This is a genomic window from Nostoc sp. DSM 114159, from assembly GCF_053470285.1.
In genome coordinates this window covers 7,315,244-7,776,616 of sequence record NZ_JBPFEH010000001.1, presented here as the reverse complement: position 1 = coordinate 7,776,616, position 461,373 = coordinate 7,315,244, and the positions used below count along the sequence as shown (strand labels likewise).

333 protein-coding genes, 2 tRNA genes, 6 pseudogenes and 1 other annotated feature (2 of these 342 only partly in view) are annotated in these 461,373 nt (G+C 41.4%); of the genes and pseudogenes, 188 read left to right on the top strand and 153 right to left on the bottom strand.

The window, feature by feature from the left end; all coding sequences use genetic code 11:
- The 14 genes from rfbD to ACR5KR_RS32670 form a co-directional block, all read right to left on the bottom strand.
- A protein-coding gene (gene rfbD, locus ACR5KR_RS32735) for a dTDP-4-dehydrorhamnose reductase (RefSeq protein WP_448269466.1) crosses the window boundary here: on the bottom strand, positions 1–778 show its 5' portion. The gene continues 140 nt to the left of window position 1, outside the view; the window shows 778 of its 918 coding nt (coding positions 1–778); it begins with the start codon at positions 776–778; its stop codon lies beyond the left edge, outside the window.
- A gap of 348 nt (positions 779–1,126) precedes the next feature.
- On the bottom strand, positions 1,127–1,672 hold the full coding sequence (rfbC, locus tag ACR5KR_RS32730) for a dTDP-4-dehydrorhamnose 3,5-epimerase (protein WP_448269464.1): 546 nt from the start codon (positions 1,670–1,672) through the stop codon (positions 1,127–1,129).
- Positions 1,673–1,992: 320 nt separating this feature from the next.
- On the bottom strand, positions 1,993–3,069 hold the full coding sequence (locus ACR5KR_RS32725) for a glucose-1-phosphate thymidylyltransferase (RefSeq protein ID WP_445629343.1): 1,077 nt from the start codon (positions 3,067–3,069) through the stop codon (positions 1,993–1,995).
- A 109-nt stretch (positions 3,070–3,178) separates the two neighbouring features.
- Entirely contained in the window at positions 3,179–4,273 is a 1,095-nt protein-coding gene (locus ACR5KR_RS32720; RefSeq protein ID WP_448269463.1) for a glycosyltransferase family 4 protein, read from the bottom strand.
- Complete coding sequence (locus ACR5KR_RS32715) at positions 4,273–5,433, bottom strand: glycosyltransferase family 4 protein (RefSeq protein ID WP_448269461.1); 1,161 nt, start codon at positions 5,431–5,433, stop codon at positions 4,273–4,275. Before ACR5KR_RS32715 ends, ACR5KR_RS32720 begins: the two co-directional genes overlap by 1 nt.
- Before the next feature lie 8 nt (positions 5,434–5,441).
- A complete protein-coding gene (locus ACR5KR_RS32710; RefSeq protein WP_445629340.1) occupies positions 5,442–6,413 on the bottom strand; it encodes a GDP-mannose 4,6-dehydratase in 972 nt (323 codons plus the stop codon).
- Positions 6,414–6,679: 266 nt separating this feature from the next.
- Positions 6,680–7,855, bottom strand: a complete 1,176-nt coding sequence (locus ACR5KR_RS32705; protein WP_448269459.1) for a glycosyltransferase family 4 protein — start codon at positions 7,853–7,855, stop codon at positions 6,680–6,682.
- Positions 7,852–8,775, bottom strand: a complete 924-nt coding sequence (locus tag ACR5KR_RS32700) for a glycosyltransferase family 2 protein (RefSeq protein ID WP_448269458.1) — start codon at positions 8,773–8,775, stop codon at positions 7,852–7,854. Before ACR5KR_RS32700 ends, ACR5KR_RS32705 begins: the two co-directional genes overlap by 4 nt.
- A 32-nt stretch (positions 8,776–8,807) precedes the next feature.
- A complete protein-coding gene (locus tag ACR5KR_RS32695; RefSeq protein WP_448269457.1) occupies positions 8,808–10,388 on the bottom strand; it encodes a glycosyltransferase family 4 protein in 1,581 nt (526 codons plus the stop codon).
- A gap of 29 nt (positions 10,389–10,417) precedes the next feature.
- The gene (locus ACR5KR_RS32690) at positions 10,418–12,133 is read right to left on the bottom strand and encodes a methyltransferase domain-containing protein (protein ID WP_448269456.1); all 1,716 of its coding nucleotides are present in this window, start codon (positions 12,131–12,133) and stop codon (positions 10,418–10,420) included.
- Between the two features lie 35 nt (positions 12,134–12,168).
- Complete coding sequence (locus ACR5KR_RS32685) at positions 12,169–12,678, bottom strand: acyltransferase (protein ID WP_448269455.1); 510 nt, start codon at positions 12,676–12,678, stop codon at positions 12,169–12,171.
- The gene (locus ACR5KR_RS32680; protein ID WP_445629334.1) at positions 12,666–14,018 is read right to left on the bottom strand and encodes an ABC transporter ATP-binding protein; all 1,353 of its coding nucleotides are present in this window, start codon (positions 14,016–14,018) and stop codon (positions 12,666–12,668) included. The genes ACR5KR_RS32685 and ACR5KR_RS32680 overlap by 13 nt, the downstream gene beginning before the upstream one ends.
- 172 nt (positions 14,019–14,190) lie before the next feature.
- Entirely contained in the window at positions 14,191–15,039 is an 849-nt protein-coding gene (locus ACR5KR_RS32675) for an ABC transporter permease (protein WP_445632255.1), read from the bottom strand.
- Between the two features lie 365 nt (positions 15,040–15,404).
- Positions 15,405–16,265, bottom strand: coding sequence for a Uma2 family endonuclease (locus tag ACR5KR_RS32670; RefSeq protein WP_448270408.1), 861 nt, complete (start codon positions 16,263–16,265; stop codon positions 15,405–15,407).
- 231 nt (positions 16,266–16,496) lie between these two features.
- Between ACR5KR_RS32670 and petP the strand changes: the two genes are divergently transcribed.
- The 4 genes from petP to ACR5KR_RS32650 all read left to right on the top strand — a co-directional run bounded on the left by petP (position 16,497) and on the right by ACR5KR_RS32650 (position 19,440).
- The gene (petP, locus tag ACR5KR_RS32665) at positions 16,497–16,688 is read left to right on the top strand and encodes a cytochrome b6f subunit PetP (RefSeq protein WP_448269453.1); all 192 of its coding nucleotides are present in this window, start codon (positions 16,497–16,499) and stop codon (positions 16,686–16,688) included.
- 120 nt (positions 16,689–16,808) lie between these two features.
- Entirely contained in the window at positions 16,809–17,909 is a 1,101-nt protein-coding gene (locus tag ACR5KR_RS32660) for a Get3/ArsA fold putative tail anchor-mediating ATPase NosAFP (RefSeq protein ID WP_448269451.1), read from the top strand.
- A gap of 118 nt (positions 17,910–18,027) precedes the next feature.
- The gene (gene chlG, locus ACR5KR_RS32655) at positions 18,028–19,074 is read left to right on the top strand and encodes a chlorophyll synthase ChlG (RefSeq protein ID WP_448269449.1); all 1,047 of its coding nucleotides are present in this window, start codon (positions 18,028–18,030) and stop codon (positions 19,072–19,074) included.
- Positions 19,075–19,152: 78 nt separating this feature from the next.
- Complete coding sequence (locus ACR5KR_RS32650; RefSeq protein WP_445629330.1) at positions 19,153–19,440, top strand: hypothetical protein; 288 nt, start codon at positions 19,153–19,155, stop codon at positions 19,438–19,440.
- Between the two features lie 53 nt (positions 19,441–19,493).
- Here the strand turns inward: ACR5KR_RS32650 and ACR5KR_RS32645 are convergent, their stop codons facing one another.
- The 5 genes from ACR5KR_RS32645 to ACR5KR_RS32625 all read right to left on the bottom strand — a co-directional run bounded on the left by ACR5KR_RS32645 (position 19,494) and on the right by ACR5KR_RS32625 (position 23,949).
- Positions 19,494–20,450 carry an MDR/zinc-dependent alcohol dehydrogenase-like family protein gene (locus ACR5KR_RS32645; RefSeq protein WP_448269447.1) on the bottom strand — a complete coding sequence of 319 codons (957 nt, stop codon included), beginning with the start codon at positions 20,448–20,450 and terminating at the stop codon, positions 19,494–19,496.
- A gap of 95 nt (positions 20,451–20,545) precedes the next feature.
- A complete protein-coding gene (locus tag ACR5KR_RS32640) occupies positions 20,546–21,118 on the bottom strand; it encodes a hypothetical protein (protein WP_445629328.1) in 573 nt (190 codons plus the stop codon).
- A 225-nt stretch (positions 21,119–21,343) separates the two neighbouring features.
- Positions 21,344–22,150 carry an inositol monophosphatase family protein gene (locus tag ACR5KR_RS32635; RefSeq protein ID WP_448269445.1) on the bottom strand — a complete coding sequence of 269 codons (807 nt, stop codon included), beginning with the start codon at positions 22,148–22,150 and terminating at the stop codon, positions 21,344–21,346.
- Between the two features lie 182 nt (positions 22,151–22,332).
- Positions 22,333–23,766: a BCD family MFS transporter gene (locus ACR5KR_RS32630; protein ID WP_448269443.1), complete on the bottom strand. Its 1,434-nt coding sequence runs from the start codon at positions 23,764–23,766 to the stop codon at positions 22,333–22,335.
- A gap of 111 nt (positions 23,767–23,877) precedes the next feature.
- Positions 23,878–23,949: a tetratricopeptide repeat protein gene (locus ACR5KR_RS32625; RefSeq protein WP_448270406.1), complete on the bottom strand. Its 72-nt coding sequence runs from the start codon at positions 23,947–23,949 to the stop codon at positions 23,878–23,880.
- A 51-nt stretch (positions 23,950–24,000) separates the two neighbouring features.
- On the opposite strand from ACR5KR_RS32625, the gene ACR5KR_RS32620 reads away from it, so the two are divergent.
- Positions 24,001–24,825, top strand: coding sequence for an Rpn family recombination-promoting nuclease/putative transposase (locus ACR5KR_RS32620; RefSeq protein WP_448269441.1), 825 nt, complete (start codon positions 24,001–24,003; stop codon positions 24,823–24,825).
- Between the two features lie 27 nt (positions 24,826–24,852).
- Positions 24,853–25,071, top strand: a complete 219-nt coding sequence (locus ACR5KR_RS32615; protein WP_448269439.1) for a hypothetical protein — start codon at positions 24,853–24,855, stop codon at positions 25,069–25,071.
- 238 nt (positions 25,072–25,309) lie between these two features.
- On the opposite strand, the gene ACR5KR_RS32610 is transcribed toward ACR5KR_RS32615, so the two are convergent.
- The gene (locus tag ACR5KR_RS32610; protein WP_448269437.1) at positions 25,310–26,296 is read right to left on the bottom strand and encodes a PP2C family serine/threonine-protein phosphatase; all 987 of its coding nucleotides are present in this window, start codon (positions 26,294–26,296) and stop codon (positions 25,310–25,312) included.
- A 225-nt stretch (positions 26,297–26,521) separates the two neighbouring features.
- Here ACR5KR_RS32610 and ACR5KR_RS32605 point away from each other — a divergent pair.
- A pseudogene (locus ACR5KR_RS32605) lies at positions 26,522–27,337 on the top strand (IS5 family transposase).
- Between the two features lie 4 nt (positions 27,338–27,341).
- Here the strand turns inward: ACR5KR_RS32605 and ACR5KR_RS32600 are convergent.
- The 4 genes from ACR5KR_RS32600 to ACR5KR_RS32585 form a co-directional block, all read right to left on the bottom strand.
- Positions 27,342–27,530, bottom strand: a complete 189-nt coding sequence (locus tag ACR5KR_RS32600; RefSeq protein ID WP_448269436.1) for a hypothetical protein — start codon at positions 27,528–27,530, stop codon at positions 27,342–27,344.
- Between the two features lie 119 nt (positions 27,531–27,649).
- On the bottom strand, positions 27,650–28,318 hold the full coding sequence (locus ACR5KR_RS32595; RefSeq protein ID WP_448269434.1) for a vWA domain-containing protein: 669 nt from the start codon (positions 28,316–28,318) through the stop codon (positions 27,650–27,652).
- A 30-nt stretch (positions 28,319–28,348) separates the two neighbouring features.
- Positions 28,349–28,693, bottom strand: a complete 345-nt coding sequence (locus ACR5KR_RS32590; protein WP_448269432.1) for a hypothetical protein — start codon at positions 28,691–28,693, stop codon at positions 28,349–28,351.
- Between the two features lie 2 nt (positions 28,694–28,695).
- Positions 28,696–29,475, bottom strand: coding sequence for a protein kinase domain-containing protein (locus ACR5KR_RS32585; protein ID WP_448269430.1), 780 nt, complete (start codon positions 29,473–29,475; stop codon positions 28,696–28,698).
- Between the two features lie 509 nt (positions 29,476–29,984).
- Between ACR5KR_RS32585 and ACR5KR_RS32580 the strand changes: the two genes are divergently transcribed.
- From ACR5KR_RS32580 to ACR5KR_RS32570, 3 genes are read left to right on the top strand one after another with little or no spacing between them, the layout of a single operon-like run.
- The gene (locus ACR5KR_RS32580; protein WP_322710191.1) at positions 29,985–30,209 is read left to right on the top strand and encodes a hypothetical protein; all 225 of its coding nucleotides are present in this window, start codon (positions 29,985–29,987) and stop codon (positions 30,207–30,209) included.
- 56 nt (positions 30,210–30,265) lie between these two features.
- Positions 30,266–30,409 carry a hypothetical protein gene (locus ACR5KR_RS32575; protein ID WP_448269427.1) on the top strand — a complete coding sequence of 48 codons (144 nt, stop codon included), beginning with the start codon at positions 30,266–30,268 and terminating at the stop codon, positions 30,407–30,409.
- 36 nt (positions 30,410–30,445) lie between these two features.
- Positions 30,446–31,393 carry an aldo/keto reductase gene (locus tag ACR5KR_RS32570; RefSeq protein ID WP_448269426.1) on the top strand — a complete coding sequence of 316 codons (948 nt, stop codon included), beginning with the start codon at positions 30,446–30,448 and terminating at the stop codon, positions 31,391–31,393.
- A gap of 21 nt (positions 31,394–31,414) precedes the next feature.
- Here ACR5KR_RS32570 and ACR5KR_RS32565 read toward each other — a convergent pair whose 3' ends face one another.
- From ACR5KR_RS32565 to rimO, 3 genes are all read right to left on the bottom strand, one after another.
- Positions 31,415–31,993: a Uma2 family endonuclease gene (locus ACR5KR_RS32565; RefSeq protein ID WP_322694481.1), complete on the bottom strand. Its 579-nt coding sequence runs from the start codon at positions 31,991–31,993 to the stop codon at positions 31,415–31,417.
- A gap of 196 nt (positions 31,994–32,189) precedes the next feature.
- Positions 32,190–33,719 (bottom strand): DEAD/DEAH box helicase, encoded by a 1,530-nt coding sequence (locus ACR5KR_RS32560; protein ID WP_448269423.1) that lies wholly within the window; start codon positions 33,717–33,719, stop codon positions 32,190–32,192.
- 303 nt (positions 33,720–34,022) lie between these two features.
- The gene (gene rimO, locus ACR5KR_RS32555) at positions 34,023–35,342 is read right to left on the bottom strand and encodes a 30S ribosomal protein S12 methylthiotransferase RimO (RefSeq protein WP_448269421.1); all 1,320 of its coding nucleotides are present in this window, start codon (positions 35,340–35,342) and stop codon (positions 34,023–34,025) included.
- 755 nt (positions 35,343–36,097) lie between these two features.
- On the opposite strand from rimO, the gene btpA reads away from it, so the two are divergent.
- From btpA to ACR5KR_RS32535, 4 genes are all read left to right on the top strand, one after another.
- On the top strand, positions 36,098–36,946 hold the full coding sequence (btpA, locus tag ACR5KR_RS32550) for a photosystem I biogenesis protein BtpA (RefSeq protein ID WP_448269419.1): 849 nt from the start codon (positions 36,098–36,100) through the stop codon (positions 36,944–36,946).
- 155 nt (positions 36,947–37,101) lie between these two features.
- Entirely contained in the window at positions 37,102–38,085 is a 984-nt protein-coding gene (locus ACR5KR_RS32545) for a vitamin K epoxide reductase family protein (RefSeq protein ID WP_445629316.1), read from the top strand.
- A 459-nt stretch (positions 38,086–38,544) separates the two neighbouring features.
- Complete coding sequence (locus tag ACR5KR_RS32540) at positions 38,545–40,749, top strand: CHASE2 domain-containing protein (RefSeq protein ID WP_448269417.1); 2,205 nt, start codon at positions 38,545–38,547, stop codon at positions 40,747–40,749.
- A gap of 772 nt (positions 40,750–41,521) precedes the next feature.
- The gene (locus tag ACR5KR_RS32535; RefSeq protein WP_448269415.1) at positions 41,522–41,728 is read left to right on the top strand and encodes a hypothetical protein; all 207 of its coding nucleotides are present in this window, start codon (positions 41,522–41,524) and stop codon (positions 41,726–41,728) included.
- 151 nt (positions 41,729–41,879) lie between these two features.
- On the opposite strand, the gene nadB is transcribed toward ACR5KR_RS32535, so the two are convergent.
- Together nadB and psbU are read right to left on the bottom strand one after the other, a co-directional pair.
- Positions 41,880–43,556, bottom strand: coding sequence for an L-aspartate oxidase (gene nadB / locus ACR5KR_RS32530; RefSeq protein ID WP_448269413.1), 1,677 nt, complete (start codon positions 43,554–43,556; stop codon positions 41,880–41,882).
- A 201-nt stretch (positions 43,557–43,757) separates the two neighbouring features.
- Positions 43,758–44,186 carry a photosystem II complex extrinsic protein PsbU gene (psbU, locus tag ACR5KR_RS32525; protein WP_445632253.1) on the bottom strand — a complete coding sequence of 143 codons (429 nt, stop codon included), beginning with the start codon at positions 44,184–44,186 and terminating at the stop codon, positions 43,758–43,760.
- A gap of 257 nt (positions 44,187–44,443) precedes the next feature.
- Between psbU and ACR5KR_RS32520 the strand changes: the two genes are divergently transcribed.
- Entirely contained in the window at positions 44,444–44,620 is a 177-nt protein-coding gene (locus tag ACR5KR_RS32520; RefSeq protein WP_448269412.1) for a hypothetical protein, read from the top strand.
- 106 nt (positions 44,621–44,726) lie between these two features.
- Here ACR5KR_RS32520 and ACR5KR_RS32515 read toward each other — a convergent pair whose 3' ends face one another.
- Positions 44,727–45,506, bottom strand: a complete 780-nt coding sequence (locus ACR5KR_RS32515) for a DUF3120 domain-containing protein (RefSeq protein WP_448269410.1) — start codon at positions 45,504–45,506, stop codon at positions 44,727–44,729.
- A gap of 436 nt (positions 45,507–45,942) precedes the next feature.
- Between ACR5KR_RS32515 and ACR5KR_RS32510 the strand changes: the two genes are divergently transcribed.
- The 8 genes from ACR5KR_RS32510 (at position 45,943) to ACR5KR_RS32475 (ending at position 56,847) form a co-directional block, all read left to right on the top strand.
- Positions 45,943–46,767 (top strand): undecaprenyl-diphosphate phosphatase, encoded by an 825-nt coding sequence (locus tag ACR5KR_RS32510; RefSeq protein ID WP_445629311.1) that lies wholly within the window; start codon positions 45,943–45,945, stop codon positions 46,765–46,767.
- Positions 46,768–47,002: 235 nt separating this feature from the next.
- Entirely contained in the window at positions 47,003–48,328 is a 1,326-nt protein-coding gene (locus ACR5KR_RS32505; protein WP_448269408.1) for a TIGR03279 family radical SAM protein, read from the top strand.
- Between the two features lie 577 nt (positions 48,329–48,905).
- A complete protein-coding gene (locus ACR5KR_RS32500) occupies positions 48,906–51,782 on the top strand; it encodes a family 10 glycosylhydrolase (RefSeq protein WP_448270405.1) in 2,877 nt (958 codons plus the stop codon).
- A gap of 553 nt (positions 51,783–52,335) precedes the next feature.
- Positions 52,336–52,533 carry a hypothetical protein gene (locus ACR5KR_RS32495; RefSeq protein WP_448269406.1) on the top strand — a complete coding sequence of 66 codons (198 nt, stop codon included), beginning with the start codon at positions 52,336–52,338 and terminating at the stop codon, positions 52,531–52,533.
- Positions 52,517–52,945: a hypothetical protein gene (locus ACR5KR_RS32490; RefSeq protein WP_448269404.1), complete on the top strand. Its 429-nt coding sequence runs from the start codon at positions 52,517–52,519 to the stop codon at positions 52,943–52,945. The genes ACR5KR_RS32495 and ACR5KR_RS32490 overlap by 17 nt, the downstream gene beginning before the upstream one ends.
- 370 nt (positions 52,946–53,315) lie before the next feature.
- Positions 53,316–54,527, top strand: coding sequence for an EAL domain-containing response regulator (locus ACR5KR_RS32485; protein WP_445629308.1), 1,212 nt, complete (start codon positions 53,316–53,318; stop codon positions 54,525–54,527).
- A 394-nt stretch (positions 54,528–54,921) separates the two neighbouring features.
- Positions 54,922–56,265, top strand: coding sequence for a PQQ-dependent sugar dehydrogenase (locus ACR5KR_RS32480; protein ID WP_448269402.1), 1,344 nt, complete (start codon positions 54,922–54,924; stop codon positions 56,263–56,265).
- A gap of 174 nt (positions 56,266–56,439) precedes the next feature.
- Positions 56,440–56,847: a phosphomannose isomerase type II C-terminal cupin domain gene (locus ACR5KR_RS32475; RefSeq protein WP_445629307.1), complete on the top strand. Its 408-nt coding sequence runs from the start codon at positions 56,440–56,442 to the stop codon at positions 56,845–56,847.
- Between the two features lie 93 nt (positions 56,848–56,940).
- On the opposite strand, the gene ACR5KR_RS32470 is transcribed toward ACR5KR_RS32475, so the two are convergent.
- The 12 genes from ACR5KR_RS32470 to dndC form a co-directional block, all read right to left on the bottom strand.
- Complete coding sequence (locus ACR5KR_RS32470; RefSeq protein WP_448269400.1) at positions 56,941–57,699, bottom strand: HEAT repeat domain-containing protein; 759 nt, start codon at positions 57,697–57,699, stop codon at positions 56,941–56,943.
- 186 nt (positions 57,700–57,885) lie between these two features.
- Positions 57,886–58,419: a GNAT family N-acetyltransferase gene (locus tag ACR5KR_RS32465; protein ID WP_445629306.1), complete on the bottom strand. Its 534-nt coding sequence runs from the start codon at positions 58,417–58,419 to the stop codon at positions 57,886–57,888.
- A 31-nt stretch (positions 58,420–58,450) separates the two neighbouring features.
- Entirely contained in the window at positions 58,451–58,639 is a 189-nt protein-coding gene (locus ACR5KR_RS32460) for a hypothetical protein (RefSeq protein ID WP_322710173.1), read from the bottom strand.
- A 223-nt stretch (positions 58,640–58,862) separates the two neighbouring features.
- Positions 58,863–59,285, bottom strand: coding sequence for an ABC transporter permease (locus tag ACR5KR_RS32455; RefSeq protein WP_445629305.1), 423 nt, complete (start codon positions 59,283–59,285; stop codon positions 58,863–58,865).
- Positions 59,270–60,571 (bottom strand): AmpG family muropeptide MFS transporter, encoded by a 1,302-nt coding sequence (locus ACR5KR_RS32450; protein WP_445629304.1) that lies wholly within the window; start codon positions 60,569–60,571, stop codon positions 59,270–59,272. Before ACR5KR_RS32450 ends, ACR5KR_RS32455 begins: the two co-directional genes overlap by 16 nt.
- 143 nt (positions 60,572–60,714) lie before the next feature.
- Entirely contained in the window at positions 60,715–62,172 is a 1,458-nt protein-coding gene (locus ACR5KR_RS32445; RefSeq protein WP_448269399.1) for a DNA phosphorothioation-associated putative methyltransferase, read from the bottom strand.
- 51 nt (positions 62,173–62,223) lie between these two features.
- Positions 62,224–62,610, bottom strand: coding sequence for a DNA sulfur modification protein DndE (gene dndE / locus ACR5KR_RS32440; protein WP_448269397.1), 387 nt, complete (start codon positions 62,608–62,610; stop codon positions 62,224–62,226).
- A gap of 30 nt (positions 62,611–62,640) precedes the next feature.
- On the bottom strand, positions 62,641–62,988 hold the full coding sequence (locus tag ACR5KR_RS32435) for a type II toxin-antitoxin system PemK/MazF family toxin (RefSeq protein ID WP_448269395.1): 348 nt from the start codon (positions 62,986–62,988) through the stop codon (positions 62,641–62,643).
- The gene (locus tag ACR5KR_RS32430; RefSeq protein WP_448269393.1) at positions 62,985–63,236 is read right to left on the bottom strand and encodes a hypothetical protein; all 252 of its coding nucleotides are present in this window, start codon (positions 63,234–63,236) and stop codon (positions 62,985–62,987) included. The genes ACR5KR_RS32435 and ACR5KR_RS32430 overlap by 4 nt, the downstream gene beginning before the upstream one ends.
- Positions 63,237–63,325: 89 nt before the next feature.
- The gene (gene dndD / locus ACR5KR_RS32425; RefSeq protein WP_448269392.1) at positions 63,326–65,311 is read right to left on the bottom strand and encodes a DNA sulfur modification protein DndD; all 1,986 of its coding nucleotides are present in this window, start codon (positions 65,309–65,311) and stop codon (positions 63,326–63,328) included.
- Positions 65,312–65,504: 193 nt separating this feature from the next.
- Positions 65,505–66,125 (bottom strand): Uma2 family endonuclease, encoded by a 621-nt coding sequence (locus ACR5KR_RS32420; RefSeq protein ID WP_445629298.1) that lies wholly within the window; start codon positions 66,123–66,125, stop codon positions 65,505–65,507.
- Positions 66,126–66,205: 80 nt separating this feature from the next.
- Positions 66,206–67,915 (bottom strand): DNA phosphorothioation system sulfurtransferase DndC, encoded by a 1,710-nt coding sequence (dndC, locus tag ACR5KR_RS32415; protein ID WP_448269389.1) that lies wholly within the window; start codon positions 67,913–67,915, stop codon positions 66,206–66,208.
- Positions 67,916–68,133: 218 nt separating this feature from the next.
- Between dndC and ACR5KR_RS32410 the strand changes: the two genes are divergently transcribed.
- The gene (locus ACR5KR_RS32410; protein ID WP_445629296.1) at positions 68,134–69,732 is read left to right on the top strand and encodes a DGQHR domain-containing protein; all 1,599 of its coding nucleotides are present in this window, start codon (positions 68,134–68,136) and stop codon (positions 69,730–69,732) included.
- Here ACR5KR_RS32410 and ACR5KR_RS32405 read toward each other — a convergent pair whose 3' ends face one another.
- From ACR5KR_RS32405 to argF, 9 genes are all read right to left on the bottom strand, one after another.
- Positions 69,733–70,674 carry an HNH endonuclease gene (locus tag ACR5KR_RS32405; protein WP_445629295.1) on the bottom strand — a complete coding sequence of 314 codons (942 nt, stop codon included), beginning with the start codon at positions 70,672–70,674 and terminating at the stop codon, positions 69,733–69,735. It abuts the gene before it with no gap.
- 32 nt (positions 70,675–70,706) lie between these two features.
- Positions 70,707–71,177, bottom strand: a complete 471-nt coding sequence (locus tag ACR5KR_RS32400) for a DNA phosphorothioation-associated protein 4 (RefSeq protein WP_445629294.1) — start codon at positions 71,175–71,177, stop codon at positions 70,707–70,709.
- A 220-nt stretch (positions 71,178–71,397) separates the two neighbouring features.
- Complete coding sequence (locus ACR5KR_RS32395) at positions 71,398–71,949, bottom strand: Uma2 family endonuclease (RefSeq protein WP_445629293.1); 552 nt, start codon at positions 71,947–71,949, stop codon at positions 71,398–71,400.
- 35 nt (positions 71,950–71,984) lie between these two features.
- The gene (locus tag ACR5KR_RS32390) at positions 71,985–72,554 is read right to left on the bottom strand and encodes a Uma2 family endonuclease (RefSeq protein WP_448269387.1); all 570 of its coding nucleotides are present in this window, start codon (positions 72,552–72,554) and stop codon (positions 71,985–71,987) included.
- Between the two features lie 11 nt (positions 72,555–72,565).
- A complete protein-coding gene (locus tag ACR5KR_RS32385; protein ID WP_448269385.1) occupies positions 72,566–74,638 on the bottom strand; it encodes an AAA family ATPase in 2,073 nt (690 codons plus the stop codon).
- Positions 74,635–74,808 (bottom strand): hypothetical protein, encoded by a 174-nt coding sequence (locus ACR5KR_RS32380; protein WP_167306198.1) that lies wholly within the window; start codon positions 74,806–74,808, stop codon positions 74,635–74,637. Before ACR5KR_RS32380 ends, ACR5KR_RS32385 begins: the two co-directional genes overlap by 4 nt.
- Positions 74,809–75,135: 327 nt before the next feature.
- The gene (locus ACR5KR_RS32375) at positions 75,136–76,614 is read right to left on the bottom strand and encodes a DNA phosphorothioation system restriction enzyme (RefSeq protein WP_448269382.1); all 1,479 of its coding nucleotides are present in this window, start codon (positions 76,612–76,614) and stop codon (positions 75,136–75,138) included.
- 85 nt (positions 76,615–76,699) lie between these two features.
- Positions 76,700–77,305, bottom strand: coding sequence for a transcriptional repressor LexA (lexA, locus tag ACR5KR_RS32370; RefSeq protein WP_445629262.1), 606 nt, complete (start codon positions 77,303–77,305; stop codon positions 76,700–76,702).
- Positions 77,306–77,514: 209 nt separating this feature from the next.
- Complete coding sequence (gene argF, locus ACR5KR_RS32365) at positions 77,515–78,435, bottom strand: ornithine carbamoyltransferase (protein WP_448269380.1); 921 nt, start codon at positions 78,433–78,435, stop codon at positions 77,515–77,517.
- 372 nt (positions 78,436–78,807) lie between these two features.
- Here argF and ACR5KR_RS32360 point away from each other — a divergent pair.
- Positions 78,808–78,879: transfer RNA gene (locus ACR5KR_RS32360), tRNA-Thr, on the top strand.
- Between the two features lie 359 nt (positions 78,880–79,238).
- On the opposite strand, the gene ACR5KR_RS32355 is transcribed toward ACR5KR_RS32360, so the two are convergent.
- The 3 genes from ACR5KR_RS32355 to ACR5KR_RS32345 form a co-directional block, all read right to left on the bottom strand.
- Positions 79,239–81,437 carry an Ig-like domain-containing protein gene (locus ACR5KR_RS32355; RefSeq protein WP_448269378.1) on the bottom strand — a complete coding sequence of 733 codons (2,199 nt, stop codon included), beginning with the start codon at positions 81,435–81,437 and terminating at the stop codon, positions 79,239–79,241.
- Between the two features lie 977 nt (positions 81,438–82,414).
- Positions 82,415–84,592 (bottom strand): primosomal protein N', encoded by a 2,178-nt coding sequence (gene priA / locus ACR5KR_RS32350; protein WP_448269376.1) that lies wholly within the window; start codon positions 84,590–84,592, stop codon positions 82,415–82,417.
- A 107-nt stretch (positions 84,593–84,699) separates the two neighbouring features.
- Positions 84,700–85,128 (bottom strand): primosomal protein N' family DNA-binding protein, encoded by a 429-nt coding sequence (locus ACR5KR_RS32345; RefSeq protein ID WP_448269375.1) that lies wholly within the window; start codon positions 85,126–85,128, stop codon positions 84,700–84,702.
- 808 nt (positions 85,129–85,936) lie between these two features.
- On the opposite strand from ACR5KR_RS32345, the gene ACR5KR_RS32340 reads away from it, so the two are divergent.
- Both ACR5KR_RS32340 and ACR5KR_RS32335 read left to right on the top strand, forming a co-directional pair.
- Positions 85,937–87,106, top strand: coding sequence for an RpoD/SigA family RNA polymerase sigma factor (locus ACR5KR_RS32340; protein ID WP_445629257.1), 1,170 nt, complete (start codon positions 85,937–85,939; stop codon positions 87,104–87,106).
- A gap of 163 nt (positions 87,107–87,269) precedes the next feature.
- Positions 87,270–87,794: a GNAT family N-acetyltransferase gene (locus tag ACR5KR_RS32335; protein ID WP_445629256.1), complete on the top strand. Its 525-nt coding sequence runs from the start codon at positions 87,270–87,272 to the stop codon at positions 87,792–87,794.
- Between the two features lie 378 nt (positions 87,795–88,172).
- On the opposite strand, the gene ACR5KR_RS32330 is transcribed toward ACR5KR_RS32335, so the two are convergent.
- Positions 88,173–93,845 (bottom strand): trifunctional serine/threonine-protein kinase/ATP-binding protein/sensor histidine kinase, encoded by a 5,673-nt coding sequence (locus tag ACR5KR_RS32330; RefSeq protein ID WP_448269372.1) that lies wholly within the window; start codon positions 93,843–93,845, stop codon positions 88,173–88,175.
- 803 nt (positions 93,846–94,648) lie between these two features.
- Here ACR5KR_RS32330 and petJ point away from each other — a divergent pair.
- Together petJ and ACR5KR_RS32320 are read left to right on the top strand one after the other, a co-directional pair.
- Complete coding sequence (gene petJ / locus ACR5KR_RS32325; RefSeq protein WP_448270404.1) at positions 94,649–94,984, top strand: cytochrome c6 PetJ; 336 nt, start codon at positions 94,649–94,651, stop codon at positions 94,982–94,984.
- A 176-nt stretch (positions 94,985–95,160) separates the two neighbouring features.
- Positions 95,161–96,084 carry a tetratricopeptide repeat protein gene (locus tag ACR5KR_RS32320; protein WP_448269370.1) on the top strand — a complete coding sequence of 308 codons (924 nt, stop codon included), beginning with the start codon at positions 95,161–95,163 and terminating at the stop codon, positions 96,082–96,084.
- An 11-nt stretch (positions 96,085–96,095) separates the two neighbouring features.
- Here ACR5KR_RS32320 and ACR5KR_RS32315 read toward each other — a convergent pair whose 3' ends face one another.
- Positions 96,096–96,722 (bottom strand): Uma2 family endonuclease, encoded by a 627-nt coding sequence (locus ACR5KR_RS32315; protein WP_448269368.1) that lies wholly within the window; start codon positions 96,720–96,722, stop codon positions 96,096–96,098.
- Between the two features lie 336 nt (positions 96,723–97,058).
- On the opposite strand from ACR5KR_RS32315, the gene ACR5KR_RS32310 reads away from it, so the two are divergent.
- Positions 97,059–97,916: a hypothetical protein gene (locus ACR5KR_RS32310; RefSeq protein WP_448269367.1), complete on the top strand. Its 858-nt coding sequence runs from the start codon at positions 97,059–97,061 to the stop codon at positions 97,914–97,916.
- Positions 97,917–97,924: 8 nt separating this feature from the next.
- Positions 97,925–98,479, top strand: a complete 555-nt coding sequence (locus ACR5KR_RS32305; RefSeq protein ID WP_448269365.1) for a hypothetical protein — start codon at positions 97,925–97,927, stop codon at positions 98,477–98,479.
- Between the two features lie 77 nt (positions 98,480–98,556).
- Here ACR5KR_RS32305 and glgX read toward each other — a convergent pair whose 3' ends face one another.
- Complete coding sequence (gene glgX, locus ACR5KR_RS32300) at positions 98,557–100,683, bottom strand: glycogen debranching protein GlgX (protein WP_448269363.1); 2,127 nt, start codon at positions 100,681–100,683, stop codon at positions 98,557–98,559.
- Positions 100,684–101,224: 541 nt separating this feature from the next.
- Here glgX and ACR5KR_RS32295 point away from each other — a divergent pair.
- Entirely contained in the window at positions 101,225–103,318 is a 2,094-nt protein-coding gene (locus tag ACR5KR_RS32295) for a TonB-dependent receptor plug domain-containing protein (protein WP_448269361.1), read from the top strand.
- A gap of 52 nt (positions 103,319–103,370) precedes the next feature.
- Here ACR5KR_RS32295 and ACR5KR_RS32290 read toward each other — a convergent pair whose 3' ends face one another.
- Positions 103,371–103,778, bottom strand: a complete 408-nt coding sequence (locus ACR5KR_RS32290; RefSeq protein ID WP_448269360.1) for a hypothetical protein — start codon at positions 103,776–103,778, stop codon at positions 103,371–103,373.
- Between the two features lie 168 nt (positions 103,779–103,946).
- On the opposite strand from ACR5KR_RS32290, the gene ACR5KR_RS32285 reads away from it, so the two are divergent.
- Positions 103,947–104,243, top strand: coding sequence for a hypothetical protein (locus ACR5KR_RS32285; RefSeq protein ID WP_322669940.1), 297 nt, complete (start codon positions 103,947–103,949; stop codon positions 104,241–104,243).
- Between the two features lie 203 nt (positions 104,244–104,446).
- On the opposite strand, the gene ACR5KR_RS32280 is transcribed toward ACR5KR_RS32285, so the two are convergent.
- Positions 104,447–105,430, bottom strand: coding sequence for an AraC family transcriptional regulator (locus ACR5KR_RS32280; RefSeq protein WP_448269358.1), 984 nt, complete (start codon positions 105,428–105,430; stop codon positions 104,447–104,449).
- A gap of 302 nt (positions 105,431–105,732) precedes the next feature.
- Between ACR5KR_RS32280 and ACR5KR_RS32275 the strand changes: the two genes are divergently transcribed.
- From ACR5KR_RS32275 to ACR5KR_RS32260, 4 genes are all read left to right on the top strand, one after another.
- Positions 105,733–106,128 (top strand): (R)-mandelonitrile lyase, encoded by a 396-nt coding sequence (locus tag ACR5KR_RS32275; RefSeq protein WP_445629246.1) that lies wholly within the window; start codon positions 105,733–105,735, stop codon positions 106,126–106,128.
- 118 nt (positions 106,129–106,246) lie between these two features.
- Positions 106,247–107,023, top strand: coding sequence for an SDR family oxidoreductase (locus ACR5KR_RS32270; RefSeq protein WP_448269356.1), 777 nt, complete (start codon positions 106,247–106,249; stop codon positions 107,021–107,023).
- Positions 107,024–107,215: 192 nt separating this feature from the next.
- Positions 107,216–108,274 (top strand): NAD(P)-dependent alcohol dehydrogenase, encoded by a 1,059-nt coding sequence (locus ACR5KR_RS32265; RefSeq protein WP_445629244.1) that lies wholly within the window; start codon positions 107,216–107,218, stop codon positions 108,272–108,274.
- Positions 108,275–108,366: 92 nt separating this feature from the next.
- Entirely contained in the window at positions 108,367–109,374 is a 1,008-nt protein-coding gene (locus ACR5KR_RS32260) for an aldo/keto reductase (protein WP_448269354.1), read from the top strand.
- A gap of 295 nt (positions 109,375–109,669) precedes the next feature.
- On the opposite strand, the gene rsgA is transcribed toward ACR5KR_RS32260, so the two are convergent.
- Positions 109,670–110,731: a ribosome small subunit-dependent GTPase A gene (rsgA, locus tag ACR5KR_RS32255; RefSeq protein WP_448269352.1), complete on the bottom strand. Its 1,062-nt coding sequence runs from the start codon at positions 110,729–110,731 to the stop codon at positions 109,670–109,672.
- A gap of 493 nt (positions 110,732–111,224) precedes the next feature.
- Between rsgA and ACR5KR_RS32250 the strand changes: the two genes are divergently transcribed.
- Positions 111,225–113,606, top strand: coding sequence for a glycoside hydrolase family 31 protein (locus ACR5KR_RS32250; RefSeq protein WP_448269350.1), 2,382 nt, complete (start codon positions 111,225–111,227; stop codon positions 113,604–113,606).
- Between the two features lie 176 nt (positions 113,607–113,782).
- Positions 113,783–117,769, top strand: coding sequence for a PAS domain S-box protein (locus ACR5KR_RS32245; protein WP_448269348.1), 3,987 nt, complete (start codon positions 113,783–113,785; stop codon positions 117,767–117,769).
- Positions 117,770–118,139: 370 nt separating this feature from the next.
- Here ACR5KR_RS32245 and ACR5KR_RS32240 read toward each other — a convergent pair whose 3' ends face one another.
- Positions 118,140–118,622, bottom strand: coding sequence for a DUF4168 domain-containing protein (locus tag ACR5KR_RS32240; RefSeq protein WP_445629239.1), 483 nt, complete (start codon positions 118,620–118,622; stop codon positions 118,140–118,142).
- A 109-nt stretch (positions 118,623–118,731) separates the two neighbouring features.
- Entirely contained in the window at positions 118,732–119,721 is a 990-nt protein-coding gene (holA, locus tag ACR5KR_RS32235) for a DNA polymerase III subunit delta (protein ID WP_448269347.1), read from the bottom strand.
- 221 nt (positions 119,722–119,942) lie between these two features.
- On the opposite strand from holA, the gene ACR5KR_RS32230 reads away from it, so the two are divergent.
- Positions 119,943–120,731 carry a DUF1868 domain-containing protein gene (locus ACR5KR_RS32230; protein WP_448269345.1) on the top strand — a complete coding sequence of 263 codons (789 nt, stop codon included), beginning with the start codon at positions 119,943–119,945 and terminating at the stop codon, positions 120,729–120,731.
- Positions 120,732–120,793: 62 nt separating this feature from the next.
- Here the strand turns inward: ACR5KR_RS32230 and ACR5KR_RS32225 are convergent, their stop codons facing one another.
- Both ACR5KR_RS32225 and ACR5KR_RS32220 read right to left on the bottom strand, forming a co-directional pair.
- Positions 120,794–121,579: an RDD family protein gene (locus ACR5KR_RS32225; RefSeq protein ID WP_448269344.1), complete on the bottom strand. Its 786-nt coding sequence runs from the start codon at positions 121,577–121,579 to the stop codon at positions 120,794–120,796.
- Positions 121,580–121,624: 45 nt separating this feature from the next.
- Positions 121,625–122,470 carry a hypothetical protein gene (locus tag ACR5KR_RS32220; RefSeq protein ID WP_445629235.1) on the bottom strand — a complete coding sequence of 282 codons (846 nt, stop codon included), beginning with the start codon at positions 122,468–122,470 and terminating at the stop codon, positions 121,625–121,627.
- A gap of 80 nt (positions 122,471–122,550) precedes the next feature.
- On the opposite strand from ACR5KR_RS32220, the gene ACR5KR_RS32215 reads away from it, so the two are divergent.
- The 12 genes and pseudogenes from ACR5KR_RS32215 to ACR5KR_RS32160 all read left to right on the top strand — a co-directional run bounded on the left by ACR5KR_RS32215 (position 122,551) and on the right by ACR5KR_RS32160 (position 134,869).
- The gene (locus ACR5KR_RS32215) at positions 122,551–123,525 is read left to right on the top strand and encodes a stage II sporulation protein M (RefSeq protein WP_448269342.1); all 975 of its coding nucleotides are present in this window, start codon (positions 122,551–122,553) and stop codon (positions 123,523–123,525) included.
- 82 nt (positions 123,526–123,607) lie between these two features.
- Positions 123,608–124,177 (top strand): Uma2 family endonuclease, encoded by a 570-nt coding sequence (locus ACR5KR_RS32210; RefSeq protein ID WP_448269341.1) that lies wholly within the window; start codon positions 123,608–123,610, stop codon positions 124,175–124,177.
- Between the two features lie 43 nt (positions 124,178–124,220).
- Positions 124,221–125,060: a DUF6745 domain-containing protein gene (locus ACR5KR_RS32205; protein WP_448269339.1), complete on the top strand. Its 840-nt coding sequence runs from the start codon at positions 124,221–124,223 to the stop codon at positions 125,058–125,060.
- Between the two features lie 282 nt (positions 125,061–125,342).
- Positions 125,343–126,388: pseudogene (pstS, locus tag ACR5KR_RS32200) on the top strand (phosphate ABC transporter substrate-binding protein PstS).
- Between the two features lie 227 nt (positions 126,389–126,615).
- Positions 126,616–127,590, top strand: a complete 975-nt coding sequence (pstC, locus tag ACR5KR_RS32195; protein WP_448269338.1) for a phosphate ABC transporter permease subunit PstC — start codon at positions 126,616–126,618, stop codon at positions 127,588–127,590.
- A 71-nt stretch (positions 127,591–127,661) separates the two neighbouring features.
- Positions 127,662–128,543: a phosphate ABC transporter permease PstA gene (gene pstA / locus ACR5KR_RS32190; RefSeq protein WP_448269336.1), complete on the top strand. Its 882-nt coding sequence runs from the start codon at positions 127,662–127,664 to the stop codon at positions 128,541–128,543.
- A gap of 126 nt (positions 128,544–128,669) precedes the next feature.
- Positions 128,670–129,449: a phosphate ABC transporter ATP-binding protein PstB gene (gene pstB, locus ACR5KR_RS32185; protein ID WP_322669961.1), complete on the top strand. Its 780-nt coding sequence runs from the start codon at positions 128,670–128,672 to the stop codon at positions 129,447–129,449.
- Positions 129,450–129,866: 417 nt separating this feature from the next.
- Positions 129,867–130,646 (top strand): phosphate ABC transporter ATP-binding protein PstB, encoded by a 780-nt coding sequence (pstB, locus tag ACR5KR_RS32180; protein ID WP_445629229.1) that lies wholly within the window; start codon positions 129,867–129,869, stop codon positions 130,644–130,646.
- Between the two features lie 186 nt (positions 130,647–130,832).
- On the top strand, positions 130,833–132,110 hold the full coding sequence (locus tag ACR5KR_RS32175; RefSeq protein ID WP_448269333.1) for an IS1/IS1595 family N-terminal zinc-binding domain-containing protein: 1,278 nt from the start codon (positions 130,833–130,835) through the stop codon (positions 132,108–132,110).
- Positions 132,111–132,191: 81 nt separating this feature from the next.
- Entirely contained in the window at positions 132,192–132,896 is a 705-nt protein-coding gene (locus ACR5KR_RS32170) for an SDR family oxidoreductase (RefSeq protein WP_448269331.1), read from the top strand.
- 106 nt (positions 132,897–133,002) lie between these two features.
- Positions 133,003–134,058, top strand: a complete 1,056-nt coding sequence (hppD, locus tag ACR5KR_RS32165) for a 4-hydroxyphenylpyruvate dioxygenase (RefSeq protein WP_445629226.1) — start codon at positions 133,003–133,005, stop codon at positions 134,056–134,058.
- A 118-nt stretch (positions 134,059–134,176) separates the two neighbouring features.
- Positions 134,177–134,869 carry an HAD family hydrolase gene (locus ACR5KR_RS32160; protein ID WP_448269328.1) on the top strand — a complete coding sequence of 231 codons (693 nt, stop codon included), beginning with the start codon at positions 134,177–134,179 and terminating at the stop codon, positions 134,867–134,869.
- 154 nt (positions 134,870–135,023) lie between these two features.
- Here the strand turns inward: ACR5KR_RS32160 and ACR5KR_RS32155 are convergent, their stop codons facing one another.
- The gene (locus ACR5KR_RS32155) at positions 135,024–135,650 is read right to left on the bottom strand and encodes a CPP1-like family protein (protein WP_445629224.1); all 627 of its coding nucleotides are present in this window, start codon (positions 135,648–135,650) and stop codon (positions 135,024–135,026) included.
- Between the two features lie 650 nt (positions 135,651–136,300).
- On the opposite strand from ACR5KR_RS32155, the gene ACR5KR_RS32150 reads away from it, so the two are divergent.
- Positions 136,301–137,020 (top strand): response regulator transcription factor, encoded by a 720-nt coding sequence (locus ACR5KR_RS32150; protein ID WP_445629223.1) that lies wholly within the window; start codon positions 136,301–136,303, stop codon positions 137,018–137,020.
- A gap of 650 nt (positions 137,021–137,670) precedes the next feature.
- Here ACR5KR_RS32150 and ACR5KR_RS32145 read toward each other — a convergent pair.
- Positions 137,671–137,862, bottom strand: a pseudogene (locus ACR5KR_RS32145) (DUF2811 domain-containing protein); the annotation flags it as partial.
- Positions 137,863–138,348: 486 nt separating this feature from the next.
- On the opposite strand from ACR5KR_RS32145, the gene ACR5KR_RS32140 reads away from it, so the two are divergent.
- Entirely contained in the window at positions 138,349–139,608 is a 1,260-nt protein-coding gene (locus tag ACR5KR_RS32140) for an MDR family MFS transporter (RefSeq protein ID WP_448269325.1), read from the top strand.
- Positions 139,609–139,645: 37 nt separating this feature from the next.
- On the opposite strand, the pseudogene hisE reads toward ACR5KR_RS32140, so the two are convergent.
- A pseudogene (gene hisE / locus ACR5KR_RS32135) lies at positions 139,646–139,864 on the bottom strand (phosphoribosyl-ATP diphosphatase); the annotation flags it as partial.
- Positions 139,865–140,041: 177 nt separating this feature from the next.
- Here hisE and ACR5KR_RS32130 point away from each other — a divergent pair.
- Complete coding sequence (locus ACR5KR_RS32130; RefSeq protein WP_448269322.1) at positions 140,042–140,620, top strand: pentapeptide repeat-containing protein; 579 nt, start codon at positions 140,042–140,044, stop codon at positions 140,618–140,620.
- Between the two features lie 65 nt (positions 140,621–140,685).
- On the opposite strand, the gene hisIE is transcribed toward ACR5KR_RS32130, so the two are convergent.
- Entirely contained in the window at positions 140,686–141,336 is a 651-nt protein-coding gene (hisIE, locus tag ACR5KR_RS32125; protein WP_335009633.1) for a bifunctional phosphoribosyl-AMP cyclohydrolase/phosphoribosyl-ATP diphosphatase HisIE, read from the bottom strand.
- A gap of 230 nt (positions 141,337–141,566) precedes the next feature.
- Here hisIE and hemL point away from each other — a divergent pair, with 230 nt between their 5' ends.
- The 3 genes from hemL (at position 141,567) to ACR5KR_RS32110 (ending at position 144,508) form a co-directional block, all read left to right on the top strand.
- Complete coding sequence (hemL, locus tag ACR5KR_RS32120) at positions 141,567–142,865, top strand: glutamate-1-semialdehyde 2,1-aminomutase (RefSeq protein ID WP_445629219.1); 1,299 nt, start codon at positions 141,567–141,569, stop codon at positions 142,863–142,865.
- A 72-nt stretch (positions 142,866–142,937) separates the two neighbouring features.
- Positions 142,938–143,189: a hypothetical protein gene (locus ACR5KR_RS32115; RefSeq protein ID WP_448269320.1), complete on the top strand. Its 252-nt coding sequence runs from the start codon at positions 142,938–142,940 to the stop codon at positions 143,187–143,189.
- Between the two features lie 398 nt (positions 143,190–143,587).
- Positions 143,588–144,508, top strand: coding sequence for a polysaccharide deacetylase family protein (locus ACR5KR_RS32110; protein ID WP_448269318.1), 921 nt, complete (start codon positions 143,588–143,590; stop codon positions 144,506–144,508).
- Between the two features lie 76 nt (positions 144,509–144,584).
- On the opposite strand, the gene ACR5KR_RS32105 is transcribed toward ACR5KR_RS32110, so the two are convergent.
- The gene (locus ACR5KR_RS32105; RefSeq protein WP_445629217.1) at positions 144,585–145,421 is read right to left on the bottom strand and encodes a fasciclin domain-containing protein; all 837 of its coding nucleotides are present in this window, start codon (positions 145,419–145,421) and stop codon (positions 144,585–144,587) included.
- An 856-nt stretch (positions 145,422–146,277) separates the two neighbouring features.
- On the opposite strand from ACR5KR_RS32105, the gene ACR5KR_RS32100 reads away from it, so the two are divergent.
- The 3 genes from ACR5KR_RS32100 to ACR5KR_RS32090 all read left to right on the top strand — a co-directional run bounded on the left by ACR5KR_RS32100 (position 146,278) and on the right by ACR5KR_RS32090 (position 150,558).
- Positions 146,278–147,072, top strand: coding sequence for a glutathione S-transferase family protein (locus ACR5KR_RS32100; RefSeq protein ID WP_445629216.1), 795 nt, complete (start codon positions 146,278–146,280; stop codon positions 147,070–147,072).
- Between the two features lie 179 nt (positions 147,073–147,251).
- Positions 147,252–148,982: an ATP-binding protein gene (locus ACR5KR_RS32095; protein ID WP_322693142.1), complete on the top strand. Its 1,731-nt coding sequence runs from the start codon at positions 147,252–147,254 to the stop codon at positions 148,980–148,982.
- Positions 148,983–149,574: 592 nt separating this feature from the next.
- Positions 149,575–150,558, top strand: coding sequence for an RNA polymerase sigma factor, RpoD/SigA family (locus ACR5KR_RS32090; RefSeq protein ID WP_445629215.1), 984 nt, complete (start codon positions 149,575–149,577; stop codon positions 150,556–150,558).
- 241 nt (positions 150,559–150,799) lie between these two features.
- Here ACR5KR_RS32090 and ACR5KR_RS32085 read toward each other — a convergent pair whose 3' ends face one another.
- Complete coding sequence (locus tag ACR5KR_RS32085) at positions 150,800–151,354, bottom strand: calcium-binding protein (protein ID WP_448269316.1); 555 nt, start codon at positions 151,352–151,354, stop codon at positions 150,800–150,802.
- A gap of 214 nt (positions 151,355–151,568) precedes the next feature.
- On the opposite strand from ACR5KR_RS32085, the gene ACR5KR_RS32080 reads away from it, so the two are divergent.
- The gene (locus ACR5KR_RS32080) at positions 151,569–153,200 is read left to right on the top strand and encodes an NB-ARC domain-containing protein (RefSeq protein ID WP_448269315.1); all 1,632 of its coding nucleotides are present in this window, start codon (positions 151,569–151,571) and stop codon (positions 153,198–153,200) included.
- Between the two features lie 215 nt (positions 153,201–153,415).
- Here the strand turns inward: ACR5KR_RS32080 and ACR5KR_RS32075 are convergent, their stop codons facing one another.
- Together ACR5KR_RS32075 and ACR5KR_RS32070 are read right to left on the bottom strand one after the other, a co-directional pair.
- Positions 153,416–155,623, bottom strand: a complete 2,208-nt coding sequence (locus ACR5KR_RS32075; RefSeq protein WP_448269314.1) for a CHASE2 domain-containing protein — start codon at positions 155,621–155,623, stop codon at positions 153,416–153,418.
- 191 nt (positions 155,624–155,814) lie between these two features.
- The gene (locus ACR5KR_RS32070; RefSeq protein ID WP_448269313.1) at positions 155,815–156,099 is read right to left on the bottom strand and encodes a hypothetical protein; all 285 of its coding nucleotides are present in this window, start codon (positions 156,097–156,099) and stop codon (positions 155,815–155,817) included.
- 368 nt (positions 156,100–156,467) lie between these two features.
- Here ACR5KR_RS32070 and ACR5KR_RS32065 point away from each other — a divergent pair, with 368 nt between their 5' ends.
- Positions 156,468–156,722, top strand: a complete 255-nt coding sequence (locus tag ACR5KR_RS32065) for a hypothetical protein (RefSeq protein ID WP_448269312.1) — start codon at positions 156,468–156,470, stop codon at positions 156,720–156,722.
- A 193-nt stretch (positions 156,723–156,915) separates the two neighbouring features.
- The gene (locus ACR5KR_RS32060) at positions 156,916–160,740 is read left to right on the top strand and encodes a PAS domain S-box protein (RefSeq protein WP_448269311.1); all 3,825 of its coding nucleotides are present in this window, start codon (positions 156,916–156,918) and stop codon (positions 160,738–160,740) included.
- 275 nt (positions 160,741–161,015) lie between these two features.
- Here the strand turns inward: ACR5KR_RS32060 and ACR5KR_RS32055 are convergent, their stop codons facing one another.
- The 16 genes from ACR5KR_RS32055 to ACR5KR_RS31980 all read right to left on the bottom strand — a co-directional run bounded on the left by ACR5KR_RS32055 (position 161,016) and on the right by ACR5KR_RS31980 (position 181,394).
- Positions 161,016–162,053 (bottom strand): aliphatic sulfonate ABC transporter substrate-binding protein, encoded by a 1,038-nt coding sequence (locus tag ACR5KR_RS32055; RefSeq protein WP_448269310.1) that lies wholly within the window; start codon positions 162,051–162,053, stop codon positions 161,016–161,018.
- Positions 162,054–162,265: 212 nt separating this feature from the next.
- Positions 162,266–163,351: a sulfonate ABC transporter substrate-binding protein gene (locus ACR5KR_RS32050; RefSeq protein WP_448269309.1), complete on the bottom strand. Its 1,086-nt coding sequence runs from the start codon at positions 163,349–163,351 to the stop codon at positions 162,266–162,268.
- 369 nt (positions 163,352–163,720) lie between these two features.
- Positions 163,721–164,770: an aliphatic sulfonate ABC transporter substrate-binding protein gene (locus ACR5KR_RS32045; protein WP_448269308.1), complete on the bottom strand. Its 1,050-nt coding sequence runs from the start codon at positions 164,768–164,770 to the stop codon at positions 163,721–163,723.
- 456 nt (positions 164,771–165,226) lie between these two features.
- A complete protein-coding gene (locus tag ACR5KR_RS32040; RefSeq protein ID WP_448269307.1) occupies positions 165,227–166,090 on the bottom strand; it encodes a TauD/TfdA dioxygenase family protein in 864 nt (287 codons plus the stop codon).
- Between the two features lie 37 nt (positions 166,091–166,127).
- Positions 166,128–167,234, bottom strand: coding sequence for an aliphatic sulfonate ABC transporter substrate-binding protein (locus ACR5KR_RS32035; protein WP_448269306.1), 1,107 nt, complete (start codon positions 167,232–167,234; stop codon positions 166,128–166,130).
- A 342-nt stretch (positions 167,235–167,576) separates the two neighbouring features.
- The gene (locus ACR5KR_RS32030; RefSeq protein WP_448269305.1) at positions 167,577–168,605 is read right to left on the bottom strand and encodes an aliphatic sulfonate ABC transporter substrate-binding protein; all 1,029 of its coding nucleotides are present in this window, start codon (positions 168,603–168,605) and stop codon (positions 167,577–167,579) included.
- Between the two features lie 449 nt (positions 168,606–169,054).
- Positions 169,055–169,876 (bottom strand): class I SAM-dependent methyltransferase, encoded by an 822-nt coding sequence (locus tag ACR5KR_RS32025; protein WP_448269304.1) that lies wholly within the window; start codon positions 169,874–169,876, stop codon positions 169,055–169,057.
- Between the two features lie 129 nt (positions 169,877–170,005).
- Positions 170,006–171,241 carry an acyl-CoA dehydrogenase family protein gene (locus tag ACR5KR_RS32020; protein ID WP_448269303.1) on the bottom strand — a complete coding sequence of 412 codons (1,236 nt, stop codon included), beginning with the start codon at positions 171,239–171,241 and terminating at the stop codon, positions 170,006–170,008.
- A gap of 211 nt (positions 171,242–171,452) precedes the next feature.
- A complete protein-coding gene (locus ACR5KR_RS32015) occupies positions 171,453–172,934 on the bottom strand; it encodes an amidohydrolase family protein (RefSeq protein ID WP_445629200.1) in 1,482 nt (493 codons plus the stop codon).
- 257 nt (positions 172,935–173,191) lie between these two features.
- The gene (locus ACR5KR_RS32010) at positions 173,192–174,673 is read right to left on the bottom strand and encodes an amidohydrolase family protein (protein ID WP_448269302.1); all 1,482 of its coding nucleotides are present in this window, start codon (positions 174,671–174,673) and stop codon (positions 173,192–173,194) included.
- Between the two features lie 57 nt (positions 174,674–174,730).
- Positions 174,731–174,886, bottom strand: coding sequence for a hypothetical protein (locus ACR5KR_RS32005; protein ID WP_445629198.1), 156 nt, complete (start codon positions 174,884–174,886; stop codon positions 174,731–174,733).
- Between the two features lie 56 nt (positions 174,887–174,942).
- Entirely contained in the window at positions 174,943–175,998 is a 1,056-nt protein-coding gene (locus ACR5KR_RS32000) for an ABC transporter substrate-binding protein (protein WP_445629197.1), read from the bottom strand.
- 19 nt (positions 175,999–176,017) lie between these two features.
- Positions 176,018–176,347, bottom strand: a complete 330-nt coding sequence (locus tag ACR5KR_RS31995; protein ID WP_104905538.1) for a 4Fe-4S dicluster domain-containing protein — start codon at positions 176,345–176,347, stop codon at positions 176,018–176,020.
- Positions 176,344–178,029 carry an FAD-dependent oxidoreductase gene (locus tag ACR5KR_RS31990; RefSeq protein WP_448269301.1) on the bottom strand — a complete coding sequence of 562 codons (1,686 nt, stop codon included), beginning with the start codon at positions 178,027–178,029 and terminating at the stop codon, positions 176,344–176,346. Before ACR5KR_RS31990 ends, ACR5KR_RS31995 begins: the two co-directional genes overlap by 4 nt.
- Before the next feature lie 510 nt (positions 178,030–178,539).
- Positions 178,540–180,354, bottom strand: a complete 1,815-nt coding sequence (locus ACR5KR_RS31985) for an iron uptake porin (protein ID WP_448269300.1) — start codon at positions 180,352–180,354, stop codon at positions 178,540–178,542.
- A gap of 908 nt (positions 180,355–181,262) precedes the next feature.
- A complete protein-coding gene (locus ACR5KR_RS31980) occupies positions 181,263–181,394 on the bottom strand; it encodes a hypothetical protein (protein WP_448269299.1) in 132 nt (43 codons plus the stop codon).
- A gap of 327 nt (positions 181,395–181,721) precedes the next feature.
- Between ACR5KR_RS31980 and ssuD the strand changes: the two genes are divergently transcribed.
- From ssuD to ACR5KR_RS31950, 6 genes are all read left to right on the top strand, one after another.
- The gene (gene ssuD / locus ACR5KR_RS31975) at positions 181,722–182,870 is read left to right on the top strand and encodes an FMNH2-dependent alkanesulfonate monooxygenase (RefSeq protein WP_445629193.1); all 1,149 of its coding nucleotides are present in this window, start codon (positions 181,722–181,724) and stop codon (positions 182,868–182,870) included.
- 101 nt (positions 182,871–182,971) lie between these two features.
- Complete coding sequence (gene ssuC, locus ACR5KR_RS31970) at positions 182,972–183,799, top strand: aliphatic sulfonate ABC transporter permease SsuC (protein ID WP_445629192.1); 828 nt, start codon at positions 182,972–182,974, stop codon at positions 183,797–183,799.
- A 116-nt stretch (positions 183,800–183,915) separates the two neighbouring features.
- Positions 183,916–184,686 carry an ATP-binding cassette domain-containing protein gene (locus ACR5KR_RS31965; RefSeq protein WP_445629191.1) on the top strand — a complete coding sequence of 257 codons (771 nt, stop codon included), beginning with the start codon at positions 183,916–183,918 and terminating at the stop codon, positions 184,684–184,686.
- Positions 184,687–184,935: 249 nt separating this feature from the next.
- Positions 184,936–185,439, top strand: a complete 504-nt coding sequence (locus ACR5KR_RS31960; protein ID WP_445629190.1) for a GNAT family N-acetyltransferase — start codon at positions 184,936–184,938, stop codon at positions 185,437–185,439.
- A 120-nt stretch (positions 185,440–185,559) separates the two neighbouring features.
- On the top strand, positions 185,560–186,507 hold the full coding sequence (locus tag ACR5KR_RS31955; protein WP_445629189.1) for a D-2-hydroxyacid dehydrogenase: 948 nt from the start codon (positions 185,560–185,562) through the stop codon (positions 186,505–186,507).
- Positions 186,508–186,600: 93 nt separating this feature from the next.
- Positions 186,601–187,551, top strand: coding sequence for a D-2-hydroxyacid dehydrogenase (locus tag ACR5KR_RS31950; RefSeq protein WP_445629188.1), 951 nt, complete (start codon positions 186,601–186,603; stop codon positions 187,549–187,551).
- A gap of 203 nt (positions 187,552–187,754) precedes the next feature.
- On the opposite strand, the gene ACR5KR_RS31945 is transcribed toward ACR5KR_RS31950, so the two are convergent.
- Positions 187,755–188,954, bottom strand: coding sequence for an acyl-CoA dehydrogenase family protein (locus tag ACR5KR_RS31945; protein WP_445629187.1), 1,200 nt, complete (start codon positions 188,952–188,954; stop codon positions 187,755–187,757).
- A gap of 217 nt (positions 188,955–189,171) precedes the next feature.
- On the opposite strand from ACR5KR_RS31945, the gene ACR5KR_RS31940 reads away from it, so the two are divergent.
- The 31 genes from ACR5KR_RS31940 (at position 189,172) to ACR5KR_RS31790 (ending at position 240,097) form a co-directional block, all read left to right on the top strand.
- On the top strand, positions 189,172–189,360 hold the full coding sequence (locus ACR5KR_RS31940; protein WP_448269298.1) for a hypothetical protein: 189 nt from the start codon (positions 189,172–189,174) through the stop codon (positions 189,358–189,360).
- Between the two features lie 1,953 nt (positions 189,361–191,313).
- Positions 191,314–194,424 (top strand): peptidase domain-containing ABC transporter, encoded by a 3,111-nt coding sequence (locus ACR5KR_RS31935; RefSeq protein WP_448269297.1) that lies wholly within the window; start codon positions 191,314–191,316, stop codon positions 194,422–194,424.
- A gap of 155 nt (positions 194,425–194,579) precedes the next feature.
- The gene (locus ACR5KR_RS31930; RefSeq protein ID WP_448269296.1) at positions 194,580–196,124 is read left to right on the top strand and encodes an HlyD family efflux transporter periplasmic adaptor subunit; all 1,545 of its coding nucleotides are present in this window, start codon (positions 194,580–194,582) and stop codon (positions 196,122–196,124) included.
- Positions 196,125–196,299: 175 nt separating this feature from the next.
- A complete protein-coding gene (locus ACR5KR_RS31925; protein WP_448269295.1) occupies positions 196,300–197,088 on the top strand; it encodes a peptidylprolyl isomerase in 789 nt (262 codons plus the stop codon).
- Between the two features lie 436 nt (positions 197,089–197,524).
- Positions 197,525–197,776 carry a hypothetical protein gene (locus ACR5KR_RS31920; RefSeq protein ID WP_445629183.1) on the top strand — a complete coding sequence of 84 codons (252 nt, stop codon included), beginning with the start codon at positions 197,525–197,527 and terminating at the stop codon, positions 197,774–197,776.
- A gap of 539 nt (positions 197,777–198,315) precedes the next feature.
- Positions 198,316–201,408 carry a tetratricopeptide repeat protein gene (locus ACR5KR_RS31915; RefSeq protein ID WP_448269294.1) on the top strand — a complete coding sequence of 1,031 codons (3,093 nt, stop codon included), beginning with the start codon at positions 198,316–198,318 and terminating at the stop codon, positions 201,406–201,408.
- Between the two features lie 72 nt (positions 201,409–201,480).
- Complete coding sequence (locus ACR5KR_RS31910; protein ID WP_445629181.1) at positions 201,481–201,894, top strand: Nif11-like leader peptide family RiPP precursor; 414 nt, start codon at positions 201,481–201,483, stop codon at positions 201,892–201,894.
- 243 nt (positions 201,895–202,137) lie between these two features.
- A complete protein-coding gene (locus ACR5KR_RS31905) occupies positions 202,138–203,400 on the top strand; it encodes a nif11-class peptide radical SAM maturase 3 (protein ID WP_445629180.1) in 1,263 nt (420 codons plus the stop codon).
- Between the two features lie 6 nt (positions 203,401–203,406).
- Entirely contained in the window at positions 203,407–203,577 is a 171-nt protein-coding gene (locus ACR5KR_RS31900) for a hypothetical protein (RefSeq protein ID WP_445629179.1), read from the top strand.
- Between the two features lie 109 nt (positions 203,578–203,686).
- The gene (locus ACR5KR_RS31895) at positions 203,687–204,967 is read left to right on the top strand and encodes a calcium-binding protein (RefSeq protein WP_445629178.1); all 1,281 of its coding nucleotides are present in this window, start codon (positions 203,687–203,689) and stop codon (positions 204,965–204,967) included.
- Positions 204,968–205,354: 387 nt separating this feature from the next.
- Entirely contained in the window at positions 205,355–207,352 is a 1,998-nt protein-coding gene (locus ACR5KR_RS31890; protein ID WP_448269293.1) for a tetratricopeptide repeat protein, read from the top strand.
- Positions 207,353–207,402: 50 nt separating this feature from the next.
- Complete coding sequence (locus tag ACR5KR_RS31885; RefSeq protein WP_448269292.1) at positions 207,403–209,946, top strand: glycosyltransferase; 2,544 nt, start codon at positions 207,403–207,405, stop codon at positions 209,944–209,946.
- Between the two features lie 3 nt (positions 209,947–209,949).
- Positions 209,950–210,978, top strand: a complete 1,029-nt coding sequence (locus ACR5KR_RS31880) for an NAD-dependent epimerase/dehydratase family protein (RefSeq protein WP_448269291.1) — start codon at positions 209,950–209,952, stop codon at positions 210,976–210,978.
- A 19-nt stretch (positions 210,979–210,997) separates the two neighbouring features.
- Complete coding sequence (locus ACR5KR_RS31875; RefSeq protein ID WP_448269290.1) at positions 210,998–212,263, top strand: methyltransferase domain-containing protein; 1,266 nt, start codon at positions 210,998–211,000, stop codon at positions 212,261–212,263.
- Positions 212,264–212,302: 39 nt separating this feature from the next.
- Positions 212,303–213,100: a sugar phosphate nucleotidyltransferase gene (locus ACR5KR_RS31870; RefSeq protein ID WP_445629173.1), complete on the top strand. Its 798-nt coding sequence runs from the start codon at positions 212,303–212,305 to the stop codon at positions 213,098–213,100.
- Positions 213,101–213,111: 11 nt separating this feature from the next.
- On the top strand, positions 213,112–213,750 hold the full coding sequence (locus ACR5KR_RS31865) for a PIG-L deacetylase family protein (RefSeq protein WP_445629172.1): 639 nt from the start codon (positions 213,112–213,114) through the stop codon (positions 213,748–213,750).
- Between the two features lie 45 nt (positions 213,751–213,795).
- Positions 213,796–214,353: a dTDP-4-dehydrorhamnose 3,5-epimerase gene (rfbC, locus tag ACR5KR_RS31860; protein WP_445629171.1), complete on the top strand. Its 558-nt coding sequence runs from the start codon at positions 213,796–213,798 to the stop codon at positions 214,351–214,353.
- 158 nt (positions 214,354–214,511) lie between these two features.
- Positions 214,512–215,396 (top strand): hypothetical protein, encoded by an 885-nt coding sequence (locus tag ACR5KR_RS31855; protein ID WP_445629170.1) that lies wholly within the window; start codon positions 214,512–214,514, stop codon positions 215,394–215,396.
- Between the two features lie 40 nt (positions 215,397–215,436).
- Positions 215,437–216,354 (top strand): NAD-dependent epimerase/dehydratase family protein, encoded by a 918-nt coding sequence (locus ACR5KR_RS31850; RefSeq protein WP_445629169.1) that lies wholly within the window; start codon positions 215,437–215,439, stop codon positions 216,352–216,354.
- 193 nt (positions 216,355–216,547) lie between these two features.
- Positions 216,548–217,897 (top strand): DUF4910 domain-containing protein, encoded by a 1,350-nt coding sequence (locus tag ACR5KR_RS31845; protein ID WP_448269289.1) that lies wholly within the window; start codon positions 216,548–216,550, stop codon positions 217,895–217,897.
- Between the two features lie 396 nt (positions 217,898–218,293).
- Positions 218,294–218,461 (top strand): CopG family transcriptional regulator, encoded by a 168-nt coding sequence (locus tag ACR5KR_RS31840; protein WP_322662451.1) that lies wholly within the window; start codon positions 218,294–218,296, stop codon positions 218,459–218,461.
- A 541-nt stretch (positions 218,462–219,002) separates the two neighbouring features.
- A complete protein-coding gene (locus ACR5KR_RS31835) occupies positions 219,003–220,784 on the top strand; it encodes a ShlB/FhaC/HecB family hemolysin secretion/activation protein (RefSeq protein ID WP_448269288.1) in 1,782 nt (593 codons plus the stop codon).
- Positions 220,785–220,993: 209 nt separating this feature from the next.
- On the top strand, positions 220,994–221,611 hold the full coding sequence (locus tag ACR5KR_RS31830; protein ID WP_448269287.1) for a Uma2 family endonuclease: 618 nt from the start codon (positions 220,994–220,996) through the stop codon (positions 221,609–221,611).
- Between the two features lie 105 nt (positions 221,612–221,716).
- Positions 221,717–224,191: a two-partner secretion domain-containing protein gene (locus ACR5KR_RS31825; RefSeq protein WP_448269286.1), complete on the top strand. Its 2,475-nt coding sequence runs from the start codon at positions 221,717–221,719 to the stop codon at positions 224,189–224,191.
- Between the two features lie 68 nt (positions 224,192–224,259).
- Positions 224,260–226,755 carry a two-partner secretion domain-containing protein gene (locus ACR5KR_RS31820; protein WP_448269285.1) on the top strand — a complete coding sequence of 832 codons (2,496 nt, stop codon included), beginning with the start codon at positions 224,260–224,262 and terminating at the stop codon, positions 226,753–226,755.
- 64 nt (positions 226,756–226,819) lie between these two features.
- Positions 226,820–229,279: a two-partner secretion domain-containing protein gene (locus tag ACR5KR_RS31815; RefSeq protein WP_445629163.1), complete on the top strand. Its 2,460-nt coding sequence runs from the start codon at positions 226,820–226,822 to the stop codon at positions 229,277–229,279.
- A 106-nt stretch (positions 229,280–229,385) separates the two neighbouring features.
- The gene (locus ACR5KR_RS31810) at positions 229,386–232,040 is read left to right on the top strand and encodes a two-partner secretion domain-containing protein (protein ID WP_448269284.1); all 2,655 of its coding nucleotides are present in this window, start codon (positions 229,386–229,388) and stop codon (positions 232,038–232,040) included.
- A gap of 87 nt (positions 232,041–232,127) precedes the next feature.
- Complete coding sequence (locus ACR5KR_RS31805; protein ID WP_448269283.1) at positions 232,128–234,686, top strand: CHAT domain-containing protein; 2,559 nt, start codon at positions 232,128–232,130, stop codon at positions 234,684–234,686.
- 193 nt (positions 234,687–234,879) lie between these two features.
- Positions 234,880–235,800 carry a DUF928 domain-containing protein gene (locus tag ACR5KR_RS31800; protein ID WP_448269282.1) on the top strand — a complete coding sequence of 307 codons (921 nt, stop codon included), beginning with the start codon at positions 234,880–234,882 and terminating at the stop codon, positions 235,798–235,800.
- A gap of 188 nt (positions 235,801–235,988) precedes the next feature.
- Positions 235,989–238,799: a CHASE2 domain-containing protein gene (locus ACR5KR_RS31795; RefSeq protein WP_448269281.1), complete on the top strand. Its 2,811-nt coding sequence runs from the start codon at positions 235,989–235,991 to the stop codon at positions 238,797–238,799.
- Positions 238,796–240,097: a hybrid sensor histidine kinase/response regulator gene (locus ACR5KR_RS31790; RefSeq protein WP_448269280.1), complete on the top strand. Its 1,302-nt coding sequence runs from the start codon at positions 238,796–238,798 to the stop codon at positions 240,095–240,097. Before ACR5KR_RS31795 ends, ACR5KR_RS31790 begins: the two co-directional genes overlap by 4 nt.
- On the opposite strand, the gene ACR5KR_RS31785 is transcribed toward ACR5KR_RS31790, so the two are convergent.
- Complete coding sequence (locus tag ACR5KR_RS31785) at positions 240,081–240,743, bottom strand: hypothetical protein (protein WP_448269279.1); 663 nt, start codon at positions 240,741–240,743, stop codon at positions 240,081–240,083. The two genes, ACR5KR_RS31790 and ACR5KR_RS31785, sit on opposite strands and share 17 nt — an antisense overlap.
- 306 nt (positions 240,744–241,049) lie before the next feature.
- Positions 241,050–242,726, bottom strand: coding sequence for a mechanosensitive ion channel (locus ACR5KR_RS31780; protein ID WP_445629156.1), 1,677 nt, complete (start codon positions 242,724–242,726; stop codon positions 241,050–241,052).
- Between the two features lie 272 nt (positions 242,727–242,998).
- Between ACR5KR_RS31780 and ACR5KR_RS31775 the strand changes: the two genes are divergently transcribed.
- Positions 242,999–243,442: an SRPBCC family protein gene (locus ACR5KR_RS31775; protein ID WP_448269278.1), complete on the top strand. Its 444-nt coding sequence runs from the start codon at positions 242,999–243,001 to the stop codon at positions 243,440–243,442.
- Positions 243,443–243,568: 126 nt separating this feature from the next.
- Here ACR5KR_RS31775 and ACR5KR_RS31770 read toward each other — a convergent pair whose 3' ends face one another.
- Positions 243,569–244,393 carry a SirB1 family protein gene (locus ACR5KR_RS31770; protein ID WP_445629154.1) on the bottom strand — a complete coding sequence of 275 codons (825 nt, stop codon included), beginning with the start codon at positions 244,391–244,393 and terminating at the stop codon, positions 243,569–243,571.
- A 568-nt stretch (positions 244,394–244,961) separates the two neighbouring features.
- Between ACR5KR_RS31770 and atpD the strand changes: the two genes are divergently transcribed.
- The 4 genes from atpD (at position 244,962) to ACR5KR_RS31750 (ending at position 251,446) form a co-directional block, all read left to right on the top strand.
- Positions 244,962–246,410 carry a F0F1 ATP synthase subunit beta gene (atpD, locus tag ACR5KR_RS31765; protein WP_322710336.1) on the top strand — a complete coding sequence of 483 codons (1,449 nt, stop codon included), beginning with the start codon at positions 244,962–244,964 and terminating at the stop codon, positions 246,408–246,410.
- A gap of 238 nt (positions 246,411–246,648) precedes the next feature.
- A complete protein-coding gene (atpC, locus tag ACR5KR_RS31760; protein ID WP_322696958.1) occupies positions 246,649–247,062 on the top strand; it encodes an ATP synthase F1 subunit epsilon in 414 nt (137 codons plus the stop codon).
- 259 nt (positions 247,063–247,321) lie between these two features.
- On the top strand, positions 247,322–249,463 hold the full coding sequence (locus ACR5KR_RS31755; protein WP_448269277.1) for an SPFH domain-containing protein: 2,142 nt from the start codon (positions 247,322–247,324) through the stop codon (positions 249,461–249,463).
- Positions 249,464–249,646: 183 nt separating this feature from the next.
- A complete protein-coding gene (locus ACR5KR_RS31750; protein ID WP_448270402.1) occupies positions 249,647–251,446 on the top strand; it encodes a protein kinase domain-containing protein in 1,800 nt (599 codons plus the stop codon).
- Positions 251,447–251,456: 10 nt separating this feature from the next.
- Here ACR5KR_RS31750 and ACR5KR_RS31745 read toward each other — a convergent pair whose 3' ends face one another.
- Positions 251,457–251,756, bottom strand: a complete 300-nt coding sequence (locus ACR5KR_RS31745) for a 30S ribosomal protein PSRP-3 (protein ID WP_013190996.1) — start codon at positions 251,754–251,756, stop codon at positions 251,457–251,459.
- Positions 251,757–251,887: 131 nt separating this feature from the next.
- On the opposite strand from ACR5KR_RS31745, the gene ACR5KR_RS31740 reads away from it, so the two are divergent.
- The 4 genes from ACR5KR_RS31740 (at position 251,888) to ACR5KR_RS31725 (ending at position 255,217) form a co-directional block, all read left to right on the top strand.
- Complete coding sequence (locus tag ACR5KR_RS31740; protein WP_448269276.1) at positions 251,888–252,358, top strand: DUF29 domain-containing protein; 471 nt, start codon at positions 251,888–251,890, stop codon at positions 252,356–252,358.
- 62 nt (positions 252,359–252,420) lie between these two features.
- Entirely contained in the window at positions 252,421–252,891 is a 471-nt protein-coding gene (locus tag ACR5KR_RS31735; RefSeq protein WP_448269275.1) for a DUF29 domain-containing protein, read from the top strand.
- Between the two features lie 41 nt (positions 252,892–252,932).
- Positions 252,933–253,736 (top strand): TIGR01548 family HAD-type hydrolase, encoded by an 804-nt coding sequence (locus tag ACR5KR_RS31730; protein ID WP_448269274.1) that lies wholly within the window; start codon positions 252,933–252,935, stop codon positions 253,734–253,736.
- An 86-nt stretch (positions 253,737–253,822) separates the two neighbouring features.
- Positions 253,823–255,217, top strand: a complete 1,395-nt coding sequence (locus ACR5KR_RS31725; RefSeq protein WP_448269273.1) for a cytochrome P450 — start codon at positions 253,823–253,825, stop codon at positions 255,215–255,217.
- A 78-nt stretch (positions 255,218–255,295) separates the two neighbouring features.
- Here the strand turns inward: ACR5KR_RS31725 and ACR5KR_RS31720 are convergent, their stop codons facing one another.
- The 4 genes from ACR5KR_RS31720 to ruvB all read right to left on the bottom strand — a co-directional run bounded on the left by ACR5KR_RS31720 (position 255,296) and on the right by ruvB (position 259,834).
- The gene (locus ACR5KR_RS31720; RefSeq protein WP_448269272.1) at positions 255,296–256,396 is read right to left on the bottom strand and encodes a glycosyltransferase family 4 protein; all 1,101 of its coding nucleotides are present in this window, start codon (positions 256,394–256,396) and stop codon (positions 255,296–255,298) included.
- Positions 256,397–256,425: 29 nt separating this feature from the next.
- Positions 256,426–257,700, bottom strand: a complete 1,275-nt coding sequence (locus ACR5KR_RS31715) for a glycosyltransferase (protein ID WP_448269271.1) — start codon at positions 257,698–257,700, stop codon at positions 256,426–256,428.
- Positions 257,701–257,711: 11 nt separating this feature from the next.
- Positions 257,712–258,515 carry a tetratricopeptide repeat protein gene (locus tag ACR5KR_RS31710; RefSeq protein ID WP_448269270.1) on the bottom strand — a complete coding sequence of 268 codons (804 nt, stop codon included), beginning with the start codon at positions 258,513–258,515 and terminating at the stop codon, positions 257,712–257,714.
- Positions 258,516–258,733: 218 nt separating this feature from the next.
- Complete coding sequence (gene ruvB / locus ACR5KR_RS31705; protein WP_448269269.1) at positions 258,734–259,834, bottom strand: Holliday junction branch migration DNA helicase RuvB; 1,101 nt, start codon at positions 259,832–259,834, stop codon at positions 258,734–258,736.
- A 233-nt stretch (positions 259,835–260,067) separates the two neighbouring features.
- Here ruvB and hisF point away from each other — a divergent pair, with 233 nt between their 5' ends.
- Positions 260,068–260,841, top strand: coding sequence for an imidazole glycerol phosphate synthase subunit HisF (gene hisF / locus ACR5KR_RS31700; RefSeq protein ID WP_445629144.1), 774 nt, complete (start codon positions 260,068–260,070; stop codon positions 260,839–260,841).
- A 99-nt stretch (positions 260,842–260,940) separates the two neighbouring features.
- Positions 260,941–261,132 (top strand): hypothetical protein, encoded by a 192-nt coding sequence (locus tag ACR5KR_RS31695; RefSeq protein WP_094348875.1) that lies wholly within the window; start codon positions 260,941–260,943, stop codon positions 261,130–261,132.
- A 189-nt stretch (positions 261,133–261,321) separates the two neighbouring features.
- Here the strand turns inward: ACR5KR_RS31695 and ACR5KR_RS31690 are convergent, their stop codons facing one another.
- Positions 261,322–262,803, bottom strand: a complete 1,482-nt coding sequence (locus tag ACR5KR_RS31690) for a GTP-binding protein (RefSeq protein ID WP_445629143.1) — start codon at positions 262,801–262,803, stop codon at positions 261,322–261,324.
- 306 nt (positions 262,804–263,109) lie between these two features.
- On the opposite strand from ACR5KR_RS31690, the gene tpiA reads away from it, so the two are divergent.
- From tpiA to ACR5KR_RS31675, 3 genes are all read left to right on the top strand, one after another.
- Positions 263,110–263,841: a triose-phosphate isomerase gene (gene tpiA, locus ACR5KR_RS31685; protein WP_445632248.1), complete on the top strand. Its 732-nt coding sequence runs from the start codon at positions 263,110–263,112 to the stop codon at positions 263,839–263,841.
- A 250-nt stretch (positions 263,842–264,091) separates the two neighbouring features.
- On the top strand, positions 264,092–264,697 hold the full coding sequence (locus tag ACR5KR_RS31680; protein ID WP_445629142.1) for a CDP-alcohol phosphatidyltransferase family protein: 606 nt from the start codon (positions 264,092–264,094) through the stop codon (positions 264,695–264,697).
- A 43-nt stretch (positions 264,698–264,740) separates the two neighbouring features.
- Positions 264,741–265,454, top strand: coding sequence for a 2OG-Fe(II) oxygenase (locus ACR5KR_RS31675; protein WP_445629141.1), 714 nt, complete (start codon positions 264,741–264,743; stop codon positions 265,452–265,454).
- 19 nt (positions 265,455–265,473) lie between these two features.
- Here ACR5KR_RS31675 and ACR5KR_RS31670 read toward each other — a convergent pair whose 3' ends face one another.
- Entirely contained in the window at positions 265,474–265,818 is a 345-nt protein-coding gene (locus ACR5KR_RS31670) for a hypothetical protein (protein ID WP_448269268.1), read from the bottom strand.
- Positions 265,819–265,926: 108 nt separating this feature from the next.
- Here ACR5KR_RS31670 and ACR5KR_RS31665 point away from each other — a divergent pair, with 108 nt between their 5' ends.
- The 6 genes from ACR5KR_RS31665 to ACR5KR_RS31640 all read left to right on the top strand — a co-directional run bounded on the left by ACR5KR_RS31665 (position 265,927) and on the right by ACR5KR_RS31640 (position 275,586).
- Complete coding sequence (locus ACR5KR_RS31665; RefSeq protein ID WP_448269267.1) at positions 265,927–266,682, top strand: phosphocholine cytidylyltransferase family protein; 756 nt, start codon at positions 265,927–265,929, stop codon at positions 266,680–266,682.
- A 190-nt stretch (positions 266,683–266,872) separates the two neighbouring features.
- Positions 266,873–268,528 (top strand): phosphoenolpyruvate mutase, encoded by a 1,656-nt coding sequence (gene aepX, locus ACR5KR_RS31660; RefSeq protein WP_448269266.1) that lies wholly within the window; start codon positions 266,873–266,875, stop codon positions 268,526–268,528.
- Positions 268,529–268,769: 241 nt separating this feature from the next.
- A complete protein-coding gene (aepY, locus tag ACR5KR_RS31655) occupies positions 268,770–269,930 on the top strand; it encodes a phosphonopyruvate decarboxylase (protein ID WP_448269265.1) in 1,161 nt (386 codons plus the stop codon).
- Between the two features lie 104 nt (positions 269,931–270,034).
- The gene (locus ACR5KR_RS31650) at positions 270,035–271,123 is read left to right on the top strand and encodes a 2-aminoethylphosphonate aminotransferase (RefSeq protein ID WP_448269264.1); all 1,089 of its coding nucleotides are present in this window, start codon (positions 270,035–270,037) and stop codon (positions 271,121–271,123) included.
- Between the two features lie 330 nt (positions 271,124–271,453).
- Entirely contained in the window at positions 271,454–271,930 is a 477-nt protein-coding gene (locus ACR5KR_RS31645; protein ID WP_335008547.1) for a hypothetical protein, read from the top strand.
- 446 nt (positions 271,931–272,376) lie between these two features.
- Positions 272,377–275,586 (top strand): HEAT repeat domain-containing protein, encoded by a 3,210-nt coding sequence (locus ACR5KR_RS31640; RefSeq protein WP_448269263.1) that lies wholly within the window; start codon positions 272,377–272,379, stop codon positions 275,584–275,586.
- 370 nt (positions 275,587–275,956) lie between these two features.
- On the opposite strand, the gene ACR5KR_RS31635 is transcribed toward ACR5KR_RS31640, so the two are convergent.
- Both ACR5KR_RS31635 and ACR5KR_RS31630 read right to left on the bottom strand, forming a co-directional pair.
- Positions 275,957–276,412, bottom strand: a complete 456-nt coding sequence (locus tag ACR5KR_RS31635) for a cupin domain-containing protein (protein WP_194042486.1) — start codon at positions 276,410–276,412, stop codon at positions 275,957–275,959.
- Positions 276,413–276,542: 130 nt separating this feature from the next.
- Entirely contained in the window at positions 276,543–277,322 is a 780-nt protein-coding gene (locus tag ACR5KR_RS31630; protein ID WP_448269262.1) for a cysteine hydrolase family protein, read from the bottom strand.
- Positions 277,323–277,770: 448 nt separating this feature from the next.
- Here ACR5KR_RS31630 and ACR5KR_RS31625 point away from each other — a divergent pair, with 448 nt between their 5' ends.
- Positions 277,771–278,487 (top strand): hypothetical protein, encoded by a 717-nt coding sequence (locus ACR5KR_RS31625; protein ID WP_445629133.1) that lies wholly within the window; start codon positions 277,771–277,773, stop codon positions 278,485–278,487.
- 181 nt (positions 278,488–278,668) lie between these two features.
- On the opposite strand, the gene ACR5KR_RS31620 is transcribed toward ACR5KR_RS31625, so the two are convergent.
- Positions 278,669–284,128 (bottom strand): trifunctional serine/threonine-protein kinase/ATP-binding protein/sensor histidine kinase, encoded by a 5,460-nt coding sequence (locus tag ACR5KR_RS31620; protein ID WP_448269261.1) that lies wholly within the window; start codon positions 284,126–284,128, stop codon positions 278,669–278,671.
- A 254-nt stretch (positions 284,129–284,382) separates the two neighbouring features.
- Here ACR5KR_RS31620 and ACR5KR_RS31615 point away from each other — a divergent pair, with 254 nt between their 5' ends.
- Positions 284,383–285,591, top strand: coding sequence for a NupC/NupG family nucleoside CNT transporter (locus tag ACR5KR_RS31615; RefSeq protein ID WP_448270401.1), 1,209 nt, complete (start codon positions 284,383–284,385; stop codon positions 285,589–285,591).
- A gap of 166 nt (positions 285,592–285,757) precedes the next feature.
- Here the strand turns inward: ACR5KR_RS31615 and ACR5KR_RS31610 are convergent, their stop codons facing one another.
- The 4 genes from ACR5KR_RS31610 to ACR5KR_RS31595 all read right to left on the bottom strand — a co-directional run bounded on the left by ACR5KR_RS31610 (position 285,758) and on the right by ACR5KR_RS31595 (position 291,570).
- A complete protein-coding gene (locus ACR5KR_RS31610; RefSeq protein ID WP_448269260.1) occupies positions 285,758–287,494 on the bottom strand; it encodes an ABC transporter ATP-binding protein in 1,737 nt (578 codons plus the stop codon).
- Between the two features lie 148 nt (positions 287,495–287,642).
- Complete coding sequence (locus ACR5KR_RS31605; protein ID WP_448269259.1) at positions 287,643–288,857, bottom strand: lipid-A-disaccharide synthase-related protein; 1,215 nt, start codon at positions 288,855–288,857, stop codon at positions 287,643–287,645.
- Between the two features lie 722 nt (positions 288,858–289,579).
- Entirely contained in the window at positions 289,580–290,125 is a 546-nt protein-coding gene (locus ACR5KR_RS31600; RefSeq protein ID WP_448269258.1) for an RNA 2'-phosphotransferase, read from the bottom strand.
- Positions 290,126–290,262: 137 nt separating this feature from the next.
- Positions 290,263–291,570 (bottom strand): amino acid permease, encoded by a 1,308-nt coding sequence (locus ACR5KR_RS31595; RefSeq protein ID WP_448269257.1) that lies wholly within the window; start codon positions 291,568–291,570, stop codon positions 290,263–290,265.
- Between the two features lie 483 nt (positions 291,571–292,053).
- On the opposite strand from ACR5KR_RS31595, the gene ACR5KR_RS31590 reads away from it, so the two are divergent.
- The 3 genes from ACR5KR_RS31590 (at position 292,054) to ACR5KR_RS31580 (ending at position 293,029) form a co-directional block, all read left to right on the top strand.
- Positions 292,054–292,224, top strand: a complete 171-nt coding sequence (locus tag ACR5KR_RS31590) for a hypothetical protein (RefSeq protein ID WP_445629127.1) — start codon at positions 292,054–292,056, stop codon at positions 292,222–292,224.
- 157 nt (positions 292,225–292,381) lie between these two features.
- Positions 292,382–292,804, top strand: coding sequence for a putative toxin-antitoxin system toxin component, PIN family (locus tag ACR5KR_RS31585; RefSeq protein WP_448269256.1), 423 nt, complete (start codon positions 292,382–292,384; stop codon positions 292,802–292,804).
- A gap of 6 nt (positions 292,805–292,810) precedes the next feature.
- On the top strand, positions 292,811–293,029 hold the full coding sequence (locus ACR5KR_RS31580) for a toxin-antitoxin system HicB family antitoxin (RefSeq protein WP_100897403.1): 219 nt from the start codon (positions 292,811–292,813) through the stop codon (positions 293,027–293,029).
- A 156-nt stretch (positions 293,030–293,185) separates the two neighbouring features.
- Here the strand turns inward: ACR5KR_RS31580 and ACR5KR_RS31575 are convergent, their stop codons facing one another.
- Positions 293,186–294,163: a threo-3-hydroxy-L-aspartate ammonia-lyase gene (locus ACR5KR_RS31575; protein WP_445629125.1), complete on the bottom strand. Its 978-nt coding sequence runs from the start codon at positions 294,161–294,163 to the stop codon at positions 293,186–293,188.
- 389 nt (positions 294,164–294,552) lie between these two features.
- On the opposite strand from ACR5KR_RS31575, the gene ACR5KR_RS31570 reads away from it, so the two are divergent.
- Both ACR5KR_RS31570 and ACR5KR_RS31565 read left to right on the top strand, forming a co-directional pair.
- A complete protein-coding gene (locus ACR5KR_RS31570) occupies positions 294,553–295,365 on the top strand; it encodes an SDR family NAD(P)-dependent oxidoreductase (RefSeq protein WP_448269255.1) in 813 nt (270 codons plus the stop codon).
- A 266-nt stretch (positions 295,366–295,631) separates the two neighbouring features.
- On the top strand, positions 295,632–296,423 hold the full coding sequence (locus tag ACR5KR_RS31565) for an IS5 family transposase (protein ID WP_448269254.1): 792 nt from the start codon (positions 295,632–295,634) through the stop codon (positions 296,421–296,423).
- A 148-nt stretch (positions 296,424–296,571) separates the two neighbouring features.
- Here ACR5KR_RS31565 and ACR5KR_RS31560 read toward each other — a convergent pair whose 3' ends face one another.
- Both ACR5KR_RS31560 and aroF read right to left on the bottom strand, forming a co-directional pair.
- On the bottom strand, positions 296,572–297,912 hold the full coding sequence (locus tag ACR5KR_RS31560) for an alkaline phosphatase PhoX (protein WP_448269253.1): 1,341 nt from the start codon (positions 297,910–297,912) through the stop codon (positions 296,572–296,574).
- A 445-nt stretch (positions 297,913–298,357) separates the two neighbouring features.
- Positions 298,358–299,428: a 3-deoxy-7-phosphoheptulonate synthase gene (aroF, locus tag ACR5KR_RS31555; RefSeq protein WP_445629122.1), complete on the bottom strand. Its 1,071-nt coding sequence runs from the start codon at positions 299,426–299,428 to the stop codon at positions 298,358–298,360.
- Positions 299,429–299,486: 58 nt separating this feature from the next.
- Here aroF and ACR5KR_RS31550 point away from each other — a divergent pair, with 58 nt between their 5' ends.
- Entirely contained in the window at positions 299,487–299,777 is a 291-nt protein-coding gene (locus tag ACR5KR_RS31550) for a hypothetical protein (protein ID WP_448269252.1), read from the top strand.
- Positions 299,778–299,828: 51 nt separating this feature from the next.
- On the opposite strand, the gene trpD is transcribed toward ACR5KR_RS31550, so the two are convergent.
- The 16 genes from trpD to scyA form a co-directional block, all read right to left on the bottom strand.
- Positions 299,829–300,992: an anthranilate phosphoribosyltransferase gene (gene trpD / locus ACR5KR_RS31545; RefSeq protein ID WP_448270399.1), complete on the bottom strand. Its 1,164-nt coding sequence runs from the start codon at positions 300,990–300,992 to the stop codon at positions 299,829–299,831.
- A 226-nt stretch (positions 300,993–301,218) separates the two neighbouring features.
- On the bottom strand, positions 301,219–302,448 hold the full coding sequence (trpB, locus tag ACR5KR_RS31540) for a tryptophan synthase subunit beta (RefSeq protein WP_445629119.1): 1,230 nt from the start codon (positions 302,446–302,448) through the stop codon (positions 301,219–301,221).
- A gap of 154 nt (positions 302,449–302,602) precedes the next feature.
- Entirely contained in the window at positions 302,603–303,832 is a 1,230-nt protein-coding gene (locus ACR5KR_RS31535; RefSeq protein ID WP_445629118.1) for a tyrosinase family protein, read from the bottom strand.
- A 222-nt stretch (positions 303,833–304,054) separates the two neighbouring features.
- The gene (trpA, locus tag ACR5KR_RS31530; RefSeq protein ID WP_448269251.1) at positions 304,055–304,888 is read right to left on the bottom strand and encodes a tryptophan synthase subunit alpha; all 834 of its coding nucleotides are present in this window, start codon (positions 304,886–304,888) and stop codon (positions 304,055–304,057) included.
- A 391-nt stretch (positions 304,889–305,279) separates the two neighbouring features.
- Positions 305,280–306,110: an indole-3-glycerol phosphate synthase TrpC gene (gene trpC / locus ACR5KR_RS31525; protein ID WP_448269250.1), complete on the bottom strand. Its 831-nt coding sequence runs from the start codon at positions 306,108–306,110 to the stop codon at positions 305,280–305,282.
- Between the two features lie 207 nt (positions 306,111–306,317).
- Positions 306,318–308,522, bottom strand: coding sequence for an anthranilate synthase (locus ACR5KR_RS31520; RefSeq protein WP_448269249.1), 2,205 nt, complete (start codon positions 308,520–308,522; stop codon positions 306,318–306,320).
- Between the two features lie 343 nt (positions 308,523–308,865).
- Positions 308,866–310,062: a 3-dehydroquinate synthase gene (locus ACR5KR_RS31515; RefSeq protein ID WP_448269248.1), complete on the bottom strand. Its 1,197-nt coding sequence runs from the start codon at positions 310,060–310,062 to the stop codon at positions 308,866–308,868.
- A complete protein-coding gene (locus tag ACR5KR_RS31510; RefSeq protein WP_448269247.1) occupies positions 310,059–310,703 on the bottom strand; it encodes a DsbA family oxidoreductase in 645 nt (214 codons plus the stop codon). The genes ACR5KR_RS31515 and ACR5KR_RS31510 overlap by 4 nt, the downstream gene beginning before the upstream one ends.
- Positions 310,704–310,715: 12 nt before the next feature.
- Complete coding sequence (tyrA, locus tag ACR5KR_RS31505; RefSeq protein ID WP_448269246.1) at positions 310,716–311,795, bottom strand: bifunctional chorismate mutase/prephenate dehydrogenase; 1,080 nt, start codon at positions 311,793–311,795, stop codon at positions 310,716–310,718.
- A complete protein-coding gene (locus ACR5KR_RS31500; protein WP_448269245.1) occupies positions 311,788–313,140 on the bottom strand; it encodes a glycosyltransferase family 4 protein in 1,353 nt (450 codons plus the stop codon). Before ACR5KR_RS31500 ends, tyrA begins: the two co-directional genes overlap by 8 nt.
- A 220-nt stretch (positions 313,141–313,360) precedes the next feature.
- Positions 313,361–314,557 carry a scytonemin biosynthesis PEP-CTERM protein ScyF gene (gene scyF / locus ACR5KR_RS31495; RefSeq protein WP_448269244.1) on the bottom strand — a complete coding sequence of 399 codons (1,197 nt, stop codon included), beginning with the start codon at positions 314,555–314,557 and terminating at the stop codon, positions 313,361–313,363.
- A 171-nt stretch (positions 314,558–314,728) separates the two neighbouring features.
- On the bottom strand, positions 314,729–316,108 hold the full coding sequence (locus ACR5KR_RS31490; protein WP_448269243.1) for a ScyD/ScyE family protein: 1,380 nt from the start codon (positions 316,106–316,108) through the stop codon (positions 314,729–314,731).
- A 127-nt stretch (positions 316,109–316,235) separates the two neighbouring features.
- Complete coding sequence (locus ACR5KR_RS31485; protein WP_448270397.1) at positions 316,236–317,495, bottom strand: ScyD/ScyE family protein; 1,260 nt, start codon at positions 317,493–317,495, stop codon at positions 316,236–316,238.
- 55 nt (positions 317,496–317,550) lie between these two features.
- Entirely contained in the window at positions 317,551–318,522 is a 972-nt protein-coding gene (gene scyC, locus ACR5KR_RS31480; protein WP_448269242.1) for a scytonemin biosynthesis cyclase/decarboxylase ScyC, read from the bottom strand.
- A gap of 25 nt (positions 318,523–318,547) precedes the next feature.
- Positions 318,548–319,609, bottom strand: coding sequence for a tryptophan dehydrogenase ScyB (gene scyB / locus ACR5KR_RS31475; protein ID WP_448269241.1), 1,062 nt, complete (start codon positions 319,607–319,609; stop codon positions 318,548–318,550).
- Positions 319,610–319,918: 309 nt separating this feature from the next.
- Positions 319,919–321,796, bottom strand: coding sequence for a scytonemin biosynthesis protein ScyA (scyA, locus tag ACR5KR_RS31470; protein WP_448269240.1), 1,878 nt, complete (start codon positions 321,794–321,796; stop codon positions 319,919–319,921).
- A gap of 1,682 nt (positions 321,797–323,478) precedes the next feature.
- Between scyA and ACR5KR_RS31465 the strand changes: the two genes are divergently transcribed.
- Complete coding sequence (locus tag ACR5KR_RS31465) at positions 323,479–325,458, top strand: scytonemin biosynthesis sensor histidine kinase (RefSeq protein ID WP_445629104.1); 1,980 nt, start codon at positions 323,479–323,481, stop codon at positions 325,456–325,458.
- A 124-nt stretch (positions 325,459–325,582) separates the two neighbouring features.
- Positions 325,583–326,452, top strand: a complete 870-nt coding sequence (locus ACR5KR_RS31460; RefSeq protein ID WP_445629103.1) for a response regulator transcription factor — start codon at positions 325,583–325,585, stop codon at positions 326,450–326,452.
- Positions 326,453–326,461: 9 nt separating this feature from the next.
- Here ACR5KR_RS31460 and ACR5KR_RS31455 read toward each other — a convergent pair whose 3' ends face one another.
- On the bottom strand, positions 326,462–327,664 hold the full coding sequence (locus ACR5KR_RS31455) for an AAA family ATPase (protein ID WP_448269239.1): 1,203 nt from the start codon (positions 327,662–327,664) through the stop codon (positions 326,462–326,464).
- Positions 327,665–328,279: 615 nt separating this feature from the next.
- Between ACR5KR_RS31455 and ACR5KR_RS31450 the strand changes: the two genes are divergently transcribed.
- The 8 genes from ACR5KR_RS31450 to ACR5KR_RS31415 all read left to right on the top strand — a co-directional run bounded on the left by ACR5KR_RS31450 (position 328,280) and on the right by ACR5KR_RS31415 (position 337,251).
- Positions 328,280–328,843 (top strand): Uma2 family endonuclease, encoded by a 564-nt coding sequence (locus tag ACR5KR_RS31450; RefSeq protein ID WP_448269238.1) that lies wholly within the window; start codon positions 328,280–328,282, stop codon positions 328,841–328,843.
- A gap of 307 nt (positions 328,844–329,150) precedes the next feature.
- Positions 329,151–329,918: a GDSL-type esterase/lipase family protein gene (locus ACR5KR_RS31445; protein ID WP_448269237.1), complete on the top strand. Its 768-nt coding sequence runs from the start codon at positions 329,151–329,153 to the stop codon at positions 329,916–329,918.
- A 182-nt stretch (positions 329,919–330,100) separates the two neighbouring features.
- Positions 330,101–330,535 carry a hypothetical protein gene (locus tag ACR5KR_RS31440; protein WP_448269236.1) on the top strand — a complete coding sequence of 145 codons (435 nt, stop codon included), beginning with the start codon at positions 330,101–330,103 and terminating at the stop codon, positions 330,533–330,535.
- 67 nt (positions 330,536–330,602) lie between these two features.
- A protein-coding gene (locus ACR5KR_RS31435) for an IS1 family transposase (RefSeq protein WP_448270395.1) occupies positions 330,603–331,309 on the top strand; the annotation gives its coding sequence in 2 pieces (ribosomal slippage) (positions 330,603–330,888 and positions 330,888–331,309; 708 coding nt in all).
- 714 nt (positions 331,310–332,023) lie between these two features.
- Positions 332,024–333,310, top strand: coding sequence for a cation:proton antiporter (locus ACR5KR_RS31430; RefSeq protein ID WP_448269235.1), 1,287 nt, complete (start codon positions 332,024–332,026; stop codon positions 333,308–333,310).
- 267 nt (positions 333,311–333,577) lie between these two features.
- On the top strand, positions 333,578–335,767 hold the full coding sequence (locus ACR5KR_RS31425; RefSeq protein WP_448269234.1) for a cation:proton antiporter: 2,190 nt from the start codon (positions 333,578–333,580) through the stop codon (positions 335,765–335,767).
- A 4-nt stretch (positions 335,768–335,771) separates the two neighbouring features.
- Positions 335,772–336,254 carry a hypothetical protein gene (locus ACR5KR_RS31420; protein ID WP_448269233.1) on the top strand — a complete coding sequence of 161 codons (483 nt, stop codon included), beginning with the start codon at positions 335,772–335,774 and terminating at the stop codon, positions 336,252–336,254.
- Positions 336,255–336,378: 124 nt separating this feature from the next.
- Positions 336,379–337,251 (top strand): AMIN domain-containing protein, encoded by an 873-nt coding sequence (locus tag ACR5KR_RS31415; protein WP_448269232.1) that lies wholly within the window; start codon positions 336,379–336,381, stop codon positions 337,249–337,251.
- On the opposite strand, the gene ACR5KR_RS31410 is transcribed toward ACR5KR_RS31415, so the two are convergent.
- Positions 337,252–338,361 carry an RNA-guided endonuclease InsQ/TnpB family protein gene (locus ACR5KR_RS31410; protein ID WP_448269231.1) on the bottom strand — a complete coding sequence of 370 codons (1,110 nt, stop codon included), beginning with the start codon at positions 338,359–338,361 and terminating at the stop codon, positions 337,252–337,254. It abuts the gene before it with no gap.
- Between the two features lie 176 nt (positions 338,362–338,537).
- The gene (locus ACR5KR_RS31405) at positions 338,538–339,128 is read right to left on the bottom strand and encodes a pentapeptide repeat-containing protein (protein ID WP_448269230.1); all 591 of its coding nucleotides are present in this window, start codon (positions 339,126–339,128) and stop codon (positions 338,538–338,540) included.
- 79 nt (positions 339,129–339,207) lie between these two features.
- On the opposite strand from ACR5KR_RS31405, the gene ACR5KR_RS31400 reads away from it, so the two are divergent.
- Positions 339,208–339,381: a hypothetical protein gene (locus tag ACR5KR_RS31400; RefSeq protein ID WP_448269229.1), complete on the top strand. Its 174-nt coding sequence runs from the start codon at positions 339,208–339,210 to the stop codon at positions 339,379–339,381.
- A 209-nt stretch (positions 339,382–339,590) separates the two neighbouring features.
- On the opposite strand, the gene ACR5KR_RS31395 is transcribed toward ACR5KR_RS31400, so the two are convergent.
- Positions 339,591–341,501, bottom strand: a complete 1,911-nt coding sequence (locus ACR5KR_RS31395) for a transketolase C-terminal domain-containing protein (protein WP_448269228.1) — start codon at positions 341,499–341,501, stop codon at positions 339,591–339,593.
- A 304-nt stretch (positions 341,502–341,805) separates the two neighbouring features.
- Here ACR5KR_RS31395 and ACR5KR_RS31390 point away from each other — a divergent pair, with 304 nt between their 5' ends.
- On the top strand, positions 341,806–342,570 hold the full coding sequence (locus tag ACR5KR_RS31390) for a DeoR/GlpR family DNA-binding transcription regulator (protein WP_322686269.1): 765 nt from the start codon (positions 341,806–341,808) through the stop codon (positions 342,568–342,570).
- Positions 342,554–342,796, top strand: coding sequence for a hypothetical protein (locus tag ACR5KR_RS31385; RefSeq protein WP_448269227.1), 243 nt, complete (start codon positions 342,554–342,556; stop codon positions 342,794–342,796). The genes ACR5KR_RS31390 and ACR5KR_RS31385 overlap by 17 nt, the downstream gene beginning before the upstream one ends.
- Here the strand turns inward: ACR5KR_RS31385 and ACR5KR_RS31380 are convergent.
- Positions 342,793–343,332 (bottom strand): DUF3172 domain-containing protein, encoded by a 540-nt coding sequence (locus tag ACR5KR_RS31380; RefSeq protein WP_322695423.1) that lies wholly within the window; start codon positions 343,330–343,332, stop codon positions 342,793–342,795. The genes ACR5KR_RS31385 and ACR5KR_RS31380 overlap by 4 nt on opposite strands.
- Before the next feature lie 484 nt (positions 343,333–343,816).
- Between ACR5KR_RS31380 and ACR5KR_RS31375 the strand changes: the two genes are divergently transcribed.
- Positions 343,817–344,641 (top strand): ABC transporter permease, encoded by an 825-nt coding sequence (locus ACR5KR_RS31375; RefSeq protein WP_445629087.1) that lies wholly within the window; start codon positions 343,817–343,819, stop codon positions 344,639–344,641.
- Between the two features lie 448 nt (positions 344,642–345,089).
- Positions 345,090–345,806: a hypothetical protein gene (locus ACR5KR_RS31370; protein WP_448269226.1), complete on the top strand. Its 717-nt coding sequence runs from the start codon at positions 345,090–345,092 to the stop codon at positions 345,804–345,806.
- A 66-nt stretch (positions 345,807–345,872) separates the two neighbouring features.
- On the opposite strand, the gene ACR5KR_RS31365 is transcribed toward ACR5KR_RS31370, so the two are convergent.
- Positions 345,873–346,931, bottom strand: a complete 1,059-nt coding sequence (locus tag ACR5KR_RS31365) for a glycosyltransferase family 4 protein (protein WP_448269225.1) — start codon at positions 346,929–346,931, stop codon at positions 345,873–345,875.
- Positions 346,932–347,331: 400 nt separating this feature from the next.
- Entirely contained in the window at positions 347,332–348,390 is a 1,059-nt protein-coding gene (locus ACR5KR_RS31360; RefSeq protein WP_445629084.1) for a glycosyltransferase family 2 protein, read from the bottom strand.
- Between the two features lie 152 nt (positions 348,391–348,542).
- Here ACR5KR_RS31360 and rplS point away from each other — a divergent pair, with 152 nt between their 5' ends.
- The 8 genes from rplS to rplL all read left to right on the top strand — a co-directional run bounded on the left by rplS (position 348,543) and on the right by rplL (position 352,815).
- Positions 348,543–348,905 carry a 50S ribosomal protein L19 gene (gene rplS / locus ACR5KR_RS31355; protein ID WP_322671078.1) on the top strand — a complete coding sequence of 121 codons (363 nt, stop codon included), beginning with the start codon at positions 348,543–348,545 and terminating at the stop codon, positions 348,903–348,905.
- Positions 348,906–349,057: 152 nt separating this feature from the next.
- Positions 349,058–349,130 (top strand) — tRNA-Trp (locus ACR5KR_RS31350).
- Positions 349,131–349,318: 188 nt separating this feature from the next.
- Complete coding sequence (gene secE, locus ACR5KR_RS31345) at positions 349,319–349,540, top strand: preprotein translocase subunit SecE (protein WP_292734334.1); 222 nt, start codon at positions 349,319–349,321, stop codon at positions 349,538–349,540.
- Positions 349,540–350,181: a transcription termination/antitermination protein NusG gene (gene nusG / locus ACR5KR_RS31340; RefSeq protein WP_445629083.1), complete on the top strand. Its 642-nt coding sequence runs from the start codon at positions 349,540–349,542 to the stop codon at positions 350,179–350,181. Before secE ends, nusG begins: the two co-directional genes overlap by 1 nt.
- 6 nt (positions 350,182–350,187) lie before the next feature.
- Positions 350,188–350,613, top strand: a complete 426-nt coding sequence (gene rplK, locus ACR5KR_RS31335) for a 50S ribosomal protein L11 (RefSeq protein ID WP_448269224.1) — start codon at positions 350,188–350,190, stop codon at positions 350,611–350,613.
- A gap of 116 nt (positions 350,614–350,729) precedes the next feature.
- Positions 350,730–351,443 (top strand): 50S ribosomal protein L1, encoded by a 714-nt coding sequence (gene rplA / locus ACR5KR_RS31330; RefSeq protein WP_448269223.1) that lies wholly within the window; start codon positions 350,730–350,732, stop codon positions 351,441–351,443.
- Between the two features lie 71 nt (positions 351,444–351,514).
- Positions 351,515–351,681, top strand: a sequence feature (ribosomal protein L10 leader region).
- A 63-nt stretch (positions 351,682–351,744) separates the two neighbouring features.
- Positions 351,745–352,329 carry a 50S ribosomal protein L10 gene (gene rplJ / locus ACR5KR_RS31325; RefSeq protein ID WP_448269222.1) on the top strand — a complete coding sequence of 195 codons (585 nt, stop codon included), beginning with the start codon at positions 351,745–351,747 and terminating at the stop codon, positions 352,327–352,329.
- Between the two features lie 93 nt (positions 352,330–352,422).
- Positions 352,423–352,815: a 50S ribosomal protein L7/L12 gene (gene rplL / locus ACR5KR_RS31320; protein WP_445629080.1), complete on the top strand. Its 393-nt coding sequence runs from the start codon at positions 352,423–352,425 to the stop codon at positions 352,813–352,815.
- 262 nt (positions 352,816–353,077) lie between these two features.
- Here the strand turns inward: rplL and ACR5KR_RS31315 are convergent, their stop codons facing one another.
- The 4 genes from ACR5KR_RS31315 to ACR5KR_RS31300 form a co-directional block, all read right to left on the bottom strand.
- Positions 353,078–353,728, bottom strand: coding sequence for a Uma2 family endonuclease (locus ACR5KR_RS31315; protein WP_448269221.1), 651 nt, complete (start codon positions 353,726–353,728; stop codon positions 353,078–353,080).
- On the bottom strand, positions 353,728–354,687 hold the full coding sequence (locus ACR5KR_RS31310; protein WP_448269220.1) for a hypothetical protein: 960 nt from the start codon (positions 354,685–354,687) through the stop codon (positions 353,728–353,730). Before ACR5KR_RS31310 ends, ACR5KR_RS31315 begins: the two co-directional genes overlap by 1 nt.
- 89 nt (positions 354,688–354,776) lie before the next feature.
- Positions 354,777–355,673, bottom strand: a complete 897-nt coding sequence (locus ACR5KR_RS31305; protein WP_448269219.1) for an SPFH domain-containing protein — start codon at positions 355,671–355,673, stop codon at positions 354,777–354,779.
- Between the two features lie 323 nt (positions 355,674–355,996).
- A complete protein-coding gene (locus ACR5KR_RS31300) occupies positions 355,997–358,045 on the bottom strand; it encodes an elongation factor G (RefSeq protein WP_448269218.1) in 2,049 nt (682 codons plus the stop codon).
- Positions 358,046–358,311: 266 nt separating this feature from the next.
- Between ACR5KR_RS31300 and ACR5KR_RS31295 the strand changes: the two genes are divergently transcribed.
- From ACR5KR_RS31295 to ACR5KR_RS31285, 3 genes are all read left to right on the top strand, one after another.
- Entirely contained in the window at positions 358,312–359,220 is a 909-nt protein-coding gene (locus ACR5KR_RS31295) for a tetratricopeptide repeat protein (protein ID WP_448269217.1), read from the top strand.
- 179 nt (positions 359,221–359,399) lie between these two features.
- Positions 359,400–359,954, top strand: coding sequence for a phosphate-starvation-inducible PsiE family protein (locus ACR5KR_RS31290; protein WP_322686257.1), 555 nt, complete (start codon positions 359,400–359,402; stop codon positions 359,952–359,954).
- A gap of 385 nt (positions 359,955–360,339) precedes the next feature.
- A complete protein-coding gene (locus tag ACR5KR_RS31285; protein WP_322686256.1) occupies positions 360,340–360,585 on the top strand; it encodes a hypothetical protein in 246 nt (81 codons plus the stop codon).
- Positions 360,586–360,813: 228 nt separating this feature from the next.
- Here ACR5KR_RS31285 and ACR5KR_RS31280 read toward each other — a convergent pair whose 3' ends face one another.
- The 3 genes from ACR5KR_RS31280 to trpS all read right to left on the bottom strand — a co-directional run bounded on the left by ACR5KR_RS31280 (position 360,814) and on the right by trpS (position 363,802).
- Positions 360,814–361,677 carry an Rpn family recombination-promoting nuclease/putative transposase gene (locus ACR5KR_RS31280; RefSeq protein WP_448269216.1) on the bottom strand — a complete coding sequence of 288 codons (864 nt, stop codon included), beginning with the start codon at positions 361,675–361,677 and terminating at the stop codon, positions 360,814–360,816.
- A 126-nt stretch (positions 361,678–361,803) separates the two neighbouring features.
- On the bottom strand, positions 361,804–362,733 hold the full coding sequence (locus tag ACR5KR_RS31275; RefSeq protein ID WP_448269215.1) for a methylenetetrahydrofolate reductase: 930 nt from the start codon (positions 362,731–362,733) through the stop codon (positions 361,804–361,806).
- A gap of 58 nt (positions 362,734–362,791) precedes the next feature.
- Positions 362,792–363,802: a tryptophan--tRNA ligase gene (gene trpS / locus ACR5KR_RS31270; protein ID WP_322695404.1), complete on the bottom strand. Its 1,011-nt coding sequence runs from the start codon at positions 363,800–363,802 to the stop codon at positions 362,792–362,794.
- Between the two features lie 649 nt (positions 363,803–364,451).
- Here trpS and ACR5KR_RS31265 point away from each other — a divergent pair.
- Together ACR5KR_RS31265 and ACR5KR_RS31260 are read left to right on the top strand one after the other, a co-directional pair.
- Positions 364,452–364,619 carry a hypothetical protein gene (locus tag ACR5KR_RS31265; protein WP_448269214.1) on the top strand — a complete coding sequence of 56 codons (168 nt, stop codon included), beginning with the start codon at positions 364,452–364,454 and terminating at the stop codon, positions 364,617–364,619.
- A 472-nt stretch (positions 364,620–365,091) separates the two neighbouring features.
- Positions 365,092–366,663: a B12-binding domain-containing radical SAM protein gene (locus ACR5KR_RS31260; protein WP_448269213.1), complete on the top strand. Its 1,572-nt coding sequence runs from the start codon at positions 365,092–365,094 to the stop codon at positions 366,661–366,663.
- Positions 366,664–366,908: 245 nt separating this feature from the next.
- Here the strand turns inward: ACR5KR_RS31260 and ACR5KR_RS31255 are convergent, their stop codons facing one another.
- Positions 366,909–367,775: a calcium-binding protein gene (locus ACR5KR_RS31255; RefSeq protein WP_448269212.1), complete on the bottom strand. Its 867-nt coding sequence runs from the start codon at positions 367,773–367,775 to the stop codon at positions 366,909–366,911.
- Between the two features lie 32 nt (positions 367,776–367,807).
- Positions 367,808–369,073, bottom strand: coding sequence for a glycosyltransferase family 4 protein (locus ACR5KR_RS31250; protein ID WP_448269211.1), 1,266 nt, complete (start codon positions 369,071–369,073; stop codon positions 367,808–367,810).
- 151 nt (positions 369,074–369,224) lie between these two features.
- Here ACR5KR_RS31250 and ACR5KR_RS31245 point away from each other — a divergent pair, with 151 nt between their 5' ends.
- The gene (locus ACR5KR_RS31245) at positions 369,225–369,950 is read left to right on the top strand and encodes a DUF429 domain-containing protein (protein WP_448269210.1); all 726 of its coding nucleotides are present in this window, start codon (positions 369,225–369,227) and stop codon (positions 369,948–369,950) included.
- A gap of 657 nt (positions 369,951–370,607) precedes the next feature.
- Here the strand turns inward: ACR5KR_RS31245 and ACR5KR_RS31240 are convergent.
- The 4 genes from ACR5KR_RS31240 to ACR5KR_RS31225 form a co-directional block, all read right to left on the bottom strand.
- Positions 370,608–373,301, bottom strand: a complete 2,694-nt coding sequence (locus ACR5KR_RS31240; protein ID WP_448269209.1) for a beta strand repeat-containing protein — start codon at positions 373,299–373,301, stop codon at positions 370,608–370,610.
- Positions 373,302–374,180: 879 nt separating this feature from the next.
- Entirely contained in the window at positions 374,181–376,745 is a 2,565-nt protein-coding gene (gene glgP / locus ACR5KR_RS31235) for an alpha-glucan family phosphorylase (RefSeq protein ID WP_448269208.1), read from the bottom strand.
- Positions 376,746–377,114: 369 nt separating this feature from the next.
- Positions 377,115–377,821 (bottom strand): IS1 family transposase gene (locus ACR5KR_RS31230; protein WP_448270395.1). Its coding sequence is split into 2 segments (ribosomal slippage): positions 377,115–377,536 and positions 377,536–377,821, totalling 708 coding nucleotides; the frame shifts between segments, so codons are not numbered across the junction.
- Between the two features lie 336 nt (positions 377,822–378,157).
- Positions 378,158–378,481 carry a hypothetical protein gene (locus ACR5KR_RS31225; RefSeq protein ID WP_445629040.1) on the bottom strand — a complete coding sequence of 108 codons (324 nt, stop codon included), beginning with the start codon at positions 378,479–378,481 and terminating at the stop codon, positions 378,158–378,160.
- Between the two features lie 742 nt (positions 378,482–379,223).
- Between ACR5KR_RS31225 and ACR5KR_RS31220 the strand changes: the two genes are divergently transcribed.
- The 4 genes from ACR5KR_RS31220 (at position 379,224) to ACR5KR_RS31205 (ending at position 384,421) form a co-directional block, all read left to right on the top strand.
- Positions 379,224–379,388, top strand: a complete 165-nt coding sequence (locus tag ACR5KR_RS31220) for a hypothetical protein (RefSeq protein WP_179063512.1) — start codon at positions 379,224–379,226, stop codon at positions 379,386–379,388.
- 661 nt (positions 379,389–380,049) lie between these two features.
- Entirely contained in the window at positions 380,050–380,751 is a 702-nt protein-coding gene (locus ACR5KR_RS31215; protein WP_448269207.1) for an acyltransferase, read from the top strand.
- Positions 380,752–381,249: 498 nt separating this feature from the next.
- Positions 381,250–381,366 (top strand): photosystem II reaction center protein I, encoded by a 117-nt coding sequence (locus ACR5KR_RS31210; protein ID WP_041566417.1) that lies wholly within the window; start codon positions 381,250–381,252, stop codon positions 381,364–381,366.
- Positions 381,367–381,562: 196 nt separating this feature from the next.
- The gene (locus ACR5KR_RS31205; RefSeq protein WP_448269206.1) at positions 381,563–384,421 is read left to right on the top strand and encodes a DUF3769 domain-containing protein; all 2,859 of its coding nucleotides are present in this window, start codon (positions 381,563–381,565) and stop codon (positions 384,419–384,421) included.
- Between the two features lie 145 nt (positions 384,422–384,566).
- On the opposite strand, the gene ACR5KR_RS31200 is transcribed toward ACR5KR_RS31205, so the two are convergent.
- The 3 genes from ACR5KR_RS31200 to murJ all read right to left on the bottom strand — a co-directional run bounded on the left by ACR5KR_RS31200 (position 384,567) and on the right by murJ (position 387,512).
- On the bottom strand, positions 384,567–384,866 hold the full coding sequence (locus ACR5KR_RS31200; RefSeq protein WP_445629037.1) for a hypothetical protein: 300 nt from the start codon (positions 384,864–384,866) through the stop codon (positions 384,567–384,569).
- 209 nt (positions 384,867–385,075) lie between these two features.
- Positions 385,076–385,597, bottom strand: a complete 522-nt coding sequence (locus ACR5KR_RS31195; RefSeq protein ID WP_445629036.1) for an outer membrane beta-barrel protein — start codon at positions 385,595–385,597, stop codon at positions 385,076–385,078.
- 310 nt (positions 385,598–385,907) lie between these two features.
- Complete coding sequence (murJ, locus tag ACR5KR_RS31190; RefSeq protein WP_445629035.1) at positions 385,908–387,512, bottom strand: murein biosynthesis integral membrane protein MurJ; 1,605 nt, start codon at positions 387,510–387,512, stop codon at positions 385,908–385,910.
- Positions 387,513–388,275: 763 nt separating this feature from the next.
- Between murJ and ACR5KR_RS31185 the strand changes: the two genes are divergently transcribed.
- The gene (locus ACR5KR_RS31185) at positions 388,276–391,293 is read left to right on the top strand and encodes a GAF domain-containing sensor histidine kinase (protein ID WP_445629034.1); all 3,018 of its coding nucleotides are present in this window, start codon (positions 388,276–388,278) and stop codon (positions 391,291–391,293) included.
- 290 nt (positions 391,294–391,583) lie between these two features.
- On the opposite strand, the gene ACR5KR_RS31180 is transcribed toward ACR5KR_RS31185, so the two are convergent.
- Together ACR5KR_RS31180 and ACR5KR_RS31175 are read right to left on the bottom strand one after the other, a co-directional pair.
- A complete protein-coding gene (locus ACR5KR_RS31180) occupies positions 391,584–392,090 on the bottom strand; it encodes a pentapeptide repeat-containing protein (protein ID WP_322703928.1) in 507 nt (168 codons plus the stop codon).
- Positions 392,091–392,222: 132 nt separating this feature from the next.
- The gene (locus tag ACR5KR_RS31175; protein WP_448269205.1) at positions 392,223–393,743 is read right to left on the bottom strand and encodes an LCP family protein; all 1,521 of its coding nucleotides are present in this window, start codon (positions 393,741–393,743) and stop codon (positions 392,223–392,225) included.
- 115 nt (positions 393,744–393,858) lie between these two features.
- On the opposite strand from ACR5KR_RS31175, the gene ACR5KR_RS31170 reads away from it, so the two are divergent.
- The 3 genes from ACR5KR_RS31170 (at position 393,859) to ACR5KR_RS31160 (ending at position 397,059) form a co-directional block, all read left to right on the top strand.
- A complete protein-coding gene (locus tag ACR5KR_RS31170; RefSeq protein WP_448269204.1) occupies positions 393,859–395,007 on the top strand; it encodes a mannose-1-phosphate guanylyltransferase in 1,149 nt (382 codons plus the stop codon).
- Positions 395,008–395,085: 78 nt separating this feature from the next.
- Positions 395,086–395,382 carry a membrane protein insertion efficiency factor YidD gene (yidD, locus tag ACR5KR_RS31165; RefSeq protein WP_445629030.1) on the top strand — a complete coding sequence of 99 codons (297 nt, stop codon included), beginning with the start codon at positions 395,086–395,088 and terminating at the stop codon, positions 395,380–395,382.
- A gap of 30 nt (positions 395,383–395,412) precedes the next feature.
- The gene (locus ACR5KR_RS31160; RefSeq protein ID WP_445629029.1) at positions 395,413–397,059 is read left to right on the top strand and encodes an ABC1 kinase family protein; all 1,647 of its coding nucleotides are present in this window, start codon (positions 395,413–395,415) and stop codon (positions 397,057–397,059) included.
- 60 nt (positions 397,060–397,119) lie between these two features.
- Here the strand turns inward: ACR5KR_RS31160 and ACR5KR_RS31155 are convergent, their stop codons facing one another.
- Entirely contained in the window at positions 397,120–397,314 is a 195-nt protein-coding gene (locus ACR5KR_RS31155; RefSeq protein ID WP_445629028.1) for a hypothetical protein, read from the bottom strand.
- A 12-nt stretch (positions 397,315–397,326) separates the two neighbouring features.
- On the opposite strand from ACR5KR_RS31155, the gene ACR5KR_RS31150 reads away from it, so the two are divergent.
- A complete protein-coding gene (locus ACR5KR_RS31150; protein WP_448269203.1) occupies positions 397,327–397,488 on the top strand; it encodes a hypothetical protein in 162 nt (53 codons plus the stop codon).
- Positions 397,489–397,520: 32 nt separating this feature from the next.
- Complete coding sequence (locus tag ACR5KR_RS31145) at positions 397,521–397,709, top strand: hypothetical protein (protein WP_448269202.1); 189 nt, start codon at positions 397,521–397,523, stop codon at positions 397,707–397,709.
- A gap of 257 nt (positions 397,710–397,966) precedes the next feature.
- On the opposite strand, the gene ACR5KR_RS31140 is transcribed toward ACR5KR_RS31145, so the two are convergent.
- On the bottom strand, positions 397,967–398,896 hold the full coding sequence (locus ACR5KR_RS31140; protein WP_448269201.1) for an iron-siderophore ABC transporter substrate-binding protein: 930 nt from the start codon (positions 398,894–398,896) through the stop codon (positions 397,967–397,969).
- 110 nt (positions 398,897–399,006) lie between these two features.
- Entirely contained in the window at positions 399,007–401,715 is a 2,709-nt protein-coding gene (locus tag ACR5KR_RS31135; RefSeq protein WP_448269200.1) for a TonB-dependent siderophore receptor, read from the bottom strand.
- 726 nt (positions 401,716–402,441) lie between these two features.
- Here ACR5KR_RS31135 and ACR5KR_RS31130 point away from each other — a divergent pair.
- From ACR5KR_RS31130 to ACR5KR_RS31035, 20 genes and pseudogenes are all read left to right on the top strand, one after another.
- On the top strand, positions 402,442–407,778 hold the full coding sequence (locus ACR5KR_RS31130; RefSeq protein ID WP_448269199.1) for an amino acid adenylation domain-containing protein: 5,337 nt from the start codon (positions 402,442–402,444) through the stop codon (positions 407,776–407,778).
- On the top strand, positions 407,771–412,570 hold the full coding sequence (locus ACR5KR_RS31125; RefSeq protein ID WP_448269198.1) for an SDR family NAD(P)-dependent oxidoreductase: 4,800 nt from the start codon (positions 407,771–407,773) through the stop codon (positions 412,568–412,570). Before ACR5KR_RS31130 ends, ACR5KR_RS31125 begins: the two co-directional genes overlap by 8 nt.
- Positions 412,571–412,592: 22 nt before the next feature.
- A pseudogene (locus tag ACR5KR_RS31120) lies at positions 412,593–416,681 on the top strand (type I polyketide synthase); the annotation flags it as partial.
- A gap of 3 nt (positions 416,682–416,684) precedes the next feature.
- Positions 416,685–419,297: a zinc-binding dehydrogenase gene (locus tag ACR5KR_RS31115; RefSeq protein ID WP_448270393.1), complete on the top strand. Its 2,613-nt coding sequence runs from the start codon at positions 416,685–416,687 to the stop codon at positions 419,295–419,297.
- Positions 419,290–425,136: a beta-ketoacyl synthase N-terminal-like domain-containing protein gene (locus tag ACR5KR_RS31110; protein WP_448269197.1), complete on the top strand. Its 5,847-nt coding sequence runs from the start codon at positions 419,290–419,292 to the stop codon at positions 425,134–425,136. The genes ACR5KR_RS31115 and ACR5KR_RS31110 overlap by 8 nt, the downstream gene beginning before the upstream one ends.
- Before the next feature lie 197 nt (positions 425,137–425,333).
- Positions 425,334–426,740, top strand: coding sequence for an acyltransferase domain-containing protein (locus tag ACR5KR_RS31105; protein ID WP_448269196.1), 1,407 nt, complete (start codon positions 425,334–425,336; stop codon positions 426,738–426,740).
- A gap of 52 nt (positions 426,741–426,792) precedes the next feature.
- On the top strand, positions 426,793–427,647 hold the full coding sequence (locus ACR5KR_RS31100; protein ID WP_448269195.1) for a 3-hydroxyacyl-CoA dehydrogenase family protein: 855 nt from the start codon (positions 426,793–426,795) through the stop codon (positions 427,645–427,647).
- A 19-nt stretch (positions 427,648–427,666) separates the two neighbouring features.
- Entirely contained in the window at positions 427,667–427,915 is a 249-nt protein-coding gene (locus ACR5KR_RS31095; protein ID WP_375501059.1) for an acyl carrier protein, read from the top strand.
- 39 nt (positions 427,916–427,954) lie between these two features.
- A complete protein-coding gene (locus ACR5KR_RS31090; RefSeq protein ID WP_448269194.1) occupies positions 427,955–429,094 on the top strand; it encodes an acyl-CoA dehydrogenase family protein in 1,140 nt (379 codons plus the stop codon).
- Between the two features lie 108 nt (positions 429,095–429,202).
- Complete coding sequence (locus ACR5KR_RS31085) at positions 429,203–429,508, top strand: hypothetical protein (RefSeq protein ID WP_445629017.1); 306 nt, start codon at positions 429,203–429,205, stop codon at positions 429,506–429,508.
- Positions 429,509–429,601: 93 nt separating this feature from the next.
- Positions 429,602–430,672, top strand: coding sequence for an HAD-IIIC family phosphatase (locus ACR5KR_RS31080; RefSeq protein WP_445629016.1), 1,071 nt, complete (start codon positions 429,602–429,604; stop codon positions 430,670–430,672).
- A gap of 38 nt (positions 430,673–430,710) precedes the next feature.
- Positions 430,711–435,461: pseudogene (locus ACR5KR_RS31075) on the top strand (amino acid adenylation domain-containing protein).
- Positions 435,458–436,861, top strand: a complete 1,404-nt coding sequence (locus tag ACR5KR_RS31070) for a condensation domain-containing protein (RefSeq protein ID WP_448269193.1) — start codon at positions 435,458–435,460, stop codon at positions 436,859–436,861. The pseudogene ACR5KR_RS31075 and the gene ACR5KR_RS31070 overlap by 4 nt, the downstream one beginning before the upstream one ends.
- Before the next feature lie 215 nt (positions 436,862–437,076).
- Positions 437,077–438,333 carry a diaminobutyrate--2-oxoglutarate transaminase gene (gene ectB, locus ACR5KR_RS31065; protein WP_448269192.1) on the top strand — a complete coding sequence of 419 codons (1,257 nt, stop codon included), beginning with the start codon at positions 437,077–437,079 and terminating at the stop codon, positions 438,331–438,333.
- Between the two features lie 54 nt (positions 438,334–438,387).
- Complete coding sequence (locus tag ACR5KR_RS31060; protein ID WP_448269191.1) at positions 438,388–441,159, top strand: non-ribosomal peptide synthetase; 2,772 nt, start codon at positions 438,388–438,390, stop codon at positions 441,157–441,159.
- A gap of 35 nt (positions 441,160–441,194) precedes the next feature.
- The gene (locus ACR5KR_RS31055; RefSeq protein WP_448269190.1) at positions 441,195–445,946 is read left to right on the top strand and encodes an SDR family oxidoreductase; all 4,752 of its coding nucleotides are present in this window, start codon (positions 441,195–441,197) and stop codon (positions 445,944–445,946) included.
- Entirely contained in the window at positions 445,943–450,598 is a 4,656-nt protein-coding gene (locus tag ACR5KR_RS31050; protein ID WP_448269189.1) for an amino acid adenylation domain-containing protein, read from the top strand. Before ACR5KR_RS31055 ends, ACR5KR_RS31050 begins: the two co-directional genes overlap by 4 nt.
- 1 nt (position 450,599) lies before the next feature.
- Positions 450,600–455,162 (top strand): amino acid adenylation domain-containing protein, encoded by a 4,563-nt coding sequence (locus ACR5KR_RS31045; RefSeq protein WP_448269188.1) that lies wholly within the window; start codon positions 450,600–450,602, stop codon positions 455,160–455,162.
- 157 nt (positions 455,163–455,319) lie between these two features.
- Positions 455,320–456,966, top strand: a complete 1,647-nt coding sequence (panP, locus tag ACR5KR_RS31040; protein ID WP_448269187.1) for a pyridoxal-dependent aspartate 1-decarboxylase PanP — start codon at positions 455,320–455,322, stop codon at positions 456,964–456,966.
- A 46-nt stretch (positions 456,967–457,012) separates the two neighbouring features.
- Positions 457,013–461,373: the 5' portion of an SDR family NAD(P)-dependent oxidoreductase gene (locus ACR5KR_RS31035; RefSeq protein ID WP_448269186.1), read on the top strand. The gene runs 322 nt beyond the window's last position; only the first 4,361 of its 4,683 coding nucleotides appear in the window; the start codon lies at positions 457,013–457,015; its stop codon lies off the right edge, out of view.

Below are 461,373 nucleotides of genomic sequence, written 5' to 3'. Positions count from 1 at the left end.
AAGCGGGGCGACGGGCTGGTGTGGGATATTCGGCGGTTGTAATGGGGACAACACGTTCAATTTTCAAAGGTAAGCCTAGTTGTTGTGCTTCTTCAAAAATAGCGACAGCAAAATCATACCAGCTAGCAACACCGCTACTGGTGTAGTGATAAATGCCACTAATTTCTGGGGTTAACTGAGGAATCGTCTGGCCTATAACTGTGGCTATATCTTGCGCCCAAGTCGGGCTACCAATTTGATCGGCGACAACACGGAGTTCTTGGCGTTCTGCACCTAGTCGCAGCATGGTTTTAACAAAGTTACTTTTGCCAAAGGTTCCATAAACCCAAGCTGTGCGGAGAATGAGATGATGGGCGCAAGTTTCTTGAATAGCTTCTTCTCCGGCGAGTTTGGTTTTACCATAGACACTCAAGGGATTAGTCGCATCAGTTTCCTGGTAAGGGCTACAGCCATTGCCATCAAAAACATAATCAGTTGAAATATGAATTAGAAAAGCTCCTAATTTTTGGCTCTCTTGGGCAATAATTAGGGGTGCAGTCGCATTAATAACGGTAGCAAGTTCGGGTTCGCTTTCGGCTTTATCTACAGCAGTATAAGCAGCAGCATTAATGATGATTTGCGGCTGCTTGGATCTGATAACTTTGCGGAGGGTATCGGGTTGGGTAAGGTCTACTGTTGGGCGTGCTACTGAGATAATATTGCCGGATGATGAGAGTATTTGTTGTAGTTCCTTACCAACTTGACCGTTACTACCAATCAGCAAAATTGATTTTGTCATTTGTCATTTGTCATTTGTCATTTGTCATTTGTCATTTGTCATTTGTCATTTGTCATTTGTCATTTGTCATTTGTACTGAGCGTATCGCTAAAGCGAAAGCTCCGCTAACGCATAGCGTCTCGTAGAGAAGCCGAAGTATTTGTCATTTGTCCAAGAGAAGCCACGCTCACTCTTTAACGTGGTTTGAATTAGTTCGATGAAAGACAGAGTTTTTCCGCACATTATAAAAGTAAGCTTAGGGTATAGCAACAGGCGGGGTATCTGACAAAATCCAATGCCCAATACTTCGGCTTCGCTCAGTGCAAGTGCCCAATGCCCAATGCCCAATGACCTATGCCCAATGACCATTTAATCAAATACTTCAGCAGTTCTGAAAGATTTACCAGCTTGGTCTTTAGCTGATAAAATTGGTGGCCCACTCAAGGGCCAATCTATCCCTAAATCTGGATCGTTCCATAGAATTGTGCGATCGCTTTGGGGCATATAATAATCTGTAGTTTTGTAGAGAACTTCGGCTAGTTCTGAAAGTGCCAGAAAGCCGTGAGCAAAACCTGGTGGTATCCACAGTAGGCGTTTGTTTTTAGCACTGAGTTCATAACCTACCCACTTACCGAAGGTAGGCGAACTTTTTCTAATGTCTACGGCTACGTCAAAAATAGTGCCAGAAACAACCCGAATGAGTTTACCTTGAGGTTGTTGGATTTGATAGTGCAATCCCCGGAGGACGTTTTGTTTCGAGCAAGAGTGGTTATCTTGGACGAAGTTCGTAACAATCCCTATTTGTTGAGCAAATCTTTGGTGGTTGTAAGCTTCAAAAAAGAAACCGCGATCGTCTCCAAATACTTGGGGTTCGAGTTGGATAACTTCGGGAATTTTGGTATGTACGATGCTCATTAATATTACTTGTAATATGCCACAGTTTTAATTTTGAAAGTAATTTAATACTTGTATTTTACAGGTATTAGAATTAAGATTTTGACTCTGCCGATTTTAGATTTTGGATTTTGGATTTTGGATTTGATTTTTCGGTTCAAGCCCCGTCCCTTGTGGGCGGAACAAATCTAAAATACGCTGGCATACTCGCTTGCCGCCGGCGCTATCGTTAATCTAAAATCCCTAAGCCCTATACCGCAAGTGGCGAGGGGTCAATCCAAAATCGCAAATCTAAAATCCAAAATTGTTTGACTGTGGTTTTTTTGTTTTGAATAAGTAAATCACGTTAGTTCAATTTGACAGTCATCGCCAATCATAAATCGCAAGGCTTTAGGGCGACGGGGTGCAAGATTTAATTGTGCCCTTTGTCCAATCACACTATCAATAATGCGCTGATGAATTCCAGCAATTTTAGCACCTTCTAAAATAACGCTGTGTTCTAAATCAGTATCAATGAGTGTGACATTGTTAGCGATGCTACTATAAGGGCCAATAAAGCAGTTTTCTAAATGACAATTGCTACCAATGACTACTGGCCCCCGAATTGTGCAGTTAATTACTTTAGATTTTACCCCGATTTTGACTCGTCCAATAATCTGACTTTGGGCATCGATTTCGCCCACAACTGATGCTGTCAGATAGGTATCGAGAATTAATCTATTAGCTTCTAATAAATCATCTTTTTTACCAGTATCTAGCCACCAGCCTTGAAGGTTGTGGGCTACAACCTGCTTTTGCTGATTAATCAGGTATTGAATAGCATCAGTGATTTCCAACTCGCCTCTGGTGGAAGGTTGGATATTGGCGATCGCATCATAAATTAGGTGAGAAAAGAAATAAACTCCTACTAATGCCAGATTTGAAGGAGGAACTTTGGGTTTTTCAATTAATTGTAATACCCGTCCGGTTTCATCTACCTGAGCCACACCAAAGGCGCTAGGGTTAGCAACTGAACGTAAGAGAATCAAAGCATCGGGCTGTTGTTGGCTAAATTGTTGCAGAAAGTAACGTAACTCACCTAATTGAATCAAGTTATCGCCTAAGTACATGACAAAGGGAGAATCTTCTAAAAAGGGACGAGCGACTTGGACGGCGTGGGCAAGTCCCAGTGGTTGGTTTTGTATGATGTAGGTGATGTTTGCTCCAAAGCATTCTCCATTTCCGGTTTTCCCTTGGACTTCTGCCCCGGTTTCTGGACTGATAATGATGCCAATATCAGTAATACCAGCCGCGACCATTTCTTCAATGCCGTACCATAAAACAGGTTTGTTAGCAACTGGTACAAGTTGTTTTGCCCCGCTGTAGGTGAGGGGACGTAACCGTGTGCCTTTACCGCCAGAAAGAATTAGTGCTTTCATACTGCTTTCATCAGGATTTAGGATTAATTACAAGTCATTAGTCAAGATAATCTGAAAACTTGACAAAATCCCAAATCATTGCATTTAAATTCTGACGTTAGTTTATCTTTTATATGTAACGGGATAACACTTCGACAGTTGCTTTTGCTGTTTTTTCCCAACTGAATTGTTGAGAGTGAGTAATACCTTGTCTAGAAAGGCGCGATCGCAATTCTGAATTAGTAGCGATCGCCTGCATCGCCTCTGTAATTTCTCCGGTGTTGTAGGGATTGACTAGAATCGCCGCATCGCCAGCCACTTCTGGTAAAGAGGAGAGATTGGAGGTAATGACGGGAGTACCACAAGCCATTGCTTCGAGAACAGGTAAACCAAAACCCTCCCAAAGACTAGGAAAAACCAAAGCGATCGCTTGATTAATTATTTTTGGCAATTCGCTGTAAGGAACATAGTCAAGGAACTTTACCTGATTAGTTACACCCAATTCTGCAACTTGCACTTTTAAAGTCGGGGTGTAACGCGAATCAATTGGCCCTACTAACCATAGTTCATAGTCTTTGCAGTTAGGTAAGGCCGCAAAAGCACTGATGAGTCGCTGGATGTTTTTGTAAGGGTCTTGGCGGCCGATATAGAGAAAGTAGTTGCGGGTAGGTAGATTGAGAGGAAGGAAGTGAGTGCGATCGTGCGCTAAAGGAATCACAGTAATTTTGCTGGCGGGAATTTCGTAAAAATCGGTGATGTCTTTAGCCGTAGTCTGAGAGATAGAAATAATGTGTTGCGCTTGCTTAAGAACTTGAGGAGTGTAGTAGCGGTGGTAGGGTGTGAGTGGTGAGAATGGTTTGGCAAAACGCAACGGTATCATGTCAAAAGATGTGACAACAAAACGACAATTGCTATAAAGGGGTGCTTCTGGGAGCGGAGAGAATAAAAGACTCGATTTAAGGTTTTTATATATTTGTGGTAGTTGAAATTGCGTCCAGACAAGGCGGTTTAAATGACCTTTTGTACCGTGGTCTGGGGTTAAATTTGACGGGATTGGATAGCAGTCAAAATCGGGATATTTTTGCGCTACTAATAGAGTGGGTTGCAAAGATTTTAAATAAGGAAAAAGGTTTTGAGCATAGTTGCCTATACCTGTTGGTTGAGATAAGAGAATAGATAAGTTAATAATTAATTGTTTGGCAGAGGTATTATCTACTATTTTCATTAAATAATGGTTCTATAAGCGTTTAATGTTTCTTTTGCCGTTCTTTCCCAGGAAAATAATTTTGCTCTGGCTTTCCCTTTATTAATTAATTCTTGGCGGAACTGAGAATCACTAATTACTTTCAGTATTGCTTCCCCTAGTTCGATAGGGTTATTAGGGTCAACTAATATAGCAGCATCTCCTGTAACTTCTGGAATTGAAGAAGTATTAGAACTAATCACAGGAACACCTAAAGTCATTGCTTCCAATACGGGCAAACCAAACCCTTCGTAATGAGATGGATAAACGAAGACATCAGCTTTAGAGTAAAATAATGCAACTAATTCATTAGATAGGTAATTAAGATGATGAATTTGGTTTGCCCAAGGCGAATTTTCAATAGCTGCAAATATCGGTTCGTAATTCCATCCTTTCCTACCAATCAATATTAATTGATGTTCAATTTTGTATTTTTCTTTTAAAAAGTTAAAGGCTGTAATTATATTATTAATATTTTTTCTTGGCTCTATTGTGCTGACAAAAAGTAGATATGGCTTGCAAAAATCATAATTAGTTTGTTTTTCTAGAATTTGGGCAACTTCCTCAGATAAGTAATTAGGATAGTAGCGACTAGCTAAAGGTGTAACATAGACTTTTTCTGGGTCTACTTGCAAATATTCAATAATATCTTTTTTAGAGCTTTCTGAAATAGTTAAAACTAAATCTGTCCACTGTAAACATCGCTTTACTCTTTTTGTATATGTTTTTACGACTGAATCTGTATAGTTAGGATATTTAATAAAAGTCAGATCGTATATATTCATTACCTTTAAACTATTTTGACAGGGATAAACTGAGTAATTTGTCCCATGTAATATATCTGGAAAACCAAAATATTTTTCCAAGTAAGATAAACTAGGTTTAAAAGCTAAAGCTAATAATAAATTTGAGATTCTTACAGGTAAAGGCAAGAGATACTGTTGAGAAGAATTTTTAAAGCATTCAGGAAAAATTAAGTTACCCCGAAGCCAATTTTTTAATCCTGGTTGATAGACTACTCCTAACTGAAAATTTTCCTCTTTTTGTAATACATCAAGAGCGCATATTAAATTAGCAATATAAAAACCAACACCACTGGGTTTTGAATCCACTGGAGTGGCATCAACTACAACTTTTAGCATCAGAATATTTAAGCTCCGCCGTTGCTCAATTTTTTTAGATCGTAATCAACCATTAACTCAACCAATTGCTCAAAAGAATGCTGAGGCTGCCAATCTAACTTTGTCTTAATTTTATTAATCGAACCAACTAACTGCACAGGTTCATCAGAGCGATAAAAAGCAGGGTCAACTGAGACATAATCTTGCCAGTTTAGACCAACGCTGTTAAAAGCACACTCAACGAGTTCTCTGACAGAGTGAGTTTCACCACTAGCGATGATATAGTCATCAGGTTGTGCTTGTTGCAACATCAACCACATAGCATAAACAGCATCTTTGGCGTAGCACCAATCACGACGGGCATCTAGGTTGCCTAATTTTAGTTCATTTGCTAAACCTAATTTAATTTGAGCAGCTGCGTGCGTAATTTTGCGAAATACAAATTCTGTCCCACGTCGAGGTGATTCGTGAGTATAAGTAATACCACAACAGTTATAAAGGTTGTATTTCTGCCGATAGTTGACAGTCATCCAGTGAGCGTATGCTTTAGCAACACCATAAGGGTTGCGCGGACGAAAGGCGGTGCGTTCAGTTTGAGGCGATTCATCAGGTTGACCAAAAACTTCACTACTAGATGCTTGATAGAATCTAGCATCTGGTTTGCAGCGACGAATAGATTCTAAAAGGCGGGAGACACCTAGAGCTGTATATTCAGCAGTAAGAGCAGGTTGTGTCCAAGAGAGAGGAACGTAGCTTTGAGAGGCGAGATTATAAATTTCGTCAGGTTGAGCTTCCGTAATCACATCCATTAATGATGACTGATCTAAAAGATCGCCAGAAAGAATTTGGATATCGCCAGAAAGATGATTGACGCGCTCAAGATTACTGGAACTTGAGCGGCGGACTAAGCCGAAGACTTGATAGCCTTTGCTTAGTAATAGTTCAGCAAGATAAGAGCCATCTTGTCCAGTTAAGCCGGTAATGAGAGCTTTTCTAGTCACAGTTATAATCCTATTGTTAAAAAAAATAAAATTTAAAAGGTTATTCAGTATATGTGATGGCAAACTATTTAGTTCAAATCACAAACTTTATTTTACAATTAAGCAGTAAATACTCTATTTATGATATTTTTGTAATTTCAAGTAAGACCACAACAGTTGTCAAAGTTGTATTACTGCCGATAGTGAAAAATCATCTAATGAGAATGAGCTTTTATAAACAATAAATTTAGTTTAAGCGTTTTTACGCTAGAGTCAAATTCCTATTTTTAGCTCATAAAAAATTGTTTTTTAATCTCCTTTTCAGAAGTTTTTTTAGGAAGTTCTAAAACATCTATATATGCTTGAGTTACTTGCTTTGCTGCTTTCGACCAGGAAAAATTATTAGCTTGTCTTGGACTATTAAACCTCAACACCTGACGCAATTTGTCCTCTTGAAGTTTTGCAAATCCTGCCACGATATCAGCTTCATTTGTAGGATCTACATATAAAACTGCATCTTTGCCAACTTCAGGTAAACTCGTAGTATTAGAAGTTATAACAGCTGCGCCAAGATTCATTGCCTCTAAAACTGGCAATCCAAATCCTTCATAAATTGATGGATAAACAAATGCCCAACAATTTTTATATAGCCAGTTTAGTGTATCATCATCCACATACCCTAGTCTACGAATATGCTTAGTCAAGCCTATACTAACAATGAAACTTTCAAGATCGTCTTCTAACCATCCTTGCCCTCCTGCTAAAACCAAAGGTTTAGGATCGTTATAAATATCGATATATTTCTTATACGCCAACAAAGTACGGCGTAAATTTTTCCTTGGTTCTAAAGTACCTACAGAAAGCCAAAAATGATCGGGTTCGAGGTCAGTAACCGATTTTTCTTCATCACCATCCTGAAAACGACTTCCTAAATAGACTACACGAGTTCTTTCTATTGGAAAGTGAGGAAATATTTCCAGAAATCGTTGTCTAGAATATTCAGAAATAGCAATAATTAAGTCGGCTTGCATTGATGCACTAAAAACACCATTAAAACAATTCCATCGGTTTTGTTCAGAAGTATATTCTGGATGATCGAGGAAACTCAGATCGTATAGAGTATAAACAAACCGAGCAGAATTAAAACGAGGACATGAAAAGTTATTCCCGTGAACAATATCTGGATTCCCTAATTTCTCTTCATCAATTGCTGCTGAACTACTCCAAAAAGCTAGAGACTCATGATGTGAAAAATTATCTAGTAAATGAGTACAATTACTTTTATTAAAGCGGCACGTGCTAATTCTATGCTCTGGGTCCCAAAAAGTATTTCCAAATGCTGAGTAAAGCAAATACTCATTATTGTTGTTGCAATTTACTAGATGTTTTATAAGACTATCAGCAAAATATCCACATCCTGCCTTGGATTTTCCAGTTTGACTAATATCAAAACCGATTTTCATAACCTTTTCAATAGTACAACTAAATTTTTAATCAAAAATATATTGGCAGCAATTAACCACCAAATCATTTTGACTGATGCATTGATTGAAATCGATTTTTTCCAATGATAAAATGACCACAGGCTATTAAAAATTACTGCATTCACAAAAATCATGTTTTGAATAGGTTTTGTTCTGTCTAACTTCCAAGTCTCTTCTATCTTTACGTGTGCGTAAGCAAAAATCCATTTATCTGGTACATTTCCAAATTTGGAATGCATCATATTATTTATTTCATAATGCACAGCTATCCGTTGACCCAGTGTTTTATTAGTCTTGTATAAGCGAGAACCAGAAAGCTTGCGTGGTATATAATAAAATGGTGTATTCTTCGCATAACGAAGCCACAACTCATAGTCCATACAGTACTTGAGAGAATCATTCAAGTTGCCATATTTTTTAACTAAATTACGGCGGAAAAATACGGATGGTTGGCAGAGAAAACAAGTTTCGATTAAACGTTGATAATTCCAATCCTCAGTCGGATAAGCTTCAATAACTCGGTCTTGTTCATCAATGTGATCGGCATCACCATATATAGCTTGTACATTGGGATAAGATTCAAAAATTTCTTTAATTGCTTTAAAAGTTCCTGGATAGTAAATATCATCAGAATTAATCCAAGCAATTATGTCACCTGTGGTCATAGCGATACCTTTATTAACGGCATCTGCTTGTCCTTTATCAGGTTCTGAAACCCACTTTATGTACTTATCATAATTTTTTAAGATTTCTACAGTCCCATCGGTACTAGCACCATCACAGATTACATACTCCATTTCTGCATCTGCCAATTGTTGAGATAGCACACTCTGTATAGTTCTTTCTATAAAACAACCCTGACCAAAAGAAGGTGTAATAACGCTAAATTTTAAGTTCACACCACACTCTCTAATGCTAAAATTGAACTAGATTACCCATCAACTAAGTTTACTTGACAATGGCGCACCATTAACCCAAGCCAACGTTGATCCGAGTTCAGATTTAGTTGACTAGGTTGAAAGCTAGGCGATATTTGCACTGTTACCACTTCACCTGTAGGCAAAAGTGGCCAAATAACTTTCTGTGATTCGCCCCGAAGGCAATTGTAAGAAGCTTTTCTCTTTTTAGTGCGTAATTTTATCGTGGCTTTAGAGGTTGGATAAAATTCAGGAGTTTCAAACAAAATCTCTAGAGTTCGCCCTGACAAACCTGGCTCTATGGAAATATGAAACTCAGGTGCTGACCAACCATCATCATAAATGCCAGAAATCATGGTTTGAACTAATGTCTTTTGATTTAAAGCCTCTTTTTCAAATATACTTAAATACTGGCAAGCCATTTCCTTACCATCAAATAGCTCTAATCTTTGAAACCCTTTTTTGACCAGTTGTTCAACTAATAATTGATTACCGCTAATCTTTGCCAAACATGATGCTATCTCATCTGGTTTTCGAGGATCGAAATAGATAACGGCATCTCCTCCAACTTCTGGTAAGCTAGCAGCATTACTAGATAATACTGGCTTACCAAATTTCATTGCCTCTAAAGTTGGAATCCCAAATCCTTCATATAATGAAGGGAAAATTAAACATTGACAACCTTGCCAAACAGCTGTTAATATCTCTTGATTTAAAAATCCTAAAAATATGATATTTTCGCTCAAACCCATAAGGTCTACTGCTTCCTTTAAGTTATTTTCTTCATGTTCTAATGCACCTGTAAAAACTAAATCTAAAAATGAATTTGGAAACTGTTTTTTATATATTCCATAGGCTGTTAACAGTATACGATGGTTTTTGTGTGGCCAATAGTTAGCAGGATAAAATGCATATTTTCGTCCTGCTAAACCTATACTGCTGAGATGCTCTATAACAGTGCTTTCATTTAATTCAACTAGGCGTTCATGAATAGAAATCGGTACAACAGCAAGTTGATCGGGGGGCGTTTTAAAATGCTTGATAAATGATTGGCGTGTAAAATCTGAAATGCAAATGATTTTTTGAGACTTATTAAGAAGCTCAACTATAAATTTGGTTCGATGTTGCTGTTCTTGAGCAGTAAAAAAAAATTGATAGTCTAAATGCTGTAAATCATAAGCAATAGCTACTAGCGGAATATCTTTTTCGGCATATGTTGGTGCAGAAAAAGGGCAAAATAATAAATCAATATTATTTTTTTTCAGTAGAGAGCTAGAGCCTATAAACTTATTGAATTTCAAGTTAATTTTATTAAATACTTTTTCTCCCAGTCTAGATAAAATCCCCCATTTCTGTTTTTTAGGTGCATTAATTAAATTAGGAACTAATAGTCGCTCCATCCTTTTAGTCTCGTATTGGGCTAGTTCTAAATGATTCCAAGGAGCTGTAAGGAGCAAGAAATAGTGATGAGGAGCTAACTTTTGAAATTGTGTGAGTAGTGTCAATACTAAAACTTTAGCACCTCCATTTTCACCACCAGGTCGTAGAGGAGTTAAATCTATAGCAATTTTTAGAGATGATTGTAATTCGCTCATATGGTCATTAATATATTCAACTTTTGAGCCTATAATTTGTATCCTACAACTGCATAATCTTGTGCTCCATAGAAGTAGTCATTAAATCGTTCAGCTACCTCAGAACCACTGACTTTATAACTTTCTGGATAAGGGTGAAGATCCATGACTTTTACTTGGTGTAGACCTTGGGTTTCAAGAATAAATTTAATCATAGAGCTTGGCAAGGGATTATGATGAGTTGGATCAAAATAAAAATTACAGCTACCAACTAAGACATTTTGAGGGTTAGGTGTTTCAAAAATGGCTAATCCACCAGGCTTAAGTACCCTGACTACTTCACTGAAAAATTTCATTAACTTTGTAAAAGTTAGATGCTCAATAATATGAAAACCAGTGATCATTCCTAAGCTACTATCTGGTAAAGATTGCACATAAACCATTAAATCTGCTTCTATCACCTCAAATCCCCTTGAGCGGGATTGTTCTACCATTACTTTGTTGATATCCAGACCTTTGGCTGTATATCCAGACTTTTGTAGTAACTCCAGCCATTCACCACGTCCACAACCTACATCTAAAATTGGAGATTCAGGTGTGCCTATATTTGCTTGCTCAATCAATGGCAAATAAATTTTTAATCTGTCTAAAATTTCTTCTCTACTACCTCGAAATTGCTCTTCAAATGCAACATAAAAAGCATCTAAAAAGTGCATATCTTCATGGAGAAGTGTTTGCAATTGCTTTTGACTAAAAGGTTCTGGTAAACGCTTTCTTGCCTCTTCCAAAAATACCGTTATTAAACGTTTTTGCTGCATTAAGTCATTTTTGAGGTAACTATCGTTTTTGATATAACGCTCATTTATTTCTTGAAGATGAGTATTTGCTGTAATTAAACGGTTATCTGTTGTAATTAAATGCTCACCCATTTTTTCAATACGAGTATCTACAATATTTTTATGTTCATCTATTTCTTGTAGTAGACTATTCAAATTATCCAAACGTTCTTGAATGCCAGTTAGCCAGTTGGTAATTAAAGTATGAATAGCATTTATGCTGTCATCTATTCTTTGGATACTGTTATCCAGAGTAACTAAGCGCTCGTCCACCCCTTGAAAGCGATTCTCTACAGCAATCAAGCGCCTATTTAGTTGTTGGATGCTGTTATCCAGAGTAACTAAACGCTCATCCAATCCTGGAAAACGATTATCCATAGCAATCAGGCGCTCATCCAATCCTGGAAAACGATTATCCATAGCAATCAGGCGCTCATCTAGCCCTTGGATGCTGTTATTCATAGCAACCAGGCGCTCATCCAATCCTGGAAAGCGATCATCCATAGCAATCAGGCGCTCATCTAGCCCTTGAATGTTGTTATCCACTTGCGTTTTTAAAGTCGCAATGTGTTCCACTAGCTGGTGATTAAGTGCTACAGACTCTTTTAGAGAATTAATTATACTAAAATTGATTTCTCGTTGATCTTTAAAGAGAAAGTTCATGATTTTTAGAATAATTTTTTGCAACTTACCACTTAAATTGAAAGGAAAAAGATTAAGTTTATCTGGCCACTTTGTACGGGCAATTGAGCGAGATTCTGCATTTTCAATAAAACTTTCAATATAACTAATACTTAACTTCAGTTTCGATATGTCTAGATTAGATTGTAAACTCGCTAAGTGAGAGTTAACTTGGCTTTTTCCCACCTGCTCAACAATTTTTTGTATTAATTCATCAATCTTGATTTCCGGATCGTTAGATTCAATCATTTTTTATATTTTTAAGTAATATCTAAATTTCCCTTTTACGGGATTATCTGTATGACGATTTTTGCTGGAATCCCTGCTACAACATGATAACTAGGAACATCGCATTTAACAACAGCACCTGCCGCTACAACAGAATTCTTGCCAATTTTGCAGGGGCCAATTATAGTGGCATTACTTGCGATCCAAGCCCCTTCTTCAACTACAATATCATTTCCTTCTGTTGGAAAATTGTTCATCCTCTCTAGCCCAAACTTTTTATAGTCGTGAGTTCCAGTTATTACACTAACATTGTGCCCGAAAAAAACATATTCTCCAATTACTATATTTCCCGAAGATAAGTTAAATAATGCATTATTTACAACGCATGTATTTGACAATTTTAGTCTTTGAGGTTCGCCAAAAACCAAGTATTCTTTTAAGCTTACATCTTTGATGCGCTGATCAAAATAGCCTTGGGTTAGAGATTGCTTGAGGTAAATATCAAAATATAATTTAATCCAGCTTTCGAGCTTAGATTTAAAATAATTTTTAACTATTGTGTACATAGCGATTCCTCATAGAGTCCGATCTTTCTGCCAGATACTTGAAAGACTCCTTCTACCAAATCATTTACTGCTGCTTGTATAACTATGGCATTCTGAATCCAGTCCAGCATTTCTAAATTTTCGTGTGTTCCATCTCCAAATGCTATATCTAAGGCATAATTACCACCAGCTAAGTGAGGCCAAATAAACTCAAAATCAACTGTTGCTCTTCCTATTTCTGATTTAGATAGCCAGTAGTTAGCAAAATTTTTATCTAAGAGTTCTGTACTCCATCCTGATAAAACAGTTCTCAATCTATCCAGTAGCGCTATGCCAACATTTGGCTTTCTAACTTTATCGTGTCTGAATGTAGTGATTCTAATTTTTAATACATCTCCTGGATAAACCAACTCAATAGGTTTACCCTGACTATCTAACACAGAAATATGCTCAATTTCTGCACGTCCTGTACCAAATCGTTCAAATCCATAAAAAGCCATATATGGCTTTTTAGTAAAAGGATTTGATTCTTTTATAGTGATTTTAGTCAAATCAATTTCTTCTTCATTAGCACGAATATTCTCATTCTTATTTGAATCCAAATTTATGCTAGTTCTTTTATTGACTTCTTCATGCACCCATGCTTGATAGTGTTTACATACTTCAGCAGGTTGTCCAGTATCTACAATAATTCCTTGATTAATCCAGATAGCTTTAGAGCAAAGACGTGATACAGATCCTACATCATGGGAGACAAATAAGATTGTTCCTCCGGAATCTTGAAAATCTATAATTTTTGCCATACAACGATGGACAAAAATACCATCACCTACTGCTAAAGATTCATCTACAATTAAAATTTCTGGGTTAACGTTAATTGCTACTGAAAATGCTAAACGAACAAACATACCGCTAGAGTATGTTTTGACTGGTTGTTCCATGAAATCGCCAATTTCAGCAAAGGAAGCAATTTTGTCAAACTTTGCTTCTATTTCTGCTCGGTTTAATCCTAAAATCTGTCCATTAAAAAATACATTTTGTCTGCCTGTAAATTCAGGATTAAATCCGCTACCTAGTTCTAGTAAAGCTGAAACTCTGCCGTGAACGGATACCTCTCCTATGGTTGGTGTCAAGGTTCCAGCAATAATTTGTAGCAATGTACTTTTACCAGAACCATTTTGACCAATAATTCCTAGTGTCTCTCCTTTATTAATTTCCAAGTTAATATTATTTAATGCCCAAAACTCTTGAGCGTGGCTCTTACCAGGTAGTAAAATTTCTTTGAGTCTATCTACCGGACGAGCATAGCGCTTATAGCTCTTTGAGATATTCTTCAGGGAAATTGCAATCTCCTCACCCATAATACCGCATACTTAAACTACTAAAGAATTTTACACGCTACAACTTTATCAATTAAAAAATATTTACGTCATTAAAATTTTGGCTTTTTATTGAATCAGGTTGCTATCTATTCACTATATAGGTAACATTAGCATTTGCGTGTTTTAAAAGCGCTTTAATAATGAAAGCTGCCTATAAAACATCTGCAAAGGCTGGACGCAAATGCTTGTACACTGTAAAACCACAACAAAATATAATTGTTGCGATCGCACCAGCAACTCCCCATTCACCCCAATGCTTCACCTCTCCAATTAAAACAATGTCGCGATAAACTTCTGCGATCGCTGCCATTGGATTTAACCAGAATATCAAACTCCGCCATTCCTCTGGAATTGCTGATACTGGATAGACAAGCGGTGTTATATAAAACCAAATATTTAAAATTACTCCTAAAGTCTGCGGGATATCTCGCAAAAATACAGTTAGTCCGGCTGTTAAATAGCCAAACCCTGCTGTTAGCAATAGCTGTGTTAACCAGATCAAGGGTAATAGCGCCAAGCTAGTATGTAAAGTATGAGCATTGATCGCCACAAAAAAAATCAATGCCATTAAACCAAAGGAACTCTCAATGAATGTTGACAAAATTGGCACTAGGGGTAATAAAGCTAAAGGAAATACCACCTTCTTGACCAAATTCGGTTGTCCTAGTACCGAATTAGCAGACTGCATTAAACCACCAGTAAAAGCAATCCAAGGAAGTAACCCTGCAAATAACCACAAACCAAAGGTGAAATCATTTGCTGGTAAACCTTTGAGTGTAGTCAGCTTCACCTTCAGTACGGTAGAAAACACATAAGTATAAATCAGTAATTGTGATAACTGATTTAGTAAAGGCCACAAGTTACCCAAAACAGAACCTTTGTAACGCGCCTCTAAATCCCGGCGTACTAGAGTTCTTAGTAAGTCGAACTTTACCCACAACTGTTCATCTATGGGTAAGATGCGCCTCCATCTCCCTACCTTACGTACAACTCCCCGCATTGTCGGCAACAATTTCTGCTTCCTCGCTTACTATTCACTATCCGCTCACCTAATTACTCTCACTGAAGCCTATTATATTTATGAAAGTTCCTTTTACAGGGACACATAAAAAATATCCAACAACTTCTTGTGAGATGCGTGTCTCACCCACCTTTAGCTAGCCGTGGGCAGGATGCCCACCTCATATTGGATAATTTATTTGTTGGAAATCTCTTCAGTGCTTTTAAAATATATCATCACAAGAAAATTGTATCCAAATTATCTTGGCGATTATACAATAAATAAAATATAGTCAATTGTATTTTTACCACAAATATAACGTCTGTTTGTCAGGCTCATTCTTTGTTAAAGATGCGAGTTTTTGCTTAACTCAAGGTATCTGGATCGATTCCTTGCGATCGCAAATACTCTGCTAATCGCTCAGCCCGTTGGCGTTCCTGTTCAGCCCGTTGGCGTTCCTGTTCAGCCCGTTGGCGTTCCTGTTCAGCCCGTTGATGTTCCTGTTCAGCCCGTTGGCGTTCCTGTTCAGCCCGTTGGCGTTCCTTTTCAGCCCGTTGGCGTTCCTGTTCAGCTTGTTCTTTTCGAGTCGGCATCCAACCCGCAGAATTATACCAACGCAGCCACAAACCTGTTGTCCGCTGATAACTACCTTGCCAAAGACCTAATCCTAGCTCTAACTCTTCTAACCATAAGCGGTTCTCTGGTAAAGATATTGCTTCGTAACGAGTGCCATTGAGCTTAAAGGCACGTAAATTATTTTCATAGCGATCGTAGATAACGTAGTAGGGAACCCGTAAAATCTGTTCATATACTTCCCACTTCGTTGGGGGTCGGTTTACTTCCCGAAGTGTTTTTCCTAAGTCTTCTTGTTCTGTACCAGGTGAAAGTAATTCAACTACTAAAAATGGATCGATTCCTTCTTGCCAAATAACGTAACTTAAACGCAGGTCTTGCTGTTGGCTAGCACTAGGTAATCCTAAAACCATGTACCAATCAGGACGCTTGTACCACAAAGGATGGCGAGGATCGTAGTAAAGATTTAAGTCGCTGACAAGTAAAATTTCCTCAGATGGATAAGCAAGAGGCTGACAAGTTTCACTGAGCAAATCTGCCTGAATCCGGTGAAATTCATCTGGCAAACCTGATTCCCCCACTAATTCACTGGGTAAATCATACATCGTAGGCATTGTTTCTTGTGGCGGACGGGGTGGATCTGTTTGATACATAACTACTACCTTGATTGCTGAACTCAAGTTATCTGGATGAACCTCTAACGATCGCAAATGTTCCACTACCACTAATCCTTGCGATCGCATCTGTTGTTAATTTTAAATTCTTAGGTCAGAAGTTAGGAGTTACGATTCTCTCCCTCACTCCCTCATCTCCCCTGAATTTGTGAGAGCAGAGTCACGGATTCCGCTACACTGAGACTTGGTTTATCTGAATTGTAATCAGGCATGGAAATCGGACAAAAGGTTAAAGTCTTTCGTTTGCGCGATCGCGTTTCTGCCCCAGTTGTAAAAAAACTCGGACAAGTGGGTATCATCCAAGGCTACAAAGTTACTGATGGTCGTGGAATCGGTGTAGTGGTGCTGTTTGAAGACAATACTTCCACTTGGTTTTTTGAAGATGAAATCAAACCTGTGTAGTAGTAAAAAACTCAGATTCGGGTTTTTCTTTGACTCTGAAGTTGAAAGCACAGGTTGAGAGTCTATGTTGAGTGCTAAGTTGGAGTTGAAAAGATCGGCGGTGAAAATAGGAATCAACTAATGGCTCTAATATTGACATTTTTGGGCAAAGGCGGCACCGCTCGTACCAAAATTGCGATCGCCGCCGCCAAATTATTGGCAAGTCAAGGCAAGCGCGTACTTCTAGCAGGACAAGCAGAACCAACATTGTCAATCCTGTTGGGTACTCCCATTGCTGCCGAACCTCAAGAAATTTCTCCCAAATTACAGGCGGTACAGTTTCAAGCATCTGTACTGCTTGAGCGCAACTGGGACGAAGTGAAGAAACTTGAGGCGCAATATCTCCGCACGCCCATCTTCAAAGACGTTTTTGGTCAAGAACTGGTAGTCTTGCCGGGGATGGACAACGCCCTAGCGCTGAACGCTATTCGCGAATATGATGCTAGTGGCAAATATGATGCGATTGTCTACGATGGCACGGGCGACTCTTTAACGCTGCGAACGTTGGGTTTACCAGAATCTCTGAGTTGGTATGTCCGGCGATTTCGGCAATTATTTGTCAACTCCGATTTGGGGAAGACGATTACTGAATCGCCCTTGATTCAACCGCTGATTAGTAGTTTTTTCAATATTAACTGGACAGCCGATAACTTTGCAGGGCCCACTAACCAAGTCAATAATTTCTTAGAAAAGGGGAGAGCCGCTCTGGCCGATCCCAAGCGTCTCGCTGCTTTCTTAGTGACTACAGGAGATCCGATTGAGGTAGCAAATGCTCGTTATTTATGGGGTAGCGCTCAACAAATTGGTTTAACTGTCGGTGGTGTTCTGCTTGTGTCTCCTAAGACAAACGTCAATCTGTCAGAGGAATTTATACCCTTACCTGTGAGCGTTGTTCCCGACTCGCCCACGGGTGATTGGCAACCACTGATAGAGGCTCTACCCAACTTTGAAGCACAAGCTTTACAGGCTCCCAAACCTATTGAAATAGACATCCACAATCGTCAAGTACGCTTATTCTTGCCAGGATTTGACAAAAAGCAAGTCAAGCTCACCCAATATGGGCCAGAAGTCACTCTAGAAGCAGGAGATCAACGACGCAATATTCCCTTACCCCCAGCCCTGAGTGGCAGACCCGTTGCTGGAGCAAAGTTTCAGAATAATTATTTGATAATTTCGTTTTAAGTTAGGAACAAAGTTAGGAGTTAAGAATGAGGAGTTAGAAATAAGAATAATAATTTATAACTTCTAACTCCTAACTAGCAATTCATAACTTCTAACTTCTAACTCATTAATAAACCTTATGTCAGAATCAACTCCCATTCCCCCAGACCCTAACCCATCTGAAGCAATAGACTCAGTGGCAAATAATTTCAATGAGCAAGCACTCACATCTGCCGATCGCAGTGCGAAAACTAGGCAGATGTTGGGGATGAAAGGTGCAGCGTCTGGGGAAACTTCGATTTGGAAAATTCGTTTACAGCTAATGAAGCCCATCACCTGGATTCCCCTAATTTGGGGTGTAGTCTGTGGTGCGGCTTCTTCTGGTAACTATACTTGGACGCTGGAAAATGTGTTGAAGGTAGCAGCCTGTATGTTATTGGCTGGACCATTGATGACAGGTTACACCCAAATCCTTAATGATTACTACGATCGCGAAATCGATGCCATCAATGAACCTTATCGCCCGATTCCCTCTGGAGCAATTCCCTTACCCCAGGTAATTATTCAGATTTGGGTATTACTGATTGCTGGCTATGGTTTGGCATTTGCGCTCGATGTCTGGTCTGGTCATGAATTCCCGACAATTACAGCGATCGCGATTATCGGTTCTTTCATCGCTTATATTTATTCTGCGCCTCCCCTGAAACTCAAGCAAAACGGCTGGTTAGGTAGCTACGCCTTGGGTGCAAGCTACATTACTCTACCTTGGTCTACAGGACACGCTTTATTTGGCGAACTCAATTCCACAATTGTGATCTTGACAATGTTCTACAGCTTGGCTGGATTGGGTATTGCCATTGTCAATGACTTCAAGAGTGTAGAAGGCGATCGCCAGCTAGGATTAAATTCACTACCCGTAATGTTTGGCATCACCACTGCGGCATGGATTTGTGTAGCGACAATTGATATATTTCAAGGATTGATTGCAGCTTATCTCGTTAGCATCCACGAAAATTTGTATGCAGCAATACTAGTACTCTTAATCATTCCGCAAATCACCTTGCAGGATATGTATTTTCTACGCGACCCTGTGAAGAACGATGTTAAGTACCAAGCCAGCGCCCAACCGTTTCTTGTTTTGGGAATGCTGGTAACAGGTTTAGCGCTGGGTCATGCTGGTATTTAATATACTTCTCAGTAGAGTTATGAATTAGGAGTTAGGAGTTAATATACTTCTAGCTGCTAATTTATATCAGGAAATGCTGTGTTAGAACTGATATCTTTTCTCATTCATGGGATTCAACCTTTGTTAGTCCCGATTTGTTTTGTCGTTGCTTGGACTGTAACTGTTCTCGTTGTTTTGAGTCTGTGGACGGCGGCGCGAGATAGCGTGGCTACAGCCAAGCAAATGCATCAAATCCCCTGTACTGGTTGCCAATTCTTTACCGACAATTACCGTCTTAAATGTACTGTACGCCCATCTATTGCCAATACAGAAGAAGCAATCAATTGTTTGGACTATCAACCGAAAACAAATCCTTATCTCTATTAAGGCGATGAGAGAGAATAACTCCTAACTCCTAACCCCTAACTTCTAACTCCTAACTATTGCCCAATTTCTAACAATATCTTTAAAACACCCCGACTCTGAGCGCGTTCAAAAGCTGCAAGCCCTTCAATAAGAGGATAGGTGGCGTGAATCAGGGGTTGTACGTCAACTTTTCCTGTGGCTAGTAGCTGGAGAGCCGGAGTAAAGGGGCCACAACGGGAGCCGATGAGGGTGATTTCATCCACTACTAAGGAAGAAACATCTAGGCTGAGGTTGCCAGCATAAGTACTTTTGAGTACAAGCGTACCACGGGGACGAAGGGCGCGGCGGGCGATCGCAAATCCTTCTGGATTGCCTGTGCATTCTACTGAGATATCGAAATATCTATCTGTAACATTATCAGCTAGACTCGTTTTTATTCCCCGTGCTTCTAAGTTAGCCAGTTTTTCTCGATGACGCCCCACAGCTACGAGTTCACAGCCAGTTAGAGCTAGTGTCTGAGCTACTAATTGCCCTAGTTTGCCATCCCCAACTACTAGCACCCGATGGTTTGGATGCAATGGCACTTGCTGCTGAATTTCCAAAGCTGCTGCTATAGGTTCAGTAAATGTTGCTACTTCTGTCGGCACATTATCGGGTACTAAATGCAGGTTTTCCACCGGCAAACAAAGATATTCACTAAAGGCACCGTTGCGATTGACAATACCCAAAACAGTACGATTTTCGCAATGAGTTGGTTGTCCGCTACGACAAAACCGACAATGCCCACATACAGCATTGATTTCTCCAACTACGCGTTGGTTAACTAAGTGCTCTGGCCCTTGTTCGACAATGCCGACAAATTCATGCCCTAAAATCCCAGTGTAGGGATAGTAGCCTCTAAGTAGTTCCAGATCGGTGTTACAGATACCTGCACGCAAGACGCGTACTAAGGCTTCTCCCTGTGGCGGCTCAGGAACCGGAATATCTGTGCGTAATTGCAACTGCTTATTTTCGAGCCAAAGTCCTTTCATTTCTCTTCACGTCCTTTGCCTAATTATGTTGTCAATATCACTTTGACAAATGTTTGCCAATATAGGGGCATACATCCGTAACCCCATACCCACACCTATGTCTCTGTAGAAGGTATTTCTTTAATTTTGGTTACATCAACTTTGCTTAACCAAGTAACTAAATCGTCTGAGCCAAGTGCAATTTCACTTCCCAAGGTTTTGATATAAAGAAGTCCGTCACTGATAATTAAATCTCTAATTGGGTACCATGAATCTCGTGTTCTAATCAGAAGTTCTAACGGAATCCCTAGTCTTGAACTATGCTTGCAATATTTCCACCAGGCTCGCCATAGAATTACACATTTAGTACAATTCATCTGATAGCCTTTGGGAACTTCGCAGTATTGATACTGATAGAAACCCCGACTATCTACTTCTCCTTTCAGGATATAACTATATTCTGCTAATGCCTGATTTATTAATTCCCACTGGGTTGATTTTGGAGAAATCGAGAATTCAGATCGGGTGTTAGATAGTTGAGCAGTGGCAATTACGCCTTCAGATTTTGCTGTCAGTTGGTTGATTTTAAACACTGTTTGCGCTGTCAAAACAGGATTTGACAACAAAACGTCTTTTTTCTGAATAGAGTTTTCTACAAACTCTCGAATTAAATCTAGATTAGACAACATAAAATTTTTATACTAAATTAACCAGTGTGATGACAGCCACAACACTACTTGAATTAATAACTACACTGGTCTGGCGCTGAAATCGGGATTATTACTAGCTTTATTTATACTCAATTCTTTGTTTAACTAGGGTTTTGTTAAGTTTAATATCGGTTATGCTATTTTCCACTAGGCTGGTTAACAAGATCGCTGTTTCCAGTTTAACGAGCTGCAAATTAATGCAAATTAAATTTTTACGGCTTCGAGAAAAGGTTGAAATACCGGAATTAATTCGGGACGACTAACCACAAGGGTGGGAAAAGAGCGATCGCTATAATCTTCTCCCGGTAACAATGGAAACGGCTCTGACTTCAGCGAAGCCCAAACTCCACCAGCAGCTTGGACAATTACCCAAGCTCCCGCTAAGTCCCAAACTTTTGGTGTCGCCTCAATCCCACCGAGAGTAGCCCCAGTAGCAACTGTCAAAAAGTTATAGCTAGCTACACCCAACATCCGAATTTTGCAGGGAAAGCCGTTTTTGATAACTGCGGTGCTGCGGGAACAAAGGTTAAAAAAGTGATTGTTGCTAGGACTATCTATACTAATGTGGATGGGATGGTGGTTGAGAAATGCTCCTGTTGGTGTTGCTAAACCAGATGAACCTGCCCAGAAACCATGAAAAGCTTGATTCAAGGTTGGTGCGTAAATATAACCAAAAATGGGTGTACCTCGATACAGTAAACCCAAAGATATTGTCCAGATGGGAATACCGCGTGTAAAGTTGGTTGTACCGTCTAGAGGGTCAATTACCCAGCACCACTCAGTATCGGGAAATGAGCGTTCGCTCTCTTCGCTCAAAATGCCGTAGCCAAGGAAACTAGAAGCGATCGCATCCCGAATTTCCCGATCTGCCCATTTATCGGCTTGCGTCACCAGGCTACCATCAGCTTTTTGGTCAGCCTGTACTTGCCCAAAATCTTGCATTAGCTGTTTGCCCACTCTGGTAGTGGTGGTTTGGGCAAAATCAAGAATTGTTGTCCAAAAATCATTCATTGGTTAATTGTCATTTGTCATTTGTCATTTGTCATTTGTCACTTGTACTGAGCGTATCGCTCTGATGGAAAGCTCCGCTAACGCATAGCGTCTCGTAGAGAAGCCGAAATATTGGTCATTTGTCCCATGCCCAATGCCCCATGCCCCATGCCCCATGCCCCATGCCCCATGCCCTATACAGTTTAGTCTAAATCGCTTTCTAAAACTGAAGCGATCGCTTGCTTTGTACTTGTTTGAAATTCTGTGATGTTCACCCGATTCAGAAACCAAATCGACAACACCATTCCCACGGCTTCTAAAACGAATACCAATCCATAAGCTAACTCTGCGCTAGGTAACAGCTTGCGTCCAATATCCAAAACTGTACCTCCAATTACCACGGCGATTCCTCTAGAGATGGACTGCGCTAATCCCCATGCCCCAATAAACGTACCTGCGGCTTCTGCTGCTGTGAGATCCAACATCAAGCTAATTGCGGCTGTAGTTAAGAAACCTGTGGCTAAACCGAACAAGACCAAACTTAGTTTCAGAACTGCTGCATTAGCTGTGAATCCTGAGATACCTAACAATATTGCACAGAATGCTACTAACATACAGCCGAAACGTGCGGTTCTGCGCTTACCCAAACGCGGGATAATATAAAAGCCCGTAACGCCGTAAGCAATCAATAGACCTGTTCCATAAAAAATATTTAATTTGGTACTTTCCGCTAGGGGCATTTTAAACACTTGACCCGCATAAGGTTCCAAAATCGGGTCTTGCATAAACAAACTGATAGTCATCACCAATAAAAAGGTGAAGAATATACCTGTTTGTGGGCTAGCTGTCAAGATTTTCCAAGCGTTGCCTAGAGTAATGCTATCTTCTCGGTTCACCAGTGTGGAACGGGTTGAGTATTGAGAGTATTTTTTTTCTACGCCGAATGTGGCGGCGATCGCTAAACCAAATACAATTGCTGGGACAATAGTAAACAATCGGTTGATTACTGGCTGCAAGGTTTCTACAGTTGCTTCTGGCGTTAACTGCTTGAGCAAACTAGCACTAATAATTGCGCCAACAATAATCCCCACCATTAACATCGACCAAACCACACCGACTACTTTAGAACGGTTATCTTCTTCAGATATATCCACCAACAAAGCAGCAAAGGCAGTACCGCTAGCACAAATTCCTAGACCGTATACAGCGAAAACTAAAGCCAAAAGTGCTGTCCAGCCGATTGTTTGGGTTGTCCATACCCAAGCACCTGCACTATTTCCAGCAAGATTCATCTGCCACATTACTTGTACAGCTAAAAATGCTGCGATCGCAAATATTGCCGCGCCCACCCAAACATAAGCTGTGCGGTGGTTTCCCCATAACGGCTTGGCATCGGAAATCTGGCCGAACCAGACACGGGAAGGAGCAACAAATAAAGGCAGTGCTAGAACCACTGAGACTAGCGTAGCCGGAATTGCTATTTCTTGAATCATGACTCTGTTGAGTACCCCCAGAGTCAAAATGGACATCATGCTCAACCCCATTTGAAATAAACCCAGCCGGAACATAGTCAGCAGGTTTACCCTTGGCACAGATAGGGATTTTGTTTTGGTATCAAATACTTCACCGCTTGCCATAGCTACTTTTTCGTATACTTTATAGGATTTAATCTCTCTCTTTAAATAAAGATAAACCCTACCCACTCCAAATCAGCGAACGAAAAGTTGAAGTTGCGATTTGGCAAGCGATTATACACCTCGATTAGCGTAGGCTTCAGCCAAGTTAGGATTGATTTTTAGTGCTTGGTCGTAATGTGCGATGTCTAAGACGGGCTACGCCTACGGATAATAAGAGAATTTTAGGATGAAATAGTGAAACGAGACTCCATTTACTATCAAATTTTTAAGCGCTTTCCTGGGTTACTCTTTGAACTGATTGATGTCCCTCCTCCTCAAGCACAAAACTATCGATTTGAATCACTTGAAGTCAAAGAAACGGCTTTCCGCATCGATGGTGTTTTTTTACCTCCAGAGGATGCAACATCCAGAGTTATCTTTTTTGCTGAGGTTCAATTCCAAAGAGATGAAGCTCTTTACCATCGGTTCTTTACCGAGTCGCTGATGTACCTGAACCGGAATCGTTTTCAGTACGATGACTGGTTCTGTGTGGTAATTTTTTCATCACGCTCTTTGGAACCAAGCGATCAAAGAACTCATCGAATATTTCTCAACAGCGACCAAGTGCAGCGAATCTATTTAGATGAGTTAGGCGCGACTAATCAGCAGCCAATAGGTATCAACTTGATGCAGTTGACTCTAGCATCGGATGAAGTGATGGCAGAGCAAGCAAAGCAATTAATTGAGCGGGTAAAATTAGAGGAAACGGACACACTGCCGCAAAACGAAATACTAGACATCATCACTACAATCGCCGTTTATAAGTTTTCGACCTTGAGTAGAGAGGAAGTTGAAGCTATGCTGGGATTGACTTTGGAGCAAACAAGGGTTTATCAGGAAGCGAAAGCCGAGGGTCGAGAAGAGGGTCGAGAAGAAGGTCGAGAAGAAGGTCGAGAAGAACGGGAAGCTGAAATGTTGAAACTTACCGTCCCTCTGTTACTAAAAACAGGGATGAGTGTGGAACAGATTGCTCAACATCTCAATGTTGATATAGAAGCTGTCCAGATCGCTGCACAGTAAACCACATAGAATGAGTAAGTTAAAGCTATGCTGGGATTGACTTTGGAGCAAACAAGAGTTTATCAAGAAGCGAAAGCCGAGGGTCGAGAAGAAGGTCGAAAAGAAGGTCGAGAAGAACGGAAAACTGAAATGTTGAAACTTACCGTCCCTCTGTTACTAAAAACAGGGATGAGTATGGAGCAGATTGCTCAACACCTCAATGTTGATATAGAAGATGTTCAGCTTGCCGCACAGCAAAATACATAGAATGGGCATTCTATGTCTGTTGTCATATTTTGGCAAAATGAGGAGAGTTTAATAAGAATCCTCAATTGTCCTTTTATGGTTTTCAGAGCGATATCGCACCAAAATGTGACAGATTAAGATGCTCATGACTTCATCGGAGTTGGGACTTGGTAGCAAGGGACTCTAGCTCCTCTATACTTTCCCTAAAAACGCCCTAAAACCTGAAGCATAATTATAGATAGTACTTTTGGGTTTCGAGTTACAGCAAAGATGACAAAATCGCAATACCCTTATCATCACCAGTTGTTCTTTGCCAAATCTCTTTATTACTCAAAAATTGATTGAGATCAGTTTGGGTAAACTCCCTAGTACGGATACCCTGAAAAAATTTACTCAAAGCTCCTGATATTTTTAACCCATCGTTACTAACAAGCTTTTCCCCAGCACCATCTGTAAAAGCAGCTATCCCTGTAACATTCTGAACATCAATAAAGCCATAGTGAATATCCTTATCGGTCAGATGTTCAGTCAAAAAAGTAGTTTGATTTGCAAAATCACCTTTACCTAAAGACCCAAGCAATTCCAGATTTTCTCCTTTTTCAACGACTATAAAACCATCACCAACTTTCAGCCAGAATAATTTATTTATACCAATTATTGTTATTAACAATGTACATCTAAACAAATCAAATGATTCTTGTCTCTCCTCTGACAACTCCTTAAGGATTTCAATGGCATATTTTATAACACGATAAGCATATTTTTTTTCAATCTCTCTGTCTTCTTGTCGATCTTTATCTAATATTTCTTGGTTAATATCTTCTATAGATGCTGTAAAACGATTTAAGTATCTAACTACAGCACTGGAGCCAAAATGAGACAATCTTGCGCTTCCAGCACCATCTGCGACAAAAATAGCAGGTCTTGGAATCAATACAGATAATGCTGAATCTTGGCAGGGGATAGGAGGATCGACCCGTAAATGCGAACTTCCAACAACAGCATCAAAGACCCTTCGCCATTTCTTCCAAGTTGTCAAATTCTCTTGAATATCTATAAACTCTTCTGAACTAGCTAATGCTTGCGTAATGCTTGCAGGTTCAGATGTTTCTGAAGTAGCTTTTTCAAGCTTAACGTATTCCTGTGTAATAGTTTTCTCTGTTTGCTCACTGACTCCTTGAGGATCTGAATGTTCAGTGCTTAAATCAGGAGAATTTATAAGTTCAGTATCTTCTTGCTCAGGCAAGATAGATGCTTCAGCCGATAAAGATTTAGTTGGAGATGACGTTTTTTTGGTAGATTTTTTTCTACCAGTGCCAGAACCTGTATTTTTTATATCTTTAGCATATTTTATACACTCATCTGGTATGACCTCCTTAGAGGCTATTTATAAAGTAAATCTAAAGGTGGGTAATCAAATGAAATGATAACGATAAGATACTTTTGAGACAGAGCATTTACGTAGCGTTCAATGACTCGAAAGGCTTATTCTACCGACCTAAGTAACTCAGAATGGGCTATTCTAGCTCCCTTAATTCCACCAGCTAAGTCCGGTGGACATCCGCGCACAACTGATATGCGCGAAGTATGCAACGCCATCTACTACCACTTGAAAACAGGTTGTCAATGGGACATGCAACGAGCGAGACTTTCCTCCAAGCTCAACGGTTTACAGTTACTACCGGAAATGGCATAAACAAGGAGTTTGGCAAGAATTGAACCACACACTACGTAACCAGGTTCGGGAACGAATGGGTAAGTCAGCACAACCAACTGCGTTAGCGAAGCTCGCCGTAGGCATCGCAGCAGACACTCAGTCGGTAAAAACGACTGAAAAAAGGGGGAAGTGTACGGCTTTGATGGCGGTAAACTAGTCAAGGGACGTAAACGCCAAACTATAGTTGATAGTCTGGGACTATTACTCAAAGTTGTGGTCAGTGAAGCAAACGCTCCAGAAAGAGTGCTTGCAGCCTATGCTTTGATGGAACTGCTAGAAGAACATCCAGAAGTTTTGGAAAAAGTCGAGGTCATGTGGGTTGATTCTGGCTATAACGGTGATAAGTTTGCCCTAGCCGTGTGGCTTATGATTCAAGCTCATGTTGAGGTCATGCAGCGTACAAAAAAAGAATTTGAGGTTTTACCCAAACGCTGGGTAGTAGAAAGAACATTTGGATGGTTTAACCAATATCATCGTCTCAGTAAGGATTATGAGCGTCTTCCCGAAATGAGTGAAGCTGCTATATATGCCGTTATGACTCGTGTTATGTTGCGTCGTCTTGTTGTCTAAAGATTTACTTTATAAATGGTCTCTTACCCTCTTTTTTTTGAATTTCCTTCAAACGCTTCATACTTTCTAAGTAGTAGGTAGTAACACCATCTACTGTCGTATTTGTTATTATGTGCTGACGAACTCCGGGAAATCTATTTATAAAGTCATTATATTCTGTTTCTCTAAATAGTATCTTTTGCTCTACTGCCATTAACTCATCTCCATTAACTAAATTCTCCTCATCAACATTCTGAAAACTCTGAGAAAATAACCTAGTCAAGCAAGTCTTTAGATTCTGAAACAATCTGTTGATAAATTCAAATAGCATACTTAAAAGCTTTCCCAGTCATCAGTTGATTGCGTTGCGTGAAAACTCACTCCTGGAGTAGATTTGGTAATTACTTCCCCCACACTTTGAGAAAGCCATTTGAAAAATTCTTCAAACTTTAGACCTGTAAGTTGTTTGGGTGGGTTGTCAGATGAACAAAATTCAGCAAGTTTACTAAGATTGCAACGCTCACCAATACCAACTGCAATTACAAGCATTTTATTCGTCTCAGCTAGCTTACGCAGCTTCGTTGCTGCAACCTGATAGTTATCAGTTGGTTCACCATCAGTCATTAGTACTAACCAAGGCTGATAGTAAGAAACTCCAGACTTTTTATATTCTTGTTTGCGTTTTTCTAGAACCTGAATTGCTTTATTTATAGCTTCACCCATAGGCGTATTTCCAGTAGGAGTTAGGGTAGGCACTTCTACTTTCTGGATAGATTGAATTGGGACAATTTCTTGTGCTGTTCCGCCAAAAGTAATTATACCTACATCAACGGCATAACATGCAAAATCATCTTCAAGAACAGCTTGAATAAACTGATTAACTCCCTGATTTAACTCGTTGATTGGTTCTCCACGCATACTCACACTAATGTCTAGAACTAACATACATGGGCAGCATGAAGTTGGATTGTCAATTAGATCGTCATAATAATTAGTAGGCATTGAATTATCTCCAATTTTTAATAGTAAAATTTAGGAACTTTGACTCTGTTTTGGCTCTTTAGGCTTCATTTCTTTGGCATTATATCCTCTTTGCATTGCATGAAAGTATTTTTCTAAAGCATCTTTCCAGTCTGCAATAGATGCACGTTCAGATGGCTGATTAACACCATTCTTTAGTGTTTGAATAAATAGACTCTTGACGTTATATGTCAAATGACTCCAAATGTTGTACCAGTTCCCTTTTGGAATCGCTCCTTCATATCCAGGTCTTGCCCCCTTTCTGGGGCAGGTTTTTTTGATTAGACAAATTTTTGGGATTTTAAAACCAAAACCATTGTCTGAGAACTTAAAACTACGTTCAATAATTGAGAACATTCTCAACTATTTATCGAAAGCCTAAAAGCCTGCCCTTGAAAGGGTCTTGCCCCTCCCTCTCCATAGGGAAAACTAGCATTCTTTAAATTTTCTACGGGATTTCCACCACCAATATTGTCATAAGGATGTCGGCCAAGCATCAAACACTGAAACATAAGAATTGCCAGGGAAAAAAGATCGCTTTCAATTGTTCTCGTTATATATTGAAAATCCTTGCCATGATGTTCTACCGGAGTCATTTCAGGTCTTCCAACAGGACAGCGATAAATCTTATTATCTTTTCTAACTTGATAGCTATCAGCATCGATTAAATAAGGCTGAAATGTCTGCGGATCGCAAATAATATTTCCTAAATTTATATCACCAATATAAACCTGATGTTTATGTAATTCCTCTACAATATCTAATAATATCAAAAGCATTTTTACTATATTGATTCGGTCTAAATTCGGAAAGGATTTTTCATATAACATTGGATGTGCTAATTTTGTCAAAGGTATGCCTTCAACCCTCTTCATTGCATATCCAATATAGTGAGCATTTTGATCAAAAACTAAAATTCTAGGCCAAGCAATATTGGAGTGTTCGGCTAATTCTGTCATACTTTTTTGTAATTCTATTTTTTCTCGAAATTCTGTGCCTCTTTCTTTTAACTTGTCTGGATGAAATATCTTGACAACTTTATTTGGTTCAGAACCAACTAAATAAACATTTCCCTGACCTCCTCCACCAACTTTTTCTCCTAACTTACGGCTGTTACCTTTTCCATCATAGACATCCATAAATTAGCTCCCATCTCTAAAAAAGCAAGTGTTCCCCAACCATAAAAAATAACAGCTATTAACAAACGGGTATCCTGACATCAGAATAGTTTCATGAACTGCTGCAACACTCTTATTACATAGCTTTCCCAATTTTTGAGGTTTTATAACATTGAATCATAAATTACGTGCCAAATCCTTGATTATAACCTGTGCCAGTCCTGATAAGCTATATGTTTTATGTTTAATTTCTAGCTAGTTCCGGGAAGTGGTGACGATCGCGCTACGAAGATACTGCATCAACTATTCAGGGTTATTCTACAGGACAGGCTTCAACAACTGGCAATTAATGAAGTTCTGAGACTATGGTATTGCGCTGTAACTTTATCGGACCCAAGCAAGCCACATAAAAATATCAATATTAAAATGTGGTTTTAACTACGCTATTCAATTGAATTAGTAAGATAAACTTGCCGTGTATATGTCCTCAAAATACTTAGCTTCATCTAGTAACCAAAAAGGCATAAGCAATGAGCAAAGAAGTAGTCAAAGTAATATTATGGGAAGAAAATCAAAAAGATTTTCTCAAAAAGTTTTATGATCTCCAATTTACTCCCAGAGTAGGAGAGGAAGTTTACCTAAAAAAGGAAAGATGGAAAGTAACCAGGGTTGAGCATGATGTAGAAATTAGTGAGATTAATGTCTACATGGAATTAATCAAAAAAGCCAAGCAGGATAAATCATCTAATTCATAAATACAAGTAAATACACTCAACTATTATTAAAGGGAGGTTATGAGCCTCCCTTAATTATGAGAATAAATATATTGTCAGGTGTAATTTGTAAATCTTTATGCAAACTGCGATGTCTACGACGGGCTACGTCTACACACCACAAGATTTGCAACCAAGCAGTAGCGATCGCACCTAATCTTGTCTATGACGATACACTATAAAAGTAAAGAAATGTAAATAAACTAAATTTTGCAACCGTGGAAAACATCACATTGGGGCAAAATGGCCCAGTTGTTACACCCTTGTGCATCGGCACTTGGGCTTGGGGTGATAAACTATTTTGGAATTATGGCAGTGCCTACGGCCCAGAACAGTTACAAGAAGCCTTTACCGCAGCCTTAAAAGCTGGTATTACCTTCTTTGATACTGCTGAAGTCTACGGAATGGGACTATCAGAGAAATTTTTGGGACAATTTCTCCAACAGACACAACAACCTGTGCAAATCGCTACAAAATTTGGCCCCTTACCGTGGCGATTTACAGCCCAATCCGTCTCGGATGCTTTAACAGCTAGCCTCAAACGGTTACAACTTGAGCGAATCGCCCTGTATCAAGTGCATTGGCCTTTTGCCTTCTTTTTAAGTCAAGAAACCTTGATGAATGCCTTAGCGGATGAAGTGAAGCGAGGCAGAATTGCTACAGTTGGCGTGAGTAATTACTCAGCAGAGCAAATGCGAGACGCGCATCAAATATTGGCGGCTCGTGGAGTGCCTTTGGCTGTGAACCAAGTACGCTATTCTTTACTCAGTCGCCAAGTTGAAAGCAAAGGTATTATCGCAACTGCGCGTGAGTTGGGTGTAACTATTTTGGCTTATAGTCCTTTAGCTCAGGGATTACTTACAGGCAAGTACAGTATTGATAGTACTGAAACCCCCACTGGTGCAAGAAAAATAGACCCGCGATTTAAGAAAGAAGGTCTGCAAAAAATTGCGCCAGTTATATCTTTGCTACGCAATTTCGGAGAAAAATACGATCGCACTCCTGCCCAAGTTGCTCTCAACTGGTTAATTGCTCAGGGGAATGTTATTCCCATTGCTGGGGTGAAAACAGCCGAACAGGTACGTCAGAATGCTGGTGCTTTAGGCTGGAAATTGAACGACGATGAAATTGGAGAATTAGAACAAGTTAGTCGTCCTTGGCTGTAGAGACGTTGCATTGCAACGTCTCTACTCAAACACAGGAGGCCAAATTTCTGACACTACTAGCTCCCAACCTGGTAATAAGTCTGGTAGTGTTAGTTTGTCGTTGTCTTGCAAAATTATTGGTTCTTGGTTGAGTCGATAAACTGTGAGTGTCAATTTGTCAGGATCGATCAGGATACCAACTGTACATCCAAGTTGTAGGAATAACTGAATTTTTTCTACCAATGGTTTGATTCGGTCTGACTTAGATTTTATCTCTACCATCAAGTCAGGCACTAGTTCCACAAAATCGCGCTTGCTTTTTTTCAGTCTATCAGCACGAACAAAAGATACATCAGGAGCGCGGAGATTTCGTTTTTCGTTATCAGCTTCTTTGCCGTTTTCAGTTTCTAATGTAGGCAAAATAAAACCAGCGCTTGAACCAGTTACCCGTCCTAGCTTCTGTGGGCGTACCCAATTACCCAGTAATCTAACTAACTCAGCACCTATTTCCTCTGACTCATAATCTGATGGCCCCATAAGAAGTATATTTCCGTCTACCAACTCCATCTGCCATTCTGGATGCTCTGCTTGTAGTTGCTCTAAGTCTGGAATAGTGAACATAAGACCGCGAAGAATGCATCTTTAATTTATCTTCCTACAAACTGGTAAAAAAAATTACCCAAAAAGCCAAAAAGTCAAGAGCCAAAGTCAAAATCGTGACTCCTAACTCTCAACTCTCCAATTTTATATTTGGATTTTGGATTGAAGAAAAAACCTCAAATCTAAAATCCAAAATTGATTAACTTTGAACTGTTGACTAAGAAGCTGATTCTCTAGCTGTGGGTGAACTTATCTTTTTACTAGGAGATGCAGAAGAATCCTGTCCACTTGTCCGTAGTTTGGGCTTGGGAGAAGAATGTCTTTCTTCACCATTGCTGCTATCTGATTTCCACGCAGCACGGGGACGATCGCTAGAAGATTCACGACGCTTACTGAGTCTTGGTTTGGGAGTTGAGCTTTCCTCTTGGGGAATTTCCACGTCTGAACTCAACCAAGCGGGACGAGTTTGATCGTAAGCAATTTGCAGTGCAGCTGCGGCGATCGCTTGAGCATCGTATTCTTCAATTAGTTCGCTAACAATTGGCAAGAATGAAGCCAAACGCTCACCCATCAAAGCTTCTCGTACCTGTTCTTGCAATTTCAGAATGTGCCGCGCTTCAATTTGGGCGCGTGTAGGAATCGACAGCAATTGCCAACTTTGGCGATTATGACGTTCAAATGTTTGCTGTTTACGCCGCTCAAATGGTTGTACTAAAGAAATTGCTGTTCCTTCTTTACCAGCACGACCAGTACGACCAATGCGGTGAACGTAGGTTTCTACGCTATCGGGTAAGTCGTAGTTGATCACATGGGATAGTTGATCGACATCTAATCCTCGTGCTGCAATGTCAGTTGCTACCACCCAGCGAACTTGACGGTTACGGAATCTGCTTAATAACCGTTCCCGCGCTTGTTGGGACAAGTCACCGTGGTATTCATCAACACTGTGACCAGCTGCTTGTAACTGACTGGTGAGTTCTGCGGCTGTGCGTCTGGTGCGGACAAAGATTAAAGCTGTTTCTGGATCTTCCATTTCCAGAATCGGCTGTAAAGCTTTGGCTTTTGTCCAGTGGCGAGGAATCAAGTAAGCTACCTGATTAATTTTGTTGGGAGCGGCTTTTGGTTGCTCAACGGTGACAGTCGCCGGCGATCGCAAGAACTTGTTCACCAACATCCGAATCGATGGTGGCATTGTTGCCGAGAATAAAGCTGTTTGGCGTTCTACGGGCGCTTGCGAGAGGATTTTGATTACATCGTCGATAAAGCCCATGCTCAACATTTCATCAGCTTCATCCAATACAAACCACTTCACTTGATCGAGCTTTAAACAGCCGCGATCGAGCAAATCGATCACCCGTCCGGGAGTACCCACGACCATGTGAACGCCACGTTTGAGTTGCAGCATTTGACGGTCAATTGATTGACCACCGTAGATTGCTAACACCCGCAATCCTTCATTGCCGATGAATTGGGCGATCGCATCGTGAACTTGCATCGCTAATTCACGAGTTGGTGTTAAAACTATGGCTTGCACGGCTCTTTGATTAATATCTAGCCGTTCTAAAATTGGTAGTGAAAATGCTGCTGTTTTACCTGTTCCAGTTTGAGATTGACCTACCACATCACGACCGGCTAGCAATTGGGGAATTGCTTGCACTTGAATGTTGGTTGGTTCGGTAAAACCAATTTTTTCTAGTTGTTCGACACGTTCTTGGGAAATGCCTAATTCTTGAAATGAAAGAGTCATTAATTCGTCCTAAATTTTATGTAAGGATTTTTGGATTAGTCATTTAGTCAGTAGAGACGCGATTAATCGCGTCTGTACAATAGTCATTAGTCATTAGTCATTAGTCATTAAGTTATTGGCTAGTTAGTAAGCCTTGGGCGATAGCAAAGCCTCAACTTTTGGAGAAGCTATGCCACGAGTGAGTCCCCGAATTTCAGGTAAACCCTCATGAAAACTGCCATTAATGCAGTGTCGATCTTGGGATAAGGGTGAATCTGTAAGGGTCATTTAACAAAAGACAAAGGACAAAAGACAAAGGACAATTTAGTTATTGACTACTTGACCATAGAGGTCGTATGTATCAGCGTGGTGAATCGCTATTGGCACGATGGTTCCTAACTTTGCCTGGCCTTTGACATACACCAGACCATCAACCTCTGGGGAAAATCTACCTGAACGACCTATTAATTCACCACTTTCAGGATTTTCTTGCTCAATCAGGACATCGACTATTTTGCCTACTTCCTGTTGATTTTTCTTTTGAGAAATCGGTTGCTGGAGTTCCATCAGTTGGTATCGGCGATCGTCCATCACCTCTTGGGACAACTGATTTGGCAACTTATAAGCTGGAGTTCCTTCCTCAGAGGAAAAGGTGAAGACACCAACATGATCGAATTCATGCCGTTGAACAAACTCTAGTAGATGCTCAAAATGCTCGCTTGTTTCTCCTGGGAAACCAACAATAAATGTTGTCCGTAGTACGGCTGTTGGTAGCGCCGTTTTGATGCGATCTATAATCCCATCATTTACGCGCCCTTGCCAAGGGCGGTTCATGGCGCGGAGAATCTCTGGATGAGAATGCTGCAAGGGCAAATCCAGATAAGGCAGGACGTTGGGTGTTTCTTGGATAGCCGCTATCACTTCTGGGGTCAGTCCCGTGGGATAAGCGTAGTGCATTCTGATCCACGGTATATCTACTTTCCCCAAAGCGCGAAGTAATTCGGCTAATTTTGGCTGACCGTAAATATCCAAACCGTAATTAGTAGTGATTTGGGAAATTAAAATAATTTCCTTTACCCCTTGACTAACTAATTGCTCCGCTTCGGCGACGATAGATTCAATAGTACGCGATCGCTGGTTTCCTCGAAGATGAGGAATTATACAAAATGCACAACGATAATCACAACCTTCGGCAACCCGGAGGTAAGCAACGCCCTCCGTTGTCGTGCGATAGCGCGGTGTAGTTTCGTCGGCAATGTAGGTTGGCTCTATACTAACCTGTTTGACCCGCTCGCCAAGTTCAACACGCTCAATTACATTTACAATTTTGTGATAATCGCCTGTACCCACAACGGCTACTGCTTCAGGCAACTCTTCCAAAAGTTGTTCTTGGAAGTGTTGAGCCATACAGCCAGTAATTACGATCTTTTTATTTGCCTCTGCCAGTTCTACTAAAGTTCTGACAGATTCTTGCCGGGCCGCTTCAATAAAACTACAAGTATTAACAATAACGTAATCTGCTAACTCTTCATTTGTATCTACACCGTAGCCTGCTTCTACAAGCATTCCCAGCATGTGTTCTGTATCAATTCGATTTTTCTCGCAGCCCAGGTGAGAAATGGCAATTGTTGGCTTGTCACCCATATTTGGAAAATATCTTCATTTTTTTCTTGTAATCAACATTCTGATGCTCATTTCGCTTTTTTTCGATCGCTATCCTTCTAATAACAGTACAGTGGCAAATTCCCACTGTCAGCAACTATCCGTGGACTTATGACCCTATCAATAATAAAAATAGAGGTCATGTTATGATATTTTTATCAATCTGTTCCCCAGGGTAAATTGAAGTGTCTTTGGGTACATTTGACACTTGTAATCTTTTTTAACAATTCGCCTATTGGTATTTTACATTACCACAGCGTGTGCCTTGTTAACCTACCCATCGGGAAGCCGCCCAAAGGGCTTGTTGTGAGAAGTCGCTACCCTCAGGGAAATCGACGAAAGCGACTACGCCTATAAAGCAGTAATGCTACCCTGGCGATTGGCAAGTCCTACGACTGGGCGCGGACAAGACGCCTAAACCACGGAAAGCTGCCTTGCGTCTAGTGAGTGGCAAACTCCTCTTGTAGCCAGGTTTTATCTTAACATATCTTATGGGAGGTTACACGCCAATTTCCATCTGAGGAAAGAGGCAATAAACCGACTATCATAAAACACATTTGACTAGTTAATGAAAAGTCAAGAGTCAAGGGTCAAGAGGAGCCAGTCAGGTGCGGGGTTTTCCCCGTTGAAAAGCCACCCTTATATAAAGGTTCCCGACCTGAAGGGGAGTGGTGTTGAACAGGCGTTCAATAATCAAAAAAATCTGGACTCTGGACTGTGCGAGGCGGATTAAAGACGTGGACTTATATCAGATATTTAAAACTCGCTCACCAATTATTGGCGTGGTTCACCTGCTACCACTGCCTACCTCACCCCGTTGGGGAGGTAGTTTAAAAGCGGTGATTGACCGTGCCGAACAAGAAGCCGCAGCTTTAGCAAGTGGAGGAGTTGACGGTCTGATTGTCGAGAATTTTTTCGACGCGCCGTTTACCAAAAACCAAGTCGATCCGGTGGTTGTGAGTGCCATGACCATTGTGGTGCAGCGGATACAGAATTTGGTAACTTTGCCTATAGGCTTAAATGTTTTGCGAAATGACGCCAAAAGTGCAATAGCGATCGCTAGTTGTGTACAGGCGCAATTTATTCGCGTCAACGTCCTCACAGGGGTGATGGCAACCGACCAGGGATTAATTGAGGGAGAAGCCCATCAACTACTCCGCTATCGACGGGAGTTGGGCTGTGATGTTAAAATCCTGGCCGATGTGTTGGTGAAACACGCCCGTCCTTTGAGTTCTCCAAATCTCACAGTCGCTGTGAAAGACACCATTGAAAGGGGTTTAGCAGACGGAGTGATTTTATCTGGTTGGGCTACAGGTAGTCCTCCTAATTTAGAAGATTTGGAACTAGCTTGTGGTGCAGCAAATGGCACACCAGTGTTCATCGGCAGTGGGGCCAACTGGGAAAATATTGATACATTAATGCAAGCAGCAGATGGTGTAATAGTTTCCAGTTCCCTAAAACGTCATGGACGCATAGAGCAACCAATTGACCCAATTCGCGTCAGCCAATTTGTGGAAGCTGCCCGTCGCAATTGGAACTCCAAAGGTGAAGGCAAATCAGCAGAACAAGTGAAATTACATTCTTAGGGAGTGGGGAAAGAGAGTTAGGAGTAGAGACGCGATTAATCGCGTCTGTACAAGAGTTATGAGTTTTAAATTAATTGTTCCTAACTCTTCATTATTAACTCCTCACTCCTCGCTCCTAACTCCTAACTTTTAGTAATCCCCATTTCACAATATTTATGATTCGCCGCCGTTCTACTCCTTGGATTCATAAATGGTCACGTCCATTGATTGCCGCGATCGCTGGATGTGGTGCTCTGACAACAGGTTATCTCACCATAGAAAAGTTAAGCGGAGGCAGTGCCGCTTGTGTGGCACAGGCTGGTGCTAAAGGCTGTAATGATGTGCTTTCCAGTCCTTGGGCAACGGTTTTTGGACAGCCATTAGCTTTATTTGGGTTTTTGGCATACACCAGTATGGTGATATTGGCTTTGGCTCCCTTGGTATTCAACTCCGGGGAAAACAATAACCGCAAACAATTGGAAAATTGGACGTGGTGGCTGCTGCTGGTAGGTGCGATCGCTATGTCTGTCTTTAGCGGCTACTTAATGTATGTGCTGACATCTCAAATCAAAGCTATTTGTCCTTACTGTATCGGTTCAGCTTTGTTCTCTGTGAGTCTTTTGATACTAACGATTATCGGTCGGACTTGGGAGGATATTGGACAAATTTTCTTTACTGCCTTGATTGTCGGGATGGTAACGTTGATTGCTACTTTAGGCGTTTATGCTGGCGTGAATCAATCAGATGTTACACCTGGAACTCCTGGACAACCCACAAAAATTACCTTTACTCCCAAGGAAAACCCTAACCCAGCGTTCGGTTGGGAAGTTACCACTACTTCTGGTGAGGCAGAAATAGCCTTAGCACGCCATCTGGCGAAGGTAGGCGCGAAGGAATACACTGCTTACTGGTGTCCTCACTGCCACGAACAAAAGCTGCTTTTTGGTAAAGAAGCTGAGGAAATAATCAATAATGATATTAAGGTAGAGTGCGCTCCCGATGGAGTCAAAGCTCAACCAGAAGTATGTAAAGCTGCAAAAATTGAAGGTTTCCCCACTTGGATCGTTAATGGTAAAAGCTATAGCGGAGTCCAAAACTTAGAGGAACTAGCGAAAGTTTCTGGTTACACAGGGCCTCAAAACTTCAAGTATTTTAAGTAAAGTACCTACACTGATATTCAGTAGTTCACACCCCATAGTCAGCTGGATGAATACAGTAAAATCTGTTTCCAGTTGGCTTTTTTGTTTTTGGTAACAGATAATAGGTCTTATCCAATAGACCTCTTGCAAAAGTTACTTTTGCACTCTTGGGGGAAAGGGACTCATCTTTATTGGGAAAAGGGTTTTTATGAGCCGCTTTCCCCTTTTCCCCAAACCCAATTCCCACTTCTGCATGAAGTCTAATGCCCAATTACTAATTTTATTGCGGCTTTGCTCTGCAAATACTTAAGCTAAAGGAAATTGGCTAAGTACATTTACTTTAAAAAATGTATATTTTAATTGATTTTTATAGTTGAAAAAATTTTTATAAATTCTATTTAGCTCTTACTTGAGCTATCTTAGTCCGATAGTTAATAGCTATAAGAAATAGAGAATATTTCTGCCTATTAGGTAATGGCAATGAATCAGCAGCTAGGCAAGCGTTTTGTGAAGTTAACCTTTGGACTGAAACAATCGCTTAGTCGAGGACACAGAGAATTGATTACTGCGGCCAGCGTTGCAGTCTGCGTCCTGCTTTTGCACTCCATTGGATTATTGCAATCTTTGGAGTTGGCGGCTTTGGATCAATTTTTTCGCTTACGTCCAAATGAACCGCCAGAAAACCGGATTACGATCGTAGTGATTGATGAAGCTTATTTAAACGAAGTAGGCTCATGGCCAATTCCAGATGCGAAGATTGCCCAGTTGTTGCAAAAATTAAATGTCCACAAACCCCGTGCGATTGGCTTAGATATCTACAGAAATTTACCAGTAGAGCCTGGTAATCAAGAACTACGTAATGTTTATCAGTCAACACCCAACTTGATTGGTATTGAACTGCTAGCAAATGACAACAACAAAAACTTTAGTGTTTCGCCTCCACTGAGACTGAATCGGGATCAAGTGGGCTTCAATAACGTGCTGTACGATCTTGATGGTAAAGTACGTCGCAGTTTGTTGTATTGGCACGTTAAAAGCGAAGTACACGAAAGTTTTGCCCTGAAGTTGGCTTTATTGTATTTAAAGTCAAAGGGAATTACTCCCACTAAAGCAAAAAGTAACCCTGAGTATTTGCAATTGGGTAAGGCAGCATTTACTCGTTTTGAGGCTAATGATGGTGCTTATGTGGGAGCTGATGATAGAGGCTACCAAATTTTGAGCAATTTTCCCAAACCTAAATGTCAAAGTTCGTCTGGAGAATTTTGTAGTTTTCGCCAGGTATCGATGAGAGATGTACTGGCAGATAAAGTAAAAGCAAACTTAATCAAAGATCGGATTATACTTATTGGTTCGACTGCGCCCAGTCTCCCAGATTTTGTATTTATTCCCTACTCTAGCAGTGTTATGGGTACGGCAAAGCCTGTACCTGGTATTCAATTGCAGGCTTATTTTATTAGTGAGTTAATTTCTGCTGCTGTTGATGGAAGACCATTACTGAAAGTCTGGCCTGACTTGATGGAATACTTGTGGGTTTTTGTTTGGTCTTATCTGGGAGCCGTGATGGTATGGCGGATACGACACGCAACTAGGAGTCTCTTCTCGATCGTAGTTTGTTGCTTTGTATTGGCCGTGAGTGCATACCTTGCTTTCTTATACGGTTGGTGGATACCACTCATTCCCTCACTGGTTTGCTTTGGCACTTCAGCTATTTGGATAACTAGCCATATTGCTCACATGCAGGAAGAGTGGAAACGTTCCAAAGAATTTTTGCATCACGTTATCAACACGATCCCCGATCCAATTTTTGTAAAAAATGAACAACATCAGTGGATTGTTTTAAATGAGGCGTATTGTCGATTTATCGGTTATCCAAATAAGTTTTTAATTGAAAAGTCAGACTATGACTTTTTCCCAAAACATGAAGCTGATGTGTTTCGACAACAAGACGATCTTGTTTTTCGGACTCAACAACCCCACGAACATGAAGAAGAATTTACAAATGCCGATGGCCAGACTCATCAAATTGCCACTAAGCGATCGCTTCACAAAGACTCAGCCGGCAATTTCTTTTTAGTTGGTGTCATCCGAGATATTACTCAGCGCAAGTTGATGGAAGAACAGCTCAAGCGTACTGCTGCTGAACTATCCCGCTCTAACAATGAATTAAAACTCAAAGAAGACCACTTACGTTATTTAGCGTATCACGACCCCCTCACTGGTTTATCTAATCGCAAATTTTTTGCCGAACAACTTTACGAGTCCTTACATTGGGCACAACACAACAACTTGTTGCTGGGACTGCTGTTTATCGATCTAGATGGATTTAAACAAGTCAATGATACTTTGGGACACGAGAGGGGCGATCGCTTGCTAATGACTATTGCTGGAAGACTCAGCAACTCTTTACGCGCTAGTGATACGGTTTCTCGTTTGGGTGGCGATGAATTTACTGTGATTTTACGAGCAATACCTGACGTCCAAATAGCTGCTAAAGTCGCTGAAAAAATTTTAAGCAGTATTACCAAGCCAATTGTTTTGGATGGCTATACAATCCGAGTCTCTGCGAGTATTGGCATTAGTGTTTATCCATACAACAGTCAAGATAGCGAAACTTTGATGAAACAAGCTGATACAGCAATGTACCGTGCCAAGCGCCTGGGTAAAAATCGCTACGAGTTTGCTTAATTAGTTAAGAGTCAAGCCTCCAGCTTTTTTGACTATAGTTACAATTTTTACATTCAAATTATGACTTTAGACCAGAGACACGTCTAAGGCACTGTCTCGAAAAAATATAGCGTATATCTTGCGAGGTAAATTTTTCGTCAAATTTAGACCTGGTAAGGCTTTTTGGCTTGAGCGCTAAACCTGATAATTTATGTCCAAAAATAATTAGCGATCAAAAAGAATTTTCAAAATAAATTATATGTAATTTATTTTACAAAAGTTTTTATACTAGTGCTTATTCGCTTATTACGCAAAGTAAAATTTTAAAATCCTTTTATTTCTATAAAATATGTTGTTTTATCTTTACATATCTTTACTCATTAAATCTATAAACTATACAATAGGATAAGTATTATTTCATGTGTTTTTGAACTCATGATTTATGGAACATAGTGTTTATACTTACAAGTATTAAGATATTATTAATAAATAATGAATTACTCAAAAAGCTTGCAGTAAATCATTGACATATCTAACTTGAGACTGATGTAAAAATCGCCTATTTGAAATACCACTTAAGTATGAAAACTATTTAATATCGGCAGATTAAGGTTAATCGACAAGGGAATACCACAATGATTTGTACAGTACTAGCAATAATTTCATAAAGTTAAAATACTTTTTCTGAAAAATACAGTAAATATACGGTAGTAACCAAAAAATACGTTTTGAAATAAAAAAGCTAGTAAATTTACCGAAATATATGAAGAGTAACTTCCAAATCGCAAAGTTTATGATATTCTGCATAGGTGCTTATCTACTGATCCCAAAAATTGCCGATTGCACAGGTATATTCAGTACTGCAAGTGCTAATTCTTTTGGTCCTACTAGCAGTAACGCCCTAATCGCCCGCAAGGTCAATTCTCAAAATTTACAAGACATATATATTCCACCAAATTATGGTGGTCCCGACAGTCACAATGGTAGCGGCACCCGCTGATGGCAATTTTGAATTTTAGATTTTAGATTGTGGTAAAAGAGCGCAATTCAGTTAACCACCATCTTGTACGCCACATCTTTTACTTGGCGGCTGATTGCAAGATGTTGTACTTAGGGTTGCGAAAACCGTCAGGCTGTTTAAGGTAGTTGATTCAAGACAATAATGGAGATTTCCACCAATGATTTGTTTGTATAAGTGTGTGGACTTGCCAATTTGAGTCTGGTTGAGGATAATCTAAACGGAAGTGTCCGCCTCGGCTTTCGGTTCTAAAAGCAGCACTTTTGAGAATTAAATCAGCTACATCTATTAAATTGCGGGTTTCTGCCCAAAGTGCTAATTGCCGTTCAACATCTGGGAGGTCAAAACTAGCGGGTTCTGTTGGACGTAAAGCAAGCAAGAATTGAGTTAAAGGCAAAGCAGCGAAATCTTGCTGCCAAGATTTAATAGTCGCGATCGCACTTTCCAGCCTTGATTGCTCCCGACAAATACCAGCACTTTCCCACACTAGACGCGGTAATTTCTCCCTGAGTGCTTCTAGCTGTACTTGTTGGATGTGCCACTCACTAGCATCAGGACTAAATTTCCGTAACGGTAGCACTGGTATTTCTGAAAGCAGCCCAATATTTTCTAACTTAATATTAGCCATCTGGGCCCCAAACACAATACATTCCAACAGGGAATTACTGGCAAGGCGATTTGCTCCATGCACACCAGTACTAGCGGTTTCACCCACTGCGTATAAACCAGGGATATTTGTGCGATTCATCAGATCCGCAACAATTCCACCCATCCAGTAATGGGCAGCTGGCGCTACAGGAATAGGTTCGTGGAAGACATCAACTCCCCAATGCTGACAAACTTTGATGATATTGGGAAAGCGCTGACGAATTTTGTCAGCGGGGATGGGGCGCATATCCAACCACACATGAGCAGTAGCTAAATCAAGGGCAGTACGTTGTAAATGGCTGAAAATTGCTCTACTGACCACATCTCTAGGCGCAAGTTCACCCGCAGGGTGGTAGTCAAAGGCAAAACGTCGCCCTTCACGATCGATGAGATGTGCCCCTTCACCGCGTACAGCTTCGCTGATCAAGAAACGATCGGCACCAGGTTTAGTGAGAGCAGTCGGGTGAAATTGGACAAATTCTAAATCGCGGAGGATAGCTCCAGCCCTAGCTGCGATCGCTACCCCATCACCCGTACTCACTGCCGGGTTAGTGGTTTGGGCAAATACCTGACCGCCGCCACCGGTTGCTAATACCACAGCACCAGCTCTTATCCAGGTGATTTTACCTTGATAAAACAGGCTAATTCCCTGACAGCAACCAGTTTTGGTTTCAATCCACAAACTCAAAGCCAAAGCTTGCTGAATAACTTGAATATTTTGGCGACGTAATACTTGAGCGGTGAGGGTAGTAGTAACTTCCCTGCCTGTAGTGTCAGCAGCGTGGAGAACACGGCGGCGAGAATGGGCGGCTTCCAAAGTTAAAGCTAAGGCTTGACCATGACGGTCAAAAGCTACCCCCAAGTTAACTAAGGATTGAATACAGCTAGGGGCATGTTCGGCGAGAAATTCGACAGCGGTGCGATCGCATAAACCTGCACCCGCCTGGATCGTATCTTCAATGTGCAGCGTGGGAGAATCTTCTGGGGCGATCGCTGCGGCAATGCCACCTTGTGCCCAATCACTGGCGGATAATGCAACGGTTTCTTTGGTAATCAAACCGACTCGCAAGGATTCTGGCAGACACAGGGCTGTGTATAATCCAGCGGCACCAGCGCCGACTACTAAGACATCAAATTGGCTAGGAATATCTATCTGAGACAAGGTAATGGAGAAGTTAGGAGTTAGAAGTTAAGAGTGAGGAGTTAGAAGTGAGGAGTTAGAAGTGAGGAGTTTTGAATTTTTAACTCATAACTCATAACTCATAACTCATAACTCCTAACTCATAACTCATAACTCATATCATCTGCCACTCCCTAGAATCAGGAGTGGGCTGCTATTTGCTACATTAACTGCAATGTACAGTTATCTGTAGATGCCGTTGTTAAACCGATCGTCTCCCTCGATGAAGGCAGATTCTGGTTCTGTCACGGTGAAGTGATCGAAGTTAGCTTGCAGGGTTTGTTTTTGGCGATCGCTCAATCCTCCAATATTCAATACATCATCTACGCTCTGGTAGGGAGCATTTTTGATGATCAGCTTCGCAAGGGTGGGATAAAGGCCTGGATATTGTTGAAAAGCTCGGACGTTGGTATTATTTAAATCAATTTTTTTACCAAATTCCGTTGCTAGCTTCCTGTCTGCGCTATTTTGCCGCTCAATTGCCAGAACTGGGACTTGGGGAAAAGCAAAGCTGTTGAAATTAGCAGCTTGGGCTATCTGAGTTGTTCCCAACCATCCCCAGCAACTAAGTAACAAGCTAAACACTGTTAATAAACGCGCCAATCCTTTCACGATTTTTCTACCTCTTTCCATCAAACAGAAATAAAAGTTTTAAGCTAACAACAGTTATTAGTCATTAGTCATTGGTCATTGGTCATTGGTCAGGGACAAAGGACAACTGACAAAGGACAAAGGACAAAAGCTGATAGCTTAGTCAACACAGCAGTCATCAGAAACTAATATACAGCGTATTAATATCCACAATATTTACCGTTACTGGGTTTGACTATACTTTCGCCACAAATTTTCATCGTGGAAAGAGTGCCTGCATGGCTGCAATAGCCTTACATCGACGATTCCAGCAGCATTCTCTGCTGGACGAAATCTTTTCGGAGTGGCTGATTCTACCTCTAAAGCAGACACAAAACTGCACGATTTCTCAGATCGAAAACCTTGCCAAAAAAGACTTGATGCCGAGCGATTTTTATGTAATATTTCTTAACTAATTAATCATCTACAGCATCATTTTTGATGTGCCGTAGATTGGGCTGGGAAAAGTTTCAGTCAGAGAAGCCCACACGCTTATTGGAAGATAAGTGTCACTTGCCTTGTTTACGCTGCGATCGCAGCTAACAAAAATAAGCTGTCTACCAAAATTGTGCTTAAAACTGCGCCACTAAAGGCATACCAGTGTCTTTGATTTCGACCTAAAGCTGAAATTCCTACCGTTAATAGCACTACGGCGAGAATTATCGCCCAAGTTTGTCCCCAAGGTGCTTGTACTTGTATGAGAGCATTTTGTAAGATTTGCGGTACTACATCTGCATCTACTCTCATGATTTGCCGCCAATAGAGCATCAAATCTACTATATAAAAATATACATCTGTTAAAACTGTACCGAGTAAAGAACCTAAATAAAACCAGTTACCTACCTTGCCCCAATTCTTCGCCAGACACCAGCAAGCAAACGGTAAACCGATAAATTCCACCGGCAGATGCCATAAAGGTTCCCAACGTAACCAACCCCAGTAAATCGCTCCTGCTAACCAACTCCAGCTAAACCCCAAGAGCAAATCGCCCCAGACGTAAGTTGCAGGACGTGACATTAAGGCAAAACTGAGCCACACCCAAAATCCTGTCAGCGCTAAACTCAGACTTGGTAGCGATCGCACGATAGGCGCTTCTATAAATACTGGCACTGTTACCAAAAACACCGCTGCTGCAAACACTAACCAAGTTTGTCGGGTAGAAGTAGATAAGGGTAAAGAGGGAGAAAGGGAAAGTGTAGATTCCAATTGTCTGATACCATTTTGCGCGGTCTCAGCTAAATCCAACTCAGTATCAATAGAAGGAGTAGAAACGCTGTAGGAAGACAATGTATTATTAATCAAAGTTTTTAATATTTGTTACTAAACTTTATTTTACTTAAGATATCACATTTTCAAATCCCCCCCTGGGGCATTGTAATTATACTGGAATTTCCACAAGCGCTGGTGCAAACCAAACAAAACATTCTGCGTCAGGCGAATCCATTCAAGTTCCACTATGTACAGAACTCTTCTGTAGTCCCTTATTTACAAGGAACTACGAGAGGTGAAAAGTCAGCTGCTATGAGTCTGTTAAATATTAAAATTTGATGAATTTTTCAAATTGCGTTGACTTATTGAGGTGGGTGTAAGAACATAGTCAGCGTCTTCGATGATGTTTTCGATCGGTAAAATTGAGTTTTCTACAAGATTAGGTGCAATAGAGAGTATATAAAGCAACATCATCAGCTAAACAATGTTCATCACGATCTCTATCACACGAAAAAGGTATTAATTGTATATGGAGTTTATTCAAGCTTTTATTTTAGGTATTGTTCAAGGGATTACAGAGTTTTTGCCAATCAGCAGTACTGCACATCTTCTGATTTTTACCAAGATATTTGGTTGGAAAGAACTAGGTTCTAAAGATTTTGTTGACGCAATTCAATTTGGCAGCGTTATCGCAATTGTGGGGTATTTTTGGTCGCTGATTTATAGTATTACCAAAGGTGGAATCGAAGCACTAAAAGCCAAAGACTGGCAACGCGAAGAATGGAAGATTCTTGTCGGTATTGTAGTCGGAACACTGCCGGCTTTAATTTTCGGCTTTCTTTTGAAAGATATTTTACCTGAAAGTGCATTGATTATTGGCATTATGTCAATTATTATGGCACTTGTACTAGCTCTAGCAGAAAAAATTGGCACTCGTAAGCGCGGTTTTGAGTCATTGCAGATTCAGGATGGTATTTTGGTTGGATTGGGACAAACACTCGCCTTGATTCCGGGCGTTTCTCGTTCTGGTTCGACGTTGACAACTGCCTTATTTTTAGGATTAGAACGCGCTACAGCAGCAAAATTCTCATTTTTGTTAGGGTTTCCAACTCTTACCATTGCGACGCTGTACAAAAGCTTGAAAATATTCAAGTTGTTTCAAGCTCACCAGCTGCCAGATAACATTGTTGCACTGTTAATTGTAGGAATTATTTCAACCTTGATTTTTTCCTACCTATCAATTGCATTTTTGATCAAATACTTAGCAACCAAAAACACTTTGATTTTCGTATGGTATAGATTAGCATTTGGTAGTGCGATCTTACTAGCGATCGCAGCAGGTTGGAAAGGATAATATTCATTAGTCATTAGTCATTAGTCATTTGTCCTTTGTTCAAAGCAAATGACTATAGCGACTGCTTGTTTGTATGTAATACAATCTAACCTCACTTCCATTCCTCTCTCCTACAAGGAGAGAGGCTTTGAATTTTACTCCCTAACGCTAGTAGGGAAAGGGCTGTTCTTGTTAGGTCTGTATTAGACTCAACTCAGAAACGCTATAATGCCCAATGCCCAATGCCCTATGCACCATGACTACCATTCATCCTGCTCGAATTACCAAGGTTCTTCTAGACTCAATAGCCGCAGAGATTGGTTTTGAAGTTGGGGATGCGATTGTTGCAATCAATGGTACACGTCCCCGCGATTTAATTGATTATCAGTTTTTGTGTGCTGATGAAGTCTTAGAATTAGAAGTTTTAGACGCTACTGGTAAAACTCACAGCCTGGAAATCGAAAAAGATTATGACCAAGACTTGGGGCTAGAATTTGAAACTGCCCTATTTGATGGCTTAATTCAGTGTAATAACCGCTGTCCTTTTTGCTTTATCGACCAACAACCACCAGGTAAGCGCACCAGCTTGTACTTTAAAGACGACGATTACCGCTTAAGCTTTTTGTACGGCTCTTATCTTACCCTGACCAATTTGCCAGAAAGAGAATGGCAGCGAATTGAACAAATGCGCTTATCTCCATTGTATGTTTCTGTTCATGCCACGGAGCCGGAAGTTAGAATTAGACTCTTGAAAAATCCTCGTGCGGGACAAATCTTACAACAACTCAAGTGGTTTCAAAAAAGACGGCTACAAGTTCATGCTCAAGTAGTTGTTTGTCCTGGTATAAATGATGGCGAACATTTGGAGCAAACCCTAAAAGACTTAGCATCCTTTCATACTGGTGAAGTGCCTACGGTGGCGTCGGTGGCAGTTGTGCCAGTTGGATTGACAAGGTTTCGGCCTCCAGAAGACGAACTTACACCCGTAACCAGAGAAAAAGCGAAAGAAGTGATTTCTCAAGTGCAAATACTTTCGCAACAATTTCGCCAAAAGTTTTCCTCTAACGTTGCTTGGTTAGCTGATGAGTGGTTTTTGATTGCAGGTAAGGAATTACCGACCGAATCTGAATATGAAGAGTATCCCCAAATCGATAATGGTGTTGGTTCAATTCAGTTGTTTATCAAGCAATTTGCAGCCGCGGCAACAGAATTACTACCGTCAAAAGTTTATCCTCAGAGAAAATTAACTTGGGTAGTAGGCAACGCAGTAGAAAACGCTTTTAAACCTATCTTGAAACGGTTAAATTCTGTTGAAGGATTAAAAGTAAATATGCGTGCTTTATGTAGTGATTATTGGGGACAGAGTATTACTGTCACAGGATTACTAACGGGTCATGATTTGCTGTTGAACTTACAAGGGCAAGATTTGGGAGACGGAATTTTACTACCAAATGTAATGCTCAAACATGGTGAATTGGTATTTTTAGATGATATGAGTATTGAAGAATTAGCCTGCAAGCTTGAGACAAAAATTTTACCAGTAGGAGGAGTAGAAGATTTAATTAAGACCTGTATTATTTAAGCTGTTTTTGTTAGCTCTTTAGTCTATAGCAGTTCCCAGGTGGATGAAGTACATATCAAAATTTCACCCCCGATCCCTATTCTTTTCAAAAAAATAGTTTGGGGTTATCTATGGTAAATATTTTTGGAATAGGGTTTTTTATTTCCCTTTTCCTCTATCCCCTAAACTCCGACAAGTATTGAAAGTGATATTTATTATTTGAGGTTGAAATGAAAAATCTCTGCAATTACACAAAAGCGCGTGGAAATTGGAAAATGCAAAATTTTCTAAACAACTAGTTACTAATGAAATTAAATTCACAATGTAATAACTAACAATTTCTATATATCGTCTTGGCAAGTTGAGTATCCATCTTGGCATTTTTAACTACTTTTGATAGGCTAGATTGATGAAGGTAATTCACTAAGTACTCTTTGAAAAGCTTATAGGAATTTTATTTTATTTTTGCAAAGTAAAAGATTAGCTCACTTAATCCAAGTGAGAATCTCAGTAAACTTACTAGGATCGAGTTCAAATCCTATATTGTGTACTAATGAATTATGACTAATAACTAAATTAAAAATGAAGTGAGGAGTCACTGGTGAATTATCAGGAAAACCAAAAAGATATAAGTTTAAAAATAAAAGAAGCTAGAAAATTATTTATTTTAAGTTGTGAAATTGTAGTTTTAAATTTTTTGAGTATTTTGCCAGTAACGGCGGCGACTGAAGAACCCGTATTAAGCGTAGTTTATGGACAAGAAAATGCAAATCAATGGAGAGGGATAAGCGATCGCTTAGAGACAATAGGGGTGAAATATTGTGTAATTTCCCTAAATGATGTTAGGAGTGGGGCAGATTGGGGCGAGCGCCGCGTATTATTTTTGCCAAACGTCGAAACATTAACACCAACTCAAGCGATCGCTCTAGAAGACTGGATGAGTAAGGGAGGGCGTTTGATTGCTAGTGGGCCTTTAGGTAGTTTGTCATCGCCAGGAGTGCGGCAATTATTGCGATCGCTCTTGGGAGGTTATTGGGGATTCAGCCTTAGTGACACAGAACAGATTCAAGCTGCAAAAACCAAGATACCAGAATGGGCAAATCAAACTGGACTATTTGGTAAAGTGCGCGGCGGCGTTGTGATTCCTAATGATATGGGCGCTGAATCTCCTGCTGTTTGGAATTCCAAAGATAGTCCGGCCGCAGTCGTAACAACTGAGCGTTCCACCTTTTTGGGCTGGCGCTGGGGAACAGATACAGCCTCCGCAGCCGAGTTGGATAATGCCTGGTTAAAAACTACTATCAATCACTATTTGACAGCACTAGCGCCATCAAATCGTAACAAAAAAATAGCAGGAGGTTCCCAAAGCTGCTCTACGACTGTTGCAGCTGCGCCCTTAGTGCAGGAGAGCAGAGGGGCAGGGGGGCAGGGGGGCAGCACTTCTCTGCGAGACGCTCCGCGAACGACTACGCTCAGTGACCGGGGGGCAGGGGGGCAAGGGGGTAGTTCATCTCCCTCATCTCCCTCATTCATTCCTCCTAAAACTGCCACTGCTCCTATACCTAGACCGCTGCCTATGGTCAAACCCCCAAGTTCTCAGGAGGCTATTGACCAATTAGAACAAGCGGTGCGTTTGGATGTTGCACCCAACTCCAATGAGCCGATCGATCGCAAGCAAGCGATCGCTCTCCAGCAAGAACTAGAAAATCTGATTGGTCGGGTGGAAAGCGCTCATTTAGCGGTGTTAGCTGATGCGGCTAATGTTGGCGAAACAATATCTGAAAGTGAGGGGAAACAGTTTTCTAGGCATTTGAACACCCCCCAGTCTGTCAAAGAACAGCCAATACAATTAGCCTCAACCAAACTGGGGGCGCTAGCCATAAGTAAAGACCAAGCCTTAGCACAAGCAAGGTTAATTGCCAAAAATTTACCCCAATTGATTGCTCAAAAAAACTACGCTTTGGCTCGTCAGCAATGGCTGGCCGCTAAAACAACTTTGTGGCAACAGTTTCCTGTCGATCGGAAACTAGCTCAACCAGAAATTCGCGCAGTTTGGTTAGATCGGGGGACGATTGTTCGCGCTGGTAGTAAGGCGGGACTGGCACAGATTTTTGATCGCCTCGCTCAAGCCGGGATTAATACCGTCTTTTTTGAAACTGTTAATGCTGGCTATCCAATTTATCCCAGCCAAATCGCAAAAGAGCAAAACCCATTAATTCGTGGGTGGAACCCACTAGAAGAAGCAGTGAAACTAGCCCATGAGCGAGATATGGAATTACACGCTTGGGTGTGGACTTTTGCTGCTGGCAATCAACGCCATAATGAAATTCTCAACCTTAATCCTAATTATCCAGGGCCAGTTCTGGCGGCTCATCCCGATTGGGCAAACTACGATAATCTAGGCAACATGATTCCCGTTGGGCAGACTAAGCCATTCTTCGATCCAGCCAACCCCGAAGTGCGGCAATACTTGCTCAAGCTGTATGAGGAAATTGTCACTAAATATAAGGTGGATGGTTTACAGCTAGACTACATTCGCTACCCTTTCCAAGATCCATCAGCAGGTCGAACTTATGGCTATGGGAAAGCTGCAAGAGCGCAATTTCAGAAACTTACTGGTGTAGATCCAGTGAATATTTCTCCTAGCCAAACAGATTTGTGGCAAAAATGGACAAAATTTCGCACCGATCAAGTTGATAGCTTTGTCGCTCAACTATCACAGCAGTTGCGACAAAAGCAACCGAATTTGATTTTGTCGGTTGCAGTATTTCCTTTGCCAGAACTAGAACGGATTCAGAAAATTCAACAAAATTGGGAAACTTGGGCAAAACAGGGGGATGTAGATTTAATTGTTCCCATGACTTATGCTCTTGATACTTCTCGGTTTCAACGACTGGCGCAACCCTGGATTGCCTCTAAACAATTGGGAGCTACCTTGTTGGTGCCGGGAATTCGCTTACTTTCTTTGCCAACCATCGGGGCATTCGATCAACTCCAGTTGGTAAGGGACTTGCCAGTTAGTGGTTATGCACTATTTGCAGTAGAAAATTTTAGCAACGATCTCCAAAAACTCTTTAGTAACACCCAAGGTAGAATTCAATCTACAACAAGTGAACCGATTCCTCTCCATCAGCCTTTTCAAACTGCCGCCATCCGTTACACCGCGCTACAACGGGAATGGAAAGTTGTTTTCCAAAATGACCAACGACCAAGACCATCTCAGAAACTTTCAGATTTTAACAACCAGGCAGAAGTTTTACGCAGTGCTTTAAATCAGCTTGCCGCTTCCCCTTCTGCTAGTAAGTTACTCGTGGCGAAAGCCTCTCTAACTCGGTTCCAGTCTCAATTTCGGGTATTGATGAGCCAAGAAATTAAGTCGAATTCCTATCAAGTCAAAGTTTGGGAAAATCGGCTCGTAACTATAGAAAGGCTATTACGTTATGGCGAACGGCGGGTGCAATTACGTCCTTTGTGAAGAGGTAGAGGGGCTTTCTAGCAGGGGAGTAGCCCTTCTCTACGAGACGCTGCGCGTAGCTTGCTTCCACGAAGTGGTACGACTCATTTCGGCTACGCGGTAGTTGAGCGTAGTCGAAACTCAATGACCAACGCTCAGTGACCGGGGAGCAGAGGAGCAGGGGAGGATAATTAATGACAAATGACAAATGCCCAACTAGCTGGATACAAGCTAGTTTGTAATTCTTAACACACTTTTTGTAGTGTTTGTATCCCAAAAATTACTAGTTGATTAGCGTCAAAATATTGGAAAATACTTAGATAAGCGGTTTTAGATAACTATTATTTGATGATAGCTATCGTGAAAATCTATGCAAGCCTGACCTCAGCTCATCAGCCTACAAAGCTTAGAGTTAAAAATTGACTGTTTGCTCCTGATGCTTGTGTTAAAAACATCACTATTAAAGTAGATGCTATTTCTACAACGAGCTACGCTTACGCACTGATGTAGCACGGGGTAAAAGTATCTTGTTTTTTCATTTTCGCAAGTAGTAGGGTACTTCACCAAGCATGATATGGTACTGTTTGTAGCTTCTGAAACTAGCTTGAAAACAACCAATACTCTTGAGGTTATGCATACCTTAGTCATGACATTGAACGTGTCATATTTTGTGAAAATAGTCTCAGTGTTATCACGTATACATCAGCAACAGTTGGAACTACTGCTAGTTGTGGATAACCAAGATAATATTACTCGTGAAAGTATCTATTAAACACTGGCACAAGAAACAGAGAAAACTAGAGGTAATGTTTAGTATTGGTTCTTTTGAGGTAGAATATCAGATTTTCATTAAGAGACAATTGCTCAAGTCCCAATGGTTACCAGCACGCGTTATAGTACGTAAAGCTACGACAGGCAAATACACTCACTTCATTGAAGTTTATGAAGAAGATTTGGACTTTTACCGTAAGTCTAATAGGGTCATCCAGACGAATATGCCCAAATATCACATAATCATGACTGAAATGTCGAATGATGTCTTGATTATCGGTCAGTTAGAAGTGGGAAAATTAGAGTATAGAACAACATCGTTCAATTTGTTTGAATATAGCCGACAATTGCCAGAACAAATGCAGATGAATCTGGGCTATCGGCGCTTGATTTTTTTTCATCAGTCAATATAATTTTGTAACCTGCTGCATCAATGAAAAACTCTTGGCACATATCTTGACTAACTTTTTTTCAAGTTATATTAGATTTTTTTCTGATGATAGCACTTTCAAGTTGAATTTACTTAGCCAAGATAGACAAATCGTGTTTGACATTCAAGATTGGCAAATTTGTATTTTCCCAGAAGACATAGTAAATATTTTTAAATCATTTTATCAGGCTAGCAATGGTGTTAATATACTAAATGCTAGATTAAAAATGGCAATTTTAAAAAAATGTAGAGATATCTACCAATTTAAACTACTTAATTATAAAGTTCATTTTTTGTAACAAGTATTGCTGGATAATGTCGGGAAATAATAAAATAGAAAGATGAGGTAATTTATGCCCAAAATCTTAATAATAGAAGATGAAGAAGCAGTCCGTGAAAACATTTTAGATTTGCTAGAAGCTGAGGATTTTGAAACTATTGCTGCGGCTAATGGCAGAATCGGGGTAAGTTTGGCTATCTCCGAAGTTCCCGATTTAATTCTTTGTGATATGATGATGCCAGAAATTGACGGTTATGGCGTGCTAACAGCATTACGTCAAGAACCATCTACGGCAACCATTCCCTTCATTTTTCTCACTGCCAAATCTGCTAAATCTGACTTCCGTCAAGGTATGGATATGGGTGCAGATGACTATATAACTAAGCCATTCACTCGAGCTGAGTTATTAAGTGCCATTATGAACAGGTTGGAAAAATACGCTACTTTAAAAAGGTATTTATCTTCTCAGACTGTCATTAATAACTTGTCTCCAAAAATGCAGTTGTTAGAAATTAGCTTACACCGAGCTATAAAACAACATAATTTTCAAGAATTTGAAATTTATTATCAACCAATAGTCGATATTACATCTGGAAAAATAGTAGGAGCTGAAAGTTTATTGCGCTGGCAAAGTCCAGAGTTAGGAATGATTTACCCAACAGAATTTATTCCTTTAGCAGAGTCTACAGGTTTAATTGTTCCGATTGGGAAATGGGTATTAAAAAGGGTATGCCAACAAATTAAAAGCTGGCGTGATGCTGGAATTGATTCATTGATTGTTGCTGTAAATCTGTCAGCAATTGAATTTAATCAGCCAGATTTTATTCATAATGTAGTTAATTTTATATCCGTGAATAATCTAGAACCACATGACCTAGAACTAGAACTCACTGAAAGTATGATTATGCAAGATGTCAATAGTGCGATCGCTACTATGAGCAAATTGCAATCCTTGGGTATAAAAATTGCGATCGATGATTTTGGTACGGGTTACTCTTCTTTGATTTATCTGAAAAACTTACCAATTAATACATTAAAAATAGATCGTTATTTTATCCATAATGTTGCTAATGATTCGCAAAAGTCAGCCATCGCTAAGGCATTAATTCAGATGGCTCATAATCTCAATCTAGGTGTAGTAGCTGAAGGTGTAGAAACAGAAGCAGAACTAGGTTTTTTACGCCAACACAAATGTAACTCTATGCAAGGTTTTCTATTTAGTCGTCCCTTACCAGCAGCAGAATTTGAAAATTTTTTGTTCACTAACAAATGTTTGTATGTGTAAATATTGAACATTGGGCGAAACAGTTCCGAGTTCCAAGTTATGAGTTACGAGTAAATAAGTGAGATTCACAACTCAGCACAGGCTAAACCTTAGCTATCCGCTAACAGCACGGGCTAAATGCCGAGCTATCGCTAACAGCACTCCTGAAGGGCATTGAGCATTGGGAATAGAATTTAGTCACTAGTACGCCACAACTTAAATAGAGCAATCATTTAAAATCTCTAAAAAGACTATTCCATAATACTTTTGACTTTTGACTTTTGCCTTGCGGTACTAGTACTTTATTTTTGAATTGTTAATAGGTTGATTAACTAAAAAAAATCAAACTTTTGACTGGCGACAATTATTAAGCCTCAAGTCTAGAGTAAGAACATTGTGTATAGTGTCTACCACCATGAAAGTTCCTGCGCGTTTTTTGCTGCCTGTTTTTTTAATGATTTTGGCAGCAGCCTGTAACCAGACTCGCGCTAACTCAGATAATCCTACACCTCAAAAATCTATACCTTCTGCCCAACTGACACAGAATCCTACACAGCCAAAAAATATTGTCCGTACTGAAGCACTTTCACCTACACCCATCCGAATCAATCTGAAGAATTTACCAGCACCCTTTGCAACCGAAAGCGCCTCGAAGCGGCCTGAGGTTGTGCCCATTCCAGAAAATCCGGTGCTGCGCGTACCACCAGGCTTCACAGTCAACGTCTTTGCCGAAGGTTTAGATGCCCCACGCTGGCTAGCTTTAACCCCTAAGGGTGATGTTTTAGTGACTGAAACCGGGCAAAATCGCATTCGTCTATTGCGTGACAGCAACGGCGATGGTGTCGCTGACGTTCGAGAAACCTTTGCTAGTCGGGACAACGGACTCAATAGACCCTTTGGGATGGCTTTTGCAGGTAATTCCTTTTTTCTGGGTAATACAGATGCTGTGGTGCGTTTTCCCTACACTCAAGATCAAAACAAAATTACAGGTAAAGGGGAAAAAATTGCCGATTTGCCCGCTCAAGGTTATAACAACCATTGGACGCGCAATGTCGTTGTCTCGCCCGATCGCAATAAATTATATATTTCAGTTGGATCGGGAACCAATGTGGATGAGGAACCCTTACCACGGGCTTCGATACAAGTGATGAATTTAGATGGTTCCCAGCAGCAAACTTTCGCTTCCGGCTTGCGTAACCCTGTTGGTTTAGACTTTCATCCTGTAACTAAGGAACTTTATACCACTGTTAACGAACGGGATGGAATTGGTGATGATTTGGTGCCAGACTATCTGACACGCGTTAAACAGGGGGCATTTTACGGCTGGCCCTATGCTTATCTAACACCAAACAACCTCGATCCGCGGCAAAAGACGGATAACAAAAGTAAACGTCCTGATTTAGTAGCCCGGACTCAAACGCCAGATGTACTGTTCCAAGCGCACTCCGCAGCATTGGGTTTGCAGTTTTATGATGGTAAAACGTTTCCCAAAAAATACCAGAACGGTGCTTTTGCTGCTTTTCGTGGTTCTTGGAATCGCGATCGCGGCACTGGTTATAAAATTGTATTTGTTCCCTTCGATGCTAAAGGGCGATCGCTTGGCTACTACGAAGACTTTCTCACAGGATTTTTGCTAAATCCTTCTGTACCAACCACTTGGGGACGACCTGTCGGTTTACTCGTGTTGCCAGATGGCAGTTTACTACTCACAGAAGAAGCTAATAATCGAATTTATCGGATTCAGTATACGGGAAAGTGAACAATTCACGCCTTCAAACATTTAAAAATTCACGGATAGAATCTGTTGCCTAAAGTAAAGTTAGAGCAGTTGTCATCAATAGAGATGTTGTGACTGCATCTCCCTACCCAGGTTTATCTCGTTTACGGTAAATTACTGATAAATACTAATACTTATCTGGTTGAAAAATTAATTATGACTCCCAATGAAAATAATACTCAATCAAATATCAACGAATTGTCTCCACATTCAGGTACACGATATTGGGGTGAGGTAGAGGTAATCGAGGAGGGAGAAACCTATAGAATTAGTCGTGTAGAAATCAAGCCCAGGCACGGAATTAAACCACAAATTCATTATCACCGCAATGAACATTGGGTTGTAGTTTCCGGCGTGGCAAAGGTGACTTGTGGAAATGAGGAAATACTACTGAATCGAAACGAATCAACTTATGTCCCGGCTGCAACACTACATAAAGTAGATAATCCTGGGCATATTCCGCTAGTTATTCTGGAAATTCAAAATGGTGAATATTTGGGTGAGGATGATACTGAGCGCCCTTATGACTTAAATTTGGTCAAACCTGTAGCTGAAGGACAGTAAGGGCAGGGGGCTTTCTAGCAAGGGAGGAGAGTTTTCCTCTCTGCCCCTTCTGCCCCATGCCCCATGACAAATGCCCCATTCTCCATTCTCAAATCAAAACCACCCTTCTTGTTCTAAGGTTTCAATTAGCTGCAAGCCACGGGGATCGCCCACTCCTAAAAGTGAGGCTTTAGCGTCTTCTCGGACTCCCAAATCTTCGTCTTCGGCAAAGGCTTGAATTAGGGCATCGATCGCTGTGGCATAAACTACATTAGAAGGTAATTCGCGGCACAGTTGACCAATTGCCCAAGCACTATTACTCCGCACTGCTGCCACGGGATCTTGGACTAAGGCTTCAATTAATGGTGGTATTGCCCCTATCACTGCTTCATAACCCACTTCTGCCATCTGTGCTAAGGCACTAGCAGCCCACAAACGCACTGCGGAAATGTCGGTTCTGAGGGCATTTGCTAAAGGTGCTAAAGAACGGCGATCGTGACAGTTTCCTAAAGCCCAAACTACACCTTTACGTACATAGCCATTCCAATCACTGTTTAGTTGAGCAATTAACGGACTCACTGCTTCTAAACTGGGATTGCGTCCGATGCCATAAGCTGCACTTACTCGGACTAAGGGACAGGTATCTGTTAACAGGCGAATCAGATGGGGGGTAGCACGCGCATCTTCTATATCACAAAAAGCGCGTGCCGCTAACATTCTTTGCTGGGGCTGGGGATTTTCCAGCAAGGCTAGCATCACTTCTGGATCGGGCTTTGCCACAGCTGATTCGGCAGTTAGCGGCTCTATTTTATCTAAGGGGCTTTCTAGCTCCTCCTCAATATCGAGTAGGCTTAGATCGTCTTCGTCATACATAATTTGATTTCAATCCCGAAAAGGGATCGACACATAATCCCCCGCGCCAAGAAGTTAAAGCTTTATCTTTATATTTATATATATTAGTTGGGTTTTTATACATTTATCCTTCTTTCTCGTTGAGTTTTATCCAAACGAGAACCTCCATAACTCAGACGCTACAGTATATTATCGCTATCCTTGAGTTTATTTTTCTGCACTCAGGAATTTTACCATCCATAGGGATTGGGTTTGATAACCTAACTGATTGTAAAGATTCAATGCGGGTTTGTTTGATTGAAATACTTGCAGTCCAATCTGGCGATCGCCTCTTTGAATAGCCCAATTTTCCACATATCGCATCAAGGCTGTACCAATACCCCGCCGCCGATGTTCTGGCACAACGTAGAGGATAAAGATGTGAGCATGACGGTTCCCATGTACTTGATCTATGGCATTGCCAACCCAGAGGCAGGCTATAGGGGGATGGGGGGCAGAGGGGCAGAGGGGCAGAGAGGCAGAGGAGAGAGATTCTTTATTGCTCCCCTGCTCCCCCTCGTCTTCTACCCACCACAAGGGCGTATCGCTAGAAAAGTATTGCTTAACTGTTTGCTCTAAGTGGGAAAAATCCTCGTTGGGAAAGAGATCCTGGTAAGTTCGCTGCATGAATTTGAGCAGCAGCGATCGCTCCAAAAGGGAGCCACGGCGAATAATATATCCAGGTAATAGTTCCTCAGACACTACTGATATTTACTGATATTTATTGACTTAGCTAGCTCGCGTTATGTGCTGCTGGAGGTAAATCAGTTGGAGTAGGTTGAGAACTTACTCCCACCTCTTCAATTGGTGCGGGTGCTGCCATATCGGACGGTAAAAATATTCGGGCGCTGACTGCCACTAGAGCAAAAACAAATACTAGTACTACAAGCAGTGGAGCGATGTATTGACGAAAAATAGCCATATTTTAATTGCAAGAAGCTAGGAACTTTTATGAGAACCTAGCTGAAGATTTGTGAAGTATTCTTGATTTATTTTAGCAATTTTCTGTGCATGGGAATTGGGCATTGGGAAAGAGGAGGCAGAAGTTCTAAAATGTTTGAATGCGTGAATTTTGAATTGATTTCTCCCCTGCTCCCCTGCTCCTCTGCTCCCCGGTCACTGAGCGTAGTCGAAGTGCTGCTCCCCTACTCCCTCTGGCGATCGCTTTCCAAGTCATCAAGTACTCTTTCGCAATACCAATTCTCCGGCATCCCAGGATAAGTCTCTTTTGCCTGTGCAATTAACCGTTCGGCTGCTGCAGTGTCACCAGATAATTTAGCAATTAGCCTGTTTTTGAGATAGCTATCAGATCCACCATCGTCTACCTGGGTTGGTATCCCTTGATTGATGGTTGATGGAGTTGACGGTCGGGATTGTTCTCTTCGCAATTGCCAAAATAAAACGTAATAAAGCGTACCAAAAATTAAAATTAGGCTGAGTGTTCCAAAAAAAGTTAACAGGTTAAATGCTAAAAATCCTAGAACTAACTGCGAGAGAACATAGCCAAGTAATAAACCAGTCAGTAAGAGAATAAATGTGCCGACAGCAATAACTACTTGATTCCCCATATATCCTCTTCTTCGTCGTCAAGTCCTGGTCTGGATAATACTACCACTGGCTTTGAATTCCAAGGGGCAAAGAATGGCAATAATAATAATCCCGGCAAAGCAGCTATTGCTGTCAGTAGAAAGAATGTAGACCAGCCGGTGGTTTGTGCCCATGTACCTGCTGGAGCCGTAAGAATATCTCTACTAAAAGCCTGCAAACTCGAAAGTAAGGCGTACTGTGTAGCTGAAAAGCTTTGGTTACAAAGACTCATCAAAAATGCTACAAAAGCAGCAGTTTCTAAACCAGCACAAAATTGTTCTATATTAACGGCAGCTAACATTAGATAGAAGTTTTTACCTACTACTGCTAACGCAAAGAAAGCCAAGTTCCCGACAGCTTGCAATATGGCGAATATCCACAGCGAACGATTAACACCAATTTTGGTCATTATTGCTCCTGCTGCCAAGGTGCCAACAATGGTGGCGAAAATTCCCAACGCACCAGGAAATGCAATGTCGGTTTGAGTAAAATGTAAACCTTTATCTAACAAAAATGGGGTAGATACATTCTTTAGCAAAGAATCCCCCAACTTGTAAATCACAATGAATACCAAGATTAAAAGTGCTTGTAGCCAGCCATGACGCTGGAAAAATTCAATGAAAGGTAATTTGACGGCGGCGGATAAAGTCTGAGGTGGGCGATCGCGTAGGACTGGTTCTGGTGCAAAAATAGAACTTACTAAGCCCACGAGCATCAACAGCGACATCAACAAGTAAACAGCTTGCCAAGGCATCCTATCTGCCAAAAATAGAGTGACATAACCGGTTACGAGAATGGCAATGCGATAACCCAATAAGTAAATAGATGCTCCAGCACCTCTTTCTTCTACTTCCACTACATCAGTGCGGTAAGCATCAACTAAAATGTCTTGGCTGGCGCTAAAAAAGGCAACGGCCACAGCAGCAATTATTAAAGGTTGTAGCCCTTGGGATGGGTGTTGTAGTCCCATTACAGCTATACCTAGCAGTAATGCTACTTGTGTAATTACCAACCAACCTTTACGTCGCCCCAAAAAAGGCGGTACAAATCTATCTAGTAAAGGCGACCAGAGAAATTTTAAAGAATAGGGCAGCTTTACTAAACTAAAAGCGGCGATCGCTGCCAAGCTAATCCCTTCTTTGGTCAACCAGGCTTGTAATGTCTGACTGGTTAAATATAACGGCAACCCTGATGAGAAGCCAAGAAATAACAAAGCTCCCATCTTCTGGCTGCCAAAAATTCGTAGCAGCGATTTATTTACTTGCACAATCTTGAAGATTCCTTTTTATTTAATTGAATTGCAGTTATCTTGCCATAGCTGCTGTCTAATTTCGTGTAAGCACACAAACCTGCTAAGATTTTCTTTATTTAAGATACATATCAGCAATGCTCTAACATAGTAATTATTCCTTAATTTTCCTTAATCGAATAAACCTGATGCCCTCTGATTTCGACTCTGTGGGCAGCTAGGCATTTTTTCCAACCTTCACGAGTGCCGATGTCGCTTTTGTCCTTGAGCAATCCTAATTCCTGTTCTTGTTGGGTGAGTTTAGCAAATTCTTCGTAACGTGGGTAGTTGCCGATCACAAATGTTTCCTTTCGATGCAAAATCGGCGGATTTGCCCTAGTTTCATAGTCTCGATGAGTTATGGAGAGGGTTTTTAAATCAATACCAATGCTGGCTTTTAATGCCGGATGCGGATCGGTGTCGAATTGGGGGTAAGACAGATAGGATATTTGCGGCTTATCAGTGTGATATTTAATTAATGTGGCTTCATCGACACGCCCAATGGTACGGCTAGCGCAACCTTCACAAATTCGTAGTACTGGGTCAAGTGCTGCAAGTGCCGAAATATGGACGTAAAGCGCACCGCGCGTATGTTTACCAATTTTGCTTTTTTCGCAAGCAGTTTGAATCACCCCAGGTTTACCCAAGCTGAAAAGCTTTTGATCGGCTACAAGGCACGCTTCCTCATAGCTACTAAAAAAGGCTTTGATATCGTGACGCATTTCTGGGGCTAGCTTTTGCCATGCAGGGCGTCGATCGAAGTGGGTCAGCGCGAGATAAACTTGGATATCGAGAGAACGACGATAAGCGATCGCATCCCATTCAGCTTCATCGGTAGCTTGTAAAACTACACCGAAGGCACGGCGAAAGTTACCAAATTCGCTCAGTAATTCTTGTTCATTTTCTAATTCGCCTTTCACAGGTAGTCTACCGCGCTTGGTAAAAAAAGCCATCAAGGGTTGCAGCTGTTCTTGATAGTCTTCAAACCGCTTGGTGGGAATGCGGACTCGCGGTGTAGAGGTGGTAGAAAAAAAGCGGATAGCTTTGTAACTTTCTTTTTCAGCTTCATCCCGAAAAACAAAGTAAACGCCTAGTGCGATCGGTACTGCATCTACATTTAAAACTTCATCAATATAAGTTTTGAGTTCTTCTTGTTCGTAATATTTCTGAAAAGTATTGCGGCGCGTCACAATGCCATCATTGTAAGCAAGTTGGTTTTTGCTGGGAGCGTCGATTAGGATTTGAGCCGCGACAATTAAAACTTTCCCGGTGAGTTCCCAGGCTTGGATCAAGCTTTGACGGCGTTCTTCTGAGTCTTCAATGACGTTGAGGACATAACCCAAGTTGACCACATCGGCAAAGGTGCGTGGGACATCAGGATAGTAGTAAGGGTCCCAGCCTGTGCTGGTGTAGCCTAAGCTTTTTACTCGCTGAACATCACCACCGTAGCCGCAACCGTAGTCAAAAAAAGTGGTGTCTGGGTTCAGGATTGCCCATTCTATTGCCAATCGCACGGGGCGAGAGATGTCAGTGCGAGCGATCGCAGCTCTATGACGCTCAATTTCTAGCGCTTCAGGCATAATATTATTTGTCAGTTAACAGTGAATAGTTAACAGTCAACTAATATCCTTTCAATTTTTAACCGCCAGTTCAATTAAATCTTCAATTTTCTTGATATTTAGATCGCCTGCTAAATAGCCAATACCCCGATGCAAATGTAAGCGGAATTGGGTGGCGAGGGTTTCTTTATCGGTGGGATAACCATCGTTGTGACAGCGTTGCTTGAGTGCGAGGAGGAGAATATCGGACATTTCGCCGCCAAAGACGCGCCAAGTCATTTCGACGTTGCTATCCTGGGGAATTGGGACAGGAGAGGGTGCGGTTGCTTCTGCGAGGGAACGACAAAACGCCCAACGGCATAGAATATTCCATTGGTCGATTTTGGTGCTGCGTTTAAGTTTGGTAAGTTGGTCTTTGGCTGTTTGGGAGAGACGAATACGTTCTATTGGTGATTCCATAATCTTCCTAAAAATTGAGATAATTTTCGCTCATAAACCCAAACAGTAGCGAACCGCAGTTTCAACTTCAAGCATTTTGGAGTCAGAAATCTTGCCAGATGGATCGGCAGGAAAGCGATTTGGATCTAAAGAACGAATTTGAAAACATAAAAACACTGTTTCTATAAGCAATCCACTTTCGCTTACAGAGACTCGTATATTAGTTGGATAATCACGCTTAATATTTGTTCCCTTCGTACCGACAACTACAGTTACAACCAAAGGTAATTGATTTATAGCGTCTATAGATAAAACTAAAACTGGTCTTGTTCCTGCCTGCTCTCGACCCAGCACTGGATTAAGATTGACAAAATAAATTTGTCCTCTCTCGATGCTCACAGCTTTTCTAAACCATCCATTTCTGTAATACTAAATTCATTATTTATAGAGGAAACTTCTGCCTGTATATCTAAATCACTAACCATTGCAGCTAGTTGTTCATTAATATATTTAACATCAGTAAATTTATTTGATATTTGCTTTCTTTCTTGTACTTCTTTTTCGATCCGTTCTAATAGCCATTCTAATTCTTCTAATGACAAAACACGTAAATCATACTCTATTTTTATTAAATGTGGTGAGTTCATAATTGATCTTTTTTCCAAAGCTCATTAGGTATATTGTAAAGATATAGGCTTCAAAAAATTGCGATCGCTCAATTTTTTAACAATATTTACTACCAAAAATATCCTGGTTGGATAGTTGTTTGGCGGGTAGTGGAGTCATATTTGAGGAGATATTCGCGGGCGATCGCTTCGTTTTCTCGCAGTGTTTCTACTTCTTTCTTGCCAATCTCAGTATCGGTAGACAATAAAATTACTTGATGGCTGGCGGATGGAAAGTAACGTTCAACTAAGTTACTGCGGTGAGAGGAGTCTAATCTACCTAGTGGCGTATCGATTGCTACAGGTAGGCGGTGTCCAGAGACTTTGGCTAAACCCCAAAGGAAGGCGATCGCAAGTAATTGTTTTTCACCTGCTGATAAACGATGTTTAGGGACTGGTTTACCATTTAAATCATAAAGCAAAAGGCTAAAAGTCTTAGTATCAATAGTTATTCGATGCACTAAGTCTGATTTATGGAGGAGATAAAGGAAGCAGTTTTTAACTTCTTCCTCTAATTTATTGAGTTTTCGCAGAGTTAATTTTTCCCGAAAAATCTTGAGTGTGTTTTGAACTTTCGCTGCTGAGGTAATAATATGTTCGCTATTTTTATGCTTAATATTTTCTACAGTGTAATCACTTAATTCTCTCTTGGACTTGGCAATAATAGTTTCTAATTCAGCTAAACGACGGCGGATTGTTTCGTAATTTGCTTTAGCTTCAACAACTTGATTTTGTGCCGCTTCTAGTGCTTGACGCAGCTTTGTATAATCTTCTGGTGCTGCTGCTGTTTGCACTTGTCTTTCTAAAGTATGAATTTCCTCTTCTTTATTTTTGAGAATAGCTAATTTCTCTTTTGCAGCAAATTTAGAATTTTGTAAGTGATATATAAAATTATCTAGTTGACTTAAAGTTTCATCATCAGCTAATAACCAAGATGCTTCCGTCTGGAGAGTCTTTGCATATAAACTATCTACATCTTGGCTTAAAAATGATTGAATTTTTTCAACTTGTATCGGAGAAATTTCTACTTGATTTAGCCAAGTGAGTAAGCGCCGATCTCGTTCAAGTAACAAATCCTTAGAAATTTGTACCTGTTGATGGCGAAATTCTTTTTCTCCCTGTGTTTGCGCCTGATTAAGCAAATTGGGAATTAATGCCAGAGGTAAAACATCAGCCGCCAATTCACACATTAATTGACGTACTTGTTCAATTTCCGCAGTTTTTGTATTTTGCTGTAGTTCTAATTGATTGCGTTCTGCTGCAATCTTCCCGCCTTCAGAAATAAATTTATCAAAGGCTTCTTGCTGCTTTTGTTCTAACTCTTCTACCTGATTTTTGAGAATTTCTACTTTTTCTTCTGTAGTTTGATAATCTTCTTGCTGTTGGGTTAACCTAGTTTCAATTTCCTCTAGGTTTGCTAAATCCTTACTATTACCAACTTCTTTAAGTTTACGGTTAACTAAAATATCTAAATCAACTGCTAAACGGTCTGCTAACTCTAACCCTAAAAGTCCGCGAATAGCATCTACTACAACTGGTGGTGGTGTTTCCTGTTCTGCGAGTTCTTTAACCTGTTCACCATCAAAGAGAAATAAGTTAGAAATACCTAATGGTAGGAGATTTTCAATATACTCATCCCAGATATTAACTAAAGCATCAGGCCAAGTATCACTGTCACCTAAAATACCTAATGTATCTTTCCCGTCTTTAGGATTTTTTGTCCAACTACGCACAACCCGGTATTTTATTGGTTTATCGTTTTCAATATGTTCAAAAAGTAATTCAATTCGGGTGTCTGCAACTGGATCTATTTTATTGTTAACACATTGGTTAAGAAAATCGCTATAACTTAAATTACCACGGGTAGAACATTGGGCGCGGGGGCCATAAAGGGCGAGACGAATGGCATCCATAAGAGTAGTTTTTCCGCCGCCATTCATACCACCTAATAAGATAATTGGACGCAAGTTTTCTTCATCGCTTTTTGGGTTAAGATTGATTACTTGTTTACCACTGTAGGGGCCAAAGTTTTGTAATACGAGTTCAAGAAATATCATTAGTATTTAAGATTAACATGAGTTCGACAGCGATCGCAGAAGCAGAAAGTTTGTGATGAAAGGAATCAGATAAAATTAATTAGATGATTTTGTCTGACGCATTGAGAAAAAATATTGTCTATTAAATATAGATAATACTATCACTAACTATTAAGAAATGCGATCGCATCTGTCTAGGTGTTGGTAAGCGTGCCTAGATTTGCACACCCCCAGCTTGAAAAATCTGTTCGGCGGTTAAATTTAATTCTGGGAAAGTAGGCGAGACAATATGGGTATCGCCTTTAAATTGAGTAACTTGGTACTCACCATCAATTAATTGATAAATGGATACAGTAGGCAGTTTAGGATTGCCAATAAACTTTCTAGCACCTATAGCCGCGTAATCGATAATCCAATATTCAGGAATGCCTATAGCTTCATAATCGGCTAACTTTTTGTAGTAATCATCTCGCCAATTAGTACTAACAACTTCAATAACTAATGGAATAGATGTAGCTTGAGATACAGTTGATTCTTTTTTCCATAAAGGCTCATTTACTAAATTTGGTCGATTGATTATTAAGATGTCTGGGGAATAAGCTGAGTCACTTTCAGATGGCTTGACTAATACAGTTTTTGGAATGAAGTAAGGAAGTTTTTGTCGCCCAATTTCGATAGATATATTTAGTGCCAAAAAACCAACAACATCCTCATGATCTCCCACTGGTTGAGCCATTTCAACAATCACGCCATCATGTAATTCGTATCTCCCACCTTCAGGCCGCCAAGCTGCAAAATCTTCAAAAGTTACTAATTTGTGTATGGCTTGAATCATAGAACCTAGCTTGTTTTAAGATAATCAAATTTTGTCAAGCGTTCTTGAAGTAGTTTGGTTGACTCACGTCTTTTTTTATTCTATTCTTCTGAGTTTTCCTTTTTAAATTTCATACTTGCCCAAGTTACCTGTTCATCACTTTCACTTTTACCTTCATCTACTTCATTGATTGCTGCAACATCGCCCAAAGTCATCTGCTTGACTTTTGCAACATCACCTTGACTAACTGCTTCGCTTAATTCGCGTTTCAAACGAGCATTTTTAATCGCGTCTTCTGGAGAACGGGAACTCGTATTAAAGCATTTTTCTAAAGTATCGTATATTCCCACGCGACGAGTTTTTTTGCGATACTGGCGTTCTGTGTCTAACAATTTCGCCATGAGTTCTAAATGCATCGCGTCACCTTCACAGATTTCTTCTAATACTATCCATTCATCACGACCTAGTAGGCTATAGTCAGCGCCAGGACGGGGGTCTTGAAATTTTTCGCCAGTCATTTCTTGATAAATCCGGGGTAAGCTGTCATCAAATTCGTGTTTTTCTTCTAGCCAAATACGGCGAATTTCACTCATTTCTTCTAGAGTAATTAGGGTGATATCGCGCATATTTTCTGGCGCTGTACGACGGGTTTTTGTTTGCGCTTCTAATAATCGTCTTAGCCAATGTTCTCGCCAATATTTGGTATAAGGGCCATGAATTGGTTCAATAGAAGTTTCACCATCGACATGACGTTCAAAAAGTTGGACTTCTCCCCAGATGCGACGGAAGTCTCTTTTATCGCGGTCATCTCTATTATCTAATTCATTGCGAATATCCAATAGAGGCTGCATCCATTCTTTTTCTTCATCATTTTGAATCATTGCCTCCATTGATTTATCCTTACTAACAATTGTGCAAACCCAACAGCCAAATCGAGAATCACCACAGCTAGCAGTGGAAGTATCAACAACTAAAGGACATTCATTATCTGCTGTAGCACCTCTATACATAGTAAATAAGTCTTTGTTGCTATACCCCCAAGGGTTTTGCCACTGATTTAGATAAATCCAAACTTCATCAGTACGCCAATCTTCGATAGGGCTATAAATTAAAGAATTAGGCAAGCTTGCACTATGGTAAAGCAGAGATGTCGGTGAACTTGTATCAGAAACGAGGCGGTCTTTTAGGCTACCTGCTTGATGTTTTTCCATTGAGATAGCACGCTTGATACTTTCAGCCTTACGCGTACCTAAAACAAGAATAACTTCCCCATTTACTCTAATCACATCACGGATAAAGTGGTTAGAAGGATGAATTTTTAGACGGTCTGTACACCAACGAAATTTTCCTCGTGGTGTTGGATAACCTTTACCAATCAAGCTTACCCAGAATGTCTCTTTGATTTCTGGGTGTAATAAATGGGGTTCAATGGGCATTTTCTGTTCTTGAGCAACAAGCTTCATCCTTTCTAAAGATTTGCGTACCCAGACAGAGACTACAGGATTTTCTACTAATGTGTCAGTTGTAATAACATGAATAGTCTTTTTTCGTTTTTCAACTGGTAGTGTTGCGATCGCATTCCAGATAAGCTGTAAAGTGGCAGTACTATCTTTACCACCGGAATAGCCTACTACCCAAGGTATCTGATCTAAACAATACAATTCTTGAATTTCAATGGTGAGAGCTTGGATGTAGTCCACTAACTCTGCTACAGTACGTTTTTGCTGACCTGTCTTGAAAAATTGCTCCTCTTGGGGAGACCCCAAGACCGCATTTTTCGCTGTGTTTTCTGCTTGTTGTGCTGTAGTCATTTATCCTTCTCTCTGGAAACCTGGCGTAATATCTCGGCGAATAGAATTCGCGGCTATACAGACTTGTGTTGAGCGGAGTCGAAATACAAAACCCACACTTCGACAAGCTCAGTGACCGCCTACGTGGGTTGAAGAAAAGTTTTTAAAAACTTTACTACTAATATCCAATTTTTTGGATAATTAAACGACATAATCTTATTCTGTTTTTAAAATTTAACATGAAAGACAGTGCATCCGACCCAACTGCCGACATCGCTAGAGAATACCTGGAACGAGAAAACAAGGAAAAGCAGGTACTAGCTTTACTCCTAGAGAAGTTTTTAGGGAAAAAAGATCAGATTCTCGTTCAAAAAACCGAGATGGGTGGTACTGAGGCTTATGTTAGCTCTGTTACATTAGAATGGTTCGCAGGTCGGGTTCACTTCGCCTCTGGCTTACCTCTGTTTCAGAAAAAGTATAATCCTGAAACTGATAATGTCGAGATTGACGCAGATAGTATTGACGAAATTCAGCAGCGTCCCCTTGATTGGTCACGTCAAGCACCGCTAGTCCAGTATTTAGCGGCTAGAGACAATCATAAGTTTCCGCCGGTGTTGGTGGTGATTAATCAACCGTGGGTGGATAATCCCAAAGCTGCTGAGTGGGATAGTAAAGGACGCGCCACAAAGTCTACGACTGATTTTATACCTCTAGATAAAGACGGTAAAGTAGGTCTGCTAAATATTTCTGAGGATGATGTCACCATTTATGCACTAGATGGACAACATCGACTGATGGGCGTTCAGGGGTTGATGGAGTTAATCAAAACTCGTAAACTCCAGCGCTATAAAAAAGATAAAGGTGCTGATGACAGTTTTATTACAGTCAATGATTTAATAGAAAAATACCAAGTAGACCTTGCTTACTTGCAAAATTTACCCAAGGAAAAAATTGGTATTGAGTTCATCTGTGCGGTAGCGGCTGGGGAAACTCGCACCCAGGCGAGGCGGAGGGTAAGATCGATTTTTGTTCATGTCAATCTGATGGCTGCACCGTTGACTAAAGGGCAGCTAACACAGTTGAATGAAGATGATGGTTTTGCGATCGTTGCTAGAAAAATTGCAGTTACACATCCACTATTAGAACAGCAACAAGAACGCAAACCTCGTGTTAATTGGAATAGTGCAACAGTAGCTTCCAATTCTACAGTTTTGACGACTTTGCAAGCTCTGCAAGATATGTCTGAGCGATATTTGGCTCAAAAGTTCCCCCACTGGAAACCCTTGGAGAAAGGTCTAATTCCGATGCGTCCAGAGGATGAAGAACTTGAGCAGGGGATTGAGGAATTTAGCAAGCTATTTGATAATTTGGCTAGTCTTTCCAGTTATAAAATTTTAGAACACGAAGATACACCAGCTTTACGGCGGTTCAGCTTTGAGAAGGATGGAGGTGAAGGAAATATGCTTTTCCGTCCGGTTGCTCAAGTTGCATTAGCACAAGCTTTGGGAATTTTGGTATTTAAAAAAGGTTTTTCTCTAGCAGATATTTTTAAGAAGCTGCGGAAGTTTGACCAGCAAGGCGGCTTTAGTGGTATGGAATATCCCCAATCTCTTTGGTATGGGGTTTTATATGACCCAAATAAAAAGCGCGTGCAGGTTGCTGGGCGAGATTTGGCGGCGAAGTTATTGGTTTACATCCTGGGTGGAATTCAGGAACAGATGGAACGTGCAGAACTTCGTAAGGCTTTAGCAGATGCTAGGACTGTGGAAGATAAAACTATAAGTTTTGATGGCAAGCTTGTTGAACCGAAAGCGGTAGGACTTCCACCTATTTTATAATTATGCTTGAAATATATTTTGGCGATGCCATTGCAACGCTTCCAGTTCTGGAAAGTGTTGCTCTGTATTTGGTAGAAGTATTGTTTCACCATGAAAATCTTTCATAGGTTTAGCATGGGGAGATATTTCTACCAAATCATTACTAACTATGATTTTGTATTGCTCATCTACAGCAAACCAACCCCTATCAAATGCCCAATGATGGTTTTTACAAAGAGCAATTCCATTATTAATTTTGCTATCATAAAACTTTGAAAATGGCTTGATGTGTGCGCCATCTACAATATTTTGATTTACTTTTTTAGTTACTTTGAGTCCACAAAAGGCACATCTGTAATCATAAATATGTATAATTGCTGTCCTGAAGAAAGCATTTCTAATAACTGCTCGTTTCCACCTCCATCTGGGATTACCCTCTAAATTTCCTGTTTCAATTAATTTTTCTATCTCTACTGGGTCATCTTGAAAAGCTTGATTTATTTGTAAAATAGCTTCTATATCATTTTCATTATCAGAAAAAAAAGCTGCCACAAGTGCGTCAATTAATTCTTTCCGGGAAAATTCATCTTGCAAAAAGTTAAATAATTCATTGTCTAGATATGCGTATTCAACAGCCTCTTTTAGTTTGTTAATTGTTTTTGGCTGTAAACCATTAAATTCAGGCTTAAATCTTAAGTACCAAAAGCCCTCATTTTGCAAATGGAAGAAAGGATAGTGTAAGCCACCTTTATAAGATAAAGAACCGATTACATTCCAATAGCTCTCAAATGTTTGAATTAATTCGTCGGAAACGGGAATTTCATTCGTAGTAATGATACCCCGTGCCATCAAATCAATTACTGATAAAAGTAAGATTGGTTTATATTGAGCATTTCCACGTTTCCGGCTATTACTCACATTTAATTTAGCAAAACGTTGACAATAATATGCTGTATCTTTCATATTTAATAACTTAATTAACCAAGCATAAATAATCAATTTAAGAATTTACTCAGGTCAAATTCTTCTTCTAATAGTTCTTTTGTTCCTCTTTCAGAAATCAAAACTAATAGGAGTCGCTCTGAGTAGTCAACAGAACCTCGCAACTCATTTTGTAAAATTTCTAATCCTCCATTAGCATATTCTTCAAATATTTGAGTGCGTTTATCTTCATCTTGTTCTTCTCTAGATGAGAGGATATTAATATCTTTAGTTTCAGTAATTCCTAATAATTTAATAATTAGGTCATATCCTAATGAAGCAAAATTTTCTTGTGGAATTGGAGATGGTTCTCTTTTTGTAGTTTCTCCCAAAGGAACGCGCTTTTTATATTTAACGCCTAAAGCTGCTGCAAACACCATTACTTCTACATAAGTTTGAAAAGGCCCAGTTGTGTCTTTTGATGCTACTAGAGATTTCATCAACTCAGCCTTATCTTTAGCAACCCTGATTCTATTTGCAGCCATGATATTAATATTTATATTTTTGCCATCTTAACCGACAGCGAAAAGCTATGCCTACGGTTATGCAATTGCCAAGGTATGATTTGATGATAGTATGTGGGCGATCGCTACGTTTCGCAATTGCTAAGGTATGATTTGATGATAGTATGTAGGCGATAGCTACGTTTACGCAATTGGCAAGGTATAATTTGATGATAGTATGTAGGCGATCGCTAAATAAACATTAAACAAACAAATTATCCACTAACATAGTCCATCCTGGCACTGCGGGTTCAGCTTCGGCTACCTCACCACGGCGATAAATTTGGGGTTCTTCAGGATTACTAGCGCGATATACTTTGATAACTTCCTCTTTGAGTACATCCACATCCCAAACTACCAAAGTACCAGCTGCAAAATAATCACGGCGTTTACTTTCCATATCTTTCTCAGCCTTATCACCATAATCATTTTCACTTCTCACCTCAGCAGCAAACACAGGCGCACCATTAAGGAACTTCCCGCCTGTAGGTTTGCCAGTATAAAATGCCGCATCAGGACTTAAAGAACGACGATTAGGGAGATTGACAATAAAACCGACATTATCTGGCAAAGCGTAACCACTTTTTGTTAAACGTTCATAATCCCGTAAACTTGCATAAATTTCACCACCTGCACGTCCTGGTAAAAATCCAGTTGGAGACATCAGCGCCAATTTTCCATTGACAATTTCTGCCTTACAATTGTCTGGTAATTGGTACAAATCTTCAATAGTTGCTTCAGTTTTAATACTCATAAAACCCCTAATCATGAATAGAGGATAATCCTAATTTAAATAGGAAACTGAACATCCTCATACACCAAGGATATCGGAAAGTGAAAATCAACACTGGTTAAATGAACCTCATCCCCAGCTTCATAAGGATGTAATTCCCAGAGTCCTCTATCATTTAACCGGAAGCAATCTAAACCAATTTTTTCAGCATCGATGAGGACGTATTCTTGCAAAGTCTGAATGCGACGATACCGCGTAAATTTTGTACCTCTATCGTAAGCTTCCGTACTTGGGGAAAGAACTTCAACAATTAAACAAGGATATTGGAGAAATTGAATAGCTTGTTTATCCCGTTCATCGCAACTCACCACAACATCGGGATAATGAAAAGGCCCTTTCTCAGATACACCTACTTTCGCATCCGCCATAAAGGGAAGACACCCACTCCCCCTTAGATGAATTTTTAACGCTGAAGCTAGGTTTAAAGCAATAGTTGTATGGGGAAGAGTACCCCCAGTCATGGCGAAAACTTCACCATCAATATATTCATATTTAATTTCTTGGCGTTCTTCCCATTCCAGATATTCTTGGGGAGACATATAATTTCTGTCTGGACTCGCAACCATAACTTTATCCTTTAAAGATTACGTTCAACCGCGATAATTTCAGTATACTCAAACTCATTCGGACTTTGTTTCACCAAAGGATATCTTTCCCCACCCAATTCAATATAATCTTGTTCGCAATCCGGCTTAGAAGAATAATACGTCAGCACATATTCTCTACCAATTCTGTTTGTCATTTCTGCTTCAACTTCACCCCGCCACTGAGTTTTAGTTACTAAAACTATCAACTGATTCGCTAATTGGGGAATTGTCTTGGCAATGTGTCGCCGCGAATTCTCATCCAAACTACCGAAGGGTGAATCCATCACAATTGGGAAAGTGCTACTATCGGGAATCATCATCATTTTTCGTTTCTCACTCCATTCCCTTACTTTGTCAATAATGCTGGCAATAAAAGATAAACTGAGAATCTGATTTTCCCCAGTAGAAGCTGCAACTGGTGCTTCTACACCTGTAGTATTTTCTACTAATGTAAGTTCATATTTATCGCTAATTTTAGGAATGTAGGGAGTCACAGAAATCTCCGTAAATATTTCTTGTACTCGCTTTTCTAGTTGCAGGCGAAATTGTTGTTCTTGACGATTTCTAACTTCCGTTAACCGTTCAATTGCATCTTGAGCGGCGTTAATTCGTCGCTGTGCTAAAGTTTGCTTGTCTTCATTCAGCTTTTGCTTGGCAATTTGTTTGTTTAAACCTTCAATTTCAGTTGTAAGTTGAGCAATTTGCTGCTGATTTGCACCCTGTTCTCGATTTAATTCATCAATTTTACTTTCAATTTCATCTAATCTTTTTTGCAAACTGCTAATTTCTTCATTAGCATCTTTTCGCAATCGTTCTTGAATATTGTCTAAATCGCCTTCAATTTGAGATATACTTTGCCTTAATTGATTAATTCTAGTTTGTTCTCTATCAACTTCTTCCCAAAAACCTATTGCTTGCTTATCAATTTCATCTACTTGAGCGCTCATCCGAATTGCAGTTTCTTCCACCGCCGAGGAACCTGCTTTATTTAACCAAGTACTCACATTAGTATGAGAATGATTACCCGCGTGTAACTCTGCGCCACAAATACAGCGCTGAGAATTGAGTAAATCACTGACAAATTCCCGCGAAATTCCTGATGTTAACTCGCCGCGCTGCTTCAAATCATTGATAATTCCTCGAAACTGTGCTGTAGTTTCTGACAGTAAAACTGTATAACCCCGCGCAGAGATAACTTTTTTCAGTGCTTCTTTAGTTTTTTTATATTCTTCTTGATTTGTCGCTTTCTGCGATTCTAAATTCTGCCATCTTTCTTGCAATTCCTTAGCAGCGCTCAGTTCTCGCAAACGGTTACTTGTCTCTTTTTTAAAGGTTTGTTGATATTCTAACTCTTCTTTAATTTCCGTTTGGCGTTTGCTAATGCGTTCGCGTTCGCGTTCTATCTTTTCTTGCTGTCGTAATAGCTGTTTAGTTTGGGAATCACCAATAGCTTTTAACTCATTTTCTAGAGTTTTTTTAGCATCTCCCAAATGTCTGATAGAACGGTTAATTACTTCCACACCCAAAAAGATTTTTGTAGCTTCAGCAATTTCAGCTTTTTTATCAGAACGAACAATTTCTTCAATTCGTTCGCCGTCAAAGAAAAAATATTGATGTAAACTAGCGGGTAAAATTTGATTAATTATATCGTCTGGTTGCTGAATTGGTATATTCCATTTGCCATCATCTGCACCAACCCACATGGTTAATTGAGTTTTCCCAGCGTCAAAATCACCTTCGTTTTTGTAACCCCGACAAGCGCGTTTCACTCGATAGCGTTTACCTTCGTGTTCCCAGCCAATCTCTACCCAACATTCTACAGCTTGGCCTTTTTGAGTTTCTGCGATCGCACGCTTATTTACTAACTGTTCTATTGATGCAAACGCTGCACTAAATTTTTCATATAATACCCAAGTAAAGGCATTTAGTAAACTGGTTTTTCCAGAGCCATTATTCCCATGAATAATCGTTGTGTTTTGAACATCTCCACCAGCTAGAAGCATCTCTGGTGTCGTACCATAAAAGGAGCGAAAGTTGCAGAGCTTGATTGAAGTCAGCTTCATCGCACCTCTTCCTTAATAATGTCCAAAATATTATCATTTATATGGCTGTTAATCTTCTTATCTAGTCTGCCTTTTTCCAGCTTCCATACCCGCTCAATAATTCGCCGTACCTCCGGTGGAGCGCTGTTTATTGGCTCTTGCACATCATCGATATTCGCATCTTGTGACATCTTCGGTTTGGAAATATAGATTTTCTATATTTTAACTTTCTCTAGTACTGTCTTTACCTCCGTAAAGCCACTGTTAGCGTTATCTCTAATTTGGCCAAAACTATTTTTTCAAATTTATAATTTTATTTGATAAAAGACTTTATTATTGAATACTATTCTGTTATTATTAATATTAATAATCTAGACCATAATGGAATGTAAGTAAAATTTTTAAAGCTATTTACACTCAATTATGATCTAATTCATAATTTTATTATTTCATACTTAATGCTTGTTTTCTCAAAAATTAAAAATTTTTACAAAAAAATACAACTATATAATTCATCATCAAATATCTAATAAACCATATCGCTTTTGTAAATCAAGTAACTTCATTCTTGCTTCTCCAGCATTATCAGCTAAGTCGGCAAACTCCACAAAGCGCCGTAATTCCTTTTTTAAAAGATTGCGCTCAACTTCTATAGTTTCTCTATCTAAATCTGGTGGTAAAACAATCATGTCAAATATAGTGGTGCGTTCTTTACCTGGATGAGGACGTAAAACTCGCCCCCGTCGCTGAATAAATTGGCGGGGATTACCAGAACTTGATAAAATCACCGCAGTTTGAATTGCTGGAATATCGACACCTTCATCTAAACAACGAATTGCCACCAAACCTTGTAACTCTCCGCTTTCAAATTGATGACGTAATATTTCCCTTTCTTGTAAAGTTGTTTGAGCCGTATAGGTGCTTACTTTGTACCCTAAATCCACTCCCAGAATTTTAGCAACAGCTTTGAGTTGGCGTAGAGATGAACGTTGTCCCGCCTCTTGGGAACCATCACTACAATAAAAAAGTGTGTGGCTAGTTTCGCGGCGAGTAATCATTAAATCCCGCAAAGCATTTAATTTATTTTCCGCTGCCCCAATTAATCTTGCTCTTTGCATCAACAACGGCTTTAAATCTTCATTATCTTCAAATCCCGCTTCGCCATTTTCTTTATCTCGATAAAGAAGCGATCGCCCAATTCTTTTAGTTAGCTTTAAATAAGCAATACTTTCTGCTTCAGTTAACTCTACTAGCACCGGATAATACAAATAATGTACCAAAGCACCTTGAGCGATCGCATCCTTCAAAGTAAACTCTGGCTGGAGAACTGGGCCAAAATAATCAAATAAAGATTGCGTACCAAAATCATCAAAATATCTTTCCGGTGTGGCGGATAAAGCCAGTCTCAACCCAACACTACGCGGCAAACTTTCTTCTAATTTGGGTGCGCCTAAATTATGCGCCTCATCCCCAATAATTAAAGTTTTGGCGGGAAAATATTTGAGTTGAGACTGAAAACCATCTCCAATTAAAGTAGAGTTCGTAGTAATTACGGTGACAAACCGTTGAGAACCAGAACGCAGATTATAAATTTGGGTAGAAAGTTGACTTTGCCAAGTGCGTAAATTCTCAAAAGCTAAAATGGGTTGCAAATTAAATTTTTCACACTCTCGCGCCCATTGGGTGACGAGATGGCGATAGGGACACACCACCAATAAAACTTGTAAATTAATCTGTTGATATAATTCACAAGCGATCGCTAATGCGGTAATCGTTTTACCACTACCAGTAGCCATTTTCAGCGTCCCTCTGCCATTGTTAGTAAACCAGCTAGCGATCGCTTCTCGCTGATATTGGCGCAATTGCAGAGACACAGGCATTCTTGGGCATCCTGGTAATGGTTGCTGAGTGTAATAACTGCCCAAAATTTCCCTTGCAAACGGTAATTTCAACCGGAAAGTGGGCAGTTGCTGCACTGAATTTTTCGTCAGGTACATATTCATTTAGTCATTGGTCATTGGTCATTGGTCATTGGTACTTATCTTTCCCATTCCCTATTCCCTATTCCCCATTCCCTATTACTCAGTTGTAACCTCGCCAAACACCGATGAGAGAACCTTGTACCTGCACTTGTTGAGCCATGACTTCAATAGGATTGTACTTAGAATTTGCTGGTTTTAGGGTAACGCGATCGCCTTGGCGATAAAAACGCTTTAAAGTTGTACCGAAGCCATCAACTCTGGCGGCGACGATGGTGCCATTTTTTAAATGATTTGGTTCTGCTACTGGACGCAGAAATACCACATCGCCATCAGCAATTAAATCTTCAATCATGCTATCGCCAGCTACCCGCAAAGCATAGGTTTGGGGAGGTAATGAGATATTAGAAAAGTCTAGATGATCTACAGCATCAGTAAACGGTTCTATTAAACCACCAGCAGCGATCGTGCCCAAAATTGGTACACCTTGCTTCACAGGATGCAAAATCCGAATCGTTCGCGCTTGTCCTTCAGTCCATTCAATATATCCTTTAGTGCGTAAATGTTCTAAACGACTTTGAATTGGTGCTGGTGACTTCAAGTTCATCGCTTGCATCATTTGCCTAATTGAAGGCGAATGCTGGTGCGTTTTGATGTATTCTGCTAACCATTCGTAAAGTTCTTGTTGAGCTTCTGTTAGACGTTCCATAAATTTGCGGGAAGTAATTATAAATGTCTCTAGAACATTAGTACTACAAAAAACTCCCCATAACAAGAGAAAAGTAAAAATATCAAAGGCAAAAGCAATATTATTTTTTTCTCTTTTGCCTTTTGACAAATAATAATATTACAGGTTACAGGTTAGAGGGTACAGGTTATAAGCAAGAAAACTATACCCTATACCCTGTGCCCTATTCTTTACTCTGCTCCTAAAATACTAGCAAGCAAAGCTTTTTGAGCGTGCAGGCGATTTTCTGCTTGTTCCCAAACTCGTGATTGAGAACCTTCAATAACAGATCCGGTAATTTCTTCACCACGATGGGCTGGTAAGCAGTGTAAAACAATTGCCTCTGGAGCAGCAAGGCTTAATAGTTGCTCCGAAATTTGGTAAGGCTGGAAAATTGGCATCCGGTTATCGGCTTCAGATTCTTGCCCCATACTCGCCCAAACATCAGTGTAAAGTACAGCAGAACCCTTAGCTGCTAATTCTGGATCGTGAGTGACCAGGACTTCCGTTTTGTTATTAGCGATCGCTCTTGCTTGTTCTACAATCTGAGAATCTGGCTCATATCCGCTAGGAGTGGCAATTCTGACATTCATCCCCACCAAAGCACAGCCCAACATCAGAGAATTAGCCATATTATTCCCATCGCCCACGTAGGTTAAAGTTAACCCAGCAAGGGTGTTAAAGGTTTCCTGAATCGTCAATAAATCCGCTAATACCTGACAAGGATGTTCTGTATCAGTAAGCGCATTAATCACCGGAATCTTGGCATAGTGAGCAAAAGTTTCTAAATCTTGCTGCGCAAAAGTACGAATTGCCAAAATATCCAGATATCGATCTAACACCCGCGCTGTATCCTGTAAAGGTTCCCCGCGACTAACTTGAGTGACATTAGGATTGAGATCGATTACCTGTCCACCAAGTTGGTACATCGCCACAGTAAAACTTACGCGCGTGCGAGTTGAAGCTTTGGAGAACAACAACCCCAAAACTTTATTACACTGTAACTTCAACTGGTGTGATTTAAGTTGAGTTGCCAATTGCAGGAGTTCTTGAAGTTCCGTGGAACTGATGTCCGCTAGACTTAATAAATCTCGTCCGAGCAATGCTGCCATGCTTGTAATCTGTAAAAAATAATTATATATTTCTGTTCCTTTATTCAGCCGTGCCAAGAAAATACAGTTTTAGAACCGATCGGGTATTTTTGGGTTCAGCCCAGGATTTGAGTTAGCTTTCGCTATAAATTTGCTATAAATATTAATTTATCAACTCGATCGGTGATTCAGAATGGCAACGCCAGAACAACCATTTCAACCGACAAAAGCATCGATATTGCTAAAATTTCTGGTCTTTTAGCCTAATTTAGGATGAAGCAGATATTTTTTAGAATTTACAACTAGACAAATAAATGGATTATGGTACAATAATAAATCGTGGTTGCTAATGTAAGAGCGATACCTACGGTGGGCTACGCCTACGTCAGACTTGCCAGCATAGCACAGTGGTAGTGCATCCGACTTGTAATCGGAAGGTCGCGAGTTCAAATCCCGCTGCTGGCTTTTGTAAATTCGCAAATTAATGTTTTGGGGCTGTTTTTTGGCTCAATTGAATTCTGCGAAAATTTCGCAGAAAATTAGTGTGGCCGAATTGTTTGGAATATAAGTATTAACATAATAACCCAAGTGGCGGCTTATAAAATTATGGAGGCTGCGTAATCGGTGATTTGGATAAATGCACATAAAAAATTTACGGTTGCGTTAGAATGCAACCGTAATTGGGAGTGAACTATAAAAGTAGAAAAATTAACTGATGAGATAAATGCTTGTTGGAGAGTAAATGCAAAAATCAATGCTTGCGTTTGAGTAAAAACCCTTCTTAGGTACAAGCATGAATTGATTGCGATCGCTCGATACTGATATTAATTAAGTGGACGCAGAAGTGTAATTTTACCCATGCCCGTCTCTTGACTGAGTTGCGCCACGTAAAGATTTCCATTCGTGGGATTCTCAATCAAATCCAATGGACTTGGATTAAAACCAGTGAAACCAGTAATACCCGTTTGGGAACTTACAATATCCAAGTTTGCGCCACCTGGGGTTAGCACAATGATGTCTTTCCCTGAACTGAAGCGTGTCACCAGCAGTTTGCCTTGCAGCTGACCACCTAAAACATGACTACGATATTCAATAATACCATTAGGTGAAATATGCTCTCCGAAATCGAAGGCAATACCCTTCCAATTCCGGTCAGGTAGAGTACCAACGGGATATTCATCGATCTGAACTGGATCTGTACCAGCTGTGGGATTTCCTCCATTCAACACCCACTCACAACGCTTCGGATTGGGATGACCGTAATAACCATTTTTAACAACCCGAAACAAAAAGTCTCGCTGTGTGCCTAGACTGTTAAGAGCAGGCACAGATGGACTAGTATATGCCCCATTAGTAGCCTTATCAATCCGGTTGTGGCAGGCAAGAGGTAGGGGGATAGGTGTATTTGGCGTATTGCCACCAGCCGCCGAACCATTCGTTGGCACATACAACTGACCATTGCTATGCCAAACCAGATCGTAGGCATTACGTATACCACTAGCAAAGATAGTTACAGGCGCTCCCGGTTTAAAAGGGTTATAAGTACCTCCATCCTCCGTCTTAACGCTTAAAGGAGGTGAGGTAATTTTGGACAGGTCTACTCGTAATACAGCAGCAGTTAACAACTGCTCAGGACGATTACTCCAGGCAGTGTTTGGTGCGCCAGTACTACTATTACTACCCTGCAACACATAGAGCGCATTTGGCTCATTGGGCTTAAATTCAATGCTATTGGTTAGATGATCCCGGCTCGATCGCGGTAAATCAACTACATAGTCTTTTACTGTCTCTAGATTGGTGCCGCTTAAACGAGTAATTTTACCACTCCACTCTGGCGCATCAACAGTTGCATTCCAGTAGTAGTTATTTGTTACCCAGAGAATTAGGTTGCTGGCATTTGTTGATGAGGGATCGAAGTGCATCCCAACGATCGTTCGATTACCACCATTTGCAGTCTGCAATGAGGAAATCGTTTGTGGCGTACCCACAGTACCATCAGCATTGATCGGGAAACGCAAAATCTCACCTAATAAGGTAGCAGCATAGAGTTTATTGTCAGGCCCAATCAATACTGTGGTGTAAGGCTTGATAGGTACATTCGCTAGTGAGATTTGCTCGAAAGTAATCTTGCTTACTGGTTTCACAAAGGAGCCTGTTGTGAAACTGATGCTATAGGGTAAGAATGCAGCACCATTGCTATCTTTAACCCCGTCACTGATTTGTAACAAATATTTGGTATTGTTCTTGAGACGATTTATCGGAGACACCACAATCACATCTCCACCACCGGAAGTGTTGTAATTGGCATTGACTTGTGTATTAGTAGTGCTATCGATCAGCTTGATGGTTGAGGCGGAAATAGTATTAACCGCAATCCCACTGTTAGGGAGATTTAGGTCTGCTGTAATCGAGATATCTGGCGACACGTTTGTTTGACCATCATTGGGATTGGTCGTTCTGATCGAGGGACGATTACCTGGTGCGATCGCAATATAATTGAGCTTGGTATTCCTACCACCTTTAGCATCAATTGTCAGCTTACCATCGGCAACATTAACTATCCGGGTAATTGCGGCAAACTTTTTGGTTGCCGTTGGTACAAAGCCAGAAATAGCAGCCGTCCCTTCTATATTGATTTGGTGCTTACTATTTACACTATTAATAGCATCACCGACGCTAACAGTCACATTGTACGAACCATTAGATAGGGCATATTCCCAAGCAGCAGGTATTGTGACTCCTGGCCCCGAACTGTTAGGAGGATATTGCAGATGAATCAGTCTATTTAGCCGCCGATCGATGCTACTTTGGTTGCGATCGCGTGTATTGAGTTGGATATCAAGGGGAGTGGGTGTACTATTGCCTAAGCTATCTTCACGCACCCAACCAAAACCTCTAGTATCATTGTAGGCTTGACCGATATCTTTAATATACCCAGATGGTACAGGAGCATTATTTGGTTGAAAAGCAATCCCTTGAACAATTGCTAATACCAATATTTTGGGTTTGATCTTGTAAATCATAGTATGCCTTGCCGTTGTGTTCGTAGTTGATAGGTGAGTAGTCCATTAATATTGGCCAAGTATCTGCAATGATTATTCTTGGCAATCCTTCACTAGCTATAAACGAACGTAATGACCGCAAGTCTTAGGGAACTCATTTCTCCCGAATGTATAAAAAGTATTTAATAAATACTTTTTATACATCAACACTTAACTTGTTTTTCAGAGAATTATAAGGGAACTTTCTAATGCCTCAACTTGGCAAAGTATGATTACGTAAAAAGCAATAAATCTTCAAAATTATTACCGTAAACCAACCTTGATATCATGTCCGCCTAATTAGTTACAATTCCCGCATTTATGCAAAAATCAGCAAACCCTTTTTCCCCCTACCCCTGCCGTCTTAATGATAAGTCTTTAACCAGATACGATATGAATTGCTGCTGGCAGAGTTCATTTCTATCTGTGCTGTTAATACAAAACTAATATCAGGCTAGTTAATGTTTTTAATATCTATAGTTTGGGGAGCCAGCAAGGGCGATAGTGCAGCGTAAAGTCTTCTTTTCTCCCAAAAGGAGACGCTAGGCGTAGCTTGCTTCTCTGTAAGGGTACGCCAGCACAGCAACTCTTAAAGATGCTACCGCGAAATCTGGGGTTTTCCGACAATCAAGCAAGTGGCCTTTGAAAAACAAAACCCAAGATTTTATCCATATTTATGTTGTGTTTAACAATAGTGAAACCCAATATGAACATGGAGATATTTGATTATTAAGTAATTAGCCGAACATGATATAACTTTGACAGTAAATCAGAAAAAAATTTTCAATATGTATACTTACCTTTGTAATAAGATGATATTCTAATTCACTCATCTATCTGAAGGTGGATTATGCAGAGATTAACTCAATTACTAAGCAAATCAGCTTTATTTATCAGTGCGCAACTGGGTGGGCTAGTAATTTACGATGTCTACGACGGGCTACGCCTACGTATAACGATCACATAATATTTAACGGGTCTACATCAATAGTTAAACTTACAGATGAAAGACAAAGCGATCGCACTTCTTCCCAATCTGGTAATCGCGGTAAGGCATCGGGGGCAAATTTAATTAATATCTGCCAGCGATAACGATTAGCTACTCGTAAAATACTCGCTGGTGCAGGGCCCAATATCTCGAATTCTTCTTCTGTACTCAAAGCTGTAGCAATAACTTGCGCTGTATTTTGCACTTGAATCGGGTCGAGACTACTTAAACGCAACAAAATTAACCGCCCGTATGGAGGATAATTAAGTGCTTGGCGTTGTTCCAATTCAGCTTGAGAGAAAGATTGATAATCGTGCGATCGCACTGCTGCAATTACCTGATGCTCTGTAGTATAAGTCTGCACAATCACTCTACCGGGATCTTCACCTCTACCAGCACGTCCAGCGACTTGAGTCAAGGTTTGAAACGCTCGTTCGCTGGCGCGATAATCTGATAAATTTAGTAATCCATCGGCGGCGACAACACCCACAAGTGTCACCTGTGGTAAATCCAAACCTTTAGTAAGCATTTGCGTACCGACTAATAAATCTGCTTCGCCGTTGGCAAACCGAGTCAGTAAAGTACGATGGGAGCCTTTATTACGGGTGGTATCGCTATCAAAACGAATCAAGCGCAACTCTGGGAACTGCCTTGCTAGTTCCTGCGTTACTCGTTGAGTACCGCTACCGAAAAATTTCAGATAAGGGGAACTACAATCAGGGCAAAATTTGGGGTGCGATCGCGCATAGTTACAATAATGACACCGCAATAATTCCGGCGCTTTTTCTTCGGTGTGGTGATACGCCAGCGACACATCACAGTGCGGACATTCCAACACATATCCACAACTGCGGCAAGAGACAAAAGTACTGTGTCCCCGGCGATGGATAAATAAAATTCCCTGTTGTTTTCTTTCTTGCAACTCTTCTAAAGCTGCTTGCAGCGATCTACTAAATATAGAACGATTTCCCTGCTGCAACTCTAGCCGCATATCGACAATTTCCACCGGCGGTAAAGGGCGGGAGTTGATGCGCTCAGGCAAACTTAAGTAATGAGTGCTGAAATGAGTGCTGAGTGCTGAGTGCTGAGTGCTGAGTGAGGAGTTAGGAGTTGGGAGTGAGGAGTCAGGAGTCAGGAGTGAGGAGTGAGGAGTTAGGAATTCTTCCCCTGCTCCCCTGCTCCTCTGCTCCCCTGCTCCTCTGCTCCCCTGTCTGCTCACGCTTACCCAAGTTTCCAACGAAGGCGTAGCGGAACCCAACACCAAGGGGCAATTTTCTAATTCGGCTCGCCACTGGGCAACGGTGCGGGCGTGGTAGGTGGGTATGGGGGAATCTTGTTTAAAGCTGCTATCGTGTTCTTCATCTAAAATAATTAAACCCAAGTTGGGCAAAGGGGCGAAAACAGCGCTACGAGTACCAATGATAACTTGGGGTTCTCCTGCGAGCATTTGTCGCCAAGTGTCGTAACGCTCACCATCTGAAAGGGCGCTGTGATAAACGCTGACTTTATTACCAAAACGAGCGCGAAAACGATCGGTTAGCTGGGGTGTAAGTCCAATTTCTGGGACTAAAACCAGGGCAGATTTACCTTGATTGAGGAGAGGTGCGATCGCTTGCAAATATACTTCGGTTTTTCCCGAACCTGTCACCCCATGCAATAAAACTTGAGCAAATCCATTTAATGTCTGGATTGTCGCTAAGGCGCTAGCTTGAGCAGTAGTTAAAGATTTAGCACCATCGCCTACTAAAGTTGGGCCTTGTTCGGTTCGCAATACTTCCCGTTCTTCGATGACGATGTAACCTTTTTCTTCTAGCCCTTTCAGGGTAGGAGTAGTTGTTTTACAAATCTGTAAGAACTCATTTAACCATAACTCACCACCACGCCGTCGCAGCACTTCTAAAATCTCTCGTTGGCGAGTAGTTAACTCTTGGTCAATTGTACCTGTAAGCGTAACTGCTTTTTGCAACTTGGGTCGAGTTAGTCGTGGTGGTTCTAAGTAGCTTTCTACTAAACCAAATCGCAATAATTCCCGAATTCCCCGATAAGCAGATTTGACTTTTTGTTGCAGGTAAATAAAACTGTAGTCCCCCGTCGGCTGCCCTTGCAAAAGTTCCCAAACTTGCCGCGCAGTTGGAGTCAAAAAAGCCAAAGCATCGGCAGATGCCAGTAAATAACTACTCCCCCCTACCCCCTGCCCCCTGCTCCCTGCTCCCTGCTCCCTGACCCCTGCCCCCTGCCCCCCTGCCCCTCTGCCTCTTACAAGGCGGATACGACGCTGCGATATCGCCCCAGTAATCCTGGCGGCAGAGCAACCCGGATTACTTGAATCAGGGGCGTATAGTAATATGCAGCAACTCGGTTGAGTAATTCCCAGTAAGCACTTGGGAAAAATCCAACGCTGACTATATCTTCTACTTCCCGGATTTTTTCTAGTGGTAAATCGATATTGGGTTGTGCCAGTAATCGAATCGCGATCGCTCCTAATTGTTGCGCCCCAAATGGCACGCTCAAAATATCCCCTGGTTTTATTTCTAACTGGGCTGGCAATCGATAAGTAAATAGTCCTGTACTTCCTGGACAGTTTACCAATACTTCAACCCACCGATTAACAGTTTCACCTGGCTTATATGATTCACTTGGTTCACTCACCACTAAAGGAGATAAATTTATGTCATTAATATACATAGTTGCTGATTTTATAATTAAATATTTTCTTCACATAGCTGGTCAAAATCAACCTAGCTAACTAAACTTTAGTTTTTCGCTTTCTTAAATTTAAATGGTATTTCTCAATACTGTTATCCTTCATAATACTTGATAATTTGCCTCTTATGTAATCTACTAGACAAATTCGTATCAACTATATATGCAATAAATATTTGGTGCCCACTATACAAATAAAAGCATGTCGGCTATTGCTGCAACAGTTACTCTATCTACTAAATATGGAGTAGCCTTTTTCCGCCTATCGGTAGATATTCAACCCTTTCTGTATATGAGATGCTTTTATACAAAGTAATATCGGATCAAAATTAAGCTCTTAATCTTGTAATTTCGATCGTGTAGGTAACTGCAAATTAAATCAAGAATGCGCAAAGCCATTAATAGGTCTTCCTTTTATACAGCAGTGGACTCCAGCGCCGAAAATATTATAAATATTTAGAAAAATATATGAAAGTTTAAGGAATTTGGATGATTAGCTGGAATTTTTATATTTGTTAAGGTTGAGAAAGTTTGAGGGGGTTTGACATATTTGATAATTCAGAAAAAAATGAAGAATATATCTGTTGGGAATCTAAAAAAAAGCTTTATTGGGTGCTAAGGTCAGTTTCGTTATAGGTTGTATCTAACTGTAACCTATAAGATACTAGGTAGATGCCTATTTTTATTTCTGTAGACAAATTCGCATCAGCCTATATTTCGCTATTTTTTACGGGTGCATCGTCCATTAGGGAAAACTACCAAGCCTCAAACGAGTAGGTGTAAATGAATTATGTACCAAACAAAGCAACAATCCCTAAAGGAAAATATGAATATTGTTGAATTGGGAAAAATGGAAATACTGGAGAATGCTGCTGATATCGAAGAACCATCACTCGATAGTTTAAATGCAGTGGCAGAAGAATCTCCAATTGTAGTAGAAAATCTGGAATCGGACGAACGCGATGGAGATGACATGGCGGCGGCTCGTCCTTCAGGATACAACAAAACCGAACATGATGATGCTGTTGGCGCATTTTTTAAAGAAATGGCGCGTTATCCACTCTTAAAAGCTGATGAAGAAGTCGAGTTAGCGCGGCGAGTCAGGTTTATAGAGGAATTTAGAGAAATACAAGCGGCTTTAGAGTTAAAACTGGAACATGAAGCTAGCAAATTAGAAGTGGCTTCCGAGTTAGGGATGACAGAAAAGCAACTAGAAAATCGCTTGTATCAAGGGAGAGTCGCCAAACGCAAAATGATTCGCTCGAACTTGAGATTGGTAGTGTCTATCGCCAAGCGATATTTAAATCGGGGAGTGCCTTTTCTAGATTTAATTCAAGAAGGAGCAATGGGTTTAAATCGCGCTACAGAAAAATTCGATCCCGATAAAGGATATAAGTTTTCTACTTACGCCTATTGGTGGATTAGACAAGCAATTACCAGAGCAATAGCTAACGATGCGCGGACAATTCGGCTACCGATTCATATTGTTGAAAAGCTTAACAAGCTAAAAAAAGCTCAACGAGAACTCAAACAAAAACTCTGTCGTAATCCTACCGAAGGTGAAATGGCAGAATATTTGGAGATTAGCGTGCAACAACTACGTCAGCTACAACAGCTACGACGACAAGCACTTTCTCTCAACCACCGCGTCGGTAAAGAAGAAGACACGGAATTGATGGATTTGTTAGAAGATGAAGATAACTTGTCTCCTGAAGCAAAAATGAATGAAAACATGATGCGTCAGGAGATTTGGGATGTTTTGGGTGATGTGTTAACTCCACGAGAGAAAGATGTGATTTCTCTGCGTTATGGTTTGACAACCAGCGAACCATGTACTTTAGAAGAAGTTGGCAATATGTTCAATCTTTCTCGCGAGCGAGTGCGTCAAATTCAAAGCAAAGCCATGCGGAAATTGCGCCGTCCTCACATAGCTAAACGCTTAAAAGGTTGGTTGATTTAATTTCATTGCTCAAGATAGAGATGCAATCTGGAACTTAATTAGCTTTGCAATTCGCAAAAATCGGGCGTTTTATAGCGTTTTTCGGCTCTTATTTAGTTAATACTCAAAAAAAATTCCCCAGTTGCCTATAGACTATAGACTATAAACTATGGACTATAGACGAATGACTTCGGATAGCAATTTGATTGTGCGTTTTGCCCAAGCAGCCGATTGCAGCGTATTGTTTAAATTAATTGAGGGACTTGCAAAATATGAAAAATTATCTCACGCTGTTACTGGCAATGCTCTAGCACTTCAAGAGCATTTATTTGGTTCGCAAAGGTATATAGAGGCAATATTAGCGGAATCTGCGGGTCAAGCTGTTGGTTTTGCGCTGTTTTTTCATAATTATTCAACATTTCTGACTAAGCCGGGAATTTATCTGGAAGATTTATTTGTTTTACCAGAATATCGTAGGCAAGGTATTGGTAAGGCTCTGTTGACTAAAGTGGCTCAGATAGCCGTAGAACGTGATTGTGGGCGATTAGAGTGGAGTGTCTTAGATTGGAACGAGTCAGCCCAAGCATTTTACCGTAGTATGGGAGCCTCTATATTAGATGATTGGCGAATTTGTCGTGTTACAGAAGATGCGCTTACTCAGTTAGGGTCTGTTAAATTTTTATCAGGGAAAACGCACCTTATTTCCTAATAAAAACTAATAATATATAACGTGAGTTCGATGAACCTCTCCCGGACAACCTCCCTCTCCCACGGGTCAAGGGAGGAGCAACAAGAAATTAGGTTTTTGGCTCCCCTCTCCGTGTCAAAGCTACCGTGTATACACAACTCCTAAAAACCTAGCTTGATAAGACTTTCCTCGTTCCCAGTCTTCGACTGGGAATGCATTCATTGAGTCTCTGACTCAATATTATGACTGGAGGCAGAGCCTCAACGAGGAGCATTCCCATGCAGAGCATGAGAACGAGACAAACGAAATTAGAGTTTTGGCTCTGCTTTTTGTGTCAAAGAGGGGTTGGGGGAGAGGTCAAAAAAGGGCTTGTCGAACTCACGTTAATCATAGAACTTTTCACTTTATTGAATTTAACGGTATATAGACGGAAAACTCTGCTCCTTTTCCTAGCTCCGAGATTACACTTAGTCTTCCTCCATGTTTTTCTACAATAGAGTAGCTAATCGATAATCCTAAGCCTGTTCCTGTGCCAATAGGCTTTGTTGTGAAAAATGGGTCAAATAAATGCTGTTTCACCTTTTCAGACATACCAGACCCATTATCTGCAATTTGAATGGTTATTGTATCAGCCTCAGTCATTTTGGTACGAATTTCGATGCTGGGAATTTTTGTTTGTGTATGTTCAGTTGTGAATAATGAATCTAATGCATCAATAGCATTGCTAAGAATATTCATAAATACTTGATTGATCTGACTAGCGTAGCAATTTACTTCAGGCAGTTGGGCATATTCCTTAATCACATTAATTGCAGGGCGGTATGTTTTCTCTTCTAGACGGTGCTGTAAAATTAACAAGGTGCTATCAATACCTTCATGAAGATTGACAGTTTTCATTTCAGCCTCATCCAGGCGCGAGAAATTGCGGAGAGAAAGAACAATCTGGCGGATGCGATCTGCTCCTATTTTCATTGATTGCAGTAATTTTTGAAGGTCAGATTTGAGGAAGCTTAAATCTACGGCCTCTAGTTCTTCTTGAATCTCAGCAAATGGTTGAGGATAGTAGTGTTGATACAGATCGATTAAATGCAGCAAATTTTGACAATATTCATTGGTATAGGTGACGTTGCCATAAATAAAGTTAATCGGGTTGTTAATTTCATGGGCGATACCTGCCACCATTTGCCCCAATGAAGACATTTTTTCAGTTTGAATTAGTTGGCTTTGGGTGTGTTGCAGTTGTTCTAAAGTTTCCGAGAGATGCTGATTTTTATCATTCAACTCAAAAGTTCTCTGCTCTACCTTTTGCTCCAAGGTATGGCTGTAATCCTCTAGTTGGGCTTTTGCTACAGCGAGATTGTTATACAACATGGCATTTTGCAGCGAGATAGCAGCTTGTGCTGTAAGCAGCCGCAAAACCTCAAGACGGTTTTGGGTAAAGGCTCCAGTCGTCAAACTGTTTTCTAGATATAGGATGCCAACGATCTGGCCGCGATTGTGAATAGGCGTACATAGCAAGCTTTTAGGTTGCCATTGAATAATGTAGGGATCGTTGGCAAAAGTGGTTTCTTTGCGGGCATCATCTAGCACTAAAGTTTCGGAAGTACGCGATACATAGTTCACCACCGTTTTAGGAATATCCTGACTGGCTGAAAGAGGCAATGAGCGCAGATTTCCCCCAAGGCTTTCATACAAAGGCATACGCTCCTCTTCGACGATCGCTTTGCTGTTTCTCTGAGCTGCAACCACCCAATTATCCTCTTGAAGCAGCAAGAGTACTGATTTTTCAGCTCCGGCGTTTTCGCTTACAACCTGCATCAAGGTTGTCAACAGCTTTTCTAACTCAATTTCTCCAGCCAGTGCATGAGAGGCTTTGATCGCCGTTACTAAATCTAAGGCTTCAGTCCCACTAGTACTAGTGTGTGTGAATCCGATTGTAGTGGTGAGGCTAAAGTCTGTAGAAGCATTTTCCTCCTCCTGAAAACTCGTCGAAGCCAAGAATTGAGGATATTGGCTCTCCAACTGTTTAACTTTGGCTACAGCTCCCCATTTTAGGTAACTGTAATAGGCATTCATCAAGTAAATTTGAGCGATACCTTCCGTGGACTTTCCTGGGGAACGGTACGCGTAGCTTGCTTCTACAAAGTGGTACGCCAATGCTTCTTTGTGCCATTCCAAGTAAAATCGGGCAGCCAATTCATTGGCGAGGGCAACTTCTTGAATGTATCCATTGACTTTTGCCCCTGCGATCGCGCGATCGTAAAGATCCACAGCCTGCGCCATCAGTCCCAACACTCGGCATTCTTCGGCTTTTACTAGTTCAAATTTGTGCAAATAATTCATGGGTGCGTGGTGCGCCCATGTCTTCATTTTTTCCTGGTTTTCTGTCACCCGCTCCAGTAAAATTTCTCGGCGAGCGGCCGTAGCTGTAGAATATTCTGCCAGAGCCGTTAGTGAATCATAAAAATAAAATATCGGCACAGTAGCATAGCCCGTGCCTGCAACTAGATAAACTCTAGCTTGAGTGGCTGTCTCCACTGCTTGCGAGATGTTTTCAAACAAATAACAGAGAATTAACTTGTGCAGCCAGAAGTAGTGAGGCCCCATCAAGTCATTGGCATTATGCATTTGAGTCAAAAATTTTGCTTCATCAAGTACCTCACCTGTTAAAATACAGGGATTTTCAGCCTTGCCGAGCAAATTCAAAACTGTTTGCCAGAAGACACGGCAGTAGTTGAGAATCATATCTTGCCTAAAATTTTCTAAAGCATGACAGTAAGCCTGGATGTCTTCTTCTAACGATTTCAGTTCTCGTCCCAAAAAATAAGAATACTGACAGATGTCTTTCGTAGTGAAGGCAACGTAATATACATTTCTAGTTTCCAGAGCAATTTTGTAACCTTCCAGTATCAGCTGTAAGGATTTTTGTAGTGGAGACTTCAAATAGGTGATAAAAGCACCCGTAACATAAAACACATTAGGTTTAATGTCGCTAATATTAAATTTGTCAGCTAGTGCCAAAGCCAGGTTGCCAAAAAGATAGGCTTTTTCAATATCTTGGAGAATTCCGTTTAACAGAATGCCATAGGCGGCATAACATAAGGGAGAAAATGGAGCATTGCCATACTGAATTGATGCTTTGACTTGTGACAGGATGACTAAAGGAAACAGATTTGGTTCGGCAGTGTAAACGGCTGGAGCAACGTTTGCCACAATTCGGTTAACAGCCAGCTTGTCTTTTGCCGTCATCAGGGGTAAATCAACCAAGGAAGCAATATCACGCCCGTTAATTAAGGCAGCAGTTTCCTGAAGGTCTTGCTGAATATCTTCGGGGGTGGATGTTTCGGGAAAAACCACGCCGAACAGACTCATTCCCTGGCGAGCGATCGCGATCGCGCCCAGTACATTATTTTGAGTTGTATACGCCTGGATTTTGGTTTCGTAAATGCTGATTTGATCTAGTGGAGTTTTGGCTTGCTGCATTACTGTTTGAGCCAATTGCTCCATCTGTTCATGAGCACCACAAAGGTAAGCTGCTTCGGCAGCTGATTCGTGCAGTGCTAGAGCTAATTCATACTGAGTGTGCCAACAGTCGGATCTTAATAAACGAATCCCGGTAGTTAAATACTCAATTGCTACCTGATATGATGTAGCAGATTTAGCTTTTTTTCCTGCCAATAGGTTAAGTTGTGTCAGTCGATCGCGATCGGACTGAGATCCAATCAGTTCTCTGCCAAGATTCAATTGGTTAACAATTTCAAAAATCAGCAATTCTTGCTCAGTTTCCGGGGTATTACTTAACAGCAATTGACCAATCTTCAGGTGAGTTGCTGGTTTTTGATTGGCCGGAATTAGTGAATAAGCAGCTTGTTGAACGCGATCGTGGAGAAATTTGTAGGTAATAGTTATCGATCCGCGATCGTTTGTCAAATCATCTATAACAACAGACTCATCCTGAAAGAATGTATATCCTTCAGCATTGGGCAAAATTAATCCATCCTTGAGAGCTGGCCACAAATCTGCTGCGGTTTGGGCTGGAGATTTTTCATAGACAACCGATAGGGTTTCTAAATCAAACTGATTGCCAATACAGGCAGCCAGTTTGAGAACATCCTGAGTCTGCGATCGCAATTTTTGGAGTTGCAGCACTACAAACTCCACAATATCTTCTGTAAAAGAAAGCGCCCGGATTTGAGCAAGATTGCACTGCCAATCGCCTGTTTTGCTGGCAAAGGCGATCAGTCCATCTTCATGCAGCGATTTGAGAAACTGGTTAGTGAAAAATGGATTACCTTTGGTCTTTTGATACACCAAATTGGCGATCGCAATTGCTTGTTCTGCTGTATATTTCAGCGTATCTGCAATCAGTTGATTTAGGTCGGCTTCGGTAAGGGCAGAAAGGACAATACTGCTAATTGTAATCGCCTCTTGACGCATCTCCTCAATGGTCAACATCAAGGGATGTGCAGAAGAAACCTCATTATCTCGATATGCTCCAATCACTAGCAAATAAGAGTTATTGGCTTCACTCATCAACAGATGCATCAGTTTTAAAGAAGCCAAATCTGCCCACTGTAAATCATCGAGGAAAATGACCAGGGGATGTTCTTGGGTTGTAAATACTTGAATGAATTTCTGAAATAGCAAATTGAAGCGGCTTTGGACAGCAGTACCCGATAATTCTGGGACAGAGGGCTGCTTGCCAATGATTCGTTCGAGTTCTGGAATCACCTCAATAATCACTTGACCACTTTCACCCAATGTAGATAAAATTTGGGTCTTCCACTGGTCAATTTGAGCATCACTCTCTGTCAGCAGTTGTGCTATTAAGTCCCGGAATGCTTGCACCAAAGCAAAAAAGGGAATATTACGATTAAATTGATCGAATTTGCCTTTGATAAAGTATCCGCGCTGACGGGCGATCGGTTTGTGAACTTCGTTGACAATTGCCGTTTTCCCAATACCAGAGGAACCTGCCACCAGGATGATTTCAGAAGTTCCCTGGCGCACCCGTTCAAAGGTTGCTAGTAGCATTGCCACTTCTGCTTCCCGGCCATAGAGTTTTTCGGGAATTGTAAAGCGATCGCAAACGTCCCTATGCCCTAGCTGAAACGGGATAATACTTCCACTCTCCTGCAATTGTTCCAAACAAATTTGCAGATCGTGTTTTAGCCCTAATGCATTCTGATAGCGGTCTTCAGCATTCTTCGCCATCAGTTTCATAACGATATCACAGAGAATTTGGGGAATCCCTTCTCTATTCCCTAAAAGTGGTGGTTGTTTCGCTATGTGACAATGCACCAATTCCATCAAATCATCGGATTGAAATGGTAATCGCCCAGTTAATAGTTCATAGAAAGTGACTCCCAGAGAATAGAAGTCAGTGCGGTAATCAATTCCCCGATTCATTCGCCCGGTTTGTTCGGGGGAGATATAGGCGAGGGTTCCTTCTAAAACAGTCGGGCTGGTTGAAAGTTGGTTAACTCTTGGTAGCAGTGAAGCAATGCTAAAGTCAATGAGTTTGACCTCCTTTGTGGTCGGATTTATCAGGATATTGGCGGGTTTGATATCCTTGTGGATAACTTGGTGATGGTAAAGATCGGCCAGAATATCAGCAAGTGCGATCGCAATCTGTAAAAACTCGCTCAAAAACTCAGGATAAAAACGTGAGATATTTTCTTCATTTGCGACATTTCTGAATCCCTGTCTCCAAGAGGCAGCATACTCCTTCAAAGAAATTCCGCCAAAGTCTTCTAAGATCAGGGCGGGTCGATTATGACAATTTTCCAGGCTATAGATCCGAACAACCCCAGGAACATTTAAGATTTTCGTAATTGTGTACTGATTCTTGAATTGAGCCAACTCAATCAGACTGGGATAAGAACTTGTAAGAAGTTTGATCGCAACAGCAGTTCGATCGCTCTCTCGCAAAGCTCGGTAAACCAGAGTGCGACTGCTGGTGTAAATTCTCTCACCAATTCGATAGCCGGGAATATCGACTCGATTCTCTAGCATAAAAGTTGCTATTGGATAACCTAAGTTTATTTTTCCCTGATTAACTCGAATTATCACAATTCATTAGTAAAAATTGAGAAACCCGATCGAGCTAAATTAACCGACGATACTTGAATCTATCCCATTAATCTCAGAGGATGTTTGAAAAGTATTTTTGGTAACTTCTAAGCCTCAGAAACTTAACCTCCCTACTCTATTCTCTACAAGTAAATGGGGGTTTAAAAGCGTCTCTTTGCTTGTCTGACGACAGGCTGACGCCAATGGGGAAAGGAATGGAAGCGGGATTTATGGCATATTTTACGACTTTTTAAACATCCCCTTAGGCATCTGCCTGAAAAATAAATTTGGGTTCTTGCAGTAGTTTTATGGTAATCAGTAGAGGTTACTAAATTTCCATAATTATAATTTAGCGATCTAGGACTCCTATTTGAGAAAGTCAGTACGATCTATGCCTTCTTTACTATTCCCTGTTCGCTGCCCACGCAAGTAAATTCAGTAATAAAACTGGATTACTATATCAATACGTAAAATATAAGTTGTTAAAAATTTAATTATTATAAAATATACTTAAATAACTCCAGGTTTATAATCTTTAGTATCGCATGGTGAAATTTTAAAAACACTTCCTGCAAACTATTGTAAGTGGCAGGTGATTAGGGATATCTTAATCATGGAGCGGGGAATCAACACAGAATTCTTCATAATGAAATTGCAGACGTAATTAAAAATTTTTATTAAGCAAAAGTTAAAAAATTTTTGGGCGAAGTTTGACAGCTTGTCATTTGACTATGGCAGCCGCTCAACTCACAATTATGGAGGATATTGCACCGAATAAGCCGTTATTGCAGAGAGAACACGAAATGAAAAAAATGATTACAGTCATACTGTTAGGCATAGCAATCTTCACATTTGCCTTCAGTAATCCAGCATTGGCAGCAGATACTGCTAGTGGAGCTAAAGTATTTAGTGCCAATTGTGCCTCATGTCACGCAGGAGGAAAGAATTTGGTTCAAGCTGACAAAAACCTGAAGAAGGAGGCTTTGCAAAAGAATGGTTTGTACTCAGCAGAGGCGATTATCTCCCAGGTTACAAAAGGTAAAAATGCCATGCCCGCTTTCGGCAAACGTTTGAAGTCTAACCAAATTGAAGATGTAGCGGCTTATGTGCTTTCACAAGCAGATAATGGTTGGAAGTAGACTAAAATCTAACTTCAAAAATTAGCAATTAGCGGGGCTTTCTGTCCCGCTAATCTTAGAGTTGCCGCAATTATCAAACAGGATGGATATACCAATTTAGGATTTTGGATTAATAGTCTTTATAAAAAGACTGTTCCAAAAATATCAAATAATACTACCTATCCTCATTTGGTATTATGAGTAATTTCTGGCGATTATTTTTCAGTATAATTGTTGCTTTTCCTCTCACTTTTTTGACTTTACCTGCACATTCTTCACCCATTTTAATTACCCAAATTACAGCGGGTGATTTCTTAGAGTTGGGTGTAGATAAGATGCGGCACGGTGATTACCAGGAAGCAATAGAGAATTTCAACCAGGCGATTGAACTTAAGAAAGATTTGGCTGTAGCTTATAGCGATCGCTGTCTTGCTCATCTCCAACTACAAGATTACCATCAAGCGATCGCAGATTGTACTCAAGCGATAAATTTTGCACCGGATAACTTTGAGGCTTATCTGAACCGGGGAGTAGCACACTACAGACAAGGAGATTATGCTGCTGCCATTGTCGATCATAACCGAGCCGTTACACTTAAACCCTCCGATTTTCGAGCCTATTACAACCGAGGGCTAGCCCGTGCTGGGGATGGGAAAGACTCGGAGGCAATTCTTGACTTTAATTTAGCCCTAACTCAAATTCCTCGAATCAGCAGCTTACTGCTTGCAGATATCTATAATGACCGAGGTTTAGCGCATTTTGTCTTGCAAGATATCCAAGCTGCGATGCTCGACTTTAATCTAGCAATTCGCCTCAATGCTAACGATTATAGAGCTTACTTTAACCGAGGTTGTGCTTGCGGACGAAACGGAGATGACTTTGGTGCAGTGCGTGATTTTTCTCAAGTCATCAGACTTAACCCCAGTAATGCCCAGGCTTACGTTAATCGGGGAGTAGCTCAGTATCGCTTAGGATATCATTTAGGAGCTATATCTGATTTACAAAAAGCATCTGAGTACTTTGAAAACCAAGGAAAAAAAGTTGCTTACGAAAAAACTCTAGATTTACTGAAGAGTTTGCGAGAACAAATTTCCTTTGCAACGGAAATCGCTCTTTTCTAACACTATTAGGGCTATACAGGATATCCACCAGCTTGAAAAATCTGTTCGGCGGTTAAGTTTAATTCAGGGAAAAGAGGTGAGATAATGCGATCGCTACCTTGAAACTGACTGACTTGGTATTCTCCCTCAATTAAAGTGTAGAGAGATACAGTTGGTTGTTTAGGATTGCCAATAAATCGCCTACCGCCTAAAGCAGCATAGTCTACAATCCAGTATTCGGGTATACCTACAGCCTCATAATCAGCAGCTTTTTTTAAATAATCATCACGCCAATTGCTACTCACTACCTCAACTACTAAAGGTATTGATTCCGCTTGACTTACAGTAGATTCTTTTTTCCACAGAGGTTCGTTTACCAAATTAGGGAGATTTAATATCAGTACATCTGGTGAGTAAGCCGATTCACTTTCAGGTGGTTTGACTAATACTGTTTTTGGGATGCCGTAGCGTAGGCTAATGCGACTATATTCTAGAATAAATTTCTGGACTAAAAATACAATGATCTCTTCATGGTCGCCTGTAGGTTGCGGCATCTCTACAATTACTCCATCATGCAATTCATAACGTTTTCCTGTGTTGTCAGGATATTTAGCAACAAATTCATCGAATGTAACTACTTTGCGTAAGGCTTGAATCATAAATTATTGCCATTCGTCTCAATGCTAACGATTATAGAGCGTACTTTAACCAGGGTTGTGCTTGCAAAAAAACAGAGATAACTTTGGTACGAAGGTTTGAGGTTTATTCTCCTTCATCTTTTGGAGCCTAGCTTACTTATGAAGCGCAATCTCTCTAGCTCTTGAAAATCGCACGTCTGGAAATTTAAACGCCTAAGACAGAATAAAACATATCTCAATCTAGAGTCAGATCGTATTACTAGTAGAACCCAGATCACACTTCAATAAGTTCATCTCGACTAAACTAAATATTTATACTTCAGTATAACAAATACTAGTCCTATAGGAACTTAAATTATGCCAATGAAAAGAGGCGATCGCAGAGATTCTAATTATGATAACAATGTTAATAATCCTCGCTCACGGCAGAAGGAACCAACTCCTCCTCGTGAACTTCAACAGCTATTGATGACTGTTCGTGCCCAACGCGATGAAGCACAACAACGTGCGAAAGAAAATCAGGAAGCTGCATCCCAACTGGTTCATGTTCGGCAAAAGATTGAAACTTACCAAATTGAAGCTAATGAGCTAAAAGAGCAAGTTACTCAAAACTATCGCTTTTATATTGATGAGCAGGAAAATCATCAAAAGACGCTCTACCTTTACAACGAAGAAAAAGCAAAAATATCCCAGCTAGTTCATGTTCATCAGCGAGAGATTCTAACTTATCAACTCGAAGCTAATGAACTAAAAGAGCAAGTCACTCAAAATTATCGCTTCTATATTGATGAGCAACAAAGTCATCAACAAACGCTCTGTATCTACAACGAAGAAAAAGCAAAAGCAACTGAATTGCTTACCAAATATGAGTCAGTAAACTCAGAACGAGAAATGTATTTGACCTTATACAATGAGGCTAAAGCAGAACTCAAGCATGAGCGTCGTTCCAAAGCTAGCATTAAGGGATGGGAAACTCGCCGGAAAGCCGAGAATGAAAAATTAAAACGAGAAATTGCCCAGATGGTTGTGCTAGTGCGTGACTCTTTAGCAAGTAAGGATGAAGCAGTAAATAGTCTTTACGTTGTTGCAGAGCGTATGGATCGGATTCAATCTCTAGTTGATTCCGTGGAAGAAGAAACAACTAACAATCCTATGGGTTTAGTACAAAAATTTAAACGCATCTGGCTGGCAATTAAAGACATACTTGCTGAATAAACATACTTATGAGCAAAAAATCACTACCAACCACGCAAAAACAAGGTAAAGCGAGGCTGGGAGATCAAATTCGCAATATTGCCGATCGCCTTAAACAAGAGACTGATGTACAGATAACAGCAACTTCTCGAATTTTAGGCGCTGCTGCTCAAATTGCCGAAAATCATGACCAACTTATTAATGAAGTAGTTGATATGGTTGAGTCAGATATAGATGTAGAGAAACAGGTATCTCAGAAGCATATTTATACTGTTGATCTTCTGAAGCAACAGTTTAAAACATTACGGGATGCAAAGGCTCACTTTAATCTGAAAGTTACTAGTTGGGAATCACTAGCTAATAAATTAAATGCTGCATCTTTCCAAACAACCACAATTCAGAATAAACCTCAATCAAATCAGGGTTTGGCAGACACTAATACGATCAAAGGTGAATATAATTTTAATAATCTTGAAAAATTGACAGTTTTTTTAGAGCCTGATGTTGCAGAACTGTTTCCTAATTCGGAAGCAGTAAATGAAGCTCTGCGTTTTTTAATTAGAGTTACGAGTAAAAATTATTGAGGCATTTTAGCAACTTTATAGAAAGAAAAATATATTTTTCTTTCTATAAAGTTGAGTATTTTTTTCTCCTCATACTGCTAACCGATCAGGCGTAACACCATCAGAGAGCGATCTGAAACTGGTAGACTTTGAGAGCCGGAAACTAATTTTCCCCGTTCTAAAAACCGAGGTTCATTAGTGTCAATTACTATCTCCCATACCTTTTCTTTAAAGTCATCGGGTAAAGCAAACTCAATTAACTCATAGTGAGCGTTAAAAAATACTAGAAAACTTTCATCAATAATCCGCTCACCACGATCGCCTGGAGTAGCAATTCCCTGCCCATTCAAAAAAATCTCCATTACTTTGGCATAACTAACTAGCCACTGCTGCTCAGTCATTTCACTGCCATCAGAATTAAACCAAGCAATATCATTAATACCTAAACCGTGAATGGGGCGGCCTTGAAACCACTTACGTCGTCGGAATACTGGATGCTGATGGCGAAAATTAATTAGTTCGCGTGTAAAGTCTAGTAAATCCGAGTTCGCTTTATGCAAATCCCAATGTCGCCAAGAAATTTCATTGTCTTGGCAGTAAACATTATTATTTCCCTTTTGACTACAGCCAATTTCATCCCCCTCTAATAGCATTGGGACACCTTGAGATAGCATTAGGGTTGCTAAAAAGTTTCGTCGTTGCCGTTCGCGCAAACGCAGTACTTCTGGATCGTCGGTTTCGCCTTCTACTCCACAATTCCAGGATCTATTATGGCTTTCACCATCTCTATTATCTTCCCCGTTTGCTTCATTATGCTTTTCGTTATAGCTGACCAAATCATTTAACGTGAAACCATCATGAGCAGTGATGAAATTAATACTTGCATTTGGGTTGCGCCCGTTGGTTTGATATAGGTCAGGGCTACCGGTAAAACAGTAAGCAAATTGTCCTAAACTATCATCTACACCACGCCAAAAATCTCTGACTGTATCCCGATATCTACCATTCCACTCAGACCAACGCAGTGGAAAGTTCCCGACTTGATAGCCTCCTTCTCCTAAGTCCCAAGGTTCAGCAATCAGCTTCACATCTGCCAAAATTGGGTCTTGATGAATAATATCAAAGAAAGCTGATAGGTTATCTACTTCATATAATTCCCGCGCCAGCGCTGAGGCTAAATCAAAGCGGAAGCCATCTACATGCATTTCTGTTACCCAATAGCGCAAGCTATCCATGATTAACTTCAGAACTTGAGCATGACGCACATTCAGAGAGTTACCGCAGCCTGTAAAGTCCATGTAGTAGCGAGGATCGTCCTTTACCAAACGGTAATATACAGAATTATCAATACCTCGCAAAGATAGCGTTGGCCCGAAATGATTTCCTTCGCCAGTGTGGTTGTAGACTACATCTAAGATCACTTCAATTCCGGCAAAATGTAGTGCCTTGACCATTTGCTTAAATTCAGTGACTTGTTCTCCTCCAGTTCCACTAGCACTGTAACTAGAATAAGGGGCAAAATAATTGATGGAATCGTAGCCCCAGTAATTGCTTAATCCTTTATCTTCTAAATGTCCCGGATGAGATAGAAAATGATGTACTGGCATCAACTCAACTGCTGTAATGCCTAATTGCAGTAAGTGTTGAATTGCAGCCGGATGGGCCAAACCGGCATAAGTACCGCGTAATTCTTCTGGAATATCTGGATGTAGTTTAGTAAAACCTTTAACGTGAGTTTCATAAATAACAGTTCTATACCAAGGCGTAGTAAGCAGTTTATCGCCTTCCCAATCAAAAGATTGATCGACCACAACACACTTGGGCATTATTTTGGCATCATCTAGTTCGGAAAAAACTAAGTCTTTTTCCTCAGCGTCTAGAGAGTAGCCAAAGACAGCTGGATCGTTACTAAATTCACCGTCAATTGCCTTAGCATAAGGATCAATTAATAGTTTATTTGAATTAAATCGATGACCTACTTCTGGTGCCCACATCCCATGTACTCTAAACCCATACTTTTGACCTGGGCCAACTCCTGGTAAGTAACCATGCCAAACAAAATTGTTTTTTTCTGTCAAAGGTATACGAATTTCTTCGTCATCGTTATCAAATAAACAAAGCTCTACCCCTGTTGCATTTTCCGAAAATAAAGCAAAGTTTGTTCCTTTACCATCCCAAGTTGCACCTAAAGGATATACATTCCCCGGCCATAAAGCTACATACATAAGTAAATCTTGAATATTAGTTTTTCGACAAATATTATTGATTTCAACTTTTTTGAATAATTAGTTAAAATCTAAGAGTTACTAAGAATTCTTTAGAATCAATAACATTTAAATTTAACTTAAAAATAATATGATTTACTCTATCATTAGTAATAAAATCTCTATTCCTTAAGTTGGAAAAATTAACGTAGAGGGTAACAGACTGAAGGAAAACTGCGCTGTTTGCGACACGCCGCGCAATCTGCTTCAGGAAAGCGATGCTTGCGTTAGGATGCGCTAACGCTAAAAAGTAAGGGTTTTAAACCCTCACTGTTGCCACAGCTTCCCGCAAGGTACGGCTCTTTACATGGCTCCAAATCATCTAGGTCAAATCCCCTTCTACTTTATTTAAATAAAATCGCGTCTAGAGTTTAACACATACTGAATTAACAAATAGTCTCATCTGAACTGGGGAAATATGACAGCGTGTCTTTTGACACAATTTTACTATTACAGCAACAATGCTACGTAGTGACTGTTTTTACTTGGTGTGAAAGAGAACGTGAAAAAGGATTTTTTGTTGCTAACAGTTGCTTTACCGAGTTTACTGATAGCGTCTCCTAGTTATGCGGTTGAGAGTGAAATTGAGCAGAGAAATACTAATAAATCAACCGAAGTTATTTCAGATATTCCAAGTTTGAGTGAGATCAAACTACCTGCTACTAATGCCGAATTATTATCTCAACAATCTGTACCGATTGAAGTTAATCCAGAAACTCAGCCAGAAACAGAGCAAACTCCGAGCGATGATGCAGACATTTCTATAGAAGCGATCGCAGAACCAGACAACCTACCCCAATCTACTCCAACTTACGTAATCGATCGAGAAGAAATTAAAAAGCAGGGTGCTGCAAGTTTAGCCGATATTTTGAAAAGAATGCCTGGTTTTGCAATCAATGATGTCGGTCATGGTGCAGATATTCACACAGGTACATACTATCGGGGAGCCTCAATTAATCAATCTGTATTTTTGATTAATGGTAGACAAATTAACACTAATATCAACACTTATCATGGTGGAACTGATTTAAATAGTATTCCTGTAGAGGCGATTGAACGAGTGGAATTATATAGCGGCACAGCCTCCGCTTTATTTGGTTCCTCAGCCTTTGGAGGAGTTGTGAATATTATCACCAAGGAAGGTTATGGCAAACCAAAATTCAATGCTAGTGCAGAATTTGGCTCATTGAGTTTAAATAATCAACAAGTGACTTATGGTGGTTCATCCAATAATGTCAAGTACAACTTTAGCTTTGAAAGATTCTTTACAGATAACCGTTACCGCGTCCCTATAGGTGCAGCCAATCGTGATGAAAAGGGATTTTTATCAAATGCAGACACAGCAACAAGTACCTACTTTGGTAGCATTGGGCTAGATTTAAATCAGAAAAATTCATTGAATTTAGATGTTACTAAACTCAGCAGTCGTCGCGGCTTAATTTATTTTGGGTTTCCTCTCCAAAGAGATAGATTAGACCACGATGGTTTAAATATAGGCTTATCTTGGAAAACTCGGCTAGGTAATGGCGAAAGCTCTAACCTAACAACCTCAATTGGTTATAACCAAGATTATTTCAGCACTTATGGGCCTACAGGAGCATTTTACCGTACAGGAGCTTTAGATACTCAACAACTGACAGCCAGGGTAGATCATGAGTGGAAAATTACTGCCAATAATAAATTGCGTTGGGGATTAGATTTAAAAAACACCGACTTAACCGGTGATGTTTTGAGTACGAATCCTATTGCTATTGCCAATAACGAAACTGAAAATAGGAGTTTGTTCAATACAGCTTTATTCGCTGTCAATACTTGGAATATTAGCGATAATTTTCTGATAGATTTAGGGCTAAGACAAAGCTTTGATAGCCAATTTGGAAATTATCTCAATCCTAGTGTTGGGTTACGTTATGCCGTCACGCCAATAGTAGCAGTGCGTGGAAGTTGGGCAGGGGGACAACGCAATCCTGGGTTGGATCAGTTGTATGTTTATGATACAGTTCATGGTTGGGCACCTAATCCTGATTTAAGACCAGAAATTGGCTCAACTTGGACTGCGGGAGTCGATGTTAATTTTTCTCAAAATCTGATTGGACAGTTTACTTACTTTGGTAGTAGTATAGGCGATCGCTTGGGAGTCATCGCTGGAAAATGGGCAAACATTGGATTAGTAGATACCAATGGTTTAGAAGCTGCATTGCAATTAAAAATTGCCACTGGCTGGTCAACTTTCCTCAACTATACTTACACAGATGCTCAAATAAAAACAGGGGCAGAGAGAGGTTTACAACTAGGTTTAATTCCCTACTCTGTACTGCAAACTGGTGTAGGTTATCAAAATTCCGGTTGGCAAGCTAACTTATATGTTACCTACAATAGTGGCGCTCGCAGATCCATCTTTGTTAACTCTAGTGACAAGCCTACAGATTTTGCACCGTCTTTCGTGAATTTAGATTTGAGCGGGCGTATACCTCTAACTAGCAATTTAGGACTAACAGTTTACTTAGAAAATCTACTGGGGGAGCAATATGAACGAGTTAATCGCATATATAGCCCTGGATTTACTTTTCGTCTGGGTTTAAATGCCAATTTTTAGGTATTCAATGTAGAAGGTTGCAGTTACAACTTTTCTACATTGAATTGCATTACTATTTGCTGGCAGAGAAATTATATTCTCCAAGACTACCACCAATACCATTGCTCAAGAAAGCTGAAAAAGATCCTCCGATTCGCAGGGTAGAACCGGTTTGTGAGAGATTACCTTGATAGTACTGATAAGGAAAGTTACTAGAAGACTTACGCACAAAAGCAATACGTCCCGAACTAGGGCAATAAAAGCCTTCAATCGCATTCCCAAAGATGCTTCCAGAGATGGGTTTGCAGTTGAGAGCGCTTGCAGGTTGGATGATAACAAGAGAGCCAGAACTTTGATTTCCTACTACAGACCAAGTGCCAGCCACGCTTGTCGGCCAGCCATCAGCATCAGCTGAACTTACCCATGAAAATGTTCCACAAAAAACAGCAATAGCTGTATATGTTTTTAAATTATTCTTCATAATTTATCATCGAAAAATTATACAATGGGTTTTATATTATGTAGCAAACAAAATATCATCAAGGACGTAATAATTACTATTAATTTTACAAAAAAATACGAAAATTTACCCAGGTTATAATTATTCGGAAGAAGAATTTTTTATTGTCCTTCAATACAAATAGCTGACATGAGAGCCAAAATTGAAAACAAAATACTTTTTATCCACCACGAAGATTTGCCAGAGTTTAAAAAGGGTGGTTCGGTAGTAAGAAACTCTTATTTTTGGGCATTACGTTCAATAGCTGGTCAAGCTTCACGTTATCGTGATTGGGAATACGAACCGGAGGTTTGGCTAGCGCTTTCACGAATGCTTTTATCGTTTGCTGAATCAGGGTATTTGGGTATTAGAGAAACTTTATTAGAGTTTCCCTTATCTCAAGGAGAAATTCCTAATTTGCTGCGAGATGTTTCCACTTGGGAGTAGGGATGTATATGTCATTTTTGTTAACAAACCTTCGCCAGCTTTTGGTTAAAAATGATTAAGATTAGAGATATCAAGCGATCGCCAGAAATATTTGTATCTTTTAATTTGTAATCATCCCTATTGAAATATCTCTTCTACATAAATGCGTAGCTGCTGATTGCAGGGGGCGAGCGATCGCTTTTTTGCATTCAAAAATTTTGTCATCATATTGAACTAGCAGTCTCCCTAGCAGTTTCTCGCAGTCGCTCCACATCGCGCATCGGTGGCGCACCAAAGAGCCGCTTGTACTCTCGGTTGAAGTGCGAAGCATCGTCATAACCCACGCGGTAGGCAGCACTGCTAGCATCAAGGTTTTCCCCCAGCATCAGACGGCGAGCTTCCTGGAGCCGCAGTTGCTTCTGGAACTGCAAGGGACTCATGGCAGTGACAGACTTGAAGTGATGGTGAAAGCCCGACACACTCATTCCCATCTCTCGGGCGATGCTTTCAATCTTGATCGGTTCGTTAAAGTCTTTACGAAGTCGCTCGACGGCTCTGGCGATGTGGTAGGTGTAGCCACCGAGAACTGCAATATGGCGGAGCCGATTACCTTGCTCTCCCATCAGGAGTCGGTAAATGATTTCCCGCTTAATCAGTGGTGCGAGAACATGAGCTTCAGCTGGGGAATCTAAAAGCCTGACGAGCCGCACCACAGCGTCCAACAGATTTGCATTCAATGGACTTACATCAATTGCTTTCACATCAACACGGCTGCGTGATGAGGGATACCCTGCCTCGACCATCACTGAGCTAACGAGGGTGGGGTCGAGATCGAGGCGAAGACTAAGGTACGGTTGCGCCTTGGACGCTTCCAGAATTTGGCTGATAATTGGCAGTTCGACCGTAGCAAGCAGATAATGCATCGGATCGTACTGATAGCGATCGCTACCCAAAAGAACTTCTTTGCTGCCCTGAGCGATCGCACAAAAGGCAGGGATAGAAACACTATGAACGCATTCCGAAGGTGAGGAGGAGCGGTTGAAGTGCAAACCTTTGAGCGGCTCAATTGTCCCATCATGACGAATAGCCTGGGCAATCCGTTCAGTCAGTTCGTCTCTGTTGGCTTGCGCTCTGTTTGCCTCGCGCTTTGCCTGCGGGTCGTTCATTAAATCGCGATCGGACTTTTCACTCGTTTTGGCAGCGTTCATTTCTAAATTTGCAGGATTGTACAACGATCTTAGACGATCGTTTTATTGCTTGTCCTCCAAAATGCCTAAGATAAAGCTAAAGCAATCAAAAACGATTCCGGCTTCTTGCAAGCCTCTGGATTTTTATTCAATAAAAAACTCAGTTTTAATTGGGTAAGGGACTCACCTACTGACAACCAAAACGGCATCAAGGCTAACCTTGCTTCTTAAAAAATCCATCCCTATTGATAGAGAAGCGATAAATGCTCAATTTCTACGATTGGGACAGCCACCGAAATGGCATCAAATGAAGGAATTAAGAAATGGACATCAAAAAAAGTGGCTCACAGCCATCCGCTAAAGGATCGGCTGAGTATTTTACCGGCACTGTCCGCATTGACCCCCTGTTCCAAGCAAACGATCCAGCACGCACGTCTGGAGCCAGTGTCACGTTTGAGCCAGGTGCTAGGACAGCATGGCACACTCACCCGTTAGGACAAACCCTGATCGTCACGGCTGGCTGCGGTTTCGTACAACGCTGGGGCGGAGCGATCGAGCAAATTCGACCGGGGGATGTGGTCTGGTTTGAGCCAGGTGAAAAGCATTGGCATGGCGCTACGGCAACCACAGCGATGACGCACATTGCCATTCAGGAAGCGCTCGACGGTAAGCCTGTGGATTGGCTAGAGCAGGTCAGCGATGAGCAGTATCCCAATTGACCTCTATCTCCGAGATTTCTAAGAGTCGATATCTACGTCCTTGGTTCCACGATATAACAATCGATTATGGAAATTCCAATAAAGACTTTCCTAATGGGCAACACGCAAAGGAGTAAAAATGACAACAAACGAGAATGAAAGCTACAGAGGAAAGGTTGCGTTTGTGACCGGAGCAGCGAACGGCATCGGTCGAGCTACGGCGCTGGCGTTTGCCCGTGAGGGCGCTAACGTGGTGGTTGCTGATGTTTCAGAACAGGGCAATCAAGAAACGGCACGCACGATCGAAGAACTGGGGGGACAAGCGATCGCCGTCAAGTGCGACGTGACGCGGGCTGAGGACGTGAAGGCGGCTCTGGACAAGACCGTTAAGGCTTTCGGGCGGCTGGACTTCGCCTTCAACAACGCGGGCATCGAACCGAGGAAGGCAGCTCCGACTGCGGAGTACGAAGAGGAGGAGTGGAACCGGATTATCGACATCAACCTCCGCGGCGTTTTCCTGTGCATGAAGCATGAGATCCCACCGATCCTCAAGCAGGGAGGCGGCGCGATCGTCAACACATCTTCGGGCGCGGGAATCATCGGCATCAAGGGCAGCCCCGCATACACCGCCGCGAAACATGGCGTAATCGGACTGACCAAGGCGGCGGCCCTCGACTACGCCGCGCAGAATATCCGCGTCAACGCCGTCTGTCCTGGCTACATCGACACCCCGATGATGGGTCGCTTCACTGGCGGCACGCACGAAGGGCGCGCGAAGGTGATTGCCCAAGAGCCGATCGGGCGGATGGGCAAACCTGAGGAGATCGCTGCGGCCGTCCTCTGGCTGTGCTCGGACGCAGCTGCCTTCATCGTTGGGCACGCTATGGTCATCGACGGCGGCCAAACGGTGCAGTGATGTTCGTCGCCAACCCGCTCAAACCCTAAACGTACAACAACAAAGTATTATCGCCACCTTCACCGCCAACGGTGATGACTCATATCACCACTCAGGAGGTACTCGACGACAAGCCTATGGACTGGATGGAAAAGGTCAGCGACAAACAGATTCAAGACCGAGTAGATATCTTCTAAATTGGAGCATCAATTTATGTACAACGCCAAAGCTTACTCCGCAGTCAGTGCGACTGCACCGCTCGCTTCCGACACCATCGAGCGACGCGATCCAAGCGATCGTGACGTACAGATCGAAATTCTCTTCTGTGGCATCTGCCACTCCGATCTCCATTCAGTGCGTAACGAGTGGAGCGAATTCATGCCCACGAACTACCCGATTGTCCCCGGTCATGAGATTGTCGGTCGTGTTACCCAAGTCGGCTCGGCAGTTACCAAGTATAAGCCCGGCGACCTCGCGGCAGTCGGTTGCTTGGTCGATTCGGATGGTACCTGTCCTAATTGCAAAGCTGGACTTGAGAATTTCTGCCCGAATCAGATCCTCACCTTCAACTCTCCAGACAAGCACCTTGGAGGTGTTACCTACGGCGGCTACTCCGATAGTATTGTTGTTGATGAACGCTTCGTGCTGCGCGTTCCCTCCAACCTCGATCTCGCCGGGGCTGCACCGCTTCTTTGCGCTGGAATCACAACCTATTCACCCATGCGTCACTGGGGCGTCACTGAGGGCAAGAAAGTTGGCGTGGTCGGTCTTGGGGGGCTGGGACACATGGGCGTGAAGTTTGCCCGTGCGTTTGGTGCCCACGTTGTCGTCTTCACCACCTCACCCGACAAGACGGAAGACGCGCTCCGCCTGGGTGCCGATGAAGTGGTCGTCTCCCGCAATGCCGAAGAGATGCAGAAACACGCTGGTAGCTTCGATTTCATCCTCGACACCGTTTCCGCCAAGCATGACATCAACGCTTATCTCAACTTGCTCCACCTCGATGGCAATCTCACCCTAGTCGGCGCTTCCCCGATTCCCCTGGATGTTTCAGCATTTAGCCTGATTATGGCCCGCCGCAATCTCTCTGGCTCAAACATCGGTGGCATTCCCGAAACCCAAGAGATGCTCGACTTTTGCGGCGAACATAACATCACCGCAGATGTCGAAGTTATCCCTATCCAAAAGGTCAACCAAGCCTACGATCGCCTGCTCAAGTCTGATGTGAAATATCGCTTTGTGATTGATATGGCATCCCTGAAATCTGAATAACCAAGGCATTAGCGCAAATTTCAGCAGAAGGCGATTGACTCGTGAAGAATATGTTCTTTAATTCCTTTAATTCAAAGACAGGAGTGCAAAAAATGCAAAAGCGCCAACTTGGAAATAGTAATCTGGAAGTCTCGGCGATCGGGCTGGGCTGTATGGGAATGAGTTTTTCTTATGGTCCGCCCAAAGACATACAGGAGATGACCGCCCTTCTGGGGGCTGCCGTCGATCGCGGCATTACATTCTTTGACACCGCCGAAGTCTACGGCCCATTCCTAAACGAAGAACTGGTGGGTGAAGCCCTAGCTCCCTTCCGCGACCAAGTGGTTATCGCCACCAAATTTGGATTTGACATCAGTCCGAATTCCGATCCCCGTGGGATGAAGGGTTCACCCGGACTGAATAGCCGACCGGAGCATATTAAGGAAGTCGTGGAGGGTTCGCTCAAGCGACTCAAGGTGGAAGCAATCGACTTGCTCTATCAGCACCGAGTTGACCCGGACGTGCCGATCGAAGATGTGGCAGGAGCGGTAAAAGAACTGATTCAGGAGGGTAAAGTGAAGCACTTTGGACTCTCGGAAGCTGGAGTGCAAACAATTCGTCGCGCCCACGCCGTTCAGCCCGTCGCAGCTCTCCAGAGCGAGTACTCGCTGTGGTGGAGAAAGCCTGAAGCGGAAGTGATACCGACCCTAGAAGAACTTGGCATCGGCTTTGTCCCCTACAGCCCGTTAGGCAAGGGCTTTCTCACGGGCAAGATCGACGAAAGCACCACCTTCGACAGTTCCGACTTCCGCAGCACCCTGCCTCGCTTCACTAAGGAGGCTCTCAAGGCGAATCAAGCCCTGATCGATCTGCTCGGCAGCATCGCCGAACAAAAGCAAGCGACGCCTGCTCAAATTGCGATCGCCTGGCTCCTTGCCCAGAAGCCGTGGATTGTTCCGATTCCAGGCACTACAAAGCTGCATCGCTTGGACGAAAACATCGGGGCAGTCTCAGTCGAACTCACACCCGACGATCTGCGTGACATCGATGATGCCGCCTCCAAGATCGAGGTGCAAGGCGCTCGGTATCCCGAAAAGCTGGAGCAATTGACCGGTCGTTAAACTGGCACTAACTTAACGTGAGTCTCCAACGGAGGCGCACCTGCGGGAAGGGCGAAAGAAACAAGTCAAATCCTCTTCCCCTCTGCCTTCTGCCTCCAGCAAGAACTGCCTTGTTTCTTAGGAGTTCGACGAACCTCTCCCGGACAGCCTCCTTCTTTGAAACCCAAAGGCAGGAGCAATGAAAAATTCAGCTTTTGCTCCCCTCTCCGTGTCGGAGAGGGGTTGGGGGAGAGGTCAAATAATACTTGTCGAACTCACGTTTTGTTAGTGCGATTCGATACTGATACCTGCGCAACTAGCGCTTGTGATGATTTCGCATAGATTTATGAATCTTCTTCCATCGTTCTTTCTCAGCTAATTGCGCCCTTTGGTCTTGTTTGCGGTTAAGGTAGTCGAGTTCTTTTTGTAACTTTTGGTAGCTAAGAAACCTAGAATAATCAAGTTCTCCCTCAGCCAAAGCCTGCTGCACAACACAACCCGGTTCGTTATGATGCTGACAATTGCGGAAATGGCATTCTTGCGCCAAAGTTTCGATGTCTGCAAAAGTTTCTTGCAAACCTTCATCACCTGCCCAAATTTGGATTTCTCGCATTCCTGGAGTATCGATAATTAATCCGCCAGTAGAGAGCAAAATCAACTCACGATTAGTTGTTGTGTGTCTACCTCGGTCATCACCTTGCCGTACTGGTTGCACAACTTGGACTGATGCGCCTTGCAGTTGGTTGGTGATGGTGGATTTACCAACACCAGAAGACCCCAACAAAGCAACTGTCTGTCCTGGTTGCAAGTAAGGTTTTAAGGCATCCAATCCTTGATGATTGGTGGCACTTAAAACTGCAATTGGTACACCCAAAGCAACTGCTTCTATTTGGGTTAAATACTCTTCCAGAGAATTGCACAAATCTGCTTTATTTAACACAATTACCGGATTTGCACCACTTTCCCAAGCCAGAATCAGATAACGCTCAACTCTTCTTGGGTTAAAATCGCCATCCAATCCTGAGACTAAGAAGACTGTATCAATATTTGCTGCAACAATTTGTTCTTCTGTTTTACTACCCACCGTCTTGCGAGAAAATTTGCTTTTCCTGGGTAAAATCTCGTTGATAGTGGCTCGTCCTTCAGATTCTCTGACACTAATCGCAACCCAATCTCCAACGGCGGGAAAATCTTGTGGTTGAGAAGCACGATGCCGCAATTTACCTGAAACTTCTGCTGAAAGTTCCCCTTGTTCGCTATAGAGGGTGTAAGTATTTCTGTATTCAATAGCAACCCTACCAACGCTAAATCCTTGTAAGCGATAGGGTTCAAAGCTGCGAGCAAAAAAGTCACTCCAGCCTAAATAATCCAAATTCATTGATGTTTCCTCGATGTGTGCTACTTGTTTTGCACAAGGTTCCACAGAGGAAGACACTTCTATGCAGGAAAACTCCCCACACCAGAATGTCTGTGAATTCTAGTTTTCATTCCTGTAGAAAAGAGGACTGAACAGAATCTCTGCGCCTTGCGTTCTTTGAGTTGTGATGGTCAAAGTAACCCGGACTGCTAGCAACTGTGTCATAGTTCGTCCTCCTTATGTACTACAGTAAATAATCTCCATTATTACATTAGCTTATTCCAGAAAATTCGTTTAAATTATCCAATTTTAACCACGATGTAGAGACGCGATTTATCGCGTCTTGATTTATCGCGTCTTGAAAGACCAATGCACAAATTTGCACATTATAAAAACAATTTTGGTAAAAAATATCTGCTCATTTTTCACCAACTTCTAGCAAAAGAAAGAGTTTGAGGGTGAGTATCTCTGTAATCATGAATGCGGACAAGTGTTTACCTCCTAAATAACTGATATGCCGCAATATTTCGGAAAATTACCCACCACAAACCAAGCTTGGACAACTGTTAGCAATGTAAAAGCTGTAACCTGGGAAAATAATATTGTTAATTTTGACTGTGGCAACTCACATCTGACTATTAGCGTACTTACTCCAAATTTAATCCGCGTGCGTTTCGCACCAACTGGAGAATTTATGCCTCGCCGCTCTTGGGCAGTGACGCCAGATGATGCAGAATGGGCAATAACACCTTTTGCAGTCCGGGAAACTGAAGCAACAATCGAAATTGAAACAGCACAGATTCGTGTGTGCGTTCAGCGAGAAAAATGTCGCATCGCCTGTTTTGACAAAGCTAATCGTCCCTTCGCCCAAGATGCGGATATGGGGATGGGTTGGCGGATGGGTGCAGTTGCAGGGTGGAAGGAAATTGCAGCCGATGAACATTTCTATGGCTTTGGCGAACGTACAGGCTTTCTGGATAAACTCAGCGAAGTGAAAACTAACTGGACAACGGATGCCTTAGATTATGATTCACTCACTGATGAAATGTACCAGGCAATTCCATTTTTTATGGCTTTGCGTCCGCAGGTAAGCTATGGCATCTTTTTCAACACCACTTTTTGGAGTCAGTTCGATATCGGTGCTGAACAACCAGGTATTTGGAAGATGGAAACTCGTGGCGGTGAATTGGATTATTACATTATCTACGGCCCTGAACCAGCCCAAATCCTGGAGACTTACACTCAGCTAACTGGGAGAATGCCATTACCGCCGAAATGGGCGCTAGGTTATCATCAATGCCGTTGGAGTTACGAATCAGAAAACGTTGTGCGAGAACTAGCGCGAGAATTTCGTCAGCGCCGCATTCCCTGCGATGTTATTCACTTGGATATTGACTATATGCGGGGCTATCGAGTATTTACTTGGAGTCCTCAACGCTTTGCCAACGCGGCAAAACTGATTAGTGATTTAGCAAAGGATGGTTTCAAAACAGTCACAATTATCGATCCTGGTGTGAAGTATGAACCAGAAGGTAATTATCATGTTTTTGACCAAGGCATAGAAAACGACTATTTTGTGCGTAAAGCTGATGGTACGTTGTTCCACGGCTATGTCTGGCCTGAAAAAGCTGTTTTTCCTGATTTTTTACGTCCTGATGTGAGTAACTGGTGGGCTGATTTACACAAAAGCCTAACTGATATTGGTGTGGCAGGAATTTGGAATGATATGAATGAACCTGCCATAAACGATCGCCCTTTCGGCGATGATGGGGAAAAGATTTGGTTTCCTCTAGATGCGCCGCAGGGGGGAGAAGGGGACAAGGGGACAAGGGGACAAGGGGACAAGGGAGATATCCCTGCATCTTCTTCGACTCATACAGAAGTACATAATTTGTATGGGTTGATGATGGCTAAAGCTTCTTATGAAGGGTTGCAACGGCATCGAGGTTCACAGCGATCTTTTGTGTTAACGCGATCGGGTTATGCTGGTGTGCAACGCTGGTCTTCTGTGTGGATGGGAGATAACCAATCGTTGTGGGAGCATTTAGAAATGTCTCTGCCGATGCTTTGTAATATGGGACTTTCGGGTGTGGGGTTTGTGGGTTGCGATATTGGCGGGTTTGCTGGTAACGCCACTGCTGAATTATTCGCTCGTTGGATGCAGGTAGGAATGCTTTACCCATTGATGCGCGGTCACTCGGCAATGTCTACTGCTCGTCATGAACCTTGGGTATTTGGCGATCGCGTTGAAAATATCTGTCGAGAATACATTAATCTACGTTACCAACTACTTCCCTATATTTACAGTCTTTTCTGGGAAGCGGCAATGACGGGCGCACCGATTTTAAGACCGTTATTGTATCATTTCCCCAACGATCCGAAAACCTATAGCCTCTACGATCAAGTATTGCTAGGTGCATCGCTGATGGCTGCACCAATTTACCGCCCTGGAGTTGAGCATCGAGCTGTCTACTTACCCGCTGGCACTTGGTATGATTGGTGGAGTGGCGATCGCTATGAAGGCCCGATTCACATTCTTGCTCATGCACCATTAGAAACAATGCCACTGTATGTCCGTAGCGGTGCGATCGTCCCGATGCAACCTGTCAGCCAATACGTTGATGAATCGCCACTCAACCAGATTCGGTTACGAGTTTGGCCTGGTAACAACGAATATCAGTTATTTGAAGATGATGGACAGACAAGCAAGTATCAAGATAATAACCACTCAATAACTAACATCCGTGTATTTACCCAGGCCAGCCAAACAGTAGTGGAAATTGCAGCAAGAGTTGGAAAGTGGGCACCTCCAACACGCGAAGCGATCGTAGAGCTTGTTGGTGTTGGAGAGCAACGCTTTCAAGATGACGGTAAGCCACATAGCCTGCAATTCTGAAATACTTGTAAAGGTGGTTTTTGAGCCACCATTATTTCCTACTCTAGCGAAAATATGCATAGAGGTAGATGAAAAATCAGCTAAAGTGTAATCTACAATACAAAGAACCTCAATGATTAGCTCGTGAGAAATACGTAAATTTACCACGCTAGATAGATGCGGTTAGAGAACACTCAATGTTAAATATTAACCGCTTGCGACTGCAAGATAGATTTAAAATTTCTACAAATGCACTTGTGGCAAGAGTCGCAAGTGCGATCGCTGTTTTTGTTGGTAGCTTGGTATTAGTTGGCTGGTGTCTTGGAATTGAAGTTCTCAAACGCGGCTTTCCTGGTAGTCCTGCCACGATGAAAGTCAACACGGCGCTTTGTTTTGTGTTGTGTGGTGTGTCGCTGTGGCTATTTTTAAAAGAGGAGCAGGGGAGCAGGGGAGCAGGGGAGCAGGGGAGCAGGGGAGCAGGGGGGCAGGGGAGCAGGGGGGAAAGAAGAATTCAAAATTACCCGCATAGTTCCACAGCCTTCTTGCCCGTACTTACTCTTCTCATCTCTCAAGTCTGTGCAATAGCTGTCACCATAATTGCGGCGCTCACCCTCTGTGAATATCTGTTTGGCTGGAATCTGGGCATTGATGAGATGGTGTTCCGTGATTCGCAAACTAGTATAGCGACATTGCATCCGGGGCGAATGGGGGCGAACACAGGACTGAACTTTATCCTGGTCAGTGTTGCCCTACAGATTCTGATTCATCTAAAAACCCACCGCAGTTATTGGTATGCCCAAATTATTGCTCTGATTGCTACTTTAATTTCCTTTCAAGCGCTAATGGGCTATGCCTACCAAGTGAAAGTTCTTTATGGACTCGCCCCTTATACAACATCAATGGCGTTACACACAGCGGTGTTGTTCCTCTTACTAAGTATGGGTATTCTGTGGGTGCGGGCAGAACATGGCTTAATGAGGGTAGTTACAAGTGATAGTTACGGCGGCTTACTTGCACGTCGTTTACTAGTTGCCGCGATCGCAGTACCTTTTATATTGGGATGGGTAATTGTTGAAGGTCAACGGGCAGGACAATACGATCCAGCATTTGCAGTATCGGTGTTTGCGATCGTTTTGATTGTAATTTTTACTATTTTGATTTGGCAAAGTGCCAGGGTTATTGAACGCCTCAGCAATCAACGCGACCTTGCCCAAGAAGCACTGAGAACCTACGAAGCTAAACTGGGGAGTTTTGTAGATGCTAATGTCATCGGTATTCTGTTTAGCGATGTGTATGGCGGTATCCAGCAGGCAAACGACGAATTCTTGAGGATGATTGGTTACGCGCGCGAGGATTTGTTAACTGGTAAGTTAAGTTGGCGCAATCTCACACCACCAGAGTATTTATATTTAGACGAGCGAGGTATCGCTGAAGCCCAAGGAAACACCAACGCTGCTTGTACGCCCTACGAGAAAGAATTTATTCGCAAGGATGGTAGCCGTATCCCGATTTTAGTTGGTTACGTGCTGCTAGGAGAAAACCGCGAAGAGTCAGTAGCCTTTATCCTTGATTTGAGCGAACGCAAACAAGCAGAAGCAGAACAACAAAAATTAGCATTGCTAGTAGAAAATAGCTCTGACTTTATCGGCATTGCCACCCTTGAGGGTCAATTACTCTACATAAATGATGCAGGTCAAAAGTTGGTAGGGTTTGCCCTTAATGAAGTGAGGCAAAAAGCAGTATTAGATTACTTCATGCCCAAAGACAAAGCCTATTTTCAAGAATATATACTGCCGACTGTACTATCAGAAGGGCGCTGGCAGGGAGAATTCTGCTTTCGGCATCTCCAAACAGGTCAACCGATACCAGTTGATTACAACGTCTTCACTGTTATAGATAACAAAACAGGTCAGCCAATTGCTTTAGCAACTGTGACTCGTGACATCAGCAACCAAAAGCAGACCGAGGAACAAATATTACAGCTAAACAAGAATCTACAGCGCCGCATTACTGAATTACAAACTTTGTTGGAGGTAATTCCTATTGGAATAGGCATTGCCGAAGATCCAAAATGCCAAAATATTAAGGTCAACCCTGCTTTTGCCAAGCAGTTGGGGATATCGTCAAATACAAATGCTTCCCTTACCGCTCCCTTGGATGAAAAACCGACAAGCTTTAAAGTGTACCGCGAGGGAAGGGAACTGTCAACAGAAGAACTCCCAATGCAGTACTCTGCTGCTCATGGTGTCGAAGTTCTGGATTATGAACTTGATGTGGTTCATGAAAATGGCAAAATCGTCAAGCTGTTAGAGTACGTTGCACCCCTGTTTGACGAAGAGGGTAAAACCAGAGGAAGCGTTGGTGCATTTTTAGATATTACGGAGCGCAAACAGGCAGAAGAAGTACTTTTAAATCAGCAAAAATGGCTAGAGGATGTGTTAAATATGATGCCAAGACCGTTGCTGTTTATCGAACCAGGAACGGCGCGGGTAACTTTTGCCAATCGCTCTGCTGACGAATTAGCTGGGGGCGAATTTCCCAAAGGTATACCCGCCGAAGATTATCACAGAGTTTACTACTATACAGATGCCGCTGGCGATCGCATTCCCAATGAACTGATGCCAGGAGTAAGGGTTGCCCGTGGCGAACGCTTGAATGGATTGGAGGTGGACTGGCACACTCCCACTGGTGTGCGCTCTCTACTAGTATTTGCTGATACCTTGCCAGCAATGCACGGTCATCCAGCTACCTGTATCTTGGTGTTCCAAGAAATCAGCAACCTCAAGGATGCACAAAAAGCACTCTCATTAGGTTACAAAAGGTTAAAGCTACTATTTGACACAGCCAACGATTTACTATCGAGTCAGCAACCAGTAGTACTAATCGATACCGTCTACCAAAAACTAAGAGACCAAATTGGTTTAGATGTTTACTTTAACTATTTGGTTGAGGATAACTCTCAGCTAATGCGGCTACAGTCTTACAGTGGCATTTCTCCAGAACTGGCAAACCAAATCGAGTCTTTAGGATTTGGTGAAGCGGTTTGTGGGACTTTCGCTCAAGAGCGTTGTGCAATTGCTCTAGAGAATGTGCAGGAATCAATTGACCCGAAAACAGAATTGATTCGTTCTTTAGGAATTACAGCTTATTATTCATACCCATTAATAGCCCAAGGACGGCTATTGGGTACTCTTTCTTTTGGTAGCCGCACTCGGTTAAGCTTCACCGACAATCAAAAAGGGATGATGCAAGCAGTATGCGACCAAATAGCGATCGCAATGGAACGGGCTAGTTTAATTGCTTCTTTACAACAACAAACTGAGCAGTTACAACAAGCCAACCGGATGAAGGATGAGTTTTTAGGGATATTATCCCACGAATTGCGATCGCCCCTCAATGCCATCCTTGGCTGGGCGCAATTACTGCAACGAAGCAAGCTCAGTGATACCCAAATGGCTAGAGCAACAGAGACAATTGAGCGCAACGCCAAAGCGCAAACCCAGTTAATTGAAGACCTGCTGGATATATCGCGGATGAGTAGAGGCCAGTTACGCCTCAATGTCCGTACTTGTAATTTAGTTCCCATAATTGAGTCGAGCCTAAAGACTGTTAGTTTAGCCGCCCAATCCAAGGAAATCGATTTGAGATTTTCCCTCGTTCCTTCAAAAGAAACGCCAAATTCAGATTGGGAATTAGGAGTTAATCGCGAAAATCTCGAATTTCTAGCAGCACAATCCCAAACTAATCAACATTCAAATAACAGCAAGCCGAGTGAAAATTCTCAATATTTAGTTTCCGGGGATTTCGAGCGCTTGCAACAAATTATCTGGAATCTGCTATCCAATGCCATCAAATTTACACCCGTTGGCGGAAGGGTAGAGTTGCAATTGTCAGTGGTTAGTGGACAAGAGCAACAGACAACGGATAAATATGCCCAAATTCAGGTGATTGATACAGGCATTGGTATCAGTCCTGATTTTCTTCCTTACGTTTTCGATCGCTTTCGTCAAGCTGATAGTTCTAGTACTAGAATCTATGGTGGATTAGGACTAGGATTAGCGATCGTCCGTCATTTAGTAGAATTACATGGCGGTACTGTCCGCGCAGATAGCCCAGGCAAAGAACAAGGAGCGACGTTTACCGTCAAACTACCACTTCTGAAGAATGCCCACCTCGGCTCTTAAGCCATGTTCTGCCCCCACCTCCTGGAGTTTAGTCAGCGACATCAGTATGCCCCACGAGGATGTGAGAACAACAGGGAATTCCAGCCGCAACGTTGACAGATGCCACTACGAAAGATCAATTATTGTAGAGACGGCGATTCATCGCGTCTCTTGCCTTAACCGAACAGTATTAGGACGAACTTAGAAATGGGGCATTGGGGAATATGAATTAAATTCACCCCTATGTCTCCTAGAGAAAGAGGTTCGTTGCCTTATCTATATTTTCATGAATCAAATCGGACTGCGATAATGTCCGAATAATTGAGTCCTGATTTCCATAGTAATTAGCCACTTTTTTACTAAGTGCTTTAATTGAAGTAGCCCCTTCTACTTACCGAGACTCAGCAGGTTGTTGCAGGCGTAATAGGGTATTGTAAACCTGTCTTTTTAAGATAGTATTATTTTGTAGTTCTATAGTAATTTTGTTGAACTGTTCAAATTTTAAACCATTATCTTCGACAATTTTTTGAGCGTGGTTACAGTAGTTGACTGCGATATCTTGAGCCTTCTTTGGAAGACCATTTATGCTATTAGAATCATTGCAAACAATCTGGGGAATTTCTCCATTGCCAATAAGTTTTTTAATTTCTTCAAAAGCATTTTGACGGGCTGGCTCCATTGCTAGCACGGCTTGAGCGTAACTGTCGATTTCAGTATTGTTAACTATTGGTGCTGGAGTTTGAGCGTCAGCTTTAGAACTCAATAAAAAACCGTTAGAAATCAAACTCACAGTCGCGATCGCACCGAAAAATAACGATCGCGAAAGGGTTCGCTTTCGGCTAGTTCGAGAACATGAATCAGAAATTTTCTTCATATAGTGTATGACACGAAACTACATCAGGGATATTATAAGAACTTTGAATTATTTTCAGAGTTGGAAGTTCCAGGAACTGCTCAATACATCAAGCTTTTATATTTGATTGTCAATTTCCTCGGCATACTTGACAAAGTTCGATTACTTTTGTCTGGAGTGTTGACATTTCTGATGCTCCTTGCTTAAGGCTAACCTCTAATTCCAGCAGTAGGGGTAAGCAAGAGATTAACTGTTGCACAGAAAGCAGCTTAATTTCTTGCTGTAAGAAGTAAATTCGTTTGGGATTACCGATGTCAGCGGCAACAGCGATCGCTTGTTGATTCCGTTCCCCACTTTCTATCATAATCTTCACCCACAGCCAGGTGCGAAATTGTCCAATCAGTGTCGCAACTATCCGTAATCCCGGCTCGGAAGCATTGCTCAAATCTGCTAGTGTTGTCAAAGCTTTAGCTGTATCTCCTGTTCTAATTGCTGCTGCTAATTGTAAGCTATTTTGGGTAGTATTTCTTACTAACTTTGTAACAGTATCTGTGTCTAAAGGCTGATTGCTATCTTGGACATATAGCCGTAATTTCTCTAGCTCATTGTAAAGAAGCCGTGTATCATTCCCTACGGCTTCTGCTAACAGATGGGAAGTATTGGCAGTCAGTTTCACCCCTACAGTCTGGGCTGCTTGATTAACAGATTGCACCAGTAATTCTGTTTTCCAAGGTGGGATGAGAGGAAATTCTCGGAATTCGGTAGCAAACTGTTTTAATAATTTCGTGGATTTGAGGCGTTCATCTGGCTTATTGCGGCTGGTGAGCAATAAAAATGAGTTTTCGGGAATGACTCTTAGCGATCGCCCCAATTCTGCCAATACATTCTCTGGACAGTGCTGACACAAAGTAGTGTTTATCAGCCATACCAAACGCCCACCAGCGCCAAAAGTAGGCGTCATCACCTGATTTAACCCCTCGATAGCAGCATCAGCCCGATCTGGGGAGAATGCAGTGTAATTAAAACTTGTCCATTGGGGATCGAGGACGCGATCGCGCAAAAGTGCGATCGCCTTTTCCATCGCAAAATCATCTTCACCCCAGTAAACATAGATTGGCATAGATAAACCTCGTAGTAGATGGGCATTGGGCATTGAGAAGAGACAAGGTAGACAAGGAAGAGGGGGAGAAAAGGGAGAAACTTGTTCAATAATTCACCCTTGTCCCCTTGTCCCCTTGTCCTCCTTGTCCCCTCTCAAAAATTAAATACTTTTGAAATCATTCTGTTAATTAAGATAATTTTCCCTAAAATCTATCAAGTGAGAGCGTGAGGCTATGAAGATTGGACGACAACTATCAAACTTACTTAAATCGGTTAGCAAGACTAACGCTGCCAGAAGCCTACAGATCCCAAGCCCAGCATATTCAGGAATCTTCTAAATTTCAGCTAAATTCTGGGTTGAGACAAGCGGCATCCTTTCCTGGCTATACGCTAATTACCCCGCCGGCAGAAGAAGAATCACACAATTCTGCTTTCTATGCCAAATTACAGACTTATCAACAGGAACTTTTGCAGTTGCCTGTAAACCGTAATTTGATTGTACCTGTACCTCCTGCTAGCTTCCACCTGACTTTAGCGGATTTAATTTGGGACAATGCTTACCTTGATGCCTACGAAAAAAATCCTAAATTTGACGAGGAGTTACACTCTTGTTTAGCTGAAATATTTCAAAAATATCAACAATTGATGACAAACAGAAGTCATCCAATTAAATGGCAAATGCTGGGATTAATACTGATGCCAAGAGCTATAGCCATTTGTTTAGTCCCCCAAGATGAACGCTGTTACGAGGAAATTATTCAATTTCGCCGAACAATTTATCAAAATCCCAAGTTAATTGCCTTGGGTATTGAGCAGCATTATCACTTCACAGCCCATGTTACATTAGCCTATTTTGGGGAGGTTTCATCTGACCTAGACCGGACAAACTTCAGCACTATACTTTCTCAATTGAATGAACAATGGCTGTTGAATTTGCCAGAATTCTCGATCGATCGTGTTGAATTACGAAAGTTTGACAACATGACACGCTATTATCGTGAACCAGACTGGCCAATTTTGGATTTTTAAGTAATTAGTTAGTAGTCAGTAGTTTTCACTCACTGACTACTGACTACTCATTAGTAATTAGCTTAAAATTTAGGTTGTTGATAACCGAGGTAAATTGCTTCTAAAAATACATCAGGCGTAACAGCTTCTGGCAATTTTTCTAAATTAATAATAGCTTTAACTTGCTCGGCTAGCTTTAGAGATAATGAGGTTCTTGCCTTTAACGACATTGCACCGCGTCGCTGTAAATACTCACGAATCACAGCAAAATCATCTGGCATCAATTGCGATAAATCAGCAATTTCGATTAACTGTTCATGAAGTCCTTTTGCCTGTTCCGAAATTGTCAATCTTGCAGATGCAGTTGGTGCTTGGGTTTGAATTACAATTGTGCCAGCAGCCAAATCACCTAAGCGCTTTTCACGGCTACCCAACATAATTAAAAAAGCACCAATAAACAAAGTTTCATCAAAGGGTCGCAGTAAAGCACGTAGCGTTGCTTGTTGTAACCCGATCAATCTACCATCATCTCGAACTACACGAATTTTAGCAAAGCGTTTACCAGGAGTTTCCCCAAACCATAAGGTTTCAAAAAATACAAAATAGCCGATGTAAATTGCAAAGGCGATAATGAAGAAAATTGCTAACAACCAAATATCTAAACTTGTTAAATTTTTAAAATAATATTCAACAAAATTTAACAACTGTGTCGAGAAGACACTCCAAGTAAGGACAAACAGAAGCAAAGTTACACCCAACACTGTATAGTCAATCAGGAGTGCCAAAACTCGATTACCGATTCCCGCTAGAGTGAATTCCAACTCTACACTTTCTGGAGTCTGGAATGTGATGCGATTAAAAAAGCGCATATTTTAACTAATTCAAAATTAATAGAGTTGGATTAAAATGTTGAGTTAACGAAAATCTTGCGAGGGAGGTTCTCGTAATTGCAAACCTAGACCTTCACGCCGACTACGCAAGTCCAAGTATAAAACAGCTTTTAGTGCTTGCCAGAATGGCATGACTAAAACTCCACCGATCAAGCTGCCAATCACAGAAATAATATACACAATCGAGTAAATAGCAGTACCAGGCTCAAGTTTAATTAGGAATAAGCTAGGTATATAGTTTAATACAAACACCAACGGCATTGTAACGATAAAACCAACTAAAACAATGCCTTGAATGCGAAAGACTGAGGCTTTAGTTAGCTCCCAACTTCTGGCAACACTTTCGCCACCATTGATATTTTCCTCAACTGCTAAGGGCACTTCAGCTACTATCCAACGAGAGTAGAACCAGGTTAGTCCTAACAATATAATGCCTGCCGTTACAATTATTACCAATGTGGTTATGACTATAACGCCTGAAGTACCTAATATTCCTCCTAATGCTATTCCGATCAAGCTAGCTACTACACCGCCTACGATCGCTAATCCAATATAAATTATCAGTAAAGATATACCTACTTGGAAAGCAACTCTTAAAAATGACCAAAGACGTGGATTAATATGGCTTCTGGCAGTTTGAACACCTTCAGGCTGGTAAATCAATTCTCCAAAAGCCAAGCGTGAAATTAGTCCAGAGATGGCTGCATATTTTGCCCAACCATACACAGGAACCAGAACCCACAAGTGCGCGATCGCAGCTAGGTTAAGATAAGTCTTCAAATGAGAACGATACAACCGTACCGCAGCACTGACAACGTTACCGATACTCAGTGGTTGTATCTGGCCGGAAGATCCAAAGTTTTCAGACATAATGCTAAATTTCCCTTGAAATTACGGAGATCAATTTGAGGCTATCTTAAGCTAAGTTAAACTCAGTGTTCCCAAAATTCATGAATATTCAACGTTGGATTGCGCGACGAGAACCTAATTGGCAGCGTTTGGATGCTTTATTAAGGCAGATAGAAAAAAAAGGGTTAAAATCCTTACGGGCAGCAGAAATTAGAGAGTTAGCGAGTTTGTATCGTTCCGTAGCAGCAGATTTGGCACGTGCCCGCACTCAGCAAATCGGCAATACCTCGATCCAAAGTTTACAATCTTTAACAACTCGTGCTTACACGCAGATTTACCAAGGTTCGCGGCGGCAGGAATGGCAGGCAATCCTAGAATTTTATCGCTGGGGATTACCATCTGTAGTCCAGAAAACATTTGTATATATTGCTGCGGCAACGATGCTGTTTTTACTAGGCGCACTTGTGGCTTGGTGGTATTCCTGGCAAAACCCCAGCTTTATGCCTTTGATTGTACCTGAAAGTTTGATTACCAAAGTGCGAGATGAGCATAAATTATGGATGGGTTCAATTGTCGGTGTTGAACCTCTGGCATCCAGCGGCATCGCAATCAATAATTTGTCGGTGTCTTTTGGGGCTGTCGCTGGTGGTATGACAGGTGGAGCATACACAGCCTATTTGATGATATTTAATGGTTTATTAATTGGTGCTGTTAGTACTTTAGTCGGTCAAAATAATCTAGCTTATCCTTTTTGGGCCTTTGTATTTCCGCATGGTTCTTTGGAATTACCTGCAATCTTTTTTGCTGGGGGTGCGGGATTTTTATTAGCAAGAGCAATTTTATTTCCTGGTAAATATCGCCGTGGAGATGCACTGAAATTTTATGGATATCAAGCGGTGCAGTTAGTATTTGGGATTGTACCAATGTTGCTTATTGCTGGTGCGATCGAAGGCTTTTTCTCTCCTAATCCTAATGTACCTGATGCAATTAAATATCTGGCAGGAATAGGATTATTTATACTTTTAGTGCTGTATTGTAACCGCAAGCAAACAGAAAATAATTTAGATGGCGGCTGATTGGTAAATTTAAAAAGTATTTTAGAATAAGGTAAATACTAAATATGTAAATAAATCATCATAAATTGGAGTTAGGAGAATCATGGTACAAACATCAAATAAAATATTGACTCTAGAAGAGTTTCTCAAACTACCAGAAACTAAACCGTATTGCGAATACATCGACGGTAAAATCATTCCAAAACCTATGCCTCAAGGAAAACATAGCACTATTCAAGGAGAACTCTGTCCCACAATCAATTCTGTTATCAAAGTCCAAAAAATGGGTTGGGCTTTTCCAGAATTACGTTGCACTTTTGCAGGACGTTCTATAGTTCCCGATGTCGCTGTATTCTCTTGGGCAAGGCTTCCTGTAGACGAAAATGGTGATATTTCCAATACATTTTCCGCAGCACCCGACTGGATAATCGAAATTCTTTCCCCCGAACAAAGCCATACAAAAATTACAAAAAAAATCTTACACGCTCTCAATCACGGGACTCAAATGGGTTGGTTAATTGACCCTGATGAGCGATTCATTGCTGCTTATCCTGCAAGACAACAACCTTTACCTTTTGAGGAAATTGAGTCTGTTTTACCAGTGCCAAAATTTTGTCAGGGGTTACAGTTGACTGTGGGTGAAATTTTTGGGTGGTTAAAGGTGACTGCGTAACAAATATTTTGTTCAAGCAAACCTAATATTCTTGCACTTAAATATGCCAAGACGCACAAATGATATGCCAAAACGCATTATCGCCGAACTATCTGATGAACAAGAAGCAATGCTTCCTATCTATAGAGATAAGTGGCGATCGATACAAATATCAACTGAATCAATAGAGCAAGAAAAAGTCGCAGCAATAATCAAAGCTGCTTATGCGGTGAGTGATTATCCTGAGCCTGAGATATTATTCTATAGCAGTCCTATGACCGCAATTGAAAATATTTTTACTATTGAGAACTTTAAGGCATATCTAGGGCGCGATATCCACATCAAATTCCTTAAAAGAGTAGTAGATCACCTTTTACATGGAATAAGGCAACAACTTGACGAGCATCTCTTTATTAGGTTACGGAATCAAGTCCAACATCCTGAATTTCCGTACTACTCAACTGAGAGTCATCCACTAGTTTCATACTTTCCTTACACAGCAAGATGTCTTGAACATCAACTAATTGCCGATCTCGACAAGCTTGAATTTGAATTTACTGATATTTTGTACTTTACAAACAACCTGACTAGACCAGCAGAATGGGCAATTTGGGGTTGTATGCTAGATTTTTGTATCTCAGTTCTTAATCTTCAACACGATAAGAAAAAATGGAATGTACTTCAAGAATTGATGCAACATTGTGGTTTAATATTCCAATTTGAAAAGGTTTGTATAGTCTGCGATCGCCCTTGCAAGTTGTCTTTTGACAAAGAAAATATGCTTCATGCTGAAGGGGAAGCTGCTCTTCAATTTGCTGACGGCTATAGTGTTTATGCTTGCCACGGAAAACATCCTTCTCAAGAAGAACGATATTATCAGGGGCAAGATCCTGAGTCTGTTTAGATGTGCAATTCCAGGCACTCACCGATAAATACTGAAGTGATAATTTTTAGATTGCAATAATTTACTCAATTTGAATTATTTAAATTAAATTTTAAAATTTTATTAATTTTTAACTAAATAATTTAGTCAAGCAAAATCAACAAGAAAAAAATTTTCAACTTAATATTTAAATATATCTTAATTTCTTGCTTATCAATTGTTAAAGAAGCTTTAACCATACAAAATGTAGCCTGTTTAAGACTGGAATAACACCAAGAAAATATTCCTTTAATCAGAGGTAATATGATTTTTTCGACCGCCATATTGAATCGTGTCGTTGCTACTTCATTGGTGACAACTTCTGTTGCACTTAGTCCATTTTTTGGTGCGATATCGCACAAGCTGAAACTCTTAATGGTGCAGGAGCAACTTTCCCGGCTCCGCTTTACGAACGCTATGCTCGTGAAGTGAAGAAGAAATATCCAGACTTGAAAATTAACTACCAAGCAATTGGTAGTGGTGGCGGTATTCGTCAAGTCATCGCTGGAACCGTTGACTTTGGTGGTAGTGATGCTGCAATGAAAGATGATGAAATTGCTAAAGTCAAGAATGGTGCAATTTTAGTACCTACAGCAGGCGGTGCTGTTTCTGTTGTTTACAATCTTCCAGGCGTTAACGATCTCAAATTATCCCGCGCTACACTACCAGCAATTTATTCAGGTCAAATTACCAAATGGAATGACCCGAAAATTAAAGCTGATAATCCAGGCGCTAATCTACCAAATCAAACAATTAAATTTGCTGTTCGTGCCGATGGTAGCGGTACAACTTTCATTTTTACAAATCACTTGAGTGCCATCAGCGGTTATTTTAAAGGCAGAGTTGGAACTAACACTGCTCCAAAATGGAATCTGCCAAATGTCCTCAAAGGCAAAGGGAATCCAGGCGTAGCTGCTATAGTAGCTCGTACTCCTGGTTCTATTGGTTATGTTGAATATAGCTACGCTGTCAAAAACAATCTGAAATCAGCATTGGTACAAAATAAGAACGGAGAATTTGTTGCTCCTTCTTTAGAATCTGCAAATGCAGCATTATCAACTGTCACTTTCCCAGACAATTACCGCGTTTTTGTAGGAGATCCAGGACAAGGTTATCCCATTGTCGGTCTTACTTGGATGATGGTTTACAAACAGTATGCTAATGCTGCTAAAGCTGATGCAATTAAGAAATGGATTAATTGGGTATTGAAAGACGGTCAACAATATAACGATGATCTTAATTACACCAAAATTCCATCTGATGTAGCAAATCGAGTGCTTCAGACAGTGAATAGCTCTGTCAAGCCTTAATTTGTAATCTTTAGGACTTATTCACAAGAGTTCCGCCGCTTAAAAAAGGAAGGGTGCTTTGAATATAGCAATCCTAAATTAGATTGTGAGAATTTTTGTTATGTTCGTCCTTGGTCATTTGTCCTTTGTAATTACAAATAACAAAGGACAAATGACTAATGACTAATGACAAACTGAGTTAATAACTCGCTCTACCAGTAATAAAAAATCTATTTTATTGAGTTGTAATGGCATTATCAGATGATTCAAATCTCAGCGATGAAAATTTCAATCTAACTACTACCAGCGGTATAAATTTTTGGTTTGACCAAGGTTTTACACGGCTAGTATACTTTTTTGCCGTAATTACCGTTGCAGTACTATTGTTGATGACTTGGGTAATTTTACACGAAGCTCTACCAGCCATTAAGCAGTTTGGAATGGGGTTTTTATGGGGACAAGATTGGGATACAGGTAATCAGATTTTTGGTGCATTACCCTATATTTATGGAACTTTGGTAAGTAGTGCGATCGCTATTTTATTCGCTGTTCCTGTGGGAATAGCAGTAGCCTTAGTTACAAGTGAAAATTTCTTACCTTCATCGCTGCAAATCACCCTAGCATTTGTTGTTGAATTAATTGCTGCAATTCCCAGTGTAATTATTGGTTTGTGGGCGATTTTTGTCTTTATTCCAGTTCTAGAACCTCTACAAAAGTGGTTAGCCAGTACTTTGAAATGGATACCACTGTTTAATACAGAAGATCCTTCTGGAACTAATATGTTAACTGCTGGAATTATTCTCGCCATCATGATTTTACCCACAATGGCAGCAATTAGTCGTGATGTCTTAATGGCTATCCCTAAAGAATTACGTTCTGCATCTATGGCTTTAGGTGGCACTCGTTGGGAAACAATTTTTCGAGTTTTGCTACCATCTGGATTTTCTGGAATAGTAAGTGCAGCAATGCTTGCTTTAGGACGGGCTTTGGGTGAAACAATGGCCGTTACTATGGTGATTGGTAACTCTGCTCAAATCAGCGCTTCTTTACTCGATCCAGCTTATACAATTCCCTCTGTATTAGCTAATGAATTTGCTGAAGCTGAACCGGGTTTGCATATAGGTGCTTTAAGCTATTTGGCATTGATTTTATTTGGGTTGACTTTAGCTGTAAATATTGGCGCTGTCATCTTGGTTAAGTGGGTTGGTAGGATAAATAAATGACACTATCTCATTTTTAAATTCCTACAAATAATTCAGTGTAGCAAGTTTATCAATCAACCTTTGTCAAAATTATGAGTGGTTATATTCAGTCAGAAAAAAATGAATCTTTGGCGGCAGAATTGTGCAGGCCTCTGCCAAGGAAGCGGGTAATATTTACCTATGCAATGAATGCGATCGCCTTTGGTCTTACAGGTCTAGTACTCATTCCTTTATTATCAATTTTGTGGGAAATTTTTATCCGGGGAATATCTGGACTTAAATCAGAAATGTTTGTCAAAGCAGTTATTGATAATGGCTTTGGCAATGCCATCTTGGGAACCATAATCATGGTGTTAATTGGTGCTATTTTCAGCATTCCCACAGGGATAATAACAGGAATTTTCTTAGCAGAATTTGGTCAAACTAACCCAATTGCTAGTATTGTTCGCTTTGTCACCAGCATTCTTACAGGCGTACCTTCAATTGTTGTCGGCGTATTTGCTTATGGTGTGATAGTTTTGGTAACTAAAGGATTTAGTGCGATCGCAGGTGGTTTTGCTTTAGCTGTGATTATGCTACCTGTAATTATACTGACAACAGAAGAATCCTTAAAACTGATTCCCACATCTCAACGCCTCGCTTCTGCTGCTTTAGGTGGAACTCGCTTCCAAACTACTTTTCGCATTGTTGTAACTACTGCAATCCCCGGAATCACTACAGGCATTTTATTAGCTGTAGCTCGTGCGGCTGGTGAAACAGCACCCTTAATTTTTACTGCTTTATTTAGTTTAGATTGGTCAGAAGGATTGTTAAGTCCTACAGCTTCTTTACCAGTATTGATTTTTAACCTCTACAACGATCCCGACCCACAAAAAAGTCAATTGGTATGGACTACTTCTATAGTTCTACTCAGCTTAATTTTATCTGTCAGTATTCTCTCTCGCTTAGTTATTAGACAAAGAAGACTAAAGTAAAATAAATAATTTTTTGTATTATTTTGCATCCTGGCAAAGTATGATATTAAAATGGCAAACTGCCAGTAAAAAGCCTTGTTTGATATATTTTAATTACGAATTACGAATTACGAATTACGAATTAGCATGAGTAACCTAATTCCAGCTATCAAAGTTAAAAACATCAGCTTTTACTACGGGACAACAAAAGCTATTGAAAAGGTGTCAATAGATATTTACCAAAACCAAGTAACCGCAATTATTGGCCCTAGTGGTTGTGGTAAATCTACCTTCATCAAAATTCTTAATCGCATTAGCGAATTAGAAGGGCCTGTAAAAGTTGAAGGAGATGTAGAATTTTTTGGTCAGAATATTTACGATCGTCGTGTCAACATCAATCGATTACGCCGCCAAATTGGTATGGTGTTTCAAAAACCAAATCCTTTTGGGATAAGCATTTACGAAAATGTTGCCTACGGGATGAGAATAGCAGGTAGGCATTCAAAATTAGAATTAGATGAAATTGTCGAATCTGCACTTCACAGCGCTGCGCTTTGGGATGAAGTCAAAGATAAGCTCGATAAATCAGCTTTAGGACTTTCTGGTGGTCAGCAACAAAGATTATGTATTGCCCGTGCTTTAGCAGTCAAGCCGAAAGTTCTGCTGATGGATGAGCCTTGCTCGGCTCTTGACCCCATCGCCACCATGAAAGTTGAGGAACTACTCCACAGTTTACAGTCTGAATTGACAATTGCGATCGTTACTCATAATATGCAACAAGCCGCTCGCGTTTCTGATTTTACGGCTTTCTTTAGCACCGATGAAAGTCGGATTGGTCAAATGGTTGAATTTGGTGCTACAGAGCAAATCTTTAACAACCCACTAGATCCTCGCACCCGCGACTACATTTCAGGGCGTTTCGGTTAAGGTATGCTTGATTCGTGACTTATTGATTTTTGTCGAGCTATCTTGCACTAGAGAATATTCATAAAGTGTCGTTTAAAAAAGTTACTAATTTATCTTTATAAATAAATTAATTCCTCACTAGCCATGAAAAGTATATGATATTCATATTTTGATTTCTACATAGCTATTTTAAATTGAACCAGACCTAATCCTTTTTCAATAGTTAAGGTATGAAAGGTGGGTATAAAAAGTCTGTAAAAGATAAATTTTGGAGCATTACTTTAATACAAGTATTTTCTAACAGTTGATTTGCTGTATAGCTACTGCATGGCTACGTAATTTCCATGAATGTCTCCTTTTGGGAGTAACATAGTGAAACAGCGGCGCTAATTTGTACTACTTTACCTAGTCAGGTTTTGTTTCACACGTTTTAGGAATATGAGTAAACTAATTCCAGCCATCAGAGTCAAAAACTTCAGCTTCTATTACGACACTCAAAAGATAGTTGAAGGCGTGTCAATGGATATTTACCAAAACCAAGTCACGGCAATTATTGGTTCTAGTGGTTGTGGGAAATCTACTTTTCTTAAATCGTTAAATCGCATGAGTGAATTAGAAGCAGAAGTAAAGGTTGAAGGAAAAGTAGAATTTTTTGGGCAGAGTATTTATGAGCGTCGTGTTAACATCAATCGCTTACGTCGCCAAGTTAGTATGGTTTTTCCCAAACCAAATCTTTTTCCCATGAGCGTTTACGATAATGTTGCTTATGGGGTGAAGTTAGTTGGATGGCATCCGAAAGTAGAATTAGATGGAATTGTTGAATCTGCCATCAAAGCTGCCGAACTTTGGGATGAAGTGAAAAATAAGCTGCACAAATCTGCTTTAGAGCTTTCTGGTGGTCAACAGCAAAGATTATGTATTGCCCGTGCTTTAGCGGTAAAACCTAAAGTTTTGTTGATGGATGAGCCTTGTTCAGGTCTCGATCCTATGGGTAGTATGAAAATCGAGAATTTGATCCATAACTTGCGTTCTGAGTTGACAATTGTGATTGTTACTCACAATATGCAGCAAGTTACTCGCCTATCTGATTTTACGGCTTTCTTTTATAGTAATGACAATCGGATTACTCAAATGGTTGAATTTGGTACTACCAATAAAATCTTTACTAACCCGGTGGATTCTCGTACCCGCGACTATGTTTTCGCTCGCATCGGTTGAAGTGTTTTTTAAATTCTAGCTATTGAGAGGGTTCATACATAGTGCAAGCAAAAATGAGGGGTTAAATTGAATTTCCGCTTGTTTTAAGTTTTTCTGGTGTTAGGCAATGCAATCTCATATTGACAGTATTTTTTTATACTATATATTTAAAGACAAGTATTTGCTCTAGACCACCTAAATCATAAAATGAAATGTCCCCGGTGCGAATCTACTTCATATCGTAAAAATGGTCGTCGGAATGACAAGCAGAATTACCTCTGCAAAAATTGTGGTAAACAATTCCTAGAACCTGCATTCTCTCGTTCCTTAGAAACTGACTTGCTTGCTAACAGCAACGGACATACTAAAGTATATACGGCTGAAACGACGGAACTTTCTTTATTAAAAAACCTGCCCGAAGAAAAAATCACAGAGAAAAGCCTTAGCTCTTTTAGTTTGACATTAGCTGAACAACTGCTGCAAACGATATTATCGCCTGATTGGTTAGAATCTGTTGCTTTTAGCCAATTTATTCAAAAAATTCAACAAATAGCTCAAATAAAACATCAATTAGAAACAGGAATATCACTTCTACTTTTGGATGCAGAGAACTTAAAATTAGATGTTAATTCAGAATTATTTTTAGCTAGTGTCTGCAACTATCCTCTTCAATTTAAAATGGCATTTGCTAACTGGAGAAATCCAAGTATTGGAAAACAAGATATTGAACTATATAACCGTGGCTATCAACTTGTCCATGTGCCAGAAGGTAAGGATAGTGCTGATGCAAAAATGATCGCTTTCGGGGCTTGTATTGTACGCTCTTATCCAACAGTTAAAGAAATATTAGTCTGTTCTAACGATGGAATTTTAATTCACCTTTGCAACGAACTCCAAAACCAAGGATTAATTGTCTATTGGGTACGTAGACAAGGGCAAACTTTATATATAGAAAACCGCAATACTGGCAAAGTAACTCATTATTCTTTAGCAATGGCAACAGAAGTTCCATCTTTGGAAAAAGTGGTTGAGCAAATTCAAGATTTAATTAAAAATGAACAAGAATCAATCAATACTCGATTACACAGTTTAACAACTATTGCAAGTTTATTTCAAGAAAGATCCAATATCAATAATAAATCTAATCATAAGCAACCAGAAATTGAAGAAATTACCCCTATTATTATAGATAATTCATCCGTACAATCTATTCAAGAAAATTCTGCGGAAATTCCTAATGAAAAAACATTAGATAAATTACTCTTAAAAATTATTCAAGATATACAAACAAAGTCTCCCAAAACTAAATTGTCTGTGTCCAAGCTTGGCTCAGAGTTACGTAAAATAACCGGAGAATCTCCTAATGCAATTATTAAAAAATTAAAGTTAGGTTCCAATTTTACCAAGTATTTAGAATCATCTTCCACATTTACATTAAAAATGAATGATAAGGAATATGAACTAATGCCGCTACTCTCCGAATAGATACTTTTTGAATGTTTACGCACAACCTGAGCCTGTAATTCTGTATTATGTAAAAACATGTAAATAAATGTAAATAATACAATGCAGGATAAAGTTGTTGTTATTGTCGGTGCTACTGGTGGTATTGGTTCAGCTTTAACACAAAAACTTGCGCCTACCGGAGTCCGGTTGGTACTGGCTGCCAGAGATGCGGTACGTTTAACCACACTGGCTGCTGATTTACCAGGACAAGTTTTAACTATTCCCACCGATATTACTGACCCCCAACAGGTAGATACTTTGATAGAAAAGACCATCGCTGAGTTTGGTCAAATTGATATTTTAGTGAATGCAGCTGGTGCTGGTATACTCAAGCCCTACAACAGCCTGGAACCCGCTGATTTAGACAAGATGTTAGATGTCAACTTAAAAGGTAGCTTTTACACCACTCAGGCGGCTGCTGAAGAGATGCAAAAGCGCAAGTCTGGTCACATCTGTAATGTAGTAGGAATTCTGGGTAAGCATTCGATGGGGATGGCAGCGGCTTATTCGGCTTCTAAGTTTGGTGTTGTCGGTTTTAGCAAGTGCATAGCAGAGGAACTCAAGCGTTTTGGTGTCAAGTTCACGTTATTCTACTTTGGTGGGGTAGATTCTCCTTTTTGGGATAATGTCAACCTAAAAGTAGACCGAAAAAAAATGCTTAGTCCTGAAACTGCTGCCAATGCGATTTTCTTTGCCCTTTCTGCCGAACCGCAAGCTGTGCCAATGGAAATTAACATTCAACCTGATAGTCATTTGTTCTTTTAGAGTGGGAGTACGCTTACATAATTCTTGCTTAGGAAAGACGTGAAAATCTAGCAGAAAAGGCAAAATTTACAGATATATAAACTGTTATGCTGGATTTTCAATATCTATGAAAATTGATCGCGTTCATTTCTATGTAGAAGACGCCAAAATGTGGCGGGATTGGTTTGTACGCCATCTTGGTTTTCAAGCAGTAACCGATCGCATCAGTTCATTTCACACTTGTACACAAGTGGTGAAAAGTGGTGATGTCTGCTTTTTTCTATCTTCACCCCTGTTGCCTACAAGTCCAGTAGCTGAATTTCTGCGTCAATATCCACCTGGTGTGGCAGATGTCGCTTTTGCTGTCGAAGATGTTGAAGGCGCGATCGCCCTAGCTCAAAAACACGGTGCGACAATCCTACAACCCATTCAGGAACGCCAGATAGGTACGGCATCCCTCAAGTGTGGCAAAATTGCCGCCTGGGGTGGACTGACTCATACATTGATAGAAAGGTCATCGGTTTTTGAGAAAGGACAAATGACTAATGACAACACTTTTACCGCCATAGATCACATAGTGTTAAACGTGGCAGTTGGTGAATTGGATCGTGCTGTGGCTTGGTACGAAAAAATTCTAGATTTTCAACCCCAGCAGGCATTTAAAATTAAAACCAATCGCTCTGCTTTACACAGCCAGGTGATGGTTTCGCGCAACGGTAGCGTCCAATTGCCAATTAATGAGCCAGCTACCAGCAATTCTCAAATTCAGGAATTTCTAGATGTCAATCGGGGGCCAGGAATTCAACATATTGCCTTGCGGACGACTAATCTTGTGAGTGCGATCGCTAAATTTCGTGCCAGTGGTTTATCTTTACTCTCGGTTCCCCAAACTTATTACTCGCAGCTAAAACAGCGACCAGGAATCACGCTATCACCTCTAGAACTAGAAGCGATCGCCCAACAAGAAATTCTAGTAGACTGGCAAGAATATACTCCTTTAGAGGGAGGAAATACCGCGCCTTTATTACTACAAATTTTTACCCAGCCAATATTTGAACAGCCGACATTTTTCTTTGAGTTTATTGAACGTCGTTACCAAGCTCAAGGTTTTGGCGAAGGTAACTTTCGCGCCTTATTTGAAGCCATTGAAAGCGAACAAATCAAACGCGGTACGCTGCAATGAGGTCATTGTTGATACTTTCTTAAAAAAGGTTACAAAAAAACCTTTAGCTAGACTTAATACCCTCAAAAAATAGCCATACATCTGAGATAAACTTAATAAAAATTAACTTTTACCGCCGATGCTAAGACTTATTACTGACTTCGACGGCCCAATTATTGATGTTTCCGAACGGTACTACCGTGTTTATCAATTCTGCTTAGATAAAACCCGTCGCCCAGATCAAGTAGTGCAAGAACTTCCGAAAGCGGAATTTTGGCAGTTAAAGCGATCGCGTGTTCCTGAAAAACAAATCGCCTTAAATTCTGGGTTAGACGAAGCTCAAGCTCAAGAATTCGCCCAGTTGCGACGGCAAACTGTGCATACAGAACCTTACTTTCACTATGACACTCTCGCGCCTGGTGCTGTAGATGCACTGTTAAAAATTCAACAAGCTGGAATTGATTTGGCAGTTATGACCATGCGCCGAGTTAGAGAACTAGATTATGCTTTCAAAAAACATGATTTAGGCAAATTTTTCCCGGAAAATCGTTGTTATTGTCTGAGTAACGACTACGTAAAGACTCGTGATATTGAAGATAAGCCCTTGTTAATGGCTAGGGCATTAAAAGAACTGCCCCCGGCTGCTGATACTTGGATGGTAGGCGATACGGAAGCCGACATCACCGCTGCGAAAAATTATGGAGTTAAGGTGATGGCTGTGGAATCTGGAATTCGCGATCGCACCCAATTAGAACTTTACCACCCCGACTTAATTGTTCAGGATTTTAGCGCTGCTGTAGATTTAGTTCTAAAAGCTAAATACCCTGTCTAAAAGGCTCTGTACCTGCAATATAATTCAATTAATCAGCATTCAGGTTGCAAATTAAAATAGGAGTCAGAATAGGTATTCTGACTCCTGACTTTTTATCTTAGAAGAACATACATAAACCATGTCTTCTTTATAGAAACCTGCTTAGAGCAGTGGTTTAACGTAGAAAACTACTAACTAACCACAACAATATAAACGTCACTACAGTAGAGAACTGATTCGTTTCCAGATTGATAAATGATATTTGTGGTAAGAGCCAGCTAGCAATTAGTCCGCCAACGATTAGGCCAATTATTAAACTGACCAGGGTGAACAAAACTGCTCGGCCAAATTTACCTTCCTTGCGATTAAGAAAGTAAATACTAGCGCCCACACCAACCACCAATGCTAACTGCAAAACCCGATCGCCTCCCTCTGGATAGAACAGGCTAATAGAACTCAAACCGAGAAACCAAGCTCCTGGTAAGAGTATATCCGCAGGCGTTGGCTGATCCAGCATCCGTTGCAGCCATGCGGGTGACTGTTCGCGAGGGGTTGGACTTTCTTTAGGAGGCAATTGCACTCGCAACTCTGGAAACCGTATCCGCTCAGGGACTTTGATTTTACCTTCCTGGCGCATCCGTAAGCGATCCATTAAAATCGCATCGTAAGCCGCCTCAATCACTTCTAAATGCTTGGCATCGCCATTATGTTGCTCGAATAGGCGATTACGAGCATCCTGAATTTCATCGAAGCTAGCCTCTTCTGATACCCCAAGTTTTTCGTAGGGATTTTGATCGCTCATGGGAGTTTGTTACTTCAGCCTCAATCAGCGGCAGTCTTTTATCGAATAAAAAACAATTTTAGGTTTTATTTCGATCGAAACTAAAGTCTCGACCTATTTATATGCCCTACCAGGATAGTAGCACGGGTTAGTTTGATCGACTTTGTAATTTCAACTATAGTCACTTTAACATATCGCTATAACTCCGTGTATACCCTCATGTCGTTGTCTAATTCTGGCTCTAATCTAGAATTTGAACGGAGAGTACCTAAAACTCATGGTTTTTATGAAAAAATCAACTTTAATGTTTCAAATCTGGCAACTTACTGTGCCCTAAAAGAGTTTTTTTTTAATTATACTGAATAATCGCTTGTGGTATATATCCACATATCGATTTAAAATTGAAACGTTTTAAGTTACCAGTTAACTGGGATCGAGAAGGTGTCTTGCTATCAAGAACGGTTGCAGTTCAAGTCAGAGCGCTTATATACTGTTGGCTAACAGAAGTTTCGCCTTCTCCTTGCCCACAATCCCGATTAGAGTATTTATTTTCAAATAATCGGGATTGTTATACCGTAGCCATGTAGATTCTTAGTTAGTCCTAAAATGGCAACTGCGTTTTTACGCAACTCTCTTGTTAATCTTACGAATTTTTGTGCAAAGTAATGGTCATGGCTCCTGCCAAGATTCTTGTAGTTGACGACGACCCTGCGGTTCGGAATTTAATCCAACGCTTTTTGATTAAACAGAACTATCAGGTGGAGGCTGCCGAAGATGGAAAGACAGCCTTAACTCTATTTGAGCAATTTAACCCTGATTTGGTGATTCTAGATGTGAATCTACCAGATGTCACAGGGTTTAACCTCTGCCAAGAGATGCAAAGTCGTAATGGTGTTTTTGTTTTGATGTTGACTAGCCGTGCTGACGAAGCTGATAAAATTCGCGGCTTTGCTAAAGGTGCTGACGACTATCTCACCAAGCCTTTTGGACTAGGAGAGCTAGAAGTCAGAGTCGGAGCTATTTTGAGGCGTCAGCGAGTGATAACTACAGCCGAGCAGAAACGCTTGGTATTTGAAAAACTTATGATCGATCCAGTGCGACGGGAGGTAGCACTTAATAACCAACCAGTACCTTTAACTGCTCTGGAATTTGACTTGTTGCATTTTTTAGCTAGTCATCCAGGCCGAGTTTGGCGGCGGGCAGAACTAATCCAAGAAGTGTGGGATTATGAATATGTCGGCGACCAGCGGGTTGTAGATGTTCATATCGGCCAAATTCGCAAGAAGATTGAAATTGATGCTAGTCAGCCAGCATTAATTCAAACTGTACGTGGCGTAGGCTATAAGTTTGAATCTGCTGTTCACCCCCAGCAGTTGGAAGGCAAGTCTTGAGTTTATAGTCTAGAGTTTTTTAACTCTTGACTGTTGACTCTTGGGAGAGCCATTAGGGAATTTTCTTAGTTTTAGTAAAAGACAAATTTAGACAATCAAAATAAGTAGATATTCCTCAAATACACGCCAAACAGTTATTTGAGATATTTATTTATCTATTTCAAATAGTAGACAGGGGAGAGAGTCCACTGGAAAATATTTTTTGGTATGTAACCGTTTTGATATATATAACGGTGCTGAGATTGGAGTTCATCGGGTACATAGCTGTGCATTGGTAGTCAAATGAAGCTAAAGTCCCCTTAAAAGACCCGTTTAGCCTCTGTCTGGAAATGCTGCCGTAAGTCAGGGAAGCGGCAGCCTCAAAATAGACATTTCCAGTTGGAGACTGAGAACAAAGGTAAATTCCACTCTATTACCAACTACTTTTGGCAATAAAAGAAACTATTAGAACTTTTTTATGGATCGGAATCTACCGATCTTTTTTATTGTAATATTGCCGATCGCTATCAGCTGAAAATCCCATGAATGGGGCACGGTATGCCGTGCCTCATTAATAAATAGGGGAATAACGCCCTTTATACCAGTAGCTATGGGGTGTCTAGTAAATTAGCTGTTGCTGGTGAGTCAGTACAGGGCATTTCTACTGTGGAGTGATGGAACAAAGTTTCCAGATAAACTCGAGCAGCACGGCGATCGCTATCTCCATTTTGGAGTAAAAACAATGATAGTGCCGCCGTCAGTACTCTGTTTTCATCCCAATCGGGATGGGTTTCTAAGTAATTTTTTAAGGATTCGTGGAGTGTTTCAGGAATTTCTGTAAAGATGCTAACCGTTGATTTCATGAGATTTTCCTCCTATGAGGATAATCAAGAGGGACAAGTTGCTTGCGGTAAAGCGGTTTAAGGCTTTACACGCTCTTTCGTTATCCCGACAATCTGCACTTACATCTAGTAGTAATATATTTTACAAGTTTGATGCCAGCGGTTGAACAGAATTATAAAAGCAAGCCGCATCATTGTGCGCCAAAAGGGGGTGGGTTTGTCAATGCTGCGAAATGTTAAAAACGATGGTATAAAAAATAAATGCGAACGACAGAATAGGCATTTAAGGCAATTTTTTGTTACTTTACTTCATAAAAACTCAGTCCTTAAACTTCTTTGCTACTTATAATCAACAATCCCCAGTAAGACAGCAAGAAGCCTATTAGCTCGTATAGCACCTGTGGAAAACTGCTAAAATCCCTGTGGAAACCCTGTGGAATGAATGAGGAAAATAGTAACCAATGATAAGAATTACAAAAATGTCATCAAATTATGACATTTAAAATTATGAAATTAGCTTCTCAATCTCAGTTATCATCGTGGTTGCCTTCGATACATCCCCAGGTTTGGATTTTCGCAATTGGGAGATTTCTCTCGGAAGTTGGTACCGGCTTTACCCTGTTTTACGCCCCCATCTTTTTTGTCAATCAACTTGGTTTATCTGCAACCAGTGTTGGGGTAGCCTTGGGTAGCGCCTCGATTTCCGGCATCGTAGGGCGGATTGCGGGTGGTTCTTTGGCTGATTCTGAATATTGGGGACGCCGCCGCACTTTGTTGCTAGCGACGGCGATTTCAGCCATTGCTTCTTTAGTTTTAGCTGCAACCAATAATTTCACTTCTTTGGTAATCGGTAGCTTGATTAGCGGTTTAGGGATAGGTTTCTATTGGCCATCGGCTGAAGCTGTGGTTGCTGACGCTAGCCAAATTGACAATCGACGGGAAACTTTTGCGATCGCCAGACTAGCTGATAATCTGGGGTTAGCGATCGGAATTGTGCTGGCTGGGTTTTTAATCGCGATAATTGGGAATTATCGCTGGCTATTTGTGATTGATGCCATCTCTTTTATGGCATTTTTTGGAGTTGTCTATGTAGGGATTAATGAAACCGAACAACAGCAAATAGAGGAACCTGAAAAGACAGAACTTTTTGCTGCTTGGATGGCAGTATTAAGAGATTGGCGTTTCCTAGTCTACATCGCAGTTAATATATTCTTCACAATCTATATTTCTCAAATCCACAGCACTTTGCCGCTTTACTTCAAAAACTTTGTCTTTGGAGAAAGTACTACCGAAGGATTTGCTCAAACTACAATTAGCGGATTATTTGCTTGGCATCTATTGTTCGCTATTATTTGTCAGTTGCCCGTCACCAGCATCTTAAAACGCTGCTCTCACACACTCGCGCTGACTGTTTCCGCCATTCTCTGGGCAATTGGTTTCGGACTGATTTGGGTAAGCGGTACAGCCCCATCTCATCATCTGGTTTGGGTAATATTGGCATTGGGAGTATTTGCTATGGCGATTGTCTCTTACACCCCATCTGCTGCCTCTTTAGTGACTGAGTTAGCCCCAGAAAATCAACGCGGTGTTTATTTTTCCATCAACGCTTTGTGCTGGGCTGTTGGCTCTTTTATTGGTCATCCCTTGGGTGGATGGGCATTAGATCGACCACAAATTATTACAAATAGTTACTGGCTAGGCTTCATCTTGAGTGTGGCGATCGCTGTAGCAATTTTACAGTATCTCAATCGAATTTTGGCTGAGTAACATAACTCCCCACGGTAAGATGACCTGTTTTTTGACTCTATTGCCGACGTTCTTGCAGCTTACGATATACAGATTTTAAATCCACTTGATGGTGAGCTAAGGCAACCAAAGTATGATATAGCAAATCAGCAACTTCATCGGCGATCGCATCTGCTTTATCATCCTTAAAAGCCATTACCACCTCAGCCGTTTCCTCAGCAATCTTTTTCAAAATTTTGTTATCACCACCTGCGAATAACTTAGAGGGGGTCGAAGAGGTTTAGTAAGTTATCTTTAATAGGTGTTAATTAAATAGATAGACAAAAATATTTACAGTCATTGCGAGCGAAGCGAAGCAATCTCAGCCTTTGGGATTGCTTCATTCCGCTTCGCTCGACTCGCAATGACATTGTGTAATTAATTCTGTCCGACTACTTAATGCCAAGGTGTATAGATGAGAATAACTGCTGAGGAGTTGTTGCAACGATATGCTGCTGGGGAAAGAGATTTTACTGGGGTTGATTTGAGTGGGGCTGACTTGAGTGGTATCAATCTTAGTGGAGCTAACTTGAGTTTTGCCAATTTGAGTAGTGCTAATCTCATCGGTTCCAATTTGAGTTGTGCTAACTTGTTTAGAATCAGGTTGGATAATGCGGAATTGGTGGGTGCTAACTTCGCTGGGGCTGATTTGAGAAGAGCCAAGTTGGAAAGTGTTTACGTAAGAGGAAGTGCTAATTTCGCTGGGACTGACTTTAGAGATGCCTCCCTGACTGTTCTTTTTGAGGGCGTTAATCTGACGGGGGCTGACCTCAGTGGTGCTGATTTGTATAGGTCTTGCCTGGAAGACACTATCTTGAGGGATGCTAACCTGACTGGTGCCGATTTGACTAACGTTTATTTGGAGAACGCTGACTTTACTAATGCCAACCTGTTGAATGCTGATGCCGCTCATTGCACCTTTGACTGTGTTATTCTCCATAACACCACTATGCCAGACGGCAGTATTATTACTGATAACCGTTGGAGTGGATAAGGAATAAAAACTATTCAGCAAAGATTTTTCACAAATCCACGGTAGGATGAATTATTTTTTTGACTCTATTGCCGACGTTCTTGCAACTTGCGATACACCGATTTTAAATCCACTTGATGGTGAGCTAAGGCAACCAAAGTATGATATAGCAAATCAGCGACTTCACCTGCGATCGCATCTGCTTCATCATCCTTAAAAGCCATTACCACCTCAGCAGTTTCCTCACCGATTTTTTTCAAAATTTTGTTATCGCCACCTGCGAATAGTTTACAAGTGTAAGAACTTTCAGTAGGATTATCGCGGCGATCGCATATTATTTGAAACAATTGCGACAATGTATCACCTGGAGGTGAGGCAATTTTTCCTTCTATTTGGTGGAAACAACTGCGCTCTCCAGTATGACAGGCAACATCTCCTAATTGCTCTACGCCGATAAGCAGCGCATCACTATCGCAGTCATAACGGATACTTTGCACTTTTTGAATATGCCCAGAAGTCGCCCCCTTGTGCCACAATTCTTGCCGAGAACGGCTCCAAAACCAAGTTTCTTCAGTTTCTAAAGTCTTTTGTAACGACTCCTGATTCATCCATGCCATCATCAGGACAGTACCATCTAGATAGTCTTGAACAATTGCAGGCACTAGACCCCGTTCATCGTAGCGAATTTTCTCAACCGGGATAGTGTAATGCAGCGATCGCGAATCGTTAGAAGACATACCAGCTAGTTTGCTCTCATGAGAATAATTTATGGATTCACGATACCATTCAAAATAGGACAGCCGATATGTTTTTTTTGAATTAAATATCTAAAGTCAAGTCTTCATTGGACTTGCATAACATAATGTTATTTTTTTGGTTCCGCTAATTTTATAGGATAGAAATTCTAAGCAGTGTTTAACCCTATCCTAAGATAGAGCGTTTTATTGCCCACTGTTAGGAGAGAACTTTGGTAAATACCACAATTAAAACAACAAAATCACAAGAAGTCTTCGCCGCTGCTCAAAATCTCATGCCCGGAGGAGTCAGTTCTCCAGTTCGTGCTTTTAAATCTGTGGGCGGACAACCCATCGTTTTCGATCGTGTCAAAGGCGCGTATATTTGGGATGTAGATGGCAATAAATACATAGACTATGTAGGCACTTGGGGCCCAGCTATTTGCGGTCATGCTCATCCAGAAGTCATTGCAGCGTTGCATGAAGCTTTAGAAAAAGGCACCAGTTTCGGCGCTCCCTCAGTCCTAGAAAATGTTTTGGCAGAAATGGTCATCGATGCCGTTCCTAGCATCGAAATGGTCAGATTTGTTAATTCTGGAACTGAAGCCTGTATGGGAGTTTTGCGGCTGATGCGGGCTTTCACCAACCGAGACAAAATCATCAAATTTGAAGGTTGCTACCACGGACACGCCGATACGTTTCTAGTGAAAGCGGGTTCTGGTGTTGCCACACTTGGCTTGCCAGACTCACCGGGAGTTCCTAAAGCAGCAACTAGCAGCACTCTAACTGCACCTTTCAATGACCTAGAAGCAGTCAAAGCTTTATTTGAAGAAAACCGCGACGAGATTGCCGGTGTCATTCTTGAGCCAGTTGTCGGCAATGCTGGATTTATCGCACCTGATGCTGGCTTCCTAGAAGGTTTACGGGAACTAACTCACGAGTATGGAGCGTTGTTGGTATTTGACGAAGTGATGACAGGCTTCCGCATTGCTTACGGTGGCGCTCAGGAAAAATTTGGCGTCACTCCCGATTTAACAACTTTGGGTAAGGTGATTGGTGGTGGTTTGCCAGTAGGGGCTTATGGTGGTCGCCGAGATATTATGTCAATGGTTGCGCCTGCCGGCCCCGTATATCAAGCTGGGACTCTTTCTGGTAATCCCTTGGCGATGACTGCTGGTATTAAAACTTTAGAATTGCTGCAAAAGCCAGGTACTTACGAGTCTCTTGAGCGAATTACTAAAAAACTAGCAGATGGTTTGCTGCAAATTGCTAAAGAAACTGGTCATGCAGCTTGCGGCGGTCAAATCAGCGCCATGTTCGGCTTATTCTTTACCGCTGGCCCAGTTCATAACTATGAAGATGCGAAAAAGTCTGATACAACCAAATTCGGACGCTTCCATCGTGGAATGTTAGAGCGTGGTGTTTACTTAGCACCCTCTCAATTTGAAGCTGGGTTTACATCTTTTGCTCACACAGAAGAAGACATCGAGCAGACTTTAACTGTTGCACGGGATGTAATGTCTAGTCTGTAACCTTTTAAGGATAAGGGATTTCCAAAAAAAGTATTCTGTTAACTCTTGTGGGGTAGGCATCTTGCCCCACAAATGGATGATTTATCGGAAGTCCCTTTTTTTTTGAGACAGAAACAAGCGTGCGGAGTTTTCGGACTCACTTTAAAAGCATTATTTGCAGAATTTTCAGCAATTAATAGTGTTCAATCCTCTGACGCTGCTGGGGAGCGAAGAAATTTTTTAACAGATTTGCTCTCTACCATCATTACTCAAGAAAGGTCACATCTTCGTCATCATTTCGCAATGGCTTCGTCAATGGAATATGCAATATTTAGCCTACATTAAGATTCATAGTTAATGAGGCAGGATTAATAAATTATAGGGGGTTAAGTCCCTTGCAACTAAGAAATGTCAAGTTTTGTGGCTCTTGTCTGAATCTCCGTTGCAAAACTTAACTTAATTACAAATTATTTTACTTGCCTTTTACAGTTCTCGAAATTCCCTCATACCCCATAGATTACAAAAATTAATACGTAAGAAAGTTCTCACCTTTATGGTGAGAGTTTTGCTTATAGATATTAGATTATCCATCGGGTAAGCTATTTTTTCAGAGTCAGGGTTGGAGCTAACTTTAAAAAATAGACCAGTCATAACTGTAGCTCGTATGGCAGGGCTTACAGAGTAGAAAAAGCTGCCATAAGTATCGTGAAAAAAAGATGGTTCGACCTTGAAGGAGCTATGAAGTGGACGACAATAAGTCATTTTTTAGTCTGCAAAAAATATTAGTTACGTTGCTTGTCTTGAGTGGGAGTGTGAGTGTCAGCACGATGATGCTTATTAAGTCAAGCTCCTCTAATGCTCAAAGTACAGAGAATATAAATGCAAACAATCAACCAAGCAAAGTTGGAATTGAGCAGCAGATTGAAGAACTCAAAGCGACGATGCTTAGAAGTTGGCAGCAGCAAGTACAAACAAAAGGTTTTTCATATACTGTGCCACAGCGTTTTCAAGGAGCAATAGTTGATGCGGCAAAATTGACTCCCGAACAGAAAGTAATTGCGCTCACCTTTGATGATGGGCCATGGCCTCAAAGTACCGGGCAAGTACTAGATATTCTCAAAAAAAATCAGATTAAGGGGACATTTTTTCTGATTGGGCAAAACGTGAAGAATTATCCAGGCTTAGTAAAGCGGGAAATTGCTGAGGGTCACGTAATTGGTAATCACACTTGGCATCATTGGTATCAATTCTTAAATCCACAAGCAGCTGCCTATGAAATTGACCACACAGCAGACTTGATTTATCAAGTGACAGGGATTAAAACAAATTTATTTCGACCACCAGGGGGAATCATGCACAATGGGGTGGCTAGTTACGCTAGAAATAGCAAATATGCCATCATTCGCTGGTCGTCTGACTCTGTAGACTACTCACGTCCTGCTGTACCAAAATTAATTAATAATGTGTTTAGGAGGGCCAAGCCAGGTGGAATTGTGCTAATGCATGATGGTGGTGGTAATCGCTCTAAAACTGTGCAAGCTTTACCAGAAATTATTGCCAACTTTCGGAAACAGGGCTATAGGTTTGTTACTATTCCTGAACTTTTAGAAATGCAAGATCGAGATCAAAAGCTGACAGCAAACAAAAAAACCGTCCAAAACTAACATCTGAACGGAATTTTAACGTATTAATATTTTATGCCAATCTAGTAATGTTACCAGTTGTGCTGATACCTTACAACTACAAGTCAGGAGGTAAAATCACCTGATCGATTGCGTGGATTACACCGTTACTACCTGTGATATCTGCCTGTGTTACTTTAGCATCATTAACAGTTACACCGGTAGCAGGATCGACTTTAACGTTGATTGCGCCACCTTCGAGGCTTTTAACTTCACCAGACTTTAAATCAGTAGACAATACCTTACCAGCAACCACATGGTAAGTTAAAATCTTGAGCAATACTTCTTTGTTATCTGGCTTTAATAATTCTTGCAAAGCATCTGCTGGTAACTTAGCAAAAGCTGCATCTGTGGGTGCAAAAATAGTTAAGTTATCTTTGCCTTGCAGAGTTGCGCTTAATCCTGCTGCTTTTAAAGCCTTGGTCAACGTGGTAAAGGAAGCGTTTGACTCTGCCAAGGCTAACAAGTTTTTGCCTTGATTGCTACTTGCCCCTGGTTTTGGTGGAGTTGTGGTCGGTGTCTCAGTGGGTGGAGTACCTGGAGTGACGGGTGTAGGTTCACTAGGTGTAACACTAGGTGTAACACTACCACCACCACGGTTATAGGGAGGCTCGTTGAAAATACTTGGTCTGGGATTTACCGTTCCACCACTTTTCTGTGCTACTGGTTTGCGTTTGGTATTGCCCTTTTCGATTTGGGAAACGGCTTCAGTCGGTGCGTATTGAGTGTTTGCTTGAAGCCGTTGACCTTGGTTATAAGGAGCTTCGTTGAAAATACTGGGGTTAGGATTTAGTACCTCTTTCGCATCAGATGGTAAAGTAATGAGGACGCTGAAACTAGTAAATCCTGCTATGCCTGCCAACGCGGTCAGAAATTTGCTGTAATTTGTCTTCATAAATTTTGTTTTTTTTGTCCACACATTACATAAAGATTTATAACATTTTGCTATGCACAAAATCTAACTCAAGAGGGAAGTAAGGTTTTTCTCTAGAAGAGTTTGTGCTAGTGAGGTTAAATATTTAACCCCGATTCACGCCGATCGGGATGAAATATATCTACCATATATTTCATGTAAATTGAGCAAATTTTCTCCATCACACCAAAATTTAAAAATCCCACTCGGTGTAAAGTAAATTCTCAGAAAGTGTGAAAATCTCACCTCTACAAGTTATGAGTTACGATGAGCTTCGAGAAAGATTATACTTAAAAGACAATTTATATACATACCTGTACGTAAATCAATAGTTGATTCATAAATCCTGAATTACATAGAGAAGAAAACTATATTTCAGAATCAACCATTGATTATTCAGCAAAAGCACAGAAATTACTTTCCGAAATCTTTTAACGTAGGCTAACGCTGACGAAGATTGCAGTAACTGTTGAAGACCGACGAATGAGGGGTTATGTCTATTTATATATAGGAATCCGCTTTGATTTGGAGAAATTAGTTGCGTTGGGAGGGGATAAAGAACAGGGGAGAAGGAATAAAAGTGTACTAAGTTTTTTTCACGCAATCAAATACGAGTCATATATATGCTGAATTAAATTACTTAGTTATTTGATATTTTAATCAATCAGAAAACAATATTTTTTTGAATCGATAATTTTATTTTGCCAAAAATCAGGCATCGGTTAAACCTTAATGTCAATTAAATAGACAGTTAACCAACTAATACCAATAAAAATTACTAAAACTAAAGATACAATTGTAAAGTTAATAAGTTGACCAGTTACAAGAGATAGAACACATGCTGGAATTATACCAATGGGAACTCTCTCAATACTCAGAGAAAGTGCGCCTAATTCTAGATTTTAAAGGACTAGATTACCGCAAAATAGAGGTTACGCCTGGGATTGGACAAGTGGAACTGTTCCGGCTGACTGGTCAAAGACAAGTGCCTGTATTAAAGGATCGTCATAAATATATTGCGGATTCTACGGAAATAGCTAAGTATTTAGACTTAGAGTATCCCGATCGCCCCATAATACCGCAAGATCCTAAACAACGGGGTTTAACTTTATTAATAGAAGAATGGGCGGATGAGTCCATAGGCATCAAAGGTCGCAAAGCACTATTTGCAGCCGTAAGTCAAGATCAAAATTTCCGTAAGTCTTTATTACCCACGTCAACACCAGATATATTTAAAAGTCTGGTTCAAGGAGTACCTAGTGACTTACTGACAGTGTTGGGTTTTGGCGTAGGTTACAGCCCAGATGTGATACAGTCAGCGATCGCATCTTTAAAACAAGACTTGGAAGCCTTAACGTTATTATTGGCAGATAGTCCTTATTTAACAGGAGATGAGCCGACTTTAGCTGACTTAGCGGTGGCTGGCTTATCGATATTGCTCAAGTTCCCCTCTGGTCCCTATCTGGATTTACCAGCTTCTATCAGAGGTAAAGGATTGCCAATCTTTGCCGAGAATATAGATTATGAACCATTCTTTACCTGGCGCGATCGCCTTTATGCCCAATTCCGCAAACCGTTAATTAGTACCACTCCATCAACAGGAAGTGCGCCAACCTCGATTCAGATTGATTAGATAATAGGGCATAGGGAATTGGGCATGGGGCATAGGGGATGGAAAAGAAAAACAAATGACCAATACTTCGACTACGCGGTAGTTGAGCGCAGTCGAAACTCAGTACAAGTGACCAATGACCAATGACAAATGACAAATACTTCGACTACGCTCAGTACAAGTGACAAATGACTAATCAGATGAATTCGGCACAACCATTAGGTTCGGTCATTCAAGGTTCTCTAACTGAAGGTTTAGAAGTCCGATTGCATCCTGACATTTCTGTAGAAGATATGCGGGTGGGTAAATTTCTTGTTGTGCAAGGGATGCGATCGCGTTTTTTTTGTATGCTGACAGATGTAGCATTGGGAGCTGCTAATGCCCGAATTATTGCTAATCCCCCTAATTGGGAAGACACTTTTTTACGAGATGTTTTAGCTGGAAGTGGTACTTACGGTACTATCAACCTCGCGCCGATGTTGATGTTTACTCCCGAAACTGAAGAATCTTTCTCCCCAACAAATGGCAAATCGGCCAATCCTTTCCTCCCATCGGTGACTGGTTTAGCTTCATTTGTGCCACAAACCAGCACGACGATAGAATTGTTGCCGGTAAAAACTATTCCTAGCCACTTTAGCCAAGTTTACGATGCAAGTGTTGACGATTTTCGCCGAGTATTTGGTTGGGAAGATGACCCCCAAAGGCGCAACTTTTCCATCGGTAAACCTTTGGATATGGATGTGCCCGTTTGTATCGATTTGAATCGCTTCGTGGAACGGAGTAATGGAGTTTTTGGTAAATCTGGTACTGGTAAATCTTTTCTAACTCGGCTACTTTTAGCTGGCGTTATCCGAAAAAATGCGGCAGTTAACTTGATTTTTGATATGCACTCTGAGTATGGCTGGGAAGCCGTTGCAGAAGGTAAAAATGTCAATACTGTTAAAGGCTTAAAGCAACTTTTTCCTAGTAAGGTAGAAGTTTATACCCTCGACCCGGAATCGACAAAGCGTCGGGGTGTGCGTGATGCCCAAGAACTTTATTTGAGTTACGAGCAAATTGAAGTTGAAGATATTAAATTATGTGGTCGAGATTTAGGACTTTCTGACGCAGCCTTGGATAATGCCAATATTTTGTTTAATGAGTTTGGCAAGTCTTGGATTGTCCAGCTGTTAAATATGACTGGTGAAGACATTAAGATGTTCTGTGAGGAAAAGCCGGGACACCCAGGTTCAATTAACTCTTTACAGCGCAAACTCTTACGGTTAGACAGCTTGAAGTATATGCGAGCAGTTTGCCCGCAGAATTACATTAGTAAAATTGTGCAATGCCTGGAATCTGGGAAGAATGTTGTGATAGAATTTGGTTCCCAGTCTAATATGCTCTCTTATATGTTGGTGACGAATATGATCACCCGCCGTATTCACGAGCATTACGTCAAGAAAGCAGATAAATTCCTGCAAAGCAAAAATCCTAGCGATCGCCCAACGCCATTGATGATTACCATTGAAGAGGCGCACCGCTTCCTTGACCCAGCTATCGTCCAAAGTACTATCTTTGGGACTATTGCCCGCGAGCTGCGGAAGTATTTTGTCACACTTTTGGTAGTCGATCAACGTCCATCAGGCATTGATAATGAAGTGATGTCGCAAATAGGGACTCGCATTACCGCTTTGCTGAATGATGAAAAAGACATTGAGGCGATTTTTACAGGTGTATCTGGTGGTAGCGGACTGCGATCGGTATTGGCAAAGCTAGACTCGAAACAACAAGCTTTAATATTGGGTCACGCCGTTCCGATGCCCGTAGTAGTCCGTACCCGTCCTTATGACGCAACTTTTTATGCCGAAATTGGTGAGCCAGCTTGGGAAGAAAAACCTGACGCAGAAGTATTCGCCGCTGCGGAACTAGCCAAAGCTGACCTGGGATTTTAGATTGTCTTTTGTCCTTTGTCCTTTGTCCTTTGTCACTTGTACTGAGCGAAGTCGTTGGCGCAGTACAAGTGACCAATGACCAATGACCAATGACAAATGACTAATTCGTAACATCCCTCCATTGTCACAGCAAATTAAGTTCGGTTATCCGGCTAGTTTTTGGCAACAGAAGAGGGGTTTTTGGCGTCACTATAGATATAGTCAATAATTTCAAGGAAATTTAAAATTTTTTTCTATAACGACTGCTTTTGAATTATAATAATAGGTTTTATCTAAAGATAGTTTACTATTTGCCTGATTTGTCGTATTATAAGTTAAGTAGAACTCATACCGACTTCGGATTTACCGCTCGGTGTTAGTAACTGTCTAAGAGAATAATTCTCAAAAATAACCAGCGTGCTTATAAAAAATTGAAAATTTAGGGAAGGTAGGGGAACCTATCATTGGGGGCTTACCGTCTTAACAACGGCTGTATCAATTAACTAATTGCTTTTGATAGCTCCCGATATTTCGTGATAGATGTACTACTTCTCCCCATCCATTTTAGTAATAAAACATACATTATCTTTACGAAGTAGAGGACATCGCACCAATGCCTACTGTCAATACCCAAACGGAAAACCTCAACACCAAATTCACGGCTGATATGGTGCGAACCTATCTGCGAGAAATTGGTCGTGTACCACTGCTAACCCGCGAACAAGAAATTGTCTTTGGGAAGCAAGTGCAACAAATGATGGCGCTGATCGACGCTAAGGAAGCTTTGGCGAAGAAGTTGCAACGCGAACCGGATATGTCAGAGTGGGCTGACTACGTTCAACAATCGGAAACCGAGGTGCAGCAAACAGTGGCACAAGGTAAGCGGGCAAAGCAAAAAATGATCGAAGCGAATTTGCGCTTGGTCGTCGCTATTGCTAAAAAGTATCAAAAGCGAAATATGGAGTTTCTGGATTTAATCCAAGAAGGAACACTAGGGTTAGAGCGGGGTGTGGAGAAATTTGATCCGATGAGGGGTTATAAGTTCTCGACTTACGCTTACTGGTGGATTCGCCAAGCAATTACTCGGGCGATCGCTCAACAAGGACGTACTATTCGCTTACCGATCCACATTACCGAGAAACTGAACAAAATCAAAAAAGTGCAGCGCGAGTTGGCTCAAAGCTTGGGGCGATCGCCAACTCCAGCCGAAATTGCCAAAGCACTAGAACTAGAACCTGCTCAGATTCGCGAGTATCTGAATATGGCTCGTCAACCAGTGTCTTTAGATGTGCGAGTTGGTGAGAACCAAGATACTGAGTTGCAAGAAATGCTCGAAGATGATGGCCCATCACCAGAGTATTACACCAACCAGGAATTCTTACGCCAAGACTTGAACAATCTGCTAGCAGAACTAACCCCGCAACAGCGAGAAGTTGTAGCCCTGCGCTTTGGTTTAGAAGATGGTAATGAAATGTCATTGGCGAAAGTGGGTGAGAGATTGAATCTCAGCCGCGAACGCGTTCGTCAGTTAGAGCATCAAGCTTTGGCTCATCTGCGTCGCCGTCGCGCCAATGTCAAAGAGTACGTTGCTAGCTAAAACAAGAGACGCGGAATCTCGCGTCTCTACACCACCTTGGTGATGCGCCTCCTGAATTCAGGGGGCGATTTTTTTATGCTGAAAACAGAGAGTTAACGCCCTGTGCAACTTAATTTAGTTAAACCTTGATTCCATTGTGGGGTAGGCATCTTGCCTGCCCAGAAAGGATGGACAAGATGTCCATCCTACAAGAATAAAAAAAGTCGCACATCGCGTGAGTTATTTCCCAACTGTAGTAGGACTAGACAAAGCTAAAATAATAGCTGGTTAACTGTATATCAGTCCGATCTTGAACTACTGCTAATAAGTCACCATCATTCTGATATATGAGTGTATCAAGGTCACTAGTTCCCTCATAATCAGCAGTACCAAGATAAAAAGAACTTGCACTTCCTTTCAGTTGGATATAGTCATTCGCAGGATTGTAGTCTTGTATCGTAGCGTAGCCACTTCCCTGATAATAGTTTCCACTGTAGGATGTACCTAAAACAAACCTATCGTAGCCATCGCCACCATTTAAGGTATCATATTCATAACTGTTGTAGACAGTTGAGCTAGAACCGTATAAGGTGTCACTACCAGATCCGCCGTATAAGTTGTCACTACCTGAGTCTCCGTATAAGACATCGTTACCTGTGTAACCATATAGGTAGTCATTGCCACCATATCCATAGATGTAATCGTCGTTAGTATTGCCATAGATGGTATCATTTCCATCATACCCATAAGCAAAAAGACTTTCTGAACCAGTGTAGTTATAATAATCATTTCCACTTGTGCCGAAATAATAAGCCATATCTTTGCCCTCAATAATTTGGTTACATTCTCGATCGCTCTGATCTTACATAGATACTAAAGGGCTAGTATCAAGTTTGTCGGTCGGAAAAGGTCGGGAAAAGGTCAGGAAAAGGTCGGGTTATTTTCTTTTTCGTAGATTTACGTAAACTTTTGACCAAAAATCAAGTTTCTAGTGTGAATATTGTAGTGAGTCTGTATTACTACGGAAAGAAATGACGGTTGAAGAAGCGATCGCAATAGTCGAGCGATTATTGGAACGAGGACGCTTAACGAGAGCGCAAGAGATTGTATTTCGCTACGCTTGGGAAGGGAAAACTTATCTAGAAATGGCGCGAGCAGTCACTTATGACCCTGGTCACATCAAAGACGTTGGCTCAGAATTATGGCGATCGCTCTCTCAAGCTTTGGGCGAAAAAGTTACCAAAAATAACCTGCAAGGAGTCCTGAAGCGAACTGTACAGCGACAACAGGACATAAACACCTCCTCAACCTTGAATTTTCAACCCTTTACGAACTATACAAATTGGGGGGAAGCAATCGACGTTTCCCAGTTCTATGGACGTACTACAGAATTAGAAACCCTCAGCCAATGGATTGTAAGAGATCGCGCTCGTGTTGTCACACTATTAGGTATGGGTGGTATGGGCAAAACCGCGCTCTCCGTAAAGTTAGCAGAACAATTGCAGGGAGAATTTGAATATGTGATTTGGCGATCGCTCCGACACGCACCTTTTTTTCACGACAAGGTGATGGAATGCATCAAAATTCTTTCCGATCGACAAGTTACCACATTGCCTGCTTCCCCCTATGAGCAAATTACTTGTTTAATCGATTATCTCCGCAAATATCGATGCTTGCTGATTCTGGATAATTTCGACACATTATTGGAGCAAGGTAAAGGGACGGGCTGTTACCGTCAGGGCTACGAACCCTACGGCGAACTGCTGTGGCGATCAGGAGAAACTGGGCATCAAAGCTCTGTCCTGCTCACCAGCCGGGAAAAACCTCCTGAAGTCGCTGCCTTGGAAGGTGATGGTTTGCCAGTCCGTACCCTTGTTTTATCAGGATTAGAAGTCACAACCGGGCAAACAATTCTGAAACTCAAAGGGCTATCAGGCTCCGAGGACGAAACCCGCCAACTGGTTGAGTGTTACGGTGGTAATCCCCTAGCTTTGAAAATTGCCGCCACTTCCATTCGGGACTTGCATGAAGGTAACATCGCCTGCTTCTTTTCTGAAGGCACAACTGTATTTCAAGGCATTGGCAATCTTCTAGAACAACAATTCAAAAGACTCTCCACATCTGAGCAGCTAGTGATGTACTGGCTGGCAATTAATCGGGGCAAGCTTTCCTCGACAGAATTGCAAACAGCTCTTACACCAATATTGCCTAAGCCTAAGTTAATGTCAGTTCTCGAATCTTTACGCTGGCGTAGCTTGATAGAAAGCAATACTGGAGGATTCACACAGCAACTTGTGGTGATGGAATATGTGACAAAGTGCTTGATTGAGCAAGTCTGCGAGGAAATTGTAACAGAATCACCGCAATATCTGTTGATTTATGCTTCGATGCAAGCTCAAGCAAAAGACTACATCCACGATAGTCAAATTCATCTAATTGTAAGACCGATCCTAAATCAACTACGAATAATCCTTGGCTCTGCCGATCGGCTTGAGGATAAACTTGACAGACTAGTTAGAAAGCTCCAAAATGAAAAACCCTATCCACAAGGGGATGAAGTTTTTAGGCATGGGGAATGGGATAAGCAGATAAGAGAGCGCAGGAACAAGGCAGGCTCAAACAGTCAGAAGCAATCCCATACCATTCTGGCTTCGCCTAGATAAGAGAGCGCGGGAACAAGGTAGACTCAAACAGTGTTTGGGCAGTTGCGGTGAGTCCAGATTTTCAACAAACGTTGAGACAGGTAGTAACTTTAAAAACTTTAGGAGCGCTAGAAGTGAATTGATACAGCAAAATTCAGAATTCATAATTCAGGAGTATGTATCTCATTTTCGTTGAAATCTGCTGTATATATCCCAGTCCCTAATCCCCAACCAGTTCACTTAGTTGAAAAACGTTTTAAATCTTGTAAAACTGCGGTGGCTGATTGATAGCGATCGCTAAAATGATAGCAAACCATTTTATCTAAAATTGCCGCTAATTCTTCACTTACTTGCACGGTTTGTCGCCACATCACATTCCCCGTTTCTGGATCTGGGTGGAGTTCTTGCGGTGGTATCCCAGTTATAGCTTGAATAGCAATCATTCCTAAAGCATAAATGTCACTACATAAGCGGGGATGACCGGCAAATTGTTCTGGAGGTGCATAACCCCGCGTCCCAATGGCTACTGTGGCTAATTCTGTTTGCTCGCTACTCGGCGGTTGCATCAATTTCACAGCACCAAAGTCAATCAATACCAGTCGATTATTTTGAGCGCATCTAATAATATTAGTCGGTTTGAGATCCCGATGAATCACTCGATGTTGATGAACAAATTCTAGAACTTCTAAAACTTGTTTAAGCATTTCCATCACAAATGATTCGTTTTGCACATTTTGTACGGGTGGTAATTCTTCACTTAGGGTATGTCCCTCAATATATTGTTGAATTAAATAAAATTCTTGATTATCTTCAAAATAAGCAAGTAGTTCAGGAATCTGATGATGTTTACCCAAAATTTCTAAAATTTCAGCTTCACTATGAAACAATCTGCGGGCGACTTGCAAAAATCGTGTATCTTGACGGGCTGGCATTAACTTTTTAACTACACAAGTAGGATTACCGGGTCGTTGAGTATCCTGTGCTAAATAAGTCCGACCAAATCCACCTGCACCAAGAGTTTGAGAGATTTTGTAGCGTCCACTCAAAAGCAAATCACCTGATTTTATTTCGGGTGAATCAACTGGAGGAAGAAAGTCAACAGACGAGTCGGGAATTGCTGTTTTATCTTCTAAGAGTATATTTAATTGGGCGATCGCTTCTTGTTGTTTTTCAACTTGCAGAACAATCACCTGAGTTTGCTGTTGATTTTGGTAGCTAGTATAAGCGATCGCACAGATACTACTAATCGCCAAAGCAAGAGCAGGAGGGATTAATGGCACCCATCCAGCTTGCAAAAACAAAGCAACGCAGATTACTACTAAGCCAAATAGAGTTATCCCTACCACCACTAGCAAAAGCAGCGGATTTTGCCACCGCAATACTAAAACACCACCTAATAGCGACCAGCCCCACACCCAAATAAGTTCTACCCAGTCGGGCCAATACCAAATCAAGGGTCGCCCATCCAACACTGTACTGATGAGTTGACTTGCTATTTGTGCATGAATAAACAGAGCAGGCATTCTAGCTGGTTGATCTGGTAACGCGCTGTAGGGCGTATAAAAGCCACTTGGAGGGATATTAGCTGCTGTAGTGCCAATAATTACCAGACGGTCTTTGAATAAACTGGGGTTGACTCGATCGCTAAGAACATCTGTGAGGCTTACTTGGTCGGCGAGGCTATTGGGGTGACGGTAATTTAATAATATTTGATAGCCCTGTGTATCCAAATGTTGGTAGCCACCAGAATTAGGTTGTAAACGCACAAACAAGGTTTTACCTAAGATAAAATCTCCTTTTTTAGTGAAATCGTATGCAATACCTTGTTTTTCTAGATAATTAATTGCAATTAATGCACCAAATGCAAATGATGTTGTACATTTCTTGTCTGTAGAGTTGGCAAATAATAAAGTACGGCGGAGACTTTGGTCGTTTTCATTGTCAGCGACCACATCGCTAAACCCAACATTATCTATATGGACATTTGGCGGCGGGGGAATTTCATCTCTACCCAAACTGCTGAACAAACAGGTAGTGACAATGTTATCTTGATTTTGGAAATTAGCCGCTAAATTCTTGTCTTCTGGTCGGAAAAGATATAAACCAACAATTCGCGGTTGATAAGACTCTATTTTCTTTAATAACTGATTGATTGTCCGATCTGATAGAGGCCATTTCTCGCGTTTGATATCTTTATCAGTAATTTTTACTAGTAAAATCCGCCGATCGGGTGCTTCTGATGGACGCGATCGCAACATCCAATCGTAAACTCTTAACTCCCAAGGCTGTAACCATTTGAGTTCCCGAACTCCCCAGATAAAGGCGGTAACTCCTATACTGGTAACAAAAATAATTTGCAGCCAACTTTTGCTCTTAGAAGTTTCACGAGAATCCTGAACTTTGACAAAAGGTACGCGGAGTTTTTCTAATAGTCCACTAATCACGGCGTTGAGGCGGTAGCCTGAATTGGGTAGATGTTGTAAGTGCAGAAGTCAATTTTGGGAATCTAGGTTAAAAGCTAATTAACCTAAAGCTCCTATTAATGTAACAATTTACTTGTTAGTTAGAGACTTTGACGTATTCCTACTTTTAAAGCAAGCTTACGCCCAGCGTCAACCATAGAATCAGACAAGCCCTAATCATCTGTTTGAGATGTTTGAACATCTTCAACAGGATTGCTAATTGGGAAAGAAATCGGATTAGTAGATGGAGTTAGTGAATCTAACTGAGGTTGTTCAAGTGATGCTTCAATGCTGGAATCTGGAAAATAGGAGCCAACAATTTTATCATAATTAGAAGCAACAGCTAAAAAAGCGCCACCCAAAATATAGATAGGTAATGGCAGATTAAATTCTTGCAACCAGTCAAACAGTTCTGCTAAGGCAAACAGCACCAAAAAGCAAGCAAGCCAAACCTTCATATTCTTATCCCCTGAATTGAAACAATTCTATTACTAGCTTAAATAGCTTGCATAATAATTGATGTAATACATAATCACCAACTTACAAGAGACCTCTTGGCATTTGTGCTTTTTGCACTCTTGGGGAAAAGGTTTTGGTTAAAGGCGAAGGGGATAATACAGAACCTTTTCCCCTTCCCCCTTTCCCTTTTCCCGACTTATGCAAGAAGTCTAAGGTCTATAGCTGTAGACAGATGGAGTCAAAGTTATAGCATCTGCTATATCTAATCGAACAGCCAAGGATTGACAGTTGGTTTGGTAGACTCGGCAGTGCCTCAAACTATCACAAGTAAAACTGGTAACAAGGCACAAGCTCAAATGTCAAAGGTATGTTCGTCGAATTCGGGCGGTCGTTTATTGAATTCGGGCAGCCGTTTATTGAATTCGGGCAGCCGTTTATTGAATTCGGGCAGCCGTTTATTGAATTCGGGCGGTCGTTTATTGAATTCGGGCAGTCGTTTATTGAATTCGGGCAGTCGTTTATTGAATTCGGGCAGTCGTTTATTGAATTCGAGCAGTCGTTTGCAGCAGCGAAGCTCGTCACTACTGCGAGAAAGGGAGGAAAAATATTGTCAGATTTTTGAAATTCCAGGTGTCTCGATTGGAGAGGAAAATTCTACCATTGTTAAGTAGGTGGGTGGAAAAATTTATCGTTGAAATTGGGCAGGAGGAAAGAGAGTTTTAGCCTAGTTAATTTTTCTTCATATAGTATGGTTTTATTGTGCCGACTTACTTAAAGATTTAATTGATAACCTGAAAGCTTGAGAGGTTACAGATTTGCGACAAGATTTGGATGAACAGCAGCAAGTAGAAGAAAATCTGCGTCATAGTGAAGCACGCTACCGCTCACTGGCAGAAGCAAGCGCATCCATCGTTTGGAGCGCTGGGCCTTGGGGCAACGTTGTTGACGAGATTCCGACTTGGGAGGCGTTCACAGGTCAAAGTCCCGAACAATACAAAGGATGGGGTTGGTTTGAGGCACTACACCCAGATGACCGGACATCTGTAGCTGCTATTTGGAGACAAGCCTTTTTTGGGCGCAGCGTTGCAGTTGCCGAGTATCGCGTTTTACGGCATGACGGCGAATACCGTGACATGGTTATACGCGGTGTGCCTATACTTGACGAATCAGGCGAAATCCAGGAATGGGTAGGAATGTGCGTGGATATCAGCGAACGCAAGCAAGCTGAGGCAGAACGCGAGCAACTGTTAGCGCTACTGAAAACAGAACAGACTCGTTTGGTTGAAGCTAACGTTCTGCTTGATACCCTCTTTAATAACGCCCCTGTAGGTATTGGTCTATGGGATGAGGAATTGAGATACGTTCGCTTGAATGACGCTTTAGCTGAGATTAACGGTTTTCCTCAAGAAGCGCATATAGGTAAGACCGTCGCTCAAGTGCTACCTGGGGTAGATCCTGGGGTGATGGAAGCTTTACACCATGCGATCGAGACGGGAGAATCTATTACCCAAGAGGCCAGTGGAGAGACACCCGCCGCACCTGGAAAGCAGCGGCACTGGTCGGTAAATTATTATCCGATTAAACTACCAAGTGATATTACTTGGGTGGGTGCAATCTGTCAAGAAATCACGGAGCGCAAGCAAGCAGAAGCCGAGCGGGAACAGCTGTTTGAGCGAGAGCAAGCGGCTCGTGTTGAGGCTGAAACTGCTAAGGAGCAAGTTACCAAGATTTTAGAGAGCATCACTGACGGCTTTCTTGCCTTTGACAATGAATGGCGCTTTACCTATCTCAATCATGAGGGAAGCAGAACTCTGGGGCGTTCCTGCGAGGATCTGCTCGGAAAAAATTTGTGGTCAGAGTTTCCAGAACTGGCTAATACTAGCTTTGGTCAACTTTATCAAAGCGCAGTTGCTCTAGGAATGCCGCTTGAGCTTGAAGATTATTACCCACCCTTTGATGCATGGTTTGCAGTTCGCGCCTATCCTTCAGCCACAGGGTTATCACTTTATTTCCGTAACGTTAATCTACGCAAGCAGGCAGAGGCAAAACTGCGCGAGAGTGAGGCGTGTTTTCGGCTGCTGGCTGAGAATTCAACTGATATTATTTCTCGCCACACAGTAGATGGAATTCTTCTGTATGTTTCACCAGCTTGCCATACAGTATTGGGGTATCAACCAGAGGAACTAGTCGGTCATCCCAGCCAGGAGTTAGTTCACCCAGAAGATTTGGCAGAGATTGCCAGGAATTACCCGGTCAATGCCGATTTACCAGATATTTATACCGTTACTCACCGCGCTCGTCACAAAGACGGGCATTATATCTGGTTGGAAGCAACTATTCGAGCTATTCGCGATCGCCAAACTCAAGAAATTTTAGAGATGCAAGGGTCTTCGCGAGATATCACTAAGCGCAAACAAGTGGAAGAGGAGCAGCGTTTCTTAGCTGAAGCTAGTGGAATTTTGGCTGCATCATTGGACTATCAAACAACTCTAGCAGGTTTGGCGCGTTTAGCAGTGCCGGAAATCGCTGATTGGTGCTTAGTTGATATTATTGGTGACAATCAATTAGTTCGCCGGCTTGCAACAGCCCATACCAATCCAGAGAAACAAGAATTGGTAGAACAGTTACAAAATTATCCGCCTGATTTGGCACAAACAGCAGGTGTTGCGAAGGTAATACGGACAGGCAAATCACAAATTACTCATTTTATTTCTGAGGAACAGCTCCAAGGGTTAACCTACAACGCCAGTCACTTCAAAGTCTTGCAAGAACTAAATCCAACATCTGGGATGAGCGTACCACTAATCCTTCGAGGACGAGTGCTGGGAGCTATAACTTTGGTATCTTCTTCAGGTCGTTTCTACGATAACAAAAGCCTGATGTTAGCTGAGGAGTTAGCTAGCCGGGCAGCGATCGCAGTTGATAATGCCCGACTCTACAGAGAAGCCCAGCAATCTCAACAGGCGGCTTTACGCGCAGCATCTCGCACTACCCGTCTGCAAGCAATTACTGCTGCCCTTTCTGAATCTTTAACTGCGACACAAGTTGTTGAAGTAATTGTAGAGCAAGGTATAGCAGCTTTGGGAGCTAGTTCTGTTTTTGTGGCACTACTGACTCAAAACGGCGCTGAATTAGAACTTATCCGAACTGTTGGCGGGCAACAAGAAATAGTAGATTCATGGCGTCGATTCTCGATTAATGCACCCGCGCCACTGGCAGAAGCAGTAAGAACTAAGCAGCCTATTTGGGAAGAGCCAACCGAAGCGAGGATTGCTCGTTACTCAAATCTTACCAAGGAATATGCTCAGTCCAACTACAACGCTTGGATTTCGATTCCATTGCTGATCGAGGGACAAGCTATTGGGGGAATGTCTCTAGCTTTTACCGAAATTCAGAAATTTAATCAAGACGATCGAGCCTTTATGCTGGCACTCGCACAGCAGTGCGCACAAGCGATGGAACGTGCCCGTCTATACGAGGCAGAACAAACCGCTCGGAAAGCAGCAGAAAATGCCAACCGGATAAAAGATGAGTTTCTGGCAGTACTTTCTCATGAATTGCGATCGCCACTCAACCCAATTTTAGGTTGGTCAAAGCTACTCCAAACCAAAAAACTTGATGAAAAGACAATTCCTCAAGCGCTGAAGACTATTGAGCGAAATGCGAAATTACAGGCTCAACTGATTGAAGACTTACTGGATATCTCCCGGATTTTACAAGGTAAAATCAGCTTGAATATCTACCCAGTCGATCTGACATCTGTGATTTCGGCAGCAATGGAGACAGTGCGGCTATCAGCAGAAGCTAAATCAATTGAGATGCACATCAGCCTAGAACCAAATTTGGGACAAGTTTTGGGAGACTCCAGCCGATTGCAGCAAATCGTTTGGAACTTGCTCTCAAATGCGGTTAAATTTACACCAGAAGGCGGACGGGTTGATATTCGACTATCATCATATTCTAAGTCAAATTCCAACTCAGCAATCATTCAAGTCAGCGACACAGGGAAAGGCATCGACCCCAATTTTCTACCTTACGTGTTTGAATATTTTCGTCAAGAGAATAGCAGCACCACCAGAAAATTTGGTGGATTGGGGTTAGGATTAGCGATCGTCCGTCATTTAGTCGAATTGCATGGCGGCACAGTCCAAGTAGAAAGTGGAGGTGAAGATCGGGGGGCAACTTTTACTGTCAGATTACCGTTAATCCAAAATCAATTAGAAATTAAACAAGATAGTAGCAATTCTGAGCCATCCTCAAATTTGAATGGTGTGAAAATTTTAGTAGTGGATGATGATACAGATACGCGAGAATTTATTGTCTTCTTACTAGAGCAGTATGGGGCAAATGTTACAGCAGTAACATCAGCAAATGAAGCCCTAGCTACTTTAGCCCAATCCTTGCCAGATATACTTTTAAGCGATATTGGGATGCCAGAAGTAGATGGATGTATGTTCATGCGACAGTTGAGAACATTGCCACCAGAGCAGGGAGGAAAAATTCGCGCGATCGCACTTACCGCCTATGCTGGAGAAATCAACGCTCAACAGGTACTAAGAGCCGGATTTAACAAGCATATTGCCAAACCAGTAGAGCCAAGCGAGTTAGTAGATGCGATCGCTAACTTAATCGCTGAATAAACCTGCCTCTATCTGTTCGCCATTACTTGATACAATTAAAACTAATTGTCAGTTTGAAATCATATCTGTAAGAATATTTGCGATCGCTTGTTCCTTCCTTGGTTTTTACTTAACCAAACAATAGGCTTAACAAGTTAGTTGAGCAACTTGTTAAGCCCCTTGTTCAAGTTAGGCAAACTTCCGCTACAGTGTAATAGCTAGCCAAGTTAATAGCTCAATAACCACAAATGACAAATGTGTAATAGCTGAATAAACCTGTCTCTACCTGTTTACCATTACTTGATATTATCAGGTATGCTCGCTTTATATTGTAGATCGGAAAGAATCCCTTGTTTGATATCAATCTTACGCGAGATGACTTTTTCTGCAAAATAAAAATCAGCAACGCCCTGTTGTTCGGCAACGATCGCAGGTGTCAGTCTTCTCAATTTATAAGTACGACGGCTTGCCACCTTTAGTGCAACTGCTGGATCTAATTTCTGTTCATCAACTAAAATTTTGGCATAATCGCTTGGGTTTTTTTCAGCCGCTTCTCCTACCTTCTGTGCTTCCTCTAAAAACACTCGCACCAATTGCGGATTTTGGGTAACAAATGCACGCCTGCCAATATAAAACCCGCCGAGAGTATTAATTCCTTTTGCATTTCTCAGATTCCGAATCGGAGTAGTATTTTCCACAGCAGCTAAAAGGGGATCGCTACCCACCCACGCGTCAGCCTTGTTTTGAAGAAAGGCATCGCGGGCTTCAGGTGGAGTCAAAGCAACGATTTGAATATCGCTAATTTTTAACCCTACCTCTTTCAACGCTTTTGTTAGTAAATACTGTGCATTGGAACCTACTTGAAAAGCAATTTTCTTCCCTTTAAGATCGGCTACTTTCTTAATAGGAGAATTAGCTTTCACCACAATACCTTGGTTTGTACCATCGCTGGGCGTGCGTCCAGTAAGATAGACAACTTCAGGGATGAGGCCTGGGCGTGCGGCTTGGTCAAATATTGGAGGTGTCTCTCCCACATTACCGATATCCACTTTACCTTCATTCAGTGCTTTTATCAATTGCGGCCCTGCTGCAAATGGCCCAACCCAATTCACAGTTATACCCAATGCTTTGAAACGTGGCTCAACAGCTTTTTTAGACTTGACAATATCACCAGAACTTTGATAAGCCAAGTTAATTACTTTGGCAGGCACCGCTTGAGTGCTTTGTATAAGGCTACCAGCCAAGGGAGATAATAAAGTAAACAGTCCCAATGCAGAATATTGAACAACACGCTTTAAGACTGTACGGCGTTGTGGTTGAAATGACTTGTTCATCAGTTATAATTTTCCTCGCAAGTTTTAGCTTTTACGTTGTCAGTCTTACTTTCTTTCAGGAAGTAAGATTATAGGAAGTTATTATTTAAACCTCCTAGAATACCAATCCACGAGCAAAAATTGAGATTCTGCTAATTCAACAAATCTCTTTTGGATTTAGTAAATTGGTATTCTAGTTTGTTAAAAAAACAAACTTCATATTTGATTATTCTCTACTTTTCACTTATCAGTGTTGGTGGAGTAATAGCTGCATATTCTTGAGGCGTGAGCAATGCTTCTTTAACATCAATTTTTTTGGGTAAGATTTTTTCGTTATAGAACAAATCAGCAACATTTTGTTGAGCTTGCATTAGTTCTGGAGTAATTCCTTTTAAGCGATAATTAGCACGGCTAGAAATTACTTCTTGAATAGGTAAATCAATTTTGAGTACAGGTGCTATAAGTTTCGCTACTTCTTTACGATTCGCTTCTGCCCATTCACCATTTTTCTCAATTTCTTCTAAAATGATCCGAACTAATTCGGGATTTTCCTTAGCAAATTCTCGTGTTCCTACATAATATCCGCCTGGAGTCCCGATATTGGTTGCATCTCTAAGGACACGCGCACCGTGGAGTTTTTCTACCAAAGCTAAATGAGGATCGCCAGTTACCCAAACTGGAATAGTGCCTTGAATAAATGCGCCACGGGCTTCCACATTGGGCATACTTAAGACTTGAATATCACTATATTTTAAACCTACTTCTTTTAAGGCTTGAATGATAAAATAGTGAGAAGCAGAACCTTTTTGAAAGACTACTTTTTGACCTTTAATATCAGCTAATTTTTTAATTGGAGAGTTTTTCGGAACTGCGATCGCACTACCTTTACCTGAATTAGGCCCAAGTCTTCTCCCAGCCAAATAAATGATTCTTGCACCCGCAGCTTGGGCAAAGATCGGAGGCGTTTCTCCAACCGAGCCAATGTCAATTTTGCCCACATTCATCGCTTCCATAAGTTGTGGCCCTTGAGCAAATTGTGACCACTCGACTTTTAAGCCCAAAGGCTCCAAACGTTTTTCTAAAACTCCTCTGACTCTAACTAAATCACCAGAGCTTTGATACCCTATTCGCAGTACCTTTGTTTTAAAAGTTATAGTCTTAGCTCCTGCTGGCTCTGCTTTCGGAGCGCTTCCTATATTTGTGTTAGATACAGTTGACGTACAACTGATTAAAGTAGTAGATACTACAAAACCAGATATTATAAATAAGGCAAATTTATTGATGACTGTTGTCTTAGTTTTCACAAAATTATTAAACATTTTTGCTCCTCACTTTTCGATAGATACTGGTATAAAACCATCAGTCAGTAAATGAAAATATTCAATTTTTTAAAGTTAATTACAATGATTTACAGCAGTTTGCATCTAAATGAAGTACATCTTTTACCCCCCTTAATCCCCCCTTGTAAAGCAGGGTGGTTTCATACAACGAGAGAAAAACTAAAAATAGGTTTCAAAGCCTCTCTCCGCTTCGGGGAGAGGTTTGGAGAGGGGTCAAAATCTATGGTTATATATGAGAAATCAAGACTTATGTATTTTTCTTTTTTCGTATGAAACCACCCTGCTTAATCCCCCCTTGTAAAGGGGGAAAATTCTCAATCTAGTTCCCTCCCCTTTCCAAGGGGAGGGTTAGGGGGGGTATTTTTGTACTTCATTCACTTGCAATCTGCTGTACTTATTAGATTTAATTGAATCAGGTGTGAATGCTGCATATTCTTCTGGAGAAAGTACTCCATCTTTGACATTAACTTTTTTTGGTAAAAGTCCTTGTGCATACCATAAATCAGCTATTTGTTGTTGTTTTTTAACAACTTCATCGGTTATTGGTAGTAGACCATATACTGCTTTACTATGAATTGTTTTGAGAGTAGGTACATCAATACCAACGTCACCCGTTTCAAGTTCTGCTAACTTATCAATATTTTTTTGTGACCAATCTTCAGCTTTGATAAACTCTTCTAAAAAAACTTTGAGAATATCAGGATGCTCTTTAGCAAATTTACGTGAGGTAGTATAAAAGCTACCAATATCCTGAAGTCCTTGCCCATCTATTAATACACGGCCAAGATTTTTTTGAACATTTCTGGTAATGTAAGGTTCCCAAATTACCCAAACATCAATTCCTCCCTGACTAAAAGCCACATTTGCATCTGGAGGTGGGAGAAAAAGAGATTTTACATCACTCAGTTTGAGTCCCTCTTTTTGTAACGCTTTTAGTAAGACATAGTGAGCGATAGAGGCTTTTTGAAAAGAAACTTTTTTGCCTTTAAAGTCAGCAACACTTTTAATCGGAGAGTTTTTTGGTACTAAAAAAGAAACTCCTCTACCATTAAATCGAGTTGTTGCAATATATACAAGAGGTGTACCTGCGGCTTGAGCAAATATAGGCGGTGACTCAGCTGTGGCTGCGATGTCAAGGGAACCAGCATTTAACGCTTCTAAAGCTTGTGGGCCAGCAGCAAACTCTAGCCACTTGACAGTAAAATTCTTTGCTGCCAAACTTTTTTCTAGAGTTCCTTGCTTTCTCATCACTGCAAGAGAACCAAGCTTAGAATAAACAACTCGTAGCTCTTGTTTTTGTGGAGTATTAGAGACTGTTTTACTTTGAGATAGTGTATTAATTGGCGATAGTTGGTTTTGAGTATTTTGAGTTTCTTGATTACAACCAACTATGCTCATTGGTATAGTGATGCAAGCAGCAATTAATAAAGATATATGTTTAGTCTCAATTTGATATTTAGCTTCTATAAATTTAGTATTTAGGCTAGATTCACATACTATTTTAGTATTTTTGACTTTTGAGTGCAGAGGTTTATTGCTAGACAAATTTAGCCTTTGCAAAGATTTTAAAAGCCCCATAATATTTTTCTAGTTAAATTTAATAATTTTCGGATTAGCGCTTTTAATGAGTGCTAACAACTCTCATTTTCAGTCTAGAGTTTATCAAGTTTGGTCTAAAAATAAAGTATTCATGAACACTTGTTTTTAAACAAAAAATATTTTTTACTATTTTTGATTTACAAGCATAGAGTATGATATTTAGACAAGTTTTATTGGTCAAAAGTTATTCTTGACTTTTGACCAATAAAAGGTATATTTAAACGTCCATCAGCTTAATCTTCTGAGCTATAAATCCTAAAAGGGACGACTACCTGCAAGGCTAACCCGCTTTAATACTCGTCGCTCATTCGGATCGAATGCTTGACGGTAATGTAAGGTAGCTTGATTATCCCAATAGACAATATCGCCTACAGACCATTTGTGTTGGTAGTAGAACTTGGGTTGATTTAGATGTTGCCTCAATTGTTCAATCAGTTTAGATCCTTCTTCCGGCTCTAACCCGACAATTTCCACTTCTGTAGCAGCATCTAAATAAAGATGCTTTTTCCCACTCTCTGGATGGGTTCTAACTAAAGGATGGGGAAAGATCGGACTGATTAAAGGAATAGTTTTGTCTAAACGATACAAAGACCGGGGTGCATTCCGATCTCGCAAAAATGGGTTGTAGGTAATTAACTGTAAATCTGCAATCCGTTCTTTGGTGGCTTCATCTAATGCCTCATAAGCTAAATTGGTATTTAACCAATAAGTATCTCCACCATGAGTTGGTATTTCCAACGCATAAAGAAGCGAACCACTAGATGGGGTAGGAGTCCATTTGTGATCGGAATGGAAAGTGAGTTCTCCAGTACCGGTATAGCCACCATCGACATTGGAAATCGGAATCACCACCGGAGTTTCTCCTGGTTTAGAAGCCAATACTGGAGTTTCATCAGATGGTACAAAGAGTGCGCCAAAGTATAAAGAAAAGTTCAAAAGTTGTTCATCAGAGAGCTTTTGGTCTTTGAAGATCAAGATGTGGCGATCGCGCAGAGCTGCTTTAAGTTGTAATATGACTTCAGGTGCGATCGCTTGACTGGCATCAAGATCGGTAACTATCGCTCCCAAAGGAGCATCAATAGACCTAATTTTAACCTTTGTCAAAGTCGAGGTAGACATAATATTCTCCTGAATTTTAGTTTCTTCTTGGGGATAACTACTTATTCGCTAGAACCTCTGAAGGAGTAATTTTGGCGTACTCTTCAGGTGTCAAAAAACCGTCTCTAACATTTACCTTCTTGGGGATAAGCCCTAAGCTATACCACTTATCTGCAACTTCCTGTTGCTTAGTAATAGTTTTATCAGTGATTGGTAGCAACCCATAGTCATATTTTTTATGCATTATTTCTAGAGTTGGTGGATCTAGTTGAGTTACAGGAGCAAGCAGTTGTGCTACTTCTTTGGGATGATCCTTAGTCCAGATTTCTGCCTTTTCTAGTTCCTCTAGAAACACTTTGATAACATCAGGATGAGCCTGATAAAATTGGCGTGAAGTTGAATAAAAGTTGCCAGTATCTCGCAACTTACCACCATCTGCTAAAACACGAGCTATTTTATTTTGTACATTTCGAGTAGCAAATGGCTCCCAAATATACCAAGCATCCACCTTGTTCTGACTAAATGCCACATTTGCGTCTGGCGGCGGTAAAAAAACTGATTGGACATCGCTCAGTTTTAGTCCGGCATCTTCTAAGGCTTTAACTAATAAGTAGTGACCGATAGAAGCTTTCTGGAAAGCTACTTTTTTACCCTTCAAATCGGCAACACTTTTAACTGGAGAGTTTACAGGAACTAAAAGTGAAATGGCTTTACCACTGGGGCGTGTAGTAGCTAGATAAACAAGAGGCGCTCCGGCTGCTTGTGAAAATACAGGAGGCGATTCGGCTGTAGATGCGATATCCAGTCCATTGGCATTCAATGCTTCTAGCTGTTGTGGCCCAGCCGCAAACTCAGGCCACTGTACTTTAAAACCCAGAGGCTCTAATCGCTTTTCTAAGGAACCCTGTTTTTCTAAAACTGCTAAAGCAGAAAGTTGTTTTGAACGTACAATCCGTACTACTTGCTTCTCAGTTGACTTCTGTGTAGTGCTAGATGCAGCTACAGACTCAGGGGAAGCTGATGACTGCTGAGTGTTATTTTTGGCTTCACCACAACTCGATAAGACTGTCGATAGCATTAAGCAGTAGCCCAAAGCAAACAACAACGAACGACGCGTTGTTCTCTGGTTTTTTCTGAATTCAAACTTTCCTTTTAAAGCTGGCATGGGTTGTTTTATTTATTCCTCGATTGGTGGTCAGAAAAATTATGATTAATTGCGGTCTAAATAACCAAAAAACTCTTGTTTATTAATATAGTTTAAAATTAGACTAATTCAATATTTTTCAACTATAAAATAATGGTATTAATTTACGTCAAGCTATTATCATTATTACCCTTAAATTATGCAAAGCTATTATAAGTCAATAAAAATTTCGCACGACACTGTTGATTGTAAATAGCTATAGCAGCCTGGACAATCCTTCTCAACTACATCGAAAAATAATTCAGTGGTGGGTCTAAAATTCGGACTGATTGCATTCTGAATTATCACTTATTTTGTAATAAATCAACTCTTAGGTTTCCATACTGCATCTTTGACTTTAAAAGTTTTAGGAATCAGCTTTTGACTGTAAAAAAGTTCAACTACCTGCTGTTGTTCAGCAACAAATTCATCAGTTATATCAAACACCCCAAAGATAGGTCGCCTTTCTAAAGCCCATTTCCAGACTCCTGGTTCTTGTCTAGTTTGCGCTGCTAACAAATTAGCAACTTCATTGGGGTTAGCTTTAGCCCATTCTTCTACTTTTCTTTGTTCTTCCAAAATTATCTTCACTAAGTCGGGGTGATTTTCAGCAAAATTGCGTGTAGCGATATAGTAGGCCCTTTGGGGAGCGACATCAGAACCTTTGGCTAGAACTCGTATTTCATTTGCTCGCTCTTTCCGAGCATAAAACGGATCGCTAGTAGGTAAAACATCAACTCTAGCACTTTCAAAAGCAACCTGACTTTCTGGAATAGTTAGGTAAACAGGTTGAATATCATTGAGAGTTAATCCAGCACTTGCTATAGCTTTCAAAAGCAAATATTGCAGAGCAGTTCCTTTTTGGATCGCAACTTTCTTACCTTTGAGTTCCGCAAGAGTTTTGATTGGTGAATCCTTACGGACAATAACTGCTTGAGCACCTGCATTAGAACCAGTTGCAGCAACATAGACAATGGGATTATCACCAGCTTGAGCAAAAATTGGTGGCAGATTTCCAACGTTGCCAATATCAACACTGTTTGCGGCCATTGCTTCCATCATTGGCGGGCCACCTCGAAATTCTATCCACTTGATAGCAATACCATCAGAAGCAAAGCGCTTTTCCAAATAGCCTTGAGCTTTAAGTAGGTTCAGACCAGGTGTACCACTCTGATGACCAATATTAATCACCTCTAGTTTTTTTGAGCTTGCAGTAGTTGGCTCAACTTGGGGAGTATTGCTTTGAGTGCTTGGAGAGCTACAGCCTGTAACTAACAAGAAAGTCGTAAATGCTAGCAAAAAATAACGAGCTATATTCGCAGGCAACCATGACTTTCTGTAGCTGATAAACATGATTCAATGTAATTTCTTGAGGTAAGAGGATATTTTTAGTTTTTATTTTGTTAGACTGAATTTTATGGGTGATTCAGATTTAAAAAGTAGACAATTGGTTTTTCAAAATGCGATAAATCCAAAACGCGATAAATCGCGTCTCTACAACGGGATTGGGCTTAGACGAATGTATTTGGTTATAGATACTCTGACTACTTTTATAAAAACCATTTTTATCATGTTTACGTGTTATAAAAAACATTTTTTAATAAATAAAAATATTTTTTGGAATGTCTAAAATAAAAAAGAGAGTGGGTATTACCCACCCTATAACGACTCGAGGAACTGAGAATTTAAGAGTTGAAAGGGCAAAATTTAGGAAGTGGAGTGAGTAGTACCCACTCCAAGGGGATGCTAGTGGAAGATTGAAACTTGTGAGTGAAACTCTGTCTTATTCGCGTTCAATTTTGCTAGTGCTTCCAAGCGATTAAAATTGTAGCTTTGAGTTCTTCTGTAAAATGTCCAGACGGCTCAACTGCTAGTAGCGCTTCTCTAAGATCCTTTTCAAATGCTGGGGCGTTATCGCCATAGAAAATTTTCAAAGAGAAGGCTGTAGTGTATAAATAGCCAAGATAGCTATCGACAGTCCAAGATTTTTCAAATAGCACTTCATAGTTTTCTTGACGAGCAAAAGCCGAATTGCTAATTACGACTTCATGAGGAGGATCGACTGGCTTTCTAGTGCCTTGTCCTCGTTGTCCAGTCCGCCGCTCATTGCCTAACCATTTCTTTACGACTCCAACAGCAGCTTGTTTCCAAGGTAGATTGCTTTCCCAAGGGTTATCACCAGTCTGAAGCAGTGCTAGTCCACCATCATCAGTTAGCAATTCATAAAGGCTCTCAAGCACTAATTCGCGTTCCATCCAGTGGAAGGCTCTACCGATAGTGGTTAACTTAAATTTTCCTAAACTAGCGTCGATGAATTCTGCTCCTTGTTGTAACCAAGTGATATTATTTGCTCCGACTGCTGCTGCTTGCCGTTTAGCTTCTGCAATCATGTCAGGATCGGGATCGATCGCCACAACTTCTTCAAATTTGGTTCGCAGAGGAATTGAAATTAACCCTGGGCCAGTACCTAAATCAAGGAGTCGTCCTTGACCATTGAGATTAAATATTTCGGTTAGTTTGTCGAATACAATAGGTGGGTATTTGGTTCTATATTGAGCGTAGCCCTCAGCAGCTCCCTCAAATAAACTTGGGTCGTAGGTAGGAAGTGTTTTTAGTTGAGTCATATCAATTTAGGATTTTGGATTTTAGACTTCGGCTACGCTCAGGACAAGCTCAGTCGAACGATTTTGGATTGTAGAGACGCGATTCATCGCGTCTTTGGCGAATGTGGGAGATAACAGAACAAATGACACTTAAGAATATTGGGTAACGACGGGTAGCCGATCGTTGAGTATCCAATCGCCGATCGCTTTCAATTTGTAATCCACAGGATCGTGTAGAGTAAAGGTTCGTAAATCCCGCCAGTAACGGTCAAATCCATATTTGGTTGCTGTGGCGCGAGTTCCGGTAACTTCAAAGATGCGGTTGGTAATATCTATACCTACACGAGTCGCTAATGCCTTGGCTGCGGAAACTGCGATCGCAACTTCTCCTCTCTCTTGATGAGTCAGTTCTACATCTTTATCCCACGCTGCTTGCACCTTCTCGGCGGCTTGGTCAGCTAGAGCGATCACAGCTTGAATTTCAACCCAAAAGTCTCCGTAATGATGCAGAATATATGGGTCTTGAGTAGCACTATCTACTCCTGATGTAATCCACGGTTGAGTAGTAGTTTTAGTATATTCACGAGCAGCAGCAAAAGCTCCTTTAGTAATTCCTAGATAAACGTTGGTTTTTGTTAGCTGGGCAATAATCCCAAGAAAAGTTGAGAAGGCACTATCATGGGGATTTGGCGGCCCCAAAATCTCATCTTTCTCTACTAAGACATTGTTAAATGTATAACTACTGCTATCAGTGCGGCGTTGCCCAATATTATCCCAATCTTGATTAGAAACTAACCCTTCCCTGTCTTTGGGAATTATAAATATGAAAGGCAATTCTACGCCATCTTCCAAAGCAGAGAATACCCGATAATCTGCAACAGAAATACCTGTACCAAAGCTTTTAACACCATTAACCCGAAAATTCTCGCCTTCTGGGTTAATCTTCAGCCTAGTATCTTTTGTATTGATAGCATTTGCCCAAAATAAGTTATTTTTAGCAGTTTCTCTATAATATTTTTCCTTTTGGGCTGGTGTGCCGGAAACGTGACCCAAAGCCGTTAAATTGAGATGATTACCATATAATTGACCAATTGAACCATCTGCTTTTGACAGTTTTCTGACAATTTTTAAAGCATCAATCCAAGTTGCACCAATGCCACCATATTGCTTGGGTACAATCAGTGGCAACAAACCACTTTCACGCAGTTTATTAATTTCCTCTTCTGGAACTCCAGCTTTAGCATCCCGTTCAACTGCGGATTGAGCAAGTTCCTTAGATAGAGAAGTTGCTAGGTCAATGTAATCCTTTGGTTTTGTAATATCTAGCACCATAATTAAATCACCTTTTGTAATTCGTAATTCGTAATTCGTAATTAAGGCAAACACAATTACTACAAACAGTTTTTAATTCGTTGCTCTATGAATGTGAGACAAAATATCCTTTCTCAATGCAGAATTTAGAGAAATGTAGAGTGGGCCTTGCCCACGCTACAAGTGAACAGAGGAAATGGAACATGGAACGTTGTAATTGTCCTTTGTCATTAGTCCTTTGTCTTTTGCAAATGACTAATGACTAATGACTAATGACTAATGACAGTTATTTTTTAGCCGCTAGATATTCGTTGGCGGCTTTCTCAACACCTGTACCCTTAAAGAAGTCTTGATTGAGACTGGTGTACAACTCTAAGGGATGGATTGAGAGGAAGTAGCGGAGGTCTTCTTCGGTAATGATTTCGCGTTCTGCCATTGAGTAAGCGTTGGCAGTAACGGCGGTGATATCAGGTACATCCCAGTGGCCGGAATCTGAACCCAAGAAGGCTTTAACGCGATCGCCAAAGGGATTAGCGGCACGATTAAAAGCTTGAGCTACACGGGTATCATCTGATTCTGTACCGAAGTAGAAATGATTCAAGAAGCGATCGCGCACATCTTCTGGCTTCTCTATTCCCGCTAGTTCAAATTCGTCGAGTTCCCCTGGATCTTCTGGCGCTAATAGTTGATGGTGGAATCCTAAACCATCACCAATTTTATCTAAGCGTCCATCTACTAGTTCGCCACCGTAGCGAGTATACAACTCTACTAATGCTTCCTTGTCGATAATCGCAGGATTGTTATTTGACAACAGATGTTGTTTGTTGCGGGTTTCCCAGTGCCAAATAATATCAGCATATAAACTAGCACCCCAAGCTGAACCACCTTCTAAGAAAGCGAACTTTAATTGTGGGAAGCGGCGAGTAACTCCACCAAAGAACAGCGATTTGCATAATGCTTCTGCTGCAAAGGCAAAGTGATTGATGTGATTATATTGGGCGTTGGTGACAGAACGCTGAGTTGTCCAACCTTGGCTAGAAGCGTGAGTTGTGGGTACAACTTTCAATTCTTGGCACTTAGCCCAGAATGGATCGTAATCATACTGGCTATCTAAGCCAAAGTTATCAATCCAAACTACTTCGTTAGCGACTTCTTTGCCGTATTTTTCAAAGGCAGGAATTGGACGACGAACATAACCGGGAATTTGAATTGCTTTGAGTCCCAGAACATTCACCGCATATTCTAACTCTTCAATTCCTTCTTCGGGAGTGTGCAGGGGAATGGCGGCGATGGGTGTTAAGCGATCGCTATAAGGGCGGAAAATATCAGCATGGTAAGTGTTAATTGCCCGACAAACAGCCCGCCGCATTTCTTCGTTGCCGATATTCGGGGCCATTGTTGCCAAATTGGGATACACAACGGCAAAGTCTGTACCTGCTTCTTGCAAGCGTTCGTGCAGCAACTTGGGCAAGCTAATAGTAGCCAAATTCAAAGTATTTTTGGTCGGACGACCCCACCAGTTAGGGCGATTAGTGCGATAAGCAAAACGTTCTTCCCAACTTTGCTTGTACCACTTAAAACGGGAAGATCCTGGTAAATTTTCTTGGAAACGTTCGACAAGTGCAGTTCCACCAACTTGTTCTAAATAATCCAAGACTGCTGGTTCAAATTCTTGGGTATGTACATCAGTGTCAATGATTGGATAACCAAGTTTTTCCCGAATCTGAGCAGACCTAGTTTTTTGTGGGCGGTCTAGAGCGATCGTCATGATAGTTTACCCTAAATTATTCAAAAGATTGGTATTTGGGTATGTAGTAAGCGCTTCTGACTTTTCACGGGATATGGAAAACCCCTCTCCCAACCTCTCCCCTACAAGGAGAGAGGCTTTGATTTCTCCCCCTTCCCTTGTAGGGAAGGGGGCTGGGGGGTTAGGTTTTCCGTTGACTTTTCCACATGACGTGAAAACTCAGGTAAGCGCTTCAGCGCTTTCTTCAGCACTAAAGTGCTTACTACGAACAATGATTTTTAAACCTTGCTAGCCAAAAATTCATCTGCGGTTTTCTCAACAGCCGTACCTTTGAAGAAGTCACGATTCAGGCTGGTGTACAACTCCAAGGGATGAATTGACAGGAAATATTGCAAATCTTCTTCGCTGATAATCTTGCGTTCTACCATTGAATAGGTATTAGCAGCGATCGCAGTAATATCAGGTACATCCCAATGACCAGAATCGGAACCTAAGAAGGCTTTGACGCGATCGCCATAAGGATTAGCTTTCCGGTTAAAAGCTTGAGCTACACGGGTATCATCCGATTCTGTCCCGAAGTAAAAGTGATTCAAGAAGCGATCGCGGATATCCTCTGGCTTGGTAACTCCTGCAACGGCGAATTCATCCAAATCACCTGGTTCTAGGGGAGATAATAAATCAGCGTGGAAACCTAAACCACTACCTAGTTGATCCAAACGACCATGTACTAATTCGCCACCGTAACGGGTATATAGTTCTAACAGTTCTTCGCGATCGATATTGGCGGGATTGTTATTTTCCACCAAATGGTCTTTATTGCGAGTATCCCAGTGCCAAATTAAATCAGTGTACAAACTAGCACCCCAAGCTGCACCTCCTTCTAAAAAGGCAAACTTGAGTGTGGGGAAGCGGTGAGTTACACCACCAAAGAACAGAGATTTACACAGTGCTTCTCCAGCCGATGCAAAGTGACCAATATGGTTGTATTGGTAATTGCTAATGGAACGTCGATTGATCCAGCCCATACCGGAAGAGTGGGTGGTAGGAACAACTTTTAGTTCTACGCACTTCGCCCAGAAGGGATCGTAATCATATTTACTATCCAAGCCAAAGGTATCAATCCAAATAGCTTCGTTGGCTACTTCTTCGCCATACTTCTCGAAGGCGGGAATCGGACGGCGGATATGTCCGGGGATTTGAATTGCTTTGAGTCCCAGTACTTTCACCGCATATTCCAATTCTGCGATCGCCTCTTCCGGCGTATGCATGGGGATAGCGGCAATTGGTGTTAAGCGATCGCTATAAGGACGGAAAATATCAGCGTGGTAAGTATTAGCTGCCCGACAAACAGCCCGCCGCATCTCCTCATGACCGATGTGTGGTGCCATCGTTGCCAAGTTGGGGTACACAACAGCAAAGTCTGTACCAGCTTCTTGTAAGCGTTCGTGCAGCAACTTTGGCAAACTAACGGTAGCTAAATTTAAGGGATCGTTAGTGGGACGAGTCCAGAAAGGAGGGCGGGCGGTGCGGTAAGTGCGGCGTTCATCCCAAGATTGCTTGAACCATTTAGAGCGAGATGCACCGGGTAAGTGTTCTTGAAAACGTTCTGCGATCGCAGTTCCAGCAACTTGCTCTAAATAGTCCAAGAATGCTGGGGGAAACTCTTGGGTATGCACATCAGTGTCAATAATCGGATAACCCAGTTTTTCCCGAATTTGAGCGGATCTAGTTTTTTTGGGACGTTCTAATGCAATAGTCATAGGTTCTACCTGATTTTTCAATTGGATTGGGTAGATAGTACTGATTAAGAAGGTTATCTACTTTCTTCTTACCAGCATTTTTTTGAAGAAGTTGGGATTTTTCTTTACATATAATGTGGCGAGATTAGTAAAGATAAAATCTCGATAATCAGCAAAGCTAATTATGTCCTTCTCCACAAACTTGTATATATTAGCTGCAACAGCAATAGTCATAAGACTTCCCTCAAAACTGAGGAGTATTATTGTGTAAAAAGCTAAAACAGATAAAATTAACGAGGCTGTTCTTTAGCAACCCAATCTGTTAATTTAAAGTCTGACTTTGCTAAACCCTGCGATACTAAAAATTTCTTTGTTCCCTCTAAAAGTTTCACACCCTCGGCTGGTAATGGTTCTTCTGATACCTGTTTGAGTGGGAATGATACTTTAATGATGTTAATGGGATATTTAGTAGTTTGAGCGTGATACTGATAATATTCTTCAGAATTAGCTTTTAAATCTTTGGCTGCTTCTGTCAGAATTGCATTAAATTTCTGTGGGAAATCAGGCTGTTTTGCTAGAAAGCTTTCGGTCGCCACAACTAATGATGTTCCTGACAAACCCTGATGATTTGCCGAAGAATCAATCACTGGAAACCCTTGCGATTTCAGAAAAGGCCCAAGATCGCTGGAAGTTGCATAAGCTGCTACATCACCACGTTCCAAAGCTGCTTTTGCCTCAGTAGTCATCAAATGGACAATTTTTACATCTTTGGCAATTTTAGCTTCAGCTAATAGACCCAGTAGGTATCTATGCATATAAGAGCCTTTTTGGGTAGCTATTTTTTGACCTTTCAGTTCAGCAAGCGATCGCGGGCCATTCTTTTTCGCTACTAACCAGGCAGTTGTATTAAATTGGCTAATCCTTAACAGTCGCGTTTCCTGACCCCTAGCTTTCAAAACTATCGCTGGTGTATCCCCTAAAGAACCAACATCTAATTGTCCAGCGACAAGCGCCTCATTTAGATTCGGCCCGTTAGGAAACCTTGCAAAAGTAATATTTTTAAATCCCGCTTTTTTCAACTCCCGTTCTAATATTCCTTTTTTCTTTGCCCAACCCAGCGATCCTGTAGGTTCTGAATTACCTACATAACCTATTCGTAGGGTAGAAATGTTATTAGATGCAACAGCATTATTGACATTAACAGCCTCAATAGATTGAGCAGATTTAGTTTCGCCTTGGCTACACGCTGTAGTTAGTAGCAGTAGGAAACAAGCCACTGAAGTTGATAATTTTGAAGAAAATTTATTTTTACTGATAGAACTTGTTCCTAATGTTAACGACAGCATGACTATTTTCTCCGCCGCACTATTTCATCTGCTTCAAAATTTGGAATGTTTGATCGGCTTTTGCTGTTGAAGTACGTTTATGTCCCCAACCGATGTTTTCCCGATAACTACCCAGTAGCCCAACTTCTGCCAATTCTGCCTCATTGACTGAAGTCGTTACATCACTTTCTGGTGCGACATAAAGAGCATCAACTGGACAGTACAATTCGCACATATAACAGGTTTGGCAGTCACTCTGTCGGGCAATGGTTGGCGGCGCATTCGGTACTCTGTCAAACACGTTAGTTGGACAAATATTCACGCAGATATTACATTCTATGCACCGCGACTCGCTGACCAACTCAATCACACTGCCACCCCTATTTTAGATTTTGGATTTTGGACTTCGACTTCGCTCAGTCGAACGATTTTAGATTGGGAAATATGTTCTGTATTGAGTAGTGGCTGAGTTTTCACCCAAACTCGATCTAATCCGCCACTAATCAGGTGATGTTGCTGGTTAGCATCAAGTTCGGGATAATCTTGATGTTTGTGCATCCCACGAGTTTCTTTCCGTTCAATGGCACTGCTGTACATCCACCGCGCTGTAGCTACCATTGCCGTAGCTTCTCGCGCCCGGATTAGCTCTTTATCTGATGTTACCTGGCTACTGCGAAGTTCTTGCCAAAGATGATTTAGCTTACTCAAAGACTCGGTTAAGCCTTGTTCTGTACGGAAATAGTTCTTTTCGTAAGGGAATACTTCAGCTTGGACTGCTTGAATAATTTCATCAGTTGCTAAGGAGCGATGCCTTCGGCGGCAAGCTACGCTCCCACTTTGTAATCCTACTTCTCCAACTCCCTTAACTTGTCGTTGAGTTTTATGTTCTCCCAAACTGCGGCTATATTCAGCAGCCGATTTCCCCGACCAATAGCCAGAAGATATTGCCCAAGCCGCGTTATGACTACCACCGCCAGTAAATCCGCCACAAATCAGTTCGCGCGTAGCGGCATCTCCAGCCGCATAGAGTCCCCGTACAGAACTGGCACAACTCTCATCTACAATCCGAATTCCTCCCGTACCGCGCACAGTTCCCTCTAGGCGCAGAGTCACAGGGAAACGTTGGGTAAAGGGATCGATACCTGCACGGTCAAAGGGTAAAAAGAAGTTGGGCTGTGCTAAACGCATAGATGGCCGCATCGATTCCGCCGCTTTGTCTATGATGGCGTAAACTGGCTGTTGCAGTAATGTCTGGGCTATTACTGAACGTCTATGAGAACTTGCCCCTGGAATTACACTACCGTCTTCGTAGGTGAAAGTTGCCCAATTATAAAACAGGGTTTTGGTAACTGAAGAAAAGGCGGGAGAGATGCCATAAGCATTAGAAAATTCCATACCCGACATCTCGGCTCCTGCTTCTGCCGCCATCAGATAACCATCCCCCGTCAGGACGTTGCATCCTAACGCTTTACTCAAGAATGCACAGCCACCTGTGGCGATAATTGTGGACTGCGATCGCACTATCCATTTCTCACCAGTTTGACGGTTTACACCTGTTGCACCAGCAACAGCACCATCGTCATCAACCAGTAATTCTAAGGCGGGGCTGTTGTCTAAAATCTTTACTCTGGCGCGTTGAATTTGCCGCCGCATCAGCCGCATATACTCCGGCCCTTGCAGCGATCGCCGGTAGGGTTTGCCTTCATCATCGGTAGGGAAGGGATAACCCCACTCTGCTAACTGATTGACGTTTTCATAAGTCTGATTCAGTACCCGATCCATCCAGTTGCGATCGGATAAAAACCCACCTAACGATTCCCGGCTCGCTTTTGCTGTTTCTCTTGCTTCGGGATCGGGTGGCACGTACCACACACCATTCCCAGATGCAGCAGCGCATCCAGTTGTGCCGCAATACCCTTTATCCACCAGGACAACTTTAGCTCCACTTGATGCAGCACTCCATGCCGCCCAAGTTCCAGCTGGCCCGCCTCCAATCACAAGTACATCTGCTTCTAAGTCGAGTTCAAAATCGTTTGTTAACGTCTTTAGCATCTACCATTTCCCTCCATCAATAAACTCTTAAGCTTCGAGTCTTCACCCCATCCATGCTGCAAAATAAATATTTAAAAATCTAGAAATCGCGATCGCTTAATACAGGTTCTTACTAGCTCTGATATTGCTTAATACATTATCTTGATCGATAAACCGTAGTTTGGACATAATAAAGTCTTTCACAGTTTTCGACAAAAAGCAAGTATTTTACCAAACAACTTCAAACGTAAATTTATGTAAAATCAACGGAGTTATCTTTCTCAAGAACTTGCTTTATAACGTCTTTTGTGTAGTGGTCGAATTTAAGTTCATAAAATACTTAAATTCGATAAGTTTGCCATAGTTTAATAAATTTTTTTAAACGGTTTTATCTAGATAGAAAAGACGCGAAATTGAATTGTCTTTGTCTTGCGGCACTAACATTCGCTCTCTTAAGACTCAAGAATCCCCGGACTTTTGATTAAACGAATGTAAGTCCTGTTTTTATTCAGTCCGGGGAGTGCCATTCGGTTAAAACCTAAAGACAGTACGAACCCAAGCAAATAAACTATCAGGATTGCTGGCATCCGAATCAGGTGCAGTAATCCAGATCAAACCTGGCGTAACCTCAATATTATCTCCGATTTTATATTGGTAGAATGCCTCAACGTGCAGAGAAGTATCTCTGTCCGCTTGTCCTAGACCTTTTCCCAAATTTATATTATTACTAAGACTGATGAGTTTTGGCTCCATACCAACTAAAATACCCCCTAAAGCACCTTCACTAAAAAGATCCGGGAATGCCAGTCCTACCGCCCAATCCATAGCTTCAGCATTTCCGCGCCCCAAATAGGTGTGTACCCCATAACTTACCCACCCATTGATTGCCAACTTGGAATTAATTTGATAGAACGCCTGTAAGCCATAAAGGTTGCCTAGAGTTGCTACTCCAGGCACGGTGCTGTTTACCAGGTTACTCCCGACTGCTGGGCCGAAATTTGTGCCGCTAAAACCTATGGTATTTGGTGGGCTATAGGTATTAACGTAAGTTGCCGCTACCCGAAAATTCCGATTACCGGAGTAGTATATTAACTGTGCTAAAGCTAAATATCTGCCTGTAAATAAACCGTTATTAAGTGTGGGATTACCGCCGTTTGGTGCGCTATACGCTATCCCGAATTGAACCTGTTTGCCTAATCCCTGGAGTATGGCAATTCCAGGGCCGCTATCTCCATAGTTATAGACCAAAGACCGCCGTGAAAATCGCGAAATCCCATTAGCACCAGTCGCAGAAGACGATTCAAAATATGGGTTAACCGGACCAGAAAGACCTATCTCACTAGCTCCATCAGACAAAGGATAAATGTTGACTTGGGTATTTGGAAAAGGTAAAAACCGATAGCGAACACCACTGAGAATAAGAGTGTTGCGTGCAAAAGTAATACTGGAATTATCAGCAGTTCTCCCCTCATAAGTTCCCAATAATCCAGCTCTTGTTTGTCCAAGTGATTCAATATTTCCACCTCCTATTGTTATACCTAGTGAATCTTTACCATTAAAACTGGTGTTTAACCGTAAAGTCGTTGAGCCTTGAAGTGTGAGATTGTTAGGTGCTGGTCTCTTAGTGACGACATTATTACCCGCCAGAAGTTCGCCAGCAACAATCTGAGCTCGACCTATAAGTTTGGTTGTGGTTGTAAACTGAGTTGATTCTAACTTCGCATTTCGTGCTTCCAGGCTATCTACGCGTCCCCGAAGTTGAGCGAGTTCTGGAGAAAATTGTTCTTGTAGTTTTTTGATGGTATCCAAGTCTTCCCGTTTGACTAAATCTGTCGTTGAAGTCGCTATTAGTTCATTGAGGCGATCTAAAGCTGCATTCAACCCAGCAGCAAATTCATAGCGCGTTAGGGAGCGATCGCCTTTAAATGTACCATCTGTATATCCTGCAATTACACCGTAGCGCTCAACTAGAGACTGTAATGCTTGAAATGCCCAATCTGTCGGCTTAATATCTGATAGTTGCGAGACAGATGTAACTTGCCCTGCTGCATTATTTGGAGCTTTTTGCTTAGTTGGCGGTGCAACTTGCAACAATTGTGAGACAGGTGTCACTCGATCTTGAAGCTCGTTTGGAGCTTTTTTACGAGTGACTGGTGCAATTGAAGTGTCTACTGTTTGATTGACAACTGCTTCTGGAGCTTTGTTATTTTCTACTTCAATAGTAGATACATCAGATTTAGGTAATTCCGCCTGACTTTTAGCTGGATGAAAAACCAGTATAGCTATAATATCTAGCACCGAAAGCAGCAACACTATGGATCTATAATTCCAGCGAAATTTCGACATGACTCTTTAACTCCTCAACCTTAAAGATGAATAAATTCGCCCTTAATTTGACATAAAAGACAAGACAAATCATTGCTCTAATGTTTTTACAAAACGATTAGAACATAGATTCATCCAGGCTTTAGCCGTTAAAAAAAGTGCAAAGTTCTGATAAGTATCGAAACCAGTACTAAGTAGTTAAATGTCCAATCCAAAATTCACAGCAAACTAAGAATTCTGACGTTTCAAATAATCCTAAAAACATCTAGAATCAGACAATGACTGCCTTAGCAAGAACTTCTCTACTTTTAAGGGAAACTCAACCACACGCTATATGAAATGATCCTTCTAATACATCCTAAAATCCTTTTTTTGAGTTATGCTGTATAAAGTTCATCAATGGCTATTGACATTGACTCAAGCTTGATCTAGATTCGATTATTTGCCAATTAACATTAATTGAAAACACTATTTTCTAATCAGCTATATTTTGACAGCATCAATCGTTAGCTAAGTACGATAGTTCTATCGACTTACCGTACATTCGTAGCATTATCTTTGCATAGAGCTTGGTACAATGCAAGACCTAGTACTTTTTCATCAGGCGAAAATATATCAAAATTCTTAGCCATGAAGATGGCCGCCACTTTACTAAGCCTAAGTAAGTTGATATAGGAATCCGGTTTGATTTCTAAAATTATTTGTGTAGGGAGGTAACCCTTCGACCGGCTCAGTGCAGCGCTAGGAACGGAGAACAGGGAGCAGGAAAGAAGCCTCTTGAAGTTGTGCTAAGTTTTTTCACGCAATTAAATACTAGTCCTATAACTACAGTGGCACTATTGAAAAGGACACTACTACGGCAAGGCGGAAGTCAAAAGTCCAAAGTGTCAGGGAATAAGCTTTTTAGGGATTTGAAATGGTTGCTCTATTTACGCCGTGGCGTATAGACCATTGATAGCAAGGGCTAAGGATTTGCTAAAAGTGTATTTAACTTCCGCAGTAAAGCGGGAATTGCGCTCGAACCGAATTGCTGTTTGCTGAAAGCCAACCCAAGAACGCAAAGCTCGTAACCTTTATCCAAACACAGACTTAGGAAGTGCAAATTAGCAAGATTTCTGTCGATGAAACCAGAAATGAACACTTTCAAGTCGCAATAAATGTGGGTAATTGACACAAAACTTGTATTCTTCACGACAGCTATTGTTGCAAAAAAAGTGTCATGATTATTGGAATTGTGCGTAAAAACGTCAATCTTGTGGGCAGTTATTCTTTATGAATCGTTAATCTATCACTGGTGTTTTAAATAATTTCCTGTAAAATGCTGACTATAAACTACGGTAATTCGATCGATCTATCGTAGGAAAACCCTTGTACCCTGTCTGACACAAATGCAAATTCTCTGGTTTATTCCTACTGGATCTCATGACGGACGCTATTTAGGCACAGATATTGGCTCTCGTGTTGCCACACCTGATTATTTGCAGCAAATTGCCCAAGCTGTGGATAGTTTAGGCTACACAGGCGCATTGTTACCTACAGGGAGTTCTTGTGAGGACGCTTGGATAACCGCCGCCGCTTTTATATCTGTCACCAAGCAGATGAAGTTTCTGGTGGCAATTCGTCCAGGAATTACTTCCCCAGGTGCTGCTGCACGGATGGCAGCAACATTTGACCGAATTTCTAAAGGAAGATTGTTAATTAATGTAGTGACAGGTGGAGATCCGGTGCAGCTGGCTGGGGATGGCTTGCATCTTAGTCATGACGATCGCTATGATTTAACCGATGAATTTCTCAGAGTTTGGCGGGGTATCGTCAGTGGGGAAACAGTCGATTTTAAAGGAAACTACCTGGATATCAAAGGTGGTAAACTCTTATTTCCACCAGTTCAAAAACCCTATCCACCTTTGTGGTTTGGTGGCTCATCTGCTGCCGCCAAGCGGGTTGCTGCTAAACATATAGATGTTTACCTGACTTGGGGCGAACCTCCACAACAAGTGGCCCAAAAGATTGCCGAAGTTAAGAAATTGGCGGCTGAACAAGGCAGAACAGTTCGTTTTGGGATTCGCTTGCATGTAATTGTGCGAGAAACCGAGTCAGCTGCTTGGGATGCAGCCAATGAGCTAATTAAGTATGTGGATGAGGATGCGATCGCTAAAGCTCAGAAAGACTTAGCTCAATCTGATTCTGAAGGACAGCGGCGCATGAGTCAACTACATAGTGGTAGTCGAGAAGCCTTAGAAATTAGCCCCAACCTCTGGACAGGAATTGGATTGGTGCGGGGTGGTGCTGGTACGGCCTTAGTCGGAGATCCTGACACCGTTGCCGCTAGGATGCTGGAATATCGCAATTTGGGAATAGAAACATTCGTTTTCTCTGGATATCCCCATTTAGAAGAAGCGTATCGCACCGCTGAATTATTATTTCCCCGTCTACCTTTGCAAAGTGAACCTGCACCTTTAACACCACCAGTCTTGAGTTCTGTTGGCGACGATTTCGCCAATGAACAATTTGCGAAACAACTCACAAGTGCTTCATGACTAATTTGTAATTCGTAATTCGTAATTAAAGAGCAAATTACAAATTACGTTGGTGATGCTTCTAGATTCATCCTTTGGAACAATCTAAAATCCCAAATTCCATGACTATTACCTTTAAAAGCACCAAAAGCAAAAACAAGATATCCCTGAGCGAGGTGTTAGACAACCCGCAAGTTGAGAAAATAGTTCCTTGGATTGTGCCTGTTACCATATTAATTCTTTGGGAACTTGCTTCTAGAACTGGCTTACTTTCAACCAGGATTTTACCAGCCCCTAGTGGTGTAATCGCTACAGCAATTAAACTTGGCTCAACTGGAGAACTGTTCCAACATATAGGAATTAGTGCTGGGCGGGCGATATCTGGTTTTATAGTTGGTGGCAGTATTGGGTTCAGTTTAGGATTGCTCAATGGCTTTTCCCGTACCGCAGAAAAGTTATTGGATAGTTCCTTACAAATGCTCCGGACTATCCCTAATTTGGCATTAATTCCGCTAGTGATTCTCTGGTTTGGTATTGGCGATCAAGCTAGATTATTTCTAGTATCTATGGGGGTATTTTTTCCAATATATCTCAATACATTTCATGGTATCCGTAGTGTTGACCCTGGACTGATTGAAATGGGAAAAGTCTATGGATTAAAAACACCACAACTTCTGTGGCAAATTATTTTTCCAGGAGCTTTGTCTTCGATTCTCGTTGGTGTTCGTTTTTCGTTGGGGATTATGTGGCTGACACTAATTGTAGCAGAAACGATCGCAGCAGATTCCGGTCTTGGTTATATGGCAATGAATGCCCGTGAATTTATGCAAACCGATGTTGTGGTTTTGAGTATTGTAATCTATGCACTACTAGGGAAATTAGCAGATGCTGTTGCAAGAGGTTTAGAAAGAAAATTCTTGTCTTGGAACCCCAGTTATCAAAAGTCATAAATGCTAAATTCACCAAAATCACAGATTGAAAAATCTTGATTTTAAATGTAATTTCCTTTCTTCAACATTTCATCAAATAATTAAATTCCAATTGTTCTCAAAAGGAGGTTTTGCAAGTGAGTTCAAATGTACAGGGTACACAACTAAGTATTTTGGATTTGACGAAATCTTTTGGCAAGAAAACTGTTTTAAACTCGCTGAATTTAGAAGTTGAAGCAGGTGAGTTTGTCGCTATTGTCGGACGAAGTGGTTGTGGTAAGAGTACCTTATTGCGTCTTGTGTCAGGATTAGATAGAGCAACTTCAGGTGGAATACTACTTGATGGAGAACCACTACATAGACTCAGCCGCTCTGTAACAGTGATGTTTCAAGATCCCCGCTTGCTGCCGTGGAAGCGCGTTATTCAGAACGTAGGATTGGGCTTAGAAGGGAATTGGCGTGAAAAAGCTTTGTGGGTACTCAATAAAGTCGGACTCAAAGATAGAGCTGATGAGTGGCCTTATGTTTTGTCTGGTGGACAACGGCAACGGGTATCATTGGCCAGAGCGTTAGCCAGTCAGCCCCGTTTGTTGTTACTAGATGAACCTTTGGGAGCATTGGATGCTCTAACTCGCCAAGAAATGCAGCATTTGATTGAAAACTTGTGGCAAGAGCGAAGATTTACTGCGTTTTTGGTTACTCACGATGTGGAAGAGGCTGTGGCGTTGGCAGACCGAGTGATAGTGATCGATCAAGGAAAGATTTCTATGGATTTACCTGTAAAACTTTCACGCCCGCGAGATCGAAGTAGCGAAGTGTTTATCAATATCAGAGAAGCTGTTTTAGAACGAGTAATGAGCAATGAAAATACTCAAGTAAACAACCAGTTATTACAGCTGAGTAGTTGAAATTTAAGCTTTTAGTAGTCAATCAATATTCAACTTGAGGTAGCTGCGGTAAATAGGCTACTTCGAGATTAAAACTTACCTATAGCAATAAAAAATTATTTATGAACACTCAAAATACCTCCCAACTCTCCTGTGTGCTGGTCTGGGTAATTTTTTCTATATTTACGAGCTAGATAAACTAAAATATAATCTATATCGCTTTATTGAAAATCAATAATACACAAATATTTATTATTGATATTTAATTTAATGATCGTCAAAAAATTAACAAAGGATGATGCAGAAGATTATAGACAGATCAGATTAGAAGCTTTAGAGCAAAATCCAGATTCATTTGGCACAACATATCAAGAAGAAGTAATTAAGACGATAGAACAATTTCGGGATAGAATTCCAGTAGATAACAACAATTTCATTTTGGGATGTTTTGAGGATAAACATTTAATTGGAATAGTCGCATTTAACCAAGAATCCAGAATAAAACTCCGGCATAAAGCACATATTAGTAGCATGTATGTTAAACAAGAATATCGAAGGAAAGGTATAGGTAAACTATTATTGAATAAATTAATTGAAAGAGCGAAAGCTATTAACGAAGTAGAAATATTATTACTTGATATTGTTAAAAGCAATTTTTTAGCCAAACCACTTTATTTATCGCTGGGCTTTCAAGTATATGGAACCGAGATAAGAGCGTATAAATATAATAACAAATATTTTGATATAGAATTTATGTGTTTGCAAATTAAATAATCAGCTTTGAGATATTAATAAATCTCATTATAATTTATCCTAAAAAATGATACTCGGTTTTTTGTCAAGCATAGGCAATTTCCAGATATAGCCTTGTAAATAAAGAAGAGGTAATCTACAATGAAGCTCATTTTGCCGCTCGATTTGGTTGCTGACATTGAGCCACATCTACCACCCAATACACAGATTGTACGAGTAGATGTTGAAGGAAATCTAGATGGGGATGCTAGCGATGCTGAAGTTTATTTCAGTTGGTTTTTATCGAGAAGTCCTATACTGCATAAAATACTAGAATCAGCACCAGCATTGCGTTGGCATCACGCACCAAATGCAGGGGTGAATCACATCCTGACACCAACTTATTTGCAAAGAGATATTATCCTCACTAATGGGGCTGGAGTACATGGAATTCCGATCGCAGAATTTGTCATTACTTACATACTGGCTCATGCCAAGCACCTGCCAGAATTATATGCTCTACAGGCTGAACGTCACTGGAAAAGAGGCTTTGCTATCCAAGAATTAACAGATGCAACCTTGCTAATTATTGGCGCTGGTGGTATTGGTCAAGAAATCGCCGCCCGTGCTAAACCCTTCGGCTTAAGAATTATTGGCAGTCGCCGTCATCCCCAGGAACTAGCAAATTTTGATAAAGTAGTAGGTGCTGATGAATGGCGATCGCTCCTGCCAGAGGTGGATTATGTAGTTATTGCAACACCTCTAACTCCCGAAACCAAAGAATTGATTGATGAATCTGTATTGCGGTCGCTCCCAAATCATGCCTACCTAATTAATATTGCTCGCGGCGGCGTAGTCGATGAATCAGCATTAATAAAAGCGCTCACAGAAGGTTGGATTGCAGGTGCAGCATTAGACACAGTTAACTCAGAACCGTTACCACCAGAAAGTCCTTTGTGGTCACTTCCTAACATCTTTATCACCCCTCATACTTCCGGTCATTCACCCAAGAGTAAACAGCGTTCAATAGCGCTATTTATCGACAATCTAAAGCGTTACCAAGCTGGTCAGCCATTAAGAAATGTAGTAGATAAAGAAGCAGGATACTAAACAATTAAAAATTAAAAATTAAAAATGCAGAGGTGCTGCCGATTGGTTGCACAATCCAAAATCCAAATCCAATATTGAATTAGGGAGTAGCTAATGGTGAAATTAATTTTACCCGATCATCTGATTGCAGATATAGAGCCACACCTACCATCTAATATCGATGTAGTAGAGGTGGATAGTGAAGGTAATCTCGATGGTGATGCCAGTGATGCAGAGATTTATGTCAATGGATTTTACCTGAAAACCTCTACTCTTGACAAAGTATTGACAGCAGCACCCGCGCTGCGTTGGCAACAGTCACCGAGTGCTGGCGTGAATCACATTCTCACGCCAACTTTTTTGCAAAAGGACATCATCCTCACCAATGGCGCAGGAGTTCATGCAATTCCAATTTCGGAATTTGTACTGGCATTTATGCTCTATCACGCCAAGAATCTGCGGAAATTGCAAACTTTGCAGAATGAACACACTTGGGTAAGAGGAGTGTTTCTCGAAGAGTTAGCAGACGCGACTTTATTAATTCTCGGCACAGGAAATATCGGTCAAGCGATCGCATCCCGTGCTAAAGCCTTTGGAGTCACAGTTTGGGGTAGTCGCCGCCATCCCGAACCCCTACCGAATTTTGATAAAGTTGTAGGCGCTGATGAGTGGCGATCGCTCCTCCCAGCCGCAGACTATGTAGTTATTGCGACACCATTAACCCCAGAAACTAAAGGCTCGATCGATGAAGCTGCATTGCGCTCTATGCGTCAGTCTGCTTACCTAATTAACATTGCTCGTGGTGCGATCGTAGATGAAGCCGCATTACTTACCGCACTACGTGAGGGCTGGATTGCGGGTGCTGGATTAGACACTGTTGCAACCGAACCTCTGCCGCCAGAAAGTCCCTTATGGTCGCTACCGAATGCCTTTATCACACCCCATTGTTCAGCCTTGTCGCCACGCCTCAGAGAGCGCATAGCACAACTATTTATCGACAATCTTCAACGCTACCAAAACGGTCAGCCCTTGCGGAATGTTGTAGATAAACAAGCAGGATACTAAATATTGGGCATTGGGTATGGAGAAGAGACAAGGGAGGCAAGAAAGAGGGGGTAGACAAGGAAGAAACTTGTTGAATAATTCCTCTTTGTCCTCCTTGTCTCCCTTGTCTCTCTTGTCTCCCTACTCCCACTTCGGCTCCTTTCGACTTCGCTCAAGGCAAGTCGCTCAGTGACCACCTGCTCCTCTGCTCCTCTGCTCCCCAATCACTTAACTTTCAGCACCGACTTTCCTAAAGATTGACAAATAACATCATTTTGCGGCGTATGTATACGGCTGCACAAAACGTCACGGTAGTGACGCTCTAAAGGATTTCTTTTTAATAAACCAGGATTGCCAGTTAGTTCCAAGGCAATTTCTACAGCACGAATCGAGTTAGTTGTGGTGAGGTATTTAACAGCTTGTGCCTGTAATCCTACGTTAGGCTCATACTTACCGTTGTCAATATCTTGAGCCAAACTATAAATCAATCTATTGTTAGCAAACAGTAGTGCTTCTATCTCACCCACGGCAGCTTGGAAGCGTGGCAGAGTTGCCAGTGGCTCTTGGAGATTAGAAGGCGATCGCTCCCAAAGATATTTAACAAGCCAGTCTCGCGCACTACTAGCAACACCGAGATATAAAGCACTCACTGTCAAACTGCCCCAAGTGGAAATTAGCGGATCGAAAGATGGCGCAGCAGATATTGGGTTGATATTTAGAGCATACTCTGAGGGAATTAATACATTCTCTAAAATGAGGTCATGGCTGCCCGTAGCTCTCATTCCCAAGTGATCCCAGGTTTCGACAATTCGCAAACCTGGCAGATCGCGCGGAACCAGAAAATTCCCAACTTGTGGTTCATCTTCAGTTGTCCGTGCCCAAACAACAAAATAGCTGAGGATAGGACTGCCTGTGGTGTATTGCTTATGTCCTGTTAAACGCCAGCCTTCTGTTGTTCGTTCGGCAATTGTCGCTGGCAATCCGCCTCTGGCTGGCGTTCCTAGCTCTGGTTCAACACGGGCAGCATTCAGCAGGGCAATGCCTTCGATTGATTCACGACACAGCCGCTTATACACTTCTGGATGCCAGCGACGGCTATGGGCTGCATGAGCATGTTGAAGATAGTGCATTGTCAGTACTAATGCGGTCGAAGCATCGCCACGTGCTATCCCTTCAATCACCCGACAGATAGTTGCCAAACCCAAATCCTGACCACCGAATTCACGTGGAATGGTGAGGTTGAGTAATCCTGCCTCATGCAAAGCTGTAAAATTCTCGAAGGGAAAGGAAGCATCTCTATCGTGTGCCCCTGCGCGGGTGGCAAAATCTTTGGCCAGAGCCTCAACTCGATCGAAAATATTGGGGAGAGTTTCTAGACCTTGGGCTACAAAGGTGTTTGGCACTGCTTGCTCCAACTGTGACATAAGTACTCCTTCGTAATTCACTGTACTACTAAATCAGAGATGTTTTTCAATATGGAAGCATCTCAAGTTTGTAGGAATATCAATTTTTCGCACGACGCCAGTCTTCCCTCACCCCCAATCCTCATTGCCCTAACTGTATTACTTCTAATGCTTCCCAATGCCTCGAAAATACTACTTAAAATCGACCGAGATTTAGTAATTAGTAGTTTATGTAAGTATGACACAAACTCCTTTCATAGAGCAAGCCAAGCGGAAAATTCAGCGATCGCGCCACAACTTAGAAACTGAATTCCCTAGCGGTTTAGGACTTACGGAAAATATCTCTCAAACTCTGATTTTTCAATGTTTTCTGTGCCTCTGCGGTTCGTTATTTCGTAACTTGTGCGTAAGTCCTATGGTCTTTTAAGCTAATCACCATTTAAATAAATCTTTGCGTTTGGAACCAAGCACGGAGAAACAAGCATTTAAATATTCTCTGTTGAGAGTAATATAAAGATCCCTAGATCGCACAGGGATAATTTTCTCATCAAGTAGATTTTCCAATGGATAAATATACAGCAACAGGATTGGCGATCGCAACTAAAGTGATATTGGTTGCTTTTATAGCGGTTCCTCTGCAACTGAGGTATAACTGGACTGGATATATTTTTTTTTAACTTTGAGGATGTACCCGATCTGATTAAGAACCGCTATGGATGATTTATCTATATTTTACCAAATCGATGGTGTTACACTTTGTCAGGGCACTGGCTCTATAACCACCATTGAATTTATCCATTTATTATTACTTGACTCGATCGAATCGCAATCTTAGGTTTTAAAAGACAAATTTGCGATTTATTGTCATTTTTTGAACTATAGGCTCATTTAAACATGATGGTTATTTCTCAACTTCTATCAAGCTGTAATATGTATTGCTGCTATCCCTTTGATGGAAAAAATGCTAAGATTGCCTTAGTTAACTAGTGTGTGCGCCCGATCACAACATTAATGTGTTTTACCTCACAGCTAATTTAAACAACTTAAATATTATCTTTAAGCAAACAATAGTCGCCGTTATGGCTAGCATCATGTTATGCCACCTCGCTATTTAAAGATTTAATGTATAAATGGTTGTTAAATATATTTTTTTTGTTAAATATCATCTATTAGGTGACTTGTCAGAAAATTTACATTAAGAAACTACTAAAATATCTAAATTTAAGAACAGAAAGAGTGTAAGCTAATTATGTAAATATCATGTTTGTATGTAAATATGATGATGTTCGCAAGTCTCTTTTGGTTACTTGCATTTGTTACACTATAGGAGGTATAATACAAACGTTAAATAGCTTGCTAGATGCTCCCTAAAAGATACTAAGCAGTGCTGGAAAAAGATCCATTCTGGAATCTCCAAGCAAACTTAAGTAATATTTGTTTAAGTGTAATTTTGCTTAATTGGTAAAATACTACTTAAACAAAATTACGATGTGCTTTTATAGCTTTATAGTTTTATCGTCTTCTGTTTCCTGTAGCCTACTCAAAATCTTCTTTTGTTGCAGGTTGCACGATCGGGATAAAGCTATCCCGGAGACTATCCCCTAGACTCGCCAAAGTACTAGGGAATATGCTGGGAGCTAATTGCACATTGTCTAAATTTCTGATTAACACTACAACGTTAGTCAGATTTGTAGTTGTGGTTTTTTTGCTGTCAGGCTTTGTTCACACAACTGCTAATGAATTACGTTTTCACATAATTTAGGACTCAATGCAATTTCTAACTACAATTATGTCACACCATTTAAGTCAAGACAAGGCTGTTAAAAAGTTAGGAATGTCTGAAAACATTCTTTTAAAAATTCTTCCGATTCAGGTGTTGTTCAAGAGCATGAAATAACTTTCAGCCATAACATTGTCCTGAACTAGAAAAAACTTCAGTTTGTGATTGAGGAATGAAATACTTTGCATAGCTATTGCTACATACAGCAAATTAGATTGCGAAAATAATTCCTGTTAACGAGCGCTGACAACCACTGCTGATTGCAAAAATGAGCAATCCATATTTGTGCGGAGGCTGTCAATGCAGTTAGTTGCTTTTGAAGCTAAATGTCGTTAAACAAAGCTCTAGCTCGATATCCTAGCCTTTACACTAGTTATTGCCACATCAATAACTCGCTGCAACAACTTGTAGATTGCCTGCTCAATAAAAATACCTTGTATGTAAAAGATAGATGCTTTACTAGCATACTGTTTCTTTCTCAACTCTACTTTAATAAAGCTGAGAGTTTCCTCGGTGAAAATACGGGATTAAATAATATTTTTAATGAAGTTTTGAATTGGATTCCGACTGATAAGTAAATTTTTTTTTGGAGATGAAAAAATGCCACCAGTGCTTTCTGAGCAAAATGTGGGTGAAAGAATTTTGTACACTTTGGATACAAAACTCTCAGAAAAAGAATTAGAGAACTTCTTGGCAGAAATGGAAATTGTGGAGCCACCATCAGCAAAGCAATTCTGGGAATCTGCACAGGCGAATCCTGGTATATATATTATTCTTACAGGTAAAGTCCGACTATTAGATAGCTCTGAGAATTTAATTACTACCTTTGGTGCATGGTCTGTTTTTGGTGAATTGACCTTGTTTCCCGAAGCTAACTTTAGTCCTTATGTAGTTAGAGCTTCGACAAGCCTAAAACTTGGCTATTTCAGGCAAGAAGCATTGCAAAGGTTGATAGACAAGTATCCTAACATTCGCGATCGCCTATTTGCGCGTGCAGAACTTTGGGATTTGTTGTTGTTATGTCGCCAAGTATCGCAATTCCCACGCCATACATCACAAGTTTCAGGAATGCTCAAAGCCTTATCTTTGTTTGAGCGACATCAGTTAGACACTGGCTCACTAAATCCACAAATATCTGAAGATTCACAGTTGTGGTTATTATACAAAGGTCAACTGCGGCATTCTGAAGGCGATTCTTTGACACCAGGTACAATCTTTGCTCAACCAAAACAAGGAGATTGGCAAACAACGCAACCAACGATTGCTTACATTCTGAAAAACGACCAAATGCAAACAGCACTAGAATACTTCCCGGAGTTGGGGGAGTGGGCTTTTGGTATGAGTGTCAGCGAAACGGAATTAGAGACTGAAGACACAACGACCGGCTCAGTGCGTCGCAGAAGATTAGGTACTAGAGAAAAAACTTCCCAATCTCCAAAATCTAAAATTATTCCTTTTCCCCAAAGAGAGAAGCCGTCACAACAACAGCCAACAAAAAAATCACGTTTTTACTTTCCCAGTCCGAAAGTACAAATGGGGCATTGGTGGAAGCGGATTACCAAAAGCTATCCCTTCTATGCCCAACAAAGTGCAGCTGATTGTGGCTCTGCTTGCTTGGTGATGATTGGTAACTATTGGGGCAAACATTTTAGTATCAATCGCCTACGGGATATGACCAATGTCACTCGCAACGGTGCATCCCTAAAAGCGATGGCAGCAACAGCAGAATACCTGGGTTTTGCCACCCGTCCAGTGAAAGCTACTCTTGATAAATTAGCAGAACAGCCTTTACCTGCAATTGCTCACTGGGAAGGTAAACACTTTATTGTTGTCTATGAAATCACTCCTAAGCGGGTGATTGTATGTGACCCGGCTCTTGGTCAACGCAGTTTGACAAAAGCTGAATTTCAAGCAGGTTGGACTGGTTATGCATTGTTACTACAACCGACAGCTCTACTAAAAAGTGCTAAAGACGAAAGTAGAAGCTTCTGGAAATTTTTTGAGCTAGTCAAACCTCACTATCGAACATTACTAGAAATTTTCATAGCTTCGATAGTCATTCAATTATTTGGGTTAGTAACGCCAGTATTTACCCAGTTGTTGCTCGACAGAGTACTTGTGCAACGCAGTGTTCCAACCTTAAACGCCATTGGTTTGGGAATGATTGTTTTTGGGTTGTTTGGTGTTGCTGTCAACGGTGTACGGCAATATCTGTTATTTCACACTGCTAACCGCATTAGTATCGCCTTACTCGTAGGCTTCATCAAACATACCTTCCGTTTGCCCCTTGCTTATTTCGAGTCGCGTTTCGTTGGGGATATAATCTCGCGCATCCAAGAAAACCAGAAAATTCAGCACTTCCTTACTGGTCAGACACTCTCCATTGTCTTGGATATGCTGACATTAGTGGTTTATCTGGCTTTGATGTTCTCCTATAGCTGGCGGATGGCATTATTCGTGCTGTGTACTGTACCGCCATTTTTTATCTTGGCGCTGGCCAGCACAAGTATTTTGCGCCGCATCTCCAGAGATATTTTTAATGCAGCTACCAAAGAACAAAGCTATCTCATAGAATCCCTGAGCGGAATTCGTACTGTCCGCTCATTAGCAATTGAACAGACAGTGCGTTGGCGTTGGGAGGAACTGCTAAATGATTTAATCAAAAAAGACTTTAATGCTCAAATAATTGACAATCGCTTGCAAATTATCAGTGGTATCATCCACACCTTTGTAAATACTTCATTGTTGTGGTACGGAGCAACCCAGGTAATTAATAACGAACTAACTATTGGACAACTAGTTGCTTTCAATATGTTGGTGGGTAACGTCTTGAGTCCTTTCCAAAGGCTAGCTTTGCTGTGGAATGAATTACAGGAAATCGTGATTTCTACCGAACGGATTAATGATGTATTGGAGGCGGAACCAGAAGAAGACTTAGCAATTAAACCCCGTAAATCGTTGGGTAAACTTCGCGGTAACATTTGTTTTCAGAATGTTACTTTTCGTTATCACTCAGAAAGCGATACTAATGTATTAGAAAATCTCAACTTTGAAATTCAACCAGAACAGATGGTTGCAGTCGTAGGGCGCAGTGGTTCTGGAAAAACAACTCTCAGTAAATTAATTTTAGGTTTATACCCACCGACAGATGGCAAAATACTCATTGATGGTCACGATATCACCAGTGTATCTATGCGATCGCTGCGTTCCCAAATCGGCGTTGTAGACCAAGATACTTTTCTTTTTGGTGGGACTGTTCGCGAAAACATTGCGATCGCTAATCCAAATGCTTCTTCAGAAGAAATTAGCCAAGCAGCAAAATATGCTGGAGCCGATGAATTTATTCAAAAATTACCGATGGGTTACGAATCCGAAATTGGTGAAAGCGGCGGAATGCTTTCTGGTGGACAGCGACAACGCCTAGCTATTGCTCGTGCTTTGCTCGGAAATCCCCGGTTATTACTGTTTGATGAAGCCACTAGTCACCTAGACTCAGAATCAGAACGAATTATTCAAAACAACCTCAAAACAATTCTTAAAGGACGCACAAGTGTAATTATTGCCCACCGCCTCTCTACAGTCCGCAACGCGGACTTAATCCTGGTTTTAGATCAAGGTATTTTGGTAGAAAGCGGTACCCACGACGAATTAATCGCTAAAAAAGGTCATTATTACTACCTGAATCAACAACAGATGTCTCAAGTTAGTTGATGGGCATTGGGCAGTCTTTTTCTTCTCGACGAGACTGTGCGTAAACAATTTTGAATACTTCTCCTAGCAAAGAGGCTACGCCAACGACAAGCTCAGTACAAGTTTTGAATTGATTTCTTCCGCACTCCCCATCTACTGTTATTGGAAATAAAACCATGCCACATCCCAACAGATCGTCCCCACTCCCCCCAGATGAGCAAGATCAATATCAAGCTTACAAACAGCAAGAGGAATTGGTATTTGACGAGCAAACAGAGGCAGAAAATGAAAGTCAAGATTTGTACTACGGTACAGAAAAACTACTCGATGCCTTACCTCGAATTTGGACTCGTGGTTTGTTATATACGCTCATCGGCTTTGCTGGTCTATTCTTGCCTTGGGCAACTCTTTCAAAAGTCGATGAAACTGGTAGCGCCAGAGGGCGTATAGAACCTAAAGGCGCAACTCAAAAAATAGACGCTCAAGCTGGTGGAAGTGTTAAAGAAGTTAACTTCAAAGAAGGAGATACGGTTAAAGCCGGTCAGGTTTTACTGAAACTGGATTCTGAGTTGCTACAAACAGAACTGCAACAAGTCCAGAGCAAATTGCAAGGGCTACAAAATCGGCAATCCCAACTGGAAATGCTGAAAAATCAACTCTTAATGTCAACGAATCTTTTAGAACAACAAAATAAATCCCAAGAATTAGAAAAATTGGCTCAAGTTAACCAGGTACAGCAAAACCTGGATGCCAAACTGAGTAGCTATAACCTCCAAAAGTTAGAAAAAGAATCATCCGTTAAACAAGCAGAGCAGCAAATTTCCAGCAGTCGCGACGATCAAGAATCGGCTAAAAAACTTTTGAGTATAAATTCTAAGCAAACTGAACGCTTTAGCACACTCGTTCAAGATGGCGCAGTTTCTCCAACCCAAGTTGATGAAATAAAAAAACAAGAGGAAGAAAGCAAACGACTTTATAAAAAGTCTCAATCAGATATTAAACAAGCTCAATTACGTTTAGCCCAAGAGCTAAATAATTATCAAGTAACCATCAAAACGTTGGAGTCTGATATCAAACAAGCAAAACTCCGACTGCAAGAAGAACAAAGTAGTTATAAAAGTACCACGCAAGCCGGACAACTAGCTGTAATGAAAAATCAGGAGCAGCTAAAAGATTTACAGGGACAAATAACAGCAACGCAATCAGAAATCGCTCAGACTAAAAGTCAGCTTACATCTATAAAAGTACAAATTCAGCAGCGCATGGTGCGATCGCCGATTAATGGGGTGATTTTTGAATTACCCACCACTAAACCAGGAGCGGTGGTACAAGTCGGTCAAAGGATTGCCCAAATTGCACCCGCAACAACAGACTTCGTACTCAGAGCCAATATGCCTAATCAGGATAGCGGTTTCTTGAAGGTAGGAATGCCAGTAAAAGTTAAGTTTGATGCCTATCCTTTCCAAGAGTATGGCATTGTACCAGGGAAAGTTACTTGGATCTCGCCTGACTCGAAAGTTAGCCAAACACCCCAAGGCAACATCGAAACCTATGAATTAGAAATCACCTTAGACCAGCAGTATGTCCAAAATGGCAACAAACGTATTCCATTAGGTGCGGGACAGACAGCAAATGCTGAAGTGATCATTCGTCAACGCCGAGTTATTGACTTTGTTCTAGATCCGTTTAAAAAACTGAAAAAGGGCGGTTTGGAGATGTAGTGAAAGATATCGCACCCAAATCAGGAAATAGGACAAGGGAGATTGGAGGAATAATTAATGCCGCGTGCTCACTTGCTCTGAGCAACTTGTACCAAGCGTTGCGAGGTAAGCCGTTCATTTAGCGTCTCGCAGAGAAGGGATGCCCAATCCCCTGAATTATTGGAGATATAGTGTTATGCCCGACAATCTGACCATTTCTACCTCAGATATCATTCACAATCTTAAACTCTCCTGTCAGATACCTGCTGTTGTAGAAGCGATCGCATCGCAAAGTATTATTGCCGAAGCAGCTCAAGCGGCAGGAATTACAGTCACGCCAGAAGAACTACAGCAAGAAGGAGATAACTTAAGGTTCGCCAAGAAGCTTGTCAAAGCTAAAGACACCTGGTCATGGCTAGAAAAACACCACCTCTCTGTGGATCAGTTTGAAGAATTAGCCTACAACAACATCCTTTCGCGGAAGTTAGCGAATCATCTATTTTCCGATCAACTGGAAAAGCACTTTTACGAACATCAGCTAGATTATATCGCCGCCGTTACCTACGAAGTGGTCTTCGAGGATCGAGACTTGGCTTTAGAGCTTTTTTATGCCCTAGAAGAAGGCGAAATCAGTTTTCCAGATATTGCTCGTCTATATATCTCAGAACCAGAAGCTCGTCGTGCTTATGGATACAAAGGACTCCGATACCGCAAAGATTTTCGTCCAGAGATTGCAGCCGCTGTCTTTGCTGCTGCACCACCAGAAGCTCTCAAACCGATAACGACTCCCAAGGGAGTGTATTTAATTTGGGTGGAAGAAATTATTCAACCCCAATTAGATGAACAGTTGCGCCAAAAAATCATTACGGAATCCTTTTCTGATTGGTTAAAGCAACAAATCACCACGATGAAAATAGTTACTCAAATAGACTCAGACAGTTCACAAGAGGAATTAATAGATATGTTATACACCAAGACTAAATAATTTAATAATTTTCAAATGTTTTTGTTGCTAAGTATCTACCTAAGTTATGGGAGATTCGTTGAGGCTTCAAAAATATTGCAGATACAGATTTTATCTACTTCAAAACTTAATAGTTTCTCCTTTTTAGTGTTTTGTGAATATATATACAAAGTGCTGTATTTGCGTTATTTCAAAATTAAATTTAATTGCTATAACTCTTGCTAGGCAGTAATTATTTTTATTTCTGCTTAAATTTGTCATGCAGTTTTTTTTAACTTCAAATAAGACTAGACATGATTATTTTCCAACATAAATATATTAGTTTTTTTAATGAAAAATTCCTCAAAAAAGCATTGACTTTTTTGAGGAATAAAGTATATTAGATGTATAGCCAAATGAAACAAGTTGGCTAGACCAAATATTCCCAACAACAGTTACAAATTTTAGGAGAACTCAAATGATTATTTCTGATCTGAACTACTTGGAAAATACCACTGAAGAAATTATTGGTGGTACTTCTTATAAGAAGCCAGTTATCATCATAATTAAGCCCAAGCCCCCTGTAAAATTCAACAGCGTTGCACAAGCTGATGCAGATGCTTCAGCAACCGGCGGCCTCAACAATGTAGCCGTAACCTTTACTAACGCCACCGTTACTCCTAATAGTGCTACTGCTTCGTCATCAAGCTTTGCTCAAACTAGCAACTAGTAGTAACAAGTAGTAATAATTAAACTCTACTTACAAAAAGTATTAACTTCTGCAAGTAGAGTTAGGCTCAAAAGCTTAGTATATTGATAAATGCCGAAGGCTCTTTGCTCATTTGAGCCTTCGGCTTTTACCAAAAATACACCCTTTGGTCTTAAAAAAATGTTTCTGCAATAAAGTTTTACAACTTAGAACATTTAATCCTCAACCCAATTGCATTCTGTGTTATTTACCCGCCCTGAATTAAAACTCTGGGCTAATAGTCATAAGAGCAAAGATTTTATCGTAGCCTTAAGCTTCTCTAAGACCCCCGAAAGGTAGAGAAGAGGAAAATTCCTGTTAATTAAGTTTAAGAAGTAACCAAGCAGATATGATATCAATCGATATCAGTTATAAGTTTCAAAAGCCTGAGTTCCTTGCAGATATTGGAACAAAAAACATTTTAAATAAAAAAGATTGTATTTATAGCCCATAAATAAAAGGATATAAGCTCCTAAATTTATTTATGGGGATTGTTAATTTTAAATTTGGAGCAAAGCGACGTGACCACAATTCCTGATGCTCTCCAACTCGCAAGTCAATATTATCAAAGTAAGCGCTTCACCCAAGCTGAAGAGATTTATCGTCAAATTATAGATGTAGATTCCCAACAGTCAGAGGCATTCTATGGATTAGGTCTGCTGGCGCAGCAACAGGAACAATATCAGAATGCAGAACAATTTTTTCAAGCAGCTTTGCAATTACAACCTGAAGCAGGGGCAATATATAACAGTTTGGGGTTCAGTCTGCAACAACAGGGTAAACTGGAAGAAGCGATCGCCTGTTATGAAAAAGCACTCTTAATTCTCCCTGACAGCATAGAAGTACAAATTAATATCAAAAATATTCTTCACATTCAAGGTAAGCTGTCACCAGAAGAACAAGCCCACTACGCAGAGTTGAACGAGCAGTTTGCTTTAGGTAAGCAAAAGGCAGGCGATTTCAAGACAGCAGAATTATATTATCGCCAAGCTATTGCATTGCAGCCAGATTTGGTATCATCTTATACTAATTTAGGAGAAGTACTCCAAAAACAAGGGCGATTCAATGATGCCATCGATTCTTACCAACAAGCACTAAAAATTAAACCAGACTATCATTACGCCTATCACAACTTAGGGTATCTTTTCCAAGAAAAAGGGAAATTTGCAGAAGCAATAGAAGTTTACGAAAAAACTTTAAGTATTCAACCTGATTTTGCAATCACCTATAACAACTTAGGAAATATTTTCAGGGCACAAAATAAATTTGATGCTGCCATAGAATCCTATCAAAAAGCGATTAAAATTCGACCTGATGTTGATTATATATATTCCAACTTAGGAACAGCATTGAGAGACGATAATCAAATAGAAGCAGCAATCCAGGCATTTGAGCAAGCCGTAAAAGTGAACCCAAACTATAATATGGCTAAATTTGGTGCTTGTATGAGCCAACTACCAGTTATCTATTCTAATGTTGATGAAATTGCATTCAGACGAAATCAGTATCAACAGTATTTGCAAGATTTAGCTAAACATTATGAATTAACTAATCAGGAAGAACGGGCAAAAGCATCTGAAGCTGTGGGAGCATTTCAACCTTTTTATTTGACATATCAAGGTTTAAATGACCGAGATTTACAGCGAACTTATGGAGAAATGATTTTCCAGATTATGTCGAGTCGCTATCCCCAAGATTGTCAGCCGCTGGTTCTGCCAAATTTAGATAAAAATCAAAAGGTTCGGATTGGTATTGTCTCTGGGTTTTTATCTAGTCATTCTAATTGGAAAATTCCGATTAAAGGTTGGGTAGAAAATATAGATCGAAGTGAGTTTGAATTATTTGGTTATTATACTGGAGACAAAAAAGATTACTCAACAATGAGTGCCACCAAGACTTTTGATAAATTTGTTCAAGGTGTACGCTCAACTGAACAATGGTGTGAGGTGATTACAAAAGATCGATTACATATCCTGATTTTCCCAGAATTTGGGATGGACCCAATGGCGATCAAACTGGGTTGTCTGAGATTAGCGCCAATTCAAATGACATCTTGGGGACACCCTGAGACTAGTGGACTCCCGACAATCGACTATTACTTGAGCAGTGACTTAATGGAACCCGAAAATGCTCAAGAACATTATACAGAAAAATTAGTTAGATTACCCAATCTATCTATTCATTATCTGCCTTTAGCAATTCCACCCGAAGAAATTAAGAAACCAGATATAGGTTTAAAAGAGGATGATATTTTCTTCTGGTGTTGTCAGTCATTATATAAATATTTGCCCAATCATGATGATGTTTTCCCTTCTATTGCTAAAGAATTAGGTAATTCTAAATTTGTATTTATTAAAAGCAAAAGTGAAGAAATTACAGAAAAGTTTCGCCAGCGCTTAAATCATGCTTTTGCAGAATTAGGATTAGATTATCAAAATCACTGTTTGTTTTTGTCTTTCCTCAATGACAGGAAGTTTGCTGGTACTACAGCTTTAGCAGATGTCTTCTTAGATAGTATTGGTTGGTCTGGATGTAACTCCACCCTCGAATCTATTGCTCATAATATTCCGGTTGTCACTTTACCAGGAGAACTGATGCGATCGCGGCATTCTCTAGCAATTTTACAGATGATGGGTATCGAAGAGACGATCGCTTCAAATAAATCAGAATACGTCCAAATCGCCATCCGTCTGGGGAAAGATGCTAAATATCGGCAATATATTTCCCAGCAAGTTGCAGAAAATAAACATAAATTATATGGCGATTTAAAGCCCGTCAGAGCGCTAGAAGATTTTATTTTGCAACTGGTTAATAAACCAAGACAATTTAACGCTAAAGATGTTGCTGAACTGTTTCAACTTGCACTTCAGGAGCATCGAGCTAATCGCCTAGATACAGCCGAACAGCTATATCGTCAGGTAATAGAAAAACAACCAGACTATTCAGAAGCATTATACAATTTAGGGATGCTGGTACAGCACAAAGGTGAGTTGCAAGAAGCTCAGAAACATTTGAGTGCAGCTTCGCAAGTTCAACCTAACTCCGTGAAAATTTGGTTTAGTTTAGGCAATTTGCTGCAAGGCCAAGGACAATTACCAGAAGCTGAAGCCGCTTACAGAAAAGCGATTGCTTTGCGACCAGATGCAGGGACAATATACAACAATTTGGGCTACACCTTGCAACAACAAGAGAAGTGGGAGGATGCGATCGCATCATATCAAAAAGCTCTGGAATTTCAGCCCAACTGCATAGAAGCAGAAATCAATTTAGCGAATGCGCTGTTTGCTCAAGGGAAGCTTTCACCAGAAAAACAAGCCTATTACGCAGAATTGAATTATCAGATGGGCTTTGCCCAGCAAGAAGGAGGTGAATGGCAAACTGCTATTGCTTACTATCGAAGTGCGATCGCAATACAGCCTGATTTGGTAGATGCTCATTATAACTTGGGGGTAGTACTGCAAGAACAAGGGGAGCTAGAAGAAGCGATCGCTTGCTATCAAAAAGCTTTGGAGTTCAATCCCCAACACCAGGAAGCCAACATCAAATTAGGAGAGATTTACCAAAACCAGCAACAAAAAGTTACACAAGTGGACTCACTAAAAGTTTCTAGCTAAACGGGTTATTTCACGCGATCGTCAATTACCATCAATCTAAACTTCAACTTTCAAATTAAGGGGGTAAAATTTATGTCATTAACAATTTTCGAGAAAGTTAAAGAGTTCATAATCAGACTAGTTAAAGACGAGGCTTTTTACACTCAATTGATGAGTGATAAGATTGAGGAAGTGATAAAAGTCATGGAAGAAGGTGGCTATAATTTTTCTCAAGAAGAATTTGAAACAGCCTCAATTAAAATCTTGGAATTAAAAGAACTAGGACAGTTTGACGACCTCAGTGAAGAGGAATTAGTAGGAGCCTTTGGCGGGCTTTCAAACTCAGTCGCTCAACCATTGTATGGTGTTATAGTCTCGCCTCCCGAAGAATGTGGAAAACCACCACTTAAAAAATGTAAATGGATTCCTAAACCAAATCCAAAGCCAATAACTCCACCTATACAACCGTTATATGGAGTAGTTTTTAATCAAACAGAAGTACAATAACCCGATAAAACGATGAAGAAATAGAATGCGTTAGTTTATCCCTCTTTTGCCACTCTCGGAAAACAATAATCGAACCCAAATTCTGAGACTTTGAATTAATCCAGCTTTGAGAGTTTATTTTCTAACAGTAACTATTTATTAATTAAATAGCGGAAAGTGAAGCGGCAAAAGGGTTTTAGTAATTGGAGTTTCCCACTCTGACAAAAGAGGGTTATTTTGAGGGTTGAGATTGAGAGTTAACCTATGACACATCACCGCAAAAGCTACGCAGTTTGGGAAATTACCTTAAAGTGCAATCTAGCTTGTAGTCACTGTGGTTCCCGTGCAGGACATGAGCGCGCCAAAGAACTTTCCCCAGAAGAAGCTTTGGATCTCGTCAAGCAGATGGCAGAAGTTGGCATTAAAGAAGTTACTCTCATTGGTGGTGAAGCATTTCTGCGTCCAGACTGGCTGGAAATTGCCAAAGCTATCAACGAGGCGGGAATGTTATGTGGTATGACTACAGGCGGTTATGGCATTTCCTTAGAAACCGCCCAAAAAATGAAGGAAGCGGGAATTCGTACCGTCTCTGTTTCTATTGATGGCTTGGAAGCAACTCATGACCGTCTGCGGGGAAAGAAAGGCTCTTGGAAATATGCATTTAAGACCATGAGTCATCTGCGAGAAGTCGGTATTTCTTTTGGTTGCAACACCCAAATTAACCGCCTCTCAGCGCCAGAGTTTCCGTGCATTTATGAGTGCATTCGTGATGCCGGTGCTCGTGCTTGGCAAATTCAATTAACTGTACCAATGGGAAATGCCGCCGATAACGCAGATATCCTCCTCCAACCCTACGAACTGTTAGATATCTACCCTATGCTTGCGCGCGTGGCGCGTCGTGCTTACCAAGAAGGCGTGCAACTTCAAGCGGGAAATAACATTGGTTACTACGGCCCTTATGAACGACTGTTGCGGGGACGGGGAAAGGAGGATGACTTCTCATTTTGGCAAGGTTGTGGTGCAGGACTCTCCACTTTGGGAATTGAAGCTGACGGAGCGATAAAGGGTTGTCCCTCACTGCCGACTACTGCCTATACAGGTGGTAACATTCGAGAACAGACCTTGCATGATATTATCGAAGGTGCAGAAGAACTACGCTTCAATCTAGGAGCAGGAACACCTGAAGGTACAAAACACCTGTGGGGTTTCTGTAAAACCTGCGAATACGCTGAACTTTGTCGTGGGGGTTGCAGTTGGACTGCCCATGTTTTCTTTAATAAGAGAGGTAATAATCCTTACTGTCATCATCGCGCTCTTGTTCATGCCAAACAAGGTATGAGAGAGCGTGTACTTCCCAAAGTAAAGGCGCAAGGATTGCCATTTGATAATGGCGAATTTGAGCTAATTGTCGAGCCTACAGATACTTTATTGCCAGCAAACGACCGATTACACTTTACTGCTGATAGCATTCAGTGGTCGGAAAGTTGGCAAAAAGAACCCGATCTTTATTACTCTATCGTGAGATAATAAATTATGGCAGAAAATTCCGAAATTAACACAATTTCAGCGGAAAAAACTGACCTTGAGTCATCATCATCTCAAGAATTAGAGAAAATTCCACTACTTCCACGTTCCGCTTGGAATAGTCAATTAACCTATTTCAAAGTGCTGTTAAAAGCGAAGCAAATCCTGGATAAAAGCTAACAGGTTCATTAGGGATATCAAGAGATTTAGCTCGTAAATATCGGAGAGAACTACTCCCAAAATATTTACGTGCAAATTTGTTAACTAACAAAATAAACACAGGTTTTTTATGGCATCAAGAATAAGTCTAACACTGACAGTTCCAAAGTTACTTTCTTTCAATGGTAGAACTAATCTCAACAATAGACCCGATCCCAAGCCCGATCCTAGTCCTAATTTTGTTACCGCTGAAGGTGATGCTACTTTTTCTAACTATAGTGAAAGTGCTGCAAGCATTTTAACTGCTACTCAGGCAGATACCTTAGTTAAAGGTGGTATAACTGCTGCAATTGCTGAGGCTCAAGCAAGTTTCGATCCAACTTTTTCATCACTTTTCACTAAGGCTGCTGTAGTTGGATTAAGTGGTCAATTTGAAGGTACTTCCAACAGCGAAGCAAAGGTACTTGCTAGTTTTGCGGTTGGTCGTAATGAAAGCTTCTCTTTTGATTTTTCAGCAGATTTAAAATTGGCAGCTAAAGAAATTGAAAATCCTGACGTTGAATATAACAAGGGTCAGTCGACAACAACTTTTTTAGTATTAGATACCACAAATCCCAATAAAGCCAAAGTTTTAGATTATTTTGGCATCCAGGGTAAATTAGTCTCGTCCGATCAAATCGGGGATCTAACATTTGGTCGTAGTCGCAATGTCACAATTGACAGTCGTGATAAAGATGATGATATTGATGGCGACAATGGTACTGATTTCCTCAATGGTAGTGCTGTTGGTAGTTATGAACGGAATTTTAATCGCAATACCAACTTAACTATAGTCAAAATTAATACTACTTCTGTTGAATTGGCAGGAGATACTTTAATCGGCAACCTGGGTAAAGATGTTATCTACGGCACGATTCGGAAGGATAATCTGACGGGAACCAACGGGGCAGATAAACTTTATGCTAGCTTAGGGGATGATAAGCTATCTGGAAAAAGAGGTAATGATAACCTCGACGCCGGCCAAGGTAATGATTCGCTAGATGGTGGCGAAGGCGATGATACACTCTATGGCGGTAAAGGCAATGATACACTCTATGGTGGTAGTGGTAATGATGTCTTAATTGGTGGCGAAGGTAATGACACATTTACCTTCAAACGTACCGATACCTTGTCGAAAAAAGACTTTGATGTAATTCAAGATTTCCAGGTTGGTGTTGACAAGCTTGTATTAGATGGCTGGGGAAGTCGAGGTAACATTACAGATACCAGCGATGGCGCTCTTCTCACCTTAAATACTTTGTCTATCGGTAATACTTTGTCTATCGGTAATATTTTGTCTATCGGTAATAATCCTCAACAAAGCATACTATTTTCAAACGTGAGTGCAAGCGATCTCAGCTCGATAATATAATTTGCTTAAGGCTAATTGCTCGTTTCATTTCCTAACAGACTTTGATTGACAAGCATCTCAGTCAAAACAATCGGGTGAGTAAAAAAAATCTGATTGTACAAGAAAATGTCGATACCTTTTCTGGGAGAGGTTTTGCCAACAGCAAACCCTATGGTGTACGCACTGAAATTACTTGACTTGGTAATGTTCGATCGCTAGCTTCAAGCTTATTTCTCGTCCATACTGTTGACAAAATCTCTCCCTTATTTTAATTAAATAGCCTTGCTTGATTAACAGGCAAAAATAGGGAAAATATTTTATTAATAGTTATCACTTATGTTCTGAAATTATAGTAATCTATAACAATATAATATCAAATTCAAATATAGTTATAGATACTACAGGGTTATGAATACTACAAATATTTCAGAATCTAAAGTTAAATCTCTTATTCAAATTGCGGTGCAAAAGCATCAGTCAGGTGACAAGGATGAAGCTGAATTGCTAAATCAAACAGAAGTAGCTGAAATCCTGGAACTAGCTGTTCAACAGCAACGAGACAATAGTTTATTGGAGGCAGAACTGCTGTATAGTCAAGTTCTGGAAAAACAACCCGATAACCATGAAGCTTTATATGGATTAGGGATGTTAGCGCAGCAGATGGGGCAACTCAAAACTGCTGAACAGTGGCTAAGTGCGGCTTCACAAATTCAACCAAATTCTGTGAAAACTTGGTTCAGTTTAGGTAATTTGCATTTAGTTCAAGAACAGTTTTCCGAAGCAGAGAAAGCTTATCGGCAAGCTTTAGTTTTATTACCTAATTCATTACCAATTTACAACAACTTGGGTTATACTCTGCAACAACAAGGATTATTTGAAGAAGCAATTAATTATTATCAAAAAGCTTTAGAGTTAAAGCCAGACTTTATCGAAGCAGAGACTAATTTGGGCAATGCGTTACACGCTCAAGGTAAGCTCTCCAGCGATCGAGAAATCTACTATGCACAATTAAATAATCAATTGGGTGTTGCCCGGAAAAAAGCAGGGGATCTGAAAAATGCTGTTACTTGTCACAAGCAAGCGATCGCACTACAACCAAATTTGTTAGAAGCCCATTATAACTTGGCTTTGGCGCTGCAAGAACAAGGAGAATTAGCAGAGGCGATCGCATCCTACCAAAAACTTTTAGAACTTAATCCCAACGATGGAGAATTATACCTCAATTTAGGCAAAATTTATCAACAACTCAACCAATTCCAAAAAGCTGTTTCTGCCTATCGACAAGGATTAAAGCTAATTAATCCTCACTATGCCAAAGCGTTAGTATCTAGTGAGGATGCTGAAATTCCTCAACAAGCACCAGTCACGCCCTCAATTCCCCAAAGAGAGGTAATTGTAGGAGAATACAGCTTTCCGACTATTCCAACCGTAGCAAATACAAATAAGCGTCCTTTCTGGAGTGTGGTGGTAACTGTATATAACCGCATAGATTATCTACTCGAATGCCTTGTGAGTGTATTGACCCAATGGCAAGGAGAAGAGCAGATGGAAATCATCGTCATGGACGATGCTAGTACAACGCCAGTATTTGAACTGGTGAATAGTATCGGACAAGGAATAATCAACTACTATCGCAATCCGCAAAATCTCGGTTTGCCAGGAAATTGGAATGCCGGAGTTGCTCTAACTCGCGGTCATTGGGTTCATTTACTGCACGACGATGATTATATTCTCCCAGGTTTTTATTCTCGGCTACAAGAAAGTCTAGAAGGGTCTTCAGATTCTATAGGAGCCGCTTTTACAGGTTATGAAAATATTAACGAAAAAGGGGAAGTAATTTTCAGCCAACAAATCTATGGACAGCGAGGAATTGCCCAAAATTGGTTGCAAATTATTGGAGTTAGTAACTCATTGAATATGCCTGCTGTAGTGATTCGTCGAGAAGCACACGAACAATTGGGCGTATATCATCCTGAACTGACTTATACAAGCGATTGGGAAGTTTATAAACGCATTGCCTCTGTTTACGATTGGTGGTGTGAACCAGAAATTTTAGCTCGTTACCGCGAACATGCTAACAATGTCACCAGCCAACTGTTACTCTCTGGGAAACAGATGATATCCATCCGCCGTGCAATTGAAATTTCAAAGAGTTATTTTCCTATTGAATACTCGGCACAAATTACCGCCCAATCCCGGAGTCATTATTTTCTTTATTGTCTAGAATCGCTGATAATTCCCCTACAGGCTGGGAATCTGGCTGGAGTTTGGCAAGGGTTAGAAGAAGCTTTAAAAATAGATCGTAGCCCGGAAGCAGTGGCAAAGTTATTCCGGTGGTTAACACAAGAACAAGCAGCTCCTCTGCGTGAAGAAATTGCCTCAAGATTGATATCACTTCCTTTATAAAGACTTGTTTAGGAAAAAGCAAAAATTTTCGAGTTTTGGACTAAAAAACTATGTCAATTAGTCAAGTTGAGCATCCTACTATAAATACTTCATCTTTTGAGCCACAAAATCGACAAGATGGGATCAGCGGTCTGATGCGAGTTCGTAATGAAGAGGAATTTTTGGCACCAACGATCGAATCTTGGATTGATTATGTTGATGAATTGGTAATTGTGTTTCATCAGTGTACAGACAAAACTCCTCAAATAATAGAGGCATTTACACAAAAATACCCTCAGAAAATACGGGCTTTTCATTACTTACCTCACGTCTATTCGTTTAGTACAAAAGAACAAGTTGAATTGGATGTAAACAACATTCATTCTTTCGTTTTTTATTCTAATTTTGGTCTTAGTCAGACGCAGTATAAAATTTGCGTTTATATCGACGGCGATTGCATAGGTATTCCTGATAAATTAAAAATTATTTATAATTATTTGAAGCAAAATCCTCTGCAAAATACAGCCTTATTTTTTTCAGGGATAAATTTATATCAACGTCCAAACGATCCCAACTACTACACAAATTTAAAATGTGTTGCTTCTGGTGATGGAGATGTGGCATATTGGACAGTTTCACCACAAAATATTTTCGATAAAAATGCCAAAATTCCATTCTGTGAAGCAATTAAATTTCAAGGCATCACACCTTATTATTTAGGCTTTATTTTCTGGCACACACATTGGTTAAAGAAGAACGCATTTTCGAGAAATGGCGGCAGAGAATTAGATGGTGAGCTTTTAGAAAAACTGAACGATATGGAGAAAAGAAATAGAGATAAAGAATTAATTTTACTATCTCCAAAATTTAAGCAAGAAAATAAAAATTTTCAAAATATTCCTTACCAAAAGTTTTTCTTGTATTTCGATTTTGCTTCTCTGCCTGATGTAATAGCCTTAGAGTCAAAGCTAGTAGCAAGACATAATAACTTGGGTTATACTTTAGAACAACAAGGTAAGTTTGATGAAGCAGTTACTTGTTATCAAAAAGCCTTAGAACTCCAGCCCAACTTTGCCGAAGCAAAAGTTAACTTAGGCAACGCTCTGAACGCGCAAGGTAAACTATCAAAAGCTCAACAAGCGGACTACGCGGATTTAAATCAGAAATTTGCACATTCTTGCACAATTGCAGGGGATTTTAAGAAAGCAATTAATTATTATCGTCAAGCGATCGCTCTTGACCCAAATTCGCCAGAGACATATTATAGCTTAGGCAACATCCTGCAAGAAGAAGCTGAATGGTCAGAAGCGATCGCCTCATATCGCCAAGCCCTAAAACTCAATCCCTTAAACTGGAACATCTACATTCGTTTGAGTCAGGTTTACCAAGCTCAAAACAAGACAGCAGAGGCGATTTCTGTGTATCGTCAGGCATTAACTTTACTCAATCCTCACTATGCCAAAGCCGTATCTGCTTACTTTGATGCTGCCATCACTCCAGAAATCCTCGTTACTCCCCCGATTCCTCAAAGTGAGGTTACTGTTGGCGACTATCAGTTTCCAGCAATTCCACCTGTAACAGACCCAGACAAACCTCGACCATTTTGGACTGTAGTGATTCCGGTATATAACCGCACCGATTATCTCCTGGAATGTCTGGCTAGCGTCTTAGTGCAATGGCCTGGGGCAGAGCAGATGGAAATTCTGGTAATGGATAATGCCAGTACAACACCGTTGTTCGATCTAGTAAACAGTATTGGGGGAGGAGTAATCCGCTACTACCGCAATCAAGAAAATATTGGTGGAGCGAGAAATTATAACACCGGGATTGCCCTGAGTCGCGGTCAGTGGGTGCATGTTCTCCATGATGATGACTGTGTACTTCCAGGTTTTTATGAACGCCTCCAGCAAAGTCTGGCAACTTGCCCAGATACAGTTGGGGTTGGTTGTACCGGTTTTGAATATATGAACGAAAAAGGAGCAACGATCAACACTGGAGAAGTAGTTTCGGTGTATGGAGAACACAGAGGCATCATGACAAATTGGCTGTCCCAGATTGGTGTCTGTGGTCTAGTAACCATACCTGCAATAGTCATTCGTCGAACCGCTTACGAACAGTTAGGAGGGCATTACCCGAACTTAACTGAAATTTCTGACTGGGAAATATTTAAACGCTATGCTGCTAATTACGATTGGTGGTACGAACCAGGCATTTTGGCACGTTATCGCGAACATACCCAAAAATTGACATCTGCAAATTGGCTTTCTGGAAAGATGCCAAAAGCTATCCGCCATGCGATTGAAATTTCTGATACCTATTTTCCCATTGAGCAGCGCGCCAAGATTACCGCCCAAGCTCGCAGTCAAAATTTCAACTATTGTCTGACACGAGCAGCAATTCCTCTCCAGGTGGGCAATATCGCCGGAGCTTTGTCTATACTGCAAGAGTCCCTCAAAATAGATCGCTCCCCACAAGCAGTAGCAAAGTTATTCGCTTTGTTGACTCAAGATGAAGCCGCTCCCCTACGCGAAGCAATCATTGCTAAGTTGCTATTAGCACCTATAGACAATATTCCTACTGAATTAAAACCCCCACAAACTGCGATCGCACTATAGGATATGAAAATACTTGTAACTGGAACTGAAGGTTATATCGGCTCATTATTAGCTCCCCTCTTGATCCAACAAGGTCATGAAGTTATTGGTTTAGATACTGGCTTTTATAAAGTAGGTTGGCTATATAACGGCACCAAGGTAACTGCCAAAACCCTCAACAAAGACATCCGCCACATTACAATAGAAGACCTACAAGGCGTAGAAGCAATAGTTCACATGGCAGAACTCTCTAACGATCCTTTAGGTCAGTTAGCCCCTGATATCACCTACGATATCAACCACAAAGGCTCAGTACATATAGCGAAACTGGCGAAAGCAGCCCAAATCCAACGCTTTGTCTATACTTCATCATGCAGTGTCTATGGTTTTGCCACTGAAGACTACGTTAGCGAAGAGTCCGCCATCAATCCCCAAACAGCTTATGCCAAATGCAAAGCACTTGTCGAACAGGATGTGAAACTCCTTGCTGATGATGGCTTTTCTCCCACCTTTCTCCGAAATGCTACAGCCTATGGCGCTTCTCCCAGAATGCGCTTTGATATTGTCTTAAACAATCTAGCCGGTTGGGCATGGACAATTAAAGAAATCAAGATGAATAGCGACGGTACACCTTGGCGTCCTCTAGTGCATTTATTGGATATCTGCAAAGCAATTACCTGTACCTTAGAAGCTCCGCGCGATCTAATTCACAACCAAATTTTCAATGTCGGCGATACAAATAGCAACTATCAAGTCAAACAAATTGCTCAAATAGTTGCAGATGTCTTTACAGATTGTCAATTGAGCTTTGGTAAACACGATCCTGATAACCGCAGCTACCGGGTTTTATTTAATAAAATTAACGAAAATTTACCAGGATTCAAATGTGAATGGGATGCCCATCGCGGTGCCCAACAACTATATAATGTCTTCCAGCAAATTGATATGGATAGAGGAACATTTGAGTCTAGAGGCTTTACTCGCCTGAAACAATTAGAATACCTCATTCGCACTCAGCAAATAGATCGAGATTTCTTTTGGCAGACTGTTTAAAAATTTCATATAATAAGTTATGAATTTACTTCAGCCAACAAATAATCAATTAATAACTGGTAACTGTCTATTCTGTGAGACAGGCTTACACCATACCTTCGTAGATTTAGGTATGTCTCCTCCCTGCGAAAGTTATCGTAGTCTCAAACAACTCAATGAAGTAGAGCCATTTTATCCTCTGCATGTCTATGTTTGTGAGAAGTGTTTTTTAGTTCAACTCCAAGAATACATTAGTCCAGAAAATATTTTTAGTGACTACGCTTACTTCTCTTCCTACTCTGATAGCTGGTTACAACACGCCAAACAATACGTTGATTTAGTAGTAGAACGTTTCCAATTAAACCAGGAAAGTCAGGTCATAGAAATTGCTAGCAATGATGGCTACTTACTGCAATACTTTGTTGCCAAAAACATCCCGGCGCTGGGAATAGAACCAGCAGCAAATGTTGCTGAGGTAGCAATTCAAAAAGGTATTCCTACAGTTGTCAAATTTTTTGGTCAGGAGACAGCGCAAGAACAGGTCGCTAAGGGCAAACAAGCAGATTTATTACTCGGAAATAATGTCCTTGCTCATACACCATATCTCAATGATTTTGTCAAAGGGATGAAAATTATCCTCAAACCGCATGGTGTAATTACTATGGAGTTTCCCCACCTGATGCGTTTAATCGAGGAAAATCAGTTTGATACTATTTACCACGAGCATTTCTCTTATTTTTCCTTTCTTACCGTAGACAAGATTTTTGCTGCTCACGGTTTGACAATTTTTGATGTAGAAGAATTAACTACTCATGGTGGTTCTTTGAGAATTTATGCCCGCCACAATGAAGACTCTTCTAAACCTATTAGCGACCAAGTATCAGAACTGAAAAATCGAGAAGAAGCGGCTGGCTTTACGCAATTAGAATACTATTTTTCCTTTGGAGAACAAGTTAAAGAAACTAAACGCAACTTATTAGATTTTTTGATCGAAGTTAAGCGAAAGGGAAAATCGATTGTTGGTTACGGTGCTCCAGGTAAGGGAAATACTCTCTTAAACTATTGCGGTATCCGTACAGATTTCCTTGACTATACAGTAGACCGCAATCCTTGTAAACAGGGTCAATTTTTACCAGGCACTCATATTCCGATTTTTCATCCAGACAAAATTGCCGAAACCAAGCCTGACTATATACTAATTTTGCCCTGGAATCTGAAAAATGAAATTATGACACAAATGGCTTACATTCGGGATTGGGGAGGTCAATTTGTTGTACCAATTCCTGAAGTTAATGTCTACTCTTAAGTATTTAATATTTTTGCTCGTCAAAAAGGGGTAAGTGACATGAAAGTAGTTTTATTTTGCGGTGGTTTAGGAGCCAGAATGAGAGAATATTCAGAAAGTATTCCTAAGCCAATGGTGAATATTGGTTATCGGCCAATATTATGGCATGTCATGAAATATTATGCTCACTATGGGCACAAGGATTTTATTTTATGTCTTGGTTACAAGTCTGACCTAATTAAAAGCTATTTTTTGAATTACAATGAATGGCTTTCTAATAACTTTAGCCTTTCCAATGGAAGCAAAATTGAGTTGTTTAATCGAGATATTCAAGATTGGAATATCACATTTGTAGATACAGGGTTAACTGCCAACATTGGTCAAAGATTCAAAGCAGTAGAAAAGTATCTAGAAGGAGAAGAAGTATTTTTAGCTAACTACAGTGATGGTTTGACAGACTTACATTTACCAACGTATATCAATAATTTTTATCAGCGTGATAAAATTGGTAGTTTTTTGTGTGTCAGACCAAGCCAAACTTTCCACTTAGTTGATATGCAAGAAGATGGTTTGGTAAAAAATATCCAAGATGTAAAGCAATGTGATATTTGGATTAATGGAGGATATTTTATCTTTAAAAAAGAGATTTTTAACTACATAAATTATGGTGAAGAACTTGTCCTTGAGCCTTTTCAAAGATTGATTGCTAAAGAAGAACTTTTTGCATATAAATACACTGGCTTTTTCGGAGTAATGGATACGTTTAAAGAGAAACAACAGTTGGATGATATGTATGCTCAAGGTAGAAGACCTTGGGAAGTTTGGGGAGATCAACAAGTACAAGTTGACCATATATGATCCAACTTAGGTTGAATAAGACAGAAGAATCTGAGTACAAAATTCTTTGTCTCGGTTCTCATTGTGATGATATCGAGATTGGTTGTGGAGGCACAATCTTAAAGCTGATAGAGAGTTATCAAGATGTTGTTATCTATTGGGTTGTCTTTAGTTCTAATGAACAAAGAGCAGAAGAAGCAACTGCAAGCGCTAATCTATTCTTAAAAGAAATCCCAATCAAGAAAATTATCATTAAAAATTTTCGAGATGGCTTTCTGCCTTTTGCAGGAATAGAGGTAAAGGAATGTTTTGAACAGTTGAAGCAAGAATTTTCACCAGATATAATCTTTACTCATCATCGAGACGATCGCCACCAAGATCACCGCTTAATTTCTGACTTGACTTGGAATACCTTTAGAAATCATTTAATTTTAGAATATGAAATACCCAAATATGATGGGGATTTGGGTATTCCTAATTTCTTTGTTCATTTAAATGAAACACTCTGCTGTCGAAAAATTCAATATATTTTGGATGCGTTTGCTACCCAGAATAATAAGCAGTGGTTTACAGAAGAGACTTTTCGTGCAATTCTCAGAATTCGTGGGATTGAATCAAATTCACCGAGTAAATATGCTGAAGCATTTTACTGTAGAAAAATGTTTTTCTAAAAAATTATAAATAATTTTAATTTCTTTTCATAATTTGTAATATTTATGATCTTTACTGAAACTAAAATAAAAGAAGCATTTATTGTTGATTTAGAACTGCACCAAGATATTCGGGGCTTTTTTGCTCGGAGTTTCTGTACTCAGGAATTTCAAGATCGTGGCTTAAAACCTACTATTGCCCAATGCAATTTATCTTTTAACTATAAAAAAGGAACATTGCGGGGTATGCATTATCAAATGCCTCCTTCTCAGGAAACAAAATTGGTGCGTTGTATCAGGGGGGCTATTTATGATGTAATTATCGATTTGCGTCCAGATTCTCCTAGCTATTTATCTCATATTGGTATAGAGTTAACTGCTGAAAATCGTCTTGCTCTCTATATCCCAGATAGGTGTGCTCACGGTTTTCAAACTCTCAGCGATGAGACGGAGGTGATGTATCAAATGGGTGACTTTTATGCACCAGAATATGCTGGCGGGTATCGCTATGATGACCCAGCTTTTGGTATTGAATGGCCTCTATCTGTGACTGAAATTTCGGATAAAGATCGGGCTTGGAGTTTATTTGAATCGAAAGAAATTGTAACGCCTACGGTAATGTAAGACTTTTAAGAGCAATTTAAAAATATATAGTTGCTGAGTAAATATAGGATTAGGAACGCACGAGGGCACAGACACAGAAAATCAAAATTTGAAAAATTAAATTTTGATTTTCATACTTAACACTGTGTTCAAACTTTGTTACAGCAAATGAGGGCGAAGTGAGTACAATTTATTTTGATTCGATTTTTAGTGATGAAATCAGACGCAAGCATCTTTATAATGGACAAATGTTTGTCTTTTCTCCTTGCGCCAGTGCGATCGCTCTATGTGATTTTGCTCGTGGCATGGTTGAAGAAGCATTTGCCCCTTTAGATCCCAGAGAAGCACAACATAGCTTGCCTGTAGAGAAATACGTTGATATTTTAGCACAACTCAAGCCAGCTTTTATCCATCACCCTGAATCTAAACAACTTATTCAAGGCATCTTGAAAGAAAGTGGATGTGACTTGAACAAAACCTATTTCGATGTACCTCGCCTGAGAACAGCAACCAGCGATCGCTATCTGACTGCTGGCCTTGCTTACGCTTTCCATCCTCATCGTGACACCTGGTATTCTGCTCCTCAGTGCCAGATCAACTGGTGGATTCCTGTCTACGATATTACCCCAGAGAATGCGATGGCATTCCATCCGCGCTACTGGAGTCAACCAGTTAAGAATACCTCAAGAGATTATAACTACGCTCAATGGATTAAAGAAAGTCGCAAAAATGCGGCACAGCACATTCAAACAGATACGCGCAAGCAACCCCATGCGGAAGAAACTTTAGAAATGGAGCCGCAATTGGAGTTAATTACACAAGTCGGTGGCATGATTCTCTTTTCAGGAGCGCAGATGCACTCCACTATTCCCAACACATCAGGCTATACCCGTTTTAGTATTGACTTTAGAACTGTGCATTTTGATGATGTCATAGCTCAAAAGGGTGCGCCAAATATTGATTCAGCTTGTACAGGAACTTCTTTAGGCGACTTCTTACGAGGCACTGACTTCTACCCGATTACTGACACATTGTTGTTGTCTACAACAAACAATCTCTTGTAGAATAACTTTTGTTTTCCCAACTCCAGTGTGTAAGCAATAAATGGTAAACTCTGTTGAAAAATTGTCTGGACAAACAATACTAATTACAGGTGCTAGCGGATTTCTAGGATCTCATTTAGTCCGTCATTTATGCCACGATGGTACAGAAGTACATGCTGTTTCTCGCAGTTTTCATACTTCTGATATCAGCTGCTTGCGATGGTGGCACGGTGACATGGAAGACATTAAGTTTGTTCACAATCTTTTCCACAGCATTAAACCTGACCTCATCTTCCATTTATCCGGTCTTGTAACAGCAGTTCCGAATCTAGAGTTTATATTGCCTACCTTTCACAGTTTACTGACTAGTACTATTAACTTATTGACGGTAGCTGCCGAAATTGGTTGTAGTCGCATTGTGTTAATAGCTTCTTTAGAAGAACCAGAACAAGATCGTCCTGAAGTAGTTCCTTCTTCTCCTTACGCTATTGCGAAATTTGCTAGCAGTACTTATGGTCGGATGTTCCATCGACTCTATCAGACACCTGTAGTTCTTGTTAGACCCTTTATGACCTATGGGCCAGGACAAAATGTGTATAAAATCATTCCTTCTGTTATTCTTTCCTTGTTGCAAGGGCAAGCTCCAAAACTTAGTAGTGGAAAGCGTCAAGTTGATTGGATTTATATCGATGACGTGATTGCAGGACTTCTGGCTGCAACACAAGTTCCTAGTATAGAGGGTTGTACATTCGACTTAGGTTCGGGAGAACTAGTACCCATTCATGCAGTTGTGTCCCAGCTTGTTAATCTGGTTAACCCTCAAATCCAGCCTCTATTTGGTGCTTTACCTGAGCGCCCGATGGAAAGAATAAGAGTAGCTGATACGGCTTATACATACGATAAACTCGGTTGGCAACCTTCAATTCCTCTAAATAAGGGCTTGGAATTGACTGTAAATTGGTATACAAAACATCATTAAAAATTAAAAATTCAAAACTTGTACTGAGCTTGTCGTTGGCGTAGCCTCTCCGCCAGGAGAAGTATTCAAAATTAAAGACAGTTTGAGTTGAAAATTTAAACCCTAACTCAATTGATACTATGTGTAGACATGAAAGATACCCCTTGATTTCAGGATAAAAGATTAGATACACAAGTTAGTAAGGATTCTATTTATGGTTGCAGATATTCAGAATATTAATTTAGTCGAGCTAAAAAATTCTTTGAACTTAAAGGATATCAGTCTAGAAATTTACCAACTAATTTCTGATTTATATCCCATTTGCCGTAGTATTACAGGTAATGGTTTTAGAGAAACTTTAAAAATTCTCCAGCAGTATATTCCTTTGTCAGTTCATGAAGTGCCAACCGGAACAGAGGTATTTGATTGGACAGTTCCGAATGAGTGGAATATTAAAGATGCCTATATTAAAAACTCTCAAGGTGAAAAGATTGTAGATTTGACTAATTCAAATTTACACGTTGTTAACTATAGTATTCCTATATATCAAAAAATATCTCTTCAAGAACTTAAATCACATCTATTTACACTTGTTGATTATCCTAATTGGATTCCTTACCGAACTTCATATTACAAGGAAAGTTGGGGTTTTTGCCTGACTCACAATCAGTATTTGCAACTAAAAGATGAAGAATATGAAGTATGTATTGATTCTTCTTTGCAACCAGGTTATTTGACTTATGGTGAGTATTATATTCCTGGAGACAGTACTGATGAAGTCTTGATTTCTTGCCATGCCTGTCATCCTTCACTGTGTAATGATAATCTTTCGGGAATTGCGATCGCTACTTTTCTGGCTAGATATTTAAGTCAAACTACACCAAGATATTCCTATAGATTTCTCTGGATTCCCGGAACCATTGGCTCAATTACATGGTTGGCTCTCAATGAAGCTCAAGTCAATAACATTAAACATGGTTTGGTATTAACTTGTTTAGGAGATGCAGGCAACTTTACTTACAAAAAAAGCCGTAGAGGTAACACTGAAATCGATAAAGTTGCTGCTTATGTACTCAAAAATTCCAAACAAGATCACAAAATTATAGATTTCTTCCCCTATGGTTATGATGAGCGACAATATTGCTCGCCTGGATTTAATTTAGCTGTAGGTTGCTTCATGCGATCGCCTCATGGTAGTTTTCCTGAATACCATACCTCAGCAGACGATTTAAATTTCGTTCAACCCCAATATCTAGCCGAGTCATTCTTTCAATGTCATTCGATGTTGCATATCCTCAACAATAACGAAATCTACTACAACAAAAATCCTAAATGTGAGCCACAGTTAGGTAAAAGAGGAATATATCGAGCAGTTGGTGGTAACAAAGATAGCGGGCTAAATGAAATGGCAATCCTGTGGGTTTTAAATTTATCTGACGGTCAGCATACTCTATTAGATATTGCAGAAAAGTCGGGAATGTCATTTGATGTAATTAAATCTGCTGCCGATACATTATTAACACATGACTTATTGAAGAAGAATTCAGAAGTCAGAATGGGCTAAACCTTAGCTATCCGCTAACAAAAGTCAGAATCAATGTTAACAATTAAAACCAACTAAGCACAGCTAACCCTGATTTCGTAGCGAATAGACTCAAAACTTACTTTGCGCTCCTTTGCGCTATACTCTGTGTCCCTCTGCGTTTCAACGTTCTGTGAGAATACTTATTTTGTATTCATCTATTTAATATTATTTTTACATCCTATTTATAATTACTGCTTAGAAATTAGCTTAACTTTATAATCTAGAACATACTTCATATTTTCGCTATTGCTGGGAAAAATATCCTATTTAACTTCATGATTACTTGAACTAAATGTCATTACTTATACCATTGTAAGAGCAGTTTAGATGATTGATATTAGAGAAGTAGTTTCAAAAACATACCTTGTCTAGTACATGAATAAAAAATGGGCTGTTAAACGACTTACAATCAATCTCACATCAGGCGAGGCACAGAAGCTTGAACAATACTGTTCAACCACTGGCAGACCAGCAACTGATGTAATTCGGGAGTTAATTCGCTCTCTTTATCCTAAAGATGAAAAAGCCTCTGAAAGCTCATGAATCAAACTGCAAAAAAGTGAAACAGGATAAGTACATTTTAATTTGTCAGTGAAATATGATGCTTAACAGTTATCAGCTAACAGTGAATCCCTATAAGTAAAGTTAGGGAATTTAAATAAGAATACTCTCTTACAAAGTTCAGAGCCGAGGAAATCTTCGCTCTGACTTTTGCTTTGGACATCGTGCAATTATTTTGATACACTTGCATAATTAAAAATATCAAATTAATTGAATAAAAGGTAGAATTCAGCATCAAGATGTTCTTACTAACTTGCTTACTTATAGCGGTAGTGAGTCTGCAAGTGTTTTGTAAACCACCAAATTTCAAATTTTGTGGCTGTTTTTAAGCAGTAATTTATCCATTTTTTCGCGCAAAATACCCTTATTGTATCTGGCTCTCCTCCTGAACTATTTTTTGACAATTAGTAATATTACTGATCTTTTCGGAAAATTTTTAAGTTAGATATAGTACTTACCACTTATTTACTTATACTTTCCAAAGTATTAAGAATTTAATCCCTAATTTATTTAATTACAAATAATGATTAAAAAAACCTTGGTTATAAATCAGCCAAAGGTAAGCAAGTTCGTGGGCGAACTGAGGATTTTTGCTGGATTTATAACACTCAGCTTTGCGATCGCCGCAATATTGTGTAACTATCAGGATGCAATCGCCCAAACTCCTGAACCTCAGACGTTACCCCCAGGTCGGTTAGATAATTTTCCTGAGACTCCGTTACCGTCAGATGTGCTACCCAAGCCACCAGACGAAAATCAATTGCTTCCATCCCTAAAACTACCGAATCAGCCGATTCTGGAGCAGAATGACCCTAATACCAAATTTCGGGTCGATCGCATTGAAGTTTTGGGCAGTACAGTTTTCAAAGCAGAACAATTTGCCGCTGTCACAAATCCCTTTGTGGGACGGGAACTGACATTTTCAGAGTTGTTGCAAGTTAAAGATGCCATCACCAAACTCTACACTGATAACGGCTATGTCACCACAGGGGCATTGATTGCACCGCAGACAATAGAAGCTGGGACAATCAAAATTCAGGTGATTGAGGGTAGTTTGCAAGAAATTAAGATTGTCGGTAATAGGCGATTACACACTCAATACATTCGCGATCGCATCAAACTTGGTGCGGGAAAACCCTTAAATGTACCGCACTTAATAGAAAAGCTGCAACTACTCCGTCTCGATCCGCGGATTCAAAACCTGTCAGCCGAGTTGCAGACAGGCGTGCAACCGGGAACCAATGTGTTGCAAGTGGAGGTTAAAGAAGCAGAAACTTTTAAACTGGCAGCAAGCCTGGATAATGGGCGATCGCCAAGTGTGGGCAGTTTTCGTCGGGGAGTGGATCTGCAAGAAGCCAATTTATTGGGCTTAGGCGATACCCTGAGTGTGGGATACGCCAATACCGATGGCAGTAATACCATCAATGTCAATTACACGCTGCCGATTAATGCCCGTAATGGCACTGTATCCTTCGGTTTTAGCCAAGGGTGGAACCACGTGATTGAAGAACCATTTAGTGTCCTTGATATTCAGTCAAATACCCGCTCTTACGAATTGGGCTATCGGCAACCACTGATCCAAAAACCAACCCAAGAGTTGGCAGTCGGGCTATCGTTCTCGCGCCAGGAAAGTCAAACTGAGTTGGGTATTGATAACATTGGGCCGTTTCGACTTTCCCCAGGTGCAGATCCGAACGGAAAAACCAATATTTCTGCCCTGCGCTTTTTTCAAGAATATACTCAGCGAAGCAACCAGTATGTTTTTGCGGCGCGATCGCAATTGAGTTTTGGTGTAGATTGGTTCGATGCTAATATCAGTGAGAATGAACCAGATAGCCGCTTTTTCGCCTGGCGAGGACAGGCGCAGTGGGTACGGCAATTAGCACCAGATACTCTATTTTTAGCTAGGGGCGATTTCCAATTGGCAACAGATTCCTTAGTGCCTTTAGAGCAATTTGGTCTAGGTGGACAGCTAAGTGTACGGGGCTATCGCCAAGATGCGTTACTCACAGATAATGGCTTGTTATTTTCGGCGGAATTTCGAGTCCCAATTGTCCGCGCTGCCAAAATTGGCGGAGTGCTGCAACTGACACCCTTCATTGATGTAGGTAAAGGCTGGAATACCAAAGGCGAAAATCCATCACCGAGTACGCTTGTTAGTACTGGGTTGGGGCTGTTATGGAAACAGGGTGATGACTTCTTGGCCCGCATAGATTGGGGCATTCCTTTGATTTCAGTGGACGGGGAAAGGCGATCGCTCCAAGAAAATGGCTTGTACTTTTCACTGCGTTATTCCCCGTTTTGAAGCGAGCGTTTCAAAACTATACTGTTTTGGGCAACCTAAAATACAAGGTATAAATAAAGGCTTGGTCTGGTATCGCAACGCCCAGGGCAAAATTGAATTAATTGCGGCTCAACCAACCCATGTACAACCATCTTTAACCTGCACTGCAATGCCAAACTAATAATCAGCCTCGATGTTGAAAATGCTAAAGTCAAAGCGGAGGTTTTGATATGGCTCAAGCTTTAACTCAACTATTTACCTTTGAAGAATTTATCGAATGGCTGCCAGAAAATGCTGGAAAGCGTTATGAGTTACACGATGGGATAATTGTTGAAATGTCTCAGCTAAGCGGAAAACATGAGAAAGTTACGGGATTTTTAGCAGGAGAAATTACCGTTGAATATAAACGCTTGCAATTACCATATTTTATTCCCAAAACAGCATTAGTAAAACCACCAAGGAAATCATCTGGTTACTTACCGGATGTAGTTTTAATCAACGATGCTAATTTACATAACGAGGAATTGTGGGAAAAAGAATCTACCGTGACTCAAAGCCAATCAATTCCTTTAATTATCGAGGTAGTGAGTACAAACTGGGAAGACGATTATTACACCAAATTAGGGAATTATGAAGTCATGAAGATTCCCGAATATTGGATTGTTGATTATGCAGCTTTCGGAGCCAGAAAATTTATCGGTAATCCTAAACAGCCGACCATTTCTATTTATCATCTCGTTGATGAAGAATATCAAGTAGCGCAATTTAGGAATTCGGAACATATTATATCCCCTACTTTTCCAGATTTAAAACTGACTGCTAATCAAGTTTTTAATTGTACTTTGTAGAGCTTTTTTGGGTATTTTAAAATACAAAGTATCAATAAAGGCTTGGTGATGAGTACGACCCCTCTTTGGTTAGTTCTATGTAGTGGAATAGTACCATTAATAGTAATGCCACTTCGGTGCGGCTTTGCGATCGCTCAAGTAACTCTTGATGGCACCTTCAACACCACTGTCTCTCAAAGTGGCAATAACTTCACCATCAACAACGGGAATCGAGTTGGCAACAACCTCTTCCACAGCTTCAGCCAATTCTCAATTCCTACCAACGGCTCGGCTTTCTTCAATAATGCCGCAGATGTGCAAAATATCTTCAGTCGTGTCACAGGTGGTAGTGCGTCTAATATCGATGGATTAATCCGTGCCAACGGTAGCGCCAATTTATTCCTGCTCAATCCTGCGGGTATTTTGTTTGGGGCCAATGCCCAACTGAATATTGGTGGATCGTTTGTTGGTACAACTGCAACCAGCATTAAGTTCTCTGACGGGGTGGAGTTTAGTGCTACCAACACTACACCAGCCCCTTTATTGACGATCAATGCGCCAGTTGGCTTACAATTTGGTAGTAATCCAGGAGCCATTACCGTCCAAGGATCGGGACACAATGCCCAATTAGGCGACTCACTTCAGGTTTCTGGATTAAACCTCGGTACCAGAGGATTACAGTTGCAATCTGGAAAGACGCTGGCATTGCTGGGTGGGAATGTTGCCTTAGATGGAGGATTGCTCTCCGCACCAGGAGGGCAAATAGAATTGGGTAGCATCACTAACGGAAGCGTTGCCCTCAATTCCATCCCCGAAGGATTTGCACTGAGTTATCCTAATGCTGCGAGTTTTGGCGATATTCAGATAACTCAACGAGCTTTAGCATCTACACGCGACCTCAGTGGGCAAAGGGGAGGAGCCATCCAAATTCAGGGTAAACAGGTCAGCATCCGAGATGGTTCGCTGATATTAGTGCAAAATCGCAGCAATCAAACTGCTGGTGATATTGCAATCAATGCCACAGAGTCCCTCCAGATTATCGGCAAGTCTCCTGATTTTAAAAGTTCCAGCAGTTTAATTAATGAAACTATATCCCCAGGTGCAGCAGGGAATATTATCATTACCACCCCACAATTGAATATTAACGGGGGTGGGTATATCTTAAACCGTACCTTTAGCACAGCACCGGGTGGCAATATTGCAATAAATACTGATGAAATGCGGGTGAATGGTTTTGCATTTGGCGATCCTTCTCCTTTTCGAGCAGTCAGCCAGATATTAGCTGCTTCCTATGGGGCTGGAAAAGGTGGAAATGTTAACATCTCCACTCAAAACCTGTCTATTTTAGCTGGCGGCAATATAGCAGCAAGACCCTACGCTTCAGGAAATGGCGGCGATCTCATCGTCAAGGCAGATACAATTCAGGTGACAAATGAGGGAGCGCCAAAGGGTTTTTATTTTAGTCTGTTGTCTACTGCCACATTCGGGTTTGGTAATGCAGGGGATTTGAAAATCGATACCCGCAAGCTGTCGGTTCAAGCTGGCGGCAGAGTGTCAGCTTCTAGCATCGTTTTAGGAAATGCGGGTTCACTGACTATCAATGCGGCTGAATCGATTGATGTGAATGGTGTCAAAGATGCAGCAAATCCCAGCTATATTGGTACTGCTGTTCGTCCTGTTTTTGGAGTTTCCAGCGCTACTTCAGGTAACAGCACGATTAACACCCCACTTCTTAATATCAGTAATGGTGCAACAGTTTTTGTCCAAAACCTTGGCTCCGGTAAAGCTGGTACTTTAAACATTCAGGCGAACACTTTACGACTCGACAATGGAGCCAGTATTTCAGCATCCACAAAAGCAGGCGGTGGCGGTAACACTAATTTACAACTGCGGGATCTACTACTGATGCGTCATGGCAGCTTTATCAGTGCAGAAGCAGGTAGCAGTGGTAATGGTGGCAATATTACGATTAATGCTCCCAACATTGTGGGTTTAGAAAATAGTGACATTATTGCCAATGCTGTGAAAGGAAAGGGTGGCAATATTCAAATCGCAACTCAAGGGATTATCGGACTCAAGTTCCGTCCCCAACTCACTCCCGAAAATGACATTACCGCTAGTTCTCAATTTGGGGTTAGCGGTACCGTTCAAATCAATAATATTGGTGTCGATCCAAACTCTGGGTTAGTTCAACTACCAACCAATGTAACCGATCCATCGCAACAAATAGCCAGTGGTTGTTCTGCAAACCAAGGCAGTCGATTTGTGGCAACGGGACGGGGTGGTGTGCCGCAAAATCCCAATCAAGATGTGACGAGCGATGTCTACGACGGGCTACGCCTAAGCACTTGGTCTGATGTCCGCAATATCTCTGAATATCGCAAAACTGGGGAAGTCACAGCACAAATGCCTGAATCTTCAAAGGTTCTTGTCCAAGCTACTTCCTGGCATCGGAACACCCAGGGCAAAATTGAGTTAATTGCGGCTCAACCAACCCATGTACAACCATATTTAACCTGTGGTGCACAAACTGAAGTTCCAGCCATTGCAATGCCTGCGGCAAATTTCGTTTTTAGAAAGCCACACCAAGATGACAACTAAAACTGTTGATGTTGTTCAAACACAATGCCGTTTAGGGAACTCTATATATTATTAATAGAAAGTGAGCGATGAAAGCACTCTCTGTTTGCTGGGGTTTGATCGATATAATGCTGACAGGTGGGATGCTCCTTTGGTGTACCTCTGTGAGTGCCCAGCTAACTCCTGATGGCACCCTTAATACTACTGTTTCCCAAAGCGGTAATAACTTCACCATTACTAATGGTAGTGCCGCCAACAGTAACTTATTTCACAGTTTTCAGCAGTTTTCGGTTCCCACTGGCGGTTCGGCTACTTTTGATTTAGTAAACACGCCCAACATTTCTACCATCTTCAGCCGTGTTACTGGCGGTAATATCTCTAACATTGATGGCTTAATTCAGACGATTAACAGCCACAACCCCGTTAGTCTGTTCTTGATCAACCCTAGTGGGATCATCTTTGGAGCTAATGCCCAACTAAACATTGGGGGTTCGTTTATTGGTACCACTGCCAGCGGTATTAAATTTGCCGATGGTACTGAGTTTAGCGCAATTAATTCTGAATCTGCCCCCTTGTTGAGCATCAATGTTCCCATTGGGTTGCAACTGGGTAACAATCCCGCACCCATCAACATTCAAGGTACAGGACACACTTTAAGGAATATCAGTGGACTAACTCTGCTTCCCCCGACTCAGATTCCCAGTTCTACAAAACTGCGGGTACAGCCGGGAAACACCCTAGCCTTTGTGGGTGGCGACATACATCTAAATGGGGCAAACCTAATCGCTGAAAGAGGACGAGTTGAATTGGGTAGTGTAAGCGGTACAGCATTGGTAAACCTGATACCAACCGCACAGGGCTATACACTGGGATATGGGAATGTACAAAGCTTTGGCGATATTCAACTGGCACAGCGATCGCTATTAGATATCAGCGGCGTGAATGCAGGTTCCGTTCAAATTCAGGGTAGGCAAATTCAATTCACCGATGGCTCTCTGGTACTGGCGCAAAATTTTGGCAATCTCCCCGGTGGTGACATTCGCCTTCAGGCTACAGAGTCCATTAATCTAATTGCCAAAACAGCCGATGGCACAATTCAGAGCGGAGTGCGTAGTGATGCTTTGGGTATGGGAGCTAGCGGGAATATCAGCGTTATTACTCCCAACTTCACTATCAAGTCGGGAGCGGGGTTGAATAGCACAACTCTTGGAGCAGCTCCCAGTGGCAATATTTACATTGATGCAACCGCCATTGAACTGTCTGGCTTTTCACCCAATAATCCTGCTAACGTCACCACGCTAAACACTACTACACTAAGCACTGGAAATGCTGGTGATGTTTTCGTCAATGGTAATAGTCTACTAGTATCAAGCGGTGCCTCACTATCTTCGGCTACCTTTGGCAGTGGTTCTAGCGGTAAAGTGACGATTCGCAACAACAATACCACGGTGATGGGAGAAAGTCCTTCTGGACTTTACAGCAACATTAGCTCAACTACATTTGCAACCGGAAGTGCCAAAATGTTGACCCTGAATACTGCGAAATTGCAAATTTTGGATGGGGGGGCAGTTGCCACTACCTCATTTTTTGCAGGTAATGGGGGAGATTTGAGGATCAATGCTACTGAAGCGATCGTCATCAGTGGTGAAGGTCGGGCAACTAATAGCAGCATTAACGCCTCCACCATCCGACCCGATCCGTCATTGCGGAAACGATTTGGTCTACCAGATATATTAACAGCGAATGCCGGTACTTTGAGCATTACCACACCGAACTTAACGCTGACGAATGGCGGGACAGTTAGTGTCACCAGTCAAGGTAGTGGAAATAGTGGCAATATTAATATCAGTGCAGCCAGCATCAAATTAAAGAATCAAGGGTTTATTCAAGCACAAACAGAATCCGGTAATGGTGGCAATATTAAATTGTCCGCTAAAAACCTGTTGCTTCTGCAAGACAATAGCCAGATAACCTCAACAGCAGGCGGTTCAGGGAATGGAGGTAATATAAACATTAATGCACCCATCATCATCGGCTTGAAAAACAGCGACATTATTGCCAATGCAGTACAAGGCAGAGGTGGTAACATCCAAGTCACCACTCAAGGCATCTTTGGGCTGAAGTTCCGCAACCAACTCACTCCTGATAGTGACATTACTGCCAGTTCTCAATTTGGGGTAAGTGGCACGGTTCAAGTTAATACTATCGGTATCGATCCAAATTCGGGTTTAGTCGAACTACCAGTAAATGTGACCGATCCATCCCAGCAAATTGCTACAGGCTGTGCGGACAGTGAAGGCAGCCGCTTTGTGGCAACTGGACGAGGTGGTGTGCCACAAAATCCTAATCAGGTGACGAGTGATGTCTACGACGGGCTAGGCCTACGAACCTGGAATGATGTTCGCGATCTCTCTGTATACCGCAAAAGAAGCGAAGTGATAGCCCAAATACCCACAAAAGATGCAGTTCTTGTCCAGGCTACAGGTTGGGGACGTAATGCTGATGGCAAAATCGAGATATTTGCAGATAAACCTGCTACTCAGGTGCAACCAGCATTAACCTGTGCTGCGATTCCGAGAAGTTAATGATGTTATCAATCATATCATTTAGGGAACTCTAATTTTAAATCAGTAAAAGAAGTCTTTAATAATGAAAGCCGTACCCTTTGTATTTATATTGACAAGTGGGTTATTAACTCCAGGGATGATGCTAAGGGCGATCGCTCAGGTGACATCCGATGGTACTACCAATACCGTTGTCAACCAAAGTGGTAATAATTTTAATATTCTTAACGGTATACAAAAAGGTAAGAATTTATTTCACAGTTTCAGTAATTTCTCTATACCCACAGGTAACACAGCAATCTTCAACAACGCCGCAGATGTGCAAAATATCTTCAGTCGCGTCACTGGTGGGAGTGTTTCCAATATTGATGGTTTAATTAAAGCCAATGGTAGCGCTAATTTATTTTTGCTTAATCCCAGTGGGATAATTTTCGGTGCAAATGCCCAACTTAATCTTGGCGGCTCCTTTATTGGGACAACTGCCCAGAGCATTAAATTTAGTGATGGTGCTGAATTTAACGCTATTAATCCCCAAGCTAACCCCTTATTAAGTATCAATGTTCCTATTGGACTGCAAATGGGTAATAATCCCGCATCAATCACTGTTCAAGGTACAGGACACCGCTTGACTAATATCGGTGGGCTGCCTCTTGTGACTCAAAATCCGAGTGCGACAGAATTGCGGGTACAGCCGGGAAAAACCCTAGCTTTGGTAGGTGGTAATCTGAATCTGAATGGGGCAACTCTGACCGCCAAGCAAGGGCAAGTAGAATTAGGCAGTGTGAGTGGTTCAGGATTGGTTAGTTTGCTCCCAACTGCACAGGGATATACTTTGGGATATGAAGATGGGCAAAAGTTTGGTGATATTCAGCTTACAGGGCGATCGCTATTAGATATAAGCGGGGTGAATGCAGGTTCCGTTCAAATTCGGGGGCGACACATTCAATTCACCGATGGCTCTCTGGTGCTGGCGCGAAATTTAGGCAATATACCCGGCGGCGACATTCGCCTTCAGGCTACAGAGGCGATTGATTTGATTGGCACAACAGCTGATAGCACAATTCGCAGTGGGGTGCGTACTGAAGTTGTGGGTATCGCAGCTAGTGGGAACATCAGTGTAATTACTCCCCAGTTTACCCTCCAGCAGGGAGGGGGGTTGAATAGCATTTCAGTTGGAGTGGCTTCCAGTGGCAATATCCACGTTGATGCAACAGCGATTAAACTGTCTGGCTTGTCACCAATCAATCCAAAGGTTAGTAGCCTTTCTACTTCTGGCTATGGTTCTGGGAACGCTGGCGATATCTCCGTCAATGCCAATAGTTTACTGGTGTCAAATGGTGGATCGCTGATTTCAGCTACATTTGGCAGTGGCTCCAGTGGTAAAGTGACGATTCGCACCAATCACACCACTGTCATGGGAGAAGGCCCCGATGGAATATATAGCAACATTAGCTCAATCACTTTTGCGACCGGAAACGCCAAAACTTTGACCCTAGATACCGCCAAATTGCAAATTCTGGATGGGGGAGCAATTGGGACAACTACATTTTTTGCCGGTAATGGGGGAGATATAAGCATTAACGCCACGGAATCGATCGAGATTAGCGGTCGCAGTCGAAGCAATAACAGCAGTATCAACTCATCTAGCATTCTACTACCTCTACTACTCCGGCAGAGATTCCATCTACCGGATAAACTCACGGCAAATGCAGGTAATGTGAGCATTAACACGCCGAGCCTAACGCTGACAGATGGCGGGACAGTCGGTGTCACTAGTCAAGGTAGCGGCAATGGTGGCAGTCTCAAGATCGCAGCCAATACCATCCGATTAGACCGTCAAGGAAGTATTCAGGCACAAACAGAATCAGGTAATGGAGGTAATATCGCTTTACAAGTTGGGAACTTATTGCTACTGCGTGATAAGAGCGCGATCGCAGCAACAGCAGGCGGTAATGGTGATGGAGGTAATATAAACATTAATGCACCCATCATCATCGGCTTAAAAAACAGCGACATTATTGCCAATGCAGTACAAGGCAGAGGTGGTAACATCCAAATCACCACTCAAGGCATCTTTGGGCTGAAGTTCCGCAACCAACTCACTCCTGATAGTGACATTACTGCCAGTTCCCAATTTGGGGTAAGTGGCACGGTTCAAGTTAATACTATTGGTATCGATCCAAATTCGGGTTTAGTCGAACTACCAGTAAATGTGACCGATCCATCCCAGCAAATTGCTACAGGCTGTGCGGACAGTGAAGGCAGTCGCTTTGTGGCAACGGGACGGGGTGGTGTGCCACAAAATCCTAATCAGATGGCAAGTGATGTCTACGACGGGCTACGCCTACGAACCTGGGATGATATACGAGATTTATCTGCTTACCGCAAAAGTAGCAATGTCACCGCTCAAATACCCCCATCTCCACATATTCTAGTTCAAGCTATAACTTGGCATCGCCGCGCTGACGGCAAAATTGAATTAATTGCCGCTCCTTCTGTTGGCAATATACAGCCGTCGCTCACTTGTATGGCTGTGCCAAATTAAATTGGTGAAACGCGATCGCCGCTCAATTCCAAAAGTGACTAAATTTTATATATGATGACACCATTTTGGGAACCCTAGTTAATTAGGTACAATTGGAAATTCCGTGATGAAATTAATTTCTACTAGGTTCGGTGTCAGTAATCGAATTTGTAAGATACTGCTACCATTGGGGGTAATCTTCCTGGGGTGTAACAGTGCGATCGCTCAAGTGACATCCGATGGCACAACTAACACCATTGTCAATCCAAGTGGTAATAATTTTAATATTATTAACGGAATTGAAAAAGGTAATAATTTATTTCATAGCTTCAGTAATTTCTCTGTACCTACAGGTGGTTCAGCTAGATTTGATTTAATTAACACACCAAATATTACAACTATATTCAGTCGGGTTACAGGTGGAAATGTTTCCAATATTGATGGGTTAATTAGCACGCTTAATAGTAGTAACCCGGTAAGTTTGTTTTTGATGAATCCTGCGGGGATTGTGTTTGGGGCAAATGCCCGCTTGAATATTGGTGGCTCCTTTGTGGGGACGACGGCGAATAGTATTAAGTTTGCCGATGGGACGGAATTTAGTGCTGTAAATGCTTCGGGTACTCCTTTGCTGACTATAAGTGTACCTGTGGGTTTGCAACTTGGGGCAAATGCTGGAGCGATACAAGTTCAAGGGGCAGACTTGCGAGTTAAAACCGGGCAAACACTAGCATTAGTTGGTAGTCAAATCGACATGACAGGGGCAAAACTGACGGCACCAAATGGGCATATCGAACTGTGGGCTTTGCAAAATGCTGGGATTCAAATAGAAAATCAAGCTCAATGGCAACTGACGAGTCCTGTGGCTATGACAAATTGGGGCACAATTACGTTACAACAAGCTTCATTGGTTGATGCAAGTGGAATTAACGGGGGTGCAATCAACATCCGTGGACGTGGGTTGACGGTGCAGGATGGGTCGAATATTAGTTCCACTACCTTTGCTGGGCAAGGTAAGGGAATTACTGTCAACACCACAGACTTTGTTGATCTGCTGGGTGTTTCTCTCCCAGGACAAATTAATCCTGGCATTGGAACTTCTTTAGGTATCTTTTTTGGGCCTCCAGCAACTGGACGAGCTGGAGATGTAACAGTAGAGACAGGACGCTTAAAGTTAGCAAATGGAGCTTGGCTTCAGTCCTCTTCTAATGGCAACAATTCTCGATCGGGAGATGTAACTGTTCGGGCTTCAGATGTAGAGGTGGTAGGTTCTAATCCATTTATTCAAATCCCCACCTCGATTACCACCACTCTCTTTGGTGGCAAGAACAATCAGAGTGGAAATATTTCCATCGAAACAAATCGAATGCGGCTGCAAGATGGTGGAATCGTCAGTACATCTTTGATACCCTTTAACGGTATCTCTCCTCCCACAGGCAAGGCTGGAAATATCTCAATCCGAGCAACTGAGAGCCTTGATATCTCAGGATACACACCCTCTCTACTACTGTCTGGAGTGGGTACGAGAATTGGTCAAACAGAAGGAGACGCGGGAAATATCTCAATCGATGTTGGACGTTTGCATCTCTTTAATGGCGGGTCTATCCGCAGTACTTTATCAGGAAAAGGGAAAGCGGGAAATATCACCATTCACGCGCAAGAGGTAGCAGTTAGCGATCCAGTAATTGATGTTATCAGCAAATTACCTGGTGGCATTACTGTTTCCGTGAGTGATAATTCAGTAGGTTCAGGTGGAAATATCGCCTTAACTGCTGACAACCTACGGCTCTTTAATGGAGGACAAATCACCTCTTCTAGCCAGGGTCAGGCAAATGCGGGGAATATTAACTTACAGGTTAAAAACATTGATATCCAGGGGATGTCTCAACCTTTAACTAACGGTCAAATTCTGCCCAGTGCGATCGCAGCATCTTCAACAACTAATTTTAACGCCGGAACGATAAAAATTACATCTGATACAGTCAAAATACGTAATAGTGCGGAAGTGACCGTGAGCAATATAGGAGGCGGAGATGCAGGTAATTTGAATATTACAGCCAATAATATTTTCCTCGACAATAAAGCCAGTCTGCGATCGGAAGTCAAAGGAGGTAGTCAAGGTAACATTCACCTCCAAGCAAATGATGTTTTGCTGTTACGTCATGGCAGTAATATTACAACTAATGCCACTGGTACTTCTACCGGAGGTAACATTGATATTACTGCTGGAGCTATTATTGCCCTTCCTGACGAAGATAGCGATATCGTTGCCAATGCGGTACTCGGAAGCGGTGGAAATATTCAAATCACCACCCAAGGCATCTTTGGGCTGAAATTCCGTCCCCAACTCACCCCAGAAAGCGACATCACCGCCAGTTCCCAATTTGGAGTGAGTGGCACTGTTCAAGTTAATAATATTGGTGTCGATCCAAATTCCGGCTTAGTCGAACTACCAGCAAATGTAACCAATTCATCGCAGCAAATTGCTACAGGTTGTTCTGCTAATGAAAGCAGTAAATTTGTTGCAACGGGTCGGGGTGGTGTGCCGCAAAATCCCAATCAGCAAGTAGCTAGCCTACGCACTTGGGACGATTTGCGAGATTTGTCTGCTTACCGAAAAACAGATACAGATCGGGTAACTACGCAGATACCTGTATCCCCAAAAGTCCTCGTTGAAGCCACTTCTTGGCAGCGCAATGCTAACGGCAAAATCGAATTAATTGCAACCCAATCTACCGTAAATATACAGCCCCACTTAACTTGTGATGCAGTTCCCAAGAGTTAATTTGCTCAGGAATCTTATAACCAAGTTGATTAAATTTCAAAGTGATATAGTATACAGACCAATAAACTATGGTAGTGATAATTACTTATGGGTTTCCAAGTTAAACAACTTCGTTGGCTATATATCAGTCTGAGTATTTTGAGCTTGTGTTTGGCAATAACCATTACACCTACTAGAGCGTCTTTGCCAGTACCAACAACTTCTACTCTGAATGTGTCAGCATCGACTTCTCAACCGACCAATTGGCTAGAACAAGGACGAAACCTTTACCATTCAGGACGCTTTGCAGAAGCAGTAACGATTTGGCAAACGGCAGCACAACAGTATCATACCCAAGGCGATCGCTTGAATGAAGCTCTAAGTTTAAGTTACCTCTCACTGACACAACAGGAGCTTAATCAATGGCAAGCAGCCCAACAGTCTATTGAGCAAAGTTTGAAAATATTGCAAACCTCTATTCCCTCTGCTGATGCAATTCTCTGGGCACAAGCACTCAATACGCAAGCAAATTTGCAATTGCATACTGGCAAAGCCGAAACCGCCCTCGAAAGTTGGCAAAAAGCTCAAAAATTTTATGAGCAAGCAGGCGACACAATGGGAAGTCTGGGTAGTCAAATCAACCAGGCACAAGCTTTACAAACTTTAGGATTTTACCGCCGTTCTAAACAACAGTTAGAGGTACTGACTCAAAAGCTGGGAGCAATGCCAGATTCAGAAATCAAAGTCAGTGGACTGCGATCGCTTGGTTTAGCTCTGCAAATAATTGGCGACTCTGGAAAAAGTCAACAGATTTTAGAGCAAAGTTTAGCGATCGCTCGCCAAATTTCAGCCCAACCCCAGTTAAGTTCTATCCTGATAAGCCTCGGCCAAACTGCCGTTGACTTGGAAGATCCAGAATCAGCATTAAATTACTTTGAACAGGCCCAACTCTTAACAACTAACCCAAGCGATCGATTACAAGCGCGTTTAGCTCAGTTCAAACTTTTCCTCAATTACGACAAACTGGAGTTTGCTAACCCACTCGCACCTCAACTACTCCAAGAACTTCGGGAACTGAACCCCAGTCACACCTCACTCTACGCAGCGATCAATTTTGTTGCCACTCTCAACCACCAGTCAAATTCTGACCAAATCCTACCGCTGAAAGATTTGGCGCAACTGATGGCAGTCACAGTGAAATCTGCACAGCAAATCCAGGATACTCAAGCCGAAGCTCATGCACTAAATCAGTGGGGAAAACTCTATCAGCGTACACAGCAGTTATCTGAAGCACAGGAGTTAACTCAGAAATCCCTCAACATTGCTCGCCAACTCCAAGCTAACGATATCATTGCTCAATCTGCTTGGCAGGTGGGACAGTTGTATAAACAACAAGGCGATCGCTCAAAAGCGATTAGTGCCTATACAGAAGCAGTCAACGCTTTAAAGGCACTGCGGGGAGATTTGGTGGCTATCAACCCTGATGTCCAGTTCTCTTTTCGCACCAGTGTGGAGCCTGTCTACCGAGAACTGGTTGATTTACTTCTAGAGAATGAACCGAGTCAAGCAGAACTAATCCAAGCTCGTGAATTGATTGAATCCCTCCAAATTGCGGAACTCGATAACTTTTTTCGGGAAGCCTGTTTAGATAAAACTCAACAGATCGATCGGGTTGATCCCACTGCAACCGTCATTTATCCAATCATCCTGCCAGATCGTTTAACAGTAATTCTCTCCAAAGCAGGGCAACCACTCCGTTCCTATGTCACTCATAAATCGCAAGCTGAAATTGAGCAGACTCTAGACAATTTTTTGGTTGCGCTTAACCCTGTCTCGGATTCTAAAGACCGAGATCGATTATCTCAACAAATTTATGGTTGGTTGATTCGTCCAGAGTCAGCAGAGCAAGCATTTATTGATACCAAGACATTGGTGTTTGTTTTGGATGGTCGATTGCGGAACATTCCCATAGCAGCTCTTTTTGATGGTAAGCAATATCTGATTGAGAAGTATGCTGTGGCACTCTCACCAGGATTGCAACTAATGGCGACGCGATCGCAAAACCACATCAGTGCGATCGTCGGTGGCATTAGCCAATCTCGCGCTGGTTTTAGTGCTTTGCCCGCCGTAGAATCAGAAGTGAAACAAATCTCCAAGTCCGTGTCGTCCTCTGTGTTGCTGAACCAGAAATTCACAAGTCTTGCCCTTGCTAAACAGGTGAAATCCAGTAGTGCAGGTATTGTCCACTTAGCAACCCACGGACAGTTTAGTTCCCGCCTCGAAGACACCTTCTTGCTTACTTGGGATGGACAAGTCAATGTTAAAGAATTATCTGAACTCCTGAAAAATCGTGGTAGCGATCCCTCAAAAGCCATTGAGTTGCTGGTACTAAGTGCCTGCGATACTGCCGCAGGCGACGATCGCGCCGTCCTGGGACTAGCGGGCTTGGCTGTCAAATCCGGCGCTCGCTCAACTATCGCTACCCTATGGCCCGTCAAAGATCGGGCAGCCGCGATGCTCATGACTCGCTTCTATGACCAACTCCGACAACCCAAAATTACTAAAGCTGAAGCACTAAGACAAGCACAAATTAGCCTAATTCACCAAACTGATTTCCACGAACCGTTCTTTTGGTCTGGCTTTGTTTTGATCGGCAACTGGATTTAGCTAAGTAATACAACGGAGTCAATTGCAAATAATTTAGGCTATTTTTTACAGCACTTCATCTGAAGCTCGCCTATACTGCTAGTAGAAGTTCCCTGATTTTACTCTTACTTAGACTTATTATCTGAGCTTCTGAACATAGTCGAAAGAAACGTATTTTGTTTGTATCACATTTCAATGACATAAGGAAAAAATCATGAAACGTCGGTATATAGCTAGTACATTGAGCGTCATCGCTCTGATCGCTAGCAGTACATGGACTACTGCCCTTGCTGTTACATTTACCCCACCCCCCAACAGTAGCTCTCCCAGACAATCAACGGGAGGAGCTTCTCGCGGTAGTATATTTACCCCTGCTGCCGGCAAAGGTGCGCCCAGACAAGCAACTGGAGGAGCTTCTCGCGGCAACCTCTTTACACCTGCCCCTGGCAAAGGTACGCCCAGACAGGCAACTGGAGGAGCTTCTCGCGGCAACCTTTTTACACCTGCCCCTGGCAAAGGCGCTCCCCAACAAGCAAGTGCGGGTGCTTCTCGCGTTGGTACTTACTACTTGAATCCATCGATTACAAGTACAACGCAACCAGCAGCGCTAATCGCCCTCTTGCCTCAAAATTTCTATGGCACAACGGTATCTGAACGTCCCACAATCTTGGTGTATCTACCAGCTTCCAATGCCGAAGAAGCAGTGTTCAGCCTCAAAGATGAAGCTGGCAATATGCAACATCAGATGAACATTTCAGTTGCAGGAAAAACTGGGGTAATCGCGATCGAATTACCAGCTAATGCACCCGCTTTAGCCGTTGGTAAAAACTATCAATGGTTTCTAGCACTGAAAGTAGATGGTCAACTCAGTCCGAGTACGCCCTACGTCGATGGTTGGATTCAGCGTATCCAGCCCAGCGCTGAGTTGGCAACAGCAATCCAAGAGCAAGATGCTTTGAAGCGGGCTACTATTTTGGGTAAAAACGGTGTTTGGTATGACTGTGTGGCAACACTTGCATCGGTATACACCACTCAACCTAACAATGCAACTCTCCGCAAACAATGGGAAGAACTTCTATCCTCAGTGAGTTTGAAGGAGATTGTAACAGCGAACTTATTAGCATCTACTAACTAATACCAATTTGGGCATTGGGTATGGGATAGTGACACATCCTTGGGTAAAGACGCGATGAATCGCGTCTCTACAAAGGGTTTATTTGTCCGATTCTTTTTTCAAATTGGTATTACTTCCACCCAGTCCCCATTACCTCTTATCCCCAGAGGGAACCCTACCTTCCCCAATCCCCATTGCATGACACAAATATGTGGCGCAGATTCCAGGCTTTTATCCAACGTACTCGCAGCGTTTTGATTATTACTCCTAGCGTTGCCTTGACGGTTATAGTTGGGCAATCTTTGGGACTTTTCAATTTACCGGAATGGGAAATTCGTGACGAATGGGTTCGTCAGCGATCTTCACAGGCGCTCGCAGATGAGATTGTGATTGTTACAATCGATGAGCGCGATATCCAATCGGTGCGTAAATGGCCAGTTCCAGACTGGGCGCTGGCACGATTACTAGAAAAAATCCGGGCGCAGCAGCCGAGAGCCATTGGCTTGGATCTCTATCGAGATTTACCGGAAGGAAGCGGACACGAGCAACTTGTTCGAGTCTTTCGCAACACTCCCAATTTAATCGGAGTTGAGAAAATTACTGGCGAACGCGTCAATCCCCCGCCGGAATTGAAAAAACAGGATCGGGTAGGATTAGCAGATTTAGTGTTAGATGGCGATCGCTTTGTACGTCGTGCCCTCTTGACAGCTGAAGATGCCAAAGAGAAAAACACTATTAAAGCCGGACTAGCAACCCTTGTAGCCCTAAAGTACCTCGAAGCTGAAAAAATTAGTTTAGAAAGCATTGACCCCAAAAAACAAAAGTTTCAGTTGGGTAAAGAAATTTACTTACCACTGCAAAATCAAGAAGCAGGTTATACCGATGCCGATTTAGGAGGTTATCAAATTCTGCTCAATTGGCATGGAACAGATGCCGCATTTCGGACAGTTGCGATGCGCGATGTGTTAGCAGGTAAAATTCCGGCAGATTTGATGCGCGATCGCATGGTATTTATTGGATCGATTGCCTCCAGTACCAATGATTTCTTCAGTACACCCTTCTCTTCCTGGATCTCTGCTCAAAAACCGACTCCAGGTGTGGTTGTTCATGCCAATATTGCTCATCAACTAGTACGAGGAGCAAAAACAGGAAATGCCAGTCTGCACGGTGTTTCTGGCATTTCTTTATCACTCTGGATTGTTTTGTCGTCTGTCATTGGTTCTACAGGCAGTTGGTTGTTATCCAGTAGCAAACTGCGGATTCCCGGCGGCAAAATTCTTTGGGCAACTGTAGGCATCAGTGGAGCCTGTATAGGGGGTGGCTATGGGATGTTTTTGTCTGGCGTTTTAATTCCGGTAACACCCACCTTAGCCGCGTTTATCGGTAGTGTGATTGCAACAACTAATGCCTATAAACAACGAAAGTTAGAAGAAACAAATCGCCAACTAGAAATTGCCAACAGTCAACTATTGGATTATTCCAAAACCCTAGAGACAAAAGTCGAAGAACGCACTCATGAATTAGTGGAGGCAAAGCAAGCTGCCGATGCTGCCAATCAGGCCAAGAGTGAGTTTCTCGCCAACATGAGCCACGAACTACGTACACCTCTCAATGGCATCCTTGGTTTTGCCCAGGTACTAGAAGGATCGCCAAACATGACAGCTAAAAACCTAGAAGGAGTCAGCATTATCTACCAATGCGGTTCGCATCTTTTGATGCTGATCGATGACATTCTCGATCTCTCGAAGATAGAAGCGAGGAAATTGGATTTGGTTGTCACTAGCGTGCATCTGCCTAGTTTCTTACATGGTGTAACAGAGATTTGTGGTATCCGGGCTGAACAGAAAGGGATTGGATTTAATGTCTTAATTAGCGATCGCCTACCACTGGCCGTTGAAGTTGATGAAAAGCGGCTGCGGCAAGTGTTAATTAACTTACTGGGCAACGCGATCAAATTTACAGACAACGGTAGTGTAACGTTCAAAGTGGAAGTCATTAGTGATTCGTCATTGGTCATTGGTCACGAGTCTAAACAAATGACAAAGGACAAAGGACAAATGACACATCAGAAAATTCGTTTTCAGATAGAAGATACGGGTATTGGGATGTCACCAGATCAACTGGAGAAAATCTTTTTGCCCTTTGAGCAAGTGGGTGAAGCAGGGCAACGATCTGAAGGTACTGGCTTGGGATTGGCCATTAGCCAAAGAATTGCGGCATTGATGGAAAGCCAAATTCAGGTGCAGAGTCACCTGGGTGAAGGAAGTCTGTTTTGGCTGGATTTGACAGTATCAGTACCACTCGCTCATGACTGGCTTGGAGGAGCGATGTCTAAGACGGATTACATTCCAACTCCCCAGAAAATTACCGGGATTCAGGGTAGTGCGCCTCAAATTCTGATTGTCGATGACGATCGCAACCACTGTTCTATGTTGACCAATCTGCTGCAAGAAATTGGCTGTCGAACCCTAGAAGCCACCGATGGCAAACATGGGCTACAAATAGCAATTGAACACAATCCAGATGTGATTCTACTCGATTTAGCCATGCCCAATATGGATGGTTTTGAGCTAATGGTTCACCTCCAAGCCAATCCACAAACCCGTTCTATTCCGATCATCGTTTCTAGTGCCAGCGTTTTTGAGTCAAATCGTCAGCGGAGTTTAGAGGCAGGGGCAACAGCATTTCTACCCAAACCCCTCCAGATTGACGAACTACTCAATAGATTGCGATCGCTCTTGGGAGTGGAATGGATATATGCCGAATCTTCGCCTTCCAAAGATGAGCAGATAACTAGTAGTGAATGGGTTCTACCATCCCAAGATGTTTTGCAACAACTCTATCATCTGGCAATGATGGGAGATATCTCGGCGATTGAGGGAATGTTAAGAGAACTAATTGAAGAAAACAGTCAACTAGCTCCCTTCGCAGCAGAGTTAAGCAAACTCACTGCCAATTTCCAAACCGGAAAAATCCGTAAGTTACTCAAATCATTTGTCACAACGGAGTTACATCCATGATCGCTGTTCCGATCTCGAAACCCATACATATTTTATTAGTGGATGACAATCCAAACAATCTCAAAGTGCTATCGGAAGCGATTCAGAAGTGTGGCTGGAAAGCCCTGATGGCAACAGATGGAGAGTCAGCCATCGAACAAACAGAATACGCTCATCCCGATCTGATTCTTTTGGATGTGATGATGGCAGGTATTGATGGATTTGAAACTTGTCGCAGACTGAAAACCAATCCGATCACCCAGAAGATTCCGGTGATTTTCATGACTGCCCTATCCGATTCTACAGATAAGGTGGCCGGACTGGAAATAGGTGCAGTTGACTACATTACCAAACCCTTCCAATACGAAGAAGTCATTGCCCGTTTAAAATTACACCTGAAAATTTCCCATCTCACCCGCACACTAGAAGAACGCGTGCAAGAACGCACCAGAGAATTAACTCAATCTCTACAACAGTTACAGCAAACCCAACTACAAATGATCCAGAGTGAGAAAATGTCTACTTTGGGGCAGTTGGTTGCAGGTATTGGTCATGAAATTAATAATCCGGTTGGTTTTGTTGGCGGAAATTTATCTTATATTGAGGAACATGTAAATAATCTCCTTCGCCTGGTCAGCCTGCAACAGCAGAAGCTAACGCAGTCAGACTCGGAAATTCAAGAGCTTCTTGCAGAAATTGACTTGGAGTATCTGACAGAGGATCTGCCAAAACTACTGGCATCAATGCACCAAGGAATTACCCGTCTGAAAGATATCAGTCTCTCTTTGAGAACTTTTACTCGCGCAGATATTTCATCTCAGGTGGAGTTTCAGATTCACGAAGGAATTGATAGCACCTTAATGCTGTTGAAACATCGACTCAAAGGCAATGGCGATCGCACTAAAATCCAGGTTGTCACACAATACGGTGAGTTACCTCCAATCAGTTGCTATCCAGGACAACTGAATCAGGTGTTCATGAATATCATCGCCAATGCCATTGATGCATTTGATGAACTCCATCAAAACAATTGCGATCGAGATATTGCTGCTTGCCCGAACATCATCACCATTACCACATCGGTTGATACCCAACAAAAAGCCGTTACAATTTGTATCCAAGATAACGGCCCTGGTATGCTGACTGAGGTGCAATCTCGAATTTTTGAGCAATCTTTCACAACCAAGGCTGTAGGCAAAGGAACCGGACTGGGATTAGCGATCAGCTACCAAATTATTGTTGACAAACACAACGGACAAGTCAAATGCTTGTCAATACCTGGTGAGGGGACAAAATTTATTATTACTCTACCGATGTAGTTTCTATGCCAAAACCTCCAGCTTCAAGATGACGAACTAGCGATTGAATAATAGGTGTGGCAATACTAATACCAAATAAAGCATTGAAGCCTGCAACAACCACTGGTGCTGACAAAATAACTGTAAATTCGGGAAATAAAGCTAACACAGCCACCAAAACCAAAAAAACAATTGGTGTTGCAATACCTGCTGCTTTTGCTGCTTCAAAAATTAGATTTTTATACTCTTCAACAGTGATGTCACCTCGATAAAGATCCAAAGAGTAAGAAATCGCCGTGACTACAACCTGAGTGAGAATAGCTGTTCCCGTTGCAGTAATCCCAAGTTTCGCGATCGTCCCAGAATTGCTGATAATAGAATCTACTGCATTATAAACTCGAATATAAAACTGTTCGCCAACGGTCATGACTTTAGCACCTCGGCGAAAATTATCAACACCTACTTCCCAAAGGATATTATCAGCAGCATTCGAGCCACCTTGAGAACGTGGCTTGATGTGGCTACCATGCTTATCTCTAAGAAATTGACGAATTGTATATTCTTTACCTCCTAGCTTTGATGTGCCAGGAATTTTTTCAAAAAGCTTCATCACATTTGCATCAGAGCGAGGTAAGTCTCCCACCCGAACGCCAGCACGATATCTCATACCAATTCAATTAATGATTGCAACACATCCTTGGGTGAAGAAGACGCGATGAATCGCGTCTCTACAAATGGTCTATTTGTTGCATTCTTTTTTTAAACTTGAAAGCGATCGCCGATTCCGATCGTTGAGCTTTAAAACTCGGAACTTGAGCTTTAGAACTTAAAACATCAAATTCTCTACTCAAACTCCGAGTTTCTAAGCTGTAACTTTCAACCTCTTAAGCAAAATTGCCGATAGATTTTTTGCACTATTGATGCTTACGGCTGCATTCCAGATTTACAGATGAAATTGCGCCTCGATCAATTTTTAGTTTCTACCTTTGAAAGAGTTTAGCCATTCTTGAACTTGCTCTCTTGCAATATCGCGCCCTCCAAGACCAAAAGCTAGGGCAATAGCAACTGCGATCGCACCTAGTAAAAGTCCAAAGGCTAAATTCACAATATCACTGGCAACTCCAATCTGTTGCAGTGCCATTGCCGAGACTAAGGCAATAATTGCAATCCGCGCCACTTGTCCCAAAATCTGGGCTTGGCGATCGCCTGAACTGGTAATGATGTTAAAAGCCAAATTTGCCAAGAATAAGCCAATGGCAAAGATCACCAATCCGGCCAAAATCCGCCCGAATATAATCACAATCCCAGACACTAATGCTGTCAGGGCTGGAATATTCAAGATATTCACCGCCGCCACTGTCGCAAACAGCACGATCCCCACTAAAGCAACAATGCCTACAACTTCTGATGGAGTGCGGGTTGGAATCGGTGGGGTTGCTGATTCTGTGGAGATGACGATTCGTCTGCTGGCTGTAGTCAGACCCAAAATAGTGAAAATGTTATTAAACCCTAAATTGGTGAGGATACTTGTAACCAAGTCCGCGATAAACCGCCCAATGAAATAAGCAACAATCAAAATTGCTGCGGCTGTAAAGATGGCAGGTAAGGCGTTGAGAATCTGTTGCAGCATAGCGATCGCTGGTATTGATATCGCATCAATTCGCAAGGCATTCAGCGCTGCGATCGCTACAGGAATCAGAATCAAAACATAGACAATTGTGCCGATAATACTCGATAGAGGTTGTACCCCCGCACTTGTAGATAATCCCAACCGACTACCTAAATGGTCAAGACCAGTTGTCGCCAGCAAGTTCGTCACAATCCGCCGTACTATATTAGCGATGAACCAGCCAACTACAGCAATCAAGATCGCCGCTAAAATGTTCGGCAGAATTAGCAGAACTTGTGTAATTAGAGCTTGTACTGGTTGTAGAGCCTGCCTGAGTCCGAGAGTATCTAAAACTGGGGCAAGAAACAGTAAAAATATAAACCAATACAGAGCATTGCCAATTGTCTCACTCAGAGATAGCTGATTGAGGCTGGGTGCGCTGTCTTCTGGTTCTGGATTCAAACGCTCATCCAGATTAAATGCCTGTAATGAACGCACAGTGATAATCTTCACAATCGTCGCTAAAAACCAAGCAGTTATCAAAAGGATTCCTGCACCAACCAACTTTGGCAAAAAGCCAATAAGTTGATCGAGAAAACTATTCAGGGGTCGAGAGGCTACCTCTAAATCTAATGCCTGTAAAACAGCTACCGCCGTCAACAAGATAATGCTCCAAAAGACTAAGCCGGAGATTAATTTCTCCACTTGGGGAACATCTTGACGACCCGTTACGCCAGCAGCAATGCGATTATCTATGTTTGTGCGCTTGAGAATTCCTTGTGTCAGTGCCGCTACACCGAAGGCAATTAGCAAACCTACCAATAAAATTGCTACCGCCCCTAAAAGACGAGGCGTAAATAGAATCAACTGTTGAACAATACCTTGCACATCAGCGATTCCTTGATTCACTGCTGGTTGTATTGGTTGCAGGCTGGGCGATGATTGTGCCAAAAATTGCTGTACCCTTGTGGATAAACCAACTCCATAGGCGTAGCCCGTCGTAGACATCACCTGGGTTATTTCTTGCCAAGTTGTGTTCATGGTTTTCGGGAATTATGCTTAAGTATTCGCCGCAAACACTGAGTCAGTGTTTTGCCTATCAATTTACCAGTAAAAACATACATATTTACTCATATTTGATTTAATATGCGGGCATTGGCAGTGCTGAGTGCTGAGTTAGGAGTTAGGAGTTAGGAGTTTTGTTTATCTCCTTGTCCCCTTGTCCCCTTGTCTCCTCACTCCCTCACTCCCCTGCTCCCACTTTGCTGAATTTTGCGTTACTCTAATTGCAGCAACAGCACTAAAGATGTGGAATGTCCCAAGTTTTGGAACAATCGATTCAAATTAATGCTACAGCTACAGTGGTGGAGCGCTGTATTAGCGATTTAGCTCTCATGCACCGTTGGCTCAACCCCGTTCTCCGTTGCGAACCTGTGGGCGAAGCTTGGAGTACGGATATCGGCAGTAAAAGTCGTTTTATTATTCAAATTCCTCTACTAAAACCCACCCTGAATAGCGTAGTTGTAGAACGACAACCGGGTTTGATAGTCTGGGAATTTCAGGGGTTTTTTCAAGGGCGCGATCGCTGGGAATGTCAGCCAACAGAAAAGGGAACGCGCCTACTCAACCGCTTTGAGTACGATATCCCTAACCCTTTAATTAGTTGGGGTTTTAACACTTTTGCTGCGTCTTGGACAAAAGAAGATATGCAAGCCCAGCTGCGCCGCCTCAAACGAGTTGCAGAAGAACAAAATTAGTCATTAGTCATTAGTCACTTGTACTGAGCGACTTGCCCTGAGCGTAGTCGAAGGGAGCCGAAGTATTAGTCATTTGTCATTGGCTTACTAAAATTTTCCCAGTCTCCAGTCCCCACTCCCCATTCCCTACTTGTCTTTACTCAATTCGGTAAGTAGCCGCCGAATCACAGATGCATCCTCGGCATCGGGAACTTTTGCTAAATAATTTTGTAAGTCGTCTATGGCTTGAGGGTAGTAACCGAGTTGATAGTAGATCAAACCGCGATCGCGCAATTCTAAAGTTAAACCAGGAAACAACAACAAAATTCGTTCGACTGCTGCCAGTGTTTTTTCTAACTCTTGCTGTTTGAGGTAAATAAATTTTAAATTTGTCAACATCCGGGCCAAAAATTGCCGATTACTAACTACAGCTAAAAATTCTGGTTGTAGCGTCACAGGTTGCTGATAAAGTTGAGATAGGCGTTCCTCGCAATCTTGGGGAAATATTATTTCACCGCCATTGAAGGCATCCACAAAAATCTCTATATCAGGAATATCTGGGCGGATCAGGAAATGTCCTGGCATACCTATACCGACCATTGGAAAATCAATCCGTCGAGCAACTTCCAGGTAAACCAGCGCTAAGGTAATGGGAATCCCCAATCGGCGATCGATTACATCATTGAAAAAGCTGTTGCGCGGATCGTAATAGTCAATTTTATTACCAGAAAATTTTAAATCTTCGTAGAGATACTGATTAATAGTTTGAACTATCCGCAAAGGATATCTTGAATCAGGCAGACGTTCTTGAAGCTCCCATGCCATTGTATCAAGGGCGTTGAGATATTCCTCTGGGTCTAGCTTGGGATATTCTTCTTGTGCAATGTACAATGCTGCCTTTGCTAGATCAATTTGCTCGTCAGACTGCTGAATCTCCTGGTAAAAATATTGTCGTGCTGACGATAAATTCATAAGCTGTTGCTCGGTGGAGGTGTGAGGATGAAGCCGCAGGTACGCCTAACTTTGGCATCGCGGCTTGGCTAAAAGCTGTTTTTTATATCTATCTTCATCTTATGGATATTCAGAAGTTTTGGAAATGTATTTTATAGATAGCTTTATATATCTATTACTAACTAACTTTTAGTAAATGCTGCGTTGGTGATGTCTTTGATGGACTGTACCCACACAAATCACATGATGTAATAAAAATATGCATTATTTCAAGGCAGAAGTTAGATATCAAATATCTAGCTTTTTACCTATAAGTGGAAATATTTAAATAATTTAGAGTAATAGTATTTTTTGATACAGCGCGTTACAACTAGGGCGATCGCATTTGAAAAATGAAATTAAGATAAACTTGAGCGTATTCTGTCAATCTGGTCAGGATGAGGACTACAACCCCAACTGCCAAACTCCTTTTTAAGGAATTACTAAGAGAGTTATGTCCCCGTCCGATGCTAGAGTGAAAGGTGACATTGCTTATTCTTATGTCTTCTCCGACCTTATCTGAAAAATAGCTTCAATCATTAGGCGCAGCATGGTCACAACCGCAGAAAAAACAAACATTGGCTACATTACCCAAATCATTGGCCCAGTTGTAGACGTTAAATTTCCCGGCGGGAAATTGCCACAAATCTACAACGCTTTGAAAATCGTTGGCACCAACGAAGGTGGACAGGAAATCAATCTCACCGTTGAAGTACAGCAACTGCTGGGCGACAACCAAGTGCGGACTGTTGCGATGAGTTCCACCGAAGGCTTAGTGCGCGGTTTTGAAGTCACCGATACAGGCGCTCCCATTAACGTGCCAGTTGGTAAAGCCACTTTGGGTCGGATTTTCAACGTCCTTGGCGAACCTGTGGATAACAGGGGCCCTGTAAATGCTGAGGCAAGTTTACCCATCCACCGCTCTGCTCCCAAATTCACCGACCTGGAAACAAAGCCTTCCGTGTTCGAGACTGGGATTAAAGTTGTTGACCTTCTGACTCCCTATCGACGCGGCGGTAAGATTGGTCTATTCGGCGGTGCTGGTGTTGGTAAAACCGTGATCATGATGGAGTTGATCAACAACATCGCTACTCAGCATGGTGGAGTATCCGTTTTTGCTGGCGTGGGCGAACGCACCCGTGAAGGTAATGACCTATACAACGAAATGATTGAATCTGGGGTTATCAACAAAGACAACCTCAACGAATCAAAAATTGCTCTAGTTTACGGTCAAATGAACGAACCACCCGGAGCTAGAATGCGGGTTGGTCTTTCAGGATTGACAGTAGCAGAATACTTCCGCGATGTGAACAAGCAGGATGTGCTATTGTTTATTGACAACATTTTCCGGTTTGTACAAGCAGGTTCGGAAGTATCGGCGTTACTCGGTCGGATGCCTTCAGCGGTGGGATATCAGCCCACATTGGGAACCGACGTAGGTGAACTGCAAGAGCGGATTACCTCGACTACCGAGGGTTCGATTACCTCCATTCAAGCAGTGTACGTACCAGCGGATGACCTCACCGACCCCGCACCTGCTACCACCTTCGCTCACTTGGATGGTACAACAGTACTGTCTCGCGGTTTGGCAGCTAAGGGAATTTATCCTGCGGTTGACCCCCTTGGTTCGACTTCCACCATGCTCCAGCCCAATATTGTCGGTGATGAACACTACAATACGGCGCGGGCGGTGCAATCAACTCTGCAACGTTATAAAGAACTCCAAGACATTATCGCCATTCTTGGTCTAGATGAATTGTCTGAAGAAGACCGTCTCATCGTAGCGCGCGCCCGGAAAGTTGAGCGTTTCTTGTCTCAGCCGTTCTTTGTGGCAGAAGTATTCACCGGTTCTCCTGGTAAGTACGTGAAGTTGGAAGATACCATTAAAGGGTTCCAAAAGATTCTGTCTGGTGAGTTGGACGATCTGCCAGAACAGGCTTTCTACTTAGTTGGCGATATTAACGAAGCGATCGCCAAAGCTGCAAAAATCAAAGGTTAGTCATTAGTCATTGGTCATTGGTCATTGGTCACTGGTCATTGGTCATTAGTCATTAGTTATTAGTTCAAGGCTAATGACTAATGGCAATTACAACTGACATAGACGCGCCAGCGGTGAAGTAGCGCGGTCTTGGGGGTTTCCCCCATGAGCGACTGCTGAACCCGAAGGGCTTCCCGCAGGGTAGGACACAAGACAAAGGACAAAGGACAAAAGACAAAGGACAAAGGACAAAAGACAAATGACATTAACCGTTCGTGTAATTTCCCCAGATAAAACAGTCTGGGATGCTCCAGCTGAAGAAGTAGTTTTGCCTAGCACCACTGGTCAACTAGGTATCCTCACTGGACACGCGCCACTTTTGACCGCTCTGGATACTGGTGTCATGCGAGTTCGCGGCGCGAAAAATCAGAATTGGGAAGCGATCGCTCTTTTGGGTGGCTTTGCCGAAGTCGAAGAGAATGAAGTGACAATTCTGGTTAACGGCGCTGAACGTGGCGACAAAATTAACCTTGATGAAGCTCGTACTGCTTACAACCAAGCAGAAACACGTCTAAGTCAAGTTTCCGCAGACGATCGCCAAGCCCAAATTCAGGCAACTCAAGCCTTCAAACGCGCCCGCGCTCGGTTTCAAGCTGCTGGCGGTTCGATCTAATTTTACTTTCTATTTCAACTTTGTAGGTTGGACATTTGCCCAACCTACAAAATATTTCTTAAAAAGAACTCAGGAGTCAGAAATCAGTATTCATGCTGTATAAATGCTAAATCTCCGTAAATGGATGGAGTATTCTAAATCCTGAATTCTGACTCCTTGTTTATTAAATTTTAAAAAAATTACGTCAAGTTTAAGAAATCGAGCCAAGCCTTAGTGAAGTGTTAACTTAGCTAATTAGTTGCCCAGATGGGCACAGATTATGAAAAGCCTTTCATCTTTACTTGGTACTCGTAAACAAAATAAGGTAGCTCGTTTTGCAGCATCGATGGTAGCAACCTTAGCGATGGCTTCGCCAACGTCTTTGACGAACGCTGCGCCAACATCTCTAACAATCGCTGGAAGTATTCACTCTGCCAATGCCACGCCTGTAAAAACAACTACTGCATCAGTCCAGCTAAATCAGACCAAACCAAATATTGCTCAGTTACAAATTAGCAGGACTCAATATCAAGCTGCTGGAATTAATCCTGTTGTAGTGGTTCCCATTCTACTTGTTGGCGGTTTAGTTATATTTGTACCCTTATTCTTTGGCGGACTTGTAGTAATTGGCGAACGTGAAGTCGGTATTGTAGTTAGAAAATTTACCCTTTCCGGGCGCGGACTCCCCGCCGGCAGTTTGATTGCCCTCAACGGCGAAGCTGGCTTGCAGGCCGATACTTTAGCTCCTGGTTGGCATTGGGGCTATTGGCCTTGGCAGTATTCTGTAAAAAAAGAGCATGTAGTTGTCGTTCCTCAAGGCGAAATCGCTTTGATTGTGGCAGCAGATGGTCAACCCAACCCACCAGAGCGGATTTTGGGGAAAATTGTCAGTTGCGACAACTTCCAAGATGCTCGAAAATTCCTCACCGAAGGCGGTGAAAAAGGGCGGCAGATGGGTTTTCTCACCGCAGGTACGTACCGGATTAATACCGCCCTGTTTAAAGTCATCATGGCAGCAAATGCCAGCACTCATGGCATGGCTCCAGAACAGTTGCGGGTGTACAATCTGGCGTCGGACAAAGTTGGTATTGTCACTACCTTAGATGGTTTACCAATTTCCGCTGGTGAACTTGCAGGCACCATAATTGAGGGGCACGACAACTTCCAAAATGGTCAGAAATTTATTAATGGCGGTGGACGGCGAGGTTTACAAGAACAGATATTGCTTTCTGGTTCTTGGAACTTGAACCCTTGGTTTGTCCAGGTTGAGCAAGTGCCGATGACGGAAATTCCCATTGGGTATGTAGGTGTAGTAATTTCTTTCGTGGGTAAAGCACATCAAGATGTCAGTGGTGCAGCTTTCACCCACGGGAACTTGGTGAATCAGGGACATAAGGGTGTGTGGGTCGAACCGCTATATCCTGGTAAGCACCCGATTAATTCCCGGATTATGAAGATTGAACTCGTGCCAACGACCAACATTGTTTTAAACTGGTCAGGTCGGACTGAACGCCACAGTTATGATGCTAAACTGGCTTCTTTAACAGTGCGATCGCGAGATGGGTTTGCCTTTGATTTGGAAGTAGCACAAATTATTCATGTGGGTGCTTTAGATGCTCCCAAGGTAATTTCTCGCGTTGGTGCAATGCAAAATCTGGTAGATCATGTATTAGAACCAACCATCGGTAATTATTTCCGCAACTCAGCCCAAGACTATACTGTACTAGACTTTCTCACAGCTCGGAGCGAACGACAATCTGAGGCTGCTGAGTATATTAAAACAGCATTGCGGGCTTATGACGTACAAGCGATCGACACCCTGATTGGTGATATTCAGCCACCAGCGTCGTTAATGCAGACACAGACAGACCGGAAAATTGCCGAAGAAGAACGTAAGACTTATGAAGTCCAGCAGATGGCGCAAACCCAACGCCAGCAGCTTGTTCGGGAAACGGCACTGGCTAATATTCAGCAAGAAATGGTTAAATCAGAGCAAAGCGTACATATAGCTGACCTGAAAGCCCAAGCCCAAATCAAGCAGGCGACTGGTGAAGCCGAGGGGACAAAACTCCGGGCAATTGCTGAGGCCGAAGGTATCCGAGCCACAGGTAACGCCAAAGCTGAAACCTACCGCGCTGGTGTGGAAGCATTGGGGCCACAAGGTTATACAGCCATGCAACTAATGCAAATTATCGGCGATCGCAATGTCCGCTTGATACCAGATGTCTTAGTTGGCAGTAACGGTAGCAATAATGGTTTAGTGGATGGGCTACTATCCATGATTTTATGGAATCAAACTGCTAAAGGTGAATTGACACCAACACCTTTGCATCCACAACCAGTAGTTAACAATGGACAACCAACTACAGAAAACGGTTATCCACCTATAGTTGTGAATTTTCCGGGGGATAAGTTAACTTAACGTTAAAAGGGCGGTTAGAAACCGCATTTATACAGACAAAACCCATCCTCGTGGGTTTCAAACCCTCAATTCTTCCTTAGTCCGCAGAGGTGGACTAAGTTTCTGTCGCCGCGAATTCTATTTGGTCTGGCTGGCTGTAACTCTAGCGGAGTAATTTTGCTTTTACAAGAGCGCTATCGTTTAATGAAACGGATTGGTAAAGGAGGATTCTGTAAAACCTTCCTCGCTGTAGATGAGGGTGAGTTTCCTCCAATTCCTTGCGTCGTTCAAGAATTATCGCAAGCATACGAGACTTCTATTACTTTTGAGCAAAAGGCACAACAGCTAGAAAAATTAGGGAAGCATCCGCAAATTCCTGCATTATTAAATTATTTTCAGCAAGATGGGCATTTCTATTTAGTGCAGGAGTTTATTGCGGGCACTAATTTAGCTGAGGTGGTTGAAGAAGAAGGCGCTTTTAATGAAACTCAGATTTGGCAACTTTTAGAAGATTTGTTGCCAGTTTTTCAGTTTATTAGCGATCGCCACATCATCCACCGCGATATTAAACCTCAAAATATCATCCGTAGATCCCCAATTACCAACAAGGCAGATTTCGTCATAGTCGATTTTTCCACTGCGAAAATCGTCACAGAAATCGATGGTTTAACATCTGAAACCAGTATCGGTAGTCCAGAATACGCTGCACCAGAGCAGACAAAGGGAAAAGCCGTTTTTGCTAGTGATTTATATAGCTTGGGTGTAACTTGTATTTACTTACTTACCCAGATTTCTCCCTTTGATTTATTTGATATTGCAAATAATTGCTGGGTTTGGCAACAATATCTTACTACTAAGGTAAGCGATGTCTGGCGACAAGACTCAAAAAGTCTACCCTTGGCGCAAATTCTCGACAAACTACTGCAAAATGCGGTGAACCGTCGCTTTCAATCAGCTGATGCAGTTATGCAAGCAATGGGTATGGAATGTAAAATCGTTCGACTGAGCGAAGTCGAAGTCCAAAATCCAAAATCCAAAATCCAAAATCCTCCTTGGCGATGCTTGCATACCCTAACTGAGCATTCTGGAACATTAAGTAGTGTGAATGCCCTTGCCATTAGTCCTGACGGTCAAACTTTAGCCAGTGCTAGTGATGACAAAAACATCAAATTGTGGGATTTAAATACTAAAAAAGTCCTAGCTAGCTTATCAGGACATTCCCAAGCTGTAAAATCAGTTGCCTTCAGTCCAGATGGTCAAATTCTGGCAACTGCTAGCGACGATAAAACTATCAAATTGTGGCAGGTTGAGACATTAAAAGAAATCTGCACCCTCTGGGGACACGCACACGCTGTAAAATCAGTTGCTTTCAGTCCAGATGGGCAGATTCTCGCTAGTGGTAGCTGGGATAAGACAATCAAACTCTGGGATGTCAATACTGGCAGAGAAATTTGCACTATAGCCGGACATCAATTAAAGGTAAATTCAGTGGCATTTAGTCCCCAAGGACAGCTTTTAGCCAGCGCTAGTTATGACAGAACAATTCGCTTGTGGCAGATACCAACAAGAGGCAGGGGAGCAGGGGGCAAGCCTGCCCCCTTGCCTGATTTCCCTAGCTTATTAGGCACCCTTTCGGGTCATGCATGGGCGGTTTTGACAGTCGCTTTTAGTCCTGATGGTCAAATTTTGGCGACCGGTAGTGATGATAACACTATTAAATTGTGGGAGGTAAACACTGGTCAGCTAATTTGCACGCTTGTAGGCCATTCTTGGTCTGTGGTGGCTGTGGCTTTTACTGCCGATGGCGAAACACTCCTAAGTGCAAGTTGCGACAAAACAGTTAAACTTTGGAGGGTAAGCACAGCAGAAGAGATTGTTACTCTCTCTGGTCATGTAGACTCAGTATCTGCTGTTGCTGTAAGCAAAGTTACACAATTAATTGCAAGCGGCAGCCGGGACAAGACTATCAAACTGTGGCAGCTTGTAGAACAGGACAATAGCTAATTTTGTAATATCAAGCGCTACCTGTAAAGGCAACTTCTGGAAATTTCAATTGAGCTTCTGCCATTGGACGGTTTCTGCCTTCCTCTTGCCAGTAGTTAATCACTTCTGTTGCTTTGTTAAGCAACTCAACACGATCCACGTCAGTAATCCAATGTTTGGACTCTAATTCCTTTTTTAACTCTTCCCAGGCATCATTTCTGGGCCAAAAAAAGTACTTAGTCAAGGGACTGGTGCCTTTGCCTACAACTTGGTCGACTGCGAGAGCAACGTTCTCGTCTAACCACAGAATTTTCAAAATAAACTTGGTCAATCACACCTCCGGGAATTTCCGGGCATTTAGGATAGCGATCGCTTATTTTAACGCAATACCCTATCAAATGACCAAACACTGATTGAGAATGGGCTAGCATAAGGTTTAGTCGGCGCCAAATAAAGATGCTTATGACTGCTCAACTGCCCCAATCTCAAATAACATCTGGTTCAGATTTGTATGAGCAAGACTTTTACCTGTGGATTCAAACCACGGCAGAACTGCTCAAGCAAGGTCGGCTCACAGAACTGGATTTAGAGAATTTGATTGATGAAATTGAAACAATGGGCAGGAGTGAAAAGAAAGCACTCAGAAGCAACTTGGAAGTGGTGCTAATGCATCTATTGAAGTATAAATATCAAACCGAGAAGCGCTCTGGTAGTTGGCGAGCAACAATTCGGGAGCATCGCAAACGCCTCAGACAAGCTCTAGAAGAAAGTCCTAGCCTCAAACCATATTTTGATGAGGTTTTTGGGCTGTGTTATGACGATGCTAGACTCTTGGCTGCCGATGAAACTGAATTGCATTTGGCTATCTTCCCCGAAGAATCTCCCTTTACACCAGAGCAAGCCCTCAATCCCGATTTTTTACCTGAGTCATAATTTCAACCCGATCTAAAATATTTTACTGTTAATTTTGACCTTTGAATTCGGAGCGAAGCGACGTGACTGCTCACCTGCCCCAATCTCAAATAACATCTGGTTCAGATTTGTACGGGCAAGACTTTTACCTGTGGATTCAAACCACAGCAGAACTGCTCAAACAAGGTCGGCTCACAGAACTAGATTTAGAGAATTTAATTGAAGAAATTGAAACGATGGGCAGAAGTGAAAAGCGGGCATTGGAGAGCAATCTGGAAGTGTTGCTGATGCATCTGCTGAAATACCAGCTTCAAACTGAAAGACGCTCAAAAAGTTGGCAGTACACAATTTTAGAACAGCGCAGGCGAGTTCAAAACGCACTCAAGGAAAGTCCGAGTTTGAAGCCTTACTTCGATCAGATTTTTGATGAAAGCTATCAAACTGCTAGACGGCTGGCTGTCATTGAAACTGGATTAGACATTGCTATTTTCCCAGAAAAATCTTTCTTTACGCCAGAGCAAGCCCTTGACCCCGATTTTTTACCTGAGTCATGAGCGGATTATGATGATGTAAAACTCTTTTGCTTCCTTACCCCATGACTCAACCAACTTCTGCAAAAGCGATCGCTATTTTCGATATTGATGGCGTTGTACGCGATGTTAGCGGTTCCTATCGCCGGGCGATCGCAGATACCGTAGAACATTTTACCACCCAAGCATATCGTCCAACCCCACTCGATATTGACCAACTGAAGTCTGAAGGCGTGTGGAATAACGATTGGGAAGCATCGCAGGAATTAATTTACCGCTACTTTGAAACCCAAGGACAAACGCGCGAGCAACTGCAACTAGATTACAGTGCGATCGTTGCTTTTTTTCAATCGCGTTACCGAGGCTCAAATCCAAATAATTTTACTGGTTATATCTGTAATGAACCTTTATTATTACAACCCAGCTATTTAGAACAACTTACCCAAGCCGGGATTGCTTGGGGATTTTTTAGCGGTGCGACTCGTGCTTCCGCCAACTATGTATTAGAAAAACGCCTGGGTTTGCAATCTCCGGTGTTGATTGCGATGGAAGATGCACCAGGGAAACCAGACCCCACTGGACTTTTCGCCACAGTTCATGAGTTAGAAAATGGAATTGACCAAAAATTAGCTGTAGTCTATGTGGGAGATACGGTAGCAGATATGTATACCGTCGAGAAAGCGCGAAATTTAGATTCTGCTCGCACTTGGCTTGGTGTAGGGGTTTTACCACCCCACGTCCAGGAAACAACAGCGCGTAGTGATGCTTACACTGAGACACTAATAGCAGCAGGAGCAGCAGTAGTTTTGCGTAATGTGCAGGAATTGACTCCAAGGCAGATTCAAGAATTGGTAAGTTCATTTGCTTGATCTGTGGTCTAAGATTAATCAAGCTAGGGGTGCATGAATGACTGGCTGATAACAATCTTGCTTTAATCATTGGGAGATTAATAAAAATGTCTGCACTTAAACTGCCTAACGGCCCTCAAACTCACCCTTGGGTACAGACGTATCAATGGCTTACTAATCCCTTAGAATACATAGAAGACTGTGCTAAACGCTATGGTGATATCTTTACCCTTCAGCTCGGACAAAATGTTGCTCCTCAAGTTTTCATTAGCAATCCCCAGGCAATTCAGCAGATTTTTACTACAGATCCAAAACACTTGGACTCTGGTGAGCCAGCAGGGATTAGATCGCCTTTATTAGGACGCCAATCACTACTGGCGCTAGAAGGAAAGCCTCATCAGCGACAACGAAAGCTATTGACACCACCCTTACATGGGGAACGAATGCTAGCTTATGGTGAATTAATCCGCGACATCACTGAGCAAGTGATTAATCAGTGGCAGGTTGGAGAAATCTTTGCAGTTCTGCCATCAATGCAAGCAATCTCTTTTCAAGTGATTTTAAAGGCTGTATTTGGTCTAGAAGATGGGCCACGTTACGAGAAACTCAATGAACTGCTGATTGCAATCCTAAATCCTAAATTCCCTATCTTAAGAACAATTCTGCTTCTTTTCCCAGCAATGCGACGGGATTTAGGAGCGTGGAGTCCTTGGGGGAAATACTTGCGTTTACGGCAGCAAATTGATGAACTCATCTACGCCCAGATTCGAGAACGCAAAGCACAACCCGATTCATCTCGGACTGATATTCTATCTTTAATGATGGCTGCTCGTGATGAAGCGGGAGAGCCGATGACAGACTTGGAATTACGTGATGAACTGATGACTCTATTAGTGGCGGGTCACGAAACTACAGCAACTTCCTTATCATGGGCGCTGTACTGGATTCATTATCAGCCGCAGGTGCGGGAAAAACTGCTGCAAGAATTAGATAAGTTGGGCGAACAACCACATCCAAATGCTATTTTCCGATTGCCTTATTTGAATGCTGTCTGTTCTGAAACCCTACGTCTTTACCCAGTAGCGGTATCGGCACTAAATCGAGTGGTCAAATCACCGCTACAAATTGGGGAATACAACTTTGAGCCTGGTACTTTGCTCAATCCCTCTATTTATTTGACCCATCATCGAGAAGATTTATATCCTGAGTCGAAGCAATTTAAGCCAGAGCGTTTTTTAGAACGGCAATTTTCTCCTTATGAGTATTTACCCTTTGGTGGCGGGAACCGTCGCTGTATTGGTATGGCATTTGCCTTGTTTGAAATGAAACTGGTGTTGGCAACTGTGCTGTCTAGCTGGCAAATGGAACTAGCTGATAGCCAACCTGTGAAAGCAGTGCGTAAAGGTTTGTTGTTTAGCCCAGCAGGTGGTGTGAAGATGGTGGTGAAGGGGAAACACCAGCAAAATCAGCCCATGCTTCAGACTAGCTCTAGTTCAGCGTGAAGAGTGGGAGAATGGAATGGGATAGGGTGCAGGCCATGTCTAGGACGGGCTACGCCTACGCACAATCCTAAATTTTATTTAAACTGAGAAAAATTCTTCATGCCACTGTTTGGCAACTTTATCCCAACCAAAGGAATCTTTAAGAGATAATGCTTCCTTTCTCAAACTTTCTTGTTTGCTAGGATTTTTCAACAAGTTAATTACAGCTTCAATAAAAGCATTATTTGTCTGTTCATCCCCAGCAGGCCCCTTAATTCTGACACCAGATTTAACAGTCTCATTTAAACTGGCGCAAGTTGTTACTACAGGAACACAACCAGCTGCTTGAGCTTTCCAAGCACTAATACAGAAAGTCTCAACAGCACTATGACAAGGATAAACCCAGATTCCAGATTTAAATAATTCTTCAACTAACTGCTTGTGCCCAATTCTGCCATGCTCATAGACATTTTTTTGAGCAAAAAGTTGCAAAATTTGCTTCTTTTTATCTGGTAATTGTGGAAATTTAGTAATGTTAGGTGAATTAATCAGCGCATCAATTACTTGCCACCCATAGAAAATATGCAATTCAACATCAGGTACTTCTTGGATAATCTTATCCCATTGAGTCAGTAAATTTTCAATGCCTCTTGTATAGTCACTAATGGAAATCAATCTTTTGGGATTTCTAGAAATTCCTGTTAAATTAAAATCTTCTAGATTAATACCATTAGTTGTTAGAAAGATTTTTTCTTCAGGAATCCATTTTGGTAGCATAGATTTATGGAAATTTGACAGCATAAACAGCTTGTCAAAACTTGCTAAAAATTCAGATTGCTGAAAATCTTCTACTGGAGGAAATAATTTAGGGTTATCGTGCATCCAAACAGCATTTTTTTTTGACTTTAGTTTCATCATCATCGGTTGCGTCCAAGCGCGATGAAAGATTAAAAAATTAAAGTTATCTTGAGGATTAAATTTATCAACAGACCGATAAACTACACCATTATATTCCCCCTCCATGTCACCGCATCTATTAAACACTGTGACTTGATAACCCAATTTAACTAGTTCTTGACTTAAGTAAATGACTGCTTCTTGACTGCCTCCAATACCATTTTTCACAGAAGGGTGTGCCCAATCTTCAACATGAAAGGGAAAATTGGAATAGATTACGATTGAGTTATTGTCCCAATTCATATTATTTCATTTGTTCACAATTAATTTGTTTAAGCCAAAACAGGCTTACCTGTAGAAACAGCCTGCTCAATAATCTCAGCCGCTCGACTTACCCCCCCAGCACGGAGAGTAGCTGCTTGTAATCTGAGGGCGTTCTGTTTATAAGATTCTTCTGTCAACACCCGCTTAATAGCATTTTTCAATCTGGGAACATTCAATTTTTTGAGGGTAACAAGCTCACCTGCCCCTGTCCAAGCGATACGTGCTGCTACTCCTGGCTGGTCATTAGCAACTGGAATCGCCACCATTGGCACTCCTTTTTTGAGACATTCCATTGTTGTATTCATTCCCGCATGAGTAATCATGAGGGTAGCTTTTTCCAGCACTTCTAATTGAGGTGCATACTCAACTACTAAAGGATTTCCTGCCAAGTTTGGTAATGATTCTGGTTTAGCAGAACCTCCCAGAGAAATCACTAACTGAGCATCCAAATCTTCACAAGCTGAAGCAATAGTCTGAAAAACCCAAATCAGACGATTTTGCAATGTTCCCATCGAAGCGTAAATTAACGGTTTCCCCGTCAATTTTTCATAAGGGAAAGAAACAGGTGCTCGACTGGCTGAAGTATGATAGCTTCCCGTGAAATGGAACCAAGGAGCTAATTCTTCTCTGGGAAATTCAAACTCAGCAGGTGCATTACTTATTTGAGCTAGTGGAGAGTAACTATCTTTAAGACTAGAGTACAGGGGTAATTTCCACTCTCGACGATATTCATTAATCAAATCTTCAAGTGGTTTGACAACGCTATTAAGTAACGTGTAACCTATTTCGTTGCGTAAGCGTGCCCACAGAGCTGGACTATACTTCCAAGTTGTGAAAAAAGGAGGAACGCTAGGTTCTCGATTCAGCACCACAGCACTGCACACAGTAATGAAAGGAATTTTGAGAAACTCGGCAATTGTCCCTCCCTCTACTGAACTTTGGTTTACTAGCAAAGCTTCTACGCCTGCTGCTTTAATTGCTGCTGGAGCCTCTTGGAGTGTCACAGATGAAACCCGCTTCAGCAGATCGATAGTGTATCGAAATGCAGCCAATCCACGCAGTTGACCTAATTTGGCAAAGTTTTCTGCTGTTGAGCCAGGAATAAAATCTTTTTCACCAATTGCTTGGAATTCTATTCCTGCTGCCAGTACCTTAGATTGAGTATCGAGTGAGCCAAAGAAGGTGACGCGATGCCCACGCCGTTGAAGTTCCTGCCCCAAGGGAAGCATTGTATTGAGGGGACCAGTTGCTGCACCAGGACAGATGATACCAAAATGAGTCACGATTAATGCCTCTACTTGATTTTCAAGAACTTATCCAAAGCTGTAACTAGGCTAGGGGGCCAACGGCGGATATTTTTTACCCAGTCGATATCTTTATAGCGGCTATCAAGTCCATAAGCTGCTACCCAGTTGCTTTCGGCTTCACCTTGTTCTCCATTTACCCAATATGCAGCTGTGAGGGCGGCACGCACATCAGCAAATTTGGAGTATTTCCGGGCGATATTTCGCATTTCACGGATTGCTTGCTCTTTTTGACCGATTTCATACAGAGCCAGGGCATAGTTAGCACGGGCGAAGGCAAAATTTGGGGCTATCTCATTAGATTTTTTGTAATCTGCGATCGCCAAATCCCATTTTCCCAAACCTGCTGTGGCATTACCGCGATTGTTATACGCCATTGCATCGTTAGGATCGAGTTCTAGAACGCGATTGTAATCTGCGATCGCCAAATCCCATTTTCCCATCCCTTCCAACGCCGCGCCCCGATTCAAGTAAGGATCGGTGACATTTGGTGCTAATTCTATTGCTTTGTTATAATCTGCCAGCGCCTCTTGTAACTTATTCTGACTCACCCGCGAATTTCCTCGATTACTCCACGCCCCCGCATTTGTCGGAAATTGCTCAATAATCTTTGTCCAGTAAGTTTCAGCCGTCGCAAAGTCACCTTGATTCGTCGCTATAAACGCTTGATTTGCCCACTCATCACCTTGTTTTAACTGTTCTTGAGTAATGGGCGGTTGAGATTGTGCCATGACTGGAGTAGCCCAGCCAAATACAAGTAACAAACTGAGAAAAATACTAATCAACTTAATCATCTAGGTTTACCGAATTTGTCATTTGTCATTTGTCATTTGTCATTTGTCATTGAGTATGGAGCAGAGGAATGGAGTTCAAACACTCATTTACGAGATCAATGCCCAATGCCCAATGCCCCTCAAGAGTGCTGAGTGGGGCAGAGGGGAGAATAACTCTTAACTCCTAACTCCTAACTCCTAACTCCTAACTCAGCACTGTTTTGCCCAATTTCCCATAATTACAATAATGACAACTGTTCATTAGGCGGCGTGAATCCTAAATGCTTATATGCTGCCTTTGTCGCCATTCTGCCGCGATGAGTCCGAGTTAAATACCCAATTTGCATCAGGTAAGGTTCGTATACCTCTTCAATTGTTTGAGTATCTTCACCCGTGGCTGCTGCCATTGTTTCTAACCCCACTGGCCCGCCATTAAATTGTTCAATTATTACACTTAGCATTTGGCGGTCTGTCCAATCTAAACCGCAAGGATCTACTTGGAATAGTTGCAATGCCTCAGATGCAATGTTTTCATTAATCTCACCAGATTCTTTTACTTCCGCATAATCACGTACTCGCTTCAGTAACCTATTAGCAATCCGTGGTGTTCCGCGTGAACGACGGGCAATTTCTGTAGCACCATCTTCTGTAATAGGGGTTTTGAGTAATTGAGCAGTTCGCAGTACAATTTGAGTCAGTTCGTCAACTTCGTAAAATCGCAGTTTTTGAATTAAACCAAAGCGATCGCGTAGTGGTGAAGTTAAAGCACCCACACGGGTTGTAGCCCCTACTAAGGTAAATTTTGACAGCGGCAAGCTTCTGATCCGAGCGCTAGAACCCTTACCAATGGTAATATCTAAGCGATAATCTTCCATTGCTGGGTAGAGAATTTCCTCCGTCATCCGCGAGAGGCGATGAATTTCATCCACAAATAAGATATCCCCTGGCTTGAGGTTCACTAGTAGCCCAACAATATCTCGTGGACGTTCTAAAGCTGGCGCACTGGTAATTTTGTAATTTACCCCCATTTCCGATGCTAAAATCATTGCCATTGTGGTTTTGCCCAATCCCGGCGGCCCATACAGAAGCAAGTGATCCAGTACCTCACTACGAGACTTAGCTGCTTTAATGGCAATATCTAGCACATCCTTTAAATCTTTTTGCCCAATGTAATCAGCAAAGCGGTGTGGTCGAATACCTTCTTCTTGCTGTTCTTGCTCATCAAGAGCAGCTTCAGGCTGCAAAATATTTTCTGTGGATGGTGCTTTCGCCGACTTTCGATGCTGCTTTGGTTCTCCGTTAGGTTCTGGAGGCTGTTTTTTCGAGGAGATTATCGCCATAATTCTTACAGGGAATGGGGTACAGGGTACAGGTTACAGGGAATGGGGTACAGGGTACAGGTTACAGGGAATGGGGTACAGGGTACAGGTTACAGGGAACAGATTATTTCCTATAACCTGTCACCTGTTACCTCTCCCCTAATCCCAGTTCCCATGAAAATTTTCGTTTGAGAATACCCGCGCCAATTTAAAATTTAAATTCCGGCCAATTACCCAGAAGTACAAAAGTTATTATGTTATCTAAAAGAATCTTACCGTGCTTAGATGTGAAGGCGGGACGGGTTGTAAAAGGAGTTAACTTTGTTAATCTCCAAGATGCAGGCGATCCGGTAGAGCTGGCCAAGGTTTACAACGAAGCCGGTGCTGATGAATTAGTATTTCTGGATATTACAGCTACTCATGAAGACCGAGCTACAATTTTAGATGTGGTCTACCGCACTGCTGAACAGGTCTTTATTCCATTGACTGTAGGTGGTGGCATTCAATCCTTAGAAAATGTTAAAGCTTTGTTACGGGCGGGCGCAGATAAGGTTAGTATTAATTCTGCGGCAGTGCGGGAACCAGACTTGATTAATCGGGCAAGCGATCGCTTTGGTAATCAGTGCATAGTTGTTGCTATTGATGCCAGACGCAGAAATAACCCGGAGAATCCAGGTTGGGATGTGTATGTGCGGGGTGGCAGAGAAAATACAGGCTTAGATGCCCTATTGTGGGCACAGGAAGTTGAAAAACGGGGGGCCGGAGAACTACTAGTTACAAGTATGGATGCTGATGGAACCCAAGCCGGGTATGACATTGAGATTACACGGGCGATTGCCAATGCTGTAGAAATTCCAGTTATTGCTTCTGGTGGTGCAGGTAATTGCGAACATATCTACACTGCCCTCACTCAAGGCAAGGCTGAAGCCGCATTACTCGCGTCACTGTTACATTACGGACAATTAAGCGTAGCAGAAATTAAAAGTTACTTGCGCGATCGCAACGTGCCAGTCAGAACATTCTGTTGATCCACCATTATTCATTTAATGACATCTATCTAAGGTTAGACACACTTCCTAAAAAGGGTGTTAATATTATTTTACAAGTATTAACAAATATTAAGAAATATGTTGCTTCCTATTTTACTTTTTGATGTCGCCCTGGTAGCGTGGTCGCTGCACTTAATGGAAAAAGCCTACGAGAGTAAAGAATTTTCTCTAATGTTAGCTGGTACCTTGGTTGCTCTTGCTGCTGCTGCCATGTTAGTAGTTTACTTTTTGATGGGTCATTGTATGACCTATTTGTTGCAAGTATCCTAGAGAATGCTGAGTGCGAGAGGGGATATTTAAAATTTAGTTTCCAGAAAGCTTGACAAAGTAATAATAACTAAGCAATAATGTAGGGCTGATTTTAAGAATATGTTTTAAAAGTACCCGAAAGTATAATTTTTGCCTTCTAAAATAAGTAAGTGCAAGGATAAATATGGCTGACCAAACCTAATTTATACATCACTTTTTGAGTTTTACTTTCTGGAGTAATTCATCTTTAATCCGGTTAAGAATTGAAGTCTCATCCAAATTGGTCAAAATCCGATTAATCACTGCTTTCGGGCCATCAGGCCCCCAAGTTGCGCCATTGGCTAAATAAACTTTAGTAACTTGTCCAATACCGTAAGAAGAAACACCAGCGACTCCTCCTTGGGTAATCGCCACCGATACATAAGGACCTAGCGCAATACCACCCGTAGCTGTTGCAGAAATTCCAAGTAAAGTTTTTAATCCACTCAAGCCTAAATTTGCTAACAATTCACTAGCACCGATACCGCCCATACTCAGGGCGATTTTTTGTAGCAACTGTACAGCCCCAGCTTCGGTCATGGAGAAGCCGTAGAGTTTAGATAAACCCAAAATCAGAGCAATATCAATTACCACACTACTGAGAATATCTACCACAGTTACAGGATTGAGTGCGATCGCTAATGCCTTAGTCATCACAGCTTTCCAAATCAACTGATTGGCATTCTGTTCCCGAATCATCAGTTTTCGCTCAACCAATTGCTCATTTACAATGTCGGCATAAAGCATGGTATTAAGGGCAACCAAGGCTTTACCTTCACGATGCAGAATTTCCAATATTTTCAGCTTCAGTTCCTCGACTTGGGCATTCCCTGTACGCAACTGTATGCCCCTCGTACCATCAGGGCGGCGAATCGCCGTCTTCACCAATGGCGATGCCGCAGCCATAACTATTTCCAAAGGTGTGAGTAATTCCCGCACCCTTTCATCCCGGATTTTGTGATAAATTGCCATCCGGTCTGCTTCTGGATACTGGTCTACTTTGTTAAACACTAGAACAATCGGTTTACCTGCTTCCCGCAACTGAGAAAGGGCTATGTATTCCAGTTTTGTCATATCGCCAGAGATCACAAACAGAATCAAATCTGCTTGTTTTGCAATCTGTTCAGCTAAGGCGGCACGAGTTGCACCATCTACTTCATCTAACCCAGGAGTATCAATTAATTCCACCTGGGATTGACCTACACCAGGAAGAGTCACACGCAAAGCACGTTCAGTTTCCCCAATCATCTCCTCGCTAATACTCCAATTAACTGTTTGTGCAGTACGGGTGACACCGTGCAGCGGCCCAGTTTCAAATACCGTTTGCCCAACCAAAGCATTTAGTAGCGAAGACTTACCACGTCCCACCATGCCAAAAGCCGCAATCTGCACCACCATGCGGTCTAACTTCCCTAGCATAATTTCCAAATCAGCAATTTCTGCTTCCAATCCGGTTTTTTCCTGGGGAGTAAGATCGAGATTGGCTACCAAGTTTCGCAATGCTGTTTGTGCTTGTTTATAGTTCAGTTCCGTCTGAATGTCTTCAAAACTGAAAATAGCACTATCCAATTCTTCCTCCCAGCTGAGAGAATTTGCGTCAGTGTTAGCGGAATCGCTTTGATGAGGTTCAGGCACGGGCAATGTCGAAGTCATATTAATTTTAGATTTTAGATTTTAGATTTTAAATTTTAAATTTTAAATTTTAAATTTTAGATACAGTTCATTTACTATCCTAGTTATTTTTATGAGGGGTTTGGCGAGACGATGCAGACAAAGGAGACAAGGGGCTAGGGGAATAAATATGCCCAATACTTCTCTTCGAGAGGCTGCGCCAACGACTACGCTCAGTACAAGTGCCCAATGCCCAATGACCAATGACTAATGACCAATAACTAACAAAACGTCATAAACTGAAAAATGCATCTAATATAACGCGTTAGGATCTTGACTAAATTACCTGTGCGGAAAATCGTTATTGCCGGCAACTGGAAAATGTTCAAAACCCAGGCAGAAACCCAAGAGTTTTTACAAGGATTTCTGCCCCATTTAGAGGAAACCCCCCAAGGGCGAGAAGTGATATTGTGTCCTCCTTTCACTGATTTAAACGTTTTGTCCAAGACTTTGCACGGTAGCCTCATCCAACTGGGGGCACAAAATATCCATTGGGAAGAATATGGAGCCTATACGGGTGAGATTTCTGGCCCAATGCTGGCAGAAAGTGGTGTGCGCTTTGTGATTGTCGGTCATAGCGAACGACGGCAATATTTTGGAGAAACGGACGCCACCGTTAATCTGCGCCTCCGAACTGCTCAAAGGTTTGGTTTGACTCCAATTCTCTGTGTTGGCGAAAGTAAACAACAACGAGATGCGGGAGAAACTGAATCACTGATTGCTCTCCAACTCGACAAAGGCTTGGTAGATATCGATCAAGATAATTTGGTGATTGCTTACGAACCGATTTGGGCGATTGGCACTGGCGACACTTGTGAAGTCGAAGAAGCTAATCGAATAATTGGCTTAATTCGTAGCCAGTTGACTAATCCGAATGTATCAATTCAATATGGCGGCTCAGTCAAGCCGAATAATATTGATGAGATTATGGCTCAACCAGAAATTGATGGTGTCCTCGTGGGAGGAGCAAGTCTAGAACCTGAGAGTTTCGCTCGGATTGTGAATTTTAAATCAGTGTAATGTGCTTTTTTCTCGTTCCCATGCAGAGCATGGGAATGCCTAATGTAGATAAGAAGAATTCAGAACTCAGGAGTCAGAATTCAGAATTGAATTTTGTACGACTGTTTTTAATGACAAATGTTCCAGATATTAAGTATTCAAAAGTTGGAAATCTTTATTTCTCACCCACCTACTTACCCGAATGGATGTTGCATCCAAATGAGAACCGCTATATATATATTTCAAGACTAGATCAAATTTAAGTTTATCTATGATCGCAAAGCCTTGGGATGCTCAACTTGCTTACTGGCTAATTAAACCTCTAAAAGACAGTTGGGTAAATCCCAATCATCTTACTACAGTGCGACTTTTGACAGGGTTGGCGGCGACAGTCGCCCTCGCAGTTGGTGATACCATTTGGGTTAATATTGGGGGATGGCTATTTGCTTTATCTAACTTTCTCGATCATACAGACGGTGAATTAGCTCGTTTGAGTGGGAAAAGTAGCAAATGGGGACATCAATATGACCTTGCTAGTGACGCTATCATCCATATTCTATTGTTTGTGTGTATGGGATATGGTCTTAGGGAGGGAAAATTTGGTTGGTGGGCGTTGGTGATGGGGATAGTATCTGGCGTGTCTGTTGCTTGCATCTTTCATTTGCGAAACCAAATGGAACAACGTTTAGGTAAAGACGCCAGCCGTCAACCAAATTTCGCCGGCTTTGACATTGAAGACGTGCTATATTTGTTTCCCATAGTTCCCTTACTGAATGGACTAGAGCCGTTATTAATGGCAGCGACAATTGGCGCGCCAACCTTTGCTATATGGGTAATTTGGCAATTTTGGACACTCCCGCAGCCGGAATCAAACTAGATAAGGAAGCAGTGAGAGAATAAATAATTATTAATGGACATCAATGGAGCTTCAAACTGAAATTGATAAAGCTATAGCAGCCGTTGATTACCAGAAACTTCAAGCTGAGTTTCAAGCTCAAAATGAATTTTTGGTGGTTGAAAACTTTGTCCCTAGCTGCATCATCGAGGAGTTTTTGGCGCTGTTGCCATCTTTGCAACCTGCTATCAACCGCAACTATATTCCTAATCATAAAAAGGGGGGTAGTATCAGCCGCTATAGCTTAGATAGCCTTGCTCCGATTTTTGGAGAATTTTATCAACTCAGTGCCTTTTTCGAGTTCCTGAATAAAATTACGGCAGAAAAACTCCTTCCCTGTCCTGATTCCGATCCCCATACTTACGCGCTGTACTATTACACTGAGCCTGGAGATCATATCCAGTATCATTACGATACTTCTTACTATCACGGGAAACGCTATACAGTGTTGCTTGGTTTGGTTGATAATTCATCTAGTAAATTGGAATATCAACTCTACAAAGATATTCCAGAACGGGAAACTCAAACGCGATCGCTCTCCATAACCCCTGGTACTCTAGTATTATTCAATGGTGACAAACTTTACCACAGAGTTACTCCTTTGGGTGAAAATGAACGGCGCATTGTCTTAACTTTGGAGTATGTTACCGACACCCGTATGGGTATGCTAAAACGTTTTGTCTCCAATATGAAAGATGCGATCGCTTATTTTGGCTTTCGTCAAGTATTTCGCACTTAAAATAACTAGCACCCGGCCTCTACCTATATTCTCCAATTACCTCGATTTTACCCACAATGTTGCTGTTTAACTCTTCCAGTTCTTCGGCTGGAATCCACCATTCTGTATGATATGAAGCCCCAACTTGATGAACTTCATACTTATCCATAAAAACTTTCTTAACCTCAAATTGTGTAACATAACCTACACCACTGTCCCTAATATTCCATTTGGTCGCAATTTCCTGGGCATACTGCTCGTTTGTAACGGGGTAAAAAATTGGCTGTTCAGGTAATCTCGGCGGCCATTTGGTGTAGTCGCTTTGTTTAACCAGTTTTAGCTCTTTTGGCCCAGTAGGGCGATACAGAGTTACTGTTTCTTCCATGTTAAGAATTAGTTAATAAACGTTGAATTGAGCAAAATACAGTCATTATAAAATACTGGGAAAACTTCCAGATTTCCTGGTGTCTAAGCTACTGTTGGTGATTTGACGATGAAGGCAATTATCTTAGCTGCTGGCGTTGGACGACGCTTAGGTAAAGACGGGCAAATCCAACCCAAATGCTTACTGAAATTTAACGGCAAATCTCTACTAGAGCGCCATTTTAACTATCTCCGTCATTACCAAATTGATGAAGTAGTGATTGCTGTGGGTTATCAAGCAGAAAGAATTCAGGATGAAATCAAAACATTAGGAGCCGAAAGTTGGGTCAGTACAATTTATAATCCTGACTACACCAAGGGCAGCGTAATCAGCCTTTGGACTGTACGTCAGCATTTAGTTGCTGGCGATGACATATTATTAATGGATGCAGATGTGTTGTGCGATCGCCGCATCATCGAACGACTGGTAAAGACAAATATCCCCAACAGTTTCTTACTAGATCGGGATTTTGAACCGGGAGATGAACCCGTGAAGCTTTGCGTCAGAGATAATTATCTAGTGGAGTTTCGCAAACAAATAGCTCCTGGTTTAGCTTATGATTTTGCCGGTGAGTCAGTGGGATTCTTTCGTTTTGAAAGTGCTGTTGTTGGCCGTCTTGCGATTCGCACAGAACAATATGTTGCAGATGGACGGGATAATGAACCTTATGAAGAAGTAATTCGGGATCTGCTCTTAGAAACTCCAGAAACATTTGGCTACGAAGACATCACTGGATTACCTTGGCTCGAAATCGATTTTCCCCAGGATATTCAACGTGCCCAAAACGATATTTTACCTCAGATAGAAGTCGCAGAACATGTCTGAAAATATCTTCATTTATAGCGGTTTTGGTTTGGATGCATTACAGTTTGACCTCTCTCCAAACCTCTCTCCTAAAAGGAGAGAGGCTTTGAATCTTACCCCCCTTCCCTTGTAGGGAAGGGGCTGGGGGTTAGGTCTGTATTCCATGCAATTGAGAATCGCAATATTATATAGGTTGAAAAAAGCAGAATAAATGCATCAAATATTTGCACCCAATCATACCTCTGCAAAATTAAATAAATGTGCCCAATTAAGGTTATTACTAGAATCGCCTCAACTCGACTTCATTATGGAAGCTCATAATGGGATTAGCGCCCGGATTGTGGAAGAGGCTGGATTTAAAGGAATTTGGGCGAGTGGATTAGCCCTTTCGGCTCAGTATGGCGTTCGAGATAATAATGAAGCCAGTTGGACTCAAGTTGTAGAAATGCTAGAGTTCATGTCTGATGTCACCAGCATCCCGATTTTATTAGACGGGGATACTGGTTATGGCAACTTTAATAATATGCGCCGCTTGGTGAAAAAGTTAGAACAGCGAGGTATTGCTGGAGTCTGTATTGAAGATAAGCTTTTTCCCAAAACCAATAGCTTCATCAACGGGAGTCGCCAAGCTTTAGCTGATATTGATGAATTCTGCGGCAAAATTAAGGCGGGTAAGGATAGTCAGACAGATGCAGATTTTTGCATCGTCGCCCGACTTGAAGCTTTGATTGCCGGCTGGGATCTTTCGGAGGCTTTGCGCCGAGCTGAAGCTTACCACGCTGCCGGAGCAAACGCCATCTTAATTCACAGTAAATCATCGCGTCCCGATCAAGTGCTAGCCTTTGCTAAAGAATGGGCGGGTCGTTCTCCGTTAGTGATTATACCGACTAAATATTACAGCACGCCTACCGATGTTTTTCGCAAAGCTGAAGTTAATTTGGTCATTTGGGCAAATCATCTGATTCGATCTGCTGTTGCTAGTATGCAAGCGATCGCCCGTGAAGTGAAAGCCAGCGAAACTTTAATCAACATTGAAGATGATATTGCTCCCGTCAAAGAAATCTTTCGGTTACAAGGGGCGGATGAACTCCAAGAAGCTGAAAAACGCTACTTTAACAACGGACGACAACATACCCAAGCGATCGTTTTGGCTGCTAGCAGAGGCCAAGAATTAGCCGGATTGACGCAAGATAAACCAAAAGTAATGTTACCCCTTGGAGGTAAACCTCTACTCAGGTTATTGGTAGATAAATTCAAGAAACTTGCCATCAATGATATTACCGTTGTCGCCGGTTACAAAGCAGAAACTATCAATGTTCCGGGGACTAAAGTCATCCGCAACCCAGATTATGAAACAACGGGAGAATTAGCATCCTTAGCCGTAGCTAAAGCCAGCTTTGGCGAAGAAATGCTGGTGCTTTACGGCGATTTACTATTTAGAAGCTACATCCTGCGAGATTTATTAGAATGTCCCGGAGAAATTGTGGCTGTGGTTGATTCTGTAGCCAACAACAAGTCTGTTAGCGGTTCACCTGACTACGCCTATTGTTCAATTCCAGACGATCTTTCTCTGTTTGGACAGGATGTCAACTTGTTGAACGTTTCTAAAACCACCCAAACGCAATTAGGAAAGTCTAGCGGACGGTGGATTGGGATGCTGCGCTTGCGGAGTCAAGGTAGACAATGGGTTAGTGAAGCACTCAATGAATTGCAAAAGCGATCGGAATTTAACAGTCTGGGTTTGCCAGAATTATGCAATTATTTAATCGAGCAAGGCAAACCGATCAAGGTACTTTATATTCGCGGTAACTGGTTAGATGTTAATTCTTTGGACGATCTTGACCTTGCTTTTCAATTAAAACAATAGGAGTGGGGCATTGGGCATGGCTAAGAGGACAAGGGGACAAGGGGACAAGGAGAATTGGGGACAAGGAGAGAAGTCTGAGCGCCTGCTTCCAGCGTTAGTGCAGCTTGCCGTAGGTATCATAACTTCAGAAAAAAAGACTTGTTGCAAGTTCTAACTTTAATTACCTTGTCCCCTTGTCCCCCTTGTCCCCCTTGTCCCCTTGTCTCCCCTGCTCCCTACTTTCCACCCCCCATCTCTTAATATGATCCAGGCAGAAGAATTTGTAGAAGCTGCGCGTAATCTTGGCTTTGGGTGGTACACTGGCGTACCCTGTTCTTTTCTCACGCCTTTTATTAATTACGTCATCAATGACGTTCAACTTAAATATATCTCCGCAGCCAATGAGGGAGATGCTGTAGCGATCGCAGCTGGAGCCGCAATTGCTGGGAAACCAGCTGTAGTGATGATGCAAAACTCTGGTTTGGGGAATGCAGTTAACCCGCTAACCTCCCTCACTTATATCTTTCGGATTCCGCTGCTGCTGATTTGTACTTTAAGAGGCGATCGCTTGTTGCAAGATGAACCGCAACATCAATTAATGGGACAAATCACAGAGAAATTGCTGCAAACAATGACTATACCTTGGGAATATTTTCCCACAGATGCAGCAGAAATAGAACCCGTTCTGCAAAGAGCCACAGCCTATATGCAACAAGAACGCTGTCCTTATGCTTTAATCATGCGTAAAGGAGCGATTGCACCCCATGCACTCACCCGTTCTTCTATCCCCGAACGAGAAAATAGTAATAGCGCTCATATTCAGCAAAGCTTTTTTCGGGACAACAAAGAACAACGCATTTCTCGCAACGAAGCATTAGCTCGGATTGTGGAACTTACCGCTCCAGAAAACACTGTAATAATTGCCACCACCGGATACACGGGACGCGAACTCTTTGCTAGTAAAGACAGCGCCAATCATCTTTATATGGTTGGCTCGATGGGTTGCGCTTCCTCAATGGGATTGGGATTATCCTTAGCACGGCCAGACCTCAAGGTAGTAGTAATTGATGGCGATGGGGCAGCGTTAATGCGAATGGGTAATTTTGCGACCATCGGCACTTATGGCGGTGCGAACTTGACCCATATTCTGTTAGATAATGAAGTCCACGATTCCACAGGCGCACAAGCCACGGTTTCGGCGGGTATTTCCTTTGCCAAAATTGCCGAAGCGTGCGGTTACGGCGTGACATTAGCCGGAGATGACCCCGCCCTTTTAGATGCTTTATTTACCGCAGATGCTAACACCAGACCTAAATTCGCTCATTTAAAAATCCGTCCCGGAACTTTAGAAAAGCTACCCAGACCCAACCTCACCCCGGAAGCAATTTTACAACGCTTTATGAAACACATTGGTAATTCGTAATGGGATGAGGCAGGAGGCAGAAGGCAGGAGGCAGGGGGCAGAAGGAGAATAACTAATTACAAATGACAAATGACAAATGACAAATGACAAATGACCAATGACAAATGACAAATGACAAAATGATTTTACTCAATCCTGGCCCCGTCAATTTGAGCGATCGCGTCAGAAATGCCCTGTTGCGTCCCGATTTGTGTCACCGTGAGGTAGAATTTTCGCAACTTCAAACCAGAATCCGCGAACAGCTACTTCAAGTTTATGGGCTTGGAAGCGATCGCTGGGCAGCAGTTCTCCTGACTGGTTCTGGTACCGCCGCAATGGAAGCAATGATTAGTAGTTTAGTACCCACAAACGGAAAATTACTAGTCATTGAAAACGGTGTATATGGCGAACGACTATCCAAAATCGCCAAAATCCACGGCATTGATTACATCACACTTTCCCATCCTTGGGATGCCGAAATCGATATCAAAGCTTTAATCAAACTCCTAGATGAAAACGCCGACATCACCCACCTTGCTGTTGTCCATCACGAAACTACTACCGGTCGGCTCAATAATTTGGCGGAACTTGCGCCAATTTGCCAAGAACGCGGTATCAAACTATTAGTAGATGCAGTCAGCAGCTTTGGTGCTGAGGAATTAAATTTTACCGATTGGGGAATCACTGCTTGCGCTGCAACAGCGAATAAATGTCTGCATGGTGTCCCAGGAACGTCTTTTGTCATCCTGCAACGGGATGCACTGCCATCAGTAGACACCATCCCCCGCACTTTATATTTAGATTTAGCAACCTATTGCCAGCAACAAGACCGAGGCGGCACACCTTTTACGCAATCAATACAGACATTTTATGCCCTAACAGAAGCTTTGCAAGAAATGGCAGAAGCTGGAGGTTGGCGTACCAGACACAAATATTACAACCAACTTGCCAGCTTAGTCAGAGACGGGTTAGCCTCAATCGGAATTACACCCCTACTTCCTGTTGGCAGTTCATCCGTTGTCTTGAATGCCTACTACTTGCCAGACGGTTTCAGCTATGAAGAATTTCACGACCAACTGAAATTACATGACTATATAATTTATTCTGGACAGGGAAATTTAGCCAAATCTATTTTTAGAGTCTCGACAATGGGAGCCATTACCCAAGCCGACATGGAACGCTTTGTTGGCGTTGTTAAAGAAATTATTCGGTAAACTGACTTGAAGCGTAAGTTTTACCCCTCCCTAACCCTCCCCTTGCAAAGGGGAGAGAACTGAATTTTTCTTGTTTCCCCCCAATGCATCGGGGGGATTAAGGGGGGTAATTCCACTTGTGGTACAACCAGAGAGGTTATACCAATTTGAAAAAAGAATGCGATAGATACATACGGACATACCTTTGTGATGTCTGGCTTTCTTAATTTTGAATTTTGAATTTTGAATTTTGAATTGGTATTATTTTCCCTTCTCCCCATTCCTTAAGACTGTGCGATCGCATTTACCAGTGGGAATCATAACAAACAGATTTACCACAGTAAATAACCAATGGCTTACCAAAATATTACAGGCTCTCTTTCCCCAGCAGATATCCAAGAAATTAAAGCAGCCTTTGCGACTATCCAAGCGAAAATGCCTTTTCTCGTAACCCTGAGTGTGGAAGAACGACGCAAGTTATTTAAGATGGGCGATAAAAGCCTAGCTTTTGTCAATACCAGCCTGACTGCGGCCCAGTCTAACCGAGATATTCTCCCAGCCAGCTTTGATGTCGATGAATTTGTGCGGGATTATCAATTAGCAATCACACTTACTGAGCTTTTGATTGGATTGCGACAACTGACAGAACAAGTAGATGATACTTTAATGGCAGTCGGCAGCGAAGCAATGGGCAGCAGTTTGACAGTTTATGATTACGTCAAGACTGCTGCAAAGAAAACTCCAGGGTTAAAAAGTCTTGCCGAACAGTTAGGCGATCGTTTTAAGGCTATTAAAAGTAAATCTGCTAAAACTGCTTCTAATTCATAAGCTGTAGTTCAACGCACAAGATAAGATCCCCGACTTTTCAAAAAAGTCGGGGATCTGGCGTTTAAACGCAATTTTAATCTTGTAGTCCAATATGTAAATGAATGAGTCTTTGATACTCGTCGGCGAGTCTTTTATACTTGTGGGCGAGTCTTTAATACTCGTGGATGAGTCTTTGATCCTCGTGGGCGAGTCTTTAATACTCGTGGACGAGTCTTTTATACTCGTGGACGAGTCTTTTATACTCGTGAATGAGTCTTTTATACTCGTGAATGAGTCTTTTATACTCGTGAATGAGTCTTTTATACTCGTGGACGAGTCTTTTATACTCGTGAATGCAGATTGCCTACTACTTGTTGATACCAAGTTGCATTCTCAATCAGGAATTACAGATTGCAAGGTTGTTATTATACTTATAACCGCGTGTAATTTGCCACCTTGCTCCAAACATGGTCACAACTCCCCGCCACCACAGCAAGCCTTCTCGCTTTATCCTTTATGCTTTAGCTTTTATCCTTTCTTTCCTTTTTTGTCTACCTTGGGTTAGCGCCAAAGAAACCCCCAAACCCAAACCCCAAGATTGGCAGATTAACGGTATAGTAGCAGCCCTTGACGACAGCTACGACAAAGTGAAGGGATATGCTTTGAACAAATTAGCTGCTTATGAGCTAAAAGACTTGAAAACCGTGGTTAAGAAACCGGAGGACATAGCACAGACAGTTGTCAAAATCCTCAAGGATGAAAAGGTTGACTCATATGTTCGTGGCAGGGCGGCAGAGGCATTGAGCAACTTCAAGCAGGCGGCGGCACAATACATCCCTGAAATCGCCAACATCCTCAAGGATGAAAAGGTTGACTCATATGTTCGTGGCAGGGCGGCAGAGGCATTGAGCAACTTCAAGCAGGCGGCGGCACAATACATCCCTGAAATCGCCAACATCCTCAAGGATGAAAAGGTTGACTCATCTGTTCGTGGCAGGGCGGCAGAGGCATTGAGCAACTTCAAGCAGGCGGCGGCACAATACATCCCTGAAATCGCCAACATCCTCAAAGATGAAAAGGTTGACTCATATGTTCGTGGCAGGGCGGCAGAGGCATTGAGCAACTTCAAGCAGGCGGCGGCACAATACATCCCGGAAATCGCCAACATCCTCAAGGATGAAAAGGTTGACTCATATGTTCGTGGCAGGGCGGCAGAGGCATTGAGCAACTTCAAGCAGGCGGCGGCACAATACATCCCGGAAATCGCCAACATCCTCAAGGATGAAAAGGTTGACTCAGGAGTTCGTCGCAGTGCGGCAGTGGCATTGGGCAACTTCGGGCAGGCGGCGGCACAATACATCCCGGAAATCCTCAAAATCCTCAAGGATGAAAAGGTTGACTTAAATGTTCGTGGCAGTGCGGCAGTGGCATTGAGCAACTTCGGGCAAGCGGCGGCTCAATACATCCCGGAAATCCTCAAATTCCTCAAGGATGAAAAGGTTGACTTAAATGTTCGTGGCAGTGCGGCAGAGGCATTGAGCAACTTCGGGCAAGCGGCGGCTCAATACATCCCGGAAATCCTCAAAATCCTCAAGGATAAAAAGGTTGACTCAAATGTTCGTCGCAGTGCGGCAGTGGCATTGAGCAACTTCGGGCAGGCGGCGGCTCAATACATCCCTGACATCACCAACATCCTCAAGGATGAAAAGGTTGACTCAGGAGTTCGTCGCAGTGCGGCAGTGGCATTGAGCAACTTCGGGCAGGCGGCGGCTCAATACATCCCGGAAATCCTCAAATTCCTCAAGGATGAAAAGGTTGCTTCAGATGTTCGTGGCAGTGCGGCAGTGGCATTAGCGAATATCAGAAAACTGGAGTTAAAGGAGGTTGTTGTAATTCTGAATAATGTTTATGAGCCTGGTAATTCAGAATACTTAAATTGGCGTTTTCTAACTTATTTCCTGGGCGGTGGCACTGAGGAAGTAAAAACTCTATTGAAATGGCTCGGCTCTCCTCAAGCAACTCCTGACAAACTCTCACACGATGAAGGCATCAAAATCCTCAACGTATTTCTGCAAACTTGGAATAACAGCCAAGGACTAGAACGCTTACGCAAGGACTTAGCCAAGCAAATTTCCGAAGTCGCCGCCAACAAAAATGTTTCTTGGAAATGGCAAGATATTAATTTACTGCAAAGCCATTACAGCAACCTTGAAAAAGCTAGTCCCACTGATGCGAATGCGGTGCAGTCAGTAATTAATCATCTGGAATATTGGCAGTGGTTTTTCAAAGCCAAAAACACCATCCTGATTCATGCTGCCTTTTGGCTTGCCCTCATCTTTGCCTACCCGAAATTTCCCCAAGTCCAAGCCATCTTCTTCTGGAACCCTTGGGTACGCCGAATCTTAGGCGTTGGCTACGTCGGCTTTCTCCTCACCTGGTTTCCCCCCTTCCGCCGCAAATTATTTGAACCCTTCAAACCTTCGCTCTTAGCTGATGCCGGGTTACATAACTTTCACGACCAGTCATACTTCCCAGAATCAAAAGTCAAAGTCCCCATTTCAGGAGACATCCTCCCCATAACCGCAGCCCTCCCCAGCATTCAAGGACAAATTATCTTAGAAGGAGATTCCGGCTTAGGCAAGTCGATGTTTCTCCGTCATCTCTTAAATAACTCCCAGCGCATCGTCGTTTATCTCCCCGCCCAGAAATGTCATAAAGGCGTAATTGAAGCCATCCAAGACAAGCTACACGGCCAAGCCCAAGATGCTGGCTTCCTGAAAAACCTGATTTACAGTGGCGCGATAGATATCTGCATCGACGGACTCAACGAAGTCACCGCCGAAACACGGGCTAAAATCTGCCAGTTTGTCGAAAGCTATTTCCGGGGCAACATTATAATGACTACCCAGCCCCTAGAGTGGACACCCCCCTCAACAGCCAAGATATATAAATTGCAGCCCCTTGAGCAACAACAAATTCAAGAGTTTTTGATATCCCGTCAGCTGCGACTACCCCAAGATGCCAAAATTCAAGGTGCTGATTACGCCAAAGCCTGCACCAATTATTTAACAGAAGTCTTCCAACAACAACAAGCCAAAGAAGAGTTAGATGCTATCCGCCGAATTCTATCCAATCCAATGGATCTAACAGTGGTAGCGCTGATGTTATCACAAGGCAAACACCCTAACTTGTTTCACCTGCAACAACAGCAATACAATTTAATGGCGGCAGAATACCTCAAAGAATGGAATCAAGAATTTCCCTTAAAGAAATTCTCCGCCGCCGTCTACGAAATGCGACTCGCAGACAAACAAGCTTTACCCGCCGATGAATTTCACCAAGTCGCCATGTCTTTGTCAGACGAGAAATACAAAATGGTAGTCAGCCGTCAGTGGCAAGATGAAAAAGGCGAAGCCCAGAAAGAATGGTATTTCCGCCACGATAAAATCATGGATTTCTTCTTAGTGCAAAACTTTCTCGGCGAAACTGATGCCGCCGAAGGACTATTAGTTGATAGAATGGGCGATCCCCGATTTCGTGGCGTTTATTTCTTGCTAGCAACCTTGCTTGAGATAGATGCAGCCAAAAAACTGCGAGAAGAATTGATTCAATACGCCGCCGATACTAAAGACAATACGGTGAGTAATACTTTCGTGCAGTTATTAAGGACTAGATAGTGCAATACGCTTGGCTTTGTGGAAATTTATCTGTTAAGGCAGGCTATTCTTGAGCAGGAAAGGCAAAGGCTACGGTGTATACACAAGTTTGAAATAGCATTACTTGGTTTTTCGCGTCAGTTTTACCCCCTGCTTTATAAGGCAATACGGTTCAGTTAACCCCAGAAACCTTAAACTATGTAGGTTGGGTTGAGGAACGAAACCCAACATTTGCGGGACTTTGTTGGGTTGCGCTTTGCTTAACCCAACCTACAATTTTTCTTAACTGAACTGTATTGCTTTATAAGGGGGGATTAAGGGGGGTAATTTGACTTGTGCGTACACCGTAGCTTTGTAGGAGAGAGAAATAGAACAGAGGTTTCAAATATCTTTAACAGGGCATCAAAGCATCAAACCTCCCTATTACTGCCATATCTTCTTCATCTAACTCCGCCGGAATTCCACTGCGAATCAATTCCGAAAAGTCTTCATTGGGAATCATCACAGTCAACGTGTACAAGCGAGTAGAACCAGTATTTTTAATCAAATGAGTACCAGTGGGAGGGACTAATAAACTATCTCCAGCTTTGATTGTGGCACTCTTGCCGTCACATATAGCGATCGCTTCTCCTTTGAGAACAAAAAACATTTCCACCGCCCACTGATGGCGATTTGGGGGTGTTTGCCCACCAACATCAAAAATTTCTATGCAGCAAGTCAAAGAAGTATTAGCATTTGTCGAATCGAAAATAATTGCTAATCGATTAGAGGCGTCGGGACTGATGCGATATACTTGGTAATCTTTGCTAGATTTGATCACCGGAATTACACAACGAGTAGCGTACATTTATTTATCCCCTCTGAAGTTATCGATGGGTATGAAAATTTCTAAAATCTGAGTACTGAATATTGAGTCATTAGTTGTATCTCTAAATCACAAACCCGCTAATTACTCCTAACTCCTAACTCCTAACTCCTCACTCCTCACTCTTTTGCAGCGCTGTTAAAATTTCTTGCGAGTCAGTGACAAAACCGAAGCATTGTTTGACATTGTACAACGTCGCCAGCCAACAATATTCAGGAGAAGTTGTGGCGGTGCAATCTTTAACCAATACGCAGTCATATCCTAAGAAGTTGGCATCACATAAGGTAGTCAGCACACATTGATCGGCATTAACACCAGCAAAAAATAATGTTGTCCTTCCCAAATTCCGCAAGATACTATCTAAAGGTGTATCCCAAAACCCACTCATGCGGTATTTATCCACACGAATATCTTCGGGAATCTGTTCTAACTCGTCTACTACTGCCGCAGCCCAACTACCTGCCATAAGTACTCTAGCACCATTGCTTGGTAGTGGATCGCCCAATCCCACACCTTCCCCTGTAGGATTATAGACATGGCGCGAACTAGCACTAATATTGAGCAAGTCGGGACGATTACCCCAATTTATCCAAATGACTGGAACGCCAACCTCACGCAGTTCTGGAAGTAAGTTGTTCAAAGGTTCAATAGGCTGGCGCGCTGGAGTTACGTCTACACCGATATGTGCTAACCAGCCATCAGGGTGACAGAAGTCGTTTTGCATATCAATGACGAGGATAGCAGTTTTTGCCAAGTCTAGGCGCAGGGTTTTAGTTTCTGTTGATAAGATAACGGTTTGTGGGGTCTTTTGAGGACGAGTGATATCTGCGATCGCATTATTCACTGTCCACGCATTTGGTGCAACTCCCAATGTCCGCAATGGTAAATTCATAAAATTCCAGTACCCAACACCATTTTCTATTTTGTAACTTGAAATTCAAGTCAAAATACAATTACTTAATCAAGGTTAAATATGGTGAACTACCTACACTTCCCTGACAAGTAAGTGTAGGCTTCCCAATTCATTGGAGATTGGTGGGAGTTAGCCCCTTATCACCCCCTTAATTCAAGATGAATCTCTCACCGCAGGTATGGCATCTGGGGAATCAACCCAATATCATCTCGACGCAAATCTTGCTGATAATTATAATGTTGCAGTTAATGTGTATTTGGTAACTCTTTTCTGGAACAGTATAGAGCGTGAAGTTGTAGTACTGGGGATGGATCGTCGTTCGCTCATTGGAAGGGCACTACTTGAGGATTCTCATCTCAGCATAGACTTCTGTGACGAATATCTTATAGTCCTGAGTAAAACCTAATTAAATCAAAGTTGACTACTTATGAATAAAATAAACCAGCAACCACCAGGAAGCGATTCTAGCAAAAAAGAAGATAAAAATCGTAAAAATTGGTGGATTGAAATTGTTTCAGTAGCAGCAGTATGTTATCTGATATTCAGCCTAGTTAGCCCAATATTTATCGAACAAGGAAAACAACCAAGAAAGATAGAAGCTCCCGATCTTATACTCATTGCCATTGTTTTGTTGTTCAACTCTGGTTTGCTCAATCGACTAGAGGATTTTGGCATTTCTAAAGATGGTGGGTTTACAGCTAAGTTCAAGGAATTAAAACAAGAGGTTAATGAACAGAAAAAACAAATTGATGAACTTCAAGCACAACAGCTAGAACAACTAGGAAAACAGCAGAAAAATTTAGAACAAACACAAGCTTTTATGTTTGGTTTTTTGCTTGCCCAGAAGGATTATGAGAAAATCGATCAGCTTTATAAGCATTCTAAAGCAAAAACGAGTTATGACTTTTATGTATCAAACAATGTAGGTGATGAGTTAAGGCGGTTACGAGATTTTAAATTAATTAAAACGAACTCTGGTTATATCAGTGATGTGGTTAAAGCAAGTAATTATGGTAAAAACTCAATCGATTTAACTAAATATTTTCATGTTACAGATTTGGGCGAACAGTTTTTGTTAACCCGTGAAGCGCTACAGTCTAACAGCCAGCAAGAAATTAAAAATGCTCAGGAAACTCCAAAATAGACTTCTTGCAAAAGTCGGGGTAAAGGGGAAGGGGAAAAGGGTAAAAGAGTAAAGAAATTCAAAACCTTTTCCCTCTTCCCTCTCTTGCAAAAATATATTTTTGCAAGAGGTCTAATATTTCTATCACCAGTTATCTTGGTCGTTATGTTGTTGTTGGCTACCCACGCCAAGAGGGGTAATTTTAAATCGGAATTTGAATCACAAATTCTGTACCCTCTCCCTGTACGGAATTAACCTCCAGAGTACCGCCATGTTTTTCTACAATTATTTGTCGGGCGATCGCTAATCCTAATCCTGTACCTTTACCGACAGATTTAGTTGTAAATAAATGGTCAAAAATCTTTTGTTTGACTTCATCAGACATTCCCATCCCATTATCTTGAATGTAAATTAAAACTCGCTCTTTGTCTTCACTCAAACAAGTTTTAATCTCAATTTTATTATTAATTTCGTGAAAATCATGTCCAATATTGGACTCCTCCAAAGCATCAATGGCATTTGCCAATAAATTCATAAATACTTGATTAAGTTGTCCAGGAAAACATTTGACTAAAGATATATCACCGTATTTTTTCACTACTTTAATATCTGGATGTAGTTCCGATGCTTTTAAGCGATGTTTCAGAATTAAAATTGCACTGTCGATCCCATCGTGAATATTAAAAGCAACTTTGTTTTCTGTATCTGCTCTAGAAAAGGTTCGCAAACTATTGCTAATACTCCGAATTCTATCGATACCTAATTTCATCGAAGAAATCATTTTTGGCAAATCTTCTCGAATATATTCTAGGTCAATTTCGGCAATTTTTTCTTCAATTTCTACACCCGGATTTGGAAACTTTTCTTGATAAAGCTCGATGAGGTTAAACAAATCTTCAACCAAATCAACAGCAGGTTGAATATTACCTGCAATAAAGCCTACAGGATTGTTGATTTCGTGGGCTACACCTGCAACTAAATTACCTAATGCTGACATTTTCTCACTTTGCACCAGTTGTAGTTGCATTTGTTTTAAATCTGTAAGTGAGTGTTCTAATTGTTGAGCATTCTCTTGCGATCGCTGATAAAAAGAAGCATTTTCTAAAGATATGGCAGCTTGCGAACACAATAGGTTGATTACTTGGAGTCTATCATGGGTAAATACTCCAGCAATGAGATTATTTTCTAAGTAAAGGATGCCAATTAACTTCCCTTGATGGAGAATGGGGGTACACAGTAAACTCTTGGGTTGTTGTCTGATAATGTAGGAGTCAGAGGTGAAGGAATTGTTCGCAGTTGCATCATCAATTACCAATGTTTCTAAGGTGCGTTTGACATAGTTAATTGCAGTTAGAGGGATATCTTCGCTAAACTCAATAGGAACAGATTGCAAAATAATTGGCACTTTCTGGAATGTTGCGTAGGCGTAGCCCGTCGTAGACATCGCTTCGATCGCCCAAATATTATCTTTCAGTAAAATTAAAGCAGATTTTTTTGCTCCAGTATTCTCCATTACCACTTGCATTAATGTAGAGAGCAACTTCTCTAAATGAATTTCGCTAGATAGTGCTTGAGAGGCTTTGAGAACACTTGCTAAATCTAAAGCTTCGGAAATGCTGGCACTGCTAGATGAAATTGTCGTATCAGCAGCCAAAGTAGACAGGGACATGTTATAAAAACTGGATGCTGGTTCCGTAGGATTGAAACGAATTTTTTCCCATTGGAGAATCTGGGCGAGTAATTGAGGATAACGTTTTTCTAAATCATAGACTTTGGCTTTAGCGCCCCAACGAACATAGCAGTAGTAAGCATTTGTCAAATAGGTTTGGGCAATTTGCTCTTTACCCCATGTTAAATAAAATTCGGCAGCGAGTTCGTTAGCTAGAGCTTCTTCTTGGATATATTCATTTTCTTTGGCTCCTTGAATGGCGCGATCGTACATTTCCATTGCTTGAATATATTCGCCGAGAATACGATAGCGTTCAGCCTCCACTAAATGAAACTTATGTAAATGATTCATCGGCGCATGATGCGCCCAGTTCTGCATTTTTTCCTGATTAGCTGTAACCCTTTTAAGGATGAATGCTTGCTTATCTTCAGAAGCATCAGAATATACGGCTAATTGGCTCAGAGAATCATAGAAATGAAATATAGCAAAAATAATACTTCCAAGAAGACTTTCTAAATAATTCTGTACTAAATCAGCATTTTCAATAGCCTGAGTATACTCAGCAAATAAATAACAGAGAAGCAATTTATTAAAATACAACGAACAAATCATAGTTTGATCGTTGCTTTGGAGATGAAGCGGCAACATGGTTTCTTCATTGTAAGCATCACCGATTAAGCGGCAAGGGTTTTGATTTTTTGAAAGTAAGTTAAGCACTACTTGCCGATAGAGTTCATTTTTATGTAAAGATGGTTCTTGACGAATTTGTGCGAGTCCTTGACTATAATTTCCTATTTCCTGTGCTAGAGAAGATAATTCTTTACCAGCAAAATATGAACTCAAGGAATAATTACATACACAGTAACCTGCAAATTCTAAATCTCCTATTTCTACTCCGCTATAATAAGCTGATTGTATAGGAAGTAAAAGTTCATTAAGATGCTTCTTCCAATGATTCAAACAGCCATAAACAATCATATATGTTTTAGCAATGAATTCTTTAGCATTTAATTTATCTAATAGTTTTAGACTGAGTTGACCGAATTGATAACCTGAATCAATATCTCCTACAATCCCGACAAGAATCAGCCCATAAGATGAATATCCATAAAGCGAATTAGCAGTATTTCCATAATTTAGGGATAAATTAACCTGTTCAAATAATATTAAAGGATAGAGTTCTGGGATAACTAGATAAGCAGCAGCAGCAATATTTGTCAAAATATTCATGGCTGCTAACTTATCTGGCTCAGTCATTAATTTTAACTCTAGTAAGCTTTCAATAGTTTTTCCCTCTAAAGCTAATTGTGTCTCCTGTAGTCCACGGTTAATATCTTCTGCTGTTGGCTGTTCTGGCAGTTCTATTCCCAATATTTTGAGAATATGGAGTCCCGTTTTTATAGCTTCCCACATTCTGTTTTGTGCTACCTGAGATAAGATTCTGACTTCGTAGGCTTTGACTCGATCGATCGGTGTTTTGCCATGTTGTAATATTACTTGTATAGATTGTTCTGTCTGTTCAAAATCACCGTTAAGATGGGCGACTTCGGCAGAGGTTGAGTACAGTGTTAAAGCCAACTCATACTGATGTTGCCAACAATCTTCTGTGAGTAACTTAATTCCAAAATTTGTGTATTCTACAGCAGCTTCATAAGCAGTCGAAATTTTGGCTTTATGACTTGCAGTTAGGTTTAATTTTGCCAGTTCTTCTCGTTCCTCTGGTTGAGTAATTAATTCAACTCCTAAGTTTAACTGATTGACTAATTTAAACAAATGTTCTTCGCGTTCTTCAAGCGAGATATTCCTCAACATTAATCGCCCAATTTTGAGGTGTACTGTCTGCTTTTGATTTTCAGGAATTAGAGAATAAGCAGCTTGTTGAACGCGGTCGTGCAAAAACTTGTAGGAGCAGGAAGTAGAATCGAGCATTGAAGAATCAGAAGTAATTATAGATTCTTCTGATTCCTGTTGATAAAACTTGTAAACTTCAGTTGTGGGTATGACCAAACCTTCTTGCAAAGCTTTCCATAAGTCTGCTGCTGTCTCTGCTAAAGATTTTTCATAGACAATTGCGAGAGTTGCTAGGTCAAACTGATTATCAATAGAAGCTGCAAGCTGCAAAACTTTTTGAGTTGCTTCTGGTAACTTCTGTAACTGAAGCACCATAAACTCTACCACATCCTCAGTAAATGCTAATCCTCTAACCCGAGCAAGATCGCATTGCCAATGACCGATATCAAAGTTATAGTTAATTAACTTCTCTTCGTGCAGAAACTTGAGAAACTGATTGGTAAATAAGGGGTTGCCTTGGGTTTTTTGATATACTAAGTCTGTGAGAGGTAGAGCAACCTCTAAGTTAGATTTTAGAGTATCAGTAATTATATGATTTAAATCTGTATGATTGAGAGAGGCTAAAGTAATAGTATGAATATTCGCACCATTTTTATGAATTTCTCCTAAGGTTAACATCAAGGGATGTGCTGGATATACTTCATTGTCTCGATAAGCACCAATAACTAACATATAGCGAATTTCGGTTTCACTAATTAGTAATTGCATAAACTTTAGAGATGCTGAATCTGCCCATTGTAAATCATCCAAAAATATTACTAATGGATGTTCTTTGGTTGTGAAAACCTGGAGAAATTTTTTAAACAGTAAATTGAAGCGATTTTGTCCAGCATTACCTGAAAGTTCGGGTACTGGTGCTTGTTGTCCAATAATTTTTTCTAGTTCGGGAATAACTTCGATAATTACTTGAGCATTCTCACCCAAAGCTGTCAAAATTTTAGCTTTCCATTGTTCGAGTTGGGCATCGGTTTCACTCAGTAATTGCCCCATCAAATCTCGAAATGCTTGGACGAAAGCTTTTAAAGGAATATTGCGTTGAAATTGATCGTATTTTCCTTTGATAAAATAACCCCGTTGTCGCACAATTGGTTTATGGACTTCGTTAACAACGGCAGTTTTCCCAATACCAGAGAAACCTGCTACTAAAATCATTTCAGTGTTTCCCTGTGCGACTCTATCAAATGCTGCGAGTAAGCTTTCTACTTCTGTTTGCCGTCCATAGAGTTTTTCTGGGATGATGAAGCGATCGCAAATATCTCGCACTCCTAACTCAAAGACATCAATCCTGCCAGTTTCTCGCCACTGACGCCAGCAAATTTCTAAGTCATACTTCAACCCTAATGTACTTTGATAGCGGTCTTCGGCATTTTTCGCCATCAGTTTGCCGATAATCTCCGACAGAATTGGGGGAATCTCAGGATTCAGGCTATGCACCTGTGGAGGAAGCTTTGCCAAATGACAATACACCAACTCCATTGGTTCATCAGATTTGAAAGGTAACTGTCCGGTGAGGAGTTCAAAAAAAGTGACACCCAAGGAATAAAAGTCGCTGCGGTAGTCAATTCCCCGGTTCATTCGTCCGGTTTGTTCGGGAGAGATGTATGCTAACGTCCCTTCTAGAATATTTGGATTAGTGAGGGTTTGCGTTTCTCTAGAAAGTAAGGAGGCAATACTAAAATCGATCAGCCTTATATCTTTGGTAGTAGGGTTAATCAAAATGTTGGCGGGTTTGATGTCTTTGTGAATCACTCGGTTGTGATAAAGTCCATCAAGAATGGAGACAATTTGCAAAGCAATGTGAAAAAATGTCTGCAATCCATCAGCAGTTCTCCCCATTCCCCCATCTCCCCACCTCGCCATCTCTTCTTGGAGAGAAATCTCGCCCAAATCTTCCATAACTAAGGCATAGCTGTTTTGATAGTTCTCCAAACTATAGGTTTTGATAATCCCATCAATATCTAGGTTTTTGGCAATGGTGTACTGATTGCGGAACCGCACGAGTTCATAAAATGTGGGATACTCACGCCGCAACAGTTTAATCACTACTGGTTTTTTATCTGATTCTCTAATGCCGCGATGCACTAGGGTTTTAGATCCCGAATAAATTAGTTCATTTATTTGATAACCGGTTAGTGCCACCATAGTTTTCTTTTCCTAGAAGATTAATTTTTCCTGATTACATTGGTTGTTCCTATTAATACAAATGTGCTTAAGGTTTGGGAAGACTGTTTTGTAAAAAGATATGAATATGCGTAGGCGTAGCCCGTCGTAGACATCGCTAAATTCTTATTTACAGCAGCAAAACTTTAGTAATTGACTACAAAACCCCAAAAGAAGGCAGATTTTGTGTATGCTCTGTGACTAAGAGCCTTAACAACACCTTTTCAGGAGTAATCATGGAACGCGCCATCTCTGCGTTGGGAATTTTAGTTTTTATCGCTATATCCTACGCCTTCTCTGTTAATCGTCGGGCGGTGCGTTGGCGAATAGTGGCCTGGGGTTTGGGATTAGAATTTGTGTTTGCGCTAGTGATTCTTAAAACTCCTTGGGGTTTAAATGTATTTAAATCTCTGGGAGATATTGTCGGTCAATTTTTAGCATTTTCTGATGTTGGTGCAAAATTTGTCTTTGGAGAAAATTTTAAGGATCATTTCTTTGCTTTCCAAGTGCTGCCGACAATTATCTTTTTCTCTTCTTTTATTAGCGTCTTGTATTACTACGGCATTTTACAGCGAGTCGTAAATGTGGTGGCGTGGGTAATGATGAAGACGATGAAAACATCGGGTTCTGAATCTTTATCTTGTGCAGGTAACATCTTTTTGGGGCCAACAGAGGCGGCGCTGATGGTTAAACCTTACATAGCGAAGATGACGCAATCAGAACTCCATGCCGTGATGACGGGTGGTTTTGCCACAATTGCGGCTGGAGTATTAGGGGCGTATCTTTCCTTTGGCATCCCAGCAGAACACTTGATTGCTGCTTTCTTTATGACTGCTCCCACTTCGTTGGTGGTATCAAAATTACTTTACCCTGAAACAGAAGTATCAGAGACGGTTGGTAAAGCAAAAGCATATATAGAAACCAATTATGTAAATGTAATTGATGCTGCTACCACCGGAGCAATTGACGGCGTGAAGCTAGCAGTTAATGTTGGGGTGATGATTATCGCCTTTTTAGGATTATTGGCTGCCTTGAATGCCCTACTGGGATGGTTAGGGGGATTTGTCGGTTTACAGCAACTTTCATTACAGCTGATTTTATCTTATTTTATGGCTCCCGTAGCTTGGCTGATGGGCATACCTTGGGCGGATTGTCGGCAAGTTGGGGCTTTATTGGGTACAAAAACAATTTTGAATGAGTTTATTGCTTTTTTGGATTTGAAGGCATTAATTGAAAGTGGAAAAATCTCTCAACGAGCAGTAATTATTACAACTTACGCATTATGTAATTTTGCAAATATCGGTTCAATTGGCATTACCATTGGCGGCATTGCGGGGATAGCACCCAATCGCCAGCATGACTTAGCTCGTATGGGTGTCAGGTCAATGATTGGCGGATTGTTAGCGGGTTTTATCACTGCTTGCATTGCTGGGGTGTTGATTTGAAGAAGAATTTTCTAAATATTCTAAATATAGTTAGAGAGACGCGATACATATAGTTAGAGAGACGCGATACATATAGTTAGAGAGACGCGATAAATCTAGTTAGAGAGACGCGATAAATCGCCGTCTCTACAAGGAATTTATTCGTCAATTATTTACTGACAGACTACTAATCATCTGTAGAGTATAACTGTTGGGCGTAAAAACGGGCATACCGTCCTTCCTGAGACAGGAGAGAGGTGTGAGTACCAGCTTCAACCACCTGTCCTTGTTCGATTACGAGAATGCAGTCAGCCCGACGAACGCTGCTCAAGCGATGGGCGATAATAAACACGGTACGATTTTGCATGACTCGCTCTAGTGCTTCTTGAACTAGCGCTTCTGATTCAGAATCTAGGGCAGAGGTGGCCTCATCCAGGATGAGAATTCGAGGATCGTTGGCAACTGCTCTGGCGATCGCTAATCTTTGCCGTTGTCCTCCTGATAGGTTAACTCCACGCTCTCCTAACCAGGTATGATAACCCTGAGAAAACTGGGTGATAAAGGAGTGAGCGTTGGCAATCTTGGCTGCTGACTGAATCGCTGCTAAATCTAATTCTTCTTGACCGTAACCGATATTTTCTGCGATCGTCCCTGAAAAAAGGGTAATATCTTGGGGAACAATGCCAATTTGATGGCGCAAACTGGTGAGTGTGACATCACGGATATCAATATTATCAACCAGAATTTGACCTGCTTGAGGGTCATAAAAGCGAAGTAAAAGGTTAATTAAGGTCGATTTGCCTGCTCCAGAAGAACCAACTAAGGCAATGACATCACCAGGAGAAGCATTCAGGCAAAGATCCTTAAGAACTGGCTGGTCGGGATTGTAGGCGAAATCGACATGACGATACTCAACTTTGCCCATAACTCGTGGCATTTCCTGAGCATTCGGTTTTTCGCTGATACTAGGTTCCTTCGCCATCAGTTCAAAGATCCGTTCAACAGAAGCTTCAGTCTGTTTGTACTCGTTGTAATTGCTAATCAACAAGTCGATTGGCTGAATTAGTAAAGCCACAGCAGCTAAGAAACTGATAAACCCTTGAGCAGTTAGCTGATTCTGAGAAATCTGCCATCCTCCCAATAAAAACAGCAGCATAATACTAACTGCTTCCAAAAAACCGACAACGGGAAACTGAATCGATTTGAGTTGTAGAGCGCGATACTTAGCTTGGCGATTGATTTCTGCTTCTTTATTGAATCGCTTCACTTCATATTCTTGGGCTGCAAAAGCTTGAACGACGCGAATCCCGCTAAATACCTCAGTTAGCATCGCCGACAAATTGGAAACCTGATTTTGGCTCTGGCGAGATAGCACGAGTAATCGCTGACCGAATTGCCCGATCAACCAAGCCATTAAAGGAGCCAAAATCAAACCCGCAAGAGTGAGCGGCCAATTCAGGTAGAGCATATAAATGGGAATCGCAATTAACTGCAACAAGTTGGAAAGAAACTGATGGGATAACTTGTCCACAATTTCGCCGACGCGATCGATATCTTCAGTTAGGCGATAAGTTAAGTCTCCCGTTTGTGTGGTTTCAAAGTAATCTAATCCAAGTTTGTGCAGGTGAGCATAAACCCGCTTACGCAAGTTTAAAACCATGTTCAGGGCAGCAGCAATCATAAAGACATTCTGCCCGTATTGACAAAGCCCTCGAATCAAAAATACCAAAGTGGCTAGTCCGAGCCAGTAAGCAATCTGGTTAACATTTCCCTGGCCAAGATAAAAAGCGACCTGACCTGCTAAATAGGGCACTGCTAGGGTGAATAACACAAATCCTAGAATACAAGCCAATCCCCGAATTAACAGCGGCCATTGGGGCCAGAGATAAGGCAACAGTTGCCAGTAACTAGAGCGGACTTTCATAGGTAAGTAAGAATTCAGGAGTTAGGAGTTAGGAGTACAGACGCGATTAATCGCGTCTGTACAGGAGTCAGAATTGAGGTGCATTACGGCGTTAGCCTATCACATCATGTTACCGAACCGTGTGGACTCCTGAATTCTGACGCAATTTCTACTCAGTTTCTCCTAGAGAGTTTAGTAGAAAGCGGGCAATTCTCTCAGATGCGCCGGGTGGGCCAAATCGCTCAGGGCCATTTTCTTTGCACTTAGCGAGGTAGTCTGAATCTTGTAAAGTTTCAACTACTCGTTTCGCTGCTTGCTTGAGAATCTCAGGGGTTGCTGGCTTCGTGCCGATGGTTTGGGCAGAAATGCCCAACAGCCGCGTTTGCGCTTCTGCAAATTGATAGGTAAATTGAGGGCCTTCTCCGGGAATCTGGATAATCGGTTTGCCGATCGCTACTGCTAAATCCACTGCCAACCCTGCCATCCCTATAACCAGAGTAGAGTAATATACGATATCACTGAAGGCATCTGAGTAACATCTCACTTCTACAAGGGGTGATTCCTCAGCAGAACTTCCTGGAGGAGAATAGGTGAGGATGCCTTGATTCAGTTGCCAACCTTGACTTTGAGCAATCTCGCCTAATTGTTCCATCAAATTTGGTACTAAGGCGGCGCGAAACTGCAATCCTGAAGGCATCACCTTGGCAATTTCGATCGCCAGTTGCAACTGCAAACAGAAATTTCGCGCGGCTTCCGGCATCCGCGATCCTGGTAAAAGTGCGATCGCCGGAACGTCTGGTTTCAGGTACAAGTCTTTGCCAGTGGGAACAAGGCGATCTAAAGCCGGAATCCCACCAAACTGAGCCTTAGCTATACCTTGCCGTTGGAGATCGAAAGCCGTATAGGAATCTCTGGTGAAAACTGTCAGACATCGAGAAGAATTAAGGTCGTGCCACAGCAGTGGATTGATACGCAATCGCCCTTCATAGAGGGCAGAAAGACAAGAGATAAACGAAACGAAGGGACGCTTTGTTAAGTAAGCAAATGTCTGGGAGATAAAATCTCCAGTAGACATAATTAAATCGCAGTTGGGAGCATACTGCAACACCACTTGTAATTGTTGCCACGTTAACCCAATCAATCCCGATTGAAAATCTTTGAGCAAATACAGGCGCTTCATGTAAAAGAATCCGCCAGAGGGCATTATTTGTGTGGGCCCAATAATAGGAATGTCCAAGCTGCGGTAAGCTTTTCCTTCCCCCACAATCGGCATTGCCGCCATCTTAATAGAAGGATTTAATTGGCGCAGGGTCTGAATAACATGAGAGGTGTGGTTGTCCTCTCCGTGGCCGTTACTGATAAACAAGATTTGCTTAGAAGACATCTTGGAGTTTGGATAGGTCTAAAATGCTTATTCGGTGAGATTTTTAACCTACATTGGGTAAGTAGGCAAAGAAATTGATAGTATTTTTACTGTTGAGAGTTTGTAATTTTATAGACAAATCTACAAAGTTACTTTTTCAGGTGTAAACCGGAATGGAACTACTGCTAATCCCTTTTTCCGCAGACGCCAATCTCTCAGAGAATACAGTATTAGGAGTGCAAGCGCTATGGGTACATCGATCTGAGTTCATAAATTGAATGAGCTATTTTAAGTATCGATCGCTAGAGAATAAAGCAGAGGGGAAAGATTTATTCAAGGTCTATCCCCTTGTCTCCTTATCATCTTCAATGACGACAAAGTTATAAAAAAGTTGTATTGCATTGGAAATTTTAATTTTATCTATCCTACGCCTTTTCAGTTAATCGGAGTGCGGTGCGTTGGCAATCCCAATATGTAGTTAGTAATTATTACGACGTACGCATTATATAATTTTGCAAATATAGGTTAAATTGACATTACCATTGGCGGCATTACGGCAAGAAGATTTAATTGTCACTATGACTTAAATCCTATGGGTGTAAAGTCAATTATTGGCGGATTATTAGCGGTTTTTATCACCGCTTATCTTCCTGAAATGTGGATTTGAAGATCAATTTTTTAACTCAGATGATAGACATTTATAAAGTAAATATTCCCGATTTAAGAATTCTATTTATTAAAATTCAAATTTTTTGTAGATATTCAGGTGGTACACTATCGACTAACCAAACACCATTAGCAGAACAATAGAAGATGTAACCTGCCTGATGCATTGCCGCAGTATTTACAGCAAAAACCACTGGTTTTCCATGCCTTGCACCAACGGTTTGTGCTGTTTCTATATCCTTTGATAAATGGACATGATGCCGCGACATTTTGCAAAGTCCTGTTTGCAGAATTGACTCTACAGATTTGTGTCCTGTGCCGTGATAAAGCTCATCTGGGGGAATAACAGCTTCTAATTGTAAATCGACTTTTACACTATGTCCTTGGTTGGCACGAATCAGATTACCTGTAGAATCAAAAGAAAAGCGTTGCTTCTCGTTGAATTCAACTACCATGTGTAATTCCTGGCGGGTAATCGGAAACTTATTTTTAGCACAAGCAGTAAGTAAGTCATCAACAGCAACCCAACCACCAGGAGCAAGTTTAATCCCAATGGCATCCGGTGTATGTCGCAGATATTTGCTGAGATATTTGCTGATTTTAACGAGGCGAGAATCACTCATTTAATTAAGTAGTCATTGGTATTGGTCATTAGTCATTGGTCATTAGTCATTTCATTCTCATGTTGCAGTTTGATTGTGGTTAATATATTTATACTACAATTATCGTTGCCTGTAGTACATAATTTTTGTCGATGGTTTTATTTGGTGTAAATTGACAGAATTTGTCTTCCGATCATAGCTAATGCTACTCCAACGATCGCAATGAGTGTTACCTTGCCGCCAGGAACGAGTAGTTGATTTGTGCTATCTGAGTTTTCACGTTGCTTCCAACTCATTAACGCCGGAATAATTCCACCGAGAACTGAAATACTAAATGTTCCAGTGTAATCTAGGGCAGTAAAAAAGATGCTGGGGTTAAGCGTTCCGAGAGTCATCGGCGGGAAAAGAACCAGGGAATAGAGGGGTAAGCGGCTAGAAAGTTGCCACTGTGCAGGTAGGAAAATATCTTTGAACAAATCCAGCAACCCGTACACAAATCCAATAAATGAAGTGACGATCGCAAACTCTGAAAAAATGGATACTAGCACTCCTAACCATTGCCCAGCGCCACCTGCTCGAAGAATTTGCAGTGGGTCAAAAACAGTTCTACCATCAGATGTGTTATGTAGCATATCAGGACTGACGCTTCCTAAAATTACGGCATTCCACGCCAAGAACATAATTAGAGGAATTACAGAACCAATAAAGATGGACTGACGAATTTTGCAGGCATCTCCTTCGAGTTGCGTTACAACTAGCGGCACAACGTTTTGGAAAAACAACGCCACAGACATTACTGAAATGGCACTACCAAGGGCACTCCAGTTCTGAAATAATAGCTGGGTACTCTGAATATGCCTTCCTCCCAGAAATAATAGTCCTAAGAAGGAAACAATGACAATTGCGACAAAGGCGCTGTTTAATTTCTCAATAAACTTTTCTCGCCCAAGATACATAATGCCACCAAATAAGAGCGTGAAAGCCATTGTGCCTATCCATGTCGGCAATATCTGCATACCCCAGATTTTTGCTGCCGCCGCTCCTAAAATTTCTCCTCCTTGGGTGATGTATGCCACCAAGAGAGCATAGTGCATAAATAAATACGCGCCGCCAGCAATTCGCGCTCCCACCTTACCAAGAATCTTCTCAACAATTCCCAAAAAACCTATACTTGAAAGCCCTTCTGTTCGCATCGTGTTTAAGGTAACTTCTGCAACCAATAACCCCGAAACTAGAGCGTAGAGCCAAACTGCAATGAGTCCAGATGTGGATGGTACAATCCCAGATGGTAAGGTAACGGCTGGTAGAGCCAGAATCCCAGCCCCAACGGTGGTTCCTGCAATCAATGCAGTACTCCCCAATACACTACCTGGTTGATGATTGAGTTGGTTTCCATCAAATTCGAGATGAGAAAACAACCGAGTGACGGTCTCTGAATTTTTGAGAACGGTCTTTATGGGAACCATACTGAATATCCGTACTTAAACGAAACAATGTTAACATATGTAAATATTATTCGTAAAAGCCCTAATTTTATTGGTTTTTTAGGCAGATTTTTTTGCTAAATAAGCGATCGCCACTTCATTATCAACACAATTTTTGGATTATAAATGTCATTTGTAGCACTTTGTTAATGAAATAGACCACGCAGGAAAAAACATTTTCCCTGTATACAGATGTATTTTAAATAAACGAAAGTATGTCGATTGTTTCTTTGTTCTATTTCAAATTGCTGATATGTTATCCAAGAGCCAAATAAAGGAATAGCTATTGAAGCTAATAACAGTTCTTTGTTGCCTTGAAAAAATTTTATGAACCTCTGTATAAAAGATTTTACCCATTGAGTTTGTGATTTCAAATTAGGGTCTATTCCATCACTTAGTTCCAGTTTGCGACTTTCACCTACTTACACCAGGCTACTTTAGCAAGTTAATTTCAACTTAAGGTTATTGTCAAAAACAAGAGCGATCGCCCACATCAAACCTATCATCAGCAATGCGATCGCTCATTGGACACAGTTGCTCAGAGTGCGTAGGCGTAGCCCTTCTCCTATCGGAGACGCTCTTGCTAGCTTGCTTCCACGAAGTGGTACGGCTGCGCTCAGGAACCACCCGTCGTAGACATCGCTTATTTGACGTAGTTAGTCGCCAGAAGTGCGTAGAAGCAAAGCTGCTTGTCCTCAAATATCGCCCTATATTGAGGATATTTATCTCTACCGATCGCTTTTAAGTCTTTTGATTAGAACGTTTATGATAGCGTATATGCTATCATATTTACATGGCGATTAAAATTGTAGTTGATACCAGCGTTTTTATTAGTGCGCTGATTAGCTCTAAAGGTTCTAGTAGAGAACTAATCCGACGCTGTTTAAAAGGAGAATATCAGCCTTTGATGGGAAATGCTTTGTTTTTGGAGTATGAGTCAGTCATTCATCGCTCAGAAATTATCGCCAAATGCCCTTTAACTACTGAAGAAATTTTTGCTTTACTTGCATCATTCATCAGCGTAAGTCAATGGGTTTATATCTATTATTTATGGCGACCTAATTTAAAAGACGAAGCTGACAATCACTTAATTGAATTAGCGGTTGCTGGAAATGCTCAAATGATTGCTACTCACAATACCAAAGATTTTCAAAATGCTGAATTGTTATTTCCTAACTTATCAATATTAAAACCTGAAGAACTTATTAGGAGTTAAACAAAAATGGCAACTTTAACTATTCGTTTACCAGACGATAAGCATAATAGATTGAAAGAACTTGCTCAAGCCAAAGGCATTAGTGTCAATAAATTGATTGAAGAACTTTCTACCATAGCTCTAGCAGAATTTGATGCCCATACAAGATTTAAAGCAATGGCTGCGACTGGCAACCCAGAAGAAGGCTTAAGAATACTGGCTAAACTTGACGCTCTGACAGAATAGAGCTTGTAGGGCGATTATGCAAACACTAACCGAAGGCGAGCCAACATCAACCGCATCATCAAAGGTGCGTAGGCGCAGCCTGCACTTCAACTTTGCTCACCAGTGGCTCAGTGACCGCCTTAAACATCGCAGTTTGTCACTTGGGAATTTAACTTTTCAATCCAATCCCACAAAAAACAATTTACCAACTTGCGCCAAATCTACATTTCCACCGCTAATGATGACACCAACTCTCGTCTCTGGTGCTTTCACTACACCTTCGAGTAAAGCGGCGGCGGCGAGTACTCCGGTGGGTTCAACGACAATTTTCAGACGTTCCCATAAGAAAAACATGGTGCGAAGAATCGCTTCTTCCGATACCGTCACCATATCATCGACGTAATGCAGCACCAAGGGGAAAGTAATTTGACCAAGGCTAGGAGTCCGCGCACCATCGGCGATGGTATCAGGATTTTTGACTGTTTGTAAGGTTTTGGTGTGAAAAGAGCGGGTAGCATCATCGGCAAGGGCTGGTTCTACCCCGATGACTTTACAATTGGGTAAAAGTGTTTTGGCTGCGATCGCACATCCTGAAAGCAATCCACCACCGCCACAACAAACTAATAGTAAGTCCAATTCACCAACTTCTTGGATCAGTTCTAAAGCAGTTGTCCCCTGTCCAGCAACGACATGGGGATGATCGTAAGGGGGAATGAGTGTCAAAGAGCGATCGCTTGCTAAATTTTGAGCTAATTCTTCTCGGTTTGTTTCTTGGCGATTGTACAAAATTATCTCTGCACCATAACCACGAGTAGCAGTTTGTTTGACAACAGGTGCATCATCAGGCATGACAATAGTGGTGGGAATATTGAGTAATTGCCCAGCTAAAGCGATCGCTTGGGCATGATTTCCCGATGAATAGGTGATAACGCCTGTTTGTTTTTGTGCTACCGATAGTTGGGCTAAGGCATTGTACGCACCTCTAAATTTAAATGCCCCTGTGCGTTGAAAGTTTTCGCACTTAAAGAATACTTGACTCTTGGTGCGATCGTTAACGATTCTAGATGTTATTACAGGTGTGCGGTGGGCAATCCCTAAAATTCGCTTTTGTGCTGCTTGCACGTCAGTTATAGTAACGGAATTAGGTTGTGGCATTGATGAGGTTATTAGAGGTTGTTTGAAAAGTCCTATAAACCCCACTTCCATTCCTCTCCCCGTTGGCGTCAGCCTGCCGTTAGGCAAGCGGAGAGAGGCTTTGAAACCCCCATTCCCTTGTAGGGAAGGGGGGCTAGGGAGGTTAGGTTTCTGAGACTTAGATGTTACCAAAAATACTTTTCAAATATCCTATTAAATCTTCTTGCTCTTGTTTATATAGATACAGTTTTTTATATTTGCGTTTAATATCCTTGATTGAAGCATACTTTTTTCAGGTGGATAGCATCATTTATTGCCTGCATAGAAATAGCTACAGCAAATATTATATATTGCTGTAGCTAAATTTATAAAACTTAAATTAATTCATTCACATTCGCCATTTTTCTAGCATGAATAAAACATCTGAAAGTCGGCAAAAAAGAACTGCTTTGATTACAGGAGCGGCTAGTGGGATAGGCTATCAATTAACTCAGATTTTTGCTCGTCATAGTTATAATCTTGTGTTAGTAGATAAAAATGAACAAAAACTTACTAAAATTATAGATGAATTTACCGAAAAATTTGGTATTTTTGTCAAAATTTTTGTAAAGGATTTATCTATTCCCACATCTCCAGAAGAAATTTTCACAGAACTACAGCAAGCATCTATCAAGATTGATGTGCTAGTTAACAATGCTGGCTTTGGTACTTATGGAGCATTTAACGAAACAGACCTCAGCATTGAACTGAAAATGCTACAGGTAAATATGGTCAGCCTGACTCATTTAACTAAATTGTTCCTCAAAGATATGGTGGAGCAAAATTATGGAAAAATATTAAATGTGGCCTCAGCGGCTGCTTTTCAACCAGGACCTCTAATGGCAGTTTATTTTGCTACTAAAGCCTATGTATTATCATTTTCAGAAGCGATCGCTAATGAATTAGAAGGTACGGGTGTCAGCGTGACTGTTCTTTGTCCCGGGCCGACAGCATCAAATTTCCAACAAAATGCTGCAATGGAAGATTCAAAGATTGCTAGTGTTAATAGAATGATGGATACGGAAACTGTCGCTAGAATTGGTTATCGGGGCTTAATGAAAAACAAAACTGTTGTTGTTCCTGGAATGAGAAATAAGATATTAACTGAAAGCGTCAGATTTACGCCCAGAAATTTAGTCACAAAGGTTGTTAGAAGTATGCACGAACTTCAAAAAAAGAGGTAGTTATAAATTTTATCCTCTTTTCAATAAGACCCGAACAATGGATTTTTTATAGGAAATAATTTCTTGTTCGGGTTTAACCATTTGCAAAAATCAGCTAAATTTCGCTTTCAGAACTTCCAACTAATAAATTAACCACCCCGCAAAAGTACAGTTAGAGACTTTTTATTTGAAAGTCCCTTAGAGGATGTTTTAAAAGAGAGGGGCTGTTGTAAGAAAGCTCACAAGGCTTATGCTGAGATTTGTAGAAAACAGCACCTTGTGAGCGAATGACTAAAGCATACCGTAGCAATTTGACATGGGAACAGTGGGAATTAATTGCAGACCTATTCCCAGGAGCAAAGCCAGGTGGTCGTCCCCGAAAATTAGCCTTATTTGCGGTGGTGAATGCGATTCTCTATGTATTGTGTGAGGGGTGTACGTGGCGAGGTCTACCAGGTGATTTTCCCGCCTGGTCAACGGTTTATGGTTATTTTTGGGGATGGGGTAAAGATGGTACATGGTTGAAAGTTCACGATCAACTCTACCAGTGGGTGAGAGTAGACGCGGGGCGTGAACCTAGCCCATCAGAAGCAGCAGTTGATAGCCAGTCAGTAGAAACAGCAACGATGATCTCTATTGATGTTGGTTACGACGCAGGTAAAAAAATTCATGGGCGTAAACGCCATTTGAGTGTAGATTTACTGGGTCTAGTTTTACGGGTTTTGGTAACATCGGCTAGTTTTCCAGAACGTGAAGGCGCGAAAAAAGTCCTCAGCCGAGTTCACAATACAGGCAATCAAGTAAAACGGTTGAACACTATTTGGATGGATGGAGGATACCGAGGAGAAGAATTTATGCGGTGGGTGATGGATATGTTTCGCTGGATTGTAGAAATTGTTCTTAGACCCTTGGAAAAAAAGGGTTTTGTTCATTTACCAAAGCGCTGGGTTGTTGAGCGAACTTTCGGGTGGCTTAATTGGTGTCGGCGTTTAAGCAAAGATTATGAAAGATTACCTGAAACTTCCGAGATATTTATCTATATTGCCATGATTCGTATTATGGTCAGACGACTGGCATAATTTTTGACTGGTTTTGACTTTTAAAACATCCTCTTAGTGCCATTCATATTAGTAGTCTGCCAACTCAAAATTGTTAGGTGAGAGCTGGGGAAAGGGTAAGGGATTTAAAACCTTTCCCCCTTACCCCTTACCCTTTACCCCGCTTGCGTTACGAAAGCGAACTATTACCTCTATTACTATTCCAAGGTCCCCAGATAGCTAAAGTAATACCAGGGCTTTGAATGTTAACAAACAAAGTACGACCATCAGGTGAAAAGCAAGCTCCAGCAAACTCACCTGTTTGGAGGGCATTACGTGCAAATTTGCAGATTTCACCACTGGGAGTAATACCAATTAAGAAATTGTCACCGTCTCCGTCCTCACAAAGGATAAGATCGCCACAAGGCGCTACGACTATGTTATCGGGCATATCGAGTTCATCTTTAGATTGAGACTCGACAAACAATTCAATTGTCTCTTCACCCGGAATATAGCGCCAGACTTGGCCACCGCCTACAGGGCCACCATCTGTAGCAGTGAAGTAAAATTCTCTTTTGCCATTTTTGCCTTTCTTATCCTTGTTGCTCTTATAATAGATGCCTTCCCCACGGCTAAACTGGGCTGCACCTAAGTTGCGACCTTGCACTCTGACATTATCTGTAGTTGTTGGGTTGGGGTCAGGAATATTCACCCAATCTACAGCTAACTTCTGTCCTACTACGAAACCGGTCTTGGTGTTGACTCCTGGTCTACCTATAATCCTCAGACCTTGAAGAATACCTCCTTGTTTTAACCGACCAGGAACTTTTGGGATAAAACGGTAGAAGAGGCTATCTCCTCTATCTTCAGTTTGATAGACATATCCAGTTTTGGGATCTACAGCTACAGCCTCATGATTAAACCGTCCCATTGCAACTAGAGGCACTGGAGCTACAGAAGAGGTGGCGCTGGCTGGAACCTCAAAATTGTAACCGTGTAACTTTGTGACTCCATTAGTTGCACTTGGTATAGTTGTATCTTCTTCACAGCTAATCCATGAACCCCAAGGAGTTAAACCACCAGCACAGTTACGAATGGTTCCGCCGAGAGAGCTGAACTGTTTAATCAACTGGCGATCGCTTCCAACAACCAGAGTCGTAGTGCCACCTCTGCAAATGGGATCGTAGGGATTTGGTACTTGTACTCGCGTATCAGAATTGATGCTAAGTTCGTGATTGCGAACCAGAATTGTTGTGTTTTTGGGCCCAGGGAAGGCTGCCATACCATCATGATTGCTAGGCTCTAGATTGCCATCGCTCATCAAGGTTCCTGTGCGAGAGATAACTTGATACTTAAATCCGCTTGGTAAATCTAACAAGCCATTAGAATCTGGTAAAAGTGGGCCATATCCTTTACCAAGTTTTTTACCAAAGGCTTTTCTGGCAAGAAGACCTTCCAAAGGAGACACCATCAAAGTGCCGACGGCAGTAGTACCTGCTACTGCAAAAAATTTACGTCTTGAAAGTGTCATGGGGATGATTTGGTTACTTCAGATAATGCTGAAGAAAAAATATTTGATTGTGATTAAGTTTGGGTAATGCTTTATTTAATTTAGGTTAGTTAATAAAAAATAAATTTATATAAAAACTTTCCAAAATCAGCCAAATTTATGGATATAAGTTTTATCTAAACAGAATTCAGGAGTCAGAATTGAGAATGAATTTTGTACGAAAAAACGAATGAACAACAAGAGACTTCTTGGCATTGTGGGGAAAAGGGGAAAGGTCAAAGGGGAAAGGTTTTTTTATTCCTTTTCCCTTTCCCCCAAACCCAATTCCCTACAAATGCCAAGAAGTCTATTGTGAGAAATGCGGGAGATATCTCACTGATTGCGAGTTTGCGCAGCGATCGCACCAGAGCATCTTGATTCTGACGCCTTGGCAAAGCATCTTCAGCTTTGCTCCTGAATTCTGAATTTAACGCCCACCAATGCGATCTAATACAGGTGTAGGCCAGCGATCGACTAGTTTGCCCAAGACTGACATTTCTTGAACCAAGCGGTCAAATTTCTCAGGGGTGAGAGATTGGGGGCCATCAGATAAAGCTTTTGCAGGATTGGGGTGAACTTCAATCATTAAGGCATCTGTACCAGCGGCGATCGCAGCCATTGCCATCGATGGCACATATTCAGACCTACCAGTACCATGACTGGGATCGATCGTAATTGGTAAGTGGGTAAGCGATCGCAACACCGGCAGCACTGATAAATCTAAAGTATTGCGGGCATATTTACCATCAAAGGTTCTAATTCCCCGCTCACAAAGAATTACATTGGGATTTCCAGATGCCAAAATATATTCTGCCGCCATCAGCCACTCATCAATTGTGGCAGACATTCCCCGCTTCAGCAGCACTGGTTTATCTTGAGCACCTACCTTTTTCAGCAGCGAGAAGTTGTGCATATTTCGCGCCCCAATTTGGATGATGTCAGCTGTTCTCGCCACTGCTGATAAATCGGCAGCATCCATCAGTTCTGTGACGATACCCAAGCCAGTAGCTTCCCGCGCTGCTGCTAACAAATCTAAAGCGCTTTCACCATAACCTTGAAACGCATAAGGTGAAGTACGGGGTTTGTAAGCTCCGCCACGCAAAAACTGTGCCCCAGCTGCCTTCACCCGCTTTGCTGTTTCGACAATCATTGCTTCATTTTCAACAGAACAAGGCCCGGCTATCACTACAATCGGATGATGTTCGCCGAAATAGACACGACCGTTAGGTGTAGGAACAACAACCTCACTAGCTTCTCCATGTCGGAATTCTCGACTTACCCGCTTGAAAGGTTGTTGCACCCGTAATACTTGCTCAATCCAAGGGCTAAATTCCTGAACCTGTAATTTATCGATGCTAGTTGTATCGCCAATTAGTCCCAGCACAATTTTATGAGTGCCAACACTTTTTTCTACCGTCACTCCCCAAGTGTCGCTCAGTTCTTGGCTAATGCGAGTAATTTCCTCAACAGGCGTACCGCTCTTAAGTATGATAATCATCTGTTTTTCCTTGTGTATAGTTTGGGTGGGCTAATTTTTACAGGTCGATGCATTAACATTGCGAGTCGATGCATTGGCATTGCAAGTCGATGTATTAATATTGCGAGTCGATGCATTGGCATTGCAGGTCGATGTATTAACATTGCGAGTCGATGCATTGGCATTGCAGGTCGATGCATTAACATTGCGAGTCGATGCATTGGCATTGCAGGTCGATGCATTGGCATTGCGAGTCGATGCATTGGCATTGCGAGTCGATGCATTGGCATTGCGAGTCGATGCATTGGCATTGCGAGTCGATGCATTGGCATTACGAGTCGATGCATTGGCATTGCAGGTCAAGGTATAGGGCATTAGAAAACTTGCGTGTACACCGTAGCTATTTGTAGGAGAGATTCGTCTAGCGCAAAAATTCAGCAAGTTGTTCTAGTTTTGTCCAAGCTGCGCCGCTTTGGAGAATTTCCTTGGCAAGGGCAATACCTTTAACACAACCTGCTAAAACATCAGTTTCCCCATCAATAGCTTCACCAACTTGCAGAGCTAAGGCTGTATTTAAAGCGACTACATCTTGTTGCGCTTGAGTGCCTTTACCTTGCAAAACTGCCTTCAAAATTTGGGCATTTTCTTGGACATCTCCACCGCACAACGCCGCAGTCGGTGCAAAACTCAAACCCAGTTCTTGAGGATTGAGCGTTAGAGAGCGGACTTTTTGATCTTGGAGTACAGCCAAATCAGTGACATCTGCCAAACCAGCTTCATCTAAACGTTCCCGTCCGTAGAGGGCGATCGCTTGCTGACATCCCAGTTGGGATAAGGCTTGAGCAATCTCTTCCAGTAAAAGCGGGTCGTTTACACCAATAATTTGCCCCGTCGGTCGCATCGGATTTACTAGCGGGCCGAGTAAATTAAAAACAGTCCGCACCTTCAAAGTTTTTCGCAAAGTTGCGATCGCTTTGAGTGCAGGATGCCAGCCAGGAGCAAACAAAAAGGTGATTCCAACTTCGCCAACTGCCGCTTGTACTTTTTCCGGAGTGGCGTTAAGATTTATACCCAAAGCTTCCAGCACATCAGCGGAACCAGTTTTGCTGGATGCCGAACGATTGCCATGTTTGGCAACCTTTACCCCAGCAGCGGCGGCGACAAAAGCAACAGCAGTGGAAATATTAAAGGTTGAAGCACCATCTCCACCAGTTCCACAGGTGTCTATTAAGGGGACTGGGGATTGGGTACTGGGTATTGGGGATTGGGTACTGGGTAATGGGGATTGGGAAAACTCTTGCCCAGTCCCTAATCCCCAGTCCCCAGTCCCTAGCCTTTGGGATTGTAAGACGGTGGCCATGCCGACTAATTCTTCGGCAGATACGCCTTTAGCTTGAATTGCGGCTAAAATCGCTCCTGATAGAACATCAGGAATGGCATCGGTGAGCCAACCTTGCATCAAATCCGCAGCTTGGGAAACTGTTAACGATCGCCGATTTAACAACTGTTGTAATAAAGCCGGCCAGTTGTAGCGATCGGCAGGGATGGAGATGTTTTCAGGTGGAGTTTGAGTTAAAGCTATCATATTGATTGGGCATGGGGCATTGGGCATTGGGCATTGGGCATTGGGCATGGGGCATGGGGCATGGGGCATGGGGCATTGGGCATGGGGCATTGGTATCGGTCATTTGTACTGAGAGAACGCGAACAGCCCCTCCAAGAGTTGTATTGGTCATTAGTCATTTACGAAGGACAAATGACAAATGACAAATGACAAATGACAAATGACAAATGACAAAAAGAAGAGAAAATTAAGGAATTAGGACTTTGGCGACGGTTTGCACATCTTTGTCACCTCTGCCGGAACAATTGATGACGATGCGGAGATTGCCTGTTAACTGGGGACAAAGGGTCTCGAGATATGCGATCGCATGAGCAGTTTCTAAGGCTGGAATAATTCCTTCTAATTGCGAAAGCCTCTGAAATGCATCTAAAGCTTGTTTATCGGTAACACTGTAATATTCAGCCCGACCATAATCCTTTAAATAACTATGCTCAGGCCCAACACCGGGATAATCCAATCCGGCGCTAATTGAATGAGCTTCGATGACTTGACCATCATCATCTTGCAGTAAATAGCTCATTGCACCGTGCAATACACCTATTTTTCCTTTTGTCAAGGTGGCAGCGTGTTTTTCTGTGTTTACACCTTCACCCGCCGCCTCGACTCCGATTAGGCGCACTGAAGGTTCATGGACAAATTCATTGAATAAGCCGATCGCGTTGGAACCTCCACCCACGCAAGCCAGTAGAATATCTGGTAGTCCTCCCCATTTTTCTTGGCATTGAGCGCGAGTTTCTACACCAATTACCGCGTGGAAGTCACGGACAATCATCGGGTAGGGATGAGGCCCAGCAACCGAACCGAGGATGTAATGGGTTGTTTCCACATTCGTCACCCAATCTCGAATTGCTTCGGAAGTTGCATCCTTGAGAGTTCCTGTACCTGCCTCCACTGGACGAACTTCTGCACCCATTAATTTCATGCGGAACACGTTGAGGGCTTGGCGTTCCATATCCTGGACGCCCATGTAAATCACACATTTCAAACCAAATCGCGCACACACAGTTGCAGTTGCTACGCCATGTTGACCTGCACCTGTCTCGGCAATAATCCGTTGCTTACCCATGCGTTTAGCGAGTAACACCTGAGCCAAAGCATTATTAATTTTGTGAGCGCCTGTATGATTTAAATCTTCGCGCTTTAAATAAATTTGCACTCCCGTGCCATCTGGTCTAGCGTAATTTGCTGTCAAGCGTTCGGCAAAATATAATGGGCTGGGTCGTCCGACATAATCACGCATTAAGTTTTGCAGTTCTGCTTGGAAACTCGGCTCACTGCGATATTGTTGATACGCCGCTTCCAATTCACTTAATGCAGGCATTAAGGTTTCCGGGACATATTTACCGCCGAATTTTCCAAACCTGCCTAAAGAATCTGGTTGTGCAGTTGCAGTATTGATGTTTAGTATGTTTACCATTGGTTAAAATCCTTTCATGTTCAAGTATTTTTTACTGTTCTAATACCAATTCAATTTATGATTGCAACACATCTTTGGGTGAAGACGCGATGAATCGCGTCTCTACAAACCATCTATTTGTTGCATTCTTTTTTGAAATTGATATAACTTGGAATCATCTTTGGGTTTTCCATTCCCAGGTTTCGTAGGTATAGCCCAGTTTTTGGTGATTCAAAACGTCTATAGGGCGCACCAAATCGTCAGATTTAAAATTTGGTAATAGGGATAGTAAATTTCCTAACGCCGTCGCTTTGGGGGTAGACATCCCACCATCCCAAGGCCACATTAGGTCTTTAAGATTGTGACCGTAAGGCTGACTATGACCATCGGGAGGATAAAAATCGCTACCTTGATGACCGTTTTCTTGCCATTCAGCCCAGAGGCGGTCTACGTTGGCATGATGCAACCAAAACACTGGGTCATAGGGCGAACTTGGGATATTGCCCATAGTCCCCAAACCCTTAAATTTTATGGGTGTCGTACTCGCATCTATTTGTACCCCACCGACTAAGCCATGAATGTAATTGTGGATGAATCCTCCAGGGGTGACTTTACCCTGCTCATCTACAGAAATAAATCCTTCCAAAGCAGCGCGAAATAGAGAATAGTTATTCAGACGGAGGGCACGCTCAACATCTTTTTTGGGCACTGGATAATCACTGGCAGGAGGTAGTCTTAGAAAGCGGACAAGTGATGTACCTAAAGATTTTCCGGTATCTGGGTCAATATTTAATGCTGGATTCATCACCCAGCCATTTGCAGCCGAGAAAGCCCCTGGCACAGCGCCGCCTGTAAAGTTTCCCTGGTTGGGAATTTTGATGGTTACTCCTTGACCGTTAGAGCCAAGAAAGTCATCATTAAAAATTACATCAAGTGCTTTGGCGTCTGTCCAATCCCAGTATGGCAGAGTAACAGTTGGGTCTACTGCTTGCAGTGCTTGTTCAAATCTGCGGATATATTCTCGATGCCAAGGGAAAAATGCGGCATTTTCATGAGCAAGTTCTTGGACGGAACCATCGGTATGTCCTGTATGGTTATGAATCAAGCGTGTTGCCCCTAAATGTATGGCAACAAATTGGTCGTAAATACTGACCTTGCTACCTGGGGGTATGACAGTTTTTAAGGTTTTGATAGCCTTAATGAAAGCTGTTTTCTCTCTTTGTGTTAAGTGAGTTACGTTCTTTCTGACAGCTAGGTGAGCGGATTGTCCTGGAAAATTATAATGCCAATGGTATTTGTATTGTCCCTTCTCAAGGCGATCGTGGGCGAAGACTGTAATAGCACAGGTGCTAACTATAAGTATGCTATAAATTAATATTTTGAAGGATTTCAGCAGGGATTTCATTATCTTAATGGAAGCAGAGGGGCAAGGGCAAAAAGAGAAATAATTGATATCTTGTTTGGGTACAGTTTAGTTTTGACCTCTCTCCAAACCTCTCTCCTAAGAGGAGAGAGGCTTTGAATCTTAACTCCCCTTACCTTGTAGGGAAGGGGTTGGGGGTTAGGTTTCTATTGAACTCAACTGCAAAGCTGTATAATTCCCTACTCCCTAAGTCTGCAAGTGGATTTATCGCACCTCTTGAAGAGATGGACTTTTGTGCTGACTTTCTGTGATGGCTGCTTTAAGTTCTCGACAAAATTCTTCCACGGCTTGCAATCCTTCTGTTGGGCTACCTTCAGCTAACCGTTTGACAAAGGCGCTGCCAACAATCACTGCATCTGCACCCCATTCCATGACTTGATGTGCTTGTTCTGGTGCGGAGATGCCAAAACCAACGCCGATAGGTTTATTGGTGACGCTTTGCAACTCGGTAATTAAATGCTCTACGCGGTTTTGGATTTGAGCGCGGATACCTGTAACTCCTGTAACACTAACGAGATAGATAAAACCCTGAGATTGACGAGCGATCGCTTCAATTCTATCTTGAGAACTGGTAGGAGCGACGAGTAAAATTACCTCAATTCCGAAAGATGCAGCAGTTTTGATTAATTCTTCTGCTTCTTCTAAGGGTAAGTCTGGTACTACCAATCCCTGCACCCCAGCAACGGCAATTTGCGCCAAAAACGTCTTAATACCCCGGTACAAAATGGGATTGTAGTAAGCAAATAAAATTATCGGCGCTTTTAGACTAGGAATGACTACGTGTAACATCTCTAGCACTTGCTCTAATTTAGTGCCTTTTTGTAAAGCGCGGGTTGCTGCTGCTTGAATCATAGGCCCATCTGCGAGAGGATCGGAGTAGGGAATGCCCAACTCGATAAAGTCAGCACCGTTGCGATCTAAGATGCGTAAGGCTTCGGCAGTGGTTTCTAAGTCAGGATCGCCTGCTGTGATAAAGGGGATTAAAGCACACTGTTGGCGATCGCGTAAAGTTTGAAAAGAATCGGAGATAGAGGTCATGCTGAAAAATAGTTAATGATTGTTTAATAGTTTTAGAATAATTTACACTTAGCAATTAGCGATGGCCATGCTAAATTTTTTGTTAACGAGTCTTTTATACTCGTGAATGAGGCTTTTATCTCCGTTAACGAGTCTTTTATACTCGTGAATGAGGCTTTTATCTCCGTTAACGAGTCTTTTATACTCGTGAACGAGGCTTTTATCTCCGTTAACGAGTCTTTTATACTCGTGAATGAGCCTTTTATCTCCGTTAACGAGTCTTTTATACTCGTGAATGAGGCTTTTATCTCCGTTAACGAGTCTTTTATACTCGTGAACGAGGCTTTTATCTCCGTTAACGAGTCTTTGAACTCCGTCGTCGAGTATTAAAGCTTCATTTTTTAGGTTTACCTCAGCACTCAGCACTCAAAATCTCACGCACAGCTTGTTCTACATTGCTTTGTTTAACTAAAGACTCGCCAATCAAAACTGCACGCGCGCCAGCCTCAGCAACAAGAGATAAATCAGCAGGTGTATACAGTCCAGATTCGCTGACGACGGTGATATCTAAGCTTTGTAATTGTTGTTGGCGCTCTGCTAAAAGTTGCTGTGTGGTTCCTAAATCAAGGGTAAAGTCTGCTAAATTGCGATTGTTGATTCCTACTAAACTTAGGTTATCAAGCTTTAGCACTCGATCTAGTTCAGCTAAGGTATGGACTTCTACCAGTGCAATCATGCCCAAATCGTGAATTACTCGCAAAAAGTCTTGGAGTTCTCGATCTGATAGAATAGCTGCAATCAACAATACTGCATCTGCGCCTGCTGTCCGTGCTAAATAAATTTGATAGCGGTCAATGATGAACTCCTTACACAGTAAAGGTAATGCAACTTGTTGACGCACTTTTCGCAGATTATCAAAACCGCCCTGAAAGAACTTTTCGTCAGTTAGGACTGATAAACAAGCTGCACCACCTCGTTCATAAGCTTGAGCAATAGCAACTGGCTCAAAATCTGCGCGGATAACCCCACGGCTAGGTGATGCCTTTTTTACTTCAGCAATTAAGCTAGGTTGGTTGGGATTATCTTGTAAAGCAGTCAAGAAATTTCGCACAGTCGGGGCTGTATTTAACTGTTGTCGCAAGGTGGCTAAAGGCAATTCTTGCTGCATTTGTGCAACTTCTTGCCTTTTATGCGACACAATTTCTTCAAGAATATGGCGGGAAGGGGCAACTTGGTTAGTCATAAAATGCTAGGGCGAGTGGAGATAGGGAAATAAGTAATTATTCTCGCATTGTTGTTATTCTCGTTTGTTTCTCGTTCCCAGATTCCATCTGGGAATGAATTCTGTGCAGGCTCTGCCTGCCTGATACGATTAAAAACACTCTTAATCTCGGTATGAGGGAGGCGGAGCCTCAAGGATGGCATTCCCACGCAGAGCATGGGAACGAGGCTAATGACCAATGACTAATGACTCTTTGACTTGCGTATATGCACGCACCACATTTTTAATTATTTTCAGGCCAACTTCTCCACCTAAAGTCATGATTGATTCTGGATGAAACTGAACGGCGGCGATGGGAAGTGTCTGATGTTCAATGCCCATAATTACGTCGTCATCAGAAATTGCTGTTACTTTGAGTTCTTTTGGCAAATGTTGCGGTAGGGCAAACAATGAGTGATATCTACCCACTGCAAAGGATTCCGGTAAGTTATTGAAGGTGACAGAATTGGCATCGGTGACGAAAATCCGTGAAGATTTCCCATGTTGAGGATAGTTGAGAACTCCCAACTCGCCATCAAAAGCTTCAACGATGCCTTGCAATCCTAGACAAACTCCGAAAATCGGAATTTGGCGATGCAGAAGGGCGCCGACAGTTTCGGAAACTCCAAAATCACTTGGTCTACCAGGGCCAGGAGATAATACAACTAAGTCAGGGCGTTGTGTATCGAATAGCGATTCTGAGAAACCATGACGCAATGTGGTGACGCTTGCACCAGTTTGGCGAATGTAATTGGCTAGAGTATGAACAAATGAGTCTTCGTAGTCTATTAATAAGATGCGTTTGCTAGCTTTTACACCTGAAATCTGTTTACTTAATTTTAGAGAACCGGACTCATCAATTTTCTGACTCGTTTGCTTTACACGGCGAATCGTCTCAAATAAAGCAGCAGCTTTGGTAATTGTTTCTTGTTCTTCTGACTGTGGTATGGAATCATAAAGGACAGTAGCCCCAACTCGCACTTCCGCGATGCAATCTTTTAATCGTATTGTCCGCAGAATTAAGCCAGTATTTAAATTCCCGTTGAAATTTAAATAGCCGACTGCTCCACCATACCAACGTCGGGCGCTCTTTTCGTGCCGTTCAATAAAATCGATTGCTGCCCTTTTGGGTGCGCCGGTGACTGTAACTGCCCATGTATGCGAAAGAAAGGCATCTAAAGCATCGAATTGCGATCGCAGTGTACCTTCAACATGATCTACTGTATGTATCAGGTGGCTGTATAATTCAATCTGGCGACGACCAATGACTCGTACTGAACCAGGTTCGCAGATTCGGGATTTGTCATTGCGATCGACATCAGTACACATGGTCAACTCAGCTTCATCTTTGTGGGAGTTGAGTAACTGACGAATTTGCACTGCATCGTCAAGAGCATCTTGTCCTCGGCTAATAGTGCCACTAATTGGACAAGTTTCTACGCGCCTACCTTCAACCCGCACAAACATTTCTGGAGATGCACCAATCAGATATTCGCCACCTAAATTAAAAATAAACCCATAAGGACTAGGATTTATTTCCTTTAAGGTATTAAATAGTTTGCTGGGTTCGTCTTCATAGCCCTCAAAAAAGTTTTGACTAGGAACAACTTCAAATAAATCGCCTCTGCGGAAATAATTGAGTGCAACCTCAACTTTTTTCGCATATTCGCCTACTTGATGGTCAGCAGTTTGATTTGGTAAAAGATGTTTGCCGCGATAATCTACAGACTCACCAGTTCTCGGAAGATTCTTTGTGCTGCCGTGCGCTGTTTTAAAATCATATTGTAGACGAAATGCCCGTTGCTGATAATAGTCAACAACAATCAATTCATCTGGCAAATAAAGCACCAAATCGCGCTGATCTGTAGGACGTTCCAGATGTTGGGTAATTGGTTCAAACTGAAAAACTAAGTCATAACCAAACGCACCATACAAGCCTAAATGCTCATCTTCTTGACTAGAGAAAGTATATAGAATTTCCCTAACAACGGTAAATGATGAAGGCTGTTTACTGCGTTCTTCTTCAGTAAATAATTTTTCGGAAGGTTTAATAAAGCCTACAATACAGTTATCTTCTTGGGTGACGTTCTCAAGTTGTTCTGACTGGGATAAACGCTCTAAAAGGAATGGCAAAAGTACTTGACCGCGTTCATTCAACGCTATCAAAGTGAAAGCATTATCCTGTGTAGTCAACTCTAATGGTGGATTGACAAATCCGATTGCCCATCTTTTGTATCTGCCTGGATATTCATAGCTACTCCTTAGTAACCCTCCACGCTGAGAATTTAAATGGAACAGAATATCATCGAGGGCAGTGTCCATCTTAACTTCAGTGATGGAGCGAGAAACACTGACACCGCCAAGAGTATTGTAGGAACGTGAATTAAAAACCATGAGTAATTTCTCTAGAACATTTGTTAGTCAACCATTAATCATTATTAGTAGTTATTTTCAAACCTAGAACAGACTTAGATAATCTTTTATCCATCTAAGCCAACATATTCTTTTTAAAAAATGTAATCAAAAACTTTTTGCTTCTGATTTAAGAATACTAGATATCAAGCAGATAAGACATTGAATAATTTTTCGATTGGGTGTCAATTTATTCGCTTTTTATACTGCTTTTCTAGTACATTTACCAACAACCCTATTAAAAAAATCTGCCTCCCCCAAAAGTAGTAAATCGTCTCATAAAACCTCTGCGTTCCTCTGCGCTTCCCTTAGCGTCCCTCTGCGTTTAAAATTCCCCCCTCACTTCCCGCAACAGAGATATTGCTTGCCTATACAACAACAAATTCACCTCATGAACCTCAATCCTTTTTCCAATCCCTTTTAACAGCGTCAAAGTCAACTCTCCCCCCAAATGTTCGCGGAATTCAGTCAAACCCCGAAACAAACAATTAGGATCTTCCAATTGTGATAATTTATCAGCCAATTCGGGCACATACAACGTGAAGCCCAACGCCGATAAAGTATTTAATATCCTTTGCCACTCCGAACAATCCAGCAATCCTGCTAAATAAGAATAAGTGCTATCCAAAGCAATACCGATCGCAACTGCTTCGCCATGACGCAAGCGATAATTTGTCAAATGCTCCAGTTTGTGAGCCGCCCAATGTCCAAAATCCAGGGGACGAGACGAACCCATCTCAAAAGGATCGCCGCCATTGGCGATATGTTCTAAATGCAACTGAGCGCAACGATAAATAACTTGTTGCATAGTATCCATATCTCGCCGCCTCAAAGCTGCGGTGTGAGAGTGGATAAAATCAAAAAAGCTAGCATCCTTAATCAGCGCCACTTTGACTGCTTCTGCAATTCCAGAACGCCAATCGCGATCGTCTAGGGTTGTCAAAAAGGCAGAGTCATTTATAACTGCATAAGGTGGCGCAAATGTGCCGAGAAAGTTCTTTTTACCAAAGGCATTGATGCCGTTTTTGACGCCAACCCCAGAATCATTTTGCGCTAACACCGTTGTTGGAACCCTAATTAGACGAATTCCCCGGTGAGCAGTTGCGGCTGCATATCCTACTAAATCCAATACCGCCCCGCCGCCGATCGCTAATATGTAAGAGTGGCGACATAATCCGGCGGCTTCAATCTGTTGCTGGATTTGCTCTAGTAAAGTGCGATCGTTTTTAGCAGCTTCTCCCCCCGAAATTATCATCGGTTCGGCTGCGATCGCTAGTACCTCTGCATAAAACTTGGTATACGCGACTAATTGCTTCACCAATTCAGGTTGAGACTTTAATATTCCTGCGTCGATCGCTGCAACTATTTTCTTCGGCTTTGTCTCCTCATCCGCACCAATCACTTGGGCTAAGGTAGGATTTTTTAACTCAAATAAATTTTGGGTGAAGTAAACTTCGTAGTTAAAAGTAACCGAAACACGTTGATGAATTAATCTACTTTTTTGCTTGATGTCAACTATCATATTTTTGCAGGTATATCTAAAAGTGCAGCACGATTCAAAGTTTCCAGAAATACCTCTACCGAGTGAGAACCATTTACCTTAACTTTGTCATTAATTACGAAGAACGGCACGCTGTTGATGCCATTTAACCGAGCAAATGTTGATTCAGCAATGACTGCATCACTCACCGCGCGATCGTTTAATTGCAACTTTAATTTGCTAGCATTCATCTGATACGCTGTACCGATGGCAACAATAACGTCAATATCTCCAATGTTCAAACCGTCTTCAAAATAAGCTTGATAAATAGCTTCGACGACATCGTTTTTTACGTTTGTGGGTGCAAGTGCAATCAGTTGATGAGAAAGCTTAGTATTGACAGCCAAACGGATTTTATCAAAATCTAACTTAACTCCAGCCGCTTCACCTGCGCGTTGTGTACTATCAAATATCTGTTGTATTTCTGCCGCTTTCATCCCTTTTCTATTTTGCATAAAGCTGCGAAATTCGTATCCCTCCGCAGGAACAGTATTGTCCAAAAGAAAAGGATGCCAGCGGATATATACTTCTTGTTCTTGCTGTTGTGCCAGTGCATCAAACAGATGTTTTTTCCCAATTCTGCACCAAGGACAAACAGTATCGTGAAATATGTCTATCAGCATATTTTTGTTGATTTAAATGCTAATATTTGTGTGTATTTGTGATTGAAAATCTCGTGGGATAGCCATTGTATTTAAAGGCTGGATAAAAGTGTTGATTTTATCTTCAAAAAAACTTTGAGCCTTTTCAAATTCTTGAATTAATGCCTCTCTGTCTTTGTTTGCTACTAGTTTCGCCAAACGGCTATAAGTATCAGCTAAAAAGCTAATTGCATCACACCTTTCTTCTGTAGCGAGCATAATATCCACACATAAGTGAGGGTTTTGGGAAAACAAACGTTTAACAATGTCAATTTCTTGACGGTAGTTAGGAGTTGACATTGTTAGACTCTGCTGTATATCGATTTTTACTTGTGCTAAGAAAATGCCAAGACTAAATCTACAGAAATGTTGCGTTGCTTGAACGATCGTCATCATGCGATCGTGTTCTTCAGGCGTGCAAACAATTAACTCTCCACCTTGGCTTTTAATCAAGTCTAAAAACCATTGGAATGAATCATCGTTTCGACCCGGACACACTACTACTTTTTGTCCAAAAAACGATTTGATATTTGGGCCAAACATTGGGTGTAAACCCATGACTGGGCCAGAATGGTGTTCGAGCATTGCTTGAGTTGGCTGAGTTTTTATGCTCGTGATGTCACACAAAGCGGTAGTTGGGGCGAGGTATTTAGCTGCACGCTTGATAACATCAACTGTATGTTCAATGGGAACGCTGACTAAAACTAATTCTGCCTGATTTAATAGTTTATCTGCATATTCCCAATCCTCAGATTCGAGGACGCTAACATTATTACCTACTAGCGAAAGCTGCTCTTTAAATAATTTTCCCATCCTGCCGCGTCCACCGATGATGGTAATTTTTCGGGGAGTGATATGATTTGTTGTATATTTAGGAATTAAAGTAGCATGGCAACTATTTAGCAAACCTGCCCAAACAGACTCAGGAATACTAGCTTGGGCAAGTAAAGGAGCAACATCAGCCAGTTGTTGATCTAGAGAAGGCTGTTCTGATGCTGCTAATAATGATATGCGATCGCTCAATAAGGCAATCAACTTTTGGTCAGTTTTTTTCAGCCGATCTGAATTAGTCATTTGTCATTAGTTTTTGAGATACCACGCGCACAAGGGGCAAGGTCTGTACCACAAGCTCTCGATCAACAAGTGATTCCTGAGAACTCAATTCGGGCAACATATCCAAATTTGTTGCTTCTTTGGCGATCGCATCATCAAATAACTCTTCATACCGATCTAGCGCTTGCTCAAAGGAGTAGTTTTCTACGGCAAACTTTCTTCCTTCACGCCCTAATTTTGCTGCTAGTTCCGGCTGATTATATAAATCTAATACCGCAGCAGCTAAAGCATCTGCTGACTCAGGCTCAACGATAACGCCGCCGCCGCTTTCTTTGATAGCTTTGGCAGCAGTACCAGTGGCGGGAACTGAACCGACAATTGGGCGACCACTGGCTAACAGCAGTGGTATTTTAGAAGGCATATTGAAAGAAATCACATTGCTCTTTTGCACAATCAACCCAACATCAGCAGCTGCTAACATTTGCGGTAGTTTTTCTCGCGGTTGCAATGGTAGCAGCAAAACGTTATCTGCTCCACAAGCAAAACAATGTTTTTGTAACCTTTCGAGAGCTTGGGATTCACCGGCTACGACAAAGACAATATCATTAATATGACGCAACCGAGATGCTGCTTCTATTACTGTCTCTAAACCTTGCGTCAGAGCAATATTACCTGAATAAAGCACTACAAATTTATCATCAAGTTGATGGGAAGCTCTCCAGGAGTTATTCTCCTTCGGTAAAGGGCGGATAAAATTTAGATTTACCCAATTGGGAATACAGGCAATTTTATTAGCAGGTACACCTTTATGTATTAAATTATCTACAAAACCATCGGCAATCACGCTAATGGTATGTGCAGTTCGGTAGGCAAATTTTTCTAGAGCTTCCAGAGCTTGAATCATCAACTTATTCTTAATTAGCCCAACACGCACAGCAGCTTCTGGGAGGATATCTTGTACATTCAGCACTACTGGACAGTTGTATAACCAAGCTATTAAAGTTGCAGGTAAGCAAACGAGTAACGGCGGCACTGTTAAAAGAATTACATCAGGTCGTTCGCCCTTGAGAGCTTGTGGCAAACTTGTAAAAATAAAGCTCAACTCTAGCAGTAGCCGATCTATCAGGTTAGGTTTAGACTTAATCCGCAGGTAACTACGTTGAATAGTGACACCATTTTTCTCTTCAGTAACGTATAACTTACCGCGATAGCGATCGTAAATCTGACGCTGAGGATAGTTAGGCATACCTGTGATTACCCGCACTTGATGCCCTCGCTTCACCAGCCCTTCTGCTAGTTCAGTCATCAAAGGTGCAATACCAATTGGTTCTGGATGATAGTTGTATGAATAAATCAGAATGTGCATTAACCGTTAATGTGCTAAAAGCACCTTGATAATCTTGGCTTTATTTAGTGTTTACAGTTTTTATCTCCCTTATTCCAGATTTAATGACCTGAAATTTTCGTAAGGTGTGTTACCCAAGGGCATAACGCACCCCACGAAACAGAAGTTTTAAATTTTGTTTAATCCACTTCAGCCTCTGAACTCGAATTCGGTCACTTTACTGCTACTCAATCATGAGAATTCAGCACTGTTTTTGCAACGTCTTCTCTAAACTGAAGACTGGCTTTTGTTGCCCGCGTTTTCGCAATGTGACGGTAGCAGCCCCAAGTCCGAGCAATGCTAAACCCAATGCTGAACTAGGTTCTGGTACTTGCCTTCTGCCTTCTACGTTTAGCACTTGGACGCGACCTTGGAAGAAATCGCCCACATACAGCTTGCCATCTTTGAGGGTTGTGCCACCCGTCCAGTTAAATCTGCCTGGTGTGAGGTCGAGGGGGTTGCCAAAAGGAGGGCCAGTTAATGCTGGAGGCGGTACAGGATTACCTGATGCATCGCGGGCATTTTCACCGTAGGAAGTCAAGAACTTACCGTTTTTATCAAATACCTGAACGCGGCTGTTGATAGAATCAGCTACATAAACATTCTCTTGGTCGTCCACTTCGATGCCAATTGGTTGAAGAAGCTGTCCAGGGCCGCTACCTGCTGAACCAAATGCGTACAAAGGTTTACCATTTGGATCGAGTACTTGAACGCGGTTGTTATACTGGTCAGCTAGAAAGATATTTCCACTGACTGGGGAAATTCTTATACCTGCTACACCTTGAGTTTCTCCTAGTGCAGTGCCCAGAGTGCCGCCAATGACACCAATTTGCTTTCCGTCAGGTGTAAATTTAAGGATTCTTTCGCCGTTAAAATCACCTACGTAAACGTTGCCAGTCTTGTCAAAAGTCACACCAGATGGCCCAAAGAAAATCCGATCGTTTACACGAGGGGTAAATTCTCCATTTGCAAAGGATCTAATAAAGTTACCCTGAGGATCGAATTGATTGATGCGGTTGTTGTAAACATCACCTGCATACAAATCCCCTGTTACGGGATTAAAGTCTACAGTTGTTGGCTCGTCAAACTGTCCGGGCCCTGTGCCGCCGGAGCCAATTGCTCCAATATACTGACCGCTTGGACTAAATTTTTCAATTTTGTCACCGAGGTTGTAGTTAGGAGTACCATCCGGGTTAACACCGCGTCCGTTAGCTATGTAGGTATTCCCCGAATCATCTACCGTTATCCCTTGGGGAACAAAAAGCTGCCCTGGGCCGAAGCCAGGACTGCCGATACTTCTGTCGTAAGTTAATGTTACAGCTTTGGCTTGGGCTGCTGTTGCCAACACCATCAATCCAGTACCGAGAATGCCAATTGACAAATTTTTGACTAATCCCATGAGTTTTAAGTCCTGGTTGTATAAGGTATACTCTTTCCTAGACTAATTTTGTTCCCCGTCCTAGTTTGGGAACCTTGAAATTTGGGCTGCTGCCTCTTATTGGAAATGCAACTTTCTCTTTTGGGCAGCAGCCTATTCTGTAAGCTTTAGCTGGTGTCAGGTAAAGAGGGATTAGACAGTCTCTGCTTCGGTTAGCAATTCACTCAACTTTTCTTGGCGTTGGCGTTTGCGCTTGGCGTAAGCAGCAGTTGCGCCTACACTAGCAAGTGCTAGTAAGCCGACTACTGAACCAGGTTCGGGGACTTTTTCGACAGCGACACCATCCACCCGAACAACCTCCCCTCGTCCTGGGCCGACACCGCGATTGGTAATATAAATCTTGCCATCAGGACCAATATCAATTCCATCAGCCGAATCTAGCCCTTGACCTGCTGCAACAAGCGTTGTGCGAGTGCCGTCAGGAGCAACTTGGATCAGAGATCCAGGCAGATTTGTGATGTCACCCCCTAACTGGGACTTGTCGCTGAACTGTAAGACAAGCAAATCGCCTTTTTTATCGAAGGTGAGGTCGGTGATGTGCGTAAAGCCATCGAGAAAAACTTCTGGTTTTTGATCTTCGCCAATGCGGAAAATCCGTGATTTACCTTGTGGATAAGGAAAACCCGTATATTCGCCAACGTATAAAGCTCCATCGGGGCCAATTGCGCCACCTGTAGGTACTGATTGAATTGCGATTTTTCCTCCTGGAAGCTCCTCTAATAGCCCAGGAGGTAATTGTAATCCTGGTGGCAAATCTGACTTACTAATAATATTTTTAGGAATTGCGATCGCCTCTGACTTGCTTCCATCAAGCTTGATTTTGTAAGCAGTGTTCCCGCCACCATCAACCACATAAGCATTATCGCCATTAACAGCCAGGTCATAGGGATTGGTAACTACATCCCCTTTGTCTGGATTTTTGGTGATTTCATTCTTGGCAAAGTCAAAAATACTGCTGAGAGATCCCGTCGTCAGGTCAGCTTTATACAGTTGTGCTAGAAGCGGCGTATTCAAAACTTTATCGGGTGTTGATGGCGGGAAAGTTGCAAGTTGCTGTGGTGGGAGTGGGGATTTAGAACCAAGGTTAAGTGTTGCTAGATCGCGGTTTCCTGGATAACCGGCAAACCCTGTCAGCAGATAAGCATTCCCTTTAGAATCGAATTGTATGTCTTCAATACCAGCGCCTTGATTGCCAGTGGGTTGCTCTGCTAAAGACTGAAAGTTATTAAATAAACGCTGTTTTGTGCCGTTTGGTGAAACTTTGACCAGTGAACTAGTATTACCAGCACAGATAGGCTGAAACAACGTACTCGGAGATGGTTGACAATTTCCGTTACCGCCGATACCTGGCTCTGCTACGTAAAGACTGCCGTCAGGGCCAAAGCTAGCACCCCGTGCATTACTGATTCCATCGACAACTGTCGTTAGCGTTGCAGCTTGTGCAGATAGTGTTCCACAAATAGCAGTAAAACAAAATGTAACAGATGTAAGAGCAAATGACTTGAGTTTCATACCTTTGGAGATTGAGAGTTAAATAATTTGTTTGGGGAAACTTTTATGGTTTTAAAGACAACGAATTGCAGTCTTTGAGGAACGCAAGATTGGTTTGAAACTCTTTATTTGAGCGCCACGACTCTATTTATGGGAGGTTTGGTAGCTCTTTCTTCTTGTGCAACCAAGCAATGCCCAAGGCTGCGATCGCTAATACACCTAAAGCAGAATCAGGTTCAGGAATAGACTTGGTATCCTCAATTCTGAGAACTTGTCCAAATCCTGGGCGATCGCCTCGGTTGGTGACGTATACTGCACCATCAGCACCAATAGTCAGGGCACTAGGCGACTCTAATCCATTGCCACTCAGAAGAGTTGTGCGTGTGCCATCGGGAGCTATTTTGATTACAGAACCATCAAAATTACCCTTCCAGGCTGACTGATTGGCGTACTGCAAAGCATACAAATTGCCCGCAGGATCGAATTGCAAGTCTGTAAGTTGGGTAAAACCATCGGCGAAGACTGTTGCTTTACCATCAGCACCGACTCGATAGATTTTTGCGCCTCCTTCGGGGAAAGGGAAACCAGTAAATTGGCTGATGTAATAAGCACCATCAGGCCCTTTTGCCACACTTGAGGGTACTGGTTGAATTGGAAACTGCGATCGCCCCACTTCTCCTTGAGATGGCACCTGTGCAGGTTCATTAGATGGGGTATCAGAAGGTGGAAAGATGGGATTGGTTAATATGTCTTGGGGAAAGGTAGTAAGAGCTTGCAAGTTACTACCGTAAGTATTAACACTGAGTAAGTCGTTTGCACCTGCATCAGCTACAACTAACTTATTGCCATCGATGACAAAGCCCAAGGGATTGCTACCGACATCACCACCATCGGGATTATTAGCGAGTTCATAGTTAGCTAAATCTGCAACACTCGTCCAGGAATTGGTATTAAAGTTGGGAGCAATGATTTTACCGAGGTCAGTGTCACCTAAATTGCGATCGCGAAAGGTTGGATTCGCCCCATACCCAATCAGAACATAAGGTTTACCTTTTGGATCGAATTGGATATCACGAGGGCCACCGGCTCCAGTACCATCTGGTAATGCTATAGAAGGAAGTCCTGTAAGTATCCGCTCAGTCTTACCATTCTCAATTTTGGTAACTGCCCCACTTGTGCCATAGCATAAAGAGTCACCTTGACCGCTTGACGGTGGGACACAAGCGCCACTTCCTCCGATTCCCGCTTCTGTAACATAGAGATTACCATCAGGGCTAAAGCTTAGTCCTCCGGCATTATATAGACCGTCAGCAATTACTGAAAAGGATGCAGCTGAGGCAGCTTTGATTCCCGAAAAAGCGGCAACACAAAAGGTGAGGATAGTAATGGTAAGTGGGTTTAGTTTCATATTTTGTTCTTTGTCATTTGTCATTCGTCATTTGTTATTTGACCAATGACAATGACTAATGACTAATGACTAGCTCCTCTTGAGTTTTTGGTAGATAGCTCATTCCTCGGTCAAATGATTTGAGATTGCCAGCTTTGGCTTCGAGTAAACGTTTGATGTTCATGCTCTCAGCGCCAAAGTCTTCAATTTGAAGTTTGCCGTGGGTGACAGTTCCATCTGTTTTCCAGAATGTGATTCGGTGCAGGATGAAACCAGAAGCTTCGGGGTCAGCGAATGCGTAGGCGGTTGGGATGAGTAAAGCTACAGAGCGCTGATAATATTCATAGTCTGGATAAAAATGTTCTTGTTCAACCAAGTAGTATTTACTTAGACTATGAACCCGCACGGAAACTTTTACTTTCTGGTCATATTCATCTTTGAATTCACCTGAATCAAGACCAATCTCGCCATTTGGGCGTAATAAATGTGCCCACTCATCTATATTGTTTAGGTCTTTTAAGTATTCAATGCCGATTTCAATTGGGGCATCAACATAGATGGTGTCTGTATCGATAAAGTGGCGACCTTTGGCTGCTGCGGTCAGACCAGCTTTACGTTCCAAATTACCTTTGAGAGAACGACATTCAGAAGTGTGTACTGTGTGGATTCCCTGCATAATCATCTGAGTCTGCCGTTTGGGATCGACAAAGCTCAACCAGTGAAAATACACACCTTTTTCATCTGTTCCCGGCTCTATGTAGTCGGTGGGAAATAGCAAGACAGGATAAACCTGAAAATATTTCTGATACTCTAATCCACAGTGCCACTCAATGCCGTAGAAAAGTGGATTTTCTAATTTTTTAACGTGATAATAGAGATTTTTATGATAACCAGATGCAGATCCGAGCCAAGTATCTTCGTCAATTTGCTCTTTCATCCGGCTATAAAGCGTCCATTCATCCAAGTTTTTTAAACTACAAAGATACTCAAAAGCGCTTTCTGGAGAAGTAGCAATATATGCTGATGTAGCAAAGGTATTTTTTTCCATTGTTCACTCCTTAAAATAATAATAATTAAGCTGCGATCGCTGTAGTTTTGCTCTGCTTACTATTGTTTATCCGGTCTTCTGCTAATCGTCTGGCAGCATCGTTAGTAGTAACTCCTTGCTCTTTAGCAATCTCAAAAATTGCTAATAGCGTGTCATAAATGTTATGCACTTGCTTGAAAGCTTTTTCTTCGTCATAACCAATCATTTCGTTGTAAACATTAATTAATCCTCCCGCATTAATTACATAATCAGGGCTGTAAAGTATCCCTTTCTTGGCAAGCATTTGACTATGTAATTGCTCATTATCCAATTGATTATTAGCTGCACCAGCAATAATCGAAGCTTGCAGAAAAGGAATTGTATGACTATTAAGAATTCCTCCCAAAGCACAAGGAGAAAATATATCTACATCAAGCGAGTAAATTTCCGATGGTTCTACAATAGTTGCGCCAAAAAGCCGTTTTACTTCTTCCGCTTTTGCTGGATCTACATCGCTAACAAAAAGCTGGACATCATGCTCATGTAAGTGACGACAGAGATTTTTACCGACATTTCCTAAGCCTTGAACTGCAACTTTCATCCCATCAAGTCTTTTGCTCTGCCAACGAGATTCTACAGCGGCTTTAATTCCGAGAAAAACTCCTAGTGATGTTATGGGAGCAGGCCCACCAGATTTTTCTGATACCCCAACAACATATTTTGTTTCTTGACTAATTGTCCGCACATTATCAGGAGTAATATTGACATCTTGTCCGGTAATAAAACGCCCATTCAAACTATCAACAAAACGTCCATAAGCTCTCAAGAGATCGTCTGTCTTATTTTCAGGATTAGCAATAATTACTGCTTTTCCTCCACCAGCCGGAATATTCGCACAAGCAGCTTTATAAGTCATTCCCCGACTCAGCCGAAGTGCATCTTTTAAAGCAGCTTCTTCGTTAATATAAGGCATGAGTCTTGTTGCTCCCATTGCTGGGCCCAAGCTGGTGTCATGGATAGCAATAATTGCCTTAATTTCTGGATTTTTACCATGACAAAAGAGAACTTGTTCGTGACCCATTTCTCTAACAGTTTCAAATAGCAGCATCTTGTCCTCTTGGTATTGGTTGGAATTGTTTAGAGAAAGTAATAAGCATTACAAAATGTAAATATATAGACACAAAACTACTCTCGGAACATTAAGATTAGATGAAGTAAAGGAAAAGACTTAAGGTTTAAAAAAAGAAGTTTAAGATTCCAGTTTTTTGAGTGTAGTTTCTGACTCAAATAAAGTTTTTGTCGCTTCTAAACTCATTCTTTTTCTTTTCCTGAATGAACTAATCCAAACTGCGTTGTAAGTTCTGCTTGATGCAGTGTTTTAGTGTCTATAACAATTGAATGAGATTGCATTTTAAAATCAAACCATTGGAAATGAAACCTGCTTGGCTGGATTTTTCGCGGCACTTGATTTAATTCCTTGTGCTGCCAAACTCTTATTACGTCCGCCAGAAGGTGCTGGGCGATCGGCGTCAATCACTACATCAATGAGAAAAGGAACATTTGATGCGATCGCTTGTTGTAATGCGGCTTCAATATCCGACTCTCTGACCACAACGATCGCTTCTGCTCCCATCCCACGAGCAATCATCGCAAAGTTTGTTGGTGGCATTGTTGCATCTGCGCCCTTTAATCCCAAGATTTTCATCCCTTGATGGCACATGTTGTAACGCGCATCGTTGAGTACAATCCAGATTGCCGGAATTTTGTATTTCACGGCTGTGCTGATTTCGTTATTCATCAGCATTGCTCCATCGCCGACAATTCCTACAGCCTTGCTTTTGCTTGCCAGTGCTGCACCCAATACTCCGGTGACGGCGTGACCCATTGCGCCAACTCCGGTGCTGACTCGGTAACGATTGGCTTCGGCAAATTGCAGTAGATGAGTTGACCAAGTAAACGAGTTACCACACTCCGCCATGACTACGGCATCGCTATCTTCAACAACGATCTTTTGAATTGCTGCCATCAAGACTTCTGGCCGCACTGGATAATCTACCTCTGTAGCAGGTTCAATTGCTTTGTGTTCTGGACGAGGTAGCAACATTGTAGAATCAGAAGCATCCGGCAATTGCTGCAACAACTCTTTCACAAAAGCTTTGATCTCAGAGCGAACTCCGAAAGTTTCAACGTGGGGATAGGCTACACCTGGAACTTCTGGATCAATATCAACATGGACAAAACCTCCTTTTGGAACTAGCGCCGAACTCCAGAAAGAAGTCGGTTCGCCAAGACGGGTTCCTAATACGAGTGTGCGTAGTGGAGGTTGCTGTTCCATATAAGTTAAGACGGAAGCATGACCGCCTAAACCTGTAACACCCACAAACTGGGGATGATCTTCAGGGAAAATACCTTTACCACGGGGCGAACACATAACGGCTGCTCCGGTTTTTTCTGCGAGTTCAAGGATTTCTTCTGCTGCGTCACGCGCACCGAAACCAACCCAGATAGCAAAGGGGCCAGATGATAATAACTCTACAGATTTAGCGATCGCTTCTTGGGAAGCAGTCATCTCAAACGGAGTAATATCTAGTTGAGGCAAGGATATATTCTCAACTAAACTTGTCTGCACAGCGGTGGGAATGCTCAAATGGGCGACAAATCCACCTGGTTGCGCCATCGCTAATGCAAGTTTACGAAAAATCTGCGGTAGTTGAGCCGCAGATTCAATCGTGATTGCATAGTTGAATAACGCTCCTGGGGTAAAAATTCCTCCACTGGGCAATGTGTAAGTGCTGGTTTCTTGAATAGCCCAACGTCCACGCTGCGGTGCTGAGGTGCAAGCCGACAACAAAATTACCTTTGCACCTTCACCACGAGCCGCAAATAATCCGGTGAGGGAGTTGGTGATCCCCGGCCCGGCTGTGGTAAAAACTACAGTCGGGCGATTATTCGCAAAGTAAGCTTCGGTGGCTGCAAAGGCGGCTCCGGCTTCATGGCGGAAGTTCAACACCTCGATGCTACTATTGGATAGCGCACCCCAAAGGCTGGCCATTGCACCACCTGCGACACCAAAAGCGTAGCTTACTCCCAAATTTTCCAACATTTTAGCGATCGCATCGGCAACTGAGAGTGTTGGAGCAATTTCATCGTTTAAAAAAGGCTGAATTCCCCCATTATTCTCCGATTCATCAAGCTGACGGGAGTCAGGCACAGATTCGACATATCTGTTTGCTGGAAGTTCCTTGTATGGCTCAGTGGTGATGAGAGGATTTGAACCAGTATAGTTTTGACTCATTGGTTTCAGGTAATTTTAGAAAGTTACACAAAGGCTTTTTAGTTTACAATCACAGCACTAGAAATATTTAATACAAACAACTCTGTTGTTTACTACAGCTATGACCTAGCTTGGAAGATAGTAGAAATGGTTGATTGCTGCTGATTGATGCTTGTGAGCGCAGTACCAAAAAATTTTGACCAAAAGCATACAACAATTGAGGCTGTGCTTCTTACGGTAAGAATAAAGGAGATGAAGACTGTGGTGCAATCAAAAATCTTTTGATGGGGGTGTCAAATTTTTCGCTTCTATGATGATGACTATAGTGCTTAAAATAGATTGGCAAAGAAAAACTAAGTTATATAAATGCGTATAAAGTAGCAACTAACCTTAATTTAACTACGTCTCATAATCTTTACAAAACTTTATATAAGTAGCTTTAATAACACCGATCTAATTAATCAACACCTAGTGAAATTTCTGTCCGCTACAATAAAAACCCAGTTTGCAATGAAAAATCTTTTGATGTATGTGTCAATTCTTTCGCTTGTTTTGTGATTGTAACATTTGCAACTTAGTCACTTCAAATACTGATATTCTGCGTAGGCATCACAGAAGCGGCACATTATCAAATTTGCAATAGGAAATCTTTTGATGTATGTGTCAATTCTTTTGCCTTATTACTTACACAACTTTTTCTCTGAATTTAAGCATGAGGCGATTTAGCGGTCTTTATATTGCCACCAAAAACTCTTTGAGTCAATTATTTGTAACGATAAAGACATTATTTTTTAATTTTTTATATTTCATTTGAGAGATGACAAAGCATTCGGGACATAAATATTTTTTGAAAATTGTTTTTGATGATACATAAATCAGCACTATATACTTAATATGCGGTTACAGACTTTATTTGTGACAAAAAATATACAATATAGTATGTAATTTATACGGTTATGTAAATACAAATGTACTTCTTACGACAGATGACTAAGCATATTCTTCTATAGTTAAATTCCTGAGAAGGTAAGTTAAGATAAATTAAGAAAATAAGTTAAGCGGTTGAAGTTTATTCTTTTAATCCAGACCTACTACTGCAAATTCATTGATGTTGAAAATCAAACGACTCTATACGAGTAGTTCGCCAAAGTTCTTGGTAAGGAAAAGCTTAAAGGAGAAAAATTCTGATTCTTTAACCTTTCCCCAGTGGAAACCCAGGAATTTTAGGTTGGTGAACTCTTGTAGAGGCGTAGCAGTGCTACATCTCTAGAAGGGTTATTAATTAAGCATAATTAATTTCACCAGATATTTACCAGATATCTATTAGTTAATTCTGATGCAGGACTAGTTTAGATTTAAAAAAATATCTTTTCTACTTATAGATTAAGAGTTTAAAACTCTTATCTAATAATATATATTGACTAATCTAGATTTTATTATCTGAATTCTGTGATTTTATAACAATTTGTTGCCATCAATAATATTTTCTAAAATCTTTAGTTTTTTTAGGGAAATTTGGTTTAATAATTCAGAGGTTACTGGTACAATAAGTTTTGTTAAGCTAGTTAATAATATTTTTTATAGATTAACTCATTTTATTTGTTAACAGCCGAACGGACAGTATACCAAAGATTTTAGGAAATTATGACTTTTAACTCCTTAATGGGCATAGTGCTAATTGATTACCAGGAGGAAGTAAGAATATGAATTCTGGCGAATATACATTAGCTAGATCGAACAATCAATGGGCATTACAACCAGAAATAGAGATGAAGTTTGCTCACTTTCTAATAAATCACGCTGTAGATGCTGCCTTCTGTTTAGGAGCAAACGCGCAGTTTCTTTACGTCAACGATGCCACTTGTCTGATGACTGAGTATTCCCGTGAGGAATTACTTTCTATGAGTCTGCATGATATAGATGTAGATTTTGCTCTGCACAATTGGTCAGATATTAGCTCACAGGGTTCCCTTACCTTTAAATCTCGCTATCGGACAAAAAAAGGTCGGATATTTCTGGTAGAAATATCGATGAACTATGTAAAACACCAAGATATGGAATTTGGCTGTGCCTTTGCTCGTGAAAAAACTGATGAAATAGTAGAATTGAGCGTGCAAAAGTGGACTGATGAATTAAGAGATGCTAAAGATAATTTGCAACAAGAATTTTTTCAACTCAAAGACAAAGAAGTAGAACTAGAAACATCTCTTTCTTTACTTCGTTCTACTCTTGAGTCTACTGCCATTGGGATTGTTGCAGTTAACTTTGAGGGAGATATTCTCAGCTTGAATGAGAAATTTGTGGAGATGTGGCAGATCCCCGAGTCCCTAATATTATCTAAGAAATGTCCTCGATGCAAAGCATTTTTTGAGAACCAACTTAAAGATCCACAAGCCTTTAGTCGGCTGATTTGGGAAGTGTCTAGCCAATCTGATTTCGAGAGCTACGACATTCTAGAGTTAAAAGATGGAAGAGTTTTTGCACACTATTCTAAACCTCAATTACTTGAGGGTAAAATTATTGGGAGAGTGTGGAGTATTTGGGATATTACTGAATCAAAACAGACTGAAGAAGCATTACGACTGAACGCAACTAGATTTCGGACTTTAGCCGAAACGACAGATGCCGGCACTTTTTTGATTCAAGGTACGCGGCTTTGCTATGTAAATCCGGCAGTAGAACAACTCACTGGCTATACAAAAGAAGAACTGCTAACGGGTTTCGATCTTCGGCAATTGATTAAGAGCAAAAAACGCAGGCAAGTACGTAACCCGGATGAAGCCGCTAACTTTGAATACCAGGAGATGAATATCTTAACAAAAAACGGCACGGAGCGCTGGCTAGCTTGTGCAGTTGCCAAGCTTGATGGAGGGCTAGATTTTGGAGGAAAACCAGTCGAACTGATTGCAGGTATCGATATTACCGATTACAAATATGCAGAATTAGGGCTTAATCAAGCTTTAGAACAAGCCAAACAACTTAGCGAACTTAGAGCGCGTTTTCTTGCTATGGTTTGCCATCAATTCCGAACTCCACTAAATATTGTTTCATTTTCTAATAGTTTACTTAAAGAAGAAGTAGACAAACGTACACAGAAGAAAATCCAACCATTACTCGATCACATTCAAAAAGCCACCGAACAATTGAGCCTGATGTTGGATGATATTTTGTTCTTCTCCAAAGCAGAATCAGCAAAATTAAACTTTGAACCAAAACCGCTTGAGTTAGTTCAGTTTTGTCAGGATTTAGTTGCACAAATGCAGATGATTGTTAGCCAACAAACAATCAATTTTGTCAGTCAAGAGAAAACTCTAACAGCTTATATAGATAAAAAATTGCTAGAGCCGATTTTGAAGAACTTGCTTGATAACGCCATTAAGTATTCTCCCTCGAATCCGGCAATTAATTTAGAACTATCTTGCCAAAATGAAAAAATAATTTTCCAAGTAAAAGATAGGGGGATCGGTATTTCAGTAGTAGATCGACAACGAATATTTGAGCCATTTTACCGTGGTAGTAATATCGATCATATACCTGGTACTGGACTAGGACTATCGATTCTTAAAACCCTTGTGGATTTACATCATGGTCAAGTTTCTGTAGAAAGTGAAGTTGATGTCGGCACTACGTTTACTGTAGTGCTGCCATTAATCAAATCAGAGTTGACCTGTTCCGAGTTATGAGTGTTGAAATGAAATAGTTGTTAATTAACTAACTTAACAAGCATAACTCTCGGAACAAGTCGATTTAGATACTCACCAAAGAGTCTAGAATTAGCTTTTGCAAAAATTGATTGAAGAGAAAGTTATGTACGAATCGTCAAAGAAAATTCTCGTCATTGAAGATGATAGCGTTACCCGCAATCTTTATTTAAAGGGTCTTGAGGCTAAAGGTTTTGATATGATAGGCGCTCAAAACGGTCGTGTTGGTATCCAACAAGCACAAAAGGATATACCCGACTTAGTTATTTGCGATATCACGATGCCTGATATGGATGGTTATAGCGTTTTAAATACCCTACGCCAAGATCCTCTGACAGCAATTATTCCTTTCATTTTTCTGACTGGTAGTAGTACTAAAGCAGATGTTCGCAAAGCTATGGAATTGGGAGCAGATGATTATCTTACCAAACCCTCGACACTAGATGAATTGCTCAGAGCGATCGCTACTCGCTTGGAAAAGCAAGCTACTCTGCAATACTGGTGCAATATTCAATTCCATAAAGCTGCAAAATCAGTATTTGCAGATCGTACTACAGCGATCGCTGCCGATGTTGCCGTAGCCTCTGATAAAGAAGTCAACATTCCTCCTAAGTCAATTTTTCCCAACATTCCGCAATTAAAAGAAGTTTTCGACTTTATCGAAGCCCATTATCATCAAGGAATTACTTTATGTGATGTGGCTGTTGCTGTTGGTTACTCATCGGCTTACTTAACTAACCGAGTAAAAGAGACAAGTGGAGAGACTGTAAACTGCTGGATTGTCAAACGCCGGATGGCGGAAGCTTGTTTTTTACTCCAAAATAATAATCACACAGTTGAAAAGATAGCGAAAGCATTAGGCTATCAAGATGTGTCTCATTTCTCCCGTCAGTTTCGCCAACATCACGGTTTACCTCCCCAAGCTTGGCGCAAAGAGCATCAACTTGTATCGCAAAAACAGGTGAAACTGTGGTGAAAGTAGATTTTATACAAATAGTTGTGTAAACTCATATATTAAATCCACCCTACCTTTACGTAACATGGCTGGATCTAATCTTTCAGTAGTATTACAAGTCATCAACACAACTAACCGTTGCTGCATCTGAATACCAGAGTCATCAATTACACTCTGATACAAAGTACCATCTAGCAAACTCAGAATGTGTTCGGTTTTGTTATTGTATTGCGCTACCTCCGAAGCACGATTTTGCGCTAGATTATCAGCTTCGTTAATAAGAATACAAATACGCTCTATGTAAGTCGGTGGGACAAAATTAGCGATCGCATCATGATCTAAAATAAAAATTACATACCCTAAAGGTACAAGAATTTCTTTTGCTACTGCCTGTGTCCAGACTGTTTTACCAGTACCTGGTTGTCCATGTACAACAACCGCTAACTGGTTTTGATTTAAAATCGCTTGCTGTACAGAATCAGTAAAGTTTTGGATATCTGCGGGAAATGTCCGAATGGCAAATTGACTATGAACTTTGCCTACACGACTCTGATATCCACTCAACATCACTGCTAAATCATAAGTTGCTTTGTTAATTAGTGGCGCGAGATTTTTCGCCATTAAAGTATATTGTCGTCGCCCGCGATCGTAGGCATCAATTTGCAACCAAATGTCATACTTAGACCAGTAAGCGTAAACAGTATTAATAACGTCTAAGCGTTCCCAGCTAACAAATTTATCTATCGGAAAGTAAAAATCTCTTTCTGAGTAATACTGGGTAATAATATCAGGATTACCCAATACAGCTAAAACTCGCAGTACAGTAATTTCTTGCAGTCGATTCAGAACATAATCAATAGGAATACTACTACGACTGACAAATTGGACAATAGGTGTTTCCGTACTCAAAACATCTTTGTAGCGATGATCTGGTGATTGCGGATCTGGCGTGATGTAATTCCAAAACTTTTCAACTTCGTAGCGGGTATTATCAGATACAACACTTAATAAATTAGCCCACCAAGCATAATTATTTCGTCCTAAAACATCAGCAATATTACTCGCCAAATTCAAACTTTTTTGACTTAATTCGCGGGAGTCACTGTACAACAGTTCCCATAAAAATCCCCAGTCTAACTCTCGATTAAGCGGTCGCCAACCGCAAGCAAGTAAGCTTTGCCGAGTATTATTTGTAGGAGTGCCTTCATTGCTTCTAAAATAGTCAAAATCCATATTTATCGGTTATGCAGCGTTAATTCAGTTATTTTGTGTTAGGTAGGAAGTTTTGAAAATTTTTTCTCGTAATCTTAACTAATTGCGTGCAAATGGTAATTTTATTTCCACTGTACTAGCGAGGAAGTCTTTTTAATTTAACTCATTACTATTGTAGCACACTGTATTACACAACAACTACTTGCGTCAACTTTTTTGACAAACCAATTGGTAAGTGAGTGTTTACTTTTAGCGATTGATTTATCTACACTACTTATCCATCTGTAGATGAGGACTTACAGCAGATTTAAAGTTGATGAAGTACACAAGCTAGTACCGCAAGTCAAAAGTCAAAAGTCAAAAGTATTGTGGAATAGGCTCTTTAGGAATTTTAAATGGTTGCTCTATTTACGCCGTGATGTACTAGTTTGAACGCACAAAGCTTGTTTTACTTCTGTTAGCGCAACTAAGCGTAGCCCATTCTAACGCCTTGGCGGAGCGTCTTTGGCTTTTTTCTTGAATAATTTCCTTAAATTCCGTTGGATGTCCTCTGGAATTGATTGCAGTGGGTGGTTTGGGTGGTGAGTTCATAATTCTGAGGAATAATTAAAAGATAAGGCAACAGTGGAGGCGATCGTGACTGTACAATTGCTAAGACGGAAATTCACAGTTGAGCAATATCATCAGATGGTTGAGTCGGGGATTCTCACAGAAGATGACCGAGTGGAACTGATTCGGGGAGAGATTATTGAGATGTCGCCGATTGGAACAAAACACGCTGCTTGTGTAAATCGACTTGTTAATTTGTTGGTGCAACTGTTGGGTAAACGCGTTATACTTGCTGCTCAAAATCCAATCGCGTTGAACAATAACTCAGAACCTCAGCCAGATGTGGCATTACTTAAACCCCGTGATGATTTCTACGCCACAGCACACCCCCAACCCCAGGATATTTTTTTACTAATTGAAGTGGCTGATTCGACTGTAATGTATGACCGGGAAGAGAAAATTCCTTTATATGCAGAAGCAAACAGCATTGAAGTTTGGTTAGTAGATATTAACGAGGAAATTGTGGAAGTTTATCAACAACCAACAGCCGCAGGATATGAGTTTATGCAAAAGTTCGCTAACGGTCAAACTTTATCAATTCAAACCTTCCCCGATGTGAATATTAGCGTCAATGAAATCTTTGGCAGATAACATTATTTCTCCCCTCATCCCTCTATCATGTTCTCAAGATGCAAAAAATGCACTGTACCTGAAGTATCTCCTGCCACAATTGTCGTGCGATCGGGTGCTACTGCACAGCAATTGATGGGATATTGCCTGTAAAAGTAGCAATGAGTTCTCCTGTTGCCGGATTCCAGACTTTCAGGGTGTTGTCATCAGATGCAGAAATCACCTGTATCAACAAGTAAAAACTCCATAGATGCTTGGAAACTAAAGATAGCCATCTATGGTATAGAAATGTATAGAATCTTGTAAAGATATAAAATATAGTCGTTAAATGCACACATTTCTCGCTTCTTCCTCAATGCAGCGGTCTTTACCACCAAATCACTTTCAGCCTATGAAGATTGTCGCACTGGGGGACAGCTTAATTTATGGATTCGGCGACCCGGAAAAAGGAGGCTGGATTGAGCAACTACGGCGATGGTGGATGTTGCCGGATAGTGCCGGTCACATTCTTTATAATTTAGGGGTAAGAGGCGATCGCACGCAACAAGTTGCCCAAAGATTGGAAGTTGAATTTCGCCACCGCGGTGAACTGCGAAATCGCGTTCCTGATTTGATTATTTTATCAGTAGGCGTGAATGACTCAGCCCGGTTGGCGCGTCCCGATGGTCGAAGTTACACAGATTTTACATTGTTTGAAAAGGAAATTGCGTCTCTGCTAGATTTAGCACAGCAACTTTGTCCTGTGTTATTTGTGGGCATGGTGCCAGTAGATGAAGCCAAAATGCCATTTTTAGATTGTTTTTACTACAATCATGCTGACCAGTACCGCTACAAAGAAGCAACTCGAATTGCTTGCAGCAAACGGCAGATTCCCTATTTGGATATTTTTGAACAATGGATGGAACGCGGTGAAAGTTGGCGACTCAAACGCTTGAGTGAAGATGGACTTCATCCTAATACACTAGGTTATCAAGCTTTGTTAGAAGATGTAATCAATTGGGATGCCATACCTTCTCTACGAGACGCTACGCGAACAATGGACTTTGCCAATGCAGCTTACCATTCTCAATTTGATTATCACCTAAAACCATCCTAATAATGATATGTTGGTGCTTTGGGGCTAGGCGATACTCTCGTATTTGCCATCCTCGCAAAAAGCACCACAATCTTTCTAATTTTTTAATGAAGCGAGTCAAAATCTATCTATAAAAACTTTAATTTCTCTATATTATTCATAACTCCTAACTCCTAACTCCTAACTCCTAACTCAGCACTCCCATGACACCAACTTTATTTGGTCGCTGGCAAACTCGATTATTATTACTGGCAACTGTCGGCTTACTCGTATCTTTGCCATTTGCAATGGGTTGGATTGGCCCTGGTGCTAACTCGGTTTATTTTTGGATACTTGGTTATGTCGCCATCTTTGGCTTAGGTTGGGATGTACTTTATGACTATCTCCAAAAATCCCGTTGGGATAGAGATTGGCCCGCAGCTTATCAACTTTTAGCTGGTATATGGGAATTAATATTTATATTTTGTGGAGTTAAGCTATTTGGCTTCTTGCCAATACCTTTACCAAAAGAAGAACTTTCACCAGGAGCTTTTTTATTGCACTATAGCATCGTGTGGCTAGCAGTTTTTATTAGTTCTCAAAGTCTGATGCGAATTATCTTTCTTCGTTGGCGTTTTCGGGGCGGGGAGTGGTTGTAAAATTTAAAATCGAGGTAGTAATGCATAGTAATGATAAAATCAGGCAGTGTCGTTCAATACAGAAGCTATGCACTGTCCTAAATGCAACTCGAAGAACATAGTCAAAAATGGACACACACACTACGGAAAACAACGTTTCAAATGCCATAATTGTGGACGACAATTTGTTGAAAGTCCAACAAGACAACCGATTGATAACTCCACACGTACCTTAATTGATAAACTCTTACTTGAACGGGTTTCATTGGCAGCGATCGCCCGCGTTACTGGAGTTTCAACACGTTGGCTTCAATACTACGTAAACCAGAAATACTACCAAGTTCCGAAAATTGTTGAAGTTACTAAAAAAAACCAGGTAGGCTAATTCTCCAAATAGATGAGATGTGGTCATACGTAGGGTCGAAAGAAAATAAACAGTGGATTTGGCTTGCTATGGACGCGACAACACGAGAGATTGTTGGGGTGTATATTGGCGATCGCTCTAGACAATCGGCTCAAAGATTATGGCAATCTCTACCGCCAGTTTATCGTCAATGTGCAATTTGTTACACTGATTTTTGGGAATCCTATGAAGGGGTTTTACCTAGTACTAGACATAAACCAGTAGGCAAAGATAGTGGAAAGACAAGCTATATTGAAAGATTTAACAACACTCTACGGCAACGAGTTGGACGGCTAGTTCGTAAAACATTGTCGTTCTCTAAAATGCTGGATAACCATATTGGTGCAATTTGGTATTTTGTCCATCACTACAATGCCCAGCTACGAAGGTAAATCATTACTATGCATTACTACCAAAATCGAAACTAATTTAATCAAAAATTCTAGCAATTTTCAGGCAATTCAACCGTAGGGTAGAGACACACAAATGTACGTCCCTACAGTCGATTGTGTCTCAAATAGATAAAAAAGGCTATAAATCAATACGCTTGGGTTAGCGCTAAAAATCTTAAGTTGTGTAGGTTGGGTTTCGTTCCTCAACCCAACATTTTCATAGCTTTGTTGGGTTGCGCTTTGCTTCACCCAACCTACAATTTTTCTTCACTGGACTGTATTGGGATATAAATCAATACGCTTGGGTTAGCCCCAAAAACCTTAAACTACGTAGGTTGGGTTGATAAACGAAACCCAACATTTGCAGGACTTTGTTGGGTTGCGCTTTGCTTCACCCAACCTACAATTTTTCTTAACTGAATTGTATTGGGATATAAATCGCAAATTAACAAATCATAAAAAATCATATATGGCGGTTTTAGTTTGGATGCAATATCTTGTATTGACGTACAGTTGTGTACGTTCTAAAAACAAGATAACTTTGGAAACCAAAGCAACGCATTGCTTGTTGTATCTCATCAAATTACAAACAGCTATCTTATGTTTACAAAATTGGCATTTGTGCTGATGTAGTAGTCATATATGAGTAAAACAGGACAAACTTTAGACTCTAAGGAGATTCTTCAATGCAGAGACATAAATTAAGGAAGTGCAATGTCAAATTTTGATCTGGTTATTCAGCTATTTCTGCAACTCACAGTTATTTTAACCACTTGTCGCATTGTCACGATTTTAGGACGCCGCTATCTTGGTCAAACAGATGTTGTTTGCGAAATGATTGCAGGTGTAATGCTAGGGCCATCACTTCTAGGATTGATTGCACCAGATTTTCAGCAATGGCTATTTCCTAAACTTCCCATCATCACTGCTGTCGGACTCAAAATACCCAATCCATCAATGTCAATTTTATATGCTATTAGCCAGATTGGGTTGGTAATTTATATGTTTTTGATTGGTTTAGACTTTAATACCAAACTCTTAAAACATCACATTAAAAGTGCAAGTTTGCTATCTGCGGCTGGGATTATCACTCCTTTTATTTTAGGAGCGATCGCATCTTTTTGGTTTTATCACAATGGCGATTTCTTTCAACCAAAAGTCATGCCTTGGTCAGCTGCTTTGTATCTGGGTGCATCGATGACAATTACGGCTTTTCCAATGTTAGCTCGTATTCTTTACGAACGTGGTCTGACACAAACTCGCTTCGGTACTTTGGCTTTAGGTGCAGCATCGGTAGATGATGCAGTTGCTTGGTGTTTGTTGGCGATTGTGCTTGCTAGCGTGAAAAATTCTCTAAGCATTGCCATATTAGCAATTGGTGGTGGCATTTGCTATGTGCTATTTGCGATTTTTCTCGGTCAACCTCTACTGAAAGCGTTCACACGCATGACAAAACGCGAAGGCGTGAACAGACAAACCCTGACTTTAATGTTGATAATTTTGATGTTTTGTGCATGGTTTACCGATGTTACAGGTATCTATGCAATATTTGGGGCTTTTGTGTTGGGAGCAGTGACACCACGCGGAGAATTCGCCCAACAAATTCGCCAATATACGGAGTTTTTAACTACTTCTTTTTTATTACCGATCTTTTTTGTTTTTTCTGGATTAAATACTCAAATTGGATTGGTAAACACACCTACTTTATGGGGAGTGACGCTATTAATTATTACGATCGCAATTCTTGGTAAAGGTGTTGCTTGTATGTTGGCTGCAAAGTTAGCGGGGGAAAATTGGCGCGAATCTGCAACTATCGGCGCTCTGATGAATGCTCGTGGTTTGATGGAGTTAATCATCCTCAATATTGGTCTAGAACAAGGTATAATTACCCCAACTTTATTCACTATAATGGTTATTATGGCGGTCATTACTACTCTAATGGCATCACCACTGATTGCCTTTTTATTGCACGGTACAAGCTATGAAAAATCTTCTACTTAAGCAAATTTAAATATTAGATTAATTAAGTATCTAGTACTTTACAAGCTAGCTTTGAGTGTTTTTAGTAAGCGCTTTAGTGCTGAGAAAATTAATGACTAAAGTCCTTACTACGAACTTGCTTAACCATAATATCTGCAACTGATCGTAACAATAATTAATATAACAAGGAAGCACAAATTACTCTTGGTTGTATCTAACAAGCTTGACATTTTGCAGTCTTTTAAAGAATTATCTTAGGAAAACCAGATAGTTAATTTTGAGGAAACCATGCACATAGTTATTCTCGTTCTGGTTGAGGTGCTGATTGTTATTGGGCTTTCACGACTCGTAGGGTTAGCATTCCGTTCCATTAAGCAACCACTAGTAATTGGTGAGATTGTCGCCGGGATTATGCTTGGCCCATCTTTATTGGGTTTAGTTGCTCCCCATCTAGCAGTTACTTTGTTTCCACCAGAAACTTTTCCTTTTCTGAATGTTTTGTCTCAGGTGGGACTAATATTTTTCATGTTTCTGATTGGGCTAGAACTCAATCCCAAATACCTCAGAGGGCAATTAGAAGTAGCAGTTTTAACTTCTCATGTCAGCATTTTGGTGCCGTTTTCTTTAGGAACATTACTAGCGGTGATACTTTATCCCCTAGTTTCCGATGCAAGTGTATCATTCACCGCCTTTGCTTTATTTTTGGGGGCGGCGATGTCGATTACTGCCTTTCCAGTGTTGGCGCGAATCATTACTGAAAACAATTTACAAGGAACGCGTTTAGGAACGTTGGCGTTAACTTGTGCAGCAGTGGATGATGTCACAGCTTGGTGTTTGTTGGCAGTAGCGATCGCAGTTGCGCGAACTGGTGACTTTGGTGGTGCTGTACCCACAATTATCGCCAGTATAGTTTACATCGGCTTGATGTTGACAGCCGGTCGTTGGTTCCTGCAACGCCTTGCTAAACACTACCTCCGTGCGGGACGACTCAGCCAATTGCTGCTAGCTGGGATTTATATGGGTGTGGTTGCGTCGGCACTAATCACCGAACTAATTGGGATTCACTTAATTTTTGGTGCATTTTTGCTGGGAGCAGCCATGCCCAAAAATGAAGATTTAGTGCGAGAATTGGCAATAAAAACGGAAGATTTTGTCCTAATTTTCTTGCTACCAGTATTTTTTGCCTACAGTGGTTTAAAAACGCAGATTGGTTTGCTCAACCGTCCCGAATTGTGGCTTTTGTGTGCGTTGGTTTTAGCTGTCGCGATCGCAGGCAAATATGTTGGTACTTATGTAGCAGCGCGTGTCAGTGGCATTAGTAAACGAGAAGCCTCGGCACTCGGTTGGTTAATGAATACGCGCGGTTTAACCGAACTGATAGTGCTAAACATTGGTTTAGAGTTAGGGGTAATTTCCCCCTTAATATTTACCATGCTGGTAATTATGGCATTGGTAACTACCTTCATGACCTCGCCACTGCTGGAATGGACATATCCGAAAAAGCTGATCAGGCTAGATGTGGTGGAACCAGAGTTAGAAGCACAAACAGCTACCAGCGCTACTGATGCCGAAACTTATATTCGTCCCTACCGAATTTTGGTGCCTGTAGCGAATCCAAGTACTCAAAAAGGCTTGCTACAGTTGGCAGCAAATATCGCCATCAACTCCCAATATCCCGCTATTGTTAACCCTCTGAGTCTGATTGAATTTGAAGAAGATTATGCCTTTGAAAGTACGCCAGTAGAAGCAGACCGATTAATTGCCCAGCGCCGTCAGCAGCTAGAAGAATTGATTAATACGCTCGAACCAGTAGAAACACGCGCTCATGTGCATCCCATCATTCGCATATCTAGTAATGTTGCACGAGAAACTGCACAGATTGCCGCACTCAAACAAGTTGATTTAATTCTTGTAGGATGGCATCGCCCAGCTTTTAGTAGCAACCGCTTAGGTGGAAGAGTTGGCCAAATGCTCACTACTGCGCCAGTTGATGTTGCAGTGTTTGTGGATAGGGGAAGTGAGCAATTAGAAAGCTTGTTGGTGCCTTATTCAGCCAATATTCATGATGATTTAGCGCTAATAATCGCTCTGAGACTGCTCATTAACCGTGAAACTTGTATATTACAAGTTTTACAGGTTGTACCCGAAAATCACCTCAAGGATGAATTGAGTGATGAGTTAAATACAATGATGGAGCAATTACCGACTAGTGTACGCGATCGCATCGAAATCAAAATTGTTCAAGCTCCAGATCCAATCCAAGCTGTAGTCGAAGCCTCAAAAAATGTAGACCTAACAATTGCAGGCACTAGCCGCACTTGGGGTATCGAGCGTCAAACCTTGGGAAGATATACAGATCAACTAGCCATTCAATGTTGCTCCTCCCTGCTGATTACCCGCCGTTACAGTCAAGTCACCGCTCATCTGGCTTCCATGCTTCCTGATGTTAGCAGTCAAGAGCCAACATTGAGGAGTTGACAACATGAATCATTTCAACTTCAAATCTTTAAGTTTTTACGGAGTAGCAATAATTTCAGTGCTACTGTTGTTTAAAACTGTCACTGTTTACGGAGAAAACAAACTCAAGGCTCCTTTGCCAGTTAACGGTCGCTATCGTCTAACCCTAGCGGAGAATTTGCCTAACTGTGAAAAATCGGATACTCTGACGTTAAACATTGAGCAGTCAGGTATTTACTTAAATGCCTCTGTATTACCGGCAAACGCTAACGCCAACACTGACGAAAAGCACTCTCTGGCAGGCATCTTCAAAAATCAACAATTAAATTTATCTGGGAAAGTTGGTAAATCAATCCTTTGTAATATTCTTCACCCCCAAAACGATCCTCTAAACTCAGTCACAATTCAAATGCAACTTGTGGATAAAGGTAATATGACAGGTCAATTAACCGTAAATGGTATTCCACAAACTCTGAAATTTACTGCTGTGCCTCAAAAAGCTAATTGAATTGGAGGATTGTTAGAGACGCGATTCATCGCGTCTACGAGATTCATCGCGTCTAAGGGATTGGAAGCGCGAAGTAAACAGCAATGTAAGTGCATTGTATGGGTTTTATGGAGCAAATAACAGAATGAATCGGAGACTAAAGACTAAGCAATTTTACCAATGGGGCAAGCAGTTATTTAGCATCAGTATATTAAGTTTTTATGCAGCGATCGCCCTCGAAACTTTTACTAATGCTGGTACACCAGGGGCAAAGCTAAATAATTGGCGTTTTTCTCCCAAGACACAGCAACTCGAAATCAATCTCTCAGCAGGCACAACCCCTCGTTATTTCTACCTAGCCCAACCCTCTCGTCTGGTTGTAGATTTACCGAATACTAAGTTGGGCAAAGTTACCACACAACAAAATTATTCTGGAGCAATCAAAAGCATTCGCATTTCTCAGCTAAACGCAAACGATACACGTATTGTCTTAGATTTAGCGGCAGGGACTGTTTTTAATCCCAAACAGGTACAACTGCAACCCGTTTCTCGAAAAAACTCCACTCGCTGGGTATTACGTTCGGCTATTCCCGGTAAAACTACAGCCGTAAAACCAGGAAAATCCGCAGCTTCAGCCAAGAAACAACCTCAAACACTCCAAAAGCCGCCTAGTAAACAACCCGTAACCGCTACTAATCAACAATCCCCCTCACTCACAGTTCCGCCTCCATCCAATGAACTGCCCTCAACAATTACTACTAACTCAGGGCAGCCTTTTGTCACCGTACCTGCTTTAAATCAAAATACATCCTCTCCCTCTCAACAACCTGCTTTGAGTCTTCCCCCTCCTTCTTTCCCAAATCAACCCAGTAATTTAAATAACATTCCTCCTTCGGGAATATCGGAATTTCCAGTTCCAATAATCCCCAATGCTCCCGATCCCCCGATCATTGAGTTTGGTCAACCTTTACCCAAAACTAAGTCAATTGCCCCACCCACGAGGGGATGGGGCTTGTAACTAACCGAGAGACTCGGCTGAAACATACGGTGCATTGACTGACACCTGCTCTTCCGTCCTTAACTGGGTAGAAGAGAGAATATAGTCATCCCGAACATTCTTGGCAGCATTTAAATCCGCGTGAGTCCGATGTCCACAGTTTTGACATTGGAACCTAGACTTATGCCGATTTGTTCTTTTGATCTGCTTACAAATATTGCATTTTTGGGAGGTGTAGCGAGGATTTTGATGTACTACTCGTTTCCCTAACGCTTTTGCTTTGTAGGACAAAAACTGGTCTTGCTGATAGAATGCCCAACTCCCCAACCATTTATTCATTTTCTTGCCGCGTCGCTGGGTGCGAATACTTGACAAGTCTTCAAGCACAAAAACTGCAACAAGAGGTTGGTTGGCTAGCTTTTTACTTAGACAATGATTCGTGTCCGACATGAACCGCTTCTCGCGTCCAGACATCGCTTTTAAACGACGCTTAGAACTGCGAGTGCCTTTTTGCTGGAGTTTACGACGATTGAATAAGTAACGTCTTTGTAGCGCTCTAATTTTAGATGAACTAAAGAATTGTCTATCGGAGGTTACAGCTTGATGGTATAACCCTCGATCAATTCCTTGAATTTTTCCTTGTATTTGTGGCGGATCTTCTGTTTCAAAAATTAAGCGTACCCAGAATTGCGCTTGCTTTTTGGCATAAGTAACAGATGCTCCACAAAATTCCCAGGTTTCAAAAACTTCTTTGAAATAGTCGGGAACATCTAGCATTAAACTAATTCGCTTACCGATGCAGCTAAGTGTCAACTGACGACCCCTTAGCGTGATTGTGCGCTGATCGTACCTTAGTCCTGATGTTGGCTTTTTTCGGGGAATGCTTTTGAATTTGGTAGCCTTAACTGCTTCTAAAGCGTTATCCCGAACCGTTTGCAATAACGCCGAAGGCACACTAGGAAACTGTACTCTTAATAAATGATACAGTTCTTTGTGTGCCTTGTTTTTGTTGTAGCTACTGTTGGCTAATGCCCAGTCAATATGTGCATTAAAAATTTCTGCACACTGATTCATCAAAGGCAGAAATCTTGTAGATGGCAGATCAACTGGGATGCTAACAGTGCGCTTCATTAGACGTTTTCTAGGGGTTTATAGTACGTAACAACGATAGCCTCGTAAAGAGAATCTTCTTGCTTATAAACTTCGGTATCGACTAACTCCCAATCAGGGGTATCTGAATTTGAAGAGCAAGTTTTTTGATGATAGTTCCTTTATGAATTTAAGCTCCTTTACTGGCATCAACAGAATTAAATGTCATCGGCAATTCCCAAGCATCCATCATTACGGATGCTACCATCCTGCATGACTGTTCTACAGAAAATAGAACGTCCCAATCTGAACTCAAAATCATAAGTACTAGCTCCCAAGAGATTGGCATCAGTAAAATCGGCAGCACCAACAGCTTCTTCCAAGTCAACAGAGCGCAGGTTAGCATTTCGGAAACTGGTACCGAGCAAATCAGTACACCCCAAAATGGCTCCTTCAAGATTTGCTTTATCGAATCTAGCCCCATTCAAACGGGCTCTGTACATTCCAGCTCTTCGCAAATCAGCTTGGTCGAAAATAGCCCCTACAGCATCACATTCAAAGGAAACCCCTTGCAAATTACTTCTGTCCAATCTGGCTCCAGTAAGATTGGCTCCGGTGAAATCGGCTTGGCTCAGATTGGCATCAGTCAACTTGATAGCAATCAAATTAGCAAAACTCAAGTCAGCATTGGACAGGTTGATTCCTCTCAAATTAGCATTAACCAATACAATTTTCCTCAGACTGACTCCAGCAAAATCTCTCTCCCCAGCAGCATATCGCTGCAACAACTCCTCAACACTTATACTCATCTATCTTTGATTAAATTTATCCTTGAGGATTTGTACGCGTAGTGTCACAGTAGTAGTTATATTTGCTTACTCGTCTCTTGTGAAAGTATTTCATGAACGAGTAAGCTTTATCTACCTAGCACAAAATTTACATAATCCTTACATCTCATCCCCGTTTATGTACAGCGATCGCTCTTTGCGATCAACTTTATCGGCGATCGCTTCTATGAAACTTCATCAAAGACAATTGCCTAAGCCATCTCAACACTTTTAAATAGCTTTTAAAGCTGTAGTCCTTATTCCACATAGCTTAGAGCTTTTCTTAGTGCCATTCGGCTATGCCCTAATAAATAGACTTCTTGGCATTTGTAGGGAAAAGGGTAAGGGGGAAAGGGGAAAGGAATAATAAAAAACATGAGTCCCTTTAACCTTTCCCCTTTTCCCGCCTCTTGCAAAAATTACTTTTGCAAGAGGTCTAATGAATTACCTTTTTCCAACTAACTCCTTTACTTTGTTGATGATGCCTACTGGATCGATACCTTGATATGGGTACTGTTCCCACAAACCGCCGCAACCTTCTTTATAAGTTCCAAGATGGGCATATTTGGGAGTCAAACCCCGCTCTAGTAGCCAGGAACCAAAACGACTGCCTAAGCCAGTGCGACGGTTAAAGGGTTCTACTACAAGCACAAAAGGAGCATTACCAACTTTGGTAATTATTTCTTCATCAATGGTGTTTAAAGTTGGTTTGTTAATTAAACCAACGTCTAACCCATCTTGCTTCAGACGCTCTACAGCATCAACGGCACGGTAGAGAGCATCACCAAAGCTGATAATGTAGCCTTGCGTCCCTTCTCTTATAACTTCATCTTTACCAGGAACAAACTTGTAGCCACTTCCAAATAAGTCATTGCCGTTGCTGTCCTGAATATTGGGCACTTTGGAACGGGTGGAGAAAATAAACCGCAGTCCCGGCTCATGGAATACAGCTTCTACACAAGCTGTCATTTGATTATTATCTGCCGGGAAGTACAATTGTGTTGGGTAGCCATCATCCAAGCCATTGTCGGCAAACATATTATTTATACCAAAGTGGCAGCTGTTATCTGCCATGTCATCTATACCCGCATGGGAAAAATGACACAGAACATTGGAATAGTTCAGCCGTGCCATCGTGATTTCAGAGATACACATTTCTAAGAAGGCGCTGAAGGTCGCAAAAATACCTTGCTTGCCCTCGTCCATCCCGAATCCAGCCGCAGCAGAGAAGTTGCTCCGTTCCATGATGCCGGAGGAAATAAATATTTCTGGGTATGTTTCATGAATTTTCTTCAAACCGCAGGAGCCTTCTAAGTCACTATCGATGACCTTGATTTTTTCTTTACGCTCCGCTTCACTCATGCGACTGAGGACACCCACTACGGCTTCACCAAACACACTACGGTTAGCGCCCCATTTATCGCCAGAACCCAGAAACGTATATGTTTGTTTGGGTTTCTCAATACTTTTAAGGTATTCGACAGCCGCAGTTTGTCCGCGAGATTCTAGATACTTAAGTGCTAAATCTACAGAAATGACATCATGACCATGAATGGAGCCTTCTAAACCTTCGATACCAGGACACATCGGGCGTTTATTGATAATAGCGATCGCTCCGGGAGTATTCACAGCTTCGCAAATGCGACGGTATAAATCGTCTAAGTCTTCCCCGTCTCCTTGAAGTACTTTTAACCCGTGCCCTTGTAAGGTTTTGGCAACACTAAAACCAGGTAAATATTTAGAAGGATGTCCAGCGATCGTTACATCGTTGTCATCAATGAGCAGCTTGACGTTGAGATGTTGAGCAACAGCCAAACGAGCAGCTTCGGCATCATTGCCTTCTTGCTGCGAACCATCAGAACCGAGACAAAAAACAGCCTTTCCTGGATTCGCCATTGCCACACCATTGATGTAAGGCCAAATATGGCCCAGGCGACCAGAACTAAATTTCACACCAGGAGTTAGTTTTAGTTCCGGGTGTCCCGGTAAATTGGAATGTGCTTGCCGATAACGTAAAAGTTGCTCGGCAGGTAAGTCACCATGCAACGTTGCCATCAGATATTGAGTGGCAACTCGATGTCCTGCTTCATCAAAGAAAATCGGTACAAATTGCTCCGATGCTCCCCGGAAAAAGGCATCGAGAATCATTACCTCTGGCACTGTATCGTATGGCCCACCAGTATGACCGCCGACTCCGCTAGCAGCGCCAGTCGCCGTAAAAAAAACGATCGCATCTCGGCAAAGTTGAATATTCGCTTTGAGAGTATCTCGTTGTTCAGTGGTGAGGCTGGAATTTGCGGGATTGAGCGCTAAAGGTTTGTAAGCACCGAGATCGATTGGAAATTGGGAATTCATAATAGTCGTGGTTTATTGATTGAATAAAAAACAATTTGAACAGAGGAAATGCGCGATCGCACTACAAAAAAATTGTTAAAACCCTCATTGAGCAACAATTATCCAAACTCAAGTTAACCACTCGGAACCTTTGTGGAACCGTGTGATTCGATCAAATGCCAAAATCAATACATGCAATTGTGCATGAATGTGCTTGAATTCAATTGAAGTTACGGATTACCGTACAGAGACTTGCATATCAATAAGTATAAACTCACAAACGTGCAATTTCAAGTTCAAAAACGCAAATTCAGGAAAATTAATTATGCTAACTGCTGAACGACGACAATTCATCTTAGAAATTCTGCGTCGTGATAAAAAGGTACTTTCGACAGAACTTAGTGCTGTTCTGAAAGTTTCTGAGGATACGATTCGCCGGGATTTGCGAGAACTAGCACAAACCGGACTATTGCAACGCGTTCATGGGGGAGCGCTCCTGAAATCTCCAGCCACCGCTAGTTATGCCGATCGCCAAAAGCAAGCGCCAAAAGAAAAGGAAGCGATCGCTCGCACAGCAGCAAAATTAGTTAGTACAGGACAGGTGGTGATTTTAGATGGAGGTACGACAACTCTCCAAGTAACCCGTCATTTGCCCCTAGATTTGCACGCAACAGTGATTACAAATAGTCCGCCAATCGCCGTTGCTCTAGCAGAACATCCCCATATAGAAGTTGTGATGTTAGGCGGACAACTCTACAAAAAAGCCTTGGTAAACGTCGGTACTGTCACGATTGAGACATTACGGATGATTCGTGCAGATTTGTGCATGTTGGGGGTTTGCAGTTTGCATCCAGAAGTTGGGATTAGTGTACCTAACCTAGACGAAGCCCACGTCAAACGAGCGATGATTGCTGGATCGGCTGAGGTAGTAGGATTAGTCACAGCAGAAAAACTAGATACAGCTGCTCCTTATCTAGTAGAGTCCATTCATGCCCTGACTTACCTAGTAACAGCACCGACAGTATCTAATAATATGCTGAGTGCCTACAAAGCTTTAGGTTTGACAATTATCCGTGACGAGTACGAATGATCTGATGAAGGAAGATGCGATCGCGGGGGATTGGGGAATAGGGAGACAAGGAGGACAAGGGAGACAAGGGGGAATTATTGAATCAATCTCTCTCCGAAGTTCTGATGCCTACGGCGGGCTACGCCAACGCCGGAAGCCGACGCTCAAACTTCTCTCCTTGTCTTCCCCCTCTTCCTTGTCTCCCTTATCTCTTCTCCAATGCCCCATTCCCCATGCCCAAATCTAAAATCTATCCGTTTCTTGAGGTGTTCCAACTGCTCCCGGTTGAGCGGTGAAGAAGTTTTGAGCAGCTTCATTCTGATATATACATCTAATATCAGGTTTATCACTGTCCAAGTTACCTGTGAAACCAAAAGTGTTCAGGCGATTTTTGCACTCATTTACCTGCTCGGATGTCACCAGCTTACGTTGTTCTAAAAGCGCCCAGTTATTTTGTCGCAGCACGCATCCAGGACGCATACTCGGCTGGGAAACATAAACATTAAAGGGGTTGAGAGTGACAAACAGTCTAGCGTCCATCACCATCGCGCTGGCTCCGTACTGCACGCAAATTTCCGGGTTCGGTGCTTTGGTGTCTATAAATTCACGGGAAGCTACATTTGCTGGTGCCAATGTGGTTGTAGAACTAAAAGCAATACCAATCCCAATTCCCAAAATCAACACCCCTCCCATAATTGCGATGGTGGTGAAGTTAAATAGAGGGGATTGGAAAATAGAGGGTTTAGAAGTAGTAGCCGATCTACCAGTAGATTTACGTCTCATTGTTGCTTAATCACCTTCACGCCAATTTGGGAGGGAGTAGTCTAAAGTTTTTTCTCCCTCTTTCAGTATGCCTATTCTTGACTGTAATTGCCTGCGATTTTCTCTGCGATATTCTTGTTAAATGAGAAAAATACTAGTTTATCTAGATATTGGCACAAAATTTTAATACTTTTAATTGTTATCAGATATAGCTATTTACTTTCACAATTAATCTAGTCAGAATGCTTAAACTATCTAACTTTTGTTGTTAATTATTCAATTTTTCGGATGAGATATTTTTGTTTACCCTAGTAGTACGCCAAGGGAACGCAAGTAGGGTAAAGGTTAAGGGGGAAGGGGGAAAGGGTTTAAATCCCTTTCCCTTTTCCCTTTCCCCTTTCCCCAGTCCTCCTTAGCATTTTTGGGTTCGCAGACTACTAGTAATTGATGTGTAAAACAATGTAAATTAAGATTTAATGAAATTTTAATAACTAATTGAAAGCAAGTGACATCTCAAAGAGCGCTACCTTCGGGCAAGAGGTTCAATTCGCAACTTCAAATCTTTCTGGCTGATAGTCTGACTATTTTTTGGGGAGATTGGTTAGATTTACGCGTGAGAATTTTACCAGTTGCGGCATCAGGTTTAATATCGCCACTGATATATATTTTAGCTTTTGGCTTGGGTTTAGGTAGTTCCATCAAACCCGGTTCGGGAATTAGTGGTAACTATAACAACTATTTGGAATTTATATTACCGGGGATGGTGGCGCTGTCGTCGATGACAGTTAGCTTTGCAGGAACGACATTTTCAATTTGTGGAGACAGATTATTTACCAAAACCTTTGAGGAATTGTTGTTAACTCCCATAAATCCCTTAGCGCTGTACATCGGTAAAATGCTGGCGGGAGTCGTGCGGGGTTTGATGACTTCCGGTTCCGTGATTTTGGTAGCGTTGCTCTTAAGTGGAAACTGGAATTTTGTCAACCCACTGTTTTTACTGCTAGTGGTGCTCAATTGTGCCGTATTTGCTGGATTAGGGGTGATTGTAGGGTTGAGTGTGCGATCGCTCGAATCAGTTGGACTCTACAACAACTTTATAATTATCCCCATGTCATTCTTAGGGGCAACCTTCTTTGACCCTGGTACATTACCAGCAGCCCTTAAAATCGTAGTTTACCTGTTACCGTTAACCTACGCCAGCATTGGACTGCGTGCAGCTGCCCATTTACCCTTGTCTCAGTTTCCTTGGTACAGCATACCGATTTTGTTGGCGATCGCGATCGCTCTTTCTCTCTGGGGTGGTTATAAATTTGCTCATCAACAAGATTAAAGCTTGCATTTCATCTCAAACCTGCTATGTAGCGCGTATTTGATTGCGTGAAAAAACTCAGTACACATTTATTCCTTCTTCCCTATTCCCTGTTCCCTGTTCCCTATTCCCTCCCTACGCAAATAATTTCTCCGAATCAAAGCGGATTCCTATAGTTCATTAAGAGTGAGGATAATTACTGATAATTCACATATTGTCTAATCTGTCAATGTATAAGTTATAATTTGGATTTTTTATAAAGATTGCGTGAAATTACTAGTTCTCATGATAAAGCATTACAAGAATTGCTTTATAAATCAACCTATGAGTAAATATCAACTCAGGAAGCAAGCACACATTAACCACTATTTATCTAGCTGATAGGTAGCGGTTGAAAGATGAGTTTTTGCTGTTTGATTTAAACCATGCGGTGTAGCATTCTGTGAATCAATATCAAAAGGACACAAATATGACTAGAATTGCCACAAAAATAGCCTTGTCTGTTCTAGGAACAGCAGGAATTAGTTTTTTGTCTTGGACACCAGCAAGAGCCGTCATTTTTGTAGAACCCATTGTGACGACTAAAAATCAAGCCATACTCGATATAAAAAAACCAAGAACCCTTACAGACTATCTACCAGGGCAAGTAATAGAATATGGTGTTCCAGATGTAGCTAATAATTTTCTAAATGCCACCGGGAAAGATATAAATAGCTTGGTCTTTGATTTAAAAACCTTGTCTTATAGTAATCCGAATTCTACTCCACCATTTGATAATGAAAAAGTAGAATGGGGAGATGTTAATGGAGATGGGAAGATTGGTAACTCTGTTAATCCCGATCTCAAGGATATTTTTAAAGACATTACCATTGCTGGTAGTACTGTCACTTTTAGTGGTGGCGTCATCCCAAACGGAAGCTTGTTTTACAATCCATTCGCTACCCTGCCAAATCTAGCGCCAGGTGCTGGAATCATTCCACCAATTCCAGCAGAGCAAGAAGATAAAGATGGCCCGATCAGAGTCGCTGCTTATTACACCGCTGTTCCTGAATCAACTAACGTTTTGGGCGTACTGGCTTTTGGCGCTTTAGGCGTAGCTTTAAGATTAAAGCGATATCGCTCTGTTAAAGAGAGTAGGGAAGAAGCAAGGGAGCAAGGGAGCAGGGGAGCAGGGGAGAAGTTGTAGTAAATTTTTCCCCCTGCACCTTTGCACCTCTGCCCCTCCGCACCTCTGCCTCTTGTGCCCCTGCCCTCATTCTGTAATTAACTCACGATACACTGTCATTGTTTCCTGATGAACGCGGGCAACACTTAACCTGTCTAAGTTTTTCTTTGCCCGCTGTTTCCATTCTTGCAGCATCTCGGCATTACTCAGTAATTGCACTAAAACCCCAGCTAAAGCATGACTATCTTTTGCTGGCACTAAAAGACCTGCTCGCCCGTTGTCTAAAGCTTCAGGAATCCCGTCTACCTGAGTGCCAACGATCGCAGTTCCAGTTTCTCTAGCTTCCGAAAGCACCAAAGGGCACGGATCGCGGTGAGAAGCCAGCACAAATATGTCACAAGATATCAGATAGCGTTGAGGTTCTGGTTGGAAGCCTTCAAAATGAATGCGCTCTTTTACAGAAGTTGCTTGTGCCTGTGCTTCAAATAGCTGTTTATCAGGGCCATTTCCTACCAAATAAAGATGGGCTTGGGGAAAATCTGAGGCAATTTGTTCAAAGGCAGCAATTAACTCAGCAATTCCCTTGCGTTGATACATCCCGGCGACAGTGGCGATCGCTGGATGCTGTAATGGTAAAGGTTGATAATCTTGGATTTGTCGGGTGCGAGGACTGCCTAAAGTTCCGTTACATACCACCCGCAACTTATGTTCTGGAATACCACGCCTAATCATAGAATCACATACAGCCTGACTGACAGCAATTACTCTGTCAGCTAAACCCATCAGCAAGCTAGCACGCTGAAATTCATTGTGGACTGTAGAAACTAAAGCATATTTGCGTCCCTTAAAAATGCGTGCTAATATTACCCCCGTCATCATGTGAGCATGAACAATATCCGGCTGAAATTCAGCTGCGATCGCTCGGTAACGTATAGCTGCTGTAATCGTATTTAGCAATTTTCTGCTTTGGTCTAAGTGGTAATGTTTGACACCACAAAGCTCTAGTAAAGCCTCGTATTCTCCACCAGCAGAAACAACCGCTACCTCATAACCAGATTTTGCCTGTAGACAAGCCATATCCACAGCCACATTCACAATACCGTTACCTATTTCTTGAACGTGGTTCAAAATATGTATGATTCGCATAAGCTGTGAAATGTGTATAAAAAATAAGGATAAGTAACTGAATAGAAATCAACATAATTTTTGAAGTCTTCAGCGACAACTAAAAAGTAGTCAGTAGTGCGTAAAATTGACCACTTTCTACTGATGAAGAGCGCTTCTAACCAGTTACTTAGCTTAAAGACTTATTCAGTAACGGCTCGATAAATCGGGGTAAAACTTCAAAATTTTGAATATGTTATTTCAAGTCGCTACAGCCTTATTTTCTATTTCTCAATACCCTGGTATCGAACTCTAGTACATCACAGCAGATATATAAATCCCATTTCACACAGCAGTCAAAACAGAGAATAAAAGTCTTTTTATTTTTGAGTTTCAAGTACTCCATCCAGATTGAAGCAACTCAAGCTAGTAACGTCCTCATCTAGTACTGAGAGTTCGACTGGGCGCTCATGGGCAAGTCCACCAGTGGCATAGAATCTAATTCTAAATTCTGAAGACTGGCGCTTTTATTCTGGGCATTTTGCCAGACATCATAGTAAAACTCAATCAATACAAGTTTACGAACCTGAGAATTGTTTCCCTGAGAGCGGCGTGATGAAATAGCAGTTAGCAAAAACTTCCAAGACCGAGGAGAAAGTATAGATGGATCTATCATTGAAAGAAAACTCTTGAGATTTTTTTGCTTCAGTGCAACTAAAATCCAATGGAGTCTTAGGTAATTTTTTATATCCTGAAAGACAGGAATCTTTGAGCGATGTTGCTCATTTACCAAGGCGTAAATTTTTTCCTTCATTAAAATATTTGTCGCCAACCGCCGAGACAAAGAAAACTTCTGATTATACGCACCCGGCCAGATAGTGCGGTAAGCAAGACACTGGTTGAAGAAAATAGCATCGCCAAACTGAGCAATCCGAATCCAGGAATCGATGTCATCACAGTTAGCATCGAGTGTGGAGTCCCAACCGCCACTTTGTAGGAAAGCATCACGTCGACAAGCTACTTGTACAGGTGTGCCAAAGGGTACAAGCTCTAAAAGCATCCCGTAGTGAATATCGGCTTGGGGGATATAAAAAGCTAAACCGGGGCCAACTTGGGGGGTGCGAGAGAGTTCAACTTCATTGCCATCCACCTGAGCCGCCACACAAGAGCAGATTACAGCATCGGGACGAAGGGCGATCGCCTTTGCCATCTCTTCTATGCAGTTAGGCGCTAAATAGTCATCATCATCTAAAAACTTAATCCAGTCGCCGCTAGCTTTGGCAACTCCAGCATTTACCGTTGCTGCATGACCAAGGTTTACTTCGTTACGATGGTAAACAACCTTATCCCCTAAGCTTTTGAGATAGGTTTGGGTGTCATCATCAGAACAATCGTCAGCAACAACCACTTCGCACTCGATTGTTTGGTTACGAGCCGAATTAATTGCTCTTTTCAGCAAATTCAAGCGATTATAGGTACTGATGACGATACTAAATCTCATAAATTTTTCCTTTGTAGTACGGCATTCTGCAATATAGCTTCGATCTTTAAGCTGTTGTATCAGTACAATTATCAATCCTAACAAGTAGACTGAAATAGGATTATCGATTTATCATTGATGATCGTGAGTTTTTTTAAGCAGACAGAAAGACTATGAACGCTCAAGAGATTATCCGCTCCATTGAAGCGGAACAGATAAAATCGAATGTGCCCGACATTTATGTGGGTGACACTGTAAAAGTGGGAGTAAAAATCAAGGAAGGCGAAAAATACCGCGTGCAACCCTACGAGGGAGTTGTGATTGCCAAGCGCAATGGCGGCATCAACGAAACTATTACAGTTCGTAAGGTTTTTCAAGGCGTGGGCGTTGAGCGGGTATTTCTGTTGCATTCTCCCCGAATTGACAGCATTAAAGTGTTACGTCGCGGTAAAGTCCGACGTGCTAAACTGTATTATCTCCGCGATCGCGTAGGTAAAGCAACCCGAATCAAGCAACGGTTTGACCGCCCTTTGTGATTCGTCCTTGAAAAGTATGGGAGAAATCTCAAGCTGCAAGCGGCATCTGCCGCTGACTTGTTTTAAGGGCAAAATTAAGGTATGATATAAATCGCATATTGCGTTAAACTGAAATTTAGTTCAGCGCAATCACTGAATCAAAAACAGCTTGTGCGCTCTTAGTTCAGTTGGTAGAACGCAGGTCTCCAAAACCTGATGTCGGGGGTTCAAGTCCTCCAGGGCGCGCTCAAGAGCAAAAAAACAAAGCCCGAAATAATTACGCATCTGCTAATATAGCAGTTAGCGCTAATAATTTCGGGTAAACTTATTGTATTTGCAGTTGTTTTGCTTCCAGTAAGTAAAATAGAGTCGAAACTGCAAACCTAGATGACAATTAAACAGGATCTAGTATAAGAAACGGGGGATAAACGGTCGTGGCCAAAAAAAGTGAAGCAGAATTGCCAGAAACCACAAATGGGTTTAGCTTTGGCAACTTCATCCAGGGAACCAAAGAAGAACTTGAAAAAGTAGTTTGGCCCAGTCGGAAACAGATAGTGAGCGAATCCGCCGCTGTATTGTTAATGGTGGCACTCTCCGCATCTTTGATATACTTGGTCGATGGATTGTTTCATTGGGCAGCAAAACAGGTGTTCTAATGAGTTTTGCAACAGATGAACCACGCAACTCAACGTTGCAGTCAGAAGAAACAGCAGAAGCAGCAGAAGCAGCATCAAAAGAAGCACGCTGGTATGCAGTACAAGTAGCTTCAGGCTGTGAAAAGCGTGTAAAGACTAACTTAGAGCAACGCATTCAAACTTTTGATGTAGCTGACAAAATTATCCAGGTAGAAATTCCGCAGACGCCAGCGGTGAAAATCCGTAAAGATGGCAGTCGCCAGCATACAGAAGAAAAAGTTTTCCCTGGTTATGTGCTGGTGCGGATGATGATGGATGATGATACTTGGCAGGTGGTACGCAACACCTCTCATGTAATTAACTTTGTCGGTTCAGAACAAAAACGTGGTAGCAGCAAGGGTCGCGGTCATGTCAACCCCATACCACTGAGTTCTTCAGAAGTTGAACGTATATTCAAACAAACCAGCGAACAAGAAGCTGTTGTCAAAATTGACATGGCTACTGGTGATAAGATAATGGTGCTTTCTGGTCCATTTAAAGACTTTGAAGGCGAGGTAATTGAAGTCTCTCCAGAACGGAGTAAACTTAAAGCCTTGCTCTCAATTTTCGGCAGGGATACACCAGTAGAATTGGAATTTAATCAGGTAGAGAAACAGAGTTAAATACAAATGGCGAAGAAAGTAGTGGCGATCATTAAACTGGCCCTGAACGCTGGAAAAGCCAACCCAGCACCGCCAGTTGGTCCCGCCTTGGGTCAACATGGTGTCAACATCATGATGTTTTGTAAAGAGTACAACGCCAAAACAGCAGACCAAGCTGGAATGGTGATACCTGTAGAAATTTCGGTTTTTGAAGACCGGAGTTTTACATTCGTACTCAAAACGCCACCCGCATCAGTACTGATTCGGAAGGCGGCGAAAGTTGAAAAAGGCTCAAATGAACCCAACAAAAAGAAAGTTGGGTCAATTACCAAAGCACAATTGCAAGAAATAGCCCAAACCAAACTCCCTGACCTCAATGCCAACGACATAGACGCGGCAATGAAGATTGTAGCAGGAACGGCTAAAAATATGGGTGTAACAGTTACGGATTAGTCATGAGTCATTGGTCATTAGTCATTGGTAAGTGACGAAGGACAAATGACAAAGGACAAATAACCAAAAATTATCGGGGGAGAGGCGAGGCTTCGGAATTACCCCAGGAGAAAAAAATGGCAAAAATATCACGTCGTTTGCAGGGTCTGCAAGCAAAAGTAGAAGATAAGGACTATCAACCCCTAGAGGCTTTAGCCCTTCTTAAAGACACAGCAACAGCTAAATTTACCGAAGCTGCGGAAGCGCATATCCGGTTGGGAATTGACCCCAAGTATACAGACCAACAGTTGCGGACAACGGTAGCACTGCCCAAAGGTACAGGACAAATCGTTCGGGTGGCGGTGATAGCCAGAGGCGAAAAGGTAAATGAAGCTAGCAGTGCTGGTGCTGATTTAGTTGGTTCAGAAGAACTGATTGACGAAATCCAGAAAGGTAGACTGGATTTTGACAAGCTGATTGCCACACCCGATGTGATGCCACAGGTGGCAAAGCTGGGTAAGTTGCTTGGACCGCGTGGTTTGATGCCATCGCCCAAGGGTGGAACTGTAACATTTGACTTAGCAAGTGCGATCGCAGAATTCAAAGCAGGTAAATTAGAATTCCGAGCTGACCGAACTGGTATTGTCCATGTTATGTTTGGTAAGACAACCTTCTCGCCTGAAGATTTGTTAGTTAACCTAAAGGCATTGCAGGAAACGATTGACCGCAATCGTCCTTCAGGAGCTAAAGGTCGTTATTGGCGCACATTTTATGTGTCAGCCACAATGGGACCATCAATTAAAATTGATGTCACCGCCCTACGAGATTTGAAACTGAGCGAAGCTAGTTAATTTTTAGTCATTAGTCCTTAGTCATTTGTCATTTGTAAAGGGCAAAGGACAAAGGACAAATGACAAATGACAAAATTAAATAAGCAAAGCCGGAGACAGCAGGTGCTAATAACTTAATATCCTGCCGAGGTTAAAACTCTAATTGTCAGAATTACCACCCACAAAGGTGTGATAACTATGGCGTCAAGAGTCTTACTACCAACCCCGGCTATATTAGCTGGGGTTTGTTGTTTGGGTTCAGGTTGAGAAAAAACACACAACTAGGGCACTTCCCCGATTGTTTTAAGGAGGTGAGATTGGAATGGGTAGAACACTAGAAAATAAACAAGAAATAGTAGCTGACCTCAAAGAAACTTTGAGTGAGTCAACTCTGGCACTGGTAATTGATTATCAGGGGCTAACAGTTTCAGAAATCACAGACTTACGGCGGCGGTTACGTCCCAGTGGCACTGTTTGTAAGGTGACAAAGAACACCTTAATGGGCATTGCTATCAAAGACGATGAAAAATGGCAGCCTTTGTCAGAATTGCTCAATGGTTCTTCCGCCTTTTTGCTGGTAAAAGATGATTTTTCATCGGCAATTAAGGCATACCAAGAATTCCAAAAAGTCACCAAGAAGACAGAACTTCGCGGTGGTGTACTGGAAGGTCGCCTACTCAAAGAACCTGATGTCAAGGTACTAGGAGACTTGCCATCTAAGGAACAACTCATCGCCCAAATTGCTGGGGCTATCAACGCTTTGGCTACCAAGATTGCTGTGGGTATCAACGAAGTTCCTGGTTCGCTGGCTCGTGCTTTGCAGGCTGTGGCCGACCAAGAGCAAAGTGGTGGTAGTACCGAAACTGCTGCTGTCCAAGATAGTAGCACTGAAACTGCTGCTGAATAGACTTTGTGGTTCATCAGTCAAAAGTCAAAAGTCTATAGTCAAAGACCAATGACCGATGACAAATAAATAATCAAAATTACAGGAGTTATATCAATGTCTGCTGCAACCGATCAAATTTTAGAACAACTAAAAGGTCTTTCTTTGCTGGAAGCTTCTGAGTTAGTCAAGCAAATTGAAGAAGCTTTTGGTGTAAGTGCTGCTGCACCTGTTGGTGTATCGTTCGCAGGCCCTGGTGCTGCTGCTGCTGCGGCTCCTGAAGCCGTAGAAGAGCAAACTGAGTTTGAAGTGGTTCTCGAATCAGTCCCAGCTGATAAGAAAATTGCCGTGTTGAAGATTGTCCGCGAATTGACCGGTTTGGGTCTGAAAGAAGCTAAAGACTTGGTGGAAGCTGCGCCCAAGGCAGTTAAAGAAGGTGTTGCTAAGGATGCTGCTGAAGATGCTAAGAAGCGCATCGAAGAAGCTGGTGGTAAGGTAACTATCAAGTAGTCACAATTCTATTACCACTTTTTTATTAAGGAGCCTAACTTAGGCTCCTTTTTTTCTAGAACCGCAAAGTTTTCTGTTGCATATAAAACAATACGGTTCAGTTAAGGCTAAAAGTCTGTTACCAAAGTCAATTTTTTAACGAACCGCCAAGGCGCAGAGTACGCAGAGAGAAGAAAGAGATGCTTAACTGAACTGTATTGGCATATAAAAATACTATTAAGTATTACAACGCTCATTTGTTGTAAAAAGAATAAGGGTTATATTAAGTTGGGTTGATTTGCTTTCTTACCCATTGACGAAATGCTTTAAGCGTTGGACTTCTACCTAAAGTTCGGCTCTGTTCGACAAACTGGGGAATTTCTTTAACAATGGGCAAGTTGGGAAAATTAGAACTAATTTCAGACTCAATGTATTTGCCATCCTGAAGAATATTAATTTGTAGCTTGCCATTTTCATATCGCCACAGTTCAGGAACTCCTAATGCTTCGTAGGCATCCAGTTGAGTTTTGGAAGTCACATCAACTTCAATTGCAAGGTCAGGTGGCGGGTCAACCCTCAAGTCTATTCGCTCTTTACCAATCATTTGAGCATGATTTTGAATGTAGAAAGAATCATCAGGCTCTACAACAAAAGCCATATCTTCACGTTTGAAAGTGGTTGAGCCAAATGTTTCACAGTCAATTTCTAACTCTTCCAACAGAATTTTCACCAAATCCCCAATGATAACTTTGGCTTTTTCATGCTTGGGTAATGGCATTCTCATCTCCAAAGTTCCCTGGCTGTAAGCCAATCGAGTGGCTCGATGGTCGCCAAGTTCTTCTAAAATTGCCTCAAATTCTTGCCAGCTAACATCGTGGAGTATTACTCTATGTCCCGGTGGAATACTTAATTGTCGTAATTGAAGTGTTACCATTATTTATCATTACCTGATTTATCTTGAAGAAAAGTTTTAATACAATCAACTAATTGTTGCTTCTCTTGATAAACAGAACTATAAACCTGAGTTAGAGGTATTATTTCATCTGAGTTTAATACAAAAATAACTCGATAAAGCCAGCCACTTTCTTCTCCTTCTATGCGTTCTAGTTTTACATCTTTAATCTCATTTAATGAATGCTGAATAACTTCCTTTCCTAATTTCCCGAACCATTGATATCGGTTTATCGTCATAGTATTAGTTTCTTTATCAAAGTTACAAATTGTAACTTTTCCCAATGCTATGATTAATAACGCTAATAACGCGAAGAATATTGTAATTTGAAAACCTGCGGAGACTCCATCACTGTCATCCTGTAAAACTGATAAAGTCTTTTCTGAAGGATTTTCTATAAAATATTTTATAGACTCAGCTATTGAGTACAATTTGTCAAGTTTATAGTTTTTTGTATAAGAGCTTAAATTTTTAAAAGGAATATTGCCTAAATCAGTAGATAGTAATAATTGATAAGTTTTAGTGATTTCTCGATGGCTATTTTCATTATCAATAGCTTCAATTTTAACTGAGTTAAGTTCCGAAAATACTTCTGTTCTCACTTGATTATCGAACAAGCCAATTTCCAGTAATTCGCATTGGAATGTATATTTTTCTTGATTGAAAAACGATGCGTTTTGGAATAAACGGCTACAGTGTAGTTTAGTAATGGGTGCAAGCATCAAAGTAGCTAATAAGAAAATTAATGTAATTCCAACCATAATTATCCCTATACTCTGCGATAACTTAGGTTGAATTTTAAATACTAATTTAGATGAAGTATGTTCTGAAAATATAATGGATTTTCGAATAATAAAATACAAAAAAAATCCACCAATTGCTAAAATAATAAAGATAAATAATTCATAGCCTAGTTCTTGATAAAAGTTGCTATTTTGCATGACTAAGGTTGCAAAAAAGGGGAATGTTCCCAAGTGGATGTAAGTTAAGCAAAAATTATTTAGCAAAACATTGACCTGATAAGAAAATTTTAGGGCTTTGAGGTTCCTGTTTCTGGCTGGATCATAATAGGCACTGCGCCTTTTTCAGAACCAATAATTACCAGCTTAGAATTATTAGATTGAGCTAGCTTTTCTGTGGCTTCAATCGCTCGTAATTGTAGTACTTGGTTACTAAGTCCATTTGAGAGAATTTTTTGGGAATCGGCTATACCTCGCGCTTCAATCAGCTTTCGTTCTGCCTCTTGACGCTCTTTCTCTAAAACAAATTTCATCTGCTGATTTTCTTGCTCTGTCTTGAGTTTGTTTTGAATTGCAGCTTGTAGAGTATCAGGCATTTTGATGTTTCTTAAAAGAGCTTCCTCAACGATGAAACCCAAAGCTGGTATCTCTTGGGTGAGTTGTTGGTCAATTTTTTGGGCGATTTCTTGGCGTTTGGTAGAGTAAATAGCATTGGCTGGGTAGTTTGCTGTGATGGCGCGGACAGTAGAGCGGAATCTGGAAATTACTAGTTGGGTTTCATCAGTTCCAATTGTTTTATATACTGTAGCTGCCTTTTGCGGATCGAGCTTGTACTGAAGACTGACATCAAGATTTAGGCTCAAACCTTCTTGGGATGTTGCATCTACATTTTCCTTTATATCCTTAAGGCGAGTAGAAAAATTCAGCACCTTGCTAAAGGGGTTAAGCAAGTGGACACCAGGATTAAGAGTAGTTTCAGAAACCTCACCAAAGAAATTGACGACACCGACATTACCAGGTGGGACAATCACCAAAAGTCTAGAAAAAGAATTTAGTACTGCAATGCTGCCAATCAATATCATAATTCCACGTATTGCTAAACGCGACCTTTCATCAGATATCTTGTTTGTATTGAGATAGATGAGAATTGCAATTAGGCTAGTTACAAGAGAGACTATAAAGCCCATGAGTTTTTTCTGTATAGTTAAGACGAATGTACTTAATCACATAATTCCCAAATGCTTTTATGAAACTAATACCATTTCACACAAGTTAAAGATTTACGAATCTTTTTACAGATTGAAAAAGATTCCCGACTTTTCTCAGAAGTCAGGAATCTTAGCTTTGGAGCGATGCCTAGATTGGGCAAAGCCTACGCTACTCTACAATTAATTCAAAATTGAAAATTATACCAATTCAATTAATGATTGCAACACATCCTTGGGTAAAGACGCGATGAATCGCGTCTCTACAAATGGTCTATTTGTCGCATTATTTTTTCAAATTGGTATTACTTGCCGTTGCCGTTACTACCATTGCCATTGCTGTGAATGACACGTTCGGCAAGCTTTTCTGGGACTTCCTGGAGATGGTCATATTCCCAGTGGAAGGAACCAACGCCCAAGGTGAGCGATCGCAACTCTACAATAAAATTTTGCATCTCTGCTTGTGGCAAGTATGCAGAGACGTTATCCCAGCCTTGCCAATCGTTTCTCCCCTCATAGCCTAAAATCTGCCCTCGTCTACCACTCAACAGTTGCAGCACTTTGGAGGTAAATTCGCTTGGTGTGGTAACATCTACCCGCAGAATTGGTTCTAACAAGGTAGGTTCTGCTTGGGGTATCCCCGTTTGCATTGCCAATCGGGCAGCTTGCTTAAAGGCTTGTTCGGAACTATCAACGTTGTGATAGGAACCATTAGTCAGAGTTACCGCTAAATCAACTATTGGGAAGCCCAAAGGCCCGTGTGTCAGAAATTCCCGCACGCCCATTTCTACGCCGGGAATATACTGTTTGGGAACCACGCCGCCGACAATGGTTTCATTAAAGTTAAAACCTGTACCGCGTGGTAAGGGCTTGATTTCGAGAAAAACATCACCAAACTGTCCGTGACCACCGCTTTGGTGTTTGTAGCGTCCATGAACTGAAGCCACTGTTTTGCGGATGGTTTCTTTGTAAGGCACTTGTGGTAAGTGGGTTGTCATTGGCAAATTATATTTGCGGCGCAGTCTGTCTAGGGCGACTTGTAAATGAATCTCGCCTTGACCCCAAAGAATAACTTCGTGGGTATCGCCGTGTTGTTCCCAAGCAAGTGAGCAGTCTTCTTCTAATAACTTGGTGATGGCACTGCTGAGTTTAACTTCATCGTTGCGCTTTTCTGGTGTAATGGCGAGAGCATACACTGGTTCCAACTCTACAGCTTTGGGTAATTTGATTGCCGACTGTTGTTCTATAGAGATTGTATCCCCTGTCTTGATTCCTTCTAAACGGCTCAATGCAACAATTTCACCAGCACTAACTTGGTTAACTGACTGCTGTTGTTGTCCCATGAGACGGTAAATTCCCCCAGTGCGAATGCCATTGAGGACGATGCCATCAGTTAATTTGCCACGCCAAACACGCACCAGAGAGAGTTTGCCACCTTGGGGAGTGTAGTAAGTTTTTAATACCTGCGCTAAAGCTGTATCACCTTTGATGTTTTTTAAACGACGTTCTGCTGTGGTTTCTGGTTCGGGGGCTTCTCGTAACAAGGCTTCTAATAGAGGTCTAACACCATAATCTTGTTCTGCCACACCAAAGAAAACGGGCACTACCAAATCTGCACCCAATTCCATTTTTAAATCTTTAAGGATTTCCTCTTGAGGTGGCTCAATGTCTTCTAAAAGTTCTTCAAGTAAATGGTCATCAAAATTTGCTAAAGCTTCGAGCATTTCTGCCCGTGCGATATGTTCTTCTTCTTTTAAACTTTCAGGAAAGGGGATGGGGTCAGCTGGTGCGCCTGGATGATATTTATATGCCTGTTCGCTCACCATATCAATAAAACCGGTGAGTTGTTCCCCATTCATGATGGGATATTGATGCGCTACCAGGGGACGGCTAGATACTGCTTTCAGGGCGTGCAACGTTTCTAGGACGTGAATATTTGCCCGATCCATTTTGTTGACGAAGACGAGGTGGGGAATTTCCCAATCGTCTAGGAATTTAAATAGTGGAGCGAGGGTGAGGACTCGTTCGCGGATGGGTTCGCAAACTACAATTGCTGCATCGACTCCAATTAAAGCATTGTAAGTTTCTTGGGCAAATTCTACGCTTCCCGGGCAGTCAATAAAGGTGAAGCGAATATCGTTATACTCAGTGCTAGCGGCGCTGACTTCTACACTCATGTGGCGATCGCGCGACTCGGCAGCACTATCTCCCACTGTATTGCTGTCCTTAACACTGCCTTTGCGGGAAATTGCCCCTGTGACAAATAACAAGCTTTCTAGTAAAGTGGTTTTTCCACTTAAATAAGGCCCGACAATTGCAACGTTCCGCGAACCCGATTTTACTTTTTCGTTCATAAAACCTCCCTTGCGGTAAGTCTTTTATAACCGCATGATTCTGTATATATTAAGGGATAAAAAAATGGTTCTCTGGAGTCAAAATTACCCCTTCTTTAATTCGTTATTATCCTCCCTTTAATCGAAAGTTAAAAAAATTGTAGCCTGTCGTAAGATTTAGCTTAAGAAAAGTTAAGTATCACAAATTTTTCTCCCAAATCAAAAACTTTTGTAAAAAACTTTTTATGAAGTAAATTTAACTGAAAGTGTCGCGAGTCAGAAAATCAATGAAATTATCATTCTTTAAATATCGCATAGCAGGGTTAGTAAGTTTGATGCTGATTATGAGTATTTCCTCTCCCTCTCTTGCTTTATCTCCTCCTGTCGCCTCAAAGTTGGCACAATCTAATCCTAAAACTGCCGTAGACTGGTTAAACCAAGGCTTACAAGCAATTCAGGCGGGAAAGGTACAAGATGCGATCGCAGCTTTTAAACAAGCAGCTAAATTAGATCCGGCATTGGCACCAGCGCACTATAATCTGGGGTTAGCATATCGACAAACGGGACAATTACAACCCTCTGCGGATGCATTTTATCGGGCGACGCAAGCCGATCCGAAATTTGCTCCAGCTTTTGCTAATTTAGGTGGAGCGTTGTTAGAAGGCAATAATTTAAAGTTAGCTAATGATTACTTGCAACGCGCCTTAGAACTCGATCCCAAACTCGGATTTGCCCACTATAACTTGGGGTTAGTACGAGAACAGCAACGAGATTGTAAGCAAGCGATCGCATCTTTTAAAAAAGCTGTAGAATATAGCAAAAATGCACCAGAGCCTCCTTACCATATAGGGATGTGTTATCTCCAACAAGGTAAACTCGACCCAGCCAGAAGTGCATTTTATCAGGCATTGAAGATTAATCCCAAGTATCCAGAAGCTTACTACAATCTCGGCTCAATTTTTTTTCAGCAAAGTAAATTACAAGAAGCATTAGAGGCGTTTAGAAAATCGGCTGAAGCTAACTCTAACTATCCCAATGCTTATTATGGTGCTGGGTTAGTTTTTATCCAGTTACAGCAATATGGCGATGCAGTACAAGTATTGCAATTTGCTAGAGATTTATACAATGCTCAAAAAAATCCCCAGTGGGCGAAAAATGCGGAGCAATTGTTACAACAAGCACAAAATTTAAAATGAATAGTAAATTGTCATTAGTCATTAGTCATTAGTTATTTGTCCTTTGTCTAAAACCAATGACCAATGACCAATGACTGATAAATTACCAACCTCGCTGAGGCACAAAAACTTAATATTGCATAACATAAAACTATTGGGTTGACTCGCTGGTGTTGTCTGAACTAGTCCCGATTGGAAAAATGTACATGCAAAAGCGCCAGAAAAGTCGATTTTTATTTAGCGATCGCTGGCTCGATCGGCAATCAATTGTTCGCAACATGGAAGCCTTTCAAGACTTAATTGTGATTGTTTTGTGTTTGGGTTTGTTCGCCGTCATGCTAATCCAATTGTGGGGGATAGCTATCGCCCTCATGCAGCCACTAGACTATAAACATGTGACTGCAAAAATACTATTTGTGTTGATTTTAGTCGAGTTATTTCGACTATTAATGGTCTATTTGCAAGAACATAGTATCTCTGTAGGAGTGGCAGTTGAGGTAACAATTGTATCTCTACTGCGAGAGGTAGTAGTTCACGGAGCGCTGGAAATTTCTTGGGTTAATACGCTTGCAATTTGTGGTTTGTTATTTGTTTTGGGTGGACTACTCGTGGTATGCGCTAAAACACCACACATGGATTGTATGAGTGCTAATACTAAGTTTTGTCCGGTTGTGTATAGGGGAGGTAGAGAACGCCAAAACGAATTGGAATTACAGTATTCACGTCAATGTGATGAGAATCAACCCCTTGGATAAATTGTTATGAAAATGGGGAGTGGGAGAGACGCGATTCATCGTGTCTCTAGTAGTCTGTCAACCCAAAAATGCTAAGTGAGGACTGGGGAAAGGAGAAAGGGTACTGGGTTTGGGATTTAAACCCTTTACCCCTTCCCCCTTCTCCTTTATCCCGCCAAGTTCACTTGGTGGATTACTAGTGGAGAGTGGTGAAAAAGTATTTTCCTACTCTCCACTCTTTTGTTTGAGACTATATCAGGAACTTGGATGGCTCTGAAATCTAAAAGGGTATAACCTACTTTTGCAAGGTACTTCCGACGTATTGAAATATACTCTTTTTGGAAGATGAATCGCTCTTTAAGGGTGAATATAACGTTAATTAGAAATTCTAAAAGAGGTTCAAGCAATGGCTACAAATACAGGTAACGGACAATCTCAAACAGCGATTAGCGACTTGGAGTATGATTTTATCACCGTTTTGCACAACAAGGCTGAAGCTGTTAAAGCTTACGATACATACATCAAAGATGCAGAACAAGTAGGTTCTCAACCTTGTGTAGAGTTGTTCCAAAAATTGCGGCAATCTGATATTGAACACGCACAAGAGATTCGCCAACATCTACAACAAGTGCTGCAACACGGTAAGATGTAACCCAGGTTTTGAGTTCGTAGGCGTAAGCCCGTCGTAGACATCGCTTCTAGTTTAGTTTAGCTAAAACCAAAAGAGGCGATGTTTAAAACAGGCTATGACGCTCTCTACGAGACACTAAAAGCGTAGCTTGCTTCTTTGTTCGCGTAGCGTTCCGCAGGAAAGGAGTACGCTATCGGCGTCGCACTTGCTGATTAAATTAGACGCAAGCACCGCCCACTATTCGATAGACTAATCCTGGGCTGCTTGCTCTACTTGCGCCACCGTTAAATCGAGAGCCACCGCCACTTGCTCTACACTCAATCCCAATGCCAGCAATCGGGGAATAGCTTCTAACTTAGCTTCCTGGCGACCTTCCTGGCGACCTTCCTGGCGACCTTCCTGGCGACCTTCCTGGCGACCTTCTTGGCGACCTTCTTGGCGACCTTCTTCTAAGCCATCTGCCTTGATTGATTGATACATCCGCGTTTTTTTGAATTCGTCGTCTATACCCAACATTTCTGCTAACTCCTCTCGGCTTAACCGGGTAAATTTGTACAACAGAATAGTCTCTATCAATTCTACAATTTGCTTGCTGGTAGATTCATCTGCCAGTTGTTGCCTCGCTTGTAAGATCAATTCTCTACCTTTGTCAACAGCTGTCTCTTCTCTTTCGATAATTAATTTAACGATCGCAACTTGAAGTGAGTTATCTGTCGAATTTAATTCATCTAGATAAATGCGTTGTACTTGTGAACTGTCTAGCAGCAGCTGATATGGTAGCCGATCGTTTGGATCTAAATTTCGTTGCGGATAGATAACAACTGCACGCCAAAAATTGACTGATTCGTTTTGACGCAAGTAAAGAAAGATTTCGGCAAAGAAGCGTCTATAAAAATTTGCGTCTAATTGAAACTGAACTTCAACAAAGTAAAGTGGTTGGTTCGTAGTTTCACTTGTGGGGATGAATACCCCATCAATCCTAAAAGCAGTTTCTTTTAGCTCGACTGAAACAAATTGATATGCGTTGATATTGGCAGTCGTGTCGCCAATTATGGCAAAAAATATGCTAGGAAAAGCTTGAAATAAGCTATAAAATATTTTGTCAGTTTGCACCTAGATTTAGTCAAGGGAACATAGGATATTGAAAGTCTATCAAAAATAGTGTAAATGCGTCTGTTTCAACACAAAAAAAGCAGATAGGAATAACCATCTGCTTTCATAAAAGATTCATTCTCTAATTTACATAGATACCAATTGATTCACTGGAGCAATCCCAGCCAAATCTAAAATTGGCGCGATCGCATCTTCACGCTTCACCGCCATCATGTGTACACCCTGACATAATTGCCGCGCTATCTGCACTTGTTCGGCAGCAATTTTCATCCCTTCCTCAAAAGGGTCTTTGGCTTTTGCCAATCTATCAATAATATGTTGGGGAATATTTACACCCGGAACACATCTATTAATAAACTGAGCATTTTTGGCTGATTTCAACAGAAATATTCCTGCCAAAATTGGTTTTTTATAACCAGCAGCAATGGTATCCATAAACTTTTCTAGCAGATCAAAATCAGTAATCAACTGACTTTGAAAAAACTGCGCTCCAGCTTCGATTTTACGTTCAAATCGACTTTGTAAACCCGACCAACTTTTACATTGCGGATCTACTGCTGCACCAACAAATAAATCTAAGGCTCCATCAGTCAAGGGTTTTTCATTGCAATCAACGCCTTGATTCATCTTCCGAATCAGTTGCAGCAATCGCACAGCTTCCAAGTCAAACACTGCTTTGGCATCTGCATGATCGCCTGCTTTTACAGGGTCGCCAGTCAAAGCTAAAATGTTATTTATGCCTAAAGCATGAGCGCCCATCAAATCAGCTTGTAAACCGATGCGATTGCGATCGCGGCAAGCAATTTGACAAATCGGCTCTATGCCATTCTGTGATAAAATCACCGACGCCATTAACGAAGACATCCTTAACACGGCGCGGCTACCATCAGTAACATTGACGGCATGAACTCTCCCCTTAAGAGTCGCCGCCATTTGAATCATGTGCGTTGGATCTCCCCCCTTCGGCGGTGCTACCTCGGCGGTAACTAGAAATTCACCTGCTTGTACAGCTCTGCGAAAGTCATTTAAACCTGTGGGGCTGTGGGTGTGATGCATAACATTAAGACTTTCAATTTCTTAAATGGTATAGCCAATCACACCGAAAAGCGAAAACTTATAGAGGAAGAGAGTAGCCTAAAGCAGCTTTTACCTGTGATAAAGTTTGATTTGCGATCGCTCTAGCTTTTTCCCCTCCATCCCGCAACACAGACTCCAAATAGCTTTTATCCGCCGTTATCGAGTGATATTTTTCTTGGATTGGTTTGAGAGACTCAATAATTGTATCTGTCAACAATGGCTTGAACTGTCCCCAGCCCATATCCTGACACTCAACTGCCACATCTTCCTTTTTCTTCCCTGACAGCAATGTATAGAGCGTTAACAAATTATTACACTCTGGACGCGCTGGATCGTCAAAAGTCAGCCCCCGAATCGGATCGGTTTTACAACGCTTAATTTTGTATTGAATCTGCTCTGGTGAATCTAGCAAACTGATTCGGCTTAACTCTGAAGGATCGGACTTCGACATTTTGCGCGTACCGTCCGCTAAACTCATCACCCTTGCCCCTTCTTTGCGAATCAAAGGGTCTGGTAACTTCAAAACTGGTTGTTCTGGTTTACCAAATTGGTGATTTAAGCGAGCTGCAATATCCCGTGTCAATTCCAAATGTTGCTTTTGGTCTTCACCCACTGGCACTTTATCGGCTTGGTAAAGCAAAATATCAGCTGACATCAGCACAGGGTAATCCAGTAAGCCTGCACTCACATTTTCTCCTTGTTTAACAGCCTTTTCTTTGAACTGGATCATATCTTGCAGCCAGTTCAGAGGCGTAATGCAGTTGAGCAACCAAGTGAGTTCACTGTGGGCCGAAACGTGGGATTGTACAAAGATAGTGGAGTGATTTAAATCAAGACCACAAGCTAGATAAAGAGCAGCAAGAGTGTAGGTATCAGCTGCCAACTGTTTTGGGTCGTGTGGCACTGTAATCGCGTGTAAATCAGCCACAAAAAGGTAATTTTCGTATTCGCTCTGACCTTCTACCCAGTTGCGAATGGCTCCCAAATAGTTACCTAGATGGTAATTGCCGGTTGGTTGAACTCCAGAAAGAACACGTTGCTTGCCCATAAATTTCAACTTAGTTATCTCAAATCCGCGCTATGTCAAGTGGCGATGTCTGGCGACAAGTTGCTTGCGCCTACGCAAAACTGATTTAATTTTGACATTTTCCAGGTCAACTCGCCGTTGTGGAATAAGAGATTTTAACTCAACTCCGATTGTTATAGAAACTCTTCACAAAGAAGAACGACAACTTAGGGACTTGCAAAAAATAAATTATCCCAAATTATTTCTAGATTTGTGGGGCGCAAGACCTTGCGCCCCTACGTACCCTGCGGGACGCTTATGCAAACGCAAAGCGTCCCGCAGGGTACGTATATTTTTTAACTGTTAGTCCACTAGTGTACTTTTGACAGCTTATAGAGTATGTATTTTGACATACTCCCCCCTTTAGAAAACCTACCGTGTATACACAACTCCTAAAAACCTAGCTTGATAAGATTTTCCTCGTTCCCAGTCTTCGACTGGGAATGCATTCATTGAGTCTCTGACTCAATGCTAAATTGGAGGCAGAGCCTCAACGAGGAGCATTCCCATGCAGAGCATGAGAACGAGACAAACTGTTAGTCCATTAGTGTACTTTTGACAGCTTATAGAGTAGGTATTGTAAAGCTTGACTGTAGTCTGTTGTAAATAAAAAGCCGATGCAATCGCATTGTTGGTCAATGCAATCGCATTGTTAGTTCATACAATGGCATTGTCAGTCAATGCAATCACATTGTTAGTTCATACAATGGCATTGTTAGTCGATGCAATCGCATTGTTAGTTCATACAATGGCATTGTTAGTCGATGCAATCGCATTGCAAAAGGTTGCGTTTACATAACACGGCAATAGAAATACTAAACTGCAAAACGCCGTAATAAAAACTTTTTCTCCTCATCAAAGCAGTTTATGTACTTTTGATTTACAAAAATAGACAAAATTTAAATTCTTTTTAGAGAAAGTAGCAGTAATCTCAACATTATGAGTTAATTTTTTCACTCAGGAGAGTCTACTGATGAAAGCTTTACTACTCTGACATATAAAAATGCTCAATTATTTCTGGATTTACTAGCAGACGATTGGTCTGGCAGTTTTTCGTTGCACAAATCCGCCATTATATTTTATGACAACGGCGGTCATCCTGCTAACTGACTAAAAAATTATCTTTGCTGATGCAAATGTCTATCTAAAAACAGATAGAGCAAGAATAAAGGTAGTGGGATCGTAGCATCATCTCTGCAATGACCATCCAAAACTCGGATTTGTCAAAAGAAAAAATTTTTCAACCAAAATTTAATTAGAGGACTACAGCAATGAAAGTACTCTTACTTTACCCCCGCTTTCCGAAAACGTTTTGGTCTTACGACGAATTTATGAAAATAGCGGGACTTAAAGCATTTATTCCACCGCTAGGGATTCTGACTGTTGCTGCTATGCTACCAACAGACTGGGAAGTTCGGTTTTACGATCGCAATGTTAACCAAGAAACAGATGCTGATTGGCAATGGTGCGACATCGTGATTCTTTCTGCCATGCTTGCACAGAAAGAAGATTTTCTCGTGCAAATTCACAAAGCAGCACAGCTGGGGAAAAAAGTTGCTGTAGGTGGGCCTTATCCGACTTCAGTGCCAGAACCTGCCCAAAAAGCAGGAGCTAACTATTTGATTTTAGATGAAGGAGAGATTACAGTTCCACAGTTTTTAGATGCGATCGCTAAAGGTGAAGAACAAGGAACCTTTCGCGCTCTTGAAAAACCAGATGTAACCCAAAGCCCTATCCCTCGCTTTGATTTACTCAAACGAGATGATTACTTAATGATGGCAATCCAGTTTTCTCGCGGTTGTCCTTTTGAATGCGAATTCTGTGACATCATCAATCTATACGGTCGCAAACCACGCACTAAAGAACCCAGTCAAACTTTAGCAGAACTCCAAACCCTTTATGACTTAGGCTGGCGCGGATCTCTGTTCGTTGTGGATGATAATTTCATCGGCAATAAACGCAATGTAAAACGTCTTTTACAAGAGTTAATTCCGTGGATGCAGGAACGTAATTATCCCTTCACCTTCCTGACTGAAGCTTCCGTCAACCTAGCAGAAGATTCTGAGCTATTAGAATTAATGGCTAAAGCTGGTTTCTACTCAGTCTTTTTGGGTATTGAAACACCAGACCAAGACAGCTTGCAAGTCACTCGCAAGTTTCAAAATACCCGCAATCCCCTGTTAGAAGCCTGTCGTACCATCAATGAAGCCGGATTGTTAATCTATGCAGGATTTATCATTGGTTTTGATGGAGAAAAGGCTGGCGCTGGGGAGCGAATTCAAGCTTTTATTGAAGAAACCAGCATTCCTCAACCGATGCTCGGTATACTGCAAGCTATTCCCAATACTGCCCTCTGGGAAAGACTAAAACGAGAAGAGCGATTATTAGAAGGATTTGGAGGTACGGAGGTGGGGGATCAGAATTCCTTAATGAATTTTGTTCCTACCCGGCCAATGGCTGAAGTTGCTAAAGAATATTTAGAGGCAATTTGGAGAATGTACGAACCCAAAAACTATCTCCGACGTTGTTTTGAACAATGCCTGAAGATTACACCTAATCCCCAACTACAGCAGACAATGTATTTTCCCCCTGGCAAAGGACTGCGACTACTTGCAAACTTACTTTGGCGACAAGGTTGGCAACGGCAAGAAATTCGCGGTCAATTTTGGCAACAACTTTGGGCTATTCTCCGTACCAAGCCGCAATTTGTGAATATGTATTTGGGTTTATGTGCTGCTGGCGAGCATTTTTGGGAATACCGCCTTTTAGCCAGAGAGCGCATTACTGAGCAATTAGGATTCGATCCCCTGACTACGCCTACACCTGCAATACGGTTCGGATAAGCATTTTGAACTCAAAATAGGGTTTGGGGAAAAGGGAAAAGGTTAAGGGTTAAAGGTTTTTTATTCACCTTTCCCCTTTACCCTTTCCCCTTTAACCGAACCGTATTGCCTACACCTGTTGAAAAACCATTAGTCACAATTTAAGATTAGTTGATTGTTAAGCGATCGCTAATGTGTTTTTATGATGTTTTATCAATAGCGATCGCATTAATTTTGCTCGCAAAAACCAAACTCTTAAATTCGATTTACCTCTGTGCTAAACTCACCTGTCCGCCAATTAACCCTAGAAATCCAGTTCCAAAGTGCTGAATATCCAAAAAACTTGCTTGCTCCGGTGAGGTTTTATAAATCCGAAATGTCTTCATAATTCCCAAGGTGGCAGCACTTTCTAAAGGCCCGACAAAACTAATATCTCGGTCGAGAAAATAGGTTTGATTAGCCCAGTAAGCCATTTGATTTGCATTTAAAAAGTAGCAGCCTGCGTGAGGATTAAGGGCACGGCGAAAGGTAATTGGTGCATTCATAATTGTCCCCTTAAGTTCTGGTTGCTCCTGCACATTTTGAAAAGGAGCAGTTACCCGCAAAGCCAAATCCCCATCTATGTAAGCTTTGTGAACCAAACCGTAAGGAGAGATTTCATAACGATTTGGCTGGAGCAAATTTAAATTACCTGCTTGTTGAGTAAACCAATTTAATTTTATAAAAAACCAAGGATCGTGGATAATTAAGTCATCTTCCAAGAAGCAGTAATAATCATACTGATTGAGACAACTTTGCAGAACAGCTTGGCACTCAAAACCCAAAAGCATAGGTTCTACATTAGTAGAATGATGCTTATATAAATGAGATGGTAAGGGAAGCTGGTTTAAAAGATGATTATCTTGGGTTGTACAAATAACAATATCTAGTTCGTGAGATTGCGGCTGGTTCGCAGGAAAAGCTATTCGTTGAGCAATGTTAATAATACTTTGAGATTTACCAAATAATTGGTGTAAAGCCGTAAGGCTATTAGTTAACGCCCGCAAGCGAGGTTGCGGGTCTTTGCCTTGGGAAGCATGAAGACCCTCACCGCTAGGTTTGAAAAAATGGGCAATGGTAAAAATAATTCGCATTGTACATATCGCTTTTATCTTTTGACCAATGACTAATATTTACCAAATCCTTTAGAACTTGGACGCTTTTTCAAACTATCAGAAGTTTTGCCAGCAAACATCCATTGCAAATGCTGTGGTAACAGTTTGGCCAAATCATAACGCTTGATAATTGTCTCTCGCGCATTCGCACGAATTGCTTGCATTTCTTGAGGATTATTCAGCGCCTCTTCAACCCGATTAGCAATATTCTGGGGAGAAAAGAAATCTACCAGCAGTCCATTCACCCCATCCTGTACAACCTCTAAAACTGGTAAAGTATTAGAAGCTATTAGCAAACATCCTGCTGCCATTACTTCTAACATTGACCAGGATAAAACAAAAGGACGGGTTAAATAAACATGGGCAGAAGAAGCTTGCAAAACCTGAAGGTACTCATTATAAGGAAGTCTATCTGTAAAGTGCAGCCTCGATAAATCCAAAGATGATTTTAATTTTTCTAACATTAATTGTTTATAAGTCTGACCATCGGGGAGATTCTTTCCATAAGCAACCCGGTCTTCTCCCACAACTACCACGTGGCACTTAGGTCGTCGCTGCTGAATTAGCGCTACTGTTTCCATAAACTGCGGAAAACCTCTATAAGGTTCCATTCCCCGTCCTACATAAGTTACCAACTCTTCCACATGAGAAAGATCCAGATTTATTCTTGGTAAAACTAACTTTGCACCTGGTTTGGGAACAAAATAATTGGTATCAACACCATCATGAATTACAGTGAGTTTGCTATGATATTCTTTGGGAAACTGCTGACGCTGCCAATTAGTTGGAGAAAGACCGCGATCGCAGCTATATAAATCATTTAAAATCGGCGCGTTTTTCACCCTGATGCGGCATTCATCATCAGCATTCAGCGGATCGTTGGGATCGAAATCTGCATCGGAACCGTGAGCGTGATAAAACCACTCGAAATAACACAATAATTCGGCTTTGGGGAAAACATCTTTCATAAATAAAGTTGGTCCCCAACCAGAATGACCATAAACTATATCTGGAAAGAAACCCTCGGATTTTAATTTTTCTGCCACCCGATAGACAGCTTGAGCAGTGAGAACAGCATTTTCCAGGTTGCGAACGTAGTGGTGAGTTTGAGGCGCTGCTTCACGAGAAGGAGTATAAATAGCTTTAAGAACGCCAGGTATTTCTCCTTCCCGACGATTTGTCCCAAAGACAACCTGGCAATTAGGATCTTTACCCAAAACTATCGCTAGGTTGCGAAATTGCGAGGGAAAATTGGGATGTAAAAATAAAACTTTCATTGGAATAATCTTGATTAAATTATTGCCAGATAAAATAAATTAAGACAAGCTGCTTAAGATTATAAGATTATTTATCACAACTTTTAGCAAGTAAATTTAGATAAATGCTTCCCCGAAAATGTGAAAATAATCGCAAATTCGTGTTATTACCATGAAATTTATTGGCATTGATTTGGGCTGGAAATCTCAACCAAGTGGACTATGCTGTTTAGAATGGATAGATGGACAACTGCAACTACTCGATCTAGACCGCAAAGATGCCATTGCAGACATCCTCACCTGGATCGATCGCAGCGTCCAACCAGATGAGCCAGCCATTATCGCCGTAGATGCACCTACCCTCATACCCAATGCTACCGGGAGTCGTCTCCCCGACAAACTCAGCCACAAGTACTTTGGCAAATATCATGCGGGATGCTACCCAGCAAATCAAAACCTACCCTTTGCAGAGCGCACCATCAATTTTGGCTTAGAATTAGAATCGCGCGGTTTTGCCCACGCCCCCACCATAGAACCGCAAAAACTCAGCAGATATCAAATAGAAGTCTTCCCCCACCCAGCAATCGTTAATCTATTCAACTTAGAACGCATCCTCAAATACAAAAAAGGACGACTCAATGAGCGCCGTCTAGAACTAATTAAACTCCAAAAATATCTTTTTGATATTCTCCCTTCCTTCTCTCCTCCTCTGCGCCTCTGCGGTTTGTTCCTTCTTGAAATCCCCACCACAGGCGCAGCCCTCAAAGCAACCGAAGATAAACTAGATAGCTTAATTTGCGCCTATGTTGCTGCATACTGGTGGTATTGGGGAGAAAAACGTAATTTAGTATTAGGCGATCGCACCACTGGCTACATTATCATCCCTCAAAGAATTTGAGCAAAGGCGAAGCCTTTGCTGCTTTAGAGTCCTTGCTGATGCTAAAAATAACGTGAGTTCGATGAACCTCTCTCGGACAACCTCCCTCTCCCACGGGGAAAGGGAGGAGCAACGAGAAATTAGGATTTTGGCTCCCCTCTCCGATACGGAGCTACCGTGTACACACAAATCGAATTTCTTCTTAAATCCAGTCGTTTATTGAATTCGGGCGGTCGTTTATTGAATTCGGGCAGTCGTTTATTGAATTCGGGCAGTCGTTTATTGAATTCGGGCGGTCGTTTATTGAATTCGGGCAGTCGTTTATTGAATTCGGGCAGTCGTTTATTGAATTCGGGCAGTCGTTTATTGAATTCGGGCAGTCGTTTATTGAATTCGGGCAGTGGTTAGGGTGGGGTAAAACCCAATACAGTTCAGTTAAGCTTTTTTCTCTCCCCCTGCTTCCCCTGCCTCCCCTGCTCAAGAACAGCCTGCCTGAACAGATAAATTTGCTTAACCCAAGCGTATTGGGGTAAAACCCAGATTTTTGAGCCAGTTCAGACTTGTGTATAGACTGTAGCCGATACGGAGAGGGGTTGGGGGAGAGGTCAAAAAAGGGCTTGTCGAACTCATGTTAAAAATAGCATTCCGCAAACCGTATCGCTTGGTAATGGCAGAGCGCTAATTAGGATTAAAAAACACAAAATTGTTGTTGCTTAGTGACAATCCAGCAGATAGTTGTGCAAATTGTACCTGAGTAAACCCAGATGCACTACCATCTTGGTCAAAGAACAATGCACCTGTAGCGCTGTTGTAAATAAATCGTTCTTCACTAGTGGTTGCAGATGTTCCGATTGTAAACTGACTTGCTGAAAGTGAACCTATTGACCGACTTCCAAACCCATAAGCCGATAGCTGAATCAATTCATTAGTAGCGTTGAAGTCATAAATAGTATCAACACCCTTGTCGTAATTATAGATAGTAAAGGTATCAGTACCGTTCCCACCTGTTAGGGTATCATTGCCACCAAAGTATCCCCCACAGAGCGTATCGTTGCCATTACTCCCCACAATGTTGTCATTGACATCTGTACCTAAGATATTTAATTGTTCGATATTCTTGTAGCTAACCCGATTTGTGCCTGTCGTAATTGATCCAGTGTTAGTAGTAGCATTGAAAGTCGAAGTCATTGCTTTGAAAGTACCGGTATAATTTACAGACAACAAATCGTCACCCTTACCCCCATCGATCGTATCTTTGCCAGCATTATCCCCAGAGAGGGTATCGTTCCCACTGTTCCCCACAATATTGTCATCGTAGGCTGTACCTGTGATATCTAATCGTTCGATATTCTTGTAGCTAACCTGATTTGTGCCTGTTGTAATTGACCCAGTGTTAGTAGTAGCATTGAAATTCGTTGTGATTCCTTGGTTAGCATAGGTATAATCGGCGACCAAGACATCGTCACCCTTACCCCCATCGATCGTATCATTGCCAGTACTATTACCCCTAAAGTCTACGGAAAGGGTATCGTTCCCACTGTTCCCCACAATGTTGTCATCGTAGGCTGTACCTACAATATATAATCGTTCGATATTCTTGTAGCTAACTTGATTTGTGCCTGTTGTAATTGACCCACTGTTAGTAGTAGCATTGAAATTCGTTGTGATTCCTTGGTTAGCATAGGTATAATCGGCGACCAACACATCGTCACCCTTACCCCCATCGATCGTATCATTGCCACCATAGCCCCCAGAAAGGGTATCGTTACCATTGCTCCCCACAATGTTGTCATCGTAGGCTGTACCTGTGATATCTAATCGTTCGATATTTTTGTAGCTAACCAGATTCGTCCCTGCTGTAATCGATCCAATGTTAGTAGTAGCATTGTAATTCGTTGTGATTCTTTCGCTAACATAGGTGTCATCGGAAGATTCGTGGGAAGAGTCGTAATCGAAAGATAACAAATCATCACCTTTACCCCCATCGATCGTATCTTTGCCAGTAACGCCCAGATTGTACGAATCATTGCCACTAGTGCCCCCAGAGAAGGTATCGTTGCCATCGCCCCCAAAGAGCAAATTATTGCCTTTTGAGTTGTTAATATTCAAGTAATCATCACCAATACCACCATTGAGAATGTTATTACCTGTTGTATAACTAACATCCAAGGTATCGTTACCAGCATCACCGTTGAGAATGTTATTACCTGTTGTATAATTAGCATCCAAGGTATCGTCCCCAGCACCACCGTTGAGAGTGTTATTCCCTGTGCCATAAATTCTCCCAAAGTTTCCAAATTCGTAGTCGTAGAAGCCAGAAACGGAGAGATAATCCTTACCAGCGCCACCAGAAAGCAGATTATTACCTGTTGAATAAATAGCATCCAAATAATCATCACCAATATCACCGTTGAGAGTGTTATTCCCTGTTGAATAACCAGCATCCAAGGTGTCGTCACCAGCGCCACCATTGAGGGTGTTATTGCCAGAGGTAGGATTGCCAAATAAAATTGAGCCTCCTCGAACCAACCTGTAGTCACCAGAGTCAAAGAGAGAATCATTTCCATCGCCACCAATGAGCAGATCGTTGCCTTTTAAATTGTTAAGATTTAAATCATCATCGCCAGTACGATCAGCGGTGGAGTTATTGCCTGTGTTCCCAGCGAGCGTGTCATTCCCAGCACCACCAATGAGCGTGTCATTCCCAGCACCACCTCTGAGTAAGTCATTGCCACTTTTGCCATCGATTTTGTCATCACCCCCCTGACCATTTATGACATCATCTGAGTTGTCAAAGCCGTTAACATTATTGTTCAGGTCGTTAAGGAAGGTGACTGTATTCTTATTGAAGATAGTACTTTGGGTAGAGTTGGCATTGAAAACATCAAAGCTGTCTGTGATGGTAGTTTGCCCATAAAACAGGATATTGCCCAAGTTTACACTCGCTCCAGTGGATTTGCTGAGGTTATCCAGATTTTCCAAGGCAAAGTTTTGCAGAATGACTTTGGGAGTAGCGTCGTCTTCATAGTGGGTTGCATTCGCAAAGGTGATTTCCAGATTGTTGCCATTCTGGGTCAGGATCATATTTTGGGCAGTTAAGCGACTATCGCCCTGAAAATTGAGAGTGTCCACTTCAGCAATGACTGCTGCTGTTGGGTGTGTTTCTTTACCTACGCCACCAAAATCGGTGATGATATCAATATCATCGGTGATGTAGTCATAAATAAATTTATCATTGCCACCGCCACCAGTTAGAGTGTTGTTACCCTGGTTACCTGTGATGGTATCGTTCCCTGCAAGACCTTTAATTGTGTCTGCGTCATAAGTACCCAGTAGGTTATCATTACCGTTGGTTCCAATGATATTTGCCATAACTTTTATCTACCTAAATCTAGCTTTTCAGTAACTTCCGTTATCAACATGGACTTTATTGCTATTTTTGGGTACAAAAATTAACCGGGATTTTAAGTTTTTGCCATACTTATACATCATCTTTAATTAACACTAGTGTTCATCAAAGATTCATCCAAAGAATGGCTTTTATGTAACACTATCTCAATCTATCTGAAAAATATCTAAGCCTTAAGCGCTGTACAAACTAATGAGTGTGTATCAGGATCGTCGGTTATTTCAGGCTAAATTAATTATTTTTGTTCAGTAAAAATCAATGAACAAGAATAATTAAAAAATCTTACAATTGAATGCTGAAAATTTATACTTGGTATTTGGTTTATTGCCAGCGTTTAAGTTCTACTAGAAGAGAAAATACTTAACTTTCACTCAGTAAAAATATTTTTATAACCTCCTTGCGAGCCATTTTATGTATATGTCTATCTTGAGAATAGAGAACATCTAAATAATCCCAAAATCTCAGATTGACTATATATTACTGTATTTACTTAGATATTTTTGCTTCAAAATGTATCTTTGTGTATTCTTCACATTATGTACTGATAAATTTACGTAAAAATATTTTGTTTGTGTACTATAGCGATTTCCAGTTAAGTGAAGTACAGATAATATTTTGAAACGCAGAGGGACGCAAAGTAAAGCGCAGAGGTACGCAGAGATTTGTACCTCAGTAGACTAGGAAATGCTATATTAGTCTTTATGTCTTGAATTTTGAATTGTTAAAATTTTTCATCATTCTAGCAATAATTATTTTTGAAGCGTGAGTGCATTGCACACGAAAGGCGTTGCTATTAAATCAGCAACGCCTAATCTTGAATATTCAAAAATTAATCAGCACTCTTATTCTGCCCAAGCAATCAACCTTGGTTCATAAGCATTAGCCAGATTTTTATTTTTCGGCAATACACGCAAAGACAAACCTTGTAAACCAGAAGCGGTATAGATGATATTACCAGTGTAAATACTCAATTGCTGTCCATCTTCGCCTTGGTAATCCATCACTACTGGCACAGCGTTGACAATTTCACCATTGGCATCGATCGCACCTTGATATAATTCCACCTGCACATCATTATTGCTCAAAGTTGCTAAGTCAACCTTGGCTTTGACAGCAACGGTTTGGTTAACTTCAATGTCTGAAGCTGCCGATACGTCAACATCTTTGATTCTGATGTTGAACCAGTGTTCGCTGAGTTTTTCTTTCCAAGCGGCTAGTTCTTTCGCTGGAGCATAGTTATCAACAGTCAGGGTATGATAGCGATCGCTAGCTGGGAAATAAGCCCTTTGGGCATATTCTCCTACCATCCGCGCTGTATTAAAGAAGGGACAATTCAGGCGAATTGCATCCTTCATTTTGGCAACCCACGGACGGGGCAAACCATCTGTATCCCGATGTTCATAAAATAACGGCACAACTTCCTTCTCTAACAATTCGTAGAGAGCATTTGCTTCTACTTCATCTTGGTAGTTTGGATCGTCATAATTTTCTCCATGTCCAATCGCCCAGCCTGTGCGGACGTAATCAGCTTCATCCCACCAGCCATCTAGCACACTTAAATTCGGCAATCCATTCATTGCGGCTTTCATACCACTAGTACCAGAGGCTTCCCGTGGACGACGCGGTGTGTTTAACCAGATATCGCAACCCGCAACCATTAACCGCGAGATATAAATGTCGTAATTGGGAACAAACACTACCTGTTTTTCTAAATGCTGTTCGCGGATAAAGTGATTGATCTCGCGGATCAGTTCTTTACCGGGGATATCTTTGGGATGTGCCTTCCCAGCAATCACGAATTGCACTTTCCGGTCTTTATTAGCTAGTAAAAGCCGCTTAACGCGATCCAAATCGCGCATCCACAGGGTAGCGCGTTTGTAGGTGGCAAAACGACGAGCAAAGCCAATAGTCAACGCGTAAGGATCTAAAACTTCTTGGGCTTGGGAAATTTCGGAGGCGGAAGCGCCGCGATCGCGCAAATGCTTGACCAAATGCTCGCGCACATACAAAATCATATCTAAGCGGCAGCGCTCGTGATTGCGCCACAATTCCTCATCGGGAATAGCGTCCATCCGTTCCCACAATGGGCTATCTGGTGGTGCTGATGACCAATTTGGGCCGAGATAGCGATCGTACAATTCTTGAGTCGATTTCGCCACACAACTCCGAGCATGGACACCGTTAGTAATTGCGGCGATCGGCACTTCCTCCACTGGCACTTTCTGCCACAAGGCTTGGAACATTTGCCGCGACACCACACCGTGGAGTTGGGCGACACCGTTAGAAAATGTTGCCATTTTCAGCGCCAGCACCGCCATACTGAAAGGCCCGGATAAATCGCCTGTATTCTCGCGCCCCAGTCCTAAAAATTGCTCTTTGGGCAAGCCAAATATCTCTGCATAATACCCCAGGTAGTACAACATTTTTTCGGGAGCAAACAAGTCAATCCCAGCTGGTACTGGCGTGTGGGTAGTAAAGATATTACTCGAAGCCACCACCTGTTTAGCTTGGGCATAATTCAGTCCCTCTTCCTGAATCAGCAAGCGGATGCGTTCGAGGGCAGAGAAGGCGGCGTGGCCTTCATTCATGTGGTAAGCGGTGACTTTCAGCCCTAAAGCTTTGAGCATTTGCACACCACCGATCCCCAGCATAATTTCCTGGTGGATACGCATATCGATGTCGCCACCATACAGCTGATCTGTGATGTCATGGTCGTAAGTGTTGTTGGGTTCAATGTTGGTGTCCATCAAATACAACGGAACCGTTCCCACCTGTACGCGCCAAACTCTGGCATACACCTTGCGTCCTGGATAATCTACCGCAATCCGCAGTTCAGAACCATCGGCATTGCGCTCTAGATGCAAGGGCATATTATAGAAATCGTTGAGCAGATAGCGTTCTTGCTGCCAGCCATCAGCATTGAGATACTGGGCAAAGTAGCCTTGCTGATACAGCAAACCTACACCTACAAGCGGTAGCCCTAAGTCACTGGCAGATTTGAGGTGATCCCCTGCCAGAACGCCCAAGCCTCCAGAATAGACGGGCAAACAATCTACAAGTCCAAATTCCGCCGAAAAATAGGCGTAGCATTCTTTTGGTTTCTGTTCCCGTTGTTTCTGATACCAAGTGCGCTCTTGCAAATAATCGTCTAACTGACGGTCAGCTCGATCCATTTGCGCTAAAAAGCCTTCATCTTCGACAACTTCCAGAAGCCGCGATTGAGAGATAGTACCCAGCATTAACACTGGGTTGTGATGGCTAGACTCCCACAGGTCAGAGTCTAAGCGACGGAATAAATCTTTAGTATCAACGTTCCAATCCCAGTGCAAGTTATATGCTAGCCGCCGCAGTGGTTCGAGTCGCGGCGGTAGTGAAGGGGATACGTTAAATGTGCGAATTGGCTGCATAGGTTGGCAAAACTCCAAGTTTAGCTATGGTTATTGTTTACTCTCTTTACCAATGTTGCCAATTCTTTATACTGTAGTTTGTGAAAAAGCGATGACTTTGTTAAGCATTGAGAATTATTTTTAACCTCGTTGCTAAAGTTTACACCAAGGTGTTTCTAATTCTCTGCCTTACTCTGAGCCATATACTTGGTATATTAAGATTTAATCATTTACTGGTATGTATCACTTAAAAAAATTTACTTTTGAATAAATAATTTATATTTATTTTAGTATTGCTTCCGGGGATCGATCGAGAGTCTTGGCTGAAGGTAAAAATTCCCCATAGCTGTGTCCAGTGAAGTTAAATTGGTAGTAATGCATAGTAATGATTTACCTTCGTAGCTGGGCATTGTAGTGATGGACAAAATACCAAATTGCACCAATATGGTTATCCAGCATTTTAGAGAACGACAATGTTTTACGAACTAGCCGTCCAACTCGTTGCCGTAGAGTGTTGTTAAATCTTTCAATATAGCTTGTCTTTCCACTATCTTTGCCTACTGGTTTATGTCTAGTACTAGGTAAAACCCCTTCATAGGATTCCCAAAAATCAGTGTAACAAATTGCACATTGACGATAAACTGGCGGTAGAGATTGCCATAATCTTTGAGCCGATTGTCTAGAGCGATCGCCAATATACACCCCAACAATCTCTCGTGTTGTCGCGTCCATAGCAAGCCAAATCCACTGTTTATTTTCTTTCGACCCTACGTATGACCACATCTCATCTATTTGGAGAATTAGCCTACCTGGTTTTTTTTAGTAACTTCAACAATTTTCGGAACTTGGTAGTATTTCTGGTTTACGTAGTATTGAAGCCAACGTGTTGAAACTCCAGTAACGCGGGCGATCGCTGCCAATGAAACCCGTTCAAGTAAGAGTTTATCAATTAAGGTACGTGTGGAGTTATCAATCGGTTGTCTTGTTGGACTTTCAACAAATTGTCGTCCACAATTATGGCATTTGAAACGTTGTTTTCCGTAGTGTGTGTGTCCATTTTTGACTATGTTCTTCGAGTTGCATTTAGGACAGTGCATAGCTTCTGTATTGAACGACACTGCCTGATTTTATCATTACTATGCATTACTACCGTTAAATTTTTTAATTATTTTTTCATAAAACCGCGCTGTCAAAGAAGGCAATCCCGATGAAAGGAGTTTCAAAAGCCTTGGATGAAAATCTTCTCAAGATTGTGATTTTTACTTAGCACTCTCAAGCTAGAAGACAGAAGGGAAACCCCATAAATAATCGGATGAAACCCCTACCAAGCAGTTAATCAAGAAAAGCGATGCCTGGGGCGGGCTACACCTATTCTAACTACTTGGTATGAAATATTTCACTAAATCAGCAAAATAACTTATAAATGTGTTATTTTACGCACCTAATGAAGGCTGATCTTTAGTATTTTTTGTCATTGTCAAAGCTACAGCTGCTGCATAAGCAAGTTCTGCTGCCATTTGATAAGCAAGTTTGATACTTGATGAAGTGTCCTTGGCTTTAGGAGATGGGGAAGCTTTTTTTCGGCGCGACTCAAGTTTTACATCACCTGCTGCAATCGCTCGCTGTAAAATGATCCAGGCATCTAGGTCTTCTGAGTCATAATTACCTTGAAGCTGCGATCGCAGTTGATCTTCGGCTATAACACTCAAAAAGCCGATAGTTAGAGCTTCTTGTACAATTTCTTTAATTAAAGCCATAATTTAAACCAAGTGTGTGAGTTAAAACTGATACCTCAATTTGGGAACTTAGATGTTTTTTTTGTAGATTTATCCTCGAAACTAAGCTACTTTTAGCTTTCTTTAAATAAAATTTATAACGAGTACTACCAAGCACACATCACCCTTTTGGCTCACCCGAATGGGTGATTTACAATATTTTAGATAGTAAGTATGTGGACAAAATAAATATTTTGAGCTAATTTGGCTTTTTCACAAAGAGGGTGTCACAAGTATAGTAGATATCAATCTAAGTTGACCGCTCAACGATCAAATTACTTTTATCAGTAACAAGATAAATATAGGCAAAAATGGCAATAACCGCTGACAGAATTTTTTAAATCTCCCTCTTCAATGAATTTTATCTAAATGTATAAAAATATTCGCAAGTAGCGTCAGCTTTACTCGCACTTCTCTACAAGACGCTTTGCGTAGCTTGCTTCCACAAATTAGTACGACAAGCTACTTCGGCTGCGCGGTAGTTGAATCTCGACTTACTTCGACTACGCTCAGTACAAGTCGCTTGATTACCGCGCAGTCGAAACTTAGTACAAGTCTGTTACCACCGCAGGCATCGCTATAGTAAAAAAATTAACTTCTTTCCTTCATTCTCATCAACAATAAACCTGGAAATAAACTTATTTCATGAGAGTGTTCCACTAAAAATAAAATGTGTTATCGTTAAAAACAATTGTTCTTAAAAACCATTCATGTCATTAAAAACGTGAATTGGCTAGTCTGTAAATCATCTGTGTGCAACATGATTGGAGCAGCATACTCTAGAAATTCGTTGCAAGAAAGCCGTCATAGCAGTCGGGGAAGCGCTTACTTGTTTGCACCGATGGTTAACTTCAATGTGATGGCTGATGTAGGAGATAATCCACCCTAATTGGATTTTATTTGGGCAAAAATACCCAAAAAATCCAACAATAATTACATTGTTATGCTAGGCAGAAATTTTATTTAAACTTTGAATATAGTCTAGTTAAATGTATTTTTTGTTGCAAAATAGCTTGTGAAACCGAATTGTTTCAAAAGACTAAAACCGCTTGAGAGTAAATAACCTCAAGACAAACAACACTATCCCTATTTGCTTTAGGAGTGCTGTTAGCAGTAGCAAGCTTTTCAAATTTGCCAGAAAACCAAAACAGTAGCCTATCTAAACCAGCAAATTTTCCATTAAACAATTTAGAATCTAAGTTTTGACACAGCAATGCACTGAAATTGTTTTGTTAATTGATTTTGTGAAATGTCAGGCAAACTTTTACGTGCATATAGTACAAAATCTGCTAGCAACTTAATACAATTGTGTATATCACTTGAGTAATTCTACACACCTAACCTCAAGATTTGCTCGTATAGTCAAAGCCAAACTATGGTTTTTCAAATGTTGTAAAACCATCGAAAAATCTTGGAAAATTTTGGTGATATTGCTACCTTAGCTCATGTATTAATATACACAGAGTCTATTGGTATTGGCAGAAGATTAGAATACAGCCAAAACAACTTTAAACACTGTCAACAATAATTGATTCACGAGATATGTAGCCATGCAGAACGAGCAATATTTTTCCAAATTGCAGCGCGTGCAAGAACTTTTAGTAACTACAGTGTTAGGAGATATTCCAACACTTCTTCTCGGCCCAAAGTTGCGTAATTTAGGATATCGTAGTATTTTTGCCCAGATAGACAGCCCGGTATATATTCAAAATGGTGTTGAATTTAACGGTACTTCTTGTATTGAGATCGGCACAGGAGTCTATATTTTCAAAGGTGTGCGGATGGATGCGAGAGGACATAAAAATAATAGAATTCATCTAGGAAATAGAGTCGCGATTGAACGTAACGTTGATATCGGGTCTTTAGAAGATACGTGTATCCATATTGATGAAGACACATTCATTGCTCCTAGCGTGTGTATTGAGGGGCCAGGAGACATTAAAATTGGTAAACACTGCATGATTGCTGCCCATTCAGGGATATATGCTAATAATCATAATTTTGCCGATCCGATGGAGCTGATTAAATACCAAGGTGTTACTCGCAAGGGAATTGTGATTGAGGATGATTGTTGGCTAGGACACGGAGTAACAGTATTAGATGGCGTTACTATCGGTAAAGGCAGTGTTATTGGTGCAGGAGCAGTTGTTAATAGAGATATTCCTGCTTTTTCCGTTGCTGTCGGCACACCTGCACGAGTAATCAAAAACCGAATTGGCAAAGATATAGCAAAGCTTCAAGTTGAGAAATAGGGCATGGGGTATAAGAGGCAGAGGGGCAGGGGGCAGGGGAGCAGGGGAGCATACTTCGACTACGCTCAGTAACCAGGGGAGCAGGGGAGCAGAGGGGCAGAGGAGCAGGGGAGCAGGGGGCAGGGGATAAATAATAACTCTTAACTCAGCACTCTTAACTCAGCACTCCTAACTCAGCACTCCTAACTCAGCACTCCTGAAGGGCATGGGGAATAGTAACTATCCCCTGTAAGCTGTTGCCTTTTTTGGGAAACCTTTGCCATCAGTCAACGTCACAAGGGTAAACGCCTCTGAGTTATCTTTCTTAAGGGCATCTACAAGTCAGACAACTGACATCTTGTACATTATCAATAACCGTAGGATAGACATTCCTAGTCTTGAGTCCCCAGAGTCCTCTAAAAAAGGGACGAGATTTGGGTAATATAAAGTAGCTATCTTTTCTGCATTGCAGATACTGAAAGAACAGCTTTCTTTGTTTTACCCGTTGGAGATATTTCTATGCTGACTTTAAAAATCGCTGTTTATATAGTTGTTGCCTTCTTCGTAACTATCTTCATCTTCGGATTTTTATCGAACGATCCAGCTCGTAACCCCGGCCGCCGGGACTTAGAGTAAAAGGGCGATAAATCATCCGCGACTTTGGAAGGCGGAAAATACTAAACGCCACGGAAACTTACTAAGCGAAAATTTAGTAAGTTTCTTTCTCCAAGTAGCTTGCTGTAGGTAGCAGAAGGCGACAGTCGGAAGGCAAAATGTATGTTTATCCTTCCCTTTGTCATTTGGCTGTTTGTTAGCCCGATTTTGCTCAGTTATGCTTCATCCAGTTCTGCCACCTAATCCGCCTCCTATCTTTGAATCTTTACAACCTGTAAATCCCGCCTCATCTGCTAGTCATAAAAAGTTTCTTTCAGGTGTAGATACTGGAACACACGAAAACACAGACAAATCCAAGCAGCCCAAGAATTTGGCTCAGTTGGCAATTTCGGGTAACACTAAGAGCGATCTTTTATTGTCAACTCCGATCGACTCAACTCAAGAGCGCTTGGTAGTTGCTGAAACTGCTTCTGTACCTCATTCACCAGAAACCTTTCCACCAGAAGGTTCCCCACTCCCCGGTTCTGCAACTGCTGGGCTTTTGGGGCAGCCACTGGTTGTTGGTTATCCCACGCAAGAGGTTACAACCTCTAATCGCCAAGTTAAAAAAGACACAAAGACAAGTCCGAGCGTCGAACCCCGCCACTCGGAACTTCTGATGTCGGCACTGCGCAAACGGGAGATGCAAAGAAAAGTCGAAGCGGAGGCTTCAGACCAAAATGCAAAAGATGAGCCTTCTCAAAAACTCAGTCAGCGTTCGCTAAATCCAAACTCTAGTGGCGGACAAAAACCAACCTTTTTGGACTCTTCTAGCTTTAGCTATAAAGTTTCTCCAAGTCCCCTTGTCGCCCAATCTCCACGCTCTCTTCAAATCGCCCCAACTGTCACCAACAGTAACAAGTTAGACAAATCCAAAGCAGAAATTTTAGCTGAGAAGTTAACCCAACAAAAACAGCAAGGCGATATTACTACACAACAGTCTCTAAAAAAAGACAATATCTCTTTATCTGCTGCCGATCTAGCACCGAAGTCTCAATCAGTACAAAATTTTATAACATTTAAATCTCGTAAGCCCACAAACCAACTCTCAGCGCCCATCACTGTAGAATTTAAGTCTCAAGTCCAGCAACAAAGCCAAGTACCAACGCCTACACCACAAGTAAATACCACTCAGCCACAAGCTCAACCATCTGGTACAACTGCGCCAGCTACTACACCGCCAGCCGGGCCAAGAACTGTAGAAGTCACTTCAGATCGGCAAGAGTATGACGAGAAACAGCGAATTATTACAGCTGTAGGTAATGTAATTGTGCGATTTGATGGGGCAGTGGTGGATGCCGATCGCCTGCAAGTTAATTTGGACAACTTGATAGCTGCCGGTGAAGGCAACGTCATCTTAACACGGGGCGATCAGATACTGCGCGGACAACGCTTTACCTATAACTTCGTTCAAGATCGCGGGGAACTGGAAAATGGTAGAGGAGAAATTTACGTACCCTCAGCACAAACAGATTTTGCTTTTTCACCCACAGCTATAAGTGCTGGTGGAGTTTCAAGACTTCCGCCTAGCGATCGCATTCGAGCCAATCAACCCCTTTCCGGTGTGAGTAGCCCTGGAGGAATTAATGTGACATTTGGTGGTCAGTCAGATGCTAGCAACATCCCGCGCTCGAAAACAGGGGGTGTAGTCAATCGGCTCAGGTTTGAAGCTGAACAAATTGATTTTTATCCGCAAGGCTGGCAAGCAAGCAATGTCCGCATCACCAACGATCCTTTTTCGCCGCCGGAATTGGAATTACGCGCAGATAAAGTAACTTTGACACGAGAATCGCCTTTGGTAGACCGCATCAGGACACAGCGACAGCGTTTGGTATTCGATCAAACAGTCTCCTTACCAATTCCGTTGAATGAGCGTACTATTGACCGCCGAGAGCGGGACGCTTCACCTGCAATAGTCTCCCCCGGCTACGATGGAAAAGATCGGGGTGGTTTGTATATTGAGCGTGGCTTTCCACTAATTGATACAGAGCAAACACGCTGGACAATAACGCCCCAGTTATTATTACAGAGAGGTGTGCAAGAAGGCGTGGGTGACTTAGGCTCACTGTTTGGTGTGAAGACCAAGATAAATTCTGTTTTGAGTCCACGGACGATAATTCAGGGAACTGGGGAGTTAACTAGTTTTAACTTGAATGACGTGGAAGACAATTTGCGAATCAATTTAGGATTGCGCCAGACATTAGGCACTTCTCTTCCCCATACATTGAATGTGCAATATAACTACCGCGATCGTCTCTACAACGGTACTTTAGGTTTTCAAACTGTCCAGAGCAGTTTTGGCGGCATTATTAGCTCTCCGGTAATTCCTTTAGGAAAAAGTGGCATCAACCTCAACTATCAGGCAAGTGCCCAGTATATTGATGCCAACACCGATCGCCCAGACTTGCTAGAACCAGTGCGGGAAAACGATCGCATTTCACTGGGTCGTTTACAAGCCAGTGCTACCCTTAGTAAAGGGCTGTTGCTGTGGCAGGGAAAACCATTACCACCCACTGCCAGTGAGGGGTTACGATACACCGCTACCCCTGTAGTTCCTTACTTGCTAGCGATCGCTAGCCTCACAGGTACTAGCAGTTATTACACCAATGGTGATAACCAAAGTACTCTAACTGGTACAATTGGCTTACAAGGGCAAATTGGTCATTTCTCCCGACCTTTTTTCGACTATACCGCCTTTAATGTCAGTTACTCTCAAGGCTTAAATAGCGGATTATCACCCTTTTTGTTTGACCGCTCCGTTGATAACAAAGTATTGACCGCGGGAATATCACAGCAAATCTACGGCCCTTTTCGCTTAGGCTTCCAAACATCTGTTAACTTGGATACTGGTAAAGAAACTAGCACCGATTACATTTTGGAATATAGCCGTCGCACCTATGGCATTACCTTACGTTACAATCCGGTGCTGGAGTTAGGCGGCTTCAGCATCCGAATTAGTGATTTTAACTGGGGTGGCGGCACCGATCCATTTTCGCAAGTTAAGCCAGTAGTAAACGGCGTGCAACAGGATTATTAGTTTAAGGGACTAGGGACGATTCGACAGGCGATCGCACAATTGGTTGATGTGCCACCAGGTACAATACGGTTCGGTTAAAGGGGAAGGTGGGGCCCCCTCTGGGGATAAGGGGAAAGGGGAAAGGGAAAGAAAAAACCTTTAACCCTTACCCATTAACCTTTTCCCCAAATGCAATTGGTGAGTTTACAATGCTTATCCGAACCGTATTGCCACTAGGTATTCTCAAGCTGGCATAGTCGCCGCTTAGTTGAACGTGTGATGGTGGTTGATGTAGGGTTACACAGCATTTGTGAACTGCGGCTTGGTATTCTCGCCATTGCCTACGGATTGCAATACTTGCAGCATCGTTACCTAAATCGGAAAATCTTAGCCCCGCTCGCATCAGCCAAGATTCTACGTCAGTTGTTTCACCAACTATTTCTGGAGTAGGATTAATCTTTTTCATGAGTAATATCTTATACGTGTATTCTCAATTACTCATTTCACTTTAAAAGAAACTATCAATACTAGCCAATATCATTTTTTATCAAAATCATCAATAAAAACTATTCATACCTGAATAGAATACTCAGGTATGAAAGAATGAATTACGATTACGGCTGGTAAACAGCATTGCTTTAGGTTGTGAATAGGCTGTTTTCTAGCTTGTAATTACTAAAAGCGATAGCCTAATCCGGCTTGGAAGCTGACAGCATCAGCATCACTATTTCTGTAGGCGTCAATACCCCATTTAGTATCGCCGTAGGCAATGACATTTTTGCTAACTTCTGATTCAACACCAAGGGTAACTACAGGTGAATTCCGATTGCCCAATGGAGTTTTTTGACCTTCGTCAGTTACAAAGGAATAACCACCACCGAAGTAAACGTTAGTATTTTTGGCGATGGGCGCATCATAAGTGACTATGGGCATAATTGCAGCAGCATCACCACCATACAACACAGAACCCCGCAGTGAAACAGGCGCATTGGGTACGGCGTATCGTCCTTGAATATTACCACCAATTTGTGCTTCATCGTTTCCTTGTCCGCCACTGGTTGCACCAACCGCAACACCAGCACCGATGTAATTACCGTTAGTACCGTTAGTAACTGCTGTTTGAGCAGATGCAATGCCGGCTGAGAGGACAATGGAAGCAACAGCAAATGCAGAGGCAGCTAATTTTGTAAGTTTCATAGAATTATTCTCACTAGAGTTAAGTAAAATCAATCTTCTCTAGTACTAGAATCTCTTTTTTTACAAAATGTAACCTCACGCATCTGGTTCACCCAAGTGGCTGAATTATTTCTCACCCACCTGGGTATAACAACTGAAATATTTGATTGAAGAATTCAGAAGTCAGAATTCAGGAGTCAGAATTCAGAACAAGAAAGTGGAAGATTCAGACTCGCCACTGTCTTGTCTTTACGCTGCGCTATCCGGTTTTTCGGACTCCAATTCATACTGACTTCTGATTCCTGACTCCTGAATTCTATTTAGATAACAGTTATTTCTTTAAAAACCGCTGACGTAGACGAGAGATAAAAATATTTACCTCTGGTATTTTCAGCCAGGAAGCGATCGCCGCAAACACCGCAATTCCCACGAAACCAGATATACACAATTGCAACACCAGAATCAGTAAACCCGTTTTACCTAACACTTGCCCACAAGCAAACAAAGTCCCATAACTTGCGACCCCAGCAACTACGCTACCACCAGCCAAACCCAGAATCGGCAAACTCCACTCGCGCCAAGGTAAACCATTGAGTTTGCGATCGAGCAACCATAACAGCATTAACATTGAGCTACAATTTACACCCACCGTTGCTAATACCAAACCGGGAGCGCCAAAAGGTTTAACGAAAAACCAATCTAATATAATGTTGAGCAAGATGTTAAAAATACTGATGCGAAAAGGTGTCTGTCCATCGCCCAAAGCATAAAATACCCGCACCAAAACATCACGCCCCAAATAGACAAACATCCCAATTCCGTAAGCGACTAACAAGGACGAAACTAGCTGTGTGGCTTCTGGCTTGAAAGCACCGCGCTCATATACCACCTGTACAATAGGTACAGATAGCGCCACCATCAACGCCCCTAACGGTAGCATGGTAAAAGCAGTGAGTAGCAGTCCTTGGCGAATCCGTAATTTTAAATCCTGCCAATTTTCGGGGCTAGATAGTTTAGCAAATATCGGTAATAAAGGCAGCAAAATGATATTAGAAATAATCCCTAACGGAGTTTGGACTAATAGATTGGCATAGTTAAATCCCGCCGCCGCGCCAGGGATAGGACTAGCAAAATAAAGGTCAGTGGCAACATTAATTGGCATCATTCCAGAGGAAACTGTTGCCGGAGTCATGATTTTAATTACTTCTTGAACGCCTGGGGATTTAAAATCAAACCGCAAGCGTAATGTCCCTAATCCTAACCGCCATTGAACAATTAGCTGCACTATCCACTGGAGAATTGCTCCTGCCAAGGTTCCCCAAGCTAAAACCATTCCCCCGATTAAAGCGTACTCCGGTTTAATAATGTCCTTGCCCAGTTGCATCGCCAAGATTGCAATACCGCCAACAACGGTAATACTAGATAATAAAGGACTAATAGAGAGTAACCAATATTGATTGGCTGTATTGAGAGTACCAAAGCCAATGCCAATTAAACCGGCAAATAAAGCCATTGGGGCCATAATGCGGAGTTGTTGAATTGCGATCGCTCTGGTTGTTTCTTGCAAACCATGACCGACTAAATCAACGATCGCATCCGCAAACAGAACTTGAGCCACTGTCAACAGCAACAGCAATCCAGCTACCAGCGTTGTCACGGTTTCCACTAAAGGAGCCGCTTCTTCTCGCCGACGCTTGGCTAAAACGCTGACGATCGCACTGTGTAATGGCCCATTTACGCCACCAAGTAAGATTAATAGAAAGCCAGGGATAATATAGGCATAACTATAGGCGGTGGCAGCAGCACCAACACCAAACGCGGCAGCGATCGCCTGCTGCCGCACTAAACCGAAGACTTTACTAATTAATGTGGCTGCGGCAACAATGCCAGCAATTCCAGCGAAAGAACGAGAGGGTTTTTGATCTTGTTGTGTCACGAATAATACCCGACAACTCTTGCAGAGTGCATACTTTAAAACATTTAACCTGAAATTCCGCAGTCTGTCAGGTAAATTTTGACAAATTAGTAATTTTAAATGCCTATGCCAACAGCAAAGGCAAAGCGATGTCTACGGTAAATGCTCGGCTACGCTCAAAATTAAATTCCTGAATTGCGATAATACAGCGAATTACAAGTTAGTTAGATTGCGATTTCAAAAGGGTCAGACCGATTTTCTGATTTACCCCGATAACAATAACTTAGTGACAGCCAAGCTTTAAGTTTGTAGTGAATATACTCAAATAAGCTTTGCGCTCCTCTGTGTTTTAAATTAAACCCTCAATTGGCGACGAATTTACACAATTGTGTACTTAGTCATCTCCTCTTTTGTGTACAAGCCAAAATTATTTTTTAATCCATTACAAGGATAGATCGAGAAAGGGGAACTATAACAATAACCATCTTCTGGGAAATAGTTGAACTAGGGATTGGGGATTGGAGACTAGGGACTGGATATCGGGCGAGATTTGAATCCCAAACAAATCTTACTCATATTTTATTTCCTAGTACCCAGTACTCAGTCCCAAAGCGCCCATTTGTCCCTACCCCAACAAGTTGCTATCCATCTGAAATTGGTGAATCCTGGACGCGGCCAGTTGAAGACTGTAAAACTTTGCAGTTTGTCATATTTTTGACACTTGTTAACCCCATGAAGTTTGGTCTGAGGAACCCTTGTATAAAAAACGAGATAATCCAGAGCAATGGAACCCAATTCAAATTTCACAGAAAATCAACTTCTTTTATCAAGCGCTCAACTTCAAGAGCAACTAGAGCAACAAAAAGCTCTGGCGAGTGTAATTGTCCGAATTCGGGAATCTCTTGACTTAGAAAAAATTTTTCAAACGACTGTTACACAAGTGCGTCAGTTACTAAATGCTGACCGAGTAGCAGTCTTCCAGTTCGACCGCGAACAAAACTGGCAGGGAGAATTTGTTTCTGAAGATGTTGCAACTGGCTGGAACTCAGCAATGGCAATAAAAGTTTATGACCACTGCTTTGGAGAACAATTTGCTTCTAGTTATCAACAAGGTAGAGTGCAAGCAGTAGCAGATATTTACAATGCGGGACTGAGTGATTGTCATCTGGAAATTTTGAGCAAATTTCAGGTGCAGGCCAACCTCGTTGTTCCTCTATCGCGGAAGCAGGAACTGTGGGGATTGCTTTGCGTTCATCAGTGCAGTGAGACTCGTGAATGGAAAGAATCGGAAATTGAGTTTATTCGTCAAATTGCTGACCATCTTATTGTTGCGATTCAACAAGCAAAGCATCTTCATGAAGTCAAATTGCAAGCTGCAAAATTGGCTCAAGCAGTTCAGCGCGACCAAGTAATAGCTAAAATTGTCGATGAAATTCGCTCACCCCTTGATATTGAAACTATCTTTAAAACCACAACTCAAGAAATACGTAAACTGTTGCAAGCTGACCGAGTTGCCATCTTTAGCTTCAATCCCGATTGGAGTGGTAACTTTGTTGCTGAATCATTTACTGAAGGTTGGACTCCTTTAGTTGGTCTTCTGCCTGCGATCGCTGATAGTTATTTACAACAGACGCAAGGCGGGCGTTACGTTCACAACCAGACTTTTATAGTTAATGATATTTACCAAGGTGGATTAACAAACTGCCATGTGGCTCTGTTGGAGCAATTCCAAGCAAAAGCCTTTGCTACTGCCCCGATTCTCCAAGGAGATCAACTTTGGGGAATCATCGCTGCCTATCAAAATGCTTCACCCAGAGAGTGGCAATCTCATGAAGTCGAATCACTGACCAAAATCGGCACACAAATCGGTGTAGCAGTGCGACACCATAAGTTGCTGGCATACGCTCAGTACCAAGCAGAGCAACAAAAAACATTAACTAGTGTAATTACTCGGATTAGGGAGTCTCTAGATTTAGATACAATCTTCCAAACTACTGTCACTGAGGTTCGGCAAATGCTGCAAGCAGACCGAGTGGCAGTTTTTCGTTTTGACCCGCAAAAAGATTGGGAAGGAGAATTTATTTCTGAAGATTTTGTGCCTGAGTGTAACTCGGTAATGGCAGAAAAAGTTTATGACTATTGTTTTGGAGAAAACTTTGCACCTCTTTATGCTCAAGGTCGAGTAAATGCGATCGCTGATATTTATCAAGGAAAGTTCCCCGGTTGCTACGTCCAAATCTTAGAAAAATTTCAAGTACGGGCAAATATGGTCGCACCTCTATTAAAAAAAGGTGAACTTTGGGGATTGCTGTGTATTCACCAATGCACTGCTCCTCGCTACTGGCAACCCTCTGAAATTGAATTTACCAGTCAAATAGCCGAGCAATTAGGAGTTGCATTAAAACAGGATTCTTATTTAAAACAAGTTCAAATGCAAGTTATCCAGTTAGCAGAAGCCACTGAACGCGAAAAATCAATGGAACGCCAAGAACTACTGGCTGCAACTATTGATAAAATCCGCCAGTCACTCGATATTAAAACTATTTTTAGAACTACTACTCACGCTGTGCGAGAGTTACTCGAAGTCGAGCGAATTGCAATCTACCGTTTCAACCCGGATTGGAGCGGTAAATTTGTAGCAGATTCCTTTAAAGATGGTTGGAAACCAGTTGCACAAACCCAACCAACGATTATAGAAACTTTTGAGGATACAGACGACGATAACGAACTTCCGCGTAACGAAACCTTTGTACCGATTCGGGAAGGTGAAAAATTATGGGGATTATTAGTTGCTTATCAAAATTCGCAACCACGTTATTGGAAAGAAGAGGAAATTAATTTACTGGCTCAAGTTGGGGTGCAATTAGGAATTGCGATTCAGCAAGCAGAATTACTCGAACAAACTAAACGTCAAACTTTAGAACTTACTCAGACTCTGCAAGAATTAAAACAAACTCAGACTAGGTTAATTCAGGGTGAAAAAATGGCAGGATTAGGACAACTACTTGCTGGAGTTGCCCATGAAATCAACAATCCTATCAGTTTTATTTTTGGCAATCTTATTCATTTAAATGAATATACTCAAGAACTGCTCAAGGTAGTGAATCTTTACCGTCAACACTCTTCAATATTGCCAACTATCCAAGAGCAAATCAACAAGAGTGATTTAGACTTTATCATCGAAGATTTACCGAAAACCCTTGAGTCTATGAAAGTAGGAACAGAGCGGATTTGTGATATTGTGCTATCACTGCGAAACTTCTCTCGTACAGATGAGGCTGAATTGAAGCCAGTAGATATTCATGAAGGGTTGGATAGTACTTTGTTAATTTTAGGGCATCGCCTCAAAAATAATAATGAACGTCCAGCAATTGAGATTGTTAAACAATATGATAGTTTACCTTTGCTCGAATGCTATCCCGCACAATTAAACCAAGTGTTTATGAATCTTTTGAGTAACAGTATTGATGCATTAGAGGAAAAGTTTAACACTATACAGCAAAGGTATTTGAAATTATTACAAACGTGTCCGAGAATACCCTTGACTATCTGGATTAATACGCAAGCTATTAATAACCAGGTTGTAATAAGAATCGCTGATAATGGTCTTGGGATTCCAGAAGAGGTGCGATCGCATATATTCGATCCTTTCTTCACTACCAAAGCACCAGGTAAAGGTACGGGTTTAGGATTGTCTATTAGCCATCAAATAGTAGTAGAAAAACATCATGGTCAGATGAAATGTTCCTCTAAACCAGGAGAAGGAACAGAGTTTTTAATTGAAATTCCCATTGATAATTAGAGGCTACTGATTTTTAACAATCTCAGTCAATTTAAAATAGGGGAACCAGGATAAGTAGAGGTTTCCTCCGTTCCCCGAAGGCATCATAACAGACTAATACAGCACCACCTGAATCAATATAATAATTTATTTTCTTTAGAGTTTAGGATCGTTTTTTGGGATGCGATCGCAGAGTTGATGTTGAGCAAGTGGCAGAATTAGTATAAACAGCTATTAATTTGAAGCCAGAAAACTTTTAATCATCTTTTTCGCAAAAATGTCTCTGTTTTGAAGCTCAACGCAAAGATTCTTTACTTACAACCCAAACTATCTCGCGTTGACATACCCGTAACTGGATTTACACCATCGGCTCTTTCACACAGCAGCGACACTTGATAGCGGTCAATTAAAGCATCGGTAAAATCAGCGCCAGTGACATCAGCATCATAAAAGCGGCTACGGGTCAAAGTTGCTTCAGTAAATATGGCATTTTTCAGGTTAGCACCATCCATAGTGGCGCGATCGACTAAAGCGCCGCTCAAGTTCGCATCTTCCAAATTTGCCTTTAATAAAACTCCTTTAGTCAGAATTGCGTTGGTTAAATTCGCTCCTTGAAAATTTGTCCCCCGCATTTCTGCTGCGACAAAAGTTACCCCTGCCAAATCAGCATGAGAAAAGTCACGATTTTCTAAATTTATATTGTTGTAATTGATTGTGTTTATCTGAGCAAAAGCCGGCTTAGGATTAAGTATTATCCACCCAAATGCTAGTAGCAAAATCACAATCAAACCCAAAAAGCGCAGTAAAATCTTTTTCATAACTTTATTATTTGTCCTTTGTCATTAGTCCTTTGTCCTCTCTTACAAAGTTCTGAGCGGAGGAAACCTCCGATCAGACTTTGCGCTTTGTCCTTTGTTAGTTAACAATGACCAATGACCAATGACTCTTAGCTATTTCCAATCTTTGCCAATGCGGATTGTCAGATCGGATTCTAAATCACCAATTGCCGCTACCTCGACTTGACCCAAGCCTAAGATTTTTTGCAAATCAACCCCAACTCGTCGGTTGCCTTTTTGGACAATAATCTGAGTTTGACGTTGGGTATCCGGCCAATCAGGCACTTTGTAAATATTATTAAAGCCTTTCTGTTTAAGATAAGCAATAACTTTTTCAGTTAGCTGAGGTTGATTTGAAGCATTTTGAATAGCAATTTTGAGGTTAGGAACCTGACGCATATCTGGCTTTAGACCAGGTATATTTACCCCAACATAATCATTCAACAGGCTCTGTTGCCCAGTCATATTCAGCCAATAGCTATCGGGGTCTTTGCTAAAACGGCTAAAGGTACCAGGCAACACAGTCATTTGGAAATTATCCCGATCTAGGTTAAGTCCGAAATTGACCAACGCCATCATTTCTTCCATCTTCAGGTTGGTATCAAAATATTTTCGCATTAGGCGAGTTAATTGAGGCAACCTGGGTAAGATGGTGGGACTATTTAAGCGTTGCAACAAGGCTGCCACAAGTGCTTGCTGACGCTGGACTCTCGGCAAATCTCCTAAACCTGGTTCGCGGAATCGGGCAAACTGTTCTGCTTGTTCGCCATTCAGGGTTTGCCAGCCACTGACTAAATTAATCGATAGCCGACTGCTGGAGTCTTTATATTCCATTGATTGAGGAACAAAGACTTCTACTCCGCCTAACTGATCGACTAACTGCCGTAAGCCGCTAGTAGAAATGCGGATGTAACGATCGATTGGGGCATTATTTAAGGTACGGCTAACTACCCGTGCTGCTAAGACTGGGCCGCCTTTGGCATTGGCATCAGATACCTTAGTTAATCCCTTTTCTCCCTTTTCGGGGATGGCGATCATTGTATCTCTGGGAATGGAAAGCACTCTTACAGATTTTTCACTAGGGTTAAGTCGTACCAGCAGCATGGAGTCGCTTTTCCCGGCAAAGCTTTCTGGTGAGCCATCAACGGTACCGCTGACTGGTTCAATCCCCATGATTAAAATATTCATCGGACGTGAAAGCTTGTACTGGGAGAGTTGACCCCATAACTCCCCTGGTAATGGGATTTTTACTTCGTCTTTAGCAGCAGTTCCTAAATCGTCATCTGTTCGATCTAGATTGCTCCATAAAGGAGTCCACAGCGCTAACGTTGACACCAGCAGCCCAGATAAAATGATGCCAATGACAACCGTCATAAACCATAACAGCCATCGAGGCATGGTTAAGCCCAGTCTCTCAGAAAGCTGATTCGGAAACGCGCCCACAGATTCGATGACGCTACGGTTCGGATTCGCTGGCTGGTTTAGTTCGACCTGCTCTTCCTCTGAGTCGGCTACTGGTGCTGGTGTTACTTGATTTTCTGTCCGTTGAATTTGCGACGATCGCACGTCACTTTCAAACTCTACTACTTGCTGAGACGTAACCGGATTTTCCGACCATTCGACTTGTTTTATCACAATTATCTCCCCACTCAACCACTCCCTAAAAGTATGTTAATCCAAGCTACAAATATTGCCAGTGGAAAAGCTCACTGTAAACTTGTAATGTTCTTCGGTAGGCGTGTATGACAACATGAATACTTTATTGTTCCCCGTAATCCTAGCTGGTGGCAAAGGTGAACGTTTTTGGCCCCTAAGCCGCAAAGACCGACCCAAGCAATTTTTAAGTCTTGATGGTAGCTCTAGAAGTCTATTACAAGCAACCGCCGATCGATTGATTAAACTCGGTGGCGGTGAGTCCAGCGCGGTCTTCTCCCAAGGGGAGACGCCAAGGGCGATGGGGGTTTCCCCCATGAGCGACTGGCGAACCCGAACGGGGTGGGATTCCCTGTGGGTTATCACTTCTAGTCAGATAGCTGACGGGGTACGCCAACAACTACCCGATTTACCAGTTGAAAACTTACTGATTGAGTCGGAAGGCAGAGACACCGCCGCAGCCGTTGCTTGGACAAGTTTAGAAATCAAACAGCGCTATGGTGAAGACGCTGTGATTGGCTTTTTCCCTGCTGACCACTGGATTGCTGACCAAGAGGCGTTTGCACGCACATTAAATGCAGCTACGCAACTGGCAACAAGCACAGCAGCGATCGTTACACTGGGGATCAAGCCTACTTTTCCATCAACCGGCTACGGCTACATTGAACAAGGTGAAAAAATAGGTAGCTTTAATGAGTTGCCAGCTTATCACGTGAACCGCTTTACTGAAAAGCCCGACCGAGAAACGGCAGAGACTTTTTTATCTACGGGACGTTTTAGCTGGAATAGTGGAATGTTCGTTTTTCGGGCAGGGGTTGTTCTCAAGGAACTACATACCCATGCTCCAGAAATTATCGAACCTTTAGAACAACATGGCCCTGATATCTATCCCCAGTTGCCTAAGAAGAGTATAGACTATGCGTTAATGGAAAAGACAACTCTAGCATACGTTTTGCCAGTTGATTTTGGTTGGGATGATTTAGGAGATTGGAATGCGATCGAACGCTTACTGAAAACGGAAGAGACTCCCAATGTAGAACTTGCTACTCACGTAGGTTTAGATACGCAAGGGGCGATTATTTACGCCTCAAATCCAGAAGATGTAGTTGTTACTATTGGTTTAGAGGATGTGGTGATTGTGCGCGATCGCAATGTCACCCTCGTTGTCAAAAAAGAACGTACCCAGGAAATCAAGCAGATCCTTAAAATTATCCAAAGCGATTCCCGATTTACCGACCTGCTATAAAAGTTAGAACCCTTGGCAGAGGCGAAAAAGTCTGTTTTCCCATTATAACTTGACTGTCCGTTATTTTATCTGACAGTTATGGACATTATTAGCTTTGAGCCTCTGGCCAAGACAATAGCAATCGATTCTATTACTGCCTATCAAAAATACATTTCTCCGTCCAAAGGATTTTCTTGTTCCCATCGCTTATTACACGGTGGGGATTCTTGCTCTAGTTACGTCAAACGGATGCTGAACGAACAGAAGCTCCACCAAGCCGTACAATCATCCATAAAAAGATTTCAAGAATGTGCGGCAGCTAGCAAAATTTTAACAAGCACCAAAACTAGAGCCGATTTCCGTTGTATTGTCATTCCCTGCTGCCTACCTCTTTAACTCCTCTGCCTCTTTGAGTTTTTTATAAAAATGTTCCTCACCCAAACTGTTCCCCGTCAACGAGAAATCCTGGAAGTCTTCCTTCGCAATGGCTGGGACTATATGCGAAGGTTACTTACTGGTGGCAAAGCTGATGAACCGCAGCTGCCGACACCTGCGGTTTTAAAAAATATTCTGGTAGACTTGGGCCCAGTTTACGTCAAACTTGGTCAGTTAATGTCTACCCGCCCTGACTTACTGAGCGCTTCCTATATTGAGGAATTGTCAACTCTACAAGATGAAGTACCACCAGTTCCTTGGTCAGAGATAGAAATAATTCTCCGCAAAGAATTAAAACGTCCATTAGCAGAAACCTTCAGCACAGTTAACCCGATCCCCGTAGCCGCAGGATCGATTGCTCAAACACATCGAGCTACACTAGCAGACGGTCGAGAAGTCGCTCTCAAAGTGCAACGTCCAGGAATTGATATTACTATTGGTCAAGATATTGCTTTAATTCAAGGTATTGCCGATTTAGTGGCGCGGACTGATTTTGGGCAAACCTACGAAATCAAATCCATCGCCGAAGAATTTACCAAAGCCTTAGAAGCCGAATTGGATTTTACACGGGAAGCGGGTTTTACAGACCAACTGCGGCGCAACTTATCTCAGAGTCGCTGGTACGATCCCACACAAATAGTGGTTGCGGAAATTAACTGGGAATTGACTACACCAAAGTTACTGGTAATGGAATGGCTGGATGGGATACCGTTCTTGGAGGCGGATTTGAATAGTGACCCCAATGTTAAAGATCCTGCCGAAAAGCGTAAAGAAATAACTACTTTGTTATTTCGAGTATTTTTCCAGCAATTATATATTGATGGCTTTTTTCACGCCGATCCCCATCCAGGAAACTTGTTTTATCTCAAAGATGGTCGTGTTGCCCTCTTAGATTGTGGCATGGTGGGAAGACTCGATCCCCGAACACAGCAGATATTAACAGAGATGTTGTTAGCGATCGTTGATTTAGATGCTCAAAGGTGCGCTCAGTTAACTTTACAGCTATCAGATTCTGCTCAACCAGTGATTTTGTCGCGGTTAGAAAATGATTACGATCGCATGTTGCGAAAATATCACAATGTCAGCCTCACACAAATAAACTTCAGTCAGATAATTTATGAAGTTTTACAGGTTGCCCGCAACAATAAAATTAGGTTGCCAAGTAATATGGGTTTGTATGCCAAAACCCTAGCGAATTTAGAGGGTGTAGCGCGGACATTCAACCCAGAACTGAATTTTTTTGATGAAGTTAAACCATTAATTACAGACTTGTTTCGTCGGCAATTACTGGGCGATAATCCAGTGCGATCGCTATTACGAACAGCCTTAGATATTAAAAGTCTCTCTCTCCAATCACCCCGCCAAATTGAACTGTTATTAGACCGAGTTACATCAGAAACCTTACAGTGGAATTTATCGCTGCGAGGATTAGATGGTGTGCGGCGCACGATGGACGATGCAGCGAACCGACTATCTTATAGTATATTAGTGGGTTCACTGATTATGGGTGCAGCAATTATTTCTACCAAAGCGCAGACAACACAGCTATCTTTTTTAAGCACCACCCTGTTTGCCGTCGCTAGTTTATTGGGTTTGTGGTTAATTGTTAGTACATTGCGATCGGGACGTTTACGGTAAAATCATTTTGAATTTTAGACTTTGAATTGAAGGAAAATCTAAAATTCAAAATTTAATGACTCATACCGTTTGGATTTTCAGCGAAGGAACAGCGATCGCCAAATAGACAACCAACAAGCAAAGCTTCTGGACTGGGTTGGCTACCAGCAACTGGGATAAAATAGTTTTGAGGAAGCGATCGCTATTAATGCCAAAGATGCCCCAAAGCGATCGCCAATTACCTCTGATACCAGCTGGTTGTAAGTTAGAAAGCATCAGTTAAAAAACTTGGGTCATCGATTTAGTACCCATTCTGACAGCGAAATTGTACTTCATCTTTATGAAAAATTTAGCATCGAATGTTTGCAATATTTGCGGGGTGAATTCGCATTTATTTTATGGGATGAAGCGAGGCAGGTTTTTTACTGCCCGCGATCGCTTCGGTATTAAGCCACTTTTTTATACAACGGTCGGGAACTTTATTGCGTCGCTTGGAAGTAATTCAACCAGGTTGTTTGGAAGTTCAACAAATTGTTCTACAACTTTATGCTCAGGGTATTAATCCTACACTTAAAAATATTCGTCAGTTTATGGCTAAACCCTCTGTTTTATGGAAAAAGGAAGTTGTGGATGCTTTTTGGGAAGCTCGACGTTCAGTTGAAAATGCTTAAAGCCAGTCTGAATCAGGGTTCGGCAAGCTTATCTTTTAATTTCCGGCAATCTTTTCCTTTAAGTCACAATTAACGATCGCAAAACTTTTCGGTCTACTGAAATTATCATTCAAATCACATTTATTGTTTTCGGCTATTTTTCTAGGAGAACCATTAAACTTGAAAATGGATATTAGGAAGCAGTTTAGTAGTTATGGGTAATTTAGTTTTAATCCTTTAATAAGACTACAAGGGGAGCAATGCGATTTGGTGAGGTGCTAAAATCTGGGGCGGTCGATCAGGTATCTAAAAAAATCATCAATTATTGTATTGATTGCAAAGATATCGCCTTCATGCCAGGACAACCCGTCAACGAAATAAACTTGATTTCGTTGAACCGCTTTAAGTTGTCGCCACAAAGGTTTTTGTTGGAGCTTTTCTAAAGTCTCCTTAGCACTTTTGCTTCCCCAGGATAAAAAGAAGAGAACATCACCATCAATATCAGACAGACGCTCTTCAGAAATATTTTCTATATAGAAAAAATCCCCCCTTTGTGAGGATGGGCGTTTTAGCCCAATATCATTAAGAACTCTGCCAACAGGACTTTTTTCGCCATAAGACCAAATTCCAGAGAATGGTTTTATCGAAGCAACTGAAACCTGCATTTGGTGACGGCGATTACCCAAAGCTTGTTTAAGTTTTTCAATGCGCTGCCAATATTCTTTCATTAATAGATTGACAGCTTCTTCTTTATTCAAGACCTTGCCAAGGTCTAGCAAATCTCGATCCCAACGACGAGTGAGTAAATCGGGATGCCCTATTATGACCGTAGGCGAAATCTTAGATATCTGCTTGTAATAAACATTCAGAATATAAGGATGAGCCAAAATTAGGTCGGGTTTCAGGAGCAAAATCTTTTCGAGGTTTGGTTCATTTTCGCTTCCAATCAAATCAACTCCATCTACTTTGTCTCGAAGATATTTTGGAAAAGGCTCACTAGAATCATATCCCGTTGCAATTGGTTTAATCCCCAATGCTAAAATATCAGCCAAAAAACTTGACCATAGTGTGACAACTCGTTGCGGATGCAGAGGGATACAAGTCTTTCCCATCAAATGTTCTACCTTTCGGCAGTTTTGCGTTGGCTGTTTCAAGCTTGTAGCACTATAATTCAGATTCTTGCTACAAGCCGAAATAAGTACAAACATCAAAACTCCTAATAATAGTAGATAGATGAAGCGACGTAAAAACATTGAGGATAAGTATCAATAGAATAATTGCAACACGTTGTCCAACCGATTACCAACACAACAGCGAGTTAAAGCTCCCAACGAATAGAGCCGATGATTGTAAAGGGTGCGCCTCTTTCAAGACCTAAAGTGTAACCGTAGGTAGAACTGAAATAGTCCGTATCAAATAGATTACGAATATTCATCGCAGCGTTAAAGCGATCTCTACGGTAGAAAATCGCCGCATCAGTACGCAAGTAATTGGGTAATTCAACCGAGTTGTCTGAAAGTGCCGCCCGCTCACCCACATAAAAAAGCCCTAAACCAAATCCCAAACCTTTGAGATTGCCCTTCTGGATTTCATAAGTTGTCCAGAGGCTAGCTTGATTTTCTGGCACACCCAGCAATTTATTACCTACAGAAATATCAATATCCTCGGTAACTTCTGCATCAGTATAGGCATAAGAACCGATCACTTTCCACCCTGGTAGAATCTCACCCGCGACATCTAACTCAATCCCTCGACTCCTTTGCTCGCCTACTTGAATCTGGAAATCACGGTTATTTTGATCCGGTATTGTAACATTCGTCTTGGTGATTTGATAGACTGCCAATGTTGTTGAAAGCTTTCCGTCTAGAAAATCAGTTTTAATGCCTGCTTCATATTGGGTTCCTTTGGTCGGCTTAAACGCTCTATTATCAGGATTGAATCCAGAGGTAGGAAGAAAAGATTGACTATAGCTGGTGTAGAGAGAAACCGATTTACTCGGCTGATACACCAACCCAACTCGGGGGCTGAAAGCACTATCATTTTGTTCGGGAGAATCAATTCCGCTATTTGTCTGATTTTGTGAAACCCAATCTAAGCGCCCGCCAATTAATAGCTTTAGATTGTCTAAAATACTAACTTGATCCTGAAGGTAAGCACCGTAAGATTGGGTAGATGAATCGAAACTATAATTTGGAATATATGTGGGATTTGAAATATTGTAATCTGGGTTGAAGATATCTAGATTGGGAAAAGGCGAATCGGAAATCAAAGCCTCAAAAGTCTGAACATTGCGATTAAAATCAAAACCCACTAAAAGTTGGTGCGAAATCGATCCCGTCTTAAACTTTCCCAGCAAGTCGATCTGTCCAAAATAATTATCTATTGAGTATCCACGTCTTTCAGCGTTAATACCTACTAGCGAACTATCGTCTACTATATCTAATCCTCCAGCAAATGCGTCTCTAGTTTTAGTAGTAGCCACTGAAAAATTGTTACGAATCTGCCAGTTGTTGCTCAACTTTTGATTCAGGATGTAGCCAAATTTTTGAGTCTTGGCATCAATAAAGGTTAAATCAGGATAGCCGAGAAAGAGATTCCGAGGCAGGAAGCTACCATCACTGAAAAACCAACTACCAGACTGATTCGGATATCCATTATAGTTAGTGTATTCATAGTATAGATTCAGGTCTGTTCGATCGCCCAATTTCAAACTGATTGAGGGTGCGATCGTGGTTATATTTGTGTTGACGGAATCTTGAAACCCCTCCGAATTTTGATAGTTAGCAATAAACCGATAGAGTACAGTTTTATCGGCATTTAATGGCCCTGAGAAGTCGATGCTGGGCTGATAATAGCCAAAATTCCCCGCTTCAAATCCGAGACTGTAGTAGGGTTCACTCAAAGGTTGTTTGGTAATAACATTGACGATTCCACCCGGTTCTACAGCACCAAATAGAACTGAAGCGGGGCCTTTGAGAACCTCTACTTGTTCGATCGTCCCAATGCCTGTCAGCGAAAAGCTATCATTATTGTAACCTGTATCTCGATAGCCATTGCGGAAATTCCCGAGCTGCACAAATCCTCTGATGATTCTGCCTCCTGAAGGCGCACCGAAGTTGCTTCCTGCATCAACAACGCCACTGACTGTTTCCACTGCCTCTTTTAAACTTCTTACCTTGCGATCTTCTAGCACCTGTCGCGGCACCACCTGAATCGATTGGGGAATATCGCGCAATGGCGTGTCGGTTTTAGTAGCAGTTGACGTTTCTGATGCGTTATACGTATCTTGCTCCCCCGTCACCAACAACTCAATTGGCTCATCCTGCTGTGCTGTTGGTTCTTGCTGCGGTGTCTCGCTTGCTGGCTTTTGTTGATCTTGTGGTGTTTGGGGTTGCTGCGGTGGAAAAGTTGCTATTGCCGCAGAATTTATACCAAACACCAGCCCTGTATTATCATCGAATAACTCAACTGTGGGTAAACTTTTTTCACCCACCACCGTCACTCGGACAGTATTGGCATCAACATTTGTAACTGTTATCTCAGTAATTTCTGCAAGTGGTTTTTCTGAACGAAATATAAAAGCTTCTCCCGATGCTAAACGCAACTGTGCGCCAGGTATATCTGCAATAAAATTATTACCCGTACTGAGATTTTTAACTTGTAGTTCTTCCCCACGAGTCGTCTCTAAAATCAACTCCACACCTTTGTCTGTAGGATTGGCTTTAACTCCTATGATTGGTACAACTCGATCCCCACTTCTTTGTTCTAAATTTGGGGGGTTGGTTGGTGTTGGTGTCTGTACTAGCATTTGAGCGCTAGTTGCGGGAAGTTTGATTTCGCTGAGTTGGAGAATGTTTTTACTTGCTTTACCAGGTGCTGTTTGGGGTGAAGTAGATTTCCCTATCACTTGGGTAAAAGATTTGCCTTGAACATCTTCTCGTACTTCCTCGCCTTTAGAAGGAGTGCTGATACAAAGAACAACCGTACCTGTCAGCAGCAGGCCTTGAAACAATTTATCTAACTTCATTTATCCGCTTACACTCAATCACACTACTTGGTTGTACCTAAAGACACAATGGCAATCTCTGAGAAATATTATCATTTAAATTGAAATTATTTGAATCATATTATGAAGCGATGCAACACACAAGATAATTAATAGTTTTTTTCATTTAGCTATGGATACTAAACAATAATTTTCAAGCTGCTTATTTGCTTGATATATAATCAGAGATTGTATTGGCAGCTAAAACTACTTTTCTGCCTTGAAAATGGGATTGGGAACTAAAAATTAGGAATGAAGGACAAGTTAGTTTTCGTCGGGTGGTTGCGGGCGATCGCTCGTGGAATTTTAACCTGAAGATCGGGTATTGGTCATTTTTATTTTGTCATGAAATATTTATTTTCCCATAATTTTCAGTCTACCAGTGACGTTTTTAGATTTATCATCTATCTACAGATATAAATAGTAGAGCATAAATAAAACTTATATAATGTATTTTTGTTGATATTAACTTTCTATACTTAGTCTATTGCTAAAGCTACTCATTCTCGTTAGTGTAATCTGAAGATAAATAAAAATTACTCGCAATAAGCTAGATATTGCTCCCAGAAAATCACTAATCATTAATTAGGATTTAAACAATTTTAAGTAATTGGCTGAATTAATTAACGATTTCCTTTTTATTTTTCTCTAGTCAGAGCGAGAAAAAGAGCAGCAGTGTATCAGGGTTGTATCTAGTTGAAAATCAAAATGAATCAATATTCTCATCGGTTCCTTGAAGCTTGTGGCAGTGGTTCTACATTTGTTGATTTACTGCGCTTAAGAAGCTCTACCCAGCCAAACAGAGATGCTTTTACCTTCTTGCTGGATGGGGAAACAGAACAAACAACGCTAACCTATCAAGAATTGGATAGGCGATCGCGTCGAATAGCTGCTCAATTACAAGCATTGGGTTTGACTGGAGAACGCGCCTTACTACTTTATCCAGCCGGACTAGATTTTTTGGTTGCTTTTTTCGGTTGTTTATATGCCGGAGTTGTGGCTGTAACGGCATATCCCCCTCGAAATCAGCGCAACACACCGAGAATAAAAGCTATTTCTCTAGATGCACAAGCAGCGATCGCTCTCACTACAACAGAAATCCTGCCTACAGTGCGGTCTTTAATGTCAGAAAAGACTGGCTTAGAGTCTTTACAGTGGCTAACTACTGATAATCTTGCTCTGGGAATAGAAGATGCTTGGCAAGAACCCTCTATCGATCGAGATACCTTAGCTTTTCTGCAATACACCTCTGGTTCTACAGGGACACCAAAGGGTGTAATGATTAGTCATGGAAACCTACTGCACAATGCTGACACAACTCACCAATTTATGGAGCATTCTCCAGAAAGTAAGTTCGTGACGTGGTTGCCGATGTACCATGATATGGGTCTGATTGGGGGAATATTGCAACCTTTGTATGGAGGTTTTCCTTGCATTATCATCCCTCCAACTTCCTTTCTCCAACGTCCTTATCGTTGGTTACAAGCTATTTCTCATTACCAAGGGACAACCAGTGGTGGCCCGAATTTTGCTTATGAGTTATGTACTCAAAAAATTACTTCCGAACAAAAAAAGACTCTTGACTTGAGTAGTTGGAGTGTGGCATTTAACGGCGCGGAACCGATTCGGGATGATACTCTAGAGCGGTTTGCAGCAGCTTTTGCTGATTGTGGCTTCCGTAAAGAGGCATTCTACCCTTGTTACGGAATGGCTGAAACAACTCTGATGGTTTCTGGTGTGCAGAAGACAACATCACCGATTATCAAGACAGTCCAAAAACCTGCATTAGAATTGAATCGGGTAGTTGAATCATCTGTTAAGGATGAGGATGTCTATCATTTCGTCAGTTGTGGTCGAGTTATACCACAACTGGAAGTGGCGATCGCTAATCCTGAAACCCTCAGTAGTTGTAAACCTGATGAAATTGGGGAAATCTGGGTATCTGGGCCGAGTGTTGGCCAAGGTTATTGGAATCGTTATCAAGAGACAGCAGAAACTTTCCATGCTTATCTATCAGATACAGGTGTAGGCCCTTTTCTGCGGACGGGAGATTTAGGGTTTTTACAAAATAACGAGCTTTTCATTACAGGTAGAGCCAAAGATTTAATTATTATTCGCGGTCGAAATCTTTACCCACAGGATATAGAATTAACCGCAGAACGCAGTCATCCATCTTTAAATTCTGGTGCTAGCGCAGCATTTACAGTCGAGGATAACAACGAAGAACGGCTGGTAATCGTCCAAGAATTGAAGTTTCGCGCCAAGCCAAATTTAGCAGAAGTTATATCTGCAATTCGCCAAGCTGTTACTGAAGAACATGAAGTACAAGTTTATGCTGTGGTTTTGATTAAACCAGGTAGTATTCTCAAAACTTCTAGCGGTAAAATTCAACGTCGTGCAACTCGCGCTCAGTTTCAAAATGGTGAATTGAATATCGTTGTCAGTAATATTCTTAAAATTAGTAATATTGTCACAGAGGAAACTCGATTACAGCGTTCCGAACTTTTAGCGCTTTCTCCAAGGGAATGTCAACGGCTTTTAGAAATCTATCTGATTGAACAAGAAGCGAGAGTACTGGCGATCGCACCAGATGATATCAGTCCTGATGAACCATTAAGCGTTCTGGGGCTTGATTCTTTAAAAGTGTTTGAATTGAAAAACCGGGTTGAGATTGATTTAGAGGTAGAAGTATCGGTAGCAGACTTCTTTGCAGGGATGAGTACGCGATCGCTAGCTACAAAGATCCTCGCTCAACTGACAACAGATGCACTACCGTCAATATCCCTTACCAAACAAGATAAAAATACATCCGTTCAGCCTCTATCTTTTGGCCAGCAGGGATTATGGTTTATTAATCAGCTAACTCCCGATAGTCCTGCATATAACATTCCTATAGTTATTAACTTAAAAGGCTGCATTAATTTAGCAATTTTACAAGATAGTCTTAACGAAATAATTAGACGACACGAAGTATTACGGACGAGCTTTACAGTAGTTGATGGACAACCAGCCCAAGTTATAAATCAAGCGCCACCTTTAACTTTGGCGATTGAGGATTTGCGTTCATTTTTAGAAAGAGAACGCCCTCAAGAAGCGCAACGTTTAGCTACGGAATTTGCACAGCAGGCATTTGATTTAGCTACTCAATCGCTTTTGCGTGCTAAAGTTTTACAATTAAGTGATAAAAATTATCATTTAATTGTCACTCTACATCATATAATTGCAGATGGTTGGTCTATCGGTATTCTGATCGAAGAACTAGCTGCACTATATAAAGCATTCTCCACAGGCAAACTCCCGGCGCTTCCTGAATTACCCATTCAGTATCAAGATTATGTCAATTGGCAACGACAATGGCTTGATTGCGATCGGATTCAATCTTTATTGACTTATTGGAAACAAAAGTTGCAAGGTCAGCTACCTATATTAAATTTACCAACTGACCGTCCGCGTAGAAGCTTTGCTTCTTCCGATCGGACATCGCCAGTTCAAAAATTCAAAGGCGCTCAAGGGAAACTAGTTCTTTCTCAAACTCTGACAAAAGAGCTAAAGAATTTGAGCCGTCATTTGGGAGTAACTCTGTTTATGACCTTGCTTACAGCCTTTAAAACGTTGCTGTATCGTTACACTGGTCAGACTGATATTGTAGTAGGTTCGCCAATAGCTAATCGTAACAGAGCAGAAACTAAATCATTAATAGGTTTTTTTGTCAATGTTTTAGTACTACGTACAGACCTTTCTGGCGACCTGAGTTTTCAGGAGTTACTAGCGCGGATAAAGTCAACAGCTTTAGAGGCATACATTCATCAAGACTTACCTTTTGAGAAATTAGTAGAAGAAATACAGCCAAATAGAGACTTGAGTTACAATCCACTATTTCAAGTAATGTTCGTTCTTCAGAATGTGCCAATATCAAATCCCAGACTGTCAGATGTCTCTGTTACTTGTCAGGAGGGTTACAACGGGACATCAAAGTTTGATTTGACATTATTTATGGAGGATGACGAACAAGGGTTGGTTGCAACTTGTGAGTACAACACAGATTTATTTAATGCAGATACTATCGCTCGGATGCTAGTACATTTCCAGACTTTATTGGAAAGTATAGTTAGCAATCCCGAACAACGAATTTCAGATTTGCAATTACTTACACCATCTGAAGTACAGCAATTATTAGTTGAGTGGAATAATACCGAGACAGATTACCCACAAGATAAATGTATTCATCAACTGTTTGAAGCACAGGTAAAGAAAACGCCATCTAATATTGCTGTTATTTTTGAAAACCAAAAATTAACCTACCAGGAGTTAAACGACCAAGCTAATCAACTAGCACATTACTTACAAAAACTAGGGGTGAAGCCAGAAGTAATTGTAGGTGTCTGCATGAAACGCAGCCCAGAAATGCTGATTGCATTGTTAGCTATTTTAAAAGCAGGTGGGGCTTATGTACCACTAGATCCAGCCTATCCCCAGGAACGCTTAACTTTCATGGTAGAAGATAGTCAGACCAAGGTGCTGCTGACTCAAAGCCATCTAGTTGAATTGTTTGCCAAATCGAATGTGCATATTGTCTGTATTGATAGAGATTCACAATTACTTACCCAACAGAGCAGAGAAAATCTGTTTAGTGAAGTAAAATCCAATCACCTAGCTTATGTCATCTATACTTCGGGTTCTACTGGTGTACCAAAAGGTGTGGCGATCGCCCATGAAAGTTGTGTTGCTTTATTAACATGGTCAAGAGAAGTTTTTACAGATGACGATCTTGCTGGAGTTTTAGCATCAACCTCTATTTGCTTTGATTTATCAGTATTTGAACTGTTTGTTCCTCTCAGTTGGGGTGGTAAAGTAATTCTTGTAGAAAATGCTTTACACTTACCCTCATTGGTTGCTGAGGTAAGCTTGGTTAATACAGTCCCAAGCATCATTGCAGAATTACTGCAAGTAGATGGTTTACTTCCTTCAGTCAGAACGGTTAATCTTGCCGGTGAACCACTGCAAAATCAACTTGTGGAACAGATTTATCAAAACGATCGTATTCAGAAAGTTTTTAATCTTTACGGTCCGTCTGAAGATACAACCTATTCCACATTTGCTCAAGTAAATAGAGATAGCAACGTAACTATCGGTCGTCCTATTGCCAATACACAAATTTATTTACTTGATACTAAGTTACAACCAGTACCAATTGGTGTCCCAGGAGAAATTTATATTGGTGGTGCTGGTTTAGCTAGAGGCTATTTAAACCGACCAGAGTTAACAAAAGAGCGGTTTATATCTAATCCGTTCAATAATAAACTTGAATCACGGCTATATAAAACTGGAGATTTAGCTCGTTATTTACTTGATGGAAATTTAGAGTACTTGGGGCGAATCGATCGTCAAGTTAAGATTAGAGGATTTCGGATTGAGTTGGGTGAAATTGAGAATGCATTACTCAAACATCCAGCAGTGCAGAAAATTGTAGTTTTGGCGCGAGAAGATAAACCACGTGTTCAACAATTGGTGGCTTATATTGTTCTTTTACCAGACGAAACACTTACAACTAGTGAACTGCGAAGTTATCTCAAAGAACTGTTACCGGAATATATGGTTCCTGGTGTTTTTATCTTCCTAGACACCTTACCACTTTTGCCTAACGGAAAAGTAAACCGTCGTGCTTTACCTGTACCAGAAGACTTGCGTCCAACATTGACGACTACTTATGAAGTACCCCAGTCGGAAATGGAACAGCAGATAGCACAGCTTTGGCAAGAGGTGTTACATCTCGATCGAGTGGGTATTCATGATAATTTCTTTGACCTTGGTGGGCATTCACTATTGATGATTCAGGTTAATTATAAACTGCGGGCAATTTTGCAGCGAAACATATCAGTTGTAGAAATGTTTCAAAATCCGACTATTTACTCACTGGCGCAATATTTAAGTCAACAGCGACAGCTTTCTTTTACAGGAACACGCGATCGCGTGAATAAGCAAATTGAGGCTATAAATCGCCAAAAACAACAATTGAGTAAGCAAGGTAAAAAGATTTATGATTAGCACTATACATAATGATGCTGTAGAAGGCATTGCCATTGTTGGGATGGCAGGGCGTTTTCCTGGTGCTAAAAATATTGACGAATTTTGGCAGAATTTGCAATCTGGTGTAGAATCAATTTCTATCTTCACAAATGAAGAGATAGTATCTGACGGTATCGATTCCGTTACACTCAGCGATCGCAATTATGTAAAGTCTAGTGCCATATTAGAAAATATCGATTTATTTGACGCTGCATTTTTTAGTTTTAATGCCAAAGAAGCAGAAGTTACTAACCCCCAGAACCGGATTTTTTTAGAGTGTGCTTGGGAAGCATTAGAAAATGCTGGCTATGATTCCAATAGATATGATAGTCGTATCGGAGTTTACGCTGGTGCTAGCCTAAATAACTATTATTCATTAGATTTAAACCGCGATCCCATAGGATCAGCGCAATGTTATCAAACATTAATTGGTAATGATAAAGATTTTCTGACTACTCGTGTTTCTTACAAATTAAATCTCACAGGCCCAAGTATTACGATCCAAACAGCTTGTTCCACCTCATTAGTTGCAACAACACTTGCTTGTCAAAGTTTGTTGAATTATCAGTGTGATATGGCTTTAGCTGGTGGAGTTTCTATTCACGTACCCCAGAAAACAGGTTATTTGCATGAATCGGGAGGAACACTATCTCCTGATGGTCATTGTCGTGCTTTTGATGCCAAAGCACAGGGAACGACTATTGGTAATGGTGTAGGAGTTGTTGTCCTCAAACGATTGAGCGATGCTCTAGCAGATGGTGATTGTATCCATGCTGTAATTAAAGGTTCAGCAATCAATAACGATGGTTCTGGTAAAGTTGGCTATACTGCGCCTAGCGTCAATGGTCAAGCAGAGGTGATTGCTGAAGCGATGATGCTGGCGGGAGTTGAGCCTGAGACAATCAACTATATTGAAGCTCATGGTACTGGTACAGCTTTAGGCGATCCGATTGAAATTGCTGCCCTCTCTCAAGCTTTTTGTCGCAGTACCACCAAAAAAGGCTTTTGTGCCGTCGGTTCAGTGAAAACAAACATTGGTCATCTAGATGCAGCATCTGGGATTGCCGGACTGATTAAAACAGTTTTAGCCCTGAAACACAAGCAGATACCAGCAAGCTTGAATTTTGAGCAGCCAAATCCCCAGATAGATTTTGCCAACAGCCCCTTTTATATCAATGCAAAGCTAGCAGAATGGAAAACAGGAAGTACTCCTCGTCGTGCTGGTGTGAGTTCCTTGGGTATAGGTGGGACTAATGCTCATATTATTTTAGAAGAAGCTCCTGGAGGAGAGCAGGGGAGCAGCCCTTCTCTACGAGACGCTGCGCGAACGGCTCCTTTCGACTTCGCTCAAGGCAAGTCGCTCAGTGACCGAGGGGCAGGGGAGCAGGGGAGAAAGTATCAATTGCTGGTAGTTTCTGCAAAAACTAGCTCTGCTTTAGAGACAGCAACTGCAAATTTGGCTAATCACCTGCAACAGCACCCAGAACTTAATCTTGCAGATATAGCTTATACATTGCAAGTGGGGCGTGCTGAGTTCAATCATCGTCGCGTGCTGGTGTGTGAAGATATCGAGGATGCAGTCAGCGCTTTGCAGTTAGAAGATCCAGAAAGAGTTTTCACTCGCTTAGTTGAAAGTGGCATTCACGTTGGCGCAGCCTCTCGTAAAGAAGTTACTCCGCAGAAGTATCGTCCCATCGTCTTCATGTTTCCTGGACAAGGCGCTCAATATGTGGACATGGCTAAAGAACTTTACCAAACTGAACCGATTTTTCAACAACAGATTGATTTGTGCTGTCAATTGCTGCAACCCCATCTAGGGTTGGATTTGCGTTCACGAAGTGACTCCGCAGGAGTATCGCTGATTTATCCCAACGAGTCTGAGTCAAAAGCCGCAGCAGAGAAACTGCAACAAACTGATATTACTCAGCCTGCATTATTTGTTATAGAATATGCTCTCGCTAAATTGTGGATCTCATGGGGCATTTCTCCCCAAACAATGATTGGTCATAGCATAGGGGAATATGTAGCAGCTTGCCTTGCTGGTGTATTTTCCCTGGAAGATGCTTTGGCAATAGTAGCTATCCGTGGACGACTGATGCAGCAACTTCCAGCAGGTGCTATGCTTTCGGTTTCACAAACAGAAGCAGAGATAAAAACTTTACTAAATGAAAATTTATCTTTAGCCGCCAGCAATGCTCCTCGTTTGTGCGTAGTTTCAGGAACCCATAATGCTGTAGACACGATTCATAAGCAACTTACAGCATTAGGTGTAGAGTGTCGGCGTTTGCATACTTCCCACGCCTTTCATTCTGCGATGATGGAACCTATGATTGAGCCATTCATCAAAGAAGTTAAAAAAGTCAAACTAAATCCGCCGCAGATTCCTTTTATCTCTAACGTCACAGGAACCTGGATAACAGCAGAAGAAGCCACAGATCCCGATTACTGGGCAAGACATTTACGCCAAACAGTGCAGTTTGCAGCCGGCATCTCTGCGTTGCAGCAAGAGGCAAATTGCATCATGCTAGAAGTGGGGCCAGGAAGCAGCTTGTGTACTTTTGTTAAAAAGCATTCAGATTCTCTAGCACTCTGTTCATTACGACATCCTCAAGAAAAACAGTCAGATATAGGATTTTTACTGAACACACTCGGCAAACTCTGGTTATATGGAGTACAGGTAAATTGGTCAGGATTTTACGCCCACGAACACCGTCATCGTCTCCCACTACCAACATATCCCTTTGAGCGGCAGAGTTATTGGATTGAAGACTATAAATACAGACAGCATAACAGTGCTAAACCTGTGTCATTTGGCAAAAAGCCAGATATTGCCGATTGGTTCTACTTACCTTTATGGAAACAATCTATACCTGCTGTACTGTTAAAACAGAAGGAATCGATCGCTCAGAAGTCTTGCACTCTTGTGTTTCTCGATGAGTGCGGTTTGGCAGAAGAACTGGTTAAACGACTTCAGCTTGATGGTCAGGATGTAATTATAGTGAAGGTGGGGTCAAAGTTTATTAAGTTGAATGAGCGTGCATATAGCCTTAATCCTAGACAACGTAAAGACTATGATGCCCTGCTCAATGAACTAGTAGCACAAGATAAGATCCCAAAAACGATTGTTCATTTATGGAGTGTGACTTCTGTCGATCGGATTCAATCTGGAATCGCAGGAGTTGATGAAGCCCAAGAAAAAGGTTTTTATAGTCTGCTGTTTTTAGCTCAAGCACTTGGAAAACAGCGAATTACAGATGAGCTGCAAATAACGGTCATTTCCAACAATATACACTCAGTGACTGGAGAAGAACCGCTATGCCCAGAAAAGGCGACTCTATTAGGAACTGTTAAGATCATTCCTCAAGAATATCCAAATATCAACTGTCGTAGCATTGATGTTGTGATTCCAAAAGAAGTAAGTTGGCAACAAGAGAAACTTGTAAATCAGCTGGTGAATGAGCTACAAATACAATCCTCCGATATAGTTGTTGCCTATCGTGGTTTTCATCGCTGGGTGCAAACCTTTGAACCAGTCCGATTGGAAGAAGCAGAGGGAGGAACGCGATTAAGGCAAGGAGGAGTGTATTTAATCACAGGTGGACTCGGAGGCATTGGACTTGCTCTAGCGTCACACCTAGCGAAGGCGGTACAAGCCAAACTAGTTTTGATCGGGCGTTCAGCTTTTCCTGCTAGACAAGAGTGGGAACAATGGCTAGCTACTAACGATCGCCAAGATCGTATCAGTAGTAAAATTTTGAAAGTAAAGGAACTTGAAGAACTAGGTGCAGAAGTTTTGGTACTGAACGCTGATGTGGCTAACCTGGAACAGATGCAAGAAGCGATCGCAAAAATCCAGAAACAGTTTGGCCAAATCAATGGTGTTCTTCATTGTGCAGGAATTGCGGATTATGCGGGTGTGATTTCTCGAAGAACGCGAGAGATGACAGAAAATATTATGAACCCTAAAGTCAAGGGTACACTAGTATTAGATAGCGTTTTGAAAGATGTTAAGTTAGATTTTTTAATTCTTTGTTCATCTCTTAGTTCAATTATTTATAGAAAGAAATTTAGTGAAGTTGGCTATTGCGCTGCCAATGAGTTTCTTGACGCTTTTGCTTATCATAAAACCAATCGAGATCGTACATTCACAGTTTCTATTAACTGGACTGATTGGCAAGATGTTGGGATGTCAGTAGAGGCAGTGAAGCGATTAGCTAACAAACAAGATATTTCTGATGCTAAATCCCTATTAATAGATGCTTTATTGCCTTCAGAAGGGATAAAAGTTTTTAAACACATTCTCAACAGTGCAGTCCCTCGGATTGTGGTATCGACTGAAGATTTGGCAACTGTTATTGAACGCGATCGCAATTTTAATGCCCAAGCTCTTTTGGAATCTTTAGGCAAGGCTAACCAGTCTAAATCCGTACATCAACGACCTCAGTTGAGTAATGCTTATTTTGCTCCTAGAAATAAAACTGAGCAAACAATTGCAGATGTTTGGCAAAAACTACTTGGTATTGACTTAGTAGGTATCCACGACAACTTTTTTGAACTCGGTGGCGACTCTCTAGTAGGTGTTCAAGTTATTTCGCAATTAAGTAAAGAATTACATATAGAAATTCCTGTAGTCAGTCTTTATGAAAGTCCAACAGTCAGTTCTTTGAGCAAAGCTTTAAATATGGAACAGGCTGACAAACCTATGGAAGAAAGGAGCGGACGGGGGCAAAGACGAAGAGAAAAAAGAATGAAACAGAAGGGTGCTCTATAAAAAATTAATCAAAGAGGTACTAATGAAAATCCATGAAACATTTTCTAATATAGCGGGTTTAGATATAGCTGTAGTGGGTATGGCAGGTCACTTTCCAGGTGCAAAAAATATTGATGAGTTTTGGCAAAATTTACAGGACGGTGTAGAATCAATTTCATTTTTTTCTGAGAGTGATTTAGTATCTTCAAATATCGATCCTGCCTTGTTAAATAATCCTAATTATGTTAGAGCCGCATCTATACTGGAAAACGTAGAGGAGTTTGACGCGTCATTTTTTGGTTTTGAACCTAAAGAAGCTGAAGTTATAGATCCCCAATATCGCCTCTTCTTGGAGTGTGCTTGGGAAGCAATTGAAAACGCTGGCTACGATCCTGAAACCTATAAGGGTTTGATCGGGGTTTACGCCGGGGCAAATATGAACACCTATCTATTAGAAAACCTTTATCCAAACCGCGATACTATAAATCCTGTTAATGGAGCTTTACAACCTCTACATGGCAGTGGTCAAGCTTTCCTAACTACAAGTGTCTCTTACAAATTAAATCTTAGAGGGCCTAGTATTACTCTCCAAACCTTCTGTTCTACATCATTGGTTGCAGTCCACTTCGCCTGCCAAAGTTTGTTGAATGAAGAATGTGATATGGCTTTAGCTGGTGGTGTTTCAATTAAAGTTCCACAAAAAGCTGGCTATTTATATCAACAAGGAGGGATGTTGTCTCCCGATGGGCACTGTCGAGCCTTTGATGCCAAAGCACAGGGAACTGTTTTCGGCAGTGGGGCTGGAATTGTCGTATTAAAGAGATTAGAGGATGCTCTTGCTGATGGAGACTGCATTCATGCAGTCATCAAGGGTTCAGCAGTCAATAACGATGGCTCTTTGAAAGTAAATTTCACTGCCCCTAGTGTAGAAGGTCAGGCGGAGGTAATTGTAGAAACCCTGAGAAATGCTGGAGTAGATGCCGAAGATATAACGTATATAGAAACTCATGGAACCGGAACAGCTATGGGCGATCTCATTGAAATCACTGCACTCAAAAAAGCTTTTCACACTACTACTCAGAAGAAGGGTTTCTGTGCGATCGGTTCAGTGAAAACCAATATCGGACATCTAGATGCAGCAGCCGGTGTAACAAGTCTCATCAAGACTACGTTAGCGCTTAAACACAAGCTGCTCCCACCTAGTCTGCACTTTGAACAAGCCAATCCCCAAATCGATTTTAATAACAGCCCCTTCTACGTCAATACTAAGATTTGTGAATGGAAGGCAGATCGCACACCCCGTCTGACTGGAGTCAATTCGTCGGGTTATGGTGGAACCAATGCCTTTGTCATTCTTGAAGAAGCTCCACCGATCAAATATTCGGAAGAATCCAGACCCTGGCAATTGTTGGTACTCTCGGCTAAAACCATCTCTGCGCTTGAAATTGCCACTGCGAATCTAATTGCATACTTAAAGCAGCATTCAAATGTTAACCTAGCGAACGTTGCTTACACACTTCAGGTTGGTCGCAGGGCTTTCAACCATCGCCGGATGGTAATCTGCCATGATATTGATGATGCGATCGCTATTTTGGAAACACAAGATCCGAAACGGGTTTTCCAGGTCTACCAAGATCGCCTAGATCCTCCCGTTGTGTTTATGTTTCCAGGGCAAGGAGTACAGTACGTAAATATGGCGCTGGATCTCTACCAGACAGAGCCAACTTTTCAAGAGCAGGTAGATATCTGCTCAGAGTTTCTCCAACCACATCTAGGGCTTGACCTGCGACATATACTCTACCCCAATACAGAAAGGACTAAAGAAGCCGCGCAACAACTGAAACAGACCGCAATTGCTCAACCAGCGCTCTTTGTCATCGAGTACGCCCTAGCAAAATTGTGGATGGAGTGGGGAATACATCCCCAGGCTTTGATTGGTGAAAGCCTTGGGGAATATGTCGCTGCGTGTTTGGCAGGAGTACTTTCATTAGAAGATGCTTTGACTTTAGTAGCTGCGCGGGGACAACTCATGCAGCAAGTGCCTGAAGGTGCTATGCTTGCCATTCCACTTTCAGAAAAAGAAGTTCAACCCCTGCTAGGCAAAACACTATCTCTAGCTGAGATTAAGGAATCATCTCTTTGCATAGTTTCAGGTTTCATAGATGCTGTAGAGGCATTACAGAAGCAGCTAGCTTCCCAAGGCGTCGAGTGTATGCGTCTGGATACCTCCCATGCCTTTCATTCTGTGATGATGGATGCCATCTTAGAGCCATTCACAGAGGAAGTTAAAAAAGTCAAACTGAATCCTCCCAAAATTCCTTTTGTATCCAGTCTTACGGGAGCTTGGATTACAGAAGCAGAGGTGACAGATCCAAACTATTGGGTGAGGCATCTGCGGCAAACAGTTCGCCTTGCTCAGAGTATGCAAGAATTGTTGAAAGAACCAGAACGCATTTTGCTAGAGGTTGGCCCAGGGCAGACTTTGAGTGCATTCGCCCGTCGTCATTCTGATAAAGAAGCCCAGCAAATTGTATTAACTTCCTTGGGCTATGCACAAGAAAGTCAGTCGGATGTAGCATTATTGTTAAATACATTGGGTCAGCTATGGCTTGCTGGAGTACAAGTAGATTGGTCGGGATTCTATATCCATGAGCGCCGTCATCGTATACCTTTACCTACTTATCCTTTTGAGCGTCAACGTTACTGGATTGAACCCAAAATACAGGTAAACGCTCTCAAGACGGGTGAAAAGAAATTGCCTACAACCTCTCTACTAGGTAAAAAGCTGGACATAGCCGACTGGTTTTATGTCCCATCTTGGAAACGCTCTCTGCTGCTTGCCCCTCAACTAAGTCAAAAGTCAGTTTTGGCTTGCACTCTTGTATTTATCGATGAGTGCGGTTTGGGTTTTGAGCTAGTAAAACGACTTGAACTTGAGAGTCAAGATGTGATTACGGTGAAGATTGGGTCAGCGTTTACAAAGTCGAGCGATCGCGTATATATCCTTAATCCTCAACAACGTGATGATTATGATACCTTGTTCAATGAACTTTTAGCACAAAATAAACGCCCAAAAACGATTGTTCATTTATGGAGTATTACACCGCACAGTTACGCAGAATTAAGACTTGAGGAAGTTGACAAAATTCAGGAAAAAGGATTTTACAGTCTGCTGTTTTTAGCCCAAGCACTTAGTAAACACCATACTGATGAATGTCAAATCACGGTTGTCTCCAACGATATGCAGGAAGTTGTGGGGGAAGAGTTGCTGTGTCCAGAGAAGGCGACTTTACTCGGACTCGTTAGGGTGATTGCGGAAGAATACTCAAACATTATCTGTCGTAGCATTGATGTTGTTATTCCCCGATTGGGAGTTAAGACTGAGCCGAAACTTTTGGAGCAGTTGCTCTGCGAGTTACAAGCTCTAAGTTCTGAGAAGGTTATTGCTTACCGTGGAAATCATCGTTGGGTGCAAACTTTTGAGCCAATTCGATTGGAGAAAGCTGGTCAAGGAATATCAAGGTTAAAAGAAGGAGGCGTTTATCTTATTACAGGTGGATTTGAAGACATTGGTTTTGTCATAGCCCAACATTTAGCACAGACTGTACAAGCCAAGCTGATCCTGACAGGAGGTTTAGCTTTTCCTTTACCAGAGGAATGGGAACAATGGCTAGCTACTTACGATGAGCAAGATAACACAAGCCTCAAGATTCGGGAAATCCAGAAACTTAAAGAGCTAGGTGCAGAAGTTTTGGTAGTCAGCGCCGATGTGAGCAATTTTGAGCAGATGCAACAAGCGATCGCATTCGCCCAAGAGCGATTTGGTCAGATCAATGGTGTAATCTACGCAGCCGAGGTTTCTGCTAGCGGCGTGATTTTGCAAAAAACGCCAGAAATTACAGAAAGTATGCTGGCATCTCAAATAAAAGGCATACTAATTCTCAATAAAATTCTCAAGGCTGTTCCACTAGATTTCTTTGTTCTGTCTTCATCAATCACTTCCATTACAAATAAATTTGGGCAAGTATATAATGCTGCTGCTAATGCTTTTCTTGACGCTTTTGCTCACCATAAAAGCGACCGAGATGGCACATTTACCGTATCGATTAACTGGGATTCCTGGCAGAAAGAGGGGATGGCAGCAGAAGCCATGAAGCAATCAAGACCAACCCTGGATATTTCCCAATCTCAATTAAAAGAAGTGTCTCACCCTTTATTCGATCAATGTATAGTTGAAGAGAAAGACCAAGAGATATACATCAGCAAATTTAGCGTCATCAAACACTGGGTTTTAGATCAACATAGGGCTATGGGTAAAGCGACACTTCCGGGAACAGCTTACTTGGAAATGGCTTTAGCCGCTTTTGAAAACCATGTTCAGAACGGAACGATTGAAATTCGGGAAGTATTTTTCTTGACTCCCTTGATAATAGAAGATGATGAAGAAAAAGAAGTTCGTACACTTTTAAAGAAGAAAGGAGAGGGCTTTGAATTTTCGGTCACAAGCCAATCAAACTCAGGGTCAAAGCAATGGCTCGAACATGCCAAGGGCGAAATAGCCTGTATAAAATTAGAACCATCAGCAAAACAAGAACTCAGAGAACTTGAGGCAAGATGTAATCAAAAGGAAATAATCATTCCAGAAGGAGAGCATAAGCTTCAAACAGGATTTATAGAGTTTGGTTCTAGATGGAATAACTTGAAGCAGGCAAAATTAGGAACAGATCGGGGGTTGATTGTTCTGGAACTACCCGAAGTATTTGCCACCGATATTAATTCATATAAGTTACATCCTGCTTTATTGGATAATGCCACGGGTTTTCTAAGTATTGAAAACGAAGGTGTTTACTTACCGTTTTCCTATAAAAGTCTGAAAATAAAAAAACCTTTGCCAAGCAAAGTATACAGCTACATCAGATATACAGAAAATAATCAGTTCAGAGAAGGAATTTTAAAATTTAACATCACCATCATGGACGACCAGGGAAACGAACTGGTTGAGATTGAAGAATTTATCATGAGGAAAGTAGATATTAGCACAATTACTGCTGAACAGTCTAATGGTAAACCTCAAAAAATTCCTTCTGTTTCTGCAAGCGAAAACTTCTCTTTGGAGATTGCTTCCCCTGGCATCTTAGATAGCCTGACTTTCCGACCTAGTACCCGCCAAAAACCAAGTCTGGGTGAGGTAGAAATCGAGGTCTGCGCGACTGGTCTTAACTTCAAAGAAGTGCTTATAGCGTTGGGGCTGCTTCCTGTTCCACCCAATGTTGATGTCAAGTTCGGTAGAGAATGTTCTGGAAAGATAGTCGCTCTGGGAGAAGGAGTTAAGGGTTTTGAGGTAGGAGATGAAGTTATGGCGTTTGGCGATTCCTGCTTTAACCAATTCACAACGACTTCTGCTTCTTTGGTAGCACTCAAACCAGAACATCTTAGTTTAGAAGAGGCAGCAACAATTCCTGTTGCCTTTATTACGGCTTACTATGCCTTGATAAAATTAGCTAGGCTTCGCCAGGGCGAGGGTGTTCTCATTCATGCTGCTGCTGGCGGTGTTGGAATGGCTGCCGTGCAAATAGCCCAGTGGGTGGGAGCCAAAATCTTCGCCACAGCAGGCAACCCGGAAAAACGAGCATTTCTGCATTCGTTGGGTATTGAATATGTTATGGATTCCAGGTCTTTGGCTTTTGCCGATGAAGTGATGAAGTATACTGATGGCAAGGGTGTGGACGTAGTTTTGAATTCCCTATCAGGAGAATTCATGACTAAAAGCCTTTCACTTCTAGCACCCTATGGACGCTTTCTCGAACTCGGCAAGCGGGATATCCTCAACAATAGCCAATTAGGTCTACGACCTTTTGAGAAATGCTTATCGTTCTTTGCTACAGAAGTGGGAAACGATCTCCCTGACTTTATTTCTACCTGGCACGAAGTAGTGCAACACTTTAAAGATGGCAATTTTAATTCCCTTCCGCATCAGATATTTCCAATTACAGAAGTAGCTCCCGCCTTTGAATACATGGCTAAAGCCAAACATATCGGCAAGATTATAGTATCTTGGGAAAATCAGGAGGCTTTGAAAGCGCTGGTTGCTTCGGAAGGAAAAGTTAGTCAAGAAACTATAGCTTCTCCCGCCCGGTTAGGTTCTCCGTCTACTGTTTTTTCCACAGTTGGCTCTGTTATGCAGGACAAACCTGCTATTCTCAAGGAAGGGTTATTACCAAAAGAGGGTGTAGAGGCGTTTGACCGCATTTTAGGAAGTACACTTACCCAGGTTCTAGTATCAACCCGTGATTTCTTAAATCGAGTTGAGCCGGATAATGCTTTTAACTCAGAACCTTTCCAAGAAGCCTCACAAAAGTATAATCTCTCTAAACCGACACAATCACAACCTGCACTCAGTGGTGCTTATGTAGCTCCCAGAAATGAGATTGAGCAAAAGCTCGCTGTCATCTGGAAAGAACTTCTTGGGAAAGATTTGGTAGGAATACAAGACAACTTCTTTGAAATCGGTGGCAATTCCCTCCTAATAGTCCAAGTTCGCAGCCAACTGCAACAAGTATTTAATGGTGATATCGCAACGGCTGACTTGTTTGAATATCCGACCATAAGTGCCTTAGCAGAATATTTAAGTCGGAAAGAGGCCCAGCAACCTGCCTTTGGGCAAGCATATAACCGTGCTAAAAAGCAACAGGAGGTTATGGAAGAAGAAATGCAACTAATGAAGCAAAGGAGGAGAATACGTGAGTAACCAGTTGAAAGGTGTAGCCATAATTGGCATGAGTGGTCGTTTTCCCGGAGCCAAAAATGTCGATCAATTGTGGCAGAATCTGTGTAACGGTGTGGAATCAATTTCATTCTTTAGCGATCGCGAGTTAGTCGCTTCAGGCGTAGATCCAGCTTCGTTGAATGACCCTCAGTACGTCAAAGCAGGGGCTGTGTTACAAGACATTGAGATGTTTGACGCTTCATTCTTTGGTTTCTCGCCTAGAGAAGCTGAAATCATAGATCCGCAACAACGTCTTTTTTTGGAGTGTGCTTGGGAAGCGCTGGAAAATGCTGGTTATGACCCGAAAACAGACAAAAATCTAATTGGCGTTTATGCAGGGGGTAACTTAAGTACCTACTTACTTAACAATCTGGCCTCACACCCTGAACTGATTAAAGCGCTGGAGTCGCAAATTACAATTGCTAATGATAAAGACTTTATATCCACACGAGTTTCTTATAAATTAAACCTAAAAGGTCCCAGTATTAGCGTCGGTACGGCCTGCTCTACGTCATTAGTAGCAGTTCACTTGGCGTGTCGAGGATTGCTAAGTTATCAGTGTGATATGGCCTTGGCTGGTGGTATTGCGATACAAGTTCCACAAAAACAAGGTTATTTCTACCAAGAAGGTGGTATGGCCTCTCCTGATGGTCACTGTCGGGCTTTTGATGCTAAAGCACAGGGTAGCCCTTTCGGTAAAGGAGCGGGTATTGTCGTGCTGAAAAGATTGGCAGATGCTGTAACTGATGGGGACTGCATTTATGGGGTTATCAAAGGTTCAGCTATCAATAACGATGGTTCCGAGAAGGTGAGTTACACTGCACCTAGTGTAACAGGCCAAGCAGAAGTGATTGCTGAGGCTCAGGCGATCGCTAACTTTGATTCTGAAACAATCACCTATATTGAAACCCACGGAACTGGTACACCTCTAGGCGATCCAATTGAATTTAGGGCGCTTAACAAGGTGTTTAGTGCCAGAACTAACAAAAAAAACTTCTGTGCCATTGGTTCAGTCAAGACCAATGTCAGCCACCTGAGTTCGGCATCTGGTGTAACGGGCTTGATCAAAACAGTCTTGGCGCTCAAACACAAGATGATTCCGCCCACCCTGCACTTTGAACAACCCAATCCAGAGATTGATTTTGCTAACAGCCCCTTTTACATCAATACTCAGCTTCATGAATGGCAAACAAAGGGAACTCCTCGCCGGGCTGGGGTTAGTTCTTTTGGTATCGGCGGCACTAATGCTCATGTTGTTTTAGAAGAAGCACCAGTACAGGTCAAAAGTCAAAATTCAAAAGGCAAAAGTAAATATTTACTGTGTCTATCGGCTAAAACTAGCTCTGCCTTGGAGACAGCAACTACAAATTTGGTTAATCACCTGCAACAGCACCCAAAACTCAACCTTGCTGATGTGGCTTATACATTGCAAGTTGGTCGGCATGGTTTGAGTCATCGGCGGATGGTTGTTTGTCAAGATACTCAAGATGCGATCGCATCCCTCCAAAATCCCAAACGAGTTTTCACTAGCAATCAGGAAACGAATCAGCGCCCAGTAGTATTTATGTTTACTGGTTTGGGAACCCATTATGTTAATATGGGTGATGAATTATACCAGTTTGAACCAACTTTCCGCGAACACCTCGATCGCTGTTGCTCGTTGTTTGAACCCCTTTTAGGTCTTAATCTCAAAGAAGTTATTTATCCTACTTCCCATTCAACAACCGAAACAACCAAAGAAAAATCGGGTATAGATTTACGCCAAATGCTTGGTCGCGATCGCCAATCACCAGATCCCGCCGCCCAAAAATTAAATCAAACCGATCTCACTCAACCAGCACTGTTTGCCATTGAGTATGCTTTAGCTCAATTATGGATATCCTGGGGCATTCGTCCAGTAGCGATGATTGGTTATAGCATTGGTGAATATACCGCAGCAACAATAGCCGGAGTATTGTCTCTAGAAGATGCGATTACTCTTGTTGCTAAAAGAGCGCAAATGATTCAAGAGTTGCCAGGGGGAGCTATGCTGGCGGTTCCCTTGACAGAGCAAGAAGTGCAACCTTTCTTGAATGAAAACCTTTCATTATCAGCAGTCAATGGCTCATTTCAATGTGTACTTGCGGGAACTACACAGGCTGTAGAGGAATTGGCAGGAAAGTTGAGTGCTAAGGGATTAGCCTGTCGGCAATTGCAGACTTCTCATGCCTTTCATTCTTACATGATGGAGGCGATCGCTGACTCTTTCACCGAACTAATGCAAACTATCAGCCTCAAACCACCGCAAATTCCTTATATATCTAACGTTACCGGAACTTGGATTACAGCAGAGCAAGCTACAAATCCCAGTTATTGGACACAGCATCTATGCCAACCCGTGCGCTTTGCTGATGGAGTAAATCAGTTGGGGACAAAACATAGTCCAATTTTTTTAGAAGTTGGTCCAGGACAAGCATTAAGCAGCTTGGCGATGCAATGTTTAGATAATGTTTCTGACGAAAACAAAGTAATATTATCCTCGCTGCGCTATGCTTATGAGCGACAATCTGACATTGCTTTCATTCTCAATACATTAGGACAACTGTGGCTTGAGGGAATCAAGATAGATTGGTCGGGATTTCATGCTCATGAGCGCCGACATCGCCTTCCCTTGCCAACATATCCCTTTGAGCGACAAAGATATTGGATTGAACCACAAAAATTATTACCTGCACAAATAAATTTCCAACCCAAGTTAACAGCATCAGAGCTTTGGAAATCTTTGGTAGAAGCTGGTCAACTCCAAGCTAGTGCAGGGGCGTTGGAATTCGATGAGCAGATTTCTCAAGAGAAAAGAGAATGTTTAGACCGTTTATGTATTGCTTATATTAATCTTGCTTTAACACGTTTAGGAGCTTTTAGTAATCCCAATAAAAAGTATTCTTTAGACGAGTTATTTGGCCAATGTCAGATTATTCCTACTTATAAAGAATTGTTAAGTCGATGGCTGGAAATATTGGTAGAGCAAGGTCAGTTAAATCGAGAACAAGAGCTATTTACTAATTTCCTGCCAATATCAGCACACTTTGTTAATGAAATATTAGTAGAAGTCAAAGCCAAATGGGTAGACACGCCGCAACAAATAGATTTGCTGCAACTATATGGCGAAAATATGGTATCTCTGCTGACTGGGAAAAAAGAACCACTGGAGTTTCATGTTTCTACCTTATTAAAGTCAGGAGAATTTACAGTCCAACAATCCCCTGAAAATAAATATTACAACTCAATCATGCGGGTATGTTTAGAACAGGTGTTAAAAGCATTACCCCATCAAGTAAATTTGAGAATTCTGGAACTTGGCGCTGGAACGGGTACAGGGACGGCAGAGCTATTACCCATACTTCCACCGGAAAGAACAAATTATACTTTCACTGATGTGGGAGGTTTTTTCCTGAATGCAGCCAAAAATAAATTTAGCGATTATCCATTTGTTGAATACCAATTGTTAGACCTTGAGCGATCGCTACAAGAACAAGGATACTCAAATCACAGTTTTGATGTAATTGTAGCTTTCCAGGTGCTGCACGTTACTCGAAATATTGGAGAAACTCTCGATCGCATTCGCTCTTTACTTGCTCCTGGAGGTTTACTTTTATTTTGGGAAACAACTCAACCCAGGTTGGAATTTGAGTTCATTGACGCGCTACTGATGAATCCGATAGAGAATCCAGAAAGCGATCGCAATATGTGCAATCCCTTTTTATCTCAAGAGCAGTGGCAAACAGAACTCAAATCTCATGGTTTTGTACAGGTAAAAGCTTTCTCAGAATTTGCACCTTTTACAGACCACATAATTGTCGCTCAAGCTACTGCCCCAGCAACGCCCAAAGCACCAGCAGCCTTTACAGCATTACTTCACGAACAAGAAGTTTCATTTGGCAAAAAGTCCAACATTGCTGACTGGTTCTACATCCCTTCATGGAAACGTTCGCTACCACCACAGTCAAACGGTCAGGTGAAACAAGCAGAACGCTGGTTAGTCTTTGTTGATGAGTATGGGTTAGGCGCTCAAATCGTCAAGCGCCTCGAACTTGAAGGTCATGATGTAATTACCGTCAGAGTTGGGGAGCAATTTGGCAGCCAAAGCGAATCTTCCCAGAAACATCTGGGCAAGCGTGCATATACAATAGCACCTCAACAACAGGATGATTACAATACTCTACTCAAAGAACTTCGCGCCCAAGACTTCATACCAAAAAGAATTATTCATCTGTGGAGTATAACCCAGTCAGGATATGCAGATTTTGATACAGTCCAAACACAAGGATTCCAGAGTTTGCTGTTTTTGGCACAGTCGCTAGAAAAACAGAATTTTACTGATGAATTCCAGCTTGCAGTTATTTCCAACAATATGCAACCTGTAACTGGAGTTGAAAATCTTTGCCCAGAAAAAGCAACACTCCTTGGACTAGTTAAGGTCATCCCACAAGAATATTCAAATATAAAATGTCGTAGCATTGATGTTATTATTCCCTTATCAGAAAGTTGGCAAGAAAAGAAATTTGTAGAACAACTACTGACAGAACTTAAAGCCAATTCTTCTGACTCAGTTATTGCTTACCGTGGTTTGGAACGTTGGGTACAAACTTTTGAGTCTGTCCAATTAGATGCGAATGTCCAGGATACACCCAGGTTCAAAGAAAAAGGAGTCTACTTAATTACTGGTGGACTCGAAAAAATAGGACTTGTAGTAGCCGAACATTTAGCAAAGACAGTACAGGCAAAACTGCTGCTTTTAGAGGCTGAGGATTTTCCCAACCGACAGGAGTGGGAACAGTGGCTGAAAACTCACAACGATCAAAATAACATCAGCCGCAAAATTTTAAAAGTGCAAGAACTAGAAAATTTGGGCGCAGAAGTCTTAATCGAAAGCGCTGATGTGGTAAATTTAGTACAAAACAAGTTTAGTCAAATAAATGGGGTATTCCACACAAATCAAATACCCGCAGATAAGTTATTTAGCCCCATCTTAGAGATAGATCCAAGAGAGTGTCAACAGCAACTTCAGCAAGAAATACAAAGACTCTTAGTATTAGAAAAGGTTTTGCAGTCTCAAAAGCTTGATTTTTGTCTATTGATGTCTTCATTAACCTCAGTTTTAGGAGGATTAGGCTCTGTTACCTACTCAGCAGCCAGTTTATTAATGGACGCTTTTGCTTACCAGCATAATCAGAAAAATCCTGTTCCTTGGATGAGTATTAACTGGGATGCATGGCAATTTACAGCAGAAAATTCGCAAATACCTGCTAATACAAGTTTGACTGAATTTACCATCGAACCTTTAGAAGGTATTAATGCCCTTGAACAGATTCTTTTGTGGAGTCAATATCATCAAATAGTTGTCTCAACTGGTAATTTACAATCTAGAATTGACCAATGGATTAAATTAAAGCCTTTACAACCAAAAAATACTGCCCAAACAGTTAATTCATCTTCTCGTCACTCTAGACCGAACTTAAAAAATGCATACATTGCTCCTAGTAATGATGTAGAGCAAAAACTAGTTGAAGTTTTTCAAGAGTTACTGGGTATAGAGCCAGTAGGTATTCATGACAGCTTTTTTGCTTTAGGGGGAGACTCTCTAACGGGAACTGTACTTATTTCTCAGCTTCGCAAAACTTTTCAAATCGAACTACCTGTTCGTTCTCTTTTTGAAGCTCCTACTATTGATGAATTAGCTTTGGTGATTGAAGAAATTCTCATAGAAGAGTTAGAACAATTATCTGAAAATGAAATAAGTGAAGATACCAACAAAATTCTTGATGTGCAATTTTCAGACTAGATTACAAAACTTAGTCATTATAGGATAAATCGATGAAAATATCAAAAAATAACTCTCACTAATGTTATACCAATTGGAAAAAAGAATGCGACAATTAGACCATTTGTAGAGACGCAATTTCTCGCATCTTTACCCAAAGATGTGTTGCAATCATTAATTGAATTGGTATTAAGTAGCTATTTTGGAGTTTGTAAACAATGCTTACTAGTCCTTCTCGTCCTTGGCAGTTATTAGTAATTTCTGCAAAGACCGACTCAGAACTAAAAACTGCTACTGTCAACCTTGCAGATTACTTGAGACAGCATCGTGACTTTAACCTTGCGGATATTGCTCATACATTGCAACGCGAACAAGAGGTTTTTAAGCATCGGCGGATGGTTGTTTGTCAGGATATTGAAGATGCTCTAGTTGCACTTCAAGATTCAAGGCGAGTGCTTACCAACATCCAAGAAACAGAAGAACGTCCTATAGCCTTTATGTTTCCTGGACTTGGTACTCATTACGTCAACATGGCTTGGGAAATTTACCAAGTCGAACCGGTATTTCGCGCATCAGTTGACTACTGTTGTGAATTTCTCAAACCCCTTCTTGGTCAAGATTTGCAAGATGTAATCTATCCACACAGAGCTTCTCAACAAGACCAGCAGTCTTTGAGAGAAGATTCTCCAGGTTTGGACTTGCGAAAAATGTTAGGTCGCACCCAGACACAAGCGGACGCAAAGATGGTAGCTGCTAAATCTTTACTCAATCAAACTCACCTCGCTCAACCAGCCATTTTTGTAATTGAATATGCCTTAGCAGAACTATTGATATCCTGGGGAATTCGTCCGGCGGCAATGATTGGCTATAGCATTGGTGAATATGTAGCAGCGACTTTAGCAGGGGTTTTATCTTTAGAAGAGGGTTTAACGCTAATTGCTGCAAGAGCGCAAATAATTCAAAAGTTGCCAGGTGGAGCAATGCTTGCAGTTCCACTTTCGCAAACAGAAATATCTCCCCTACTTAATGATAAACTCTCACTCTCTGCGGTCAATGGACCATATATGGGTGTAATCGCAGGTGAAACCAATGCTATAGAAGTTTTAGAACAACAGTTAACACAAAAAGGTTTAGCTTGTCGCCGTCTGGATACGTCTCATGCTTTTCACTCTCAGATGATGGAGGGTGCTACCTCTGACTTACGTGAGTTGGTAAAAACATTTAACCTGCAAGCACCAAAAATTCCCTATATATCTAACGTTACAGGAACTTGGATAACAGCAGCAGAAGCTACAAATCCCGATTATTGGGTTAAGCATCTTTGTCAACCTGTGTTGTTTGCTCAGGGTATGCAGGAGTTGTGGAAACAACAATATCCTATTTTGTTGGAAGTAGGCCCTGGACAGACTCTAGGTAGCTTTGCACTGCAATGTATAGAAAATAATTTAGCAGTTAGTCAAATTATCTTACCCTCTCTTAGATATTCTTACGATAATAAACCAGACTTAGCATTCTTACTTAAAACATTGGGTAGGCTTTGGTTAACAGGAGTGCAAATAGATTGGGCGAAATTTTATGTACATGAGCATCGTCATTCCATTCCTTTACCTGCCTCTCTTTTTTAATCCAAAAACTACCTTAAATACAATAATATCCAAAGGGAGATGAGTTGAAGTTATGAATATTCAAACAGTAGGTGTTGTTGGTGCAGGGGTAATGGGAATAGGGGTTGCACAAAACCTTGCTCAAACAGGCCATCAAGTAATACTCGTAGATATTTCGGAAAATACCCTGGATAAAGCTAAACACGAAATCAGGAATAATATCCGCTTTCAGGGTTTTTTCAAAAAAAGTGACAAAACAGAAACTCCAGATAGTATCCTCGACAAAATAGAGTTTTCTACAAACTATAAAATGTTAGAGAATTCAGATTTTCTAGTCGAAAATGTCACAGAAAAGTGGGATATTAAAAAAGAGGTATATCCTTTACTAGATTCTATCTGTCCAACAAATTGCGTATTCGCCGCTAACACATCAGCAATTCCCATTACCCAGATTGCTTCAGTTACTAAGCGTGCTGATAAAGTTGTTGGTATCCACTTTATGAATCCTGTACCAATGAAGCCGATGGTGGAGATGATTCGTGGATATCATACTTCTGATATGACAATTGAGATAGCAAAAAAAATGCTAGCTCAGATGGGTAAAGAATGTATTATTGTTAATGATTCACCGGGTTTTGTTTCTAACCGGGTGTTGATGTTAACTATTAACGAAGCTGTTTTTCTATTGCAAGACCAAGTTTCTACAGCAGAAGATATAGACAAAATCTTTAAAAGCTGTTTCGGTCACAAAATGGGGCCTTTAGAAACAGCAGATTTGATTGGTTTAGACACCATTTTATTTTCTATCGAAGTCTTATATGAAAGCTTTAACGATAGTAAGTATAGACCATGCCCCTTACTCAAAAAAATGGTAAATGCTGGATTACATGGTAAAAAAAGTGGTAAAGGATTTTACGCATATCATTAAATAGGAATAATCAAGACAAATGAACGAAATTCAAGCTAAAATCAAAAGCTTTCTGGCAAAATTTTTCGGTAATCATGATTTGCAACCAGATGAAGATATTTTTGCGCTCGGGTTTGTCAATTCTATGTTTGCCATGCAACTTGTTTTGTTTGTAGAGCAGGAGTTTCAGATTACCATTGAAAACGATGATTTAGAATTTGAAAATTTTCGCACAATCAACTCTATCGTCAATTTAATTGAACGTAAAACTACTATTCTTGTGCATTAATCAAATATACGTTGCCATTTTTATGGCATAAATGATATTATGAAGCTAGAACTATCTACCCAACAAAAAAATTATCAAGCTAAATTTAGAGCTTTTGTTAATGAGGAAATATGTCCTAGTGCTGGGGAATGGGATAGAAAAGAATTTACTCCACCAGAACTAATTAAGAAAATCACCGAACATGGTTTTCTCGGTGCCATATTACCCCAGGAATATGGTGGTAAAGGAATGGACATGATTACTTATGGTATTCTCAACGAGGAAATTGGACGGGGATGTTCTTCTGTGCGGAGTTTGCTCACAGTTCACAATATGGTTGCTTATGCTTTGTGTAAATGGGGAAATAAGTCTCAAAAAGAGTATTGGCTGCCCAAATTTGCATCTGGAGAAATCATTGCTGCTTTTGCACTAAGCGAACCTCATGTAGGTAGCGATGCCAAAAGTGTAGAAACAACAGCAACCCTTGCAGGTGATGCTTATATCTTAAATGGGCAAAAGAAATGGATTACCTATGGACAAATAGCAGATGTATTTTTGGTTTTTGCCAAATGTGAAGCTAAACCCACTGCTTTTTTAGTTGAAAAAAATAGCCCAGGACTTTCAGTCAAACCAATGTCTGGTATTTTAGGTGTTAGGGCTTCAATGTCAGCAGAATTGCTGTTTAATAACTGTCACGTTTCTTCAGAAAATCTAGTAGGTAAATTAGGATTTGGATTTTCCTACATTGCATCTTCTGCACTTGATTATGGTAGATATAGCGTAGCATCGGGTTGTGTAGGTATTGCTCAAGCTTGTTTAGAAGCTTGTATCAAGTATACAAATGAACGAAAACAGTTTGGCGTTTATCTCAAAGAACATCAATTAATCCGCCAAATGATTACTCAGATGATAACTAAAGTGAAAGCAGCAAGACTGTTATGTTATCAAGCTGGTTATCTCAAAGACATTAACGACCCCAACTCGATTATGGAAACTTCTATTGCAAAGTACTTTGCATCGACAGTGGCTACCAAAATAGCAAATGATGCCGTGCAAATTCATGGTGGCAATGGTTGTAGTAATGAGTACCCAGTTGAAAGGTATTTACGGGACTCTAAAATTATGGAAATTATTGAAGGTAGTACTCAAATTCAAGAAATTACTATTGCCGAATCAGGTTATCAGGATTATCTTTTTTAAATATTCCTGTTGGCTTAAAAAAATCTAATTTTCAATAATATTATTACTCTATAAATAAATATAATTAAATTCATAAAATAAAAAGAAGTAGATTCTTGGAGATTGTTTATGAAAGTTAAAACTAGTAACTCAATTTTGAGGATTAAAAATCCTAGTGAAAAAGAATTTTTAGAGCTTTGGAAGCAATATCAGCCTTTTTTAATTGAAGATGTTGCTAAACATTGGGATGCTTGTAGTAAATGGTCTAATGATTATTTGATAAAACAGTGTGGAAATAATATAGTTGATATACAGAATTTTGAAAAATATTTTTTTGAGGATTATAAGATATTTTCTTATGTTGGTGGTTATGAATATCGAAAAATAATTAAATACAAAGAATATATTTCGCACGGAAATAAACTGAGCTTTTGATTTAGCTACGAGCTATTAGCCAAGAACTCATAGCTGATAGCTAATAGCTGACGGCTCAAAGTAATAAGTAACCGAAGAGAAAGGGTTTAATATATGATTAGCATTAAAGAACAAGATGTAAATAGTAAAGAGAAAGATAAAAAAGTTATTAAATGTGTCGTTTGGGATTTAGATAATACTTTATGGCAAGGAGTTTTGCTGGAAGATGAGAAAGTTTATCTGCGAGAAAATATAGTAGAGATTATTCAGATTTTAGATAGTCGTGGTATACTTCAATCTATAGCTAGTAAGAATGAACCTGCTACAGCAATAGCCAAACTAGAAGAATTTGGTTTAAAAGAGTATTTTTTATATCCACAAATAAACTGGAACTCTAAAGCATCTTCTCTAAAAGAAATTGCTAATTTGCTTAATATTGGGATAGATGCGATCGCTTTTATTGACGATCAATTATTTGAATTAGAAGAAGTAAAATTTTCCTGCCCAAAAATCCTGTGTATTAATGCTGATGAAATAGGGTATATTGTCGATATGCCAGTCATGAATCCTCGTTTTATTACAGAGGATTCAAAATTAAGGAGGCTAATGTATCTTAATGATATAGAACGAAATAGTTTCGAGAAACAATTTATTGGAACTCAAGAAGAATTTTTAGCTACACTCAATATGACTTTCACTATCTCTTCTGCTCAAGAAGATGATTTACAAAGAGCCGAAGAATTAACAATAAGAACAAATCAATTAAATACAACTGGTTATACATACTCCTATGACGATCTAAATCAGTTTCGTCAATCTGATAAGCATAAAATGTTAATTAGTAGTTTAGAAGATAAATATGGTAATTATGGAAAAATTGGGTTAGCTCTTGTGGAATGTGAAGAAGTTGTGTGGACTCTAAAACTTTTGCTGATGTCTTGTCGTGTTATGTCTAGAGGTGTCGGCACAATTATGCTAAATCATATTATGAAATTGGCTAAAAACAATAATGTTCGTTTGCGGGCTGAGTTTATTTCAAATAATCGGAATCGCATGATGTACATCTCTTATAAGTTTTCAGGTTTTCAGGAAATGGATAAAAATGGAGATTTGCTAATTTTAGAAAACGATCTAAGTCGAATACAGCCTATCCCTGAGTATGTGAATGTCAAAGTTATAAATTAAAAAATATTGCTGGTTTTTGTAGTTTGACAGGGGAGATTATGGACAAAAAAAAAGATGAAATTTCAAAACGACGGTCAAAGCTTTCACTCGTGCAGCAAGAGTTTCTCAAAAAGCGGTTACAAGGTGAAATTCACTCTGACTTTCAATTAGAAGTTATTCCAAGACGTTCCCAAATAAGTCCGGCTCCCCTGTCCTTTGCTCAACAACGCTTATGGTTTTTGTCCCAGTTAGAGCCAAACAGTCCTTTCTACAACATCCCTGCTGCTGTTCGTTTACGGGGACAATTGAATCTAGGAGCATTGCAACAAAGTTTCAACGAAATTATCAGTCGCCATGAAGCGTTGCGAAGCAATTTCCAAACTAGAGAAGGGCAAGCAATATCTGTCATTTCTGAAACGGTGCCCTTAATATTACCAATATTTGATATTAGCGAGCTACCTTTAAATCAACAAGAAGCTGAAGTCAGACAACAGGCTTCCCAAGAAGCACAAAAACCTTTCGATCTCAACAGCGACTTATTACTGAGAGCAAAGCTGTTGAGACTTAGTAAACAAGAACATATATTATTACTGACAATGCACCACATTGTCTCTGACGGTTGGTCGATAGGTGTTATGGTGCGCGAATTAGCAACGCTTTATCAAGCCTTCTGTAATGGACAACCCTCACCGTTACCTGCACTACCCATACAGTATGTAGACTTCGCGGTTTGGCAAAGAGAATGGCTGCAAGGAGAAGTACTCGAAACTCAGATATCTTATTGGCTTAAGCACTTAGAGAACGCACCAAAAGTATTAGAGTTACCTACAGATCGCCCAAGACCAGCAATTCAGACTTTCCGGGGTGCAACCTACTCATTTAAGTTATCAAAAGAATTATCTGCATCCCTAAATAAATTAAGTCAGCAGCAGGGAAGTACTTTATTTATGATCCTGTTAGCAGGTTTCCAAACACTGCTATGGCGTTATACGGATCAGGAAGATATTGCGATCGGTTCACCGATCGCTAACCGCAACCGAACAGAAATAGAAGGGTTAATTGGATTTTTTGTCAATACCTTGGTATTGAGAACTAACCTGGCAGGAAATCCCAGCTTTGAAGAGCTACTAAAAAGGGTGCGGGAAGTAGCATTAGGAGCTTATGCACATCAGGATTTGCCTTTTGAGTTGTTAGTTGAGCAACTGCAACCACAGCGAGACTTAAGCTATACACCATTATTTCAAGTGATGTTTGTGCTTCAGAATGCACCGATGTCTGCGTTAGAGTTGCCTGGTTTGACTTTAACTCTTTTAGAAAGCAATAGTGATAGTGCCAAGTTTGATTTAACCCTACAAATGATAGAAACAGAGGAGGGACTAGTTGGAAGCTTAGAATACAATACTGATTTATTTGAAGAAAATACGATACATCGAATGGTGGGTCATTTGCAAACCTTGCTTGAAGGAGTTGTTGCTAATCCACAGCAACATTTGTCGGAGTTACCACTGTTGAGTGAATCTGAACGGCATCAGTTGCTTGTAGAGTGGAATGATACTGAGGTTGAATATCCTCAACAGCTATGCATCCATCAGTTATTTGAAGCGCAAGTAGAACGCACACCTGATTCTATAGCAGTAGTGTTTGAAGACCAACAGTTGACCTATCGGGAATTAAACACCAAAGCAAATCAACTAGCGCATTATTTACAAACTTTAGGAGTAAAACCAGAAGTATTAGTCGGGATTTGTGTAGAGCGATATCGCTCGATATGGTCATCGGACTATTAGCAATCCTCAAAGCGGGTGGTGCGTATGTACCTTTAGATCCGATGTACCCACCGGAACGTTTGGCCTTCATGCTAGAGAATGCCGACATATTCGTTTTGTTGACTCATAAACGGCTAGCAGAGCGGTTATCGGAGTACAAAGGGGATGTGATTTGTTTCGACGCAGATTGCGAAACCATTGCCCAAGAAAGCTCAGAAAATCAAGTCAGTGGTGTCACACCAGACAATTTAATGTATGCGATCTACACCTCTGGCTCAACAGGTAAACCCAAGGGTGCAGGAGTCTATCAGCGAAGCTTTGCAAACCTGATGAATTGGTTTGTGACGGAATTCGATTTTACCTGCAATGACCGTGTTTTACTGATATCTTCTTTGAGTTTTGATTTGACGCAGAAGAATATTTATGCCCCTCTTCTCGTTGGAGGTGAGTTGCACCTTTTATCATCTGGATGCTATGACGCTGCACAAATCGCTGAGTCCGTTTGTAACAAACAAGTGACGTGGCTCAACTGCACTCCGAGCGCCTTTTATCCATTGATAGATCAAGGTGATAAAAGCTTGTGTATGAAGAAGACGTTGAAGTATGTATTTTTGGGTGGTGAACCGATTTCAATCTCTAGGCTCAAGGTATGGCTGGACTCTATTCCCTGCAAAACACAAATTGTCAACACTTACGGCCCGACCGAGTGTACAGACATCTGTGCCGCTTATCGAGTTGCTCAACCAGAACAATGGCTAGAAAAATTAGTACCGATTGGGAAGCCGATCCATAATGCCAAAGTATACATATTAGATGAAAACCTCAAGCCTTTGCCTGTGGGTATGGTCGGCGAACTATATGTTGGTGGTGAAGGAGTCGGACGAGGATATATCAATAATATTGATCTGACTTTAGCTAAGTTTGTTTCCGATCCTTTCAGCAACAAGCCGGGCGCACGCCTATACAAGAGCGGGGATCTAGCTCGTTATTTAGCAGATGGTAATATCGAGTACCTTGGACGTATCGATCACCAAGTAAAAATACGCGGTTTTCGCATTGAACTCGGCGAAATTGAAGTAGCGATCAACCAATACCCAGCAGTAAAAGAAACTGTAGTTGTAGTCAGCGAAGAATCGGTAAATTCTAAACGTTTAGTCGCCTATATAGTTCCTCAAAAAGAGCAAACACTGGCAATTCCTGAACTACGTAGCTTCTTAGAGTCAAAGTTGCCACCCTACATGGTACCATCTGCTTTTGTCAGCCTAAAAGCGTTACCATTAACACCTAATGGCAAGATCGATCGTAAGGCACTACCTGTACCAGATACAGCAAGACCTGAATTAGGCAAAGAGCTAGTAGCACCTCGTAATTTTCTAGAAACCAAGCTGGCTGAAATTTGGACAGAAGTGCTTGGTGTGGATAAAGTGGGTATTTTCGATAACTTTTTTGAGTTAGGTGGTGATTCCATCCTTGCCATCGTAGTTATCACCAGGGCCAACCAGGCTGGTCTAAAACTGGCAGTTAAACAGTTATTTCAACATCAAACAGTTGCTGGTTTGGCAAGTGTGGCAGTTGCGAAAAAGGTACAACAAGCTGAACAAGGACTGATTACAGGTTTAGCTTCTCTGACACCAATACAATACTGGTTTTTTGAACAGAATCTACTCGAACCCCACTACTGGAACCAAGCAGTCTTACTAGAAGTTAAACAAGTTCTTGACCTAGCTGTATTAGAAAAATCCGTACAGCAACTGCTGTTACACCATGATGCTCTCCGCTTACGCTTTGAACAAACAGAGTCTAGCTGGCAGCAGGTTATAGCCAGTCCTGATGCAGAAGTACCCTGGATACACTTGGATTTCTCTGCCCTATCAGCAAGCGAACAAGAACTAGCTATCGAAACAGCTGCTACCAAATTACAAGCGAGTCTTAATCTCTCAACAGGCCCATTGATCCGAGTTGCTCTGTTCGACTTAGGGCAGCAACCAAGCCATTTGCTGATAGTCATTCACCATTTAGCCGTAGATGGCGTTTCTTGGCGGATTTTACTGGAGGATTTGGAAACAGTATACCAACAGTTAAGTCAAGGCAAAAAAGCGCAACTGCCAGCAAAGACAACTTCGTTTAAATATTGGTCGCAATGCTTACAGGAATATGCACAATCAGCTACCCTCCAGCAAGAATGGGACTATTGGCTGAGTCCATCTTGGCAGGAGGTTGCTCCTTTACCAGTCGATTTTTCTGACGGCGACAATACTGTGGAGCAAGTTCGGAACATCTCAATTTTTCTGACTGTGGAACAGACTCAAGCCTTGCTAAAAGAAGTACCAAAAGCTTACAATACACAAATTAACGATATTTTGCTCGCGGCATTAGTACAGGCTTTTTCTCAATGGACTGGCAATAGTTCTCTGTTGTTGGCTCTGGAAGGTCATGGGCGGGAAGAAATTTTCGATGATGTAGATTTTTCACGCACATTGGGTTGGTTAACTTCTATTTTTCCTGTACTATTAGATTTAGGAAAAACGTCTGATCCCGTAGAGGCGTTGAAAGTGGTAAAAGAGCAGCTGCGGGGCATTCCAAATAAGGGAATGGGCTATGGTGTCTTACGTTACTTAAGTCATGATACTACGAGAGTAGAGGCACTGCGATCGCTTCCCCAAGCTGAGGTCGTCTTCAATTACTTAGGTCAGTTCGATCAAACATTTTCGGACTCATCAATATTTAGAATCTCTCAGAAATCCCAAGGACAAACGCGCAGTTCGGGGAACCAGGAGACTTATACGCTAAATATCAATGCTTTGGTAATTGATAACCAGTTGAGAGTGAATTGGGCGTACAGCGAAAAAATACATCGACGAAGTACTATCGAACGATTAGCGCAAGAGTTTTTAGAAGCATTGCAAGTACTCATGACTCATTGTCAATCCCCTGAAGACAGAGGATATACACCTTCTGATTTTCCAGAAGCAGATTTGATTCAACAAGACCTCGATCGGTTTTTAGAGAAAATCAACCGAGGGAGTAAAAATAAAACAAGATGAAAGAAGATATCCAAGATATATATCCACTATCTCCGATACAGCATGGTATGCTTTTTCACAGTTTGCACGCTCCGGAAATGGAGCTATACCATGCACAGTCTGTCTACACCTTTAGTGGCAATTTGAACCTTGCGGCTTTTGAATATGCTTGGCAGCAAGTAGCAACCCGACACACAATGTTGCGTACTAGCTTCTATTGGGAAGAATTGGATAAACCACTACAAGTTGTGCATCGCCAAGTAGAAGTACCTGTAGAATATCAAGACTGGCAGGAAATCAATCCATTAGAACAGCAAGAGCGTTTACAGTCTTTTCTCAACAGCGATCGCCTGCGGCGTTTTGATTTTTCCCAAGCACCTCTAATGCGTGTGGCCATCATCCAGATTCAAGAACACGCTTACTATCTTGTTTGGAGTAGCAGCCTGATCGTTCTTGATGGTTGGTCATATCCATTGGTATTAAATGATGTGATTGAAATTTATGAAGCTTATTGTCAGGATAAGGATGCATCCTTAGCAGATGGCAGTTGCTTTAAAGATTATATCAAATGGCTCAAACAGCAGGATTCATCAAAAGCAGAGGAGTTCTGGCGACAGCATCTTCATGGAGTCAAAGAGGCCACTCCTTTAAGGAATTTAGAGTCAAACAACTTATCTCACTTAGAACAACGGTACGAGGATATAAAAATCAGTCTATCGGAAGCAACGACAAAAAATCTATATTTATTAGCAAGACAGCATCACCTCACTATGAGTACCCTCGTTCAGGGAGCTTGGGCTATACTTCTATATCACTACAGTGGCAAAAATGATGTAGTCTATGGCTGTACTACTTCTGGCCGTCCAGTAGATTTAGAGGGTTCGGAGTCAATGGTAGGGGAAATGGTTAATACCTTACCAGTAAACATCAAGGTAAATATGCATGAGTATTTATTACCTTGGCTTCAGCAATTGCAAAATCAGTTAATAGATATTCGTGAATATGAATATTATCCATTGGTAGATATTCAAAAGTGCAGCAAAGTTCGGGGTAACGTAACCTTGTTTGAGAGCATAGTGGTGTTCGAGAACCAAAAAACAGGTAAATTTCTGGAAGAATGGGGGAGTCTAAACATCTCTGAGAAAACTGAATATTACAAAACTAACTATCCTCTAACTATAGTTGGGTATCCTGGTTCAGAACTGACGATTGGAATTAATTATGATTTTCGCCGCTTTGATGGTGCAACAATCATTAATATATTAGAGCATTTAAAAATATTGCTCGAAGGCGTGGTGACGAATCCTCATGTACGTCTTCAGGAGTTATTGTTACTTACTGAGCAAAAACCCCATATTAAATTATCAATGTTAGAAACAGAAATGTCGTCATTGGATTTTGATTTTGTTTCCACCACTTAAATGGCTAGATAAAACTTAAACAATCAAAGTTAACAAAAAAATACCAAATTTAATTTCCAGCATTTTGATCTTGATTTATTTGTAATTAGAGAAGACGAAGGGGTTTTTGGCTTTTAGCGATCGCTCCTATAGACCCGAAGAGTCTTTTGAAGGAAAACCCCAAATTCAGCAATACCACATTAATTAATGTATTTTGTAATTCAAATAGAAAAGTCATGAATATATTTGAAAAGCGTGAATCAAACGTCAGAAGCTATTGCCGCAATTTTAGGACCATCTTTCATAGAGCTAAAGGTTCTATAATTTATTCTGAATCAGGTGAAGAATATATTGATTTTTTAGCAGGAGCAGGTGCTTTAAATTATGGACATAATCACGACTATATCAAAGAAAAGGTGATCTCATATTTAGATGCCGATGGAATAACACATGGTTTGGATATGTATACTGCGGCTAAGGAGAAATTTTTAGCCAAGTTTGATGAGGTAATACTAAGTTCAACAAAACTAGATTATCGCATTCAATTTTGTGGACCAACAGGAACAAATGCAGTTGAAGCTGCTTTAAAATTAGCGAGAAAAGTAAAACGAAGAACAGGTATATTCTCCTTCATGGGAGCATATCATGGAATGACTTTAGGGAGCTTGTCGATTAGTGGCAACATCGGAATTAGAGCAGGCGCAATTGGTACATCAAGTAATGTAAATTTCATGCCTTATCCTTATGGATTCATGGAAAGTTTTGACACAATAGAATATATAAATTCTGTTTTAAATGATGTCAACTCCGGACTTGAAAAACCAGCAGCAATAATCTTTGAAACAGTGCAAGCTGAAGGTGGGGTTGTTGTAGCTCCCATTGAGTGGATGCAAAGACTAAGAAGGTTATGTGACGAGAATGATATTTTATTAATCTGCGATGATATTCAGGTTGGCTGTGGTCGAACAGGCTCTTTCTTTTCCTTTGAAAGAGCAGATATTATTCCTGATATGGTAGTACTTTCTAAATCTATTAGTGGGTACGGATTTCCAATGTCACTATTATTAATTAAACCAGAATTGGATATATGGGAACCGGGTGAGCATAATGGTACTTTTCGGGGTAATCAATTGGCATTTATAGGAGCAACAGCGGCTCTAGAGTATAGAGAAAGTAGCAATCTCCAACAGGATGTCAAAGCCAAAGAACTTTTTTTGAAAAATTTTCTTAATCAAGAAATAGCACCAATTAGTGAAAATATAGCAATACGTGGAATTGGTATGATTTGGGGTATCGATTTAAAAAATTTTGGCGGCAATAGTTTTGCTAAAAGTATAACATCGCGTTGTTTTGAGCTAGGATTAATAGTTGAACGCGCAGGTAGAAATGATACTGTAATTAAAATTTTGCCACCTTTGGTAATTGATATGTCTACCTTAGAAAAAGGTTGTTCAATTATCAAAGAAGCTTTTAATGACTGTATGTCAAATTAAATTGGCATAATAGTATTCATAATTCAGTAAGTAGTTTGTTATCAGGAAAACAATATGAGTACAAAATCACACTCAAATGACTTATTGTCTCAAAAAATTTATTGGATAAATAAGTTATCAGGGGAACTACCAGAAACAAATCTAATGCTGGACTATGTAAGACCTTCATTTCCTACTGATAGAAACAAATCTCTTAGCTTTGATTTATCAAATGACTTATCTAAAGCAATCATTAAGCTAGCTAAAGGTTCTTATTTTTCAACGTACTTGATATTAGTGTCTGCATTGAATATATTACTACAAAAATATACTCGAAATAATGATGTTATTATTGGAATACCTATATATGAAGAAAATTGTACAGGTTGCGTAAATAGCAAAGTCATTCCCTTGCGTACTCAGGTAACACATCAACTTTCATTCAAAGATTTTATTTTTGAAGTAAAAGATGCAATTATCGGTGCTTTTAACAATCAAAACTATAATTTTAATGAGTTAATTAAGTTGTTAGAGCTATCAACAAGCCCTAATCGTTGTCCAATTTTTGACATAGTAGTTTTATTAGAAAATATTCATAGTAAAAAAGATTTAAATCAACTTAATAATGATATAACAGTTTGTTTTTCAGTTAATGGTGAAGATATTATTATTAATGTTGAGTATAAAGAACATCTTTTTCAAAGTGAAAATATAAAATTGATGATTAGGTATTATGCTAATGGTCTTGAAAGTATTATCAAAAATGTGAATGATAAAATATCAGATATTCTTTTTTTGAAAGAATCTGATACACACCAGTTATTGAAACAATATAACAACAATACTAAAAAATACCCAGTCGATCGGACAATAAATCAATTATTTGAAGAACAGGTATCTCAAACTCCAAACAAAATAGCTGTGGTTCACAAATTAACTAAATTAACCTATCAAGAAGTAAATATAAAAGCTAATCAAATAGCTCGATTATTGCGGAATATAGGAGTTTCTAAAGGAGACTTTGTAGGAATTTTTAAAAACCGCGATATCAATTTTTTGATTGCTATTCTTGCTATCCATAAGGCAGGTGGGGCATATGTGCCGATTGATAGTACTTATCCACCGAATCGAATTAAATATATGCTATCTAATAGCGAAGTTAAATTTATATTAACAGATTGTTCGCTATTAAATTCCTTATCAGAATTGGTAGAAGATGATTCAAAATTATCATCTATTATTTGTTTAGATGATGTCTTGAATAAAACTAAACTAGGGGCTAATAAAACAGAGCTTAAAATATATAGCAAGTGTGATTTTGAACGGCTACCTCATGACAATTTAGAACATCTGAATGATGCTGTGACTCCAGCTTATATGCTTTATACTTCAGGCTCTACAGGATTATCTAAAGGGGCAATTATTAGACATGATGGTGCAATAAATCATATTTATGCTCAATTTGATGAGTTGGAGTTCAGGTCGGAATTTTGTTTTCTCCAAAGCGCTCCTTCTTCAACAGATATTTCTGTATGGCAATTTTTGGCACCACTTTTAATTGGTGGAAAGACTATAATTGTAGATATCGAAACTGTTGCGATTCCCGAACAATTATTTGCAGTACTTAAATCAGAACAAATTACTGTTGTTGAATTAGTACCAACATTATTTGGAGGGTTACTTGAATATACTTCCCAATTACCAAACCATGAACGGATATTACCAGATTTAAAATGGATGATATTATCAGGTGAATCTGTATCGGTTAAATGGGTAAATAAGTGGCTTGAGATATACCCCCATATCAGAATTGCTAATGCTTATGGTCCTACCGAAGCTGCTGATGATATCACCCAGTTTATCGTTAACAAGCCTTTGCCAGAAAATCAGCGAACAGTTCCAATTGGTAAACCATTAGCAAACTTAAATCTCTACATTCTGGATGAAGAAATGCAGCTATTACCCATTGGTGTTCCTGGAGAAATCTGTGTATCGGGAATTGGTGTAGGTGATGGGTATTGGAAAAACGAAGAAAAAACCAGTTTAAGCTTTGTTCCTAACCCGTTTACAGATACCATAAACAGCCTACCTGGTAATCGCAGGGATTTAATTTATAAGACTGGAGATTTAGGAAGGTGGCTGACTGATGGGAACATCGAATTCCTTGGACGTATTGACCATCAAGTGAAGATTCGTGGTTTCCGGGTTGAACTTGGAGAAATTGAGACATTTTTAGGTCAGCACCCGAATGTACGTGAAAATGTAGTTGTGGTTCAACAGGAGCAAGCAGATAACGTGCAATTAGTTGCCTATGTGGTTGCGAAGACCGAAGTAGTTCCTAGTATTAGCGAACTCCGTAGCTTCTTGAAGGGAAAATTACCTGACCACATGATTCCTTCTGCCTTTGTAGTACTGAAAAATCTATCGCTAGCACCAAGCGGTAAAGTAGACCGTAAAGCTCTGCCTAAACCAGATAATCTTCGCCCAGAACTAGAAACAGCTTACGTGTCACCGCGAAATGAGATCGAGCGGACGGTTGCTGAGATTTGGCAAAAAGTACTTAAGGTGGAGAAAGTTGGCATTAAAGATAACTTTTTTGAACTCGGTGGTCATTCGCTAAATGTACTTCAGGTTTATAGCAAAGTGCGAGAACTTTTGAAAGCGGATTTAGCTATAACTGACCTTTTTAAATATCCGACTATAAATTCTTTATCACAGTATTTAACTCAAAAAGATAATAGTGATGAATTATTTGCATCTGAAAGTAATCAAATCAATGAAAATCTAGAAGCTGGTAAAGCTAGATTAAAACAAAGCCGCTTACGAAAGAAACAACAACTTATTTAAAAACGAATAGAAAATTAATTAAAAGGATAAAAATTATGTCTAAATCAGTAGATTATTTAAGTGACAAAACAGGCTTAGAAATAGCTATTATTGGGATGAGTGGCTGTTTTCCCAAATCTCAAAATATTGAGCGATTTTGGCAAAATATTCGAGACGGAGTAGAGTTAATTCATTATTTCACCGCTCAAGAGCTAAAAGATTTAGGTGTAGATTCTGCCGATCTGACAAACCCTTATTATGTCAGGGCGGAGGGTGTAGTTGAAGGTATAGATTTGTTTGATGCTTCATTCTTCGGTATAAATCCCAGAGAAGCTGAAATTATGGACCCCGGACTGCGTTTGTTTTTGGAACATGCATGGACAGCACTTGAAAATGCTGGTTATAGTTCCGAAGCTTACAGTCAGCCGATTGGAGTTTATGTGGGTACTAGTTTTGGCGGTTATTTACGTAATATTTATTCAAATTATGAAATTGTAGAATCTCTTGGTGAACAACAAATAGAAAAAGGAACTTCTGGAGCTTCCGTTACATTTGCTTCCTATAAATTAAACTTGCAGGGACCAAGTTATGCAGTTCAAACTACCTGCTCAAGTTCATTAGTTGCTTTACATTTAGCCTGCCAAGGTTTGCTTAGTGGCGAGTGTGATGTTGCTTTGGCGGCTGGAGTCTCAATATCAGAAGCAGTCGGTTATGTATATCAGCAAGATGGGACTTCATCTCCTGATGGACATTGCCGTGCTTTTGATGTCAAGGCCAAGGGATGTCCGAGAGGAAGGGGTTTAGGTGTTGTAGTTTTAAAGCGTTTAGAGGAGGCGATCGCAGATGGTGACTGCATCCATGCAGTCATCAAAGGTTCCGCCATTAATAATGATGGAGCAAACAAAGTTAGCTACACTGCACCCAGCGTTGACGGTCAGGCAAAGGTGATTAGAGCGGCTCAGATTATGGCTGAGGTGGAACCCGAAACAATTACCTATATAGAGGCTCACGGGACTGCAACCGCTCTAGGCGACCCCGTTGAAATTGCTGCTTTAACACAAGCTTTCCGCAGCAAAACTCAGAAAAAGGGCTTTTGTGCGATCGGTTCTTTGAAAACCAATATTGGACATTTGGACGAAGCTGCTGGTGTTGCAAGTTTAATCAAAACCGTTTTATCGCTCAAGCATAAACAGATACCACCTAGCTTAAACTTTGAAGAACCTAACCCCCAGATAGATTTTGCTAACAGTCCTTTTTACGTTAACAACACATTGTCTGAGTGGAAAAGCAATGACGCTCCTCGTCGTGCTGGAGTTAGTGCTTTTGGTTTTGGTGGGACAAATGCCCATGTAATTTTAGAAGAAGCGACCATAATTAAACCCTCTAGCCCTTCTCGGTCTTGGCAGTTATTATTACTTTCAGCCAAAACAAATACAGCACTGGAAACTGCTACAGAAAATCTGGCTAATTATCTCCAAAAGCATCCAGATTTCAATCTCGCTGATGTTGCTCATACTTTGCAAGTGGGTCGCTGGACTTTGAACCATCGCCGCATGGTAGTTTGCCAAGACCAAGGAGATGCAATCAAAGCACTGCAAGACCCTCAAATGGCTTTCACCCATTACCAAGAACCTTGTAATCGCTCGATTGTGTTTATGTTTTCTGGACAAGGTTCGCAGTATGTAAACATGGGTCGGGAATTATACGATAGTGAAACCGTATTTAGAGAGCAAGTTGATTACTGCTGCGAGCTGCTCATACCTCACTTAGAAGTAGACCTACGTACAATTTTCTACCCCTGTGAAGAAAAAACTCAAGAAGCAGCACAAAAATTACAGCAAACAGCAATTATTCAACCAGCTTTGTTTGTGCTTGAATATGCTCTAGCCAAGTTATTGATGGCCTGGGGTGTGCGTCCTGAGACTATGATTGGTCACGGTGTAGGAGAGTATGTAGCTGCCACTGTAGCAGGAGTTTTCTCTTTGGAAGATGCCTTGGCAATAGTAGTTACTCGCGGAAAACTAATGCAGCAATTGCCTGGTGGTGCTATGCTCTCGATTCAGCTTCCAGAACAAGAGGTAGAACAACTGCTAGAAAAGGAAATCTCTCTAGCTGCAAGCAATGCACCTTCTTCCTGCGTGGTGTCTGGTTCGACAGAAGCGATAGACCAATTGCAACAGAAGCTACAACAAATAGGTGTAAGCTGTAGAAATTTGCATACTTCCCACGCCTTTCATTCTCAAATGATGGAACCCATCATTGAGACTTTCACCTGGTCGTTACAAAAAATAAAACTCAATCCCCCGAAAATTCCTTTTGTGTCCAATGTTAGCGGAACTTGGATTACCGTAGCAGAAGCGACAGACCCTAACTATTGGGTTAGACATTTAGGGCAGCCAGTGCGTTTTAGCCAAGGGGTAACAGAGTTACTCAAACAGCCAGAGCAAATACTGTTGGAGATTGGCCCGGGAGGGACACTGAGTAGTTTGGCTAAACAACATCAAACAGATGAAGTGATAGCGTTAACCTCTATGCGACATCCTCAAGAGCAACAATCAGATGTAGCATTTTTACTCAATACCTTAGGTAGACTTTGGGTAGTAGGAGTTCAAATTGATTGGTCTGGTTTTTACGTAGATGAAAAGCGTCATCGTCTACCCTTACCTACTTATCCTTTTGAGCGCAAGCGTTACTGGCTGGAGGTAAATCGAAATGCACTTCTGGCAATGAAGTCGCCAAAAACCTTAGATAAAAAGCCAGATATTGCTGACTGGTTCTACATTCCTCGTTGGAGAGAATCTACACCGCTTGAGCTTTTCCAAAAACAAAAGCTGGTAGAACAAAAGTTATGTTGGCTAGTTTTTGTTGATACCTATGGAGTGGGATCAGAAATTGCAGAAAGACTCAAACAACAAGGTCACGATGTGATTACCGTCAAAGTCGCAGATAATTTTGCGAAACTTAGTGACTGTACATATACAATTAATCCCCAACAGAGAGATGATTATGATATCTTGCTTCAAACACTACGAGAGCAGAATTGGACTGCCCAGGGAATTGCCCATTTTTGGGGCGTTACTCCCAACGATACTCTACACTCTCAAGAGCTAGACGAACAAACACAACATCAATTTTTTGAAGATTGTCAGCATCTCGGTTTCTGGAGTCTACTTTTTTTAGCACAGGCCTTAGGAAAACAAGATATTAGCAATTCTCTGAAGCTGATGGTAGTCACCAGTAATTTATATGATGTAACTGGCGAGGAGAAATTATGCCCTTCTAAAGCAACCGTATTGGGGCCATGTAAGGTAATTCCCAAGGAATATTCAAACATATATTGCCGTAATATTGATATAGTAGTCAATTCTTTAAAAACCCCACTAGGACAAAATGTTTTAGACAATCTGATCGCCGAATTTGCAGCAGATCAAACAGATGAGATAGTTGCCTACCGTGGTTATCATCGCTGGATTCAATCCTTCGAGCCTGTGCATTTAGAACAGAGCATAGCTGATAAAACTAAGTTAAAGGAGAGAGGGGTTTACTTAATTACTGGTGGACTAGGCGGTATTGGTTTAGTATTAGCAGAACATCTAGCAAAGAAAGTGCAGGCTAGATTAGTTCTAGTTGGACGAAAGAGTATTCCCGAAAAAGATCATTGGCAAGAATGGTTGGCAACTCACGATCAACAAGATCGGGTTAGCCGGATAATTTGTAAAGTCCAAGTATTAGAGGCTCTTGGTGCAGAAGTTTTGGTAACCAGTGCGGATGTGACTAATTCCGAACAAATGCAGGCTGTGATTGCTCAGTCAACAGAAAAATTTGGTGTGATTAATGGTGTTATCCACGCAGCGGGTATTGCTGGTGGCGGTGTCATCCAACTTAAAACCCCGGATATAGCAAGCAAGGTACTCGCACCAAAAGTCAGAGGAACGATATTACTAGAGCAAGTTTTTCAGAATATTAATCTAGATTTCTTGGTACTTTGTTCATCCCAAAGTTCTATATTGGGTGAATTTGGACAGGTAGATTATTGCGCGGCTAATGCATTTCTTGATGTATATGCATATAATCAAGTTTCTAAATCTGGACGATTAACAATATCCATCGACTGGGATACTTGGCAAGAAGTAGGTATGGCAACGAAGATTATTTTACCAGATAATCTCAAATATCTAGCTGAAGATGTAGTTGCAGAAGAATTAAAAGAAGCAATAATGCCCCAAGAAGGCGCTGATGCTTTTGATCGCATTTTGGGAAGTGCCTTACCTCACGTTGTTGTGTCAACAAAAAATTTCTCAGATGTAATTAAGGAGAATCATTATCTCAATTTTCTGGAAGAAGGATTAAAACTTCTGGAAGATAACTTAGCTTCAGCTAGTATTTCCCAAGCAAACCATCCTCGCCCAAATCTAGGTAATGATTATGTTGCACCTAATAATGAAATTGAAGGAACTATTGCTCAAATCTGGCAACAGATACTGGGAATTAATCAAATAGGTATTTATGATAGTTTTTTTGATTTGGGAGGACATTCCCTATTAGCTACTCAACTTCTCTCTCGATTGCGTCAAGAGTTTCAAGTAAACCTGTCTCTGCATAGCTTTTTTGAAGCACCCACTATCATCGATCAAGCATTGATAGTTGAACAGACCCGAAGTTCGGGAGAAAGATATAGTATCAACATGATTCAAAGAATCGAGCGGAGTAATGGGCAACAGGTGTTGGCAAAGCTCGATCAAATTTCAGACCAAGAAGTTGAGTTACTGCTTAATAAGGTGTTAGCAGAAAAGGGAACTGAGCAATGACCAGTAATCACGAGAAGATTAATGATATTTCACCAGAAAAAAAACGTGAGTTGTTGGCAAAATTACTTCAAGAAAAGGTTAGCCAGCTTCAGACTTTTCCAATGTCTTTTGGTCAACAACGACTTTGGTTTATAGAGCAATTACAACCTGGTAACTTTGCTAATCACATATCGGCAGCTTTGCGTCTTACAGGTTTCCTGAATCAAGCTGCATTATTGCAAACCCTGGATGAAATAGTGCGACGCCACGAAGTTTTGCGAACTACTTTCGCAACGATAGAAGAAAAACCTGTTCAGGTAATTATTCCTAATTTAAGCTTGAATTTACCTACCATCAATCTGGAGAAATTATCTGAGGTTGAGCAAGAAGCTGAAGTTAAAAGATTAGTTATACAAGAAATTCAGCAACCCTTTAATTTGAGCCAAGCTCCATTACTGCGAGCTACTTTGCTGCGTCCCAAAGAAACAGAACACATTCTAGTGTTCACAATGCACCATATTATCTCTGACGGATGGTCAATGGGAGTACTGACTCAAGAAGTCGCAGTACTTTACGAAGCCTTCTCGAAAGGGCAACCTTCTTTGCTTTCAGAACTGCCAATACAGTATGTAGACTTTGCAGCTTGGCAGCGAAAACGGCTACAAGGAGAACTACTACAATCACAAATATCTTATTGGAAAAACCAGTTAGAGGGCGCACCAAAATTATTAGAGTTACCCACTGACTACCCACGACCTGCTGTTAGCAGCTTTCAGGGTGCCAGCTATTCATTTGAGTTATCTGATGATTTATATGTAGCCTTAAATAAATTGAGCCAGCAGCATGGAAGTACCTTATTTATGACTCTGTTGGCAGCCTTTAAAACATTACTATGGCGTTATACAGGTAGTGAAGATATTGTAGTTGGCTCGCCTATTGCTAATCGCGATCGCCCAGAATTAGAAGGATTAATTGGTTTTTTTGCTAATACAATTGCGCTGCGAACTAATTTGGCAGGTAATCCTACCTTTGAGGATCTACTAACTCGCGTGCGGACAAAGCTATTAGGAGCTTACGCCCATCAAGATTTACCTTTTGAGCAGCTAGTAGAAGAACTGCAACCACAACGAAACTTGAGCTACACGCCAGTATTTCAAGTAATGTTTGTGCTTCAGAATACACCAATGTCAGTTTTCGAGTTGCCTGGTTTGACTATAAGTCCCTTGACAATTGATAATGGTAGCGCCAAGTTTGATTTGACTCTAGAGATAACAGAAACACCACAAAAACTTTTTGCTAACCTCGAGTTTAATACAGATTTATTCGAGTCAAGTACTATTAAGCGGATGGCTGGACATTTCCAGATATTACTTAAAGAGATTATTGCAAACCCGAAACTACGGCTTTCAGAATTATCACTGCTAACAGAAGCAGAAAAACGTCAATTACTAGTGGAGTGGAATGACACTCAGGTTAATTATCCTCAAGATCAATGCATCCATCAGTTATTCGAGGCTCAAGTAGAACGCACACCTGATGCGATCGCAGTGGTGTTTGCAGACCAACAGTTGAGCTACTGCGAACTCAACGCCAGAGCAAATCAGCTAGCTCACTATTTGCAAACTTTAGGAGTAAAACCAGAAGTATTAGTTGGGATTTGCGTAGAGCGATCGCTCGAGATGATAATTGGGCTATTAGCCATCCTGAAAGCAGGTGGTGCATATATACCATTAGACCCCAGCTATCCTCAAGAACGCATTGCATTTATACTAGAAGATACTCAAGCCCCAGTGTTTTTAACTCAAGAGTCGCTTCTTGAGGCGATACCGCAACACAAAGCTAAAGTGGTTTGTTTAGATACCGATTGGCAGACAATTGCCCAACAAACTCAGGAAAATTTATTATCTCTTGTAACTAGTCAGAACCTAGCTTATGTCATCTATACCTCTGGTTCAACAGGCAGACCAAAAGGTGTAATGATTCAACACGCAAGCACAGTTGCAATGTTGGATTGGGCAAACAAAACCTTTGCGATGGAAGCTATGCAAGGAGTTTTAGCATCAACCTCAATTTGCTTCGATCTTTCGGTATTCGAGATATTTGTTCCTCTGTGTTGTGGTGGCAAAGTGATTTTAATCGAGAACGCACTCTTGTTACCAACTTCGTCAGTAGCCTTAGATGTAACCTTAATTAATACTGTCCCAAGTGTAATTTCACAGTTATTAAAAACTGATAGTATTCCAACTTCAGTGCAGATTGTGAATGTTGCAGGTGAACCACTTCATAATAAACTTGTACAACAACTTTATCAGCAAGATAATATACAAAAAGTATTTAACCTATATGGACCTTCAGAAGATACAACTTATTCAACCTTTGCCTGCATACACAAGGATACCAGCAACACTCCACCTATCGGTCGCCCGATTTACAACACCCAGATTTATTTATTAGATCAAAATTTACAACCTGTTCCTGTAGGTGTAGCAGGAATGTTGTATATTGGTGGTGCAGGTTTAGCCCGTGGTTATCTAAACAATGCAAAACTGACTGCGGAGAAATTTATTCCCAATCCTTACGCCAACTTGCCAGGGGAACGGTTATATAAAACTGGAGATCAAGCACGCTATTTGCCTAATGGAGAGATCGAATATATTGGTCGCGTTGACTATCAAGTAAAAGTCCGTGGTTTTCGTATTGAACTGTTAGAAATTGAAGCAGTTATTATTCAACACCCAGCAGTCCAAGAAGCTGTAGTTGTGGTTAATTTTTCACAGACGGATTCTCAACAAATAGTTGCCTATATAGTTCCACAAATAGAGCAAACGCTAACGATTTCTGAATTGCGTGGCTTTCTGGAGTCAAAGTTGCCAAGTTATATGGTGCCAGCAGCTTTTGTCATATTATCAGCACTACCATTAACACCTAATGGTAAGGTTGACCGTAAGGCACTACCTACACCTGATACAACTAAACCTGAAGACAAAGAACTAGTAGCACCGCAGACAACCCTTGAAAAGCAGTTGGCTGGAATCTGGACAGAAGTATTAGGCCTGAAAAATATAAGTATAAACGACAACTTTTTTGGATTAGGTGGGGATTCGATTCTTAGCCTTCAAGTAATATCCAAAGCCAACCAAACAGGGCTGCACCTAACTCCTAAACAGATGTTTCAGTACCAAACTATTGCCCAATTAGCGACAGTAATTGGTGCAACTCAGAAAATTCAAGCTGAACAAGGAGTTTTAACTGGAGCGCTAGAGCTAATACCTATTCAACACTGGTTTTTTGAACAAAAGCAACCAGAACCACACCATTGGAATCAAGCTGTATTATTAGAAAGCAAACAGAATATTGACCCTGTGGTTTTAGAGAAAATTATAAAGTTTCTACAAATACATCATGATGTACTACGTTTACGATTTATACAAGAGGAATTTAGTACTCAAGCACTTATTGTTAATCCTGATGATGTAATACCACTGACATACTTTGATTTCTCAGCACTGCCAAAAGATCGACAATCGCCAGCAATAGAGGCAGCAGCAACTAAACTTCAAGCTAGCTTAAATCTGTCACAAGGGCCGTTATTCCAGGTTGCGCTTTTCAACTTGGGCGACAATCAACCCAACCGCTTGCTTTGGATTATTCACCACTTAGCTGTTGATGGTGTCTCTTGGCGAATTTTAATTGAAGATTTTCAAACAGCTTACCAGCAAATTAGTCAAGGCAAAGTAATTAAGTTGCCACCCAAAACAACTTCTTACAAACAATGGTCTAGCCATCTACAAAAATATGCACAAGCTTCAGCACTACTTTCAGAGCTAGACTTTTGGCTGAGAACACAATATCAATCAGTTTCGTCTATACCAAGAGATTTTCCTGATGGAAATAATATAGAAGAAACCACTTATATGGTATCAGTATCGCTGTCTGTAGAAGAAACCCAAAGTTTGCTGCAACAAGTGCCAGCAGCTTACCAGACACAAATTAATGATGTATTGTTAACAGCACTTATACTAACGTTTAATCACTGGACGGCAGAAAATTCTCTACTAATTGACTTGGAAGGGCATGGGCGAGAAGAAATCTTTGAGGATGTGGACTTATCGAGGACTATCGGTTGGTTTACAACTATTTTCCCAGTACACCTAAAGCTGGAAAATGCCAACGAGCAAGGAAAAGTCTTGAAGTCAATAAAAGAGCAGCTACGAGCAATTCCAAATCGAGGTATTGGCTATGGATTACTGCGCTATCTTTGTCAGGACAAAAAAATAGCGGAAAAATTTTCCTCATCAAAGGCTGAAGTTGCTTTCAACTATTTAGGACAGTTCGATCAAATTTTATCAGAATCGTCTTTATTTAGCTTCGCACAGGAATCAAGTGGTTCTACTAAAAATTTGCAAAGTAAACGAACTCATTTACTGGAAATTAACGGTGGTATTTATCAAGGAAATTTAGAAATGAATTGGTATTACAGTAATCAGTTGCATCGACAAACCACGATTGAGGTACTTGCTCAGAAGTTTATTGAGGAACTGCGATCGCTGATTGCTCATTGCCTATCTCCCAATGCAGGTGGTTTTACCCCTTCCGATTTCGCAGATTTTCAGCAAAGCCAATGGGATCAAACCGATCTCGATGCCATTACAGCAGCTATGGGGGATATCTAACATGGGTGTGCAAAACAAAAACATTGAAGATTTTTATCCCCTCTCGCCTATGCAGCAGGGCATTCTGTTCCATAGTCTTGCAGATCCTAAATCTGGCATCTATTTTGAACAATTTAGCTGGACTCTCCACGGAAAACTCAACGTTACAGCCTTTCATCGGGCATGGCAGCATATTGTAGAACGATATTCCATTCTCCGAACCTGCTTTGTTTGGGAAGGCTTAAAAGAACCAGTACAAATTGTGCATCGACAGGTGGTTTTACCGTGGCAGGAGTATAATTGGCAGGATCTCTCCCCAGAAGAACAACAACAAAAGTTAGAACTTTTCTTACAAAGCGATCGCTCTAGTGGCTTTGAACTTAAGCAGCCACCATTGATGCGCTTAACACTGATTCAGCTTTCAGATATTTCCTATAATTTTACCTGGAGTCATCATCATCTGTTGCTAGATGGCTGGTCTGTTGCCTTAGTTTTTAAAGAAGTCCTTGCTTGTTACAAAGCTTTCAGCAATGGTCAAGATTTATACTTAGAATCAATTCGCCCGTATCGAGATTACATTGTCTGGCTACAGCAACAAAACCTATCTGAAGCTGAGACTTTCTGGCGACAGATGCTTAAAGGTTTTACCACTCCGACACAGCTATCGGTGAATCAAAAAGCTAGAAAATTACTGACTCAAACAGATGGCTATGACGAGCGAGAAGTTAAACTTTCTGTAGTAACAACAGCAGCATTGCAGTCTGTAGCAAAGCAACACCAGTTAACGCTGAACACTCTAGTACAGGGAGCCTGGGCTTTGCTATTGAGCTGCTACAGTGGTCAAGAAGACGTAGTTTTTGGGGCAGTAACTTCTGGTCGTCCCCCTACTTTACCTCAAGCCGAGTCTATGGTAGGGCTGTTTATCAACATGTTACCGATTAGAGTACAAGTATCACCGAAAGAATTTCTTTTGCCTTGGCTTCAGAAAATCAAAGATCGACTAGTTGAAGCACGGCAATACGAGTATTGTCCATTAGTGAAAGTCCAAGAATGGAGCGAAGTTTCCAAAGGTGTATCTCTGTTCGAGAGTATATTAGTTTTTGAGAACTATGCTGTAGATCCTTCCTTACGGCAGAGGGATATAAATTTGCAGATAGAGGAATTTCATAGCTTTGAAAAGACTAACTATCCGATAACCCTAAGCGTGAATCCAGGTGAGGAGTTGTTGCTCAATATTACTTGCGATGACAGCGATCGCTTCGACACTGACACTATCACCCGGATGCTAGGACATTTACAGACTTTGCTAGAGGGTATGTCCACCAATCCACAGCAACGTCTTGGTGAGTTATCGCTCTTAACAGAAGATGAGCGACATCAGTTACTTGTGGAGTGGAATCAAACTCAGGTTGAATATTCTCAAGATCAATGCATCCATCAGTTATTCGAGGCTCAAGTAGAACGTACACCTGATGCGATCGCAGTGGTGTTTGAAGACCAACAGTTGAGCTACTGCGAACTCAACGCCAGAGCCAATCAACTAGCATATTATTTACAAACTTTAGGAGTAAAACCAGAAGTATTAGTCGGGATTTGTGTAGAGCGATCGATCGAGATGATAATTGGGCTATTAGCTATCCTCAAAGCTGGGGGAGCCTACGTACCGATCGATCCAACCTATCCACAGCAGCGATTGGCACTGCTGCTAAATGATGCTCCACTTACAGTATTACTTACACAACAGTACCTACTAGCACAACTACCACCACATACAGCAAAAGTCATCTGCTTAGATGACGATATTAATTGGCAAGCCGGATCGTCAGCAATCAAACAAAACCCTGTAAATCAAACCACCCCTGCAAATCTAGTCTATGTGATTTATACATCAGGCTCTACTGGCACACCTAAAGGTGTCACTATTGAACATCAGTCTTTGGTAAACTTTGTCCAAGCAGCGATCGCACAATACCAACTACAAGCACAAGATCGGATCTTGCAATTTGCCTCCATCAGCTTTGATGCCGCTTGTGAAGAAATTTTTCCTTGTTTACTACACGGTGCGACTTTGGTATTGCGAACTGATGAAATGTTGGTTTCGATCGAAACTTTCTTAGAAAAATGCCAACAGCATTGTATATCGGTTTTAGATATACCTACTGCTTTTTGGCATCAGATAACTTCAGAACTTGCAACATCAGCATTAAAGCTACCAGAATCACTGCGCCTAGTTATTATTGGTGGCGAAAAAGCTTTACCAGATAAAGTTAACATTTGGCAACAGCAAGTAGAATCAGGCATACGTTTGATTAATAGCTATGGGCCGACAGAAACCACAGTAGTTGCTACAGTTTGCGACCTGACAACTGTAGAAGGGGAAGTGCCGATTGGCACACCGATCGCTAATATGCAAACTTATGTCTTAAATACTGATTTACAACCGGTTCCCATCGGTGTTTGGGGCGAATTGCACATTGGAGGAATTGGCGTAGCCAGAGGTTATCTGCACCAACCAGGACTAACAGATCAGAAGTTTATACCAAATCCTTTTAGCGATCGCCCAGGTTCTCGTCTTTACAAAACAGGCGATCGGGTACGCTACCGCAGCGATGGTCAAATTGAATTTAGCGATCGTATTGACAACCAAGTAAAAATTAGGGGCTTCCGTATTGAGCTAGGGGAAATAGAAGCACTCATCAACGAACATCCATCTGTTACGGAAGCAACAGTGATTTCTAGGAAAGATGTGTCAGACTACGAGCAGTTAGTGGCTTATGTAGTTGCTAATACATCTGATGTTGTAAAAGAGCAGACATCAGCAGTTGATTTGAACACTCAACAAGCCTCGCAGTGGCAGGCAGTTTTTGATAGCCTTTACAACGAGTTAGACTCAGAACAACAGTCAGGTTTTTATATCAAGGGCTGGGAAAGTAGCTATACAGGCTTGCATCTCCCCGATCGAGAAGTACGTGAATGGATGGATCAAACAGTTGAGCGGATTTCAGCTTTGCAACCAACCCACATCTTAGAAATTGGTTGTGGTGGTAGCGGTCTAATGCTTTTACGTTTTGCTCCTTATTGCACACAATACTGTGCAACTGATATTTCGCAAAATGCTCTAAACATTCTCCAGCAACAATTAAGCAACTTAGGGCAAAATTTGTCAGAAGTGAGCTTTATCCAGAAAGGAGCAGATGACTTCACTGGTATAAATACAGATACTTTCGATGCTGTCTTTATAGTCTCAGTAGCCCAATATTTTCCAAGTGTTGACTACTTATTAAAGGTGTTGGAAGGTGCTGTAAATGTAGTAGAGCCTGGAGGCTTTATATTTATAGGAGATGTTCGCAATTTTAGCTTACTAGAAGCTTTTCACACCTCTGTTCAACTACATAAAGCACCAGCCTCTCTCTCTGTAGAAAATTTACAGCAACTTGTGCAAAAGCAAATATTTGCAGAGAAACAGTTAGTTATCGATCCGGCCTTTTTTATCGCCTTAAAGCAGCATCTGCCCAAGATTAGTCATGTAGAAATTCATCTGGAACGCGGGCACTTTCATAATGAGTTGACTAAATTCCGCTACGATGTGATTATCCATGTAGGACATGACAATCCTTCAGTAGATATTTCATGGTTAGATTGGCAGCAAGCAAAGCTGACACTTGCATCTGTCCGCCAATTACTTATAGACACTAAGCCGGATATTTTAGGAATTGTTAATGTGCCTAATGCTCGTGTCTTGCCAGATATAAAAGCTCTAGAATTACTCAAAAAGTCCAAAGACTTAACAAATGTTGGTGAGGTACGCCAAGCTCTTCAGGCAATAGCAACAACTGGCGTAGACCCCGAAGAATTATGGGCTGTTAGTGAAGAATTACCTTATATCGTCGATATTAGCTGGTCAGACGATAGTGTCGATGGTCAATACCAGGTAGTATTCAAAAAGCGCACTGTAGCATCACAAATAAAGCCTATAATGATGGCTCCTCCTGGCAGTGGAAAAACAGCTAGCTCTCAAACTTGGAGTGATTTTACTAATACTCCACTACAGCAGATGTCTAATACTCAGGTTGTGTCTCAATTACGGCAGCATTTAGAGGCAAAGCTGCCGAACTACATGATGCCGTCAGCGTTCGTGATGCTAGATGCACTACCACTTACACCTAATGGTAAGGTCGATCGCCAAGCATTGCCTGCACCTGGTACCACAAGACCTAAATTAGAAGCAGCTTATCAGCCACCCGAAACCGAAATAGAAAAAACTATTGCTAGTATATGGCAAGAAATACTGAATGTTGAGAACGTGGGAATTCATGACAATTTCTTTGAACTTGGTGGTCATTCATTGCTATTAATTCAGGTTCATAGCAAGTTGCAAAAAGTATTTCAGGGAGATTTCACCTTGGTTGATATGTTTGAATATCCGACTATAAGTCACTTGGCTAAATATTTTAGTCAGGAATCTAGCGAAGAAACACCTGTTTTACTAGCTGCTCATTACCCAAAGAGCAGAACGGCTTCAATACAGCGGCGAAAACAAGTTAGAAAAGAGTATCGAGAAGCAACAAAGCAAAAAGATGTTTAGTCTCAACAAGGCATTGAAGAAATAAGGGCGATCGCTAGAAGATGGATACCTTATAAAATCGAACATTTTAGAAAGTGCTCATAACACTTAAAAAAAAGAAGGCAAAACCTTCTTATTTCAAAAATGAAGTATAAAAATTTATTGCAACAAATACAATATGACATCGAGCAGCCAAGAAATGCTAAACAAGAATTACCTTTTTGAATCTGAACAGGTATTACATGATGGGATAGAGGAGCAAGTAATGCAAATGTTTGCTTCATTCAATCAGGTAAACTCTATTGAAAAACAAATAGATGAAATAACTGATAATATTTCTCAAGATTTTTTAAGCAATATTGACTCTAATACCAATATTGATTTAGACTCACTACTAGAAAAGTTTTCTGATAGTAAAATTCCACTTCAGCCCACTAACTTTGAGGGCTATCTCAAGTACATAGGCAATAATCTTGTTGCTCATTCAATACATACATCTTCGCCACGATTTATTGGTCACATGACCTCGGCACTTCCTAGTTTTGTACGCCCTTTGGCTAAACTCATGACGGCAATGAATCAAAACGCCGTCAAAATAGAGACAGCTAAAGCCCTCACCTTTTGTGAACGTGAGGCTTTGGCTATGTTGCATCGACAGATTTATAATTTTTCTGATGGTTTTTACACTCAACATATTCAAAACAACCTCAGTACACTAGGAATCTTAGTTTCTGGTGGAACAGTGGCGAATATCTCAGCACTTTGGTGCGCGCGAAATGCTTCACTAGGGCCAAAAGATGGATTTCTCGGCGTAGAAAAAGAAGGTTTAGCAGCTGCTCTAGATTTCTATGGCTACAAAGGAGCAGTAATTATTGGCTCTGACTTGATGCACTACTCTTTTGATAAAGCTGCGGATTTGATGGGCATTGGTACTCATAGTTTGATGAGAATCCCTGCTGACTGTAATAATCGAGTTAACTTACAAGCACTGCGCCAAACTGTTATAGACTGTCGTAACCAAAACTTACTAATTATCGCAATTGTAGGGGTTGCTGGCACAACAGATTCAGGTGGAGTTGATTCCCTTAAAGATATTGCGGAGATTGCACAAGAAGCCAATGCTCATTTTCACGTAGATGCTGCTTGGGGTGGCCCGCTGATTTTTTCTGAACAATATCGGTATAAGCTTGCTGGTATAGAAAAAGCTGATTCAGTCACTATTGATGGACATAAACAACTATATTTGCCAATGGGTATTGGTATGGTCTTTTTCCGCAACCCCTATCTAGCTTCTTCAATCGAAAAACAGGCTAGCTATACCATGCGTAAGGGATCGTTTGATTTAGGTAAACGTGCTTTAGAAGGTTCTCGGCCGGGCATGGCTTTATTTTTACACGCTGGTCTAAAACTGATTGGGCTTAAGGGATATGAGTTTTTAATTGATGAAGGAATCCGCAAAACTCAATACATGGCTGCTCGGATTTCGGCGATGCCTGAATTTGAATTGTTGGCAGAACCTGATACTAATCTATTAATCTATCGCTATATTCCAGAGCAATTTAGAGGGCTGATTGCCAAAACACAGTTAACAGAAACAGATAATAAGATTATCAATAATTTTAATGAATATTTACAAAAGATGCAGCGTCATATCGGTCGTACTTTTATCTCACGAACAACAAAAATAATTATTAGCTTGGACAAAGAAATTCCTGTAATTGCCATGCGTGCAGTAATTGCTAATCCATTAACTACTGAAGAAGATATTGAGGCTGTTTTAAATGACCAAATTCAGATTGCTGCTGAAATTTCACTGTCATATTGAACAACTTGCTATTAAAAAATAAATATTTATTATCAGGTTTTGACTTATGGATATAGCCAATAATTTTATTCATAGCTTAAATGAGAATCTTCAAGACGAAATTGCTATTATTGGTATGGCGGGTCGTTTTCCGGGATCAAATGAAATTGATAACTTTTGGAACAACCTGCGGGATGGCGTAGAGTCAATTTCTTTTTTCACGAATGAAGAACTAATATCTGCTGGGGTAGATCGATCATTGCTTAACGAACCCAATTACGTGAAGGCAAGCGGTATATTAGAAGATATAGAGTTATTTGATGCTTCATTTTTTGGTTTTTCCCCCAGAGAAGCTGAACTTACAGACCCACAACACCGTCTTTTTATGGAAAGTGTTTGGGAAGCTTTAGAAAATGCTGGCTATAATTCGGAAACTTATAGCGGTCAAATAGGTCTTTTCGCTGGTCTTGCTGCCAGTTCCTACCTGCTATCAAACTTATATTCCCATCGGGATTTGATGGAATCAGAAGGCAGTATTACTATTGGGAATGATAAGGATTTTCTCCCAACACAAATTTCTTACAAATTAAACTTAAGAGGGCCAAGTATCAATGTTCAGACAGCCTGTTCTACATCATTGGTTGCTGTTCACCTAGCCTGCCAAAGTTTACTAAATGGTGAAAGTGATATGGCTTTGGCCGGGGGTGTTAGCGTTGGAGTGCCGCAAAAAACTGGTTACCACTATCAACAAGGAGGAATTTATTCTCCTGATGGTCATTGTCGAGCTTTTGATGCTCAAGCGAAAGGAACTAATGGTGGCAGTGGTTTAGGTGTAGTAGTCTTGAAAAGATTAGAGGATGCTATTGCTGATGGTGATTTTATTTATGCAGTAATCAAAGGTTCAGCTGTTAATAACGATGGCTCTTTAAAGGTTGGATATACAGCCCCTAGTGTTGATGGTCAAAGGAAAGTTATTTTAGAAGCTTTAGCTTTAGCCGGAGTCGAACCTGAGACTGTTTCTTATGTAGAAACGCACGGTACAGGAACTATCTTAGGAGACCCGATTGAAATTAAAGCTCTTACACAAGCTTTTCGTGCTAGCACAAATAAAAAAGGTTTTTGTGCTATTGGTTCAGTCAAGACCAATGTTGGACATTTGGATACAGCAGCTGGTGTAACAGGCTTAATTAAAACAGTTCTGGCATTAAAACATAAACAAATACCTCCAAGTTTGCACTTTCAAGAGCCAAATCCACAGATAGACTTTGCTAATAGCCCCTTTTACGTCAATACCAAATTATCCGAGTGGAAAACCAACGGAACACCCCGCAGAGCAGGTGTGAGTTCTTTTGGTATTGGCGGGACTAATGCCCATGTTATTTTGGAAGAAGCTCCAGTAGAGACGCGCCAAGTTGCGTCTCTACACTCCCGTCCGTGGCAATTGTTGTTGCTCTCAGCCAAAACCGGCACAGCTTTAGACACTGCAACAGCACAATTGCGTGATTATTTAGAGCAAAACCTCGATATTCCCCTACCAGATGTCGCTCACACCCTACAAGTAGGTCGTCGAGCTTTTGACTATCGCCGTATCGTGATTTGCCAAGACCCAAATGATGCAGTGAAATCGCTTAACAGCCAATACCCACAACGTATTTTTAGTTACCACTACAAGCCAGGTTGCTGTCCAGTCATCTTGATGTTTTCAGGACAAGGGTCACAGTATGCAAACATGGGTCGGGAACTGTATGAAGTCGAACCGACGTTTAAAAAACATGTAGATACTTGCGCTGTGATTTTGCAAGAGCATCTAGGTATTGATATCCGTTCCTTACTTTATCCCAGAGAAGAAGACACTCAAGCAGCTAGTTTGCAACTACAACAAACAGCCCTGACCCAAAGCGCGTTATTCGTTACAGAGTACGCCCTGACTCAGTTATTAATGTCTTGGGGTGTGCGACCAGAAGCAATGATTGGTCATAGTATTGGGGAATATGTCGCCGCAACCATTGCAGATGTATTTTCTCTCGAAGATGCCTTAAAAATTGTGGCAAAAAGAGGACAGTTGATGCAACAGTTGCCATCTGGGAGTATGCTGGCAATTAGGCTACCAGAAAAAGATGTGCAGTTGCTGCTGTCTGCACAAACGTTGTATCAAACATCTCTACAAATCGCAGCGATTAACAGCCCATCTTCTTGTGTAGTTTCCGGAACAAACCAAGCAGTTGCAGCCCTAGAAAAACAATTATCCTCTCAAGAAGTTGAATGTCGGCTGTTGCATACATCTCATGGATTTCATTCGGCGATGATGGAGCCAATATTGCCAGCATTTATTCAGGTGATAAAAACAGTCAAACTGAATCCACCACGCATCCGGTTTATTTCTAATGTAACTGGCAGTTGGATTAGTCAAGAGCAAGCGACAAATCCGAATTATTGGTGTCAACATTTACGAGAAACTGTCAGATTTTCAGATGGGATATCCCAACTCATACAGCAATTTGAAGGTGTTTTTCTGGAGGTGGGACCAGGGCGAACTTTAAGTACATTAACGACACAGCATTTGGACGGAAATGCCAAGCAACAGGTATTGACTTCCTTACGCCATGTTAAAGAACAGCAATCGGATGTTGCTTGGTTGTTGCAAACATTAGGTCGCTTGTGGCTTTCTGGTGTCGAAATAGATTGGTCGGGATTTTATACCCATGAGCAGCGTCATCGTTTACCTTTGCCTACTTATCCTTTTGAACGACAAAGGTACTGGATTGAACCTAACAAGCAAGGACAAGATGAGCGTCACACTCCAGTATCACTGGGTAAAAAACCTGATATAGCCGACTGGTTCTATATCCCTTTTTGGAAGCCTTCTTTGCCACCATTACAACTTGAACATCAAGAATTAGCATCTGAGAAGGCTTGCACTTTGGTGTTTATCGATGAGTGTGGCTTGGGTAGTAAATTGGTTAAACAATTAGAAACACAAAACCAGGATGTAATTACTGTAAAAGTTGCTGAGAGTTTTAGCATACTAAGTGAATATCAATATACTATTAATCCGAAAAATAATTATGACTACGATATTTTACTCCAGGAGCTTTATAAGCAAAATAAGTTGCCAAAAACGATTGCTCATTTATGGAATATTACACCTAGTATTGACGAAGAATTAGAAATTGAAAAAGTTGAAAAAGCTCAAGTAATAGGATTTTACAGCCTGCTATATCTTGCTCAAGCTTTAGGAAAACTAGAAACTAGTAATGATTTTCAAATTACAGTTATTTCTAACGACCTACAGTCAGTAAATGGCAATGAAGTGCTTTGTCCGGAGAAAGCTACTTTACTTGGGCCAATTAAAGTCATATCTCAAGAATATTCAAATATAAACTGTCGTAGTATTGATGTTATACTTGCAAACCAACGAAATTGGCAAGAAGAAAAACTTGTAGAGCAATTGCTGGCGGAACTGATAGTTCCTGATTCGGAAAAACTCATTGCTTATCGAGGTTTAAACCGTTGGGTACAATCTTTTGAACCTGTGCGCTTCGATAAAGCTAAAATCGAAAAGCCTCGACTAAGAGAAAAAGGAGTCTATTTAATTACAGGTGGACTCGGAGGTATTGGACTTGTTTTAGCAAAATACTTGGCTCGAACTGTACAAGCAAAACTAGTATTGATAGGACGTTCTGGTTTACCCAAAAAAGACGAATGGTCTCAATGGCTTGCTACTCACGATGAAACTGATAGGACTAGCTACAAAATTCGCAAAGTTCAAGAAATTGAAGACTTAGGTGCAGAAGTTTTAGCGGTGAGTGCTGATGTGAGCAACATCGAAAAAATGCAAAGTGTCATTACTCGAACTGAACACCAATTTGGTCAGTTAAACGGTATCATCCATGCTGCTGGAATTCCTGGAGGCGGTGTCATTCAGCGAAAAACTCAAGCAGAAGCAGAAAGTATTCTGGCTCCGAAAGTCAAAGGTACAGTAGTTATTGATTCACTTGTCAAAGATATTCAGTTAGATTTCTTTATTCTAGTATCATCAAGCACCTCAATTTTAGGGGATTTTGGACAAGTAGACTATTGTGGAGCAAATGCTTTTCTTGATGCCTTTGCTCACCGTAATGCCTCAAAACATGGCAAATTTACTACAAGTATCAACTGGGATGCTTGGCAAGAAGTTGGAATGGCTATAAACACAGGAATTCCTCAACACCTCCAAGAATCACGAATAGAAGAGCTTAAACAAGGCATATTACCTAATGAGGGTGTAGAGGTTTTTCTACGTACTTTGGGAAATACAATATCTCAAGTTGTAATATCTACCTCTGACTTCTTGGATAAACTCAGACATTATAATTCTTCCAAACAAATACAATCCCTAGAATTTTTAGAAACTGCCAATCTATCTAGCTCAAAATATCCCCGGCCGGA

Excerpts from the sequence above, each read along its gene's own strand:
- scyF (WP_448269244.1), bottom strand. The coding sequence starts at position 314,557 with ATGGGATTAGTCAAAAATTTGTCAATTGGCATTCTCGGTACTGGATTG.
- ACR5KR_RS31245 (WP_448269210.1), top strand. The coding sequence starts at position 369,225 with ATGAAATTTATTGGCATTGATTTGGGCTGGAAATCTCAACCAAGTGGA.
- ACR5KR_RS31485 (WP_448270397.1), bottom strand. The coding sequence starts at position 317,495 with ATGAAACTAAACCCACTTACCATTACTATCCTCACCTTTTGTGTTGCC.
- ACR5KR_RS31535 (WP_445629118.1), bottom strand. The coding sequence starts at position 303,832 with ATGAAATCCCTGCTGAAATCCTTCAAAATATTAATTTATAGCATACTT.
- ACR5KR_RS32220 (WP_445629235.1), bottom strand. The coding sequence starts at position 122,470 with ATGTCTGAAAACTTTGGATCTTCCGGCCAGATACAACCACTGAGTATC.
- ACR5KR_RS31100 (WP_448269195.1), top strand. The coding sequence starts at position 426,793 with ATGAATATTCAAACAGTAGGTGTTGTTGGTGCAGGGGTAATGGGAATA.
- ACR5KR_RS31420 (WP_448269233.1), top strand. The coding sequence starts at position 335,772 with ATGAATCATTTCAACTTCAAATCTTTAAGTTTTTACGGAGTAGCAATA.
- petP (WP_448269453.1), top strand. The coding sequence starts at position 16,497 with ATGGAAATCGGACAAAAGGTTAAAGTCTTTCGTTTGCGCGATCGCGTT.
- ACR5KR_RS32545 (WP_445629316.1), top strand. The coding sequence starts at position 37,102 with ATGATTCGCCGCCGTTCTACTCCTTGGATTCATAAATGGTCACGTCCA.
- trpD (WP_448270399.1), bottom strand. The coding sequence starts at position 300,992 with ATGATAGCTTTAACTCAAACTCCACCTGAAAACATCTCCATCCCTGCC.
- ACR5KR_RS32705 (WP_448269459.1), bottom strand. The coding sequence starts at position 7,855 with ATGAAAATCGGTTTTGATATTAGTCAAACTGGAAAATCCAAGGCAGGA.
- pstB (WP_445629229.1), top strand. The coding sequence starts at position 129,867 with ATGAGTAAACTAATTCCAGCCATCAGAGTCAAAAACTTCAGCTTCTAT.
- ACR5KR_RS32285 (WP_322669940.1), top strand. The coding sequence starts at position 103,947 with ATGAGAGCCAAAATTGAAAACAAAATACTTTTTATCCACCACGAAGAT.
- ACR5KR_RS32600 (WP_448269436.1), bottom strand. The coding sequence starts at position 27,530 with ATGGCAGTAGAGCAAAAGATACTATTTAGAGAAACAGAATATAATGAC.
- dndC (WP_448269389.1), bottom strand. The coding sequence starts at position 67,915 with ATGACTACAGCACAACAAGCAGAAAACACAGCGAAAAATGCGGTCTTG.
- ACR5KR_RS32140 (WP_448269325.1), top strand. The coding sequence starts at position 138,349 with ATGAAATTAGCTTCTCAATCTCAGTTATCATCGTGGTTGCCTTCGATA.
- ACR5KR_RS31820 (WP_448269285.1), top strand. The coding sequence starts at position 224,260 with ATGAAAGCACTCTCTGTTTGCTGGGGTTTGATCGATATAATGCTGACA.
- ACR5KR_RS31690 (WP_445629143.1), bottom strand. The coding sequence starts at position 262,803 with ATGACTTCGACATTGCCCGTGCCTGAACCTCATCAAAGCGATTCCGCT.
- ACR5KR_RS32345 (WP_448269375.1), bottom strand. The coding sequence starts at position 85,128 with ATGTATATTAATGACATAAATTTATCTCCTTTAGTGGTGAGTGAACCA.
- ACR5KR_RS31920 (WP_445629183.1), top strand. The coding sequence starts at position 197,525 with ATGATTATTTCTGATCTGAACTACTTGGAAAATACCACTGAAGAAATT.
- ACR5KR_RS32050 (WP_448269309.1), bottom strand. The coding sequence starts at position 163,351 with ATGTTTAATAATTTTGTGAAAACTAAGACAACAGTCATCAATAAATTT.
- lexA (WP_445629262.1), bottom strand. The coding sequence starts at position 77,305 with ATGGAACGTCTAACAGAAGCTCAACAAGAACTTTACGAATGGTTAGCA.
- ACR5KR_RS32470 (WP_448269400.1), bottom strand. The coding sequence starts at position 57,699 with ATGTATGACGAAGACGATCTAAGCCTACTCGATATTGAGGAGGAGCTA.
- ACR5KR_RS31990 (WP_448269301.1), bottom strand. The coding sequence starts at position 178,029 with ATGCTAAAGACGTTAACAAACGATTTTGAACTCGACTTAGAAGCAGAT.
- ACR5KR_RS32150 (WP_445629223.1), top strand. The coding sequence starts at position 136,301 with ATGGCTCCTGCCAAGATTCTTGTAGTTGACGACGACCCTGCGGTTCGG.
- ACR5KR_RS31580 (WP_100897403.1), top strand. The coding sequence starts at position 292,811 with ATGGCAACTTTAACTATTCGTTTACCAGACGATAAGCATAATAGATTG.
- rplS (WP_322671078.1), top strand. The coding sequence starts at position 348,543 with ATGAACGCTCAAGAGATTATCCGCTCCATTGAAGCGGAACAGATAAAA.
- ACR5KR_RS32315 (WP_448269368.1), bottom strand. The coding sequence starts at position 96,722 with ATGATTCAAGCCTTACGCAAAGTAGTTACATTCGATGAATTTGTTGCT.
- ACR5KR_RS32375 (WP_448269382.1), bottom strand. The coding sequence starts at position 76,614 with ATGTACCTGACGAAAAATTCAGTGCAGCAACTGCCCACTTTCCGGTTG.
- pstC (WP_448269338.1), top strand. The coding sequence starts at position 126,616 with ATGGCATTATCAGATGATTCAAATCTCAGCGATGAAAATTTCAATCTA.
- ACR5KR_RS32445 (WP_448269399.1), bottom strand. The coding sequence starts at position 62,172 with ATGCCTGAAGCGCTAGAAATTGAGCGTCATAGAGCTGCGATCGCTCGC.
- hisF (WP_445629144.1), top strand. The coding sequence starts at position 260,068 with ATGTTATCTAAAAGAATCTTACCGTGCTTAGATGTGAAGGCGGGACGG.
- ACR5KR_RS32175 (WP_448269333.1), top strand. The coding sequence starts at position 130,833 with ATGAAATGTCCCCGGTGCGAATCTACTTCATATCGTAAAAATGGTCGT.
- ACR5KR_RS31675 (WP_445629141.1), top strand. The coding sequence starts at position 264,741 with ATGGAGCTTCAAACTGAAATTGATAAAGCTATAGCAGCCGTTGATTAC.
- ACR5KR_RS32320 (WP_448269370.1), top strand. The coding sequence starts at position 95,161 with ATGAGTAATTTCTGGCGATTATTTTTCAGTATAATTGTTGCTTTTCCT.
- ACR5KR_RS31645 (WP_335008547.1), top strand. The coding sequence starts at position 271,454 with ATGGCTTACCAAAATATTACAGGCTCTCTTTCCCCAGCAGATATCCAA.
- panP (WP_448269187.1), top strand. The coding sequence starts at position 455,320 with ATGACATCGAGCAGCCAAGAAATGCTAAACAAGAATTACCTTTTTGAA.
- ACR5KR_RS31640 (WP_448269263.1), top strand. The coding sequence starts at position 272,377 with ATGGTCACAACTCCCCGCCACCACAGCAAGCCTTCTCGCTTTATCCTT.
- ACR5KR_RS31295 (WP_448269217.1), top strand. The coding sequence starts at position 358,312 with ATGAAATTATCATTCTTTAAATATCGCATAGCAGGGTTAGTAAGTTTG.
- ACR5KR_RS32240 (WP_445629239.1), bottom strand. The coding sequence starts at position 118,622 with ATGAAGAAAATTTCTGATTCATGTTCTCGAACTAGCCGAAAGCGAACC.
- ACR5KR_RS31575 (WP_445629125.1), bottom strand. The coding sequence starts at position 294,163 with ATGCCACAACCTAATTCCGTTACTATAACTGACGTGCAAGCAGCACAA.
- ACR5KR_RS31840 (WP_322662451.1), top strand. The coding sequence starts at position 218,294 with ATGAATAAAAAATGGGCTGTTAAACGACTTACAATCAATCTCACATCA.
- ACR5KR_RS31800 (WP_448269282.1), top strand. The coding sequence starts at position 234,880 with ATGAAACGTCGGTATATAGCTAGTACATTGAGCGTCATCGCTCTGATC.
- ACR5KR_RS31095 (WP_375501059.1), top strand. The coding sequence starts at position 427,667 with ATGAACGAAATTCAAGCTAAAATCAAAAGCTTTCTGGCAAAATTTTTC.
- rsgA (WP_448269352.1), bottom strand. The coding sequence starts at position 110,731 with ATGAATTTGGATTATTTAGGCTGGAGTGACTTTTTTGCTCGCAGCTTT.
- nusG (WP_445629083.1), top strand. The coding sequence starts at position 349,540 with ATGAGTTTTGCAACAGATGAACCACGCAACTCAACGTTGCAGTCAGAA.
- ACR5KR_RS32615 (WP_448269439.1), top strand. The coding sequence starts at position 24,853 with ATGCTGGGATTGACTTTGGAGCAAACAAGAGTTTATCAAGAAGCGAAA.
- ACR5KR_RS32000 (WP_445629197.1), bottom strand. The coding sequence starts at position 175,998 with ATGCTGTCGTTAACATTAGGAACAAGTTCTATCAGTAAAAATAAATTT.
- ACR5KR_RS31885 (WP_448269292.1), top strand. The coding sequence starts at position 207,403 with ATGTCAATTAGTCAAGTTGAGCATCCTACTATAAATACTTCATCTTTT.
- ACR5KR_RS31045 (WP_448269188.1), top strand. The coding sequence starts at position 450,600 with ATGGGTGTGCAAAACAAAAACATTGAAGATTTTTATCCCCTCTCGCCT.
- pstA (WP_448269336.1), top strand. The coding sequence starts at position 127,662 with ATGAGTGGTTATATTCAGTCAGAAAAAAATGAATCTTTGGCGGCAGAA.
- ACR5KR_RS31490 (WP_448269243.1), bottom strand. The coding sequence starts at position 316,108 with ATGAAACTCAAGTCATTTGCTCTTACATCTGTTACATTTTGTTTTACT.
- ACR5KR_RS32160 (WP_448269328.1), top strand. The coding sequence starts at position 134,177 with ATGCTAAGACTTATTACTGACTTCGACGGCCCAATTATTGATGTTTCC.
- ACR5KR_RS31425 (WP_448269234.1), top strand. The coding sequence starts at position 333,578 with ATGCACATAGTTATTCTCGTTCTGGTTGAGGTGCTGATTGTTATTGGG.
- ACR5KR_RS32475 (WP_445629307.1), top strand. The coding sequence starts at position 56,440 with ATGACTCCCAATGAAAATAATACTCAATCAAATATCAACGAATTGTCT.
- ACR5KR_RS31570 (WP_448269255.1), top strand. The coding sequence starts at position 294,553 with ATGAATAAAACATCTGAAAGTCGGCAAAAAAGAACTGCTTTGATTACA.
- rplJ (WP_448269222.1), top strand. The coding sequence starts at position 351,745 with ATGGGTAGAACACTAGAAAATAAACAAGAAATAGTAGCTGACCTCAAA.
- rfbC (WP_448269464.1), bottom strand. The coding sequence starts at position 1,672 with ATGAGCATCGTACATACCAAAATTCCCGAAGTTATCCAACTCGAACCC.
- ACR5KR_RS31360 (WP_445629084.1), bottom strand. The coding sequence starts at position 348,390 with ATGAGATTTAGTATCGTCATCAGTACCTATAATCGCTTGAATTTGCTG.
- ACR5KR_RS31620 (WP_448269261.1), bottom strand. The coding sequence starts at position 284,128 with ATGGTGGCACTAACCGGTTATCAAATAAATGAACTAATTTATTCGGGA.
- ACR5KR_RS32340 (WP_445629257.1), top strand. The coding sequence starts at position 85,937 with ATGTACCAAACAAAGCAACAATCCCTAAAGGAAAATATGAATATTGTT.
- ACR5KR_RS31670 (WP_448269268.1), bottom strand. The coding sequence starts at position 265,818 with ATGGAAGAAACAGTAACTCTGTATCGCCCTACTGGGCCAAAAGAGCTA.
- ACR5KR_RS32485 (WP_445629308.1), top strand. The coding sequence starts at position 53,316 with ATGCCCAAAATCTTAATAATAGAAGATGAAGAAGCAGTCCGTGAAAAC.
- ACR5KR_RS31315 (WP_448269221.1), bottom strand. The coding sequence starts at position 353,728 with ATGGTAACACTTCAATTACGACAATTAAGTATTCCACCGGGACATAGA.
- ACR5KR_RS32585 (WP_448269430.1), bottom strand. The coding sequence starts at position 29,475 with ATGGATGTCTATGATGGAAAAGGTAACAGCCGTAAGTTAGGAGAAAAA.
- ACR5KR_RS31940 (WP_448269298.1), top strand. The coding sequence starts at position 189,172 with ATGACACAAACTCCTTTCATAGAGCAAGCCAAGCGGAAAATTCAGCGA.
- ACR5KR_RS31445 (WP_448269237.1), top strand. The coding sequence starts at position 329,151 with ATGCACACATTTCTCGCTTCTTCCTCAATGCAGCGGTCTTTACCACCA.
- ACR5KR_RS31060 (WP_448269191.1), top strand. The coding sequence starts at position 438,388 with ATGAGTACAAAATCACACTCAAATGACTTATTGTCTCAAAAAATTTAT.
- ACR5KR_RS31680 (WP_445629142.1), top strand. The coding sequence starts at position 264,092 with ATGATCGCAAAGCCTTGGGATGCTCAACTTGCTTACTGGCTAATTAAA.
- ACR5KR_RS31200 (WP_445629037.1), bottom strand. The coding sequence starts at position 384,866 with ATGAAAAAGATTAATCCTACTCCAGAAATAGTTGGTGAAACAACTGAC.
- ACR5KR_RS32535 (WP_448269415.1), top strand. The coding sequence starts at position 41,522 with ATGATATTCTGCATAGGTGCTTATCTACTGATCCCAAAAATTGCCGAT.
- ACR5KR_RS31945 (WP_445629187.1), bottom strand. The coding sequence starts at position 188,954 with ATGTCACAGTTGGAGCAAGCAGTGCCAAACACCTTTGTAGCCCAAGGT.
- ACR5KR_RS31815 (WP_445629163.1), top strand. The coding sequence starts at position 226,820 with ATGAAAGCCGTACCCTTTGTATTTATATTGACAAGTGGGTTATTAACT.
- dndD (WP_448269392.1), bottom strand. The coding sequence starts at position 65,311 with ATGATATTTCTTGAACTCGTATTACAAAACTTTGGCCCCTACAGTGGT.
- ACR5KR_RS31905 (WP_445629180.1), top strand. The coding sequence starts at position 202,138 with ATGACACATCACCGCAAAAGCTACGCAGTTTGGGAAATTACCTTAAAG.
- ACR5KR_RS32065 (WP_448269312.1), top strand. The coding sequence starts at position 156,468 with ATGTTCGTCGAATTCGGGCGGTCGTTTATTGAATTCGGGCAGCCGTTT.
- ACR5KR_RS32355 (WP_448269378.1), bottom strand. The coding sequence starts at position 81,437 with ATGATTTACAAGATCAAACCCAAAATATTGGTATTAGCAATTGTTCAA.
- ACR5KR_RS31055 (WP_448269190.1), top strand. The coding sequence starts at position 441,195 with ATGTCTAAATCAGTAGATTATTTAAGTGACAAAACAGGCTTAGAAATA.
- ACR5KR_RS31090 (WP_448269194.1), top strand. The coding sequence starts at position 427,955 with ATGAAGCTAGAACTATCTACCCAACAAAAAAATTATCAAGCTAAATTT.
- ACR5KR_RS32520 (WP_448269412.1), top strand. The coding sequence starts at position 44,444 with ATGGCTGCAATAGCCTTACATCGACGATTCCAGCAGCATTCTCTGCTG.
- ACR5KR_RS32635 (WP_448269445.1), bottom strand. The coding sequence starts at position 22,150 with ATGAATGATTTTTGGACAACAATTCTTGATTTTGCCCAAACCACCACT.
- ACR5KR_RS31825 (WP_448269286.1), top strand. The coding sequence starts at position 221,717 with ATGCCACTTCGGTGCGGCTTTGCGATCGCTCAAGTAACTCTTGATGGC.
- chlG (WP_448269449.1), top strand. The coding sequence starts at position 18,028 with ATGTCAGAATCAACTCCCATTCCCCCAGACCCTAACCCATCTGAAGCA.
- ACR5KR_RS32275 (WP_445629246.1), top strand. The coding sequence starts at position 105,733 with ATGGACATCAAAAAAAGTGGCTCACAGCCATCCGCTAAAGGATCGGCT.
- ACR5KR_RS31710 (WP_448269270.1), bottom strand. The coding sequence starts at position 258,515 with ATGATTAAGTTGATTAGTATTTTTCTCAGTTTGTTACTTGTATTTGGC.
- ACR5KR_RS31125 (WP_448269198.1), top strand. The coding sequence starts at position 407,771 with ATGATTAGCACTATACATAATGATGCTGTAGAAGGCATTGCCATTGTT.
- ACR5KR_RS32335 (WP_445629256.1), top strand. The coding sequence starts at position 87,270 with ATGACTTCGGATAGCAATTTGATTGTGCGTTTTGCCCAAGCAGCCGAT.
- ACR5KR_RS31910 (WP_445629181.1), top strand. The coding sequence starts at position 201,481 with ATGTCATTAACAATTTTCGAGAAAGTTAAAGAGTTCATAATCAGACTA.
- rfbC (WP_445629171.1), top strand. The coding sequence starts at position 213,796 with ATGATCTTTACTGAAACTAAAATAAAAGAAGCATTTATTGTTGATTTA.
- ACR5KR_RS32155 (WP_445629224.1), bottom strand. The coding sequence starts at position 135,650 with ATGAGCGATCAAAATCCCTACGAAAAACTTGGGGTATCAGAAGAGGCT.
- ACR5KR_RS32260 (WP_448269354.1), top strand. The coding sequence starts at position 108,367 with ATGCAAAAGCGCCAACTTGGAAATAGTAATCTGGAAGTCTCGGCGATC.
- ACR5KR_RS32100 (WP_445629216.1), top strand. The coding sequence starts at position 146,278 with ATGCTGGAATTATACCAATGGGAACTCTCTCAATACTCAGAGAAAGTG.
- ACR5KR_RS32250 (WP_448269350.1), top strand. The coding sequence starts at position 111,225 with ATGCCGCAATATTTCGGAAAATTACCCACCACAAACCAAGCTTGGACA.
- ACR5KR_RS31380 (WP_322695423.1), bottom strand. The coding sequence starts at position 343,332 with ATGAGACGTAAATCTACTGGTAGATCGGCTACTACTTCTAAACCCTCT.
- ACR5KR_RS31050 (WP_448269189.1), top strand. The coding sequence starts at position 445,943 with ATGACCAGTAATCACGAGAAGATTAATGATATTTCACCAGAAAAAAAA.
- ACR5KR_RS32630 (WP_448269443.1), bottom strand. The coding sequence starts at position 23,766 with ATGGCAAGCGGTGAAGTATTTGATACCAAAACAAAATCCCTATCTGTG.
- ACR5KR_RS31750 (WP_448270402.1), top strand. The coding sequence starts at position 249,647 with ATGAAACGGATTGGTAAAGGAGGATTCTGTAAAACCTTCCTCGCTGTA.
- ACR5KR_RS32055 (WP_448269310.1), bottom strand. The coding sequence starts at position 162,053 with ATGAACAAGTCATTTCAACCACAACGCCGTACAGTCTTAAAGCGTGTT.
- ACR5KR_RS32070 (WP_448269313.1), bottom strand. The coding sequence starts at position 156,099 with ATGAAGGTTTGGCTTGCTTGCTTTTTGGTGCTGTTTGCCTTAGCAGAA.
- ACR5KR_RS32280 (WP_448269358.1), bottom strand. The coding sequence starts at position 105,430 with ATGAACGCTGCCAAAACGAGTGAAAAGTCCGATCGCGATTTAATGAAC.
- ACR5KR_RS31085 (WP_445629017.1), top strand. The coding sequence starts at position 429,203 with ATGAAAGTTAAAACTAGTAACTCAATTTTGAGGATTAAAAATCCTAGT.
- ACR5KR_RS31185 (WP_445629034.1), top strand. The coding sequence starts at position 388,276 with ATGGAACCCAATTCAAATTTCACAGAAAATCAACTTCTTTTATCAAGC.
- ACR5KR_RS32660 (WP_448269451.1), top strand. The coding sequence starts at position 16,809 with ATGGCTCTAATATTGACATTTTTGGGCAAAGGCGGCACCGCTCGTACC.
- ACR5KR_RS32170 (WP_448269331.1), top strand. The coding sequence starts at position 132,192 with ATGCAGGATAAAGTTGTTGTTATTGTCGGTGCTACTGGTGGTATTGGT.
- aepX (WP_448269266.1), top strand. The coding sequence starts at position 266,873 with ATGCATCAAATATTTGCACCCAATCATACCTCTGCAAAATTAAATAAA.
- glgP (WP_448269208.1), bottom strand. The coding sequence starts at position 376,745 with ATGCAGCCAATTCGCACATTTAACGTATCCCCTTCACTACCGCCGCGA.
- ACR5KR_RS31070 (WP_448269193.1), top strand. The coding sequence starts at position 435,458 with ATGAAAGAAGATATCCAAGATATATATCCACTATCTCCGATACAGCAT.
- ACR5KR_RS32390 (WP_448269387.1), bottom strand. The coding sequence starts at position 72,554 with ATGGTTGCGAGTCCAGACAGAAATTATATGTCTCCCCAAGAATATCTG.
- aepY (WP_448269265.1), top strand. The coding sequence starts at position 268,770 with ATGATCCAGGCAGAAGAATTTGTAGAAGCTGCGCGTAATCTTGGCTTT.
- trpA (WP_448269251.1), bottom strand. The coding sequence starts at position 304,888 with ATGACCTCTATCTCCGATTCTTTTCAAACTTTACGCGATCGCCAACAG.
- ACR5KR_RS32290 (WP_448269360.1), bottom strand. The coding sequence starts at position 103,778 with ATGAAGAATAATTTAAAAACATATACAGCTATTGCTGTTTTTTGTGGA.
- trpC (WP_448269250.1), bottom strand. The coding sequence starts at position 306,110 with ATGACTAACCAAGTTGCCCCTTCCCGCCATATTCTTGAAGAAATTGTG.
- ACR5KR_RS31115 (WP_448270393.1), top strand. The coding sequence starts at position 416,685 with ATGGCAGCAGAAGCCATGAAGCAATCAAGACCAACCCTGGATATTTCC.
- ACR5KR_RS31140 (WP_448269201.1), bottom strand. The coding sequence starts at position 398,896 with ATGTTTGTACTTATTTCGGCTTGTAGCAAGAATCTGAATTATAGTGCT.
- ACR5KR_RS32310 (WP_448269367.1), top strand. The coding sequence starts at position 97,059 with ATGCCAATGAAAAGAGGCGATCGCAGAGATTCTAATTATGATAACAAT.
- ACR5KR_RS32045 (WP_448269308.1), bottom strand. The coding sequence starts at position 164,770 with ATGAGCATAGTTGGTTGTAATCAAGAAACTCAAAATACTCAAAACCAA.
- aroF (WP_445629122.1), bottom strand. The coding sequence starts at position 299,428 with ATGATTATCATACTTAAGAGCGGTACGCCTGTTGAGGAAATTACTCGC.
- ACR5KR_RS32480 (WP_448269402.1), top strand. The coding sequence starts at position 54,922 with ATGAAAGTTCCTGCGCGTTTTTTGCTGCCTGTTTTTTTAATGATTTTG.
- trpB (WP_445629119.1), bottom strand. The coding sequence starts at position 302,448 with ATGGTAAACATACTAAACATCAATACTGCAACTGCACAACCAGATTCT.
- ACR5KR_RS32015 (WP_445629200.1), bottom strand. The coding sequence starts at position 172,934 with ATGACGATCGCTCTAGACCGCCCACAAAAAACTAGGTCTGCTCAGATT.
- ACR5KR_RS31300 (WP_448269218.1), bottom strand. The coding sequence starts at position 358,045 with ATGAACGAAAAAGTAAAATCGGGTTCGCGGAACGTTGCAATTGTCGGG.
- rimO (WP_448269421.1), bottom strand. The coding sequence starts at position 35,342 with ATGGGTGACAAGCCAACAATTGCCATTTCTCACCTGGGCTGCGAGAAA.
- ACR5KR_RS31155 (WP_445629028.1), bottom strand. The coding sequence starts at position 397,314 with ATGCTTTCTAACTTACAACCAGCTGGTATCAGAGGTAATTGGCGATCG.
- ACR5KR_RS31565 (WP_448269254.1), top strand. The coding sequence starts at position 295,632 with ATGACTAAAGCATACCGTAGCAATTTGACATGGGAACAGTGGGAATTA.
- ACR5KR_RS31610 (WP_448269260.1), bottom strand. The coding sequence starts at position 287,494 with ATGAAAGTCCGCTCTAGTTACTGGCAACTGTTGCCTTATCTCTGGCCC.
- ACR5KR_RS31395 (WP_448269228.1), bottom strand. The coding sequence starts at position 341,501 with ATGAATTCCCAATTTCCAATCGATCTCGGTGCTTACAAACCTTTAGCG.
- ACR5KR_RS31795 (WP_448269281.1), top strand. The coding sequence starts at position 235,989 with ATGTGGCGCAGATTCCAGGCTTTTATCCAACGTACTCGCAGCGTTTTG.
- ACR5KR_RS32080 (WP_448269315.1), top strand. The coding sequence starts at position 151,569 with ATGACGGTTGAAGAAGCGATCGCAATAGTCGAGCGATTATTGGAACGA.
- ACR5KR_RS31755 (WP_448269277.1), top strand. The coding sequence starts at position 247,322 with ATGAAAAGCCTTTCATCTTTACTTGGTACTCGTAAACAAAATAAGGTA.
- ACR5KR_RS31365 (WP_448269225.1), bottom strand. The coding sequence starts at position 346,931 with ATGCGAATCATACATATTTTGAACCACGTTCAAGAAATAGGTAACGGT.
- ACR5KR_RS31895 (WP_445629178.1), top strand. The coding sequence starts at position 203,687 with ATGGCATCAAGAATAAGTCTAACACTGACAGTTCCAAAGTTACTTTCT.
- ACR5KR_RS31305 (WP_448269219.1), bottom strand. The coding sequence starts at position 355,673 with ATGGGCTTTATAGTCTCTCTTGTAACTAGCCTAATTGCAATTCTCATC.
- dndE (WP_448269397.1), bottom strand. The coding sequence starts at position 62,610 with ATGGAATCACCAATAGAACGTATTCGTCTCTCCCAAACAGCCAAAGAC.
- ACR5KR_RS31810 (WP_448269284.1), top strand. The coding sequence starts at position 229,386 with ATGAAATTAATTTCTACTAGGTTCGGTGTCAGTAATCGAATTTGTAAG.
- ACR5KR_RS31880 (WP_448269291.1), top strand. The coding sequence starts at position 209,950 with ATGAAAATACTTGTAACTGGAACTGAAGGTTATATCGGCTCATTATTA.
- ACR5KR_RS31960 (WP_445629190.1), top strand. The coding sequence starts at position 184,936 with ATGATCGTCAAAAAATTAACAAAGGATGATGCAGAAGATTATAGACAG.
- ACR5KR_RS31850 (WP_445629169.1), top strand. The coding sequence starts at position 215,437 with ATGGTAAACTCTGTTGAAAAATTGTCTGGACAAACAATACTAATTACA.
- ACR5KR_RS32540 (WP_448269417.1), top strand. The coding sequence starts at position 38,545 with ATGAATCAGCAGCTAGGCAAGCGTTTTGTGAAGTTAACCTTTGGACTG.
- ACR5KR_RS32090 (WP_445629215.1), top strand. The coding sequence starts at position 149,575 with ATGCCTACTGTCAATACCCAAACGGAAAACCTCAACACCAAATTCACG.
- ACR5KR_RS32505 (WP_448269408.1), top strand. The coding sequence starts at position 47,003 with ATGACTACCATTCATCCTGCTCGAATTACCAAGGTTCTTCTAGACTCA.
- ACR5KR_RS31805 (WP_448269283.1), top strand. The coding sequence starts at position 232,128 with ATGGGTTTCCAAGTTAAACAACTTCGTTGGCTATATATCAGTCTGAGT.
- ACR5KR_RS32305 (WP_448269365.1), top strand. The coding sequence starts at position 97,925 with ATGAGCAAAAAATCACTACCAACCACGCAAAAACAAGGTAAAGCGAGG.
- ACR5KR_RS31635 (WP_194042486.1), bottom strand. The coding sequence starts at position 276,412 with ATGTACGCTACTCGTTGTGTAATTCCGGTGATCAAATCTAGCAAAGAT.
- ACR5KR_RS31195 (WP_445629036.1), bottom strand. The coding sequence starts at position 385,597 with ATGAAACTTACAAAATTAGCTGCCTCTGCATTTGCTGTTGCTTCCATT.
- ACR5KR_RS31225 (WP_445629040.1), bottom strand. The coding sequence starts at position 378,481 with ATGGCTTTAATTAAAGAAATTGTACAAGAAGCTCTAACTATCGGCTTT.
- ACR5KR_RS31180 (WP_322703928.1), bottom strand. The coding sequence starts at position 392,090 with ATGAAAAAGATTTTACTGCGCTTTTTGGGTTTGATTGTGATTTTGCTA.
- ACR5KR_RS31250 (WP_448269211.1), bottom strand. The coding sequence starts at position 369,073 with ATGAAAGTTTTATTTTTACATCCCAATTTTCCCTCGCAATTTCGCAAC.
- ACR5KR_RS31955 (WP_445629189.1), top strand. The coding sequence starts at position 185,560 with ATGAAGCTCATTTTGCCGCTCGATTTGGTTGCTGACATTGAGCCACAT.
- ACR5KR_RS32495 (WP_448269406.1), top strand. The coding sequence starts at position 52,336 with ATGGTACTGTTTGTAGCTTCTGAAACTAGCTTGAAAACAACCAATACT.
- pstB (WP_322669961.1), top strand. The coding sequence starts at position 128,670 with ATGAGTAACCTAATTCCAGCTATCAAAGTTAAAAACATCAGCTTTTAC.
- ACR5KR_RS32265 (WP_445629244.1), top strand. The coding sequence starts at position 107,216 with ATGTACAACGCCAAAGCTTACTCCGCAGTCAGTGCGACTGCACCGCTC.
- ACR5KR_RS31870 (WP_445629173.1), top strand. The coding sequence starts at position 212,303 with ATGAAAGTAGTTTTATTTTGCGGTGGTTTAGGAGCCAGAATGAGAGAA.
- ACR5KR_RS31600 (WP_448269258.1), bottom strand. The coding sequence starts at position 290,125 with ATGAGTGATTCTCGCCTCGTTAAAATCAGCAAATATCTCAGCAAATAT.
- ACR5KR_RS31775 (WP_448269278.1), top strand. The coding sequence starts at position 242,999 with ATGTCCCAAGTTTTGGAACAATCGATTCAAATTAATGCTACAGCTACA.
- ACR5KR_RS31625 (WP_445629133.1), top strand. The coding sequence starts at position 277,771 with ATGAATAAAATAAACCAGCAACCACCAGGAAGCGATTCTAGCAAAAAA.
- ACR5KR_RS31275 (WP_448269215.1), bottom strand. The coding sequence starts at position 362,733 with ATGCATCACACCCACAGCCCCACAGGTTTAAATGACTTTCGCAGAGCT.
- ACR5KR_RS31560 (WP_448269253.1), bottom strand. The coding sequence starts at position 297,912 with ATGACACTTTCAAGACGTAAATTTTTTGCAGTAGCAGGTACTACTGCC.
- ACR5KR_RS32115 (WP_448269320.1), top strand. The coding sequence starts at position 142,938 with ATGGATGATTTATCGGAAGTCCCTTTTTTTTTGAGACAGAAACAAGCG.
- ACR5KR_RS31285 (WP_322686256.1), top strand. The coding sequence starts at position 360,340 with ATGGCTACAAATACAGGTAACGGACAATCTCAAACAGCGATTAGCGAC.
- tyrA (WP_448269246.1), bottom strand. The coding sequence starts at position 311,795 with ATGACTAATTCAGATCGGCTGAAAAAAACTGACCAAAAGTTGATTGCC.
- ACR5KR_RS31510 (WP_448269247.1), bottom strand. The coding sequence starts at position 310,703 with ATGCTGATAGACATATTTCACGATACTGTTTGTCCTTGGTGCAGAATT.
- ACR5KR_RS31460 (WP_445629103.1), top strand. The coding sequence starts at position 325,583 with ATGTACGAATCGTCAAAGAAAATTCTCGTCATTGAAGATGATAGCGTT.
- ACR5KR_RS31080 (WP_445629016.1), top strand. The coding sequence starts at position 429,602 with ATGATTAGCATTAAAGAACAAGATGTAAATAGTAAAGAGAAAGATAAA.
- ACR5KR_RS31605 (WP_448269259.1), bottom strand. The coding sequence starts at position 288,857 with ATGTCTTCTAAGCAAATCTTGTTTATCAGTAACGGCCACGGAGAGGAC.
- rplL (WP_445629080.1), top strand. The coding sequence starts at position 352,423 with ATGTCTGCTGCAACCGATCAAATTTTAGAACAACTAAAAGGTCTTTCT.
- ACR5KR_RS32460 (WP_322710173.1), bottom strand. The coding sequence starts at position 58,639 with ATGGCTATTTTTCGTCAATACATCGCTCCACTGCTTGTAGTACTAGTA.
- ACR5KR_RS31985 (WP_448269300.1), bottom strand. The coding sequence starts at position 180,354 with ATGTCGAAATTTCGCTGGAATTATAGATCCATAGTGTTGCTGCTTTCG.
- ACR5KR_RS32085 (WP_448269316.1), bottom strand. The coding sequence starts at position 151,354 with ATGGCTTATTATTTCGGCACAAGTGGAAATGATTATTATAACTACACT.
- ACR5KR_RS32025 (WP_448269304.1), bottom strand. The coding sequence starts at position 169,876 with ATGACTCAACTAAAAACACTTCCTACCTACGACCCAAGTTTATTTGAG.
- ACR5KR_RS32035 (WP_448269306.1), bottom strand. The coding sequence starts at position 167,234 with ATGCCAGCTTTAAAAGGAAAGTTTGAATTCAGAAAAAACCAGAGAACA.
- scyC (WP_448269242.1), bottom strand. The coding sequence starts at position 318,522 with ATGGAAAAAAATACCTTTGCTACATCAGCATATATTGCTACTTCTCCA.
- scyA (WP_448269240.1), bottom strand. The coding sequence starts at position 321,796 with ATGAGTCAAAACTATACTGGTTCAAATCCTCTCATCACCACTGAGCCA.
- ACR5KR_RS31105 (WP_448269196.1), top strand. The coding sequence starts at position 425,334 with ATGCTTACTAGTCCTTCTCGTCCTTGGCAGTTATTAGTAATTTCTGCA.
- petJ (WP_448270404.1), top strand. The coding sequence starts at position 94,649 with ATGAAAAAAATGATTACAGTCATACTGTTAGGCATAGCAATCTTCACA.
- ACR5KR_RS31130 (WP_448269199.1), top strand. The coding sequence starts at position 402,442 with ATGAATCAATATTCTCATCGGTTCCTTGAAGCTTGTGGCAGTGGTTCT.
- ACR5KR_RS31630 (WP_448269262.1), bottom strand. The coding sequence starts at position 277,322 with ATGAATTTACCATTGCGGACATTGGGAGTTGCACCAAATGCGTGGACA.
- ACR5KR_RS32560 (WP_448269423.1), bottom strand. The coding sequence starts at position 33,719 with ATGACTCTTTCATTTCAAGAATTAGGCATTTCCCAAGAACGTGTCGAA.
- ACR5KR_RS31170 (WP_448269204.1), top strand. The coding sequence starts at position 393,859 with ATGAATACTTTATTGTTCCCCGTAATCCTAGCTGGTGGCAAAGGTGAA.
- ACR5KR_RS31260 (WP_448269213.1), top strand. The coding sequence starts at position 365,092 with ATGAAAGTACTCTTACTTTACCCCCGCTTTCCGAAAACGTTTTGGTCT.
- ACR5KR_RS32400 (WP_445629294.1), bottom strand. The coding sequence starts at position 71,177 with ATGGCTGCAAATAGAATCAGGGTTGCTAAAGATAAGGCTGAGTTGATG.
- argF (WP_448269380.1), bottom strand. The coding sequence starts at position 78,435 with ATGGCAGCATTGCTCGGACGAGATTTATTAAGTCTAGCGGACATCAGT.
- ACR5KR_RS31210 (WP_041566417.1), top strand. The coding sequence starts at position 381,250 with ATGCTGACTTTAAAAATCGCTGTTTATATAGTTGTTGCCTTCTTCGTA.
- ACR5KR_RS32565 (WP_322694481.1), bottom strand. The coding sequence starts at position 31,993 with ATGTTCACTATTCCAGACTTAGAGCAACTACAAGCAGAGCATCCAGAA.
- ACR5KR_RS31515 (WP_448269248.1), bottom strand. The coding sequence starts at position 310,062 with ATGATAGTTGACATCAAGCAAAAAAGTAGATTAATTCATCAACGTGTT.
- ACR5KR_RS32130 (WP_448269322.1), top strand. The coding sequence starts at position 140,042 with ATGAGAATAACTGCTGAGGAGTTGTTGCAACGATATGCTGCTGGGGAA.
- ACR5KR_RS31830 (WP_448269287.1), top strand. The coding sequence starts at position 220,994 with ATGGCTCAAGCTTTAACTCAACTATTTACCTTTGAAGAATTTATCGAA.
- ACR5KR_RS32640 (WP_445629328.1), bottom strand. The coding sequence starts at position 21,118 with ATGTTGTCTAATCTAGATTTAATTCGAGAGTTTGTAGAAAACTCTATT.
- ACR5KR_RS32670 (WP_448270408.1), bottom strand. The coding sequence starts at position 16,265 with ATGTATCAAACAGATCCACCCCGTCCGCCACAAGAAACAATGCCTACG.
- ACR5KR_RS31725 (WP_448269273.1), top strand. The coding sequence starts at position 253,823 with ATGTCTGCACTTAAACTGCCTAACGGCCCTCAAACTCACCCTTGGGTA.
- ACR5KR_RS31770 (WP_445629154.1), bottom strand. The coding sequence starts at position 244,393 with ATGAATTTATCGTCAGCACGACAATATTTTTACCAGGAGATTCAGCAG.
- ACR5KR_RS31370 (WP_448269226.1), top strand. The coding sequence starts at position 345,090 with ATGACTAGAATTGCCACAAAAATAGCCTTGTCTGTTCTAGGAACAGCA.
- ACR5KR_RS31900 (WP_445629179.1), top strand. The coding sequence starts at position 203,407 with ATGGCAGAAAATTCCGAAATTAACACAATTTCAGCGGAAAAAACTGAC.
- ACR5KR_RS32005 (WP_445629198.1), bottom strand. The coding sequence starts at position 174,886 with ATGACTATTGCTGTTGCAGCTAATATATACAAGTTTGTGGAGAAGGAC.
- atpD (WP_322710336.1), top strand. The coding sequence starts at position 244,962 with ATGGTCACAACCGCAGAAAAAACAAACATTGGCTACATTACCCAAATC.
- ACR5KR_RS31740 (WP_448269276.1), top strand. The coding sequence starts at position 251,888 with ATGACTGCTCAACTGCCCCAATCTCAAATAACATCTGGTTCAGATTTG.
- ACR5KR_RS32695 (WP_448269457.1), bottom strand. The coding sequence starts at position 10,388 with ATGAGCGAATTACAATCATCTCTAAAAATTGCTATAGATTTAACTCCT.
- ACR5KR_RS31390 (WP_322686269.1), top strand. The coding sequence starts at position 341,806 with ATGCTAACTGCTGAACGACGACAATTCATCTTAGAAATTCTGCGTCGT.
- ACR5KR_RS31455 (WP_448269239.1), bottom strand. The coding sequence starts at position 327,664 with ATGGATTTTGACTATTTTAGAAGCAATGAAGGCACTCCTACAAATAAT.
- ACR5KR_RS32575 (WP_448269427.1), top strand. The coding sequence starts at position 30,266 with ATGAGAATAAATATATTGTCAGGTGTAATTTGTAAATCTTTATGCAAA.
- yidD (WP_445629030.1), top strand. The coding sequence starts at position 395,086 with ATGGACATTATTAGCTTTGAGCCTCTGGCCAAGACAATAGCAATCGAT.
- ACR5KR_RS32675 (WP_445632255.1), bottom strand. The coding sequence starts at position 15,039 with ATGCGGGGAGTTGTACGTAAGGTAGGGAGATGGAGGCGCATCTTACCC.
- ACR5KR_RS32405 (WP_445629295.1), bottom strand. The coding sequence starts at position 70,674 with ATGAAAGATACAGCATATTATTGTCAACGTTTTGCTAAATTAAATGTG.
- ruvB (WP_448269269.1), bottom strand. The coding sequence starts at position 259,834 with ATGGCGATAATCTCCTCGAAAAAACAGCCTCCAGAACCTAACGGAGAA.
- ACR5KR_RS32410 (WP_445629296.1), top strand. The coding sequence starts at position 68,134 with ATGAAAGACAGTGCATCCGACCCAACTGCCGACATCGCTAGAGAATAC.
- ACR5KR_RS32680 (WP_445629334.1), bottom strand. The coding sequence starts at position 14,018 with ATGGGTGAGGAGATTGCAATTTCCCTGAAGAATATCTCAAAGAGCTAT.
- ACR5KR_RS31730 (WP_448269274.1), top strand. The coding sequence starts at position 252,933 with ATGACTCAACCAACTTCTGCAAAAGCGATCGCTATTTTCGATATTGAT.
- rplK (WP_448269224.1), top strand. The coding sequence starts at position 350,188 with ATGGCGAAGAAAGTAGTGGCGATCATTAAACTGGCCCTGAACGCTGGA.
- ACR5KR_RS31835 (WP_448269288.1), top strand. The coding sequence starts at position 219,003 with ATGATTAAAAAAACCTTGGTTATAAATCAGCCAAAGGTAAGCAAGTTC.
- ACR5KR_RS32105 (WP_445629217.1), bottom strand. The coding sequence starts at position 145,421 with ATGAAGACAAATTACAGCAAATTTCTGACCGCGTTGGCAGGCATAGCA.
- ACR5KR_RS31785 (WP_448269279.1), bottom strand. The coding sequence starts at position 240,743 with ATGAGATATCGTGCTGGCGTTCGGGTGGGAGACTTACCTCGCTCTGAT.
- ACR5KR_RS31215 (WP_448269207.1), top strand. The coding sequence starts at position 380,050 with ATGCAGAACGAGCAATATTTTTCCAAATTGCAGCGCGTGCAAGAACTT.
- ACR5KR_RS31500 (WP_448269245.1), bottom strand. The coding sequence starts at position 313,140 with ATGCACATTCTGATTTATTCATACAACTATCATCCAGAACCAATTGGT.
- ACR5KR_RS31405 (WP_448269230.1), bottom strand. The coding sequence starts at position 339,128 with ATGAGTATAAGTGTTGAGGAGTTGTTGCAGCGATATGCTGCTGGGGAG.
- trpS (WP_322695404.1), bottom strand. The coding sequence starts at position 363,802 with ATGGGCAAGCAACGTGTTCTTTCTGGAGTTCAACCAACCGGCAATTAC.
- ACR5KR_RS31890 (WP_448269293.1), top strand. The coding sequence starts at position 205,355 with ATGAATACTACAAATATTTCAGAATCTAAAGTTAAATCTCTTATTCAA.
- rplA (WP_448269223.1), top strand. The coding sequence starts at position 350,730 with ATGGCAAAAATATCACGTCGTTTGCAGGGTCTGCAAGCAAAAGTAGAA.
- ACR5KR_RS31790 (WP_448269280.1), top strand. The coding sequence starts at position 238,796 with ATGATCGCTGTTCCGATCTCGAAACCCATACATATTTTATTAGTGGAT.
- ACR5KR_RS32590 (WP_448269432.1), bottom strand. The coding sequence starts at position 28,693 with ATGTTCTCAATTATTGAACGTAGTTTTAAGTTCTCAGACAATGGTTTT.
- hisIE (WP_335009633.1), bottom strand. The coding sequence starts at position 141,336 with ATGTCTTCTAACGATTCGCGATCGCTGCATTACACTATCCCGGTTGAG.
- ACR5KR_RS31935 (WP_448269297.1), top strand. The coding sequence starts at position 191,314 with ATGCCACCAGTGCTTTCTGAGCAAAATGTGGGTGAAAGAATTTTGTAC.
- ACR5KR_RS32510 (WP_445629311.1), top strand. The coding sequence starts at position 45,943 with ATGGAGTTTATTCAAGCTTTTATTTTAGGTATTGTTCAAGGGATTACA.
- ACR5KR_RS32385 (WP_448269385.1), bottom strand. The coding sequence starts at position 74,638 with ATGAAGCTGACTTCAATCAAGCTCTGCAACTTTCGCTCCTTTTATGGT.
- ACR5KR_RS31310 (WP_448269220.1), bottom strand. The coding sequence starts at position 354,687 with ATGCAAAATAGCAACTTTTATCAAGAACTAGGCTATGAATTATTTATC.
- ACR5KR_RS32720 (WP_448269463.1), bottom strand. The coding sequence starts at position 4,273 with ATGAAAATAGTAGATAATACCTCTGCCAAACAATTAATTATTAACTTA.
- ACR5KR_RS32580 (WP_322710191.1), top strand. The coding sequence starts at position 29,985 with ATGAGCAAAGAAGTAGTCAAAGTAATATTATGGGAAGAAAATCAAAAA.
- ACR5KR_RS32030 (WP_448269305.1), bottom strand. The coding sequence starts at position 168,605 with ATGTTTATCAGCTACAGAAAGTCATGGTTGCCTGCGAATATAGCTCGT.
- ACR5KR_RS32395 (WP_445629293.1), bottom strand. The coding sequence starts at position 71,949 with ATGAGTATTAAAACTGAAGCAACTATTGAAGATTTGTACCAATTACCA.
- ACR5KR_RS31520 (WP_448269249.1), bottom strand. The coding sequence starts at position 308,522 with ATGGTTTTTAATTCACGTTCCTACAATACTCTTGGCGGTGTCAGTGTT.
- ACR5KR_RS31780 (WP_445629156.1), bottom strand. The coding sequence starts at position 242,726 with ATGAACACAACTTGGCAAGAAATAACCCAGGTGATGTCTACGACGGGC.
- ACR5KR_RS31440 (WP_448269236.1), top strand. The coding sequence starts at position 330,101 with ATGACACCAACTTTATTTGGTCGCTGGCAAACTCGATTATTATTACTG.
- atpC (WP_322696958.1), top strand. The coding sequence starts at position 246,649 with ATGACATTAACCGTTCGTGTAATTTCCCCAGATAAAACAGTCTGGGAT.
- ACR5KR_RS32205 (WP_448269339.1), top strand. The coding sequence starts at position 124,221 with ATGCCAAGACGCACAAATGATATGCCAAAACGCATTATCGCCGAACTA.
- ACR5KR_RS31615 (WP_448270401.1), top strand. The coding sequence starts at position 284,383 with ATGGAACGCGCCATCTCTGCGTTGGGAATTTTAGTTTTTATCGCTATA.
- ACR5KR_RS31205 (WP_448269206.1), top strand. The coding sequence starts at position 381,563 with ATGCTTCATCCAGTTCTGCCACCTAATCCGCCTCCTATCTTTGAATCT.
- ACR5KR_RS32210 (WP_448269341.1), top strand. The coding sequence starts at position 123,608 with ATGGTACAAACATCAAATAAAATATTGACTCTAGAAGAGTTTCTCAAA.
- glgX (WP_448269363.1), bottom strand. The coding sequence starts at position 100,683 with ATGTATGTAGCTTTATGGCCGGGGAATGTATATCCTTTAGGTGCAACT.
- ACR5KR_RS32095 (WP_322693142.1), top strand. The coding sequence starts at position 147,252 with ATGAATTCGGCACAACCATTAGGTTCGGTCATTCAAGGTTCTCTAACT.
- scyB (WP_448269241.1), bottom strand. The coding sequence starts at position 319,609 with ATGCTGCTATTTGAAACTGTTAGAGAAATGGGTCACGAACAAGTTCTC.
- ectB (WP_448269192.1), top strand. The coding sequence starts at position 437,077 with ATGAATATATTTGAAAAGCGTGAATCAAACGTCAGAAGCTATTGCCGC.
- hppD (WP_445629226.1), top strand. The coding sequence starts at position 133,003 with ATGAAAATTGATCGCGTTCATTTCTATGTAGAAGACGCCAAAATGTGG.
- ACR5KR_RS32595 (WP_448269434.1), bottom strand. The coding sequence starts at position 28,318 with ATGCCTACTAATTATTATGACGATCTAATTGACAATCCAACTTCATGC.
- ACR5KR_RS32040 (WP_448269307.1), bottom strand. The coding sequence starts at position 166,090 with ATGTCTACCTCGACTTTGACAAAGGTTAAAATTAGGTCTATTGATGCT.
- ACR5KR_RS31720 (WP_448269272.1), bottom strand. The coding sequence starts at position 256,396 with ATGAATTGGGACAATAACTCAATCGTAATCTATTCCAATTTTCCCTTT.
- ACR5KR_RS32715 (WP_448269461.1), bottom strand. The coding sequence starts at position 5,433 with ATGCTAAAAGTTGTAGTTGATGCCACTCCAGTGGATTCAAAACCCAGT.
- ACR5KR_RS31665 (WP_448269267.1), top strand. The coding sequence starts at position 265,927 with ATGAAGGCAATTATCTTAGCTGCTGGCGTTGGACGACGCTTAGGTAAA.
- ACR5KR_RS32010 (WP_448269302.1), bottom strand. The coding sequence starts at position 174,673 with ATGACTATTGCATTAGAACGTCCCAAAAAAACTAGATCCGCTCAAATT.
- ACR5KR_RS32225 (WP_448269344.1), bottom strand. The coding sequence starts at position 121,579 with ATGCGCTTTTTTAATCGCATCACATTCCAGACTCCAGAAAGTGTAGAG.
- ACR5KR_RS31465 (WP_445629104.1), top strand. The coding sequence starts at position 323,479 with ATGAATTCTGGCGAATATACATTAGCTAGATCGAACAATCAATGGGCA.
- ACR5KR_RS32685 (WP_448269455.1), bottom strand. The coding sequence starts at position 12,678 with ATGTACACAATAGTTAAAAATTATTTTAAATCTAAGCTCGAAAGCTGG.
- ACR5KR_RS32215 (WP_448269342.1), top strand. The coding sequence starts at position 122,551 with ATGAATATTCAACGTTGGATTGCGCGACGAGAACCTAATTGGCAGCGT.
- ACR5KR_RS31430 (WP_448269235.1), top strand. The coding sequence starts at position 332,024 with ATGTCAAATTTTGATCTGGTTATTCAGCTATTTCTGCAACTCACAGTT.
- ssuD (WP_445629193.1), top strand. The coding sequence starts at position 181,722 with ATGCAAATTCTCTGGTTTATTCCTACTGGATCTCATGACGGACGCTAT.
- ACR5KR_RS32380 (WP_167306198.1), bottom strand. The coding sequence starts at position 74,808 with ATGTCACAAGATGCGAATATCGATGATGTGCAAGAGCCAATAAACAGC.
- ACR5KR_RS31585 (WP_448269256.1), top strand. The coding sequence starts at position 292,382 with ATGGCGATTAAAATTGTAGTTGATACCAGCGTTTTTATTAGTGCGCTG.
- ACR5KR_RS31950 (WP_445629188.1), top strand. The coding sequence starts at position 186,601 with ATGGTGAAATTAATTTTACCCGATCATCTGATTGCAGATATAGAGCCA.
- ACR5KR_RS31410 (WP_448269231.1), bottom strand. The coding sequence starts at position 338,361 with ATGAAGCGCACTGTTAGCATCCCAGTTGATCTGCCATCTACAAGATTT.
- ACR5KR_RS32455 (WP_445629305.1), bottom strand. The coding sequence starts at position 59,285 with ATGGGGAATCAAGTAGTTATTGCTGTCGGCACATTTATTCTCTTACTG.
- ACR5KR_RS31695 (WP_094348875.1), top strand. The coding sequence starts at position 260,941 with ATGTTGCTTCCTATTTTACTTTTTGATGTCGCCCTGGTAGCGTGGTCG.
- ACR5KR_RS31255 (WP_448269212.1), bottom strand. The coding sequence starts at position 367,775 with ATGCGAATTATTTTTACCATTGCCCATTTTTTCAAACCTAGCGGTGAG.
- ACR5KR_RS32420 (WP_445629298.1), bottom strand. The coding sequence starts at position 66,125 with ATGATTCAAGCCATACACAAATTAGTAACTTTTGAAGATTTTGCAGCT.
- ACR5KR_RS31930 (WP_448269296.1), top strand. The coding sequence starts at position 194,580 with ATGCCACATCCCAACAGATCGTCCCCACTCCCCCCAGATGAGCAAGAT.
- ACR5KR_RS31650 (WP_448269264.1), top strand. The coding sequence starts at position 270,035 with ATGACAAATGACAAAATGATTTTACTCAATCCTGGCCCCGTCAATTTG.
- ssuC (WP_445629192.1), top strand. The coding sequence starts at position 182,972 with ATGACTATTACCTTTAAAAGCACCAAAAGCAAAAACAAGATATCCCTG.
- ACR5KR_RS32270 (WP_448269356.1), top strand. The coding sequence starts at position 106,247 with ATGACAACAAACGAGAATGAAAGCTACAGAGGAAAGGTTGCGTTTGTG.
- ACR5KR_RS31925 (WP_448269295.1), top strand. The coding sequence starts at position 196,300 with ATGCCCGACAATCTGACCATTTCTACCTCAGATATCATTCACAATCTT.
- ACR5KR_RS32245 (WP_448269348.1), top strand. The coding sequence starts at position 113,783 with ATGTTAAATATTAACCGCTTGCGACTGCAAGATAGATTTAAAATTTCT.
- ACR5KR_RS32645 (WP_448269447.1), bottom strand. The coding sequence starts at position 20,450 with ATGAAAGGACTTTGGCTCGAAAATAAGCAGTTGCAATTACGCACAGAT.
- holA (WP_448269347.1), bottom strand. The coding sequence starts at position 119,721 with ATGCCAATCTATGTTTACTGGGGTGAAGATGATTTTGCGATGGAAAAG.
- ACR5KR_RS32690 (WP_448269456.1), bottom strand. The coding sequence starts at position 12,133 with ATGATTGAATCTAACGATCCGGAAATCAAGATTGATGAATTAATACAA.
- ACR5KR_RS31290 (WP_322686257.1), top strand. The coding sequence starts at position 359,400 with ATGTACATGCAAAAGCGCCAGAAAAGTCGATTTTTATTTAGCGATCGC.
- ACR5KR_RS31135 (WP_448269200.1), bottom strand. The coding sequence starts at position 401,715 with ATGAAGTTAGATAAATTGTTTCAAGGCCTGCTGCTGACAGGTACGGTT.
- ACR5KR_RS31240 (WP_448269209.1), bottom strand. The coding sequence starts at position 373,301 with ATGGCAAATATCATTGGAACCAACGGTAATGATAACCTACTGGGTACT.
- ACR5KR_RS31160 (WP_445629029.1), top strand. The coding sequence starts at position 395,413 with ATGTTCCTCACCCAAACTGTTCCCCGTCAACGAGAAATCCTGGAAGTC.
- ACR5KR_RS32725 (WP_445629343.1), bottom strand. The coding sequence starts at position 3,069 with ATGAAAGCACTAATTCTTTCTGGCGGTAAAGGCACACGGTTACGTCCC.
- ACR5KR_RS31845 (WP_448269289.1), top strand. The coding sequence starts at position 216,548 with ATGGTTGCAGATATTCAGAATATTAATTTAGTCGAGCTAAAAAATTCT.
- ACR5KR_RS31415 (WP_448269232.1), top strand. The coding sequence starts at position 336,379 with ATGAATCGGAGACTAAAGACTAAGCAATTTTACCAATGGGGCAAGCAG.
- ACR5KR_RS32430 (WP_448269393.1), bottom strand. The coding sequence starts at position 63,236 with ATGAACTCACCACATTTAATAAAAATAGAGTATGATTTACGTGTTTTG.
- ACR5KR_RS31875 (WP_448269290.1), top strand. The coding sequence starts at position 210,998 with ATGAATTTACTTCAGCCAACAAATAATCAATTAATAACTGGTAACTGT.
- ACR5KR_RS31595 (WP_448269257.1), bottom strand. The coding sequence starts at position 291,570 with ATGGTTCCCATAAAGACCGTTCTCAAAAATTCAGAGACCGTCACTCGG.